Source organism: Psychrobacter sp. CX5 (assembly GCF_057621535.2).
In genome coordinates this window covers 2,422,202-2,883,574 of sequence record NZ_CM177735.1, presented here as the reverse complement: position 1 = coordinate 2,883,574, position 461,373 = coordinate 2,422,202, and the positions used below count along the sequence as shown (strand labels likewise).

The 461,373-nt window shown below is 39.0% G+C and carries 354 protein-coding genes, 1 tRNA gene, 1 other RNA gene, 5 pseudogenes and 2 other annotated features; of the genes and pseudogenes, 181 read left to right on the top strand and 180 right to left on the bottom strand.

The genetic code is table 11. The annotated features are described in order from the left end of the window. The first annotated feature begins 117 nt into the window (after nucleotides 1-117). Nucleotides 118-837 carry a YidX family protein gene (locus tag AC21OG_RS11140; RefSeq protein WP_487376726.1) on the top strand — a complete coding sequence of 240 codons (720 nt, stop codon included), beginning with the start codon at nucleotides 118-120 and terminating at the stop codon, nucleotides 835-837. A 75-nt stretch (nucleotides 838-912) separates the two neighbouring features. On the opposite strand, the gene AC21OG_RS11135 is transcribed toward AC21OG_RS11140, so the two are convergent. Both AC21OG_RS11135 and AC21OG_RS11130 read right to left on the bottom strand, forming a co-directional pair. Continuing rightward, a complete protein-coding gene (locus AC21OG_RS11135; protein WP_487376725.1) occupies nucleotides 913-2,355 on the bottom strand; it encodes a DHA2 family efflux MFS transporter permease subunit in 1,443 nt (480 codons plus the stop codon). 154 nt (nucleotides 2,356-2,509) lie between these two features. After that, nucleotides 2,510-3,442 (bottom strand): alpha/beta fold hydrolase, encoded by a 933-nt coding sequence (locus tag AC21OG_RS11130; protein WP_487376724.1) that lies wholly within the window; start codon nucleotides 3,440-3,442, stop codon nucleotides 2,510-2,512. Between the two features lie 255 nt (nucleotides 3,443-3,697). Between AC21OG_RS11130 and yghU the strand changes: the two genes are divergently transcribed. Then, entirely contained in the window at nucleotides 3,698-4,588 is an 891-nt protein-coding gene (yghU, locus tag AC21OG_RS11125; RefSeq protein WP_487376723.1) for a glutathione-dependent disulfide-bond oxidoreductase, read from the top strand. 480 nt (nucleotides 4,589-5,068) lie between these two features. Beyond that, the gene (gene csdA / locus AC21OG_RS11120) at nucleotides 5,069-6,595 is read left to right on the top strand and encodes a DEAD/DEAH box helicase CsdA (protein ID WP_487376722.1); all 1,527 of its coding nucleotides are present in this window, start codon (nucleotides 5,069-5,071) and stop codon (nucleotides 6,593-6,595) included. A 130-nt stretch (nucleotides 6,596-6,725) separates the two neighbouring features. Here csdA and AC21OG_RS11115 read toward each other — a convergent pair whose 3' ends face one another. Next, nucleotides 6,726-8,285, bottom strand: a complete 1,560-nt coding sequence (locus tag AC21OG_RS11115) for an L-serine ammonia-lyase (protein ID WP_487376721.1) — start codon at nucleotides 8,283-8,285, stop codon at nucleotides 6,726-6,728. 547 nt (nucleotides 8,286-8,832) lie between these two features. Between AC21OG_RS11115 and AC21OG_RS11110 the strand changes: the two genes are divergently transcribed. From AC21OG_RS11110 to AC21OG_RS11090, 5 genes are all read left to right on the top strand, one after another. After that, nucleotides 8,833-9,681, top strand: coding sequence for an amino acid ABC transporter substrate-binding protein (locus AC21OG_RS11110; RefSeq protein ID WP_487376720.1), 849 nt, complete (start codon nucleotides 8,833-8,835; stop codon nucleotides 9,679-9,681). Continuing rightward, a complete protein-coding gene (locus AC21OG_RS11105) occupies nucleotides 9,678-10,415 on the top strand; it encodes an amino acid ABC transporter permease (protein WP_487376719.1) in 738 nt (245 codons plus the stop codon). Before AC21OG_RS11110 ends, AC21OG_RS11105 begins: the two co-directional genes overlap by 4 nt. A 40-nt stretch (nucleotides 10,416-10,455) precedes the next feature. After that, entirely contained in the window at nucleotides 10,456-11,199 is a 744-nt protein-coding gene (locus AC21OG_RS11100) for an amino acid ABC transporter ATP-binding protein (RefSeq protein ID WP_487376718.1), read from the top strand. A gap of 347 nt (nucleotides 11,200-11,546) precedes the next feature. Then, nucleotides 11,547-13,880: a primary-amine oxidase gene (gene tynA, locus AC21OG_RS11095; protein WP_487376716.1), complete on the top strand. Its 2,334-nt coding sequence runs from the start codon at nucleotides 11,547-11,549 to the stop codon at nucleotides 13,878-13,880. Between the two features lie 175 nt (nucleotides 13,881-14,055). Next, the gene (locus tag AC21OG_RS11090) at nucleotides 14,056-15,477 is read left to right on the top strand and encodes an aldehyde dehydrogenase family protein (RefSeq protein WP_487376715.1); all 1,422 of its coding nucleotides are present in this window, start codon (nucleotides 14,056-14,058) and stop codon (nucleotides 15,475-15,477) included. A gap of 224 nt (nucleotides 15,478-15,701) precedes the next feature. Here the strand turns inward: AC21OG_RS11090 and AC21OG_RS11085 are convergent, their stop codons facing one another. The 10 genes from AC21OG_RS11085 to uraD form a co-directional block, all read right to left on the bottom strand. Next, on the bottom strand, nucleotides 15,702-16,355 hold the full coding sequence (locus tag AC21OG_RS11085) for an anthranilate synthase component II (protein WP_487376714.1): 654 nt from the start codon (nucleotides 16,353-16,355) through the stop codon (nucleotides 15,702-15,704). Nucleotides 16,356-16,520: 165 nt separating this feature from the next. Continuing rightward, nucleotides 16,521-17,930: an anthranilate synthase component I family protein gene (locus AC21OG_RS11080; RefSeq protein WP_487376713.1), complete on the bottom strand. Its 1,410-nt coding sequence runs from the start codon at nucleotides 17,928-17,930 to the stop codon at nucleotides 16,521-16,523. 14 nt (nucleotides 17,931-17,944) lie between these two features. Next, nucleotides 17,945-18,241, bottom strand: a complete 297-nt coding sequence (locus tag AC21OG_RS11075) for a Trp family transcriptional regulator (RefSeq protein WP_487376711.1) — start codon at nucleotides 18,239-18,241, stop codon at nucleotides 17,945-17,947. A gap of 258 nt (nucleotides 18,242-18,499) precedes the next feature. Beyond that, nucleotides 18,500-19,015: an ureidoglycolate lyase gene (locus AC21OG_RS11070; protein ID WP_487376710.1), complete on the bottom strand. Its 516-nt coding sequence runs from the start codon at nucleotides 19,013-19,015 to the stop codon at nucleotides 18,500-18,502. Between the two features lie 72 nt (nucleotides 19,016-19,087). Further along, nucleotides 19,088-20,173 (bottom strand): allantoicase, encoded by a 1,086-nt coding sequence (gene alc / locus AC21OG_RS11065; RefSeq protein WP_487376709.1) that lies wholly within the window; start codon nucleotides 20,171-20,173, stop codon nucleotides 19,088-19,090. Nucleotides 20,174-20,294: 121 nt separating this feature from the next. Continuing rightward, complete coding sequence (gene puuE, locus AC21OG_RS11060; protein ID WP_487376840.1) at nucleotides 20,295-21,272, bottom strand: allantoinase PuuE; 978 nt, start codon at nucleotides 21,270-21,272, stop codon at nucleotides 20,295-20,297. Nucleotides 21,273-21,413: 141 nt separating this feature from the next. Next, nucleotides 21,414-22,844, bottom strand: coding sequence for an NCS1 family nucleobase:cation symporter-1 (locus tag AC21OG_RS11055; protein ID WP_487376708.1), 1,431 nt, complete (start codon nucleotides 22,842-22,844; stop codon nucleotides 21,414-21,416). A 283-nt stretch (nucleotides 22,845-23,127) separates the two neighbouring features. Beyond that, a complete protein-coding gene (locus AC21OG_RS11050) occupies nucleotides 23,128-24,438 on the bottom strand; it encodes a urate hydroxylase PuuD (RefSeq protein ID WP_487376707.1) in 1,311 nt (436 codons plus the stop codon). A 207-nt stretch (nucleotides 24,439-24,645) separates the two neighbouring features. Next, nucleotides 24,646-25,050: a hydroxyisourate hydrolase gene (uraH, locus tag AC21OG_RS11045; protein WP_487376706.1), complete on the bottom strand. Its 405-nt coding sequence runs from the start codon at nucleotides 25,048-25,050 to the stop codon at nucleotides 24,646-24,648. 63 nt (nucleotides 25,051-25,113) lie between these two features. Next, entirely contained in the window at nucleotides 25,114-25,626 is a 513-nt protein-coding gene (gene uraD, locus AC21OG_RS11040; RefSeq protein ID WP_487376705.1) for a 2-oxo-4-hydroxy-4-carboxy-5-ureidoimidazoline decarboxylase, read from the bottom strand. A 383-nt stretch (nucleotides 25,627-26,009) separates the two neighbouring features. Between uraD and AC21OG_RS11035 the strand changes: the two genes are divergently transcribed. Next, nucleotides 26,010-26,654 (top strand): TetR family transcriptional regulator C-terminal domain-containing protein, encoded by a 645-nt coding sequence (locus tag AC21OG_RS11035; RefSeq protein ID WP_487376704.1) that lies wholly within the window; start codon nucleotides 26,010-26,012, stop codon nucleotides 26,652-26,654. A gap of 1 nt (nucleotide 26,655) precedes the next feature. On the opposite strand, the gene AC21OG_RS11030 is transcribed toward AC21OG_RS11035, so the two are convergent. After that, nucleotides 26,656-28,062: a uracil-xanthine permease family protein gene (locus tag AC21OG_RS11030; protein ID WP_487376703.1), complete on the bottom strand. Its 1,407-nt coding sequence runs from the start codon at nucleotides 28,060-28,062 to the stop codon at nucleotides 26,656-26,658. Between the two features lie 311 nt (nucleotides 28,063-28,373). Next, complete coding sequence (locus AC21OG_RS11025; protein ID WP_487376702.1) at nucleotides 28,374-30,647, bottom strand: ornithine decarboxylase; 2,274 nt, start codon at nucleotides 30,645-30,647, stop codon at nucleotides 28,374-28,376. Between the two features lie 379 nt (nucleotides 30,648-31,026). Between AC21OG_RS11025 and AC21OG_RS11020 the strand changes: the two genes are divergently transcribed. The 3 genes from AC21OG_RS11020 to AC21OG_RS11010 are packed head-to-tail and all read left to right on the top strand — an operon-like array spanning nucleotide 31,027 to nucleotide 33,289. After that, nucleotides 31,027-32,286, top strand: a complete 1,260-nt coding sequence (locus AC21OG_RS11020; protein ID WP_487376701.1) for a DUF819 family protein — start codon at nucleotides 31,027-31,029, stop codon at nucleotides 32,284-32,286. A 52-nt stretch (nucleotides 32,287-32,338) separates the two neighbouring features. Beyond that, nucleotides 32,339-33,082 (top strand): M90 family metallopeptidase, encoded by a 744-nt coding sequence (locus AC21OG_RS11015; RefSeq protein WP_487376700.1) that lies wholly within the window; start codon nucleotides 32,339-32,341, stop codon nucleotides 33,080-33,082. Continuing rightward, a complete protein-coding gene (locus AC21OG_RS11010) occupies nucleotides 33,083-33,289 on the top strand; it encodes a hypothetical protein (RefSeq protein WP_487376699.1) in 207 nt (68 codons plus the stop codon). A 77-nt stretch (nucleotides 33,290-33,366) separates the two neighbouring features. On the opposite strand, the gene AC21OG_RS11005 is transcribed toward AC21OG_RS11010, so the two are convergent. From AC21OG_RS11005 to AC21OG_RS10990, 4 genes are all read right to left on the bottom strand, one after another. Further along, a complete protein-coding gene (locus AC21OG_RS11005; protein WP_487376697.1) occupies nucleotides 33,367-34,782 on the bottom strand; it encodes a DUF711 family protein in 1,416 nt (471 codons plus the stop codon). A gap of 83 nt (nucleotides 34,783-34,865) precedes the next feature. Next, a complete protein-coding gene (locus AC21OG_RS11000; protein WP_487376695.1) occupies nucleotides 34,866-35,552 on the bottom strand; it encodes a LysE family translocator in 687 nt (228 codons plus the stop codon). Nucleotides 35,553-35,669: 117 nt separating this feature from the next. Then, nucleotides 35,670-36,545 carry a DMT family transporter gene (locus tag AC21OG_RS10995; RefSeq protein WP_487376694.1) on the bottom strand — a complete coding sequence of 292 codons (876 nt, stop codon included), beginning with the start codon at nucleotides 36,543-36,545 and terminating at the stop codon, nucleotides 35,670-35,672. A gap of 183 nt (nucleotides 36,546-36,728) precedes the next feature. Continuing rightward, on the bottom strand, nucleotides 36,729-37,361 hold the full coding sequence (locus AC21OG_RS10990; protein ID WP_487376693.1) for a LysE family translocator: 633 nt from the start codon (nucleotides 37,359-37,361) through the stop codon (nucleotides 36,729-36,731). A gap of 405 nt (nucleotides 37,362-37,766) precedes the next feature. Here AC21OG_RS10990 and AC21OG_RS10985 point away from each other — a divergent pair, with 405 nt between their 5' ends. Next, nucleotides 37,767-39,200 (top strand): aminotransferase-like domain-containing protein, encoded by a 1,434-nt coding sequence (locus AC21OG_RS10985; RefSeq protein ID WP_487376691.1) that lies wholly within the window; start codon nucleotides 37,767-37,769, stop codon nucleotides 39,198-39,200. 97 nt (nucleotides 39,201-39,297) lie between these two features. On the opposite strand, the gene vapC is transcribed toward AC21OG_RS10985, so the two are convergent. Further along, nucleotides 39,298-39,693 carry a type II toxin-antitoxin system tRNA(fMet)-specific endonuclease VapC gene (gene vapC / locus AC21OG_RS10980; RefSeq protein WP_487376690.1) on the bottom strand — a complete coding sequence of 132 codons (396 nt, stop codon included), beginning with the start codon at nucleotides 39,691-39,693 and terminating at the stop codon, nucleotides 39,298-39,300. Nucleotides 39,694-39,748: 55 nt separating this feature from the next. After that, on the bottom strand, nucleotides 39,749-39,979 hold the full coding sequence (locus tag AC21OG_RS10975) for an antitoxin (RefSeq protein ID WP_486552113.1): 231 nt from the start codon (nucleotides 39,977-39,979) through the stop codon (nucleotides 39,749-39,751). Nucleotides 39,980-40,186: 207 nt separating this feature from the next. Here AC21OG_RS10975 and AC21OG_RS10970 point away from each other — a divergent pair, with 207 nt between their 5' ends. After that, nucleotides 40,187-40,471, top strand: coding sequence for a HigA family addiction module antitoxin (locus AC21OG_RS10970; protein WP_491185041.1), 285 nt, complete (start codon nucleotides 40,187-40,189; stop codon nucleotides 40,469-40,471). 45 nt (nucleotides 40,472-40,516) lie between these two features. On the opposite strand, the gene bioD is transcribed toward AC21OG_RS10970, so the two are convergent. The 5 genes from bioD to AC21OG_RS10945 all read right to left on the bottom strand — a co-directional run bounded on the left by bioD (nucleotide 40,517) and on the right by AC21OG_RS10945 (nucleotide 45,342). After that, nucleotides 40,517-41,251: a dethiobiotin synthase gene (gene bioD / locus AC21OG_RS10965; RefSeq protein ID WP_487376687.1), complete on the bottom strand. Its 735-nt coding sequence runs from the start codon at nucleotides 41,249-41,251 to the stop codon at nucleotides 40,517-40,519. 279 nt (nucleotides 41,252-41,530) lie between these two features. Further along, nucleotides 41,531-42,808 (bottom strand): adenosylmethionine--8-amino-7-oxononanoate transaminase, encoded by a 1,278-nt coding sequence (gene bioA, locus AC21OG_RS10960; RefSeq protein WP_487376839.1) that lies wholly within the window; start codon nucleotides 42,806-42,808, stop codon nucleotides 41,531-41,533. Nucleotides 42,809-43,173: 365 nt separating this feature from the next. Next, a complete protein-coding gene (locus AC21OG_RS10955) occupies nucleotides 43,174-43,725 on the bottom strand; it encodes a bile acid:sodium symporter family protein (RefSeq protein WP_487376686.1) in 552 nt (183 codons plus the stop codon). A 9-nt stretch (nucleotides 43,726-43,734) separates the two neighbouring features. Then, nucleotides 43,735-43,803 (bottom strand): hypothetical protein, encoded by a 69-nt coding sequence (locus AC21OG_RS10950; protein ID WP_491185088.1) that lies wholly within the window; start codon nucleotides 43,801-43,803, stop codon nucleotides 43,735-43,737. 243 nt (nucleotides 43,804-44,046) lie between these two features. Further along, on the bottom strand, nucleotides 44,047-45,342 hold the full coding sequence (locus AC21OG_RS10945) for an NCS2 family permease (RefSeq protein WP_487376684.1): 1,296 nt from the start codon (nucleotides 45,340-45,342) through the stop codon (nucleotides 44,047-44,049). Nucleotides 45,343-45,625: 283 nt separating this feature from the next. Between AC21OG_RS10945 and AC21OG_RS10940 the strand changes: the two genes are divergently transcribed. The 4 genes from AC21OG_RS10940 (at nucleotide 45,626) to guaD (ending at nucleotide 52,304) form a co-directional block, all read left to right on the top strand. Continuing rightward, nucleotides 45,626-47,317: a xanthine dehydrogenase small subunit gene (locus AC21OG_RS10940; RefSeq protein ID WP_487376683.1), complete on the top strand. Its 1,692-nt coding sequence runs from the start codon at nucleotides 45,626-45,628 to the stop codon at nucleotides 47,315-47,317. A gap of 65 nt (nucleotides 47,318-47,382) precedes the next feature. Further along, nucleotides 47,383-50,052 carry a xanthine dehydrogenase molybdopterin binding subunit gene (gene xdhB, locus AC21OG_RS10935; protein WP_487376682.1) on the top strand — a complete coding sequence of 890 codons (2,670 nt, stop codon included), beginning with the start codon at nucleotides 47,383-47,385 and terminating at the stop codon, nucleotides 50,050-50,052. Next, a complete protein-coding gene (gene xdhC, locus AC21OG_RS10930; RefSeq protein ID WP_487376681.1) occupies nucleotides 50,045-50,878 on the top strand; it encodes a xanthine dehydrogenase accessory protein XdhC in 834 nt (277 codons plus the stop codon). Before xdhB ends, xdhC begins: the two co-directional genes overlap by 8 nt. 55 nt (nucleotides 50,879-50,933) lie before the next feature. After that, nucleotides 50,934-52,304: a guanine deaminase gene (gene guaD, locus AC21OG_RS10925; protein WP_487376680.1), complete on the top strand. Its 1,371-nt coding sequence runs from the start codon at nucleotides 50,934-50,936 to the stop codon at nucleotides 52,302-52,304. A gap of 138 nt (nucleotides 52,305-52,442) precedes the next feature. On the opposite strand, the gene AC21OG_RS10920 is transcribed toward guaD, so the two are convergent. The 7 genes from AC21OG_RS10920 to AC21OG_RS10890 all read right to left on the bottom strand — a co-directional run bounded on the left by AC21OG_RS10920 (nucleotide 52,443) and on the right by AC21OG_RS10890 (nucleotide 63,804). Further along, entirely contained in the window at nucleotides 52,443-53,639 is a 1,197-nt protein-coding gene (locus AC21OG_RS10920) for an OmpP1/FadL family transporter (protein ID WP_487376679.1), read from the bottom strand. Between the two features lie 117 nt (nucleotides 53,640-53,756). Then, a complete protein-coding gene (locus AC21OG_RS10915; protein WP_487376678.1) occupies nucleotides 53,757-55,442 on the bottom strand; it encodes an AMP-binding protein in 1,686 nt (561 codons plus the stop codon). Between the two features lie 452 nt (nucleotides 55,443-55,894). Continuing rightward, complete coding sequence (locus tag AC21OG_RS10910; RefSeq protein ID WP_487376677.1) at nucleotides 55,895-57,592, bottom strand: AMP-binding protein; 1,698 nt, start codon at nucleotides 57,590-57,592, stop codon at nucleotides 55,895-55,897. A gap of 323 nt (nucleotides 57,593-57,915) precedes the next feature. Further along, entirely contained in the window at nucleotides 57,916-58,986 is a 1,071-nt protein-coding gene (locus AC21OG_RS10905) for a CaiB/BaiF CoA transferase family protein (protein WP_487376837.1), read from the bottom strand. Next, complete coding sequence (locus AC21OG_RS10900; RefSeq protein ID WP_487376676.1) at nucleotides 58,979-61,150, bottom strand: 3-hydroxyacyl-CoA dehydrogenase NAD-binding domain-containing protein; 2,172 nt, start codon at nucleotides 61,148-61,150, stop codon at nucleotides 58,979-58,981. Before AC21OG_RS10900 ends, AC21OG_RS10905 begins: the two co-directional genes overlap by 8 nt. A 101-nt stretch (nucleotides 61,151-61,251) precedes the next feature. After that, the gene (locus tag AC21OG_RS10895; RefSeq protein ID WP_486547072.1) at nucleotides 61,252-62,460 is read right to left on the bottom strand and encodes an acetyl-CoA C-acetyltransferase; all 1,209 of its coding nucleotides are present in this window, start codon (nucleotides 62,458-62,460) and stop codon (nucleotides 61,252-61,254) included. Nucleotides 62,461-62,652: 192 nt separating this feature from the next. Continuing rightward, on the bottom strand, nucleotides 62,653-63,804 hold the full coding sequence (locus AC21OG_RS10890) for an acyl-CoA dehydrogenase family protein (protein WP_486547073.1): 1,152 nt from the start codon (nucleotides 63,802-63,804) through the stop codon (nucleotides 62,653-62,655). Between the two features lie 193 nt (nucleotides 63,805-63,997). On the opposite strand from AC21OG_RS10890, the gene AC21OG_RS10885 reads away from it, so the two are divergent. The 17 genes from AC21OG_RS10885 (at nucleotide 63,998) to AC21OG_RS10805 (ending at nucleotide 86,638) form a co-directional block, all read left to right on the top strand. Continuing rightward, on the top strand, nucleotides 63,998-64,654 hold the full coding sequence (locus AC21OG_RS10885) for a TetR/AcrR family transcriptional regulator (RefSeq protein WP_486547074.1): 657 nt from the start codon (nucleotides 63,998-64,000) through the stop codon (nucleotides 64,652-64,654). Between the two features lie 283 nt (nucleotides 64,655-64,937). Further along, on the top strand, nucleotides 64,938-66,215 hold the full coding sequence (locus AC21OG_RS10880; RefSeq protein WP_487376674.1) for an NRAMP family divalent metal transporter: 1,278 nt from the start codon (nucleotides 64,938-64,940) through the stop codon (nucleotides 66,213-66,215). A gap of 97 nt (nucleotides 66,216-66,312) precedes the next feature. Next, nucleotides 66,313-67,575 carry an NRAMP family divalent metal transporter gene (locus tag AC21OG_RS10875; RefSeq protein ID WP_487376673.1) on the top strand — a complete coding sequence of 421 codons (1,263 nt, stop codon included), beginning with the start codon at nucleotides 66,313-66,315 and terminating at the stop codon, nucleotides 67,573-67,575. 250 nt (nucleotides 67,576-67,825) lie between these two features. Beyond that, nucleotides 67,826-68,575, top strand: a complete 750-nt coding sequence (locus AC21OG_RS10870) for a hypothetical protein (protein ID WP_487376671.1) — start codon at nucleotides 67,826-67,828, stop codon at nucleotides 68,573-68,575. Between the two features lie 109 nt (nucleotides 68,576-68,684). Continuing rightward, nucleotides 68,685-69,641, top strand: a complete 957-nt coding sequence (locus AC21OG_RS10865) for a LysR family transcriptional regulator (RefSeq protein WP_487376669.1) — start codon at nucleotides 68,685-68,687, stop codon at nucleotides 69,639-69,641. Between the two features lie 336 nt (nucleotides 69,642-69,977). Then, nucleotides 69,978-70,877, top strand: a complete 900-nt coding sequence (gene prpB, locus AC21OG_RS10860) for a methylisocitrate lyase (RefSeq protein WP_487376667.1) — start codon at nucleotides 69,978-69,980, stop codon at nucleotides 70,875-70,877. Nucleotides 70,878-71,021: 144 nt separating this feature from the next. After that, nucleotides 71,022-72,152, top strand: coding sequence for a bifunctional 2-methylcitrate synthase/citrate synthase (gene prpC, locus AC21OG_RS10855; RefSeq protein ID WP_487376665.1), 1,131 nt, complete (start codon nucleotides 71,022-71,024; stop codon nucleotides 72,150-72,152). Nucleotides 72,153-72,301: 149 nt separating this feature from the next. After that, a complete protein-coding gene (locus AC21OG_RS10850; RefSeq protein WP_487376664.1) occupies nucleotides 72,302-72,820 on the top strand; it encodes a SecDF P1 head subdomain-containing protein in 519 nt (172 codons plus the stop codon). A 122-nt stretch (nucleotides 72,821-72,942) separates the two neighbouring features. Then, nucleotides 72,943-75,597, top strand: a complete 2,655-nt coding sequence (acnD, locus tag AC21OG_RS10845; protein ID WP_487376836.1) for a Fe/S-dependent 2-methylisocitrate dehydratase AcnD — start codon at nucleotides 72,943-72,945, stop codon at nucleotides 75,595-75,597. Nucleotides 75,598-75,917: 320 nt separating this feature from the next. Beyond that, nucleotides 75,918-77,465 carry an alanine/glycine:cation symporter family protein gene (locus AC21OG_RS10840; protein WP_487376662.1) on the top strand — a complete coding sequence of 516 codons (1,548 nt, stop codon included), beginning with the start codon at nucleotides 75,918-75,920 and terminating at the stop codon, nucleotides 77,463-77,465. A 276-nt stretch (nucleotides 77,466-77,741) separates the two neighbouring features. Then, nucleotides 77,742-78,605, top strand: coding sequence for a hypothetical protein (locus tag AC21OG_RS10835; protein WP_491185040.1), 864 nt, complete (start codon nucleotides 77,742-77,744; stop codon nucleotides 78,603-78,605). A gap of 139 nt (nucleotides 78,606-78,744) precedes the next feature. Beyond that, nucleotides 78,745-80,004 carry a 2-methylaconitate cis-trans isomerase PrpF gene (gene prpF / locus AC21OG_RS10830; RefSeq protein WP_487376658.1) on the top strand — a complete coding sequence of 420 codons (1,260 nt, stop codon included), beginning with the start codon at nucleotides 78,745-78,747 and terminating at the stop codon, nucleotides 80,002-80,004. Nucleotides 80,005-80,161: 157 nt separating this feature from the next. Further along, entirely contained in the window at nucleotides 80,162-80,704 is a 543-nt protein-coding gene (locus AC21OG_RS10825) for a GNAT family N-acetyltransferase (RefSeq protein WP_487376656.1), read from the top strand. A gap of 117 nt (nucleotides 80,705-80,821) precedes the next feature. Next, entirely contained in the window at nucleotides 80,822-82,669 is a 1,848-nt protein-coding gene (locus AC21OG_RS10820; RefSeq protein WP_487376654.1) for an ABC transporter ATP-binding protein, read from the top strand. A 14-nt stretch (nucleotides 82,670-82,683) separates the two neighbouring features. Next, a complete protein-coding gene (locus tag AC21OG_RS10815; RefSeq protein WP_487376652.1) occupies nucleotides 82,684-83,301 on the top strand; it encodes a GNAT family N-acetyltransferase in 618 nt (205 codons plus the stop codon). A gap of 84 nt (nucleotides 83,302-83,385) precedes the next feature. Then, entirely contained in the window at nucleotides 83,386-84,732 is a 1,347-nt protein-coding gene (locus AC21OG_RS10810) for a DUF2868 domain-containing protein (protein ID WP_487376650.1), read from the top strand. 274 nt (nucleotides 84,733-85,006) lie between these two features. Next, nucleotides 85,007-86,638, top strand: coding sequence for a DUF3482 domain-containing protein (locus AC21OG_RS10805; protein ID WP_487376648.1), 1,632 nt, complete (start codon nucleotides 85,007-85,009; stop codon nucleotides 86,636-86,638). A gap of 78 nt (nucleotides 86,639-86,716) precedes the next feature. On the opposite strand, the gene AC21OG_RS10800 is transcribed toward AC21OG_RS10805, so the two are convergent. The 5 genes from AC21OG_RS10800 to AC21OG_RS10780 form a co-directional block, all read right to left on the bottom strand. Next, entirely contained in the window at nucleotides 86,717-87,709 is a 993-nt protein-coding gene (locus AC21OG_RS10800; RefSeq protein ID WP_487376646.1) for an ArsA family ATPase, read from the bottom strand. Nucleotides 87,710-87,796: 87 nt separating this feature from the next. After that, nucleotides 87,797-88,063 (bottom strand): cory-CC-star protein, encoded by a 267-nt coding sequence (locus tag AC21OG_RS10795; protein ID WP_487376644.1) that lies wholly within the window; start codon nucleotides 88,061-88,063, stop codon nucleotides 87,797-87,799. A gap of 243 nt (nucleotides 88,064-88,306) precedes the next feature. Then, nucleotides 88,307-89,974, bottom strand: coding sequence for a carbon starvation CstA family protein (locus AC21OG_RS10790; RefSeq protein WP_487376642.1), 1,668 nt, complete (start codon nucleotides 89,972-89,974; stop codon nucleotides 88,307-88,309). Between the two features lie 408 nt (nucleotides 89,975-90,382). Continuing rightward, nucleotides 90,383-92,662 (bottom strand): hypothetical protein, encoded by a 2,280-nt coding sequence (locus tag AC21OG_RS10785; protein ID WP_487376640.1) that lies wholly within the window; start codon nucleotides 92,660-92,662, stop codon nucleotides 90,383-90,385. Nucleotides 92,663-92,735: 73 nt separating this feature from the next. After that, a complete protein-coding gene (locus AC21OG_RS10780) occupies nucleotides 92,736-95,396 on the bottom strand; it encodes a hypothetical protein (RefSeq protein WP_487376638.1) in 2,661 nt (886 codons plus the stop codon). 322 nt (nucleotides 95,397-95,718) lie between these two features. On the opposite strand from AC21OG_RS10780, the gene AC21OG_RS10775 reads away from it, so the two are divergent. Continuing rightward, nucleotides 95,719-96,384 carry a hypothetical protein gene (locus AC21OG_RS10775; RefSeq protein WP_487376636.1) on the top strand — a complete coding sequence of 222 codons (666 nt, stop codon included), beginning with the start codon at nucleotides 95,719-95,721 and terminating at the stop codon, nucleotides 96,382-96,384. An 89-nt stretch (nucleotides 96,385-96,473) separates the two neighbouring features. After that, nucleotides 96,474-97,037 carry a hypoxanthine-guanine phosphoribosyltransferase gene (locus AC21OG_RS10770; protein ID WP_487376634.1) on the top strand — a complete coding sequence of 188 codons (564 nt, stop codon included), beginning with the start codon at nucleotides 96,474-96,476 and terminating at the stop codon, nucleotides 97,035-97,037. Between the two features lie 345 nt (nucleotides 97,038-97,382). Here the strand turns inward: AC21OG_RS10770 and recD are convergent, their stop codons facing one another. The 3 genes from recD to AC21OG_RS10755 form a co-directional block, all read right to left on the bottom strand. Next, nucleotides 97,383-99,728 (bottom strand): exodeoxyribonuclease V subunit alpha, encoded by a 2,346-nt coding sequence (recD, locus tag AC21OG_RS10765; RefSeq protein WP_487376632.1) that lies wholly within the window; start codon nucleotides 99,726-99,728, stop codon nucleotides 97,383-97,385. Between the two features lie 67 nt (nucleotides 99,729-99,795). After that, complete coding sequence (locus tag AC21OG_RS10760) at nucleotides 99,796-104,379, bottom strand: UvrD-helicase domain-containing protein (RefSeq protein WP_487376630.1); 4,584 nt, start codon at nucleotides 104,377-104,379, stop codon at nucleotides 99,796-99,798. 25 nt (nucleotides 104,380-104,404) lie between these two features. Continuing rightward, nucleotides 104,405-109,006 carry an exodeoxyribonuclease V subunit gamma gene (locus tag AC21OG_RS10755; RefSeq protein WP_487376628.1) on the bottom strand — a complete coding sequence of 1,534 codons (4,602 nt, stop codon included), beginning with the start codon at nucleotides 109,004-109,006 and terminating at the stop codon, nucleotides 104,405-104,407. 496 nt (nucleotides 109,007-109,502) lie between these two features. Between AC21OG_RS10755 and AC21OG_RS10750 the strand changes: the two genes are divergently transcribed. The 9 genes and pseudogenes from AC21OG_RS10750 (at nucleotide 109,503) to cysE (ending at nucleotide 122,971) form a co-directional block, all read left to right on the top strand. Then, nucleotides 109,503-109,578: transfer RNA gene (locus AC21OG_RS10750), tRNA-Arg, on the top strand. Between the two features lie 488 nt (nucleotides 109,579-110,066). After that, complete coding sequence (locus AC21OG_RS10745) at nucleotides 110,067-110,723, top strand: LysE family translocator (RefSeq protein ID WP_487376626.1); 657 nt, start codon at nucleotides 110,067-110,069, stop codon at nucleotides 110,721-110,723. Nucleotides 110,724-110,794: 71 nt separating this feature from the next. Continuing rightward, nucleotides 110,795-111,930, top strand: a pseudogene (locus AC21OG_RS10740) (IS3 family transposase). 1,100 nt (nucleotides 111,931-113,030) lie between these two features. Further along, nucleotides 113,031-116,663: a DNA polymerase III subunit alpha gene (gene dnaE / locus AC21OG_RS10735; protein ID WP_487376624.1), complete on the top strand. Its 3,633-nt coding sequence runs from the start codon at nucleotides 113,031-113,033 to the stop codon at nucleotides 116,661-116,663. Nucleotides 116,664-117,562: 899 nt separating this feature from the next. Continuing rightward, nucleotides 117,563-118,255, top strand: coding sequence for a hydrolase (locus AC21OG_RS10730; protein WP_486547100.1), 693 nt, complete (start codon nucleotides 117,563-117,565; stop codon nucleotides 118,253-118,255). Nucleotides 118,256-118,441: 186 nt separating this feature from the next. Next, on the top strand, nucleotides 118,442-118,672 hold the full coding sequence (locus tag AC21OG_RS10725) for a DUF1427 family protein (RefSeq protein ID WP_486547101.1): 231 nt from the start codon (nucleotides 118,442-118,444) through the stop codon (nucleotides 118,670-118,672). Between the two features lie 56 nt (nucleotides 118,673-118,728). Further along, on the top strand, nucleotides 118,729-120,621 hold the full coding sequence (locus tag AC21OG_RS10720) for an amidohydrolase (RefSeq protein WP_487376621.1): 1,893 nt from the start codon (nucleotides 118,729-118,731) through the stop codon (nucleotides 120,619-120,621). Between the two features lie 326 nt (nucleotides 120,622-120,947). Next, entirely contained in the window at nucleotides 120,948-121,925 is a 978-nt protein-coding gene (locus tag AC21OG_RS10715; RefSeq protein WP_487376619.1) for an RNA methyltransferase, read from the top strand. Between the two features lie 131 nt (nucleotides 121,926-122,056). Continuing rightward, nucleotides 122,057-122,971: a serine O-acetyltransferase gene (cysE, locus tag AC21OG_RS10710; protein ID WP_487376617.1), complete on the top strand. Its 915-nt coding sequence runs from the start codon at nucleotides 122,057-122,059 to the stop codon at nucleotides 122,969-122,971. A 1-nt stretch (nucleotide 122,972) separates the two neighbouring features. On the opposite strand, the gene AC21OG_RS10705 is transcribed toward cysE, so the two are convergent. From AC21OG_RS10705 to pheA, 6 genes are all read right to left on the bottom strand, one after another. Then, a complete protein-coding gene (locus tag AC21OG_RS10705) occupies nucleotides 122,973-123,644 on the bottom strand; it encodes a hypothetical protein (RefSeq protein ID WP_487376615.1) in 672 nt (223 codons plus the stop codon). Between the two features lie 39 nt (nucleotides 123,645-123,683). Next, on the bottom strand, nucleotides 123,684-124,046 hold the full coding sequence (gene folB, locus AC21OG_RS10700) for a dihydroneopterin aldolase (protein ID WP_487376613.1): 363 nt from the start codon (nucleotides 124,044-124,046) through the stop codon (nucleotides 123,684-123,686). A gap of 76 nt (nucleotides 124,047-124,122) precedes the next feature. Further along, nucleotides 124,123-125,082, bottom strand: coding sequence for an EamA family transporter RarD (gene rarD, locus AC21OG_RS10695; RefSeq protein WP_487376611.1), 960 nt, complete (start codon nucleotides 125,080-125,082; stop codon nucleotides 124,123-124,125). A 321-nt stretch (nucleotides 125,083-125,403) separates the two neighbouring features. Further along, nucleotides 125,404-127,701, bottom strand: coding sequence for a bifunctional prephenate dehydrogenase/3-phosphoshikimate 1-carboxyvinyltransferase (locus tag AC21OG_RS10690; RefSeq protein WP_487376609.1), 2,298 nt, complete (start codon nucleotides 127,699-127,701; stop codon nucleotides 125,404-125,406). A 196-nt stretch (nucleotides 127,702-127,897) separates the two neighbouring features. Continuing rightward, a complete protein-coding gene (gene hisC / locus AC21OG_RS10685; protein ID WP_487376607.1) occupies nucleotides 127,898-129,001 on the bottom strand; it encodes a histidinol-phosphate transaminase in 1,104 nt (367 codons plus the stop codon). 72 nt (nucleotides 129,002-129,073) lie between these two features. Further along, a complete protein-coding gene (pheA, locus tag AC21OG_RS10680; protein ID WP_486547240.1) occupies nucleotides 129,074-130,168 on the bottom strand; it encodes a prephenate dehydratase in 1,095 nt (364 codons plus the stop codon). A 482-nt stretch (nucleotides 130,169-130,650) separates the two neighbouring features. Between pheA and AC21OG_RS10675 the strand changes: the two genes are divergently transcribed. After that, entirely contained in the window at nucleotides 130,651-131,598 is a 948-nt protein-coding gene (locus AC21OG_RS10675) for a transaldolase (RefSeq protein WP_487376605.1), read from the top strand. Between the two features lie 184 nt (nucleotides 131,599-131,782). Here the strand turns inward: AC21OG_RS10675 and AC21OG_RS10670 are convergent, their stop codons facing one another. Then, nucleotides 131,783-132,289: an adenine phosphoribosyltransferase gene (locus AC21OG_RS10670; protein WP_486547242.1), complete on the bottom strand. Its 507-nt coding sequence runs from the start codon at nucleotides 132,287-132,289 to the stop codon at nucleotides 131,783-131,785. Between the two features lie 574 nt (nucleotides 132,290-132,863). On the opposite strand from AC21OG_RS10670, the gene AC21OG_RS10665 reads away from it, so the two are divergent. From AC21OG_RS10665 to AC21OG_RS10655, 3 genes are all read left to right on the top strand, one after another. Then, nucleotides 132,864-133,028, top strand: coding sequence for a rubredoxin (locus tag AC21OG_RS10665; protein WP_486547110.1), 165 nt, complete (start codon nucleotides 132,864-132,866; stop codon nucleotides 133,026-133,028). Between the two features lie 123 nt (nucleotides 133,029-133,151). Further along, on the top strand, nucleotides 133,152-134,111 hold the full coding sequence (locus AC21OG_RS10660; protein WP_487376603.1) for an alpha/beta fold hydrolase: 960 nt from the start codon (nucleotides 133,152-133,154) through the stop codon (nucleotides 134,109-134,111). A gap of 378 nt (nucleotides 134,112-134,489) precedes the next feature. Then, nucleotides 134,490-135,488: an alpha/beta fold hydrolase gene (locus AC21OG_RS10655; protein ID WP_486547112.1), complete on the top strand. Its 999-nt coding sequence runs from the start codon at nucleotides 134,490-134,492 to the stop codon at nucleotides 135,486-135,488. A 253-nt stretch (nucleotides 135,489-135,741) separates the two neighbouring features. On the opposite strand, the gene AC21OG_RS10650 is transcribed toward AC21OG_RS10655, so the two are convergent. The 8 genes from AC21OG_RS10650 to cysS form a co-directional block, all read right to left on the bottom strand. Next, nucleotides 135,742-136,146 (bottom strand): DUF4377 domain-containing protein, encoded by a 405-nt coding sequence (locus AC21OG_RS10650; protein ID WP_486547113.1) that lies wholly within the window; start codon nucleotides 136,144-136,146, stop codon nucleotides 135,742-135,744. Nucleotides 136,147-136,520: 374 nt separating this feature from the next. After that, nucleotides 136,521-137,762, bottom strand: coding sequence for a bifunctional glutamate N-acetyltransferase/amino-acid acetyltransferase ArgJ (gene argJ, locus AC21OG_RS10645; protein WP_487376600.1), 1,242 nt, complete (start codon nucleotides 137,760-137,762; stop codon nucleotides 136,521-136,523). 215 nt (nucleotides 137,763-137,977) lie between these two features. After that, nucleotides 137,978-138,793 carry an exodeoxyribonuclease III gene (gene xthA / locus AC21OG_RS10640; RefSeq protein WP_486547115.1) on the bottom strand — a complete coding sequence of 272 codons (816 nt, stop codon included), beginning with the start codon at nucleotides 138,791-138,793 and terminating at the stop codon, nucleotides 137,978-137,980. A 118-nt stretch (nucleotides 138,794-138,911) separates the two neighbouring features. Then, complete coding sequence (gene pdxH / locus AC21OG_RS10635; RefSeq protein WP_487376598.1) at nucleotides 138,912-139,571, bottom strand: pyridoxamine 5'-phosphate oxidase; 660 nt, start codon at nucleotides 139,569-139,571, stop codon at nucleotides 138,912-138,914. Nucleotides 139,572-139,643: 72 nt separating this feature from the next. Continuing rightward, nucleotides 139,644-141,002, bottom strand: coding sequence for a phosphoglucosamine mutase (gene glmM / locus AC21OG_RS10630; RefSeq protein WP_487376596.1), 1,359 nt, complete (start codon nucleotides 141,000-141,002; stop codon nucleotides 139,644-139,646). 198 nt (nucleotides 141,003-141,200) lie between these two features. Then, entirely contained in the window at nucleotides 141,201-142,673 is a 1,473-nt protein-coding gene (gene guaB / locus AC21OG_RS10625) for an IMP dehydrogenase (RefSeq protein ID WP_486547118.1), read from the bottom strand. A 196-nt stretch (nucleotides 142,674-142,869) separates the two neighbouring features. Next, entirely contained in the window at nucleotides 142,870-144,810 is a 1,941-nt protein-coding gene (locus AC21OG_RS10620) for a mechanosensitive ion channel domain-containing protein (protein ID WP_487376593.1), read from the bottom strand. 247 nt (nucleotides 144,811-145,057) lie between these two features. Further along, nucleotides 145,058-146,515, bottom strand: coding sequence for a cysteine--tRNA ligase (gene cysS, locus AC21OG_RS10615; protein ID WP_487376835.1), 1,458 nt, complete (start codon nucleotides 146,513-146,515; stop codon nucleotides 145,058-145,060). A 543-nt stretch (nucleotides 146,516-147,058) separates the two neighbouring features. Here cysS and AC21OG_RS10610 point away from each other — a divergent pair. Continuing rightward, a complete protein-coding gene (locus AC21OG_RS10610; protein ID WP_487376591.1) occupies nucleotides 147,059-147,691 on the top strand; it encodes a cob(I)yrinic acid a,c-diamide adenosyltransferase in 633 nt (210 codons plus the stop codon). A 322-nt stretch (nucleotides 147,692-148,013) separates the two neighbouring features. On the opposite strand, the gene AC21OG_RS10605 is transcribed toward AC21OG_RS10610, so the two are convergent. After that, a complete protein-coding gene (locus AC21OG_RS10605) occupies nucleotides 148,014-148,991 on the bottom strand; it encodes a hypothetical protein (protein ID WP_487376589.1) in 978 nt (325 codons plus the stop codon). Between the two features lie 493 nt (nucleotides 148,992-149,484). Between AC21OG_RS10605 and AC21OG_RS10600 the strand changes: the two genes are divergently transcribed. Beyond that, entirely contained in the window at nucleotides 149,485-150,300 is an 816-nt protein-coding gene (locus AC21OG_RS10600; protein ID WP_487376587.1) for a glycerophosphodiester phosphodiesterase, read from the top strand. A gap of 126 nt (nucleotides 150,301-150,426) precedes the next feature. Here AC21OG_RS10600 and AC21OG_RS10595 read toward each other — a convergent pair whose 3' ends face one another. Both AC21OG_RS10595 and AC21OG_RS10590 read right to left on the bottom strand, forming a co-directional pair. Continuing rightward, nucleotides 150,427-152,097, bottom strand: a complete 1,671-nt coding sequence (locus AC21OG_RS10595; protein ID WP_487376585.1) for a fatty acid--CoA ligase — start codon at nucleotides 152,095-152,097, stop codon at nucleotides 150,427-150,429. A 784-nt stretch (nucleotides 152,098-152,881) separates the two neighbouring features. Next, the gene (locus tag AC21OG_RS10590) at nucleotides 152,882-154,558 is read right to left on the bottom strand and encodes a fatty acid--CoA ligase (protein WP_487376583.1); all 1,677 of its coding nucleotides are present in this window, start codon (nucleotides 154,556-154,558) and stop codon (nucleotides 152,882-152,884) included. A 660-nt stretch (nucleotides 154,559-155,218) separates the two neighbouring features. Here AC21OG_RS10590 and xseA point away from each other — a divergent pair. The 3 genes from xseA to ggt all read left to right on the top strand — a co-directional run bounded on the left by xseA (nucleotide 155,219) and on the right by ggt (nucleotide 159,533). Further along, the gene (gene xseA / locus AC21OG_RS10585) at nucleotides 155,219-156,754 is read left to right on the top strand and encodes an exodeoxyribonuclease VII large subunit (protein WP_487376582.1); all 1,536 of its coding nucleotides are present in this window, start codon (nucleotides 155,219-155,221) and stop codon (nucleotides 156,752-156,754) included. Between the two features lie 112 nt (nucleotides 156,755-156,866). Continuing rightward, complete coding sequence (xseB, locus tag AC21OG_RS10580; protein ID WP_487376580.1) at nucleotides 156,867-157,145, top strand: exodeoxyribonuclease VII small subunit; 279 nt, start codon at nucleotides 156,867-156,869, stop codon at nucleotides 157,143-157,145. 360 nt (nucleotides 157,146-157,505) lie between these two features. Beyond that, on the top strand, nucleotides 157,506-159,533 hold the full coding sequence (gene ggt, locus AC21OG_RS10575) for a gamma-glutamyltransferase (protein ID WP_487376579.1): 2,028 nt from the start codon (nucleotides 157,506-157,508) through the stop codon (nucleotides 159,531-159,533). 292 nt (nucleotides 159,534-159,825) lie between these two features. Here ggt and AC21OG_RS10570 read toward each other — a convergent pair whose 3' ends face one another. The 9 genes from AC21OG_RS10570 to AC21OG_RS10530 form a co-directional block, all read right to left on the bottom strand. Continuing rightward, nucleotides 159,826-161,730 carry a DUF4178 domain-containing protein gene (locus tag AC21OG_RS10570; protein WP_487376578.1) on the bottom strand — a complete coding sequence of 635 codons (1,905 nt, stop codon included), beginning with the start codon at nucleotides 161,728-161,730 and terminating at the stop codon, nucleotides 159,826-159,828. Further along, the gene (locus tag AC21OG_RS10565; RefSeq protein WP_487376577.1) at nucleotides 161,727-162,767 is read right to left on the bottom strand and encodes an SPFH domain-containing protein; all 1,041 of its coding nucleotides are present in this window, start codon (nucleotides 162,765-162,767) and stop codon (nucleotides 161,727-161,729) included. The genes AC21OG_RS10570 and AC21OG_RS10565 overlap by 4 nt, the downstream gene beginning before the upstream one ends. A gap of 179 nt (nucleotides 162,768-162,946) precedes the next feature. Further along, entirely contained in the window at nucleotides 162,947-163,354 is a 408-nt protein-coding gene (locus AC21OG_RS10560) for a DUF350 domain-containing protein (protein ID WP_487376575.1), read from the bottom strand. A 299-nt stretch (nucleotides 163,355-163,653) separates the two neighbouring features. After that, on the bottom strand, nucleotides 163,654-164,169 hold the full coding sequence (locus AC21OG_RS10555) for an S-adenosylmethionine decarboxylase family protein (protein ID WP_487376574.1): 516 nt from the start codon (nucleotides 164,167-164,169) through the stop codon (nucleotides 163,654-163,656). Nucleotides 164,170-164,221: 52 nt separating this feature from the next. Continuing rightward, nucleotides 164,222-165,850, bottom strand: a complete 1,629-nt coding sequence (locus AC21OG_RS10550; protein WP_487376573.1) for a polyamine aminopropyltransferase — start codon at nucleotides 165,848-165,850, stop codon at nucleotides 164,222-164,224. A gap of 412 nt (nucleotides 165,851-166,262) precedes the next feature. Then, entirely contained in the window at nucleotides 166,263-168,131 is a 1,869-nt protein-coding gene (gene msrAB / locus AC21OG_RS10545) for a bifunctional peptide-methionine (S)-S-oxide reductase MsrA/peptide-methionine (R)-S-oxide reductase MsrB (protein ID WP_487376572.1), read from the bottom strand. A 322-nt stretch (nucleotides 168,132-168,453) separates the two neighbouring features. Beyond that, nucleotides 168,454-169,392, bottom strand: coding sequence for an ATP-binding cassette domain-containing protein (locus AC21OG_RS10540; RefSeq protein WP_487376570.1), 939 nt, complete (start codon nucleotides 169,390-169,392; stop codon nucleotides 168,454-168,456). A gap of 81 nt (nucleotides 169,393-169,473) precedes the next feature. Then, entirely contained in the window at nucleotides 169,474-171,435 is a 1,962-nt protein-coding gene (locus AC21OG_RS10535; protein WP_487376569.1) for a glycine betaine ABC transporter substrate-binding protein, read from the bottom strand. A gap of 303 nt (nucleotides 171,436-171,738) precedes the next feature. After that, entirely contained in the window at nucleotides 171,739-173,151 is a 1,413-nt protein-coding gene (locus AC21OG_RS10530; protein WP_487376568.1) for a coniferyl aldehyde dehydrogenase, read from the bottom strand. A gap of 514 nt (nucleotides 173,152-173,665) precedes the next feature. On the opposite strand from AC21OG_RS10530, the gene lipB reads away from it, so the two are divergent. The 4 genes from lipB (at nucleotide 173,666) to AC21OG_RS10510 (ending at nucleotide 179,586) form a co-directional block, all read left to right on the top strand. Further along, nucleotides 173,666-174,661 carry a lipoyl(octanoyl) transferase LipB gene (gene lipB, locus AC21OG_RS10525; protein ID WP_487376567.1) on the top strand — a complete coding sequence of 332 codons (996 nt, stop codon included), beginning with the start codon at nucleotides 173,666-173,668 and terminating at the stop codon, nucleotides 174,659-174,661. Nucleotides 174,662-174,764: 103 nt separating this feature from the next. After that, complete coding sequence (locus tag AC21OG_RS10520) at nucleotides 174,765-175,565, top strand: hypothetical protein (protein WP_487376566.1); 801 nt, start codon at nucleotides 174,765-174,767, stop codon at nucleotides 175,563-175,565. Nucleotides 175,566-175,697: 132 nt separating this feature from the next. After that, nucleotides 175,698-177,602: a dihydroxy-acid dehydratase gene (gene ilvD, locus AC21OG_RS10515; RefSeq protein ID WP_487376565.1), complete on the top strand. Its 1,905-nt coding sequence runs from the start codon at nucleotides 175,698-175,700 to the stop codon at nucleotides 177,600-177,602. A 742-nt stretch (nucleotides 177,603-178,344) separates the two neighbouring features. After that, nucleotides 178,345-179,586, top strand: coding sequence for a cation:proton antiporter (locus AC21OG_RS10510; RefSeq protein WP_486547140.1), 1,242 nt, complete (start codon nucleotides 178,345-178,347; stop codon nucleotides 179,584-179,586). A 53-nt stretch (nucleotides 179,587-179,639) separates the two neighbouring features. Here the strand turns inward: AC21OG_RS10510 and AC21OG_RS10505 are convergent, their stop codons facing one another. The 4 genes from AC21OG_RS10505 to AC21OG_RS10490 all read right to left on the bottom strand — a co-directional run bounded on the left by AC21OG_RS10505 (nucleotide 179,640) and on the right by AC21OG_RS10490 (nucleotide 184,392). Further along, a complete protein-coding gene (locus tag AC21OG_RS10505; RefSeq protein WP_487376563.1) occupies nucleotides 179,640-180,995 on the bottom strand; it encodes a serine hydrolase domain-containing protein in 1,356 nt (451 codons plus the stop codon). A gap of 60 nt (nucleotides 180,996-181,055) precedes the next feature. Then, complete coding sequence (locus tag AC21OG_RS10500; protein WP_487376562.1) at nucleotides 181,056-181,625, bottom strand: protein tyrosine phosphatase family protein; 570 nt, start codon at nucleotides 181,623-181,625, stop codon at nucleotides 181,056-181,058. Between the two features lie 192 nt (nucleotides 181,626-181,817). Further along, nucleotides 181,818-182,741, bottom strand: a complete 924-nt coding sequence (locus AC21OG_RS10495; protein WP_487376560.1) for a MaoC family dehydratase — start codon at nucleotides 182,739-182,741, stop codon at nucleotides 181,818-181,820. A 250-nt stretch (nucleotides 182,742-182,991) separates the two neighbouring features. Then, entirely contained in the window at nucleotides 182,992-184,392 is a 1,401-nt protein-coding gene (locus tag AC21OG_RS10490) for a 3-oxoacyl-ACP reductase (protein ID WP_487376558.1), read from the bottom strand. A 971-nt stretch (nucleotides 184,393-185,363) separates the two neighbouring features. Between AC21OG_RS10490 and AC21OG_RS10485 the strand changes: the two genes are divergently transcribed. Then, complete coding sequence (locus AC21OG_RS10485) at nucleotides 185,364-187,250, top strand: acetyl-CoA C-acetyltransferase (RefSeq protein WP_487376556.1); 1,887 nt, start codon at nucleotides 185,364-185,366, stop codon at nucleotides 187,248-187,250. A gap of 224 nt (nucleotides 187,251-187,474) precedes the next feature. Here the strand turns inward: AC21OG_RS10485 and AC21OG_RS10480 are convergent, their stop codons facing one another. The 7 genes from AC21OG_RS10480 to rsmG form a co-directional block, all read right to left on the bottom strand. Continuing rightward, on the bottom strand, nucleotides 187,475-188,710 hold the full coding sequence (locus AC21OG_RS10480; RefSeq protein WP_487376555.1) for a DNA polymerase III delta subunit-related protein: 1,236 nt from the start codon (nucleotides 188,708-188,710) through the stop codon (nucleotides 187,475-187,477). A gap of 127 nt (nucleotides 188,711-188,837) precedes the next feature. Then, the gene (kdsB, locus tag AC21OG_RS10475; protein ID WP_487376834.1) at nucleotides 188,838-189,713 is read right to left on the bottom strand and encodes a 3-deoxy-manno-octulosonate cytidylyltransferase; all 876 of its coding nucleotides are present in this window, start codon (nucleotides 189,711-189,713) and stop codon (nucleotides 188,838-188,840) included. A gap of 278 nt (nucleotides 189,714-189,991) precedes the next feature. Then, nucleotides 189,992-191,209: a tetraacyldisaccharide 4'-kinase gene (gene lpxK, locus AC21OG_RS10470; protein WP_487376553.1), complete on the bottom strand. Its 1,218-nt coding sequence runs from the start codon at nucleotides 191,207-191,209 to the stop codon at nucleotides 189,992-189,994. Between the two features lie 5 nt (nucleotides 191,210-191,214). Next, complete coding sequence (msbA, locus tag AC21OG_RS10465) at nucleotides 191,215-193,059, bottom strand: lipid A export permease/ATP-binding protein MsbA (protein ID WP_487376551.1); 1,845 nt, start codon at nucleotides 193,057-193,059, stop codon at nucleotides 191,215-191,217. 120 nt (nucleotides 193,060-193,179) lie between these two features. Beyond that, complete coding sequence (locus AC21OG_RS10460; protein ID WP_487376549.1) at nucleotides 193,180-194,271, bottom strand: ParB/RepB/Spo0J family partition protein; 1,092 nt, start codon at nucleotides 194,269-194,271, stop codon at nucleotides 193,180-193,182. Between the two features lie 438 nt (nucleotides 194,272-194,709). Then, complete coding sequence (locus AC21OG_RS10455; RefSeq protein ID WP_487376548.1) at nucleotides 194,710-195,486, bottom strand: ParA family protein; 777 nt, start codon at nucleotides 195,484-195,486, stop codon at nucleotides 194,710-194,712. A 132-nt stretch (nucleotides 195,487-195,618) separates the two neighbouring features. After that, nucleotides 195,619-196,293 (bottom strand): 16S rRNA (guanine(527)-N(7))-methyltransferase RsmG, encoded by a 675-nt coding sequence (rsmG, locus tag AC21OG_RS10450; protein ID WP_487376547.1) that lies wholly within the window; start codon nucleotides 196,291-196,293, stop codon nucleotides 195,619-195,621. A 218-nt stretch (nucleotides 196,294-196,511) separates the two neighbouring features. Here rsmG and AC21OG_RS10445 point away from each other — a divergent pair, with 218 nt between their 5' ends. The 3 genes from AC21OG_RS10445 (at nucleotide 196,512) to AC21OG_RS10435 (ending at nucleotide 201,697) form a co-directional block, all read left to right on the top strand. Continuing rightward, nucleotides 196,512-199,067 carry a Lon protease family protein gene (locus AC21OG_RS10445; RefSeq protein ID WP_487376546.1) on the top strand — a complete coding sequence of 852 codons (2,556 nt, stop codon included), beginning with the start codon at nucleotides 196,512-196,514 and terminating at the stop codon, nucleotides 199,065-199,067. Nucleotides 199,068-199,248: 181 nt separating this feature from the next. Continuing rightward, entirely contained in the window at nucleotides 199,249-200,337 is a 1,089-nt protein-coding gene (locus AC21OG_RS10440) for a helix-turn-helix transcriptional regulator (protein ID WP_487376545.1), read from the top strand. A 670-nt stretch (nucleotides 200,338-201,007) separates the two neighbouring features. Further along, a complete protein-coding gene (locus tag AC21OG_RS10435) occupies nucleotides 201,008-201,697 on the top strand; it encodes a TerD family protein (protein ID WP_487376543.1) in 690 nt (229 codons plus the stop codon). Nucleotides 201,698-202,085: 388 nt separating this feature from the next. Here the strand turns inward: AC21OG_RS10435 and AC21OG_RS10430 are convergent, their stop codons facing one another. The 3 genes from AC21OG_RS10430 to aceE form a co-directional block, all read right to left on the bottom strand. Next, a complete protein-coding gene (locus AC21OG_RS10430; RefSeq protein ID WP_486547156.1) occupies nucleotides 202,086-203,081 on the bottom strand; it encodes an ion transporter in 996 nt (331 codons plus the stop codon). 215 nt (nucleotides 203,082-203,296) lie between these two features. Next, a complete protein-coding gene (locus tag AC21OG_RS10425; protein ID WP_487376541.1) occupies nucleotides 203,297-205,138 on the bottom strand; it encodes a 2-oxo acid dehydrogenase subunit E2 in 1,842 nt (613 codons plus the stop codon). 130 nt (nucleotides 205,139-205,268) lie between these two features. Continuing rightward, nucleotides 205,269-208,094, bottom strand: coding sequence for a pyruvate dehydrogenase (acetyl-transferring), homodimeric type (aceE, locus tag AC21OG_RS10420; RefSeq protein WP_487376540.1), 2,826 nt, complete (start codon nucleotides 208,092-208,094; stop codon nucleotides 205,269-205,271). 875 nt (nucleotides 208,095-208,969) lie between these two features. Between aceE and AC21OG_RS10415 the strand changes: the two genes are divergently transcribed. Next, on the top strand, nucleotides 208,970-209,689 hold the full coding sequence (locus AC21OG_RS10415) for a hypothetical protein (RefSeq protein ID WP_487376539.1): 720 nt from the start codon (nucleotides 208,970-208,972) through the stop codon (nucleotides 209,687-209,689). Between the two features lie 309 nt (nucleotides 209,690-209,998). Here the strand turns inward: AC21OG_RS10415 and zapE are convergent, their stop codons facing one another. Next, nucleotides 209,999-211,090: a cell division protein ZapE gene (zapE, locus tag AC21OG_RS10410; RefSeq protein WP_487376537.1), complete on the bottom strand. Its 1,092-nt coding sequence runs from the start codon at nucleotides 211,088-211,090 to the stop codon at nucleotides 209,999-210,001. A 141-nt stretch (nucleotides 211,091-211,231) separates the two neighbouring features. Further along, nucleotides 211,232-211,897: an alpha/beta hydrolase gene (locus tag AC21OG_RS10405; protein WP_487376536.1), complete on the bottom strand. Its 666-nt coding sequence runs from the start codon at nucleotides 211,895-211,897 to the stop codon at nucleotides 211,232-211,234. Nucleotides 211,898-212,414: 517 nt separating this feature from the next. Here AC21OG_RS10405 and AC21OG_RS10400 point away from each other — a divergent pair. Beyond that, nucleotides 212,415-212,798 carry a hypothetical protein gene (locus AC21OG_RS10400; protein ID WP_486547162.1) on the top strand — a complete coding sequence of 128 codons (384 nt, stop codon included), beginning with the start codon at nucleotides 212,415-212,417 and terminating at the stop codon, nucleotides 212,796-212,798. 73 nt (nucleotides 212,799-212,871) lie between these two features. On the opposite strand, the gene AC21OG_RS10395 is transcribed toward AC21OG_RS10400, so the two are convergent. The 10 genes from AC21OG_RS10395 to AC21OG_RS10350 all read right to left on the bottom strand — a co-directional run bounded on the left by AC21OG_RS10395 (nucleotide 212,872) and on the right by AC21OG_RS10350 (nucleotide 223,736). After that, on the bottom strand, nucleotides 212,872-213,906 hold the full coding sequence (locus AC21OG_RS10395) for an ABC transporter permease (protein WP_487376534.1): 1,035 nt from the start codon (nucleotides 213,904-213,906) through the stop codon (nucleotides 212,872-212,874). 3 nt (nucleotides 213,907-213,909) lie between these two features. Then, nucleotides 213,910-214,977: a microcin C ABC transporter permease YejB gene (locus AC21OG_RS10390; RefSeq protein WP_487376532.1), complete on the bottom strand. Its 1,068-nt coding sequence runs from the start codon at nucleotides 214,975-214,977 to the stop codon at nucleotides 213,910-213,912. Nucleotides 214,978-215,037: 60 nt separating this feature from the next. After that, nucleotides 215,038-215,817: a hydroxyacylglutathione hydrolase gene (gene gloB, locus AC21OG_RS10385; RefSeq protein WP_486547165.1), complete on the bottom strand. Its 780-nt coding sequence runs from the start codon at nucleotides 215,815-215,817 to the stop codon at nucleotides 215,038-215,040. Between the two features lie 234 nt (nucleotides 215,818-216,051). Next, nucleotides 216,052-217,908, bottom strand: coding sequence for an extracellular solute-binding protein (locus AC21OG_RS10380; protein WP_487376530.1), 1,857 nt, complete (start codon nucleotides 217,906-217,908; stop codon nucleotides 216,052-216,054). Between the two features lie 67 nt (nucleotides 217,909-217,975). After that, complete coding sequence (serC, locus tag AC21OG_RS10375; protein ID WP_487376529.1) at nucleotides 217,976-219,154, bottom strand: 3-phosphoserine/phosphohydroxythreonine transaminase; 1,179 nt, start codon at nucleotides 219,152-219,154, stop codon at nucleotides 217,976-217,978. A 47-nt stretch (nucleotides 219,155-219,201) separates the two neighbouring features. Next, a complete protein-coding gene (locus tag AC21OG_RS10370) occupies nucleotides 219,202-220,191 on the bottom strand; it encodes a hypothetical protein (protein ID WP_487376528.1) in 990 nt (329 codons plus the stop codon). A 407-nt stretch (nucleotides 220,192-220,598) separates the two neighbouring features. After that, entirely contained in the window at nucleotides 220,599-221,486 is an 888-nt protein-coding gene (locus tag AC21OG_RS10365) for a MetQ/NlpA family ABC transporter substrate-binding protein (protein WP_486547169.1), read from the bottom strand. Between the two features lie 283 nt (nucleotides 221,487-221,769). Further along, the gene (locus AC21OG_RS10360) at nucleotides 221,770-222,453 is read right to left on the bottom strand and encodes a methionine ABC transporter permease (protein WP_486547170.1); all 684 of its coding nucleotides are present in this window, start codon (nucleotides 222,451-222,453) and stop codon (nucleotides 221,770-221,772) included. A 3-nt stretch (nucleotides 222,454-222,456) separates the two neighbouring features. Continuing rightward, the gene (locus tag AC21OG_RS10355; protein ID WP_487376525.1) at nucleotides 222,457-223,212 is read right to left on the bottom strand and encodes a methionine ABC transporter ATP-binding protein; all 756 of its coding nucleotides are present in this window, start codon (nucleotides 223,210-223,212) and stop codon (nucleotides 222,457-222,459) included. 317 nt (nucleotides 223,213-223,529) lie between these two features. Next, the gene (locus AC21OG_RS10350; RefSeq protein WP_487376524.1) at nucleotides 223,530-223,736 is read right to left on the bottom strand and encodes a DUF2905 domain-containing protein; all 207 of its coding nucleotides are present in this window, start codon (nucleotides 223,734-223,736) and stop codon (nucleotides 223,530-223,532) included. 522 nt (nucleotides 223,737-224,258) lie between these two features. Here AC21OG_RS10350 and purD point away from each other — a divergent pair. Together purD and AC21OG_RS10340 are read left to right on the top strand one after the other, a co-directional pair. Further along, a complete protein-coding gene (gene purD, locus AC21OG_RS10345) occupies nucleotides 224,259-225,542 on the top strand; it encodes a phosphoribosylamine--glycine ligase (RefSeq protein ID WP_487376523.1) in 1,284 nt (427 codons plus the stop codon). 275 nt (nucleotides 225,543-225,817) lie between these two features. Next, complete coding sequence (locus AC21OG_RS10340) at nucleotides 225,818-227,278, top strand: ABC1 kinase family protein (protein ID WP_487376522.1); 1,461 nt, start codon at nucleotides 225,818-225,820, stop codon at nucleotides 227,276-227,278. 261 nt (nucleotides 227,279-227,539) lie between these two features. On the opposite strand, the gene AC21OG_RS10335 is transcribed toward AC21OG_RS10340, so the two are convergent. Beyond that, nucleotides 227,540-228,235, bottom strand: coding sequence for a class I SAM-dependent methyltransferase (locus AC21OG_RS10335; RefSeq protein WP_487376520.1), 696 nt, complete (start codon nucleotides 228,233-228,235; stop codon nucleotides 227,540-227,542). Between the two features lie 515 nt (nucleotides 228,236-228,750). On the opposite strand from AC21OG_RS10335, the gene AC21OG_RS10330 reads away from it, so the two are divergent. Beyond that, complete coding sequence (locus tag AC21OG_RS10330) at nucleotides 228,751-228,957, top strand: DNA gyrase inhibitor YacG (RefSeq protein WP_487376519.1); 207 nt, start codon at nucleotides 228,751-228,753, stop codon at nucleotides 228,955-228,957. A 95-nt stretch (nucleotides 228,958-229,052) separates the two neighbouring features. After that, nucleotides 229,053-230,240, top strand: a complete 1,188-nt coding sequence (locus AC21OG_RS10325; RefSeq protein WP_487376518.1) for an aspartate aminotransferase family protein — start codon at nucleotides 229,053-229,055, stop codon at nucleotides 230,238-230,240. Between the two features lie 297 nt (nucleotides 230,241-230,537). Here the strand turns inward: AC21OG_RS10325 and ruvA are convergent, their stop codons facing one another. The 3 genes from ruvA to AC21OG_RS10310 all read right to left on the bottom strand — a co-directional run bounded on the left by ruvA (nucleotide 230,538) and on the right by AC21OG_RS10310 (nucleotide 233,349). Further along, on the bottom strand, nucleotides 230,538-231,170 hold the full coding sequence (gene ruvA, locus AC21OG_RS10320; protein ID WP_487376517.1) for a Holliday junction branch migration protein RuvA: 633 nt from the start codon (nucleotides 231,168-231,170) through the stop codon (nucleotides 230,538-230,540). Between the two features lie 256 nt (nucleotides 231,171-231,426). Beyond that, nucleotides 231,427-231,870: a hypothetical protein gene (locus tag AC21OG_RS10315; protein ID WP_487376516.1), complete on the bottom strand. Its 444-nt coding sequence runs from the start codon at nucleotides 231,868-231,870 to the stop codon at nucleotides 231,427-231,429. Nucleotides 231,871-232,140: 270 nt separating this feature from the next. Next, nucleotides 232,141-233,349, bottom strand: a complete 1,209-nt coding sequence (locus tag AC21OG_RS10310) for a phosphoglycerate kinase (RefSeq protein ID WP_487376515.1) — start codon at nucleotides 233,347-233,349, stop codon at nucleotides 232,141-232,143. A gap of 497 nt (nucleotides 233,350-233,846) precedes the next feature. Between AC21OG_RS10310 and AC21OG_RS10305 the strand changes: the two genes are divergently transcribed. Then, nucleotides 233,847-234,176, top strand: a complete 330-nt coding sequence (locus AC21OG_RS10305) for a TraR/DksA family transcriptional regulator (RefSeq protein ID WP_486547181.1) — start codon at nucleotides 233,847-233,849, stop codon at nucleotides 234,174-234,176. Between the two features lie 447 nt (nucleotides 234,177-234,623). Here AC21OG_RS10305 and AC21OG_RS10300 read toward each other — a convergent pair whose 3' ends face one another. Further along, complete coding sequence (locus AC21OG_RS10300; RefSeq protein WP_487376514.1) at nucleotides 234,624-235,631, bottom strand: serine hydrolase; 1,008 nt, start codon at nucleotides 235,629-235,631, stop codon at nucleotides 234,624-234,626. 656 nt (nucleotides 235,632-236,287) lie between these two features. On the opposite strand from AC21OG_RS10300, the gene AC21OG_RS10295 reads away from it, so the two are divergent. Beyond that, nucleotides 236,288-236,923 (top strand): response regulator, encoded by a 636-nt coding sequence (locus AC21OG_RS10295; protein ID WP_486547183.1) that lies wholly within the window; start codon nucleotides 236,288-236,290, stop codon nucleotides 236,921-236,923. Between the two features lie 177 nt (nucleotides 236,924-237,100). Here AC21OG_RS10295 and AC21OG_RS10290 read toward each other — a convergent pair whose 3' ends face one another. Further along, nucleotides 237,101-238,681: a S41 family peptidase gene (locus AC21OG_RS10290; protein WP_487376513.1), complete on the bottom strand. Its 1,581-nt coding sequence runs from the start codon at nucleotides 238,679-238,681 to the stop codon at nucleotides 237,101-237,103. A 298-nt stretch (nucleotides 238,682-238,979) separates the two neighbouring features. Further along, entirely contained in the window at nucleotides 238,980-240,572 is a 1,593-nt protein-coding gene (gene gpmI, locus AC21OG_RS10285; RefSeq protein ID WP_486547185.1) for a 2,3-bisphosphoglycerate-independent phosphoglycerate mutase, read from the bottom strand. A 371-nt stretch (nucleotides 240,573-240,943) separates the two neighbouring features. Between gpmI and ssrS the strand changes: the two genes are divergently transcribed. Then, nucleotides 240,944-241,138, top strand: a non-coding RNA gene (gene ssrS / locus AC21OG_RS10280) — 6S RNA. Between the two features lie 247 nt (nucleotides 241,139-241,385). Here the strand turns inward: ssrS and AC21OG_RS10275 are convergent. Further along, the gene (locus AC21OG_RS10275; protein WP_487376512.1) at nucleotides 241,386-242,021 is read right to left on the bottom strand and encodes an FxsA family protein; all 636 of its coding nucleotides are present in this window, start codon (nucleotides 242,019-242,021) and stop codon (nucleotides 241,386-241,388) included. A gap of 365 nt (nucleotides 242,022-242,386) precedes the next feature. On the opposite strand from AC21OG_RS10275, the gene ruvC reads away from it, so the two are divergent. Then, nucleotides 242,387-242,971: a crossover junction endodeoxyribonuclease RuvC gene (ruvC, locus tag AC21OG_RS10270; RefSeq protein ID WP_486547187.1), complete on the top strand. Its 585-nt coding sequence runs from the start codon at nucleotides 242,387-242,389 to the stop codon at nucleotides 242,969-242,971. 38 nt (nucleotides 242,972-243,009) lie between these two features. Here ruvC and AC21OG_RS10265 read toward each other — a convergent pair whose 3' ends face one another. From AC21OG_RS10265 to AC21OG_RS10240, 6 genes are all read right to left on the bottom strand, one after another. Next, nucleotides 243,010-243,855: an META domain-containing protein gene (locus tag AC21OG_RS10265; protein WP_487376510.1), complete on the bottom strand. Its 846-nt coding sequence runs from the start codon at nucleotides 243,853-243,855 to the stop codon at nucleotides 243,010-243,012. 149 nt (nucleotides 243,856-244,004) lie between these two features. Further along, nucleotides 244,005-244,634: a glutathione S-transferase family protein gene (locus AC21OG_RS10260; protein ID WP_486547189.1), complete on the bottom strand. Its 630-nt coding sequence runs from the start codon at nucleotides 244,632-244,634 to the stop codon at nucleotides 244,005-244,007. A 190-nt stretch (nucleotides 244,635-244,824) separates the two neighbouring features. Further along, nucleotides 244,825-245,466 (bottom strand): peroxiredoxin, encoded by a 642-nt coding sequence (locus AC21OG_RS10255; protein WP_486547190.1) that lies wholly within the window; start codon nucleotides 245,464-245,466, stop codon nucleotides 244,825-244,827. Nucleotides 245,467-245,513: 47 nt separating this feature from the next. Continuing rightward, nucleotides 245,514-246,194, bottom strand: a complete 681-nt coding sequence (locus AC21OG_RS10250) for a DUF2057 family protein (protein WP_487376507.1) — start codon at nucleotides 246,192-246,194, stop codon at nucleotides 245,514-245,516. 154 nt (nucleotides 246,195-246,348) lie between these two features. After that, nucleotides 246,349-247,161, bottom strand: a complete 813-nt coding sequence (locus tag AC21OG_RS10245; RefSeq protein WP_486547192.1) for a DnaA ATPase domain-containing protein — start codon at nucleotides 247,159-247,161, stop codon at nucleotides 246,349-246,351. A 504-nt stretch (nucleotides 247,162-247,665) separates the two neighbouring features. Further along, entirely contained in the window at nucleotides 247,666-248,766 is a 1,101-nt protein-coding gene (locus tag AC21OG_RS10240) for an AI-2E family transporter (RefSeq protein WP_487376506.1), read from the bottom strand. A 520-nt stretch (nucleotides 248,767-249,286) separates the two neighbouring features. Here AC21OG_RS10240 and purM point away from each other — a divergent pair. Beyond that, a complete protein-coding gene (purM, locus tag AC21OG_RS10235) occupies nucleotides 249,287-250,396 on the top strand; it encodes a phosphoribosylformylglycinamidine cyclo-ligase (RefSeq protein ID WP_487376505.1) in 1,110 nt (369 codons plus the stop codon). A gap of 1 nt (nucleotide 250,397) precedes the next feature. Further along, nucleotides 250,398-251,177: a phosphoribosylglycinamide formyltransferase gene (gene purN / locus AC21OG_RS10230; RefSeq protein WP_487376503.1), complete on the top strand. Its 780-nt coding sequence runs from the start codon at nucleotides 250,398-250,400 to the stop codon at nucleotides 251,175-251,177. Nucleotides 251,178-251,268: 91 nt separating this feature from the next. Here the strand turns inward: purN and AC21OG_RS10225 are convergent, their stop codons facing one another. From AC21OG_RS10225 to AC21OG_RS10205, 5 genes are all read right to left on the bottom strand, one after another. Then, complete coding sequence (locus tag AC21OG_RS10225; protein WP_486547196.1) at nucleotides 251,269-252,000, bottom strand: ABC transporter ATP-binding protein; 732 nt, start codon at nucleotides 251,998-252,000, stop codon at nucleotides 251,269-251,271. A 59-nt stretch (nucleotides 252,001-252,059) separates the two neighbouring features. Next, on the bottom strand, nucleotides 252,060-253,079 hold the full coding sequence (locus AC21OG_RS10220) for an ABC transporter substrate-binding protein (RefSeq protein WP_487376501.1): 1,020 nt from the start codon (nucleotides 253,077-253,079) through the stop codon (nucleotides 252,060-252,062). A 139-nt stretch (nucleotides 253,080-253,218) separates the two neighbouring features. After that, the gene (locus AC21OG_RS10215; protein ID WP_486547198.1) at nucleotides 253,219-254,001 is read right to left on the bottom strand and encodes an ABC transporter permease; all 783 of its coding nucleotides are present in this window, start codon (nucleotides 253,999-254,001) and stop codon (nucleotides 253,219-253,221) included. 377 nt (nucleotides 254,002-254,378) lie between these two features. Beyond that, nucleotides 254,379-255,770, bottom strand: a complete 1,392-nt coding sequence (locus AC21OG_RS10210; RefSeq protein ID WP_486547199.1) for an NAD-dependent succinate-semialdehyde dehydrogenase — start codon at nucleotides 255,768-255,770, stop codon at nucleotides 254,379-254,381. Nucleotides 255,771-256,192: 422 nt separating this feature from the next. Further along, complete coding sequence (locus AC21OG_RS10205) at nucleotides 256,193-257,182, bottom strand: LysR family transcriptional regulator (protein ID WP_486547200.1); 990 nt, start codon at nucleotides 257,180-257,182, stop codon at nucleotides 256,193-256,195. Nucleotides 257,183-257,822: 640 nt separating this feature from the next. Between AC21OG_RS10205 and AC21OG_RS10200 the strand changes: the two genes are divergently transcribed. After that, nucleotides 257,823-259,406 (top strand): isocitrate lyase, encoded by a 1,584-nt coding sequence (locus tag AC21OG_RS10200; RefSeq protein WP_486547201.1) that lies wholly within the window; start codon nucleotides 257,823-257,825, stop codon nucleotides 259,404-259,406. A 133-nt stretch (nucleotides 259,407-259,539) separates the two neighbouring features. On the opposite strand, the gene AC21OG_RS10195 is transcribed toward AC21OG_RS10200, so the two are convergent. Further along, nucleotides 259,540-260,634 carry a DUF4349 domain-containing protein gene (locus tag AC21OG_RS10195; protein WP_487376499.1) on the bottom strand — a complete coding sequence of 365 codons (1,095 nt, stop codon included), beginning with the start codon at nucleotides 260,632-260,634 and terminating at the stop codon, nucleotides 259,540-259,542. A 329-nt stretch (nucleotides 260,635-260,963) separates the two neighbouring features. On the opposite strand from AC21OG_RS10195, the gene AC21OG_RS10190 reads away from it, so the two are divergent. Next, on the top strand, nucleotides 260,964-262,472 hold the full coding sequence (locus tag AC21OG_RS10190; protein WP_487376498.1) for a CYTH and CHAD domain-containing protein: 1,509 nt from the start codon (nucleotides 260,964-260,966) through the stop codon (nucleotides 262,470-262,472). 298 nt (nucleotides 262,473-262,770) lie between these two features. Here the strand turns inward: AC21OG_RS10190 and AC21OG_RS10185 are convergent, their stop codons facing one another. After that, nucleotides 262,771-263,307, bottom strand: coding sequence for a L,D-transpeptidase family protein (locus AC21OG_RS10185; RefSeq protein WP_487376496.1), 537 nt, complete (start codon nucleotides 263,305-263,307; stop codon nucleotides 262,771-262,773). Between the two features lie 187 nt (nucleotides 263,308-263,494). Between AC21OG_RS10185 and AC21OG_RS10180 the strand changes: the two genes are divergently transcribed. Next, a complete protein-coding gene (locus tag AC21OG_RS10180) occupies nucleotides 263,495-264,616 on the top strand; it encodes a hypothetical protein (protein ID WP_487376494.1) in 1,122 nt (373 codons plus the stop codon). 138 nt (nucleotides 264,617-264,754) lie between these two features. Here the strand turns inward: AC21OG_RS10180 and ruvB are convergent, their stop codons facing one another. From ruvB to AC21OG_RS10140, 8 genes are all read right to left on the bottom strand, one after another. Continuing rightward, nucleotides 264,755-265,732 carry a Holliday junction branch migration DNA helicase RuvB gene (ruvB, locus tag AC21OG_RS10175; RefSeq protein ID WP_486547206.1) on the bottom strand — a complete coding sequence of 326 codons (978 nt, stop codon included), beginning with the start codon at nucleotides 265,730-265,732 and terminating at the stop codon, nucleotides 264,755-264,757. A 473-nt stretch (nucleotides 265,733-266,205) separates the two neighbouring features. Then, entirely contained in the window at nucleotides 266,206-267,108 is a 903-nt protein-coding gene (locus tag AC21OG_RS10170) for a LysR family transcriptional regulator (protein ID WP_486547207.1), read from the bottom strand. Nucleotides 267,109-267,283: 175 nt separating this feature from the next. Next, entirely contained in the window at nucleotides 267,284-269,638 is a 2,355-nt protein-coding gene (gene dnaX / locus AC21OG_RS10165; protein ID WP_487376491.1) for a DNA polymerase III subunit gamma/tau, read from the bottom strand. A gap of 138 nt (nucleotides 269,639-269,776) precedes the next feature. Further along, complete coding sequence (locus tag AC21OG_RS10160) at nucleotides 269,777-271,195, bottom strand: hypothetical protein (RefSeq protein WP_487376489.1); 1,419 nt, start codon at nucleotides 271,193-271,195, stop codon at nucleotides 269,777-269,779. Nucleotides 271,196-271,564: 369 nt separating this feature from the next. Then, entirely contained in the window at nucleotides 271,565-273,091 is a 1,527-nt protein-coding gene (gene lysS, locus AC21OG_RS10155; RefSeq protein WP_487376488.1) for a lysine--tRNA ligase, read from the bottom strand. Between the two features lie 323 nt (nucleotides 273,092-273,414). Next, entirely contained in the window at nucleotides 273,415-273,876 is a 462-nt protein-coding gene (locus AC21OG_RS10150; protein ID WP_487376486.1) for a hypothetical protein, read from the bottom strand. 183 nt (nucleotides 273,877-274,059) lie between these two features. Next, nucleotides 274,060-275,148 (bottom strand): peptide chain release factor 1, encoded by a 1,089-nt coding sequence (gene prfA / locus AC21OG_RS10145; RefSeq protein WP_487376484.1) that lies wholly within the window; start codon nucleotides 275,146-275,148, stop codon nucleotides 274,060-274,062. Between the two features lie 365 nt (nucleotides 275,149-275,513). After that, the gene (locus AC21OG_RS10140) at nucleotides 275,514-276,659 is read right to left on the bottom strand and encodes a beta-ketoacyl-ACP synthase III (protein ID WP_486547213.1); all 1,146 of its coding nucleotides are present in this window, start codon (nucleotides 276,657-276,659) and stop codon (nucleotides 275,514-275,516) included. A gap of 612 nt (nucleotides 276,660-277,271) precedes the next feature. On the opposite strand from AC21OG_RS10140, the gene AC21OG_RS10135 reads away from it, so the two are divergent. The 4 genes from AC21OG_RS10135 to AC21OG_RS10120 all read left to right on the top strand — a co-directional run bounded on the left by AC21OG_RS10135 (nucleotide 277,272) and on the right by AC21OG_RS10120 (nucleotide 281,043). Next, nucleotides 277,272-277,889 (top strand): AAA family ATPase, encoded by a 618-nt coding sequence (locus AC21OG_RS10135; RefSeq protein ID WP_487376482.1) that lies wholly within the window; start codon nucleotides 277,272-277,274, stop codon nucleotides 277,887-277,889. A 735-nt stretch (nucleotides 277,890-278,624) separates the two neighbouring features. Beyond that, complete coding sequence (locus tag AC21OG_RS10130; RefSeq protein ID WP_486547216.1) at nucleotides 278,625-278,891, top strand: hypothetical protein; 267 nt, start codon at nucleotides 278,625-278,627, stop codon at nucleotides 278,889-278,891. A 23-nt stretch (nucleotides 278,892-278,914) separates the two neighbouring features. Next, complete coding sequence (locus AC21OG_RS10125; protein ID WP_491185039.1) at nucleotides 278,915-279,676, top strand: hypothetical protein; 762 nt, start codon at nucleotides 278,915-278,917, stop codon at nucleotides 279,674-279,676. Nucleotides 279,677-279,960: 284 nt separating this feature from the next. Beyond that, nucleotides 279,961-281,043, top strand: coding sequence for an alpha-hydroxy acid oxidase (locus tag AC21OG_RS10120; protein ID WP_487376477.1), 1,083 nt, complete (start codon nucleotides 279,961-279,963; stop codon nucleotides 281,041-281,043). 217 nt (nucleotides 281,044-281,260) lie between these two features. Here the strand turns inward: AC21OG_RS10120 and AC21OG_RS10115 are convergent, their stop codons facing one another. From AC21OG_RS10115 to AC21OG_RS10055, 13 genes are all read right to left on the bottom strand, one after another. Beyond that, nucleotides 281,261-282,166 (bottom strand): alpha-glutamyl/putrescinyl thymine pyrophosphorylase clade 3 protein, encoded by a 906-nt coding sequence (locus AC21OG_RS10115; protein WP_487376475.1) that lies wholly within the window; start codon nucleotides 282,164-282,166, stop codon nucleotides 281,261-281,263. Nucleotides 282,167-282,939: 773 nt separating this feature from the next. Next, the gene (locus AC21OG_RS10110; protein WP_487376474.1) at nucleotides 282,940-283,173 is read right to left on the bottom strand and encodes a hypothetical protein; all 234 of its coding nucleotides are present in this window, start codon (nucleotides 283,171-283,173) and stop codon (nucleotides 282,940-282,942) included. Nucleotides 283,174-283,447: 274 nt separating this feature from the next. After that, nucleotides 283,448-283,993, bottom strand: a complete 546-nt coding sequence (locus tag AC21OG_RS10105; RefSeq protein ID WP_487376473.1) for a transthyretin-like family protein — start codon at nucleotides 283,991-283,993, stop codon at nucleotides 283,448-283,450. Nucleotides 283,994-285,324: 1,331 nt separating this feature from the next. Beyond that, nucleotides 285,325-285,795, bottom strand: coding sequence for a hypothetical protein (locus AC21OG_RS10100; protein ID WP_487376472.1), 471 nt, complete (start codon nucleotides 285,793-285,795; stop codon nucleotides 285,325-285,327). Between the two features lie 246 nt (nucleotides 285,796-286,041). After that, nucleotides 286,042-286,506, bottom strand: coding sequence for a hypothetical protein (locus tag AC21OG_RS10095; RefSeq protein WP_487376471.1), 465 nt, complete (start codon nucleotides 286,504-286,506; stop codon nucleotides 286,042-286,044). A gap of 292 nt (nucleotides 286,507-286,798) precedes the next feature. After that, nucleotides 286,799-287,359 (bottom strand): hypothetical protein, encoded by a 561-nt coding sequence (locus AC21OG_RS10090; protein WP_487376470.1) that lies wholly within the window; start codon nucleotides 287,357-287,359, stop codon nucleotides 286,799-286,801. A 64-nt stretch (nucleotides 287,360-287,423) separates the two neighbouring features. After that, nucleotides 287,424-287,990: a hypothetical protein gene (locus AC21OG_RS10085; RefSeq protein ID WP_487376469.1), complete on the bottom strand. Its 567-nt coding sequence runs from the start codon at nucleotides 287,988-287,990 to the stop codon at nucleotides 287,424-287,426. Further along, nucleotides 287,977-288,522, bottom strand: coding sequence for a transthyretin-like family protein (locus AC21OG_RS10080; RefSeq protein WP_487376468.1), 546 nt, complete (start codon nucleotides 288,520-288,522; stop codon nucleotides 287,977-287,979). The genes AC21OG_RS10085 and AC21OG_RS10080 overlap by 14 nt, the downstream gene beginning before the upstream one ends. Nucleotides 288,523-288,533: 11 nt before the next feature. Then, the gene (locus tag AC21OG_RS10075) at nucleotides 288,534-290,006 is read right to left on the bottom strand and encodes a PAAR domain-containing protein (RefSeq protein ID WP_487376467.1); all 1,473 of its coding nucleotides are present in this window, start codon (nucleotides 290,004-290,006) and stop codon (nucleotides 288,534-288,536) included. Nucleotides 290,007-290,051: 45 nt separating this feature from the next. Next, entirely contained in the window at nucleotides 290,052-290,864 is an 813-nt protein-coding gene (icmH, locus tag AC21OG_RS10070; protein WP_487376466.1) for a type IVB secretion system protein IcmH/DotU, read from the bottom strand. Between the two features lie 59 nt (nucleotides 290,865-290,923). Beyond that, entirely contained in the window at nucleotides 290,924-292,216 is a 1,293-nt protein-coding gene (gene tssK / locus AC21OG_RS10065; protein WP_491185087.1) for a type VI secretion system baseplate subunit TssK, read from the bottom strand. A 70-nt stretch (nucleotides 292,217-292,286) separates the two neighbouring features. Next, nucleotides 292,287-292,910 carry a hypothetical protein gene (locus AC21OG_RS10060; RefSeq protein WP_487376463.1) on the bottom strand — a complete coding sequence of 208 codons (624 nt, stop codon included), beginning with the start codon at nucleotides 292,908-292,910 and terminating at the stop codon, nucleotides 292,287-292,289. A gap of 81 nt (nucleotides 292,911-292,991) precedes the next feature. After that, complete coding sequence (locus AC21OG_RS10055; RefSeq protein WP_487376462.1) at nucleotides 292,992-294,029, bottom strand: M15 family metallopeptidase; 1,038 nt, start codon at nucleotides 294,027-294,029, stop codon at nucleotides 292,992-292,994. 117 nt (nucleotides 294,030-294,146) lie between these two features. Between AC21OG_RS10055 and AC21OG_RS10050 the strand changes: the two genes are divergently transcribed. The 15 genes from AC21OG_RS10050 to AC21OG_RS09980 all read left to right on the top strand — a co-directional run bounded on the left by AC21OG_RS10050 (nucleotide 294,147) and on the right by AC21OG_RS09980 (nucleotide 315,105). Next, nucleotides 294,147-295,712: a hypothetical protein gene (locus AC21OG_RS10050; protein ID WP_487376461.1), complete on the top strand. Its 1,566-nt coding sequence runs from the start codon at nucleotides 294,147-294,149 to the stop codon at nucleotides 295,710-295,712. An 88-nt stretch (nucleotides 295,713-295,800) separates the two neighbouring features. Further along, nucleotides 295,801-299,802 (top strand): type VI secretion system membrane subunit TssM, encoded by a 4,002-nt coding sequence (gene tssM, locus AC21OG_RS10045; protein WP_487376459.1) that lies wholly within the window; start codon nucleotides 295,801-295,803, stop codon nucleotides 299,800-299,802. A gap of 5 nt (nucleotides 299,803-299,807) precedes the next feature. After that, nucleotides 299,808-300,758, top strand: coding sequence for a type VI secretion system-associated protein TagF (gene tagF / locus AC21OG_RS10040; protein WP_487376458.1), 951 nt, complete (start codon nucleotides 299,808-299,810; stop codon nucleotides 300,756-300,758). Nucleotides 300,759-300,806: 48 nt separating this feature from the next. Continuing rightward, nucleotides 300,807-301,682, top strand: coding sequence for an OmpA family protein (locus AC21OG_RS10035; RefSeq protein WP_487376456.1), 876 nt, complete (start codon nucleotides 300,807-300,809; stop codon nucleotides 301,680-301,682). 14 nt (nucleotides 301,683-301,696) lie between these two features. Further along, nucleotides 301,697-305,110, top strand: coding sequence for a DUF2345 domain-containing protein (locus AC21OG_RS10030; RefSeq protein WP_491185038.1), 3,414 nt, complete (start codon nucleotides 301,697-301,699; stop codon nucleotides 305,108-305,110). An 11-nt stretch (nucleotides 305,111-305,121) separates the two neighbouring features. Beyond that, nucleotides 305,122-305,583: a hypothetical protein gene (locus tag AC21OG_RS10025; RefSeq protein ID WP_487378499.1), complete on the top strand. Its 462-nt coding sequence runs from the start codon at nucleotides 305,122-305,124 to the stop codon at nucleotides 305,581-305,583. Between the two features lie 630 nt (nucleotides 305,584-306,213). Beyond that, nucleotides 306,214-306,888 (top strand): hypothetical protein, encoded by a 675-nt coding sequence (locus AC21OG_RS10020; RefSeq protein WP_487378498.1) that lies wholly within the window; start codon nucleotides 306,214-306,216, stop codon nucleotides 306,886-306,888. 388 nt (nucleotides 306,889-307,276) lie between these two features. Continuing rightward, nucleotides 307,277-308,863 carry a DUF2345 domain-containing protein gene (locus AC21OG_RS10015; protein ID WP_491185037.1) on the top strand — a complete coding sequence of 529 codons (1,587 nt, stop codon included), beginning with the start codon at nucleotides 307,277-307,279 and terminating at the stop codon, nucleotides 308,861-308,863. Nucleotides 308,864-308,876: 13 nt separating this feature from the next. Beyond that, on the top strand, nucleotides 308,877-309,530 hold the full coding sequence (locus tag AC21OG_RS10010; protein WP_487378487.1) for a hypothetical protein: 654 nt from the start codon (nucleotides 308,877-308,879) through the stop codon (nucleotides 309,528-309,530). Between the two features lie 52 nt (nucleotides 309,531-309,582). Further along, a complete protein-coding gene (locus AC21OG_RS10005; protein ID WP_487378488.1) occupies nucleotides 309,583-310,146 on the top strand; it encodes a hypothetical protein in 564 nt (187 codons plus the stop codon). A gap of 386 nt (nucleotides 310,147-310,532) precedes the next feature. Continuing rightward, nucleotides 310,533-311,273: a DUF2345 domain-containing protein gene (locus AC21OG_RS10000; protein ID WP_491185086.1), complete on the top strand. Its 741-nt coding sequence runs from the start codon at nucleotides 310,533-310,535 to the stop codon at nucleotides 311,271-311,273. Nucleotides 311,274-311,282: 9 nt separating this feature from the next. Further along, nucleotides 311,283-312,710, top strand: a complete 1,428-nt coding sequence (locus AC21OG_RS09995; RefSeq protein WP_487378489.1) for a zinc metalloprotease — start codon at nucleotides 311,283-311,285, stop codon at nucleotides 312,708-312,710. Nucleotides 312,711-312,719: 9 nt separating this feature from the next. Then, nucleotides 312,720-313,406: a hypothetical protein gene (locus AC21OG_RS09990; protein WP_487378490.1), complete on the top strand. Its 687-nt coding sequence runs from the start codon at nucleotides 312,720-312,722 to the stop codon at nucleotides 313,404-313,406. Nucleotides 313,407-313,912: 506 nt separating this feature from the next. Next, nucleotides 313,913-314,554 carry a hypothetical protein gene (locus AC21OG_RS09985; protein WP_487378491.1) on the top strand — a complete coding sequence of 214 codons (642 nt, stop codon included), beginning with the start codon at nucleotides 313,913-313,915 and terminating at the stop codon, nucleotides 314,552-314,554. Between the two features lie 299 nt (nucleotides 314,555-314,853). Next, complete coding sequence (locus AC21OG_RS09980; protein ID WP_487378492.1) at nucleotides 314,854-315,105, top strand: hypothetical protein; 252 nt, start codon at nucleotides 314,854-314,856, stop codon at nucleotides 315,103-315,105. On the opposite strand, the gene AC21OG_RS09975 is transcribed toward AC21OG_RS09980, so the two are convergent. Next, nucleotides 315,098-316,102, bottom strand: coding sequence for an IS110 family RNA-guided transposase (locus tag AC21OG_RS09975; RefSeq protein WP_487378311.1), 1,005 nt, complete (start codon nucleotides 316,100-316,102; stop codon nucleotides 315,098-315,100). The two genes, AC21OG_RS09980 and AC21OG_RS09975, sit on opposite strands and share 8 nt — an antisense overlap. Before the next feature lie 178 nt (nucleotides 316,103-316,280). On the opposite strand from AC21OG_RS09975, the gene AC21OG_RS09970 reads away from it, so the two are divergent. The 20 genes and pseudogenes from AC21OG_RS09970 (at nucleotide 316,281) to AC21OG_RS09875 (ending at nucleotide 335,465) form a co-directional block, all read left to right on the top strand. Next, nucleotides 316,281-317,162 carry a DUF2345 domain-containing protein gene (locus AC21OG_RS09970; RefSeq protein ID WP_487378456.1) on the top strand — a complete coding sequence of 294 codons (882 nt, stop codon included), beginning with the start codon at nucleotides 316,281-316,283 and terminating at the stop codon, nucleotides 317,160-317,162. Nucleotides 317,163-317,171: 9 nt separating this feature from the next. Further along, nucleotides 317,172-318,605 carry a zinc metalloprotease gene (locus AC21OG_RS09965; protein ID WP_487378455.1) on the top strand — a complete coding sequence of 478 codons (1,434 nt, stop codon included), beginning with the start codon at nucleotides 317,172-317,174 and terminating at the stop codon, nucleotides 318,603-318,605. An 8-nt stretch (nucleotides 318,606-318,613) separates the two neighbouring features. Beyond that, nucleotides 318,614-319,306 (top strand): hypothetical protein, encoded by a 693-nt coding sequence (locus tag AC21OG_RS09960; protein WP_487378453.1) that lies wholly within the window; start codon nucleotides 318,614-318,616, stop codon nucleotides 319,304-319,306. Nucleotides 319,307-319,784: 478 nt separating this feature from the next. Beyond that, complete coding sequence (locus AC21OG_RS09955; RefSeq protein ID WP_487378452.1) at nucleotides 319,785-320,114, top strand: hypothetical protein; 330 nt, start codon at nucleotides 319,785-319,787, stop codon at nucleotides 320,112-320,114. 429 nt (nucleotides 320,115-320,543) lie between these two features. Further along, a complete protein-coding gene (locus AC21OG_RS09950; RefSeq protein ID WP_487378451.1) occupies nucleotides 320,544-321,881 on the top strand; it encodes a DUF2345 domain-containing protein in 1,338 nt (445 codons plus the stop codon). Further along, the gene (locus tag AC21OG_RS09945; RefSeq protein WP_487378450.1) at nucleotides 321,878-323,026 is read left to right on the top strand and encodes a GH-E family nuclease; all 1,149 of its coding nucleotides are present in this window, start codon (nucleotides 321,878-321,880) and stop codon (nucleotides 323,024-323,026) included. The genes AC21OG_RS09950 and AC21OG_RS09945 overlap by 4 nt, the downstream gene beginning before the upstream one ends. A gap of 12 nt (nucleotides 323,027-323,038) precedes the next feature. After that, entirely contained in the window at nucleotides 323,039-323,575 is a 537-nt protein-coding gene (locus AC21OG_RS09940; protein ID WP_487378449.1) for an ankyrin repeat domain-containing protein, read from the top strand. Between the two features lie 32 nt (nucleotides 323,576-323,607). Further along, entirely contained in the window at nucleotides 323,608-323,820 is a 213-nt protein-coding gene (locus AC21OG_RS09935; protein WP_487378448.1) for a hypothetical protein, read from the top strand. Next, nucleotides 323,787-324,050 (top strand): GAD-like domain-containing protein, encoded by a 264-nt coding sequence (locus tag AC21OG_RS09930; protein ID WP_487378457.1) that lies wholly within the window; start codon nucleotides 323,787-323,789, stop codon nucleotides 324,048-324,050. Before AC21OG_RS09935 ends, AC21OG_RS09930 begins: the two co-directional genes overlap by 34 nt. Nucleotides 324,051-324,052: 2 nt before the next feature. After that, nucleotides 324,053-324,322 (top strand): T6SS immunity protein Tdi1 domain-containing protein, encoded by a 270-nt coding sequence (locus AC21OG_RS09925; protein ID WP_487378447.1) that lies wholly within the window; start codon nucleotides 324,053-324,055, stop codon nucleotides 324,320-324,322. A 253-nt stretch (nucleotides 324,323-324,575) separates the two neighbouring features. Next, a pseudogene (locus AC21OG_RS09920) lies at nucleotides 324,576-324,728 on the top strand (OmpA family protein); the annotation flags it as partial. A gap of 14 nt (nucleotides 324,729-324,742) precedes the next feature. After that, nucleotides 324,743-327,388, top strand: coding sequence for a DUF2345 domain-containing protein (locus tag AC21OG_RS09915; protein WP_487378446.1), 2,646 nt, complete (start codon nucleotides 324,743-324,745; stop codon nucleotides 327,386-327,388). Nucleotides 327,389-327,398: 10 nt separating this feature from the next. Beyond that, nucleotides 327,399-328,451, top strand: coding sequence for a DUF2515 family protein (locus AC21OG_RS09910; protein ID WP_487378445.1), 1,053 nt, complete (start codon nucleotides 327,399-327,401; stop codon nucleotides 328,449-328,451). Beyond that, nucleotides 328,448-329,668, top strand: coding sequence for a hypothetical protein (locus AC21OG_RS09905; RefSeq protein WP_487378444.1), 1,221 nt, complete (start codon nucleotides 328,448-328,450; stop codon nucleotides 329,666-329,668). The genes AC21OG_RS09910 and AC21OG_RS09905 overlap by 4 nt, the downstream gene beginning before the upstream one ends. Before the next feature lie 251 nt (nucleotides 329,669-329,919). Next, nucleotides 329,920-330,072, top strand: a pseudogene (locus AC21OG_RS09900) (OmpA family protein); the annotation flags it as partial. A gap of 14 nt (nucleotides 330,073-330,086) precedes the next feature. After that, the gene (locus AC21OG_RS09895) at nucleotides 330,087-331,397 is read left to right on the top strand and encodes a hypothetical protein (protein WP_491185036.1); all 1,311 of its coding nucleotides are present in this window, start codon (nucleotides 330,087-330,089) and stop codon (nucleotides 331,395-331,397) included. Nucleotides 331,398-331,444: 47 nt separating this feature from the next. Continuing rightward, nucleotides 331,445-332,664 (top strand): IS3 family transposase gene (locus AC21OG_RS09890; protein ID WP_487376832.1). Its coding sequence is split into 2 segments (ribosomal slippage): nucleotides 331,445-331,721 and nucleotides 331,721-332,664, totalling 1,221 coding nucleotides; the frame shifts between segments, so codons are not numbered across the junction. After that, nucleotides 331,720-331,836: a sequence feature (AL1L pseudoknot), on the top strand. Its footprint overlaps the gene before it by 117 nt. A gap of 54 nt (nucleotides 332,665-332,718) precedes the next feature. Then, nucleotides 332,719-334,071 carry a DUF2345 domain-containing protein gene (locus tag AC21OG_RS09885; protein WP_487378467.1) on the top strand — a complete coding sequence of 451 codons (1,353 nt, stop codon included), beginning with the start codon at nucleotides 332,719-332,721 and terminating at the stop codon, nucleotides 334,069-334,071. Then, complete coding sequence (locus AC21OG_RS09880; RefSeq protein ID WP_487378466.1) at nucleotides 334,064-334,810, top strand: hypothetical protein; 747 nt, start codon at nucleotides 334,064-334,066, stop codon at nucleotides 334,808-334,810. Before AC21OG_RS09885 ends, AC21OG_RS09880 begins: the two co-directional genes overlap by 8 nt. Nucleotides 334,811-334,829: 19 nt before the next feature. Then, on the top strand, nucleotides 334,830-335,465 hold the full coding sequence (locus AC21OG_RS09875) for a hypothetical protein (RefSeq protein WP_487378465.1): 636 nt from the start codon (nucleotides 334,830-334,832) through the stop codon (nucleotides 335,463-335,465). Between the two features lie 231 nt (nucleotides 335,466-335,696). On the opposite strand, the pseudogene AC21OG_RS09870 reads toward AC21OG_RS09875, so the two are convergent. Then, nucleotides 335,697-336,362 (bottom strand): annotated as a pseudogene (locus tag AC21OG_RS09870) (IS701 family transposase); the annotation flags it as partial. Nucleotides 336,363-336,646: 284 nt separating this feature from the next. Between AC21OG_RS09870 and AC21OG_RS09865 the strand changes: the two are divergent. The 9 genes from AC21OG_RS09865 to AC21OG_RS09825 all read left to right on the top strand — a co-directional run bounded on the left by AC21OG_RS09865 (nucleotide 336,647) and on the right by AC21OG_RS09825 (nucleotide 342,121). Next, nucleotides 336,647-336,868 carry an OmpA family protein gene (locus AC21OG_RS09865; RefSeq protein WP_487378464.1) on the top strand — a complete coding sequence of 74 codons (222 nt, stop codon included), beginning with the start codon at nucleotides 336,647-336,649 and terminating at the stop codon, nucleotides 336,866-336,868. Between the two features lie 14 nt (nucleotides 336,869-336,882). Continuing rightward, nucleotides 336,883-337,092, top strand: coding sequence for a hypothetical protein (locus tag AC21OG_RS09860; RefSeq protein WP_487378463.1), 210 nt, complete (start codon nucleotides 336,883-336,885; stop codon nucleotides 337,090-337,092). 61 nt (nucleotides 337,093-337,153) lie between these two features. After that, nucleotides 337,154-337,567 (top strand): hypothetical protein, encoded by a 414-nt coding sequence (locus AC21OG_RS09855; protein ID WP_487378462.1) that lies wholly within the window; start codon nucleotides 337,154-337,156, stop codon nucleotides 337,565-337,567. A gap of 529 nt (nucleotides 337,568-338,096) precedes the next feature. Further along, a complete protein-coding gene (locus AC21OG_RS09850; RefSeq protein ID WP_491185085.1) occupies nucleotides 338,097-339,080 on the top strand; it encodes a DUF2345 domain-containing protein in 984 nt (327 codons plus the stop codon). 13 nt (nucleotides 339,081-339,093) lie between these two features. Further along, nucleotides 339,094-339,699 carry a T6SS effector amidase Tae4 family protein gene (locus AC21OG_RS09845; protein ID WP_487378461.1) on the top strand — a complete coding sequence of 202 codons (606 nt, stop codon included), beginning with the start codon at nucleotides 339,094-339,096 and terminating at the stop codon, nucleotides 339,697-339,699. A 3-nt stretch (nucleotides 339,700-339,702) separates the two neighbouring features. Beyond that, the gene (locus AC21OG_RS09840) at nucleotides 339,703-340,257 is read left to right on the top strand and encodes a hypothetical protein (RefSeq protein ID WP_487378460.1); all 555 of its coding nucleotides are present in this window, start codon (nucleotides 339,703-339,705) and stop codon (nucleotides 340,255-340,257) included. A 66-nt stretch (nucleotides 340,258-340,323) separates the two neighbouring features. Next, nucleotides 340,324-340,557 (top strand): hypothetical protein, encoded by a 234-nt coding sequence (locus AC21OG_RS09835; protein WP_486548028.1) that lies wholly within the window; start codon nucleotides 340,324-340,326, stop codon nucleotides 340,555-340,557. Beyond that, a complete protein-coding gene (locus tag AC21OG_RS09830) occupies nucleotides 340,557-341,414 on the top strand; it encodes a hypothetical protein (protein ID WP_486548029.1) in 858 nt (285 codons plus the stop codon). The genes AC21OG_RS09835 and AC21OG_RS09830 overlap by 1 nt, the downstream gene beginning before the upstream one ends. Then, nucleotides 341,411-342,121 (top strand): hypothetical protein, encoded by a 711-nt coding sequence (locus tag AC21OG_RS09825; RefSeq protein ID WP_487378459.1) that lies wholly within the window; start codon nucleotides 341,411-341,413, stop codon nucleotides 342,119-342,121. The genes AC21OG_RS09830 and AC21OG_RS09825 overlap by 4 nt, the downstream gene beginning before the upstream one ends. A 150-nt stretch (nucleotides 342,122-342,271) precedes the next feature. On the opposite strand, the gene AC21OG_RS09820 is transcribed toward AC21OG_RS09825, so the two are convergent. Beyond that, nucleotides 342,272-343,198: an IS30 family transposase gene (locus AC21OG_RS09820; RefSeq protein ID WP_486548031.1), complete on the bottom strand. Its 927-nt coding sequence runs from the start codon at nucleotides 343,196-343,198 to the stop codon at nucleotides 342,272-342,274. Nucleotides 343,199-343,343: 145 nt separating this feature from the next. Here AC21OG_RS09820 and AC21OG_RS09815 point away from each other — a divergent pair, with 145 nt between their 5' ends. Both AC21OG_RS09815 and AC21OG_RS09810 read left to right on the top strand, forming a co-directional pair. Beyond that, nucleotides 343,344-343,709, top strand: coding sequence for a hypothetical protein (locus tag AC21OG_RS09815; RefSeq protein WP_486548032.1), 366 nt, complete (start codon nucleotides 343,344-343,346; stop codon nucleotides 343,707-343,709). A 38-nt stretch (nucleotides 343,710-343,747) separates the two neighbouring features. After that, nucleotides 343,748-344,101 carry a DUF7079 family protein gene (locus AC21OG_RS09810; RefSeq protein ID WP_486548033.1) on the top strand — a complete coding sequence of 118 codons (354 nt, stop codon included), beginning with the start codon at nucleotides 343,748-343,750 and terminating at the stop codon, nucleotides 344,099-344,101. 290 nt (nucleotides 344,102-344,391) lie between these two features. Here the strand turns inward: AC21OG_RS09810 and AC21OG_RS09805 are convergent. Then, nucleotides 344,392-345,611 (bottom strand): annotated as a pseudogene (locus tag AC21OG_RS09805) (IS3 family transposase). Further along, nucleotides 345,220-345,336, bottom strand: a sequence feature (AL1L pseudoknot). Its footprint overlaps the pseudogene before it by 117 nt. Nucleotides 345,612-345,923: 312 nt before the next feature. Here AC21OG_RS09805 and AC21OG_RS09800 point away from each other — a divergent pair. From AC21OG_RS09800 to AC21OG_RS09770, 7 genes are all read left to right on the top strand, one after another. Further along, nucleotides 345,924-346,598, top strand: coding sequence for a hypothetical protein (locus AC21OG_RS09800; RefSeq protein WP_487378122.1), 675 nt, complete (start codon nucleotides 345,924-345,926; stop codon nucleotides 346,596-346,598). A 193-nt stretch (nucleotides 346,599-346,791) separates the two neighbouring features. Continuing rightward, nucleotides 346,792-347,409, top strand: a complete 618-nt coding sequence (locus AC21OG_RS09795) for a hypothetical protein (RefSeq protein WP_487378121.1) — start codon at nucleotides 346,792-346,794, stop codon at nucleotides 347,407-347,409. A gap of 435 nt (nucleotides 347,410-347,844) precedes the next feature. Further along, nucleotides 347,845-348,825: a hypothetical protein gene (locus AC21OG_RS09790; protein WP_487378120.1), complete on the top strand. Its 981-nt coding sequence runs from the start codon at nucleotides 347,845-347,847 to the stop codon at nucleotides 348,823-348,825. 356 nt (nucleotides 348,826-349,181) lie between these two features. Further along, nucleotides 349,182-349,778: a hypothetical protein gene (locus AC21OG_RS09785; RefSeq protein WP_487378119.1), complete on the top strand. Its 597-nt coding sequence runs from the start codon at nucleotides 349,182-349,184 to the stop codon at nucleotides 349,776-349,778. A gap of 373 nt (nucleotides 349,779-350,151) precedes the next feature. Beyond that, entirely contained in the window at nucleotides 350,152-350,502 is a 351-nt protein-coding gene (locus AC21OG_RS09780) for a lysozyme inhibitor LprI family protein (protein WP_487378118.1), read from the top strand. A gap of 384 nt (nucleotides 350,503-350,886) precedes the next feature. Continuing rightward, the gene (locus AC21OG_RS09775) at nucleotides 350,887-351,648 is read left to right on the top strand and encodes a lysozyme inhibitor LprI family protein (protein WP_487378117.1); all 762 of its coding nucleotides are present in this window, start codon (nucleotides 350,887-350,889) and stop codon (nucleotides 351,646-351,648) included. Between the two features lie 51 nt (nucleotides 351,649-351,699). Then, nucleotides 351,700-352,059, top strand: coding sequence for a hypothetical protein (locus AC21OG_RS09770; RefSeq protein ID WP_487378116.1), 360 nt, complete (start codon nucleotides 351,700-351,702; stop codon nucleotides 352,057-352,059). A 180-nt stretch (nucleotides 352,060-352,239) separates the two neighbouring features. Here the strand turns inward: AC21OG_RS09770 and AC21OG_RS09765 are convergent, their stop codons facing one another. The 5 genes from AC21OG_RS09765 to sohB all read right to left on the bottom strand — a co-directional run bounded on the left by AC21OG_RS09765 (nucleotide 352,240) and on the right by sohB (nucleotide 362,673). Beyond that, nucleotides 352,240-353,457, bottom strand: a complete 1,218-nt coding sequence (locus tag AC21OG_RS09765; protein WP_487378115.1) for a serine hydrolase domain-containing protein — start codon at nucleotides 353,455-353,457, stop codon at nucleotides 352,240-352,242. Between the two features lie 535 nt (nucleotides 353,458-353,992). Then, nucleotides 353,993-358,516 (bottom strand): ATP-dependent RNA helicase HrpA, encoded by a 4,524-nt coding sequence (hrpA, locus tag AC21OG_RS09760; RefSeq protein WP_487378114.1) that lies wholly within the window; start codon nucleotides 358,514-358,516, stop codon nucleotides 353,993-353,995. Between the two features lie 400 nt (nucleotides 358,517-358,916). Then, nucleotides 358,917-361,205, bottom strand: a complete 2,289-nt coding sequence (locus tag AC21OG_RS09755) for a WG repeat-containing protein (protein ID WP_487378113.1) — start codon at nucleotides 361,203-361,205, stop codon at nucleotides 358,917-358,919. 92 nt (nucleotides 361,206-361,297) lie between these two features. After that, nucleotides 361,298-361,558, bottom strand: coding sequence for a hypothetical protein (locus tag AC21OG_RS09750; RefSeq protein WP_487378112.1), 261 nt, complete (start codon nucleotides 361,556-361,558; stop codon nucleotides 361,298-361,300). A 116-nt stretch (nucleotides 361,559-361,674) separates the two neighbouring features. Next, the gene (sohB, locus tag AC21OG_RS09745; protein ID WP_487378110.1) at nucleotides 361,675-362,673 is read right to left on the bottom strand and encodes a protease SohB; all 999 of its coding nucleotides are present in this window, start codon (nucleotides 362,671-362,673) and stop codon (nucleotides 361,675-361,677) included. 304 nt (nucleotides 362,674-362,977) lie between these two features. On the opposite strand from sohB, the gene aspS reads away from it, so the two are divergent. From aspS to AC21OG_RS09700, 9 genes are all read left to right on the top strand, one after another. After that, nucleotides 362,978-364,783 (top strand): aspartate--tRNA ligase, encoded by a 1,806-nt coding sequence (gene aspS / locus AC21OG_RS09740; RefSeq protein WP_487378109.1) that lies wholly within the window; start codon nucleotides 362,978-362,980, stop codon nucleotides 364,781-364,783. Nucleotides 364,784-365,071: 288 nt separating this feature from the next. Beyond that, nucleotides 365,072-366,007: a lysophospholipid acyltransferase family protein gene (locus AC21OG_RS09735; RefSeq protein WP_487378108.1), complete on the top strand. Its 936-nt coding sequence runs from the start codon at nucleotides 365,072-365,074 to the stop codon at nucleotides 366,005-366,007. A 446-nt stretch (nucleotides 366,008-366,453) separates the two neighbouring features. Next, nucleotides 366,454-367,173, top strand: coding sequence for a glycosyltransferase (locus AC21OG_RS09730; RefSeq protein ID WP_487378129.1), 720 nt, complete (start codon nucleotides 366,454-366,456; stop codon nucleotides 367,171-367,173). 86 nt (nucleotides 367,174-367,259) lie between these two features. Beyond that, complete coding sequence (locus AC21OG_RS09725) at nucleotides 367,260-368,252, top strand: capsular polysaccharide biosynthesis protein (protein ID WP_487378107.1); 993 nt, start codon at nucleotides 367,260-367,262, stop codon at nucleotides 368,250-368,252. Nucleotides 368,253-368,365: 113 nt separating this feature from the next. Continuing rightward, entirely contained in the window at nucleotides 368,366-369,130 is a 765-nt protein-coding gene (locus tag AC21OG_RS09720; RefSeq protein WP_487378106.1) for a glycosyltransferase family 25 protein, read from the top strand. 25 nt (nucleotides 369,131-369,155) lie between these two features. Then, complete coding sequence (locus AC21OG_RS09715) at nucleotides 369,156-369,929, top strand: glycosyltransferase family 25 protein (RefSeq protein WP_487378105.1); 774 nt, start codon at nucleotides 369,156-369,158, stop codon at nucleotides 369,927-369,929. A gap of 146 nt (nucleotides 369,930-370,075) precedes the next feature. After that, nucleotides 370,076-371,425: a glycosyltransferase gene (locus AC21OG_RS09710; protein ID WP_487378104.1), complete on the top strand. Its 1,350-nt coding sequence runs from the start codon at nucleotides 370,076-370,078 to the stop codon at nucleotides 371,423-371,425. A 175-nt stretch (nucleotides 371,426-371,600) separates the two neighbouring features. Beyond that, entirely contained in the window at nucleotides 371,601-372,242 is a 642-nt protein-coding gene (locus tag AC21OG_RS09705) for a YrbL family protein (protein WP_487378103.1), read from the top strand. A gap of 138 nt (nucleotides 372,243-372,380) precedes the next feature. Then, nucleotides 372,381-373,457, top strand: coding sequence for an NAD-dependent epimerase (locus tag AC21OG_RS09700; protein WP_487378102.1), 1,077 nt, complete (start codon nucleotides 372,381-372,383; stop codon nucleotides 373,455-373,457). A 125-nt stretch (nucleotides 373,458-373,582) separates the two neighbouring features. Here AC21OG_RS09700 and AC21OG_RS09695 read toward each other — a convergent pair whose 3' ends face one another. The 4 genes from AC21OG_RS09695 to AC21OG_RS09680 form a co-directional block, all read right to left on the bottom strand. Next, nucleotides 373,583-374,515, bottom strand: coding sequence for a branched-chain amino acid transaminase (locus tag AC21OG_RS09695; RefSeq protein WP_487378101.1), 933 nt, complete (start codon nucleotides 374,513-374,515; stop codon nucleotides 373,583-373,585). A gap of 268 nt (nucleotides 374,516-374,783) precedes the next feature. After that, nucleotides 374,784-377,645 (bottom strand): bifunctional [glutamate--ammonia ligase]-adenylyl-L-tyrosine phosphorylase/[glutamate--ammonia-ligase] adenylyltransferase, encoded by a 2,862-nt coding sequence (gene glnE / locus AC21OG_RS09690; protein WP_487378100.1) that lies wholly within the window; start codon nucleotides 377,643-377,645, stop codon nucleotides 374,784-374,786. A 181-nt stretch (nucleotides 377,646-377,826) separates the two neighbouring features. Further along, a complete protein-coding gene (locus AC21OG_RS09685; protein ID WP_486546816.1) occupies nucleotides 377,827-378,375 on the bottom strand; it encodes a phosphatase PAP2 family protein in 549 nt (182 codons plus the stop codon). 274 nt (nucleotides 378,376-378,649) lie between these two features. Next, a complete protein-coding gene (locus tag AC21OG_RS09680) occupies nucleotides 378,650-380,005 on the bottom strand; it encodes a glycosyltransferase family 4 protein (RefSeq protein ID WP_487378099.1) in 1,356 nt (451 codons plus the stop codon). Between the two features lie 291 nt (nucleotides 380,006-380,296). Here AC21OG_RS09680 and tusD point away from each other — a divergent pair, with 291 nt between their 5' ends. The 4 genes from tusD to AC21OG_RS09660 all read left to right on the top strand — a co-directional run bounded on the left by tusD (nucleotide 380,297) and on the right by AC21OG_RS09660 (nucleotide 382,182). Then, entirely contained in the window at nucleotides 380,297-380,716 is a 420-nt protein-coding gene (gene tusD / locus AC21OG_RS09675; protein ID WP_487378098.1) for a sulfurtransferase complex subunit TusD, read from the top strand. 185 nt (nucleotides 380,717-380,901) lie between these two features. Next, on the top strand, nucleotides 380,902-381,225 hold the full coding sequence (locus AC21OG_RS09670) for a hypothetical protein (protein WP_487378097.1): 324 nt from the start codon (nucleotides 380,902-380,904) through the stop codon (nucleotides 381,223-381,225). Nucleotides 381,226-381,256: 31 nt separating this feature from the next. After that, on the top strand, nucleotides 381,257-381,604 hold the full coding sequence (locus tag AC21OG_RS09665) for a hypothetical protein (protein WP_487378096.1): 348 nt from the start codon (nucleotides 381,257-381,259) through the stop codon (nucleotides 381,602-381,604). 224 nt (nucleotides 381,605-381,828) lie between these two features. Beyond that, a complete protein-coding gene (locus AC21OG_RS09660) occupies nucleotides 381,829-382,182 on the top strand; it encodes a TusE/DsrC/DsvC family sulfur relay protein (RefSeq protein WP_487378095.1) in 354 nt (117 codons plus the stop codon). Between the two features lie 140 nt (nucleotides 382,183-382,322). On the opposite strand, the gene AC21OG_RS09655 is transcribed toward AC21OG_RS09660, so the two are convergent. Then, nucleotides 382,323-382,868 carry a tRNA (cytidine(34)-2'-O)-methyltransferase gene (locus AC21OG_RS09655; protein WP_487378094.1) on the bottom strand — a complete coding sequence of 182 codons (546 nt, stop codon included), beginning with the start codon at nucleotides 382,866-382,868 and terminating at the stop codon, nucleotides 382,323-382,325. Between the two features lie 371 nt (nucleotides 382,869-383,239). Between AC21OG_RS09655 and AC21OG_RS09650 the strand changes: the two genes are divergently transcribed. The 3 genes from AC21OG_RS09650 to AC21OG_RS09640 all read left to right on the top strand — a co-directional run bounded on the left by AC21OG_RS09650 (nucleotide 383,240) and on the right by AC21OG_RS09640 (nucleotide 385,145). Beyond that, on the top strand, nucleotides 383,240-383,380 hold the full coding sequence (locus tag AC21OG_RS09650) for an entericidin A/B family lipoprotein (RefSeq protein ID WP_486546627.1): 141 nt from the start codon (nucleotides 383,240-383,242) through the stop codon (nucleotides 383,378-383,380). 436 nt (nucleotides 383,381-383,816) lie between these two features. Further along, a complete protein-coding gene (locus AC21OG_RS09645) occupies nucleotides 383,817-384,347 on the top strand; it encodes an inorganic diphosphatase (protein ID WP_486546628.1) in 531 nt (176 codons plus the stop codon). Nucleotides 384,348-384,707: 360 nt separating this feature from the next. Beyond that, nucleotides 384,708-385,145, top strand: coding sequence for a hypothetical protein (locus AC21OG_RS09640; RefSeq protein WP_486546629.1), 438 nt, complete (start codon nucleotides 384,708-384,710; stop codon nucleotides 385,143-385,145). Nucleotides 385,146-385,304: 159 nt separating this feature from the next. Here the strand turns inward: AC21OG_RS09640 and AC21OG_RS09635 are convergent, their stop codons facing one another. Then, on the bottom strand, nucleotides 385,305-385,973 hold the full coding sequence (locus AC21OG_RS09635; RefSeq protein WP_487378092.1) for an alpha/beta hydrolase: 669 nt from the start codon (nucleotides 385,971-385,973) through the stop codon (nucleotides 385,305-385,307). 322 nt (nucleotides 385,974-386,295) lie between these two features. On the opposite strand from AC21OG_RS09635, the gene AC21OG_RS09630 reads away from it, so the two are divergent. From AC21OG_RS09630 to AC21OG_RS09610, 5 genes are all read left to right on the top strand, one after another. Next, the gene (locus AC21OG_RS09630) at nucleotides 386,296-387,726 is read left to right on the top strand and encodes a glycerophosphodiester phosphodiesterase family protein (RefSeq protein WP_487378091.1); all 1,431 of its coding nucleotides are present in this window, start codon (nucleotides 386,296-386,298) and stop codon (nucleotides 387,724-387,726) included. Between the two features lie 301 nt (nucleotides 387,727-388,027). Next, on the top strand, nucleotides 388,028-388,804 hold the full coding sequence (locus tag AC21OG_RS09625) for a sulfite exporter TauE/SafE family protein (RefSeq protein WP_487378090.1): 777 nt from the start codon (nucleotides 388,028-388,030) through the stop codon (nucleotides 388,802-388,804). Nucleotides 388,805-388,990: 186 nt separating this feature from the next. Further along, the gene (locus AC21OG_RS09620; protein WP_487378089.1) at nucleotides 388,991-389,848 is read left to right on the top strand and encodes a response regulator; all 858 of its coding nucleotides are present in this window, start codon (nucleotides 388,991-388,993) and stop codon (nucleotides 389,846-389,848) included. Continuing rightward, a complete protein-coding gene (creC, locus tag AC21OG_RS09615) occupies nucleotides 389,845-391,773 on the top strand; it encodes a two-component system sensor histidine kinase CreC (protein WP_487378088.1) in 1,929 nt (642 codons plus the stop codon). The genes AC21OG_RS09620 and creC overlap by 4 nt, the downstream gene beginning before the upstream one ends. Before the next feature lie 213 nt (nucleotides 391,774-391,986). After that, nucleotides 391,987-392,700: a DarT1-associated NADAR antitoxin family protein gene (locus AC21OG_RS09610; protein ID WP_487378087.1), complete on the top strand. Its 714-nt coding sequence runs from the start codon at nucleotides 391,987-391,989 to the stop codon at nucleotides 392,698-392,700. A 250-nt stretch (nucleotides 392,701-392,950) separates the two neighbouring features. On the opposite strand, the gene AC21OG_RS09605 is transcribed toward AC21OG_RS09610, so the two are convergent. The 3 genes from AC21OG_RS09605 to ispF all read right to left on the bottom strand — a co-directional run bounded on the left by AC21OG_RS09605 (nucleotide 392,951) and on the right by ispF (nucleotide 394,950). Beyond that, nucleotides 392,951-393,439 carry a hypothetical protein gene (locus AC21OG_RS09605; RefSeq protein WP_487378086.1) on the bottom strand — a complete coding sequence of 163 codons (489 nt, stop codon included), beginning with the start codon at nucleotides 393,437-393,439 and terminating at the stop codon, nucleotides 392,951-392,953. Between the two features lie 294 nt (nucleotides 393,440-393,733). Then, nucleotides 393,734-394,069 carry a Grx4 family monothiol glutaredoxin gene (gene grxD / locus AC21OG_RS09600; protein ID WP_486546637.1) on the bottom strand — a complete coding sequence of 112 codons (336 nt, stop codon included), beginning with the start codon at nucleotides 394,067-394,069 and terminating at the stop codon, nucleotides 393,734-393,736. A gap of 392 nt (nucleotides 394,070-394,461) precedes the next feature. Continuing rightward, nucleotides 394,462-394,950, bottom strand: a complete 489-nt coding sequence (gene ispF, locus AC21OG_RS09595; RefSeq protein ID WP_487378085.1) for a 2-C-methyl-D-erythritol 2,4-cyclodiphosphate synthase — start codon at nucleotides 394,948-394,950, stop codon at nucleotides 394,462-394,464. Nucleotides 394,951-395,092: 142 nt separating this feature from the next. On the opposite strand from ispF, the gene mnmA reads away from it, so the two are divergent. Continuing rightward, nucleotides 395,093-396,262 (top strand): tRNA 2-thiouridine(34) synthase MnmA, encoded by a 1,170-nt coding sequence (gene mnmA, locus AC21OG_RS09590; protein WP_487378128.1) that lies wholly within the window; start codon nucleotides 395,093-395,095, stop codon nucleotides 396,260-396,262. 383 nt (nucleotides 396,263-396,645) lie between these two features. Here mnmA and AC21OG_RS09585 read toward each other — a convergent pair whose 3' ends face one another. Beyond that, nucleotides 396,646-397,497 carry a DUF4377 domain-containing protein gene (locus AC21OG_RS09585; protein ID WP_487378084.1) on the bottom strand — a complete coding sequence of 284 codons (852 nt, stop codon included), beginning with the start codon at nucleotides 397,495-397,497 and terminating at the stop codon, nucleotides 396,646-396,648. A 307-nt stretch (nucleotides 397,498-397,804) separates the two neighbouring features. Here AC21OG_RS09585 and purB point away from each other — a divergent pair, with 307 nt between their 5' ends. Together purB and AC21OG_RS09575 are read left to right on the top strand one after the other, a co-directional pair. Then, a complete protein-coding gene (gene purB, locus AC21OG_RS09580) occupies nucleotides 397,805-399,196 on the top strand; it encodes an adenylosuccinate lyase (RefSeq protein WP_487378083.1) in 1,392 nt (463 codons plus the stop codon). 216 nt (nucleotides 399,197-399,412) lie between these two features. Next, nucleotides 399,413-399,991, top strand: coding sequence for a DUF2238 domain-containing protein (locus tag AC21OG_RS09575; protein ID WP_491185084.1), 579 nt, complete (start codon nucleotides 399,413-399,415; stop codon nucleotides 399,989-399,991). 258 nt (nucleotides 399,992-400,249) lie between these two features. Here the strand turns inward: AC21OG_RS09575 and AC21OG_RS09570 are convergent, their stop codons facing one another. Beyond that, nucleotides 400,250-400,435: an NF038104 family lipoprotein gene (locus tag AC21OG_RS09570; RefSeq protein ID WP_487378081.1), complete on the bottom strand. Its 186-nt coding sequence runs from the start codon at nucleotides 400,433-400,435 to the stop codon at nucleotides 400,250-400,252. A gap of 157 nt (nucleotides 400,436-400,592) precedes the next feature. Between AC21OG_RS09570 and AC21OG_RS09565 the strand changes: the two genes are divergently transcribed. Continuing rightward, the gene (locus tag AC21OG_RS09565) at nucleotides 400,593-401,792 is read left to right on the top strand and encodes a cupin domain-containing protein (RefSeq protein ID WP_487378080.1); all 1,200 of its coding nucleotides are present in this window, start codon (nucleotides 400,593-400,595) and stop codon (nucleotides 401,790-401,792) included. A gap of 240 nt (nucleotides 401,793-402,032) precedes the next feature. Next, nucleotides 402,033-402,191, top strand: a complete 159-nt coding sequence (locus tag AC21OG_RS09560; RefSeq protein WP_486546643.1) for a hypothetical protein — start codon at nucleotides 402,033-402,035, stop codon at nucleotides 402,189-402,191. Nucleotides 402,192-402,331: 140 nt separating this feature from the next. Here AC21OG_RS09560 and AC21OG_RS09555 read toward each other — a convergent pair whose 3' ends face one another. Beyond that, nucleotides 402,332-403,138, bottom strand: a complete 807-nt coding sequence (locus tag AC21OG_RS09555) for an enoyl-ACP reductase FabI (RefSeq protein ID WP_487378079.1) — start codon at nucleotides 403,136-403,138, stop codon at nucleotides 402,332-402,334. Nucleotides 403,139-403,461: 323 nt separating this feature from the next. Between AC21OG_RS09555 and folE the strand changes: the two genes are divergently transcribed. After that, nucleotides 403,462-404,076: a GTP cyclohydrolase I FolE gene (gene folE / locus AC21OG_RS09550; protein ID WP_486546645.1), complete on the top strand. Its 615-nt coding sequence runs from the start codon at nucleotides 403,462-403,464 to the stop codon at nucleotides 404,074-404,076. Between the two features lie 29 nt (nucleotides 404,077-404,105). Here the strand turns inward: folE and AC21OG_RS09545 are convergent, their stop codons facing one another. The 5 genes from AC21OG_RS09545 to ppsR form a co-directional block, all read right to left on the bottom strand. Then, nucleotides 404,106-405,809, bottom strand: coding sequence for an ABC transporter ATP-binding protein (locus tag AC21OG_RS09545; RefSeq protein ID WP_487378078.1), 1,704 nt, complete (start codon nucleotides 405,807-405,809; stop codon nucleotides 404,106-404,108). Nucleotides 405,810-405,952: 143 nt separating this feature from the next. Beyond that, nucleotides 405,953-406,987, bottom strand: a complete 1,035-nt coding sequence (gene dusB, locus AC21OG_RS09540) for a tRNA dihydrouridine synthase DusB (RefSeq protein WP_487378077.1) — start codon at nucleotides 406,985-406,987, stop codon at nucleotides 405,953-405,955. Nucleotides 406,988-407,173: 186 nt separating this feature from the next. Next, nucleotides 407,174-407,599: an HIT family protein gene (locus AC21OG_RS09535; protein WP_486546648.1), complete on the bottom strand. Its 426-nt coding sequence runs from the start codon at nucleotides 407,597-407,599 to the stop codon at nucleotides 407,174-407,176. A gap of 397 nt (nucleotides 407,600-407,996) precedes the next feature. Continuing rightward, nucleotides 407,997-409,430, bottom strand: coding sequence for a Si-specific NAD(P)(+) transhydrogenase (gene sthA, locus AC21OG_RS09530; protein WP_486546818.1), 1,434 nt, complete (start codon nucleotides 409,428-409,430; stop codon nucleotides 407,997-407,999). Between the two features lie 663 nt (nucleotides 409,431-410,093). Then, a complete protein-coding gene (gene ppsR / locus AC21OG_RS09525) occupies nucleotides 410,094-410,990 on the bottom strand; it encodes a posphoenolpyruvate synthetase regulatory kinase/phosphorylase PpsR (RefSeq protein ID WP_486546649.1) in 897 nt (298 codons plus the stop codon). 360 nt (nucleotides 410,991-411,350) lie between these two features. On the opposite strand from ppsR, the gene ppsA reads away from it, so the two are divergent. The 3 genes from ppsA (at nucleotide 411,351) to rpsT (ending at nucleotide 415,639) form a co-directional block, all read left to right on the top strand. Further along, nucleotides 411,351-413,741 carry a phosphoenolpyruvate synthase gene (gene ppsA, locus AC21OG_RS09520; RefSeq protein WP_487378076.1) on the top strand — a complete coding sequence of 797 codons (2,391 nt, stop codon included), beginning with the start codon at nucleotides 411,351-411,353 and terminating at the stop codon, nucleotides 413,739-413,741. A gap of 248 nt (nucleotides 413,742-413,989) precedes the next feature. Next, the gene (locus AC21OG_RS09515; protein ID WP_487378075.1) at nucleotides 413,990-414,871 is read left to right on the top strand and encodes an RDD family protein; all 882 of its coding nucleotides are present in this window, start codon (nucleotides 413,990-413,992) and stop codon (nucleotides 414,869-414,871) included. Between the two features lie 501 nt (nucleotides 414,872-415,372). Further along, nucleotides 415,373-415,639 (top strand): 30S ribosomal protein S20, encoded by a 267-nt coding sequence (gene rpsT, locus AC21OG_RS09510; RefSeq protein WP_486546652.1) that lies wholly within the window; start codon nucleotides 415,373-415,375, stop codon nucleotides 415,637-415,639. Between the two features lie 259 nt (nucleotides 415,640-415,898). Here the strand turns inward: rpsT and AC21OG_RS09505 are convergent, their stop codons facing one another. The 4 genes from AC21OG_RS09505 to AC21OG_RS09490 all read right to left on the bottom strand — a co-directional run bounded on the left by AC21OG_RS09505 (nucleotide 415,899) and on the right by AC21OG_RS09490 (nucleotide 418,875). After that, nucleotides 415,899-416,645, bottom strand: coding sequence for a histidine phosphatase family protein (locus tag AC21OG_RS09505; protein WP_487378074.1), 747 nt, complete (start codon nucleotides 416,643-416,645; stop codon nucleotides 415,899-415,901). Between the two features lie 23 nt (nucleotides 416,646-416,668). After that, nucleotides 416,669-417,463 carry a metallophosphoesterase gene (locus AC21OG_RS09500; RefSeq protein ID WP_487378073.1) on the bottom strand — a complete coding sequence of 265 codons (795 nt, stop codon included), beginning with the start codon at nucleotides 417,461-417,463 and terminating at the stop codon, nucleotides 416,669-416,671. A 58-nt stretch (nucleotides 417,464-417,521) separates the two neighbouring features. Further along, nucleotides 417,522-418,280 carry an orotidine-5'-phosphate decarboxylase gene (gene pyrF, locus AC21OG_RS09495; RefSeq protein WP_487378072.1) on the bottom strand — a complete coding sequence of 253 codons (759 nt, stop codon included), beginning with the start codon at nucleotides 418,278-418,280 and terminating at the stop codon, nucleotides 417,522-417,524. 220 nt (nucleotides 418,281-418,500) lie between these two features. After that, nucleotides 418,501-418,875: a lipopolysaccharide assembly protein LapA domain-containing protein gene (locus AC21OG_RS09490; RefSeq protein WP_486546656.1), complete on the bottom strand. Its 375-nt coding sequence runs from the start codon at nucleotides 418,873-418,875 to the stop codon at nucleotides 418,501-418,503. A gap of 440 nt (nucleotides 418,876-419,315) precedes the next feature. Here AC21OG_RS09490 and yajC point away from each other — a divergent pair, with 440 nt between their 5' ends. The 5 genes from yajC to AC21OG_RS09465 all read left to right on the top strand — a co-directional run bounded on the left by yajC (nucleotide 419,316) and on the right by AC21OG_RS09465 (nucleotide 426,601). Continuing rightward, nucleotides 419,316-419,648 carry a preprotein translocase subunit YajC gene (yajC, locus tag AC21OG_RS09485; protein ID WP_486546657.1) on the top strand — a complete coding sequence of 111 codons (333 nt, stop codon included), beginning with the start codon at nucleotides 419,316-419,318 and terminating at the stop codon, nucleotides 419,646-419,648. A 384-nt stretch (nucleotides 419,649-420,032) separates the two neighbouring features. Beyond that, nucleotides 420,033-421,910 (top strand): protein translocase subunit SecD, encoded by a 1,878-nt coding sequence (gene secD, locus AC21OG_RS09480; protein WP_487378071.1) that lies wholly within the window; start codon nucleotides 420,033-420,035, stop codon nucleotides 421,908-421,910. 9 nt (nucleotides 421,911-421,919) lie between these two features. Beyond that, on the top strand, nucleotides 421,920-423,209 hold the full coding sequence (secF, locus tag AC21OG_RS09475) for a protein translocase subunit SecF (RefSeq protein ID WP_487378070.1): 1,290 nt from the start codon (nucleotides 421,920-421,922) through the stop codon (nucleotides 423,207-423,209). A gap of 267 nt (nucleotides 423,210-423,476) precedes the next feature. After that, entirely contained in the window at nucleotides 423,477-424,985 is a 1,509-nt protein-coding gene (locus AC21OG_RS09470; protein WP_487378069.1) for an MATE family efflux transporter, read from the top strand. Nucleotides 424,986-425,122: 137 nt separating this feature from the next. Continuing rightward, a complete protein-coding gene (locus tag AC21OG_RS09465; RefSeq protein ID WP_487378067.1) occupies nucleotides 425,123-426,601 on the top strand; it encodes an anion permease in 1,479 nt (492 codons plus the stop codon). A gap of 165 nt (nucleotides 426,602-426,766) precedes the next feature. Here the strand turns inward: AC21OG_RS09465 and AC21OG_RS09460 are convergent, their stop codons facing one another. From AC21OG_RS09460 to prmB, 10 genes are all read right to left on the bottom strand, one after another. Continuing rightward, nucleotides 426,767-427,261 carry a RidA family protein gene (locus AC21OG_RS09460; RefSeq protein ID WP_487378065.1) on the bottom strand — a complete coding sequence of 165 codons (495 nt, stop codon included), beginning with the start codon at nucleotides 427,259-427,261 and terminating at the stop codon, nucleotides 426,767-426,769. A 278-nt stretch (nucleotides 427,262-427,539) separates the two neighbouring features. Next, nucleotides 427,540-429,075: an amidophosphoribosyltransferase gene (purF, locus tag AC21OG_RS09455; protein WP_486546661.1), complete on the bottom strand. Its 1,536-nt coding sequence runs from the start codon at nucleotides 429,073-429,075 to the stop codon at nucleotides 427,540-427,542. Between the two features lie 77 nt (nucleotides 429,076-429,152). Then, nucleotides 429,153-429,698, bottom strand: a complete 546-nt coding sequence (locus AC21OG_RS09450; protein WP_487378064.1) for a CvpA family protein — start codon at nucleotides 429,696-429,698, stop codon at nucleotides 429,153-429,155. Between the two features lie 182 nt (nucleotides 429,699-429,880). Beyond that, nucleotides 429,881-430,915, bottom strand: a complete 1,035-nt coding sequence (locus AC21OG_RS09445; RefSeq protein WP_487378063.1) for a quinone-dependent dihydroorotate dehydrogenase — start codon at nucleotides 430,913-430,915, stop codon at nucleotides 429,881-429,883. Between the two features lie 278 nt (nucleotides 430,916-431,193). After that, nucleotides 431,194-431,730, bottom strand: coding sequence for a DUF4870 family protein (locus AC21OG_RS09440; protein ID WP_487378062.1), 537 nt, complete (start codon nucleotides 431,728-431,730; stop codon nucleotides 431,194-431,196). Between the two features lie 200 nt (nucleotides 431,731-431,930). Continuing rightward, on the bottom strand, nucleotides 431,931-432,380 hold the full coding sequence (sixA, locus tag AC21OG_RS09435; RefSeq protein ID WP_487378061.1) for a phosphohistidine phosphatase SixA: 450 nt from the start codon (nucleotides 432,378-432,380) through the stop codon (nucleotides 431,931-431,933). A 132-nt stretch (nucleotides 432,381-432,512) separates the two neighbouring features. Further along, a complete protein-coding gene (locus tag AC21OG_RS09430; protein WP_487378127.1) occupies nucleotides 432,513-433,796 on the bottom strand; it encodes an NAD(P)H-dependent glycerol-3-phosphate dehydrogenase in 1,284 nt (427 codons plus the stop codon). A gap of 149 nt (nucleotides 433,797-433,945) precedes the next feature. Then, complete coding sequence (locus AC21OG_RS09425; RefSeq protein WP_487378126.1) at nucleotides 433,946-434,542, bottom strand: nitroreductase family protein; 597 nt, start codon at nucleotides 434,540-434,542, stop codon at nucleotides 433,946-433,948. A gap of 408 nt (nucleotides 434,543-434,950) precedes the next feature. After that, a complete protein-coding gene (gene aroC / locus AC21OG_RS09420; protein ID WP_487378060.1) occupies nucleotides 434,951-436,051 on the bottom strand; it encodes a chorismate synthase in 1,101 nt (366 codons plus the stop codon). Nucleotides 436,052-436,188: 137 nt separating this feature from the next. Further along, nucleotides 436,189-437,283: a 50S ribosomal protein L3 N(5)-glutamine methyltransferase gene (gene prmB, locus AC21OG_RS09415; protein ID WP_487378125.1), complete on the bottom strand. Its 1,095-nt coding sequence runs from the start codon at nucleotides 437,281-437,283 to the stop codon at nucleotides 436,189-436,191. A gap of 647 nt (nucleotides 437,284-437,930) precedes the next feature. Here prmB and AC21OG_RS09410 point away from each other — a divergent pair. The 4 genes from AC21OG_RS09410 to AC21OG_RS09395 all read left to right on the top strand — a co-directional run bounded on the left by AC21OG_RS09410 (nucleotide 437,931) and on the right by AC21OG_RS09395 (nucleotide 444,968). After that, nucleotides 437,931-439,448 carry a L,D-transpeptidase family protein gene (locus AC21OG_RS09410; RefSeq protein ID WP_487378059.1) on the top strand — a complete coding sequence of 506 codons (1,518 nt, stop codon included), beginning with the start codon at nucleotides 437,931-437,933 and terminating at the stop codon, nucleotides 439,446-439,448. A gap of 443 nt (nucleotides 439,449-439,891) precedes the next feature. Further along, nucleotides 439,892-440,533 carry a 2-polyprenyl-3-methyl-6-methoxy-1,4-benzoquinone monooxygenase gene (gene coq7, locus AC21OG_RS09405; protein ID WP_486546668.1) on the top strand — a complete coding sequence of 214 codons (642 nt, stop codon included), beginning with the start codon at nucleotides 439,892-439,894 and terminating at the stop codon, nucleotides 440,531-440,533. Between the two features lie 394 nt (nucleotides 440,534-440,927). Next, on the top strand, nucleotides 440,928-441,842 hold the full coding sequence (locus AC21OG_RS09400; RefSeq protein WP_487378058.1) for a tetratricopeptide repeat protein: 915 nt from the start codon (nucleotides 440,928-440,930) through the stop codon (nucleotides 441,840-441,842). Between the two features lie 216 nt (nucleotides 441,843-442,058). Then, a complete protein-coding gene (locus tag AC21OG_RS09395) occupies nucleotides 442,059-444,968 on the top strand; it encodes an esterase/lipase family protein (protein ID WP_491185035.1) in 2,910 nt (969 codons plus the stop codon). Nucleotides 444,969-445,112: 144 nt separating this feature from the next. On the opposite strand, the gene rnhB is transcribed toward AC21OG_RS09395, so the two are convergent. Together rnhB and lpxB are read right to left on the bottom strand one after the other, a co-directional pair. Beyond that, entirely contained in the window at nucleotides 445,113-446,129 is a 1,017-nt protein-coding gene (rnhB, locus tag AC21OG_RS09390) for a ribonuclease HII (protein ID WP_487378056.1), read from the bottom strand. 120 nt (nucleotides 446,130-446,249) lie between these two features. Further along, complete coding sequence (gene lpxB / locus AC21OG_RS09385; protein WP_487378055.1) at nucleotides 446,250-447,545, bottom strand: lipid-A-disaccharide synthase; 1,296 nt, start codon at nucleotides 447,543-447,545, stop codon at nucleotides 446,250-446,252. A gap of 384 nt (nucleotides 447,546-447,929) precedes the next feature. Here lpxB and AC21OG_RS09380 point away from each other — a divergent pair, with 384 nt between their 5' ends. Beyond that, nucleotides 447,930-449,018 (top strand): 3-deoxy-7-phosphoheptulonate synthase, encoded by a 1,089-nt coding sequence (locus AC21OG_RS09380; RefSeq protein ID WP_487378054.1) that lies wholly within the window; start codon nucleotides 447,930-447,932, stop codon nucleotides 449,016-449,018. A 491-nt stretch (nucleotides 449,019-449,509) separates the two neighbouring features. Here AC21OG_RS09380 and pepN read toward each other — a convergent pair whose 3' ends face one another. Then, a complete protein-coding gene (pepN, locus tag AC21OG_RS09375) occupies nucleotides 449,510-452,227 on the bottom strand; it encodes an aminopeptidase N (RefSeq protein ID WP_487378053.1) in 2,718 nt (905 codons plus the stop codon). 627 nt (nucleotides 452,228-452,854) lie between these two features. On the opposite strand from pepN, the gene AC21OG_RS09370 reads away from it, so the two are divergent. The 3 genes from AC21OG_RS09370 (at nucleotide 452,855) to AC21OG_RS09360 (ending at nucleotide 455,530) form a co-directional block, all read left to right on the top strand. Next, nucleotides 452,855-453,628, top strand: coding sequence for a DUF6231 family protein (locus AC21OG_RS09370; protein ID WP_487378052.1), 774 nt, complete (start codon nucleotides 452,855-452,857; stop codon nucleotides 453,626-453,628). A gap of 389 nt (nucleotides 453,629-454,017) precedes the next feature. Then, nucleotides 454,018-454,530, top strand: coding sequence for a peptidoglycan-associated lipoprotein Pal (gene pal, locus AC21OG_RS09365; protein ID WP_487378051.1), 513 nt, complete (start codon nucleotides 454,018-454,020; stop codon nucleotides 454,528-454,530). A 154-nt stretch (nucleotides 454,531-454,684) separates the two neighbouring features. Next, complete coding sequence (locus AC21OG_RS09360) at nucleotides 454,685-455,530, top strand: 4'-phosphopantetheinyl transferase family protein (protein ID WP_487378050.1); 846 nt, start codon at nucleotides 454,685-454,687, stop codon at nucleotides 455,528-455,530. Between the two features lie 168 nt (nucleotides 455,531-455,698). Here AC21OG_RS09360 and AC21OG_RS09355 read toward each other — a convergent pair whose 3' ends face one another. Then, the gene (locus AC21OG_RS09355) at nucleotides 455,699-456,493 is read right to left on the bottom strand and encodes a hypothetical protein (protein WP_487378049.1); all 795 of its coding nucleotides are present in this window, start codon (nucleotides 456,491-456,493) and stop codon (nucleotides 455,699-455,701) included. A 797-nt stretch (nucleotides 456,494-457,290) separates the two neighbouring features. On the opposite strand from AC21OG_RS09355, the gene ahcY reads away from it, so the two are divergent. From ahcY to AC21OG_RS09340, 3 genes are all read left to right on the top strand, one after another. Beyond that, nucleotides 457,291-458,688 (top strand): adenosylhomocysteinase, encoded by a 1,398-nt coding sequence (ahcY, locus tag AC21OG_RS09350; protein WP_486546822.1) that lies wholly within the window; start codon nucleotides 457,291-457,293, stop codon nucleotides 458,686-458,688. Between the two features lie 363 nt (nucleotides 458,689-459,051). Further along, entirely contained in the window at nucleotides 459,052-459,927 is an 876-nt protein-coding gene (locus AC21OG_RS09345; protein WP_487378048.1) for a methylenetetrahydrofolate reductase, read from the top strand. A gap of 3 nt (nucleotides 459,928-459,930) precedes the next feature. Continuing rightward, complete coding sequence (locus tag AC21OG_RS09340; RefSeq protein ID WP_487378047.1) at nucleotides 459,931-460,845, top strand: 16S rRNA (uracil(1498)-N(3))-methyltransferase; 915 nt, start codon at nucleotides 459,931-459,933, stop codon at nucleotides 460,843-460,845. Nucleotides 460,846-461,373: the final 528 nt, after the last annotated feature.

Genomic DNA, 461,373 nt, shown 5'->3' with positions numbered 1-461,373 from the left:
AGACGAAATATGTACAACGTATGAACAAATTATAAATATTTAGCCTTTATAAAATTTTAGTCATAATGTGACAATAATAGTATGACGATGGATCTCTACTAGCACCAAAGGAGTATAATGTTAAAAATAAACCATAAATCGAGTTATTTAAATGCTCTAAATTTTAAAGCCACATTTATAATAGTGATTACTATATTAACTCTATTTATGAGTGGTTGTGTATCCTTAAATAAAAATAATATTGAAGATAGCGATACTAGTTATGACGATGCGCCTACAGATGTTATTCGTAATATTGGATATCCGATGTATCAAGGCGTAAGGCAAAAGGGCATGGTGCTAATGGGAGATAATTACTCTTACTTAATTTCATCAGGTGACGAGGCTCTTGAGCGGTTAATGACATTAAACGCTCATAACGTACAATTAAAACAACCGATTTTGATTGATAAATACCCTGACAACAGCGTTAAAATAACTCTAAATGTCACTTTTACCGCTTCTTCTGATGATTTTAAAATGATTGCACAATCAGGTTTCAGATCGCTTTGTCTTAACAATGAGACGAACCTGCAAAACCCTTCAACGATTCAATCGGAATTGATCTTAGAGTATGAGTGCCAAATTTATTTAGAAGGCGGTATGTACCAGCCATTAGCGACTGCTCAAAGTAGTTATAAATTGGATAACGGTGTAGCAGCAGTCATTCGAACGTTAAATAAGGAAAGGCTGCCAAACCAAGCTGAAGTAGGGGTCATCCCTAGAGGAGTGGTCATTGAAGCTATTAATATCCCTTTACAATTATTAATGATAGGAAAAAATCTAGGCGGATTGTGATCAGAAAAGTTGCGATAATCTCACCCAAATAAATATTAATATTGCCCCTTAATACTATATGACGAAAATTAACGTTTAATACATGCCTTGTCCGTCATCAGTATTTAATCGCAGGAAATACAAGCCAGACAAAATTGTGATGATACCCATTACCCAGAAGGTACTGGTAAATGCGGTCGTGGTTTCAAAGTTAAAGCGATCATTAAAGATGACCAACACTGCCGCACCGAACGCCAGTCCAAAACTCATCGCCAACTGCTGGTTTACCGCCATCAAACTATTACCACTACTGGTCTGAGTCCCTTTTAAATCCCCAATAGTAATGGTGTTCATCGCACTAAATTGTAAAGAGTTACAGCCCCCCATGACAAATAAAATAGGAGCTATAAAGTACCAAGGCATACTGGCGTCAAACTGTCCTATCATAATGATCAAAATACCCAATAGAGTTGTATTGGAAAGTAATACCTTACGATAAGAGAATTTACGAATGATGGGGCTAACCCAAGGCTTTACAACCATTGAACCTGCGGCAATAGGCATGAGTAACCAGCCTGCTTGAGAAGGGGTATAGTGAAAAGCGACCTGTAATAACAAAGGTAGAAGATAAGGAACGCCACTGATACCTAAGCGGGTAAATAAATTACCAATAATCCCGACTTTAAAGGTTCGCACTGAAAATAATGATAATGGAAATAAAGGTGCAGCATGTCGTCTGGCATGAGCGGCATAACCAAATAATAGTGATAGTCCTAATATAATAAATCCTATTGCAAGTGCGGTGTCTTCAGGACGTGAAATCATCTCAACCGCTAAAGTTAATAAAGCGGCTGCAGAGGCAAATAATCCAAAACCTAACCAATCAAATTTCGCTACTTTCTCAAATAAATCAGGCGCAAATTTTAGTGCAAGTACCAGTCCTAAAGCACCCATGGGAATATTAATCAAAAAAATCCATTCCCAGCTGGCATACTCTACGATATAGCCACCAACCAATGGACCGATTAATGGGGCGATAAGAGCGGGTATTACCGCATAATTCATAACGGTCAGTAGTTTATTCCGAGGAAAAGACTTAAATAAAATCAACCGAGCAACGGGTGTCATCATTGCACCGCCGATACCTTGTATGACTCTTGAAGCGACTAAGATATCAAGCGTTGGAGACAACGCACAAAACAATGACCCCATACTGAAAATAATAAGAGATGCAAAAAATACCTTTCGAGTACCGAATTTATCAGCAAGATAGCCACTCACTGGAATAAAAATAGCGAGAGTTAGAGCATAACTAATCACCGCCCACTGCATTTTTAAGGGCGACTCACCGAGCGCAACAGCCATTCGTGGCAATGCCGTATTAAGAATAGTGGCGTCTAGAATCTGCATAAACAAAGCCACTGCCATGACAAAGGGCAGGAACTTTTCTTGTTTAGGCGTGAGTTTGACTTTTGGATCAGTATCTTGAGTTGGTGACGCTATATTTGAAGTAGTTGAGCTTGATGAATTATTAGACATAAGAAGACCTAAATATTTAGGTTTATTTATTGGGAATAAACAATTGTCTATATTATCATGACACCTTCTTCAACTATTTAGTGTTAATGTTAGTGCGCTGATACTAGGCTTGATATTTAAAATTAACCTTATGCAAACTAGTCAGTTACTAACTTCAAACTGACTTCAAATTTTCATACATAGCCTCAATCACTTTATCTGGTCTTTTAACCCAAATGCCGTGCTGATTACCTTTAAGATCGTCATCTAGCTTGACTCTGACAATATTAGAAGTTGCACAAAGATCGGCGAGTTTTTGGGTGGCTGTTAAGGGAGCAAAGTCATCGCCAATAATGTTAATATATAAACCACGGCCTTTATTACTATCCATTTGTTGAGTTATAAAATCAAATTTATTCGTAAGAGCGATTCTGCACCAATTGTGCATCATCGTTTTGGCTTCACGCTCTCCCAAACCTATCTTATAACCTGGTAGAAATCCATAAAGTCTTATCAAACCTTGAATGACGGCAACCGCTGACAATATTCTAATACGTCCACGACCCCGCCAGCTTTTATAATGGGTACTACCACAAGCGATACCTATAATTGGTACATTGTGAATGGCTGAATAAATAGTACCGAGATGCCCACCCAAACTATGACCTACTAATACGATATCGTTATTTGGCGCATATTCTTTGGCTTTTTGAACCAAATCATGAACAAAATGATTCACCAGTTCATCGTAGCCGTAATCAATGCCCCGTTTTATATGTGGTTTATTTTCACCACAATTTGGATAATCGGCACTGATAACAGTAAACCCTTTTTCAGTCAGCCCCTTTATAAGCTTGTCATATTTTTTTATGGTTACGCCCAGCGCATTAAGCATGATAAGGGTTGTTTTTGACGCTCTGCTCTCATCACTATGTTCAGCTCCGTAATTTAGAACACTGTTATTTTGAGTACTGTCATTTTGATAATTGGTAGTTTGAGCACTGTTATTTTGAGTACTGTAATCAGCAATGTGATCCGAGGAAGGGGTGCTAATATTGACATTAACAGGGTAGGCGCCATTTGTGGTTTCAAATTGAAAACGTGTCACGATAGATTGTCCTTAATCTTGTTTTAAATGTGAGTATTCAAGTATAGTTTTATAATAGGTCTTCTATATAACTTCTCCTATATATATCATAATGACTAGACATACAGCATATTAATCAAATTTTTTTAATTAATATTACCTAAATTAATGTTAAGTTGTATTAGATTATCATAATACGAAAAGACAAGAATTAAAAAACTAGCCAATATAAACTAATAACAACTAAAAAATACAACCTCACAATAAGGATAAATTATGAATACCACTTCTATTAATGAGTCAAACAGCCAGCCTACTAATCAATCAGCCAATCAAACCACTACTAACCATACTGCCTATACACCTCCAAAAGTATGGCAACCTGTGGAAGGCAACGGCGGCAAGTTTGCCAACACCAATAAACCAACAGCTGGGGCAAGACAGCATCAAACCCTACCAAAAGGCAAAAACCCCCTACAGCTATACTCACTTAACACACCCAATGGCGTTAAAATAAACATCTTGCTTGAAGAATTGGCGGAGTTGGGGGTGAATGGGGCGGAGTATGATGCCTTCTTAATTAATATCATGGAAGGTGATCAGTTTGGCTCAGACTTTGTTGAGATTAATCCAAATTCTAAAATTCCGGCTTTAGTTGATTATACCAATCAAAATGTCCCTGTGAATGTCTTTGAGTCTGGCGCAATAATGATGTATTTGGCTGAGAAGTTTGAAAGATTTATACCTTTGGCGACTGATAATCCCAATGAACGAGCGACTTGCTTAAGCTGGATAATGTGGCAAATGGGAAGCGCCCCTTATGTCGGTGGTGGATTTGGTCACTTTTATAACTACGCGCCATATCCAATGCAGTATCCGATTGATAGATTTAGCATGGAAACCAAACGTCAATTAGATGTTTTGGATAAGCACCTCGCGAATAATGAATACATGTTAGGTGACGGGGAGGCGTGCTACTCTATCGCCGATATGATTATCTGGCCGTGGTATGGACGTTTGGCGCTTGATGAGCTATATGACAATGCAGGAACGTTCTTAGATGTGCAAAGTTATACTCATTTACAGCGATGGGCTAATAAAATAGCCGACCGTCCAGCTGTAAAGAGGGCAGTTGCGCTTGAATTGACACCTATTAAAGACAGTTAAAGATTCAAAATAAACTGGCTAACACTATTGACTAAATATAGTGTCATCAATACAGACAAAAAACGGTAGGTGACTGACTTTAAAAAGATAATTTAAAATAATCCACCTATTAAAATTAGTTGTGTTATAATATGCGCCTTGCTGATTGATAACATCGCCCGCAATTGTCGTCTGGAGAAGACACCTTTTAAAATTGTTGCCGATGATTTTGCTATTAGCCAAATTCATGACATTATGAAACAGTAGACTTAAAGTCTTAAATTACATAATTTTTTTATAAAATGATTTATTAAAAAATAAGTGTCATACCGGCTAATAAACTCACGGTAACAACCACCAAAATACGTTGCTAAACTGTACATCGGATGTACAATTTAATTAACGCTTATCTGTGTTGTGCCTTATACTTCTAACTGTTCACTATTTGCCATCAGCATTGGCAAAGTAATATAGTGCCAGTAAAAAAATGGACACACATTTATGTCGAATTTAGACAACTCAAACACTAATACTTCTAATCCTCTTGATAACGCATTAAACACTGCGACCGATGAAGCTCAAGGCGTCATTAAAACTGACGACGATCTAAGCTTTGTCGATTTAGAGCTAGCGCCTGAGCTTATCGATGCGCTAACCGCAAGTGGCTATGAAATGCCAACCCCAATTCAAGCACAAGCAATCCCACCTGCTATGGCGGGTCGTGACTTATTACTATCTGCACAAACGGGTAGTGGTAAAACTGCTGCATTCGTACTTCCCATGCTTGACAAAATCATTCGTGAAAAAGCCACTAATAAAGTTGTTCACACCGTGATCTTAACGCCAACGCGTGAACTTGCTAACCAAGTAAGCGATAGCGTACGTCAATATAGCTCAAAAACTCGTAACATCTTTAGTGTACCCTTAGTTGGTGGCGCTCCTTACGGTGGTCAGATTCGTGCACTTAATAAAGGTGTTCAGGTTATTATCGCAACGCCAGGTCGTTTCATCGATCACATGAACTCAGGCCGTATTGATTTATCACAATTAGATATTCTAATTCTTGATGAAGCCGATCGCATGCTTGACATGGGCTTTGCTGATGATATCGAAAAAGTCATGAAAGCGGCGCCTAAAACTCGTCAAACGATTATGTCATCTGCTACATGGGATGGACCGGTCGGCAAAATCGCAGCCAGCTTTACTAACAACCCTGAACGTATCGCTATTAAAGTTGAAACGGCTCACATTGATGAATCTGTCTATTATGCAGATGATTTTAATCATAAAAATCGTTTACTTGATACGCTATTGACTCAAAAAGACGTTAATCAAGCTATCGTATTCGCAGCGACCAAGCGTAGCTGTGAGACATTGGCAAAAAGCTTAAAAGAGCAAGGCCATAAAGCCAGTTTCTTACATGGTGACCTGCCACAAGCGAAACGTACTCGTATCATTAATGACTTAAAAGCGGGTAAAATTACCATACTAGTTGCAACCGACGTTGCTGCTCGTGGTATTGATGTGAGCGGTATCACTCACGTATTTAACTATGATTTACCCCGTCAAACAGAAGATTACGTGCATCGCATCGGTCGTAGTGGTCGTGCTGGACGTACAGGTATCGCTATTAACATCTGTAGCATTGATGATCGTCCACAGCTAGAAGCAATCAACCGTTATCTTAAACGTACAATGCCTGTTCTAGAAATAGAAGGCATGGAACCTAAGAAAAACACCAAAGATATGAAAGTAGGTTCTGACTCTAAACGTGGTCGTGGTGGCAATCGCCGTGGTGGTCCTGGTGCTGGTAATCGCCGTGGTGGTAATGGTGGCGGTGGCTATCGTGGTAAGACCTCTAACAGTGAAGGCGCACGCTCTGGTAATTCTGACAACAAACCTGCAGGTCGCCGCTTTGGTGGTAAACCAGCCGGTTCAGGTGGCGCAGGCAAACCGAGTGGTCAACGCCGTGGTGGTCCCTCTCGCTCAGGCGAAGGCCGTCCAGCACGTCGCAGCAGCAACGGTTAATTGCTAAAGCAGCTTTTATATACGCTATCTGAATCCTAGATAGCATAAAAAAGACCAGCTTCATTTGAAGCTGGTCTTTTTTGGTTTAAACGTTATAAAAAACTCAAATAAATAAAAAACGATATTATCTTTAACACTGCGGATAGCCTACACCGACCTCAACCATTTCAATACGTGAGCCATCTATGCTGCCATCATTAGGGTTATAAGCATGCACCGCAAGCCCGCCCATCGCCGTCTCTTTATACTTATCCATCATATCCGCTCCCGTGGCTTTCATCGTTGCAATAGCTTTATCCAGTGACACATGGTGTTCACCATCACCTCGGCTTGCCAGCCGTGCGGCGTTGATTGCTTTAACAGCACCCATTGCATTTCTCTCAATACAAGGTATTTGTACCAATCCGCCGATTGGGTCACAGGTTAGACCTAAATTATGTTCAATACCAATCTCAGCTGCATTGGTGCACTGCGAGGGAGTCAATCCCATGACATGAGCAAGACCTGCCGCTGCCATAGCGCATGCAGAGCCCACTTCACCTTGACAGCCTACTTCTGCACCAGAGATTGAGGCATTTTGTTTAATAATAGTGCCGATAGCTGCGGCCGTTAATAAAAACTCACGAACCCCTTGCAGACTATAATGAGATATAAAGTCACGATAATAGTGGAGTACCGCTGGGATGATACCAGCAGCACCATTGGTCGGGGCAGTGACGACACGTCCACCATTTGCATTTTCTTCATTAACCGCTAGCGCAAATAAATCAACCCAATCCATCGCCATTAACTTATCACTGTGATTCTTTGGATGATCAAGCTCACTAAGTAGCTGTTGATAGAGCGTTCTGGCACGTCGTTTAACATTCAGACCCCCAGGCAATACACCATTGCCTTCACAGCCATTTTTAACGCATTGTTGCATTACTTCCCAGACATCATCTAGATATTGATAAATGGTCTCCTCGTCACGCAATGACAGCTCATTGGCCAACATAATGTCACTGATAGTCAAATTATGCTTTTCGCATTGTTCCAAAAGCTCATTACCATTTGTAAAAGGGTAGGGCACAGTACTGTCACTGGTTATTGCCACACTATCGGCAGCATGAGAATTATGAGTGTCTGCTAAATTCTCTGCGGTGGGATTATCAAGCTCCTCTGCGGTAGCGACAAACCCACCACCGATTGAATAGTAAGTTCTGCTAACCGCTAGACCCTTATCCTGATTATTTATAGTATGAGATACCTCAATATCTTGAGTATTCTTTTCTGTACGGCTGCCCTCATAGGTAAAGGCGGTAAAGCTAAGACCATTAGGGTGGTGTGGTAAACTGGTTTGGGGATGCCAAACAATATCAGTCTCGTAATCAAAGTCAATATTATGCTGTCCAGCTAAGTTTAAAACATGGTCGTTAAGTACGGGCGATAAATATTCAGTGACTTTGGTAGTATCAATCAAATTGGCTTTAAAACCCAATAATCCCAAAATACACGCTGTATCAGTCGCGTGGCCTTTGCCGGTAGAGGCAAGTGAACCATATAAATCGACTTTTACCCGTTTAATGTCTTTAAATTCAATATGCGACTTTAACTCTTCGATAAACATGCCAGCAGCGACCATCGGCCCCATAGTATGGGAGCTTGATGGGCCGATTCCAATTTTGAACATATCGAATAAACTAATCATTATGAAATCCTTGCTTCGATTTAACTTTTATTTTTAACTTTTATTTTTAAATTTGACGGAAACTTATACTTTGGATGCGGTTACAAAAATTGTTAATGCTTCAGCAGCATTAAAATGCAGTGACCTGCATGAGTCCAAATGAAATATCAAAATAGTTTATTTAAGTGGAGATATAACAAATTGAGCTATAACAAATATTGTGGGGTATTATAACGAATAGTTGACTGATACTATAACCACTCAAGCGTTAGACTTATGTATAGTCGTAGGCAAACTAAAGAGCTAAAGCGTTAACCTCACTAAGCCTACTACAGTAAAACTTGCGCTCGGTTACCTTGTCTCTCATTTATAGGTGGGTTTAAGTCATAGTTATACCATTTTGGAATAATCTAATCACTTGAAAACTTACTGTAGATGCCCATCAACAGACCCTAGTATCATTTTTTAATATGTTTAACCTATTCAATTTTTAACGTTTATAGCTTACAACCTTTACTTCATTACTTATTTTTACTTTAAACACCTTTTAACTTATTAAGGATTCATTATGACATTCACTTCAATAAATGCGGTATCCACGTTTAAGACGTTAACAGCGCTGATGACTAGTGCAGTATTGCTCGCCGCTTGTAACCAAACACCTTCGGATGAAGCGAGCGCTACTAACGCTAACACTGAATCAGACTTGTTAACCCGTATCAATAATGGCGGTGTTATCAATGTGGGCACAGAAGGCACTTATCCTCCATATACTTACCATGATGAACAAAACAAACTCACCGGTTATGACGTTGAAGTGACTCGTGCAGTGGCTGATAAACTGGGTGTGAAAGTTGACTTTAAAGAAACTCAGTGGGATGCCATGTTAGCAGGTTTAGATGCCAAACGTTTTGATATGGTGGCAAACCAAGTGAGCTTGACCACGCCAGAGCGTAAGGCTAAGTATGATAAAGCAGACGCGTATAGCTGGTCTGGTGCTGTTGTATTGGCGCCAAAGTCAGACAATCGGTTTAACGCGTGGGAGTCGTTAAAAGGGATGAAGTCTGCTCAGTCTTTAAGCAGTAATTATGGTGAATTGGCTGAGAAATATGGTGCTGAGATTGTCCCTGTTGAAGGGATGGCACAGGCCATTGAGCTGGTTAAACAGGGACGTGCAGATGTCACCATTAATGACAATCTTGCGGTGCTTGATTATTTGAAGAAATTCCCTAACAGTGATTTAGAGATCAAACTTAAAGCGCCAAAAGAAGAGCAAACAGGATCAGGTCTTGTATTGTTAAAAGGCAACGATGAGGTCGTTCAAAAGTTAAATACCGCCATGCAAGAATTACATGAAGACGGTACTCTAACTCGCTTAAGTGAAGAGTTCTTTGGTGAGGATATTAGTAAACAATGATCTCAACTTTGCTAGAGTTACTAAAAAATCTGCTCGCAGTGTTGCCATTTATGTCACCTGAGCGGGCAGATATCGTTATTCATTCCTTTTGGCCAATGCTCAAAGGGGCCATCTATTACTCAATCCCTTTGGCCATTGCGTCATTTGTACTCGGAATGGCGATAGCCTTGGTGGTTGCGTTAATACGAGTAGTCCCTAGGCAAGCACTTTGGCATAAGATAGCCTATCGGTTAGCGCGTATCTATGTTTCTGCGATACGTGGCACCCCAATGCTGGTGCAGTTGTTTATTATTTTCTATGGATTACCAAGTATTGGGGTTAAGTTAGAACCTTTTCCTGCTGCGATTATCGCTTTCTCACTCAATATAGGTGCTTACGCGTCTGAAACGGTACGTGCCTCTATTTTATCCATTCCGAAAGGTCAGTGGGAGGCGGGGTCTACCGTCGGGCTTACCTACTTACAAACGTTCCGCCATGTGGTCTTACCGCAAGCACTACGTGTCTCCGTACCGCCACTGTCCAATACGTTTATTAGTTTGGTTAAAGACACCTCATTGGCCTCTTTAATTTTGGTTACCGAGATGTTTAAACAGGCTCAGATAATCACCGCACGTAACTATGAATTTATGCTGGTGTATACAGAAGCGGCATTGATCTACTGGGTAATTTGTCTGGCATTAAGTACCCTGCAAGGCCGATTAGAGACTCGCCTTGACCGCTATGTTGCAAAATAGTGCCTTATCCATTGACTATAGATGCTTCTAGGATAATTAAATGATTAAAATATCCAACATTCACAAAGCCTTTGGGGATAATGAAGTACTCAAAGGCATTGACTTAAATATAGAAAAGGGCAGTGTGGTGGTCATACTCGGACCTTCTGGCTCTGGGAAAACCACATTTTTAAGATGTCTTAATGCGCTTGAAGTACCAGAGAAGGGCGTTATTGAATTTACTGACGGCAGTTTAAACGTAGATTTTGAGGCTAAGCCATCGAAGCAGCTGATGCGCAAACTTCAAAAAAAATCTGGCATGGTCTTTCAATCGTATAATTTATTTCCTCATAAGACAGCGTTAGAAAACCTCATGTTAGGGCCAGTGGTTGCTCAAGGTGAAGACAAACAAAAGACTCGGCAAAAGGCTCTAAAACTTCTTGATAAAGTAGGTCTATCAGGCAAAGTAGATTTATACCCCTTTCAATTATCAGGTGGTCAACAACAGCGTGTGGGAATAGCACGAGCGCTTGCGATAGAGCCTGATTTATTGTTGTTTGATGAACCAACGTCTGCACTAGATCCTGAGCTGGTCAATGAGGTGTTAAAAACCATGCAACAGCTTGCAGCTGAAGGTTGGACGATGGTAGTTGTCACCCATGAAATTAATTTTGCTCGTAATGTCGCTGATGTGGTGATGTTAATGGAAGATGGGTATGTCGTCGAGGTCGGTCCTCCTGAGCAACTGTTTCAGCATTCTGAGCATCCTAGAACCAGAGCATTTTTACAGCGTATTAAGGTTTAGTGACTATGTCATTCATAAATTGAGTTATTTGGCAGGGTGTACTATAGTAAAGTGACATTATCAAATGATGTGGTTAAACCTCATTTGGTATGATCACGACAAGCAGACGATATGGATATCGTCTTAATCAATTAGATACATAGTTAGTTTGATTAGTGTTTACTTAAGTTATCTATATAACGTGAATATTCATAAGGGTATCAACGTTTATAGACTTTAATAGACACTGGCATTATTTTTGCACAATTGTAATTGTAATAAGTTTTTTGCTTTAAGCAGATAATGCTAATGCCGCTAACTAGTGCCGCTAACTATGGTTACCTTCTTTAAATAATAAGGATATTGCAATGATTTACCGCAAAGCACACCATCTCATTACCAATACTAATACATCTACTAAAGATTCAACTCATCCAGATAAAACCCTTCCAAAATTATCAATAAAACCCTTAATAGCAGGGCTACTGCTCGCGTTGAGCTCGCAAGTCATGGCGCATGGTCAATCTGCCAATATGGTGCCACTAGAAGAGGCAATGTCTGCAGCAGGCGCTGAAGTGGACTATGATAGCTATGCGGATGTCTATACCATTACCAAAAATTCAACTCGGGTTCAGATTAAACCCAATAGCAACACCGCCATGGTAAATGGACAATCTCTAACCCTAAGCGCACCTTTAGTAGTCGATCATGGTCAAGCCTTAGTATTGGACACGTTGGCTAATGAAATTTTGCAATCCGATTTAGATCAAACCTTCAAAGTTGAACAGATTCCTCACCCCTTAAATGCGTTAACGGGTGATGAGATTCAACAAACGGTAAATATTATTAAGCAGGCCAAGCCAGAAGAGACGAATCTTCGCTTTGCTGACATAAGACTGAAACCCCCTAAAAAAGAGGCCGTTTGGAATAGTGTACTTGAACAAAAGCCGATGACAGAGGATCGTATTGCAACTTTTACTATTTTAAAAGGCAACACTGTCTTTGAAGGTGAGGCTGACTTAACACGCAATCAGTTGACTAGCTGGAAAGTACTCAACAATACCTTTGGCATGGTGTTAGTAGACGACTTTATGGCAGTTCAAGATGCGATTCAAAGCAGTCAGGCCTACAAGGAGGCGTTGGCTAAACGCGGCATTCATGATGTTACGAAGGTAGTTGGTACGCCATTGACGGTAGGATATTTTGGTAATCAAGATAATCTTGATAAACAGCTTCGTGTCCTTAAAATTATCTCCTATTTAGATACTGGCGATGGTAACTACTGGGCACACCCTATTGAAAATCTTGTGGCCGTTATTGATTTAGATAAAAAAGAGATCATTAAAATAGAGGAGGGCGGTATTATTCCAGTACCGATGACTCAAAGAGCCATCGATGGCCGTGGGCTAGCCGAATCAAGTACAAAGCCGCTAAAAATCATTGAGCCTGAAGGAAAAAATTATACGATTACCGGACGCACAGTCGAGTGGAATAATTGGAAATTTCATATCGGATTTGACAGTCGTACCGGTGTGCAAATTAATACCGTCACTTATAATGATAAAGGCGAAGACCGTAAGATTTTGTATCAAGGTAATTTAGCCGGTATGGTAGTGCCATACGGTGATCCTGATATGGGCTGGTACTTCAAAGCGTATCTTGACTCTGGTGAATATGGGATGGGAACGTTAACCTCACCGCTTGAGAAAAACGTAGATGCGCCAAATAATGCGGTGATGCTCGATGCGGTGATACCAGATTATGAGGGTAAAACGTATACCATTCCTAATGCCATTGCCATATTTGAACGATATGCAGGGCCTGAATACAAACACCAAGAAATGTTCCAAAAGAATGTCAGCATCGAGCGGCGCGAGCTAGTCGTTCGCTGGATCAGTACGATTGGCAACTACGACTATATATTTGATTGGGTGTTCCAGCCAAACGGAACGATTGGTATTGATGCTGGTGCCACTGGTATTGAAGCGGTTAAAGGGGTACTTACTAAAACGATGCATGACCCAACTGCTAAAGAAGATACCCGCTATGGTACTTTGATTGATCATAATATCGTTGGTCCTACTCACCAGCACATCTACAACTTCCGACTTGATATGGACGTGGATGGAGAAACTAACTATATCACTCGTATAGATCCTGTTGTAAAACCAAATACTCGTGGCGGTCCTAGAACAAGCGCTATGGAAACCAATGAGAGAACAGTTTTAACAGAGCTTGGGGCAAAAGAGAACTTTGATCCTTCAACCATTCGCCTTATCAGTAACTCGCAAAATGAAAATCGAATGGGCAATCCAGTGTCTTATCAGTTAATTCCCTTTGCCGGTGGTACGCATCCTGTCGCTAAAGGGGCTAACTTTGCAGAAGATGAGTGGTTATTTAAACGCTTAAGCTTTATGGATAAGCAAATTTGGGTCACCCAATATGATGACACTGAACTTTATCCTGAAGGAAAATATCCCAATAGATCTGACAGCGATACAGGTCTGGGTCAATACACTGCAGATAATGAAGATGTTTATAATGAGGATTTAGTCGTGTGGTTAACGACGGGAACCACTCACATTGCGCGTGCAGAAGAATGGCCAATCATGCCTACAGAATGGGTTAATATACTGTTAAAGCCTTGGAATTATTTTGATGAAACCCCCTCTCTTGAAGTAAACCAATCTAAGGTTGAGTAATGTTTTTTAAAATATTTTAACGTCAACTTGCAAATCTTTAATATACGTGCTTGTCTCTGAGAGCTTATACTATTGTGTACCGGATTTTACATTTTTCGGTTATACGTTAAGATAAATTTATTAATAATATTTAAAAATTAGAACTAATTAATTAAAAAAAATAAGGATTTTTAATATGAAAGAGTATAAATTAGTTATTAATGGGAATTTAGTCGATACCACCGACTATTTTGATGTCATTAATCCAGCAGATAAGTCTGTAGTAGGCCGCGCGCCTAAAGCCACTGAAGATCAATTAAATGATGCAGTCGCTGCAGCTAATGCTGCTTTTCCGAGTTGGTCAGCACTTGAGTATTCTGAACGCCGCGAACTATTGCACAAAATTGCTGATGCGGTTGAGGAGAATGGTGAAGAGCTGCAAACCTTATTGACCAAAGAGCAAGGTAAACCTCTTAAAGGTTTTGGTAATTTAGGCGCAGGGTTTGAATTCGGTGGTACATTACAATGGATACGCACCACGGCAGATTTTGAATTACAGCCTGAAATTATTGAAGATAATGATACCTATAGAGTAGAGGTTCATCATAAACCATTAGGTGTTGTTGGCTCAATCACACCCTGGAACTATCCTTTACTAATCAGTATCTGGCATATCATTCCCGCAATGTTAGCCGGAAATACTGTGGTCATGAAGCCATCAGAGATGACTCCTCTTACGATGCTACGCTTTGGAGAAATCGCTAATGATATCCTGCCACCTGGTGTGCTGAATATTGTCACTGGTGATGGTGAATTAGGTGCCATGATTTCATCTCATGAAGATATCCGTAAAATTGTTTTCACTGGATCAACTCCTACTGGTAAAGCCATCATGAAGAGTGCCGCCGGTAACTTAAAACGTCTTACCCTTGAGCTAGGCGGTAACGATGCCGGTATCGTGTTAGACGATGTGAATGTTGAAGAAATCGCTCCTAAGATTTTCGGTTCTGTATTTATCAACAACGGACAAACTTGTGCGGCTCTAAAGCGCTTATACGTTCATGAAGCGGTACATGATGAGTTATGCGCAGCCCTTACTAAGATTGCAACCAGTATGAAAGTCGGTAATGGCTTAAATGAAGATACGGATCTTGGTCCACTTCAAAATGAGCAGCAATTTAATATCGTTAAAGATCTTGCTGAAGATGCTAAGAAAATTGGTGCTAATTTCTTATGTGGCGGTGAGGTTACGGATGAAAGCGGTTATTTCTACCCCCCAACCTTAGTCAATAATATTAAAGATGGTGCAAAACTGGTCGATATTGAACAGTTTGGTCCAATTCTGCCAATCATTAAGTTCAGTGATGTCGAAGAAGCCCTTGAAGGTGCAAATGGATTAGCCGTTGGTCTTGGTGGTTCAGTATGGTCTAAAGATTTAGTGAAGGCCAACCAAGTTGCGCAGCGTATGGAATGTGGTACCGTTTGGATTAACAACCATGCAGCAGTCCTTCCAATTGCACCATTTGGGGGTGTTAAAGATTCTGGTTTTGGTGTTGAATTTGGTAAAGAAGGGTTATCAGAATATACCTCAATTCATACCCTTCACACCTACAAATAATTCTAAGATGATTTGATGGCTGCTTTACGATAACTATTTTAAATCATTGAATTGAATTGTATTATATTTATTTCAAAAGGGTTAGTACATAAACGTACTAATCCTTTTTTATTTTATTTTCATTTAAATCAAAGCCTAAGCCGCATTGATTGTTAGTCAATCTATAAAAGTAGTCTGGCATCCATGCATTATTATTGTGTCTAAAATATACATTATGCATGCCATTACTGTTGCAGTAAAAAGTTTGCCAACAATCTTTTAGCGCCTTCAGTAGCAAAAGACTCTGGGTGGAATTGAACGCCTTGAATAGGATAGTCCTTATGGCGCAACCCCATTATTTCGTCACCAGCTTTTGCTCGCTCACTTAGACTTAACGACTCATTATTGTCGTTTGCAACTACTGAAGTGACAACCATACACTCTGGCAGGGTTTCAGCTTTTACCATTAATGAATGATAACGCATTATCTCGATATCTTGTGGCAGACCATTATAAACACCTTGTTCATCATGACGAATAGGGGAGGTTTTACCGTGCATAGGCACGCCAGCTCGTACCACGTCTCCACCGAACACATGGGCAATACCTTGCATACCAAGGCAGACGCCAAGCAAGGGTATTGTTGGACCTAGCTCCCGAATAACCTCACTACATACCCCAAAGTATTTTGGATCATCAGGAGACCCAGGACCTGGTGAGATGATTATTCTATCGTAATTCTGAGATTTGACTTGTTCAAGCGAAACCTCATTATTACGCTTTACGGTTACCTTGACGATATTGTCATGATTGTTAATTTCAGTTTGCAGTATTTCACCGACATACTGGTACAAATTAAAGGTAAACGAGTCGTAGTTGTCAATTATTAGTACATTCATCTGTAAGGATTCCAAGGTTTTAAATTCATCAATAGCGTATGCTCAATATTTATCTCGCCTTCATTTAAAGAGAGTCTAAATAAACGATCGTCTAAATAAATGTTGATATTCTGCCTGTGTTTTGTGTTGACTATAAATTGAGTTAATCGGTATCACTAATAGAGTTTACATAAAACTGTCTAATACTATTTTCATAGCTGAAAGCTTACGCTGAATTTCAAGGTATTCATCTTCCGGATTTGAGTCATAGACATTTCCCCCGCAAGTTTGAGCATAAGCATTGTCTTTATTAATAAACAGGCTGCGAATAGGAATCGCAAATATACAGTCACCGTTGAAATTAAAGGATCCTACCGCACCACCGTAAGCTCCGCGTCCATCTGGCTCAAGCTCATTAATAATCTTAATGGCCTCTATTTTAGGTGCGCCTGATAAAGTACCTGCCGGGAAATTACTTGCCAAAGCCGTAAACATATCCTCATCAGGGTGTAATATACCCACAATTTCAGATGAGATATGCTGTACATGAGAATAACGTTTGATATCCATTAGATTGCGAACTTTTACCGTACCAAATTGAGCGACACGTCCGATATCATTACGATGTAAATCAACAAGCATATTGTGTTCAGCAATTTCTTTGGCATCATTTAACAATACACGTGCCAATTGGCGATCTTCAATATCATCTTTGCCGCGCTTAGCGGTACCAGCCAATGGATACGTTTCCATCTCTCCCTGACGCAACCTAAACAATAATTCAGGGGAAGCTCCAATAATACGCTGAGCTCCAAATTTCATAAAATACATATGCGGCGAGGGATTAACCTGACGTAGTTTTTCGTAAATAGGAATATGATCACCAATAATTTTATACTTTGACTTAAAGCCAACCTCACATTGAAATATACGGCCTGAAATAATGTCTTCTTTTACCTTCATCACCGCTTTAGCATGCTCTTCACGACTCATACCATCGCCCAAAAATTCAACTTTTGTAGTCGAATAGGTAGGACATGGCGCCTTTAGTAAAGTCTTCACTTTTTCAATGCGATTATTTTGTAGTTCAGTCGGATAATAAAAATAGAAAATCTCACCTGTCATTTTGTCTAACGTTAATCCGTCTAAGTAGACGCCGAATTTAAAAGGCTCAAAATCATCACTGGTTTTGGCATTTAAAATGGGCTCAAAGAAATTTATACTGTCATAACCTAGATAACCAACCAAACCACCGGTTTGATCTCGGGCAATAACGTGTTGCGGGGTAATCTGACGTAACAATTGATAGGGGTTTTCTGTATGATATTCTTCACTATGACCGTTTCGATTGTTTGTGATCTTTAAAGTATGACGATCAGAAGCAGTTATCGTCATAGCAGGCGAAAAGCCAATGGCATGATGCCGAGAAATATGACTTTCTGCACCCAAAGATTCAAGAAGATAGCAGGTATCAAACTCTGCTTCGATACGCTTAAATAATTCAAAAAAATCAATATCTTCAGTGAGCTTAATTCGAATTGGTTTACTGGGTATTTCAATCATTTGTGGCTGCTTTGACGTTAAAGGGTTGGTCATAAATATTTTCCGTTTTATTGGTGATTTGACTGGCGATGAGTGGTTAACAAGTCGTCAATAGCGGCGTTATCTAATTGTTGTAAAGCTTTGGCACCGCGAGAGACAGTGGCAATACCTACTCCTAATTGTTGGGATATAATACGTTGGGTGACGCCTTGTTTCAGTAAATCAAAAATTAGGATACGATTGGTAATATCAAGCTGTTCTTTATCAGTGAGCAGTGCCTTTAAAAGCGCATTGATCTCATCAGCGTCGTTCATTTGAGACAGATGATTAAGTAAGCTATGATAGGCATGAGTTTGTCTTGGCATAATGGTCATAAGAGTGAAGTTGTTTATTTAATGTTTCAGCATTCTAGTACAGTAGTACAGATAAGTAAACCGTTAATTTTGTAGACGTTATAAAAATAGTAGCGTTGGGAAGAGGCTAGAGAGTTGAAGTTAGTTGAAGTAAGGCACATATAGTCAAAGAACTTTAAAGTAGTTACAAGGCAACCGAGTGCAAGTACTATTGGAGTAGGCCTAACGAGGTTAACGCCGTGACTCTATATAAGTTCGCCGACTATAGCATCATATAGTGAGTTGTACTTGCCAGTCGCTGATGTCTATTTCATGACAATTATGACCCTCACCGTTAATCCTATCGACGACCAGGAATGCACTGGTTTTATTTAAAGCCAATAGCGGGTGGTGCCACACGCCCGCATCATACTGAATACCTTGATCCGATCTAGCATAAAAAACAGACAGTTCATCAGCAGACTGTGGGGCTTTACCTTTAGGTGCTACGACAATGATATAGTCCTTTCCTTGCATGGAGAAAAATGCTTGCGTACCCAGTGGATGATACTCCATAACCGTTAATTGAATTGGATTGGCGCGAGGTTTAGCGATAAAGATACTCATACCCACCTCTCCACCATCGTGAGCAACCTGAGCAATAGCATGGTGACGAGTCGCAAAACCGTTGTTTATTTCATAACAATTGTCGGCAGTCTTTTGATCCTCATCATAGGGTTCAATAACGGTACCAAAGGGTCTGAAGTTTTGCTTGGTTAAGGGTATGGGCTTTAGTACAGTTGTCATAGATACCACCTTAATCTATAAATGCCTTGTCTTATAAAAAGACTTCTTTTCAATCTTATAAAAAGCTAATCGCTATGACACAAATTTGCCAAATAGGCGTACGCGACTAATACCGCCATCTGGGAATATATTTACTCTGATATGAGTAATGGGTTTTTGTAGGTTTAAATTATCAAATACGTGCACATTATCTGCAGACAATTTTTGAGGGTCAAGTAATGTCTCCCAAAACATACTTTGGGTAATTAAGGTATCTTTAGGCATGCCTGGGGCATACACAGCTTGAATAGACACTTCATCTGGAAAATTGCCCTTAAAGTGACTGGTGTCAATTTCAACTGTTTCAGCGATACCTGCATTACCCAGTCCAATAATACACCAGTCATTACCTGGCTCTCGGCGACGACGCGTTTCCCAGCCTTCACCCATATTGGGAGCTTTATGAGGTAGTAGAAGATTATCTACAGATCCAAAATGTTCATCATTAGTCGCAATCGCTTTACCCCCATTGCGCGCTGCGACTAAATCAATAGTTGAGTCTGTAATTTCACTGGTATCTATCTGAACATATCCATAAACGCGCAAACGGGCAATGCCGCCATCTGGATAAATATTTAATTTTAAATGGGTAATAATATCGGTTGATTTAGGTTTATTTATATCAATGAACTCATGAGAGTTGCCTTGTAACGGAGTCATTCCGACAAAACTACGCCATTGCAGGCTTTCCCAGTCTTCTTGACTCATTGATGCAAGTGTATCGTCACTTTTATTCATAATCTCCGGCGCATAAATAGCATCGATACTCGCTGAAGGTGGATAATTGCCTGTAAAATGACTGGTATCAATATCTATACCAATTATCCTAGTTGGACGTGCTAATTGAATAATACAATAATCATTACCTAGTTTACGTTTACGACGGGTCTCCCATCCATCCATCCATTTACCATTGTCGTCAAATTTACCAACGATAAAAACAGGGGTATCATGTTTTAATAATCTCTCTTTTGGTGCAAAAAAATCATCCGTAGCATAGAGTACTTTTGCCCCAAGACGGCTGTCAGCGACATTGGTTTTATTAACAAAATCGGGAAGTTGATCAGGTAGATTATCAGGTAAAATAATTTGGCCTGGATGGATAGATTTTTGTGACATGGCATTATCCTATACTTTTATTGGTATCGTTATCGAAGTCGTTAGCTAATTTGATAGTAAAATTTTAAGAACAAGACTCAACTCTGCATTTAAGCTGTATTGGATATGAATCAACGATTGATTATAACCAGTTTGTTATATTTTGATCAGTAACCGGATGATGGGTATACCAATGTTCAGCAATATCATTGCGGCGGCAGACCCAAACATCTGGTTTCTCACTGATATACTTTAAAAACTTTTTCAATGCCGCAATTCGACCCGCTCGACCAATCATACGACAATGCAGACCTATCGATAGCATCTTAGGAACTTGGCTGCCATGATTGTGCTGACCTTCTTTATACAGCGTATCAAAGCTGTCTTTAAGATAGTGATAAAATGAGTCAGCGTTTGTGTAACCCGGGCTTGAGGCGAATCTCATATCATTTGTTTCAAGAGAATAAGGGATAACCAAATGTGACTTTCTGATAACTTGATCGTCTTGCTGGACTTTAACACTGACCCAGTAGGGAAGTTCATCGGCATAGGAGTCACTATCATAGCTGTAGCCCCCTTGCTCAACCACCAGCTCACGAGTATTAATGCTATCGCGTCCCGTGTACCAGCCAGTGGGTTGATACCCTAGCATTTTTTTAAATATTTCAGTTGCTTGTTGAATATGCTCGCGTTCAGTCTCACGGTACATATTCTGGTAGGTAATCCAGCGTAGTCCGTGACTGGCTATCTCATGTCCATCATCTAAAATACGATCGATTATATGTGGGGTTCTAAGCGCTGCAGTAGCACAGACGAAAGTCGTTATAGGGTAGCCATATTCTTTAAAGGTATCCAGTACACGCCAAACACCAACACGGCTGCCATACTCAAAAGCAGACTCTATGGATTGATGACGGTTATCGAAGGCAGGTGTGCCTAGTATATCGGATAGGAATTTTTCTGATTGCGCATCGCCATGTATTACATTATTCTCAGCCCCTTCTTCAATATTTAAAACAAATTGTACGGCTATTTTTGCACCACCTGGCCATTTTGGATCAGGCGGATTACTGCCATAACCTTTTAAGTCGCGTAGATAGCTTGGAGTATCATTATCCATCAGAAACTCATTTTTAATATGTTTAAAGGGTTGTGAATTCATAAATAAAACCTATATTTGCAAAAGTCTAATCTTTCTCGATAGTATTAGCTTTAAGCAATAAAAAAATAAATTTAAGATTGATAAAAAGATTACTATGTATTATTGCTTTTGCATTAGTAGCCAATAAACTAAGCCTCCTAAAGATGCACCAATTAAAAATCCAAAGCCTTCAAGTACGGTTAACGAAGGAGTTAAAGATATTATTACTGAGACTATTCCTGCCAACAAAAAAGCAATAACACCTCTAATATTCCAACCATTTTGGTAATAATATTGGCCTTCAGGAGAATCGTCGAATAAGGACTGCACATCAAGTTGTTGTTTTTTTATAAGATAATAATCCACTACTAGGATACCAAAGAAAGGGGCAATAATTGCTCCGATTATATTGACAAAACCAACAATACCTACCTGACTAATAAATGATAACCAAGAAGCACCTACAAAAAAAGCAATGATAGCTGTGATAAGACCACCACGTTTAAAATTAATGTGCTTAGGAAATAAATTAGCTAAATCATATGCCGGAGGTATAAAGTTTGCGACCATATTTATACCTACTGTAGCTGCAAAGAACGTTAAAGCAGATACGATAGTTAAGGGAAGAGCGTCTACACGTTCTACAATATCAGAGGGATTGGTTAGAGGTTCTCCAAATAAAACTAAGGTTCCCGCAGTAATAATAAGTGCTATAAATGAGAAAAATACCATATTGAGTGGTAAGCCAAGTAAGTTACCAATCTTCATTTGTCTTTCATTTTTAACAAATCGAGCAAAATCTCCAAAGTTAATCACCACAGCGGCGAAATAAGCAATCATTGTACCTACTATGGCTGTAAATCCATCAAATTCAGACCCTTCATAATTAGTGTTTTCACTAAAAATAGTACTAATGGCTGGTATTAATTCAGACCCAGCGGTATACCAAACGACACCCATTAGAATTATCATAACAATATAAACGATTGGCCCTGCCCAATTCAAAAAATGCTTAATCGGTTCAATACCTGACCAAAATAGCATTATTTGAAAAAGCCAGACAATGATAAAAGCGATCCATGCAGTTGAGGTTAGGCCTATAAAAGTAGTTGTTGAATCTCCTATCATCAATGTTAATAAAATAGCAACTGCTGTTGATGCGAAGTAAGTTTGAACGCCATACCAAAAGATACCTATGATAGCGCGTAACATAGCTGGCAAATTAGAACCTTTTATGCCCATACTAGCGCGAATGAGGACTGGGAAAGGAATGCCATATTTAACCCCTGGCCGTCCAGTTAAATTTACCATCCACATAACTATTATACCTGCTAACATTATAGCAGCCATCACCCACCATCCACTTAAACCATAAGTTAGAAATAATGATGCTGCTAAAGTATAGCCAAATAAACTTTGAACATCGTTAGACCATACATTAAAAATTTCAAACCACCCCCAATTTCGTTTGTTTTTTAGAGTGGGTGCTAAATCTTCATTATATAAAGTTGAATTTGTATTCCTAATTTTTAACTCGCTATCAGTTAGCATATCAATGTCCTTTTGAGTTTTATCGGTAAGTTAAGGTTAAAAATATAATTTTCCTTACAGTTTATTGAAAACATGAATTATTAAACTGTTTAATAAATTATGTCATTAGGATGACATTGTTAGCTATAATAAAATTAAAGATTTTAACTAACAAAAAGGATAATTATATTCACAATCCAGCAATAAATATGCCACTATTTGCTCTTTATAAGAACGAAAGGATTTAGCTTATAAAACATATAGATTACTATGTTTATAAGATAAAAGTTATTTAAGAGCTATGCTATAGAGATGCCATATAACTTAGTAAGTATTGTCGTTCAGTGTCCGTCATATTAGTGATATTGCCTAAAGGCATATATTTAGTCTGAATTGCAGTGATTATTTTAGCTTTGTGCATTTTTAAATCTTCAGGAGTCTGAAGAACGATTCCTAATGGTGGCGCATTCATCCCTGCTTGAGTCGGTTTGACTGAATGACAAGAGGTGCAACGCTGATTAACTATCTGCATGATTTTAGCATCATGGTTTTGATTATCAGTAGCGCCATTAAGGCTGGATTCAGGTTCAATGCTTGAGGTAGTCGTTTCGTCTGTTGGATTTAACTCAGGAGAAGTTGAATCTTTAGAAGCGCTTGAGACAGAAGTAGTAGTTGAAGCCGCTTGCTGAACCTCTATTGGTTCAGGACGCATCCAAAATATAAGAATAAGGGTCAATAATGCTGGTATTACCAGATAACGTGGTTTTTTATGACCTAGATGTTTTTGGTTAAAATAGTGACGTACTATAGCAGTAATAATTGAGATATAAACCAATATCAACCACCCAGACTCATGGGCATACGTCATAGGATAATGGTTACTGATCATGATAAATATTAGGGGAAGGGTAAAGTAGTTATTCATTAAAGAACGGTTTTTTGCTTGTAGCGCCAATTGGGCAACCTCTTTACCAGGTTTTAAACCTTCTTTTACGCATTCAACTAAAGCACGCTGTGCTGGCATAATACCAAAAAAGACATTACCCACCATAATGGTGCCTAAAATTGCACCCATATGAATATAGGCTGCTCGATCACTAAACAACTGGTAAGCTAACCAACTGTCCATCACCATCAGAATAAAAATGAGTACACTAAAAATAAATGCATTTTTACCAAAACGACTACGTACTATCGCTTCATAAATAAAATAATTACCAAACAAAAATAGTAGACTGGTTGCGATAGCGACCATGGAAGAGCTAAAGGCAACTTTACTCGGGTCAATAAGGTAGGCAGTTGCGTTAAAATAATACACTACGGTTAGCATTGCCATACCGGTAAGCCATGTGGTGTATGCTTCCCACTTAAACCAATGCAGCTTCTTTGGCATCTCTTCTGGCTCAAGTTTATATTTGGCTATTTCATAAAAGCCACCACCATGCACTGCCCACAGATCACCAGAAATCCCTTTTTCTTGTTTCCACTTAGGCGGTTTTTGAAGGCTTAAATCTAACCAAACAAAATAAAATGAGGCACCAATCCATGCAACGCCTGCAATGACATGAAACCAACGAAAAAATAATTGTAGCCATTCTAATAAATACGCACCCATGTCATTACTGTCCTATACTTAATTTATGGTTATTATAATAAGCTAGATAATCTAAAATATCGTATACTTAATACCTATTACGGCTTGTTGAAAACTTTATGCAAACTATATTTGAACGACACTTTGAACGGTTTAACGACGATATAGCTTTAGCAATAATTTATGCTATTGAAAGCTTCGTCTAAGAGTTTCGTCTAAGAGTTTCGTTTAAGAGCCTCGATAGGTACTATAACCGTGTGAACTTAATAACAATGGTATGTGATAATGGCTATTGTCAGTAATAACAAAATCAATCACAACTTGAGGATAGAATACCGTTGTATTTTGAGCATCGAAATAGGACTGGGTTGCAAAGCTAAGCGTATACCGTCCTTTGCATAGCTCAATAACATCTGTATCGGCAGATGTATCTTGGCCTTTCCAGTCTTTATGTATAACACGCCCATCAGTGTTAGTTATGGCTTCACCTAGATACTTTTTATTAATCTGTCTATTGCCAGAGTCAATTTCACGTTCATTTTCATTAACCACACGGTGTAACGTTATATGAACACCACTAGCAGGTTTACCAAGATGAGTGTCTAAAATATGCGAGGATAGGGTAGCGGACATAGTGATTCTCTCATAATAATTTTATTTAATGGTTTAGGGCTAGAGAATTAGAGCTAAGTGGTACTAATCAACAATCAGCTTGCTTAATCGTAATCGGGTAATTTTATTTTGTTCATGCGCGCCGTTCACTAATTCTTGCTCCCGAGTATTAGGAAGCCGCTCATTTAATAGCGTCAGCATTTGAGTCGCTGTTTTTCCTGTGGCAAATACAATAAAAATAAACCCAAACTTTTCTAAATAGGCTTGGTTGGCATCTGCTAAAGCTTTTAGAGTTTCATTATCAGCATTATTAGCACCTGATTGCTCAAAAGCGGCGCTACTGGCTGTATTTTGATACTTAGCTTTTAATGTTGATACGTCACCAATTTGGGGATGGCCAGCAAATGCTTGTAAGTAATCAGTCTCAGTCATCTGTTGCCAAATCGCATCGCTACATTCTAATAATGATTCGATGGTTGTAAACGGGCGTTTAGCGCTTAAATTTTTAGCCCAATTTTCACTGGTACAACAGGTAAGAAGGTGGTTTACTGCCTCTGCATCAGGCATAGTATTAAATAGATGCCGTTGTATAGTCATAATATAATTAGATCCTGTAATTTTAGACCCTTAATTTAAGATCCTTTGATTTAAGATCCTTTGATTTTTAGATCTGGTTATGTTTCATCCTATTATTTCTATTCTGGTCTATCTAAAATAGGGTAGGAATGTGACTAATTGAAAAAAGTTGTCCATTTAGTCAACTATTATAACGTCCTTTTAATGATTCGCCTAATTGTGTATTTTTTAACGGAATGTGAACAGTTTTAGTGCGTATGATGCTAAATTAAATCATTTTTACCGTATTATTTGCACCATATTGAAACTTATTATTATTGAGTATCTTTTATAAGCAACAGTCCTTTGATTTAAAGTTCGTCTAAATTCTGAAAAATTAAATCAGACTTTTAATTGGAAAAAATATGAATGAAGGTATAGAAACAAATCCCCCTAATGCACGCACGCAGCCAACTATTCGTGCTGAAAACGAGAGTGCCATCCTTAAAGCCGCTGAAATAGCCTTTGTGCGTCAAGGCTTTAAGGGAGCGACTATGCAGTCTATTGCAGATTTGGCAGGACTACCCAAAGCCAATGTGCATTACTACTTTAAAAGTAAGAAAAACCTATACCTTGCAGTATTAACAAATATAATTAGTGACTGGAATAATGGTCTTGAAGACATAACAGAATACAGTGATCCAAAAGAGAGTATAGAAAAATTTGTACGCACCAAGCTCGATAGTGCATTTAAATACCCAAATCGGCACAAGTTATTTGCTATTGAAGTTATCAATGGAGCTCCTCATCTCCAAGACTTTATGAACAGTCACATGAAGGAGTGGGCGCAACAAAAATCTGATGTCATTAAACATTGGCATGATAATGGTAAAATAGCCATAAGTGATCCATTACAGCTATTTATCGTTATATGGTCAACTACCCAACGTTACGCTGAGTTTGAAACTGAAATCTTAAAACTATTTGGTAAGGAGCAATATGACGACAGTGACAAGCAGCGTGCGGCTGATTTTTTAGTGCCCTTTATATTACGAGGGTGTGGACTTTAAACTAAGCGTCATCTACACTCTTTCCATAATTGTTTGGAATGATTGTATCTAATAATATAGCAACCAAACCTGCTACGGTAACCGCAGACCCAAAGATGTTTTGTACCATTTTAGGCATTTCGGCTAATACTTCTGGCACAAATGCTATTCCTAAAGCCAAGCCTAAAGTCGTCGCTATAATAAGAATATTGCGATGGCTAAATTCAACGGATGCTAAAATACGAATACCCGCTGTGGCAACCGTTGCAAACATTAATAATGTAATTCCGCCTACCACAGGCTTTGGCAATTGAGTAAATAAAGACCCAATAATAGGAAACATACCCATTAAAAATAGAATGCCACCGACATAAAGGCCAACATGACGGCTAGCTATGCCTGTCATCTGAATAACGCCATTATTCTGACTATAGGTGGTGTTAGGAAATGTATTAAACATACCCGCAATCATCGAATTCACTCCATCGCCTAACACACCTCCTTTGATACGACTCTCATATAGCTCACCTTTAATAGGCTCTTTAGAAATTATCGAAGTAGCTGTTAAATCACCAGTCGTCTCTATAGTCGTAATCACATACATTAGTGCAATAGGAACAAATGCTTGCCAATCAAAGGAAAACCCATATTTAAAGGGTATGGGTAGAGTAAAGACAGAAGCTTCAGCAACTTTCGAAAATTCAATTTTTCCTAAGAATATAGAGAGAATAAGTCCTGCCATTAAAGCTATAAAAATAGCATTAGATCGTATATATTTATTTTTAAAAGTACTAACAATAATGACGATTAAGAGGACACTACCCCCAAGAGCAAGGTTTTTCAAACTGCCAAAGTCTTCAGCTTTGAATCCCCCTGCCAGATCGGTCAAACCAACTTTAGTGAGCGACAGACCTATTGTAACAATGACACAACCTGTCACTAAGGGGCTCATAAAAGATTTTAATTTAGTAATGAATTGACTAAGGAATATTTCTATAAAGGCCCCTACAAAAGTTATGCTAAAGATCACAGCTAACACTTCTTCTGAGCTACCACCCTTGCCGTTAACAATAAAACCTGCGGCCAATATAGCACTTAAGAACCCAAAGCTGGTGCCTTGTACAGACATAAGACCAGAGCCAACTGGACCAATTTTGCGAGACTGTATAAAAGTTGCGACCCCGGATACTATCAGAGACATGCTAATCAAATAAGGAATATGTTCACCGAGTCCTAATACACCTCCGATGACCAAAGTTGGAGTTATAATACCAACAAAACTTGCCAAAACATGTTGTAAAGCAGCGAGTGCGGCTCTGTCCGGTTTCGGTTTATCGTTTAGCTCATATAGTAAACGGTTGTTAAGTATATCCACAGATTCTATAGATTTATTTCCTGGGTCATTCTTAGAATTTGTTGGCATTGTCATATCTTGCATCCTTAATAAATATAGAAAGAGGGTTCTTATAATTGATTCATTGATTGGCGTTATAGAACATTAAACAATCTGAGTTAAATCTGACCAAATGGTCAACTATATTTATAATAATGCAAAATCAATGCCAAATTGAATAAGCAAACTAAAAAGTATCTTGCAGAATGATATAAGTGATAAGAATTCATGTATTGACTATAAAAATTAGTATCTGATGACATAGTTTAATTCAATTACTATTAATACAAAAAAAGGACAACCCAATGGATTGTCCTTTTTTAGTACAAACAAACGATTTAAACCAATTAAATATGCCCAAATGGCGATAATGCATCTTGTTTATTAAGGAAGACATCGGTATCTGAATCTGCATCAAGCTCTTTTGGATCTTTAAAGGGCTCAATGTCACTATTATCAGGTGACGAAATTGAGTCATCTTTTAATACGTAAGCCCACGCTTGTTTACGTATGTTTTCATCATACTCCCAGTAGACACCTTGAACTTCTGGCTCAAAGCCTGGCAAAGTATTCACCCCTTCTTCAAGGGCCAAGAAATAGTCTAATACTGGACCACCCCATACTTCACCCGGTACTATGCAGTAAACACCAGGAGGATAGGGTAGTGCGCCTTCCATTGCGATACGCCCTTTTATTTTCGAAAGCGGAACAAGCTCGATATCATTTCGGATAAACGCATTGTGAGCATCAAAAGCGCGCATGGCAAATTTTGGACGATATTCACGTTTGAACATTTGTTGCTGCAATAAATTCAGCTTATGTTTAGCATAGAAGTCATGCAGACGTTGACAAAGCTCATTGATACCTAAGCTACGATATTGCGGATAGGCTTTGGCCAAAGATGGCAAAACTTCACTGACGAGGCTATTAGATTTAATATGAGCTTCAAAGCGTACTATACGTGCCACTAGATGCTGAAATTTAGCCAATGTCTCAGCTGGTGTTAATAAGAATAAAATTGAGTTTAAATCTGCTTTTTCAGGGATAACTGAGCTTTCACGTAAATAATGTGCCAATAAAGGGGCGGGTACACCCGTCGCTTCATATTCGCCCGTTTCCATATTGATACCGGGGGTTGTTAATAACAATTTACAGGGATCGATGAAATATTGATTATCAGCATATTGCTCAAAGTCATGCCAGCGCTCGCCTGCTTTAAATTCAAAAAAGCGTATATCGTTAGCAATCTGTTCCGTGTCATAATCCTGCCAAGGTTTACCATCAATAGTCGGTGGCACAAAAGGTTTAATTAAAGTACACGTATCCAGTAGCATTTTGCGCGCCTCGATACCACCTACGACACATTCATGCCACATACGTTGTCCGGCTTTGCCTTCATGCATTTTTGCATTCACATCTAAAGAGGCAAATAAAGGATAAAATGGGCTGGTAGACACATGCATCATAAACGAATTGTTAAACCGTTTATGATTAACATATCGAGACTGACCCCTAATATGATTGTCTTTTTTATGAATCTGAGACGCTTGTGAAAAACCAGCTTGTTGTTTATGAACTGATTGAGTGACGATAATACCCGGATCATCTGGAGTCAAATCAAGCAATAACGGTGAGCAATCGCGCATCATCGGAATAAACTGCTCGTAGCCGACCCAAGCACTATCAAATAGAATGTAATCGCAAAGATGACCAATTTTATCAACCACTTGACGCGCATTGTAAATTGTACCGTCATAAGTACCAAGCTGAATCACGGCTAAGCGAAAGGGACGTTTGGCATCGGCCTTTTCCGGTGCAACTTCGCGGATTCGATCTCTAATCTCATCATCCTCAAAACAATGCGCAGAAATACCACCGATCAAACCGTAAGCATTACGATCGGTCTCTAAATAAACAGCGGTACCACCACTCATGGATAATGCACTTTGATAAACTGACTTGTGATTATTGCGATCGAATAATACTAAGTCGCCATGAGCAACCAAAGCACCAATGGCTATTTTATTAGAAGATGAGGTGCCGTTTAATACAAAGTAAGTTTTATCCGCATTAAATACTTTAGCTGCGTGGGCTTGAGCTTGGTACGCTGGGCCTTCATGGATTAATAAATCACCTAAACCGACATCAGCGTTGCATGAGTCTGAGCGAAATAGATTCTCACCAAAATATAAAAAGAAACGGCGGCCAGAAGGATGCCGACGGAAGAATTGACCGCCTTGATGACCAGGGCAGTCAAATGCTGCATTGCCATAGTCGGTATATTCTCGCAGAGCTTGGAAAAATGGAGGATCAAGCGTATCGATGTAATGCGCTGCAGCAGCGTTCACCAATTGGCCATTATAGTACTTTTGGTCATCTGCAAGCTCTAGAACGCCATACACATGTGGCAACCACTCATCAGGCACACTATCCCCATATTTAATCGCCACAAAAATGGGAATGGTAAACCCTAGATCTTCAATCTCCGCATGAGCAGTTGGCAAATCTGCCATAGTAACCACGATAGCGGCAATATTAGTAAAATCTGTCGCCTCCACCTCCGTCAGACGGTAGTTACAATTGAGTGCATATTCGATGCCTTCACTGACGGCTATTTTCATGTTACTTTCCTTAAATTTAACAATTGAATAAGCGATGGCTTATTTATAATTGATGACCATTTTACGCTAAGGCGCTAACCGGTTCATGGGTTTATGATACTTTTTACCAAGGATATACAGTTTACCGCTGTAATATGAAAAAATTGGACAAATTTAGCGGTTAAGGAATTGCTGCTAAAGAATAGCTGCTAAATAAGTGCTTCTAAAGAGACGACTAACGAATTTAGTTTTCTATATTGCGTCCAAATGACGCGTTATTTATACTGCAAAACTTTAACTATTGATAATGTACTTCAGTAAATTAGTGATTAATAAATTGACACTCAGTATGCAATCCTTAATACGACTATAATTACTGCCGAAATGCCGGACTCATATTATGACTGATTTAACCAGCCTAGATCTTACACATTATGCTATTGAAAGCTTACCCTTAGCATTTGGTATTATCATGGCCATTATAGGGTTGGTGTTTTATACCCAAGGCCTACCGGGAAAATTCTGGAGACGGTTTTATGCGGTACTACCCGGTATTGTACTTTGTTGTTTTATTCCCGCTATTTTGAATAGTTTGGGTGTATTTGCTGAAGGCGTGGGCTCACAAATTTATGGCTTTACTGCTACATATCTACTGCCCGCAAGCTTACTGCTTATGACCCTATCCATGGATGTTCCCAAGATTTTAGGCTTAGGATGGAAGGCTATTGCAATGTTTTTGGCAGCTAGTATCGCTATTATTATTAGTGGGCCAATTAGTCTTGGAATTGCCAAGTGGTTATCGCCAGAGATGTTTATGGATGATACCTTATGGCGTGGATTCTCAGCGGTTGCCGGCAGTTGGATCGGTGGGGCGGCCAACCAAGCGGCGATGAAAGAACTATTTGGGGTGAGTGATGATTTGTTTGGTATGATGATACTGGTTGACACTACCAATGCCTCAATATGGCTATTGGCTATTTTAGTCATGGCAAAACACAGCACAAAGATAGATAGATTTCTAAAAGCGGATACGGACAGTATAGATAAAGTAGTGGCTGCAGTGGAAAGTTACGAGTATGAAAACGCCCGACCAGCCAACCTTAATGACTTAATGGTGATGTTTGGACTGTGCTTTGCGATGGTCGGTCTTGCTCACTTTATTGGAGGGCAAATCGCCGATTATTTTTCTCCTTACGCTTGGGCGGTTCAGTATAGCTTTGCCAGTTCATTTTTTTGGATGGTGGTTATCATTACCTTAATAGGGGTGGGATTTTCATTTACTAAGATTCGACGCTTGGATCATATAGGTGCCTCAAAGATTGGGACGGTCTTTATTTTTGTACTCATTGCCGCTATCGGTATGCAGATTAACCTAAATGGCTTAGTATCGCAGTGGCGATTATTATTAATTGGGTTATTATGGATGAGTATTCATGTCGCGATTATATTTATGGTTGCCAGACTCATTCGGGCGCCCTTCTTCTTTTTAGCGGTCGGGTCCAACGCCAATACAGGCGGAGCTTCCTCAGCACCTATTGTGGCTACCGCCTTTCACCCTTCATTAGCGCCCGTTGGGGTGTTTTTAGGTATTTTAGGCTATGCAGTGGGTACAGTCGGGGGGTATGTTAGTACTCAGTTAATGCGACTGGTGGTTGGTTAAAGAAATCTCAGCTGAGACCACTTTATAACAGTGCAAGACAGGGTTGAAAATCATGTTTGATAAAATAAAAGAGTGGCGTGATCAACGTGTCATTGATAACAGCCCCTATACGCGAGATGACTGGAATGCGGTTGCCGACCAATTGCCTCTGCTCAATAGACTGACTAATGACCAACGAACGCAGTTATTTGAACTAGCTACTTTATTCTTAAATGAGAAATCAATTCAAGGCGCACAAGGTTTTGAAGTTAATGATGTTATGAAGCAGTCTATCGCTTTACAAGCTTGCCTGCCCATTCTAAATCTTGGGCTTGAATGGTACAAAGGCTGGTCATCAATCATTGTGTATCCTCGCTCATATCATAGTGATAACATAACGACCGATGAGTTTGGCATTGTACATCAAAGCCAGCAACACCGTAGTGGGGAAGCATGGCTGCGAGGACCTGTTATTCTGTCGTGGCAAGATGCTAAGCATGCAGGTGTCCGTGATGGCAACAATCTGGTTATTCATGAGTTTGTGCATAAGCTAGATATGCTAAATGGCCGCGCTAACGGATTTCCGCCTATGCAATCAGGCATGAATCCTAGCGACTGGACTCAGATAATGCAAAATGGATTTGAGGATTTTCAGCGCTATCCCAAAGCAGGTATTAATAACTACGGCGCTACCAACCCTGCTGAATTTTTCGCCGTATTGAGCGAAGTATTCTTCGAGCGACCTGAGGTATTGCAAGACGCTTATCCTGATATTTTTGAACTTATGGTCGAGTTTTTTGGACAGAATCCGCTATAAATGAATTCACTATTTAATGAACCCAAATTCGGGATAAGGGTTATTGTAGCCAATCCTGCTTTCAGCTATATCTCCTCGTCAGGCGGGTGCAGTGACTTAGTTTTGGAGTGGCTACGTTGGCAAGAGACGCTCCAAACTTTAGTCACTGCCCCGCCTGACGAGCAGTATACCGCTTCTATCAGGGCTAAAACGCTCTCACGGTTATAGTTAAAGTTAGTGGATGCGTTATTTAGGTTATTGACAGTTAGGTTACTTAGTTAGATTATTGATAAATAACTAAACCCTTAAGGTACTGCCATCACTGCACAATTACACAAGTCATCACTCTCAAACTGAGTCATTTCGCCAACAGACTGATTAGGTACAGGAAAAACCCGAACTGTCAGCGGTTTATTGAGTCTAAACGCCAGCGTGCCTGTATCTCTCATTAATGACGATAGCTTCTCGTTTGGTGTATCACCAGCAATAGGGACGGTATCTAAACCTATGCCACAAACCGCACTATAGGTTAATAACGCCCGAATATCGAACTCATTATCGATAGTGCCTTGCGCCAATCCTGTATCTTCGGTAACTGCTAGCATCAATCCTGAAAATCCAACAGCGTTAATACCCTTGATGGACTTAAAAACACGAGTCAGCAGGCTAGACGCTTCAACCGTACCTGATGCCCCAAAGTATGGCACACCAAGTAACTTATACACCTCAACCATAGAAGCACAGTCTTTAGAGGGGGCAGGCGAGGTGTCGATACCAATGTATGTCCAATCCATAGTACTTGAAACTTTAGTCTCTGAATACTTAGTTTCTGAACCCCTAATTCCTGAATCTGAGCTATTCGTTTGCGCTATCTTATTTATGATATCGATATGATGTTGCAGAGCGTAGCTCATCGCTTGAAATGCGAGTTGGCGTTGCTGTTGGTAACTTATACCTTCTGTCACATTATCTTTACTAACTTGCTTATTATGTTGATCATTTACCGCCTGTAACGTAGCAACTAATAAGTCTGGCGTCTCAAGTCCAATCACAAAACCTTTATCCGTCTGCCCGCTATGATAACTTGCCGGAAAGTAGGGGATAAACTCATCGCAATTAAAATTCACCGTAAAGTTAAAGTTTCCCTCTCCACGTGGGGTAATCTTTGCGATATGTTGTACCGTCTCAACGCAATGCTCAATTAACTCGTTATCAAGCACCCCCAAGTCATTGGCTGGTACATTGACGCAAGCATTGCATAAATCGCCATATTGAGCGATAAGTTGTGGCAGTAATTTGATTTCTTGCACGGTTTTGGCTTCACCGATGGCAAAGCGAATACGTAACGGTTGTGATTGGTTGTCTATACTGTTGGCATCGCTGAGCGTACTAGTATCTTGACTTAGTTGATCAAGTAATTGGGTGATTTTCTCTAAGCCTATGACAGCTGAGTCAATAGTGCTGGTGTCTAAATACTCACCAAAGGGATTGGTCACAATACGTATCGATTGTACCATATAACCTTGCAAGTGATACGCATCGGCTAAGGTATTGCATTGTTTGATAGCATCGGCAAGAACATGTTCCCATGCGTCCATATCTTTCGTAAGATTGATAAAGGTGGTTACGGTTCGGACTTTGCATAGGGATTTATCTTTGAGAACGTCATTAAGAATGTTTGGTATTGAAAATTGAGATATATAATATTGTTTGTTTGTCATAATTTGCTCTCACATTTTTAAGTTATTCTCAGAATTAAAGGCGTTTATTATTAATATAATAAAGCTCAAAATAATCAATTAACCTAAATCCATAAAGCCACCGCACAATATAAAGTCATCAATACTATGACGATATGAATCAGTTTCATTAACCTAGGATTATGTACTAAACGTCGTAACCATTGCCCGCCAGCTGCCCATACTGCGATAGAAAGCAGGCTTACGATCATGCATAAAATAATTAAGGGCCAATTTGCCAACCATGCGTAATTTGAGCCCGTATTTGCTAAATTAATAAGTGCAATACTGGGTAGCATGACCGTCATTGTCCAAGTCTTTGGGTTTAACCATTGAAACAACGCCGCTTGCCAAAAAGTAAGGGGCAGTTCTCCAAACTTCTTTTTAATTTTTGCATCCGAATTTTCAGAAGCCTCAAGTCTCAAAGCCTCAGTGACCATCGCGCTAAAGTCACTAATCGCCATTTGATAGGTCAGCCATAATAGATATGCCGTACCTAATATTTTTATACCCAACATGAGGGTAGGGTGGTCAACGACAATAGCGGCCATTCCCCAATAGCTTAACCACGTCATCACGCCAGCACCAAACGTTATGCCTAATAAATGACCTCGACAGCCCCACAACCCTTTTTTAATTCCCCCATGCAATAGCATTAAGTTATTTGGCCCCGGCGTTATGGAGTTGATAAGTATAAATACGGCTAAAGCAAAAACACTACCTTCCAATCCTGTCATCATATTGGTTAACATCGGTTATTAACGCTCCAAGTATGCTGGGAAATTAATAAATTTTATGTATTATCATTTAATAGTTATAGAAATATTTTAACGAAATTAGTCTAAATTTTAGGGTTACTAACTTAGCTTTTATACCTTCCTTGAAAACCGAATCGTCAACAACGCCAATCCTAATAAAATAAATAACGAGCCAATAATTTCAGTTTTAGATAGTATCTCGTCATATACCCACCAGCCAAAAAACAGTCCGCCAATTGGGATAAGCAAAGTGTAAGGGGTTACAACGGCAAGCCCATGCTTCGTAATGAGTCTTGCGAATATCGAGTAACAGATAATAGTAATAATAAAGGACTCAAATAATACCACCAACCAGCTTTTTAGGCTCGGCCATTGAACCAATATGGAAAAGTCCGTGGAGGTGAAGTGGCTGTAAACCACAGCTAATACCAAAACAGGCACAGGAATAAATAAGCTTGACCACGCTGTAAAGCTCACCACATCTTGAGGCTTCGATATTTTGATAATGACTTGGCTTAATGTCATAAAAGTGGACGCCAATAGCACTAATAATAGACTTGCCAAACTAAAATTATCTGATTTAAACAAGCAGACGACCAACAGCCCGATGAATGCTACTACAATGCCTACCGCTTGCTGTTTGGTTAATGCTTCTTTAAATACAAAAATGGCGATTAAAATGGTTAAAAAGGGACTGGTTTGTAATATCAATGACGACATACCAGACGGCATGCCATTAAATACTGCTAAAAACACCAGACCCCAGACACCAATACCCAGTATCAATCCGTACAAAGCCACATAGATTAAAGACACATCGGGTTTTTTTAAGAAAAATACTAATGGTATGCCTGTAAATAAGAACCTTAAGAAAATGAAAGTAAACGGATGCATATCTTCAAGTCCCCAACGGATTACCATAAAGTTAGCACCCCAAATGATGACAATGGCGAGCAGTATTAGCTTTTCTTTAAAGGTTATATCCATTCCATTTGTTTACTAACTATAAAATCCATATAGTTGTCTTACTAAAAAGCCATAAGTGGTTCAATAAAACAAGGCGTTTAAATAAGGACCAATCATGAAAAGAAAACGTTTAGATTGATTATTAATCAGACTTAACACCCTTTAAGGTTTAGAATAAATTAATTATGATTTCAATTACAAGATTTAAAACCACAAGGCAACCGCACAATAAACAACCATCAATACAATAATTACATGCACTAATCGCATGGTTATAGGACTTTTAACCAGTCTTCTTAATTGTTGCCCACCTGCTGACCAAAAGCTAATACATATTAAATTAATCGCCATACACATTATGAGCAATGGCCAATTATTTAATCCAAACTTTAATTGTCCCAATTGAACGGCTAATACATTGCTAGTAAGAATAGCCAAAGTAGGGGCAACCACGGTCATCGTCCATGCTTTAGGATTTAACCACTGAAACAGCACTGCCTCCCAAAAACTTAACGGTAATTCGCCAAAACGCTGCTTATTACCGACATCATCATTTTTGCTTTCTAATGCTAATGTCACTATCTGCGCAAAGTCGCTTTTGACCATGTGGTAAGCCAGCCATAATAAATAGCCCGTTCCGACTATCTTAATCATCTGCATCAAAGTAGGGTGTTCAATAACTAAACTCGCCATGCCCCAATAGCTCAGCCACAACATAATTCCGACACCAAAACTAATACCCAGCATATGCCAACGGCAACCCCAATAGCCCCGTTTAAGTCCGCCTTGTAAAAGCATAATATTGTTTGGACCGGGTGTAATTGAGTTGATTATCATAAAAACGGCTAAAGCTATAACACTACCCTCAATGGTCACCATATCTAATTTCCTTAATAGCTAAAACCTAAAGACCATGTATTATTTCAATGGCGGTTAAACTAACTATATAACTTATTAACTAGACAATACCTATACAGTTAAAATAACAGTTAACAAAGTGTTATGATTAATAACCCATAACAATTTTAGGTATATAAAAATTAATTTCTGATAACCTATTATTTTTACCTATACAGTACAATACAGTTAAAATAGCAGTGTCTGTGATAATATGTTGGTCAACCAATAAAGTGTGAATAGTAGGCAATCTTCAGCTTTATACTTGATAGTACTAACCCCCAATCGCACCAACACCTTATCAATCAAACTGTCATTGAATACCAATCAAAAGAGCGTCATGTTATGTCTGAGACCTATAGCCTAAATCAACGCTTAACCAAAACTGAAGCAATTATAGAGTGGATCAATAAGCGCATTGAATGGCACGTTTACAAACCAAATCAGCGGGTGCCATCGGTAAGGAAATTAGCGAAATTACTAGGGGTTTCAAGTTTTACCGTGTCTCAAGCGTACGAGCAGTTGGTGGCTACCAATGTATTGACGGCCAAGCAAGGCTCTGGCTATTATGTTAATGACTTGAATTTTGAGGAAGCCGTTACAGAAGTAATTTTCAAAGAAGTGGATAAGAATCCTGAAATAGATACCAAGTGGTTAGTGCGACAAATGTTTAGCAAAACGCCACTTGATCGTTCACCAGGCTCTGGCGTATTACCACTTGAGTGGGTGCGAAATGAAAAAATGCAGTGGGCAATAAGACAAATTGCCAGTCAGTCGCCAGACTTTATATATAGCTATGGCAATATACAAGGTTTCCTGCCCTTAAGACAACAACTGGTTCAATATTTGGGTCAGTTAGGCATGCAAACGACAGCAGACAATATCATTACCAGCGCAGGTATTTCTCAAGCCGTGTTAATAGTTTCTCAAGTATTGTTAAGTGAAGGAGATACAGTACTTGTTGATGAGCCGGGTTGGTTTTGGTTATCAAGTAGCTTACAGCGCCAAGGACTAAAGGTAGTGAGCGTAAGGCGTGATCATCAAGGGCCTGACATTGAACAAATGACGCAAATATTTGAACGTCATCGTCCTAAGATGTATTTAACCAATAGTGTTCTTCACAATCCAACGTCCTATAATTTGCATCCTGCAAGAGTGCACCAAGTGCTCAACCTTATTCACAAATACGATGCTTATATCTTTGAAGATGACTTGTATGCCTCTTTATTACCAGAGGACAATGCGCTGAGGTATTCTAGTCTAGATCAGTTTGAACGGGTATTTTATGCTACGGGATTTTCTAAATATATGGCATCAGGTTGGCGAGTGGGTATGCTAGTTTGCCCCGATAAATTCATAGATGATGTTATCGGGATAAAAACGTTAAGCAATATGACCACGCCTGAATTTGGAGAGCGAGTGATACATAAGCTGTGGACGCATGGCGAGAGTCGTCGCCAACTCAAGAAGCTGCAACAGCATTTGTATACGGCGCATCAACAGCTACGTCAAAAACTGACTAAGATGGGAATTGAATATCCTGAACACACGCAGGCAGGGATGTTTGTTTGGATTGATGTCGGATGTGATACCGCCAAGCTTGCCCTTAAAGCGCATAATGACGGCTGGCTTTTAGCACCGGGGCAGTTGTTTAATCCAAATGGTGAATATTCGACACACTTACGCTTAAACGTTGCAACTACAAGTGATGAGTTCTTAAAGTGGTTAGAGGGATATCTCTCTGATACGAAGGGTTATATCTCTGATGCAAAGAAATAATGAACACATAATTTGAAGCTAATCCTGCCATCCGCTTCTTCGATTTAACCTTCTATTGCACCTACGAAACATTTAATCTGAAATAAAAGATACAAACTTAAACCCAATTTTCCAGTTTTAAATCAGGCACTCTTTCAAACTCTTTCGTGTTATTGGTCACCAAAGTCACCGCTTCGCTAGCCGCATGAGAGGCTATTAACATATCAAGTGAACCAATGGACGTACCAGAACTTTGAAGGTAATGCCGTATGCGCCCATAATACCAAACGGCTTGCTCATCATATGGCAAAACTTCAAGTGGTGCTAAAAACTTCTCCAAAGCCAGCCGATTGCGCTGAGACTCTGATTTTTCAACGCCAAAAGCAAGCTCGCTGGCGGTAATGCTACTAATACCAATATCACCATACCGATATTGTTCAAATCGTTGAAACACGGACATGGGTTTTTGATTAATAATATAAATACATATATTAGTATCTAGCATAAACTTCATAACTAATCGTCTCTCTAGTAACTCATATCAAGTAGCTTGTCACTAGTAACTTGTCCTAAAACAACTCATCTCGTACTTGGTCACCTTGCGGTGCACGTTTCATTTCAAAATTGGGTTCGAAATCATCTAATGCGGATTGCATGATTTGCCAAGGAGACTCAATAGGTAACAATAAAACACCAACCCCCATGCGTTTGACCGCCACTTCTTCACCCTCAAAACGAAACGCTTTGGGTAAGCGCACCGCTTGCGAGCGTCCTGATGCGAATAACTTTGCTGTTTGCATACTGTCCTCCTTATATCTATTCTTTGTGATGGTTTTTTGATAACTACCACTGGTATCTATCATAGTATTAATGTTAGAGACAGTCAATTTTAATTAAGGCTATTATAAAGATTTATTAAACAGGTATACTCATAACTTCCTGAACAAATAGCAATAAGAAGTTAGAGAGAATAGGAATTAGAGAGAAATATTATGATTAAAAATGGAATGCGACCAATTCATCCTGGTGAAGTTTTGAGAGAAGATTTTCTTGAGCCTCTTGATATGAGCGCCAATGCTTTGGCTAATCATCTCGGTGTCACGCCAGCTCGTGTCAATGAAATTGTTCGTGAAAAGCGAGGTATAACAGCGGATACAGCATTGCGACTGGCTAAATATTTTGGGGGTAGTGCCCAGTTTTGGTTGAACCTACAATCGACCTATGAACTAAGGCTGATTGAAAGTCAGAACCCATCCTTTTTAGATAGTATTGATCCTATTGAATATGTTTAATGCTTTTTATCGGCAAACTATATTAATGAGTTAACTTCGTAATTCTTAAATCAAACGCTCGGCGTAATTATTAAGAGATGAATTGCAGTCTGAATGTGTTATTTCATCAGTATTAATGGCTAAATTATTAGGCAAATCGACCCAATAAGTATCAGGATAACTTTGAGCTAAATAAGACTGTAAATACTCTTTGGTGTTATCCACAATCTCGACGTCAGGCTCATAATTTGACGTTAAACGCTTATCGGGTTGCCAATGGTTATAAATGATAGCATGTAGTTGCAGTGAACGAGATTTTATAGCCTCAATGCTCAGTAGCGTATGATTAATACTGCCCAATCTGCCAGATGTGACCAATATAATAGGGTAATTTAGTCCCGCAATATAATCCAAAGTTAATAACGAGTCAGTGAGTGGCACCATAAGGCCGCCTGCGCCTTCTAAAAGCACAATGTCATAATCTTGTTTCAGCGTATTGGTAGCATTTGTAATACGGTCAGGCTCAATAATAGCATTTTCAAGTTTTGATGCTAAATGGGGCGAGGCGGGCTTTTGAAGTACATAGGGACAAGTTGTCATATCGTTATCGCGCGACTGCAAGCCTATGCCCATCATGTCTCTATGCGTCATAATGTCTTCAGCGATGCCGTCACACCCTGTTTGCACCAACTTTTGAGTGATGACTCTACAGCCTTTTTGATGTAAAACTCTCGCTAAGCTACCAGTAGCAATAGTTTTACCAATATCTGTATCAATCCCTGTTATAAAATACACACTCATAATTTTATTAACTCAATATTATAATTAATAGCATAACCTAAATTCGCGATAATCAACTCATCAAATTTAAGGTTATAGGCATCCCTCTATTGCAAAGCAATGTATCTTATCTTTAAAAAACACGGTCATTTATCTCATTTTAAATCTGTAAAGGTTAGCTCCTTTCCTTTTAATACAGGAAGGGTTGGGGATGGATTTTTATTAAACCAAATAAAAACAGTGGCTTAAAAAACTTTTATCCAAAATTCAGTTTAGTTATTAAATTAACCATTATTAAAACTATGGATTAAAATAACTCGTTAATACCTGCTTTAACCTATCACATAGCAATAGAACTTCATCATCCATCATAATAATTGGCGGCATAATATAGACCAATTTTCCAAAGGGTCTAATCCAAATCTTTTTTTCAATCAACAAATGCTGAAACCTTGGCATATCTACGGCGTCATGCAACTCAATAACGCCAATAGCTCCAAGCACGCGCACATCAGCAACCTGATCAATACCTCTTAATGACTGCAAATATTGCTTAAGTTGCTGTTCAATATGTAACGCTCGTTTAGGATAGTCATATTCAATAATGAGCTCAATTGACGCTAAGGCCACAGAGCAGGCGAGGGGATTGCCCATAAACGTAGGGCCGTGCATTAAAGCAGAATATTCGCTACTGGCGATACGTTCAGCAACATGACGCTGACATATTGTCGCTGCAAATGTCATATAACCACCCGTCAGCGCTTTACCCACTGTCATAATATCAGGCGATATGTCTGCATATTCACAAGCAAACATCTTAGCAGTACGCCCAAAACCTGTCGCAATCTCATCGGCTATTAACAAAACGTCATAGTTATCACATAACTTACGTAGCAGCGTTAAATACTCAGGACTATAAAACCGCATACCACCCGCGCCTTGGACCACAGGTTCTATGATGAAAGCAGCCATATGATGCTGATTTTGCTTAAAAAATTGGGTTAATTGTTGTTTAATATCAGTACTTAAGGGTGTATTAAAGCCATTTTCAGGCTTATCAGTGAACAATTGTACCGGTAATTGCTTGCCATAGATACTGTGCATGCCAGTGACAGGGTCACAGATACTCATCGCATGCCAAGTATCTCCGTAATAGCCAGATCGGGTCGTCGCTATTTGATTGCGTTCAGCCTTATTTTGAGCCAATTGATACTGTAGGGCCATTTTTAAGGCAACTTCGACCGCAATACTACCGCTATCTGCATAGAAGATAGCATCTAAACCTTTAGGCACGATAGAGAGTAGTTTCTGACCCAGATCAATAGCAGGCTGATGCGTAAGGCCACCAAACATAACATGAGCCATCTTATCTAACTGATTGCGAATAGCATCATTAAGTGCTGAATGATTATAACCATGAATAGCTGCCCACCAAGACGACATACCATCAATAAGCTGTTCACCAGATTTTGTATAAAGATAAACACCATCTGCGTGATCAATGACTATGTTCGGATATTGCGGTGGCAATGTTGCGTACGGATGCCAGAGATGATTTTGATCAAAGGTGTCTGTCATACTTTTATTGAAGTTATCAAAGTTAGAGTATGTCATTATGATAGTCAGATTAATTTATAGATAGATATTTAACAGATTTGATTTATTTAAATGCAAGTAGCTTATACTAACTTGTTCGAGGCAAAACTACTATAGCGAGTTCTGAGTAATAATAACACTTAACGTGATGTGATTTGATTATATTAATGCACTTAAATCCGATTGGTTTGTTTTCGCATAATGTATATTATGTTAAATAAGGTCTATATACGTATTGCCTATTTATATTATTTGAATCTGATTTATATATATACTACTGCAAATACTTGGTCGTCATAATCTAACACATAAAACATAATAAGTAATTATGCTTTAAAAACTGCACTTCAGATTAAATCTTCTTTTGATTTATCAGTACCTAATTTAGTATTAAAACTTTTATCTGCCTCTAATGAAATACTTCCGTTCCGTTTATCCCACCAAATAAACATATTGGCCAATACAGAGCCTGAAACTGAATGCCATATAGTAGCCACAGCAGCTACTACAGCTGATTCTGCACTAGTTGGAAAGAATTTAGTGCTTAATCCTGTCGCTAATCCAGCATTTTGAACACCAACCTCTATAGCAAGTGTTCTTTTTTTGGCAGCATTAGTACCCACTATTGCTCCTGATAAATACCCTAGTATATAGCCTGAAAAGTTATGTATGGCTATAGCAACAATGGCAATAAAAGCTGATTCAAAGAGTTGTGCACCAAATATTGCAGCAACACCGCCGACAATACAAGCAAATGCAATTACAGCAACGCCCGGCATGACCTTTCGTACTGATTCAAACCAAGTTTTATTTTGAAATAGGATGTTAAAGATTGAACCAATAGCAACATGCATCAAAGTTACTAATAGCATAAACCTAAACATACTCCAACCGTCCATTTCAACCGTTTATCCCACCAAATAAATCATCCATAGTGGAGTCACCACAGGAGCAATAATTGTTGAAAGTGTTGTCATGCCCACTGAAAAAGCAATATCTCCTTCTAAATAGCTCCTAATCCCTATGATCATTTAATTAAAAATGAAGTAAAATATTTATTAATAGCTATATTAAAAAGTTTAATAAATTTTTAAATATAACTATAATGGAAAAAATATTTTTACTTTATAACTTCTTTTTATTAATTAAACGACCTAAACTATTGAAACCTTAAGCTCGATCAAATATTTGACCTTAGTAAGCTAAAATTAATTTAGAAACTAAGCAAAAATGTATTTAGCTAAAAGAACAACTGTAATCACCCATACAGCAACACTGATTTGAGAAAACTTGCCAGTGATTAATTTAACAGCGGTATAAGTAATAAAGCCTAATGCGATACCATCTGCTATAGAAAATGTTAATGGCATCAATATCAATGTTACTGCAGCAGGTGCGGCTTCTGTTAAATCATCCCAATCCACATCTTTTAATGTATAAAGCATTAATACTGCTACATAGAATATCGCACCTGCAGTCGCATAAGCTGGAATCATACCTGCTAAAGGCGCAAAAAATAAGCTTAATAAAAACAGAACACCTACCGTTACTGCCATTAACCCAGTTCGACCACCAGCAGCTACTCCAGCTGTACTTTCTACATAGCTGGTTGTAGAAGATGTGCCCAATACTGCACCGGCCACAGTTGCAGTAGAATCAGCAATAAGCGCTTTACCTAAATTAGGCACTTTTTCATCTTGCTTCATCAACCCTGCTCTCTTGGTCACTGCAATTAGTGTCCCAGAGGTGTCAAACAAATCAACAAACAAGAATGCAAATATCACACTAATCATACCAATATCAAAGGCACCAGCGATATCCAATTGCATCAAAGTAGGCGCAACCGGTGGAGGCATTGACATAAATCCGCCAAAGGCCACATCACCGTAGATAACCCCTAATAGGGTGGTTAATAAAATACCTATGGTTACCGCGCCAGGCACATTACGATAGCTAAGCCCAATAATGACAATAAAGCCTAAAACAGCCATCGCAGGACCAAAGGTGGTTATTTCACCTAAAGACACAAAAGTGGCTTCATTAGCACCGACAATGCCCGCATTTTTTAAAGCAATAAACCCTAAGAATGCACCAATACCTGCAACAATACCTTGCTTTAAAGTATGAGGTATTGAGTTAATAACCCATTCTCGAATTTTAAATAGGCTTAATAGGATAAATATACAACCAGATAAGAATACGGCTCCTAAAGCTATTTGCCAAGTATGACCCATACCTAAAACAACACCATAAGTGAAAAAAGCATTCAAACCCATACCTGGCGCCAAGGCCAAAGGCAATTTGGCATATAGACCCATGATAAAACAACCTACCGCAGCAGCAACACAAGTCGCGACAAATACTGCCCCTTGATCCATACCAGCATCAGCCAGGATCATAGGGTTAACGAAAATTATGTAAGTCATGGTCAAAAAAGTAGTTATGCCCGCAACAATCTCAGTTTTGACGCTACTGCCCTTCTCCGAAATTCCAAAATATCTATCTAATGCACTCATAATGAATCCTTAATTGAGTAAGATATAAAATTACATACGAAACTAAAACTCTTGGAGCAATAACCATACCAATACAAAAAAATTAACTTTCAATTGTGGTGGCATATTTATTGCTATATGCTTATCTATATAGTTAACCAATTAGTCAAGTTTTAATTCTAGGGTTATATCCAATTGTTTAATTGAAGTTGTTTTTAACTATTAAAACAGTTTTTAACAATGATTGAATCAATAATGTGTAACCCTTATCCCAGCATAGAGTTAATAGTCAATAGAGAGTTAAATGATTGAATTTAAAGTAAATAATAGAGAATATAAAGTTGATGACATCAATCCAAATACTACGGTATTGGACTATTTAAGAAATACCCTTAACCTTTTTGATGCTAAAGAAGGGTGTGCAAGTGGTGATTGTGGTGCATGCACTATTTTGGTGAGAAAAACCACGGATTTAAATAACACAGGACGCTTTTATACTATTAACTCTTGTATCACTTTATTATCGCTAATGAATGGTTGTCAGCTATTCACTGCTTCCTACCTTGCTGACAACCCTAATAATCATCCTGAACAAGCCAAATTGCACCCTGCTCAACAAGCTTTAGTAGAGTGTCATGGTTCTCAGTGTGGTTTTTGTACCCCAGGTTTTGTCATATCATTGGCTTGTCTCTATGAAAATCAAAAAATAGAAAAATCGAATCATATTCAAGTGATTGATAGCTCTAATATAAAATCAATTGATGGTACAACACCTGATAGTGCTAACAGTAACGATAGCAACAATTCAGTTAGTGAAGATAAAGTGATAGCAGCTATTGCAGGGAACCTTTGTCGCTGTACTGGTTACAGACCTATCGTTGAGGCAGGTATAAAGATGTTCCAACCTCAGAGTAACAAGGAGGTATTTTCTAGATTTGATGGACTGGATTTAGTCGAATATAAAAGTAAAACTAGCGAACAAAGTTCTATTCATCAATGTAAAGATGCACCAATTCCAGCTTTAAGTGATCAAGAAAACCAATTGTTTATACCTAAATCTCAGCCTGAGTTAGAACAACTATTAGCCTTATATCCTGATGCTATTTTATGGGCTGGCGGTACAGATTTAGGATTGAGTATTACCCAACAGTTTGTTGATTATAAAACCATCATCCAATTATCGAATATTAATGAACTTCAGCAATGGTCATGTGTTGAAAATAACGAGAAAGGTATTCAAACCCTAATATTGGGGGCTGGCATGACTTATCAGCAGCTACAAAGCCCTTTAGAAGAACACATTCCACAGTTCGCCAAAATACTCAAGCGTATAGCCTCACCGCAAATTCGTAATATGGGTACAATTGGCGGTAATATTGTAAATGCCTCACCTATAGGTGATTTACCCCCTATCCTACTCGCTTTGGATGCCAAAGTTCATATCAGGTACTGTCGTCAAAATAGTTCAAATCATACTAATTTGGATACCGCTCTAGTAGGGACTGACCCAACTATAAACGAAGATATAAAAGGATTTGTTGATGAAATCATACCATTAGCAGACTTTTTTATTAGTTATAAACAAACAAAAATACAATCTGGAAGTTATATCAAGGCCATTCATGTTCCGCTATTGGCTGAGCACCAGCAGTTAACGATTCATAAAATTAGTAAACGCTTTGAGGATGATATATCTGCTTGTTTATTAGCGTTAAGAATAGACGTAAATGAAGCTTCTAATGAGATTATTGATAGCCGTATAGGGTTAGGCGGCATGGCTGCCGTGCCTTTATTGGCTTTAAATTCACAGCAAAAACTTACCAATGCTGCGTTAGAGATGGAGAGCTTTAAAGCTTGTGCCGCCGCTTTAGCAGAGGATGTGACGCCATTAAGTGATGTAAGAGCCAGTCGTGAGTATCGCATGCAGGTTATCCAGCGTCTCATCATCCAAAGTGGTAAACAACTACTCACTAAATACACCACTCTATCTAATTAATAGAGTTTGTGAGTGAATTTAAACATTTAAATTAATATATACCCTGAAAATATAGAGACCTATCCATGAGCCATCATTCAGCATTATTTGACAGCTATGAAGTAAGACGCAAGCGTCCCCCTAAGCACAAAATTGGTTCCTCATCTAAACATGACAGCGCCATTAGCCATGTTATGGGCAGTGCCACCTATGTAGATGATATGGTTAAGCCAAACAATACCTTGTACATGGCGATTGGCAAAAGCGATATTTCTCACGCCAAAATAAAAAACATAAACTTGGAGGCAGTTTGGGCGTCTGAAGGTGTTGTGGATGTTATTTGCTATAACGACTTGCCTGCTGCAACCGATATCGGTCCGGTATTTAAAGGAGATCCTTTGATTGCAAATACTGAGGTAGAGTATGTAGGACAAACTATTTTTGCAGTGGCTGCGAGCAGTCATAGAGCTGCCAAAAAAGCGGCTGCAAAAGCCATAGTAGAGTATGAGCCCTTGCCTGCTATTTTGAGCATTGCTGAGGCATTAAAACGCAAGCAATTTGTGCGACCCAGTTATAAGATGCAGCGCGGCAATGTGCTATCTTCTTTTAAAAATTCGCCTATAAAACTCACTGGCGCTATCCACATGCTAGGTCAAGAGCATTTTTATCTAGAAGGTCAGGTCGCATACGTAATGCCTTGTGATGATGGCGGTTTGGAAGTTTATACCTCTTCACAACACCCTAGTGAAGTACAGCAGCTGGTTGCTGAAGTTACAGGACTCCCCTTTCATAGTGTTAACACCATAGTCCGCCGTATGGGCGGTGCATTTGGAGGCAAAGAGACACAGGCCGCAGCTTGGGCTTGCTTAGCAGGTATAGTTGCAAAACGTCATAATAAACCGGTAAGCATGCGTTTAGACCGTCAAGATGACATGGTTGTAACGGGTAAACGTCATGAATTCTATAATAAGTATTCGGTTGCGATTGATGAACAAGGAAAGATAAAAGCGGTAGACATGCAGTTGGCTGCTTTATGTGGCTACTCCCCTGACCTCTCTGATGCTATTGTCGATAGGGCCATGTTTCATTGTGATAATGCCTATTACTATCCGACTGCTAGTATAGTGGGTCATAGATGTAAAACTCATACGGTCTCAAATACAGCGTATCGGGGTTTTGGTGGGCCACAAGGGCTTATGACTGCCGAATACATGATGGACCATATCGCTTATTCGCTAGGTAAAGACCCTTATGACATAAGACTTAATAATTTATATCAAAATGGACAGCAAACCCATTATGGTCAACCTATAGAACATTTTGACTTAGCTGAGTTGATGAATAGCTTAGCCACAGACTGTGATTATAAAAAGCGTCGTAATGAGATTATTAGCTGCAACAAGCAAGCTGCATTACAAGACAGTCCTAAAAGAAGGGGTATCGCTTTAACGCCTGTTAAATTTGGTATCTCATTTACTGTACAAACCTTAAATCAAGCGGGTGCTCTGGTTCATATCTATACCGATGGCAGTATTCACCTGAATCATGGGGGTACTGAGATGGGACAAGGTTTATTTGTGAAAGTAGCTCAAGTGGTTGCTAATGAGTTTGATGTGGACTTAGATACGGTGAAGGTATCCGCCACTCGTACTGACAAAGTGCCCAACTCCTCACCTACTGCCGCTTCATCAGGGACAGACTTAAACGGAAAAGCCGCTCAGAATGCTTGCCAAATTATCAAAGCCAGACTGATTGAATTTGCCTGTGACACCTTTGAAATCGATGACTCTGATATTAGCTTTGAAAATAATCATGTATATATAAAACGGGCTAATAGTAATAACCAAACTGCTTCTAAAAAGGAGTCAAAAGTCTTCACCTTCGCAGAGTTCGTTACGCTCGCTTATAGAAATCGGGTAAGTCTTTCTTCCACAGGATTTTATAAAACCCCGAAAATATTTTATGAACGAGACAAAGCGTGGGGCCGACCTTTTTTATATTATTCATTGGGAGCGGCTTGCTGTGAAGTTGAAATAGATACCATTACTGGCGTATATCAAGTTGTTCGTTGCGATATTCTCCATGATGTGGGACAGTCGATTAATCCTGCGATAGATAAAGGTCAAATAGAAGGAGGCTTTATCCAAGGTATGGGCTGGTTAACCCAAGAAGAGCTTTTGTGGGATGAAAGTGGCAAATTAGCCTCAAACAGCCCAGCTAATTATAAAATCCCGACCGCCCACGACATGCCAAAGCAGTGGCAGGTTAAACTTTATAATCGTAAAAACAAAGAGCAGACGGTATATAACTCAAAAGCGGTTGGCGAACCCCCTTTTATGCTTGCAGCTAGTGTGTGGTGTGCTATAAATAATGCTGTGGCTAGCCTTGCTGATTATAAACACAATCCGAAATTAACGATGCCGGCCACACCCGAAGCCGTATTAAAAGCGGTGATTAATCTTGAAGGTGGAGATTGGGAGAATAGCAGCCGTACAGAAGTACAAACCAAAAAACAGCCACAAAACCAGCAGCAAAACCAACATCAACATGGGAGCCTATTCAGTTTATATACCCCTTATATAGAACATGCCACAAAGACCAATCCACCATATGTCTCTATAACTAATATTGAAAATGTGGAAAACGTGGAAAATAAAGAATCCATTTTTAGCTCCAAGGTAGAAGGTGGTAGAGGTCCAGCGCATACTCCTGTGCATAGTAGTCAATCAATAGATTTAGGCAAAAACAATGAATAGCCATAACAAAAGCTGGCATAGTGCATTGAATGACTGCCAAAATCATGGCATTGCTCACGTTTTGGCGACTGTGGTCAAAGTTAGTGGCTCGGCCCCTCGTGACTTGCAAACCAAAATGGTAATTACAGCAGATAAAAGCTATGACACGCTTGGCGGAGGTGGCTTAGAATTTGATGTGATTGCAACTGCTAGAGAACTATTAAATAAAAATATAGCCTGCAATAATAGTTTTGGTAATAAGCATCAGCATACCTCTGTCATTACCAAACACTATCCCTTAGGCGCTAAGCTTGGTCAGTGCTGTGGTGGTAGCGTTACCGTAATGTTTGAGTGTTTTAATCTGTCGCCGCCGCTATCGCTATTAATATTTGGAGCGGGTCATGTCGCCAATGCATTGATAAAAATATTATCTGAACTTGATTGCCAAGTCACTTGGATTGATAATCGAGAGGGTATATTTGATAAGAATACAGTCAAAAAACTTCCTCCTCATATCCGTACCTTTATTACTGATGACCCGACCGAATTTATTAAAGCCTACCCCACGCCTCAGTATGTTTTAGTTATGACTCACGATCATGACTTAGATTTTAAGATCGTTAAAAAAACCATCGAAATTTCTACCCCAAGTTTTGCATTTATTGGTTGTATCGCTTCAAAGACTAAAGCCAATCGTTTTAAGCAAAAACTCTATAAACGTGGTTTTACTGAAGATACACTAAGTTTGCTTCATATGCCTATAGGATTGCCTATCGGCGGTAAACAGCCTATGTCGGTAGCCGTTTCGGTGGTGGCACAGGTGTTGCAAAAGTTTAATCAAAGCTAATTATTAATTTAACTAGCTTCTTTTTAGCAAATACTATATTTAAAGATAAAACTCTATGACTCTTCAAATTTATAAAGCTCGCTTATTGCATTACGTTGCCTCAAAAGATACTACTCAGACCACCTCAATAATTCCAGTCAATAAGAATGAAAATATCGTACCTGAATATATTGAAGAGGGTGCCTTAGTATTTGATGCTAAAAAAGGAATTATCGTTAATTATGGGAAGGCAACTGACATTTTAGAGCAGTATTCTCTACAACAGAGCTCTAATGTAGTAAATGGCAATAAAAAAATACAAATACATGATTACTCAGACCGCTTAATAATGCCAGGCTTCATTGATACTCATGTACACTATCCACAGTTAGATATGATTGCTGCTTACGGAGAGCAACTATTAGACTGGCTTAACAACTATACCTTTGTAACCGAAGCGAACTATAACCAACCTGAATTTTCGTATCAAAAGTCCCAGTTCTTTTTGAATCAATTATTGGCTAATGGTTCGACAAGCGCCATGGTTTTTGCTACCAGCGATTACTCTTCAGCTGATCAGTTTTTTAAGGCAAGTGACACCTTGGGTAGCCGCATGATTTGCGGTAATGTCTTAATGGATCAAAACGCCCCTTCAAATTTATGTGTAGAAACTTCTAAAGGAATTAAAGAGACCCAAAAACTTATAGATGAATGGCATGGTAATGGGCGTCAATCAGTGGCTATAACGCCAAGGTTTGCGATTACGTCCAGTCCAAAGCAGTTAAAGATGGCAGGAGAGCTATACTCTCAAAATAAAGGGGTTTATTTACAAACGCACTTAGCAGAAAACCAAGACGAGATTACTGCGGTAAGGCAAATGTATCCTAATTATTCTGGTTACTTAGATGTCTATGACCAGATGGGTCTGCTGGGTAGGAGGACAACCCTTGCGCATGGCATATACTTGAGCGATAGCGAATATAATAGATTACAAGAAACCGGGACCCAGATATCTCACTGCCCCACATCAAATTTGTTTTTAGGTAGCGGGTTATTTAATTTACCTAAAACCCTAAGTTATACTGGAGTGAGTATCGCAACCGATGTGGGCGCGGGTACCAGTCTAAGTTTATTAACCACATTAAATGAAGCCTATAAAGTTCAGCAGTTACAAGGTAATCGTTTATCAGCGCATCAAGGGTTGTATCAGATAACGTTAGGTAATGCCCAGTCTTTATGCTTAGACGATAAGATTGGTAACTTTTCGATAGGCAGTGAAGCTGATTTTGTGATAATAGATACTAAAGCCACAGCACTATTGCAACAACGACAATCGCAAACTAAAAGCTTAGAGGAAGAGCTGTTTGTATTAATGATGTTAGGCGATGATAGGGTCATTGAGTATACGTACATTTCTGGTCTATGTAGGTATCAGCGAGACTCCTAAATAATTTTATCGTACTTGCTTTTTAAAGCTTAAACAGTACGGAACCTAATAAAAAAAAGGAGGCATACATTTTTGTATGCCTCCTTATTTAATACAAATTATCAAGTTTGGATAAAATCTAAGCTTGCTATGAGAAATTTATTTAGAAGCGTATTCTAGTTTCATACCGACCACATAAGCATCGTTATCTTCAAACTTACCCATAGGTGCTTTGGTTGAAGATAGCTGAGTATCCGCATCCCCTAACATAAGATACTTACCCCCTAACGCAACAGACCATTCTGGAGTAACATTGTATTTAGCACCTAAACCAATGCTGTAGTAGCCTTCAGCTGGGCCTAGTACCGTGACAGGATTTCCAGCTCCTTTATCCCATCCAATAGTTCCAGAAACTGCAAGTGCTGGAGATAGACGCTTACCCAAGCCTAACTCAAGCATATAAGAATCATCTGAGTAGGCAACTAGTGGCGCTTCTTTAGCCCCCGTGAGTCTTTTAACATTACCTGACAACAGAGGGGGAGAGATTTTAAAATCACCCCAAGGTACCCAGCGTGCTTTTGCAGTCAACAAAGTCGTAGGATTCAAGCCAGTCTGAAAATCGATATTAACCGACTCAGGTAGCTCCAAAGCCGCTTCTTTAGATTGTGTGGCTCCAAATGCTGGCATATTCTCGCGGAAATTAATATCATGCTCAATCTTAGATCGATAAGTCACTGCTGCTTTTAAGCCAATTTCAGGCTTAACATAAGCAGCACCAACCATATACCCATAATCTTCATTTTTAGCCAGACTCAGAGTATAACCATCTATCGCTGCTAAGCTACCTAAACTTCCCGTTCTCTCTCCGCTCGCTAAATTTAGATCGCCTTCAAGCTTGCTAAGTACAGGGCCACCATAAAGTCTAAAGTTGTCATTCTGGCCAAGCTTAAAGTTCACTAAACCAGTAAAGGTATCAGACTTTACACTTGCTTTAGTATGGACATCGCCATTCACCAGCGGATTGTTGTCGCCTTCAACTTCAATTTCGGCACCAAAGGGCTGATCATAAAAAACCCCAACACTAACTTTGTCGTTTAAATCAGTTTTAACACCATAACCATAGCCATTATAATCTTGAGCAACACCGTCATATTTTCTAGTGACGCCGTTATCCGTATATTCTCCCTTGGTTTCTGGGCTAATACGATAAGCACTAGCGTAGGCGTAAGTACCCTCGTTAGTAAACTCTGCACTAGGTTGACCAGAGCGATCAAGACCAGCAGCGCCAGCTATTGAAGCGAAAGACACCAATGCTAAAGCACTAGCAAATTGATTTAGAGTGAAAGTTTTTGACATTGTACATTCTCCATTGCAGTATTATTAGCCACATCCATTGCGACTAAATGAGGGTTATTTTTGAAGGTAAATGATGACATATTTTATTTACCTTAGAGGATTCATTGTTTAATTGATCTATTCTTTATTGCTTAAGGTACGTAATTTATGTCTTAATATTTTACCAACAGTAGACTTAGGTAGCTCATCAATAAACTCAATATGGCGCGGACATTTATAGCCAGCAAGATTTTTCTTACAGAACTCGTAAACCTCTTTTTCCGTTAAGCTCTTGTCGTCTTTAACGATGAACACTTTTACTGATTCACCTTGGGACTCATCTTCCACACCCACTACAGAGCACTCTCTGACTTTAGGGTGCATTTCAACGACACTTTCAACTTCATTTGGATAGACGTTAAACCCACTGACAATAATCATGTCTTTTTTTCTATCAAAGAGTTTGACATAGCCCTTCTCATCGATAGACCCAACATCCCCTGTTTTAAGGTAACCGTCTTTGGTAAAAAACTTACTATTATCTAAGTTATGATACCCGGAAATGACATTACCGCCTTTAAGAACAATCTCACCAATCTCACCAATACCTAGCGGATTTTCATTATCATCATAAATTTTAAGATCGATACCACATAAAGGCATACCTATCGAACCCGTAAATTCCTTATTCGTTAAGGGATTTGCGGTGCCAACACCAAGTGTTTCAGACATCCCCCACCCTTCGATAATAGGGACGCCTGTTGCTTCGTACCATTTTCTCGCCATTTCAGGTGTCGCTGCCATCCCTCCAGCCAATGAAAGCTTAAGCTGTGAGAAATCAATATCTTTAAATTTTGGATGTAAAAGTAATGCGTGAAATAAGGTATTAACGGCGGGAAACAGATGTACAGGCTCTTTACTTAGTAGCTTCACAAAGGCATCAATATCTCGAGGATTAGTGACTAGAAGAATATGTTGTCCTTTACGTATTCCTAAGAAAGATATGATTAAGGCAAAAATATGATACATCGGCAGAGCAACAACACTCGTAAGCTGGCCAATGTTATTTAAATCATCATAAATTGGATTAAACCATTCGTCGTACTGTTTTGTCCCATACACTACATTGCGATGACTTATTAATATACCTTTAGCAACACCCGTAGTCCCGCCTGTATATTGAATCATGGCTAAGTCATCGGGCTTTGGTTGAGGGCGGGTATATTTTAGATTATTAGATTCATTTAAAATGGATTTAAAGTGAAGTACGGCATGTTCAGAGGTAGTCTTAATATGGTATTTAGGTACCATTTTTTTGACATATTTAGCAGCAAAGTTAACAATGGCGCCCTTAGTGGTACCAAGCATATCCCCTATTGAACTAACGACGACGGTTTTAACTGGGGTTTTTTCAATGATACTATCCATAGAATGGCAAAATGGCTCTAATATAAAGATCATTTTGGCATCAGAATCTATAAGTTGATACTTAAGTTCACGAGGAGTATAAAGAGGATTGACTAAAGTCAGTACCATACCGGCTCTTAATGCCCCAATAACTATTGGTAGATACTGATGTACATTGGGCATCATGACCGCAACGACTGAACCTTCAGGTAGTCCAGTACTTTGTATCCATGCTGCTATGTTACGAGAGATGTGATCGACTTGCTTATAAGAGTACGAAACGTCCATATTCGTCATGAATTTGTCATCAGCAAACTCGTTAAACGATTTTTCAAATAGATCGATGAGAGTATCATTATCGAAGGGTACGTCAGCGGCGACACCTTCAGGGTAGTTCTGAGTCCAAAATTTATCCATTGTTAACCTTCCATTGGTAATTAAGCTTAATTAAGCTCGCCTCTTCATTGAGGCAATTATAATGTTAAACCATCAAAAATCTATGTCTTGATAAGACGTGCATTTATGAAATTATGTAATTTATATATAATAGCCAAAAAATAACGTTATTACACTATTTTTTAAGTTATTTAATAAATATTTTTAATAAATATATATCTTTGAGCTAGTTATCATTACAGAATACGTTCATTATTTCAATGAATTCATCCAATACAGACCATGATTAATTGATTTCAAGACATGAATAAGGGGCTAAATTCTAAAGTAAAGATTTAGACCCTTACACAATAAGAACTTACAATCACAACCCACGATTGGAATTTTGTCTAAAAAATTGTTAACTATGGGTTTCTAACAACTGCAAGATACAATATTCAATGAAATACTCTTATGTATTAGTAAATTACTACTCACGCCTCTTCAGCGACGTCTTTACTCTCTGAACGAAGCTGATGTCTTAAAATTTTGCCAACGGTAGACTTAGGTAATTCATCTATAAACTCAATATGGCGGGGACGTTTATAGCCAGCAAGATTCTTTTTGCAGAACTCATGAATCTCATCTTTAGTTAACTTAGGGTCGTCTTTAACAATAAATACTTTGACAGACTGACCTTGTGAGTCACTATCAACACCGACCACAGAACACTCTCTTACTTTGGGATGCATTTCTACGACACTCTCAACTTCATTCGGGTAGACATTAAAACCGCTGACGATAAGCATGTCTTTTTTTCTGTCAAATAGTTTGACATAGCCCTTCTCATCAATAGCGCCCACATCACCAGTCTTAAGATAACCATCCTTGGTAAAGAACTGACTATTATCAAGATTATGATAGCCTGAAATGACATTTCCACCTTTAATGACAATCTCACCTACTTCACCAATATCGAGTGGATTTTCATCTTCATCATAAATTTTAAGATCTATACCACAGATTGGCATGCCAATTGAGCCTGTAAACTCTGTATTGGACAGAGGGTTGGCTGTCCCTACTCCAAGCGTTTCTGACATACCCCATCCTTCAATTATAGGGACGCCTGTGGCTTCCTGCCATTTTCTCGCCATTTCAGGAGTAGCCGCCATACCGCCTGCTAAAGATAATTTAAGCTGTGAAAAATCTATGTCTTTAAATTTTGGATGTAATAATAAGGCATGGAATAAAGTGTTCACTGCTGGTAGCAAGTGTACAGGCTCTTTACTAAGCAGTTTTACAAAGGCATCAATATCCCTAGGATTAGTGACTAATAAAAGATGTTGACCAGTGCGTAACCCTAGTAAAGATATAATAAATGCAAAGATATGGTACATCGGTAATGCAACAACACAAGTCAGTTGATCCTTACTATTTAAACCCTTATGAATTGGCTTAAACCATTCATCATATTGCTTAGTGCCATAGACTACATTGCGATGACTAATTAAAATCCCTTTAGCAACACCAGTTGTACCCCCCGTGTATTGAATCATAGCCAAGTCATCGGGCTTAATATCTGGACGAGTGTATGTCATCGTTTTAGATTGATTTAAAAGAGTTTTGAAGTCTAAAACTTGATGGTTTGAATTAGATTTAATGTGATACTTTGGCACCATTTTTTTGATATGTTTGGCTGCTAAATTTATTAAAGCACCTTTGGCAGTGCCAAGCATATCCCCAATGCTGCTGACGACGACCGTTTTAACGGGCGTTTTCTCAATAATGTTATCAAGACTATGACAAAATGGCTCTAATATAAACAGCATCTTAGCATCAGAATCTATAAGCTGATGCTTAAGCTCACGCGGGGTATACAGAGGATTTATAAGAGTAAGCACCATACCAGCACGAAGCGCTCCGATCACAATCGGTAAATACTGATTCACATTGGGCATCATTATAGCCACGGTAGAACCTTGAGGGAGTCCAGTACTTTGAATCCAAGAGGCAATCGAATGAGATATTTGGTCAACTTGGGCATAACTATATGAAACACCTAAGTTTGTCATGAATTTATTTTTAGCAAAATTACTTAAAACATTATCAAAAAAGTCAATAAGAGTTTCATTATCAAAAGGAATATCAGAGGCAACACCCTCAGGATAATTATTAGTCCAAAATTTAGTCATCGTTAACCTTCCGTGGGCTATTAATAAGAGTCTCGAATAAGAGGTACTCAGTAATTTAATTTAAACGTTTAAATCTATAAGTCATATTGAGGTTAAATTCATACAGACTATAAAAATAATAAACGTTGCGAAATCAATTTAAGGACAAGCCTCTAGGAGTAAGGCGGAAAGATAGGCCTTATAAAAATTTAAGGTATGAAAAGTTTTGTAAATATAATAAGAATGTATATTGAGTTATACTAAATCAGTATTAAAGTAGCTCTAGAACGTTAAATTAAACAAAATGTAAAGCTACTTTAACCTCAATGCCATACCTAGCTAACCTAGCTTACGACTTGCCAACCAGCTGTCGCCCCATATTCATCCTGATGAGCAAAAAGAGGATGATTTTGAGCCTCTGCAAGCGTTAAAACAGGAGTAACGCAGACATCCGCCTGTTCAAACAGTTTTGACCAGTGTGATAAAGGTTGACTTGCAAACGTTTCAGCAATGCTCTGCATTGCTGCTTGACTCTCGGGCAGGTTTGGCATTACACCTCGTTGCCAATGCGTATTTTTTAGATCCGGAAGATCTAATACGTCACATAACCCTTGCCAAAACTTCAGCTCAAGAGAACCAACCGCCATATATCTATCGTCTTTGGTTTTATAAAGTCGATAACAGGGCAATAAGCCGCCTAAAAAGTCATACTGCGGAGCCGGTTTCTTACCTGACATCTTTTCAATCAATTTGCCAGTTGCTTTTGGCATGACTAAATGATTGTACAAACTGTGAGTCATACTGGTATTAATGTGTCTACCTTTACCGGTATTTTTCGCAGCAATCACAGCTGCTAAAAGTGCGATAACGGCCGTATCACTACCACCCGCTAGATCTGCAAACTGTATATTAGGCATCGCTTGATCACCATCAGATGATTTAAGCTGATCGAGGACACCACTAAGCGCCATAAAGTTAATATCATGTCCTGCTTTATTGCTCCAATCGTGATTAACACCCTCACCTTCGGTAACACCGTAACCTGTAATAGAGACAATAACCAATTTGGGATTAATGTCATGCAAAGCGGTTACATCTAATCCCATACCTTCCAAAACACCAGGACGGAAACTGTCAAGCATGACATCTGCATTTTTGAGATGCTCTTTAATAGTAGCAATGCCTTCTGGATCACGAAAATCGACTTTAAGTGTCGTTTTTCCGTGATTTAAAGCATTGAATAGCTCACCAAATGCGCGCGCAGGATCACCATTCATGGGTTCAATTTTGACAATTTCTGCACCTAGGTCTGCAAGTAATCTGGTTGCAAAGGGTCCAGGTAGGTTACGCGTTAAGTCGACAACCTTTAAGCCTTGTAAGCAGTCTGCCATTGGATCAGATAGCTTATCAGTCATCATTAAACTCCTGATTAGATTCAGCCATCTTAACTAAAATAGCAGCAGGCTCAAAACGTTCACCATAAGCGGCAGCTAATTCGCGACTACGCTCAACAAATTTCGACACGCCAATTGAATTAATGAATTGCAACGTACCCCCTTGATTAGGTGCAAAACCCCATCCGAAGATTGAACCTACATTGGCATCGGCAACAGAGCGGACCACATTTTCTTCATAGCACTTAGCCGTTTCATTGGCTTGAACGTATAGCAGGCGATCCACTAAATCTTGTTGTGATGGTTGATCATCCTTTGTTGGATACAAGTCAGTCAATTCAGGCCATAAGTGCTTCTCACCACTTTCAGGATAATCATAGAATCCTTTGCCTACTTTTTTACCTTCACGACCTAACTCTTGCACCATTTTTTCAATCACTGGCTGAGCAGGATGAGGGGTGAATGTTTTACCTTCCGATTCTAAAGCTCGTTTAGTCTGTTGCATGACATGCAATGACAGACTTAAAGACACCTCATCTTGTAGTGCTAAAGGAGGCATTGGCATACCAGATTTCATACCAGCCACTTCAATACTGCGTGGATGGATACCCTCACCTAACATTGCAATACCTTCTGAAACATAAGTACCAAATACGCGTGATGTATAGAAGCCGCGGCTGTCATTTACCACAATAGGCGTTTTCGAAATTTGACCCACAAAATCGAAACTTTTAGCTAATGTACCATCGTCTGTCTTTTCACCAACGATGATTTCTACCAATGGCATTTTATCAACAGGTGAGAAGAAATGCAGACCTATAAACTGATTAGGTCGGTTGCTGGCTTGAGCCAATTGAGTAATTGGTAGCGTTGAGGTATTAGACGCATAAATTGCTGTTTCAGGAATGACAGCTTCTGCATTACGGGTACATTCGGCTTTAATATCGATATCTTCAAATACCGCTTCAATAATTAAATCGCAGCCTTCTAAATCGTCATAAGATACTGTGGTCTTGATACGTGATAACAACGCCTCTTTTTTCTCTTGGTTTGAACGACCACGGCTGATAGCTTTGTCAAGCAAATTAGTCGAGTAGCTTTTTCCCTTTTCTGCACCTTCAATACTGGTATCTAATAGCACGACATCAATACCTGCTTTAGCTGAAACATAGGCAATACCAGCACCCATCATACCGGCTCCTAGGATACCAACCTTGCTGACTTTAGATCTCTCAAACCCTTCAGGACGTGATTGACCTTTTTTAATATTGTTCAGCTGCTTCCATAAGGTGTTAATCATGTTAGTAGATTCAGGAGACAATGCACAAGCAACAAAATAGCGAGACTCTATTTCAAGTCCATTATCAATATCTACTAAGCAGCCCTCAAACACACATGACATGATATGAACAATAGCTGGATAATTGCCATGTGATTTTTGATTTGCCATAGCAGGGGCAATCGAGAAAACCTGTGCAACTTTAGGATGCTTACTATCACCACCCGGTATTTTAAATCCTTTTACATCCCAAGGCTGACTGACTTTAGGGTTATCTTTAATCCATTGTTTTGCTTGAGCAAGCATATCTTCTTTATCGCTAGCAACAGCATTCAACAGACCAATTTCAAGCGCTTGTTTTGGACGCAGCTCTTTGCCTTGCGTCATCATCTCTAACGCTTTTTGAATACCAACAATACGTGGTAGACGCTGAGTACCGCCACCACCAGGTAGCAAGCCAAGTTTAACTTCTGGCAATCCAATTTTTGTTTTTGGTGAATCAACGGCAATACGATAATGACAGGCTAAGGCAAGCTCCAAACCGCCACCTAAAGCCGTACCAGTAAGAGCAGCAGCAACAGGCTTACCCGCTTTTTCAAGTTTACGTAGACTGGTTTTTAAGTCTTCGACTAAATCAAAAGCTTGTTCAGCAGTTTCAATTTCAGCCAGTTGGTCAATATCAGCACCCACCACAAAGGTAGATTTACCAGAGGTTAAGATTAAACCTTCGGCTTCCTCATCCGTAATAAAAGCATCGGTTAAAGTGGCAAAAGCTTCATTAAAGCCCTCACCAATAACATTCATTTTACGATCCGTTTGATCAATAGTAACGGTTACGATGCCGTTGTCAGCTTCTGCTGTAAAGTTATCTAGGGCATTAATGGCCTTTACGCTAGCTATACTCATTTTATATCCTTATTCATTATGCGCTAATTCAATATGCGTACGTTATTTCCATGTCTTGGCTTCACTAAATATTAGAGTCAAGCTCTTAGACACGTTTAATATCACACACGCTCAATAATAGTTGCGATACCCATACCACCACCGACACATAGTGTAATCATGGCAGTATTTAGGTCACGACGTTCAAGCTCATCAAGTACCGTTGTCACTAACATTGCTCCAGTGGCACCTAAAGGATGTCCCATAGCTATTGCGCCGCCATTCACGTTGACTTTATCAAGTGACACACCTAAGTCTAGTGCTGTATTCATCGGAACGACAGCAAATGCTTCGTTAATTTCCCATAAATCAATGTCACTAGCCGTCATACCTGCTTTACGAAGTGCTTTCTGACATGCTGGCGTTGGGCCCGTTAACATAATAGTTGGTTCAGAACCTATGACTGATGCCATTGTGATCTTAGCACGCGGTTTAAGGTTTGCTTTTTCGCCTGCAGCTTTGCTACCGACTAAGCAAAGTGCCGACCCATCTACAATACCTGATGAGTTACCTGCGTGATGCACATGATTCACTTTTTCAATGGTCGTATATTTATCAAGTATCACACTATCAAAGCCCATTTTACCAGGCATAATAAAGGAGGGATTTAAACCTGCTAAAGTCTCTACAGAAGTATTTGGACGGATGGTCTCATCCTTGTCCAATAGCAGCATGCCATTAATATCCGTGACAGGAACGACGGACTTATCATAGTAGCCCTTCTCCCATGCAGCAGCGGCTCTTTTGTGAGATTCAGTGGCAAAAGCGTCAACGTCTTCGCGCGTAAAACCACGCAACGTCGCAATAGCATCCGCACCGACACCTTGTGGTACAAACTGAGTAGCATCATTAACACGGGGGTCCATATACCAGGCCCCGCCGTCTGAACCCATAGGGACACGGCTCATTGATTCTACACCGCCAGCCACAACCATATCTTCCATACCAGACATGACTTTAGTTGCTGCTAAATTGATAGACTCTAAGCCTGATGCACAAAAACGAGACAGAGTAACGCCTGCCACACTCTCATCCCAATCAGCATCAATAATAGCAATACGGGCGATATCAGACCCTTGCTCCCCTACAGGAGTAACACAGCCTAATACCAGATCATCAACCAAGCTGGTATCGAGATCATGACGTTTTTGCATTTCTTTTAATAGAGTACGCACCAACCATATCGGCGTTGCTTGATGCAGTGAACCCTCTTTTTTACCTTTGCCACGTGGTGTACGAATGGCATCATAGATATAGGCAACTTCAGTCATATAAATCCCTTTTCTAGTTTTTTACAATAATTTATTTTAGAGCTGTTTATTTACATCAAAACAGTTGATTAACATTACCATATTAGATCATGTTAAAGATAGTAGATTAAGCGAGAGATAAAAGTTTTAAGCCTAACTATTTGATGACCTGACATCATGCTCAAGTCACCAAAGTTTAGCTTAACGGATGCATTACATAAAACGTGAGGCTAGCTCTTTCATGATTTCATTGGTGCCACCATAGATTTTCTGTACACGAGCATCAGCATACATACGAGCGATTGGGTACTCACTCATATAACCATAACCACCAAATAACTGTAAGCATTCATCCATTGCCTTACATTGCTTTTCAGTTACCCAGTACTTAATTAGTGAAGCATGCGCTGCGGTTAATTTACCTTCTATCATTGACTCAATTGCAGCGTCACATAACGCACGTACTGCCAGATAATCTGCTTGAATTTCTGCCAATTTAAAGCGGGTGTTTTGGAACTTCCAAATAGGGCGACCAAATGCCTCGCGTTGTTTAACATAGTCTAAAGTAAGATCTAATGCTAGTTTGATAGCGCCACACCCACTTAATGCGATAATTAGACGCTCTTGAGGCAACTCTTGCATCATCTGAATAAAACCTAACCCCTCAAGACCACCAAGTAAGTTAGATTGCGGTACACGAACGTTACTGAAAAATAATTCTGAAGTATCCTGACCCGCCAACCCAGTTTTTTTCAGGTTACGACCACGCTCGAACCCTTCAAGCCCGTCTGTTTCGACAACGATTAAAGAAACGCCTTGTGCACCTTTATCACGATCTGTTTTACACGCCAATATGATAATATTGGCATGTTGACCATTGGTTATAAAGGTTTTTGAACCATTGATGATATAGTCATCACCATCTTTTACAGCATATGTTTTAATGGCTTGTAAATCAGAACCGGTAGTAGGTTCTGTCATTGCAATGGCACCCACATATTCGCCAGTCGCCATTTTCGGCAACCATTTCTTTTTTTGCTCTTCTGTACCCAAATGCAAAATATAAGGTGCCACGATACCTGAATGTACCATACCACCATAACTTGCTTGGTTAGCGTGTGCTTGGGCAAGTAAAATAGCCGCTTCATGACCAAAATCTCCGCCACCGCCACCGTATTCTTCTGGCATAGACGCACATAAAAAACCCATTTCACCCACTTCATTCCACGCTTCACGGTCAATCATACCGTTGTCGCGCCATTGCTCGTCTTTGTCTTCCCAGCTTTGGAACAATTTTAAGGCGCTTTCATATACCATTTCATGTTCTTCAGTCATCCAATTGCTTTTAAACGTATCAATACCCATCTCGTTAATCCTTAACCCATAAATTAGATTGTTGTATTAATGGTAATAATTATTACCAAAAAATATTACAATAGATGTGGTTCAAAACTCATATCTATCATTACTTACCGTTCAATCTTACAAAAGATTATTTTGCTAAGCAATCACTTGCTATAAAATAGTAATTATAATTACCGTATATTAAGGAGCTTTTATGAAATCAACTCATCCTCATCAACATGACTCTTTATTAAATGATAAAGCGCTAGCGCCTTTATCAAAAATTCGACCTGCGACCCTTGATAAAATTGAAAGAGCGGTTCACGAATTATTTGCTGGCGCTAATGCTCAAGACGTCACTATGATTCAAATCGCAAAAGAAGCGAATGTCTCGTTACAGACTTTATATAAATACTTTGGCGATAAGCACACGGTATTCCAAACGATTATGGATATCGTACTCGGGCGCCTTGCGAACCGGATGATGGATCATCTTCAAGGTATCGATAGTGTCAAAGAGCGTCTAAGAAAAACCTTGTGGGTTTGTTTCGATTTTGTGGACTCTCATCCTGATGCGGTGATGGTCTTAACCTCTGTATCTACTACAGATATACGTAAGATATCAATTTACGAAAATAAAGAGTTGATTGATGCCTTTACCAGTGTTTTGGCAGATGGTCAACGTCGAGCAGTACTCAATGATAAGGTACCGCTTTACGTCTTATTTGATGTGTTTATGGGCTTTGTAATGCGTATTGGTACCATGCAGGTCATTCGTCATGCCCCGATGCCGTTGACTGAAAACTTTGATGACTTATTCTCCATGTTATGGCGTGCTATCTCTAAACCTGATATTGATACAAAAAGTTAAGTTTATACTAAAAATAATTTATAAGATTTCCTAACTATTTTTGCAATTAACGATTGACGGTGTATTGCGCTCACGTTATATAATACCCCTTCGTTTTTTTTATACCTATATTATTGCCATTTTAAACAATTCCGTTTTTCATTTAATATTTTCAAAACTTATCAATAAAACAAACTAATGAGCTCCTTGATATCACACGTTAAGTCATGGATGTACTTATCGACTGATACCAGCTTTAATGGTGTAAACATATCTAATTATTAACTGACTCATAGAGGGAATTATGACGAAAGTGATTCATGATACTAAAGAGGATTCAGACATCAACAAAAAGGACAAACTAAGCTGGCGGATCTTTGGCCCAGGAATACTATTAGCGAGTGGAGCCGTCGGTGGCTCCCATCTCATTTCATCTACTCAAGCTGGTGCCATCTATGGTTGGCAATTGGCGATTATGATTATTCTAGCGAACTTTTTTAAATATCCTTTTTTTAGATTTAGCACTGATTATGTCTATGACAAAGGCGAATCTTTAATTGCAGGATATGCCAGAAAGTCGCCAATTTATCTGTGGGTTTACACTATTTTATTGATAGGATCTGCCGTCATTAGTGTGGGTGCCGTTACCCTACTATGCTCGGTTATTTTGGGATTCATGATTCCAAAGCAATTTACGCCATCTGCTACCCTATTATCCATTATCGTCATAGGGGTGTCATGGTTGATGTTAATTGTCGGTCATTACAAGCTGCTTGACCGTTTTAACAAATGGATTATGGCATCGCTAATCATTACCACCTTGATTACGGTGTTTATTGCAGCAGGAAATCCTACGCCTATTGCACCTGACTTTGTTGCTATGTCTCCATGGAATATGGCTTCTTTAGGGTTTATTGTGGCATTAATGGGATGGATGCCAGCGCCATTAGAATTTGCTGCTATTACCTCAATGTGGACCGCGGAAAAAGTCAAAACGGATCAGACATCTTACTATCAAGGTTTGGTTGATTTTAATGCCGGTTATCTTTTTAGTGCACTGCTAGGACTTTGTTTTCTAGCCTTAGGCGTCTTTGTGCAATATGGCTCAGGGGTAGAGATTGAAATGCAAGGTGGTGCCTATGTCACCCAGTTAATCAATATGTACACCGCAACCATCGGTGACTGGTCAAGATTATTGGTCGCCTTTGTGGCCTTTATGGTGATGTTTGGCACGACGATTACCCTAATTGATGGCTATGGTCGTGCCCTTGCAGAGTCTACCCGTCTCATTAAAGGTGAATCAAAAGTAAGCAACCCGCAAATCCTATTTTGGACCAGTTACTCTGTTATTGGCTCATTAATCATTATTATCTTTTTCAAAGGTCAGTTAGGGTCTATGTTGAAATTTGCTATGATTTCAGCATTTTGTTTTGCGCCAATCTTTGGCTGGCTGAATTATAGCTTGATTAAGAGCGAGCAAAAGCTGTCTAAATCAATGACGATCTATAGTATAGCTGGGCTACTGTTTTTAGCTGCAGTTGCCCTATTATTTGTGGTTCAATTGATAGGTTTTATCGATTAATCCGCTTATAACCAACCCCCTTATGTCAAATCAAATCAGGCGGCTTGTACTTTTTTGTCTTTCACACAATCCAAACTTAACTTAAGGGCATTATGTTATGACTCACCCAAATTCAGCATCGTCTACTGCACACTCTGAAACTATGCGATGGCGCACTTTTGGACCAGGAATCTTATTGGCAACAGCTGCTATTGGCGGCTCACACCTTATATCCTCTACGCAGGCAGGAGCCATTTATGGCTGGCAATTGGCGATAATGATAATACTAGCAAATTTTTTTAAATATCCATTCTTTAAGTTTGGCACAGATTATGTCTATGAAACTGGTGAATCATTAGTTGCAGGTTATGCTAAAAAATCGCCATTTTATTTATGGGCGTTTTTTATATTATCTTTAGCGGCTTCTGTGATTAGCACGGGTGCGGTAGCGCTCATTGCAGCTACTATTTTAGGGTTTATGCTGCCTGAAAGTTTAGCAATATCCACCACGATTTTGTCATTGATCGTCATGGGTGTGTCTTGGTTAATCCTAATTTTAGGTCATTATAAGATGCTTGATAAAGTGACCAAATTGATCATGGTAGCATTAACTGTGGCAACCTTGGCTGCTGTATTCATTGCCGCTGGAAAGCCCACAGTGATGGCACCTAATTTTGTTGCGCCCTCTCCTTGGAACATGGCGACTCTTGGTTTTATAGTGGCGTTAATGGGCTGGATGCCCGCACCATTAGAATTCTCTGCGATCAATTCAATGTGGATATCGGCCAAAGTAGAATCAGATCATACAACGCATCGTCAGGGTCTGGTTGACTTCAATGTGGGCTTCATTTCAACCGCGCTTTTAGCATTAGTATTTTTGGCGTTAGGGGTCTTTGTACAATATGGCACTGGGGTTGAGATTCAGACACAAGGTGGTGCGTATATTAGCCAGTTGATCAACATGTATACCGCTACTATTGGTGAGTGGTCACAATTTTTAGTGGCCTTTGTGGCCTTTATGGTCATGTTTGGTACGACGATCACTTGTGCAGATGGCTATGGCCGAATCAATGCAGAAAGTTGGCGTTTAATAAAAAATGACGTCAAGATGGATGAAAAGCAGCTTTTATTTTGGATCACCTACACCGCTGTTGGTGGCTTCATCATCATTACTTTCTTTACCGGTCAACTTGGTTCGATGCTTAAGTTTGCAATGATTTCTGCCTTCGTTTCAGCCCCTATTTTTGGATGGCTGAACTATTCATTGGCTAAAAATCATCAAAAACTATCGCCAAGTATGAACTTATATAGTATTGCAGGATTGATCTTTTTAGGCGGTATCGCGCTTTTATTTATGGCTCAATTATTGAAGATCATTTAATAGTTTCATTTATCGGTCAATTATATGATTAATGTAAGATAGCTATGTGTCAGACATAAATAGGGCTGTTTGATGACAGCCCTTATTTATGTAGTACTGCTTGTTGATTTGGGTGTATCTATTAAATAGTTGTGGTGTATCGTCGCTATTTCATTGTATATTTGCTTATACAGTCTTTAATCTGCATTTTACTTTTAAAATGAATTGCTTTTAATAACAATAGTGACATGCCGGTTTTTACAGGGAGTTTATGAGTCGTATGAAAATTAATAAAGCAAACTCAACATATACCAAACATCAAGTTGGTGTTCGTTTATTACGCAGGAACCGCCATATATTTAGCGGTTTAATTATATTATTTGCAGCCCTAGGGTGTGATACACAAAGTGATCACCCCATGAGTCAAACTGTGCCCGTTGAGTTTGAAAATTGGCAGAGTGAGATTCAGGATGCTTATAACGATTTATCTAACGATGAGCAGCAGTTACTGAGTCGTTATATGCAGCGTATGCAATTAAGTGACGCCCAACAACAAGGCGCTACCACTCAAGTCACTATTGACGAGGCCATTGAACAGCAGCGCAAATATGAAGAATTGCACCCGAATAATCCTATAGGTCAGAAGACGGATAAAAACAGCGAGTTACAACGGGATCAATACCCTATTACTTTGCTACCTTATAAACCGAGTGACACTGATACTTTAAATAACGTCAAACTGTCTTTTGTTATGACGAATAAGAGTAATGTCCCTGTTAATGGCTTTAAAGGGACGTTAATGCTTAACCATCCTGATTTTGCAAAACCTAAACCCGTGGTTATATCGCTGGCAGATTTCAACCCACCTTTGGCACCCAATGCGACCTATGAGTTCGACGCTGACGTTAATATTTCCGATGCCAAAGTATATGAAGCTATCAACCATCCTCAAAATATCAGCATAGAGGTCACTAAGGGCAGTTTGACCTTAAAAGATGGGCACACAATAGATTTTGAATAAGCTTTTTTAATAATATATTTTAATAGTAGCTATCATAAACAGCAGCTATAGCTATTTTAGGTCAATAAAGCGGGTTCTTGATAATTATCGGCACCTTTAAGAGAAGTTAATGCAATTAAAAAGATTAAAAGCATTTCATACAGTGGCGCAACTAGGAAGCTTTAGTGAAGCCATTGGTGCGACGGGGCTATCACAGCCGACACTAAGCCGGCTAATTAAGCAGCTTGAGGAGGATATTGGAGTAGAGCTTATCGATCGCTATCATCGCCCCCTGCAACTGACCCCTGCTGGAACATTCTTTTATGAAAAAGTTGATTCTATATTAAGGGAGCTTGACAGTAGCATAACTCTTACTCAAAAACTGGCTTATCCTCCTGACAATCTAAACATAGGCTTTGTCCCTTCAGTGTTATACGGCCTACTCCCTACCGTGATTTCAAGGTTAAAGCTGCGTTTACCTAGTTTAGATATTCATCTAAAAGATATCAGCTCATTCAGACAAGTTGACGCATTAAAAGCGGGTGAAATTGATGTCGGTTTCGGGCGTTTTGCACATGATGATGCTAATTTAAACCAGATATTGTTGCGTCATGAGCGTTATGTAGCCGCTTTACCTAAGACACATGAATTAGCAAACCAGAGTGATATTCACCTCAAGCAATTACAAGATAGCCGTATAATCTTATATCACCAGACACATTTACCGGTATCCAATGTATCCATTACAGTTTCTGATAATAACGATGCGCCTTTATTCATTAGTGAGCCTTTACTGCATCTATTTTCAAAACAGTCAGCTTTACCCCACCATACTACTTCAGTTAGTGATATACAGGTTGCATTAGGTCTTGTAGCAGCAGGTGAAGGGATAACCTTGGTGCCTGATAGTCTTAAATCGGTACGTTCAGATCAAATTAGCTACCGCTCATTAATCCATGAAGATGCAACCTCTCCTATATATCTTTGTGCGCTACAAGCGCCCACACATCCCGCATTTTCAATACTTTTAGACGTTGTATATGATATATATGAAGAACGCGGTATTACCTATCGGCGGATAAAGTAGTCAGATTTTAATTGTAACTAAATGTAAATTAATTTTAATTAAGTTTAAGGTTTTAATTTCATGTTCTGAATAATAATGCTTCGGAATCACTCAAATACGAATTTAAGTATTTAAAAAATAAATAGGTTTAATTTATATTAAATGATAATAAATATTAACTTATTATTATTTAGCTAGCTCAATAGTCTAACCACTTTAATCTAATTCATTTTGCAGGTACTCTACCAATATTCTACTTCTATATTAGATTTCTGGATATATATCCTATTAATTAATTTTCTAGTAGCTATCATTAACTTGAAAAAGAGTTATTCTAACTCACATACAATAAAAGGAATGACCATGAGTACTGAATCTGCTGGCAAGCGCTTTCGTAATGCCATCTCTGAACAAACGACTAATAATCAACCGCTACAAATCGTCGGCACTATCAATGCTTATACAGCAATGATGGCGACTCAAGTTGGTCACAAGGCAATATATTTATCGGGTGCTGGTGTAGCGAATGCCTCTTATGGACTGCCTGATTTAGGTATGACCAGCTTAGACAATGTATTAGAAGATGCCAGCCGTATTACCAATGCGGTTCAAACGCCGCTATTAGTCGACATCGACACTGGTTGGGGCGGTGCTTTTAATATCTCCCAAACCATCAAAAAGATGGAAAAAGCAGGCGTGGCAGCTGTTCATATCGAAGACCAAGTGGCACAAAAACGCTGTGGTCATCGTCCTAATAAAGAAATCGTGTCTACCAGTGAAATGGTGGATCGTCTAAAAGCGGCTCTTGATGCCAAAGTTGACCCAGATTTTGTGGTTATGGCGCGAACAGATGCGTTATCTGTTGAAGGGTTAGAGGCAGCCGTTGAACGTGCCGTTGCTTTTGAAGAAGCTGGCGCAGATATGATTTTCGCAGAAGCGTTAACTGATATTGAGATGTATCGCAAGTTTACCGATGTATTAAATATTCCTGTACTGGCTAATATGACAGAATTTGGACAAACGGATCTGTATACGACTGAACAGTTATTTAATGTCGGTGTTGAAATGGTGCTCTACCCACTATCAGCTTTCCGTGCGATGAATAAAGCGGCGCTCAATGTTTATCAACATCTACTTGATGACGGTACTCAGGAAAATGTCGTCGACACTATGCAAACCCGTATGGAATTATATGATTTCTTAAACTATCATGAATTTGAGCGGAAGCTTGACGAGCTATTTGCTCAGAAGAAGTAATGTTTATCAAATCTAGTCTAAAAAGATATTTGATATCAATCAAAAGTCTTATATAACATATTTTTATATGGCTAATAGTTTTAGTACCATTTATCACTATAATATCTACACTAACGCAACCTAATTATTAAAAGGAAAAGTATCATGGCAGCAGGCAAGCAACTATCAGGCGCAGGTTTACGTGGACAAATTGCTGGACAAACCTCACTATCTACCGTTGGTAAATCCGGATCAGGATTAACTTATCGTGGATATGATGTCAAAGATTTAGCAGAAAATTGCATCTTTGAAGAAGTGGCTTACCTATTATTATATGGTGAGCTTCCTACGCAGACACAACTTGATGACTATAAAGCTGAGCTCAAAAAGTTACGTGACTTACCGCAAGCTTTAAAAGATGTGTTAGAGCGTATACCTCAATCTGCACACCCGATGGATGTGTTAAGAACGGGTTGTTCAATGCTAGGTAATTTAGAGCCTGAAGAAAGCTTTGATCAACAGCTTGATAAAACCAATCGTATGTTGTCCGCTTTCCCAGCAATTATCAATTATTGGTATCGTTTCAGCCATAATGGTGAAAAAATCGATTGTATGACTGATGCTGAAACGCTTGGTGGCCATTTCTTACAATTGCTCAAAGGTGAGAAGCCAAGCGAATTGCATGAACGAGTGATGAACGTGTCTTTAATTCTATATGCTGAGCATGAATTTAATGCCTCTACGTTTACTGCCCGTGTTTGTGCCTCTACTCTATCGGATCTATTCTCTTGTATTACTGGGGCAATCGGTACGCTCCGTGGGCCTTTACATGGTGGTGCTAACGAAGCCGCTATGGAATTGATAGAAGGCTTTGAGTCTCCTGAAGATGCAGAATCTGGCTTAATGGGCATGCTAGAGCGTAAAGAAAAGATTATGGGCTTTGGTCATGCTATTTATAGTGATTCTGATCCTCGTAATGTCATCATTAAGCAATGGGCTGAAAAATTAGCAGCAGATGTGGGTGATGACGTGTTATACCCTGTATCAGTAAGATGTGAAGAGGTGATGTGGCGTGAGAAGAAACTATTTTGTAACGCTGATTTCTTCCATGCGTCCACTTATAACTTTATGGGCATTCCAACGAAATTGTTCACGCCTATATTCGTTTGTTCACGCTTAACAGGTTGGGCGGCTCATGTATTCGAGCAACGTTCTAACAACCGCATTATTCGCCCTAGTGCCGAATATATTGGTGAGGAGCCAAGAGAAGTACCCCCTATCGCTGAGCGTGGGTAATAAGTCTAGTGATTTGATGTTATTTTATTAACTTACCCTTAATGTCTTATGTAACCGTTAGTGTTAGACAGATGTTAAGGGTTTTATTAAAGGCTATAAAACCCATCATATGGATACAAATTACTATTAACTATCTTAAAAAGACTGCTATGAAAAATTCATTTATTTTTGCTCTATCGATGTCTTTAAGTCTCCAATGTTTTGCAAGTAGTGGTGACGGTGCAGTTATAAATGAAGCAATTATTAAGCTATCAGATGTTAAGCAAAGCAAATTTTGTCATAGTATTAAGAAATCATCGACCTTAAAGCCTGGGTTTTATATTATTGATAATGCTATGTATGATGTTGTTGAAAGTGCTGCTTTAAATGCATCATTAGATGAAAAGAATAATTTTTTGCCTATAAGTGTTATTCAAACCGCAGAGATAAAACCTTATATTGAAGACACTGAGTATCATCTGACACTTCTAACAACCTTTAAGGGTGCAAGGCAGATGAATGCTTTGACCAGAGATAATATTGGTAGACACATAGCCATAATTGTAAATGATGAGGTATTAATTGCTGCCAGAGTTTTAGTTCCTTTATCTGATTCTTTTTATGTAACTGGTATAGAAAGCTTAGACAAAGCAAATGATATAAAAGCAAAAATTGAGTGTGAATTATAACAGTCTATTTTATTTTAATTATTCGATTATCCGTTAACAGAAAATTATTTTTAACTTATTTATAGGGAAATTATGCCATGAGCGAAGTTAAACCTGCTTTAACTCACAAACACCCCCAACCAATGAATTCCAACTACAAAAAGCCATTGCCATTACCCAATGGTGAAGACAGTGGGTTATATTATTTCGATGTTGAACAAGCGGTTAATGATATTGAACCTGGTGCCTATGCCAAGCTACCTTTTAGCTCAAAAGTATTATGTGAAAATTTAGTACGTCGTTGCCCGCCAGAAGATTTAACCGAAGCCCTCTCGCAACATATTTATCGCAAGCAGGATCTAGATTTTCCTTGGTATCCAGCGCGTGTTGTTTGCCATGATATCTTAGGACAAACGGCATTTGTGGATCTTGCAGGTTTGCGAGATGCTATCGCTGAAGAAGGGGGTGATCCATCAAAAGTTAACCCAATTGTTCCTACTCAGCTTATTGTTGACCATTCATTAGCGGTTGAACATGCAGGCTATGAAGAGAATGCTTTTGAGAAAAACCGTGCGATTGAAGAACGTCGTAACGAAGATCGTTTCCATTTTATCAATTGGTGTGAATATGCCTTTGATAATGTCAACGTTGTGCCTCCCGGCAACGGTATTATGCACCAAATTAATTTAGAAAAAATGTCTCCTGTTATCCAAGTAATTGCGGATAAATCAGATGGTAAACCCGTTGCTTATCCTGACACTTTAGTCGGTACGGACAGTCATACTCCAATGGTTGATGCTCTTGGCGTTATCTCAATTGGCGTGGGTGGATTAGAAGCTGAAAGCGTCATGTTAGGAAACCCTTCTTACATGCGTTTGCCTAATATCGTTGGTCTAAATTTAACAGGTAAATTACAGCCGGGTATAACGGGTACTGATTTAGTACTAGCAATGACTGAGTTCCTACGTAACGAAGGGGTTGTATCCGCGTATGTTGAATGCTTTGGAGAAGGCGCTAGAAGTCTGTCAGTAGGCGATAGAGCGTCTATATCGAATATGACACCTGAATATGGTGCCACTGCCGTCATGTTTTCAATTGATGAGCAAACCATTGATTATTTACGTCTAACGGGTCGTACTGAACAACAAATTCGTGTTGTTGAAGCATATGCTAAGCAAACTGGGTTATGGGCAGACGGCATGAAAGATGCTGAATATGACCGTGTATTAAATTTTGATTTATCAAAAGTGGTGCGTAATATCGCAGGGCCTTCACGTCCGCATGCCCGTGTTTCTACCACTGATTTAGCGGAAGTGGGTATTGCTCACGCTGCTAATCAGCCGCTTGTTGAGCCAGAAGATGGATTGATGCCTGATGGTGCCGTTATTATTGCTGCCATTACCAGCTGTACCAATACTTCTAACCCGCGCAATATGATTGCTGCGGGTATCGTTGCCCGTAATGCACTTGAGAAAGGTTTGGTTCGTAAGCCTTGGGTAAAGTCTTCATTAGCACCTGGATCAAAAGCGGTAAAACTGTACTTAGAAGAGGCAAATCTACTGCCCGATCTACAGCAACTTGGCTTTGATGTGGTTGCTTTTGCCTGTACGACATGTAATGGTATGAGTGGCGCCTTAGAACCAGAAATCCAGCAAGAAATCATTGACCGTGATCTATTCTCTACAGCCGTATTATCGGGTAACCGTAACTTTGACGGTCGCATTCATCCCTATGCAAAACAAGCCTTTCTTGCTTCTCCACCATTGGTTGTGGCTTACGCAATAGCGGGTACTATTCGTTTTGATATCGAAAAAGACTCATTAGGGAAAGATAAAGAGGGCAACGATGTCTACCTCAAAGACATTTGGTTTGATGACGCCGAAGTCGATGCGATTGTTGCCTCTGCGGTGAAGCCTGAGCAATATAACAAGGTTTATATCCCCATGTTTGACGAAGGTATTGTCGATGCAGAACGTCATGATGCAATTACTGACCCTCAGTACAATTGGCGTGAGATGAGTACGTATATCCGTCGCCCACCCTACTGGGAAGGCACAATGGCAGAAGCCAATAAGCTTAAAGGCATGCGTCCGCTAGCGGTATTGGGTGATAACATCACTACCGACCATATGTCGCCTTCTAATGCGATTTTGCCAGATAGTGCTGCTGGTGAATATTTAGACACGATGGGACTACCAGCTGAGGACTATAATTCTTACGCTACGCACCGTGGTGATCACTTAACCGCTCAGCGTGCCACATTTGCGAACCCAAAACTGCTTAACGAGATGGTACTTGATGAAAACGGTGACGTTATTCAGGGTTCACTTGCTCGAGTAGAGCCTGAAGGTGAGGTGATGCGTATGTGGGAAGCCATTGAAACCTATATGACTCGTCAACAACCCCTTATAATTATTGCTGGTGATGGCTATGGTCAAGGCTCAAGCCGAGATTGGGCTGCCAAAGGCGTTCGTTTAGCAGGGGTAGAATGCGTGGTCGCTGAAGATTTTGAACGTATCCATCGTCAAAACTTAGTGGGTATGGGCGCCCTTCCCGTTCAATTTAAAGAGGGTACTACCCGTAAGACATTAAATATTGATGGTTCTGAAGTATTTGATATCGAAGGTGAAGTTTCAGCTGGTGGTGAGATGACCCTTGTTATTCATCGTACTGACGGTACAGTTGATAAAACGCCAGTAATTTGCCGCTTAGATACGGCCGATGAACTTAAAATGTATAAGTCTGGCGGTATGTTACAACGCTTTGCTAAAGAGTTTTTAGCTGGTGAAGTGATTTAAGTTATTTATCTTAAAAGACATCAATCCGTCTTAAATCACTTATCTATATTTATAAGGTTTTCTTAAGTTTTATTCAAAAGCATGACTTTCACTTTGTAGGAAGTCATGCTTTTTTTATACCAAAATTCAAAATAAATTAAAAATATTTTTGAGTAGTTACAAATAATAATATATATTAACCTTAATGTTAGTTAGAAATAATAAAACGAAATCTTATTTACATATAAATAATTTACTTTATTTTATGCATTTTAACTAGCAAATATAAATTTACTTACTCGATGTTTGGGTTTTGCAATAAATTACTTAAAGAGAGACTTATGAAAAAACAATCCTTAATGGCGTTTATGCTGCTACTGTGCTCAACAGTAGCGCTAGCCGCAGAATCCGAACTGACGTCGTTGCAGAAATTTAGCGCTGGTGTTGATACAGCCATGGCCAATACCTTTGGCTGGTTTGTAAATGCAGTTTTCTACTCCGTACCCATTGCTGGTACTGCCTTTCCACTTATTGCTGGCTGGTTATTAATTGCAGCATTAATTTTTACGTTCTACTTTGGGTTTATTCAATTTAGAAAAATTGGACTATCTTTAGATATCGTACGGGGTAAGTATTCTGACCCCAATAAAAAAGAAGACGGTGAAGTCTCCCATTTCCAGGCTCTTGCTACTGCTCTATCAGGCACTGTGGGACTAGGAAACATTGCAGGCGTAGGTGCTGCATTAGCTATCGGTGGTCCTGGTGCAACATTTTGGATGATTTTAATCGGTCTTTTAGGCATGGCCTCTAAATTTGTAGAATGTACGTTGGGTGTTAAGTACCGTACTATTTTACCCTCAGGCGCCGTTTCAGGTGGTCCGATGTATTACTTAAGCCGAGGCCTAGCTGAACGGGGTATGGGCGGTTTGGGTAAGTTTTTAGCCGTCGGCTTTGCCCTTATGTGTATCCTTGGTAGCTTTGGTGGCGGTAATATGTTCCAAGGCAACCAAGCTTTCGCTATTATGAGCTCTACTTTTGATATTCCTTCACAATACGGCGTATTCTTTGGTATCGGTTTAGCGATTTTAGTTGGCATGGTTATTATTGGTGGTATGCCAAGAATTGCCACGGTTACCTCAAAGCTCGTGCCTTTTATGGCTATTCTTTATATCGGTATGAGTATTATTGTACTTTTTGGCAACTTCGCGCACATCGGTGCTGCATTTGGTCAAATTATTGATGGTGCCTTTACAGGTTCTGGTGTGGTTGGAGGATTTATAGGCGCCTTAATCCAAGGTTTAAAACGTGCCACATTCTCAAACGAAGCGGGTATCGGTTCAGCAGCTATTGCTCACTCGGCAGTAAAAACGAACGAGCCTGCTACAGAAGGTCTGGTTGCGTTACTTGAGCCATTTATTGATACCGTTGTTATATGTACTATGACCGCGCTTGTTATTACTATTTCAGGTATGAATACTGCTCAGAACATCGCATTGGCAGGTGGTGAAGGTGCCTTAAGCGGTGTGGATCTAACCCGTGCAGCCTTTATGGAAACTGCCCCAATCTTCCAGTATTTCTTAGCCGTTGCCGTTATATTATTCGCTTTCTCTACAATGATATCATGGTCTTATTACGGTCTTAAGGCTTGGACCTATCTGTTTGGTGAAGGCAATATTAAAGAGTTAATCTTCAAATTAATATTCTGTGTGGTGGTTGTCATTGGCGCTACTATTCAGTTTAGTTTTGTTATCGATTTCTCAGATGCTGCCATTTTCGCAATGTCATTGTTTAACATCGTTGGTTTATACTTCTTAATGCCTGTCGTTAAGAAAGAAGTTCAATCTTATATTGACCGTGTTAAATCTGGTGAGATTAAAAAGTATAAATAAGCTTAATTAATTGTAATACATAACAGTTTGTTTATTATAAAGTCTCCTAAATTAAATTTAGGAGGCTTTTTTTATGTGGGTCATTTATTTCAGTCACTTTTGAGTATCAGCTGACATTTAGTGAAATTCATAAATTTAACATGGTTATAAAATACAAATTCCATCGTTTATTTTTAAATTGTAGATATATTAATAGGATATATTAATAGTTTGACAACCCCAAACGGTGTAATGATGATGACATCCAAGAGATATTTACTTTTATCAAGCGTTACAATGATTGCTTTGATCCTACTTGTATCCCTTACATATCTTGCCTTTGATTTTGATGATGGCAAGAACGAGTTTAATGCTAATAAATTTTTAGCCTCAGTAAGCCGCTTAACTCCTTTAAATAACTCCCTACCCCGCGATCAAAATAAAGCACCTATTTCCCTACAACACGAAGATCCCATTCGCTATATACAAACTAAAACCAACAGCAACGGCTATATAACCTCACCTCCGACTACAGACATTTCTTATGATGATGCGATCGCTAAAATAGAAAAAATAAGAACACAGTATCAACTTGACTACCAGAATGCTGTTTCGAAGGTTGAAAAACAACGTGTCATAGATAATGCTAGACAAGACTTTATAAAATCAATAACAACACTGCTGCCTTATTGGTATGGTACACCTTGGGACTATAATGGCACTTCAAATACCCCGCAAAAAGGGAAAATAGCCTGTGGTTATTACGTGACCACAGTTCTAGAAGATATCTCATTAAAAGTTGAACGTAATACATTAGCTCAACAAGCCTCAGAAAATATTATTAAAACACTGGCTGGCGAGAATCAAATTAAACGGTTTAGTAATAAGTCACTTGATGAATTTAATGACACGCTTAATAATTGGGGGGCAGGTCTATATGTCGTTGGCTTAGATTATCATGTCGGCTACATTTGGCATGATGGACAACATAGTCAATTTATCCATTCTACAATCATAGCCCCACGTGGTGTATTATCTGAACCTGCTAGCCGCTCAAACATTCTTGCAAATTCAAACTATAGAGTGCTTGGTAAAATTTCAGATAATGACACCTTAATATTAAAATGGATACTAGCGACTCCAATTCAAACCATCACTTAACACCCTCACTTCATTGTAATCTCTATAACCATTTTTAAATTTTAATCAATAGTTATGATTTAAGTGTCATGGAAAGTTATAATAAATAATAAATAGCAAGTTTTAATTTATAATTCAATTTTTATTTTAGGAATATGACATGTCTAATATGATCGACTCCCAACATTCATTCTCCCCTCAAATCTCTGTTCCCGCCACTTATATGCGTGGCGGTACGTCAAAAGGGGTATTCTTTAATTTAACTGATTTACCTGAAGCCTGCCAAGTGGCTGGGAATGCTCGTGATAACTTCTTAATGCGGGTAATAGGCAGTCCTGATCCTTATGGTAAACAAATCGATGGCCTAGGTAATGGCTCATCTAGTACCTCTAAGACAGTGATTTTGTCTAAGTCTGACCAACCCGATCATGATGTCAATTACTTATTTGGTCAAGTTAATATTAGCAAACCAATGGTTGATTGGGGTGGTAACTGTGGCAACTTAACCGCTGCCGTTGGCGCCTGTGCTATTAATATGGGACTGGTTGATTCAGAAAAAGTTGCCGCTAGTGTGGACGGTGCAACTCAAGGAATATGTGAGGTTCGTATATGGCAGCAAAATATCCGTAAAACTATTATTGCGCATGTACCTGTCTATAAAGATGCTAATAATCAGGTGCAGGTTCAAGAAACCGGAGACTTTGAATTGGATGGGGTCACCTTCCCTGCCGCAGAAGTTAAAATTGAATTTATCGACCCCGTTGATTCATCGAGCGCCATGTTCCCAACTGGGAATCTTGTAGACGACTTTGATGTTTCTGGCTGCGACTTAAAACATGATAAAGTGCAGGCTACTTTTATTAATGCAGGTATACCGACGGTATTTTTGAAGGCTGAAGATTTAGGATTTAAGGGCACTGAACTTCAATCTGATATTAATAGTAATGACGCACTGCTTGCCAAGCTTGAGACCATTCGTGCCAAAGCTGGGGTGGCTATGGGGTTGTTCCAAAATGAATCAGAAGCTGCCAGTAGCCAACATATTCCCAAACTCGCTTGGGTAGCGCCTGCACAAACCTATACGGCCTCAAGTGGTAAAACAGTCAATGCGGGCGATATTGACTTAGTGGTCCGGGCGATGAGTATGGGTCAGCTACATCATGCCATGATGGGTACTGCGGCCGTGGCAATTGCGGCTGCAGCTACCACTCAAGGTACGTTAGTTAACCAAGCTGCGTGTGGCGGTAACCAACCCAAAGCATTATCTAATGTTCGATTTGGTCATCCCTCTGGTACATTACTGGTCGGTGGTAAAACCGAATTGGTCGAAGGACGCTGGCAGGCCAAGAAAGTATCAATGAGTCGTTCCGCACGCCGTATCATGGTGGGACAAGTATTTGTGCCAACTGATAGTTTTTAAGGTATAGTCGCTATAGATAACTTGTATTCACAGTTTAAAGCTGGCTCTTTAAGAATAGCAGTAGCTTAATAATTCAACGTTTTAGATACAGTGCCTGATTTGTATTACTAGATAGCTATTACCTCATGTATATCTTAATTTTATTGTAGGGATTAAAATGTTTATTCGAAGGATTGATGATTCATTGTCTTTAGCTTTATTGCAACCCAGTTTTGCAAAAGACTATATCGCTATACTGGAAGATGAACGTGAGGAGTTATCGAGGTATTTACCTTGGGTACAGTATGCTAAAGATGAAGAGTACTTCTGCTATTATATCAATAAAACGTTGCATGATTACGCAGAGGGCTCTTCACTTATTTGCGCCATTATTTATGACAAAAAGGTTATTGGTAGTGTTGGCATTAATGCGATCGATTATGAGGTTGAAAAGGCAAATTTAGGATACTGGATTAGCAAGCATTATCGCGGCAAAGGCATTATAACCCGTTGTACCAAAGAGATTATCCAAATAGCTTTTGATGAATTAGGTCTTAGTAAGATTGAAATTAAAACCGTCGTTGAAAACTTAGACAGTCGTGCTGTGCCTGAAAGATTAGGCTTTGCATTAGAGGGTATCATCACTCAATCAGAGCGAGTACATGATAGACTTGTTGATCAAGCTATTTATGGTCTACACAAAAGAAACTTTAGCAACTAGGCTATCCTTATTATTATAAAATTTACAAGGCTTCTGATAAATTTTAATAATTTATCGTATGATGGACTAACTGATAGTTCATTAGTTATTTTTAGTTTTTAATTTAAGATAACCTATATGACTACTCCTCCACGTCGAGTCCCCTTGGATAATAAACCTCCCACAAAAAAAACAGAACGTGGCGCATTGCTTTGGTCAATTCTTAAAAAGTTGGCTGGGTTTGCCAAGCCTTATCGTACCCTAATTATTCTGACACTTACTTTAACAGTACTTGGGTCGTTTACAGCTCAGGTTAATGCGTTTGTACTTCAGTATACGGTCGATAGCTTAACCAACATAACAGCTCTACCTGATCCTTGGGAAGAAGGAATCAGGCTTTTAACATTCATCAGTGTAGTGCTACTTATCAAAGAGGTTCTGAATGCTGGTATATCGTTTGGTCAACGCTATTTTGGTGAGCGAATACGCATTAACTTATCTCGCGACTTATCACAAAAAGTGGTTGACCGAATTTTGACCTATCGAATGGCCTTTTATACCAGTCAAGAAAATGACAGTGGTAAATTACAAACCCGTATCGATCTAGGCGTTAGCAGTCTCACAAGCTTAGTTCAAAACTTCTTTATTGATATGTTGCCTCTATTTGCGACCGCTATCGTTTCGCTAGCCATCATGTTTAACGCCAACTTCTGGGTTGGTATGGTTGGGCTAATTATTGTACCTATCTACTTCTATGTCAGTCAAAGACAAGCCAATCGTCTACAAGGCTTTCGCCGTCAAATGCGTCAATACCGCGAAGCCAAAAGTGGCATGGTTATCTCGTTAATCAGCTCGATTACGGTTATTAAATCTTTTGTGCGTGAGCCTATTGAATCTGAGAAGCACTTTGAGGTTCAGAAGGACATGACGGACAACCAACTTAAGATACGTAGTATTGCCTTTATTTACGATGCTTTAAAAAGCTTTATTGAACAAATTGGCGTCGTGGTTATTATTGTCCTAACCGCCTACTTCGTATTAAATGATCAAATGACCATTGGTATGATTATGTTTCATGTCATGCTATTTCAAAATGTAGCTGCACCTATTCGGCAGATGCACCGCATATATGACCAGATAAACAACGCCTTAACTTATGCCGAAGGGTTCTTTGATATTATCGAAGACGATAGTCAAATTGAAACGGCAGGCAAGCTGACGTGTAAAGATATTAAAGGTCATATTGAGCTTAAGCACGTTGACTTTAGTTATCCTAATGGCAAGCAAGCATTGCAGGATGTCAGCTTTGAGATTCATCCGAATCGTATCACTGCCCTTGTTGGTCTAAGCGGCGCTGGTAAAAGTACTATTATAAATTTATTGGTAAAATTCTATGATCCTAGCCGTGGCACAATATGCTTAGATGGTCGTAACCTTGAAGACTATAATACCCATGATTTACGGGAACAGATCGGACTGGTATTGCAAAAAAACCATATTTTTTCAGGTACAATTAGTGAAAATATCAGTTATGGTGATATGGATGCCAGTAAAGAGCAAATTATTGATGCGGCTAAGAAAGCCTCTATTCACGATCAAATTATGGGGTTACCAAAGGGTTATGATACCGAAGCTAAGTCGTTATCAGGGGGTCAACAACAGCGTATCGCACTGGCACGAATGTTTTTAAAAGATCCTCCCATTGTCTTTTTGGATGAGCCTACAGCGAGTCTCGATGCGGTAGCAAGTCAACAAATTAAAAAGAGCTTGGATCTTATTAAAAAGGACCGCACGGTTATTATTGTCTCTCATAATATCGCACAAATTATTGATGCAGATGATTTAGTGGTCATTGAGGAAGGACGTGTGATGGAAACAGGTACTCACGAAGAGTTGTATGCCCGTCAAGGTAAGTACTATGAGATATTTAATGCTATGTCCGATAGCCTAAATCTAGACAAAATCAGCCAGACCTTAAACAGCTAAAAAAGATATTAAATATGAGTGTAAGTTTTACAATAAAAAAATTCGATGAGCTAAGCGTAGTTGACTTGTATTATATTCTGCAAGCTCGCTCGCAAGTGTTCGTCGTTGAACAACACTGTGCCTATCAGGATATTGATGAGATTGACTTTGATAGTCTGCACTTGGTCGCCCATAAAAATAAATCATTGGTGGGGTATTGTCGTATTATTCCCCCTAATGTTATGGTTGAAAACATTAATCATACCGCCTCTGTAGGGTCTAACCAATCAAACCCTAATCCACGTATTGGCCGAGTTTTAGTGTTACCAGAACATCGAGGTAGCGGACTGGCGCGCGAGATCATGACGCGTGCTATCAAACACTGTCGCAGTAAATATGGCAAACGCCCCATTAATATTGCCGCTCAAACTTATTTAATCGATTTTTATCAGTCTTTAGGGTTTGAGTCGGTCGGTCTACCCTATATGGAAGATGGGCTTGAACACATCGATATGGTGTTAAAGCAATCAAAGCGTAAAGCTGTAGCACTGCCTAAGATGTCATCTGGGTTAAGTGCTAAAAGCATACTGATTAACTTATTTTTATTTATAGTAGCGGTTGGTATTATGGGTCTGCTGTATCTACTCATTTAATACTCATTTAATTTTTACAGTATAGTTTGACTTATATTTTCTGACATAGTTTGTAACGGCAGACCCTACTCGATAAGGAATTACATGCTAACTAAACAAGACCAACTTACTGAGCTGGTTCGTATGCTTGAGTCCAGCAATCATGTCTTTGCAACAGATCCTCTGTTGATTACTGAGCGCCTGACCGATGAGGAGGCCACGCCTTTACAAAAAATACATCGCCGCGCTGAAAGGATCGATAGTAATGGATCCTTAGCAGGCATCCTCAACAAAATTGATGGCCGTATCAAAGGCATTATTTTGGTCATGAGTATATTGTGGTGTGTGTCAGGTTTTATGGGGTTGTTTGCGCTCCTGCAAGCCAATGTGGTTAATTTCTTTTATGTCCTTGTTTGTCTGCTTGGCTTTCATACGTTGATGCTGGTGGGATGGTTATTATTTACTCTCATCAATAGAGGAAGCCAAACACCCAGTATTATTACCAGCTTTATCAGTCCGAAAGCGCTCATTCGTGGTAAGGACGATGTCACTCAAGCAGCTGTTGAGCTATACGACCAGCAACTTCATCATACTGGCATGCGTTGGTATCTTAGCAAATTTAGTCATCAACTTTGGCTTGCCACGCTCACGGGTATGTTATTTGCCATTATATTTTTGCTAATAGTGCGTCAATATAGTTTTAGCTGGGAGTCGACCATACTATCTAACGAGTCGCTCCTGACCTTAACCCACTGGCTAGGCTGGTTACCTAGTATGGTTGGATTTAATGTACCGGATGCCGATGCGATTATTCAAAGTCGATTGGCGACTGAAGCGATGCCTTTAAGCATCGCTCGGCAGTGGGCAAGCCTTTTAATAGGCAGTTTGCTGATGTACGGTATCGTCCCTCGTGCTATCGCTTGGGCGTTTTGTGCGTTAATGTTTAATCGCAATAAAATGAAGCTAGATCTCTCATTACCTTACTATCAGAAAATCATTAACTTTTGGCAGCGAAAGGTCGTTGATAAAGATGATTTCGTCGAAAAGGTACAGCCTGTAGCGCCAAAGGCTAAGGTTACTCAAGGGAATAAATTAGTCGCACTCTTAGAATATCAGCACAGTGATCCGAACTGGTATCATGCAGCAGGTCAACCCTTTCAAGTACCATCAATTGAAAACTTTGGGGTACTTGATGATCGTGATGATATGGATAAACTGCTTGAGTATCTTCAGCATAATGAGGTTCAAGTCCTTATTGGCATCCAGTCATCTGCACTCCCAGATCGCGGTACGATGCGCAAACTTGATAAGATAGCTCAACATGCCAAGCATGGTTTAATTGTGCAACTTATTGAAAATAATGACGCAATGCAAACTAGTCAAACTGACCCTGTTCGCAAACAACAGTGGCAAACCGCGTTGGCTGAAAGAAATATAGGACTAGTGAATTAAGTTTGGTGCATCAAGTTTGGTAAGTTAGATCTGCAAAGCTATTTATAAAATACTCTTTATACTTTATTCTTTATAAAAAGGTCTTTTTTAAAACAATCGTCGTTAACACTATTTCGACTTGCATTTGCGACTTCCATTAAAGTTATTAAAAGTTCATGGAAGACATAAGTCTGAATCTAGAAGCCATCAAAATGCACTTAAAATATCAAACATAATTTAGAATATTAGCCAGCCCTCCTCTTGAGCTAAAATATAATATAGCAGTGAGCTAAATATGACAACGCAAGACAATCAAAATAACACGCCACAATCCAAAGATTTATCCGATGATGCTTCATCAGGGGGCTTATTTAGTGATAAGGCATTTAAAACTGCCACGACTGACAATACGCCTAAAGATGAGCTTGAAGAAGTTAACCCGACTTTAAAATCTGAACCTACAAAAGAATCTATTTCCGAGTTCAGTGTTAATAGCTCTACCAAAAAAACGCTGGCAGAAGGTGAGCCCTTAAAGCTTGCTGTTGTCGGTCATACCAATACCGGTAAAACGTCGCTTTTACGTACCTTATTACGTGATATGTATTTTGGTGAGGTTAAAAATGAAGCGGCAACCACGCGTCATGTTGAGCGCGCTATCATCTCAGATAGTCAGACTGGATCGGCTTTAGTAGCTTTATTTGACACACCAGGCTTAGAGGATGCGTCTGGGTTAATGGACTGGCTCGAGGACAATACTGCCAGTCGCCGTGATGGAATTGAGCGTTTGCAACAATTTTTAGCAAGCGACATCGCTCAAGGTGGTGAACTTAATCTTAACAATGATTTGGATGACTACTCTCAAGAAGCCAAAGTCATACGCCAATTACTAGCAAGTGACATGGCAATATATGTCATTGATGCCAGAGAACCGGTCCTTGGTAAATATAAAGACGAGTTAACCGTTTTGTCTTGGTCAGCCATTCCAGTGATGCCGGTGTTTAATTTTACAGACAGTCAAGATGCCAATATTACTGAGTGGCAAACTATGCTGGCACGGCGAAATCTACATATCTCAACCCGATTTGATTCAGTGGCGTTTGAGTTTGAAGATGAGATGACACTATGGCAAAATTTAGCGACCATGTTGACGCATTCAGAGACCCTCAGTCAGCTTATCAATCGCCGTAGAGAGGACTGGGCACAGCTGTATGAACAGGCCATCACTATCATTGCTCATTTTCTTATAGATGTCGCCGCTTATGTACGTGAGGTCGATGAAGATGCCGATCCGATGCCTGTATTGAATGAGATGCAAGAAGCGGTTCGTCAAAGTGAGCGCACCATGCAAAATAAGCTGCTTAATTTATATAAGTTTTATGACAATACCGCAGTAGTAACGCCGCTTGAGCTCAATGAATATCAGCAAGATCCTTTTGATCCAGAGTTGCTAAAGAGTTATGGATTACGTACTACTTCCGGCGCTGCAGCTGGCGCTTTATTAGGGCTCGGTATAGATGCCGCAGCCTTAGGTACGACCTTAGGACTCGGTGCTGCTATTGGTGGTATTGCAGGAGGTATATTATCTAATACTACGAGTATTGTAGACAAGCTTAGCGGCGTTAAACGACTGTATATCGACCCAGCAACATTGACATTATTAGCCACACGATCCTTAGATTTATTGGCCTCACTTCGTCACCGTGGCCATGCTGCTAGCCCAGATACTCCCATTGCTGAACTACAGGAAACGACTACCCCACCTTGGGACCCAAACAAGCTACCTAGTGAGCTCAAAAAAGCAAGAGGCAAACCGCAATGGAGTAGCTTATCCAGTGGTAAAAGCCAGCTCTCTGCTGAATTGCGTGCTGAAACTGCGTGGTCATTGTCTGATAAACTACGACGCTCTAGGTTAGAGAATAAGGGTTAAATTAACGAGCACATTAATTAAGTTCTTAAAGCGCAATTTTTAATTGCTGATTAGAATTTCATAAATTCATATTATGTTTTAATTAAGCTGTTGCAGCGCCTCAAGACCACGCACATCAGACTGTTGTAGATAAAGTGCATACAAAGGGTAGTCTTTAAACTGATGCTCAATTTCTGTAAGAAGTTTTTGTTGGCGAATGGCCCGCTTTTGCCAGAACTCGTCCTGCTGTTGCGGGCTTATTAATTGATTAATTACAATAGCGGCAGGGGCAAGATAAGCCTCTTTTAACTGGCTTGCTGCTCGTCGTGTCTCCTTAATAGGCAAGTTATCGGCAGTCATAACCAATATAACGGCTGTTTGAGACTTATCATGTAATAAGGCTCCTGCTTTTTTAAACAACGCCTTACGCTCGTTAAGTACATTCACCGCTTGTTGCCATTTATCAACTGGCTTTGACTCTGCAAAAGGATTGGCTAAAGAAGACTTGTGTTTGAGACTTAAGCCAACTGCTGCCTCTTTTAGTTTAGCTTGACGGCGTTGTTGCGTCAGTAGACCTTCCGTCCACGCTTCCATCATCTCTGGCAGCATGAGCAATCGTAAGGTATGTCCTGTTGGTGCGGTATCAAAAATAATATGTTGATAAACACCCTCCTCTATTGACGATACTAAATATCGACAAATAGCCTCTAACATCGCTGCTTCTTGTGCGCCAGGGGCACTCTTTGACAATTGTAAATGCTGTCTAATTTTCGGCATCATATCTGGACTGGCATAGCTACTGATGGTTCGTTCAACTCGTTGGAAGTGCTCATCGATAATGCTATCAGGATCAAGTTCAAGTGCATCAAGGTATGGACTGAGTGAGTGCTTTTTATGAGTCAGTGAGTTATCAAACACATCGCCTAAGCTATGCGCAGGATCAGTTGAAATGATTAAGGTTTTCTGCTGACTTTTAGCAAACTTTGAAGCAAGCGCAGCCGCTGTTGTCGTTTTGCCTACTCCGCCTTTTCCGCCTACAAATATAATGGGCGTATTTTTGAGTTGGTTGACTAAATTATCTAGTGACCGCATTTTTTCTTCTTATTTAGCTTATTTGTTTGGCATTCGTTTAGTTCTGCTATCTAGAACCTTAATAACTTACTTTTTAAACATTAAGTATTAACAACAGCCGCCATGTTGTAAAGGACAGCGTGGCATTCCCATTCTCAAATGCCACTCGTGAAACTTTTCTAAGAATAAGGGCTGCAATTCTAATGTATAAAAGCTGGCAGGATTTTCAATACCAAGGCTTTCTGAAAATAGTAATAACATAAACAAGTCTTCCTCATCACGCGCTGCCCGGGCAAGGGTTTGACGATAAGGAGCATGGTAAAACTCGTTTAACCCTTCTTTAAAGCGCCTCCATAACCCCTCTTCTTTGTTCATATTTCTAATCCTTTTGCATCTGAAAATTTATTTTAATATTTATAGATAAAAGTTTATGGTACAGCAACTCTAAACTCACGTACTTCATAGGACTTACGCAAATATCTATATTCAAGCACTTAACGATATTTGGGGGGGGCATTATTAAACTTCCGACCCCACCTTTCAGACAGTGCAAATCAGACAGCGTAAATAAAAAACCCCAGTTGCTATAAATTTTAGTTCTGCGTAAGTCCTATTAAGCTAGACTTTATGTTGTCTCCATTCACGACGTAGTACCGAGAAGCTTTCAAAAGTGACTAATATGGTCGCTATAAGAATAATAATATCCAAAACGATTAGCAGCCAATTGCCATCGGTATAGAAAGTCTTGAGTTGCAGTAATAAAGCAAAAATAGCCATCACCAACAGGAAACTTAAGGGCGCTAGCGTATACCAGACGGTTCTACCTTTGCGTAATAAGATAACGGTGACAATCATCAAGGTAAGCGCCGCCATTAGCTGGTTAGTGGTTCCAAATAATGGCCAAATAATCATACCCCCTGACCCATCAATGCCACCTGCACCAAACGCAAGTACTAAACAGCTACCGACAGCAAGCAGTGTTGCAACCACACTTTTTCTGAGTATTGGCAGATTATAAACTTCGCCAAACTCTTGGAAAATATAACGTTGCAATCGAACACCAGTATCCATGGTAGTCCCTGCAAACAATGCCGCCATCACGGTCAGGATGGTTTGTGATAAGACAATTTCAATACCCATACCAGCATTTAAGATCGTTGCACCACCATCGATAAAGGCACCAACAGATCCATCACCGAACTTTTGATAGACCCCTTCCCACGCCGCTAAGCTTGCAAATCCTGCTGTAGCGGCAAGGATAGCACCCAGAGCCAATAACCCCTCCCCGACAGCACCGAAATAGCCAACAAAGCGGATGTCTTCTTCTTTATCGATCTGTTTAGAGGTTGTACCAGTTGAAACCAAACCATGAAAGCCTGATATGGCACCACATGCCACCGTGACAAATAGTAGCGGCATAATTGATGGCGTATCGACAGGTAAGTTATGGTTTAAGGCAGGTGCAACAATATCTGGCGTTGCAATTAAAATAGCGCCAAATAAGAGTATTAAACCGATAAATAACTGTAAGCCATTGATATAGTCGCGTGGTTGAAGTAGCATCCATACCGGTAGTAAAGAAGCGACTGCAGCATAGACAAACAAAAAGATGATCCAAACGGCATTATCAGGCAAACCAAACATTGTTTCTGGCAATATAACTGGCATCAATGTACCCAAATATATCAAACCGTATAACGCAGCCACTCCCACAATAGATACCAAGACGAGGCTCATCTTAAAGCGGTAAATACATTGTCCAATAATAAAGGCGACCACTAATGCGCCCCAAACGGGTATGACTGCGGTGGGGGTTTTAATCATCATATTGGCTATGACCACACCAAATACAGCATTGACCATGAGTAGCAGTAAGAAGATAACGACCATCATTAAGGTACGTACACGACTGCCCATCACTGAGCCGGCAATAGAGCCAATGGATTGACCTTTATTGCGCACACTTGCCCAGACTGCGGACATATCGTGAATACCAGCCATGAATATGGTACCCAATACCACCCACAATACCGCTGGTACCCAGCCCCAAATGACAGCAATAGCCGGACCAATGATAGGTGCAGCGCCTGCTACTGACGTGAAATGATGCCCCCACAGGACATATTTGTTAGTAGGGACGTAATCAATACCATCTTTCATAGTATGGGCGGGGGTTGGCACTGAGTTATCCAGTCCCAAAATATGCTTTGCAAAGTATTTTGAATAAATAAAAAAACCGGCAAGCATAGCCACAATACCAAACAATAATACGAATGCACTGTTCATTCATCACTCCTTGAAAACATTATATCTTTTCTTTAAATAACCTTTTCTTCAAATAACCTAGTTTTGAAAATAAACTAAACATGCTCATCAAGCCTATAGTTAAACCTGTAATATAAGAGGCATCTAAATACCGTGGGTTACGCTTCGCTTCACCACACGCTACAACTATAGCTTATTAAAATACAAAAAATTAAAGGAATTATAAATTGAAAGCCGAACGAAATCCTAAATAACTATAACTATAATGATAGCGTCCTTGCTCAATTGTTAATGACACCCGTTAATTATACCTAAATATTTATTAATGGGGATAATAGATACCCTACTAAAAACATAAATAACTTAAGTAAAAAAAACCCAATTAGCCATTTAAGACCAATCGGGTTATCCGTCGTACAAGTGTTAAAATTAAGGCAGTTGCAGCTGCAAACCTTCCATTAATTTAAAGAACTCTTTACTATATTCAGTACCTTCACCTTCTTCATATCGTGAGTGCAAATCGTTAAGATAATCTTTTAGATTGACAGTATTATTAGAATTTGGTGTTGAAGCTCCTTCAGGTAAAAATCTGAAAATTGGCTTGGTGGGTAATACTCCATTATAGCGGGTTAATGTCTCTAGTCTCAATCCATTCTTAAGGTCATCAAAGTTTGAGTAGCCACGACTATCTTCACTAATATGACGCTGTGCTAGGTGCCACGTGATACGTTGCTGATTGTCTAGACCATAGACATCACGCCACAACCACTTATTAGGATTATCAGAGTCCTCTTTTTTAGCATAGTCTATTGAAGCGGGCACTTCACGCACTTCTATCACATTTTCAGCCTGTTCTTCATCGTCTTCAATGACAGCCACTTCGCTATTGTCACCACTGGCTTCCTCAGCATTGGCCTCTTCTTTACTCTCAGCATCCTTTGCCGCTTTAATGATTTCGAATAGTTTGCTCATTATAAAACGACTGTTTAATACCTGATCATCTTCATCGTTTTCAATTTCAACAGCTTCCTCTGCAACGCCCACTATAGAACTTTCGTCGTCTACATCAAAATCTGCCATGGCTTCGTCTGCATTAGCCTCGTTTGCCATGGCTTCGTCTGCATTGGTTTCTTCTTCATATATATAATCGTCTTCATATACATCATCGTCTTCATATACGTCGTCATCTGAATAATCACCATAACCTTCCATTCGGTATTCATTCAATTTTGATTTAAAGCTATACTCTTCGGCACTTTTTTCAAACTCTTCAAATAATTCAGGATATTTATTGGACATTTGATTGTATAAAAGATCCAAATAGGTCTGAATATCTTGTTTCAGTTCAGTGTCATTAATTTTGCGTTCAAGGATGCTTGGCGTGTTAGTAAGATAAGGGCGATGCTTTTCATCCGGTACTGGACTAAGACTCAACAAATCCTTATTCGAGATAAAGCGATATTGTTCTGGCGATGAAGTGGCATACATTTGGTCTTGAGCGGCAAGATGACTTTTTAAGAGATCAGTCATAAATTCTTGTGGAAGACTACCATCATTTAAGTCTATTTTTATCCATTTATTGTGCATGCTGGTACCTAGTTTTTCATCTAGATACGTGGACAGCAATAAGGCAAACGAATCCGCCCATAAATACACCGCACCTTGTTTGGCATCAATATACACAAAGTCGGTCGTTGATAGGGTCACATTACGCGACTGATATTGTAGCGTGGGCATGATGCCTATTTTGCCAGTATAGGGTCGATATCCTCCCTCGATGGTTATGCTAAGTGGCTTTAACAAATAGGCATTGAGCAAGTTAGCTCGATGGGCATCAAGCTTAGTATGGGACGCATCATAATCAGGTAGAAACTCACTGATTTTGCCAGAGTCTACCTCTTCACTAAAATACTCTAAATCATCACCATTTTCATAATAATAGTTATAATCTTCTTCAGCCGCTGCAATAGCCGCATCTGTTTCATTATATTCGCTATAATCTCCGTAATCATCATAGTCATCAGAATATTCGACTGTTTCCGTTTCGGCTGCTGCCGCTGCCGCTTCAGCGGCCGCTGCCTCAGCTTCTGCTATTAAGTCATCGTCATCATACTCACTCTCATATTCGTCATCATACTCACTCTCATATTCGTCACCCTCCATTGCAGCGGCAATGGCTGACTCAAACCAAGCATCACTATAGGGCTGTTCGCCTAACCACTCATCATAATACTCTTTACAATCAAGATATGCTGACTTTAACGCTTGACGAGTCGTTGCATATTTTGGATCATCAATTTCCAAACCATCCTCTTCAGCCCGATCTAGTAAGTCAATATAAGCTTCATCGTGTATATGTTCACAATGAGCCTCTGAATCATCACTCATTGACAGCTGCTTAGCACTTGCATTCGCTAGAGCTGCTCTTTGCTCATCATTCGAAGCGAGTATATTGATATGATAATCGTAGCTGCTCATACGTTGCTTTTCTAGCGCTTTAATCAATGTGCTTTTAGCAAGTTCAGGTTGAGCACTTAATAACAGGGCAGAAGATCCAGATTGATTTTGATTGAAAGGGGTTGTGGACTGACAACCACTTAATACCATGATGGTCACAGCTGATAAAGCGGTTAGTTTAGACAAACCTTGTGTGTTAAATCTGGAGCGTACTACTCGATGATTCAATGTCTCTTTTGAAATGATTTTCATTGCCTATCCTTATGAAGCTATTCTTATGCGTAATATGTTGGGTTATAAATACTTTTGAATATTGCTTTTGAATTTAGAACTGGTGATCATCTTCAATGTCTTGATCCATATCCTCATTAACATTACCAGAATCTATAATTCCAATAGCAGATTCGTAATCATCACTGGCAGTTGCTTCATCAGATGACATCTCTTCAGAGATATCAATATAGTCATTTTTACCTTCACAGTATGATTCATCATATTCATCATATTCATCATATTCATCATCGAATGCGTCATCGTATTCTGATTCACCCTCACACAATTCAGCGTTCTGATTTCGATATTCATAGCGCGCAAACGAGGCTTTCTTTAACTTTTCTTCTCGTTGCTTAATTTTGTCGATCCATGCATTGCCATCGGTGCTGGCTGGCATATCATCTTTAAACGGTGCGCCAAATGACTGCTGGAATAAGTCGTATAGAGGATCTGCTTTAAAACTATTTTTGTTGAAACTGGTTTGGCTTAAAACCGTTGATTTAGCACCCAATATATCGCCGCCAATAATAGTCTGAGTTTGAGTACCAAGTAACTGACCTTTACTATCTAAATAAAAATAGTTGGTTTTATTAAAGGATATCGGCATGATAGCCTCTATCAACTGAAATAAAGTACCTACATCTTCGCTCTGAAATTTAGCATTATTTTCTTGCCACTTCTCTAAACCAACTTGCACAAGATTCACATCTTCAAATTTATCAGGATGACTCTCTATATAAGCTTCTAAAGCTCGTGCCATATGCTTCACAGTGACACCAATTACTTTTCCCGTTTGCTTACTATCAAAATTGACTTTTATCGCTGAGCTTGCGCCTAAGCTTTTGGCATAATTATCATTATGGATATCTAAAGCCGTAAAATAACTTGAGTCTAGCTCACTCATACTATAACCAACCGCATCAATAAAAGCGTCATAGATTACACTGGCAGGTATTTTAGAGCTAATCTCTTCTGGCAAGTGAAAAGCCACCATAGTGGTGTCCAGCTCTTCGGGTAACGGGGTATTTTCAGGGCTCAACATTGCCATAATTGGCAATATAGCACTCGGATCTAAGGTGATAGTATCTTTCCCAAAATCTAATGAGACAGGCAATTGAATAGAATAGTACGACGTTGGCGTCACAAAGTCATAGCTATATAAGGTATTTAACTGCTTAGCACTACTATTAAATTCACTAATATGACTAAATGTCATATTCTGGTTTTGATAAAAATTAGTCGCCTCAATTTGTGAAGGCGTTCGGTGGTACATATTGAATAACATATCAATTGTTTTGCGAAATTCACTTTTCTCACTGTCATCTTCATTAGCATCTTCATCAGCCTCTGCACTTTCACTTTCTGAATCATTGCTGTCTTCTTCATTAGCCATTGAAGTTAACTCTTCAATGCTATAAGCCTCATCTTCTGCGTTATATTTTTCATTTTGTGCGTCATATGTACACTCTTCGTTTTTATAGTAAATATCTACATAGGTTTCAGGATCGTTTGTATAAGTAATGCCTTTTGACGCCGCTTGTTGTTGCTCATGAATCATCTCATCCGTACAATCAATGATGTCTTGTTTATACTTAATAATATACTCAGGCCACCCTTCATCTAAATAATAATAAGGCTCCGTCTCATTAAGTAATCTAATGCTACTATCGCAATCGTCATAACTTTCATATATCGTATTGTAACTACTAAACTCGATAGATTTTGGTTTTCGGTTTGGATCTAGGATATTATCAATTTGTTTGTCAAACCGACCCGCACACCCTTTTTGTCTTTCAATATACTTAACTTGATAACCTTTAGCAGACTCAATAACTGAGGCATTAGCGTCATCAGTTTGAGTTAAACACTGCTTATAGCTGGTTTTTAGCGCTTTGACGTCATTCGATTGACTGGTAATTAAAGGATCCTCCATTACCAAATCATCTAAAGAAGATGAAAAATCTAAGACACACTCATAGATGTCATCTGAATAATAGATAACTTCTTGAGTACCTGTAATATAGTCAATCGACAAGCCTGTTTGTCTATCAATGTTATATCCAGCAAAAGGAATGCCCCCCTTTTTTTCATCACCATAATTGAAGTATAAGGAGTTCAACTCCTGACTATGATTTTCATTGATCGATTTATTATCAGTGTCTAGATAATCTTCTTCCGTACGATATGCAGGACCATAAAATATATTGCCATTTGAGTCGTAGGTGCCAATGTCGTCCATTTCATAATCATACTCATATAGATCTGAAGGGCTTCTATTGAAATACTCATCTAAGGCTATCAATAAGGCTTTTAATACGGTTTCTGAACCGGCATCGACACTATTTTCAGCAATAAATGGAGCATCATGACTACGTGTTTTAGTCACTGAAACGTGGTCCGAAGTAAGATGCTTTTTAAATGCAGTGAGCAGCGCTTGCTGAGCCTGATCATCTACTTTTAAGCCTGATTTGTCCGAGAACTGATCTTTGAAACTTTTATTCGTCATTGTCAATTGGCGACGATGTTCAAGACTAGTGACGATGGGTTCTGCAATTTTATTATCTTGAGAAACCGTCAAATCTGGTTGATTAGGATGAATGGTTTGGCACCCCATTAAGGTAGTCACGCAAGTGACTAATACTAAAACTGAGACGTTTTGTTTGGAAAATACCAAATCAGTAGTAGGCTTTATAGATTTCAATTTTAATTTCATAATTTTGCGTGAATCCTAATTTCAACAAGTGGTTTGAGGTTAAGCAATCGTCATAATTTTTTGCATTACTATAATAATAAAAAGTGATTACTTCTCGAATTGCTATAAAATATGATTGACAAATACAGTATGTTGAATAAAATCAAAACATTCTATATGCTGTTAACACCTTAGCGTTACTAAAAACAGTATTGCTAATAATTTATCACGTTATATTAGCACAATAAATAACTACATTTAGTTACAAACAACTGTTTTTAGGCATTATTTTACATTTTTTCTTAAATTAAACTTAATTCTACCTCTCATAAAAGGATTTAAAATGACCTACTATTTTGGCTTTGAACCATCCACCCCTCTTATCGATGATATCTCACATGCAGAAGAAGTCATCAGTTCTGGTAGTGATGAGCCTTATTATCCGCTACGCAACAAAATTTCTCAGCAAATCGGTCGTGAAATTATCGACAATTTATTGATTAATCTAATCAGTGTAATACCTGATGAAGAGCGACAAGCTAAAATGAGAGGTATCGTACAAAAGATTGAAAGCGCCACCGAGACGATGCTTAATATATTGTTAGGTAAAGATAAGAATAAAGACGTCCTTCCTAACTTTGAATATCTTAAAAATGAAACCGTTTTTGAAGACAATCAAGGCAACTTGCGGGTTGGTTTTAAACTAGATGACAAGACTGCTAACACCATACTTGAAGGATTCAATGCCACTACCCCTGAGTCTGTCGATAAAGAGAAGTTGATTGAATCTTTATTTGCAATGAATCATGCAGTCGTTGACCATTTTATAACGCGCTTTTCTGAAACCCTGCCTCTAGGTATGATAAAACGTAAATCAGTGCCGATGGCAAAAGCAGGTATTAATAAAGCATTAGAAATGGCGATCAATAAGTTATTTCCTCAGTTACCAAACGACTCGTTAAATCGTCTCGTTCTGTTTTATAGTCACTTTATTGTTGAAAAAGAATAATATCGACGCTAAAAATATATAACAGGAATAGCTGAACTTCTTGATTCCTGTTAAAATATTGGCTTTATCATTACATCGTGCCGAATACTATGAGCCAAATTAGCAATCAAGAGATCGAGAAAACCTTACGTAATTCAGAATGTTTAATCAGTAGTATTGAAGTTGCTGCTGCATATGAGCGTTTGGCTGCTCAATTAAACTTACATTATGCGGGCCTGAACCCAATTGTCATGGTTGTTATGAATGGTGGTTTAATTCCTGCAGGTCAGCTGTTAACGCATCTTACGTTCTATCATCGCATGCACTATATTCATGCGACACGTTATCGTGAAAATGAAGGGACCAATGAGTTGTCATGGAAGTTTAAGCCTGATGTGAACATTGAAGGTGAACACGTTCTATTGATTGATGATATCTTTGATGAAGGTATTACTTTAAAAGCCATCGTTGAGGATCTGAAAAAAGAAAACCCAGCCTCTGTCGATTGCTGTGTATTACTTAATAAAAATCACGATAGAAAAGTGAAAGGCTTTAACGTTGACTTTATTGGTTTAGATGTTGACGATAGATATGTGTATGGCTGTGGTATGGACTTTCATGGTTATTTACGCCACCTTCCTGGCATCTATGCGATTAAAGAAGACACACTTTAAGGCGCCATTGCCGAATTATCCTAAACTATCAGTATAAAAAGTTAAAGCAAAGTTATTATTAATGACTTTGCTTTTTTTAATGAATAATCTCAATTGGGGATAATAAATTTTGTAAGACATTGCTTTTATTTGAGTTAAAAAATCCATCCCAAACCATTCCATTGGAAAAGGAAGGAACTAACCTTTCCAAAGTTAAAAAGAGATGAATGACCGTTTCTTTAAAAAGTGAGATGTATTGCTTTGCAATAAAGGAGTGCCTGTAACCTTAACTTTTAAGTTTGATTTATCCCGAATTCATGTTTGAATAGGTTTTAACCTACTCTAGCTTAAGAAGCTGCTAGGAAGTTAAAGGTTTGAATTGGAATGTTCAAACTGTAGCGCCAATCCTGTATGGCGCTGAGTCGGGGTTAATATTGCTTTCTCAAACGAAGATGGGGTACTAACAATAGTCACCTGCTGCTTTGCTCTGGTGACGGCAGTATAAATCAACTCTTTACTAAGTAGTCGAGCATGGGCATGATTAAAGGTTATTGCCACATGATCAAACTCAGATCCCTGCGACTTATGAATGGTCATAGCGTAGGCAGTCGCAACCAGATCGTCGTTCAACAAATTGATTGCAATACCTTGGCTTTTATTTTCAAAGAACACTTCTAAGCGACTACCCTCGCCTTTTATTTTTGTCATTAAACAGATACCGATATCACCATTAAATAGGCCTAATTCATAGTTATTTTGAAGAACCATTATCGGCCTACCATGGAACCAACTTCCATTTCCAAGGGGTAGCTTTAAGGTATTCATATGCCACTGAGTCAGATAGTTATTAAGATAATGATCGCCCCACTCCCCATGATGACCCGCTGTTAGTATTCTAAACTTATTAAATTCAGTCATTAACTCATTGATTGTGTTAGTTACTCGAGTTGGCTCGGATTTAGCTATTGGGTTCTTTTGTAGAAATGATATTTTATTTATAAAGTTTTGATAGTGATTTGAAAGTTTGAATAATATTTTTCTTTTGCTTAGGCTATTTATTATAGATAATGGTTTAATCTCATTATCAACATCGGTAACTAAAGTATTCTGCCTATTTTCATTTTCACCTCTTTCATGTTCACTTATTTGATTAATACTTATAAACTCTAACGTTTCCTCATTTATAAGTAACTGCCACACTTTATCAAGATTAGTCTCTCGTTGATTAATTTGATGGGCTAGCAGACCAATACCTGACTCTGTTCCAAATCGCCTACTTTCTATAAGCTCAACATGAAAAGGTTGTAACATAGCGATGCGGCATAGATCAGCAAGTACTGCACCGGCATCCACGGCGGCTAATTGATTGGCATCACCTAGCAAAATGAGGCGTGCTCCCGGTTTAATAGCACTGACTAGATAATTGGCCAGCTCTACCCCTAACATGGAAGCTTCATCGACAATGATAATATCCTCACCCAATGGGTTATCGGCATGGTATCGCGGCTGACCATCACGGCCAATGCCCAAGAGACGATGAATGGTCTTAGCCTCTTGCAACTGTACATCAACCTGCGAATTATCTAAGGCAGCTTGTAAAGACTCTTGCATACGTTGTGCCGCCTTTCCAGTTGGTGCTGCAAGGGCTAAGCTTGCGCTATCTGTACTAAATCTAATACGTGATGACCTAAGATTACTCTCCCCTGCTTCATTTATATCTCCAGCGCTATCAGACTCATGACGCAACTGCGCTTGATGTAATGCAATAACCAACTGAGCGACGGTATACGTTTTTCCAGTGCCCGGTCCTCCCGTTATAATGCTAAATGCGTTTTCATTGGCGGTAGAGACCGCCTGAACTTGTTGTGCATTTAATCTTTCTGGAATGGTGATGTCTAACGGGGTTATTTGCTGTGCTAAAATATTTTGAATAGTATGGGCGAGATTGTATTCTGCTTGCCAGGTACGATGTAGCCATATGGTTAAGACTGAGCTATCTTGTGTTTGGGTGTAATGATAAACAATTGGCTGGTTTGATTTAAATGGTTTGCTTAGGCTATTTTTTAAATTACTTTGGTTGAATAGCGGTGTGAATAGCGGGTGCTGTTGTAGACACTTGTTTAAATCATCTAAGCTTGCAAATATAGATTGAGTCGTGTCTGTTTCGACTATTAAGTGTTGAGTTAAATCAAAGAAGCGCTTCACTAAGTCAAGTCGGTCCGAGAGTTGCGCCTTATCGGCCTTGGATATTACCAACTGCGACCAAAGTTGTGATTTTCTAGTTAACAAAGCATCTATCAGATTAAAAATATCGGACTCAATATGAGCCTTATTCTTCCCTTTTAAAGGTTCGGTATGGTCATCAACTATTCGTTCGAACAATGGCGCAGCTAATATATCTATTATCTGTAATTGCCATCTATAGAGCGTTGTCGGTTGATGTAAGACAATCCCTTCTAGTGGCGGCTCGTCATTATTTTGACGTAATACTAAAACAGTATGCCCTTCCTCCAATTGGTTAGCTAAAACAATAAAAAGAGCTTGGAATAAGGTGTCATTTTGTAATTTAAGACGTCCTTGTTGTTCTGATAATAGGTTGTTAACGCCGGTATAAGCTCTATAGGTTTGTTCACGACGTTGCAGGATATATTCACTAATACTACTCGCCCAGCTCTCTGAAAGTATTTTATTGGTTGTATTCTTTTTAGTCATCTTGTTAATAAACCTTTTTACGTTGCCATGTGTGTCGAAATGTGTAGAGGAACTTTATTTGATAGATTTAATAGCTAGGCTTACCTAATAAAGCGTCTAACGCCTTCACAAACTCTATCGGAATATCCCATGTTACTCGCCCATAACATTCAATTAATGGCTCAGGGTGCTCAGTAACTAGTCCATGGTGTACATTATCACTATCACTACTGTTTATAGTTCCTCTTAAAAAGACATACTCAACAGGTCCTAAATATTTTTTTTCATTGCCTTTATAATCTTTAATACGCAATGATAAAAAACGATGCAAAGCTACTTGATAAATGGCGGCTTGCAACCAGTATCCTGCTTTTGACATGGCTATTTTTAAAGTATTCTCGCTATAATTGCTTAGGCTATTTCCTAAGTAATTACTTTTATAATCGACAACGTAGAACTTGCCAGCATGTTGATACACTAAGTCAATTTCACCTCTTAAGTAACGATACAAGTAGCTACTATTTTGTGAGGTTAACATCACATGTTTATCTGTGTCATCAGGCAAATACTTTTGAAATATATGATTGATATCTTCTGCTTTGAAGCTATCAGATAGCCCCATGTTAAAACCCATCTCTGCAATACGCATATTTTTTTTAATATCAATAAGTGGCTGACCCGAGGCTAATAACGGAGTATTTAAAACCTCTTTAATCCAAGTCAATAAGCCATCATGTTGATTGGTCAAAGCGTCTTGATTCTGAGTGTTGGTCAAACTGTTGTTGTCACTATGGGTACTACTGTAGATTATCGGCAACTGATAGCTCTTAATCGCCCTATCAATAACCGTTGACCAATGAGTGGGATTGCCAAAGTCAATTTTCTCAAATACTTCATGCAAGAAAGTTCCTGCATTGGCTCCTTTAACAAAGGTAAAGCGGATATCGTCTTCTGATTTTGAAGCTAGTAAAGGTTTATAAAGCGTTGAGTGTCCTGTTGAATTCCCAGTTGTGTCTACTACAAGAGCACCATCAGATACTGATTCTGTCACGCTGCTATCTGTCTTTCTCAAGTCTATATTCATCGCATCATCAATACGCTCATCAACGACAGCAACTGCTTGTGTAGACTCATCTAATTGCCTTGATAAGGCAGTAAAACTTGTTTTTGCCCAGCCTTGAAATCTGGTTGTCTTCATGACGTCATTAAAGTCATCGTATTCAATTCGCTCAATTGTATTATGATTAGCGTCATCTTCCACAAAGCGATCTGAATGATTAGCAATATAGTTGGTATAGTAGTCAGATATAGTACTCGCCCGAATAAACCCTATGACATTTTTAAGACGTTCTGGCAGCTCATAACTTGGCTCATTGGTATCAAACCAAAAGAACACAGGTTTACGACTTATATCTCTAGTATCACTGGGATCTTTTAAGACAATATATAACTGCTCACTGGCTCGGGTAAAAGCCACATAGCCCAGTCTTTTGCGTTCATCAAACTCCTCTAAAGTCTCTAAGTCGGTAAAAAAGGTGGCATTCGTTTGCGTGCCTTGAACAACAGAAAACCTTCTCTGATTGTTTAACGGTTCAGGCAAAGTCTCAGTCTTGTTTAATTGCTCATTATTGTATAAATATAGTCCATACTCCTCGCCTTTACCTGACTTTCTACTGGCAGAATCCATACCCAATACATAGACGATAGGAAACTCTAGACCCTTTGACTTATGAATGGTCATCAGTTGCACCCCTGAATCGGTGGGTAGCGGTAGCTGTTTTGCCCATTCACTGCTAGGTGCGTCTTCTAAGTTTTGTCTAAACCACGATAATAACTCATACTCTCCCATATCCAAACCATACTCCGCCAAAATATCCATAATATGACGCAAATCCATAATATGACGGTCACCCTCTGGAAGCTCTGCCAAAGCTTGCCAAACCCCCTGTCGCTGAACTAAATTACTATCAAACAAGTAATGTAAAGCCGATAAGATGCCATATCGTTGCCAACGTTCAGCGCCCTCTTTTAAATAGGCAATAAAGTCTTGATAGCTTTTATTACTTATGCCTTGTGATAAGCTTTGGCATAATCTTTGAGAGTCACTATTTGAACTCAGGCTTATAGTAGCATCACTACCCTCTGCGATACCCGTTTCATCATCCAGCATCATCGATTTTACTTCTTTAATGCTTAACCCATATAGATGACTGGTCAGCACCCGATTGACCATATCATGCTTATAGGGATGCAGCATCGCACTGAGTAATGCGGCCACATCTTCAGCAATGACGGTTTCAAAAATACTGACATCACTGGTGGTCAGGGTAGGTACATTTAGTTTGACCAATTCGTCTTCAACCTGCTTCAGATCTTTCTTGGCTCTCGCTAGCACTCCGATATCACTTGGCTTAATCGCCTTTCCATTAAGACGTTCTCCACTATTTAAGAGTGTGGCGATATGGGAGCTAACAACTTCAAACTCACTAACGGTGGCATCTTTATCATTTGGTATATGAATAACGCTGACAGGGTGATTTGGTAGAATATCATCGTATAAAGTTGTGCGTTCGACTTGAGCTGTTTCTTCAGGGTCAGGATTTAGATCAGAGTTGTTTTGAGAAATGTGATGTAAATTAGACTGACCGTTAGGTCGCATTTGTTCCACTAATTGAGTAGCTAATTTAGCATCCCTATCGAGCCATGACAGCTTAGCATTTTTGTCAGCAGCTTTAATAAATTTATAGTAGATATCCTTCCCTAACTCAGCCAGCTTATTTCTTTTTTCAGCAGATTCGCTTGGTACGCTAAACCAATGATTAAGGCCGTTTATTAAACCTTCATTCGAGCGACGATTGGTATTTAGTGTCCATAAATGCTTATTATCAAACTGACGTTTCATAACGTTGTAATTAGCAACATCACCTCCCCTAAAACCATATATCGCCTGCTTTGGGTCACCCACTAATAATAAAAATTCATTAGTAGATCGCGTGGATTTGTAAGGCTGATCTGAGTTAGACGAGTTTTTCGAATTTTTGGGTAAATAAATATTTTGGATCATCATCGCTTGCTCACCATTAATATCTTGCGACTCATCAATCAGAGCAATAGGATAATGATGACGAATATAACGTGCCAGCTTTTCGCCCTGCTTGCCAGACAGCGCTTGGTTTAAACGTACCATTTGCAAACTAAAGGTCGTCTGACCGCGCTCTTCCAAAATAACGGGCAACCTTTCCCGCACTTTTAAAACTATCTGTCGATTTAGATTGGCCTGTACCATTAAAATATGCTGATTTAAGCTCTCAACCTTATCCACAATGACCATTAACTGACTGATAGTGTTGAGCTCATAAAAAGCTTGGTGTTGCTTTTCTTTATTTTTATTAAACCCCTTTATCTTGCCCTCTTCATTAGGGTATCTCGCGTCTTGCAATGCAGTAATAATCTTATGCTCATTATCATTTAGATGATTAAAAAACATGAGCTGGTACTTGGCTATTTTTTGATGCACATCAACCAAGGCTTCAAACTGTCTAAATAAATTAGAGTTGCCATTAAACCCCTGAGACTTCCTATAATCTGGATTAAGATAAGGCTGAATATCGACAAGATCTCGTTGTGCAAATTGAGTCAGTAGTTGTTCATATTCTGCAAAATCAAACCCTATTTCACAGTTAACCTCATCAATAGGTGCAGAAATAAAGTTAAGCGAGCGGTTCACATACGACTTATGATCTCCTATATCTGTCAGCTTACCTTGCTGCTCCATAATCTTATACAGCTTAGGCTGTTCATGATACAAGCGGCTTTGAAACTGACGCAGCTCATCATGAATAATACTGTCAGTCACTTGCTCAATACTATGATCTTCAATAATGGCCATGCCTTGCTGATGACCTGTCTCACTACTGTATTCATTGAGCCATTTTTGCGCCAAACTATCGAGCGTGCCCACAAACAACTTATCAAGGGTCGTTAATACTAATGCTGTACGTCTAATGGCCTCCGTAATGTGATAACTATGGACATGATCAAGTAAATAACTCACTAAATGCACGTTGACTGGGTCCTGCATGAGACCCTCTATACGGGCAAATTTCGCCTCCTCTACCAACCACTTAGTGCGCGCTTCGTTAGCTTTGGCTTTCTCTTCAGATTTTTGTTGTTTGTCATATGCTAAGTCTTGGTTTAGCTCATTAGCGCCCTTGTCACTAGTACTAATGTCACTACTACCAAGGTCACTTTTTGAACGTTTATTTTTATTTGTGTCTTTATTCGTATTATTGCTGTTTTTAGAACTACTTTTATCACTGTTGTCAGGCGTCACCTGCAAGACTTTAGGATACAAATGCTCTTTATTGCTAGGATTGCCGCTTAAGTTTTGAATCCACTGTAATAGTTGATAGAACTCTACCAATCTATCGTGTATTCGTTGACGCATTTCCGCTGCTGCTGCGCGCGTAAAAGTAGTGGCGATTATTTGTTCTGGAGAACGACGGGCTTCTATTAGTAAACGCAGTACAATACCGGTTAACGTCCACGTTTTACCGGTACCCGCTGACGCCTCAATTAGGTGTTGTCCGGTTAACGCAACTTCTACAGCTGGAATAACCTCTTTTTTTATTAGATCTTCCTTCGAGCTGTTAACCTTTTCGCTTGTTGGCATAGGGAACATCACTTATTTATTAGGTTTAGCTATTTAGACGGTTTAATGAGTCAAAAAGGGGTTGATAAAGGGGATGAGACAATGTGGTTAAAGAATCTATTAAAGCATCAAAAGGCTCTTGATCACGCAATACATATTGCCAAACAGCATGTTGCACACAAGTATCATAGATAGTATCTGAGTGATATCCAGGCGCTAACCACGCTGAGAAGTCGGAACGTCTCGGCCAATAGTTGCTGTCTGATTCACGTTCCTTTTCAACTTTAGCCAAGTATGTTAGCGCGTAGTCAGGTAGCAATGTCATTGGAACTAATCCTGCCAGCTTGGCAAATATCGCCCACTTAATGAGCTCAATTGCAGCGGTTTCGTATACTATTGGCGGTAATTGAAACGCAGTCACGTTTTTATAATAATCCACCTGGGTGTTTGACTTATTAAAACGCCAAATACTTACCCCGTCATTTAAGGCGACTTGCTCTGAAGTGGTATGCCGAGCGACCTGCCAATACAAATGTGATAACCAAAATTTGAGTAAATACTTGGGACTGGCAGAGTTTGGCAATATATTGAGCCAGTATTTTGGTGAAAGCTCTGAGTAAGACTTATTTACATCCTGACCAAAGCTATCTTGCTCAACGCTATTAGCGTTATTAATATCGTCAAGTGGTCTAATAGGAACCTTACCCTTAATCTTAATAATGCGGGGTAAAAGATCGATTAAGTCGGGCATATCCTGAGTCTCAAACAGCTTTCTTATATCAAGCTGCATAGGTATCTCTTTGGTGTGGGTCAATAAAAACTGATGATTCGTTTCGTCTGATAGGTTACCTAACCTCTCTAACTCAATACCGTTATGAGATAACTGCTCTTTAAATTCATCACACTTTTGACTTAAGATCTGCTGTTGATTGTTCAAAGTGGTCTGACGAGACACACCCGCTGGCATGATGTTATCGTATATAAGCGCGTGCTGAAACAGTTCTGGCTCATTAAGGATTTTGTCAAGGCTTTTATCATTGGTACTTTGTTCGCTTATAACTTGATCGCTATTTAAATGTTCACTGAGCTGTTTATTTGATGTCAATGCTAAGTTATTAATTAAGTACTCATTAATCTGATAAGCCGATAAACTGTCCAAAAATAGAGGCTCCTGTTGCGAGATTGCCTCTTGACCCTGAATAATATGAACCTCTTGTGTCCGCAAAAATGCTCTTGCGGGATGGCGAACTTGGTACACTAAAGATCCTTCGATATCTATCTCCTGAATATCAAAGATTTCCTTTAGAAGACTGTCATATAAAACGCTTTCTTTTAAAAAGCTCTTATTAAAATAATCTGGGTTTGATAGTTTAGCATCAGCTACTGTATCAATAGCTGGACTCCCCCCTTGAAGTAATTCGGTTAGTGAATTAATTACTTGATTATCGAGACTACCAAGCTTCCCTAACCCCTCGCCAAGTAGTATTGCTATAGATTGGTAATGCTTTTTAGTCGGTAGCGTTACTCTTAACGTTTGCTGGCGCGATCCACGCTCTGACAAAGTATCAAATACAGCTTGCCACAAAGGTGCAGGTGGAAACTGACGCTGCTGAGCTAACTTAGTTTTGCTCATCGCGTCATTTAACATCTCGTCTAATTCATCTGCTGAATTATAAGCTTCGTCGTATATAGTCACGTCCGCTGTATTGGAATTAGATTGAGATTGCTGAATTACTTTATTTTGATCGCTCGTGGTCTCTACTTCAAACAGGCTCTTATGAAATGGCAAAGCAGGATGTTCTGTCACTAACCACTGCTTAATTAATTTTGGTAAGTAACGTTGTAAATTTTCAGTTTCAGGGTCAATATCATTCGGCAGCGTATCTAGTGAATTAACATGCCACTGAACCTCACCTTGCAAAAACTGTAGTAACTCACTAACGGGGTTGGCCGGTAGATGCTCATGGATGTCAGTTAGACTTTGTCCGTTATAAAATATCCAACAGGCACTACGCGCACACAATAATGCGTCCAGAAAAGCACCATTGTCATCATCTTCACTCACCCTATCGCCCCTTCGTGACAAGGTAGCTTTCATCAAATCATAACGATTATCACGATCTCGATCTGGAAACTCTGACAGATTCATATTTAACATGACCACCAGATCAAATGGCACATTTCTTAAAGCCCCAAAGCGGCCAAAGGTGATTACGCCAGTTGGTTCAGCACTGACCTGTTGGCTTTCAAGTTCATCTTCTATACTATCCAGCATAAAGCTTAGCTTAAGTGGCAGCTTCTCCACACCTGCCAGCGTCTGCTCAACCTCAAGATTTGAGCTTTCGGCATTAGAATATTGTTTATAGTGACGATTGGCACGTAAGCTTGATTTAAAGCCATTCATCGCGTTATAAATGGCACGCATACTGCGGCTTTGATCCACGTCGCTAAAGTAGCGATGTATCACATTTTCCTCAATTTCACTTAACCATTCTTCTGCCTTTTTAGGATGTTTATAGTCATTGCGATGTTCATGCAATCCACTATAGATACGGCACAGTACCTCGATAATCGGCGCATCATTTAAGCTTACCTTTGCCAATGGCAAGCTCATTTCTGGTAATGCGCTCTTTGGCCATTCATCCTTCTCTAAAGGATAAAGACAATCACTTAATTCGGCCTCTGGCATCACCAAACCTAAAGCCAATTTATCCAATGCTTGAGCAAAGCTAAACCGATAATCATAGTCATTGCTATCTAACGTTTGCTGCAAATGCGCCTCATCAAACCCACGTATAAATCCTGCCTCTAATAACAAGTCACAGCCACGACTCATTTGTTCATGGGTCAACCCAAAGCTTTCATACAAAGGTGGTAACATCAACCAATCTAAAACCTCTGACGCCTCAAAGCGTGCACTATCACTACCCAAAAGCTTATAGAAGCCTGTGATTGCTTCCCATAATTGACGAATCTCTGAATCAACAACACCGGTTACTTTCGCAGGCAAGATCAAGCCGTCTTGCCCTCTACCATTGACAAATATAGAGCTAATTAAAGCATGATGACGCTCAACATCTGGCAATAACACCACAATGTCCGAAATATGACGTTTCTTTTCGCCATCGCTCATGGGTTCATTCAGCCAGCGTCCAATCATAATGCGTAATACTTCGAGTTGACGCTGTAAACTATGACAAGAATGAATGCTTAGGCTATTATCCCGCGAAGATATTTCCCAATGTCGCACTTTGTCATAGCGCTTATTTTCAAGTATCTCATCGGCGTAATAATCTACTTCAGGCTCAAGGCTAAGCTCAATCTGTTCACTGATTTCTTTAGAAACTTGAGCTGCTGTAGCCTGTTGAGTTGCCGTTTCATCAAGCATTAGGACATCGTTTTGTAGCTTTCGAAGCAAGCTTGGCCTCTCATTAGAAAGTTTAGATTCTTTATGCTGTGAGGTATTCGCCTGTGATGAGTTGTGTTTGATCTCATACGAATCGTTATCGTCAAAGTCATCCTTAAAGTTGTCTTTAAAGTTGTCCTGCCACACCACCCGTGCCTTATGATAATCATCGTTTCCCGATAAGTTCGCTAACATGGCAAAAGTATCACGAGACTGCTTACCCAGCCTTGATAGCAAGCTATGACCATAATCACGTAAAAAAACACTTTCAGGATTAATGATTTGTTGACGCTGTAACCAGGACTTATCGACAATATCCGCCCAAAAAAGCTTTGAGGGGTTATAGTGTAATAAAGTTATGTCCATATACTGAGACAAGCGCTTTAGGAAATCGAGCTCAGTTTGTGGTAACTGCTGAATAGTAAATATCCGCAGGACCTTAGGTAGCTTATTGATCTCGCCAGCCTTATTATCCTCTAACGCTTTCCAAAACTCAGCCTCAAGGTCCACACGGTATAAATGAACATCTGCAAACAAATGTACCCATAAATATCGTTGTGCTGCCTCAAGCTCTATATAGTGATCCATCAACCAATCCGGAGTGCCACGAGAATACTTGTCAAACCGCTCAGATAGTCTGTCTTTCTCTATAATTAATTGCTCAACATTAAGTGGTTTATTTTTCGACCATAGCGTTAACCAGTCCTCACGATGTGTAAGATATCGATTAAACACCCGAGCTAAATCATTCGCCAACTGCCAAAGTCTCGCATCTCGTTGTGCCGCATCCTGATGTTTGTTATCAGAATCATCATCTTCAGACGGCGCACTTATTAAAGAGGACAGTAGTGGATATAAAGGGTGGTTGTCCTCTTTAAGTATGGCGTCTTGATAATAAGTAAGATAGCCAAACAGACGCCACTGCATCACCGTAGGGGATAAAACAGCGACTTCAGGAACGTTTAAGGTCTTAGCATTAGGATCATTTTGTAATAAATACTGATTGTGATGGCTTAATACATCCTGCATTAAAGTCCACTGATACTGTCCCCAAAACTTAGTCATTACCAGTGTGCTTATGCCTGCCCGACTTGCAATGACTTTATCCAGCCAATCACCTAATACCATTGATGGCACGATGACCACAAATGGATCGAAAATAGCTTGTTGCTCTGATTGATAGTCATTGAGCAACTCTTCAACAAGATTTTCGGTACGATGAGATTGGATGATTTTGAACATAGAGGGTTTATCTTCTAATAAATTCGACTGTTTATTTGCACAAAATTTAGGCACATCCTAAGAATTGGTTTTATGACATAATCATAACCGATTAAGAAGATAAAAAAAGGTATATAACACTTAAGACGACTTAATCTGTCGTTTATAGCGATATTTACTGGATAAAGTGATGTAAAATTAAATAATGTGAATTAAGTAGTTTTACTCTATTTGATTTCAATAAAAGGTCTTTAAAGTCTATGGCTTAAAATGTACGTGTCATGGGCGTGTAATCGAATAGCATCTTAAGTGTCACATTAACGTTATAACTGTATGTGTCACATCATTGGTGAAATGAGTCACTCATTTATGATAAAATCGTGAGCTTGTTACCGTTATCTGAATTGCTATCTTAGTATAGCCAAATGCTCACTTAATGATGTAGAAGAGAAAAGCTTAACCCAAGGTTTAACCTTTAACTATTAGAATGATAACATTGTATAAAATGATTTATTTAGTGCCTATAGCTCAACAGGACAGAGCAATCGCCTCCTAAGCGATCGATCGGGGTTCGAGTCCCTGTGGGCACACCAATCAATGTACTTTGGAATAACCTGGCATTACCTTTACTGTGTTAAACCATTTATACTAATCACTTTAAGTCTTTCTTGATTTACTGTCATTACCCTCTATCACCTGAAGATTGTTGTTGAAATGGTATGCAACATCATTTTGGCGCACTCATGTAAATACGACATGCTAATTTATGCTTTTAGATCATAATTTAGAGACACTTAACTTTTAACTGTTGGTTGGCGCACTGATATTGATGATATTCAATCACAATGTGCCATAGAAAGATTAGGTGCTATAAAGATGGCATAATGCGAGGTGATAGAGTACGTCGCAATGGGGTTATCTCAAACTCTATGTTGTGTTGTATAGTATATCTAAAGATGAATGATCAGAAAATAAAGCCAAATTATTAGAAAAGCTATCGAGGTACTTTTAGATAAAACTTTTTAACTAATAAATTCTAAAAAACTCGTTTAATAAATATCACTGACTAAGGAAAGCTAGAATGGATTTGAATAGTTACCTAATATTTGTCTCAATAGCGTTTCTATATATAGTATCGCCTGGACCAGCAGTTTTTATTTCAATAAATTACGGTGCTACTCAAGGTATTAAAAAGACCCTATGTCTTATATTAGGTAATTCTACAGGTTTAGCTATATTAGCCACTATATCAGCTTTAGGAATTGGTATATTAATAACAAGTTCATATGCCTTATTAAGTATAGTTAAGATATTAGGTGCTATAGTATTATTCTATATGGGTATTAAAATTCTTTACTCTACTTTCAAAAGTGGGGTTGCAATCAATTTAGACAAAGGTATTGAAAAGACAAACTTAAATAAAAATATGCTTTCTTTATATCGAGAGGGTTTACTACTTTCCTTAACTAACCCTAAAGCACTGATATTCTTCAGTGCAATTTTTCCTCAATTTTTAGATAGTAATGAAAATAGTTTCATGAACATGATGATTTTAGGCGTTACGTTTGTATCTATATCCTTTACTTGTCTGAGTTGCTACTCTATTTTCGGCAAGTTTATTTTGTCTAAAGTTTTGAATAACAAAGGTTTGAAGATATTGAATACGATAACCGGTTTATTATTTGTAGGAATGTCAGGTACTTTAGTTTTTAGTGATCTAAAGTTGAAGCATAAATAATGTAACTGTCCTCTAAAATAACACAGCTCAATCGTAGAATTTCTTATAAATTACCCATAAGGAGTTTTGATATGAGCAAACAAATGACTGAGACCCAAATAGTATCGATATTAAAAGAAGCTGATGCAGGGATACCTGCAAAAGAGCTGTGCCGTAAATACGGGATTGCTAGCTCGACTTTTATAATGAGGAACGTTAAAAAACAGTCTGGGAGACTGTTTTAGTGACGCAAGGCGAGCGGTAGCGAAGTTAAAGCTAAGTATGGTGGCATGGAAGCGTCTGACGTTAAACGCTTAAAAGAGCTTGAAGAAGAAAATCGCAGACTTAAGCAGATGTATGCTGACCTAAGCTTAAAGGCACAAATGCAGGAAGAGATTATAAAAAAGCTATAGCGCCTGTCCACGAACGCAAAGTCTTGGTGCAGGAATTACAGGCGCAGCATGGGGTTAGTATATCAGTTAGCTGTCAGGCAGTCTGTATCAGTCGGACAGCATACTACTATCAGCCTAAGCTGTCTGATGATAGTGAGATTATTAATGTTTTAAATGAGCTCACTGACAAACTTAACCGTTGGGGTTTCCCAAAATGCTTTAAACGCATACGCAAGCTTGGTTATTCATGGAATCACAAACGCGTACACCGTGTCTATACGGCTTTGAGATTAAACCTACGTCGTAAGTCTAAAAGACGTCTACCAGCACGCAACCCTCAGCCGCTAATTGTAGCAAATGCAATGGGCCATACGTGGTCAATGGATTTCATGAGTGACAAGCTTCATAACAACATTCGCTTTCGAACCTTTAACGTGATTGATGATTATAACCGTGAAGTATTAGGCATTGATATTGGCACCAGTATGCCATCTTTAAGAGTGATCCGGTATCTTGATCAGTTAGCCCAGTGGCATGGCTATCCTAAGAAAATCCGTGTGGATAATGGTAGTGAGTTCACTTCTAGCACATTTACTGATTGGGCAGCGGCTCATGATATCTTTATTGACTATATTGAGCCTGGCTGTCCTTATTAAAATGCATATATTGAAAGGTTTAATCGCAGTTATCGTAATGAGGTTTTAGATTGTTACTTATTTAATAACTTAAATGAGGTCAGTCAACTGACTGAAGATTGGATCAAGGTTTATAACACCCAAAGACCTCATGATTTGCTTAATGATATGACACCTGCTGAGTATAGACAGGTGGCTTAATTATTCTACGATGATGTTGTGTTAAGAATGGGGTATTTACAGTATTATATAAGATATATAATAAATCCATGTTTTACCTAAGGTCTACTATTATGACTACGTTAGTAAACAAAGTAGTGATTGATGAGTGACGAAAAACCAAAGAATAACTAAGGCTATTTTTGATATTGACAACCTAAAACCTAACCCTGCCACACAACATATAATTTATGACTACATAAATCGTAAGATTACCACAATCGATGACGCTATTAAGTAACTAGATGAACATTATTAGGTCGTTAGATGAGATCTTCTATTGTTTATTCCATGGATGCTCATAATTTAGACAATCTTAATTATTTGCATAATGAAGTGTTAAGAATAGAAATTAATATCGCTTTACTTCTCATTTAAACAGCGTCTAGAAAGACTATAGCAACCTGAGACTTGACGAAATATGTTATCTATGTGTTTTATAAGAAATTCAATTAGTCTGAATTATCTTAATGATTTTTATGGGTATCACAATATATAGTCTGCGCAAAATGAAGTATGGTCAATTTTGACTCAGTGGGCTTGGATTCAATATCAACGAAGAATTCAACGTATTCGAATCTAGTTATTGTTTTAATTGACTTGGGAGATACTGTGTTTTCAAGCTATAACCTGATGAATGATGTTAATTCTGTTGTTAAAGAATATTGATATAAATTTGAAACCCTTATTCTACAATGGCATTATACTATTGATTATCTAACTGTGGGCACAACATTTTCATTAATTAAACCTATCCCATCTTCTAAATAAGTACCTGATTAAAACCTCTAAATCGATCTTATTTGTATAAAACCCGGACTGCCCCTCACTAACTAGCTATGGCTGAAAAATGATAAAAATGCTATAGTTCTATTCCTACTTATTTATGACCACTTCTTGGTAAATATTCTATAATCTGGTCCCCTATTAAACTATCTAATACATTGAAATATATAAATTTTATAACTCGATAAGATTTAGCGCAATCTGATCTGCTATAACTAAGCTATCTTATTTTCAATGTCATGAATACAATAATATAGACAAACATTTAAACAATTATTAAGACAATCAGGTCGCATATGGCGTTTGTACATCTCGGAATTCACAGTGAGTTTTCAATCACTGACTCAATTATTCGCATTAAACCCTTGGTCAAAGCGGCGGCTGCTGATGGACAGACAGCGTTGGCACTCACAGACTCATCAAACTTGTATGCGACGGTCAAGTTTTATCGTGCTTGCTTAGATGCGGGTATCAAGCCAATCATTGGTACTGAAGTTGTTCTGGATGACGAATCGACGCACTTGACTTTATTGGCAATGAATAATGAAGGCTATCAAAGTATTACCCGCATTGTGTCCCTAGGGTTTACTGAAGGGCGGATGAATCCTGAAAATAGAGGCGTGCCGATCATTAATAAAGAACACCTATTTGCTAATCCTGAAGGTGTCATTATTTTATTTACCGAAAGATCAGATGTTGGACAGGCCCTTTTGGGTTCAAACCCTGAGCGTGGGCATCAACTCATCAGCGATTATCAATCGGTGTTTGCCGATAGACTGTACTTTGCGATAAAGCGTACACAACGCATCAATGAAGATACGTATATTGAACAGGCAATTAATGCAGGTAGTCGTCATGGCATCCCTATTGTTGCCCACAATGATGTGCGCTTTTTGAATGAAGAAGATTTTGATGCCCATGAAGCACGTGTGTGTATTGCCTCTTCTCATGTATTGGCAGACCCCAATCGACCTCATGATTACTCTAGTGAGCAATACCTAAAGACTCAAGAGCAAATGACGCAGTTATTCTCTGATATCCCCCAAGTCATCGATAATACTGTTATTTTGGCGCAGCGCTGTAATGTCACTTTGACACTAGGCATCAACGTCTTACCCGAGTTTCCTATTCCTGAGGGAGAAACCATTGAGTCGTTCTTCCGTGCAGAATCCCAACGTGGACTTGATGCAAGGCTTAATAAACTATATCCGGTCGACCAGCGAGATGACAGCTGGCCCGATATAAGAAAGCCTTATGATGAGCGCCTAGAACATGAGCTTAGTATTATTCTTGAGATGGGGTTCCCGGGTTATTTCTTAATCGTGATGGACTTTATCCGCTGGGCCAAGGCCAATGGAGTGCCTGTTGGTCCTGGACGTGGCTCTGGAGCAGGGTCTCTTGTCGCTTATGCGCTTAATATTACTGATCTTGATCCCTTGCACTACGACTTGCTTTTTGAGCGCTTTTTGAATCCTGAGCGGGTTTCCATGCCAGATTTTGATATTGACTTTTGTATCGAAGGTCGAGACCGAGTCATCGAGTATGTGGCAAGTCAATATGGACGTGAAGCGGTTTCGCAGATTATTACGTTTGGTACGATGGCCGCCAAAGCTGTGGTTCGTGATGTGGCACGGGTACAAAGTAAGTCGTATGGACTTGCCGATAAAATATCCAAACTTATTCCAAAAACACCTGGTATTTCATTACAAGATGCCCTGCTTGAAGAGCCTCAATTAAAAGACTTACTGTCCAATCCTGATAATATGGACTATGAAGATGCCAATGAAATATGGGAGATGGCGATTAAGCTTGAGGGCATTACTCGTAATGTGGGTAAGCATGCAGGTGGCGTTTTAATTGCTCCCAATAAAATTACTGACTTCTGTGCTATATACTGTGATGATGAAGGTCATAGGGTCAGCCAGTTTGATAAAGATGACGTTGAGTCTGTGGGTTTAGTGAAATTTGACTTTTTGGGGCTACGCAACTTAACGGTTATTAATGCTGCTGTAAAGAATATCAATGAGCGCCGTGCTCGTGAGTCAAAACCACCAATAGAGCTTGAAGATCTGCCTCTTGATGACCCTAATGCCTATACTCTATTGCAAGAGGCTAAGACGACCGCCGTTTTCCAATTAGAAAGCTCAGGCATGAAGAAATATCTGACTAAGCTTAAGCCGACTAACATTGAAGACGTTATTGCAATGTGTGCGTTATACCGACCTGGTCCATTAGATGCTGGCATGGTCGAGATGTACATTGACCGTAAGCATGGACGGGAAGAGGTTGTTTACGACCATCCTAATCTTGAGCCTATCTTAGAGAACACTAACGGCGTTATTGTCTACCAAGAGCAAGTCATGCAGATCTCACAGGTTATGGCAGGCTATAGTCTTGGTGGTGCCGATATGCTACGCCGTGCGATGGGTAAGAAAAAACCAGAAGAGATGGCCAAACAGCGTAACATTTTTGTCTCTGGCGCCACGGATCAAGGTATCGACCCTGTGGTATCAGGTGGCGTGTTTGATCTGATGGAGAAGTTTGCGGGTTATGGCTTTAATAAGTCACATTCAGCCGCTTATGGGGTTCTTGCTTATCAAACTGCGTACTTAAAGCACTACTATCCTGCTGAGTTTATGGCAGCGGTACTCACTTCAGATATGAACAACACTGACAACGTGGTGTTCTTTATTAATGACTGCCGAGAGAATTTTAATTTAACCGTCGACAATCCTTCAGTTAACCGTAGTGAATGGCATTTTGTGGCCGATACTCCTACCAACATCATTTACGGACTAGGGGCTATAAAAGGGGTCGGTGAAGGCGCGGTAGAATCGATTGTTCAAGCCCGTCAATCAGGAGGCAAATTCTCAGATCTTTATGATTTTTGTCGACGGGTAGATATCAAAAAGGTCAATAAACGCACCTTAGAGGCTTTAATAAAATCAGGCTGTTTTGATGACTTTGCCATGACACTGCGCCCTGATCTAGAGGCCGATCAGCGTCATCAAATCCGAGGTGCATTGATGGCTCAATTACCGAGCGCAGTTCAGGCAGCAGAACAGGAGCGTCAAAACAATGAGCTCGGTATGATGGATCTGTTTAGCGAAGTTGATAATGCGACCACTGCACCTCCTTTGCCAACAGACCATGATCTCATTTGGGGTGATAAGCATCGACTTAAAGCTGAAAAGGACACGTTAGGTCTTTACCTCACTGGGCATCCGATTGACCAATATCGTAAAGAAGTGGCGGTTTATACAGCGAATGCGCGTTTAGATGATCTGTCTGATACAGGTTATAATGGTAGTACTTTATTTGCAGGGCTAATCATTGACATTGCAAACTTTGGCAATCGCTGCGTCATTATGTTGGATGATGGTACCGCACGTCTTGAGGTTAGCTGCTATGCTGAACGCTTCAACCGTATCAAAGATAAACTAAAAGTAGATGAGGTGATTGTCATAAAAGGAGGCGTACGCGACCGAGATGGTCGTATGTTTGCCAGACTCGACAATGCCTATACCCTTCTTGAGTGTCGTCAGCGCTGGATCAAGAAAATTAGTATCAAAATCCAATCTGAAGATACTCAACTATTAGATGCTCTACTTCCTTTATTAAAACCAGCTCAGTTAGATAATATACCTACTATTAGCGCCCCCGTAATAGAAGACAGTAACGACGATAGTAGTCGTATGGAGGGTGGTATGGACGCGTACTATAATAGCAATGAATATGACATGGCTTCCAATCCAGTAACTGCTTTAGACAATGATGGCTGTATACCCATAGCGTTAAATGTATATACGCCGTTTGCTATTGCCAGCGTCAGTCTTAATGATGACTGGCGACTGTACCCGACTGATGATAATTTAATGAAGCTGAGTAGTATGATTGATACTGATAATCTTTATTTTCATTATTCATAAGGACTTATCTTTTATATTAAAAATGGCATTCATCACAAAGGGCACTTAATATGACCGTATAATCACCGATACAAATCTCTATACGTATAACTCATTATCATATGACTGCTTTAATACCTTGAATAATAAATAAGGCGTAAACACTTTACGGTGTTTAGGCCTTTTTTATTGATGTTTTATCTTATTTCAGTGCGATACTATCTTTTTAACTTCTAAAATAATCTAACAAAATAATAAGATGACGCTAAATTAAAACCGAAATTAAAAGCGAAATTAGATGAGAGATTTAACGATATATTTTTAAATAATATTTAAATCTGATTTAATTTATATTAAATAATTAAGTTTTGATATAGCTATTTATTTTGATGTTTTAAAAACTAATTAAACTCGCTAAATAATTTATTATTGGTATTCTTAACACCTTATGTTTAAAGATAATCTAAGTTTATACCTATAAGCATTTCTAAATAATTTATTGTAAATATTTTAGTTATTGGCAATTCAAACGACGTAAAATCTTGAGGTTATTTATAATTATACGATAATATTTTCACCTAATACACCATCTTTTCATTCGTTTAATATCTTCTCTAAACCCTTATAAAATAGGGATTTACATTGTACTACGACTGTAAATAGACACTTGTTTGAATAATTTAATACGACTATAATAATTCGCATCGGCGCTTTACTTCATCCTTAATCTTAACGTTAGGGATAAAATGAAGTGTCCAGATAAGTTAAGCTATCCTTCACGTTATTGATATTCAGATAGCTTATGCTAGTTACCCCCTTTATTAATATAATTCGATTATCATTATTGTTGGGTTAACTGGCTTTTCAAAAAAATAAATTAATATAAGTGAATAACTTATAATTACAAAGGAAATTTTAAAATGTCTACTAAATTAGAACTACTAACTCCAGAAAACAGTCAACTGATTTTTATTGATCAACAACCTCAAATGGCGTTTGGCGTACAGTCTATTGACCGTCAAGTGCTTAAAAATAATGTCATTGGGTTAGCTAAAGCGGCTAAAGCTTTTAATATTCCAACCACTATTACTACCGTTGAAACTGCCAGCTTCTCTGGTCATACTTTACCTGAATTATTAGCAGTACATCCTGAAAACAATCTTCTTGAGCGTTCTTCAATGAACTCTTGGGATGATCAAAACGTTCGTGATGCGTTAGCTGAAAATGCTAAAAATGGTCGTAAGAAGGTCGTCGTATCTGGTCTATGGACTGAAGTTTGTAACTTATCTTTCGCATTATCATGTCTGCAAGATACTGATTACGAAATTTATATGGTAGCGGATGCTTCTGGCGGTACGACTGCCGAAGCACATCAATGGGCTATGGAGCGTATGATCCAAGTCGGTGTTATCCCTGTAACATGGCAACAGGTTATGCTGGAATGGCAACGCGATTGGGCTAACAAAGCCACTTATGATGCCGTAATGGATATCGTTCGTGAGCATTCAGGTGCTTATGGTATGGGTGTCGATTATGCTTATACTATGGTACATAAAGCACCTGCTCGCTTTGCTGCTGCCGGTAGCGTGGGTCCAAATCCAGCTGCTAAATAATGGTTAATTATGTTATTGGTAGCAATTTAACCAACAGTTTAATGAAAGATTAACGGGTTATTTCTCGTTAACTACTAAATCATTAGCTGCTTAAATGAGGGGTTAATCAAAATGAGATATTTATATTATTTATTAATATTCTCTGCTTGATTAATCCCTTTTTTTGTTTAAACCATTAGAGTATAAATGATGAGAATTTATATTGCGTCTTTAATTGTGGGTATTTTGGTCGGAGTGATTTATCACTTTGTCAATGTACGATCCCCTGCTCCACCTACCTGGGCGTTGGTTGGATTACTCGGTATGCTCATTGGCGAGCAAGCCATACCTTTTGCCAAACAACATTTTTTTAATACCTCGGCCGAAGTTCAACAAGTCAATCCACCAGCTAGTACTGATACATCATCTGATAACTAAGCTTAATTTTAAAAGTAGTGATGACATTCTACCCATAACAACAATAGGATAATAATATGAAAAACCCAGATATTATTTATTACAACGGAAATATAACTACACTCGATACGAATAACCCCACAGCAACGGCTGTGGCTATCAAAGAGGGACGTTTTATCAAGGTTGGCAATGATTCTGAAGTACTAGACTTAGCCGGCGATAATACGAAATCAATAAACTTAAAAGGCCGCAGTGTCATTCCTGGATTATTCGACAACCACACTCATGTTATCCGTGGCGGTCTAAACTACAATATGGAACTGCGCTGGGATGGGGTTCGTTCTTTAGCAGATGCGATGGCTATGCTCAAGCAGCAAGTAGACAATACGCCAGCGCCACAATGGGTACGTGTCGTAGGCGGATTCACTGAGCATCAATTTGCTGAAAAACGTTTACCGACCATTGATGAAATTAATAAAGTTGCACCAGATACTCCTGTCTTTATTTTACACCTTTATGATCGTGCTTTATTAAATGCAGCAGCTCTGCGCGCAGTCGGATATACCAAAGATACGCCTGAGCCTCCTGGAGGTGAAATACAGCGCGATGTGAACGGCAACCCCACTGGTTTGCTGCTCGCTAAACCCAATGCATCTATTCTTTATGCGACGCTTGCCAAAGGACCAAAATTACCCTTTGACTATCAACTAAACTCAACCCGTCATTTCATGCGTGAGCTTAATCGTTTGGGTGTGACCGGTATTATTGACGCTGGGGGTGGTTCTCAAAACTTCCCAGATGATTATGAAGTAGTGCAGAAGCTTCATGATGAAGATCAATTAACGGTACGCATGGCATACAATCTGTTCACTCAGAAGCCAAATGAGGAAAAAGAAGATTTCTTAAATTGGACAGCCACCACTACTTACAAACAAGGTGATGATTATTTCCGCCACAATGGTGCCGGTGAGATGTTGGTATTCTCTGCCGCTGACTTTGAAGATTTCCGTCAGCCACGTCCAGAAATGCCTGCGAATATGGAAGAGGATCTTGAAGAAGTCATCCGTATTCTTGCTCAAAATAAATGGCCTTGGCGACTCCATGCAACCTATGATGAGACCATTGAGCGCGCCCTCAATGTGTACGAAAAGGTCAGCAAGGACATTCCTTTTGAAGGTTTAAATTGGTTCTTTGACCATGCGGAAACCATTTCTCAACGCAATATAGATCGTATTGCAGCGTTAGGCGGTGGTATTGCGGTACAGCATCGTATGGCGTATCAAGGTGAATATTTTGCTGAGCGTTATGGTACTGCTGCGGCGTCAAACACGCCACCTATCAAGCAAATGCTGGACAGTGGTGTCAATGTGTCAGCCGGTACAGATGCGACGCGGGTTGCCTCCTATAACCCTTGGGTGTCATTAAATTGGTTAATCAATGGTCAAACAGTCGGTGGTATGAAGCTATATGATCAAGATAACACGCTTGATCGCGAAACAGCACTGCGTATGTGGACTGAAAAAGTAGCCTGGTTTACCAATGAAGTTGGCAAACGTGGACGTATTGAAGAAGGCCACTTAGCAGACTTCATCGTACCTAACAAAGACTTTTTTAAAGTGCCCGATGAAGAAATCCCATACTTGACCTCAGACCTCACTGTGGTTGGTGGTAAGCCGGTCTATGGTGCTGGCGAGTTTAAAGACTTCGACACTCCACTTCCACCGGCTATGCCAGATTGGTCACCTGTCAATCAGTACGGTGGCTACGCAGCTTGGGCTGATCCTGAAGATGCTGGTAAAAATTCGTTGGCGCCTATGCAAAATCAAGCCGTCATGGCATCTTCATGTGGTTGCTCGAGTGCTTGTGCTCTACATGGACATAATCATGCGAAGGCTTGGGCATCAAAAGCGCCAGTGTCAAATCTTAAAGACTTCTTTGGTGCATTCGGATGCTCTTGCTGGGCCGTATAAGTAGGTATATCTTAAATTAATTAAATTTCATGCTTTTTTGAAACCGTTGAGCGTCATGCTTAGCGGTTTTTTGCTGTTCAGACTTATCTTATATAATATTATTGGCTGTGTTTTTCGCTTTAACTAGCTTTCTACAACCTATTAAGATAGGTTATTCGGATGTTAAAAAATTTAACGCATAGATTTTAATCGTTTTTATCTTTAAACTTGATCATCTTAACACCTTAATATCTCCAAAAATATTCCTATTAAGCACCGTTAAGCTTAGATCTCTATTATTCTGGCAGTAAATCCTTTAATATAATTCGCTGACTATCGGAAATACAATGACGCACCCGACGACTGACAAACAAGATCAAGACCACGCCCTTATTACTAAAAGTCATAATAACGTCTCATGTCTACCTTCACTGTTAGAGAGCATCCGTATTGTGATGGTAAATACCACCTTACCTGCTAATATTGGTTCAGCTGCTCGTGCCATGCTCACAATGGGCTTAAAAGATTTGGTGGTGGTCGATCCAAAACATCCCATCGATGATGAGAGTGTTGCACATGCCGCAGGCGCACAGAGTGTGTTGGAAAATTGTCGTATTGTTGAGAATTTAGATGAGGCCATTAGCGACTGTCAGTTAGTGTTTGCTGCCAGTAGCCGTCAACGTTACATACCACGCCCTGTGGTCACGCCGACACAAGCAGCGCAGCTTATAACACGCTTTACTGATTCCTATAATACGGTGGATTCTAAAGGTTCTGACCTTAACCAATCGATGAAGGTTGCCCTCTTATTTGGCCGAGAAGATCGCGGATTGACTAATGATGAATTAGCACTGGCCGATTATCATATTCAAATTGATGCCAACCCAGAGTACCCTGTGTTAAACGTAGCGTCAGCCGTTCAAGTAATAGCCGCTTTCTTTTATAGTCATTTTGTCAAATATGATCAACAGCTTATGAGTAGTAATGACGCATCGTTTCAACCGCTAACAGAAAAGGCGACTGTTAACACATCTATGACTGATAATACTAGTAACGATAGGACAACCAATCCACTAGACTCTAAGGTTGATATCATTTTACGTCAAGTATGGGACTCGCCAGCCATTACTCATGGACAAAAGCTTAGTTTACAATCCCGAATATTAGACTTAATGTATGAACTTGAGTTAATTGAAAGTACTGATACTACCACCTTAAGATCGTTACCAAATCGCCTTTCAAGGCTACTATCTAGATTGCAACTAGATACAAAAGAGTTTGAGCTATTAAATTCAATTATTGCTAAAGTAAACCGTAGAATTTAGAATGTTAGAATTTAGAGTACAATTAGGTTAAATAATTTTTTGATTGTCAATAATATGTTATTTCTAACCCTATTACTTGGGGCAGAAATAGCCCTATTGAGTACAACTATTATTAATTACAAGATAACATTATGAGATTACTTAAAGCCCTACGCCACGCCAAAGCCTCATTACAAGAAGACATTGCCGCAGTCTTTAATCGGGACCCTGCCGCCCGAAATAGTGTTGAGGTTTTATTAACTTATCCGGGTATTCACGCATTACTATTACATCGTGGTGCACATTATTTATGGAATAAAGACTTTAAATTTAGTGCACGTGCTATCTCTTACGGCTCTCGTATGATTACAGGCATTGAAATCCACCCTGCTGCTCAAATAGGCCGACGATTTTTTATAGATCATGGTATGGGCGTTGTCATTGGTGAAACGGCTAAGATTGGGGATGATGTAACGTTATATCATGGCGTGACTCTTGGTGGCGTCTCTTTGGGCAATGGCAAACGTCACCCTACCCTAGAGGATGGTGTGATTGTCGGGGCAGGAGCTAAAGTCTTAGGCCCCTTTACCGTCGGTAAAAATGCTAAAATTGGATCAAATGCGGTGGTCGTCAAGGAAGTCCCAGCTGAAGCTACTATGGTAGGTAGTGCAGCAAGAATGATTTCACAAAGTACGCAACCTGCTAACCAAAAGTCTGATACGTCTTTAGATGAAGCGCAAGCTAATAAGAACCAAAGCCTTGATCAAGGTTCGGATAAAACTTCTATCGACTCATCTCTTACTAACATTGACACTCAGTCTATTAATGCAACTCTAAGTAAAGAACAAAGAAGGATTACGGAAAGACTAGACTTTAGTGCGTATGGATTAAATCCAGACTCTGAAGATCCTGTCGCAGAAGCTTTTGCTAAAATACTCAATCATATTCAGCAATCTGAAACACGAATTAGTGAGCTTCAAGATGCCATAATCAAGCTTGATCCAAGTTTTAAGCCAAAGGACTGTCATATTATCAATGCGGATGAATTTGATATGATCAATAAATAGATTAGTCGAAACAACCTTGATTGATTAGTTCATTTATCCCTACCCATTCATGTGCTTTGAATGGGTAGCGTTCTCTAATAGCGACCATCCCCTCCTCAGCTTTGATAGCCAGCACATCGATATCAATAATAACTTGTCGATTTTGCGTATGCTGTTTAACACTTTTTAACTCTTTACTAAAATATTGCTGCACCCGCGACTCTATGCGTTTGGTGAGCATTACGACTTCATCTAAATATAAGTCAGCTACTTTATTGTTACTATCAAGGGTGAAGTAACCACATTGATTTGTATAGTCAGGTTTAGGGTTTGACACTGTGGCGGTATAATCTGGGTTAATAAATTCGGTAGACCACCGAATATTTCCATACTCAGATTGGAGAATCTCTCTCGTTAAGGCTAGAGCCTGCGGAGCATTCAAATTGCTGCCAAGCGCTATTAAAACGCCGATCGCGTTGCTACTTTCAAGTTGATTGAGCGGCTTAATAGCGTTAAAAATTGACTCACAAGGTGCGTTTGACATTGTTTGATAAGGTGAGCTAAGAGATATTTGTTGTGCATTATTTTTTAGTTGGTTAAATATACTCTGCTTACCTTCGCTTAGGCTATTTTTATTAACATTATTTCTCTTTCTCTTTTGCTCACTCATCGCGTCTTGGCTGATACTATCCATCAATAGGACTTCCCGTGGATGATAACTTGGTTTTATGGATTATTTAGTGCTACGTACGATTTGTACAGCGACAGCATCTGCTTCTTTAATAGCCGTCGGTTTAGCCACACATACCTCAACCTCATGGGTGTTATATTTACTTAGTAACCCCTGTGCAATAATTTCTGCCAGTTTCTCAACCAGTAATGCCTTGGTATCTTTGCACCATAAGGTTATATCATCACACACTTCTTTGTAATTGATAGCATCTTCAATATTATCACTCGCAGCGGCAGCACTAATATCTGTTTTCATTGTGACATCAATCACTAAAGACTGTTCAATCGCTCGCTCCCAGTCAAACACCCCTATTACCGCGTCAACCTTAAGACCCCTTATTTTTACTTCATCAGCTTGTTTCATAGGTTCCTACTTCATTCGTTCATTTATTTAATATTTTTTTGACAGCCTTTAAGGGATACTATTTAATCCAATATCATTATCTTTGTTCGGATTCAAGATTTTTGAGTAATTTGCTAGGACGATTGCGCCATAGATCTATACTAAATATCACCAAACCAATCCAAATTAACCCAAATATCATTAATCGTTTAGTATCAAAAGGTTCATGGTAATAAAACACTGCTAACAAAAAGATGATGGTAGGCGTCAGGTAGTTCATAAAGCTTAAGATACTAAAAGCAACCATCTTCGTCGACTTATTAAACAGTAGTAAAGGTACTAATGTCACTGGTCCTGCTAACATTAAAAACCATATGTCACTACTAAACCAAAAAGATAGGGAAGAGCTTGCAACATCTGACGTCATAAACCACCAAATACATAGGGGAACTAATAAGGCTGTTTCTAAAAACAAAGCATCTAACGCTTTTAAGGGTGTTCGTCTTTGCATGACGCCATACACACTAAAAGATCCTGCAAGCACTAGCGATACCCAAGGTAGTTTACCTAACATAATAACCTGAATAATCACCGAAGATATGGCAAAACCGACAGCAATCCACTGCAAAGGACGCAATCTTTCTTGCAGCAATACTAACGATAGCAAAATACCAATAAGGGGACTAATAAAATAACCGAGACTCGCCTCTAAGATTTGATTGGCATTGACTGCCCATACATAGGTTAGCCAGTTTAAGGCAATAATAAGACCCGACACAAGGGTGATACCTATTATTTTAGGGTTCGACTTTAGAGTCTCAATCCACTGCCATTGTTTTTTGATGGTCAAAACCACTATAAGACAAACAAAGGTCCAAATGATACGATGACCTATAATTTCAACCGCATTATAGTGACCTAATTGCTTAAAATAAAATGGGAAGTTGCCCCATATCAAAAATGCAGCTAACGCCGTAATGATACCTTGGCTGGTAGTCTGAATGACAGTAGATTTAGGTTTTTCTGGCGTGCTATTAGTCGGTGTAGCGAGTGACATATTAAACATCCAATAACGAGAGCGTGTTCTCTATAAAGCTTGATATGCTTGAGAGACGACTGGATCTTAAGAAAATAGTAGTATGTTCATGCTCAGTAACAGCATAACCCTTTACGTATCCTAAAAACAACTGATGGCTTAAATATAGCTAGAGTTCCAAATAAAAAAGGAAAGCCACCCTAATACTGGATGGCCTTTATTACTTTAAAATCGTTATTTAATTAGGGTCTGTTGAACATTCCTTGCTTGTTAGGAAACCATTTAAAAAAACTCAAACTGGTTGTCTATTTGGTTGTCTACTGATGAAAGATTAAATCTGTATTAAACATTTCTGGTTGCGATATTCATTCCTATCTTATTCGCTAATTCTGCAAAGCCTGGAAAGCTGGTGCTGACCGTTTCCACACCATGAATAGTAATGGTATCACTTGCCCTTAAACTTGCAATAGCAAAGCTCATGGCAATACGGTGATCATGGTGAGAAGATATCTCACCTCCGCCAAATACCTCATGATCCGTATCAGACCCTTTGCCTTCAATGATAATACCATCTTCCGTTACCGTACAGTCAATACCGAGTTGAGTCAGCCCTTCAGCCATGACGGCAATACGGTCAGACTCCTTAACCCGCAGCTCTTTTGCTCCCGTCAGCACCGTCTGACCACTCGCACAGCTTGCGGCTACAAATAATACTGGAAACTCATCTATTGCTAAGGGTACTAATGCTTCTGGGATAGTTATGCCTTTAAGTTGTGCAGATCTTATTGTAATATCGGCGACAGGCTCACCACCGACAAATGTCTCATTACTTATCGATATATCAGCATTCATCAACTTTAGAATATCAATAACACCAGTGCGCGTAGGGTTCATACCTACTTTGGTAATAGTAATCTCGCTGTCTCTAGCAATAGAGCCTGCCACCATAAAGAAGGCAGCAGACGATATATCCGCTGGGACTGCAATATCGCAAGCGCTTAATTGGCCTCCGCCTTCCACGCTTATTTTGTTACCGTCCACGATAACAGGATACCCAAATGCGGTAAGCATACGCTCAGTATGATCTCGGCTAATTTCCGGCTGAATAACGGTGGTTGTACCCTCAGCCCAAAGCCCTGCAAGTAACAAACATGACTTAACTTGTGCTGATGCGATTGGCATCTCATAAGAGATACCTTTAAGCTTACTTCCTTGCTTGTCACTACCGGTAATACTAATGGGAGCCGTTCCGCGCTCACCCGTGGTTTGTATCATCGCCCCCATCTGTCTTAAAGGATTTGCGACACGCTCCATCGGACGTTTGGATAAGCTGGCATCTCCGGTTAGCACACTATCAAACTTTTGTGCAGCAAGTATACCTGACAATAGGCGCATGGTAGTTCCAGAGTTGCCCATATACAAAGGTGTACGACTCGCTTTTAAACCATGGATACCGACTCCATGAATCGTCACTTCACCATTTTCAGGGCCTTCAATGGTTACGCCCATGTCTCTAAATGCTTGTAGGGTCGCTAAAGCATCCTCACCTTCCAAGAAGCCACTGACTCTCGTCACCCCTTGAGCCAAGCTACCAAACATAATACTTCGATGTGAGATAGACTTATCACCCGGCACGGTTATACTGCCATTAATAGTGCTACTTGGGGTAATAATAAAGGTACTAGAGCCGTGGGTTGATGTCGCCATATCATTATCCGAATTAGAGGAGTCTGTTAATTTTTTAGTATAAGGGGTACTGGTCAGCATATGACCAAAATGCTTCCTAGCTGATTGGGCTCTACCTAGCAGCCCGAGAAGTTGGGTTGAATCATCATTGTCAATTAACCGTCTTAAATTCGCTAAGTACTCACTATATTCATCCAACGCATGTAGTAAAGCAGGTTTGTTAGCGATAAAGATATCATGCCACATTACTGGGTCACTAGCAGCGATACGGGTAAAGTCTCTAAACCCGCCAGCTGCATAGCGAAAGATATCCATATTGTCATCATGACTGGCTAATTGATCCACTAGATTGAATGCTAATAAGTGCGGAAGGTGACTGGTGTAAGCCAACACGGCATCGTGATGGGCGACATCCATTTTCATAATAGTCGCACCCACACCTTGCCATAATTCGCTTATTTTAGAGATGGCAGAGGGTGCAGTAGACTTCAAGTCACATATAATCACACTGTGATTAACAAATAAATCACTACGCCTTGCATGAAATCCTGAGTTTTCGGCACCAGCGATCGGATGAGCAGGCACCAATCCAGTAGGTAGATCAATAAAGACAGATGCAGCGGCATCTACTACATTTTGTTTGGTGCTACAAACGTCACTGATGATACAGTTAGTGCTTATTAAACCCCGCTGCATAGATTGTTCTATATCTGCTAAGGCCACTTCTACAGCCTTAACGGGTATCGCAATAATGATACAGTCACTGCCCGCTACCACAGACTCAAGCTTAGTATCGCCCGCATCGATGACATTCGCTTCTATAGCTGCTTTCAAACTAGGTTCGTGTTTATCGACAGCCACCAGTTTCTTTGATATTTGTCTATCTTTTATTGCTTGAGCTAGGCTTGCGCCAATTAGGCCGAGACCAATAATACAAACCTGATCAAACAACATAGTCAATTAACCTATCTTACTTTATATGAATATAAAAAATATATGAGTATAAAAAATGTGAATACAATTATAGTTGAGAAATTCATTCTTGAGTCTTTCAAAAGTCTATAAACCTTGATAGCCTTTTATACTCTTTGAGAACCATGGAATAAAGAACACTAATTCAAGAATAAAATCTAATTATCCAGCTTTAGTATTAAAGTGACTCAAGGGTGTCACGTAAGGTATCAATAAGACGCGTATTGTCCTCCGGCGTTCCCACCGTAATACGCAGCCACTCATCTAGTCCATACCCTGATAAAGGACGCACAATAATACCTTGCTTAAGAAGGGCCTCATTGATACCCTCTGCATCGCCCACATTAACCATGACAAAGTTCGCATGTGACTTAACAAAGCCTAATCCCAATGCATCAAATTGTTTGCATAGCCAACGCATCTGACCTTCATTTAGCTTATGCACTTTTGCGATGAAGTCTTGATCATCAAGAGCAGCAATGGCAGCAGACTGGGCCAATAAGCTCACATTAAAGGGTTGTCTCACTCTATTTAGCATATCAGCCACATCTGGATGGCTTAGAGCATAGCCCACCCGTAGCCCTGCTAAACCATAAGCTTTTGAAAAAGTTCGAACAATTATGACATTATTGAAGTGATCAATTAAGTCGCGATTATTACTTTCAGGGCTATATTCCACATAGGCTTCATCTAGTACCACCAGTACATCATCAGGAACTTGCTCAATGAAGTGTCGTATCTCTTCGCGCGTCAACAAAGTCCCTGTTGGATTATTTGGATTGGCAATAAATACCAAGCGCGTATTTGGGGTATTTTGCACCGCAGTCAACATAGCATCTAAATCATGACCATAGCGCTTTGCAGGCACTTCTACACCCGATGCACCCAAGATTTTTGCCAACATAGAATAGACGATAAATGCGTATTCACTATACACAATAGCATCTTCACTATTCACAAAAGTACGGGCTATGATATCTAATAAATCATTAGATCCATTACCTAAGGTAATCTGATTGATATTTGTATCGGTAAACCCTGCAATGGCTTGCTTAAGCTCATACCCATATCCATCAGGATAACGTGCTAGCTGCGTTAGCTGTTGTGTAATCGCTAAGGTGACATAAGGCGAGCAACCAAGCGGGTTTTCATTGCTGGCAAGCTTCAAAACATCATTAACCTCATACTCACGCTTGAGCTCCTCAACTGATTTACCAACTTTGTAAGCTTGCAGACCTAAAATACTGTCATAGGCAGGGATTAAAAATGTTTTTTGACTCATAAGGTTACCTTATAATTAACGGTCAGTTGACCTAGTCTCTTAGCATGACAAATTCAGGGGATGATTATGGATTTAGATGACTGCTTGCGGGTAAGAACCTAAGATACGAACGTCACGAACCATCGGTCTAATTTCATCAATAGCGGCGCGAACATTGTCGTCATTAATATGGCCTTCCATATCGATAAAGAACACATACGCCCACTTATTCGGACGCTCTGGACGAGTTTCGATACTGGTCATCGAGACACCATGTTTTGATAGTGGCTTAAGAATTTCTATAAGCGCGCCCGCTTTATTATGAGCGGAGACCAATATGGAGGTTTTATCATGACCTGATGGGGCGATATCTTCATGACCAATGATCAAAAAGCGAGTGGTATTACCAGGATTGTCTTCGATATTTTCATGCAACTTATGTAGACCATATTCAGCAACCGCTACATCACCTGCTATGGCAGCAGAATGCCATTCGTTTTTAAGACGACGCGCCGCCTCTCCGTTACTTGAAACTTGAACGCGCTCTACATTAGGATAATTAACATCTAACCAATGACGGCATTGTGCCAGGGATTGCTGATGTGAGTATATTCGGCTTAAGCTGTCAATTTTAGTATGCTCTGCCACTAAGAAGTTTTGATGAATTGGTAACTCAACTTCGCCAATAATTTTTAAGGTCGATGATAAGAACCCATCTAAGGTATGATTGACCACGCCTTCAGAAGAGTTTTCAACAGGTACCACACCATACATGGCAGAGCCTGACTCTACTTCTCGAAAGACATCGGTAATGGTAGTCAATGGCACTGTGGTAGACGCTTTACCAAAGTGTTTCAGCGCTGCTGCATGGGTAAATGTGCCCACCGGGCCTAAAAAAGCAATCTTTTGCGGTGCTTCTAAGTCTAGACATACCGACATAATTTCGCGAAACAACCGTGCCATTTTTTCGTCACTAATGGGACTGTCTGACGCTTGATTGCGTTTCATAATATTTTTTAACACCTGAGCTTCCCGCTCTGGACGATAAAAAATAGGGTTAGACTCAACTTCTTGAGAGTGTTCTTTCTTAATAGATCCTACTTGTTGAGCAATCTTGGCACGGTTACTGATCAACTGCAGTATTTCACCGTCTACCTGATCTATTTTTTGACGCAATTCATTAAGCATGTCTTCTGGTACTGCGTGGTTTTCAGTTGTTTTTTTATCGTTGTTTGTCGACGAAGTCATAAAAAAGCCTATAGGTCATGTTATAATTATTTAAACCATTTAAGGTCATAAATTTGACTGTTTTGTAACTATAAATATTTCAAGCTTGATTATAGTCGTTATTTGTCTTTAGATACAGCGATGACTAATATTCTTCAGCACAAGCCTTGCTTATTTTGCTAACTGCTTTAAATGTTAGTAACCCCTTAAACTTTACTAGCCACTTTAAATTTTACTAGCCATTTTCAAGTTTCATTTTTTTCTACTCTTTCGTTCATAATAAAACAACTATATCAAACTTAAGCCCTGTTAAGATAGCGGCGTTAAATTTCTAAAACATTTTATAATCCGTTTTATGAATGATTATATTGTAAACTAATCCAACTAAAATTAACCAATGTTCTTGACGTTTTAATCCCATTAATATTATTTAGGAATATATGATGAGTGCCTTATCACAATTACAAACCATGACGACCATTGTTGCTGATACTGGTGATTTAAGTGCTATTGCTCGCCTAAAGCCAGTAGATGCCACAACCAACCCTAGCCTTATTACCAAAGCACTTACCCATCCAGATAAACAAGCGATGCTCTCTGACACCCTAAATCGCTTTTCGGATCAGGGCGACACTATGATTGATAAAGTCATCGATGCGCTTACTATTCAGGTAGGTTGTGATATTTTACAGCTTATCGAAGGTCGAGTGTCTACTGAGGTTGATGCTCGACTATCTTATGATACCGATGCAACTATTGCTAAAGCCCACGAGTTTATGGAAGCTTACGAGCGAGCTGGCGTTAATAAAGACCGTATATTAATCAAGATTGCCGCCACTTGGCAAGGCATCAAAGCGGCAGAACAGTTAGAGAAAGAAGGAATTCACTGTAATTTAACTTTGATATTTGGTCAGCATCAAGCGGTAGCATGTGCTGATGCTGGTGTGACCTTAATCTCTCCCTTTGTCGGCCGTATTTTAGACTGGCAAAAGCGTGAACAAAATCGTCAAATCATACCCGTGAGTGATGATATGGGCGTACAATCTGTAAAACGCACCTACCAATACTACAAGCAACATGGTTATGATACACAGGTTATGGGCGCAAGCTTTAGAAGCGTTGATCAAATATTAGCACTAGCAGGCTGTGACCTATTGACCATATCCCCAGAATTATTAGATGATTTAGCCACTTTAGATGCCTCTGTGACGCGTGTCTTATCCCCTGATATGATAAGTGATACCATGCCAAAAGTCAGTCTATCAGCCGATGAGTTCAATAGCGCTTATGAGCAAGACAGCATCACTCAGCACCTTTTACCAAAAGGAATTGATGGATTTATTAGCGCCCGTGATGAGCTGGCGAAAGCGCTTCAGAAACTGAGCAAATAGAAAATAAATGATAGGGTTAGTCAATTTTTATATAGCCCCATAAACAACCTATCTATTACAACCAGACTTTATTAAAAAACTCTACGTGAAAACGTAGAGTTTTTATTGCGCTGATACCGTTTAATACCTTCTTAGAGTATTATCATTTAAGATAAATTATTTCTTAGATTTGGTATATAAAGGCTTAACCCTCAAGTACGCTATAGACGGGAACGGGGAAAGCATCATGTAACTCAACTAGATCTAGTAACACCAGAACCCCAAAAACGTCATGACCCGCTTCACGACACAAATGGTAAGCGGTCTTTAAGGTACCTCCAGTTGCTAAGATATCATCGACTAATAATACCTTTTTTGAAGACATGCCATCTTGAATTTCAAGCGTATCACTGCCGTACTCTAAAGCATAAGATTTATTAGCCACCGGCGGCGGTAATTTGCCGGGCTTACGTAATAACATCATCCCTTTGCCAAGACGACCTGCTAATAAGCTGGCAAATATAAACCCACGTGCCTCGATAGCCACTAGGCAATCTACATCATCTAACATCCCTGTTGGCAATGCCCCTAACATAGCATCAATCACATCATTGATATGATTGAGCAGTAAAGGGGTGATATCATAAAAATCTATACCAGGTTTTGGAAAGTTAGGGACTGTTCGAATGGCATCCCAAAGTTTGGCTTTCATAAGCTGTTGTTGAGCGGAGTTTTGATTTCCAAAGCCTGTCGGATCTTTAGGAATATTGGTTTGATTATTCGATTGATTATTCGATTGATTATTCGATTGATTATTCGATTGATTATTTGCTTGAGTATTTGCTTGATTGTTTGAAAGATTTTCTGAAGGTTCAGTCATGACGTTTTCCGCTACAAATGAGTGTTTTGGACCGTGCTAATTCTAACACAGTCTGATTAGCAACTGAGCTGCATTTATAGGTATGCGTCAATTATTAAGTAACCGTATTCACCTCGGTAAGCCTACACTAGTCATTTTTTATATTCGGTTGACCTAAATCGCTACCAGTCTATGGTTATACTACCTACTCGAACCTTCTTTTTTACAAATTTATTATCGTCAAGTTCTCGCTAAGTATCTGTAATAATCGAAAACGACAATTTAGTACCTGTTAAAAGCCTTGTTTGCTATAATCGAAATTCTTTATTTTAAAGAGCTTTCAATTTTTTGAAATTTTAGCTTTCTATTTATTGAAATTTAATGAGCTCATAATAACTTATAACTTATTTATATTAGAGATGATACGATGAAGAAATGGGAATGTATTATTTGTGGTTGGGTATATGATGAGGCGTTGGGCTGTCCTGAAGAAGGTATCGCTCCAGGAACCAAATGGGAAGATATCCCAGATGATTGGACGTGTCCTGAATGCGGTGTGGGTAAGTTAGACTTTGAAATGCTTGAAATATAGCGTCTCATTAGTGATATTAACTGTTTAGCTAAACTAATTATCTTAAGCTTCAGTATTTAAATTTCAGTAGTTAAGGTTCAGTATTATTACCTATGATTATCATTTAAAGGATTGATATCAATAATGCCAATAACTAAACTCGAACCTGAATGGTATCCTTCTCCTCTCTCAGATTTTATGAAACAGGCAATGATAGAAGTATCTGAGGAAATTGAGTTGTGCGTTGAAGTAGGTGGAAATCCAAATAATCCACCTTTATTATTAATAATGGGACTTGGTTCGCAACTGATATTTTGGCCTGATTCCTTTTTAAAACGGCTTATTGAAGCAGGCTTCTATGTCATTCGTTATGACAATCGAGATATTGGTCTTTCGACAAAGATTAAACGCAAGGATCTACCACCAGTAAATACCTTGTCTGCCATGTTCAAGCTTCAGTTCGGATTGGATAATTCTAAGACACCCGTGCCCTATCTATTAACTGATATGGCCGATGATGCCGTTTATTTAATTCATGCATTAGGTCTACGACAAGTGCATGTGCTTGGAGCGTCAATGGGCGGTATCATTGCTCAAATATTAGCGGCAAAGCATCCCCATTTAGTCAATCGCTTGGCCCTAATTTTCTCAACCAATAACAAGCCTTTTTTAAGCCCGCCTCGTCCGAAACAGCTTTATACCCTTATCAAACGTCCTCAAAGTGGTGAAGAGGAAGACATGGTTGATCATGGTAAGTGGTTTATCAAAACAGTAGGATCTCAAGGGCACATTGATGAGGAATTAGTGGCGAATCTAGCACGATTAAGATACCACCGCTGCTTTTACCCACGCGGATCATTGCAGCAACTGACCGCTATACTGATGACAGGCTCTGTTCAAGACTATAGCAAACACGTCAAAGCCCCAACCTTAGTGATGCACGGCAGTGAGGATGGTCTTTTGCCTCCCTCGCATGGTAAAAATGTCGCTAAAGACATCCCTAATGCCCACTTTAAACTTGTGAAAGGTATGGCGCATGATATTCCAGAATATTTTCAGCCCTACATCGTAGCTCAGTTAAAAAACCATATGCTTGCTATCTAATTTAGAATAAGGCATGTTAGATTGAACTTACATCATCGAATCATGAATGCCTCATCATGAACGCCTCATAATAGTAAGCTCGGTATGATCATTTATTATATACGCTTGTCACTTCATACAATCGTAATCACTTTGATATATCCTACCCTTTAGTCATCGAATAATTTTTAGTCAAAGAAGTCTGAAATGGTTACAAGGCAACCGAGTGCAAGTAGCAAGTAATACGAGAGCAGGCTTAACGAGGTCAACACTGTAACCATTAAGTAATTCACTGACTATAAATGCATAATACTCCTATTCAAATCGTTATCTGTAATACATTAATCCTTATCTTTTATTCTGTCTTTAGTTAATGACTAAGCTCTAGGTCTTTATTTTATGCCTAAAACCAATTCAATTTATGACATTAAAACCAAACCGTCAAAATATGCGGAATTTATGCAAGTTCATAAGATTAGGACGCCAAAATATAAGTTTTATCTAGAACGGGGTGGTAACGAAGGGGATCCGATCATCTTATTGATTATGGGTCTAGGTGCTCAATCCTTAGTATGGTCAAATGTTTTTTGCAAACGCTTGATTGAATCTGGCTTTCAAGTGATTCGATTTGATAATAGAGACATCGGCAAATCTAGTAAGCTTAAGCATAAAAATAAACTGACTAAAGAATATCAAAGTGCTGCTAAGAAATTAAAACTATTATCAAAGTTTAAGTTGGGTCTTCCTTTGAGCATAGATGATAAGAGCATCCCCTATACGCTGTTTGACATGAGCGAGGATGTGAATCAGCTTCTCAATGCGCTTGAAATTGAACATTGTCATGTCTTAGGAATGTCAATGGGCGGTATGATTGCGCAAATTTTAGCCTCGCAATACCCACATAGAATTACCAAGTTAGGGCTACTTGCTACTAGCAATAATAAACCTTTTCTTCCACCACCTAAGCTGGATGCTATCAGAGCGTTGACTAAGCCGCTCCCAGACGACAAAGATCCTAAAAAGATTATATATGATAATGTTGACATGCAGAGAGTCATTGGTTCGCCAGACTTGTTTGATGAACGCCTCGCTTTAAAGAAGGCAAAACTATTGTATAAGCGCCGTTTTTATCCTAAAGGGGTGTCACGTCAATTATTGGCTGTTTTAGCGACCGGATCATTAGTAGATATAGACAAGCTTATCAAACAACCCACCTTAATAGTGCACGGTGAAAATGATAGATTATTGCCCCCTGCTCACGGAAACAGTCTTTCAAAAACCATCCCCCATGCTGACTTTAAATTAATACCCGGTCTAGGACATGATATTCCTTATGCGTTGGCTCGCTACCTTGCAGACTTGTTTGCAGATCACTTTAAAAATGAAAGCGACAATTAGTGCCTAAAAAGTCTCTTATAGCAAATTAAGAACCGTCAAAGTAATACAAATAAAACGCTCAAAATAGTTGGATCAGTGATTCAAACTAAGTCTAACAAGGATAGAGTATTTTATAGAGAGGCATGAGTTCAAAACCATGAGTTATAAAAAAGCACCCTAATATTTAGAGTGCCTTTTCATAAAATATTTTGATATCGTTAAGTGGATAAATAATAAATTACCACATCATAAGCTTAGAAAATTTAAGATTAAATTAAAGTTTTTCAGAAGTTTTAGAGATAACGTCGTTTAAAATCCATACAGGTCTAACCACACCATCCGTTTCATCTTTAACAGCTTCTTGGCGGATATCTAATAAGTAACGGTATCCTGGCTCAAAGGTAAAACCTTGGATGTCACCAGAAAGTGTATTGAAGTTTTTCTGGAATGGCTGACGATACTGTAAACATTCACTTTGAACCACAGAACCATCAGTAGCAGTTAAGTTACACACTGCTTTATTAGGATCAACTTCGATTTTAATGCTAGGGATATCAATAACCTTAACCACTTTGGCTTCACCATCGACCACCATAGCACGCTCGTCGTCATATTGAGTGGTCGTACAACCAGCTAAAGCAACCGTTGCAAGTAAAACAGATGATAATAAATATTTCATAAATAACCCCTTAGATAATTGAAAATAGAACAACTAGAAATTGAAAATAATTGCGAATCATAAAAATAAAACAACACACCAATATAAATCTATTTCGATAAAAAAGATTTATAGCTAGAAACTAACTTATTACTAATAGCTTAAAACTAATAACTTAAAATTAAATGAAAAACAAATATTATAAATCACAACTTGTTATATCAAAGTTAATTATAAAGACAACTTTACATTGCTATCTATATTCAATTTGTAATCTTCAGTTACAGAAGTCAGTTAATAAACACTATTTGTTAATTAGCTGTACAAACATTACAAAAGCCATTTTTTTATGACCTAACTATAATTAACCAAATTAGTGCAAACTACAGTCAACTTTAACTTCGATAATCGGCATTGATGCTGACATAGTCATGAGATAAGTCACACGTGTAGACCGTATCACTCGCTTCACCCAGGCCTAAATCAATCTCAATGGTGATTTCAGGCCGACTCATCACCTCTTGCCCTTGCGCTTCCGTATAACTTGGGTCTAGTTGTCCTCGGGTACAAATGGCAACATCATCAAGTTTCACACTGACTTGGTTAGCATCAAGATGTTCAGCACCTGAGTAACCCACCGCTGCAACAATACGACCCCAGTTTGGATCGCTGGCAAAGAAAGCTGTTTTAACGAGTGGTGAATGAGCAACAGCGTAGGCCACATCGCAACAATCCTGAGTCGTTTTACCCCCAGTAACTTTCACCGTAATAAATTTAGTCGCCCCTTCCCCATCACGCACAATTAACGTTGCTAAACGCAAAAAGACGTCTTCAAGCGCTTCATAAAGCTTTTCAAAGTGAGGATGGTCTTTAGAGTCTATCAACTCTGAGTTTGAGGTTCCTGTTGCTACTAAAACACAGCAATCATTGGTTGACGTATCACCATCTACGGTAATGCGATTAAAGGATCGATCTGTTAACTCGCCCAATATTTGTTGTAACAAGGATTGCGAAACAGGAGCATCAGTAGCCACAAAGCCTAACATGGTAGCCATATTAGGCCGAATCATACCGGCACCTTTTGAAATACCAGTAATAGAATAGCTCGTCTGAGCATCAACTTTAACCTGCGTACTGGCTACCTTAGGTATAGTATCAGTCGTACGAATGGCATTGGCAGCTGGCAACCAGTTATCGGGCTTTAATTGACTTAAACAGGATTCTAGCCCTTTAATGATTGCGTCACTATTGATAGCTTCCCCAATGACGCCGGTTGAAAAAGGCAGTACCTGATTGGTATCTACCCCCGTTTTATCAGCCAATGCAGTACAGGTTTCCAATGCACGGCTGTACCCTTCTGTACCGGTTGCCGCATTGGCATTTCCCGTATTAATTAATAGAAAACGAGGAGACTTGCTTTGATCATTGAGCTGATTTAGATGCTCACGAACCAATAATACAGGTGCTGCACAACATTTATTAGTCGTCGTCACACAGCTTACGGTTGCAGTCTCACTTAGACGAAACACAACTAAATCATCTCGGTTTTTATAACGAACACCAGCCGCAGTGATCCCTATATCGATACCTTGAATGTCATAAATAATATCTGGCGGTGCAATATTTCCAACAGGCATATAAATCCTTTGTAAGTATAGTTATTAGTCATACCTTTTCTATAAAACAACTTATCGGTTTAACGCTCGGTTAGGCTCAATGAACCTACTATTAATAGCACTAGCATTCTAGTAGTATTAGCATTTGCCTTCCGCGATTGGTTATTTTCTAGATTGAGTATAAATTGAAAACGGTAATAGTACTTCACTCACCCCTAACAAAACGATAATTAACTTTAAAACTCAAATGAAGCCCAAATCGGCGCATGATCAGACGGCTTTTCCATCGCCCGCAACTCATAACTGATACCAGCATCTATACAGTTATCTTTGATATCTTCAGTGCATAAAATATGATCAATCCTTAACCCCCGTTTTGGATCATCATCGAAGCCACGGCTGCGATAATCAAACCAACTAAACTTCTCATTAGAATCAGGGTAGTGAATTCGATACGTGTCAAATAACTGACGACTCATTACAGCACTATACCATTCACGCTCTTCAGGTAAAAAGGATGTTTTTCCAGTTTTCAACCAGCGCTGAGCATTTTTCTCACCAATACCAATGTCGATATCTTCTGGCGCAATATTCATATCACCCATTATAATAAGCGTCCTTCCTTCTGTCTTCAATGAGTCAATATATTTATTCAAAGATGCATAATAGTCGCGCTTCATTGGGAACTTAATAGCATGATTACGGTTTTCTCCTTGCGGAAAATAACCATTTAACACATCAACTTCTTGCCCTCCAAACTCATATCGTGCATGAATAAATCTCTTTTGAGACTCTTCAACGTCATCAGGAAAGCCTTTTTGAACAAAAATAGGCGCGACTTTTGATAATAAGGCGACACCATAATGCGCTTTTTGACCAAAGTATTCAACATGGTAACCCAGCGATTCGATATTCGCTAAAGGAAACTGTTCATCATGAACTTTGGTCTCCTGTAGACCCATAACATCTGGATCTATAATATCCTTCACCGCTTCTAGCTGATGTTGACGGGCTCTAATTCCATTAATATTAAAACTGACAAAACGGGTCATAAACCTACATATCCTAAATCTTTAAAATGAATTTATCCTGCTAATACTTGTACTTAATATTCTACTTTATTTCGTTAATTAGCAGTTTATATCGTTAATTTGCACGTCATATCGTTCATTAAGGGAGCAATCGTACTACTTGCCAGCCTGCACCAACGACTGAGTTCATATTTTTTTGTTTATAAAGCAGTCGATCGTGTAATCTATTGGGACGCCCCTGCCAAAACTCTATTTCAGAGGCTTTTATTTGATAACCTCCCCAGAAGTCTGGCGTTGGGACCTTTTTACCTTCTGGGTACTGTTGCTTTAATTTAGCAAAGCGTTTATCTAGGACTTCACGGCTTGCTACTTCGCCACTTTGAGGTTGGCTGACCCAAGCACCAATTTGACTCTCATAGGGACGCTTTTGAAAATAATCATCTGTTTTAGCACGATCTATCTTTGCAATAGTACCTCGAACTCTCACTTGTCGCTGCATATCGTGCCAAAAAAATAAACTTTCCGCCTGAGGATTTTCAGCGATATCTTCACCTTTATGACTAAGGTAATTGGTATAAAATACGATACCAAAATCATTCACCTCACGAACCAATACCGTCCGAACAGAGGGCTGCTTATCAGCACCACAAGTTGCCAAGCTTATGGCGTAAGGCTCAGGTACCTTAGACTCTATTGCCTCATTAATCCAACGTTTTAGCAATTCAAAAGGGTTATCAGGTAGCATCTCTTCATACAGAGCCCCTTTTTCATAGGAGACTCTTTGATCGGAAAAATCCATACTCTACTCTCACAAAGTTATATTAAACTAGTTATCGTTATATGGGTCGTTATTAAATGGTTTATATTGACCTTAACCCGCCATGACTTGCTTCACTTTATCCGCAAGCTCATTGGTCAGATTTTCACACTCCGCTTGATCGTCAAGCTCAACCATAACTCGGATTAATGGCTCTGTGCCAGATTTACGAATCAATATTCGACCACGACCTTCAATATTTTTAGAGGCATTATCAAAGGCTTGTGCCAGCTCTGGAAAACTATAAGGGTCTACCATTTTCTCCACCCTCACATTGACTAAATGCTGCGGTAATAAACTAAAGCCTGTCATTAACTGACTCAAGCTCTGCTTCGTTTGCACCATGACTGCTAACACTTGCAGTCCTGCTATGATGGCATCCCCAGTACGGCTTTTGTCCAAACATAAGATATGACCAGAAGGCTCTCCCCCTAATATCCACCCATGTGACTCAAGACCTTGCATCACATAACGATCGCCCACTTTAGCTCTTTCAAAAGTGATATTATTTGATTCGAGAGCTAATTGCAGTCCCATATTACTCATTTGGGTACCTACGACGCCTTCGACTTTGGCTTCCGTCTTAGTCGCTAATATATATAAGATACCGTCACCATCAACCAATTCGCCATTTTCATCGACCATAATAATACGGTCGCCATCACCATCTAAGGCAATACCCACATCGGCTTTATGCTCAAGTACTGATTGTTGTAGAGACTGTGGATGGGTGGATCCGCAGTTATCATTTATATTAATACCGTCAGGCGTATTGTGGATTGCAATAACATTAGCGCCGAGCTCACGTAACACGCGTGGACCCACACTATATCCCGAACCATTTGCACAATCGATGACGATGGTTAGGTCAGTCAAATCAAAGTTGTAGGGAAAACTACCTTTACAAAATTCAATATAGCGCCCTTTTGCATCATTGATACGGAAATGTTTACCTAATAGCGACGGATTATCTTGTTTATAATTTGCATGACCTTCTACCACTCCTTTAAGCTTACTATTGATGGCTTCTTGCATCTCATCACTGAGTTTAGTGCCATCAGCGCCGAAGAACTTAATGCCGTTATCATAAAAGGGATTATGTGATGCTGAAATCACCACGCCAGCATCCGCATGGAAGCTACGGGTCAAATGTGCAATGGCAGGTGTTGGTAACGGGCCTATCATGTGAACGTCGACACCAGCAGAATTAAACCCTGCTTGAAGAGCGGCCTCAAGTACATATCCTGAAAGACGGGTATCTTTACCAATTAGTACACTCGGTTTTTTATTACTGTTTGTATGGTTTTCAACTAATACTTGACCCGTCATATAGCCCAATTTAAGAACAAAATCTGGTGTGATAGGAAACTTTCCAAATAACCCCCTAATACCATCCGTACCAAAATAACTCATAAAAACCTCAAAATATTTAAAATTTAAAAAAGAAAAATTTAAAATAGAAAAATTAAAAAAAATAGGACACTATTACCTATTATTAATATACTACAAAAAAAAGACCAAAAGATAATGTCTTTTGGTCTTATTATATACAAATTAAAAAAAGGTCTTTATAACAGAGACTCAATGCCTCAATGAACGTCCAAATTTTAATTAGTTCACTCGATAGTTCGGGGCTTCCTTAGTAATTTGAACATCATGAACATGAGACTCTTTCATACCTGCCGAGGTCACGCGAATAAACTCAGGTTTGGTGCGCATCTCATCGATAGTCGCACTACCTGTATAGCCCATTGATGAACGTAGACCACCAACTAACTGGTTGATAATACCATTAACTGGTCCTTTATAGGGAACACGTCCTTCGATACCTTCTGGTACCAGCTTCTCAACACCATCTTTTGCGTCTTGGAAATAACGATCTGATGATCCATTAGAGCCGGACATAGCGCCTAAGCTACCCATACCGCGGTAAGCTTTATAATAACGCCCTTGGAAGAGTTCAACTTCTCCTGGCGCTTCCTCTGTACCTGCCAATAAAGAACCCACCATGATACATGAGGCACCAGCAACAATTGCTTTTGCCATATCACCAGAGTAACGAATGCCACCATCGGCTATCAATGGAATACTGTCTTTTAAAGCAGATGCTACATTATCAATTGCAGAGATTTGCGGGACACCAACACCGGCAATAATACGCGTGGTACAGATTGAACCAGGACCGATACCTACTTTGACAGCGTTTGCACCTGCGTCACGTAGCGCAAGGGCGGCATCACCTGTCGCGATATTACCGCCAATCACTTGAATGTGAGGAAAGTTCTTTTTAACCCAAGCAACTTTATCAATAACACCTTTAGAATGACCATGCGCCGTATCCACAACGATCACGTCTACTTCTGCTTCCGCTAAAGCTTCTACCCGTGCTGGCGTGTCTGGTCCAGTACCGACTGCTGCGCCAACCCGTAAACGACCATGCGAGTCTTTACAGGCATTTGGATTGTTTTCTGCTTTGTTAAAGTCATTGACCGTGATCAAACCTTTTAAGGCAAAATTATCATCAACAACCAATACTTTTTCGATGCGGTGTTCATGTAGCAATTTCTTAATATTTTCATTGCTCTCCCCTTCTTTGACTGTCACAAGCTTATCTTGAGGGGTCATGACATTTTTAACAGGTTGATTGTGATTGGTTTCAAAACGGACATCACGGTGAGTCACGATACCCACAACTTGTCCACTGCCAGGCTCAACGACTGGAACACCAGAGATGTTATTTTCTTTGGTAATACGAAGAAGCTCACCGACACTTATATCTGGAGATACAGTAATAGGATCAACCACAGTACCGGCCTCAAACTTTTTGACACGGCGTACTTGCATAGCTTGGCGATCAATATCCATATTTTTATGGACGATACCCATACCCCCAAGTTGTGCCATTGTGATAGCCATCTCTGACTCCGTCACCGTATCCATTGCCGCAGAGATTATCGGAAGATTTAAAGAGATATCCTCGGTTAATCGCGTCGTTAATGAGGCTGATTTAGGTAGCACATCAGAATATGCTGGCAGGAGTAAAACATCATCAAAAGTTAAGGCATCATCTACGATTCGCAACATACAAACCCCTTGGCTAGAAAAATAAGCACTGTATTATAACAAAATAATTTATCAGGTGAGGTAATGAATTCACTCTACTATCAATACTAAGTTGTTGAAAGGTAACTAACTAAAGGTAACAAACTAAACTGGATGGTAATATCATTTATTCGTTATTTTTTAATTTACATTTATTTGGGGGCTTCACTATACTATTTCAACGCTCTCTCGACGTTAAGGTAATACGATCAGTTGGTAGACAGTAATTATGTTCTTCGCTTAAGTAATCAAGCATTTGTTTGCGTACATCACAGCTTAAATCCCATACTTCAAGCGGTCCTGCGGCACTAACTTTACCGCGAAGTTTAATCGTATCCTCAGTCACATCGGTTACTTGCACATCAGGCTCAGTCTCATTATCCCAAAGTTCATGGGCTTTGGTAAGCTCGATGAATTTTTGTTTAATTGCCTCAATATCTGCGCCGTAATCAACAAACAGGTAAACCGGATGCACCTGAGTGGTGGAAGTGTGTGACCAGTTTTCGATCACCTCTGTCACAAAGTGTTTCATAGGTACAATTAAGCGTCTATTATCCCATGTTTTCAAGACTGCGTAGGTATATCTTAAGTCTTCTACCTCAGACCAAATACCACTCAGCATCACTGTATCCCCAATACGTACAGGCTGAGTTAGGGCTACCTGAAACCCTGCTATAATATTTCCGAGAGTCGGTTGGGCGGCAATACCTATCACCGCACCTGCAATGCCTGCAGAAGTCAATAATGTCTTGCCAAGCCCTTCTAAGTTTGTAAACTCTGTTAAGCTAAACCAGAGTCCACCTAATACGATAACAAATATGAAAATGCGTCTAAATATCGATACATAGGTCATGCGCACGCGCTGAATATTAAATTGCTCTTCATCAAGCGCGTCAATCTGGTAATCTTGATATCGGTTAGCAAAGAAGTTAATACTTCTAATGCCGAGCCACAATGCACTTATTATCAACCCTATCCAAATTATAGGGCGTAGAGAGGTGGCAATAGCATCCACTTTAGGGAGGCTTCCAGATACCAAGGCAAACATCATTGAGAAACTTATAAAGACGGTTAAAGGTCCTGTTATTTTGTTAAATAAGTCGGTAATGCCTTTACCCTGTAAAGACATCTTATTGTGCTCGTCCTTGTTTAACTGTTTATTAGAATAAGCCTCAGTCAGTTTGGCGGCGCCCTTACTCATTAACAGACCGAGCCCCATTGTCAGTACCATCAAGATCAGTATGGCTAATATCTCCCAGATTCTTAGACCAAAAACCTCTATCGATAACCAATCTGGGAAATTACCTTCGAATTGAGCCGGCTTATGGATATCATACAAAGCATCAATATTCATGACAGTTTGCGATGAAAACACCCAAATCGGTGCCTGACCATCTACTTTTATGCGCTCTAAATAAATTGGTACACTGCGGTTTTTGTAATCAATAGATCCAAGCTTGATTGAGCGTCTTGGCACCCCATGAATGGGATTATTACCGCCTATCGATGGCTGTACTAAACCGTCTGCCCGATCGGGCATATCATCGAAAACGTACAAGTCTTTTTCGGATAATAGATAGTCAAGCTTTTTGACAAGCTTTTGGGCAAGCTCAATTTGCTGCGAGTCTTCAATAGAGTTGAGATTAAGTGAGTAGGCGGCCAATGCAAAGTTGTTTTGTAGATTGGCAGTATTAAAGAACTCTAGGGTTGCCAGGGGCGTTTCTAGGTTAGGGGGGATGCTAGGCTTAGGAAGACCAGCGTTTAGTTTCTTAACTACATAATAAGCTTGGTTATATTCACCGGTCAGTTCTGAATTGGCTTGAAGCTTAGGGGTTGGGTAATTGTCTTCTTCCCCTTCTTCATTTATTCGCTCTTTGATATAACCAGTTAATGTCTTAGGTTGTTGAGCAATAGCCACTTCATCAGCGCTTGCATTAGTCACCTGTGATGAAGATACCAAATTATTGTTATCTGAACGCTCAGCAACACCGCCTTCGGCATGGGCAGTAGGAAATACAGTAACCATCAATATACTAATGAATAGCGCCACCATCCACAGTCTCAAATCATTAACCCGTATTTTCTGGCTACTACTGATTGGCTTTGAATGACTGTCCATACCCACCTTTGCTAGTAACTATTCATAGTAGCTATTAATAGTAGCTATTACTCAATAAGTTTATAAGACGTTTTACCGATATCAAGCTAAGGGCTACGTCTCATTAATAGTGTTTATAAAAAAACCTGCACCACTAATGAGCAGGCTAGTCCAAAGACCTTCTACTTAAATTGACTAAAAAATAGTCTCCGCCAGTGCCATGATCGAATGTTCCACACGCCCTAGTCTTTTTCTTGAAAATAATTAACTAAATACGGCGCCACGTCGTTCCGCCTTTGCCATCTTCAAGTTCGATATTGCTATTTTGTAGCAACTCTCGAATTTCGTCTGCTCGTGCAAAGTTTTTATTGGCTTTAGCTGCTAATCGCTCGTCAATAAGAGCTTGGATTTGATCATCACTCATTTGATTTTCGCTATTTGCACCAATTTGCGCTTGCAAAAACTCAGTAGGAGGCAACTGACCGATATTTAACATACCTGCCAATGCTCTTAACTGCTCAGTCTTACGAGTTATAGCAGATCTGACGCCTGAATCATCAGCCTCACGCGCCAGCTTATTAACTTCTTTTGCTAAGTTAAATAGCACACTGATCGCCAGTGGCGTATTAAAGTCATCGTTCATTGCCGCAATAAAGTCGGTGACATGGCTAGAATCGGGTAAGCTTTCATCACTATCTGTCTGTGTCTTATTGCTATTTATATCATTGCTACTTAGTTCATTGTCATTAATTTGGCTCAATACAGCATCCGCTGCCTTCAAAGCTTGATAAATACGGGTCAATCCAGAGTGCGCTTCTTTTAAAGCAGCATCCGAGAAATTTACCTGACTTCGATAATGACTGGATAAAATGAAGAATCGTATTGTTTCGGGATGGAATTTCTCCATCACCTCGCGTATCGTGAAGAAGTTACCCAATGACTTGGACATCTTTTCACCATCGACATTGATAAAGCCAACATGCATCCAGTTGTTAGCATACGTACACCCTGTGGCAGCTTCAGACTGAGCGATTTCATTTTCATGATGTGGGAATTGCAAATCGTGACCACCACCATGAATATCAAAACTATTACCCAAGCATCTAGTCGACATAGCAGAGCACTCAATATGCCATCCAGGACGCCCACCGCCCCAGTGTGATTGCCACTGAGGCTCACCTTCTTTGGCCGCTTTCCAAAGTACAAAATCAAAAGGATTTTTCTTATCAGTATCCACCTCTACGCGAGAACCTGCCTGCAAATCCTCTAGTTTGCGTTTTGATAATTTTCCATAATCATCAAAGGTTTCCACAGCATAATAGACATCACCGTTCGACGCTGCATAGGCATGCTCTTTTTGCTCAAGTGTACCAATCATGTCAAGCATATCATTGATATGATCAGTAGCACGTGGCTCCAAATCTGGATTCGTACAGCCTATTGCTGCCGCATCGTCATGCATCGCCTCAATAAACCGATGAGTGAGCACCCCTATCTCTTCTTCATTTTCATTAGCGCGTGCAATAATTTTATCGTCAATATCGGTTATATTGCGCACATAGGTCACGTCGTATCCTAAGTGACGCATCCAGCGAGAGATCACATCAAATGCCACCATAACTCTGGCATGACCTATATGACAATAATCATAAACGGTCATTCCACACACATACATCCCAACCTTACCTGCAACAATAGGCTCAAAGTTTTGCTTTTTGGTTGACATAGAGTCATAAATCTTTAAAGACGCTTGATGTTGCTGTAATTGACTTGCGATGTAGTCAGGCGTTTGTATTATATTAGTGTGTGATGACATAATGAAAAACCTTAAATTATATATACTGTTAACATAGGCGTACTAATAGATACAATGCTAGGTGCTTTTGCTAGCATATAATTACTAGCATATAGTTACTAGCATATAGTTACTAGCATATAGTTACTAGGATTTAGGTAGCTATTAGGTAGCTACATTGAACCGTTAACTCATTTTTTGATGACAGCCATCTTACCTAAGCTTGACTAAAAATGCTATATTTCATGACAATAGTTCAGCTATCGATTGAAACCGTTGTCTCATCGCAAACGTTTTAATTTATAAACATCTTAACTTTAATCAGCTTCGTTTTTCGCTTAGTTAGATGTTTTAATTATTTCTTGAATTAGTTATGTAATGGTTGTGTCGATAGTAACTTTCAATAGCTCAAAGAATCAATAAGTCATAGTAATAGCACTGAAGTTGTCACTCAAATAAATAAAGAGGCGTTCAATGGGAAACCGACTTACCAAGATATATACTCGCACCGGAGATGATGGAACGACTGGATTAGCAAACGGGGCTAGAGTCAGTAAAGCAGATCAGATTTTTATCGTCATGGGTGATGTGGATGAGCTAAATGCCCATATAGGCATGATATCAGCATATGCTAATACACTCATAATTAGTCACTCCTCGTCAAATCCTACCTCTAGTAATCTGGTAGATAATCCATCTTTATCGTCCCTTCTTGAGACCATGAGTACCATTCAGCACCTATTATTTAATATAGGTGGTGAATTAGCAATGCCAGAGTATAAAGGTATTGATGAGGCCCATATTGCATGGTTAGAATCAGAAATTGACGTGATGAACAAACACCTTCCGCCTTTAAAAGACTTTATTCTGCCGGCAGGCTCGCTGTTGGTTAGCCAGATTCATATTGCCCGAACCGTTTGTCGTCGCAGTGAGCGTCAAGCTGTTCTTTTAAACAATATCAAGTCAGATTCATTGTCAAAAAACTCTGTGACATTATTGAATCGACTCTCAGATTGGCTCTTTGTATTGGCAAGATATTGCGCAAAACTTGAACACTCTCAAGAAGTATTATGGGATAAAACAATTTTAGATAAATTCAGTAGATAGAATTCTGTAGATAAAATATTGATATATAGAGAGTGATTCAAATATTTGTTGCCCTAATACCAATTGTTGATATTACCCTATTTTGAAAGGCATACCTACACGTTACCAATATAGTCGTAGGCAACTAAAAAGCTACAGCGTTAACCTCACTTAGCCTACTAGAGTAGTACTTGCGCTCGGTTGCCTTGTATCTCATTTAGTTAACTATGACTATAGGTGCTTATTATAAAATCTATAAAACAAAATAGTCCTCTAAATGAGGACTATTTTGCTTGAAGAGAAGTTATCATAAAACAATATAAAAATACACCGACTCAAGAAGTTAGTACGTACCCTCTTCTTCAATGATCACCATTTCAATATCATCGTTTTGAGGAACTTTATGATCTACTTTTGGCTCAGAGGGTTTACTACTGTTATTGGATGACGATGCATTGGTAGGTGCATTAGCAGTCGGTTTAGAGGCACTGCTATTATCGGCTGACGCTGTATTGGGTGTAGAATTATTAGTACTTGGATTATTCGTATTCTGGCTTGGCGGCGTTGCAGGTCGTGGCTCAGGCTCGGGGCGCACGCGTGGCTCAGATCTTGTTGAAGGTTCGGCTGGTAATGCTGGAGCAGGTCTAGGCTGTACGACTCTAGGAGCCTCACGCTCTACATCAAGAGTGGCTTGAAACTGGGACTTAGCAATAATATCAGACACTGCTGCTAAGATAACAGGCTGTCCCACTATTCGTGAAGTGGTTCGTCCGCCTTGCATCCCTACCACATAATTGAAATTGTTACTGACCAGCATATTATTATTTAAAGTAATATTATCTGCCAGTAATAAATCTTTTAAATTACGATTTTCTAGGGAGTCATAGACTCTAGTAGCTCGAGTAATATCTTGATTGGGTAATGTTAAGCTTAAACTAGCACTACACGTGACCATACCTTGAGCATTCGCTTCTTGCAGTACCGTTGGATTAGCAACGTCTATTAATATAGAACCAACCGCATTATTAAGATTAGATAGGCTTAATGACTCACCTGCACTTTCAGCGTAAGCATTAAACATACTTTGTGTTTGTGAGTTAAGATTAGACTTGATAGACTGCGACAATTGAGTTAGTGCCACGGGATCATCACACTGTACCGTTTGTGGCGCTGTATTGGTAGTGACTTCAACCGGTGTTTCATCAGCATTTTTATCAGTAGTATCTTCTTTTTTGCCACAACTTACCGCCGTTAAAGCGCAGATTAAAGCGACACTAACTAAGCCTTTATTTTGGGAAACTAGATCTAAACTTAACTTCATTTTAACCTCTTGGAATACCTATACTTATCTATAAATCATCAACTCAAAATTTATAATTAAGTAGGTCGAATAGTGACAAATTTTAATAAAAATAATGCATCATTAGATTAAATAAGGATTTAATACTACATCTAGAAATTAACATATCAAGGAAGACGAATGCAAACCCTACAAATAGTAGGTGCAATGAGTCTGCCCGAGTCTAAAAAGGATAAGTTATTTAATAGAATAAGTTATGTAATAGAAAAGGAATTATCCGCTCTAATAGCCATTGTGCAGTCTATTATACGTCAAACCTTCTCAATATACTAAATAGTATCTTTAATTTGCAAATTTAAAATTGTATTTAGCCTTTTAGTGAATGCTTTACTTACCCCCTCAAATAATACTATACGGACGTAAGTGTTTTGGTGTAGACCTAGCTATTTGAAGAAACTAGACCAGAATACACTTTATCAAATGACTTTTATATCAACTCAATAGGCACTCTATTATGATCAATCACCCTCAACCATCAATATCAGAACTCTTAGATAGTACTCCCACTCGAATGATGGGGCATAGAGGAGCGCGCGGAGAAGTATTGGAAAATAGCTGTACTGGGTTTGAGCACCTTCAGCAGCTAAGTCAGAGATCTGATAGCAAATTAGTGGGTGTCGAGTTCGATGTTCAACTGACATTAGATGGTAAACTTGCCGTCTTTCATGATGATACTTTGCAAAGAATATACGGCAGCCAGTCGCGTATCGATCAGTCCAATAGCCAAGAGTTATTCAATAAAACCAATCAATCACTAGCGATAGGACGTCATCCAATACTACTACTTGAAGATATGCCCTCATTATTGACAGGCTATCAGCATATTGAGCTTGAAATAAAAACGCATAATAGAACCAACTATCAAAAGTTGACAGAAGCTTTAGCTGATACACTCAACTCAAAGTCTTTTAAAGACTTACCCATAACGCTAACCAGTTTTGACATCATGCTGCATCAACATCTACAAAGACATCGTTTTTTAGCACAGTATGATCGCGGACTTTTAATTGAACCTCTAGCAACTCAGGACAATATCGTCAGTACCAGAGTGCCACTTTCTCAAACTCCTCAAATAGCCTTGCGTTTAGGGTGTCGTAGCGTTGGGCTGTACTACCCCCTTTATACTCAAGCTGTGATGCAACTGTGTCGTCGTTATAATCTTTCAACCACTGCTTGGACAGTGAATAGTAATGAAGAGGCGATCCGTTTAATAAAGCTAGGCGTGGACTATATTATCACTGATTATCCGTCTAGAATGCTAAAGCTGTAGGGGTTAAATAGACTTAAGTTTGATTGAGGTTTTGATAAAGATTTAATCTTGCTATGACTATAATAAAAAAGCCACCACATAACGTATGCGGCAGCTTCATTTGTCATTAAAATTTAAGCAACTAAACTATAGAGTCGTCTGACCGGTAAACATCTGACGCATCCGTTTTTTATCATGCTTACCAACGGATGTTTTGGGCAGATCATCAACGATTTTGAAGTATTCAGGGACTCCATATTTTGGAATCATACCCTTCTTTGCCGCTTGCTCAACCAAGGCTTTAATATCTTCAGGCTTGGTATCTTGACAGTTTGGCTTAAGTACAATAGCGGCTAACGGACGCTCTCCCCATTTTTCATCACGCACACCTATCACTGCAACGTCAGCCACAGCAGGATGCAATGACAGTATGGTTTCAATCTCAAGTGACGATATCCATTCGCCGCCAGACTTAATCACATCTTTTAGACGATCGGTAATCTTTAACGTACCATTATCAGTCATAAAGGCGATGTCTTCAGTGTGCATATAGCCACCTTCCCAAAGCTCTGCGCCGGCATCGGTATTTTTAAAATAGCTTTGGGTTAACCATGGCGCACGAAGTACTAGTTCACCCGTTTGCTCACCATCTTGAGGCAAGGCTTTACCCTCGTCATCCCAAATTTTAGCCTCTACCATAATCACAGGCTTACCGGTCAAGCTACGGCGTTTGGCGTCCTCTTCAAGACTCATCTCAGGATCATCAGCCCTAAACTCAGTGAGACTAATAAGCGGTGCTGTTTCTGACATACCATAACCCGTATAGACCTCGATACCAGCCGATAATGCCGTTTTTGCCAGCCCTTCTGTCAAGCGCGACCCGCCGATAATCATCTTAAGCCCATCAAACGTTTTACCCTCAGCATCGGCTTGTTTTAAAAGCATCTGCAATATCGTAGGCACACAATGGGTAATGGTCACTTTCTCGTCTTCGATAAGCTTCAGTAGCACATCAGGGGAGTAGCGACCTGGATACACCTGTTTCATGCCAAGCATCGTGGCGGTATAAGGAAAGCCCCACGCCAATACATGGAACATCGGTGTCATCGGCATATACACATCACCCAATACCAGACCCTGCTTCTGTGGCAATACTCCTAACGTTGCCGCTTCCGCTAACGCATGTAGTACCAGTTGACGATGACTAAAGAAGACTCCTTTTGGATCACCCGTAGTCCCTGAGGTATAGAAGGTTGAGGCAATCGTATTTTCATCAAAGTCTTCAAACTCAAACTCATCACTGGCCTCCTCTATCAAGGTTTCATATTCGCCTAACACTCGAGACTGGTTGTCACCAAACACGCCATCACTGCTCATACCATTATCATCTAGCCAAATAATATGCTCGATTGACGAGTTTTCAAATTGATAGTCTTTCACCATCGGCGCAAACTCAGAATTTAATAGCAATACTTTGGGCTTAGCATGATTAATGGTATACAGGACTTTTTCTGGGGACAGTCGAATATTGACAGTTTGTAGTACATATTGCGACATAGGCACAGCAAAATAGGACTCTAAAAAACGATGACTGTCCCAATCCATCACAGCGATCACATCACCCTTATCCAAGTTCAACTTATCGAAGACATTGGCAAGCTTTGCAATGCGTGAAAACAGCTCAGTATAGGTCATACGCTTTTTATCAGCATAGACGATTTCCTCATTTTGCGAGGTAACTTTCGATCGATTGAGTAGTTGCTTGATGGTTAATGGGAAGGTGTACGCTTGTGGCGCGGCATTATAGTGATTGGTCATGTGATAGTCCATTTATTCGTTTGGTTAGTTTTATTCAAAATGAGGCATATTTATGCTCCCACTTATCATCCTGTTATTTGATTTAGATGGTATTTATACCATTTTATTATGGTTTTAGAGCTGGTTTTTAATATCTGCAAAAAGAATTTCAGATCGTTCATAAAGCCAGATACTTTAAAAGCAAGTTAGTTTAGAGTTTTCACTTTAGAGTTTAAGTCAATATTTTAAAAACCCAACTAATTATAACTACGTTATTCTATGGTAGCTAATCCTGCCATCCGCTTGTATCTACCAGTCTTGGCGGAGCGAGGACTAAGTCAAGATGAGTTACTGTTATCTCGATACCTCATCTTGACAAGACCTCGCAGTCCGCCCAGACCAGTAGGATACCGCTTTTGTCAGGGCTAAACCGCTCTCACGGTTCACGTTTAATAGCTTACAGTTAAATCAATTTAGACTTACTGACTCTATTAAGCCGTCAAATAATCATATTTAAATCAGTGGTGTCTGTAAAGACATACCTTATAAAAGCAACATTTAACAAACAACCTGATATCATGTTCGAATATCAGGTTGTTTAAAATACCTCATTCTCAACTCTTAACGTAGGCTGTGGCTTTAGCCCAGCATTATAATTGAAGGTCTTGATTTACTGAGTAAAACACCATCCATGAATAGTGGATTTTAAAAAGTTAAGCGCGGAGTTTAAATATTAAATTATTCATTGACTGACCATTTAGTTTAATAGTCATCAAACCTATATCTTAGCAATGTCATAGTTTAATCATAGCTTTTTCATAGCTTGATCCCCATACATCTCGCGCATCCGTTTTTTATCATGCTTACCCACCGAGGTCTTAGGTAACTCATCAACAATTTTATAGTTTTCAGGGATACCGTATTTTGGAATAATTCCTTTTTCCGCCGCTTGGACTGTCAAGGCAATAATGTCTTCAGGATTGGTCTCTTCAAAACCCGCCTTAAGCACAATAGCTGCTAAAGGACGCTCCCCCCACTTTTCGTCTTGAATACCAATGACGGAGACATCTGCGACAGAGGGATGAAGAGATAATATGGTTTCAATCTCAAGTGACGATATCCATTCACCGCCGGTCTTGATCACATCTTTTAGGCGATCAGAGATTTTTAACATTCCCTCTGCACTCAGATATGCAATATCTTGGGTGTGCATATAGCCACCCTTCCATAAGGCTTCACCTGCATCAGGATTTTTCGCATAGCTTTGAGTGAGCCACGGCGCCCGTAATACAAGCTCCCCTGAGTTTTTACCATCAGCAGCAACTTCATTTCCCTCATCATCCCAAAGCTTCATCTCCACCATCATAACCGGTTTCCCTGATAGACAGCGACGCTTCACATCCTCTTCGAGACTCATCTGTGGATCGATGGCGCTGAATTCAGTAATACTAATTAAAGGCGCCGTTTCTGACATACCATATCCCGTATAGATTTCTATACCAGCTGATAAGGCTCTTGTCGCAAGCCCTTCGGTAAGATGAGAGCCACCTGTAATCATTTTTAAACCATTGAATTTTTTGCCTTCTATACGGGCTTGCTCAAGCACCATTTGCAAAATGGTTGGCACGCAATGTGTGATTGTGACCTTTTCAGACTCAATTAAATGCAACAGTTTTTCAGGGATATAGCGTCCAGGATAGACCTGTTTCAGACCCAACATGGTTGCGACATAAGGAAAACCCCATGCCATCGCATGAAACATTGGCGTCAGCGGCATATAAACATCGCCATGAACCACACCTTGCTTCTGTGGCAACGCGCCTAAAGTCGCTGTCTCAGCTAGAGTATGAAGCACTAACTGACGATGACTAAAATATACCCCTTTAGGATTCCCAGTAGTGCCAGAGGTATAAAAGGTAACTGCCGTACTATTTTCATCGAAGTCTTCAAACTCAAAGTCATCACTGACGCTATCTAACAGCTGCTCATATTCACCCACTAGGCGTGATTGACTAATGCCCAATACGCCATCACTACTGGTACCATTATCGTCTAGCCATATCACATGCTCAATTGATGAGTTTTCAAACTGGTAGTCTTTGACCATAGGTGCAAATTCGGAGTTTAACAGCAACACTTTGGGTTTTGCATGATTAATGGTATACAATACTTTTTCAGGTGAGAGTCTAATATTAACCGTTTGCAAGATATATTGTGACATGGGAACGGCGAAATAAGACTCTAGAAATCTTGGCGTATCCCATTCCATCACTGCGACGACATCGCCTTTTTCAAGATTTAAAGACTTCAGCACATTGGCTAACTTAGCAATCCGACTAAATAGATCCTTGTAGGTCATTCGCTGTTTATCAGCAAAGACAATCTCTTGCTCTTGGGAGGTGGCCCTACAGCGGTTCAACAAATGTTTGATAGTTAGAGGATAGTCGTAAGCTTGTGACGCAGCGGGGTATTGATTATTCATGATATAGTCCATTATGTCATTGATTAAGTTGTGTCTGATGAACGCTTCAACGCGGAACATTCAAGCAGAGTTCTTACGAGGTCTGATATTTTGTACATTACTCAGACTTTTTACTCGAAACTTAAAAGAGGGTTTTAACAAGCTGGTTAACAGCTTACTTAACGTACTGCCTAAAACCATGCTTTTATTAGGTCCAAGTGCACTCTATATATAATTCCTTTATAGCTAAGGATAGTGAACTGTTCGATGTAAGTAAAGCTATTAGGGTCTGTTGAACGTTCAAATATTAGGACTGCTGATAGCTAAAATTATTCCGAACTAGGCGTAAACCGACGATAATGTCTAGACCTTAGCTAGATTTATAACAACCTTTGGGACAATTTTAGCATCAGCCCTGCGGGGCGACGCTATTTTTTGTCAATATATTGCGAAATTTTCTAACTTAGAATGACTAAGCATCAAAAATTTCCCTGCATATTGTCTAAAAAATAGCCTCCGCCAGTTCCACATTTGAATGTTCAACAGACCCTAGTCACTTAAAGTGAACCCTTAATATTTAACCATTTAGTGGGATTAAATTTGCCGTTTTTGAACACTTGTTTTGTCGTTTAAGTACCGTGGTTATGTAGACCCTAATTTTAGATTTTAAGAAGACTATTTATGCCTAAGCCAGATTTATCTCGTCTTGACTCGACTTTATCCTCAAGTTCAGCCTTTGATGCAACTGATTATGAAGACGAGGAATTGATTGACCCCATTGATGATGAGCTTGAAAATACAGTACTCAGACTCAGTGATTATCTTAATGCCATTGAGCTTGTAGTAAAAGAAACCTTTCGCCATAGCGTGTGGGTAAAAGCGGAAATTCGCAATCTTTCTAGCAAAGGCGGTCATTATTATTTTGAATTGGCAGAAAAAGATGACAATGGAAAAGTCATAGCCAGTTGCCGTGGTAACTTGTGGCGTTTTAAGGCGACTCGTGTACTCACTAAGTTTGAGCGTGCCACCGGCATGAAGCTTGAGAGAGATGTGACGGTTTTGCTGAACGTCAATGCCACGTTTCATCCGCTATACGGCTTTTCATTAGCAATTAATGACATTGACCCAAGCTATACCCTAGGGGATTTGGCCCGTCAGTATGCTGCCATGCTTGAGCGTTTAAGCGGAGAAGGTCTTCTTGAGCTTAACAAACAACTGCCTACTCCATTTGATATTGAGCATGTATTAGTCATCGCTCCTGAAAAAGCAGCGGGACTGGGGGATTTTCGTGCCGATGCCGATAGGCTTCAACGTACCGGTGCTTGCAATTTTCATTACCATCATGCCACTTTCCAAGGCAATCATGCTCCAAAAGAGATTCGTCATGCTATTATCAAAGGCATGTTGACCTTTAAAAAGACATTTGATCGTCTACCCGATGTGATGGTGATTATTCGCGGCGGGGGTGCTGTCGGAGATTTGGCTTACCTTAATGATTATGAGCTTGCCGCCTTAGTTGCCGAGCAGCCGATACCGGTTTGGGTAGGTATCGGACATGAGCGTGATAATGTCATTTTAGATGAAGTGGCGCATACCAGCTTTGATACTCCCTCAAAGGTAATTGCCGGAATTACCAATCATCTAGCAAGCTTAATGCAGCGTACTCAAGGTTATGCTGATCATATCAAACAAGCCAGCCAGCAACAGCTTTCGCAAGCGTCACTGGCAACGGATCGGCAATTTACTGCTATTCAAAGTTCTAGCACTTATAATTTGCAGCGCTGGCAGCACCTTAGCGACAATCATTTTAATACCGTAAAACAATACACTAGGTTTAAATTACGCGAAGTCTCATTGACGACAGAAAGCAATATGCTTAGTATTCGCAAGCTGAGTTATAACAACTTAGGCCGTTTGTCCTCTGATATCGAACACAAATACCTCTCTATTCAAGACAATAGCTATAAGCAACTCAATGACATGTCTAAAGAGATACGCCACTACCAACAAATTGTGTTAATTCAAAATCCTGCACGTTTGCTAGATCAAGGCTATGCGTTTGTTAAGAATGAAGTAGGTCGTTATCTTAATTCGATGAAAACCATCGAAAAAGGAGATATGGTGAATGTTGAGCTTAGTGATGGGGAGCTCAGTGCAGTCGTCACAAAAGTTAAGCCCAAAGATGATACTAAAACTAATAATGACGCTACCTTATAACCATTATTGGATTAAACTCTAACTTTAAATTTTAATCTTATTTGTAATTTAATTATTATTTTCTAAGTCTTTTTTTTAATTTTCATTTTTAGTTCTATAGAGGATATTTTATATGGCAACCCGCAAAAAATCTGCTCCGAAATCATTCAAAGCCGCCTATCAGATTTTAAAAACCAATGCAGAAACATTGCAAAATTCTAATGAGCCAGACATCGATAACTTGATGAATACGGTTGAGCAGTCTATCGCTGCTTATAAGGTATGCCAAGCACGTATTGAAGCCGTGCAACAGGCTTTAGACGCCGCTTTTGACGAAGAAGTGGCAGAAGATCTAACAGATGACAACGAGCAATTAGCAACTAAAAGCGAAACCACTGCAGATAACCAATAGTATTTAGTAAAACCTATAAGTCAGCATAATGTCAGATGGCGTAAATCTATTAATCGTTTTGTGCCAAGTTTAGCTAGATATAGTCAAAAAAGTCTAAAATGGTTACTAGGCAAACGAATGCATGTAAATAGTAATACGGAAGTAGGCTTAACGAGGTTAACGCCGTCCCTGTTTAGTAGTTCGCTAACTATAGTGCACAAACTAGTGCACAAACTAGTGCACAAAACTGGCTTTGGGTTGGCTTATGTTGTGAAAATAGGGCAAAATGTTAATATCTAGATTTAAATAATCCTACTCAATATGTCAATAAACTATTGACCACGACAACAAACTGTCTACCACAAGGAAGTGAGAACTCTTATGATAAAACGCACGCAACATTCAAAATCAGCAAATCACTCTCATAATAATCCAATGAACTCAACAACTTTGAATATTATATACGGTCAAATATCGAATACGCGCAATAAATACTCAGCGCAAAAACAATATTCAATTCCAAATAGCATTGGTTTGAAACGATTGTGTGTGCTACCTCTATCTGTTTTATTAGGTCTTAGCATAAGTAGTTTGACATTTGCTGAGACAACCACGATTCAGCAACCTACCGAAGTTTTGCCAACAATTGAAATTTCTGAGTCAAGGATTTCCGATCCTATTCTGATGACTCAGTCTACACCTTCAGATTCGACAGCAACAAATAACAACGCAACTGGCAGTCAAGACGCAGCTATTTTTTCGGCGGATGCCATTCACCATCCATTGTGGGCTGAAAAAGGAATGGTTGCTACGCAAGAAGCGCTTGCCTCAGATATCGGTCTACAGATCTTAAAAGATGGCGGTAATGCCGTTGATGCAGCGGTAGCAGTTGGTTTTGCATTGGCAGTTACCCTTCCTAGAGCAGGTAATATCGGCGGTGGTGGATTTATGCTCATTTATGATGCCGACACCCAAAAGACAGTAGCGCTAGACTACCGTGAAAAAGCCCCCATCAACGCCTATAAGGATATGTATCTAGACAGTGAGGGTAATGCTAATAGCGAGCTGTCACGCTTTCATGGTCTTGCCATTGGTGTTCCAGGCACGGTAGCCGGACTAGTTAGTGCTCTTGAAAACTATGGAACCATGCCGTTAGGTGAGGTTATGGCTCCGGCGATTAAGCTTGCTGAAGATGGTATCGAAGTCACACCGGGATTATCAGAGTCTTTAAAATCCCTTGAAACGAGATTGAAGAGATGGCCAAGTAGCGCTAAGATATTTTTTAAGCCTGACGGTAGTGCTTATGAAGTAGGTGAGCGATTACTACAGCCAGAGTTAGCTGCATCCTTACGCCTTATTGCTGAACAAGGCTCTGATGGTTTTTATAAGGGAAAAACGGCAGAACAAATCGTCAAAGCGGTTAATAAAGCGGGCGGTATTATGAGCATGCAAGACTTAGAAGACTATGAGGCAGTTGAGCGAGAGCCTGTTTGGGGTAATTATCGAGGATACGATATTGCTTCTATGCCGCCACCTTCTTCTGGAGGGACTCATATTGTACAGATTCTAAACATCTTAGAGGGCTATCCATTGAAAGAGTATGGACATAATAGCGCACAAACCATTCATTTAATGTCTGAGGCCATGCAATTAGCTTACGCTGATCGATCCGAGTATTTAGGAGACTCAGACTTCGTGGATGTGCCATTATCTGGGCTCACATCAAAGGATTATGCACTGCAACTTCGATCCAGAATCAACCCTAATCAGGCTAAGCCTGCAAGCCAAATCAAACCCAATAATCCTCTTCCTTTCGCTCTACCTTATGAGAGTGATGAGACGACCCACTTTTCTATCGTCGACAAATATGGTAATGCCGTTGCCAATACGTATACCTTAAATTTCTCTTATGGCACTGGGCTTGTCGCTGAAGGCACAGGCATCTTACTAAACAATGAAATGGATGACTTCTCTGCCAAACCTGGTGTTGCTAATGCTTATGGTCTACTTGGTAATGAAGCCAATGCAGTTGCCTCAAAGAAACGTCCATTATCTTCGATGAGTCCGACCATCGTGTTTAAAGACAGCGAGCCTTATATCGTCACAGGCAGCCCAGGAGGTAGTCGAATTATTACAACAGTGACTCAGATAATTTCAAACGTTATTGACCATGATATGAATATTGCAGAAGCCACACACGCCCCTCGTATTCATGATCAATGGATGCCGGATGAAATTCGTATTGAAAAAGCATTAAACGTTGACACCATTCGTAAGCTTGAGTCTATGGGACACACGGTGACACCTAAAGCAACCATGGGGTCAACCCAATCTATTATGGTGACTCCAAGTGGTAAGTATGGATCGACTGATCCCAGACAAGTAGATTCTGCAGTGGTTGGCTACTAGTTATACGATATAGTCGTAGGCAAACTAAAGAGCTATTGCGTTAACCTTACTAAGCCTACTAATGTAGTACTCGCGCTCAGTTTTTTTGTATAACATTTAGTTGCCTATGGCTATATTATTTTAGTGTGACAGTGTGAATAAGTAAGCTAGATAGTAATTGTTTGTGGACGGCAAATAGTGATTAGGCGGATAGTAGTTAGACGGATAGTAGGTTGGCGGATAATAGTTAGACGGATAGAAAGCTAAGTAACCAGCTAACCGTTAGCGGCCTGAATTGCTAAAAAAAAGTCGCCTACTTATGCGAGCCTCCAGAACTATAACCAGTGCGTCCGCTACTACCACTATTACTATTACCTCCACCGAAGCCACCAGGTATGATTATGATTCCACCGCCACCTCGAGTTGCTTCTTCTTGAGAGGCAGGGCCAGTAGGTGATGGCTTAGACACCGCACCCAACATCATACTCACGATTAACGATATAATAATAATAATAATAGAAAAGCCTTGTACACCTGATGAGTGATAATTAAACGGTCCAACAGGAACCTCATCCGAAACATTAGCTTTAGCAGATTCACTGGCTTTGAAGTAGGTAATAAATATAAGTATCGCTCCAATAATACCGACCACAAATGAGCCACCACTAAATAACCACGCGACGATTTGTAGGATGACATGCCACCCTAGCATTTTATTTAAGCTGCCTTGTTCTGAGAAGCCATGACCTACTGCAATACTGTTTGCTTCATGATAAGGGCCAAACCATTCTTGCAGCTTAGCAAAGGGTACTGGCTTTGCATGAGTATAAGTAATCTCACGCTCTGTTTGTTCAGAGGTTATAAGCTCATCACCATTGACATAGTCAATCAGCAAATCGCTGTCATCTGTCTTAACTTGCCAATTAAATGCCCCAATAGCAAAAATCACACGGTTACGGTACCCCGAGTCAACCTGTTGCCATTGACGGTTATCATAAATCAGATGCCCTCTTTCAGAAGTAGGCATCTCACTAAGGACCCTTGCCACGAACCAACCTGAGGACTCCTCAGATAACCATAAAAATCCGTCTGTTAAACTATAAAGCAAGTACTCAGTCCACGTCGAAAACTCACCCACTTCATTTAGCCGCATGATACCAATCACCACGTAATCATTGTGGGTGTCTCCTACGGCTATAGCATCTTTCTCATCCTCATCTAATGCAAACTCACTCACCTCTACGATATCGGAGGCTAAAATACGAGCTTTCGCACCCAAAGGTAGCGTACTGTCAAAATGCTGCATCGCTGAATGCATCTTAATGAGCTCAGCTTTACTGCCTGTCAGCTTACTTTCACTATGGCACGCTGGACACATTAAGTAGTCGGTAGCACCTTCGACATAGGGTATAGGGCTACCACAGTTCGGACATTCAATCTTACTTATGTGAACAAAGTTATCCGAGTCTGCCAGACTAGATGGACTGCTGACCTGTTCGCTAACCTGCTGATCATTTTTAAGCAGTTGCATTTGCAGGGCATCAAGAGGTACAGACTCACCTTTAAATACTTTAGGTGAACTATCGGGGCCATTTTCGGCATAGTCTAAAGTAATAAAGTCACGTTTGTATTGTGCATCTATTATCCATGTCTGCCATCCATCCCCCATGATGAAAGGCAACTCACCCTCACCAGCAATAGCATAGGCTTCACGACGGTCATTAACCTTATAGATGACGCCTTGATACTCTACAGCATCATTAATCGCTAAGGTATCAAACTCAGGAAGGCTAGTATCCTCGCCTTCTCCCAAGCTAATACTATACTGACCCAGTGCTTCAGAAAGCCATCCGTTTTGGCCATTTGCAAATTGTAGATACCATTCGTTCCAGACGCCTTGACCATACTGCAACTGAATGCGACCGATTACCGCAAAGTCATCACCTGCAAAGCGTCCAACACTACCTATCTGTAAGGGTGAGTAGTCCTCAATCGTTAAAGACTGCTTACCTTGTGCTTTAAGCGCGTCACCTTCACGAAGTACTGTGGTTTGGCAGTATTCACATACCGCCATCACCGAACCCGGTGACGCAAACTCTACTAGAGCACCACAAGAGGGGCAGGCAGCTGTAAACGTCAAGACATCAAAGTTACTTGGTAATTTTGGCGCTGGCTGTTTTGAGCCCTTGTTTTGAGACGTATGGGTGTTATCTATCATTGAGTCAACTGGGTTAGGATCTTGGTTTTAGCGTCATCATAATCAGCTTGGCTAATCAGACCTTGATCTAATAATCCCTTAAGCTGAGTCAGTTTTGCCGTAAAGTCAGTCGCACCTGCATTCTGAGCACCCGTTTCTTGATTTGAAGACTGAGGCTGTGATTGCTGATTTAGATTGTTTTTAGGCTGCATCGCCTCACTCATCACAGTACCCATATTCATGCCAACGCCTAGACCTGCGCCAATGCCTGCCATGCCGCCTTCATTTTTGGCAGCATGTTGAATTGCTTCAGCCGTTTGATAGCGGGTATAAGCGTCCATATCACCGATCATACCCATTGAGATACGTTTATCCAACGTTTTTTGCAACTCATCTGGCAAGGATACGTTTTCAACAACAAATGACTCAACAGATAATCCGTACTTGGCAAAGTCAGGTTGTAATTCCTTTTTGATTTCATCAGCCATAATGCCTTGATTGGCAGCCAAATCAATAAATGGAATCTCGCTGCCACCAAGACCTGAGGCCAAATCTGAGATAATAAGATTACGTAACTGCGGCTCAATCTGCTCAGCACGGTAGCTATCATTCATACCCGTGATGGTCTGATAAAACTCAGTCACATCATTAATTTTGTAAGAATACATACCGAAGGCACGGATACGTACCATACCAAACTCGGCGTCACGTACGGTTACTGGCTGCGCAGTACCCCATTTGCGACCTTGTTGCAGACGGGTGCTGAAAAACAACACGTCAGATTTAAAAGGTGAGTCAAAGCCCATTCGCCAATTTCTTAAATTGGTCATTACCGGGAGTGTTTCGGTGTTCAAAGTATAACGACCCGCGGTGAATACATCAGCAATTTGACCTTCGTTAATAAACACTGCCACTTGCCCGTCACGAACGGTTAATGTGGCCCCATTTTGGATTTCATTATCCGCCATAGGGAATTTCCACATTAGCACATCATCATCTTGCCAATCCCATTCAATAGCATCAATAAATTGCTTTTTTATAAAACTTTTAAGTCCCATGATTGTTCCTATTTATGTTAGTTATGTTTACGTTAATAAAGGGTATGCTGGTAGTATTCGTACAATAATTAATGGTCAATTATTAATAAACCTTCCTGATTTAAACCTTTAGACGGTTAAATCTTTCGAAGTATACTTATGAGTACCGTAATTTTAAGAGCACTGTATGGTTAAGAGTACTAAGACAAGATACCAGCATTGATAATACCAAGCACTAAGCCACTGACACCGATTAGACCACCTACCGCCATATTATTGAGCCTAATATGCTCAGGCACATTGCCTATAATTTTGACCATGATGAAATATCCGACGATCTGGACAACCATTGCCACGGCGCTCCATATCAAGAACGCCAAAAATCCTGTGTTATAAATGGCACTGGCCGCTAACGTTAATGAAAATCCAATAACGGTACCGCCAAAGCTTAGAGCGGCTGCGCCTGAACCTTTTCGAATGAGAGCAATTTCATTGTAAGGCGTGATGGCCATATAAAGAATCGAAAATAAAATCAACATTACCACACCCCCACCGAAATAGAAGGCATAGTAAAGTAATTCTGACTGCAAACTGTCTAGATTTTGCATTAATCTTATCCTGAGTTAAAGGGTCTATATTGTATAGTTAGGTTGAAGGTCTGTTAAAACGGTGCATATAAACAGCTTAACATCGTCGTTTCATTTTTAGCAAATGAGTTTAGCGATAGTTTTACAGTATTTTGTGATGCCATTTGTCAAGCAAACTAAATGTATACCGTGTCTAAAAATCAACCTGTGAGTGTAAACAAACCCAATGTCGTCGAAGTACTACCCCATTTGAGCTAAGCAGCTTTGATAAATTTACGTTTTATTATAGATACGTTTTATTATAGAAAAAATATTACTTGTTATTTGATGCTATGGTCTTGCTTAGAGGCAACGCTTGGTAATTGATGCTGACGAGACACACTATTAATATGATGCTGTTTTGGTTTGAATATTTGCAAACAAGACTCAAATATCGCCTCTGCTTTCATGCTATTGTCATGAGTTACATTACACACATACACATCCAAGGTTACCGTTTTATATTCGCCCCAAGTATGCAAACAAAGATGCGACTCGGCCAAAAGTAACGTTAAAGTAACACCGCTAATCTGCTGCTCTGCGCCATCTGCACCCTCTAATTCATTAAATTCATGAGCGGCTTGCCCTACAATAGTAAGACCTGAAGTATGTACAGCATCAGTTAATAAGCTTAAAAGGGGGTCTGTGCTGGTTAAAAGCTCTGAGTCGCACTCACACTCCCAGAATTCAGCCAAAATATGCTTACCTGTCATCGTAGAGGTCACCTTAACTGTTGAACTACCATTCAATTGATTATAGTTATACGTGCTATTTTTACCATTCGTGCTGTGTATCATTCAATCACTTATTTACTGAATAAAGGGACAGGATGTGATGTATAGGATAGATTTATTCATCAGACCAATCTTCTAAATAATAATGAACCAGTATTTGCTGATCTAAGGTATTTGGTTTGACATCGATCGGTGTCATGTCAGGCGGAAACGTAAACATTTCGCGACTAACCGATGGGGTCAAAAACTTCATAGGTAGATCATACTGTGTGGGGGGAACAAATGGCGTGCCTTTATGTTGCCCCTGTGTCGGACTACCAACGATAAAGCCCCATTCGCCGAATGACGGTACATAGGCATGATACGGAGTGGTTTGAAACCCTGATATCTGCATGGTTTTATTAATTGACCAAAAGGATTTTGGTGCGTAATAAGGCGATGTTGATTGTACCACTACTAGACCTTCGGCGGTTAAGTGATCACGCACCAGATGATACATTGGCTCAGAATATAGTTTTGCTAAGCTATAATGTGACGGATCAGGTAAATCAATAATAATCGCATCAAAGGCATCATGATTATTTTCAAGCCATTTATAGGCATCTGAATTAATAACGGTCACTCTTGGATTATTAAGAGAATTGTCATTGAGTTTTTTAAACCTTGGGGTATTCGCAAAAAACTCGGTCATTTTGGGATCTAAGTCAACCAAAGTAATCTGTTTAACCGTTTTATACTTTAAGACCTCTCGCGCTGCCATACCATCGCCGCCGCCTAAAATCAGCACATTTAAATCAGGCTTAGTGGCACGAGTGCTATCGGTCAGCTTTTGCATTATCGGATGTACTAAAGCCTCATGGTAACGGTATTCATCACGTGTGGAAAACTGTAAATTACCATTTAAAAATAATTGTAGATACCCATTTTTCTCAGTGACTATCAATCGCTGATATGGGGAGTTAGTGGCAAAAATAACAGGGGCTTTAAATAGCTTTTGTTCTGACAGCCCGACCAATCGATCAGCAAATAGCCAACCCATCAATAATAGAACCAATGCCGTCAATATTCGCACAATCAAGCGGTTACGTATGACGCGGTGTTTACCACGCAATACTTTTTCTTGTTTACCGCTCAATGTTGTATCGGTTATCAGCGCCACTTTAGGATAAAAATGCCACGCCGTCCAGCCCGCTACCAGTACATTTAATATACCAAATAGCACCGCAGAGCGAGCTAATCCTAACAGCGGTGATAATACGAGCGGAAACAATAACGACACAACCAATGCGCCCAAGTAATCAAACGTTAGCACCCGACTCACTAACTCATGAAAGGCTTGTTTTTGGGAGTTAAAGATTCGCATCACTAGCGGTATCTCCATCCCCACTAGGGTACCGATACAAATTACCACGGCATACAAAATAGTTTTAAAAGTCGGCAACCACGCAAAGGCCAAAAACAGTCCTATAGCAGACAATCCACCAATTAAACCGACTAATATCTCAATTTCAACAAAGCGCTGTAGTACTTTATCTTCAGGCACATACTTCGACAAATGAGAGCCGATACCCATTGCAAATAAATAAGTACCAATGATAGTTGAGAACTGTAGCACCGAGTCGCCTAGTACATAGCTGGCTAGTGCACCGGCAATGAGCTCATAGGCAAGGCCGCAAGAGGCAACAATAAAAACGGACAGCACTAAAAGCGAGTCCGTTTGCAAACGTTTAAATGACAATTTCATACATGAGCTTCTCAGGGTCTGTGAAATATTCAAACATGGTACTGGCGGAGATCATTTTTTAGGCAATATGCAGTGAAATTTTAGACGCTTAGTCATTCTAAGTTAGATAATTTTGCAATATATTGGCAAAAAATAGTCCCGCCCTTGAGAACGGATTAAGCAAAGCACTGCTTTGCCTGTTCGCAAGGCGAGAGCTATGCTCAAGTTAGGCTGATGCTAAAACTGTCCCAGACAGTGTTATAAACCTAGCTAAGGTCTAGACATTATCGTCGGTTTACTCCTAGTCTGGAACAGTTTTAGCTATCAGCAGTCCTAATTTTTGAATGTTCCACAGACCCTATTTAAGTTGTAGTATTGCTCATAGTCTTCAAGGTGTTGTTGGGATATTTGAACCAGTATTGATAACCTTTAATTATTTGACCATATCAACGAACACACCATAACCTGATTGCTTCATTTTATCCACTGGAATAAATTGTAACGCCCCACCGTTGATACAATAGCGAAGACCTGTTTTGTCCTTTGGTCCATCATTAAAGACATGCCCTAGGTGCGAGTCGGCCACCCGTGAGCGTACTTCAGTCCGTACCATATTAAAGGCGTTATCCGTATGCTCAGTAATCACCTCTGGTGCAATAGGTTGCCAAAAGCTTGGCCAACCACATCCTGAGTCATATTTATGGGTCGATAAGAATAAAGGCTCACCACTGACCACATCGACATAAATACCTGGTGCAAAAAGATGATCGTATTCATGACTAAATGCACGCTCAGTGCCTGCCTTTTGAGTAATCTCATACTGCGACTTGGTCAGCGTGCTTTTCAGAGCATTTTTATCATAGTTCGCATAGCGCTTTGGATCTAACGCTTCTTTTATTGTATTTGCAGGAGCAAGTTTGCTGCTACTGCGTACCGCTGATTGAGGTTTATCATCGGCTAAGCTTAGGTCAATATGACAATAGCCATTGGGATTCTTCGCTAGATAATCTTGATGGTACTCTTCTGCTAACGAAAAGTTTGATAAGGGTTTATTTTCAACCACAATAGGCTTTTTATACTTCGATCCAACCCCTTGGAGCGCCTCATCAATGATTGCCTTATCACTGGGATCCGTGTAGTAAACGCCAGTACGATATTGCACGCCTCTATCATTACCTTGCTTATTAAGACTGGTAGGATCTATCACCCTCAAGTAGTACTTAAGCAAGGTCTCTAAGTCTGTCTTATCCGCATCATAGACCACTTTGACCGTCTCGGCATGTCCAGAGCCGGCAATCACTTGCTGATAACTTGGATCTGATATATTAGGATTGCCATTGGCATAGCCTGAGATGGCATCCACTACCCCATCAACCCTTTCCATATAGGCCTCAAGACCCCAGAAACAACCGCCTGCAAGATAGATAGTCTTGGTGTTTATTGGCGCACCATCTGAGTTATAGTAGACACCGTCTTTGCTTTTAGATCCAGCCGGTTTTGCAGTCGCTGTTGCAGTATAAGCAGAGCTTGGCTTAGCTTTACTGTTTTTTAGATCTGCAAAGTCATTATCGGCATTTTCAGCCAAAGCATAAGCTTGCTCTGGCGTCAGATTACCTTTTACTAAGCGCACCAAATTGCCTTTTTTGTCCAATATCGCCCAACTTGGGTACACCTGTACCCCTAATTGATTAATCAAATTTCCTGACTCATCAATCAACACCGGAAGCTGTGGATAGTCACCTTGGACACCCGCATACCACTGTTTAAAATCAGCCGTTTCTTTTTCATTTAAGTGACCTGGACTGGCAACAGTAATCACATTCAAACCAGCAAATGCTTTATCTTTACGCCAGCTTTCCGTCTCTTCGAGTGTCCCTAAACATAAGGGGCACCAACTCGCCCAAAACTTAACTAAAGTGGGTTTATTGCTGTCTAGGACAGTACTGCCATTATTGCCTAAACGAGTATTAATCTGAGGTAGTGCGTTAAGTTGATTAAGTAAATCGGTGGGTAGCATATCACGGCTGTTGGTAATACCTTCATTTGGACTGTCTGCTTGACTTAATGCATGCCCACTCCCGTTAACTTCTTTACCGCTATCGGCATTACTCACTTGACCACATGCCATCAATAATAAAGTCGCTACGCTAAAGATACCTGTACGGTATACAAACTGTCGTGGTGACAGGCTATCTGGTATTGACTTAGCTTTGATATCTTGAGTGGACTTATCCTGAACGCCTTCTGTCTCTAAATTAGGGGATGAAGTTAGGCCGGGGTTGGTGTTGATTTTGTTGAACATATAGATCTCGATAATAATAATTGTCGTACTTACAGCCTTAATTTAGACCGTATAACTGATATATTATAATGCACTGATATAAAAGTCAGTTGTATAAACTTTACAGAATGCATTTATAAGAGAGAATTAAAGATAAATGTAATATTATATCATAACGTAACAAATGACTGATTTTTAACAATCGTAAGTACTTTATGGCATCGTAACATTCATATTTATGGTGACTAAATACAGCTTATTTAAGTAGTTTTAAACGGTACTTATGAACCTAAACTCTCTAAGGTTAGTGCTATAGTTGGATATAAGAATTGATCTTAATATCTTAAGGGTTTGACACGATAAACCGTCTTACATAATCATCGGCAGGATTATCACGAAGCTCATCAGGTGTGCCGGTTTGTACCAACCGCCCCCCATTCAAAATACTAATTCGACTGCCAAGCTTAAAAGCCTCATCAATATCATGAGTGATAAAGACAATCGTTTTATTGAGCTTTTCTTGTAATATTAGCAACTGGTCTTGAAGCTGGCCACGTATTAAAGGGTCTAACGCTGAAAATGCTTCATCCATAAGTATAATCGGCGTATCAACCGCTAGCGCACGGGCTAAACCGACACGCTGCTGCATACCTCCAGAAAGTTCGTCAGGATAACTGGACTCAATACCCTCTAGCCCTACTTCATTCAGCCAGTGCCGAGCTATCTCATGACGCTCAGATTTTGGCATTTTCCGAACTCGAAGCCCGTACGCTACATTTTGAATAACCGTCATATGTGGCACTAAGCCAAAGTGTTGAAATACCATACTCACATTATTTTGACGGAACTGTTGTAGCTGCTTGTCATTTAAAGTAAGGACGTTTATCACATTTTGTTGACCTGATAAATGCTCTACATTATTGGCATGAACGACATTATCCGGAAGATGCGCGTTATTGATCATATTAGCGCTATTCTCATGAGTACTTTTATCATAAAGGTTATTGTGACAATCTATCCAAATTTTCCCATACGTTGGGTCAATAAGCCTATTAATGTGTCGCACTAAAGTAGACTTACCGGAACCCGATAGACCCATAATACAATGGAGTTCACCGGTTTTAATACTCAGATTTACATCATATAAGCCCACTGAATAACCCGTTTGTTCACGCACTTCACAACTGCTCAACCCTTGTTCAAGAAGCTGAATTGCCTTACTCGCTTCACTAGGAGACACATCAAATATTTTACTAACCTTTTCTAAACGTATATGAGTCATAGCAAGATATCTTTAAGTAATTGAATTAATTTGGCGTTATTTGCTTAGGCTATTTATTAATGGTCTAATGTATTGATAGACTTATTTATCATTGGCTCTGATATGTTGGGTTTTATTTAATAGCTTATTGCGAGCCCTACGACCTTTACCAAATGCCTGAGTAATACGGTCAATAATAATAGCCATGATAACAATAGCCGTACCTGCTTGTAATCCTTGACCGATGTTTAAGGTTTGAATAGATTGCAATACGTCTTCACCGAGACCTGGCGCGCCGATCATTGACGCCAATACCACCATGGATAAAGACATCATGACTGCCTGATTAACGCCAGCCATGATACTGGGCAAGGCCTGAGGCAACTTAATCCATAACAACAGCTGTTTATGATTACTACCAAATGAACGTCCCGCTTCTACCATTTCGTGTGGAACTTGATTGATACCCAACATCGTCAATCGGATCAAAGGCGGTAGCGCATAAATAACCGTAGCAAATAAAGCCGGTACCTTGCCAATACCGAATAACATCAATACAGGGATTAAGTATACGAAGCTTGGCATGGTTTGCATCACATCCAGTATGGGAGTTACTACTCGTCGTAGCCGATTACTCGCTGACATCAAGATACCCACAGGGATGCCGATTACCATAGTCACCAATACAGATACGATCAGTAATGCTGTGGTCTGAACCAATGCAGGCCATAAACCAAAGGAACCAATTAAAAATAGACCTAACCCGCAAGCTAACGCAAACCAAATACGGCGGGTTGCAAGCCAGCCTAATAGTCCAACGAGGGCTATTAGTAACCACGGCGGCGCTATGCTCAACACACGTTCAATAGGTAATAATAAATAGGTTAACGTGATATGGCTGATAGATCTAAAAAGCGTACCATAGTGTTGAACGACATAGCTAAGGGAGTTATTTAATTGCTTTTCGAACGACCATTCGGGGAACCAAGCGATTCCCTTTATGGCATTACTAGCAGCAGCGTTTAGACTATTATCCTGATCCTGACTGCTCTCTAAACCGCTCTTACTTTCAGAGTTCAATGTTTCATCTAAGTTAATATTTAAGGCTCTGGCTAGATTATCTGACGCATCAGGGGTTAACCATGCTTGCCAAATGTCAGGGTGCTGTTTTAAAAATAGCTCAGCTTGCACCTCGCCACTGCGCTTGTTTTCTGTCATTTCTAGTATCGCGCCGTTCAGTGCATCGGGCGTAAACTGTACTTTCTTAAACGCATCCGCCAACTCAGGATGACTGTCCATAAAGGGTGTCGAAACGGCTATGCCAAGCTCTGATACTGGGAAACCTGAGACACAATCAGTTTGGCTATTGGCATCCAGCAGTTTATCCCAACACTCACTATTATGCTCTGGAAAGGGGATTGGCGCGAAATCATACTTTGCCATTAGTCCGGTGGGTTGCCAGTAATAAAAAAGCAACGGCTTATGTTGCTCAAAAGCAGAAGAAATTTCTGCATCTAAAGCAGCACCAGTACCAGGGTGGACATTATTGAATGCAACCCCTTGAGCATTAGGACTGCTAAAACCCAAATTTTTAAGAAGATGAGTGTTAAATACCTCACAGGTCCAGCCTGTTGGGCAGTTTAGAAAGCGGGCGTTACTTGGGTTTTCAGGATCCGTAAATAAAGAGGCAAATTTGGGTAAATCTTTGACGCTCTTAAGATCAGGATTGTCCTCTATTACATATTGAGGCACATACCAACCTTGAGTCGCACCACCTTCAAGGGTACTACCAATCACCGCAGCTTTATTAGCATTAATGGCATCTTGCATAATTGGCGAGCGTCCGACCCACTGCTCTCCAATGACTTGTATATCATCTTGCGACAATGCAGTCTCTAAGGCTGGGCCTGCACCGGGCACTAAGGTCGTCTCACAACCGTACCCTTTTTCAGCTATCGTTTGAAGGACAGCAGAGATAAACTGACCACTCTCCCACGTCAAAGACCCAAATTTAATCGGGTTATTTTGACCGTCATCACAGGCTGCAAATACTTGTGAGGACACAAAAATGAGGCTAAGTAATAACCATTGTCTAAGTTTTAGTAGTAAGTGCACTTGATAGCCTGTTTATTATCATTATTTAGTTAGGGAATTATCTTTTCAAACTTGAGAAGTTTTGACTATATTTTATTCTAGCGTTATAAGTATACATTTACCAATAAAAAACCCCTTTAATTTATTTAAAGGGGTTTAATTTTTTAGCCTGATATTTAATGATTTTATTTTATTACGGTATTTTAAACTTAGTGAAAATAAAGAGCTTTAACCTACTGACGACATTAAAAGCAGTGTATTGAGTTAAACAGCCTATTTCATTAAAAAGTTTAATCCTTTTTTAAAGAGCTTACTATAAGGAGGTAACATCAGACCCATGCCATTAAACTTAGACTGCACAAATACCGCCTTCATATGACTCATACGCTCAAAGCCCCATTTGCCATGATAGGCACCAATACCTGAGTCACCGACACCACCAAAGGGTAAATCTTGTTGCGCAACGTGCAATATCACTTCATTGACAGCTACACCACCTGATACTGTGTATTCACGTACATAACTAATATCTTCTGCATCATCACCAAATATATATAAGGCCAGTGGACGTGGACGACTGTTGACAAATTCGACGGCATCTCGCAAACCATTGACATGCACTAAAGGTAAGATTGGTGCAAACAACTCATTTTGCATGACATCGCTGTCCGTATCTGGATTAACCACAATCACCGGCGGCAACAATCGCGTCTCTGGGTTAGCGGACACGGGTGTTAGGGGCACCACTTGCTCTTTAGGAAGTTGATCTAAATAGCCTTGTAGACGCTTAAAATGTTTATCGTCAATGATACGGGTATAATCTTTATTGCTTTCAATATTTGGATAATGCTTAAGTATCCACTCTTTAGCCAGTTTGACAAACTTACTGTGGTGCGCTGAGTCTATCAATACATAGTCAGGCGCGATACAGGTTTGACCTGCATTAAGTGTTTTACCCATCATCACACGATTGACCGCATTTTCTAAATCGGCATCATCCAGGACGATAACCGGAGATTTACCACCAAGCTCAAGCGTAACGGGTGTTAAATTTGGGGCAGCAGCTGCCATGACCTGCCTGCCAACTTGGGTTGATCCTGTGTATAGCAAATGATCAAAAGGTAGACCACTAAATTTAATCGCAATATCCACTTCACCTACCACAACAGATATCATATCGGGCGAAAAATGTTTTGCTACTGCTTGGGCAAACGCTTCAGCGAATAACGGTGCTGATTCACTCATCTTAACCATAAGGCGGTTACCGGCAGTGATCGCATCTATCATTGGACTAACCGCTAAAAACAAGGGGTAATTCCACGGGACCATAATACCCACAACACCTAATGGCTGTGGCTGAACTTCATTATGGGCTGGGCGGTAAATAGCAGATATGCCCATTCGACGTGTTTTCATCCAAGACTTACCATGCTTTTTCGCATGAGCAATGGCTTGAAATATTGGAAATAACTCTGCAAAATTAGTCTCATCCTGACTACGATTACCAAAGTCTTGATTGATGGCATCCGCAAATGTTTGTTTGTTTTCGGACAGCATCGCCTCAAGACTATCAAGCAACGCTTCTCTATCTATCCAAGAGTTAAGCGGTTTTTTTCTTGACAACGCATGCATATGGTCAAATTGAGACTTAAGTTGATCGGCCGTAGTTATAATACTTTGACTCATTCAAATTTCCTTATAATGATATGGATAATAGATTCTAGCTTTAAAAATTCCAAGCCTTCTAACTTTAAGCTTTTAAACTGTAAGCTCTTTAACGTTAACCCTAAGTGTTTAAACTTAAGATAAATGGTTTTTATACAAAAATTTATCATAACTGGCTATATTAGCATTTGCTTAAAACTTTATGGTAAAGCTTTTGCTAATAAATTTAACCAGTGAGTAAACAATACTATCTTACCTATAAATTGGGCGTGCCAGAGCAGATAACAACCTACTTTTAACTCTACATGATTACTGATCGCTTAGTTTGATGTTTAATTATTTAAACAATTTATTTGTAAAATGAATTTATTCAAGCATTTTATTTAGATTTGCACATCTTTTGATTCAATGTTTATAGCTATTAATATATACAATATACGGACTACGAACTTATACACACAACCTATCAACAATCTATAGCGAGCACTCTATCCTCATGATATGCTATATCTAACCTAGATAACAACAGTAGATTATGAATTCCACCACAAATAGTTCTAATACCGCCACCCCATTATTAGACTTTGACAACAGCAACTTAGTTGTCCGTACCCTCATCAATGCAGACTATGAAAAAACGCATGCGCAAATGCTACAGCATACCTTGGCACGTATTGACAAAAAAAAGCAAGGTATTGTTACTCCTGATGAGTTATGGGTTGTTGAACACAACGATGTCTACACCTTAGGTCAAGCTGGAAAAGAAGAGCACATATTACAGCGTGGTAATACGCCTATTATTCATACTGATCGTGGTGGTCAAGTTACTTGGCATGGTAAAGGCCAGCTCGTCGTTTATTGGCTCATTGATTTGAATAATGTGGGCTGGGGTGTTCGAGATTTAGTATCCCATGCCGAACAAAGTATTGAGGATGTTATCAATCATTCGCTAAACAGGCGCATTAATGATAATCAACAGGTTAACACTGTTCAGCATGGTAATGATAATGCTCAACAGCAAACGACAGATACTAGCAAGCAAACTACCTCAGGTTATTATGCCAAAGCTCGTCAAGATGCTCCTGGTGTCTATATTTATAATCTGGATGAGCTAATGCTTGGTAAAATCGCCTCTCTAGGCTTTAAAATCAAACAGGGGTTTAGCTACCATGGCATTGCGGTTAATTTAACCTGTGATTTAAGTGCTTTTAATGCCATAAATCCTTGTGGTTATGCAGGTATGCAGATGCTGAAACTGGCTGATTTTGTTAACTTAACTACCCTTAAACTGAGTACAATAACGGAAGAGCAGCTTTGTGCTGGTTTAAATAGCTCTGATCTAAATTCTGCTGATTTGAATAGTACAGAACCAAATCCCCAACTTACTCACGTTAATAACTCTTATGCTAAGCCGGCTAACATCGACGGGCTTGATATTGTTCAAGACTCGATTACACAGCTAGATGTTACTCAGCAACTGCTAATAAACATTATTCAGCGACAAGCAGGAATGATTAAACTACGTCAATAGAGTCTGTGGAAAGGGCTGAGGAATATCAAATTTTTAATATATGATTTATGACATTTGATTTATTCCCTTGTATTTATTGCATAAGAATATCGAGACGACATTCATGATTTCAGAACACACAAACATCTCAGAAGATACTAACATTGCTAACGATAGCGCTATTTTAAAGGATTCGATGATAGACCCTAGTAGTGTCATTTTGGACATCGATAAAAGTTCGGTCATTGATACCAATAATATCAATATTGAAGCTGAACGAGAGGCTGAGCGATTGGCTAACGAACTTATCGCTCACCCCAATCTCCTAACGCTCAATCATTTACTATCTGACAAAGACACCGCTTGGCAAATTCACAATTGTAAAATTATTGACAAACGAGTGACTCAAGATGAGAAACTTGCGTTTATATACCATTACGATGCACTGCCTGAAGATGTAAAGAATCAACACCCCTTGAATGCAGCACTTTTAAAGCAGTTTCAAACCCCCATGTATAGTAAAGATGCCGCCGAACTCCTAAACCTTGATCCCGAGTTATTCAAAACGCCTTGGCAGGTAAAAGTGACGGGTACTCTTGTTATGTTTTGTGAGCCACAACAAATTGCATTACGCTTGAAGTTTACCAATACTGCCAAAGCGCTAGATCCTATCTATACCAAAGCTAAAGAAGATGCTTTAGCGGCGTCAATGGATAACTGGCATTTTTACGGGGATGTTTTTATACTGAATAAAAGACGTGATCCTCTCATTATGACGCTCGGTGAGCAGTGGGTTCATATTCCACGTCTTGATGACTATCAAGTATTTCCTAAGGCGTATGCTATCGAAGCATTGGCGTTGTTAGAAGAACTCAAAACTGCCCTTCCTCAACTTAATGAGGCTATAAAATTAAGACTGATTTAAACCTCATAATGTGACTGCATGTCACTGCGCCTCAACGCTTTTTGTTAAAAACTTATTGCTATAACCAAAAGCGTATTTATACGTTACAATAGCTAGAGTTACCTATCCGCTAAGTTAATAAAAGGACGATGTATGCAATACCGCTCTAAAACCTCTACTTCTGGACGTAATATGGCTGGTGCTCGCGCGCTTTGGCGGGCAACTGGCATGACAGATGGGGATTTTGATAAACCCATCATTGCTATTGCTAACTCATTTACCCAGTTTGTGCCTGGTCACGTCCATCTAAAAGATATGGGGCAATTGGTTGCTCGTGAAATTGAAAAAGTTGGCGGTGTTGCTAAAGAGTTCAATACCATTGCAGTCGATGATGGGATTGCGATGGGTCACAGTGGTATGTTGTATTCACTACCCAGTCGTGACCTGATTGCAGACTCAGTAGAATATATGGTCAATGCTCACTGTGCCGACGCGTTAGTCTGTATCTCAAACTGTGACAAAATCACACCAGGTATGTTAATGGCTGCTATGCGCCTTAATATTCCCGTTATTTTTGTCTCAGGTGGTCCGATGGAGGCCGGTAAAGTGCTGGCATCAGATCTTGCACACAGTCATAACCTAGATGCACCCGTTAATGCCGACGGCAAGGAGATTCGTAAACTTGATTTAGTGGACGCCATGATTGACGCTGCTGATGACAATGTCAGTGATGCCGATGTCTTAGAAATCGAACGCTCAGCCTGTCCGACCTGCGGCTCTTGTTCAGGGATGTTCACTGCTAATTCAATGAACTGCTTAACCGAAGCTTTGGGTCTATCGTTACCAGGTAACGGCTCTTTGCTCGCTACTCATGCTAAGCGTGAAGCACTGTTCCTTGAAGCCGGACGCCGAATTGTCGATTTGGCCAAACGTCGCTATGAGCAAGATGACGAGTCAGTATTGCCACGCTCCATTGCAACCAAAGCCGCATTTGAAAATGCCATGAGTCTCGATATTGCTATGGGCGGCTCTACCAATACTATTTTGCATTTATTAGCCGCAGCGCATGAGGCCGAGGTGGACTTCAAAATGGCAGATATCGATCAGCTAAGTCGCCGTGTGCCTTGCCTCTCAAAAGTAGCGCCTGCGACTCAAAAATACCATATGGAAGATGTGCATCGCGCTGGCGGTGTGTTTGCCATTCTCGCCGAGCTAAATCGTGCAGGTCTATTGACGACCGACATTCCTACTGTACATGCAAAATCCCTGCAAGAAGCATTAGAGATGTGGGATGTTATGAATACAGACCATCCAAATCATCAGGCAACTCGTGATCTATATATCGCGGCGCCAGGAGGGGTGAGAACCACTCAAGCCTTTTCTCAAGATAAAGAGTGGTCGAATCTTGATCTTAACCGTGAGTCAGGCTGTATTCGATCTGTAGAACATGCCTACTCGACGGATGGAGGCCTTGCAGTATTGTTTGGCAATATCGCTGAGCGGGGCTGTGTTGTTAAGACTGCTGGCGTCGATGATAGTATCCTAACCTTTACAGGACGTGCCCGTGTTTTTGAATCTCAGGATGCCGCGGTTGAAAGTATCTTAGCGGATCAAATAGTGGCAGGTGATATTGTTATTATTCGTTATGAAGGGCCAAAAGGCGGGCCAGGAATGCAAGAGATGCTCTACCCGACTTCTTACTTGAAGTCTAAAGGCTTAGGAAAAGAGTGTGCACTACTGACGGATGGTCGATTTTCTGGCGGTACTTCAGGCTTGTCTATCGGGCACGCTAGCCCAGAAGCGGCTGAAGGGGGCGCCATCGGCTTAGTTGAAGAGGGTGATACCATCCACATTGATATCCCAAATCGTAGTATCAACCTTGATATATCTGATGAAGAGCTTTACATCCGACGTGCCGAAATGGAGAAGCGTGGCAGTAAAGCATGGAAACCGGTAAGCCGAGATCGCCATGTTAGTGCGGCCTTACGTGCCTATGCTGCCATGACCACCAGTGCAGATACAGGGGCTGTTCGAGATGTTAGCCAAGTTGAGCGCTAAATAGTTAACGTTCGCATTGAATTTATTAAATGAATTCAAATCAATAGACTATGTGTTCTATTTGAACATTCAATGTTAAAAAGCCAGCTTCGGCTGGCTTTTTAGTGTCTTTTTATTTAATAATATTCAATTCAGTTTCCTTGTATTTAAGTTTTCTTGTATATTAAAAAATTCTATTTTACTGCTTTCCTAGCTATTAACTTTTCGCGTACGAATTATCGTTCAAAGCTGAGGCTTTATTATATAGTCAGCTAACTACTGAAAGGTTACAGTGTTAACCTCGTTAAGCCTACTCTAGTAGTACTTGCACTCGGTTGCCTTGCAACCATTTTAGACTTTTTAGACTTTAAATAGTCAAACTGAGTAAGCATTTGAAAGTAAATCAAAATTTACTAAATTATAACGTTTAATAAATCTTACTTACCTAAATTTTATTTTAAATTTTTTAAAACTACGGCATTATCTCTATTTTTTGTAATAGCTTATTTGTAATAGCTAAACGATTAGTTGATGTCTTAATTTTTGCATTTAACTAAGTGTTCATACTCTTTAACTTGTGCTATGTGCAGTCTTAATTATTCGTTAGCTTAATTATTCATACCTATTCTAAAATTACTATATTCTGAAAGACAAACAATACTACTTCTGACAATTAATATAACGTGGAAGATAAACCCAACTATCGGATAAGTTATTTTAAAAATGGGATAACTGCCACTTCATTGAAGAAACACCCTAGCCTATGATTGAAAACTACAACCAACTTTTATTAGTCAGTGGCATCGCATTTGCTCTTGGAGCGTTTGCGCCATTTATACTTAAGCGAGTACCTGTGTCATTACCGATGTTACAGGTGAGTTTTGGTTTGATTATGGGCTATTTTTGGACCTCTCTTGAATTTTTGAGCCCTATAGAAAACGGCACCGTTGTTGAGAAGTTGTGTGAGCTGGTTGTTCTGGTCTCATTGGTAGGGGCTGGTATTAAGATTGATACCCCATTTAAATACAAGTATTGGCGACCGACCCTACGACTGTTACTCGTTACGATGCCTATTTGCATTGCTGTTATGGCCGCACTTGGGTACTACGTATTTGGTTTTAGTCTTGCCGTTTGTATTTTGCTTGGGGCAGCCCTAGCTCCTACAGACCCTGTCCTAGCGTCCAGTATTCAAGTTGGACCCCCTAATACCGGCTCTGAGGATAAACCTCGTTTTGCACTGACGTCAGAAGCAGGATTAAACGACGGATTGGCCTTCCCTTTTGTATATTTAGCTATTGTTCTTGCCGAACACTTTGGTAAGGCTAACGGCTTTACATGGGGTCTTATATTTGAGTGGTTCTCTTTTTATGTCCTTTGGAAAATAGTTGCTGCACTTGCAGTTGGTTTTATTATTGGTAAGTTGATGGCTAAGCTAGTCTTTGCAGAAAACATAAAAAATACTACCATATCGCAGGGCTACGTCGTCATATCTTTAACGTTGCTGTCTTATGGAATGGCTGAATTCATTCATGCTTATGGTTTTATATCTGTATTTATAGCAGCGTGTGCCTTTAGACGTAGTGAGCTTGGACACAAGTATCATACCGAATTACATGACTTCTCTGAGCAGTCTGAAGGGCTACTGATGTCTCTAGTATTGGTGTTTTTTGGGATTGTGTTAGGACAGGCGGTCAGTTCGGGTATCGAACTTAAGTGGCAAGTTTATGCGGTTAGTTTATTATTCTTATTTGTGGTACGACCCCTTTCAGGCTGGATAGGATTAAGTGGACTAAAGTTACCTAATAAAGAACGTTTTATTATCTCAAGCTTAGGTATTAAAGGTATTGGTTCATTTTATTACTTAGCTTACGCCCTCAATAAGGATGTATTTAGCTTAGATGATGCTACAGATCTCTGGTTAATTACGGGCATTATTATTGTGATATCTATTTTTATACATGGGATAGTCGCGCCATTTCTCATTGATCAGACAAAATCTGAGTAATGGGATCATGTCTGTCTTTAAAAATGTCTAATTGAAAGCAACATTGATAGCAACTATGAATCGATTTTGTTATCAGCCATCTCTAGTATGGCTTCAGTAATAGCAAACTGACGCATATCGGTACTCATGGTTACATCATAATTATGAACATACGCCACAGCGAGATCTCTATCCGTATCACACCAGGCAACCGAACCATTGTATCCCATATGACCAAAGGCATTATTCATATTTGACAGGTCTTGACATATGCTAAAAATACGATGATAGCCTAAACGCCAGAGCATGCTATTTGGATTTGCCGCTGGCATGATAGCATCACTACCCTCGACGTATATTTTTGAAAGCTCATCAAATACTTCTGGGCTGATTAACTGTCTTTGATTCCACATACCTTTATTGGCTAGCATAGCGTACATTCTAGCCAAAGCATCTGCTGTCGCCACATTATTTGCAGCCGGTATTTTAGACATGAGTGACTTGGCGGTATAATAATTAAAGGAGGAACGACCTTGCGGTAGAAGCGCATCTTTGAAGTCATGCAAATCAATATTTCTCATATCAAAATATAGATTAACGATATCTAAAGTTTTAAGTAAGTTATCAGAGTTATCCTTTGTTTTGACAATGTGTTGCCAACACTGATAGCTCGGTAGAGATTTATATGACTCTAATACAGAGGGTGTCTCTACACGAAGTTTTGGTTTACGGTTTCTTTGATTAGACTCTGGCGACTCAGAATTAGCCTTAGCCTTTAAACCAATTAAACTATCGAAATGATCAAAATTCTTTGCAAGCGTGGCCACTTGACTTAGTTTGGATTCTGGCACACCAAAATATACATCTCCTTTGATATCAAGAGGCTCAGCTAAGTAGGTGTCTAAAGCCGCGTTTAAAGTCATACCCGTCGCTCTTTCAATTAGACCACCTAGGACCCATCCAGACACCAACGCACTATAAGCACTTTCCACCTTTTTATTAAACGGCTGCTGGGGCTGCATCTGCTCTACTCTATTAAGCATTAAAGCCCAGTTCGTCATATCATCAGCATTATCTGTAATAGCTTGAATATTAAATAGCCCTGAACGATGCGTTAATACGTCTCTTAGGGTAATATCTTGTTTAGCTGAGGTAGCAAACTCAGGCCAATATTTGGCAATAGCGTCATCATAGGCTAATATTTTATTTGAAACCAAAATATGAATTAAGGTAACCAATACCCCTTTACCCGTTGAGAAGTTTAACGATAAGGTGTCTTTATCCCATTCTTCATAAGGTGTGGCATTACCAACATTTGCCGCAGCAATGCGCTTGCCTTTATGATAAACAACCAAAGACCCACCGGCTGGCGCATCGTCAAGTTGCAAGGTTTGCATTATTTGGGTTAATTTTGTTTGAAGGTTGTGCATATGGTCACTCATTCTGTATTAGGGTCTACTTGACTTGCAAAAGACAATTAGCACTGAATGCTAGCGAGGTACCAGTAAACGCATTCGCACTTCTTCTTCCAGGCTATCTAAGCCATGGTCTTTACCCCGTTGAATAGCAGTATCCAGCTTTCGCCCACGCAGCCAGCCTGCTCGTAAGGCCACACATGCACCAACGCGATTTCCAGTGCCACAATGGATTAAGGTCTTTTTCCCATGATACGCACGTAATGCTTTATCAAACTCCAATAGATTAATCTGCTTTAAATCCTCAGCACCACTGATGGGTATATGAGTGTAGACAATTCCTTGAGCCTCAACAGCTGCTTTCTCATCAAACGTTAATTCTGACTCGGGCTGAAGATTGATAATGTGTTGTATTCCAACTTCTGCCGCTTTAACTACCATTTCTGGGTTAAGGCGTCCTGTAACCACTGTATTGGCATCTGGAAATCTAGCCCCTTCGAAAGCAGTTGCTAATGCCGCCTCAAGAGACTGGGGTTGATTGCTGTTATGCTCAATATTTTGGCTTTTATTATCGGTTGCAGTCGTAGTATTAGGTGTCTTCACCTCAACTTCATTCAGCGTACTGCTATGATTATTTTCTGCCATTATGGCTCCTTAATAGACTTAATAGCTTAACAAAACATATCCAGTTGATGACTTTTATAGCCAAGTTAAAAACTTGATAGCGTAGAGTACTGCGATATTTAAAAGATACAGTTACTTAAGCCGAGACTAATACTCGGCTTAAGTAACTAATATTAAATTAATAAAAACGAAAACGTGTAGCGCTCACTAAGACTATAGTTTTTTGATAGTGCCTGCTAAATGCGGTTTATCATTTTTTGCACTATATAAATCAAACTCAACTAACTTAGAGGCATCCAGTTGGTTTAAATTTTCACCAATCAATTCAACTTCCGATGGCAGTAATATAGGCAACTTAAAGGCGACATCTACGGTGTATGCATCAGGTAAATCCATCAAACTTAAGCACTTGGCTTTAGACCACATTCCATGAGCGATGGCTCTAGGAAAGCCGAATGCTTTAGCAGTGAGAGGATGGATATGAATGAGATTAAAGTCGCCTGATATCCTTGCATAGCGACGACCGATATCCTCTGGAACTGCAAATATACTGTGTAAATCGTCCTTTTGAGCCTCTGGCTTTTGATTGACGGTTTTAGGCTTGCTTGATTGGGTAGCTTTATCCGTTTTTTGGCGTGAAAGGTAGGTCGAGGTTCCCTCCCATACTAACTCTTCACCACTGTAAACCTTAGTCACAAAATCAAACTGTTTACCTTTATCATGATCACGAAGATTATCAAAGCTAACACTCATGTCAAACGTTTCAGTATCTGCAATACGGCGATGCTGAGTTACTGAATTTTCAACATGAACCAACCCTAACATCGCGAACGGAAAGTCCTCATCAACCATCATGTTCATTTGCAAGGATTGTGATAATACGGCAAAGTAGGTAGGCGGCACTTGTCCATTATCCGCAAACCCACAAATTCGACGATAGTCTTGTAGATTTGCTTTGTCGATCTTAAGTTCACTCACCCGATACGTAGCATCAGGTAAGGTTGATTTTTGTTCTTTTGCACCAGATTTTGACTTCTTACCTTTATTACCAATAATAGGGAGGAGAGACTTGATAACTTTGGGGTAGGTCTTTTTTGCTTCTGGCAAACGTTTAAATTCACGGGCTGAAGTTGTCATTTTTATTCCTTTATTAAAGTTATATTTAGCTTAAATTTGAGGACACGTTTAAACGCTAATCTGTACACCTCACGCTTCAATGACAAAAAGAGCCATCGATGTGATGGCTCTTAATTGTAGGTGGTTATAGTATCCGTAGTCTATGCCGGCTTTTTACTAGCTAGCTATGTATAACAGCTTATATACCAGCTATATAAAAAGCTTTCCATAAACTAAGTTAAGCGAATGCACCACGTCTACTCTTTAACAATTAAGCACCTAGTAAGCTTTGACCACAAACTCGTACGATGTTTCCATTAACACCGCCAGTGGCTGGAGACGCTAACCAAGCTGCAGTTTCCGCAACGTCGACCGGTAATCCGCCTTGACTCATTGAGTTCATACGGCGACCGGCTTCACGAATCGCCAATGGAATAGCAGCTGTCATTTGAGTTTCGATAAAACCAGGCGCTACTGCATTGATAGTAATACCTCTACCCTCGCCTTTAAGTTTCTTAGCAGTTGCTTGTACCAGACCTATGACACCTGCTTTAGAGGTTGCATAGTTTGTTTGACCCATATTACCTGCAATACCTGATATTGATGACACACAGACAATTCTTCCGTTATCATTTAGTACATTATGATCATCGAGATAATCGTTAATCATTGCAATACTTTGCAAGTTAATATTGATGACCATATCCCACTGTTTTTCATCCATCTTAGCCAATGTCTTATCGCGAGTTACCCCTGCATTATGTACGATGACATCTAGACCGTTTCGTTTTGCAGCAGCTTCTGCGATTTTTTCACCAGCGTCATCAGCGGTAATATCGACGGCTAATGTAGATCCGCCAATTTCGCCCGCTACTTTTTGCAAATCAGCTTGTTGCTGAGGGATATCAAGACAAATAACATGCGCACCATCACGAGCAAATACACGCGCCATTGATTCACCGATACCACGACTTGCACCGGTGACTAATACTGTCTTGCCGGCAAAAGGTTTTGACCAATCGATATCAACGTTAGTACCCGCGCTAACACGTACTACTTGACCCGATACATAAGCGGAACGAGCCGACATAAAGAAGCGAAGTGTAGAATCTAACTGTGCTTCTTCGCCATCACTAACATAGATTAGCTGTGCTGTGATACCTTTTTTGAATTCTTTACCGACTGATTTAACAAAACCTTCTAAAGATCGCTGCGATAACGTTTTACCGATGCGATCACATTCTTCAGGGGGACGTCCAATCACGATTACGCGACCAGACTTCTCCACTTGACGCGCCACAGGATGAAAAAACTCATACATCTCTTTAAGATCAGGCGCATGGGCAATATTGCTAGCATCAAAAATTAAAACTTTATAATTTTCAGAATGACCCTCACTGTCTTTTGCTTCTAGGCCAGCATCCGTTAATGATGCTTTATGAGCATCAGAGCCGCTGGCATATACCTCAGCATGTAAGTCATTAAGTGTCGTTGCGATAGCATCACTAATGCTGCTATCCTCACCTGATGCTGACCCAAACAGCACACTGCCACGTACAACCTTCTCTCCCGCTTCAAATCGATCTAACTTAACAGGTAAAGGTAGTCCTAAGTTTTTAGCAACTTTTTTACCAAGGGGTGATTGGACAAACTCTCCATAACGATCTGACATAAAATCTCCTAATAGTTAATTGGTTAGAATTCAGGGTGGGTGAACGAAAATTAAGCCTTCTTATTAAGCCTTCTACCTTCTTATTAAACCTTCTAGAAGTATAAAAACCTCTTTATAATTCAATAAAAAACGGAGTCATACTTGATTCTAATTTAGTTTATTGTTTCATTTACAGTATTGATGGTGCCAATAAACACTAGTTTCAATTTAAATGCGTTAAATAGCGTCAAATATAACGACTCATCAGTTCATTTATTGCTTTTATTGTTTTTAAGCTTGTTTAGGAATTGACTATATAAACTACTCCCAAATTTGTTTCAAATAGTCTATGGGATTATTGCCTTATATCAATGCCGACAATTTTGAATAGCCATTTAAATATAATTAATACCTCACTCTCAACTGTTAACGTATGGTGTGGCTTTAACCCAGAATTTTTGATTAAACGTCTTGATTTGCTGGGCTAAACGCACCAGCCTACATTCCTACATTGAATTTTAATAAGATGAGAACAGGTTTAAACATTCTCTTTTTCTAATGCCATATTTTGCGAAACATTTATATCATAAGTGAACATGATATAGGATTGTCTATTATTAATGATATGATAAAATTAAACAGAAGGTTATGAATGTTCTTTTTAATGATAACATTATATTATTATAGAACAACTTTTGGCATATTGCTTGACCTACAATATTAAAAAGTAACGATGTTAAAAAGTAACAGTGTTAAAAGTATCAATACTCAGTTACCATTGTTAAAATAGATTTTACCCTATATATTTAGTAGGGTTTTGAGTGAATATACTAGTTAAGCTTAAGATAGTTATATTGAACATACTTATTGCTGCGAAATAGCTTAAAAGCAGACAGTTATTCAACAATTATTTTATTTAACCTTTAGAAGTTTTGACTGCCCACTGCAGTAGACTGATAAAAACCTTCCATATTTCAAAGGATATAGATTTAATGAGCAACTCTAATAACATAAATACCAATAAATCTGCCGAAACTTCTTCAACAGTAACATCAACTGTAGTTAGCAAACGTGGTGAGGCGTTACTTGAAGAAAATACGTCTCAATCAAACAATAACGATGCGGCTGTAGACTTTTCAAAACTTCAAGAGGATGTGGTTGATTCTCCTAAGTCAGAAGCGGATGCCGTTATCAGTGAAGATAAAGCCCGTAAACAAAAAATTCTTCAAGAAGCAAAGGCACAAGCAGAACAAGATGATAATCTTACGGCTACTGATGATCAGCCTAAAGCTAAAGATGAGTCAGAAACTGAAGTAAAAACTAAATCAGCAAATAGCGACAAAGCAGACTCATCTACTGATACCAAAGAGTCTTCCCCTAAAAGTTCTGAATCTACTCAATCAGACTCATCTTCTAAAGAAAATGCGTCTCAGTCTGCCAGTTCAACTCAGAAAGACACCCCTGCTAAGCCTTCTGCTTCAAATACAGAAGACTCATCTGGTGACAATAAAAAAACTGAATCATCACATTCTAACGACAATATTGCCTCTACCAATACTAAGGATAAATCTATGTCAAAATCATCTAACGAGTCAAAACTACCACGCCGTGTTGCAATCTTAGGGGGCAATCGTATCCCATTTGCACGCTCTAATGGTTCTTACTCAGATGCCAGTAATATTGATATGCTTAGTGCCGCCTTAAATGGTTTAGTAGAGCGTTATGAACTTCAAGGTGAAAGAGTTGGGGAGATCGTCGCTGGTGCAGTATTGAAACTTAGCCGTGACCTGAACTTGACTCGTGAATCAGCATTAAACACTGCACTTGATCCTCATACACCTGCATACGATGTGTCACAAGCGTGTGGTACTGGCTTGCAAGCAACCTTTGCAGCGTCTAACAAAATCGCATTGGGTATTATTGATTCCGCGATTACCGGTGGTGTTGATACGACTTCCGATGCGCCGCTTGCTGTTGGTGATGGCCTACGTAAAGCCCTTATTAAACTTGGCGCTGCAAGAAATAATAAGCAACGCTTAAGCGCATTAACCAGCATTAATCCAAAAGACCTTATCGAAGCGCCTCAAAACGGTGAACCTCGTACTGGATTATCCATGGGTGAGCATCAAGCGATTACCGCTTTAGAGTGGAACATTAGTCGTGAAGCACAAGATGAATTGGCGGTTAAGAGTCATCACAACCTTGCACGTGCTTATGAAGAAGGCTTTTTTGATGACCTAATTACGCCTTATAAAGGTTTAACTCGTGATAATAACTTACGCCCTGATACTTCATTAGAAAAGCTGGCCTCTTTAAAGCCTGTGTTTGGTAAGCGTAATGCGAATCCTACGATGACGGCAGCCAACTCTACCCCACTTACTGACGGTGCGTCATGCGTACTATTAGGTACGGATGAGTGGGCAGAAGCACATGGTCTAAAACCATTGGCCTATATCACTCATCAAGAAACTGCCGCTATAGACTTCGTTGGCAAAAGTGGTCCTAAAGAAGGCTTATTGATGGCGCCAGCTTATGCTGTACCTCGTATGCTTGAGCGTGCCGGCTTAACCCTTCAGGACTTTGACTTCTATGAGATTCATGAAGCCTTCGCCTCTCAAGTATTATCTACTCTTGCTGCTTGGGAAGATGAGACTTTCTGTAAAGAGCGTTTAGGTCTTGATGCTCCATTAGGCTCTATAGATCGTGACAAATTAAACGTTAATGGTTCTTCATTAGCCGCAGGTCATCCTTTTGCCGCCACCGGTGGTCGTATCTTAGCTACGGCTGCTAAACTACTGGATCAAAAAGGATCTGGCCGTGCCTTAATCTCTATTTGTGCTGCTGGCGGTCAAGGTGTAACCTGTATCGTAGAAAAATAGGCATTTTTTATACTTTCTAAGATAGTACTGTTATTAGAAATAGTTAATGTTTCTAATACAAGTTACTAAGAATAAAAAAAGAGTCCAATTGGGCTCTTTTTTTAAGTTTAAAGGCTTTGATTTGCTAGGCTAAAAGCACCAGCCTACAATGAGTTTTAATAAGTTGAGAACGAGTTATAGGTTATTAAATGGCTGATATTAAAGTATAAGAATCTTAAATTAAATTATAAAGCCGCTAATATAGACATTAGCTGATCGAACACCATTTTATCTTGTACATTTTGCTGAATAGCCAATTTATTATCTTCTATCGCCGACATAACCATTTGAATATCGTCTACTTTAAGTTTAGATATTGAGTCATACTTTTCTAGTCCAATATCTTGTTGCAATGGCTGAATACCGACACTTTGACGACTAAAATCCATTAGCATAAACTCTGATAGCTTCAAAAAGTCATCCAACGATAACGTTTTTTGCCAATAGTCACTGGCAGCGATACTGCTTCGTTTACCCGCCCGTAGCGCCAACCAAGCTTTGATCCAAGTATCACGATACTGATACCACTCACTACTTAGCATATCAAGTGCTGCCAAAGGCGCGCCATTGGAAAGCTTTAATGCCTGTTCAATGTTAGCAGTTAAGTCCTCCTTATCCCTAAATTCAATTCTTGAATCAATGCGAGTGTCTGATGTAATAACGTTACTTAAATAGCCAATGACCTCCTCACGATTTATGCGATCTAGAGTCACTTGCTGTACTCGACTCTTAATAGTGGGTAGCAGTTTAGCGGGCATATCGGATATCAGCAGTAGGTGAATACCATCACGCGGCTCTTCAAGCGTTTTCAGTAAGGCATTAGCAGCTGCCACGGTCATCGTATCTGCATTATCAATGACGCACACTCTTCTACCAGTACTGCCCTGGCTTATAAAAGGTTGCAGCTCTCGTATATCATCAACTTTGATTGACGTTTTCGGGGTTTCTTTGGTATTTTTCTTAGCAGGTTTACTTTTAGTCGGTTTTTTCTTGGAATGAGCATTTTTTGAGCCTTGAGGCGTGTCCTCAGTAGACTGCATAGGCAAACTAGATTGGGGGAGAACTTGAAGATCAGGATGAGTTCCTGAAGATAACCATAGACAGCTTTGGCAGTGACCACAAGCACCTTGCTGGGCAGTTAGTTGATGCTCTTGCTGAGTATGTTGTTGGGCTCCTTGTAATGTAGTGTGTTCTGTAACACTTTGACTGTTCACATTTAAAGACTGCTCTCGATTATCGCAAAGTAGCCACGCCACAAATCGCCAGACAAACGCGCGCTTACCGATACCTTGCATTCCTGCAAATAAAAGTCCATGTGGCAAACGATCATAGCGCTTTAACAGATCATTCCATGCTGTTTGCTGCCAAGGTAATACAGGGGCGAAGTATACTCCTACATGATTATCTAATTCCTGATTCATATTTTTTCTACTGCCCGGCCTGTTCAGTTATTCAAATTTATTATGCGATATTAATGTTTTTAAAGCCCTATTAAGCATAACACTCTGGGTCACTCAACACCCTAAAATAATGCCAAGTAAGGTTAAACTATAACAACTCGCTAATAGGAAGTGCGTTCAATCGATCTAAATCTTGTTGTAGATCGACACCGGGTGGTAATCGTAGCGCCGCTTTGGCTATCGCAATCTTACCCCCATTTTCCAATACTCTTAACTGCTCAAGACTTTCAAGACGTTCCAAAACTCCTGGTGACCAGCGAACAAAGTTTTGTAATAATTTCACCCGGTAGGCATATATTCCCAGATGTCGATAAGCATTTTTAGGCAAACCTAAACGGTTAACTTGTTCGCTACTCTGGCTTTGTTCAAGTTCACTTTCATGAGTTTCTTGAGAGTTTATTGTTGTTGATGCCATAGCTTGGTCGCGGTCGCATGGAATTGGAGCGCGACTAAAGTATAAAGCATGTTGATGATTATCTGTCACTACCTTGACGACTGAAGGTCTTATAAACTCCTCATAGTCTGCAATAGGCTCATATAAGGTTGACATCACACAGTCAGGTTTTTCGACTAATAAATCATGGACTTGTTGTAATAGTTGCGGGGGAACGAGTGGCTCATCGCCTTGCATATTGACTACTATATCAGACTCATCCCAGCCTTTAATCTGAGCGACTTCACTTAAGCGATCAGTACCTGACGCATGACTGGCATCTGTCATGACTACTTCATAGCCTGCTTCCCTGCATACTGTTGCAATTCTATCATCATCGGTTGCTATACACATGTCATCAGCAAACATCGCTTGGCTTGCCTTTTCTGCCACCCAAAGTATCATAGGCTTGCCATGAATAGGTAATAAAGGCTTCCCGGGTAAACGGCTACTTTGATAGCGTGCGGGAATGACGATATGTACTTTAGCATTTGAAGATTGAGCGTTTAAAGATTTAGTATTTGGTGACATAGTGTTTGGTGACATAGTATTTGGTGACTTATTTTATGTTATTTATTTTCTTGCGATTTATTTTGGTGAGCGTTCATTGATTTTTGATATCGTCAAAGAAGTCTAAAATGGTTACAAGGCAACCGTGTGCAAGTACTACTGCAGTAGGCTTAACGAGATTAACGCTGTAACCGTTTAGTAGTTCGCTGACTATAGTTCACTTACTATAGTTCGCTGACTATAACTCAAAACCTGTATTCATAAGCTTAGGTTTTGAATACAGGCTCTTAAGGTTTAAGTTAAAAGGAGGTGACACCTAATTTATCCAATTGAGTTAATAAGGTAGCATAACAATTTTCAGATAATATAGCACGAACCGGAAGCACCCATATTGACAAACTATGAAGCATGGGATGTGCAGCCACCAAAGGGGCAACTTTCACCGCATCTTTGCTAGTAATCACAATAGGATAATCAGTCAAAGATATAAAATCATTGACTGTAAACTGATGATGATCAGGCATCGGCTTTTCAATGACGTTATAACCCAAGGTTTTAAGCGTATTAAAAAAACGCTGTGGGTAACCTATGCCACTCATCCCATAAACCGTTTGTGGGCTTAAGTTAGTCTCTTTATTGACATTGCCACTGGTATTAATATTACCGCTTGCAACATTGTCGTTTTTATTTTGGTTAAAAAGAGGGACTAACTGGTCTGGTATAAGCGTCATTGTCAGTTTATTACTATCATCACTTGTATTTTGATCGTTTTTCTGTGGCGATTGTAAATGAGATAGGCTTGAAAAATGTGATGTCTTATCTGAAACAACTGTTTTATCTGAAACAACTGTCTTAGAAGGGACTTGATTAGAAGAAGCAGGGGCTTGATGATAAATAACAGTAGCGCCATTTAAGCGACTGATGGGCTCACGTAAAAAACCGGTTGGCAGAAGCTGCCGATTTCCAAACCCTCTGATGCTATCTACCACTATCCACTCTAGATCTCTTTGCAGTCTGTAGTGCTGAAGTCCATCGTCCGCTATTATTAACTGTGTCTCAGGGTAGTTTTTAAGTAAGCATTCAATCGCTTGTTGACGATTTGGACAGACACTCACCGGAGCCGATGTCTCACGAGCAATAAGGCAAGGTTCATCTCCGACATCACTTGGTACACTATTGACAGTTACCAATTGCGGCATCAAGGCTGGATTACCCCCGTAACCACGACTAATAACGCCAACTTTGATATTTTGAGAATTAAGATATGTCACCAGTTCAATAATTAGTGGGGTTTTGCCACTACCCCCTACTGTGATATTACCCACAACCAATACTGGTATAGGTGCATGATAGCTTTTAAACAGTCCGGATTGATACCCTATTCGCCGAATATAGGTGACAAGCCCGTACAACCAACTCAGCGGCAGCATCAACCACAACCACCCACTCTGAGAATGCCATGACTTAATCAGTCCCATCTCTACTTTTGAGCTGTGTGGTGATGACTTATCTTTCATAAGATTTATTTAGCATTAATAGCGTTATATTGTGCATCTGAGAAGTCTCTGGCATACATATGCGCATACTGACCTGACAACGCCATAAGCTCTTCATGACTACCTGATTCAATAATACGACCGCCATCCATCACTACGATTTTATCAGCCGATTCGATGGTGGTGAGACGGTGAGCAATGACTAAAGTGGTTCTATTTTGCATCACATTGTCTAGCGCTTGTTGAATATAATATTCAGATTCATTATCTAGTGCGCTAGTCGCTTCATCGAGCACTAATATAGGCGCATCCTTTAGTAAAGCCCGCGCTATTGACAATCGTTGACGTTGCCCGCCAGACAATTGCAAGCCTTCTGCACCGATTGAGCTATCGTATCCCTCAGGCAGTCTCATAATGAAATCATGAGCGAATGCCGCTTTTGCAGCTTCAATGATTTGATCATCACTTTTATGTGCTAAGTCACCATAAGCAATATTGTGCCTTACCGTATCATTAAACAAGATGACTTGCTGATTTACCATAGCGATTTTAGATCTCAATGACGTCAATGAAATCTGATCGATGGGTATACCATCGATAAATATATTGCCGCTACTAGGGTCTAAGGTACGTGTTAATAAATTAACAAGAGTCGTTTTACCTGCCCCACTTTTACCCACAAATGCGACTGTCTCACCCGCTTTTATTGTTAGATTGAAGTTTGACAATGCTTGAGTACCATCTGGATACAGCATGGTTATATTATCAAAACGAATATCGCCGTCTACCTTCTGTAAATTGCTTCCCGTATCTTCTTCTTCAGGCTCATCAAGTAAGGCAAAGATAGAGTCTCCTGCTGCTATTCCCTTTTGTAGCTTCTGGTTAACATCTGTCAAATTTCGAACTGGCTTACTGAGTAAGCCTGCAGCGGTTAAATAGGCAATAAACTCACCGGCAGTGGTATTCGAGATAACTTCTGGACGTAAGGCTAGCCAAATAACGATAGACATGGCTGCTGCCATTAATAACTGTACAGCTGGCGTATTAATGCTGTTAGTCACAACAATTTTCATACCCTGCTTTAAGTTTTTTAAGGAAGCTTTCTCAAAGCGTGCTTGCTCATAAGACTGACCCCCATAATTTTTGACGACTTGATAGCCACCTATAATTTCATTAGTGATATGACTCACATCACCCATGGTCTTTTGAATACCTTTTGACAAATTCAGATAGCGTGACGATGCTTTTTGAATCAACCACAGTATAGGGGGCAACACTAAAAATAAAATTAACGTGAGACGCCAGTTTGAATACATCAAAAAGCCAAGTAATCCGAAAACCGTTAATCCATCGCGCAATATAGTTTTAACAGAGTCTGTGCTGGCCGCGGTTACCTGTTCAACATCAAAGATTAATTTGGATGAGATAGTCCCGGAAGGATTTTCTAAAAAAAAGGCGCTAGGTAGCTTTAAAAGCTTATCAAAAACTTCAACCCGCAATTGATACACTAAATTTCTTGAAATTAATGCTGAGAAATAGTTACCTAAAAAAGACCCTACTCCTCGTATAAAAAATAGAAGGATGATTAAAAAGGGGAATAAATTTCGTTGTTGTTGAGTACCGTTATTAATGGCATCAGTAATAAATTGAATTAACTTTGCGATACCAATTTCAGTTGCTGAATTGATTGAGAACCCAATAACTGTTAATCCAATAGCCCACCAATATTGTTTTACATAACCTAATAACCTAATATAGGTTTGTAAACCACTTGGCTTATCTAGACGATTCACAGCATTCGTAGATGGATTGCTTGAATTCTGATTAGAGGAAAACGTGGGCGATGCATCTGTGTCTGATGGTTTACTCATCATATGCCTTTTTTAGATTGCATTCTTAAAACTATAGTTGCAGACGTTTATATTGACTAATATCGTTATGCTAGATAGATCAAACGCAGCAATTGAGGCTGATACTTGTTTAGAAAACAGTTATGATTCAAAATACTTTAAAAGGGCTTCTAACTCCTCAGGGCTGTGGAAAAATATTTCCATACTACCTTTGCCTCCCTTTTTTTGCTTTAACTTAACTGTCGCCCCTAAGTACTCTGATAGCTGCTGATTTAGTTTCTCAATTTCGATATTTGATGATGAAGACTCACGCTTATTATCTTTCTCTGGGTTCAAAATAGACTTAACCAATTTTTCAGCTTCACGAACCGTCATTGAGGCTTCGATAATTTTATGCGCGATAATAGGCTGTTGCTCTGAAGATAATGATAATAAAGCACGAGCATGCCCCATATCTAAATATCCATCATTTAATTGGGTTTTAACATCCTCATGCAAGTGGTTCAGTCTCAATAAGTTTGACACTGTGGTTCGCGCCTTCCCAACGACTTCAGCAATCATGGCATGGCTCATGCCAAATTCAGTATGAAAGCGCTGCAATGCGGCGGCTTGCTCAATAACAGAGAGATCTTCACGTTGTATATTTTCGATCAAAGCCAATGCGATGGCTAGCTCATCAGACAAAGCCCGCTCAATAGCGGGTATAGTAATCTGACCTGCCATTTTTGCCGCTCGCCAACGCCGCTCGCCAGCAATAATCTCATGGGTTATTCGGTCCGAAGCTTTCTCTTCAGTTGCCAATAGTGGACGAATAACGATTGGCTGCATAACCCCATGTTGTTTAATAGACGACGCCAGTTCGCTTAGCGCCGTTTCACTCATATCCCGTCTAGGTTGATATTTTCCGGCTTGCAAACGCTCAACATCAATTTGCACCAATGTCATTTCATCTTCTGCATCGTCATCATTCACTATCACGGAGCTAGACTCAAGATCACTATTTACAAGCTTTTTTCTAACGGGTGCTTTTTTCTGAGTATTAGCAACTTTAGTACTGCTTTTTTTGTCAGCCTGGTTATTATTAGCAGTTGGGGACTGAGCTGACGTTGAATTGTCATCTTCAATGCGCATGTCATCGCGTAATGCAACCGCTGTAATTTCTTTTTCCTTTTTAATAGACCCGAGTAGAGCATCTAACCCTCGGTTTGCAGCTAATCCACGCTTTTTTGCCATGTCGGTTATCCTCTACTACCTGCTTACCTGATCTACAAATTTAAGTCTACAAATTTAAGATCACAAATGATGTCAATATTATTAAAAGAATAATTAAAAACTTAAAAAATATTTAAAAGCTGTTAAAAAAAGATGAGGTTAGATTATCATTCACTCATAAAGTGTATAACTATAGAATAAAACTAAAGTTAAAGAGTACAACTCGAACTAAATAGCCTTTAGATAAACGCTAATCTAGGGTCTGTTGAACAATCTAATGAGCCACCCTATTTAAGGGCTTATCATTTTAATGAATTGTGCAGCGCTTGCAAGCACAAACCTTGCTTATTCCATGAATTTATCAATCTGTACTCTATATAACCTTTAAGTCAATAATCTATTACATGAAAAAGATAATTAAAAGACGATAATTGAAAGATAACAATTAAAACAACACCATTAACTATCCAATTTTAAGGATAATTGACGACTTTGATTAACTATCTCCGTTGCCAACTTGCGATAAGCCTGAGCACCTTTTGAGCTTTTTTCATAGTCAATGACAGACATACCATGTGCGGGAGCTTCCGCCAAACGAACATTTCTTGGAATAATTGTTTTAAACATTAAGTCGCCAAAATGTGACTCAAGTTCAGCCGACACATCATTTGCTAAAGTATTGCGCGCATCAAATAACGTTCTTAATACGCCACGAATATGCAAGTGCGGATTGAGTTCTTTTAAGCGATCGATTGTTTGAGACAAATCTGCTAAGCCTTCAAGCGCATAATACTCACACTGCATGGGAATAATAACCCCTTGCGTGGCAACCATAGCATTGATGGTTAGTAAGTTTAAACTTGGCGCACAGTCAATTATAACGTAGTCATAGCCACCTAGGGACGCCATTGCCGTACTTAGCAGTAAGTGACTGTCACTTTTACCCATCAAAGTAATATCAATGCCCGATAGATCACGGTTTGCGCCAATAACATCGAATCCTGAAGGGCTAGAATAAATAGCTTTAGTAATATCAACACCATCTAATAAAACATCAGCGATACTAATTTCAAGACTTCTTTTCTCAAGACCGGTGCCTGATGTGGCGTTACCCTGAGGGTCTAAATCAATAAGTAATACTTTTTTGCGTCTGGCGTATAACGTTGCAGCCAGATTTACCGCTGTCGTAGTTTTACCCACACCGCCTTTTTGGTTTGCAATAGCCAGTATTTCCATAGGGGATACTCTAATACCTCAATAAAAGCAGGTTGTTTAAAATTATTTTATTTATCTCAGATTTAAATATGTCAGATTTATTTATGTCAGAATTTGTCGCAAATTAAACCAACGTATTCGGGGCCGATTTATTTATTTCAGTCTATACAGTTCAGTAATATGTCTGGTCTCATGCAAAAACGGCACCGTTAATGGTATATGACTGATCGCCCAATTTGTCTCTAAACTTTGAGTTTCCTTCTCATCTGGTACAAGCCCTTTCATTGCTTGCAAACAGCCATCTACAGCCATTCTAGGTGCCGCTGCTTCGACGAAGTCGCTCAAGCTTGCAAAAGCTCTTGACGTCACAACGGCAAACTTATCCGCTTCTTCAGGATTGAAGTTTTCAATACGGCTGGCGACCGGCGTTACATTACTGATATCAAGTTCTGTAATCAACTGTCTAATAAAACGAATCTTTTTTTGATTGCTGTCAAGAACCGTCACTTCTCGATTTGGTTGACAAATTGCCACAATGACACCCGGCAATCCTGCTCCAGTACCGATATCTAGAAGACAACCTGTCTTAAGATAAGGTAAGATAGCCAAACAATCAAATACATGCTTGATTAAGGCCTCTTTCGGCTGCTTTACCGCAGTTAAATTATAGGCTTTATTCCAGAACAGAAGCTTATCTAAATATAATAGTAGCTGACGTTGTTGCTCAGAGTTGATATCTATCTTTAATTCTTCAATGGCCTGTAATAGCAACTCATTAAGCTCATTATATTGACTATGTATTACTTTAAATTCAGAGGTGTTCATCATTTATTAATACCATACTGTATTATAATATGGGCAAACTTTAAAATAATTTAGCCCTTTAAATTAGCAGGGCATTATAGCACGTTCCACATTTTTTGAGACGCAATCCCTACTTTATCCTTCGACAGTTTAGAATGAGACTGCGTATCAATAAATCGGTGATTACTCGAATCAATGAGCGGTTCCCGAATCCACAGTTTGTATTTTATTTTGAGTCAATTATGCCTACCCCAAAATATACGCCCATTAAAGCGCCACACTCTAAAGACGCTACTAATAAGCAAATAAACAAAAAAACAAAGCATAAATCGAAGCAAGTCTGCTCAACTGTTAATCTTGATATTGCTAGCAATAAAGCACCCAGTAAAACGACATCGACTAAAAAAGCAATAGATATTCAAACGGTACAGCAAATCAAGCATAGCTGCAAAGTTATGTTTAAAAAACTAAAAAAACATACTGATGGTTCATCGTTGCCAAAAACAACAGAAACGGCACCGAAATTAGATATCAGTTTTGGTCAAACCCGTGCCATTAATGCCTTAAAAACAGCGTTTGAGATTTCTGCAAATGGTTATCATGTTTTTGCAGTGGGTGAAAATGGACTTGGTAAACGCACCTTTATTACACAATATTTATCAAAACAGGGCCATAAACAAGCACCGATAGTGGACTGGATTTATGTTTACAACTTTGCTCAGCCTTTAACCCCCCTTAGTATCGCATTAAAAGCAGGTAGCGCCGAGCAATTGGCTCAAGATATTATTGATAAATGGCAAGAGCTTACTCAGGCTTTCGATCAGTTAAAAATACAATCACCTTTTATCTTTCAGTCAGTACATTTAAATTATTTAAACCATACCTATAGTGAAAAAATATCTATTTATAACGGTAAATACGGTGATAAGAATGATGATAACGAAACCAACTTAATACCGCTAAATCAAGCTGATATGACTCAAGAAATTGAGCGACTTCAACGCGTTGCCACCACTACAGCACAAGAACTTATTATACCTTTATTTGATAATTTAGTGGCTACCCATTTCGACAACCCCTCACTTATTACTTACTTAAATCAACTCAAAGATGACATGATTGCACATGCTTTTCCAATTTTGATGGGCAATGATGATCGTTTCCGTGTCAATACTCTTCAGTTGATCCCTGATCGCTACAATATTAATATTATTAACAGTCACTCTGCTTTTTATAACCTTAATGACCTTAATACCCTCAACAACCAGAGTTCAAGCAATTCAATCACTCATTCCAAACTGCTTTACACCATAGATGGGGCGCCTATTGTATTCGAAAATAACCCAACCATTAATAGACTACTGGGTAATATTTATCAGACGACACAGTCAGGTACTGACATTTGCAATCATATGATGATTCAACCGGGTGCTCTGCATAAGGCTAATGGCGGCTATATCATCATTGATGCCCATCACTTAATTGAGCAACCAAAAGCATGGCATGAGCTTAAACTCATTATTCAAGCTGGCATCCTTTATTTAGCCAATTACAATCAAAATAAAGAACAGACAACAATCCCTCTATTACCAGAACCTATTCCACTAAATGTAAAAGTTATCTTACTTGGTGATCCCGACTTATATGATCAGTTTGCTGAACATGATCCTGACTTTACAACTGTTTTTAAAATAAGAGCTGATTTTCATAACGAAGTGATTCGGAGTGCTGACAATGAGTTGAAAATGACCGGTAAAATGGCAGATATTATTCATAAATATCAATTAAAACATTTTGAAAATACTGCTCAAGCGTTGGTGATGGAACACCTGAGCTTGCAGTGTGAAGATCAAAATAAACTGAGCCTGCATACTGATAGTATGATTCAGCTCATGCTGGAATCAAGCCGGCAAGCCGATATTGACCACTCTACATTAGTGACTGCTCAGCACGTAAAGCAGGCTCTGACTGATATGCGCTATCGTTCAAGTTACCTAAAAGAGCTTTATTTACAAGAGATTACGAATGGTCAACAGCTGATTAGCACCTCAGGCACTGCCGTAGGTCAAATTAATGCGCTCACTATCATAGACTATGCAAATACTGAATTTGGCATGCCTGCGCTTTTAACAGCGGTCGTTCAACATAGTGTTGGTTCAGGAGATATATTAGATATTGAACGTGATGTTGAGTTAGGGGGTAGCTTACACGCTAAAGGTATGCTCATTATGAACAGCTACTTGCGTGCGTTATTGAGCCCTTACCAACCTCTAAACTTTACAGCGTCATTGGCGTTTGAACAGAGCTATGCCCATATCGATGGTGACAGTGCAACGCTTGCCGAAGCTTGCGCCCTACTATCAGCTTTAGCGGACACTCCAATTACTCAGTCATTAGGTATCACCGGCTCGATGAATCAGCTCGGTAGAGTTCAGGCGGTGGGGGGTATCAATGCGAAAGTAGCAGGATTTTTTGATGCCTGCTCCCATCAAGGGTTAACGGGTAACCAAGGCGTCATACTGCCCTATGCAAATATTACGCAATTGATGCTGCGCGATGATATTATTAAAGCTGTAGAAGCTGGGAAATTCCATATTTACGGGGTGAAAACGTTAAGCGAAGCGCTGACTATTTTGTCAAATACACCGGTAGATACTACCAATAAAAAAGGCCACTATCGCAAATCAAGCCTATTTGGGAAGATTATTAACAACCTTAAAAAGTGGGAAGAGCAGCTCAACCCTCCTGAAGCACAAGAGGAGTCTGAACACGGAACTGAGGCTAAAAATAAGCGTTAAAATTAGCGTCTTTTGAGCAGATTGATAATAAGAAAAAGGACTAATTTCACATTTAATTTAATAAAAACGGCGTCAGCTATCGTATGCTATTGTAAAATGTGCTATTTTTTAGCTGTACTGTAATAACTATTACGAAATAGTCTATAAATTGATAATTATTCTTTTTGACAATGGGTAAGATATGGTCAGCAACATTAGAGCGGCAAATAAAACTACCAGTGCTACCAAAAAGGGTTCAAAAAAAGGAGCCAGTCAAGCATCAAGTAATAGTACTGCCACTACCGCTCGTCAATGGGAACTTCTTAACCAGTTGCAGCGAGGAAGCTGGCGAGGAACCCATCATTTGCATGAACAGTTAAGGTTGGCTAACTTTGATGTCAGTTTACGTACTGTGCAACGTGACCTAAATGCCTTAGCACAGCGCTTCCCCATTGAAAAAAATAATGCCAACCCACAAGGGTGGCGCTGGAAAGATGATGCGCCTGTCCAAAGCTTACCTCACATGAATTTGTCTCAGGCAGTGGCATTTAGTATGGTTGAGGCCAATCTTTTACAGCTTTTACCGCCCGCTATATTAGATGAACTTAGACCTTGGTTTGATCTGGCACGGCGTCAACTAAAAAATAGTAAAATCACCCATAACTGGCTAGATCGCGTTCGTATCGAGCCTGCCACACAACCGCTAATCGCACCAAAAATACGCCGAGAATGTCAAGATTCTATTTATCAAGCTATCTTTTATGAACACCAAATTACCGCTAGCTATACCCGCCGCAATAATGATAACCCAGGCTTATACCGATTAAATCCCATCGCTATTATTCAACGTGGTGTTGTAATATACCTTTTAGCGACTAAAATTGGGGATCCTAAAGAAATAATTCGTACCTTTGCTTTGCACCGCTTTACAGACGTGACAGTAGAAAACTCTACCACTGTTATACCCGATGGCTTTGATTTAAACACATATCTGGACTCTGGAGGCATGGGATTTGCCCATTTCTTATTTAAAGACCTGCCTGATCACGGCAAAAATACCAAAGTTAAATTAGTGTTTGAAGGAAAAGCCGCTACCAGTTTAATTGAAAGTCGTCTCAGTGAGGATCAGGTTGTGATTGAAAATGAAGACGACAATACTCAAACTATCACGGCTACAGTCAATCTGACATCTCAAATAGTCTGGTGGCTTCGTGGATTTGGCAAAAAATTAATTCACATCGAACCCAAGATCTTAGCACAAGCTGTTAATGAGGATGATCCTGAAATCTAGTTAGGGCGTGTGGAACATTCGACCATGGCACTGGCGGAGACTATTTTTTAGTCAATATGCAGTGAAATTTTTGACGCTTAGTCATTCTAAGTTAGAAAATTTCGCCATATATTGGCAAAAAAGAGTCCCGCCCCCTCGGGCTGATACTAAAATCGCCCCAGACGTTGTTACAAACCTAGCCAAGGTCTAGACATTAGCGTCAGTTTGCGCCTAGTCTGGAACGATTTTAGCTATCAGCAGTGCTAATTTGCGAATGTTCCACACGCCCTAGTTGTTAACGTACTATTTTTTCACTCATCACTTATCTCGTAATTATTTTAGTATATTGATATGTCTATCTAAGACGGGTTAAAGCCGAAGACCTTGACGACGATTGATATATCTTAAATGACTCTTTGACAACTTCTTAACGGCAGAGATTAGGTGCAAAAATACTGTTTGGTGAAAAAATAGTCTCTAAGCTATTATTTAAATCACTTCTATAATGCTATAATCTTTAGCAGCCCCCTATTTACAAACTCATACTATATCAAATCTAAAATTAAACCCCTTATTAGATGATTATTAATACGACATCTAATTGGTTTAGCGTGTCTAACCTAACTTAGCGATGAGATAGTTTCATTTCAGATTTGATATGTTTTAAGTCATTAACCACTAGGAGTTTCATTTGGCCTCTACATCCACCTCTACAGCTAAAACGGTTGACCTTAGTGATCCTAATCCCCCCTCATTTGTAGATAACAGTATCGCTAAATCAAACCTACTTAGTGAGTTGCCGATACAAGGCAGCACATTATTATTTGGACTAAATTTTAAATATACTAAAATCCAAAAAAAGGGGTTAATTAATCGACTTAAAGGTAATAAACAAACGCTCGATATAGATTTATCATGTGTGCTTTATGACAAAAACCGACAAGTTGTAGATACTGTCTGGTTTAAACAACTAAGAGATGAGTCTTCCGCTATTCGCCATCAAGGGGATAGCTTAAATGGTAAAGACAGAGGCGCCTCTGCTGAATTAGACCGCAATGTAGATGTGGAAACGATCGAGTTACGATTATCACGCCTGCCAGAAACTGTCTCTCATATTGCGCTATTACTCTCTTCGTACTATGACTATCCTTTAAAATCTGTGGAACGAGGCAACGTCTATATCAGCGATGATGAAGGCAATGAAGTATTTAGCTCAGATTTAACCCTCCTAAATCACGATAGCTCTGCTTTATGTTTGGCGATATTAAGTCGAGAACTGGGTGAATGGCGACTAACAATAAAAGAACTTCGTTTAAACAGTCCTAAAATGGAAGAAATGACGCAGCAAGTATCGCATGAGCTATCTCGTCTATATGTATAACACCAATATGAATAACACCAATATGTATAACGACAATATGTATAACGACAATATGTTTAATTCCTTAATGTTAAATCGTCATTGATCTAAACAACCCATACTTAACATATCTGCTGAACGACTTCATTTCGCCCTACCTAACCAGTTGCTTCTAACATAAAATGAGACTACATGGGGCACCTTTAAGCTAAAAGATAAAGTAAAAGTTAAGCTAAAAAAAATAGGATTAGACACACCTTCTGTTTAATCCTATTTTTGTATAGCACTGTTCCAATAGAGGGTTTATTTAAGCAAAACATCCAAAGATATGGAGTTAATACAGGTTCTACGCTTGCCAACTATAGTTTTGAAGACTGAAGTTTTAAATACGGTCATTTAAGCACTGCTATTACAAATGTTCACCACAGTGTGGGCAATAATTCTTCTTATCAATTTCAGCGATTCTCTCTTCATACTCTTTTTCTCTGAGTAACTGCAAAATTACCTCATCTGCTTGTTCTTTCGTAAGTCCCAGCTCACGTCTAACTTTATCCACTTTGTATCTATCCTTAATAAGATCCATGTGTTCATCCTCAAGCAGTAACTCAAGAAATCTTTGCTCCATCTGCTCTCGTCTTTGCTCAAGCTCAGACGCCAATCCTGACGCTAAGATACCAGCAGGTAACGCCGCTAAACCTACGCCTAATATAGTAATCACGGCACCCAAAAACTTACCTAAGGTCGTTACTGGAATCACGTCTCCATAGCCTACGGTGGTTAAAGTGACGACTGCCCACCACATAGACTTAGGAATAGACTCAAACACTTCTGGCTGAGCCTGATTCTCAACCACATAAATACCGCTCGAAGCCGTTACTATCATAATTATAAGAATAAAAATGACCGCTTTGAAAGATTCTTTTTCTTTATGAAGTACGACCAGCAAAATTCGCATCGCCGCAAAGTAGCGGGTCAACTTCAGCAGTCTGAATAGCCTTAATACCCTTAAAAAACGCAGATCGACTGTCAAGAAGAAATTTAAAAAAGCAGGTACGATTGATATTAAATCAATGATTGCACCAGGACTTCTCACCCAAATCCAACGCTTTCTCCAGTTAGATTTGTTTTGATACACTCCTGTGTCACGTTCCGCAATGGACCAAAGTCTTAATATGTACTCTAAAGAGAAAATCACAATCGATAAATCTTCAAAGGCAGCAAATAAATGCTGATTTGGAAAATACCATCGATCTACAGACTCCGCTATTACCGCAGAGACATTTAGTATAATGAGAAGAATTAAAAACTTATCGACAAATTTACTTAAATGGGATTGATATAACTCATTCTCAATAATATCGAAAGTCTTTGCTCGAAGTTGCTTATATATCTTACTATTAATCATAATGGCTTTTATTTCTTAAAGACTCAGGTCATATTATTATAGAGTACAGTTTATCGTTATACTATTCGGGTTTAAAATAATTAAAATAACAGGCGTGGTAAAACTAAAAAAGCTTTCAAACTGATAGACAGTTGAAAGCTTAATAGTATATAGGTTAGGCTTTATTATCGTTTATGAATTAAATCATAACCTGTCTATAACTCAGAATCTGACTATCAAATTAAAATACGTCTAGGATCTGCCAACAGCTTAGCAATGTAGCGCGTAAATACTGCTGCATCGGCACCATTGATGACTCTATGATCATACGATAGGGACAAAGGTAACATCAATCGTGGTTCAAAGTTTTGTGACTCTTCATTCCATCGAGGCTGCATAGAAGCTTCAGAGACGCCTAAAATGCCAACTTGAGGCCAATTTACCAAGGGTGTGAAGTATGTCCCACCAAGGTTACCTTGACTTGAAATGGTAAAGCTTGCCCCTTGAAGATCCTTAGTACCTAGTTTCTTATCCCGAGCCTTAGCAGCCAACTCGCCAATTTCAATAGCGATTTGCTTAATACCTTTATCTTGAGCATTTTTAATAACTGGAACTATCAACCCATCGTCTGTGGCCACCGCAATACCCATGTTGACAGTTTGTCTGATATGAATCTGAGTATTATCGTCACTAAGATGACTGTTAAACCTTGGATATTGCATTAAGGCATAGGCGGTTGCTTTAACAATAAATGCTAAAATCGTTAAACCAATACCTTCCGCCTTAAACTCTGCTTTAAGCGCTTTTCGTAACGTTTCAGTTTCAGTTATATCAGATAAATCAAACTGAGTAACTTGAGGAAGATAGGTATTGTAGTTTAGCTGAGGGATAGAGACCTTTTGTAGACGGCTTAAATCTTGAGTTTCAATATTGCCCCAAATCTCCGAATTACTCATGTCAGGTAAGTTAGGTAGACCAGAGACAGCTGCTTTAGAGGGAGCACTTGAAGCACTAGACACTGCACCCAAACGTGATTTTACAAAGTCAAAAATATCTTCTTTAACAATACGTTGATTAATCGCTGAGCCTTTGACTTGGGAGATATCAACCCCAAGTTGACGCGCCATTTTACGAACTGCAGGACCTGCATAGACATCAGCTAATTTAGAATTTACCTCAGACTCACTTAATTTAGATGAATCTTGGTTATTTGCACCATGATTATCCGACGATTTTGCATTAACTTTATTCGTATCACTTTGCGAGGCTTTAGCTTGACGATCACTTTGTTGGTCAGAGCTATTATTACCAGAAGTAGCATTGTCATCGTCGTTGTTGGACGCGGCGCCATCGTTTCCTTGTGACTGCTTTTTAGAGCGGGTATTATCACTGCCCTTAGTACCCTTAATCACAATAAAATCTTGCCCATTAGCAACCGTATCACCCGCTTTTACCAATAGCTTTTCGACAATGCCTGATACCGGTGAAGGCACTTCAACGGATGCTTTGTCTGATTCAATCAAAAGTAGGGACTGTTCAGCGTCAATTTCATCACCCACTTCGACCATTACTTCAGCGACTTCAGCCTCCTCTACCCCTAAATCAGGTAATGGGTAGGTTGTTGAGGTGGCCTCTGATTGACGAGATTCTGAACGGTCATTAGACGACTCTTTTGAAGTTTGGTCACTATCATCCTGTTGCTGTTCTGTTGCTTGACGCTGTGCTGCATCAGCATTGGATTGTTGGTTGTCTAACTTTTGATTGTCTGACTTTTGGATGTCAGACTGTTGAGATTGAGAAGACTCAGGATTGGCACTGTTAGCATCAGTATTAGATGAGTTGTCCCCCTCTACATCAGCGTCAAGCTCAATCAATACGGAACCTTCTGATACTGTATCACCCACTGAAACCGAAATTTTAGTTACGGTACCACTGGCTGAACTAGGGACTTCAACTGACGCCTTATCAGACTCAAGCAAAACTATATTATCATCTTCAGTGATCTTGTCACCTACTGAGACCATTATCTCACTGACTTCGGCGCTTTCAACGCCTAAATCTGGGGTTTTAATTTCCATGTTTATTCTCCAGCTTTTATTATTTTTAGATTCGAGATTCTTAGATTAGTATTTATTTGAATATTGATTCTTAATTTACTGATTATTAATTGATTGATTGAAATAGATATCATCGTTTATAAAATAGTTTCTATTCATCAACATCATTGTCATTTAAGAACTTAGCATCAAATGAATCTTCAGCGCGTCCTTCATCTCTAATCTCGTCATCATCTTCTTCATCAATCTCTGGTACTGGATTTGGATTAATATTCTCTGGAGCTGGAGCATCAGGGAAATGATCATATTGAGGCTGGGGCTGCCAAGCAGGGGGTTGATCAATATCAATACCGAGACTGGTGATGGCATCTTTAACCAAACGCATTTCAACTTCCCCTTCATCTGCCAGACGTTTTAAGGTCGCTACAACGATATGTTCAGCGTTGACATGGAAAAAATTGCGTAATTGAGCACGGCTATCAGAGCGTCCATAGCCATCTGTACCTAATGTAGAATAAGGACGATTGTCTGGCAACCAACCTCTAATTTGCTCAGAATAATTGCGCATATAATCTGTCGCAGCTACGATAACACCATCGTGCTTAGCCAACTGCTCAGTTACCCATGGCACCTTTTCTTCATCCATTGGGTGTAAGCGATTGTAGTCATCACATGCCATTCCATCACGAGTGAGCTCATTAAAGCTGGTGACGCTCCAGACATTTGCACTAACATTAAACTCTTCGAATAATATCTGAGCCGCTTTTTGTACTTCGCGTAATATTGTGCCTGAACCTAATAGTTGAACATGAGCGCTGGCTTGATGTTGACTATTGTCTTCTAACAAATACATACCCCGTTTTATACCTTCTTCCACACCTTCAGGCATAGCAGGCTGTTCGTAATTTTCATTCATTAAAGTAATATAGTAATAAATGCGCTCACCTTCAGCATACATACGGCGTAAGCCATCATGAATAATAACAGCCAATTCATAGCCGTAACATGGGTCATAACTAACACAGTTGGGCACTGTGCCGAATAGTATATGCGAATGACCGTCTTGATGTTGCAGTCCTTCACCGTTTAAAGTAGTACGACCAGCAGTCCCGCCTAATAAGAAGCCTTGAGCCTGACAGTCGCCTGCCGCCCAAGCAAGATCACCGACACGTTGAAATCCAAACATTGAATAGTAAATATAAAGCGGTATCATCGGCAAAGCGTTGGTCGAATAGCTGGTGGCTAGCGCAATCCAAGCACTCATAGCGCCTGCTTCGTTAATGCCTTCTTCAAGCATATGTCCATCTTGGGCTTCTTTATAGCCCATTAAAGCCTCATTATCCTCAGGGGTATATTTTTGGCCAGCAGACGAATAAATACCAAGCTGACGGAACAACCCTTCTAGACCAAAAGTACGGGCTTCATCGGGTACTATCGGCACGACGCGATCTTGAATATCTTTATTTTTGAGCATAGCAGCAAGTAAGCGAACAAATACCATGGTAGTAGACTGCTTCTTACCGTTACTGCCTTGCAATACCTTATCAAAAATAGATAAATCAGGAATATTTAGCGGAATATGTCCACTACGTCTATTCGGTAAATGACCCCCTAATGACTCACGGCGACCCCGTAAATACTTCATTTCAGGCGAGTTTTCAGCGGGTTTATAAAATGGTAGGGTTTCTAATTCTTCATCACTAAATGGCAAATCAAATCGATCGCGGAAATACTGCAAGCCTTCTTTATCAAGTTTTTTAATTTGATGCGCTTTATTAACCGCTTGGGCCTGAGACGATAGTCCGTATCCTTTAACCGTCTTAACCAGAATAACTGTCGGCTGACCTTTGGTTTTCATCGCCTCACTAAATGCTGCATATACCTTGATCGGGTCATGTCCACCGCGGTTAAGTCTTTGTATGTCTTCATCCGTTAACTCTTTTGTCATTTTAGCCAATTCGGGATACTTACCAAAAAACTCTTCACGAGCAAAGCTTCCATCCCTAGCTTCATACAGCTGATATTCACCATCAACCGTTTCAGCCATGCGTCTTTTTAGGGCACCTGAATGATCTTTATCCAATAGACTGTCCCATCGACCGCCCCAGATGACTTTTATGACTCGCCACCCAGCACCACGGAATACAGACTCAAGCTCTTGAATAATCTTACCATTACCACGGACTGGACCATCAAGACGCTGTAAATTACAGTTGACGACCCATATTAGGTTGTCAAGTTTTTCACGACCTGCCAAGGAGATTGCCCCTAGACTTTCTGGCTCGTCAGTTTCGCCATCTCCTAAGAATGCCCAAATCTTACGACCTTCCTCCTCAAGCAGACCTCTATTTATCATATAGTTATGGACGTGAGCATGATAAATTGACATGATAGGACCTAAACCCATTGAAACAGTAGGAAACTGCCAATAGTCAGGCATTAAATAAGGATGGGGGTAGCTTGATAAGCCCTTACCACCCACTTCGCGTCGAAAGTTTTCTAATTGCTCTTCAGTAAGACGACCTTCTAAATAAGAACGGGCATAGATACCTGGAGCTGAGTGACCTTGATAATAGATCATATCGCCGCCGAAATGATCACTTGCTGCACGGAAAAAATGGTTAAAGCCCGTTTCATACAAGGTAGCACTAGAAGCAAAAGTCGCTAAGTGACCGCCTAAGTCATCTTCATTTTTATTGGCACGCATCACCATGGCCAATGCATTGTAGCGCACTAACGCTCTAATTTTTCTCTCTATACCTAAATCCCCTGGATAGACAGGCTCATCTTCCACAGGAATTGAATTTATATAGGCAGTATCTAGACGGTTAAAAGGTAATCCTTCTTGTACTGCCATGTTATACAATGCTTTAAGCAAAAACTGGGCACGTTCCTTGTCCGTATGCTTAATAACTGATTCAAACGCATCAAGCCACTCTTGAGTTTCAGTATGATCAGCATCATTATAATAATTCATATTTTATATCCTTTAATTTTATTTTAGATTCATTTTACCTTGCATGTCTTTAAACTCACTTATATATAATATAGACTTAACGTCTTTAATATGAGTTAACACTTGTAGCGCTTATTATAACGCTATTTATTATGGTTACCTATCTCTCAAATAAAATGGGGTTGATATCTGTATTTATATACTAAATAGTGCACGGAAAAATATGAAATATGGTATTAATATTGCACTGTTGAGGTTGGGTTACCCTAATACACTGCCAGTTCTTTTTATTAAGAGGACGTTTTATTAGGGCGTGTGGAACATTCGACCATGGCATTGGCGGAGACTATTTTTTAGTCAATTTGCAGTGAAATTTTTTACGCTTAGTCATTCTAAGTTAGAACCCTAAATTTTTAAAAGCCGCCATATATTGGCAAAAAAGAGTCCCGCCCTCACTCGAGCATAGCTCTCGCCTTGCGAACGGGCAAAGCAGTGCTTTGCTTAATCCGTTTTCAGGGCTGATGCTAATTTGCGAATGTTCCACACGCCCTATTGTAATATCCTGCAGGATCTAAATAATATTATTAATTTAGAACTGGTATATATTTTCGAGAGTTAGAAGATTATTAGTCTAATATTTAAACCTATATCAAATCTAAATTTGACCTATAGAAGATAGTCGAGTGTGACGACTGTGATATGAATAGTCGGTGCAGTGAATCTGACCGAGTCTAACAACGATAGGTTATTTTGTAGAAAAGGTATTATATAATCAGTAGTAGATGCTTATTAGTGTAAAGGGTCTAATGAATATTTTAAAAATGAGAACTCCACCAGTAACAGGTTTAAATACTCATTAGCGCTAAGCTCACAACAAGTCTATTAAGGAGTTTATTTTGACCCTAGTCAATTCAAGCAAAGCCTTATTCATTAAGGCACTATTTTGCAAGGCAATGCGGCTAAATTTATCGCTAACTATGGCAGTTGTTATTAAAACCTGTCTTTTGGATTCGAGTGTTGTAAAAGAAAAGCTGCTAAACAAAGATCTGCTTATTAAAAGGACACCTATTAAAAGGGCATTAATTAAAAGGGCTCCAAAATCATTGATAAACTTCGTACCCCTTTCCAGTCATATTTTATCAAGAGCGCTGCCCGTCAAGTGTTTTTTTCAAACCATTGTTTTGGGTAGCACCTTTTCATTGTTCATTCTTCCTTTGCCAGCAATGGCTGAAGATGCTTTAAAAATGACACTAACTGCCAGCAAAGTTATGGTGGATAACCAAGGTAATCAGGTATTTATTCCTGTTAATACTGCAAAAGTTGGCACACTTATTCAATATAAAGCAACGTATAGTAATACCTTGGATACCTCGCTTCAAAACACGATGATTACCTTACCGATTCCTGCCAATACTCAGTTTACAGGTGAGGCCTTCCCGCCAAGCGCTCAAGCTTCAATTGACTATTACAACTACCAAGATTTACCTTTGATGCGGAAGATCAATGGCAAGATGGTTGCTATACCCCTTTCAGAATACAAATCTCTGCGTTGGAATATTAAATATATACCGCCCAAAAAATCAGTCAAGGTAGCGTTCAATACCATAGTTAACTAGTTATTATTTGCTTAGCATTATTAACTATGAATGATTAGCTAGGAAGGTTAATATTTAGCATTTTGGTTTCTTATACACAATCTTGAAGTTAACCTATCTTGAAATTAACCTATATAGGGAAATAATTATAAACGCTACAGACATTAGATGTGATGAACCTGATCGAACCTGTTATGGATAAGTCATTTATTAAATGGGTTTATCCAAACAAAAATGACCTATCAATAAAGTCAATAGGTCATTTTTATAGGAATAAGTGATAACAATTTATTGAACATGATGATTTGAACATAATATAAACAATACACTCTAATCAAGACGATGCTCAAGCTTTAAGTAATCCTCAGATTGCATCTCTAATAATCTTGAACGGGTTCTCTCAATTTCAAAGGCAAGCTTCTCACCCTGATACAACTCCAAAATACTTTGTTCCGCTCTCACCAACAGCTTTACACGGCGATCATAAAACTCATCGACTAAATAAATAAACCGACGAGTAGGATCTCGCAGCAGATCAGATAATGCCGGCACATTATCGACCAATACCGTTGTAAAATTATTGGCAATTTCAATAAAGTCGTTTGCTGATCTGGGTTCCATACACAGTTGGCGGAAATCACAATAGAGTACGGTATTGGTTCGAGCATTCACTTTAATTTCACGACCATTAATAATAATAGGCTCTTTGGTAATTTTCTGATTATTGACAATAGTAGCAAAGCGGTTAGCAAGCCAATGACTGTTCTCTTTAGTTAGCGGATAGATATAAAGCTCTGCCTGTTGCAACAAACGTAAGCGATAGTCGATACCCGAATCTATATTCATTACCGTGGTATGTTTTTCAAGCTCTTGAATGGCTGGCATAAAACGATCTCGATGCAGACCATCTTTATATAATCCTGAAGGCTCGATATTTGACGTAGCGACTAGGGTAATTCCTCGTCTAAATAACATCGTGAACAAGTCACCTAAAATCATGGCGTCGGATACATTTGATACGAAGAATTCATCAAAACAAATAAGTATTGCTTCTTCATGAATAATATCAGCCACTTTTTCTAAAGGATCACTACTGCCCTGTAATTTGTTTAACTCTTTATGGACACGCTGCATAAAATGATGGAAATGCATCCGCATCTTGCGCCTTAAAGGAATAGACTCATAAAACATGTCCATCATCCATGTTTTGCCACGCCCTACCCCGCCCCACATATATAAGCCTTTTGGGGGGACTGGGTCTGACTTTAAAAAACTAAATATCCCTTTTTTTTCTTTATTATTTTCGAGCAATTGGTGATACACGCCATCAAGATAGGTCATGGCTTCATGCTGAATAGGGTCAGCGTTAAATTCATCAGTAGCAATAGCGGCTTCGTATCGCTGTAACGGAGTTTTATTCATATTCGATCAATCACTTTTAATAGTATTTTTAATTGTATAAGGTCAACAAGTAACGTCTCTAAATTAAATCTAGGTGTATAACTTGTTGTTATTTTTTTAAATTTTAAAATAATTTTTTGCATAATAGGCATGATATAACGTTTAACGTGCATATTGCTCTAGTAAAGATTTTATTTCCGTTAACCGGCCATGAAAAAAGTGACCAGCACCTTCGACAATATGAGTCTCTATATCTTTACTCTCTGCAAACTGTTTCATCGCACTTGGCTTAATGACATGGTCTTCATCGCCATAGATTTGAAGTGTTTTTTTAGTTGGTAACATGACATCTGACGCATCATTATTCTCAACGGAAGGCGCCATAAGAACCACTTTGGCAATTTCCATATCACTAAGCCCCCATATATGAGGAGTCACTAATACTTGCTCTGCCACACGTGCTATCACATACCCCCCAAAAGAAAAACCACCTAACCATAATTTTCTAGCTGGCGTTTGCGCACTGATCCATTGTAGTACTGCCATGGCATCGTCAATTTCACCCTTAGCATAGTCATGCTCACCCGTAGACTTGCCTGCCCCTCGAAAGTTAAAGCGTACAGCATGCATACCTTCGTCTCGAGCAAACTGAAATAAGGTTGTGACAACTTTATTGTTCATCGTTCCATCATAAAGCGGGTTAGGATGACATAATAAAGCAACCCCTTTAGTATTAGGGTCTTGTGGATCACCATTTTGCCATAAAGCTTCGACTTCGAGCTTACCAGCGGGCCCATCGATAAGTAATTTTTCTGTTTGTTTGGTCATATAGTAGTCACATCTGAATTATGGATTTTTTTAAGTCATAAAAACTGTCAAGCGTATGAAAGTGCGCTAAAAGGTGTCGCGCTCATATTAACAAAAGTAAGCGTTATAATCGGTTAACGTCTGTTATTTTAATAACATTTAAGAATGATTAAGTCGGTTAAACATAAGTAAGTAGGATAAATATAAATAAGTAGTTCAAAAATAACTAAGTACGTTAAACTTAATTAAGCATGATATCCCATTAGAATTAAATAGGATAAATTTAAAGACCGGATTTCATTTATACTTTTGTTGTAATATACGGGTAACAAGATCAACATAACCCTTTTAAACGGTATAAGCTTTAGTGACACTACTATTTTATACTAAGTACTACCATTTTATACTAAGATAGCGGTGCCCACCTTCTAAGCAGTCGTATTTTTCGTCATTATCATGATATCTTAGTACTTAATGCTTAGTTAACCATTAGGGACTGATGGCTAACGACATAATTTTATATATTTAGAGGTTAAAAATGACATTATCACTTTCTCGTAAGGCAATGCAATCTTCGGCTCTAGGAATTTTAATATCTGCAACTATCGGATTAACAGCATGCCAATCAAACCCGTCTGGTCCTGTCATTCAAAGAGCGGACTCTACTTTTGAGACGACGGGTATCGGCAAAACTAAGGTTGAAGCGCAGCAAGGTGCATTAGACAATGCTAAGAAAACCTGTGGTATGCGTCAAGTTATCGTTATCGAAGATGATCTTAAGTACAATGGTGTTTTCGATGAGCGTACGGGTCGTATGATAGATCAAGTGGGTTCCATTGCAGGGGTAGTCCTTGGAACTGGAAAACCGAATTTATCCCGTGAAGACGATTTTGAATATGAGATAAGCTTCCGCTGTCAGTAGCTTTCTTAAATATAGATTAGGTATGGATCTAATATATAAAAAAGTAGACAGTAATTAAGTTTGTTTACAATAATTAACGTCTTGGATCAAAAGCATCACGCAATGCTTCTCCGATAAAGATTAATAGCGATAAAACAATGGTTAAGCTAAAAAAGGCAGAAAGTGCGAGCCACGGTGCATCTAAGTTATTTTTACCTTGATTCATCAATTCCCCTAAGGAGGGTGAACCAGGGGGTAGTCCATATCCTAGAAAGTCCAGTGAGGTTAAGGCAATAATATTGGCGGTTAAGATAAAAGGCAACTGCGATAAGCTTGATGCTAAAGCGTTAGGCATAATATGTCGTAGCATGATACGAGTATCAGACACACCAAGGTTCCGAGCCGCTCGCACATAATCGAAGTTACGCGCTCGCAAGAACTCTGCCCTTACCAATCCCACCAAACTCATCCAACCAAATAGTAGCATTAACCCAAATAATATCCATACACTTGGGCTAAATAAGCTGACTAAAATAATTATCATAAAAAGCTGTGGAAGGCCCGACCATACTTCCATCATCCGCTGACCAATTAGATCTAGCCACCCGCCAAAATACCCTTGCAATGCTCCTAATATGATACCTATTAAAGACCCCGCAAAGGTTAAAGCTAAGCCGAATAAAAGTGAAATACGAAGCCCATATAAAATACGGGCTAATACATCACGTCCTGTATCGTCGGTACCAAGCCAATTACTTGAGTTAGGTGGCGCAGGATAAGGCATGCCTATTTCAACACTTGGCGTCTGATCAGCAAACTCAATCAGCGGCATAACCATATAACCGTGCTGGTTAATCAGCGCCTTAACAGCAGGATCCTTATAATCGGCTTCTGTCTCAAAGACACCGCCAAAAGCAGTCTCTGGATACGCTTTTATAACAGGAAAGTACAACTCGCCTTCATAGCTCACCCATAAGGGCTTATCATTCGCCACAAAATTAGCGGCCATACATAAAAAAAACACTAAGCCAAAAAGTATTAGCGATATAACCCCTAATTTATTTTTTTTGAACCTATTGAGTCTTGCCTGCCAAATAGGATTTAATGATGGGATAGGAGAGAATGACATACTTTATCGCCCCTCAAAGTCAATACGAGGATCGATAAGATGATAACTTATATCGCTAATAAGCTGCAGCAATAATCCAACCAGTGTAAATATAAATAAAGTACCAAATATGACAGGATAGTCTCGTTGAACAATGGCTTCGAAGCCCAGTAGACCCAGCCCATCTAGTTTAAAGATAATTTCAATTAAAAAATTGCCAGTGAAAAATATACCCACTATAGCCGCAGGAATACCAGCAATAATAATGAGCATGGCATTACGAAAAACGTGACCATACAATACTTGATTGCCACTCAGCCCTTTGGCTCTTGCTGTTAATACATATTGTTTTGATAATTCTTCCAAAAAGCTAAATTTAGTTAAATAGGTCAATCCCGCGAAGCCCCCCACTGTACTAGCCAATAATGGCAATGCTAAATGCCAAAAGTAGTCTTTTATTTTTGCGAGTGTGGAAAGTTGATCAAAGTTTTCCGATACCAAGCCTTGCAATGGAAAGATTTGCCAATAGCTACCGCCGGCGAACAACACCAATAAGATGACACCAAATACAAAGACTGGCACGGCATGACCAACTGCTAATAATAGCGCTGTTAATTTATCTATCCCAGACGCATTGTGCATTGCTTTGTAAATTCCCAAAGGTATGGCGATTAAATAAATGAGGAGAGTGCTCCATAAACCGAGGGATATTGAGACAGGCAGCTTCTCAATGATGAGCTCTGTGACAGGTTTACCCTTAAAAAAGGACTCTCCAAAATCAAGTACGGCATAGCTTTTTAGCATAAGCCAAAAGCGCTCAGCCGGGGGTCTGTCAAACCCATATTGCGCCTTAATAGCCTCTACCATCTCCGCTGATAAACCCCGTGATCCACGATATCCACCCTCTGTTGCAACGCCATTGCCACCACTTGCTACAGGGGCTTCACCACTAATCCGAGACTGCTCAATTTGAGCAATTTGCTGTTCAACAGGACCGCCTGGCGCAGCTTGGACCAATATAAAGTTGGTCAGTAGAATCAAAAATAACGTCGGAAAGATAAGCAATATACGTTTTAATATATAACGACCCATGACGCTTATCCTTATCTATTAGAGGCTATCAGCTATTAAAATCTTCTTTTAAAATGCCTATTAAAAGTTATCTTTAAGTGTTCTTAATGCCGTAAATACTGTTAGTGGTTTCGTATCTGGCAACTCTACCTTACTTGTCACCCCATCAATGACAGTGCCCTCTTCTGTGCGCAAAAATACATTGACTGCTCTTTCATGCGCCAACGTAACAGGTAAAGTAGGTTTTTTCATGTCCCTTAAATAACTGACTTCCACTAACGTTTGTTTCATCACACCGTTTTCAGGTTCAATGGTCAAACCAAACTTTAGATTATTTGCTGTATATTCATGCGCAGGATAAAATAAGGTTTTTTTAGGCAGCTCATTCAGACGTTTAAGGCTATCAAACAGCTGCTCCATTGTGCCACTTAATACGCGTCCACAGCCGGCACTAAACAAGGTGTCACCGCAAAAGACGTGTTTATCTCCGTCAATGTCCATAATATAAGCTAAGTGCGACTTAGTATGTCCTGGTACAGACCATACCTGAGCAGCACAGCTCCAAGCATTCACTGAGCTCCCCTCTTTCACAACCTGATCGGGATCCACACCATGCTCAGAGCTTGCGACGACATGAGTCAGAGGATAAAGCTCTCGCAACTCACTTACCCCTCCAACATGGTCATGGTGATGATGGGTGATCCATATTGCAGTCAGTTCTAGCCCATGTTTTTGTATATAAGTATCTACAGGCTCTGCTTGACCCGGGTCAATCACTATGGCTTGTTTATTTTTATCATTAACCAATGCCCAGATATAATTGTCTTCAAAGGCTGGTATAGGGGTAATCGTTAAACTCATTTAATTTCCTATAATGATAAATTATGAATTAAAACTTTAAGTTAAAATAATTATAGTCACGTTTGTAGACTCTAAATTAACTGACTTAGGACTTTTATGAAAAAACAGACTTAAATGGTTTGTGCGATTGGGATTATTTATACAGCCTCTACAACTACTATTCAACAAGCGAATCAAAGATGCCCAGTCATGATAAATTTAAATAGGGGTAAGTTCTATTGGAGTTGTACGGTCTTACTGTTTTAAATATTTTAGTATTTTCGTTTCAGCTGACTTATCTACCCACCAATAATCTGTCCCTAAAGCATTATCAGGTAAGGTTTTCACATGACGGTATTGGTCCCAATATACTACACGTGTTTGAGTGGTCCCATACATAGGTACCATGTAATAACCTGCACGTAGCAGCCGATCTAATACCTTCGTGTAAAGTACAATCTCATCACGATTTTCAGCCAAAATAATCTTGGATATAAGCGCATCTACCGCCTCATTTTTGATACCACTATAGTTTTGGTTACCTTGCTCGTCAGCGGCTGCACTCCCCCACATATAGCTTTGCTCAGCACCAGGAGATAAGCTTTGTGGATATCCTGCGACAATCATGTCATAGTCAAATCGGCGCAAGCGTTCTAGATATTGCGGTGAATCAACCTGACGAATAGACGCGTCAAAGCCAAGTTTTTTTAAATTTCGCACATAAGGTAGCAGCACCCGGCTCATTTTGTCATCATAAATCAAGACTTCAATTTTGGCACGCTCACCATTAGCTTGATACAGCTGCATATTGTCATAATAAAAACCCGCGTCCAAAAGCTTTTGGCGAGCCCGTAAAAGTGCGTCACGGTGATAGCCATGACCATCCGACTTAGGCAGATGCCACTCCGTAAGGGCCGCTTGCCTTTGGATAGGATTAAGTTTAGCCAACAAGGGTGCTAATACTTGTTTTTCTTTAGCAGACGGTACGCCAGTTGCTGCTAACTCAGATCCATGAAAGTAACTCTCTAACCTTTCGTATTGTCCATAAAATAATGTTTTATTCATCAACTCAAAATCAAAAGCGTCTGTTAACGCCTGTCTAACTCTAATATCTTTAAACAGCTTATGCCTTAAGTTCATGACCACAGCCTGCATAACCACAGGATTTTTCATAGCGATCGATTCTTGTCTAATCATTCCTGCTTTCGCTGCAGGAAAGTTGTAAGCAGTTGCCCATTTTCGAGCTGAACCTTCTTGCCTAAAATGGTACTGCCCTACCTTGAAGCCTTCTAGCGCTACTTCGTCACTGCCATAATAAACGTACTTGATAAAATCGAAGTTAAAGCGCCCTTTATTGGCCATGACATTGCGTCCCCAATAATTTGGATCTCGCTTATAGAGTACACTTCGGCCCTGCTCTACATGGGCTAACTTATAAGGTCCACTCCCCATTAATGGTTTTAAACTGATCGTTTCAAAATCTTTATCAACGGACTCTTTTTTAAAGATAGGAAATTGACCGACGGTTAAAAGAATCTCTTTATTATCATTAGATTTGAAATGGAACTTTACACGCTGTTTATCTAATACTTCAACACTATCAATGGCCGCAAGATAGCTGCGTATGTGCATCACGCCCTTATTCAATAAAGCATCAAATGTCGCTTTTACATCCTCACTTGTGACAGGCGTTCCATCCCAAAACTTCGCTTTTGGATTGATATCATAGATAATCCAACTGGTGTCTTCAGGATCAAAGGTAACCTGCTTGGCCAATTGTGGATACATGACAAAAGACTCATTTAATGAGCCGGTCATCAAGGTATCGTATAAAAACTCAGTTCCACGCATCGGTACACCAGTCGTCATCCAAGGATTGGCACTATTAAAGGTACCTGTCGCTGATAATGAAAAGGTTCCACCCTTTGGCGCATCCGGATTGGCATACGGTAAATAAGGTGACTCTATATAACTGGCTTCTACATTATGTCCTAAGGCTGTCACTGTAATGGGCTTGGCAGTCGCATAAGGCGTCACACTGACAAACACAGTAGAAAGTAAGACACTAACTAGACCTAACTTAGGATCTAATTTTCTTAACCATACTTTCATTCATTGCTCCCATGACACCTTAAGATTTTACCACTGCTAGACAAATTAAGGAAAATCCTAATATGGCCTAGCGATTTTTATTGGCAAAGTCAGTCATAAAGCGACATAGCGCCTGTACTGAATCGAGACTAACCGCATTATAAATACTGGCGCGCATTCCACCAACATCACGATGACCTTTAAGGTTGAGTAAGCCTGCCTGCTCAGCTTGCTCCAAAAATTGAGCATCTAAATCACTGTCTTTTAAGGTAAAAGGTATATTCATAATTGAACGGTACTTAGGGTCTACATTATTGATATAAAAATCGCTGTCATCGATGGTGTGATAAAGTAGCTCTGCTTTTTGACGATTAACCTTAGCCATCTGAGCCAGCCCCCCTTTCTCCTCTAACCATTCAAACACAAGACCCGCTAGATACCATGAGTAAGTAGCGGGAGTATTTAGCATAGAGTCTTTTGTGACCTGATTTTTATAATCCAACACTGCCGGACACCATTCACTAGCCTTCCCCATCAATTCTTCACGGATAATGACGATAACTAAGCCTGCGGGTCCAATATTTTTTTGTGCGCCTGCATAGATTAAGCCAAACTTAGAGACATCAATAGGCTCAGACAAAATACATGATGACATATCAGCAACTAAAGGCGCATTTACTTGTGGCGGTTCAAATATTTGTACACCATGAATGGTTTCATTCGCACAATAGTGAAAATATCGAGCACCTTGAGTCAATTGCCAATCACTTCGATCAGGTACTGTGACAAAGTTAGACTCTTTACTACTTGCTACCTCATTAATCTCACCTAATCCAAGAGCAGCATACCGCTTTGCTTCTTTTATAGCTTTGCTTGACCATGCACCGGTGGTTAAATAATCAGCCTTGATCTTTTGTTCAGGATTAGAGGCATCCGATGAATTAGCGAGTAAGTTTAGGGGGATGGCCGAAAACTGCAATGTCGCGCCACCTTGTAAAAATAGAACTTTATAGTTGTCGGGTATTTGCATCAAACGACGTAGACTTTGCTCCGCTTTTTGAGCCACTTTGACATAATCCGAGCTTCTATGACTCATCTCCATGATTGAAACACCCTTACCATGCCAATCTAACATTTCAGACTGAGCTTTAATAAGTACTTCAGTTGGTAATGACGCAGGACCTGCACAAAAATTATGTAAGCGATTTACTTGAGTGTCTACAGTTTTAGCTTTTTCAGCAATTGAAGATGTCTGATTGTCGTTCATATACTTTCCTAATAAGACGTAGAGAGGGATAAGGAATTTAGATATGGTTAAGATGAAGTAATCTCTTTGGCATTACTTTTGGCGTCATTTTTGGAATCATTTTCGGCATAATTAATCCTGTGCCATAATTCTTTTTTGAGAAGACTATTGTCTAACATTTCTATTAAATAAGGTACTCTTTGAACGTTGCTGTGTGACGTTCCTTGAGGCATAGGGGTTAGTGCGGCCACGTTCACATGTTCACTTTTTGACAAACAAAATATAAAGCCGGCTACACTGGCATTGGCTGACTCTTGATCACTAATACCTTCACATATAGGGAATTTTAAACGTTGAGGCGTGAGCGAAAGCGAATTAATTATATTTTCCCACAATTTTAAGGCCGCTTCATTCTGCAAGACCTTCGTATCGATTAATACGACCCAATCATGATAATGTGCACCAATAATTTCAAACGCTTCCACCTGTTTCAAAGTAGAATTAGCGACATAGTGAGGTTTGTCAGGTTCTGATACTACCCTTCCAAGCTCCTCGTTATCGTCGTTATCTTTGTTATCGTCATCAATGTTCAATGTTTGCTTTATAACTTTTATAGGATTATGGCGCAACTCTTGATTTACGATAACATGCCTGTCAGTAGAAATAGACTGTTGTGGGTTTGCTATATTTATCTCATTGCCGATTTGAGCGTTGATAACCGTGTTGATTTCAGTGTTGATATCAGTATGGTTAACAGGATTATCATCCAAACCTTTGAAAGCATTTGCCTCGAAGTCTTTATTAGATACTTGATCTAAAGTACGCCCACTATTCTCGTTATTTGTTTGCTCCAAGATAGAACTATTGTGATGATGCACAGCAAACTCATAATAATCTACCACTCGTGTAGCGCGTTCTCTATTTACCCATATATCCAACCCCATTAATGCCAATATTTTTCTTTGTTGCACCACCACAGTTGAAATTTCAGAGGCTTCTAAAGCGTCTGAATTTGGGTTAGTAACAACTTCTTTACTAGCGTCTTTAACAGAGGTCATAATGATACAAGTGCTTTATGAATGGTAAATTGAATTTCATTAACGAACATGCAGATATAAAATGGACAGGTATAGAATAGTGTAACAAAGTTTGGCGGACAACTCGATAAAATATCTTAGTAGGATATATAGTTCTAGGCAAACTCAAGCAACGATAGACTTAACATTACTAAACCTACTAGAGTAGCATTTACGATAGGTTGCTTTGTCTCTTAATTTTACGAGTAACTAAGATTGATAATAAACCATCTTATACAAAAAATCCTAGCTCTCTGGTTTAAGAAAGCTAGGATTTAATACATTTAATCAAATTGCGGTATAAACCAAAACTTTATATACATCAAAGTAAACAATGCTTATTTTTAAAGATTAGTGAGTTACTTTGACTCTAGTGGGTTACCTGAAGACTAGTTTGCAGTAGCCTCACCTTCTTGGTTTTCACCCCAAATTTTAGGGTATTTATAACCTGGAAAGGTTTCATGTGCATAGGTTTTGAATTCAGGTGAGTTATAAGCCTCTGTGACATCTTTTACCCATTTTGCATCTTTATCCGCCGTCTTAACGGCAGACCAATTAACATAGGCAAAGCTTTTTTCTTGATATAAAGCATCCGTCAGCTTTATACCAGCATCAGTCGCATAGTTGCCATTGATCACCGCGAAATCAACTTCGTCGCGGGCTCGTGGCAATTGCGCAGCTTCTAGCTCTACAATATCAATATTCATAGGGTTAGAGGCAATATCAGACTTAGAGGCAGTCAAAGGGTCTACGTCATCTTTAAGGGTAATCCAGCCCAGATCATTCATCATCACTAAGGCACGGGCAAAGTTACTAGGGTCATTTGGCGCCGATACTTTCATACCATCGTAAGCCTCATCTAATGACTTCTTCTTACCGCTATAGATACCCAAAGGTGCTGTGGGTACTTGGAACACTTCAGTTAAATCAAGATTGTTTTCAGCTTTAAAAGTGTCTAAATAAGGCTTATGTTGAAACACGTTAATATCCAAATCACCTTCTGCTAATGCCAAATTTGGGCGAACATAATCCGTGAAGGTAGTAAGTTTAACCGTATAACCTTTCGCTTCAAGCTCCGCTTTTACTTCATCACGTACCATATCTGCGAAGTCACCTTCAGTGGTACCAATGACGATGGTTTTTTTATCTTCAGCCGATGCTTGATCTCCTGAAGTTGCTTCTTGCGCATTATCGTTACAGCCAACCAATACCAGTCCTGAAAGACCAGCTACTGCTGCTGCCGCTAGAATTTGTTGACGAATTTCGAATAGCTTCATTTAATTTTCCTTTAAACCTTATTGCAAATTGTGAGCACATTCTAACTTATTTTAGAACAATGACATCATGAAACTTTTAGCAGAGCTTATGAGTAAATTTCATTAAGCACTTGTAACTTGAATTTGATTATTAATCGTTTTTAAATAACGCTTTTCAAGGAGCTTAGACCTAATCCCCTGAAAACTTAAACATTTAAACAGCAATATTTGAAAACTTTAAATAGTATCTGAGAGTTTATACACAAAACACTATAAAATTAATAAGGTAACATTTAAAATTCAATTAGCGCTTATCCAGCTTGGTTGCCAACCAATTCCCAATACCCTGAATCGCAATGACCATTATGGACAACATAATGACAATAAAGATCATCACTTCGGTTTGATAGCGATAATAACCATAACGTATGGCTAGATCACCCAGTCCACCACCACCAATCATACCGGCAGCAGCAGAGTATGATAAAAGGCTGATACACAAAATAGTCACTGACAGCACTAACCCTGAACGCGCCTCGGTCAATAACACCTTGATAATGGTCATTGGGCTTGCCCCCATAGACTCACTTGCCTCAACAATACCGCGTGGCACTTCACGTAAATTTTGCTCAACCAAACGCGCAAAGTAAAAGGAGCCTGCGATTGCCAACACTAAAGAAGCAGCAATTGGTCCAATACTGGTACCAATTAATGATTTGGTAAATGGGCTCATCGCGATCATTAAGATGACGAATGGGAACGCACGCATAAAGTTAGTAAAACCGCCTAATATCGCATAAACCGACTTATTTTGTAGTAGCTGTTTATCACTTGATAAAAATAAAAATACACCAAACAGTCCGCCAATAATAATAGCCGCAGTCGTTGAAATACCTAACATGATAAAGGTATCTATAGTTGCTTGCCATATTTCTTTGCGTAGTTCCCAAAGGCGGGCGCTAGCACTGTTAAAAGTCATTGCAAACATCCCTTAATCCTCCTGAACCAATTCACGCCCAATATCAGTATTGGCCTCAATTTGACCCTCAGTTATTTCTGCCACTTCTAACAAATGCCCATTGTGCAATAATGCAGCACGATGACAAATACGGCGAATCACATTCATTTCATGGGTAACGATAACTATGGTTACACCTAATTTTTCATTCACTTCTTTTAAAGTTGTTAATAAGGTTCTAGTCGTAGCAGGATCTAATGCGCTTGTCGGCTCATCTGCAAGTAGTACTTTAGGGTTTGGTGCGATAGCACGGGCGATACCTACCCTTTGTTTCTGACCCCCTGACAACTGTGCAGGATAATGATTGGCTCTATCTGTTAGATTAACTATTGCCAAACACTCCATTACCCGCTCGTAGATATTATCCTTTGCATAGCCTGACACTTTAAGGTTAAATGCCACGTTTTCAAATACGGTACGGTTTGACATTAAGTTAAACTGCTGAAAAATCATGCCAACATTGTGACGGGCAACACGCAGCTGTTTTGGCGTAAGATCTGTTAAAACCTCACCATCAATAGTCACTGAGCCACCATCTGGACGTTCTAACAAGTTCATAAGACGCAACAGAGTCGACTTGCCAGCCCCTGAATAACCCATTAAACCAAATATCTCACCTTGTTTAATAGTAAGAGATATAGGCTCGACAGCAGTAAACCACTGGGCCTTACCATCTTTATGGGTCTGGAATTTTTTGTATACCTGATCTAGGACAATCATATCGGTCATGGCAGTCATCTTGAATAATAGTTAGCAGATTATGAAGGTGTCAGAATGAAAATTGATGACAGGAAAATCTTAAGAACATCATCTTTTGGGAAAATACAGATTAAGAACTTGCCTAATAAATATATCGAAATTACGAAAGGCGGTAATATAGCACAGTGCACTATTTATCGCATCAACTTATGGCTAATAAACTTATGCCATGACACGATATAAATTCGTCTTAAAGCTTAAAGGCTATCTCCAATCTAATAGCCCTTAGTGGCTAGTAAGTGGCTAATATAAAAATCAACTTAATTCTAAAGGTGTCGTGATCCCCTCTAACGACGAAAGATATTTAACAATATGCTTAGGACAATACTAATAATAATCATGGTCACAATGGGAAAATAAAATCTTGTATTCCCGGACTCGTAACGAATATCTCCTGGCAACTTACCAAACCAAGTCAACGCATTTGGGAATAGGGCTAGAACGACCCCAATAGCAACAATGAACAACCCAATGGCTATCAATATTTTAGGCATAATTAAGTATCCTTTTTTTAACTACTAAACAGATTTCAAATATGATGTCTAATGGGTCATCTAACTGCCCCATTTTATTAGAATTTGGTAAAATAGATGAACTTTATCCAGAACTTTACCAAAGAGCTGCCAAACCTTAATTTAAAATAAAAAAATTATCAATCATTCGAGTTAGCGATTGATGCATTTTGAATTTTTAAACGATATTTATGTCTTAACTCTATATAATGTCATCATAATAGAATAGATAGCACATTATATTAAGCTATTTAAACTAGGGTATGTGACTATTATTTATGAAGCTACTTCCATTTATGGCTTGCGAATACATAATGCTTACAAATACTTAGTTCTTACGAATACATGTCGCTTGCCAATGAATGACACCAATAGCTATCTGTTTAATTGTGCATAAAGTCTATAAACACCATACTATTTGGTTTTATAAATATTAACTATTAAAACGGTCAAGTTATAAGCCTATAAACTCACTTGAAATCTATCAACAAACAAGGGATATCTATGAATATTTTAATTATTGGCTCAGGGGGTCGTGAACACGCTTTGGCATGGCAATGTGCTAAAGATAACGACGTTTCAACTGTCTATGTAGCAAATGGAAACGCAGGCACGGCTATTGAACCAAAATGTGAAAATATTGACCTAGATACCTCAAATCATAATGCCGTCATTGAATATTGTAGAGCCAATGATGTTAAGCTGATTATTGTGGGACCGGAAGCACCTTTAGTTGCGGGTTTAGTCGACGATTGTCAAAAAGCGAATATTGCCACTTGGGGACCTACTAAATTCTGTGCGCAACTTGAGGGCTCTAAAACCTTTGCCAAAGAATTTATGCAAAACAACCACATTCCGACGGCAAAATATGAAACCTTTACGGACATTGAAGCAGCTAAGGAATATGTTAAGAATAATGGCGCGCCAATTGTCATCAAAGCGGATGGATTAGCGGCAGGCAAAGGCGTCATCGTTGCTGAAACTGTGGAACAGGCTTATAGCGCCATTGAAGATATGCTCGGTGATAACAAGTTTGGTGAGGCGGGTAGCAGAGTCGTTATTGAACAGTTTTTGCAGGGTGAAGAAGCCAGTTTTATTTGTATGATTGATGGTGATAATATTTTGCCGATGGCAACCAGTCAAGATCACAAACGGGTTGGTGAAGGTGATACAGGTCCTAACACTGGTGGTATGGGTGCGTACTCCCCTGCTCCTGTGGTTACTGATGAGGTACATCAGAAAGTTATGACGCGGGTGATTCAACCTGTAGTGAATGCGATGAAAGAGGCAGGACATCCCTATACTGGCTTTTTATATGCAGGATTAATGATAGATGATCATAATGATCCTTATGTCATCGAATTTAACTGCCGCTTTGGCGATCCTGAGACCCAGCCTATTATGATGCGCCTCAAATCGTCTTTAGTTAAATTAATACAACAAGGTCTGGACGGCAAGCTACCTAACCAAGCTGAGTGGGACAATCGTGCAGCACTAGGAATTGTTTTGGCATCAAAAGGCTATCCTGAAAGCTCATCTAAGGGTGATATTATTACAGGACTACCTCCCTTTGATGCAACAGAGACGACTAAAGTATTCCATGCTGGGACTAAGAAAGAAGGCGAACAAGTATTGACGAATGGCGGCCGAGTGTTATGCGTCACGGCCCTAGGAGATACTATTGCCGATGCCCAGCAGAGTGCATTGAAAACCATTGCTACTATCGAGTTTGATGGCGCACACTATCGTCGTGACATTGGCTACCGAGCCATTAAACGACTGTCTTAATTTTATTGTTATTGCTTAAGTACAGAAACTTAAACTTAGAACCGATATTCATACGCTAAAGTGAGGTAATTTGTAGAATAAAATGCGACAATACAAGTCATCATTAAGTAAAAAGCTTGCGATGAACAGTCATTTTATTGAATCAAGTTAATTTATTGAATCCTAATGCTTATGACGTTTATTACGTCGTCGCTTATTTTAAGCAATTATAGCTTGTTATAGATTATGAATTCAGGTTCTTAAGATACAGTATCATTATCAAATATGGTTAAAACATGGATAATTCTTCACCTTCTATACCTCAACAACCTGAATTACAAAATAGTAGCTCAGAAAATGAGATGAGTGAGCTTAAGACTTCTCGTTTAGATCGCCGTCTTTCTATGGCGAAAACATCTCTTAATTTGGGGAGACGTTGGGCTGGAAATAGTTTCAGTGGTCTTTTCTTAAGTAAAGAAGAGAAAGCCTCCCGTAATCAGGCTTTTATGAAAGAGCAAGCGGCCTATTTAGCAGATGAATTGGGTAAGCTTAAGGGGTCTGTGGTTAAGATTGGTCAGATGCTGGCTCTGTATGGTGAACATTTTTTGCATCCAGAAATTACAGAAGCCTTACATCGATTAAATGACAGTACCGCAAGTTTGTCATGGTCTGTTGTTGAAAGAGCGCTGATTACAGAGCTTGGCGAGCGCTTAAATGATTTAGATGTATCCCATACACCAGTAGGTACAGCTTCGCTAGCGCAAGTTCATCGCGCGACTATTAAATCGACTGGACAACAGGTTGTCTTAAAAGTCCAATACCCTGGGGTGGCAGATGCTATAGACTCTGACCTTAGCTTGTTTAAACATCTTTTGAAGGTTACCAATGCCGTACCCCAAACCAAAGCGCTAGATGAATGGTTTACAGAAATTAGTGATCTTTTGAAAGTTGAAGTCGATTATAATGCTGAAGCTCAAACGACTAAAAGGTTTTATGAGCGCTTAAAAGATGACGAGCGTTATATCGTACCCGAGGTAATAGAAGAGTTCTCAACTCAAAGAGTTTTATGCTTAAGCTTCGAAGAGGGTGTGCCCGTTACCAATGTCGATTTACAAACCCTTCCTCAAAGTCGTCGGGATATACTCGGCAAAGCGGCTATAGATATTATGCTCAATGAGATCTTCATCTGGGGTGAAATGCAAACTGACCCAAATTTTGGTAACTATTTAATCCGCTCCGAGCCAGCAGACAAACCTGATGGTAAAGATAAGCTCATTTTATTAGACTTTGGTGCAATGCGCCAGTTTGACGATCATCTGCTTAATATAGCTCGCAAGCTAATGTTAGCCGGTTTTAATTACGATAAACAGCAAATGATTGATGCTATGCAGGGTTATCCTTTCTTTGACTCAATGAGCCCAGAGGTTAAAGCTAATATGGCAGATGTATTTTTATTAGCCACTGAGCCCTTTAGATCTCCGCAATTACAAAATAATTTGCAACAGTCGTCAGAGGATGTATTGGTTGATGAACAAGGCTACTATCATTGGGCCAATAGTAATTTGCATAAACGTCTTATGGAAAGCTCGAGCAGTGCTATGCAGTCTAGAGAGTTTAGCTTACCGCCAAAAGAGTTTATGTTTATAAGTCGCAAGTTTATCGGAGCATATACTTTCTTAACGGTGCTAGATGCACGCACCAATACTTACGATACCATTAGTAAATTTGTGCCAATCAATATGACGGCACAACGTTAAGAATAAGCTTCAGAATGAGTTAGTGTTGTGGGAACTATTCGAGCGTAACCAACGAAAAACATTTCAAACTTAAAATCTGGCGAATTTAAATAGTTTCAAGATATTAAATTTTGATATGTCGGTGGTTAGGCAACTAGTGATTTTTTGTCATTATGGCATTCTTTAGCGTTAGCTGCTATTGGGTAATATCATTTAGCGATCGTACCAAGCAGCGATAGCACTCTAATGGATCACAACTGCACTACTCAAAGAGTAATTTGATTAATTAGTGTGTAAAGTTGAAGAATTCCAGTTGTCGAAGTTGGTAATATAGTCTTTAGGCTTCGTTAACTCAAGCTCCCAACACCTCTCTCCACGTGCTAAATATTTGACCTCAAAATGGGTACGCTTACTGTGAGTAGGTATAAGATACTTTTTGGTCGCTAAACCCCATGTATTTAAGGACTGATCATAAGCAGTGTCTATATACTCTTGAATGTTACTTGCTAATACAACCTTCCCTTCAGGCTTTAGTCGGGATAATAAGAACTCAAAGAAAGGCATATTTAACCATTGTTGATTTGGATTTTTTGGTTCAGGGTTTGGATAAAGAATAAAAAACTTGTCCACGCTTTGAGTAGTCAGAGCATAAACACAGTAAGGTATAGCATCAGCGTGAACCGCCAATAAGTTATTTAAAGGGGCACCCTCTTTATTAATAGAATCAACCAACGAATTAAATGCAGTAAATTTATTTTGAGTACGTTCTATTGCAATTAAATCGTGTTGGGGATTATCTTTAGCATATTGGCAAGCATGCAGCCCCTTCCCTGCGCCAATCTCAACAATGAGAGGGCGTGATTTATGCGGTTGTTGAATAAACTGAGGAACAAGAAAATTACGTGGCGCCTTAAGCTTTTCAGGTTTAAAAATTCTTGATTTATTGTGACTTAGTTTGTTTTTAGTCGATGTTGACATTAATTACAACCACTTGTCGGATAAAAGGTTAACTATCTATTAAGAGCTGATTACTTGCTTAAGCAAGCCCTTACATGAGCAAGTAAGTACTCGTGATATACTCTAATAAGCAGCCTAATTTAACTTTATTGTTTTAAACCTTTGTAAATAACGTTATTTTAAAGCATACATCTCAGTAGTATATACCGGAAGTTCTTATTTTAAAGGTAAAACCTTTTCTTTAAAACAACCTATCTTTGTTGACTACGATTAGTTTAAATAAACCTACTATTTGGAAAGTTTTCATTCGCCTTCCTCAATAGGTTTATATCTAGATTTAGTATAAAATTTTCATAACACATTATAGTCAAAGAACTCTAAAATGGTTACAAGGCAACCAAGTGCAAGTACTACTGAAGTAGACTTAACGAGATTAACGCCGTAACCGTTTAGTAGTTCGCTGACTATATTTGATTGTTCAACAGACCCTAAACAATACGTTCCTAAAACTTATCATGACAGCCTAAGATACTCATATGACTCAGTCAAAATCAGATTCACCAAAACCTTCCGTCAGCAAAACTTACCCTTGCCCACAATGCCAAAAGTCCACGGTATGGCAGGACAACCCTTATAAACCATTTTGTAGTGATCGCTGCAAATTAATAGACTTAGGCGCTTGGGCTAATGAAGAGTATCGTGTTGCTGCAAATTATGCCCCCTTTTCATCCGATTTTGACTAAATTATTAACTAGTTCATTTCATTAAAATCGTAAAATTAAAATAACTATCAATGTAAACATAACCTAATTAAGCACCTGATTTTAAAGGATTTATTATGTCACACTCCTACATCATGCCAACTTATAGCCCACAACCCATCAGCTTTGTACGGGGACAAGGAAGCTGGCTATATACTGCTGATAATACGCCATACTTAGATGCTTTAACAGGTATTGCCGTTTGTGGATTAGGTCATTGCCACCCAAAGATTACAGAAGCCATTCAACATCAAGCGGCTACTTTAATCCATACCAGCAATCTTTTTAAGATCGATTGGCAAGAAAAGGCCGCTGAGTCAATTTGCACCGCAGCAGGTATGGACAGTGTTTTCTTTGCTAATAGTGGCGCAGAATCAAACGAAGCTGCTCTTAAAATGGCTCGACTGTATGGACATAATAAAGGGTTTAAAAAGCCTAAGGTCATCGTGATGGAGCGTGCCTTCCATGGCCGCACTTTACTTACGGTTTCTGCAACCGCCAATCCTAAAGCGCGTGAAGGTTTTTATACGTTAGATGATGAATTTATTCGGATTCCGTTTGGCGATATCGAGGCTATAAAACAAGCCGCTAAAGACTATGATGAGATTACCGCTATTTTGGTTGAGCCTATACAAGGCGAAGGTGGTCTTAATACTGCAGAAAGTGGTTTTGGCTATTTAGAGAAAATTCAAGCTATTTGCGATGAGCATGACTGGCTATTTATGGTTGATGAAGTTCAAACCGGAAATGGACGTACTGGTAAATACTTTGCTTACCAGCATAGCAACGCTCAGCCAGATGTGGTCTCCACAGCAAAAGGGTTAGGCAACGGGTTTCCGATTGGCGCTTGTATGGTTCGAGGTCGTGCTAAAGATTTATTTCAAGTTGGTAGCCATGGTTCAACTTATGGCGGCACACCCCTAGGTAGCAGAGTCGTCCATACCGTATATGACCTCCTAACGAATACCAATGTTATGATAAATGCAGTAACGGAAGGTGACTATATTCAAAAGACTTTATATGATGAGCTAAAGACGTTAGGTGTGACAACAAGAGGCTACGGAATGATGATGGGTATCGTATTGCCTGAGACGACTAACTGTAGCACATTGGTTGCAGACGCTAGAATAAATGAAAACCTGATCACCAATGTGACTGGTGGCAATGTTATACGCTTGCTACCGCCATTAAATTTGTCTCGTGAAGAGAGTAATCAACTCATTGATAAGCTCATCCGTATCATAAAAGCTAAAATAACGGATTAGATATCACCGTTTATTGATATACAGATATACTGAGATAACAATATACTATAGTCAGCGAACTACTAAACGGTTACAGCGTTAACCTCGTTAAGCCTACTCCAGTAGTACTTGCAATAGGTTACCTTGTGACTACTTTAAAGTTCTTTGACTATAAGATAAGATTTCAACGTCTAGGGACTTGCATTTTAATGGATATAACTGGTAAATTAGTTTAATATTGATTCAAATAAAAATTCTAATAAAATGCGCTATTAGACTATTCTATTAACTAATCAATTGGACTAAAATGCCACTATACTAAAAGTTTGATAATTGCTGCAATGTCAGCTTTAATAAGCTTTGCGTATCGACAATTGTTTGTCCCGCCTCAGTATCCCGTGCTGCTTTTATGGCCTTCTGCGCCTCTTTATCTCGATACCCTAGACTAATTAATGCAGATTCTACTTCTGCAAGTATGACGCCTTCGCTACCAGAAGCGTTTATCGGCACAACGTCACCATTTTCAAATAGACTGCCTTCACTACTAATATGATCAAACTTGCCTTTTAGTTCAATTAATAAGCGCTGTGCGGTCTTTTTTCCGATACCAGGCACACGTACTAAAGCAGCCTCATTATCCGACTCCACATTGAGTTTAAGCTCAGAAGCTGAAAAAGTAGACATCATAGCGAGCGCCATTTTTGCTCCAACCCCATTAATGCGAATCAACTGTCGGAATACATCACGCTCATTTTGATTAAAGAAACCAAATAATAATTGAGCATCCTCACGCACATGTAAATGAGTCCAAAGTACCACATTGCCCTCAAGCTGCAATTGACAAAAGTCAGGCAAAGGTAGCTCAACCTCATATCCCACACCCGATGCAGTCATAATACACGCTACCGGAGCTGACAAATGACACACTCTTCCTTCAAGTAATCCAATCATAAATCTTCATCTATCACAAAAGTTAAGGGCTCTATTATAACAAAGTTCATTTTTTAAATTAGGCTATTCTCCTAATTAGCATTTAGAAAGTCTCATTTTTAATTAAACGCTGTATAGTTATATTTTAAAAGTTGAAGTATAAAAAAAGCCCTGACATACCAGGGCTTAAATTGAACCGTTAACAGTTTTAATTGAATACTATATAATTTAAATAGGCTAGTAAATTTACTACCCTTAAAATTAAATAGTGTTCAAATTAGTATTGCTGATCAGCGTCTTTAACTTCAGCTTCAGCACCATCAGTAGCCTTTGAGGCCATATCTTTAGCACCATCAACCATTGAGTTTGCACCATCAGTAACAGTTTTAGCACCATCAGTAACTGCATTGGTAGTGCTATCAACAGCAGTGTTTGCGCCATCTGCAATAGATTCACCAGCACTTGTTACAGCGCCAGAAGCGGCGGCGCCGGCATCTTTAGCACTGTCAAGCATTGATTCACCGGCGTTTTGAGTAGTTTCAGCAGCGGTATCAGCAGCATTAGTAGCAGTGTCACCTGCTTTTTCAGCAGCTGTATCAACATTTTCAGCAGTTGTATCTACAGCATTTGCATCAGTAGCTTCATCAGCTTTTTGATTACAACCTGTGACAGCGAATACACTAGCAACTAGGCCTGCAACAACAAGTTTACGGTTTAACATAAGAACTCCTCACGTAATGTGGTATTAATTAACTCTCAGCATTCTAAAGACATATTAAGGAAATAACAACTATTAATTTAAATAAATTTATAAAACTTAATTAAACCATTAAATAGTTTTAAATTTCCAAATACATCTTGCTAAGACGGGGTTGTAAAGGCAGCAAAACCTTAAAATCTAAGACTCCAGCACCATAAAATAAAGGTCTAGCTGCCCTAATTGATAATTATCCAAAATATATTTATAAACACATTTAGGAATATCTTATCTTTATTGACTATTATGAACTTCTAATGCCGCAACAGCAGGCAAGGTTTTGCCTTCAACGAACTCTAAAAATGCACCTCCGCCTGTAGACATATAGCTCACACCATCTTCTACGTTAAATTTATGAATCGCCGCTAGTGTATCGCCGCCGCCTGCAATTGAAAACCCTTTACTCATCTTGACAGCTTTTGACAATAAACGAGTTCCTTCACTAAAGGCATCTACTTCAAATACACCAACCGGTCCATTCCATAAAATAGTTGCAGCATTTTTGACCGCTGTGAAGATATGCTCTGTACCTTCAGCGGCGATATCTAAAATCATTTCACTATCACCTACTTCATCAATACTTCTAACAATAGGGGTCGCAGATTCTAGTGATTTTAAAAAATTATCAAAATCTATCTGTGACTTATCAGCAACGACTACATTTTTCGGCAATAAAATCTCAGTTTTGCTCATGATACTGGTCGCAGTATCTATCATTTCTGCTTCATATAACGATGCTCCCACTGAGTGACCTTTAGCCGCTAAAAAGGTATTTGCAATACCACCACCAACGATGATTTGATCACAAATTTCAGCCAAACTAATGAGTACATCTAATTTTGTAGATACTTTAGAGCCGCCGACTATAGCCACGACTGGCTTATTGGGTTGGTATAACGCTTTTTCTAAGGCATCGAGCTCAGCTGATAATAACGGACCAGCACATATAGGTTTACCCGCATTAGCTGCTGCCTTGATGACGCCTTCAGTTGATGCTTGAGCCCTATGCGCAGTACCAAAAGCATCCATCACAAATACATCACACAGTTCAGCATAATGCTTAGATAGTGTCTCACTATTCTTCTTTTCACCCTCATTAAAGCGAACATTTTCAAGAAGAATAACGTCTCCTGGCTTAACGCTGACATTCTGGTTAACATATTCTTTATTTAACACAACCGTCTGATTTAATTGTTCAGATAGATAGTCAGCTACTGGTTGTAATGAATACTTCTCTTCATAATTACCTTCGCTAGGTCGACCCAAGTGCGAGCAAACCAAAACTCCTGCACCTTTTTCTAAAGCCAACTTGATAGTCGGAATACTTGATCTTAGACGAGCATCGTTAGATATTTTACCATTTTGGATAGGTACGTTTAAATCTTCACGTATTAATACTGTCTTACCCTTAAGATCTTGGTTTTCCATTCTAGCAAAGTTCATGCAATTACCCTTTCAAGAGAAATATGGTTAAAATTTAAGTTTACGCTTACCATAAAATAATGTCTGTATTCGCCCGTTAATATTTTCGGACGCTATAAAATTTTAACCGATTTTATCATATTTAAAACCAAGGACAGTACACAATTTAATAATGAATCGTATCATTCACTATATTTGACAGTTCATCACAACCATCCTTTAAAAGGTTTATAATGCTATTATATGATGAGTCATATTTCCTTTGAGAAATATTAAAGTAATTCCGGTTATAAATTTTATTAATAATAGGAATTAATGATTTAATTATTGAAAACACATACCTTAATATCCTAATCTTCGTAATAAAATTGAAATATGTCCATTAAAACACAGACATCAAGACATATTTATTAAATAACTGTCATTAAATAATAGTGATCTAATAACAGTTTTAAAAGTACAGTTTTAAAAGTACAGTTATCCAACCTTGAATCAACACAAACAGAAGGATACCCTTTATGAGCAACGATTATTCAGAAGCTAAAACACGTCTTTTAGAGTTACAACAAGAATATCAAACTCGAATCGATAAAATTGAAGACCACATTCAACATCCTCAGGATGAACTTAATGAGCATTGGGACGATCAAGCCATTTCAATGAGAGAAAATGAGATGCGCAAATCACTTCTTGTTGAAGCTCAGCAAGGTCTAACCTATGTTAAAAATGCGTTAAGCCGCATTGAAAATGGAACCTATGGAGAATGTGCGGTGTGTGGTGAAGAAATTGAAGAAAAAAGATTACAAGCTATACCATATGCGACCTTATGTATGAAACATGCCTCGTAGAAGCTACGTTTATATCCTACTTTAGCGAGCTTTGAACGCTATCAATAAAAACAAAAAAGATTGCCTTTATTAAAGGCAATCTTTTTTAGACTGAAATCATATTCCATATTAATAAATAATCTAACGAGTAAGGCAAGTTCAGACGCTACAAAAGGTAGGTTCAGTAAGCCTGACAAAGACCTCAACAAAATTGGTTATTTAATAGGTCAGGTATAATGAATTGCTTAGGGCGTGTGGAACATTCGACCATGGCACTGGCGGAGACTATTTTTTAGTCAATTTGCAGTGAAATTTTTGACGCTTAGTCATTCTAATTTAGAACCCTAAATTTTTAAAAGCCGCCATATATTGGCAAAAAAGAGTCTCGCCCTCATTCGAGCATAGCTATCTGCAGTGCTAATTTGCGAATGTTCCACACGCCATAATAGTATCTCTTAAAAGATATTTTTATACCGATCGGCGCATCGCTAAGTTGGCTAAGATAGTTTCTGCATCATTCCAGCGTGTACTTGAGCTATTGGCGCCTAAAATGACAATGATTGCCGGGCGGTTATTAACTCTAGTTTCCATGACGACACAACGTCCTGCTTCATTAATAAAGCCCGTTTTTGATATACCAATGGGATAATCCCCACTTCGTACCAATTTACTCGTATTATTAGCAGCATACTGGCGGTTTCCAACAGCATAATTAGCAACGAAAAAATCATAACTTTTGGTAGTAGAAAAACGACGAATGACTTCGTATTGCCCTGCTGCTTGTACCATTTTTGCCAAATCAACTGGTGACGCTACATTTCGCTTATCAAGACCTGTAGGATCTCCAAAATAAGCACTATTCATACCCAGTGCCCGTGCTTTTTGGTTCATTGCGTGCATAAAGGCATCATAACCACCTGGATAGTTTCGAGCTAGAGACTTAGCCGCTGGGTTTTCAGACTTCATTAAAGTCATTAGCAATAGCTCGGCGCGATTCATGCGATCGCCAGCTTTTAGACGTGAACTTGCACGTTTAGGACCGACGAAATCTTCAGGATCCAACTTGATTTCCTCACGCATATCAAGTCCAGCATCCAATACGACCATCGCGGTCATAAGCTTTGTAATTGAAGCAATTGGACGAGCAACATTTGCATTCTTTTCGTATAATGGTTTGCCAGTTTCAACATCCAATACTAGTACGCCACGTGATCCTGTAGTTATCGGTAGTGTTTCGTAAAAGGTTGAGTTATTGTAGTTATTGGTACTATCATAACTATAGCCATTTTGATTTGAGTACATAATAGTACGTGCTTCAGATAACCCACCTGCACTACCCCATTGAACTTGTGAATTACCTGTCTTACTAGGTTCGACAATCGTTAACGCAGCATTTGATACTGAACTAACAGTGCCCAGACCCAATGCGATGCAAACAAAGATATACGATTTTTTAAAAGAATTGTTTAAGCTCATAAGTCATCTCACTTGAGTCAAAATTAATAGTATTAAGGTATTATATAGCGTTAAAAAGGCGAAAGTTTACCAACTCAGTTGCTTTAGCACTGGTAAATCATTTATATTTATTGGTCCATTTTATTAAAATATTTCAAAATTATTATTAAATAATATTTTACAAATGCACAAAGATCAGACTATCGAACAATCAAAAATTTTAGACTTTCAATTATTTTACTAGTTGCTTGCTTACCTAAATAGTTATTAATTAAGATAGTTAGTCATTTTGAAAATTATGTATTTAGTCAGCTGTATCTACAAATTAAGTTAACAAGTCAATTAGTCAATTAGTCACTTTCTTATTTAATGGTTTAGTTAGTTAATAATCGATAAATTACTTACCTAACTTTTAAACCTAAGTTGAAAATTTATCATTTACTAAGAAGATATGCTATTTACATTTTTAAATATTAAAATAAAATTTTTACTTACTGTTTTTGACATTTATAGTGTCTATGTTATTTATCTTAACATCATTAACGCATCAGGTTAAGTACTAATTCCTTTGTTTTATAACGGGTTAAGATATGTTGTCAATTCAAAACATTAGGTTTACGATACAGTAACATTTAAATACTGTTATTATTGTTCTAACGTTCTATTGGGAAGTTGATATGATTAAAATAATAGTAGTTGATGACCATGACCTAGTTAGAATGGGTATCAGCAGAATGCTATCTGATGACCCAGAAATCGAGGTGATTGGTGAAGCAGATAGTGGGGAGTTGGCAATAAAAATGGTAAAATCGTTGAATCCGGATGTCGTGCTATTAGATGTTAATATGCCTAATATAGGTGGCGTAGAGGCCACAAAGCGGTTACGACAATTCAATAATACTGTTAAAATTCTGGCGGTTAGTAGCGTCTCTACTCAGCCATACCCTTCTATGCTACTTAAAGCTGGGGTAAATGGTTATATCACTAAAGGAACCCCTCTTGCTGAGATGATTAAAGCCATTAAAAAGGTGTACCAAGGCAGTAAATACTTTAGTAGTGATGTGGCTGAGCAACTAGCAGATATGCTCCTGACCGATAATGAAGAGTCACCTTTTGATAGACTGAGCGAACGCGAAAAACAAGTAGCTATGATGGTGGTTAACTGCCAAAGTCCTCAGCAAATTGCCGATCAATTATTTGTCAGCGTCAAAACCGTTAACACCTATCGTTATCGTATCTTTGAAAAGGTAGGGGTAGATAGCGATGTCAAATTAACCCACCTTGCGATGAGACACGGTCTCATTACTCCCTAATATTATAAACACCGAAATTTAACTCTCTATACACCTAACAAGATGAGTGGCATTTATCAAATTCACTGAGACTATAAAGACTGGGAATATAAAAACTTGGAATATAAAAACAGAGACTATAACTATTAAATTAAACTATTAATTATCTCCTATACACAGCTCTTAATAGTCGTAAATCTAATAGTCGTTAATCACTGGAAGACCTTCTAAGTTATTATTAAATTTAATACCTATAGGGCGATCTTGCGCTAATATTGTATTAACCGCCTGCTGCTGCCAATCAGAACCGTCGTGCATTAGGGTTATGTCAGGCTTAACGCCAATACCATCGATCATGTCTCCTTTAATACTACGATACTCTGCAACCGTTAGTTTAACTGCGCCACCTGATTTTAAGGGAATTACCTCTTGAACCGTTCCCTTACCAAAACTTTGCTCACCTATAATTTTAGCGCGTTGATTACTTTTCAGACTACTTGCTAATACCTCAGCGGCTGAAGCAGAGTATTGGTTTTGCAATACCACAACGGGTAAGTCTGATAAATACGGGGTGCCATTGGGTTTAATAATCTGACTATGATTGGTCCTGTTTCTAACTTGTATCAACCCTTTATCAGCAATGAATAAACTAGCGATATCAATAGCCGCTGAGAGAACCCCGCCTGGATTATTCCTAACATCTAAAACCACTCCAGTGATTGGCACGCCTAGGTCTTTGAGTGCTTTGATTAACTGATCTTTTGACCCATTTTGAAAAACAGGCAATCGAATAATCGCAATGCTATCTTGCACGGTCACATCTAGCCTATTATTAGAGGCTAGATTACGTTGAAGAATGACATTGCGTTTCTGCCCAAAGTTGCTAGCGACAGTAACCTGAACTTGCGACCCTGCAATACCAGATAGGAGCTGACTAACATCTTGAGGCGTCATGTCAGAAGTCAGATCCGCTTTTTTAATTTTAAGTAGCCTATCACCAATATTGATACCCGCTTCCTTCGCAGATGAACGGGGTAAAACCTCAGTCACAATCCAAGCAGATTTTAAAGGATCAAAGTTAGCAATAATACCAACATGACCAATCTCTCCATCAGTGAAGTTTCGCAGTCGCTCATAATTTTCTGGAGTTAAATACTCAGCATGACTATCTAGTTTCTCAAGCATTCCTGCAATAGCATGCTGGAACAAGATTTCATCATTTACAGGTCGAACATAATCATTTCTAATAACATCAATTACCTCAACGAAGGTTTCAATGGTTTCCGGAGATATTGCATTTAAAGGAACATGTTCAACGCCTAAGCTTAACTCATTGTCATTAAGCACATTGTCGTTAAGCGCATCATTTTCATTACGTTGACTACCATTGCTATCAAGGTCCCCATTATCAACGACCTTGTCTCCCTGACTTGCTTTCGCAATCATAATATCGCTAGAAGTGGCACTGTTATTAATATCATCTACACTAGGGTCATATTCAATGATAGCAGCTTCGTCGATGACGTCTAGATTGGCATTTGCATCGATATCATCACAGTCATCAGAACAAAGACTCTCATAACCTTCTATTGAATCAACGTCATCCTCAGAATTTTGAAATAAAGATGGTACAGACTTTGACTGCTCTTGACTGGCGATAAGTATTTTAGATTTGATAATAGGCTTAGGAGGTGTGCTTGATTTAGGAAGATAGGAGCACCCTACTACACTCAGGCTGACTGACAAAATGCTGAGATAAATAATGTTAGTTATACTCATATTAGACCTACCATCAGTCCTTGTACCCAACAATGACCCGTTAGATTGAGATTTCATAAGCGGGTGCTTATAGCTCATCATTTACCTACCGATATTAAAAATCTTCGCCAACTTTGATTAAGGTCTACCGAAAAACTATTTATAAAGAAATTTTAAAACACCAATATTCTAAACACTAAAATTATGACCACTAATTATTTTAGACAACTATTTTTCGAGAATAAATTAACCAACTCTTTCAATACTAACTTACTCAATACTTATTGAACACTTGTTCAATAGCAGTTGTTTGGAAATACTACTTCGATTGTAACAAGGTTGTACCTGTCATCTCATCAGGTACTTTCAATCCCATTAGATCTAGTATGGTTGGTGCAACATCACTTAATTTTCCACCATCTCGAACAGTAACTTTATTATTTCCCACATAAATTAAGGGAACTAATTCAGTAGTATGCTGGGTATGAACTTGACCACTTTCATAGTCTTGCATTTGTTCTACATTACCATGATCTGCCGTGATTAGCATATGCCCATTTGACTGAATTACCGCTTTCGAAACCGCGCCTATTGCATCATCTAAGCACTCTACCGCTTTGACAGCAGCATCAAAGTTACCTGTATGCCCTACCATATCACCATTGGCATAGTTGACAATTAGAACATCATATTTTCCAGAGTCTATAGCCTCAACTAACTTCTCGGTGACCTCAGGTGCACTCATTTCTGGTTTTAAATCATAAGTGTCCACATCTGGAGAAGGAATTAGAATACGAGATTCACCCTCATATTCATTTTCTTCTCCCCCACTAAAGAAAAATGTGACGTGTGCAAATTTTTCAGTCTCGGCAATTCTAAGCTGAGTTTTATTATTATTTTGAAGGTATTCGCCTAATGTGTTATGAAGCGCTGTTGGTTCATAAGCCACTGAAGTTTTTGGATTAGCCGCTAACTCGTCTGAATAGTGGGTCATCATTACAAACGCTGATAAATTGGGTTGTTTCTTACGGGCAAATCCAGCGAACTGATGATCTGGCAAGACAAAAGCCTGACTTAACTCGCGTGCTCTATCTGCTCTAAAGTTCATAAAGATTACCGCATCGTTGTCATCGACAGTGATCGGAGTTTCACCATGCTCGATGACATTAGTGGGACTCACAAACTCATCTGTCTCGCGGGACTTATAGGCCGCTTGTACAGCGCCATCTGATCGTGTCGCCATACGCTCAGCTTTACCCAGTGTCATTAAGTCATAAGCTTTCTGAACTCTATCCCAACGATTATCACGATCCATCGCAAAATAACGACCAATAATACTAACAATTTGAACCTTACTTTCGTAATAAGCATTTAAATTATTGATATAATCGCGTAATCGCTTGATATATTTATCTGCCGATTTTGGCGGCGTATCTCGTCCATCTAAAAAACAATGCACATAGACACATTTAGCTCCATGAACGACTGCAGCGTGGCACATAGCTTCGATATGGTCTTGATGCGCATGGACACCTCCGTCAGAGAGTAACCCCATAATATGGACATTCCCATCAGCTTCGACAGCGGCTTTGATACCATTGACAATAGCCGGATTCTTATAAAAATCACGGTTTTTTATGTCACGGGTGATACGAGTTGAGTCTTGAAATAACACACGTCCAGCACCCAAGTTCATATGTCCTACTTCTGAGTTACCAAATTGACCTTCAGGTAAGCCAACATCTTCACCAGAGCCTGAGATAAGACCGTGTGGATAGGTATTCAAAATGCGGTCAAGATTTGGAGTGTTTGCAGCAGCAACTGCATTGTCCTGCTTATCCTCACGATAACCAAAGCCATCTAATATCATTAGTACGTGTGGAATCTTTTTATTACTTTCAGCTGCTACCATTGACGTTTTCTCCAAATATGTTTCTAAAAAACTTCTAAATATTATCCGATTATTAGATAGTTATGTCTTAATCGGTAATTTCAATACTCTATATTTTAAAATAAAAATTAGGATGTAATTGTACCACACTAGAGAATTTAACTATAATCAAGGTTAAATAATGCATGGTTATTTAATACATGGTTGTTTAATAGATGGTTGTTTAATAGATGATTGTCTAATAAATGGTTTGAATGACTTATTCGCTATGTCTACAGTTTATCTTCAATTAAAATTACTGTTCTACTACGCTTGCTAACTATCTACTACGCTTGTTAACAAACTCACTTCGCTAAGCATTTGCAACTAAATAAAATTTTAGTTATTATCTAAAGACTCTGAAGTGTTCGCCAGTGGATGATATTCCCTGAGCCGATAATGCACTAAATGGATGTGATTTCTACTGTCTTATTGTGTATGCCTGCACTGCTTGCAGTGATTCAGGAAACCTTAAGAGACAGTGACACATCCGCCCTGAACTTGACGGTTCATGGGTTCCCATCTTACAGCGGCACTTCGGTCTTTAATTTTGTATTCAACTTTATAATATTCTATTTTAGTCTTGCTAAGCTGTCTTATAATTTTAAACTACATATATTTTAGATTAAGGGTTTAAATTATAGTTTTAAAGTTGAAGATAATTTCAAATCACTTAATTTGATTGACTAATTTAATTGTCAAATTCGTATACTACAAAGTACTTTATAGAAAAAAACCCTTTTATCTAAACAGATAAAAGGGTTTTTATTTATTTGATGATTGAAATAACTTAATCTATTCATCATTTGCCGGTTTTTTTAACTTTTTAACATCTTTTATAACCGCTTTCGCAGAACCATCTACGGTAGTGTTATGCTTAAAACCATTCCCAAATGGATTACGCTTAGCGCCTCCAGACTGGGTATCAAACGGATTTTGATTGCCAAATGGATTCTGACCGCCAAAGGGATTACCCCCTGTACCGCCCATGCCGCCAAAAGGATTTTGACCACCCATTTGCCCGCCCATCTGCTTGGCCATAAGCTCCATCATTTTCTGCTGATTATTCATCACATAATTATTAGCCATATCTTTCAATTTCTTTTGAACCGGAGGCAATATCACTAATAGTGCTAATAAGTCGGATAGCAAGCCTGGAATCAAAAGCAATAACCCCCCTACTGCCATCCCCACAGTTTTCATAATTGTATTTTCTGGAGGACGCATAGCAGGGTTTAGACCTCCTGCTTTCATTTGTTGCGCCATTGGATTAAGCGTTGTCATTCCTCGACGAATTAAAGTTAAGCCTATCACTGCAGCAACAATAAACCAGCCAAATACCCACCAGCCGCTTATGAACTGCGCAACTAAATACCATAGTAGCATTTCAATGATAAACCAAACGATGGCAATGCCAACTATCTGACCCATAATGTGTCATCCTATTTTGTTTACAAAGAGCTTTGAATATAAAAATTTAAATGTTTATTAGACCAACAAAGACGAGCTCTGTTTAATTATTCAACCTAAGTGCACGCATGAAGGTTAAATCACCTTAGTACCCACATCCTAATTACTACACCATTCTTTTGAATAAGAGGTAAAAAATTAACAAACCCAATTTATTAATCTCGTTATATGTTATCTATATGGGGATTGCTTGGTATACTATCAAATCTTAATTTGGTTTTCTAAACAATTATTAGCGTCAATGTGACATATATAAGCACCTAAACGATTTAACTAAATTAAATTTTAAAGGTTAACAATAATACAATCGGACTTAAAATTAAATTATGGCAATTATTATTGGTATAGATCCGGGTTCTAGATTGACAGGCTACGGAATTATTCATCAAAAAGGTGATACTCTTCGGTATCTTGATGCAGGCACAATTCGCACAGAGACGAAAGAGATGCCAGAACGTTTGAAACGTATCTTCAATGGTATTACTCGAATCACTCAATACCATCTAAAATATGCAGATGAGCCAATACATGCCGCAGTTGAGCAAGTATTTATGGCTGAAAACCCTGACTCTGCACTAAAGCTAGGTCAAGCACGTGGGGCTGCCATTGCCGCCTTAGTATCTTTAGATTTAGAAGTATCGGAATATACGGCAAGACAAATTAAGCAAGCCGTTTGTGGATATGGAGCAGCGGATAAAAATCAGGTTCAAGAAATGGTTTGTCGCATATTAAAATTAGACATCGCACCTCAACAAGATGCAGCAGATGGCCTTGCCTGCGCTATTTGCCATGCTCACTCAAGCCACTCAATGAATAAGCTGCTCATGAATACGACCTTACGTGGTCGTGGATCCTCAAAGAAAAAAGGGCGCTGGCGTTTATCTGAAGAGGACATTGCAGGTCTTAAGTAATGGTATAAAGATTTAAACTATTACAATCAGTGCTAACCTTAGTTTACAATAGAGCTTTCGATAATACCGCCTAGAACATAAACGTACTGTTTCCCTTTGACATCTATTGGATCTACGCTAAACCGTTTTAAACGTATAACTTGGTTAACATTATTATCATGGGTATAACCTTCAATCTCATCTACAAATAGATGCCATTCCCCTACACCAGTTTTCATACCTTTGAAATCATAATAAACGGGTCTGACTTCTAGACACCCTCCATTTGTACCATCGGGGCAAACGGGTTCTTTATTGCTGATTTCCCAATATACGATGTCCCCTACTTGTCCATATTTGACTTCAGGGGTCAATGTACCTTGCCAAACTAATGTATTGCCCTCCGACGTTTTTTGAGTTAACAAAGGCTTTTCAATAGCTAAATAACTTAATTCACTACGCCCTGCCATAGCTCTAGCAAGTAACTGTTCAACATCATACAGCTTGCACCCAATTTCAGTACTCATTATATTACTAACAATTAAATGATTATTACTAAGTGTATAATTACCGCCAATACTATTACAGCCTAGTCCAAAATACACGCTATCTAGTCCATTATCATCCAAAAAGCTTAAAGATATCTGATTCTTGATTGAGTTTAAACGCTTTAATGGATGATTGTTAGCATCTAATGCTTCAACTAATTCCCAAGAATAATTAACCAGATCCTTTTTTTTAATTTTTTCGAAGGTTGCCATTTCGTTACTGGTATTGTTAACTAATTCTATTTGGGATTCTTTTTGAATTCCAGCTTCTTGAGCGCTATTGTGACATCCTGAAAGTATCGATGCACCATTGATAATAGCAAGTGTCATCAGTAAAGTATGCGTTAAAGTTCTCAATGTCTACTTCCTTTGCCAATGTCATTCAATTATCAGGGAAATTCCACATCAGTATCTTTAAGTAATTATTATTATCTTAGCGACTATGTCATATAGACTCATTTTTTATATCCAATTATCTAACTCTAGACATCAAAGAAACCTATAACTTACTTTTTAAAACCAAACCTTTCGTTCATATTCTTATAAAACCGAGCAATACCGTCACCATGTGCAGTCGGGTCAACTTTTAATAAACGGCCAAAATCTAAACCAATATAAAGCACTATATCAGCATAACTTAGCTGATTACCTACTAGGTAATCGTGGTCTTTTAGAATGTTATCGAAGTACGGCAAGATAGAAATAGCACGTTGAATAGATTTTTCGCTAAATTCTGGTACTTGATCGATTCTATCGGCCTTAGAAGGATGACTGTGTTGAAAAGCTAACATGAAATTATATAGCACCTCAAATTCAGCCGTTCGGCGTAGTGAACATACTTGAGCACGCTGAACCACATCATTGCCCATTATAGAACGCTCACCGTATACCCGATCTAAATATTCACAGATTGCTTGAGAATCATTAAGCACAGTACCATCTTCTAAGATCAATACAGGCAACAGCTTGAGTGGATTGATCTTCGCAAACTCCTGATTTAATTGCTCTCCCTTCATCATATCTATGTCAATAACTTCGATATCATCAATCTCGTCGATGTCTAAGCCTTTCGCTTGCATCAATACCACCACTTTACGTGGATTAGGGGCTTTACGTGCTAAATATAACTTTTTCATAACAAATTCCTTTTGCTGATTCTATCACTTTGAAGGTAGCTTAAATCATACCAAATTGTATACAATACGCCACACATATATTTGTTATTAGTTTTTAAAGCGCTTCACAATGAAAAACCTTCATAGTTATTAAGCTATGAAGGTTTACGCTGTCTAAAACCAGTGCAACGTTAATTGCCATAATTTTGAACTATTTATTAGGCTGAGGTGTCATACGTAAATATGGCTTAATTTCTTTAAAACCTTTTGGATAATCCTTATCAGAAATATCTTCAGTTTTAATACTTGGTGGAATGATCACATCATCACCATCTTTCCAATCTACTGGAGTCGCAATATTATACTCATCAGACAACTGCATCGCATCAATCACACGGATGATTTCATCAAAGTTACGACCACAGCTGGCAGGATAAGTTAGTATAAGACGAACCTTTTTGCTTGGATCAATAATAAATACACTGCGAACAGTACTGGTAGCGTCAGCATTTGGATGAATCATATCGTACAAGGTTGCGACCTTCCTATCTGGATCTGCGATGATTGGGAAATTCAAATCTGTCCCTTGTGTTTCACCAATATCTTTAGCCCAGCCGTTATGATCTTCTAAAGTATCTACTGAAATAGCAATTGGTTTAACACCACGCTTTTGAAACTCACCATTAAGCGCTGCTGTACGACCTAATTCAGTAGTACAAACCGGTGTGTAATCAGCTGGATGGGAGAATAAAACAACCCAATTATCTCCAGCCCAATTGTAAAAATTAATATCACCTTCCGTCGTAGGGGCATCAAAGTTTGGTGCAGTATCACCCAATCGTAAATTTGTCATAGTAAATCCTTATTTATTGTTAGTTAATGATGGTTAGAGGTAGTGAATTATTCTTTTATCCATTGACGAATTTTTTCACGTTCCTCAGGGCTAGCCTGTAACCAAATCTGCATAAACTTATCTAAGTTACTAGCCTGCGATTGATTGGTTGATGGGCTACTCACTGGTGCAATAGCACCAGAGTTAGAGGTTGTATTGGGTTGAGATTTAATTGCTGCAATCGCTCTCTGATTGTCAGCTTGAGCATCATTTCCACCGAAGATTGAGGTAATACCTGAAAATAAACCACCACTGCTTTCTGAACCACGAGCTTCAGCGATAACACTTGACCCTTTTACAACCGCTAATGTTGGGGCTTTAGCATACTCCCTAGCCTCTTCATATTTCTCAGGTTGCCCTGGCATCGTCAAACGATAGGTTTGATTGTCCTGCATATCAGCTGTCACAGTGACGTTCGCTGAGTGCAGATAATCATGCTCATCATGGCGCAGCTCATATAACCGATCATACTTTGCTGTTATGACGTGTTTACCAGGCTGTAATGTATAGTCCTTTTTAATGGCTTGAAACGGACTTGAATTAAAGGTTTGTCCATTTATGGCAGTAACTTTAATATTTTCATCCACTTTTAAGGTAACTTCTGCATGTGCTACTGCAGCTGTTAGCATGCTGATAGTACAAAACACTGATAATTGTTTAAACATAGTTTTATTTGCTTCGTTTATCATAATTAAAGACCTTAGGTTTCAATAATATTTGAGTCATTCGTTTATATGGCGTGTTTAAATAGCTTACTTATTTATAAATTTTGATTAAATTTTATTTATCTATAATAAGTTAAAATTAGTATAAAAGGAATAAAGCTGGCATTGAAGAAAAATATTAAAAGTTAAAGGTCATATTGTTCGGATAGGCACTGTTTTCTTCAGATTTTGATAATAGATCTTCTTGAGCCTCTTGATGTATATCCTCTAACTCAGCCATAAGAGTGTGTTCATCAATCATCGCTATTGCCTGACTAATCACTGTCTTAGAAATATAGGCACGATTTAAATTAGAAAATAGTGGTTGAATCACATTTAAGATATCAAGCATTCCGCCAATACGATGAGGACCTTCTTCAAGTAGGTGCTCGGTAATTCGAGGATCAAACTGCCATCCGCGTCGACGCATTACAGATTCAAGCATGGCTTTTCTATCCGCTATATCATGACCTTCTGGTACACGAAATGCAGGTGACTGAATCAAGCGAGTTAATAAATCAGGCAATTCAAAAGGTAGCTCTGTAGCAGGGGTTTTGGCGGCAAAAATAAGCTGACCTTGCCCCTCTTTACTACGATTAATAAGATGAAAGATGGCTTCTTGCCAAGCACGGCTATACCGGATCGATTCTAAATCATCAATTGCTACTAAATCAAAGCTTTCAAGTGACGCCAACACGCCCACATCAGTATTAACCAGCTCTTTAAGAGAAAGACTTATCGCTGTTTTCTCCATCTCCATATAGGACTCACAAATTGCAGACAGCAAATGAGTTTTGCCCGTTGCTGGGCTACCATAAATATACATCTGCCCAATGAGACCAACATGAAGTTGACGTACAGCGTCGATCAAAGTCGACCAGCCAGGGCCAGAAAAATCGCTCAGACTGGCATCTTTCCTTACTTCAAGATTTAAACTTAATTGATTTGTCATCAGGCTAGTATCTCGGCTCGATATAACTTTATAACGCTTATTTATACCACAATTTTAATAACAATAATATGGCATAAAGTATCTAAGCTCCTCAAAAGCCCCTTATAAAGAAGAATTATCAATTAATAGACTGTGTTAATCATTTAAATATGAATGTTATGGGGCAGTTGAACTCTCTATATAAGCATATAAATGAAGTATATTCAGGATAACTTATTGTACTTTAAGGATAAACGTTTATATTGACTCATGCATTAATACGTTTAGATGTAACAATTAATATAAAAAGTATTGTACCTATTCGAGATATAGTCAAAGAAGTCTAAAATGGTTACAAGGCAACCGAGTGCAAGTACTACTGGAGTAGGCTTAACGAGGTTAACACTGTAACCGTTTAGTAGTTCGTTGACTATCGTTGTCAAGAGTTAGCGTAACCCTTACTAGATTAACTCTATTTGCTAAGTTTCTATTTTAAAACAATACTCTTATTTTAGATCATTACTCCTACTTGAATAATTTATACTGCTTACGGCCTTTATAAAAGTCAGTTTTGGTATATGCATCATACGCATGGTTGAACAGAACATTTAAGATAGCAGAGACGGGTAACGCAATGAGCATACCGACAAATCCCATTAATGCTGCTCCCGCCAGTACTGCAAATATAACCCATAGGGGCGATAATCCAATTTTATCTCCCAACAATAAGGGCTGTAACACATAACCTTCAATAGCTTGACCAAGCAAGAAAGCACCAACTATCAAACTTAGTTGTAACCAATCTAACCCGAACTGGAATAATCCGGCGCCTATTGCCGCTATAAAACCAATACCAAAACCAAGATAAGGAACAAAGCTTGCCAATCCTGCCACTAAACCAATAATTAGACCCAGCTCTAGCCCAATAAGCTGTAGTAAAACAGCATAGATAATACCCAATAAAATCATTACCAATAACTGTCCTTTCACAAACGCCATAAGGGCGTCATCACAATCATGAGTGATTTCTAAGACTTTAGGGGCTAGTGACGCAGGCAAAGCATTTGACCAAGTTTTAAGACGTTGATCCCAGTTAAATAGAAAGTAGAACGTTAGAATTGGTACCAATACTGCCAATCCTGCATTGTTAATCACTGTCATACCTGAGCTCATCAGCTGTACGGCTAAAGATTGTACATCCTCAACATTATAGTTTTTGTTGAGATACTCAAGAAAAGTATTGGATACAATCTCGCTGTCAAGCGGAGGCAGACTTATCCGATCAAACTGATTTGCCCATGTTCTTATGTCTTCATTGTACCAACTGACCAGCTTAGGAACATAATTCCACGCCGCTTGTAGCTGAGACCAAATGGTCGGAATTAACCACCATAGTAAAAGCCCTAATACGCAACAAATGACAATATATACGAATATTATAGACAGCCATCTTGGCATAATTTTGGACATTTTAGTCACAAGCGGGTTAAACAAATACGCCAAAATAAAGGCACAGACAAACGGTATCATGACCGGGGTTAACAAATAAATAACATACAGTAAGAGGCTTACTCCTAATACGATAAGTAGCCGCTTGAAAAATGGATCTACATTTGCAACCTGCATAGAGACTCTCTTATTTGATACTAATGAATTTGAAACCAACTCGATTAAATTCATTATTGATAATAGTTAAATGGATACCAATCGTTGAGGGTGCTTAATCACTAAACAGACTCTATAAATTTATGACTATATTATGGCTTATTCTGACAAATATTTAATCATTTTTGGTCATTTTTTGTTCTATTGATATTTTATTATCACTTTTATTATTTTATTATCACTTTTATTATTTTATTATCACTTTTATATAGAGACTTAACTCTCTTTGCCTGCGTTGACTGTCTTTAAAGGTTAACTATCTTTGCGTATAATGCCCGTTTTTGCGTATAATGCACGCAAACGCTTAACATCACGTTGATACAGTAGTGTCGTCAGTTACCTTGAAGTTTTAACTTTCATTAATCCGAATGCTACTTAAGTAGAACGTTACTTTATTTAATAATTAGTATAATCGTTACTAGTTTAAAACATATACCTAATTCTTGTCTTTATACACTCGCTTAAAAGGTCTGCTTCTAACATGAGCCATCCAAATTCTAATGCATCCTCCAACCCATCAACTTCTAGCAAACCAACCTCGCTAAGCTATAAAGATGCAGGTGTGGATATTGACGCTGGTGATGCCCTGGTCCAACGCATTAAATCTGTCGCAAAATCAACCACTCGTCCTGAAGTTGTCGGGGGCCTTGGTGGATTTGGGGCATTATGTCGACTCCCTACAGGTTACAAATCGCCTTTATTGGTTTCAGGTACGGATGGAGTTGGTACTAAATTAAAACTAGCATTACAGCTAAATCGTCACGATACCATTGGTATTGATCTGGTCGCCATGTGTGTTAATGATCTTTTGGTCTGCGGTGCAGAGCCGTTATTTTTCTTAGACTATTATGCTACTGGCAAGCTTGATGTAGAGACTGCTGTTTCTGTTGTTAGCGGTATTGGTGAAGGTTGCAAACAATCAAACTGTGCGCTAATCGGCGGAGAAACTGCTGAAATGCCTGGTATGTATCAAGACGAAGATTATGATCTTGCTGGATTTTGTGTCGGTGTTGTCGAAGAGTCGGAGGTCATAACGGGTGAACAGGTGGCTGAAGGTGATGTGTTAATTGGTATCGCATCCAGTGGTGCTCACTCAAATGGGTATTCTTTAATTCGTAAAGTTATAGAGGTCAGTGGCATTGATATAACGAACACTGATGAGACCCTTGATGGTCAGCCGATTGCTGATGCGTTGATGGCGCCTACCAAAATTTATGTCAACGCTATCCAAGCGTTGCAAAAAGAGCTTGGCAATGACAACTTACATGCGATGTCGCACATAACGGGTGGTGGATTTACTGAAAACTTACCCCGTGTATTGCCTGACACACTCGCTGCTAAAATCGATACCAATAGTTGGGAAATGCCAGAGCTGTTCACATGGCTGCAAAAACAGGGCAACATCGAACCCTTGGAGATGTATCGAACTTTTAATTGTGGTGTCGGCTTTGTTGTAGTCGTGCCAGCCGATTTAGCGGATCAAGCGACTAAAGTCTTGAATAATACAGGTGAAAAAGCCTTTAAATTAGGCGAAGTAGTCTCACGTAACTCAATTAACTCATCTAACATGGATGCAGTGGTTTATTCATAATATGTTAGCATCTACATCAGTATTAAAAAAACCCCATACTGCGCAAGACTGTGTACCCAATAAGCCTTTAAAAGTTGCGGTACTCGTATCTGGTAGTGGTAGCAACCTGCAGGTGCTAATCGACGCCATGCGTGTGGGAAGCTTACCTATTGAAATCGTTGGTGTGATTAGTAACGTAAAAGAGGCGTATGCGGTCACTCGTGCGCAGCAAGCGGGAATTGAAACGGCTGTCTTTTCGCATATTACCGAAGGTGATAATGCAGGCAAACGGATGGGGATTAAAACGTTTGAACGTCATGCCACTACTAAGCTGAATGAATGGCAACCCGATTTGATCGTGCTAGCTGGTTTTATGCGGGTACTAAGCGCTGATTTTATCAACGCAGCTCCGGCGCCTATGATAAATCTGCATCCCTCGCTACTTCCTAAGTATAAAGGTTTAGACACGCATCAAAGGGTATTAGAGTCTGAAGACAAATACCACGGTTGTAGCGTGCATGTGGTGACAGCTGAGCTGGATGCAGGTCAAGTTTTAACTCAGGCCTTACTGGCTGTAGATAGCACTGATTCAGCTGACAAGCTTCAAGGACGTGTTCAAAAATTAGAGCATCAAGTGCTTCCTTGGACGATATTACTCATTGCGCAGGGCGTGCTTGAACTAAATGAGATCACAATTTCTGCTACTAGGCTTAACTCTACAGATCCAGAAACAAGCTTAGGTACAGAAACAGCCTCTTATCTGCCTACCCTGCCTTTAAAGCTATGGTTGGACAGTCTATAAAGGCATCCTTAAAGTAAACCTTAGATCTCTTCGAATTAAACCCCATAAGTTGCTATAACGTATGGGGTATTTTTTTAAGCTAATTACATTTTTAATTTTGAATAGCAGACAAGATTTGCTTTTTCAATACTAAGAATTGTTGACTCTCTAAAAAACCTTCATATTTTGGTATGCTAAATTGATCGGTTAATTGAGCAGGCGACCCTTTTAGTACGTAGAGATAATCAGACAGATAAATAGCCTCATCGATATCATGCGTGATAATGAGACAGGTTAATTGAAGTTGCTTCTGCAGCTTATTAAACCACTGATACATCTCATCTTTGGTCACAAAGTCCAGAGCAGAAAAGGGCTCATCCAATAGCATAATTGGCTTATCACTTAGGTACGTCCTTAATAAAGCAGCGCGTTGTCTTTGTCCGCCAGAGAGATTTTGAGGATACTGTTGCTCAAGACCTTGAAGCCCAAAGTGCACCAATTGGGGCTTTACGATCTCAGCAATTTTTGACTTGCTATACCCTTTTAATGTGAGTGGCAATGCGATATTGTCAAAGACAGTTTTGAAGGGTAACAATAGGTCCTTTTGCAGCATATATCCGACAGTACCTGCCTGCCCTGTCGTGTTTACGCCATTGATCCATACCTGTCCTGAGCTTGGAATAAGCAGACCTGCCGCAATATTAAATAGCGTCGTTTTGCCAACACCACTTGCCCCAACGATGCTGACCACACTATTATGCTCAACTGTCATATTAAGATCTTCAAATATGAGGGTGGCATCAAATGCGTGAGAAATATTTTTTAAAACAAGCCGCTTTTCCATGGTGTATATTGCTCAGTCATTATCATCGTTAACGTCATTGTTAGCTATAGAATGTTGACTTATAGAAAGTCGTTAGTAACACCTGCTTGAGGTGGTAGAGGGGCTTCGATCAATCCCTGCTTATAAACCCAATCATAAAATCTATCCCAGCGATCATAATCAAACTTGCCCCATTCTCCATTATCATCTAAGTAGTAAGAGGAAACATATTTTTGACTTTCAATCGCCAATTCTTTATTCGTTTCAGGGGCATATTTGACTAAGATTTCAGCACTCTCTTCAGGGTTATTAGCGGCATAGACATACCCCTTTTTAATGGCGGCTAGTGCTTTTTTAACCAAATCAGACTGATCTTTGAGAAGATCGTTATTGGCTATAATGACAGGGGAATAATAATCAAAAGCAGGCTCATAGTCCTTCAGATAGAAAAATTCTGTATCGACCCCTTGAAGGTCAGCATGTATGCCATCCCAACCATAAAACGCCAAAATGTAATCAAACTGATTCATACGTAGTGCTACGCTCGCATCGGTGGCTTCGCCTGGGATTTTCACTAAGTCATTACCCACAATATGCGCTACTGTCGCATCATCGATTGGGTCTTCCCATGTCGAATAGCGTTTTCCATTTAAGTCCTTAGGTGACTGCGCCCCTGTCGATTTTAAGGCTAATAACCCTGCAGTATTATGTTGAAGAATCGCAGCAACGGCAGTAATAGGAACGCCTTTTTCAAGACGCTTCACCATATTCGGCTGAAAATATATACCTAAATCAGCCCGCTTATGGGCTACTAGTGACGACGCACTGTCCTCACTTGGCTGCACAATTTTCACATCTATTCCCTGCTCTTTAAAGTAACCCTTATCTTCTGCCACATATAGACCGGTATGATTGGTATTTGGCACCCAGTCTAATGAGATAATAAGTTCTGTGAGCTGCTCGCCATTTTCTGCAGTTTTGGTTTCTGAATTGGGCTGACAGCCACTAAGGCCAAGTAGTGCAATAACGGCCAGTAATAACATAGCCATACCTATATAAGTACGGCTGTGCTTTTGCTGATTAAAAGAGATAAATGTCACAGTAAACTACCTTTATGAATGAAGAAAAACTATAAATGAAGAAAAACTATAAATGAAGAAAAACTATAAATGAAGAAAAACTATAAATGAAGAAAAACTATAAATGAAGAAAAACTATAAATGAAGAAAAAAGAAAAACCTATAAAAAATTATGTTTAAGTACCCGCTTCTCAAGCCATTTTACTAGGCCAATGAGAAGCACAGTCAAAAAGCTTATTAAAAAAATGACAGCGAACATGCTGTCCAAGTCATAGGACTTACGAACGCGGGTCATATATACCCCTAGACCATAATAGCCGCCTAACCATTCCGCGATTACCGCAGATATTAGAGCGTAAGATAACGCAACCTTTAACCCCGTAAAAAAAGAGCCCATTGCTGTAGGTATTTTTAAGTGTCGATAAATCTGATAATTGGACGCTTGCATAGATTTAAACAGATTTAAATGCTCACGGCTAACAGACTGATAACCATCAATCAAGGCAATGGTAATCGGAAAAAAGACCGCTAATATCACGAGCACAACCTTGGGCGTAATACCGTAGCCAAGCCAAATTATAAGCAGCGGTGCAATAGCAATGGTTGGAATGGTTTGATTAAGCAAAATAACCGGATAAACCAGCTCTTTTACCGTTTTTGATAAATCCATACAGACCGACAAAACAAAGCTTATAATTAGTCCGATGGCGGTGCCGATAAAGGCCGTTGCCAATGTATATTTGGCATGCTCCATCAATAAAGGCAAGTCTTCTACAAACGCCTGTGCAATCTGCAAGGGCGATGGTAATAGATAGTCTGGGATGAGCTCGAACTGCACACAAAGCTGCCATCCTAACAATATTAGGATCACTAAAATATAATTTCGCAGGGTACTGAGTAAAGTACGACTTACATAAGCTGTTTTTTTGATTAGATTACTCATTACCGCTATTCTCAGTTTGTCTAATAATCATTCTTTATAATGCGTTGAGTGATGGTTGTTGAGATTCTAGCAAAATTAGCACTAGGAGTTGAACTTAATTCACTGATGCCCATTTTAATGGCAAACCACACGAACTTACACTGAGTGATAGTCTAGAGATTATATACTTTACCCCATTCTCAACTTTTAATGTAGGCTGTGGCTTTAGCCCAGCATTTTAGATCATAGGTTTTGATTTGCTGGGCTAAAAACACCAGCCTACAATGAGTTTTAATAAGTTGAGAACGAGGTAAATTTTATAAAAAAGCCCCCGATAATGAGTATCGAGGGCTTTGCCGTCAAGAACTTTTATAAATCAATAAAGCTAAACCGAATGATTAAACAGGGGCTTTGTTAATCACAAACAATGTTTTCTCATTCACAAACTCTTTCATACCAGAGCCGCCATGCTCACGACCATAACCAGAGTTTTTAACGCCGCCAAATGGCAACAATGGATTAACTAGACCGTAACCATTGATGTTAACCATACCGGTGTCAAAGTACTTCGTAGCCAATTCGATAGCTTTGTCCTCATCTTTAGTGAAGATACCGCCACCCAGACCATAGCGGCTATCGTTTGCAATGCGCATAGCATCGTCTGTATCTTTTGCACGAATTAGCGCAACTGCTGGGCCGAATAGCTCGTCATCATAGGCAGGTTGGCCTGGCTCTACATTCTCTAGAATAGTTGGTGGGAAAAAGTTACCTTTTGAACCTTCGGGAACTTGACCACAAACGGTTTTTTTAGCGCCTTTGTCGACACTTTCTTGAACTTGTTTCTCGATCGTCTCAACTTGCTGCTGCATTGATAATGGACCAAGATCAGTTGAGTCATCCATTGGATCGCCGATTTTGTATGATTCAAACTCTTTAATCAGCTTCTCACGGAACTCATCATAAACGCTGTCGACAACCACAAAGCGTTTAGCGGCCACACAGGTCTCACCATTGTTATACAAACGTGCATAAGCACAGGTTTTAACAGTAAGATCTATATCTGCATCATCTAGTACGATGAACGCATCATTTGATCCAAGCTCCATCACTGTCTTCTTCAGTACTTTAGCTGCTTGCTGAGCAACGATTTTACCTGCGCCATCACTACCCGTTAGAGTAACGCCGCGAACTTTGTCATTATTGATGATTTTCTCTGACTGATCATGGTTAATGATTAGAGCACGGAATAGTGCGTTAGGTAAGTCAGAGTCATGCAAGATTTTTTCAATAACTTGACCTGATTCTGTGACGTTTGACGCATGCTTTAACAAAATAGCATTACCGGCCATTAAGTTGGCAATGGTATAACGAAATACTTGATACGCAGGATAGTTCCAAGGCTGAATACCATAAATGATACCGATAGGCTGATAAGTGACGATCCCCTTATCCATTCCTTCAACTTCACGGATATCATCCGCTAAGTGATCGGGACCTGTTTGAGCCGTAAAGTCGCAAATACCTTTACAAATATCGACTTCTTGCAAGCTTTGCTGATAAGTTTTACCACGTTCTTTTGTCATCACTTTAGCAAGCTCTTCTTTGTGCTTCATGAGTGACTCACCAATAGAGTTAATAACTTTTGCACGTTCATCTAATGATTTCAAACGCCAATCAAGAAACGCTTCATGAGATTCGTTAATAATCTGATCGACTTCGTCTTGAGACATATAATCATAAGATTTAATGTCTTCATTGGTATATGGGTTTACTGTTGTAATATCTGCCATGATTATTATCCTTACATTTAACGTATTTATTTATAGACAAGGTAGCTAGAGATAACGCAGCCATCATCTGATGACGCTGTCTTTAATTGTTTCAATAGAAAATAAATATCGTCCATCTAAATTACCATCGTGATTTTTGTTCTTGTTATTCGTGTGATGATAATTCGACAATATATTTTTATGGGCAATATTTTTATGTGCAAACCTTGTCATTGATAACTATTTAAAAGTTACGTTTATTAGGATAACAGCTAGGCTGATAATGTCATTAAATGAGCTGTAATCAACTGTAAGTACTGTGTTAATTTCCTTAACTTATTTCGGGCTCTGTAAAGAATTTAACCATAGTTAATATAAGTATACAGAGCACGTTTATCGGTAACTATTAAGACATCTATTAAGCTACTAAAACTAATAAGCCACTAAAATAAGTGGCTTATCATCGGAACCTCGTCTTCATTATTTTCTTCATCAGCGACCACCTGTCTTGCGACATGCATAATGAGTTGTCGCAACCATCTATGCGCTGGATGATGTTGAAGCAAAGGCGACCAAGCCATCGTTAATTCAAATTCGGGTATAAAGAACGGCGGTTCTTTTAATATAATACTGTCATTATTCGCCTGCATACGTGCCACCCTTGTGGGCAGTGTTGCAATAAGATCTTTATTAGCAGCTAACATCGCAGGCATTTGATAATGACGGGTAAAGACGCTAATTTGACGCTTTTGACCCAGTCTTTGAAGTGCCTGATCAATTGATCCCAACCCGCCTGACTTATCAGGATTAACACCAAAACCAACGCCCATTCCTGTTTTTGAGACCCAAACATGTTGCGCTTTAAGATAGTTTTTAAGATTAAATTTATTGACATAGGGACTTTCTGCGGACAATAAACAACTGAACGTATCACGCCATACTAGAACTTGGTGAAAGCTTTGGGGTATTTCATTAAAGCGGTTAATGGCTAAATCAACACGACCTTGCTCCATATCTCTATAAGACACATCTGACGGGGTTAAGAAGTCTAAAATAACGTTTGGGGCCTCAGATCGTAATGCTTTTACCAATCTAGGAACTAGCGTCGCTTCTGCATAATCCGAGGTCATAATTCGAAACACTCGTGATGTACTATAGGGACGAAACTCAGTTCTAGGCTCCAAAAGCTGTTGTAACTCTGCCAATATTTCGCGAACTCTAGGTTGTAACTCTAATGCCCGTTCCGTTGGCGTCATACCTTCAGAGGAACGAACTAATAAAGGATCATTAAATAATTTGCGTAATCGACGCAATATATTACTCATTGCAGGTTGAGTGATACCCAACTGTTCCGCGGCACGAGTAACATTTTTTTCCCTCAATAAAACATCTAGATTGACCAATAAGTTCAAATCGACCCTTTGTAAATTCATAATACTCTCGGTAATTTATATTGATATAGTAAGCGGGTTGCCCCTTAAATTGGCAGCTTATACGGGTATATTTATTGAATAGCTTTGAGTTATAGTCTTTTAAACTAAATCATACAGCCTCTTGAATTTAAAGAAATTTCAATATCATGACTATTTATTGATATGGTCACACCGCACTGTCGTACACACACTGATATTGTTTGATATGACGCTTTTTTATTTTGATTTCATTTTAAGCTTAGATATTAAAGCATGACATTTCTCGGTACGCTATTGTTGGTATTTATCATCCTAGATGGTCTGGAGACGATATAACTATTGTACTATAATGTAAATAAATACCCAAGATAACCCTCATAAACTAGATAAATTTAACTAATGTCGTTATAGTGACCGCTAAGTGTTAAGGGCATAGTGTTTAATTACTATAAATTTGGTTAGTATAGCTTTGTGATATTTAAATAGTCATAAACCACTTTCACTAATTAAAATTTTAAGCATTAAGCAGTTATTATAATTATACGAGGTTTAACGCTTTAAGTTTAATCCTCTTTTTTAAAGTGCGTAGAATAAAAACTCCTTACTAATCATAAGAAGCATTTATTTCACTCAACCCATCCCAAAATCAAGGAGACAATTGATGTCAACTTATAAATCAGCTCTAGAGCATATCCGCGAAATTAAAGCGAAACATGGCAATTGGCAGAATATCAGCGAGTCTGATGCTGCCCGTATGATGGTTCAAAATCGTTTTAAAACAGGTCTTGATATTGCCAAGTATACCGCTGCTATTATGCGTAAAGATATGGCAGAGTATGACGAAGATACTTCTAAGTACACTCAGTCTCTAGGTGCATGGCATGGTTTTGTTGCACAGCAAACTATGTACGCTAAGAAGAAATACTTTGGCACTACTAGCAAAACATACATCTACTTATCAGGTTGGATGGTCGCTGCATTACGTTCTGAGCTTGGTCCATTACCTGACCAGTCAATGCATGAAAAAACGACTGTACCTCAACTAATCGAAGAGATTTATACTTTCTTACGCCAAGCTGACGCTAAAGTCTTAAACGACTACTTCCGTGAACTTAACGCTGCAAAAGAAGCCGGTCAAGATACTACTGAAATCGAAGAGAAAATCAATAATTTCGATTCTCACGTTGTGCCAATTATTGCCGATATCGATGCAGGTTTTGGTAATGAAGAAGCCACTTACCTACTTACTAAAGCCATGATTGAAGCTGGTGCTTGTGCTATCCAAATTGAGAACCAAGTATCTGATGCAAAACAGTGTGGTCACCAAGCTGGTAAAGTAACCGTTCCTCATGAAGACTTTATCTCTAAGCTTAATGCTATTCGTTATGCTTTCTTAGAACTAGGTGTAGACGATGGTGTTATCGTTGCGCGTACTGACTCTGAAGGTGCTTCTTTAACTCAGAAAATTCCAGTATCTGAACAACCTGGCGACTTAGCCTCTAAATACATCGACTTTATCGATGTTGAAGAAATTGATATCGCTGATGCGAAAGAAAACGATGTACTATTGAAGCGTGATGGTAAACTAGTTCGTCCAGTACGTTTGGCCAATGGTTTATTCCAGTTCCGTGAAGACACTAACATTGACCGTGTTGTTCTTGACTGTGTAACCGCTTTAGAAAACGGTGCTGACTTACTTTGGATTGAAACACCTACTCCAGACGTTCAACACATCAAAATGATGGTTGACCGTATTAAAGAACAGCAACCAAAAGCGAAGCTTGTTTACAACAATAGCCCTTCATTCAACTGGACGCTTAACTTCCGTAAGCAAATCATCGCTCAGTGGGAAGAAGAAGGTAAAGACATCTCAGCATACGACAAGAATAACTTGATGAGTGCTGACTATGATGGTTCTGAGCTTGATGCTGCTGCTGACCAAGCTGCTAAAGACTTCCAGCGTGATGCGTCACGTGAAGCTGGTGTGTTCCATCACTTAATCACTCTACCTACTTACCATACTACTGCTCTTAGCGTTCATGAACTTGCTAAAGGCTACTTTGGTGAAGATGGTATGCTTGCTTATGCTGCTGGCGTACAACGTAAAGAAATCCGTGAAGGTATCTCATGCGTTAAACACCAAGCAATGGCTGGTTCTGATTTAGGTGATGATCACAAAGAGATCTTCTCTGGTGATAACGCTCTTAAAGCCGGTGGCGAGAAAAACACAATGAACCAATTCTAAGAGCTATTTCTTAGTGCTTTCATTGTAAAACGTTACATAGAAAAGTATTAAACAGTCGTCCTACTTTGGTAGGACGATTTTTTTTAGCTTTATTAGAATCAACTTCGATGGTATGAGTGTTTAAATATCGGTATTAATCATTAGAATTGACTGATTCATCTTTAACCACTCTTTTTGGTTTCTTGGTGTAAACACGGCGTATAAGCTTCCTGAACACCCGGAAAATTATGAAAGCTATAGCTAACAATGTCCATAACCACCATAGGCTTATAATACCCAAGATAACAAATTTAATCATCTCCCAACCGTCAATAATAGACTGTTTGACCTGTTGCCAAAAACCAGGTTGCTCCGTTGCGAGCATATGGTCAATACTCTCTGCTGTTTCTTTATAGATACTATTCGGCTGAGTGAAGGTCAGCTCAATGGTGCTATATTTGACTTGATCGGCGATCATCATCCTTTCAAGCTCAGCCATTTGTTGACGCTGCTTGGCTGAATAAGTGGCTTTTATCGAATCTATATTACTCGCCTGCTCTTTCTCATTATCACTGTCCAAACGCTGCTCTGTTAAGTCAGAAGCCATTTGCGAATTAAGTTGCGCTTGGAGTTTTTCTCGATACAAGTCTAAGGTAACATCTTTAGCGCTATACTCTTGATGATTTAAGAACGTCACTTGTTTTTGCACTTGATTGAGAAATTCACTCACTTTTTGCTTAGGTATTCGAACCTGCATGTTAGCTTGTCGATAATATGTGACTAAGGTTATGTCTTTATCTTGTTGCGTAAATGTCTGACGAGATACTTCGTTACTTTCGATGCGACTGGATGCTATATAGCCTTTATATTGACCTGTCAAGGTTTCGATAGTATTCCTAGTCTCCACCACATCGTCTACCTTGAAGTTAGCACTGGCATTGACCAACAACTCTTTTCCATCAATCTCTACATCTGTAACTTGACTACCTAAGGTAATGTTCGATGAGTCTCCGACGTTATCGACAACTAATTTTTTATTTTCTGCTATTGTGGCAGTATCATTAGAGACATCATAAGCTATTGTATCGCCACTCTCAGCGGTATCATAGGTACTAGACTGCTCTACTGTCTCGTTATAACTGTCTTCTTTCGCTGAATCACAGCTCGCCACGAGTCCTAAAGTGCCCGCTAGAGTGACTAAAAAACAGTATTTATAAACAGTAGGATATTTCTCTTTATTAATATTCATAGTTCCCTTAATGAGTGTTAGGACAAGTTGATAAGTTTTGATTGGCTTTCAAATAATTAACGCTGTCGATTTCCTAGCTTTGAATATCATAGCTACTAGCTTTTAATATCACAGCTAATAGTATCTATGCTTCAGACTTTATAGTTTTACTAATTTGAATTATAAAGAAATTTATCAGGTTATGGGTAATTAATTTTCAACGATAGAATTGCAAACAAAGCCCTATAATAATTGACTATGATTTAACACTTTTTATTTGTATCATGGTAGGTCAAATACATTTATATTATTCAAATCTAATAGATAGAGCTTTGTTAAAAGGATAAATAATGCAAGAAATTGAACTTAAGTTTTTAGTGCCCGAATATAAAGTTGATTCGTTGATGCGTCAGGCAAAAGTTAAAACATCAACCACATCACAATTGGCGGCTCATTACTTTGATACGTCAGATAATACATTGGCAAATTCTGGTATGGCCTTACGGATTCGTAAAGAAGGCGACACTTGGGTTCAGACCTTGAAATCAACTGGGGATGGTCTAGCATCCCGTGGTGAGCAAAACAATATTATTAATGACGATAAGATTGAAGAAGCCTTACAAAGTGACGGTTTATATCCTGATTTATCAGTATACGAAGACTCAAAGTTATCTAAATTGTTGACCTCCTCGTCAAAGGGTGACCAAAGTCAACTTTTAAACCGCAAATATATCACCGACATTCAGCGTACAACTCGCCTTATAAAAAAAGATAATAACGTTATCGAAATGGCCTATGATGAAGGTCATGTTATCCATGGTGATGATGTGGATATATCCCATCCTATATTAGAGATAGAATTTGAGTTAATTAAAGGTGATCTTGATTTTTTATTTGCAACTGCTAAAACGTGGTGTAAACGCTACAACTTATGCCTATCCACAGTGACTAAAGCTGAACGTGGTGACCTTTTATTAGCCGGCAAAACTCATGCGGATGCCACTAAATCCGATTTAAAGCGTTTAAATGTCGATAAAAGTATGAGTCAGCCTGAATTTTTAAGAGCTGTTATCCAAAACTGCATGATTCAAATCTTACCAAATGTGAGTGCGATTGCAGCAGGTAGTAAAGATGGTAATCACATTCATCAATTGCGCGTTGGACTGCGCAGACTTCGTACTGCGTTAAAGTTATTTGAGGGGTTCTCAAACCAAGTAAATCCTGAGTGGGTTCCTATTTTAAAACAAACGTTTAGTATACTGGGAGAATCGCGTGATCGAGAAATTTTAAGAGACCGCACCCAAGTTTCATTGGAACAACTTGGCGGTCCACATGTGGACTGGTCATCAGAGTTTGAAAATATTGATGTGCAACCTATAGACGCCATACGAGCCAATGATTTTCAATTGACCTTATTAGAGTTAATTGAATATACAATGAGTCCCGCAGATGAAGATCATCCTAGTAATGATGCACCCTTAACGGAAGCCACCAGTAAAATACTTGAAAAACTTTATAAAAAAATTCGCAAAGCCAGTGTCAATTTTGCGACATTAGATATTGAAGCCCAACATAATGTCCGCAAGCGTTTAAAAAGTCTGCGGTATGTGAGTGAGTTTGTTAAGCCTTTGTATAAAAAGAAGAAGACCCGTGCTTTCTTAAAATACTTAGAGCCCGCTCAAGAGGTGTTAGGAGAGTATAACGATGATATTGTTGGTGAGGAGTTTTACCGAGCTAAAACGGATAAAGATCCCAATGCTTGGTTTGCAGTCGGTTACTTTAGCGCCCAAAAACACTTTGCGGCTCAAAAGTGTGCCGAAAGTTTAAAAAGTATTAAAGAAGCACCAGTATTTTGGTAGGTCTTCTAGTACTCAATTACTCACTTTCTTGCACTTTTAATACTAAATCTATCATTTAACTTAGCAATACTACCCTACCTAAGAAGGCGTGTTCGACCGCTATAAATTGAAGTATTTAAAAACGAGCCTGGCTATAATAGGGTATTTTATAAGATAAAAATACTTCTACACCCACTAATATTATATCAAAACAAAAAACCTTTCTAACCAATGGTTATGAAAGGTTTTTTGTTTAAATAAATAATACGTATTTAAAGAGAGAAAGTGTTTAAGAAAATACGGCATAACTAACAGGGTTTTACTTTTCTAAGATCTCAACAGGTGTGCCTTCATCAACCTGATCAAATAACCAAATAATATCTTCATTGCGCATCCTTATACACCCATGCGACTTTGGTATACCCATCGGTTCAGTATCAGGTGTACCATGAATATAAATATATCGTTGATAAGTATCACAGCACCCTTTTTCGTTATTACCTTTGTTGATACCGTCTTCGCACCCATGTAGCCATAATATACGAGTTAAAATCCAATCCCTTTCAGGATTTGTGGTAGCTAATGACTTATTGTAAATTTCACCGGTTGCCACTCTACCCACAAATACGGTATTAACTGGCATTTTATCGCCAATTTTGTCGCGGATATAATGTTTACCTAAAGGCGTACAGCCTGAATCTTCCTGACTACCTATACCATTTTTAGCTGTCGAAACTTTAAAGACCTTCTGAGGTTGATTACGTTCTGATTTAAAATCATAAAATGACAATTCCTGATCGGCTATATTTATGACGATCAAGTTGTCTGACTTGTTTATATTTTTTTCATTTGCCATCTTTTAACTCTCTACAGTTGACTCAAGACGTCCGAAGAGTCATTCTATACTTTATGAAATAAATAGTATTATAAAGAATAAAAGTAATATGAGTTTCAACTATTAATAGGTATTAAATTATTAAGGGGTTGTAACTATGGTCAATCGCCCTTATGATAATGTCAAATCGTAAAAAGTAGTACAATTTATGACAGCTCTCCTACCAACACGCGTATCGATTTATGATTTCCTATTTGAAGATACACAGCCGATAGATGCAGTATTTGCTGATGCTGGAAATATCTCATTACCTCAAGCTAGAATCCTAATTGAGAATGGAATTCAGGCATTTATCAGTGGTATATTAGCCTATTCACAAAGCTCAGGACCAGACGCCGTTCTTAGAAAACTACTTAATCGCAATCAAGTTAAAGAGTTACGCAAATTTAATGCATTTAATTTTGATACGATGCAGACCGCAATACAGCACGGTCAACAAACTTATGAAGCGGTGTTTAATAGACCGGAAGCTCGTAAATCGGTTTGTATGGAGTTGAGCAAAAGGGCACGTTTATCACCTAAAGAAACCCGTCCATTATTAGGAGCCCTAACTCTAATTTGCTTACGTGAAATTGCCATATTAGTAGACTTCGCCCAATTGAACGCGACAGAAGTTGAGGTATGGTTCAAAAAGCAACCTCAGTTCTTAACATTAGACCGCGATATTGCAAATTTAACACTCAATGAAAACGTCTGTGATGCTAACGCTTTTAGGATGCCAACTTATGACGCTTCATGGCATCAATTAACCGGTTATATGTTACCAGACACGAATATAAATACACAATCCGAGCAAATGCCACATTATGCAAAGGTCATTGGTCGAACGACTCAATCTTACAATAATCCATCAACGGATCAAGGTCAAATTATCGTAGATATTGCCAATAATAGTGACATATTGACATTTTGTGACATGGATAATATCGCATTGCCTTATCAGCGATGGATGTTACAGCTGGCAAAAATATCAGATATATATCTTAGCCGCAATCGATTAAAAATTGGACCTGAACCTGTGCAACCCCCCTCTAGACCATTCGTCAGTTTCGGGTTTATGGAAAAGAACCAAACTTTAGCACCCCATAATCATACTAAAGATAATTCTTCTCACGCCCCTTTTTGGAAAAATCCAATTTTGATAATTTTAGTTTTAATCATTGGTGTCCTAAGCTTAATGGCGATTGGTAAGTATTATTACAAAAGTTTAGATATAACGGTAAGTTCAAAGTCTCACAGCACCCTAACATACATAATCCATCATTTATAGTTCATAGCTTATACCAAACCTATAAATCAACGTACTAAGTACTTTAGTGTTGAATTAAACGGTTGAGATAGTCAAGTACAACCACGATATATAGTCAGTTAAGCGAGCCTATCACAGATAAGTTGTTTAAAAATGGCATTACATTTGATCAATCGCCATTTGAGTTAATACTCGACCTCTGGCCGTTCGAAGGACGTACCCTTGTTGTATTAAGTAGGGTTCAATAACGTCCTCTAACGTACCTCGATCTTCAGCCATGGCAGCGGCAATGGCTTCAACCCCAGCTGGTCCACCCTCAAAACGATCATGAACCATTTCAATGTATCGGCGATCAAGATGATCAAGCCCTCTTCTATCAACAGCAAGCATATCTAAAGCACTACCGGCAATAACACCTGTTACCTCTCCATTTGACTTAACTTCTGCATAATCACGAACACGTCGTAGCAGTCGATTAGCTATACGTGGCGTACCTCTCGATCTACGTGCAACTTCCACAGCTCCTTCAGGGGTCATAACGACATTCATTAGACTCGCTGAACGGCTCACAATAGTGGTCAAATCTTCAATGTTATAAAACTCTAACCGCTGAACGATCCCAAATCGATCTCTTAAAGGCGAGGTTAGGAGACCTGCCCTCGTCGTTGCAGCAACCAGAGTAAATCGAGGTAAGTCAAGTTTTATTGAGCGAGCAGCAGGCCCCTCCCCAATCATAATATCTAATTGGAAATCTTCCATGGCGGGGTATAATATCTCTTCAATAACAGGACTTAATCTGTGTATTTCATCGATGAATAATACATCCCCTTCCTCAAGATTCGTCAGCATTGCCGCTAGGTCACCGGCACGCTCAAGCACTGGTCCCGAGGTAGATCTTAGATTGCCACCCATTTCACGAGCAATGATATTTGCAAGTGTCGTCTTACCTAATCCTGGAGGTCCAAAAATTAGGGTATGATCTAGTGCCTCTTTTCTTCTCCGAGCAGCTTCAATGAATACTTCCATCTGTTCACGAACGACAGGCTGACCAATATATTCTGCCAATGTGCCGGGCCGAATATTATTATCTACCGTATCGTCACTACGCTCTAAAGGATTTATGAGTCTATTTTCCATATTTATAATTGACACTACTTAAAAAAGGGGTTATCAAGTTGGTAAACTTTATTTAAAAGATGCAGGCTATTTAATACTGTTCTAAACGATAATCTTAGTAAACTAGACTTATAAAATGTACCATTAAAGACGCTTAAAAAAATTTAATTTATAGGCTAATGTTCAGGTTCAATATATTAATTAATCATAACCTTAAATAATAGGATATCTTTAATAAAAGATTATAAATTATACGTTAAATTTGGTCGGGTTTGACAATAGACTGCTTTAATAATCGTTTTTAACGAAAAAAAACGCTCAAGTGGCATTTTACAATAAATATATCTATTGTAAAAAACCGCTAAAGCGTAATTTTATAAATTTTCAACTGCTATTTTCAAGTCTTCTAATACTTCACTAATAACTATTATTTTTATAACAACTATCTATTAAAATATTAGGTGTTAGTAAAATATTAGGCGTTAGATTAATCTTTAAGCTGCGGCATGAAAATGCTTTTTAAGGACTTCGAGACAACGCGTAATTTTAGCCGGTTGTTGATCTCGATCTAGGGTTACCGCATAAAGCACGAAATTAGGTAACGAATATTCAGGTATAACTTCTACCAACTCACCAGAAGATAGTTCTTTTTGTACATCAAGAGACATGACACGCACTAAACCATGACCTTCTTTTGCTAAAGTCGTCGCTAAGAAAATATTGTTAGTTTGAATACGAGTATTCATCTTAACACGGTTTTTCTTCTTGGTTTCGATACTAGTGAAGTCTAATGTATTAGGATCTTTCATCAAGTCGATACCGATTAATTGATGCTCTGAAAGATCCTTTGGTTTAACAATCTTTTCATGCTGCCTTAAATAATGAGGTGACGCCACAAGCATCTGTTTAACTTCTGCCAACGGATAGGTAGCTACCGAACTGTCTTTAATTTGTGGGCTCATCCGAATAGCAATATCTGCACGCTCTTCAATTAAATCAATGTAATGATTATCAGCGATAAAATGAATACTCAAGTCATCGTGTGCCGCCATCCAGGTAGACAAGGCTGGTAATATATGATTTACCCCTAATTCAGGAGTCGTCGCAATACGTAAACTACCTGCTAACTCGTCTCTTAACTGATTTACTTTAATACGACCCTGATCTGCAGCAGTGACCACATCTTTCGCTGCCTCATAGAAGCTTGCCCCAGCTTCTGTTAAGCTAAGCTTTCGTGTAGATCTATGAAGTAAGACCACACCCAAATCTTTTTCTAAAGATCGAATCTGTTGACTTACTGCACTGGTTGTAATTCCTAACTGTCTAGCTGCACCGCTGAATGAACCATGACCAACTACGCTAGCAAAGACGGCCATTCCTCTTAAATTGTCTAACATAATAATTAACACCTAACTATGTAATATAAGAAGTACATTATACCTTATTTAAGCAGACAAATGTTGAGAAAATTTAATAAATATTCATATAAAATGAATTTTTTAGTGTGCTTTTGTTAAAGTATATTACAAACATGATACAGCAAAGCTGTAGAATAATAAACATAGCTTAATTCTATAATAATTTTAAATGGGTAATCTGCCCACTGTACTCAGAAATGAGTCTTTGCATCACTGAACTACTTGAAATAAGCTGTTTAGCATAACTTTTAGCCGTTGCTTCACGATGCTTTTGACGATTTTGTGGTAATAAATCAGCGTTATTTTTATTAAGCGAACTATCAATCCTAATAGTGACTTCAGCACCAAATTGTTCCGCTAGATTATTGGCTAACTGTCTAAAAATACTCTGCATATTTTTAGTATCAAAAGCAACTTTAAATTCACTTTTACCAGCAATATCTCCAACCATCACCCCTTGTCTTGCCATAGCCAGTTCATCCTGACCTAGTGCACCTGTTTCACGAGAGGTTTGTAACCAGTAATCCCATTTATCAGGTGTCCACTCACCTACTAGATCAATAGGTGAACATTTTAATAATAGTCGGGGATCTTGATCAGATAATTGTTCATTGTTGCTATCTTCCAGCTTATCATTTGAACCGATAATGCTTTCAACTTCGCTTACCTGAGATTCAAGCTGATTATTTATAGATATTTCCGTTTGAGTTAGACCCGTTTGAGTTAGAGTAACGTCATCATTTGCCAAAGCTTTAACATTCTTATCTAAAACATTCTTATCTAAATTATGACTACCTTGCTCACCTTGTGGTTCCTCAATATCTATCTCTGTGGACAACGTCGATTTTCTTTCATTATCTACTTCAGTTAAAGTATCGGAATCTTTTGATTTGTTACCCGAAATAAACTTGGAGTCCGCTATTGCTTCGCTCGAACCTTTAATATCTAATAAATTATCATTATCGTCGTGACTTAAGTTAATATCAGTTTTATTTTGCACTGAATGACTATCTTGTTCCAAGTTACGGTACTGATAGTTTTTATCTGATTCGTCAGTAAATGCTAGCGCTTCACCAGCTTGAGGATCTATATCGATATGAGCCGCATTATTTTCGCCAAATTCTAACTTTTGACTTTCTAGTTTTGAATTATCTTCATTAAAGATAGGTGTAGGATTATCGCTTAACTCTTCATTCTCTTCGGTATTAACAGCATCTACAGTATTATTTGCATCTGAAAGATTTTCAACTTGCGTATTATATTTTAAGACAGTGGATGTGGAAGAGTCAGATACTGAGAGGTTATCTGCTAATAGTGCCTCTTCTTTTATATGATTATCTAAAACTTGATCATTTATAAGCTGACTATTTGAGACTTGCTTATCTGAATTCTGGTTAACAGGTACTTCCTGAGTAGCAAGCGGTCTAAAAGCCAATAAACGTAAAAGGCACATTTCAAGCGCTTGTAATGGCGTATTTGCAAGTTTAATTTGCTCACGCCCTTGGATTACGATTTGATAGTAAAGTTGCAACACGTCGGGCTCAATCTGATGAGCAAGTGCGTTTATCTGCTTTGACTGATTGTCATTGACATTAAGTGACACGTTAGGAAGTAATTGCACCATAGCAATTTGGTGTAGCAGCTCTGCTAGACCATCAAACATACTACCTGCATCCACCAGTTGCGCACGCATTTGTTCAATATGCGCAGCCACTGCTTCTTTTTCACCTTGATAAATATCAAGTATTAAACTCGCTAAGTCAGCACTATTTATAAGACCCAACATATCATTGACGGTCTCATCGGTTAATATCCCTTGTCCAAAAGCGATCGCTTGATCGGTTAATGACAGTGCATCACGTACCGAGCCTTTTGCGGCATTCGCCAGTTGCCAAAGTGCGGGATTGGTAAACTCTATACCCTCTTTCGTCAATAGATTGGCGATATGGTCGCTAATAGCTTGTTGTGGCAGTGGACGTAAAACAAATTGCAAACAACGACTGATGATAGTAATCGGTAACTTTTGGGGATCTGTCGTTGCTAATAAAAACTTAACATGCTCTGGGGGTTCTTCCAAAGTCTTTAATAACGCATTAAAACTGTGGGTCGATAACATATGTACTTCGTCGATTAAGTACACTTTATATCTGCCTTGAGTGGGCGCATAAGGTACGTTATCAATTAATTCGCGTGTATCTTCAACTTTGGTACGCGATGCGGCATCGATTTCGATTAAATCAATAAAACGACCCTGATCAATGGCAACACAACTGCTACACACTCCGCATGGTGTACTGGTAATACCCGTCTCACAGTTTAAACACTTTGACAAAATGCGCGCAATGGTAGTTTTACCAACCCCACGCGTGCCGGTAAATAAATAAGCATGGTGTAAACGATTATGATCTATGGCATTGATTAACGCCTTAGACACATGTGTTTGACCCACCAACTCATGGAAGTTTTTGGGGCGATATTTACGTGCTAAGACTTGATACTGCTGAGACATAATGGACAACCATACTTAAATTTAAAACCTATGGGGATAATATCTACTACCCAATCTAAAAATTTACCTTATGAGTGAAAGCACGACATATAGTAAGTTCAATGTGTCTGTTACAGAAAAGCGTATTATCTATTATAGCTATAGTGCTATTCCAGACTGATGGAATACATCCATTTCTACGGTTACATTGCCTTTACCATCATGATTTGACATATCAAACCCTAGTATAAAGAATTCATCCATAACGGGCTCTTGTAGTTGGGCATTGATATCTAAAAGAATATCTTGATAATTTTGTTCAACATACTCACGGCTATAATCAGCGTCGGGCGCTAAACCATAAAAAATAATGACATAATGATGACCAAAATCATTATAAGAATGTTGGTGTGACAGATAACCCTGTAAACAGTCCTCTTTAGAACGCGTCTCATAAGCCATCATTTCCTCGATAATACTTAAACGAGTATACATTGACTCTGCAACTAAAATCTTTACTTGCTCTAGGGGTAGCGTGTCACCTGCATCATCTCGACGCTTCGTTGTTCCATTCAACAACTTTTGGAAGGTAGTTGAATAACTTTGGAGGTTCTGCTGCAACTCAGATTTTTTCTTTTCATACTCAGTATTATCATCATCTGCATGGCTAATAATATCAATTAATCGAGTTTCGACTTTAGACAGCAATCCTATTTCGACCAGCTTTTCTTGTACAGAAACGGCCCTTTGATAAAAATCTGCAGTGTTTAAAAATTGTTGAGCTAATTGTAGCTCACTCCCAAAGCTATCAAAACTTATTAAGTGTTGGAGATGATATCCATAATAGCTTATCAAATCACTTGGGGTTTGTAGTATCTTAATCATCTGATAAAAGCTATTCAGACTAAATAACTGTAAAACTTTGCTCTCATCATCTAAATCAAAAACACACTCTTCTTGGAAAAAAGAACTGCCATACTCATGTTCAATCTGATATTGCTCACCCTTATGAATAATCATGATGGAGGTAATACCAACATAGTGTATGACTTCTCCCTCAGCTTTATCTACATTGTCATTATTAACATGAAGGTTTGTATTGTCATTATCAAATAATGATGAATCAACCTTGGCATTAACATGTTGGAAACGCTTATTAATTTGAGTTGCGGCTTGTTGTCTTAGCTCAGAAAGTAGGTTTTTGGGGACATTAACACTGTCGACTTCTGTCGTTTCTTGATGAACTAAAACATACAGCCGTTGATTTCCCAATTTGAAGGCATAATCAAATTTACCATAATCCACCAAGGGGTCGTTCTGATCTATATATACAGATAAAAAGGTACGGTTGAACATTGACGTCCAATCGAAGCTCGGAAATTTGCTGGAGGATTGTTTGCCAGCAGAATTGGTATTAGAACCAGCTACAGCTTCAGATACAGGGCTGATTAAGGGTCTAGAGCCTGATTTCGCTGGACTATTCTTTTGAGCTGATTTTGAAACATTAGGATCCGAAAACCGTCTAGGACCATTGTTTAAAGAAACACTTTTTAATTTTTGGGTTGAGTAGTTTGCCATAACATGTATTTAACCTAAACTGTAAAAATATGATAAAAATTTAATGATTATTACTATACCGTTTTTTTATAACTCTTGCACTTATCTTGTGTGTTTTCTAAGGTTTATTATTAATTATTATACTAATACCAAACCTATAAATTAACCTATCAAGTAAAGTGATCGAAAACGCTATAAATATTAGCTTTCTTAAGTTTAATGTGGCCTAAAAAGAATAGGTTATTTTATAAAAAAGATATCTAGCAAAAAATAAAGGACTGCTCATCATAGCAGTCCAGTTATTTAACAACCAACCATCCAATTTTTAAATATTTAGAAAAAATGAATAGTAAACTGCTTTATTTTCATTTATTAAATAGTCAATATAATTCACAGTTTCATTCTCATATGTGGGAATAAAATGACATCACGAATACTGGCAGAATCCGTAAATAACATCACCAAACGATCAATCCCAATACCTTCACCAGCCGTTGGTGGTAAACCATACGACAATGCTTCAATATAATCTGCATCAAAATGCATGGCTTCATCATCCCCTGCATCTTTCTCAGCAACTTGGTTATGGAAACGCTCTGCCTGATCAGCAGGGTCATTAAGCTCACTAAATCCATTAGCAATCTCACGCCCGCCTATAAACAGCTCAAAGCGATCGGTAATCTCTGGGTTTTCATCATTTCGACGTGCTAATGGTGACGTTTCAGCAGGATATTCAGTGATAAAGGTAGGTTGACGCAACTTATGCTCAGCAGTCTCTTCAAAAATGATAGTTTGCAGCTTACCAATACCAAAGCCTTCTTTAACCTGTTGTTTTAGGACATCTTGAGCATATTGAGCGAGATAGTCTCGATCATCAATCTTAGACATATCAAAATCATCAGCATATTTTGCAATGGCTTCTTTCATACTTAAACGAGTAAAAGGCGCTTTTAAACTGATCGTTTCTTCTTGATAAGTAATCTCAGTTGTCCCTAAAATATCCGTGGCCAACTCATTAAATAAGCGCTCAGTTAGATCCATTAAGTCTTTATAATCCGCATAGGCTTGATAAAATTCAATCATAGTAAACTCAGGATTATGACGTGTCGACACCCCCTCGTTTCTAAAGCTACGATTGATTTCAAATACTCTCTCAAATCCGCCAACGACCAAACGCTTCAAATATAGCTCTGGTGCAATGCGTAAATATAAGGGCATATCAAGTGCATTATGATGTGTGATAAAAGGTCGAGCCACCGCACCGCCAGGGATAGGATGCATCATTGGCGTTTCGACTTCCATAAAACGTTCGTTTAGCATGAACTTACGAATACCGCTGACCACTTGACTGCGAATCATAAAGGTATCACGGCTTGATTCGTTGGTCATTAAATCTAAATGACGGTTTCGGTATCGTGCTTCTGTATCTGATAAACCATGAAACTTATTTGGCATAGGACGTAAGGATTTAGTCAGTAGCGTAATCGTTTCTATATGGACGTACAAATCACCTTTACCCGAACGACCTATAAAACCAGATACACCGACAATATCACCTAAATCTAATGACTTTATTAGGGCAAGGGTCTCGGTATCCAATTCTTTACGAGCAACATAAAGCTGAATACGTCCTGTCATATCCTGTATAACAATAAATGCCCCACGATTGAGCATAACTCGCCCAGCAACATTAACCTGAGTTTTGTCCCCATTGGCAGCCTTTTCTTCGATTGCTTGCTTACTAATACCCTCAAATTGTTGCTGTAAATCCTGAGCATAGTCGGTACGCTTAAACTTGTTAGGATACGCAATCTTGCCAGCACTGGTTATTTCATCAAGTTTTGACTGACGCTGCGCAATTAGCTCGTTGGTATCTTCGATTGATGGTGCTTGTTCAGGTGTGTTTTTATTAGACATAGGACTCTCAAAATGGTTTAAATTATAGGATTTAAAACTATAGTATTATCAACAACTAACTTATCAGTATTTACGTATCAAAACATTATTAAAATAACTCAACGTTTTAAAAAAATAACAATAATCGCTACTAATAGACAGAACCTGATGTTCTGCTACTTAATAATTTTATTCAATAAACGTTCATTTATTTTTAGTTTTCTATATTTTTTATTTATCTAATTTTTATTTTATAAAGCTATCTATTATTGAAAACACAATTATTTGACACTTTTTATAGGTAACCACTAAGCATTAAGCATTAAGCATTAAGCATTAAACAACTAGTCTACACATAAGGCAGGTTGTAACACACCGTTTTCAATAATTTGATAACACCCAAATGGGCTACTATTTTTAGCGCACTCACCAGTTTGATTGGGCGTGCCAGCCGGCAAGAACTCCCCATTATCAATCGCACGGCACGTCCCTTCACAGTCTGACGCATCCTTGCAACGTTTGCCAGCATCCTTATAAGTGACGACGCAAGAATAGCATCCTAACATACCGTCTCTCCTAAGGATGCCGTCTTGAGTGCTACACTCGTGTACCTTATTAGCGGTTACCTTAGGACAACTCTGATCTTGATCGTTATATTTAGATAAATCAACGTTAACGGGATCACTCGTCACAGGCGTGTCGATTGGCGAATCCTGATCAGTTTGTTGCTCAGATATTGTACAGCCAGAAAGCATAAACACGCCTGAAACAAGGACACTGAGAATTTTAGATTTTAATTTAATCATAGTTTAAGTGCTTCGTTAGGGTGTATGGTTTAGCTCAATAATAGCGACCAGGTTTGTATCGCATCTAGCTATAGTCAAAGAAGTTTAAAATGGTTACAAGGCAACCAAGTTCAAGTAGCAAGTAATTAGTCGTACTGAAATCAACTTGGGTTTGATATCCAATCAATTTAACATATAACAATACTATTCGCCGCTAACACTCGCCATAAGATCTGCTTGGTGCTCTCGCGTTAAGGCGTCTAAAAGCTCATCTAAATCACCTTCCATGATGGCATCTAGCTTGTATAACGTTAAGTTAATCCGATGATCTGTCATTCGCCCTTGCGGGAAATTATAAGTACGAATACGTTCACTACGATCGCCACTACCCACTAAGTTTCGACGCAGCTCATCTGCCGTATCTACTTGCTCCTGTACTTTAGCTTGTTGAATACGTGCGATAAGCATTTGCATGGCTTTAGCGCGGTTTTTATGTTGGCTTCGCTCCTGCTGACACTCGGCCACTACCCCCGTCGGAATGTGGGTAAGACGGACAGCAGAGTCAGTGGTGTTAACGTGCTGTCCCCCTGCACCACTTGAGCGGAAGGTATCCATACGGATGTCGGCAGGATTGAGATCGACAGTATCATCAATCTCAACCTCAGGCATCACCGCAACGGTACACGCAGACGTATGCACACGACCCTGACTTTCTGTTTCAGGTACCCGCTGTACACGATGCGCACCAGACTCAAACTTCAAACGACCATAGACATCATTGCCAGATACACGAGTGATAATCTCTTTGTATCCGCCATGCTCGCCCTCATTGGCCGACAACACTTCGATAGTCCAGCCCTGAGTAGACGCATAGCGCTCATACATCCTAAATAAATCGCCAGAGAATATTGCCGCTTCATCACCACCGGTACCTGCACGAATCTCTAAAAATGCAGGTACCTTATCATTGGGATCTTTTGGTAGCATCATGACATTTAGCGCCTCTTCCATCGCTTCAATGTCACTGGCAGCCGTGTCAATCTCTTCTTGCATCATCGCCTTCATTTCAGGATCTGACGCTTCTTTAATCATCTCTTCGGCGTCTGTTTTGTCCGTTTCTGCCTGTAAATAACGCTGCCATAGGCTCGTTATTTCAGATAAATCACTATGCTCCATGGACAGTTCGCGAAATTTATTATTATCGTTGATAATATCTGGGTCAGATAATAAGGCAGTCACTTCTTCAAAGCGCTCTACCATTTGATCGAGGCGTTCTCTTAATGAGTCTTTCATAGGGTTTCTTGTGTTGAGTATGATTTTATGAATATGATAAATCAGTTAAATACAAATCAGTCTTCTAAGTGTAATTGTAAAGCATAAGGTATTACTATTTTGAGTGTCACTATCATCGACTTACAGAAAGTCGTTAATTATATCAAACTTTGGCTAAAAAAGCCGTTATAGGTGACTTATTTTCTTGCTAGCTCAGCCCACGTTGGTGTTTATCCAAGCTATCTGCAAAATATGACTATCATAAATAAAGCAGGCACTATGCCTGCTTTATTTATAGCCAATTGTATTATTTAGTTGTATTAGTCATTTGTATCAGTGGTTTTCAACGTTGAAGTTATATACCTTGCTACTTATTCGTGTTCTAACTATACCTTTCTAAGTAATACTGAGCCGATAGAATACCCTGCACCAAATGAACACATCACCCCTAAATCACCCGACTCCAATTGGTCTTTATAACGGTGAAATACAATAACAGGACTTGCTGAGCTCGTGTTACCAAATTCATCAATAACGGTAGGTGCAATCGCTGGATCAGCATCTTTACCAATCACACTTCGCAAAATTAAATGTATCATATTAATGTTGGCTTGATGTAGCCACATCATCTTCACCTCGTCTGTCTGAAGATCATTGTCTTGTAAATGACTGCTAATCATATCCGATACTTTTGGACAAACCTCACGAAATACTTTGCGCCCATTTTGTAAAAACAGCTTGTCCGTATCCGGTTCTTTCAAGTCATGATAGAGAACTTCATCTGCTGCTAAGTACTCGCTTTTGTCCAAAAACCCATATTCATTTTTGATATTGGTCGAGAACTGGGTATACAGCTTACTGTCAATTATTTCATAGCCTTTGGCTAAGTCAGTTTGCTCAACGATACTGGCGGTTGCCACATCACCGAATATGAAATGACTGTCACGGTTGCGCCAATTTAGATGTGCGGTGGTAATCTCAACATTGACCACCGCGATTTTATTACCCAAACCTGCTTTTATAGAACCAACCGCTTGCGCTATACCAAATGTAGCCGCACTACAGGCGACATTCATATCAAACGCAAAGCCACCTTGCATACCTATAGCGTCTTGAATTTCAATAGATAAAGCAGGATAAGCACGCGGTAAATTTGAACACGCAACAATAATACCATCTAAGTCATTGGCTTCAAGACCGGCCTCGTTCAGCGCTTGTTGCAAGGCATCAATGCCCATCTCTGCCATGACTGAAACTTCTTCTCCCAATTTACGCGCTGGGATTCTCGGGGTCATAACCTCCGGGTCTAGGATGCCCTCTTTATCCATGACATAGCGAGATTTAATACCCGATACCTTTTCTATAAACTCAGCAGAAGACTTCTCAAGCGCAGTCCGTGCACCAGATTCAATCTCGCTGGCATGCTGTGCATTGTAGTTGTCCACGTATTGGTTAAACGATTCAACTAATTCCTCGTTACTAATACTATATGGTGGAATATATAGTCCTGTCCCTGTAATATACGTTTTCATATTGCTTCCTATTTTTCTTAGAAAATTATTGAGTGATAGTTGCTTATCATTAACTCAACTTTATATCTTAATGTTCACTTACTCTTTAGATGACTGTTTTTTTTCTTTGAATGAGTGTGTCAATGTTTATTCAACAATACGCTAAATCAAACTGTCACTTCACGTCTTATAATCTTTTTAAAAGCACCTCATTCTCAACTCTTAACGTAGGCTGTGGCTTTAGTCCCGATTTTTTAATTATTGGTCTTGATTTGCTAGGCTAAAAGTACCAGCCTACAGTGTATTTAAATAAGTTGGGAACAGGGTTAAAAGTATATCAAATCTTGAAATCAACTTCATTGAAGCAGCAAAGATTAACCTTACTATATTAATAGTAGAATCATCCTGACAAAGACCTAACAACGCTAGGTTATTTTAAAGATAGGTTATTTATCAAAATTATTCAAAAAAGGTATTACTCAGTATTAGAGGTATCTTTTAAACCTTATATTATGCCCGTTTTACCTCATTATTCCTAATCTTGAGTGTTATAGATTCTTTAACGTGGTATAGGCCATCAACATTTATATGAATATTGATATGAAATTGAGTACTAACTGATAGCTTTACCCAATGTCTTTATCTAACAATGAAGCAGATTATCAATCGGCACAACCAAAACCATCTATGCAGACTACTATGACGAACAATCTTCAACAGAGCCCAACAGATATTTTCAAAGTCTTAATATTAGGTGCGGAAAGTACGGGTAAAACCACGCTATGCCAAGATTTGGCTTGTCACTTTCAAACGAGATATGTTGAGGAGTATATGCGTCCCTACTTGCAGCTTAAATGGGACGTGACTCAAACCCGCTGTGAGTGGCATGACTTAATGCCCATTGCAAAAGGTCAAGTGGCACTCGAAAATAAGCAGGCGCAACTTGCCGACCGTTATCTGTTTTGTGACACCGCTTTAATTGAGCTGATGGTGTATTCTTATTGGTATTATAATGATTGTCCGCCGCTTATCAAAACAGCAGCCCTAGCCCATCACTATGACTTAATCTTATTAACTGAGGTGGATGTACCGTGGGTAGCTGATGACTTACGAGATGCTCCCCATCTACGTGATGAGATCAGCCAAGCGTTTGTTGATACGCTGAACCAATACAACAAGCCATTTAGGCGCATTGGCGGTGGCCGATCTGAAAGGGTACAGCAAGTGATACAGTGGCTTAATAACTTTTGATAACTTATGTCATATTTTTAAACCCATATTAAATCAATAATTTACACTCTACTCTCAACTTAATAGCTGGCTGCATATAATAATAACTGAACTATCAACTGTACTTTTAGCGCCACTATTGGAAAAGACTGAAAAGGGTGGCAAGTCCCCTTTTTTTCAAAGGGAATCTATGGCGGTTTTTACAGAAAACCCATCCCCAACCCTTCATTCGAAAAAGGAAGGGAGCAAAACCTTGCAAAAGCTACAACTTAAAGTTGAGATTGGCGTATAGATGAATAAAGAAAAAATAAAGTACAGGATAAAAAGATAGCTTGTTTTGTTGAAAGGTATTCCTTTAACGGTCATATTTATTGTTAGTACGTTGTCGTGAAAAGCGGTTTAGCCCCGATTGTAGCGGATATACTTGGTGCAGTACGGCAATGCAGGCGCTTGGTAAGAGGCGGTATCGAGATAACAGGAACGCCTCTTACCCTTAGCGACTGCTGCCGTACTAGCCAAGATAGTAGTGAAAGCGGGATTGGCTTCTAAATGTCTCTTTATAACAGGTGTCTCTTTAATACAGGTGTCTCATTGAACAAGTCTTTTTTGAAGATATACCACACTTTAACAACGCTAATGCTTTGCGATTTGTCTGTTTTTGACGTAAACTGAACAGTATAAATTTATTATCGATACTAATTATTGATGATAATTTAGGGTTAAACTCTTGCTTTCAATAGCAATAAGGAGAGTATCATGACCGCTTATATCAAACGCTCTAGCGATAAAAGCTCTGGTGATAAAGGGCTGGGTTTTTTTGCACGTGTTTTTAGATTAAGACTGCCTGATGAAATCGTGAGTGAAAACGGTCGACTCATTATCGATAAAAATGGCAATGTACGTCCTAATTTTAATAATAAACATCTTCAAGATAAGATGATTCAGCAGTTTGGTGCGTTAGATTTTGACTCTGCTGATCTTAACGCTGTCGATATCAATACTCATAGTAAAATGAAAGCCTAAACCCTATGGGTATTTTTGGCGTTATGTTTATACTGGCACTCGGCTATCGCTATAACGTGTCAGTTCCTCATAAAAATAACATCCTTAAACGTAGCTCTGGCTGGGTGTCCTATGTTGTTCTTGCCATAGATGGTATTTTAAGTATTCTGTTGGGATTGGCGTTCCTAGCCACGATCAGCATTATTATTCTCGTTATTTCTCTGTTTGTTAAATTTGGCCTTACGTGGTCACTCGCCGAAATTTATATCTATTTAAATCATTTAATGACGTTATCTTATAGCGAATATGTACGCTTAGTACTTATGGGTGTGGCAGTATTATTTGCCTATCTTGCCAATGAGATAAGAATCCGAAATAATGCGTTTCAAACGGATTATGAAGAATTGAGAAGCCTCGATGGCGTTCTAAACATCATTATTCATGCCATGGAAAGCGGTTCCTATATTAAGGTCTCACTAAAATCGGGCAAGGTTTATATTGGCGCGGTATTAGGGGAACAATTTGAGCATGGCGATTTAGATAACATTTCGATCCTGCCAATAGAAAGTGGTTATAGGGAAAAAGAGTCATTGCGCTTAATACTGGATTGCGACTATAAGCCTGTCTATTTAAACCATGGCGTCATTGAGAATACGCCTCATGGTTTGCACTATAATCAACAACGCGCTGAGGATATGATGATGGTGATACGCGTGAATCAAATCGAATCACTATCATTATTTGATCCTGTTATTTATAAAGAATTTGAATATAAAGGAGCGTCGCAGAAATTTATCGTCGATTGAATCCGGTAAATCGCTGCCTCAAACTCACTTTATGCCCAGTTAATGAATTAACTGGGCTTTTTTTGTACTAATATCTTGTCTTAAATTTCAATACAACACTGCAACACCTAATTTTGAGCGGCTATACTATTATTTATATTGAATAAATTATTGTGAATTAAAGAGTAAAACGAAAGTTTAATAGAAGATTTTAAAAGAATAACTTGAGATAAAGATTTAAGATAAAAAGAGCTAAATATTTTAGATAACAATGAGCTTAATCCATAAATTAGGAAGGACTAACGATGACAAATATAATAAATAAAAGTGAAAGCGTCGATATCGATAAAGATTATGTTGTGGATGATTTATCAAAAGTCACCAACCTATTTGACTTCCAAGTGCTGGCTCGCCAGAAGATGTCAGAAGGTGCTTATGCTTATGTGACCTCTGGAGCAGCCGATGAGGTCACTTTTAATAGTAATCATAGCGCTTATGATGACATTATTTTAAATCCTAGAGTATTGAATGATGCCAATGAGTTAGATACCCGAATTAATTTATTTGGTGACTCTCTAGATTATCCTATATTAGTAGACCTCTTTGCCTTCCAAAAAGCGATGCATCCTGAGGGTGAGCTTGCAACCGTTAAAGGCGCTGGAAAAGCAAAAACAGCGTGTGTTATTAGCTCATTTACCACGACATCTTTAGAAGATATACAGCACGTCGCCACTACTCCGATTTGGTTTCAGTTATATATTCAAGATGACATAGACTTTGCTAAAAAAGTCATCAAGCAAGCTGAAGCAGCAGGTTGCAAAGCCATCTGCATCACGTTAGATTCAGTCGCAGCGGCAGTCCGTAATAAAGAAGACAAGGTTGGGTTTGATCTGCCAAAAGGGGTCGATATGCCTTATAAAATTGGCAGACCAGCACCGGTATCTTGGAAAGTGGTTGGCGATCTAATCGCTTATACTAAACTGCCAGTATTGATCAAAGGGGTGGTCAGCGCAGAAGATGCTCAACGCGCGCTAGATATCGGCGCATCCGGTATCATCGTCTCCAATCATGGCGGTCGCAAGCTCGATACCGCTCCACCCACCATACAAGCCCTACCTCGCGTTGTGGAACGGGTCGACAAACGTATACCGGTACTAATCGATGGCGGTATTCGCCGCGGTACAGATGTATTAAAAGCGCTAGCATTAGGGGCAGACGCCGTATTATTGGGTAAACCTATTGCTCAAGCATTGGGTAGTGCTGGCGCTGAAGGCGTGACGAAAGCGTTGGAGATACTACAACATGAGTTTGAAATGGCGATGATTTTAACCGGTCGAGATACTATCGCCAGTATCGACTCTTCATTGATATTTAGTAAGAACTTTTAGGACAGTATTTTCTGATAGAGTTTGATGAATATGTTGGTTTAAGTCATAGCGCATTGAAAATAGTGTCAATGCGCCATCTATAGTTTTGTACGCCTAGAAATAGGACCTATAGTTGTTTAGGTTTAATTAAAGAGTTTTTGCTAACGTGTTATCGATAACTTCTATCAGATTACAGATAAGATGTTACAGGTAACGTGTTAACCGTTATTGATCGTATTTAAGGGTGTGATATAAATCTGTTAGGTGACTTTTGCCAATGGCATAATGCTGCCTCCATCTCTTGGTAACCGACATTGAGATGATCTGCGAGGTGAACTGCGTGTTCGTCTAATTGCTCATTGTTTAACATTCCAAATAGCAACCTTGCTCCTCGTTTAGGACCACTTGCCTCTGCAATATAGCAACTGTTTGGCTCAACATCCGCTAAGCACATTTTGCAAAGTAGGCATAAAAACTCAAAGGTTGATAATCTGCCGAAACGATACACGTTTTGACGAATAAGATCATATCGTGTTTTAAAATAATCAGTGTTGTCTACTGACTTATCTTTTAATCTAAACACTGCCTCATGCCCGCTCTGCTCATGTATAAATCCAATATAACTTGTGAATACCATTGGCAAATGCTTTAAAGATTCATAGGCCCTATGATGGCCAAACTTAGGCTTAGGATGACTTTGTGCTAGTACCGTTACTAGCTCATCTAATTGGTCATTTAACGTATGAGGTTCATCGTTTACCACCTCCCATGTCAAAGCTGTCTTTAACCCCAAACCCTCAGCGCCATACAGCTTTCGCATAAATGCCCAATCCGACTCGATATCATCGTCAGTATAAATAAGCAAAAAACTTAGCCAACAGGCCTCATCGTAATGAGTGTCTTTTAGCGAGACTATGGCTTTTATAGGATTAAATTGTGGCGACTTAGGATTTCGGCACTCATCGTCTATCTTGCTATTGCTAAGCGACTTTATATAGTCATCTTCTTTAAGACTGTCCATGAGTTGTAGCGCTAATATTTCATAAGAGATAGTAGGAAGATACGCGTTGAGATTATTGGTTTCTAAATAAAAACGGATATCGTTTGCGAGCTGGGTTGAGGATATTTCTTCTTGATTAGTCATAGGTTGAATTATTCAAAAATTTTGAAACCACCAAGGTGAGACAAACTTGGTGCATTATTTATGTATAAAGACTTTTAATAAGATATAAAGGATAGTAATAACGGGTAGTGATATATAAAACTTAAGTATAATAAATAGATGTACCATGATAAGGATGAAATCTAAAACATTTCTATCACATCCTAAGCCACTACAATCGTCATATAAAAGATAAAAAATTATAAATGATATGCCAGATGAAAGAATATTTGCCAATAAAGTTTTAAGCGGTATATGGATATTTTTGCGTATGATAGTGATAGATATCAATACACCGAAGAAACCAAACATTGCTAAGAATAAGATGGGGTTTTGATGTAAGGTGTGACGTGTTAAATAATCATAACTTAGCGAACAAGCAATAAGATAGTTTGTTAAAAACAGTCCTAAATTGTAATTATAATCAATGTCCATATAATTTAACTATTCAGTGTAGTGGTTGTACGATTTTTAATAAATCTATAGCTACTTGACCATAGCTTAAATATAATAAATACTTATTTAAGATAATTTCGAGTATTTACATTTATTTCTTTTACCGATAATCATAATCGGCTGCATTTAGACAAATATCCGAAGCAATACGGTAAACTTTTTCATAATCTTAATTAATGTAATCATATCAAGTTCCTAAATCTACTTTTCTTTGATAAGTTGCTCATATCGTTAATTCAAACTTTTATATTCTCTTATTTAAGCTATAGACACAAGGTTACAATCTAAACCTTTTGATTTTATGGTACTGGAATACACTCTACCTCTTTTTGAGATTCATCTGACACACAATAAGGCATTTTTTCTACATATTCATACACCTTACCGTAAACATGCTCCCCTTCTGCTAAAGGATTTAAATACACCTTACCCATATCTATGCTAATAGGCGTCTTCAAATCAAAAGTCTCTACGGGTAACGCTATGCCATCGACATTAATCAACTTACGCTGGTAGCCTTCTTTTTCAATCATAATATTTGCGTTTTGGTAAATCATCATTTGATGATCTACATGTTGATTTTTGTATTTATATACGGCCATAGATGGCAAAACAAAATTACCCACATTATCAGAATTAGTTTGATATGCATCGGTTAAATAAACATTTGCGTTTACAATAGGCTGTTGAGTTTTGCTATTTATAAGATGGCCCGAGAGAGTGGGTGTTACATAATATTCAGTAGAAGATACAGATGTTGAGCAAGCAATTAATGACAAAGTTATACTACACACAAAAAGAGTCGGTCTAAAGATCTTCATTTGAAGCTCCATCTGGTAAGGGTATGCAGTTAACTTCAATTTGTAAATCATTAGGCATACAGAACGGAGTTTGCTCAATATATTCGTTGTAGTCATAACTATTTTCTACACTCACACCTTGTGGTAAGTGTTCTAAATAAATAAATCCTAAATGAATATACTCTGGCACTTCTGATGATCTTTTTACGCTTAGTCGTCCCAATCCATAATTATTATATGTTTTAGGAATAAAACCATCTTTATAAATATCGATAGCTGTTTCAGCAACACCTTCAACGTCTTGAAAACTATTACCTTCAATCTTAATAGGGGGTAAGCGAAAAACGCCATTGGTATCAGTCTTTGTGTGATCATTACTTGAGTAAACTATAGAAACATTACTAAGAGGTTGTTGAGTTTCTCGATCAAATATTTGCCCTGTAACAATAGGAGTAAAATAATGTACCGCTTCTGGTTTATGAGTACATGCAGATGGAATACCTACTATACTGATAAACAATATTAGAACTTTTACTTCTTTAAAAAAGCTCATGAAACAACCCCTTAATACGCTTTTAACGTAAGTCTAGAGACCCATAACAGCCCTTTACACCGTCTTCAATAGCAACGCCACTTTCAAATAAGGAGGAAAATAACAATACTACCCAATCAAATCACTTATTCTTAAGCAGTGCTAAAGTAAGTTAGTCTGTACTGGCTAGATTAGCTAATATTCACTTTACTCCGATATCTTGCTCTCAATTCGTATTGAATGATCTTTATCATAAACGAAACATAAGTCAGAACGTACGTATAAAAGATTCAATAATAATATGATTTATACTAATCCCTACATTGTTTTCATTTCGGCGTTTTATTTCTTAAACCTCGGCTAGTTGGCGTGTATAAATTATTCAAATCAAACTTTTTGGGTATATCGAAACTGACACCTTGTATACAACGTTTATCATTTTCATCGTTTATTTTAACCTCTAAACCCAACCTTCCAATCTGATTCTTCTCATCAAGCACCCTTGCGAAAGAGAGCAGCTTTCCTCTGGGGTCCAATACAAAATTAGGAAACTCTTCTTTGAATTGAGGTCGACTGATACACAGTGAATTACTTAGTTCAATGTATAAAATCTGGCTGTTAGTAGCACCGGTTTTAAAAATAATTTGCTTTACGAATGAACTATGGTTTGTGGTTTAATCAACTTCAAAGTGATGCAATACTGGTGAATCGACACTTACTAGTACAAAACTATTATTAAAAAATGATTCAATTTGCTGGGTCGAGTAAGGGTAGTTATTTGAAAAGTATTCTATCGAACGTAGTAACTGTTTTTTATTTAAATCTGACTCGTTAACCACATTCATTTCAGGAGTTACCGGCTCCAAGTTCTGTAGGGAGCATGAATTAAGTACGGATAATGATATAATAGCTACTATTAAAGGAGTAATTTTTAATAATCTATTGCTTATGTTATTCATATTACTCTCTGAATTATTTTTAAACGTCAATAAAAATCACTAAAATTAGATGTATTTCGACTACTTATTTAATTACGTCAATAGTGGCTTAATAACCTTCACCATAATTCCTGCTATAAAACTTCGTAAGTCTCACCTGTAGTAGAAGCCTGAAACATTCATGTATTCTCTTGTCTCTGCCTTGCCTTGATCCGTATCTCCGTATTTTTATAAATTGAAACTTTTGACGCTACTTCTTTTATAATCTACATGAATTTAAATATCGTAACCACTATTATCTAATCAATCTCCAACTGACTTATCCATAATAGCCCTTTGACATCGGTTTTAGATAGTCGCTGAATGATCAAACGGTTGCGGTATTTAATTAAATTAATAAGATTGGCTCTATATTTACTGCACCTGATCATAAGTCATGTTTTTGGGCAAAGGAATACACTCTACTTCTTTTTGCGATTGGTTTGGTTGGCAATATTTGATAGGCCCATCTATATGCTCTTCCTGACGCTCAGATACATTGGGATCAATGGGGGTTAAGTAGACCTTACCCATATTGACATATGTCTTTAGATTAGCATCATAAGTTACTTTGTTTTGAGCAAAATTAGTGCTAGGAAAATCACCTGAGGAGTAAGATTTATGAATATAGTGGTCACTCATAAACATGAGAGAAGCATCACTATACGCTTTGTATTCATAGTTTGCAGGAGATGATACTCTATATTTGTACTCAATTGCTGGGATTACAAACAGCCCATCTTGACCAGTAATATCATACTCCTTTGAAGTCAAAAACACCTTGATGTTAGCAATGGGCAGGTCTGTTTGCCTATCAATAACTTGCCCTGTAATTTCTGGCGTCATATATTTGACTTTTTGTTGACACCCTGAAAGGATTACACTAGCCAACATCAAGGAGACACATAGTTTCATTACTCTCATCTAATCAATCTCCAACTGACTTATCCATAACAGCCCTTTAACATCGGTTTTAGTTGGCAACAATTCGTTTAAAAGAGGAGGAAGACAATAACATTCAGTTAATAAATTATTCTTGAATAGAATTTAAGGTAGTTGAATCTGTGCCAATAGGTTTGGCTAATGCTCACCCTAATATGATGATAATCTGTCCTCGATAATTATCTTATTACTTTCATCATAAACAAAACCTGGGCAAGCAATCACATTAAAACCTCCTTTTGGTTCAAACCCTCTTATACAAAACGCATACTCATTATCTACAGTCAATAAATCTTTATAGTTTTCTTTCGAGCATATGGGTAGTCCTTGATACTTTTCATCTTCAGGTAGCCTATCTTCCCATATGGACATGAGTTCATCATTTCTAATTAGATCAAGACCGAAGAAAACATTAGTAATTTCGTCTAGATCGTAAGGTTTAGATTCAATATTTGCTGTTGTAAAGTCTGGTTTAAAGCATAATTTATCATTATTATTTGTAAACATTTCGACTTCAAATCTAATAGGCAGTTTGTGTGAGGGATTACTATATACACATGATGCAGATAAACATAGGCTGATGACTATTAAACCACTCAAATACTTTTTAAACATGATGATTATCCTTAATAGGCTAGTTTTTTTGTATTACTAGGATCATTTAAAAAGTCTGAGAGTGTTACTGAGTAACTACTCATGGAATGTCGATAAATAAAACAGTTTATGCAGTCAAACAAGTAAGATAAATACAACGATACTACTCAATTATGTAATTTATTCTTAAGCAGAATTAAAGTAGGTTAGTCTGAGCTGGCTAGTTCTAATAGTTTTCACTTTATTAAGTTACTTTTTTAGTCAATTCTTAATGTATGACTCCCTATAAATATCATAAATTTCGAAGATTAGTTCAGAAGATTTCACTCAACCATTCTATAAGTTTTTGAAACCAGCTTTTTTGTTCTTCAAAGGGTATATCAGTACAATAGTTAGTGATTTCATCTGAGTTTGGTGTCACTCTTCTACGATCGCCTTCTACTATTTTGTAGCCATTATTGTCCTTTTTCAAACAAAATTCAGAAGAATAATTAGTACCATTTACGACTTTATCTTTCACACCTAAAATCATAGTCACATAATAATGAGTATCAGGGAGGAGAGCGTTTTCATCAGTTAATGCTTTCATAGCCGATACGGGTAGGCAGGTTTGCGGACTGTTAGGTATGTCTAAGTAAGTGTTATGAATAATAAAGAACATTTTAGAGCCTTTAGATACGGTCACATATACCAGCTTATTTTTGTCCTCTTCTACAGGTACTTCTCTATTATAATTAGCTAAATAAAAGCAAGGTTGATTGTCTTTAACCGTGATATCAGTTTGTCCATAGTCATGTTTTGACAGAGCTTGAGATGCGACCGAAAACGCCAACATAGCTATAAGTAATAATGACTTCTTAAATAGAATATTCATTTTTAGATTACCTAGGCATTAATTCCGAACTATAGGGGTCAGCAAAAAAGCTACCTTACCCTCTCTAGTCCAGCGGTCGATTAGGACTCACCTGATCATAAGTCATGTTTTTGGGTAAAGGAATACAATCAACCTCTTTTTGAGATTCATCTGACACACAATAAGGCATTTTTTCTACATATTCATACACCTTACCGTAAACATGCTCCCCTTCTGCTAAAGGATTTAAATACACCTTGCCCATTTCTATGCTAATAGGCGTCTTCAAATCAAAAGTCTCTACGGGTAACGCTATGCCATCGACATTAATCAACTTACGCTGGTAGCCTTCTTTTTCAATCATAATATTAGCGTTTTGGTAAATCATCATTTGATGATCTACATGTTGATTTTTGTATTTATATACGGCCATAGATGGCAAAACAAAATTACCCACATTATCAGAATTAGTTTGATATGCATCGGTTAAGTAAACATTTGCGTTTACAATAGGCTGTTGAGTTTTGCTATTTATAAGATGGCCTGAAAGAGCGGGTGTTACATAATATTCAGTAGAAGATACAGATGTTGAGCAAGCAATTAATGACAAAGTTATACCACACACAAAAAGAGTCGGTCTAAAGATCTTCATTTTTAACTCCATCAGGTAAGGGTATGCAGTTAACTTCAATTTGTAAATCATTAGGCTTACAAAATGGTGTTTGCTCAATATATTCGTTGTAGTCATAACTATTTTCTACACTCACACCTTGTGGTAAGTGTTCTAAATAAATAAATCCTAAATGAATATACTCTGGTACTTCTGATGATCTATTTACACTTAGTCGTCCCAATCCATAATTATTATATGTTTTAGGAATAAAGCCATCTTTATAGATATAAATATCTGTTTCAGCAATACCTTGAACGTCATGAAAACTATTACCTTCAAGCTTAATAGGGGGTAAGCGAAAAACGCCATTGGTATCAGTCTTTGTGTGATCATTACTTGAATAAACTATAGAAACATTACTAAGAGGTTGTTGAGTTTCTCGATCAAATATTTGCCCTGTAACAATAGGAGTAAAATAATGTACCGCTTCTGGTTTACCAGTACAAGCAGATGTAAAAACTACTATACTGATAAACAATATTAGAACTTTTAAATTTTTAATAATGCTCATGAAACAACCCCTTAATACGCTTTTAACGTAAGTCTAGAGACCCATAATAAACTACGCACATCTTCTTCACTAGCTACTGTCTTTTCAAAAACATCCCGTGGGTTTAATCTACTGTCATCGTATTGCATCAGATCATATTCATTACCAGAGTACTCATAACTCCCATTCGCTGATTGGGTTAACAATGTTGAAGAACCCTTATGGGTTTTAGAATAGTCATGTCCAACAGCTGCTAGAAGAATTTCATGACCTAATTCATGAGAGAATGTTTTCATAAAACTCCTGTTAGCATTAAATTTACTAACATATCTCCAACCACTTTCATACTTTATATTTCCAATGTTATAATAGACTATTCTTGATAAACACCAATTCCTAGATCGAGAGCTTGTATCATTGGTATTAAATTTAATGGATAGCTTTGGCATAGCGTTATAATTTTTGATATCACAAACAGTATAAAACTGATACTTACGCCCATTAATATCGACATCTAATTTTTTACTTTTAATAGTATTATGATGGCGACTCCAGTACCGCTTTACACTCTGTCTAACTAATTCTCTAACTTCGTTATCGTCTAAATAACTATACATATCTTTTTCTAAAATATAGGGCCCGCTTCCATGTGTAACCTTTCTTGGTACACGTCCAATTAACCCTGTCCCGTCCCACTCAAGGTTTCCTATACTTACTCTTATTTTTGAATATACTTTTTTTAAATTTTTATCTATTTTTATATCCAACCAGTCTTTATCCATGTATCTAAATTCGACTTGTTTAGATTGACTAAATATAGCATTTGTACTTAAATCTGTAGCGTATACTCTAAGCTTTACCCCTTCTAACATAAGTTTACTATCGTAGATATTATTAATAAAACCATCCCATTCTAACGTTACTATATCACCTTCCTTGTATTTACCAGCTTTAAAAGCTAAAGGGTGAGAAACACCTTGAATATCTAAATTAAAATCTCTAAAACCTCCATTATTTACCTTGATTTTTATAAATATTTTGTCATAGACTTTAGGAGGATTAGTTCTAGCGGCATGACCTACTAATGGTCTAAATCCAGGAGGCTTAGCGTCTAAAGGAACAAATCTATCATAATTCAAATAAACTTTCTCGATAGTAAAATAACTATCACTATCACTTCCTTGGTCCACATCACCATATGTTGCTACATATTGTTCCGCAGGCTCAATCCCACCAACATCAAAATCAGAAAACGCAAAAGACTGCTGATTAGCAATCAATTTTGATCCACAGCTGGTAAAATCGCCAGCACGAGCTATCGGTTGACCGTCTACAATAAAGGTAGGATCACCTGTCACAATAGTGACAACTTTTTTACACTTTTTACAAATGACTTTATCACCTTTGCGAGAAATAGGTATGCCATTATGAGTAGAATGAGGAGAACCTGAAATAACGGTACCTCCATGTGTTGTCTTAGCACCAACAGTGATGTAAGCGGCCATAGTACTATCCTGATGTTATGTAAGAGCGGATATCATAGAGTTTGATTATGGTAAAAATATCGAAATATGCGCTTGTTCTTTATTGTCTTGAATAATTTGACTGTATCCTGCCAGCTGATCCTGCGTTTGAGATTGAAGATAGTAGGATATGAAGCCAAACAGGGTAATCAGTAGTAAAATCACAGCCAATATAATGACCCAAAGGGGGGTTTCACTAGAGAGTGTGTGCTTTATTTGATCAGGAATTGCCCAAAATGGAGAAAATTCATTTTTATTACCACGGAGATGCTCAATCTCGTCACCCAATCTCGATATGAGATAACGAATTTTTTCAGGAGCTTCTAGTCGATATCTACCTTGAAAGCCCAACAACATAGCATAATGATAAACTTCTAAAGCGGGCAGATGCTTATCACCTTGCTCACGTAGCCTATCCAATCGTTCAAAAAACTCATCTCCAGCTATTTGAGAACCAAATAGATCTAGCTGTAAAGGGTTCATCTCCCAAGCATCTTTTAAGCTTTGAAACTCTGGTTCCTGAGAGGTCATAATGGTTTCATCTACCAATGCACAGTACGCATATTTGGCTTCATGAATATCTTCTGATGCAAAACCTTTTTTTCGGGCTTTGTTTTCAAACTTATCCAAAAAATCATATATTTTTGTTCTAAAGCTCTGTGGATGGGTACTATAATAATGATTACGCAGTAGAAAAACCAAATAAAAACCATCATACATGACATCAACAAGCGATTGCCGCTTGATACGTCTTTCAAACCCATCAACTGGGACTTTAGAGGCCACTTCTCCAGAATCTAATAAAGACGGCGCAGTGTTTAGGGGTTTATTAGTAGGCATGTTTTTCTCTAAACGTTAAATGAATTAAGTTTTAAGTAATAATCTTTTAATTTTTTAATCTATTGAACAACCGCCATTAATTCAAGCTTTAAATCATCAAAACCATTAGGCACGTAAATACAAATGGATTCAGCTTTAATCATCTCATTGTATATCTCGCCAACAGGTTCGATTGAAAAATAGCTAAAGCCAGGTCGAACAGGAATAGCACTAGGCACTTGGGTGATATGTGAAATCGGGGTTCCAGGTAATGCAGATAGCACTCGTTTCTCGACTCCATCTGGTGTCGCAATTTTGAATCGACGCGGCACAATATCGATAAGCTCGTGCATTGGCAATGAACAGCTCACTGATAAATATAATTGAGAATTACGTGTAATTTTATCGCCACTTAGCTCTCCAATATAATATGAAGGCTTAGATTGATGCAGTGGTATAGATATGAAATTACTCGCAATAACGGTATTGAGTAGCTCTCTAATAATTCTGAAAATGGCATTGAAAGAATCATGAGTTTGGTTGTGATTGTAACTGGGTAATTCACCAACTTTGTATAATGAGCTAAAAGTTGCTAATTGACTGGCCACATTCAGCAGGGATTCATATAACCGCTCAGGATGAAGCTTAGGATTATGATAAAGATGACTGAGCTGAGCATAGGCTGAATTTAAAGCATGAAGTAACCAAAATGAAGCGATATCGGAGGATCTAAACTCTAATAAATCATTATTAGTCTGACGATGATGATCATATAACGATGTTGATTTAGTATTAATCATTGTCATTAGGCGACTCACTTGATTTAATAAAGAAGTGTTGCTTTCTATATGCACACTACTAACCAAATAATCTTCCACAAGATGATAGGTTCCTTGAGGAGTTCGTTCTAACTTGGCTATTAATATTGAGAGTGCATCGTTATTCTTTGGAGATGGCGTATGATTCAATACTATACTAGGCGATAGCCTTAATATATCTACTGTGGACTCTGTAGCATCCGTATACAGATCTTGTGCTAGCTGCACGTCTTTTGTATAGCGCGTAGGATTTTCACTTGAATTGACCTGGATATTACTACCGTTTAACTGTAGAACCTCCAGATTCAAAAAAACATACACTTCATCACCAAGGTCATTATTTAAATCATTCAGGCCAACAGATTTCGGTAATCTATCAGTATATGGCGCTTGATAGAGAGTACCATCAGGAAAAACACAAGAGATTGTCTCAAAACTAACCACATTACTCTCTAACAAAGACTTATCGAGCTTTGATTCAATAATACCGTAAGCATAAGGGTGCAAAACTTTCATGCTCATACTACGCTGATGATTATGATAAATATCTTGCATTTGAAAATGCTGAGGTCTTAAAAAAAGGCCTTCACCCCATAGAATTTGTTGTTTGCTCAAGTTTTTTCTCCTATCGACAGCTTACAAGGGGTTGCTGGTAGTATTTTAATTTGGTGGAAAATTCAGAATCTAATGATAAATCTATACCACTACTAATATTGGCATCACACGCACCGATATTTATTGACAATGGCTCATCAAAATTAATATGACTTAACGGAATTAAAAACTGTGACCGCTTTTTGGTGTATCTTAAATCTATATTAATACCGATAAAATGAATGTCATCCGATAAGTTTATGTTGAAATCTGAACTCCGACCAGGTATTAGGCTGACTTCTTTTATAGCCATGTCTCGTACTTCAGCGAACTGAGAGTCATCCTCAAGAGTAGCAACATAGATAGTACTGGCTGTCGCTTGATTCGAGCGACCTGCATTTAAACTTGAGTTAGGATTAATTTTTATATTTATTTTAGATCGCTTTAACTGCTCTTTTAATTTTTGTTGCTCTTTTAATACGTCTTCAATTAACGCTTGCTGGGACTCCAAATCAGATTTTAATTTAGTAATCTCTTCTTGACTACTATCTTTGTTGCTTATCAAGGAATCAATGGGGTCTGAAACATTATTAGACTCCTCAACTCCATTTCCAAAACACCCTACTAGTAGAGTAGCAAAAAATAAAATACTCATTTTCTTCATTACGATAGCTACCTTACATTATAATTTTAAAAAATATTAAACGAAACTACTGAATATAATTGACATATTACATTATTGATTCGTCAAAATCTTTGCCATCTCTGGACGACCTAAAACGCCTTTTTTTCTAAGTTCAACATGGCCAAGATCTTTCATCCTCCAATCCCCTCCCCACACAAGACCCACAGATTTTGCAACTTTGCCATATAATTTATAGCCTCTCATCGCCCATGGATCGCGTTCTGATATTACAATTTTACCATTACGTATAAAGGCGCTATCAGCTGCCAAGCCAAATTGATGATAACTCCGATAGGAGCCGGCTTTAGTTACGTGTGACCCTTTTGCCAACAAGCGTGCCTGACGCTGGGGGCTACGATACCCTTCCAATAGAACCATGTCATATCCATATTCATCATGCATTATTTTATAAACCATTAATAATCGCTGTACGAATTCTGAATTCATTTTATCCCAGTTACGATCCGCATTTTTGATATTAATATAACCATTATTTAAGTGCGTACTAAGCATATCTGATGAATAACCCCCTTCAAGATCTTTAATATCAAGCACAGGGGATACATCATTAGGACTTGGAAATGACAATTCTGCATTATTTGATTTTAAATCTTCCCAGACATCATCATCAGCCTTTGATGCGCTATAACTGGCTATTTCGGCATCAAGTTCATCAAACAACTCTTCAGGAGGGGCTGGTGGTGGTTCAAGTCGTTCACCCATCAACAATTTATTTATTTGCGAGCTATAAATATTCTGCTCAACCTGAACATCATGATAAACCTCTAATGCAGAATAGTTTAACAACCAATAACATAAGCTTATAGTCACTACAATTAAGCTACATGAGGTGATGAAAATATAGTATTTTTTTAACCAGAATACTGGATTAACATTCAATTTTTTTCGTTTGGACTGATTTTTTTGTAGGTTGTTTTTTTTATTTAAATGCGTAAGTAAATGGATGTTTTTAAAGTTCTTCAATTTTTGCAATTTGAAAAATAAAGCTGACAATAGCTTTGGTTCAAAAAGTAAAGTGATGCAAAGTATTGCAATAAGAGTTATGATAATAATGATAAGATAGAGCATAAAATATGTTTAGTAAAATCTTATATCGTTGGGTATCTAAAAATAAATACATATCTTTAAATTAAATTTAGTAACTATACATACTATTAATTATAATTTCAAAGTGAAGTACAGCCTGTGAACAAAAATAAAATCCTTCTCTACATACGTTATAGTCTAACTCTTTTTCTAATAGTTTATCTTATTATTATATGGATGTATTTTAAGGATAACGTATCGACAGTCTCATTAGCCCAATTAGTTAATGGATTTGTTGTTATTCCTTTGTTGGTTCTATCTTTAATTTTGATAACTCATTGGTATTACAAAAAACGTATTAATAAGGAAGATAACAGCACAGATACAGATACTGTTTCTACAACTGTGCCTGAGGATATACCTGTGAGCCATGAGGTATTCTTACGCAGCTACGTATGCATCCCTGAGGGACAGCACTTTAAAGAAATCATTGAAAATTCATGTGATTTAACTGTTCTTAGTCCTAATTATGTTGATTCAAATAATTTACCAATTCTAACTAAGCCAGTAAAAGAAATTGAAAATTATTCTGAAGAATTATATTCTCATGATACTAATATTGATAGTATCACTCAGCGGATTTGTAACTTAATAGACTATATATTAACCCAAAATGAAACGCCTATTAGCCAAGTAGCCAATTATTTCAACTCAATAACGACTGCTCGTTTAGAACATAATAATCAAAACTTAGCGGTCAGTATGCATCCTGAATGGCAACAACCCTTATTTGCGGAAATCGAGAATAATACAGAAGCTCCTTCTAATCCTGAACGACCCATAAATCAATTAAGTACTATATCAATTTATTTGTTTATTCCTGACCTATCAAACAAACCTTATATTAAAGACTATTTAACACAAAAACTTATTGATTATGGCATTCCAAAAGATACTATTGATGTTCAAAGCCCTCTAATAAGCAACCATGACAATACAGTATCTATCACTGAGATTATGAAGACTAAAGCGCTTCATATCTCGCAAGATACTAACCCTCAGTTAAGTATCATCATTGGAGCTGATTCACAAATAAATGATGAATGGCTAGAGGAGTTTTATTTTACTAGTACATCGACCACTATTATCCCTGAAGAAGCAGGAACAATGCTTTTAATATGGAATGCTGCTACTAATACACTTTTAGATATAGACAACAGTGTTGTTGCCTCCTTAACTAGTATTAGCCATAAATCTGATACTCATCGTTATCCATCTGACTATGAAAATAAATCTGATACCGTTAACTATAAAACCAGTATACGTAAGATATCAGCGTTTATTGAAAATAAATTAATTATTAAAAATAAGAACTCTGACGAGGGTGCAGTAGTTGTTGAAGATGACCACCAGTCTAAAAAAGGCTTTCATTTAGATTCTTTGACACTAACAGCTTTATCAGATCTATCACCATTAAATGAATCTGACAAGTTAGTCGTGCTTACGCACCTTTTAGATAAATTAAAAGATAAAGGAGCTCTAGTAAATGAGCATCACTTAGGGCATTATGTTTCAATGAATAAATGGATGCAAATATTAATAAGCTTGTCATTGTTTGCTGACATTGATATAAATGACAATAATGAATTCAATAAAAATTTACTTATTATTGATGATAAAGTTAATACTTTATTGTGCATAACGACAACAGCGGATGATGTTTGAAACTCAATATAGAAAAAGACAATCACTTGTTAAATAAATCAACTTAAATTAAATCTTTAAAGTCTTTAGCTTAAATCAGGTAGCACGCATGTTTTCAAGATTTTTTTATCATCTTTATAACCCTAGAGTCCTAATAATAATTGCTATCATCGTCGCATTAGTTTTTTTATACGACTATGTACCTATTAATACTTTCATCGCGATTGTTGCCACTTTAATAGTACTGACAATCATCAGTATCTTAACCTTTTTCTATTTGAAAAAACGTAAGCAAGCTACGACAGAGCTCGCTAACCTTGTTGAAGATAGCAACCCTGATCTCGATAGTAATGATAGCGAAAAATCTGACGATAACACTCAAGAAGTTCAAGTACTCCGTCAACAGATACAAGAAGCTATTAAGACAATTCGAAAATCAAAACTTGGAGATGAAACAGGTCGCGCTGCTTTATATGAGCTACCTTGGTATATGGTAATTGGCAACCCCGCTGCTGGCAAAAGCTCTGCTGTTTTACATTCAGGATTAAAATTTCCTTTTATGGAAAAAAACAATCAACTCTCTGTTAAAGGTGTTGGTGGTACAAGGAATTGCGATTGGTTTTTTTCAACTGAAGGAATACTTCTCGATACTGCTGGTCGTTATTCTGCATACGATGATGATCGCTCTGAATGGCTGTCTTTTTTGAGTCTATTGAAAAAAAATCGTCCAAAAGCCCCAATTAACGGTATTATTATTGCCGTCAGTATTGCTGAGCTGACTAAAAATGATCCAAGCTATGCGTTAGATTTAGCGAAAAACTTACGCAGTCGTGTACAAGATCTTACAGAACAACTAGAAGTGCATGCCCCTGTCTATGTCATTTTTACTAAAATGGATCTTATCTCAGGATTTAGAGATTTTTTTAGTGACTACGAAAAAAATGAACGAGAGCAGGCCTGGGGGGCGACCATTCCTTATCCTGAAAACCCTGAAGATGTTAATATTGACGATATTTTTGAAGAACACTTTAATATCTTAGTCAATGGGTTAAAAGACTTAAGTACTACAAAACTGTCTTTACGACATCAGCGTGCTGTATCGCCAAGTTTGATGACTTTTCCGATGGAGTTTCAATCTTTAAGACCTGCTATCAGGACCTTAATGCATTCTTTATTTGAAGACAATCCTTTTCAGTTTAAGCCTATTTTACGTGGCTTCTACTTTACTAGTGCGCTTCAAGAAGGACAAGTTAACAGTCAAATGACTGAACTTATGATACAAAAGTATGCTTTGAAATTACCGACTGTACCCATTAGTAGCAACGAAATAGAAAGTGATAAGTCCTATTTTCTAAATGATTTGTTTTCAAAAGTTATTCTTAAAGACAAACATCTTGTCAAACAGCGTAAAAATCGTAATCAACGCAACTATAGAGCGATAGCCGCTCTAGCATCCATTGCACTTCTATGTGTTGCTGCTGGTTTGTGGACATGGTCTTATAGCAATAATAGGCAGTTGGTGGAACGTGTTGAGTCTGACTTACAACAAGTTGCATCTATTCAATCAGAGTCTAGTGGTGATCTTCAAAGTCAACTACAGTCACTGATGATTTTGCAAAAACGTATTCAGCAACTTGAAAAGTATGATGAAGACCGTCCGCTGTCTTTAAGCTTTGGTTTGTACCAAGGTGACAAGCTTAAACAAAAACTGTTTGAAGAATATTTTAATGGTATCAACATCATCTTAATAAAACCTACACAACATAATATTGAACAATTTTTAGCAGAAGTAAATGCTAATACTCAAAATTTAAAACCCGCAACGCTTGAATCAGCAAATGCAGAGTCAGCAGATAGTGTCTCCACGTATAAACGCGCAGATCCAACCAATATTGAAGATGCTTACAATGCTCTTAAAGCATATCTGATGCTTAGTGATCATACTCATTTGGAAACCAGTCACCTTAGTGACCAAATGACACGCTTTTGGCGAATATGGTTAGAGGCTAATCGTGGATCAATGCCAAAAAGTAAGATGATTAGAGACGCCGAACAAATACTAAGTTTTTCATTAGCTCATATTACACATCCTGAATTCCCATTAACTCAAAATGACCTAGGTCTAGTCGATCAAACTCGTGCGAATATTACTGAAGTTAGTAAAGGGGTACCCGCGCGAGATCGTGTTTATTCTGAAATTAAAATGAGAGCTTCAGCGCGCTTCCCAAGTGTCACCATTGCTCAAATTCTACCCGATACTAATAGTGAGGCGCTACTAGGTGGCTATGCAATCTCAGGAACCTTTACTAAGCAAGCTTGGGAATCATTTGTCAGTGATGAAATTGATAAAGCAGCCACCTCAAAAATTGTTGCTAATGATTGGGTATTGGGTACTAGCGCACAAAATGACCTCACTTTAACTGGTAGTCCAGAACAAATACGTCAATATCTAGTGAGCCGTTATAAGCAAGAGTATATTAATGAATGGAAAAAATTCTTGTTGCAAACCCATGTTCGTGAAAGTACCAGCTTTGATGATCACGCTACATTAATGAATCAGCTATCCAATATAGACAACTCCCCCATTAAAGTTTTGTTTGAGACTGTTGATCGTCAAACTCAGTGGGACAATACAGCAGCCGCGTCTAACGATACTGGAGCCAAAGCTCGTCGTGGGTTTATAGAATGGTTCAAACAAACCATACTTCGTCAAAGTCCTGCTGAACTACGTCAAGCTGAAGCTTTAGCTAATAAGAATAAGTCTGAACCTGACGCCCCTAAGTCAGCTAACGTAGGCGTTATTGCTCAAGAATTTGCTTCAATTCACGCGTTAGTTACCCCGAGAGAAGATAATCAAAACCTATCCTTGTTAGACAGTTACTTAAGCAGCCTAGGTGACATTACCACTCGTTTTAATAATATTTCTCGTAGTGGTGATATAGGACCTGATGCCCTATTATTCACATCCCAAACACTTAGCCCTGAAGGCTCAGAGCTTTCAAAATCTTTGCAAATATTAGATGAGCAAATTTTGAGTCAAGCAAATACTGAAATGAAACAAGTTATTAGACCTATATTAAGTAAACCTTTAACGGCTTCATTTAATATGCTCCTTGAACCCACCAAAACTGAAATAAATAAAGTGTGGCAAGCTCAGGTTTATAAGCCTTTTGTCGATAACTTGCAAAGCAAATACCCCTTCACTGCCAATGCGAATATTCAAGCAACACCAGCAGAAATTGGTCAGTTCTTTGGCAACGATGGGTATGTTGCAAAGTTTGTTAACGAGACGCTTACCCCCTTTATTATTCGTCGCGGCGATCAGATTTCAAGTAAAATCTGGAATGGTTCGGGTTTAGGTCTTAATCCTAAATTTGTCGCTGACTTTGGACGCTACTATATGAACTACACTGGAAATAGTAGCTCTAATAATGGCTCAAGTGCAGATACTTCGAATAATCGAACCACTTTTCAGATCATGCCACTGCCTGTGAGCGGGTTAACTGAGTACACTATCGTTATTGATGGTCAGCAGTTACGTTACCGTATGGGATCTCAAGCATGGACAACATTTGTCTGGCCTAATCCCTCAAGCCAACCTGGGGCGAGTATTAGAGCAAAAGATTATGATGGTAAAGATTTTGTTGTCTTTGAAGAGGCAGGCAACTTCGGTGTTGAAAAGCTTATTAATCAAGCAAGACGTACTGAAATTGATGACTCAATTTTTGAAATGTCATGGACGGGTGACGGTATTACCGTCCCAGTTCGGTTCAGAATAATTAGTAGTAGTAATTCATCTTCTGCTACTGGTGGGTCAAGTAATCCTTTCACAGGAATGAAGCTACCTGAAGACGTCATTGGTAAGGGTGTTACACGTTCTGCTAAACCCACAACTGAGAGTACTCAAAGCAACCAAGACGGTTCAAATCAACCAAATGATCAAGCAGGAACTAATAGTAATGCGTCATTGTTAGGTGGTCAGTCCAATTCCAATACGGATGAAACCGCCCCTGAGAATGATGAAGTTACCAATAGTGCTGACTCATCTACTCCAGTGAATGGGAGTCGTCAGTCTAATGATAGCGCAGCCTCATCAAGTACGCAGGAGTAACCGTTTTGAACACTGAACTATCACCTCTTGTATACTTTGGTAAGCTACCTTCGCGCGGCGACTTTATACGTTCACGCCATAATTCTACTGAAATAGATTTTATCGATAACTGGATAAGTGGGGCTCTGGAGCACCCAGAGAAAGCCTCACCTTCTCCGCCGCTAATTTTTTTTAGTCACGTCAATACATTGAATAAAGAAGTTATAACTGGCGTTATTCTTCCTAGTAATGATAATAATGATCGAATTTATCCTATCATTGGTATGCAAGTTCAATATATTGAGAAAATTAAAAACTGGACTAAGTATTTACCTGTTAAGTCATTCTCACTATGGCAAATTATTGAGACGGCTTTGTCGCAAGCTAAGCAAGCGACATCAGATTATGATGCGATTGAGCAATTAAATAATACGCGTCTAGCGATCGATGATAATGCCGTCACGTATTATTATGACTTTATTAACTCTACAACTCTGAATGATATAGCAACTAATATGGTTGTGAATAAAGTTCAACTTATTGAACAAATTATCGCTACTGGGCTGTTGTTTTTACCTACCCTTAGCAAAGGCTTTATCGGGTTAAACAAAACCCTATGTTGGTCTTTAGGTACAAACAAAAATACAGCCATTAGCATGGCGACGTTTTGGCATGATTTAATCCACGGCTTCTATACTCCTCATGACATAAAAGTAAATACTTATTTTTTTCAATCTTCTAAAAATTATCTACTAACCCTTAGCTTTAATGATCCACAAACTCAGGTATTGGCACAATTGTCTCATGGTACTAATAATACGTTAGATAACTGGTTAATTATGGATAACAGTGATTGGATTCAAAGCTACGTGGAAGAAGATATCGGCCTAAGTCGTTTTTATGAGTTATTATCACAAGATCAATTATATCTATATGATATTCGGCAACTGTTTAAGCAAATTTTTTTAGCACAATAGTAAAAGCTTATGAATATTATGTATAATATTAAAAAACAAAGGTTAACTATGTTTATCAATCAACAGCGAAGTTTAATGGTTATAAATAAAAAACGCTCTATGAAGGGCTCCATCACGTCTACCAAATCAGTGGTTACTTTAACAGCTCTGATAAGTCTGACTCTGGGCTCCTTATTATATACCGCTCAAGCTGCATCTACAGACGCTCAAGTTACTTCGATAGATAATAATACCCCTGTCGTTATAAAAGGTGTTGTGCCAAGCGTGTCTGATAAGACTGAACTTTTAGAAAAACTAAAAGCTCAATATCCAAATCGTATCGTTCGTGATGAAATAGAGGTGCGATCCAATATCAGTATACCAACAAATTGGCAAGAGATTTCTACTGCCATCATTGATAGTGATATCACCAACATCCGCCAAGGACGCATAGACATTAACGGCACAAGCATTGGTCTTTATGGCAAAGTTGACAGTCTTGAACAAAAGAATGCCATACAAAATAGAATTCATAGCCGGCTTACTGATCTTTACCAACTTGATAACCAACTGGTTGTCACGAAAGGTGAACAAAAGCTCATAGACGACACCCTAGGCAATCGCATTGTCGAATTTGAATCAGGGAGCGCCAACTTAACTCCTCAAGGACTTGGTATACTAGATGATATGGCAACCGTTATCAAAGACGTTGGCGATAATCCCATCACCATTACAGGCCACACAGACAACACAGGCGACGCAAACGCCAACCTATTACTATCCAACCAGCGCGCTGAAGCCGTCAAACAATACCTTATCGGACGTGGTATTGACGCCTCTCGACTAACCACCGTGGGTAAAGGAGACACCGACCCCATAGCCAGTAACGACACCCAAGAAGGTAAAACCCGTAATCGGCGTATCGAATTTACCCTAGGTGAATAACAAGGACTGTATTCATGCCAACCCTACATAACACAGCCCTACCCATGCACCTTGACAGGCTTTACGCCTCCGAAGGTAGCACCCAAGCCGCCTATGCCAGCCAACACTTAGACGTCACCGAACATACCCAGTGGCTAGACGCCCTACTCAATAGCAGCAATGAGCAAGCTCTCATCGACCTGCTAAACCCAAACAGTCGCTCACAGCATGCCCAGCACAGTATAGACACCTATGTCATCAACACCTATATCCATGAGCGCCATCAGCCCCCCTTTAGCTCACAAGCGCACCTTATTGGCTCCCCCTTGACCTTAAGCTTTGACACCCCAAGTGGTACCGCCTATCGTCACCTGTATATCACCGCCATACGTCAAATAGATCATGAAGGCAGCTATGGCTACTACCGCCTTATCGCCCAGCCCATCACCTCAACGCTGCATCAACATGCCCGTGCCCATATAGACACCCATACCGATGTGGTGAGTATGGTTGCACAGCGCCTATCTGCCATTAATGTTGACATCATAGATGACAGCGGCCATGACTGGACCCCAGCACGCATGACCCAGTGGCAACTCAGCGACTGGGCCCATATCTGTGAGCGTCTATCGCGTCAGGGCCTAACCGGCTATCTGCGTCATACCCAAACAATTAAGCACACTCCGCCACGCTTGGTTATCACAAGCTGTCAGCCAACTAAATCAGAAGATATCAGTTATAACATCGGTGCGATACGCTATCATCAAGCACTACATGACCGGGTTCACGCCCCCGTACTTGCCATCACGCATCGTGTTACCGCGCTCCCTAGCCAAATCAATGTTCAGCGCTTTAATACCGCCGCAGTATCTCATCCCGAGCAACGCATAGCCACCACACCCGTCTATGACTCAAGTGTCTTTACCGCCAAGCTAGCCATTGATACCCCAGCGGCCTTTGCTCCTGTGACAGATACTCAAAGTATCGATGATGCTCAAAGTATTGCTCAAAGCTTAACGGCAGCTCATAACCGCTATACTGCCCTAGCATACGCCACTGATGCCAATGTGACAGATACCTTTATCTTAGAGGGTCACAACCGTTTAAATGACCATTACCGCGTCACCCATTTAACACACTTAGCACGCAATAGCCTGACCCACATCACAGGGCTGACTCAAAGCCGTCGTCACCGTGAGCGTCATGCTTCACATCTAGAGGCAGGCAGTCATCTGACTCAGTTAAGCTTGATACTAGCCGATACCCCTTGGGTGGGTCATTTATATCGCAGACAAGTATTGCCGCCTATGACAGGCATCACAGAAGATCAGTCAGACACGGACAGTCGTGATCATATGACCCCTACTCGGCTTATGTTGTTTGATACCCAAGCCCAGCCTATATCAAGACTTGAGGCACAGGCAGGGGCGAACTATGGCACTCACTTCACCCATAGAGCGGATGATCAAACGCTTGTGCAGTCTATTGGTGATGGTGAGCATTTAATCAATACAGGCAGTCTACTATCTTCCACTCGCCCTAGCCTATTTGCTTGTCATGATGACAAAGCGGTAGAAAGTGGCTATCGGCATCAGGCAGACGATGCGTTATCCGAGTGGATCACTGAGCACCGATCTGATCAGGCGTATTCTCAGTTAGCAAATAATAGCAGCCATGTTAACTCAAAGGTTAAGATGGGTGTGATTCACCCTGCTACAGAGTCTAGTAAACGTGACGGTATTCATGTCGCAACTGATGCACAGGTAAGTGTGAAGACTGGGCAAGCTATGGTGATGTCCTCACAGCCGCAAACCTATGCCCAAAGCACAAAGCATGACTATCAGCATCATACCCCTACCCTCACTCAAACCAGTCTTGGTGGTCAGCATCTAAGCGAGCGCTTAACCCAGCTTGCCACAGGTTTAGGTCGTCAGGTTAATAGTCATAAAGACATTAAGACGCAGCTTGAGGCCATTACCAAAGAGCAAACTTCTACTACGCATCAACAAACTCCCTATACCCTAATAGACAGTGCCGCTGATAGTGGTTATGTCAGTGAAGATTTACTGGTTCATCGCTCTATGGGTGAGATGCTGTCTACCACTCAGCAAGATAGGATGGTGAGTAGTGGTAAGGGGCATCATCAGGTGAGCGGTGAGTCAACGACCCTTGTGGCAGACGGTAGTGTGAGCATGACCAATGCGAAAGACAATATCATGGTATCGGCGCATACGGGACGACTTGAGGCTACGGCTAAGCAGGATGTGAATATATCGTCTTCAACTAAAGAAGTTGAGATTGCGGCGAGTAATAAGGTGACGATTCATGCAGGCTCTGCAAGTATTACGCTTGAGGGCGGTGATATTACGATTAAGGCCAATGAGTTTATTGAGAAGGCAGGTAAGCATAATCCAGCTAAGGGTGGGTTTGATGGGCTGGGGCTTGGGGGGTTGCCTGATGCAATACTATCTATGTTCGATGAACAACTTAACCTAAAAAATGAATTTGGCGATATATTAGCCAATACTCCTTATAGATTGATATTGGACAATGGCGATATTATCGAAGGCATAACAGACATTCTTGGTAACACCCAAAGAATAATTACTAATAAGGAGGTGCCAATTAGCCGTATTGAGTTAGCTGTACCTACTACAGGATGTTGTTCACGACATTCATCTATGTTTGGCGGTTCTAAGAACTCAAAGCCCAGTAATTTGATTTACTCACTTGTACAAGACTTATTTGGTGTATCTACTAATAGCAATAATATAGGTAGCTCTCTAGTTCCAAGTACGATTAAAGACACTAAAAATAATAGGGGACTGACTACTAATGAGATTGCGCTTTTACAACCTTTCTTCAAAGACAGCTTAGATTATTCAGCAATCAGAATCAAAACGACTAATCTTATGCAAGAAAATGCGGGGCTAACTCCTTTTGGTAATATATGGTTGGATCCTGATACTTGCTTGAGTGACTTTGGCCAGTTGTACACCTTTGAAAGCATTAGAGATAGAAAGAGAAATTACGATGGTAGGTTTAGTTTTTATCAAGCAGTAGGACTACAAAAAATGATGATTCATGAATGTGTGCATGCTTGGCAATATCAGCATGGAGTGAATGTCTTTTTGAAAGGCTTATGGCTTAAACTAGATTTAGATTTCAATAATGAATATGAATATCACCTTGATGCTAGTAAAAAGCTTAGAGATTATAACTTAGAAGCACAGGCATCTCTTCTTGAGGATTATATTTTTATTACTCTTTATAGAAACTTGTTGACTGATAACGAATTAGCTCTTCACATTCGTGAAAGTGGTTATAATAATCGACAGCAATTATTTCATGGAAACCAGTCTACTGGCTACACCTTTAGACATAATCAATTTACACTTATGCAGAATGTACTTTCAGAGTTTATTGCTAATCCAAAGAGCTGTATTTAACAGGATCAATTATGAATAAAATTACTATTACTTTATTACTATCTAGCTGTTTTTTACTATTAGGGTGCCCTCACAGAACAATGGTAAGCAATGCGAAAGTTTTTTATAAAAAAAATAATAATATGTTATGTGTAAACCATTCTAGAAATATTGAAAAAGGAGTACTAACTACCTTATATGATGATAATGTAACTATCCATCTGCGTAAAACTAGTCCAGAAACAAGTTGTGCTACTTTTAGCATTAACGATAAAATCACTGTAAAATCTGCTAATAATAATATTATTGAAATAACTCCATATCATGTATACAACTTCTATACCGGCCTTCTCAAACAAGATATGACAGAAGGTGGTGGCTCAGGTTTCGGACCACGAATTTGTTTTGTTAAAGACGAACAGAATCAGTATGTTTTAAATATAGAAAATACTGAAGACCTAAACAAATTGAATAGCAAGTTTTGTTCGAAGTAAGGTTTGAACGCTAGACTGTAACTACCTCCTAAAATGACAAAGCTCAAACGTAGCGCTTCAAATAAAACATACATAAAGAGTTTTATGTGAGGCAACGAATGACTGGGTTTCTCATAGTATTGATTTAAAAAAATGCCAGTCAGTTATCTGGCTGGTATTTAGATATATACCTATTTACAAGTGAATATTAACTCTTATAGTAGATTGTTTAGTTAATACTATTACGGAAAAATAATGAAATCTTCAACTTAAATATTATTATCAATTTTACTACTGGGTTGTAATCCTTCAGATTCTTCATCCACTAGCAAAGTGACTCCTGCCGTTAAATCCGTACACCTAAACTTGAGAGATTTTAATTACGCAGCCTGATGATAGAAATCCATCCAAACCTGTCTTGGCGATCTCATACATTTGCTAGTCGCTCATTAACTAAACATATTTTCTATCAAGGATATACTGATAATTCAATGGATTATAGCTATAAATTAAATCAAAAAAATTAAAACCCGTACAAACGACCAATCAATTTAGAAATAACATGTGGTCATTATTTGAATGTAAGTGGGACATTTTACGTAAAGATCGAAGTATTAGCTATAGTCTAGATAAAATTACGGGATTTAAGAAATGAAAAAAGTGAATTTATTTACAGCAGGTGGTATCTTCATAGTTAGTAGTTTTTTTAGCTTTGAAGAAGCACTTTCTAATGAAATTGAACCATTTAAAGAGAATAAACTAGTAGTCTGTCAACCTACGATTCAAAGAGCAAATGCAATGATTAAACGTGTTCCACTTGATACCGGCGTATTAAGAAATAAGCCTGTAAATATTATTAGTCATACTCTATTTTCTGAGAGACTACAAAACTCTTTCCTTTGGAATATAGGAAACTTCTATAATCACTTTAAAAGAAGCTTTATACTCGATAAAGTAAATGCTCAGATCGATATAACATCAAATGGTTATGATAATGAGCAGATAAGCAAACTCAGCTTTAGGTTCTTACATCCTTATACTAGAAACCAACACGGTCATAAGATTCTAGAAGATGAAGTAAAAGTATTAATTGAAATGATTAATCTCGTGGTTTATGACGAAGAAATTGCTACACGTATTTTTCAGGATTTGCATGAGAAATATTTAGTTAAGCTTGAAAAAAACGAACTTCTTGACGATAATGCAACTATACACGCATATGTAAAGTATGACGATAAAATATTCCAGATATGGGGAGTTAATCGTATCTATGAAACTAGAGAAGAATGTAAATTAAATATGTTTACCGGTCTTTCAATAGAGTAGAGTTTAAATCTACAGTGAACTAATCTTTAATGTATATATTTATACTAATAACTTCTAAAACTTTCGCCAAACCCTAAATAAATCAGCTTTACTGCTGGTTTTTGATTAAGTCCAGACCACTACCACTCCATATTAGAAAGAGATCTAACCGCTAGCCCCGATTGGAACGGTTATACTTGGTAAAGCACAGGGTTGCAGGCGCTTGGCTAGTGGCAGTATCGCAGCACAGGAATGACACTCGCCTTAGCGACTGCCCCTGTGCAAGCCAAGATAATAGTGTAAAGCGGGATGAGCTCCACACGCCATCACAGGGCTGACTCAAAGCCGTCGCCACCGTGAGCGTCATGCTTCACATCTAGAGGCAGGCAGTCATCTGACTCAGTTAAGCTTGATACTAGCCGATACCCCTTGGGTGGGTCATTTATATCGCAGACAAGTATTGCCGCCTATGACAGGTATTACAGAAGATCAGTCAGACACGGACAGTCGTGATCATATGACCCCTACTCGGCTTATGTTGTTTGATACCCAAGCCCAGCCTATATCAAGACTTGAGGCACAGGCAGGAGCGAACTATGGCACTCACTTCACACATAGAGCGGATGATCAAACGCTTGTGCAGTCTATTGGTGATGGTGAGCATTTAATCAATACAGGCAGTCTACTATCTTCCACTCGCCCTAGCCTATTTGCTTCTCATGATGACAAAGCGGTAGAAAGCGGCTATCGGCATCAGGCAGATGGTGCGTTATCCGAGTGGGTCACTGAGCACCGATCTGATCAGGCGTATTCTCAGTTAGCAAATAATAGCAGCCATGTTAACTCAAAGGTTAAGATGGGTGTGATTCACCCTGCTACAGAGTCTAGTAAACGTGACGGTATTCATGTCGCAACTGATGCACAGGTAAGTGTGAAGACTGGGCAAGCTATGGTGATGTCCTCACAGCCGCAAACCTATGCGCAAAGCACAAAGCATGATTATCAGCATCATACCCCGACTCTTACTCAAACCAGCCTTGGTGGTCAGCATCTAAGCGAGCGCTTAACCCAGCTTGCGACAGGTTTAGGTCGTCATGTTAATAGCCATAAAGACATTAAGACTCAGCTTGAGGCCATTACCAAAGAGCAAACCCAAACCACACATCACACTACTCCCTATACCTTGATAGATAGCGCCGCTGATAGTGGTTACGTTAGTGAGGCGTTACTGGTTCATCGCTCTATGGGTGAGATGCTGTCTACCACTCAGCAAGATAGGATGGTGAGTAGTGGTAAGGGGCATCATCAGGTGAGCGGTGAGTCAACGACCCTTGTGGCAGACGGTAGTGTGAGCATGACCAATGCGAAAGACAATATCATGGTATCGGCGCATACGGGACGACTTGAGGCTACGGCTAAGCAGGATGTGAATATATCGTCTTCAACTAAAGAAGTTGAGATTGCGGCGAGTAATAAGGTGACGATTCATGCAGGCTCTGCAAGTATTACGCTTGAGGGCGGTGATATTACGATTAAGGCCAATGAGTTTATTGAAAAAGCGGGTAAGCATAATCCAGCTAAGGGTGGGTTTGATGGGCTGGGGCTTGGTGGGTTGCCTGAGTTTATCGCTGGCGCTATCTATAAGGCGCAGTTTAAGTTTACTGACGATGACGATATTGCTTATGCGAATACACCTTATGTTGCGATTAATGAACGAACTCAAGAGACTTATGAAGGTGTGACTGATGCTGAGGGTAAAACACAAACGTTCTTTAGTGCTAAGCCTGATGAGATAAAGGCACATTTGAAGTTAGATAAGTATAGTGCTCAGTTTAGATTTGTAGATGATGATGATTTACCCTATAGCTTTGTGGATTATATTGCGCAAGCTGAAGAAACAGGTGAATTGTTTGAAGGTAAGACTGATATAGACGGTTTTACAGAGATTTTACGTACTTCAATTGAGCAGGAAATTAAAGCTCATTTAAAATTATAATAAGGGAGTAATTATGCCTACGCCAACAAGACAGCGACCTCAACGCGACCCATTCGAAGTTTTAAGACGGCCTGAACGAACCTCTTCAACCAACGCTACTCAAAACTCAACTACCACAAACGCTAGGATTTCACGTGCTAAAAGAAAGTTAACATTAACTCTTGACGGGAAACCTAATGGTAATTATGCTTATACATGGGATTATCCAGATGGAGAGTTTACGAACCACTACAAGACCCCGCTTTATACTCTTAGAATATCAAATGGTATACATACTAAAGCGTTTCAAGTTATCAGATTCGGACCACGTTACGTAAGAAATGAAGGTTACTCTGTGGCTGGATTAGCAGATCATCAAACGCACTCATTAACATGGCTTCCAGAATACAAGCTACATAGTACAGATACTGCTGAAAACGGTGCATGGAAAGTCTACGATAATTTTCTAATTCATGATGGTCCCGATACGAATAATCCTAATAGGGCTGACAGCATGATAGGTACTGCAGGCTGTTTAGAAGTCTTCGGAACTAATGGATTTTCTAATTTTAATAGAGCTTTGCGAGAACTAGGTGGTGTAACATTCAATAAAGATGTTGACGCAAAGATAACCTATCTTAAAGCAATACGTCCAGTGATTAGAGGTAGGACGCTAGTTATTCCCTAGACTTGTATAACGATTAAAACCAATTCAATGTTTTAAGGTAAGGATGTTCTAGATGAGAAAATTTATTTTTCTACTACTTTTTATTCCGTTAGGTTGTTCAGTTGAAAGCAATGCTGTACAAGACAAGCCTGCTATAGTTAAAGATGAAGCAGCTATAGTCAGAAAGACTTCTAACAAAGATTGCGCTATTGAACCTCTTTTAGAAACTTATGAAAACTTTATAGAACTAGGTATAAAGTCCGCTAATTTAACAACAGAAACTGCTAATATTAGTTTTTCTAAACGTAAAACCCCTGAAGTAGAGATTAGAAACAACCTTACTACAGATTTTGGTAAAGACTTCTTAAAAAATGCTTGTGCACTACGTGGATCAGTAATTAGTCTTAAAGATACAAGGGAAGGTTATCTTGGTGCATATCAAATTACTTATAATTCTGAAGAAAGTGCAGTTTTAGCCGCTGATCTTCTTGAAAAACTAAATACAAGACAACTTAAATTTTTTAAGGTTGCTACTGTTTTTGATTGGACATTAGATAATAATGTTATTCTTATATATTATAATAGCCCTGCTTTAACTATGTACTACGAGCAAAATGTCTCTGAGTTTTCTAAATAATCTTTAATAATTACTATTAACTTTTATACTAGATCTACCTACTGGTTAACTCTAGTTAAATAGTATAGTCGAGCTTACTTTAGATATGATAACACGACGCACGATTATCTTAATAACCAATGGAATAAGATGATTTGGCAGTTTAATGGTTGATAATATAACTTATTATTTATATTTAACCACTTACGAGTGGTTTTTTTATACCTCTACTAAGATGTAACTCATGTTCGAAACGTCCATCTGAATATGGAGTTCTAAGCCTTTCTTAATACGAATATTCATACCACTCTCAACTCTTGAAAATTAGATTGAACCCCTAGTACTTATCAGAGCGCTTAACCCAGCTTGCCACAGGTTTAGGCCGTCAGGTTAATAGCCATAAAGACATTAAGACTCAGCTTGAGTCTATCGCTGACGAGCAAACCCAAACCACACATCACACTACTCCCTATACTCTAATAGACAGCGCCGCTGATAGTGGTTATGTCAGTGAGGACTTACTGGTTCATCGCTCTATGGGTGAGATGCTGTCTACCACTCAGCAAGATAGGATGGTGAGCAGTGGTAAGGGGCATCATCAGGTGAGCGGTGAGTCAACGACTCTAGTAGCAGATGGTAGTGTGAGTATGACCAATGCGAAAGACAATATCATGGTATCGGCGCATACAGGACGACTTGAGGCAACGGCTAAGCAAGATGTAAACATATCGTCTTCAACTAAAGAGGTTGAGATTGCGGCGAGTAATAAGGTAACGATTCATGCAGGCTCTGCGAGCATTACGCTTGAGGGCGGTGATATTACGATTAAAGCCAATGAGTTTATTGAAAAAGCAGGTAAGCATAATCCAGCGAGTGGTGGGTTTGATGGGCTGGGGCTTGATGGGTTGCCTGATATGATTCCAGATAAAAAGTCACTGATGGATGGGGTTTACAATTTGGCTTATCACTTTGTTGATGATGATGACGTGCCGTATGCGAATACACCTTACACAGCTGTTAATAAACGTACTGGGGAAGAATTTAAAGGCGTTACAGATGATGAAGGGTGGTCGGAACGTTTTTATTCAAATAATCAAGATGAAATTGAGATTCATTTAGAGCTTGATTGGCAGGATAACAATAAATAGGATGAAATTATGAGTCAAACTTCTAATGGTGTCATGGGAACTCGTGACCCTTTTAAATTAGTTAGAATCAGTCGCCCGAACTTTACTGTACATTTTAGACAACCGAAAGACATGGCTGGTCGTTATGGTTTTGATTATCCTAGAGATGCTGATAGGTATCCGATAGAAAGAATTGAACTAGACTCTAAAGGCAATAAAATACAGACTCAGAGGAGGTTGTATATAGGAGATATTGAGGACTTTAAAAATATTTATCTACAAGATGCTCAAAACTCTCATCATTTAAAAAATCATGACTACCTACCAGCATGGTTAGTATTGTTTCCATATACAACTGATAAAGTTTATAAGGGAGGCTCAGATATGCATTCTGATGGTATTGAGCTAGATATAGAAGTACAACAAATGATTGGCGAAACGAGCCCATTGAATTCCGATAATTATAAAAAGATAGAGTTCGTCTCTTCTAATCCGGACAAACTATATGTTTCTCCAACTGAAATTCCATTTTCCAGATTACTGAAGAGGGGGCCTACTGCTAAAATAGTAGACGTAGTAAATAGAAAAAAGAGGAATGACTACATTACCAATAGAGCAGTTTATGTTAAAGGAGTAAAAAACCAATTACTCACTACTCATGAAAACATCGCCGTTTATGCAATATCAAAAAGCAATCAAAAATATTTAGTAGGCGAGTTGATGGTGCATAAAAATAATGTCACCTATAAAACTGATTTAGTATTTGTTGACGTGTTGTCCTCTTCATCTTCAGTTATCAAAGGGTCATCGGATATTGAACACCACTTAAAATACCTCTCTTTTAATCAAGCATTGATACGAGCAGAAAGGCGAGTACAATCACAATTTAAGTTATATGAATTAACTAGATACTCTAAAGTTAGTAAATTTCTAGCCACTGTCAAAGCTGGTGTAGCAGGTATTCAAAAAAAGTATGGTCTTAATAAAAAAGATGCTCAAAACAAGCTAATTAGCATTATTAAGAAACAATTAATAGAGTTATATGAGCTATATGGTGACCACAATCCTAGAGACCTTGAGGGAAATAAAGTCAGGTTGAATGACCCAAACAATCCTAGGACATTTATTTTTAATACAGATTTTAGTGCTGGTAGTGTAAACGGGTTTGCGTATGCTGAAGTCGAAGGGGGAAGATTAAAATGGGGCAATAGTGTTATTATATTTAGCCAAGCTAACGGTAAAAATGATACTTTATCTCACGAAATCGGTCATAGCTTAACACTTAGACATGTTTTTGACTCTAAAGCACCTCATGTTTTTTATCAAGGCTTTAGTGATAAAGTAATGGATTATACTTGGAGGTTAGGAAGTACTGTTAGAAACCAAAATAAACGACTTTCATTCACCAGATATGAATGGTATCAAATGCATAAAGATCCAAGTGCTCGTAAATTATAAGGAAAATAGATGATTAATTTGAACTCTTTAGCTACTGCTATAGCATTAACTATACTTGTTTCTGCGTGTGATTTTTCAGAAAGAAATACAAATTTATTGGAGAAATCAGATAATATAGGACTACAAACTGAAGATTTAGATTATATAAAAAACACCAAATCAAGTATTAATTTAGAGCAAGTTGAAGAAGATAAATTAATTCGAACCGAGGTAGAACCATATTATATTCATATACCCTCACATCAAACTTTTAAAAGTATAAACTTGCCAGAAATAAGTTTAGAAAAAATAACAATTTACTTTTATCAAAATCTTAATAGTGAAAAAGTTATAGAAAAAGAGTTTATTGAAGATGATAATAGATTTAGAGGTCACGTGATATTTAATGATGGAACTACTTTTAAATACGATCTTCAGAAAAATAAGAATAATTTTAAAGCAGACGTATTTCAGTACGATGGTAGCTTTGAAATGAGTCAAGGTTTTAGTGAGTTCCAAAAAAGTAATATATATAAAATGCTTGAAATAAGTGGATCTGAAGATCCGCACAAATTTTTTAAAGAACTATTAAATAGTCCAGACATAACTAGCTATATAGGATGTACAATTAAACAAAAAAAAATACTTCATGGTACTATTGAATTAGCCTATTGTAAGGAAGATGATGTAACCATTTTATCATTATATAATCCCTAATAAATAGCACCTAAAGTTTATAGTTATTTATCCAATCTAAACTAAACCTCTATAAGAACAGGGTATAAGAACTACATTTGCCTCCGTTACTGATACTAAGAACATCAATGATGGCAGGAAATTGGTAGATCATATTACCTGCCAGCTCACTCAAAACCATGCGCTAAGCCCATGCCTCCGTTACCACTATCTTAGATAGGTTTCATCATTAATACAGGTAGCCTGCTCTCTACTACCCGTCCTAGTCTTTTTAAAGCAGTAGATGATCAGGCGATTGTAGTGGCATAATGAAATTAGATAAATAATAAGGGGTTATACTAAACTCAAAAATTAAGGAAAAAAGTATGGACAACCTTTTCTATACGAACATAATGTTATTGATATAGCTGATCCTATAATGCTTGAAGACGAATGTAATCCTATTGATGGGACTACCGTACCTAATACCATTGCTACATATTCTTATCATTCGGATATGTCAAAATAATGATAATTGAGAATTCAAAATGATAAAAGTCGCTCTAGTTACTCTATCTCTTTTTTTAGTAAGTTGTGTAACTTCTGAAAACACACAAATTGGAGGCTCTGCTAAGCAAGGTGGACTATCGTTATATAAAGCATTAATAACAGCAAATAACTTACAATCAATCACTCGTTCTGATTTTAAAAACATGACAGAAATAACAAAGGCTGCCATGAGACTAGTTTCTAATGAAACAGATTTGATTTCAGAGTCGAATATTCTTGGTATCTATGATCCTTTTACTCCCAAAGCCAATAAGTGGATTAGATATAGTTTTGAGACTACAGATATTCATACTACGGTATTCACTTATTTAAATGATATAACTGTTGAAGATGTATATATTAGTAACATTGACAAACAATTTATTTCAACTGAATTTCAATTAGATTTAAAAGACCTTAATATCAGCTATTTAAATTATGATTCAATAAAATCTAAAACTAATGCTAATTTATACGATGCCGATTTTGTCTATAAATCAAATGACTATGAGGATATACTAATTGCATTTGAAGCTATTGATTTGACTGAGAATGACATTAAAAAATACGATGAACTTGAGTCTTTACCAAGTAGCATTACTCATATTAGAGTTTATTCTCGACAAGAAAATGAAGATTGATGTTCGATTCTAATTTATGATAAACCTACTGCTTTTAACATATTAAATAGAATAACTTACTATATAAACAAACTTAATCAATCATCTGCTTAGAGACTTAAACATGCAGCAATTATGATAGCCACTTCACGCATAGAGCGGACGATCAAACGCTTGTAAAGTCTATTGGAGATGGTGAGCATTTAATCAATACAGGCAGTCTACTATCGACCACTCGCCCTAGCCTATTTGCTTCTCATGATGACAAAGCGGTAGAAAGTGGCTATCGGCATCAGGCAGATGGTGCGTTATCCGAGTGGGTGACTGAGCACCGATCTGATCAGGCGTATTCTCAGTTAGCAAATAACAGCAGCCACGTTAAGTCAAAGGTTAAGGTGGGTGTGATTCACCCTGCTACAGAGTCTAGCAAACGTGACGGTATTCATGTCGCAACTGATGCACAGGTAAGTGTGAAGACTGGGCAGGCTATGGTGATGTCCTCACAGCCGCAAACGCATGACCAAAGCACAAAGATACCATCTTATATGTCAACTCAAATTACTATCAAATAGTAACTTGAGGTTTGTATTTGCTTTGGTGCTTTATCACACCATAGCAAATCTGTAATAACTTTCTCATACCTGCAATCAAAGCCACTTTCTTGCATTTTCCTCTCTTCAGCAGTCGCTCGTATAGTTGCTTAACATCAGGATTGCAACTAATTGCAGATAACGCACACATGAACAACTTCGATCGTAGGTTGCCATCCCCTTTTTTACTAATACGGCTTCTTCCTTTAAAGATTCCTGACTGTATATGTATAGGGGTTAATCCAACAAATGAGGCGCATTGCGAAGCATCCTTAAAGTCTTTAGATAGGAGTAACGACAATACATTCGGTGCGACTGTCTTACCTATGCTTGGAATGCTAACTAGGTTGTCATAGCCTGACTTTAAGTCAGGATGATTACCTATGTGTTTATCTATCTTGGCTTGGATGATATCTATTTGTTCGTTATAAGTGTCTATCACTTGTTTTATAGATTGGGCGATATCGTTGTCATAGCTCTTTCTAGATTCAACTTTTTCTAGACGGTTGCTTTCTCGCTTCTTATCAGCCTTGAGCGTGTCTAAACGGTCTAGCAGATACTTGAGCTTTCTGACGTGCTCAGGTTCTGGCTCCCATGCTTTAGGGTGCCTTGTATAGGCGTATTGCGCGAGTACGTACGCGTCTTGTTTGTCGGTTTTGTGATGACTGCCGATGGCACCTGCAAATTGTTTGGCATATGCCGGATTAATAACGGCTACTGTGTAGCCTTTACTATGTAGATCATAGGCTAGGTTCTCATAGTATATGCCTGTGGCTTCCATGATGATAAGATACTCATCCGGTTTCTTGTTTGTGCTTTGCTTAGCTAGCCATTTGGTAAAGATTGCAAAGCCTTTTTCGTCATTAGTAAAGGTTTTACTGTGGGCTTTGTTTTTAACTTTTTTACCTTCTCTGTTTAGCCATGTTGCGTCAAATTTAGCTTTGGATATGTCAATTCCAACGTATACTTGATAGGTCATTTCTTTGCATTTCCCTTGTGAATACAGTGTCTCTTAGTTTTAATTTCTAAGGCACTTTGATACCATTCAATCTAAAGAAATACAGGTAGAGGGCTTTATCTTTGCGTCGAGCTCTTTGGCTATAGCGAGATCACTAGCTCACTCTACCTGCTACCATAGCTAAGGTTAACACTTATCTATGGCTTTTTTAACATACAAGCATGATCATCAGCATCATACCCCGACGCTCACTCAAACCAGCCTTGGTGGTCAGCATCTAAGCGAGCGCTTAACCCAGCTTGCCACAGGTTTAGGTCGTCAGGTTAATAGTCATAAAGACATTAAGACTCAGCTTGAGTCTATCGCTGACGAGCAAACACAAACCACACATCATACTACTCCCTATACTCTAATAGACAGCGCCGCTGATAGTGGTTACGTCAGTGAGGAATTACTGGTTCATCGCTCTATGGGTGAGATGTTATCTACTACTCAGCAAGATAGGATGGTAAGCAGTGGTAAGGGGCATCATCAGGTAAGCGGTGAGTCAACGACCCTTGTGGCAGACGGTAGTGTGAGTATGACCAATGCGAAAGAGAATATCATGGTATCGGCGCATACAGGACGACTTGAGGCTACGGCTAAGCAGGATGTGAATATATCGTCTTCAACTAAAGAGGTTGAGATTGCGGCGAGTAATAAGGTGACGATTCATGCAGGCTCAGCAAGTATTACGCTTGAGGGCGGTGATATTACAATTAAGGCCAATGAGTTTATTGAAAAGGCAGGTAAGCATAATCCAGCTAAGGGTGGGTTTGATGGGCTGGGGCTTGATGGGTTGCCTGATATGATTCCAGATAAAAAGTCACTGATGGATGGGGTTTACAACTTGGCTTATCATTTTGTGGATGATGATGACGTGCCGTATGCGAATACGCCTTATACAGCTGTTAATAAACGTACTGGTGAAGAGTTTAAAGGCGTTACAGATGATGAAGGGTGGTCAGAACGTTTTTATTCAAATAATCAAGATGAAATTGAGATTCATTTAGAGCTTGATTGGCAAGATAACAATAAATAGGACGAAATTATGAGTCAAACTTCTAATGGTGCCATGGGACCTCGTGACCCTTTTAAATTAGTAAGGATAAGTCGTCCAAACTTTACTGTACATTTTAGACAGCCACAAGATATGGCTGGTCGCTATGGTTTTGATTATCCTAGAGATGCTGATAGGTATCCGATAGAAGAAGTATCTGAACTAATACAAGGTAAACCAACTCTTACTCGCAAAAAATTATATAAAGGTAACATAGTAAATTTTAATAATATTTACCTTAAAGATGCAAAATTATCTAGTAGTCTACGGGACAGGGATTATCTACCAGCTTGGTTAGTCATATTTCCTCATACTACCAATAGTGTCTACCGCGGTGGCTCAGATATGCATTCTGCAGGTATTAAGCTTGATATAGAAGTACAACAAATCATTGGTGCCACAACCCCTTTGACTGCTGATAATTATAAAAAAATAGTGTTTGTCTCTTCTAATCCGAGCAAACTAACTGTTTCTCCTGCTGAAATACCACTTTCCAATTTATTGAAAAGTGGGCCTTCCGCTACTGTAGTAGATAGGATAAATGGCAAAAAAAGAAATGACTATATTACTAAAAGAGCAGTTCATGTAAAAGGAGTGAAAAATCAACTACTCACTACTCATGAAAATATTGCCGTCTATGCAATATCAAATAGTAATCAAAGGCATTTAGTAGGTGAGTTGATGGTACATAAAAATAATGTTACCTATAAAGCTGAGTTAGTGTTTGTAGATGTGTTGTCCTCGCCATCATCAACTATTAAAGGGTCAAGGGATATTGAATACCATTTAAAATACCTCTCTTTTAATCAAGCATTGATACGAGCTGAGAAGCGAGTACAATCACAATTTAAGTTATATGAATTAACTAGATACTCTAAAGTTAGTAAATTTCTAGCCATTGTCAAAGCTGGTGTAGCAGGTATTCAAAAAAAGTATGGTCTTAATAAAAAAGATGCTCAAAACAAGCTGATTAGCATTATTAAGAATCAATTAATAGAGTTATATGAGCTATATGGAGATCATACTCCAAAAGATATTAATGGAAATAAAGTCAGTTTGAATAACCCAAACAATCCTAGAACCTTTATTTTTAATACCGACTTTAGTGCTGGCAGTATAAACGGTTTTGCCTATGCTGAAATTACAGGAAGCAAAATAAAATGGGGCAATAGTGTTATTATATTTAGTCAAGCTAACAGTAAAAATGACACCCTATCTCATGAAATCGGTCATAGCTTGACGCTCAGACATGTATTTGACTCTAAAGCTCCTCATGTTTTTTATCAAGGCTTTAGTGACAAAGTGATGGATTATACTTGGCGGCGTATAAGTGGAAGAGTAATACAAAACAATAACAAAAGATTGTCATTTACCCGATATCAATGGTATCAAATGCATAAAGATCCAAGTGTTCATAAATTATAAGGAATCCTATGACATCTTTAATCTCGCTATTATCTGCTTCAGTTCTTTGTTTCATGTTGACTTCCTGCGATTCGCCTTCAATTACAAATGTTGAACAAAACACTAATGTCAATAATTCTATAGAAAATACAGAGAATTTAGAAACGATAAAAGAGCCTATAATAGAAGCCAACTCAGAGGAAAATGCTAGTGATCCCGTAGATGATTGGGAGCCCTATATGGTAAAAACTCCAACTAGCCAGTACCATACATCCTTTGAATTTTCTCAATGGAATATACAAAAAATCAAGACTTATTTTTATGATGATATTATTGAAAATGAGTCTACAACAAAGTCCTTAATTGACAATGATTATATATTTGAAGGATATGTGAGTAATACTGACCATACTATATTTCATTATTCTTTTTTAAAAGAGGAAGGAAAATATTTAGGCAAAGAACTCTACTTAGCAGGCGACTATGAACTAAGAGATAAACTGACAGGGCCATATAAGGATACGGTTTATAAAATGCTTGAGATAAGTGGCGTGGATAATCCTGAGCAATTCTTACAGGAATTATTAGCTAGCCCTAAAATTACTAAATATACAGGTTGCACCGTGCAACTAAAACAAGTGAAGTATGGCGTGATAGATTTAACCTCTTGTCTAGAAGATGATGCAACTGTTCTAGCGTTGTACAATCCTAAAACAAAGTAAAAACGCTTAAAGTTTTTAAAGGGCCTGATATAACAAGAAAAATAGCAAATAATTTACAACCCAGTGAAACACTCAACCTGACTTAATCGCACTGATATACCCTAAGTTAATCACCACAGGCTGTCAGCCTACTGAATCAAAAAATATTAGCCAAGATGGCGGGGTGATTCGTTACCATCAAGTACTATCAGAATTTTGCTTCAAATTTTGAAGCAGGCAGTCATCTTACTCAGTTGAGCTTGATATTAGCCAATACACCTTGGATGAGTCATTTATGTCGCAGCAGATCGGTCAGACACCGATAGTCGTGATCATATCACCCCTACTCGACTCGCCTTGTTCGATACCGCTGCCCACTCCTTTTAACCTAGAAACATTAAAAACGAAGAAATTTTTGAATAATACCTTGATAGAAAGGAATTATCAGAATGTTTTTAATTCATAATATTGTATTAAGTTATATAGAAGCTTTTAAACTATGAGAAAATCTATTATTAAAATACTCATTCCCCTGTTTACTGGAGGAATAGTTATATTTGGTGCCATTTTTTTGATAAAAAATCATAAAGAAGCTGAAATACCAACAATCGTATTGATAAATATAGACGAAGATCTAAAAGAAGATATTGAAGTATATATAAATCCACATGGATATGAATTAGCTAATTATAGACCAGTGAAGTATGTAGGGAATACTAACACTGTTTATCCCTTACTAATAAAAAAAGAAATACAAACTTTAAGAAAATATCAGAATTTAGTGATTATAACATTTATGCTAAATACAAAAACTCATACGCTGTTATAAGAACAACGAATACAATTGTATTAGGAGGTTCAAAAACCAGCATAGAGTTAAGTATATTGCAGGATAAAGAAAATAAACCTTACATTTCTGTTTTAAAAAGCAATCCAACCTATCAGTCAAAACCAAACGATAAAATAGGTCTCTATAGCTACTTTTATGATAAGTCAGAATATCAGGAAATCCACGATAAATCAGAAGAAATATTAAACTCTATAGAAAATATAGAACAGTTATAGTCGGTGGAAAAAGCTTTAACCACGCCCACCCTAAGCAAGAATACAATCTAACCGCTAGCCCCGATTGTAACGATTATACTTGGTAAAGCACAGGGTTGCAGGCGCTTAGCTAGTGGCAGTATCGCAGCACAGGAATGACACTAGCCTTAGCGACTGCCCCTGTGCAAGCCAAGATAATAGTGTAAAGCGGGAAATGCTACTTACTTTCAACCAGCGTAATGTGAAGCCGTTAAACAATACCTTAGCAGGAGCGAACTATGGCACTCACTTCACGCATAGAGCAGATGATCAAACTTTTGTGCAGTCTATTGGTGACGCAGAACATTTAATCAATACAGGCAGCCTTTTATCGACCACTCGCCCTAGCCTGTTTGCTTGTCATGATGACAACGCGGTAGAAAGTGGCTATCGGCATCAGGCAGACGATACTGTATCCGAGTGGGTCACTGAGCACCGATCTGATCAAGCGTATTCTCAGTTATCACTGAATAACAGCCAAGTACAGGCTAGAGTTAAGATGGGTGTGATCCACCCTGCTACAGAGGCTAGTAAACGTGACGGTATTCATGTCGCAACCGATGCACAAGTGAGTGTGAAGACTGGGCAGGCGGTAGTGATATCTTCACAGCCGCAAACTCATGCTCAAACCCACGAACAAAGCACAAAGCATGATTATCAGCAGCATACCCCGACGCTCACTCAAACCAGTCTTGGTGGTCAGCATCTAAGCGAGCGCTTAACGCAACTTGCGACAGGTTTAGGTCGTCATGTTAATAGCCATAAAGAGATTAAGACTCAGCTTGAGGCGATAGCTGACGAGCAAACCCAATCAACACATCAGCAAAAACCTTATACCTTGATAGATAGCGCTGCTGATAGTGGTTACGTCAGTGAGGCGTTACTGGTTCATCGCTCTATGGGTGAGATGTTATCTACCACTCAGCAAGATAGGATGGTGACCAGCGGTCAGGGACATCATCAGGTAAGCGGCGAGTCAACGACCCTTGTGGCGGACGGTAGTGTGAGTATGACCAATGCGAAAGATAATCTCATGGTATCGGCGCATACAGGACGACTTGAGGCTACGGCTAAGCAGGATGTAAATATATCGTCTTCAACCCAAGCAGTTGAGATTGCGGCGAGTAATAAGGTGACGATTCATGCAGGCTCAGCGAGTATTACGCTTGAGGGCGGTAATATTACGATTAAGGCCAATGAGTTTATTGAAAAAGCAGGTAAGCATAATCCAGCTAAGGGTGGGTTTGATGGACGTTTCGTTTCTGGCTTACCTTCTAACGTACTTGCAGAACCCCCTACCTTTATTGAGCTTAATTATTTATACGATGATGATACGCCTGTTAGCGGTGCGCCCTATCGAGTAGAGTTTGAAGATGGTTCCGTACGTGAAGGTACTCTCGATGAAAATGGCTATGCTCGTTTAGTGGGTGTGCCGAAAGGTCAGGCGGTTGTCTATTATGGCGAAGATCCAGCCGACTTTATATCTTATAAGGATATGGAGGCAGATGAATGAGTACAGGTGGTGGCGTACTAGGAGTTACTAACATAGGGAAGGATTATACTCCCCAAAAATATAAAAAAAGTCAAAATGAAAAGCCCACAGGTTGGTTTGAAGAATTAAAAAAACAGACCGCATCCTTTCTTAAGGGTGAAAACACGAGTACTTGGGCTTTATTTGCTGAGATAGTCATTGGGGTGATACCTGTGGCAGGTCAGCTTATTGATGCCAGAGATATTATCAATGCAGTAATGAATTTAAAAGATAAGCCGAGTGATAGTACACTATGGTTTTTATTAATAGCTGCCCTCATTGGGCTTATCCCAGGGTTTGGTGATGCAGTTAAGAGCGCAATTAAGGCCATTAAGATCGGTGGTGAAAAGCCTGCTGATTTGTTTGCCTTTATAAGAAAATTTGGCAAAGGCAACCCAGAACAAGCATTACAACAGGCATTAAACCCTGCTAAACTGAAGGGCTTACTGAATAGTATTTTAACACCGAATTTTTTGAATAGTTTAAGTGCATCACAAAAACAGGCACTCGTACAAATTCAAAAAGACTTTGATCGCAGAATCAATCCAATTATTAATGAAATTAATAATTGGGCAAAAATGACGCCCGCTACTGCCAGTACAGCAACATCAGGTTCAGGTAAAACATTGGGTAGCAAGCCAAACACAGCTGTTGCTTCAACCAATAATCGTGCGTCAGGTGAGGTCGTAAACCATAATAGCTCAACGACTTCTAGGGTAGGATCAAAAGAACCTCCTAGAGATGAAAAAGGACGTTATACTTATGACCCAAATAAACCTATAACAAACTTAACGAGGCCATCTATTCGATCAGAAACGAAACGACAAATTAGAGAACGATATGATTTTACAGAGGACGGTAAAGCTATAGACAAATTAACTGGTGAAGTCATAGAGCCACCATTACACTATGGTCACGTTAAGGGATGGGAGAATAGACGATTAATAGAAGCCTCTGAAAAATTAGGTATGTCCCAAAAACAGTTGAATGACTATGTAAATTCTAGACCTGAAATATTTGAGATTCAAAACGGGCCAGAGAATATAAGTCATCGAGGTGAAAAACCTGGACGTGGAGAATTAGATGACATTACTAAAGATATGAGAAGATTTTTGGAAAACAAATAACGGAGACTAGTAATGAGACCAGAAACAACTGGGGAAAAAATTATTGGAGCCAACTGGGACGGAGATATTGAGTTTCTACAGCAAATGGCTGATGCAAAAAAATTTGACCCTTTACACACAACTGAAGTTGAATCATGGAACTACCTTCATAGAGCGAACTTAATTAATCCTTCTCCCAGAAAAACCATTAAATTCTATATAGATAATGGCGTGCCTGTAAACGCTCAGGACTGCTATGGTATGACTCCCCTACATTATGCAATGCGTGTGAAGAACGTTGAAGCAGCTAAGTTATTACTAGAAGCAGGTGCTAATCCCAATATACCTAATGATAAAAATATAACACCACTTGCTTATATTAATGGTATACCCGATGAGTTAGGCTTACTAAAAATGATGCTAGAAAAAAAAGGGGATGTTAACTTTGATACAGGTGGTGGCAGTATTTTAGAAAAGATAAAAAAATATAGATCGAATGATCCAAAGTTTATCCCTGTTATCAAATTGATGGAGAAATATGAGAAAGGTCATCGCCCTTATCTTGATTAAATATTATATTTAATGTCCGTTTGGAAAATAGTATGAGTGAATATATAGTAGATGAAGAATTTGATTATTTTATTACAAAATTTGGACTACCAGATTGGCAGCAGCCTGTCCCTGAAGAGGTTATGCAATATTACCGTGGTAAATTACCGGATAGACTTCTTTTTATTGGAAGAAAGTTGGATTTTGCCGTTTTAAGCAAGGTCTATTTTGGATCGTTAATCCTGCTGACTATAAAGATGAGCTAGCGATTTGGTTAGGTGAAGACATTCTAAAACAAGACAATTATTATGTGATTACACGTAGTGGCTTTGGCAAATTATACGTTTGGGGTGAAAAAACAGGTCATGCCTATACAATTACTCCAACCCTTGGTTGGGTTTTTCAAGAAAAAGGGGAAGCAAAAGATATTGCGAAAGGCCTAGCAGATAGAAAAATTGAATTATTTTTCGCTTTTAAAGAGACAATATATATATAGATATGGTTGATAATAATAGCAAACCCCTATTCGACCGCTGTGTCAAAAAGTTTGGTCCACTTGAGTATGACCAAATGTTTGGCTTTGTTCCTGCTCTTGCTATTAATGACAATGCTTCCATAAAAAATATCGATAAGATGAATATATTTGTTTATCTCAATCTTTTACCCGACTTAATTGAAATCCAACATATCGACTTTAAAAAATTAGGTCAGATGGCCTTTGGTATTGACGATGATTCACAGTTGCCTGATTTAGATGATTTGAAGTAGCTTTAACCCCAAACACGCCCACCCTAAGCAAGAATACAATCTAACCGCTAGCCCCGATTGTAACGGTTATACTTGGTAAAGCACAGGGTTGCAGGCGCTTAGCTAGTGGCAGTATCGTAGCACAGGAATGACACTCGCCTTAGCGACTGCCCCTGTGCAAACCAAGATAATAGTGTAAAGCGGGAAATGCTACACAGGCCACACAGACAACACAGGCGACGCAAACGCCAACCTATTACTATCCAACCAGCGGGCAGAAGCCGTCAAACAATACCTTATCGGACGTGGTATTGACGCCTCTCGACTAACCACCGTAGGTAAAGGAGACACCGACCCCATCGCCAGTAACGACACCGAAGAAGGCAAAACCCGTAATCGGCGTATCGAATTTACCCTAGGTGAATAACAAGGACTGTATTCATGCCAACCCTACACAACACAGCCCTACCCATGCACCTTGACAGGCTTTACGCCTCCGAAGGTAGCACCCAAGCCGCCTATGCTAGCCAACACTTAGACGTCACCGAACATACCCAGTGGCTAGACGCCCTACTCAATAGCAGCAATGAGCAAGCTCTCATCGACCTGCTAAACCCAAACAATCGCTCACAGCATGCCCAGCACAGTATAGACACCTATGTCATCAACACCTATATCCATGAGCGCCATCAGCCCCCCTTTAGCTCACAGGCGCACCTTATTGGTTCTCCCTTGACCTTAAGCTTTGACACCCCAAGTGGTACTGCCTATCGCCACCTGTATATCACCGCCATACGTCAAATAGATCATGAAGGCAGCTATGGCTACTACCGCCTTATCGCCCAACCTATCACCTCAACGCTGCATCAACATGCCCGTGCCCATATAGACACCCATACCGATGTGGTGAGTATGGCTGCACAGCGCCTATCTACCATTAATGTTGACATCATAGATGACAGCGGCCATGACTGGACCCCAGCACGCATGACCCAGTGGCAACTCAGCGACTGGGCACATATCTGTGAACGTCTATCGCGTCAGGGCCTAACCGGCTATCTGCGTCATACCCAAACGATTAAGCACACCCCGCCACACTTGGTTATCACCAGTAGCACGCCCAGCGAAGCGGACAATATCAGTTATAACATCGGTGCGATACGCTATCATCAAGCACTGCATGACCGGGTTCACGCCCCCGTACTTGCCATCACGCATCGTGTTACCGCGCTACCTAGCCAAATCAATGTTCAGCGCTTTAATACCGCCGCAGTATCTCATCCCGAGCAAAGCACAGCCACCACACCCGTCTATGACTCAAGTGTCTTTACCGCCAAGCTAGCCATTGATACCCCAGCCGCCTTTGCTCCTGTGACAGACACCCAAAGTATCGATGATGCTCAAAGTATCGCTCAAAGCTTTACGGCAGCTCATAACCGCTATACTGCTCTAGCACACGCCACTGATGCCAATGTAGCAGATACCTTTATCTTAGAGGGTCATAACCGCTTAAATGACCATTACCGCGTCACCCATTTAACACACTTAGCACGCAACAGCCTGACCCACATCACCGGGCTGACTCAAAGCCGTCGCCACCGTGAGCGTCATGCTTCACATCTAGAGGCAGGCAGTCATCTGACTCAATTAAGCTTGATATTAGTCGATACCCCTTGGGTGGGTCATTTATATCGCAAACAAGTATTGCCGCCTATGACAGGTATTACAGAAGATCAGTCAGACACGGACAGTCGTGATCATATGACCCCTACTCGGCTTATGTTGTTTGATACCCAAGCCCAGCCTATATCAAGACTTGAGGCACAGGCAGGAGCGAACTATGGTACTCACTTCACACATAGAGCGGATGATCAAACGCTTGTGCAGTCTATTGGTGATGGTGAGCATTTAATTAATACAGGCAGTCTACTATCGACCACTCGCCCTAGCCTATTTGCTTCTCATGATGACAAAGCGGTAGAAAGCGGCTATCGGCATCAGGCAGATGGTGCGTTATCCGAGTGGGTCACCGAGCACCGATCTGATCAGGCGTATTCTCAGTTAGCAAATAATAGCAGCCATGTTAAGTCAAAGGTTAAGATGGGTGTGATTCACCCTGCTACAGAGGCTAGTAAACGTGACGGTATTCATGTCGCAACTGATGCACAGGTAAGTGTGAAGACTGGGCAGGCTATGGTGATGTCCTCACAGCCGCAAACCTATGCCCAAAGCACAAAGCATGATTATCAGCATCATACCCCGACGCTCACTCAAACCAGTCTTGGTGGTCAACATCTAAGCGAGCGCTTAACCCAGCTTGCCACAGGTTTAGGTCGTCAGGTTAATAGCCATAAAGACATTAAGACTCAGCTTGAGTCTATCGCTGACGAGCAAACCCAAACCACACATCACACTACTCCCTATACCCTAATAGACAGCGCCGCTGATAGTGGTTACGTCAGTGAGGAATTACTGGTTCATCGCTCTATGGGTGAAATGTTATCTACCACTCAGCAAGATAGGATGGTGACGAGTGGTAGGGGGCATCATCAGGTGAGTGGTGAGTCAACGACCCTTGTGGCGGACGGTAGTGTGAGTATGACCAATGCGAAAGAGAATATCATTGTATCGGCGCATACGGGACGACTTGAGGCTACGGCTAATAAGGATGTGAATATATCGTCTTCAACCCAAGCAGTTGAGATTGCGGCGAGTAATAAGGTGACGATTCATGCAGGCTCAGCAAGTATTACGCTTGAGGGCGGTGATATTACGATTAAGGCCAATGAGTTTATTGAAAAAGCGGGTAAGCATAATCCAGCTAAGGGTGGGTTTGATGGAAACTATCTGTCGAGATTGCCTTATGATAAGTTAATGCAAAAGGAGTTTTATGATGAGCAAGTGCAGCTAGTTGATCCATTGGGTAATCCACTACCTAATCTAGACTATTTAATCACTTCTAATAAAGTAAATATAAAAGCTAAATCTGATGATGAAGGTAAAACACCTCGAATTGATTCAGGAGATAAGGAAGAAACATTTAAAGTTGATTTAGTTTGGCCTAAATTTATTAATAATGAAACTTAGGAGAGTTTAGATGAGTAATAAAACTACCACACAACTAAACAGCTGTACACCACAAACATGTTCATGTACCGACTTATGGTCAATCTCACAAAAATTTTGCCTACAACGCTTAGCTAACTCAGTTAGTGATAATACTTATAGTTATATTAAAAGTAAAAGTGCAAGAGCAAGGCGTATAGCAGGGACATATGCAAGGTTTTATTTAGAAATAGAGAAAGATAACGGTCATAATATCGGAGATACATCTAAGATAGGTCGCTTTTATTGGATGGCTTTAGGTGCATTTGCTAGTAAAACAGTAGCGTGTACATTAGAACATTGGACTCTAAACTTAGTATCAAAAAATATCAATTGGTTAGTTAGTGCTGAAGATTGGTTTGGTCAAGGTAATTTCTGGCTATTCCAAGATATTGCAGGATGGCATCATTACTATAGCAGTTATGGATCAAACGTATTTTTTAATTGTATTGAAAGTAGAAACACCGATAATCTTGTTCCACAAATGAAAGTAGCTATAAATAACGCTCCTTGGGCATCTAAATCTATTCATAAGATTAATAACTTAAAAAGCAACAGTTTTATTGTTACGGGTTTTAAGGGAGTTTTAAATTTTGAAACCTATACTACTGAGAATAAAAAGAAGGAAGCTCAATTATCTAATGTTTTAGAAATTGCAAAACATGAACAAGGTAAGATTTTACAACCTCTTATATATAGCAAAACTAGAAATATTAAGGAAATCGATGCTATGGGTATGCCAGTTATTAAGGATTTTGCTCCGGAAGTGAGTCTTTTCTTTTCATCTGATTGTAAAATTCCACAGGTTAGAGCAGATTCTGGTTACCATTATCGTGGAAATCCACGAACATATAAAGATGATCCAGACTATGATAAATACGTATCAAAACCTGATTCAGATATTATCTTATACGATTATAACAGTCGAATGAAGTGGATCAATAAGGCTGCTAAAAAATTTCATGGATTGATGCAAAATGAAAAAACTTATATGCATAGTCAGCTAAGAACTATGGCAAGTTGGTACAACAAGGCAGACTTATGAGCTTATTCAAAATAATTGAGTGTATTTCTATGTTAAAACGACTATTTATGCCAATCATCTTAGTTGTTTTATTTATTTCGTCAACTGCTTGTCAAGCTAATAAAGAGGTCGTTATGCCGAGTAAGCCCTTAGAAATCACATTGAATATTTCGGCAAAAAAGCTGTATGAAATGAATCCTAGTTATCAGCAATATAGGGAAGCAGATACTCAGCCAATGGGAGCTACCTTTCAAGGCTATGACTTTCCTCGTTATCAAGAAGCACCACTGCTATTTAAATACTCTGATGATGAAATCCTAATTGATGGGGTCATGTATGTAATGGCTTATGATGATATCAAAATAAATGATAGTCTGTTAACGAGTTTTGATATTGCTTTTATCTACAATAAAGATAAGGAAAGTATAAGTGATAGAGAGGCCTATGAGAAGACTATGGCTTTCTTTAAGCAATTGCAAGATAAAGGTTGGGTTTATGATAATAGTATTGAAAACCCTCGTATCTCCTCTTCTGATAGCTTTAAGTTCACTACTAATCCCAATGGAGACACCTATGCATTAGACTTATCTTACCCATTAACTTTCAACGATTGGATGCGCCTAGATGACGGTCATGTATGGTATATACGCCACAATACCGACACATTTATGGATATACGATTAGACCGACAAACAGATGAAACAACAAATAATAGACATTATCTGATGAGCTTAAACATATATGACCAAGTTGAAAAAGTAAAAAGAACTGTGGGTGCGGATCATCGAAAAAACTGGGAACAAACTTATCCTGATATTTATGCAAAACTTCCTTTAGGGCGGTTACAAAGTGAAACTCAAGCTTTAGAGATAGGCTTAGACATCCAACAAGATCAACCAGACTACACCCTGCCAATTGTGCTAGAAAAGACAGGTATCGACACCAGCAAGTTTGTATCGATTGACCCTTATAAAATAACCTACGAGGAGTTCATTAAACGTCAAGAATCTGGCGAAGACATGACACCTTACTATGAGAAACAACCAAAAGCTAAACCTGAAATAACCAGCCAAGCTAGCGGACGTTGTCCTGCAAATCAGCCTTGTCCTAAATCAGGGTTCTGGTTTACCCATGCTAAAGCTGACAGCCGAGCCTACTTCAAACAAGGCACAATCATGCCAGACTATCCAAACAATAATTGGGGAATCGTCATTTGGCAATTTGATGGAGAAGCTTAGAATAGCTTTAACCACGCCCACTCTAAGCAAGAATACAATCTAACCGCTAGCCCCGATTGTAACGGTTATACTTGGTAAAGCACAGGGTTGCAGGCACTTGGCTAGTGGCAGTATCGTAGCACAGGAATGACACTCGCCTTAGCGACTGCCCCGTGCAAGCCAAGATAATAGTGTAAAGCGGGAAATGCTCCACAGGCCACACCGACAACACAGGCGACGCAAACGCCAACCTATTACTATCCAACCAGCGCGCTGAAGCCGTCAAACAATACCTTATCGGACGTGGTATTGACGCCTCTCGACTAACCACCGTGGGTAAAGGAGACACCGACCCCATAGCCAGTAACGACACCCAAGAAGGTAAAACCCGTAATCGGCGTATCGAATTTACCCTAGGTGAATAACAAGGACTGTATTCATGCCAACCCTACATAACACAGCCCTACCCATGCACCTTGACAGGCTTTACGCCTCCGAAGGTAGCACCCAAGCCGCCTATGCCAGCCAACACTTAGACGTCACCGAACATACCCAGTGGCTAGACGCCCTACTCAATAGCAGCAATGAGCAAGCTCTCATCGACCTGCTAAACCCAAACAGTCGCTCACAGCATGCCCAGCACAGTATAGACACCTATGTCATCAACACCTATATCCATGAGCGCCATCAGCCCCCCTTTAGCTCACAAGCGCACCTTATTGGCTCCCCCTTGACCTTAAGCTTTGACACCCCAAGTGGTACCGCCTATCGCCACCTGTATATCACCGCCATACGTCAAATAGATCATGAAGGCAGCTATGGCTACTACCGCCTTATCGCCCAGCCCATCACCTCAACGCTGCATCAACATGCCCGTGCCCATATAGACACCCATACCGATGTGGTGAGTATGGCTGCACAGCGCCTATCTACCATCAATGTTGACATCATAGATGACAGCGGTCATGACTGGACCCCAGCACGCATGACCCAGTGGCAACTCAGCGACTGGGCCCATATCTGTGAGCGTCTATCGCGTCAGGGCCTAACCGGCTATCTGCGTCATACCCAAACGATTAAGCACACCCCGCCACGCTTGGTTATCACAAGCTGTCAGCCAACTGAATCAGAAGATATCAGTTATAACATCGGTGCGATACGCTATCATCACGCACTGCATGACCGGGTTCACGCCCCCGTACTTGCCATCACGCATCGTGTTACCGCGCTACCTAGCCAAGTCAATGTTCAGCGCTTTAATACCGCCGCAGTATCTCATCCCGAGCAAAGCACAGCCACCACACCCGTCTATGACTCAAGTGTCTTTACCGCCAAGCTAGCCATTGATACCCCAGCCGCCTTTGCTCCTGTGACAGATACTCAAAGTATCGATGATGCTCAAAGTATCGCTCAAAGCTTAACGGCATCTCATAACCGCTATACTGCTCTAGCATACGCCACTGATGCCAATGTAGCAGATACCTTTATCTTAGACGGTCATAACCGCTTAAATGACCACTACCGCGTCACCCATCTGACTCACTTAGCACGTAATAGCCTCACTCACATCACAGGGCTGACTCTAAGCCGTCGCCACCGTGAGCGTCATGCTTTACATCTAGAGGCAGGCAGTCATCTGACTCAGTTAAGTTTGATATTAGCCGACACCCCTTGGGTGGGTCATTTATATCGCAAACAAGTATTGCCGCCTATGACAGGTATCACAGAAGATCAGTCAGACACGGACTGAACCGCCCCGGGATTGTCGGAGAACTAACTTTCTGAGAGAATACGACAATGAAAACACGAAACTATACCCCTGAAATGAAAGAGCGAGCCGTCCGTATGCTTATTGAAGCTAAAGACGACTACCCATCCACCTGGTCAGCCATCAAAGCCATAGCGCCAAAGATAGGTTGCACACCTGAGACCCTACGATCATGGCATAAAAAGCACATTGATAAAACCATTCCTGCAAATATTGAAGCTCAAAGCCAAGCCGAGCGCATCAAAGAGCTTGAACGTGAGAACAAAGAATTAAAGCAAGCCAATGAGATTATAAAGAAAGCTGCAGCTTTTTTCGCCCAGGCGGAGCTCGACCGCAAACCCAAGTAATGGTTGATTTTATAGACGATCACAAACAACAATATGGAGTCGAGCCAATCTGTAGAGTATTACCGATTGCTCCATCAACCTACTACCGCATAAAAGACTTAAACGATAATCCAGAGAAACGTTCACAGCGTAGTCAGCATGACGACTTCTATCTTAATGAGATTAAACGTATTTGGAAGGACAGCAAATGCCGATACGGTGCTCGTAAAGTCTGGAAACAGTTGAAATCCGAAGGTATACATCCTGCACGTTGCACTGTAGAGCGGTTAATGCGCCAGCATGGCATGCAAGGTATTTGGCGAGGTAAAGGTAAGATAACCACTAAGTCTCGTGATGATCAAATACGGGCAGACGACTTAGTTAATCGTAACTTTAATGCCCATAGACCGAACCAGCTATGGGTGGCTGACTTTACCTACGTTAAAACGCTGAGTGGTTGGGTATATACCGCCTTTATCATTGATGTGTTTGCCCGTAGTATTGTTGGCTGGAAGGTGTCTAATCGTATGAACACCGATATGGTGATGGCAGCGTTAAATCAAGCAATTGCAAACAGAAACAACCCAAAAGATGTGATCCATCATAGTGATCGCGGCGTTCAGTATTTATCCATTCGCTATACGGATAAGATGGCTGATTCAGGTATCATTGCATCTGTTGGCACGACAGGTGATTCGTACGATAATGCATTAGCTGAAACGGTTAACGGGCTTTATAAAACGGAGGTGATTGAGTATTTAAAACAACAGTGGCAAGGTGTGAGCGATGTTGAATTAGCAACTCTTGAATGGGTCGATTGGTTCAATAGAACACGTTTGCATAGTACGATTGGTTATGTGTCGCCTTTTGAGTTTGAGAGACGATACTATGATAGTCTTAGTGAGTCAGACAAAGTTGCCTGACTCAAGTAATCCACTCTCCGATATAGTCGGGGCGGTTCAGACAGTCGTGATCATATGACCCCTACTCGGCTTATGCTGTTTGATACCCCTGCCCAGCCTATATCAAGACTTGAGGCACAGGCAGGAGCGAACTATGGCACTCACTTCACGCATAGAGCGGATGATCAAACGCTTGTGCAGTCTATTGGTGATGGTGAGCATTTAATCAATACAGGCAGTCTATTATCGACCACTCGCCCTAGCCTATTTGCTTGTCATGATGACAAAGCGGTAGAAAGCGGCTATCGGCATCAGGCAGATGGTGCGTTATCCGAGTGGGTCACCGAGCACCGATCTGATCAGGCGTATTCTCAGTTAGCAAATAACAGCAGCCACGTTAAGTCAAAGGTTAAGATGGGTGTGATTCACCCTGCTACAGAGTCTAGCAAACGTGACGGTATTCATGTCGCAACTGATGCACAGGTAAGTGTGAAGACTGGGCAGGCTATGGTGATGTCCTCACAGCCGCAAACCTATGCCCAAAGCACAAAGCATGACTATCAGCATCATACCCCTACCCTCACTCAAACCAGTCTTGGTGGTCAGCATCTAAGCGAGCGCTTAACCCAGCTTGCGACAGGTTTAGGTCGTCATGTTAATAGTCATAAAGACATTAAGACTCAACTTGAGTCTATCGCTGACGAGCAAACTTCTACTACGCATCAACAAACACCCTATACATTAATAGACAGCGCCGCTGATAGTGGTTACGTCAGTGAGGAATTACTGGTTCATCGCTCTATGGGTGAGATGCTGTCTACCACTCAGCAAGATAGGATGGTGAGTAGTGGTAAGGGGCATCATCAGGTGAGCGGTGAGTCAACGACCCTTGTGGCAGACGGTAGTGTGAGTATGACCAATGCGAAAGACAATATCATTGTATCGGCGCATACGGGACGACTTGAGGCAACCGCTAAGCAGGATGTAAATATATCGTCTTCAACTAAAGAAGTTGAGATTGCGGCGAGTAATAAGGTAACGATTCATGCAGGCTCAGCGAGTATTACGCTTGAAGGCGGTGATATTACGATTAAAGCCAATGAGTTTATTGAAAAAGCAGGTAAGCATAATCCAGCGAGTGGTGGGTTTGATGGGCTGGGGCTTGATGGGTTGCCTGATATGATTCCAGATAAAAAGTCACTGATGGATGGGGTTTACAATTTGGCTTATCATTTTGTTGATGATGATGACGTGCCGTATGCAAATACGCCTTACATAGCTGTTAATAAACGTACTGGGGAAGAATTTAAAGGCGTTACAGATGATGAAGGGTGGTCTGAGCGTTTTTATTCAAATCAACAAGATGAAATTGAGATTCATTTAGAGCTTGATTGGCAGGATGACTATGGGAGTAAAGATAATGAGTAATTATAATAAAAGTACTCTTAATCATACTCTACCTATGATTTCTAACAATAGAGTTCAAGTAATTTCGAGTCAGTATTATCTAGTAATTGGTTTTGAAGTAAATCATATAGCTACTGCTTTTCAGAATAATACTCAAAATCTCAATATAGATTATGGACATGCATTTTTTTTTACAGTACAAAATGGAAAAATTTTAACCGTCTTTAGCTTTGGTCCCTCTGGGAAGGCAACGCCAAATAGGGCGGAATTAAAGGCAGGAATTGATGAATTTAGTGGCAGACGTCCAGGCACAACTGACTATACAATTACTGAAGTTTCAAGGCTATATAAATTTAAAATAAGCAAGACACAGGCAATGAATATCAAGAAACATTCTGATAAATTTAGAAAAAAGGTTATATCAGGTGATGAAAAGTATACAGCATATATGAATGATACTTGTGCAGAAGCTGCAAAAGATGTTTTAGATGATGCAAATATTGATACTCCTGATGGTAAAGGGTATGTAATTACTCCAAATGATACTGCAACCTCTTTAATAAGTTCTATAAAATTCGTAAATCCGTATTCTTGGTATGATCAGTTCAAGAAAAAGTATGGACAACCATTTTTATACAAACATAATGGTATTGATATAGTTGATCCTATAATGCTTGAAGACAAGTGGAAGCTTATCGAAGGGACTACCGTACCTAATACCATTGCTACATATGCTTATCATTCGGATATGTCAAAATAATAAGAATTGAGAATTTAGTATGATAAAAGTCGCTCTAGTTACTCTATCTCTTTTTTTAGTAAGTTGTGAAACTTATGAAAACACACAAATTGGAGGCTCTGCTATGCAAGGTGGACTACCGTTATATGAAGCATTAATAAAAGCAAATAACTCACAATCAATCACTCGTTCTGATTTTAAAAACATGACAGAAATAACAAAGGCTGCCATGAGACTAGTTTCTAATGAAACAGATTTGATTTCAGAGTCGAATATTCTTGGTATCTATGATCCTTTTACTCCCAAAGCCAATAAGTGGATTAGATATAGTTTTGAGACTACAGATATTCAAACTACGGTATTCACTTATCTAAATGATAGCAAAGTAAGAAGTATTTATATTAGTAATATTGACAAGCAATTTATTTCAACTGAATTTCAATTAGATTTAAAAGACTTTAATATCACTTATTTAAATTATGAATTAATAAAGTCTGAAACTAATGATAATTTATACGAAGCTTATTTTAATTACAGATCAAATGATTATGAAGATATACTAATCGGATTTAAAGCTATTGGATTGACAGAGAATGACATTAAAGAATACGATGAACTTGAGTCTTTACCAAATAGCATCACTACTATCAGAGTATATTCTTCACAAGATAATTAAGATTGATGTTCGATTCTAATTTATGATAAACCTACTGCTTTTAACATATTAAATAGAATAAATTACTAAATTAGAACTTACGCACTATCATAGACACAAAGACTATGCTAGATCGAACTGATACTTAGGTCTCAAATGAAACCACTAATTATCGACTAACTGACAAACATGAGCCACAATAGGTCTAAACAACTTAAAATGCCATTGGTACATAGACTTATACATCGTCGATAAATAGACAAAGCCAAAGTCTTTTAACCAAATAGGCTGATAACTAAAGCGCTCTTCAGGAACCGATTGAACCTGTTGCCATGTTCCTTTAGTCACAGACACGGTACGGTTTGATTTAATCGCGAACATAAAACCTTAGCCACGATATTTTATGGACTTTAGGTTCTTAGTGGGTGAATACCAACTATCCCCTGTGACATAAGAGGGAGACAAGCCCCATTGTAAAACCTCATCTAGCATGTCTAGAAAGTAGTCGTTTTTGGTTTTGTTGTCGCTGTGATCATATAGTCTGTAATTAACGGGTAAGCTGTTACCTTGCTTGTCGGTATAGTACAAAGTGATAAGATTTATTCCTTGTACCGCTTTATGGTGCTTACCTGACCAGTAGTAGTCAACTAGGTGCATGTGATGACTGTATGGTTTGTCTATGACAGTGTCATCAATACTTAGTACACCACCTTCTGGCTCAAGGGTTTGCATGGCTTGGTCATATAGGTCATGAGGCTCAAAGCTTTCTCGCTCTAAGAAACGGTTGACACTGTCATGACTGATGCCTAGGGTGTCTGCGAGTCCTGTACAAGTCGGTGATATGGGTTCACTGATTAGCATACCTGTGTATAGTCCAAGGTTACATTTCGCTGTGCTGGGATGTTTGGTTTCTCTTATCACGGTTGTTCTATCACTTGTTTGTTAGTCTTTGGCTATATCATACTATTTCTTTGTGGGATAGTGCGTAAGTTCTAAATATAGTGATCTTTGAAATATTAGAAAGCTTTAACCACGCCCACCCTAAGCAAGAATACAATCTAACCGCTAGCCCCGATTGTAACGGTTATACTTGGTAAAGCACAGGGTTGCAGGCGCTTAGCTAGTGGCAGTATCGTAGCACAGGAATGACACTCGCCTTAGCGACTGCCCCTGTGCAAACCAAGATAATAGTGTAAAGCGGGATGAGCTACACAGGCCACACAGACAACACAGGCGATGCTAACGCCAACCTATTACTATCAAACCAGCGCGCTGAAGCCGTCAAACAATACCTTATCGGACGTGGCATTGACGCCTCTCGACTTACCACCGTCGGTAAAGGAGACACCGACCCCATAGCCAGTAACGACACCCAAGAAGGTAAAACCCGTAATCGGCGTATCGAATTTACCCTAGGTGAATAACAAGGACTGTATTCATGCCAACCCTACATAACACAGCCCTACCCATGCACCTTGACAGGCTTTACGCCTCCGAAGGTAGCACTCAAGCCGCTTATGCCAGCCAACACTTAGACGTCACCGAACATACCCAGTGGCTAGACGCCCTACTCAATAGCAGCAATGAGCAAGCTCTCATTGACCTGCTAATTCCAAGAAAAATATCACGGTCCTTATGCAACGGCTAAAAACCACATAGCCTACTACAAAGATTATTTATCACCGACAACTACATATGGCTATGGCGAAATGCAGTTGGGATTAGCAGCTGAATTACTCGGTATTACTAATGAGCCTGATTATCTTAAAACAACATTTGAACTAATAACAACAGACGCTGAAGCTGCACTTCAATTGGTAGCACTAAATATTAAGAATGAACAAAATAGAAGAGGTAGAACACTTAACGTACATGAAGCTACTGTTTTTCATAATGCAGGGTCAAGTGGTTTAAATAGTTATATTGCTGGAGAAATACCAAAGAGTACTATATTAAGAAGCGTATATGGACGTTCATGGTTATGGCAAAATGCAATCTCACTAGCACTTGAAGGTATAATCATAGGGCAACCAGACAATTGTAAATTAGTATCCTGTAATGCATATATTGAACAGGATACAGCTAGATGGAAGTACAACCCAGAACAACCCACTCAATTTTAGGTGATTTGATGTTATTATTAATTTCAATAGTATTACTAAGTTTTATTCTTTTATTTTCAAGTTTTTATATAGATAAAAGTGGTGGTTTATATACTCAATCTTATTTAAAACCAGGCGAGTTAATTAGTTTTTCTGAAATTCAAAGCTCAGGATCGAATGATTCGATTATAATATTTATTGTTAGCTTTCTTATGTCAGTTCTTTTTCTTATCACCTCACTAATACCGATAAAATTAAATATTAAATATTACTTGTTTCTAATTTATCTGATGGCTTCATTTTATGCTTTAAATCTTGTAGAAATATCGAGTTTTCTAGAGATTTCATACTCAACTATTTTTTTGGGGAAAAATATTTCATACATAGTATGGTTCACTGTCTATTTAACAATATTTTTTACTGTTACTTACAAGGTATATATCTCATTGAAAGAAACTAATAATACTCCTAGACAATAAGAAACCTTCTTTTTTAAATGCGTTTTTAATAGTATTTATTCTTACCGTTGTTTGTCTAACTTTATTGTGTCATAAGAACCCTCACTCAAACCAGTCTTGGTGGTCAGCATCTAAGCGAGCGCTTAACCCAGCTTGCCACAGGTCTTGGTCGCAATGTCAACAGTCATAAAGACATTAAGACTCAACTTGAGTCTATCGCTGACGAGCAAACCCAAACCACACATCACACTACTCCCTATACCCTAATAGACAGCGCTGCTGATAGTGGTTATGTCAGTGAGGCGTTACTGGTTCATCGCTCTATGGGTGAGATGCTGTCAACAACACAGCAAGATAGGATGGTGAGCAGTGGTAAGGGGCATCATCAGGTGAGCGGTGAGTCAACGACCCTTGTGGCAGACGGTAGTGTGAGTATGACCAATGCGAAAGACAATATCATTGTATCGGCGCATACGGGACGACTTGAGGCAACCGCTAAGCAGGATGTAAATATATCGTCTTCAACCCAAGCAGTTGAGATTGCGGCGAGTAATAAGGTGACGATTCATGCAGGCTCAGCGAGTATTACGCTTGAGGGCGGGGATATTACGATTAAGGCCAATGAGTTTATTGAAAAAGCAGGTAAGCATAATCCAGCTAAGGGTGGCTTTGATGGGCTGGGGCTTGGGGGGTTGCCAGAGTTTATCGCTGGTAATTTTTATCAGGCTAAGTTTCGGTTCGTCGATGATTTAGACATTCCATACGTAAACACACCTTATATTGCTATTAATGAACGTACTAAAGAAATATTTGAAGGTCATACCGATAGCAATGGAAATACTGAAACGTTTTTAAGTGCTAAGCCTGATGAGATCAAGGTTCATTTGAAGCTTGACAAATATAGTGCTCAGTTTAGGTTTGTTGATGATAATGATATACCCTATAGCTTCGTGGATTATATTGCTCAGGCTCAAAAAACAGGTGAATTGTTTGAAGGTACGACAGATGCACAAGGCTATACTGATTATATATATACTTCAATTGAGCAAGAAATTAAAGTTCATTTAAAATTATGATAAAGGAGTAATTATGCCTAGTTCAAATAACACTAGAGATCCATTTGAGGGACTTAGAACTAATAGAACAACAAGTGCCCAAAGTGAAGAAATCCATAAACTAACAAAAGCTAATATTAGTCGCTTTACACGATGTCATTGTAAACTCCCTTATGCCGATGAGTTTAAAAAACATTATTTATACTACGATCGCTATGGCCCTATCCAAGTTTGGGAAATAGTAGGTGGTAACTTAGAAGAAGGATACGGTAAAAACTCTCCTGGTGGTGCAGAAGATACCTGTGCTACCCGAGTAAGCTATGCGCTGAATAAATCAGGTAGACCAATACCAGCAAATGCCCCAAGTGCAAATATGAACTATGCTGATAATAAAAGATATATATTATCAGCACGTGAAATGAATAACTATTTTAAGAAGATTTTAGGTAAACCAGATTATACATTAACCTCTTCTGAAGATTTTTATAAATTAAAAGCTGCAATGAATCACGATTATGCGTTTATAATGGCCAGTAATAAACATGTCGCTTTTGTAACTCACAATTATAACGATAATGGTGCACCAGTATATTTAGGAAATGTGTGGTTTTTGCCAACAAAAAAATGTAGCTGTGGATAAATTATGAGACCTTCAACTTTAATATTATTAATAACTTTACTACTAGGTTGTAACTTTTCAGACACCCCATCAACCTCAACAAGTACCAAAGATATAAAAGAAACTAAGTTAGATAAAACTAATTATTCTAATTACTCGGATAATTTAAAGACTACAGACAATAAGCCAGAACTGATTAATGAAAACTTTTCGGCTCGAAGGACATTAGAGATTCTTCAAAACTCAAAAGATTCTAGAGAGCTAGTATACCTCATTCACCCTGATGAAGAAATAATTGTTTATTGTTATCAAGCGCTAAAGTCTGAATGTTATATTAAAGGTATCATCAATGATTATTACTTTGAACATGACATAACAGCCATAGAAAATAGAAATATAGGTGGAATAACAATAAATGATGTTCAATCCGCCAACACTGCACCAACTGAATGGATTGATTTAACCGATGAGTACTTAGCAATAAGAATGGACACAAAAGTAATTATGAACTCTAAAAGATATAATTACTACGATTATCTAATAATTAACTTTGATGAGCGTGGTGTTTTTTGGCAATAAAATATTGCTTATGCTAATACACCTTATGTTGCGACTAAGGAACGAACTCAAGAGACTTAAGAGGGTGTGACTGATGAGATAAAGGCACATTTGAAGTTAGATAAGTATAGTGCTCAGTTTAGATTTGTAGATGACGATGATATACCCTATAGCTTTGTGGATTATATTGCTCAGGCTGAAAAAACAGGTGAGGTTTTTGAAGGTACGACTGATATAGATGGTTATACAGAGATTTTACGTACTTCAATTGAGCAGGAAATTAAAGTTCATTTGCTAATCAATAATATGGAGAGTATATAATGAGTACATTTAAAGATCGTCCTGGTGATTTACCATATGACGAGCAATATTTATCTAAGACTACTACTCAAAAAGATTTAGATGTAACAACCGTTAATATTACTAGAGAAGTCATAAAGTGTAGTAAATGTGGACAATCAATCAGCATTGATGAAGAATTTATAAATAGCATCAAGTCGAACATGAGTTCTAAATTTATATCAGCTTTGCTGAAACTACCTTTTTATTTAAAAAAGTATAATGCTAATACCTGTCGAGATTTAGTGAACTTTCTTGCACAATCGCAGATTGAAACTCAAAATTTTACTGCGTTACGAGAAAATTTAAATTATACAAAAAAAACATTTAAGAATGGTGCAAACGTCTACAGTGTATCTCCTACTACTATAAATAATGGCTTTAAAAGAAAAGGTTTAGGTAATTATACAAAACAGCAGAAAATAGATTATATAGAAAAATATTTAATGGATAATGATAAAGCTTATGGCTTTCATCTATATGGTAATGAAAAATATCCGCAAAACGATTATCGAGGTAGGGGGTTTATGCACTTTACTCATTTTGCTCAGTATAAAAATTTTACTGAAGATACAGGTATTAATATTGTAGAGATGCCTACTTTATTAGAGACTAATTTAGACATAGCATTAGAGACCGCTACTTGGTTTTGGAAAGATAAGAACAATGGGCAGATTTTACAAGAAACATCTAAAGACACAAAAGACTTCCAAAGTGATTTAGTAACTACCAAAGTTACGAGGCTTGTGAATGGTGGTAGCAAGAAGCTTGCCGAAAGAAAAACAGCTAAAAAGTCTATAGGAACTAAATTTGTAACTGCATATGGAGCATGTCAATGAAAAGGTTTATTTCTAGCATTATTATAGGGGCTAGTTTAGTATCCTGCTCCAACAATACTAAGACAATAAATCAGGACGACCAACTAAATAATAAACCTCTTATAACAGCGGAACAACACAATCAAAGTTTAAAATTGTTTATTAAAAAAAGCGATAATAGCAAAGCTCTTATAGATACTTTTGAGGTACCAAATGATATCCCGAAGTTAGCATATGCATTTCCTTATAACATTAAAGGTAAACCTTATATCTTTACAGGTATTTCCTATCATGAGAATTACAGAGATTTTGAACACCCTTATATTAATTATAGTAACTTCTATTTAACTAATATTTATAAATGTGACTTAGAATACAACTGTGTTTACGATAAAAAGTTGAGCCATTTCTTTGGTATCGGAGGTGACTTAATTGATTCAAACTCTAAACAGTTATTAAATAATTATCCTTATAAGAGCGAGTCAGATATAAAAAATACTCTTCAGACATCATATTTTAAAGATTGGTTGAATAATAAATTAGTAAAAGGACATACCACTAAAAGAACACAAGTTAGTGATGTACCTAACTATTATGTAGGAAAAACTGAATATTTGTCAAAAGATACTCACTTTAATATTAATGATGCATCTGCAGGATGGTTAAATATAAGCACTATACAAGTTGAGGGTTGGATAAAATGTGAAGATACAAATCTATGTATTTGAATTTACTAAATCATATAATAAATGACCAGTGAATTCCTCTATACATCTTTCCGATCCCATTGAATATACAGATACCAAACGTGAAGTGTAGTGGTCAAAGAGACATTCGGCATTGGTCAAGTTACTTAGATTAACAGACCAAGTGCAACGTTAGATATTATTAAAGAATACCTCATTAGGGCATTCAAAACCTAATCGTTTTCTTGGTCGTTCATTGAGTCTATTTTCAATGAACTGAATTTCATTATCACTGACCTGAGTAAAGTCGCAGCCTTTAGGCAGATACTCTCTAATGAGCCCATTAGTATTTTCATTAGATCCTCGTTGCCAAGAGGCATAAGTATCAGCGAAATAAAACATAGCATATAAGTCACGTTTTACGTTCTGATGATTAGCAAACTCTTTACCATTGTCAGAGGTGATGGTCTTAACAAACAGCGTCAACGGGCTCAGTAGGTCGCTTATTGCACCAGCAACTAAGCTTGCACTTTTATAGGAGACTTTCTTAATCTTAACCAAGCCTGTTTTGCGCTCAACGATAGTAACAATAGCTTGCTTATGGTTTTTACCAATGATGGTATCGGCTTTCCAGTCACCAAGACGAGTTCGCGTGTCCACAATAGCGGGTCGCCTATCAATAGAAATACGGTCTTTAATCCGACCTCTCGTCTCTGAGACTAACGGCTTTTTATAAGGTTTGCTTTTACGTCTTAGACATTGCCAAAGGTTGCCACCATTTGCTTTATCTTTATGAATATAGCGATAAATGCTAGTATGACTAATACTTTGGTGGACACCGGCTATTTGCTCGGGACTCCAGTTGATACTCAGCTTATCTTTTACCCAACACCAGATATTATCTGACAATTGACGGGCGTTGTTTGCACGGCGCTGTATTGCTTTACTTTGTGCAAATTGTGGACGGTAACCTTTTTGACTCAGGTTACGCCTAAGCTCCCTTGAGATGGTGCTAGAACATCTCCCGAGTTGTTCGGCAATAAATTTAATGGTGTGATTTGCCCTATACAGGGCATAAATCTGGTATCGTTCACTTTGGCTTAGGTGTGTATAGCTCATTGTGCAGTCTCACTTTGGACGAGGGAGATAAGTGCTCAGATGCTATCGCATCTTTGCCTCCTTTTCCCACATTTTAAGTAATTGCACTTCGTGCGTTAATCTAAGATTTCTGAACTCAAAGTTATCGCAACTTGGGGTAGTAGTCGTGCTAACTTTAGTTCACGCCCCCGTACTTGCCATCACGCATCGTGTTACTGCGCTCCCTAGCCAAGTTAATATTAAGCGCTTTAATACGGCCGCAGTGTCACATCCCGAGCAAAGCACAGCCACCACGCCCGTCTATGACTCAAGTGTCTTTACCGCCAAGCTAGCCATTGATACCCCAGCCGCCTTTGCTCCTGTGACAGACACCCAAAGTATCGATGATGCTCAAAGTGCGATAGCTTTGGCACTGGGTATTTCTTCATTTAGTGGACCAGGTGCTCCAGTGTGTGCTATGGCAGTAGTGGTAGGTATCTTAGGTAGTTTAGGGGGAAGCGTATTAGGTGCATGGGCTGGTGAAGAAATTTAAGATGAAGCTCAAGAATATATCGAATGGGGCATTTTCTAATGGAAGAAGATATGTGGTTTGCATTATCGGATATTTTTGTAGATAGCGAAATTGATTACAAATTTATTGCTTCAAAACTAAAAAATATACCTCACGAATTAATAAAAGAAGCATTATTTTACAAGCTCGCTCCTATTTATGGATCAGTCTATTTTACACCAATACCACAAGAATGGATGGGTTTTAATAAAGCTGAGGTAATAATTAAAGTAAGAAGACACATGAATAAATACAGTAAGAGTAAAATATATAGACTTAAAACAAATATTTTAGGAGCTTTTTATAGTTGCTTTTTGAATGATGTATGGAAGGAACTTAAACTTGAATTAGACAAACATAATAATAATTTTTAAGGTTTAAAGCATGCTTTGATATTTAAATCCGTATTCTTGGTATGATCAGTTCAAGAAAAAGTATGGACAACCATTTTTCTACGAACACACAGGTCTAAAGCCGAATAATTCGATAATCCTTAGAGACGAGTGGAAGCTTATTGAATGGACTACCGTACCTAATACCATTGCTACATATGCTTATCATTCGGATATGTCAAAATAATAAGAATTGAGAATTTAGTATGATAAAAGTCGCTCTAGTTACTCTATGAACCGCCCCGACTATATCGGAGAGTGGATTACTTGAGTCAGGCAACTTTGTCTGACTCACTAAGACTATCATAGTATCGTCTCTCAAACTCAAAAGGCGACACATAACCAATCGTACTATGCAAACGTGTTCTATTGAACCAATCGACCCATTCAAGAGTTGCTAATTCAACATCGCTCACACCTTGCCACTGTTGTTTTAAATACTCAATCACCTCCGTTTTATAAAGCCCGTTAACCGTTTCAGCTAATGCATTATCGTACGAATCACCTGTCGTGCCAACAGATGCAATGATACCTGAATCAGCCATCTTATCCGTATAGCGAATGGATAAATACTGAACGCCGCGATCACTATGATGGATCACATCTTTTGGGTTGTTTCTGTTTGCAATTGCTTGATTTAACGCTGCCATCACCATATCGGTGTTCATACGATTAGACACCTTCCAGCCAACAATACTACGGGCAAACACATCAATGATAAAGGCGGTATATACCCAACCACTCAGCGTTTTAACGTAGGTAAAGTCAGCCACCCATAGCTGGTTCGGTCTATGGGCATTAAAGTTACGATTAACTAAGTCGTCTGCCCGTATTTGATCATCACGAGACTTAGTGGTTATCTTACCTTTACCTCGCCAAATACCTTGCATGCCATGCTGGCGCATTAACCGCTCTACAGTGCAACGTGCAGGATGTATACCTTCGGATTTCAACTGTTTCTAGACTTTACGAGCACCGTATCGGCATTTGCTGTCCTTCCAAATACGTTTAATCTCATTAAGATAGAAGTCGTCATGCTGACTACGCTGTGAACGTTTCTCTGGATTATCGTTTAAGTCTTTTATGCGGTAGTAGGTTGATGGAGCAATCGGTAATACTCTACAGATTGGCTCGACTCCATATTGTTGTTTGTGATCGTCTATAAAATCAACCATTACTTGGGTTTGCGGTCGAGCTCCGCCTGGGCGAAAAAAGCTGCAGCTTTCTTTATAATCTCATTGGCTTGCTTTAATTCTTTGTTCTCACGTTCAAGCTCTTTGATGCGCTCGGCTTGGCTTTGAGCTTCAATATTTGCAGGAATGGTTTTATCAATGTGCTTTTTATGCCATGATCGTAGGGTCTCAGGTGTGCAACCTATCTTTGGCGCTATGGCTTTGATGGCTGACCAGGTGGATGGGTAGTCGTCTTTAGCTTCAATAAGCATACGGACGGCTCGCTCTTTCATTTCAGGGGTATAGTTTCGTGTTTTCATTGTCGTATTCTCTCAGAAATTTAGTTCTCCGACAATCCCGGGGCGGTTCACTTTTGCTTATGAGCTAAGTCATAGTTTAGCTTAACTCATAAATTTGCTAGTCGTTCATTAACAAAACATAGTTTCTATCCAGGATATACTGATAATTTAATGGACTACTCATTTTTTTAGATTCAACGGCAAAAAATAGTGGTGGTAGTAATCAGTACCGCGATTATATGTGGTCACTATTTAAATGGCAGTGGGATATACTTAGAGCAGACAGAAGTGTGAATTAAAACTATAAAACTAATTAATTTTTGGGTTATGGATATGTTTAAGATTATATATATAATATTTCCGATTTTTACTATAGCTAGTTGTCATGATTTAACAAATAAAAAATCAAATTTAGAGAGCACTAATGAAGATTGTCGCCATCTTACATTAATTGACGAGTATGAGGTAATAGAGCCTGTTATACCCGTAACTGGTATAGAAAGAAAAAATCCAATTAATCTTGTTTCAAGAATTGAATTTATCAAAAGATTAAGACATTCGAAATTATGGAATACTTTAAGTGATAAATTCGAAGAAAATGAAGATTATACAGATACTTTTACATTCGATAATAGTGAAGGATATATACGAGTTTTAGGTGATAATTATATAAATAATATTACATATGGCTTCAATGATGCTTATAAAAGAAATAAATTAGGGCATGAGTTAAGTGAACAAGACAAGTTTGAGATGGAGCAGACTATAAACTTAATAATTGAGGATGAAGAAGCGAGTACTAAGTTATTAGATGAGCTTTACACAGATTATTTATACAAGATTGATAATGAAATAGTATTAAACGAAAGTTCAAATGGAAATAATAAGATTTATCACACTTATAGATTTTACAAAGGAATATTATTTGAATTATGGGGCTTTAAAGAATCTAGTCATCCTATTAAAGAATGTAATTTGAATATGGTAGAAAAATTGACCATAAGCTAAACCTGAAGTCACCTTAAAGACTAGAGGACGTTGTCCTTCAAATCAGCCTTGTCCTAATGTATTTTCAATGATCATCGCAAACCACGAACTTCTGGAAATATGTTGAACTTAGTACAGTTAAAGATTAGAAGGTAAATTTTCGATGAAATATATTGTACTGATCGTGACTATATTTACTATTTTAGGATGTGATTTGAATAAAAGTAATATTATGCACCTTAGTTTTTCTAAGGCTGAAGATTTTAGATCAGATGACAATTTACATATTAATCTTATATTATATAGTAACAATTCAGCTTCTAATTGGTATTCATACCAGAAACGCATAACAGTTATGTATGATAGTGAACTATTGATAAATAAAATTAATGAAAAAAATGTTCTGCACACAACAATGAAGGCTTCTAATCCTAACCGGTCTGTATATTATGAAGACAGTAGTTATAATGTATACGGCAATATTGGAGTAGATATTGATAAAAGCTATCACTTACATCCAAGTTATTATAATTTATCTTTAGAGATCAAGACTAACCCCAGAAAAAATAGTTCAAAATCCATCGAATATATTGATGTTAAAAAAAACCCTACTCTCGAATATTACGATCCCACTATCTCGAATTATCAAGTCTACCCTTTAGATGACGAAACGATAGAATATATTAGTAACACAAATACATTCGAGCAGTTATTAGACGGTGAAAAATTGTTAGAAGAAGATATTCGAAAACTAGAGCATTTAAGTAGTGAACAAATTGAACTTTTATTAAATACTCATAATGATAAAAAATTTCGTAGTATAACTAATTAAAAGTTAAGTTAAATAAGAGTTGATACTTCCTTATTAAATTATCTTTTGCTTAACAAGTAGTGCAAATGAACAAACGCCATTGAAGTCTATCAATGATAGTGAGCATTATTCTAAGTTTATCGCCAGGTGCGATAGTATGACGCATATTATGAGCTAAGGTGGAAACTGTTGGGATAATGCACCTACAGAACAGTTTTTCAGAAGCTTAAAATCTGAATGGATACCAAAAAACGGTTATGAAAATATCCATAAATAGGTACTGTATATGTCCAAACATCACTAACATGGTATAGCTCTTCACCTAAAATTAATTCGTATCCCAGATGGCAGCATTCAGATACAGTTTAACTGATATTTCTCAAAAAATATTAAAAGGTAATATTAGAATTTTCCATAGTGCAGTATCGTAGCGTGGTAGATGATAAGGAATTATTTGTGCAGAAATTAGTAATCATATTTACAAGTCTTATTATTGTTGCCTGCGAATCTAGTATACCAATCGACTATGAGGTAAGAAGTAATTATAAAAATATAGATAATTTTGAACTTCCTACAGATAGACGTCTAAGTCTTAATGAGGCGATGGCCTTGAGAGCTAGTGATATGAGTCTTAGAATTTTAGACCCTATGAAAATGCAACTGCTTGAAGAGTATTCTAAAAATTCTAAAGAAATAAATGCTCAGTATGCATGGGCAACTTATCAAATATTGCATGAGAATAAACCTAGTGTTGAAACTCAAGGCTATAAAAGTATTTTTCGACTGGCAGAACTTGGACATCCATACGCTTGTGCTGACGTTTATACATGGAGTTACGAATCTGATATTCAGTTTATAGAAAATACGATGAGACTGAATTATAAAGATATTTTAGCTATTAAAGATAGATGTTTAGAAGTTGCTTTAGAATACAATGCTAAATCTATCAAATACAAATTAATTGAAAAGTTTTTTTCTGATTATAGCCGTGGAGAAGATTACACTGATTTCAATATTGTTTCAAAGGAATCAATGAAAGACGTAGATCAAGAAACATTAAATAATATTAAAGGGTACTTAATAATGTATTTGTTTTCATGGGATAATCAATTTATGAATAATATTCCAGCAAATAATTTAGCTAACGATAAACTAATGAGTTTATATCTTCAATTATTAGCGTATGACCCTTATGAGTTTAACTCAATTGAGTCATGTGCTTGGTTAAAATATTACGATGAAGATTTTATTACATATTTAAAAGCCAAGAATCTTCCTAATATTAATATTATTGAAGAAAAATTAATCAATGCTCTGCCGATTTTAAGAGCTAAGCTCCAAGAAACACAAATTGATGAAGAGGCATGTCAATCCAGATATCTTAAAATAAGAGATACTAAACGTGACAACCGATCATTTATGTTAGATTTTTATTAATTTAAAAAGATTAATCAGCTAAGTTCATGTATTTATTTCATTTTAATCCCGCTGATTAAATTAATTCGCCTATTAAGCGAAATATATCTAACCTTTATTGAGCCAAACACTGTTAAACCTTCTAGCGTAGATTAAGATGATAGTAATATTATTATAAGGATAATGGGTTGGAAGAAGGGAGTCCTTATTGATCGAATCTTATTTTGCGCCCTTATATAATTATATTGATAGATGAAGGCTGTAGTGACACGGGAAATACCCGGGCAATTCAAGACGGTTATATAACTCAGTATGCTTTTAAGAATAAACCACCCGCTTAAAAATTAAATAAATTTTAACTATTTGAATAATTTAATATGAAACCATTAATAATGCTTTGCTCTTCACTACTGTTATTCTGCTCATGTCATGGATATGATTCGAATTTAAAAATTGGAAATATAAATAGCAATCCCGACATCGATCCATTTTCAACTAACATAGTAAGATTTGTTAAAGTCGGTGAACCTATCAAAAAGAGCTCTATCTTTGATAACCTCCCTAAAGACTACCAATTTAATAAGATATCATCAGTAGGTGATTGTGGCAGTTTCCTTGCAGAAAATGATAGCGATAATGAAGATATTAATCAATTTGGAAACATGATTATAAATACAATGAACGATTTAGCCGTTATTTCAAAGGTTGTCAATATCAATGAGGGAACTTCATTTAATTACAAGGGGCTTATAATCAATAATAATATGACTCCTGACGATATAAATCATACAGACTTTGAGGTTTCAGAACCTGACTATAACTTACGAAATGAAAAGCTTACTATTGAAACAACTGATATCGAAGCATCATACGATAAAGTCTATCAAATTAGACATTTTGAGAGTGATGACTTAGTCAATTTATTCTTTTTAAATGAAAAAGCTATAGGATTTGAAATAATTTCTCAGTGTTAAATCTTGTAAGGGTGACAGAGTCTATAAAGTCAATTGTAAAGATAGGTAGTTCTAATATTTATAGTGTCTTTATCCTAAGAGTATTAATATACTTTAATTAAATTAATCTCTTTACAACTAGTAAGTCTAAGCCTACAGAGCATGTTAGTCACGATCAGCAACGAATATAAGCTTATCATTAACAATATCATTAACGTCCAATACTCAACTTAATCTCTCACCTACCGAATTTTCACTATTTATTAACTTACTGTCTTGCATTAACCTTCACTCATAAGTTATGAACCTGCTAGCTCAGCTATACACTCTAGTCGTGTTGCAGCATTTCAATTAGTAGTTTAAGAGGTATATTAAATCATCAGAGGATAGTTTAATGAAGCAGATCATTGTAGTTATAGGTATATTAATTTCAGTATTTATCTTTAATGAAAGTATTGCGAAAGCCAGTACAATCACCTCAATACAGAAGCTTGAGCAAAAAAACAAAACTATTAAAAAGGAAATTGAAATACTGTACTTTAAAAATTATGAAATAACTGAGTATAAAGAGGCGTTTGAACAGTCTCAGATTGAATGGATTAAATATAGAGACAGTTATTGTAAAGATTACATTGGTGCTGAAGCGTCATCTGTACAAGGTAGTGGCGCTGAATTAATAGTTCTAGAATGTTTAGTTAACCAAAACAATAATCGTTTAATTGAATTATCTAAATTAATTAAATAACTACCCTATACACCAATAAGTAAGCTTATTTTAAAAGCAATCAATTAACTACTTATACCCAAACGATCCTTCCTAGCATAGCCATGCCACTTAGCCAATTAATTAAGATACCGGGTCACTATCAAAGTGAATAACGCAGCCAATACCAATGACAAATAATTTAAGGTTGTAATCTTAATCACAATATAGGTTTGAAAGTTAATATTGCTATCTAGCTTGTCACTCATGAAATCTATTGAGTACGTATGGTCTAATGTATTCAGTACATTTAACGGGTAAGTATTGAGTGATGCTAAACATCTTTTAGACTTAGGATGTAGTGAACAAAACATTTTGATAACATGAAAATATTTATTAATAATTTCAATATAAGGGGTACGGGTAATGAAGTATAAACTATCGATTCTATTGCCTGTATTAATATGTTCGTGTTCCAACAATATAAAAGAAGCAAATGACCTCCCAAAAAGCCATGATAAAACGCTAATTCAGAATCTCTATCAAGATAGTGACAGATCGTTAAATAGTGCTTATAAGAAATTGCTCAATTCAGCACCCTATTTGTTAAAATTAAATCTCGAAAAGGATCAGCAAGCTTGGTTGAAACAAAGAGGTGAAGCTTGCAATCATAAAGGCTTTAGTCATCCGAAAGACTTAAAATCATTGGATTGTTTTACAGAGAAAAATGTGCAGCAAGTTAAGATTTTGAATCAAAGACGAATAATGCTTCAAGACTTATTAGATAGTGAATTTACTGGATTAATTCAAAGTAATACAAATAAATATACCGTAGATTTCCAAGCAAATTGTCTTTGTGGAAACACTATGCCTTATATTGATAGTCAGTCCGAACGTCTTGTTACTAATTCTTCATGTTTATCTTCTAATAATAAACCACTGAACTCTGAAAAAATTACAAATATTAAGTTTGACGAGTTGGGTAAACTACACGTTGAAGCATTAAATAAGCATGGCTCAACATATCAAATAAGTTTTGATCCTAAAGGTGATCATATTTACAGTATTATGCTATTTGGTAAATGGGGTGTTATAAAAGAAAAAACCAAAGGTATGGTAGAAGCTGTGGGTGTGGGTAGTAAATATAGTTTGAAAATTAATGACGTATGCAGTGATTTCGATGGTTAATTAATATTAAATTATTTAAATAAATATTACCCATAATTTTGGATCAAAAAAATGAAACTATCTATAATTATAATTGGTATTTTGCTTACAGGTGCTTGTACTTCGATAGAATCTAGAATACCCCATTATATCCCTCAATGTAATGAAAAAACCGTATACGAGCAACTTGAGTGCTTAGAGAATAGCTTAGAAGTAAAAACACAGGTATTAGATAGTCTCAATAATAAGAGTACGTATGATTATAAAATCTGGAAAGATAAAGTAACTAAAGAATGTGAAACAATTAAATCAAATGCACTCGGCGAAGCCATATCAGAGGGTTTAATCTGTAAACATAGACTGTATGATGAAAGAATTAGTACCTTAAAAAATCAAAATAGTAACTCAAGCCAATTAATAATGTTTGAGTGATAATCTCGCCCTCAATGAAGAGACTTGTGATCACTAGTATCTGAAATAGGAACTTTTTATATGACGATTTTACAGAACGAGAGTATTCGCCGCAATCCTAGCCATATTGTCTCACTACCTACCCCCACTAAAACAATACGTAAACAAAGACTCATTAATGGATGTACAGAGTAAAAATATTTAATTGGACGCTGTTACGATATTCAGGTCTTTAACTATCTTATCGATCTCACTCACATAAAGCCCTAAATCAGCCTCTAGGTGAAAGCCTGGAACCGGAGTGTTTTGACCCTTTTGTTTTCCAAGACGCACGATAATAGTATTGGTTTCAGGCAACACCAGCACTCGCTGACCTAGGTGCCCAAGCATGGCGTAAAACGGCACGGGACTGTCCATATCGGTCCATACAGAATGACCATAAATATGAGGCTCTCCCTTATTGAACGCATCGGCGTTAGGGGTAATCATCCATTTGACGTGCTCCTTAGATAATAGTTGCTGCCCTTGCCACTGCCCACCGTTTAATAACAATTGACCAAATTTAGCAAAATCTAACGCATTAGCATTCAGACAGCAGTATACTTTTTCAATGTCACCCGACCCGTCTAAAGACCAGTACGCCTGATTTTTCATGCCAAGTGGCTTCCAAAATTTCTCCTCTAAATAACTTGATACGGTATAACCATGAGGCTCAAGCGCTCGAGTTAAGGCTATTCCTAGTAGTTGAGTGTCGCCCGAGGAATAATCAAAATGACCACCACACGGTTCGATAAAGTCACGACTGGTCATTTGCTTGATTAAATCATTGCCGTAATACGCCTTTGCTGTCGGATTAACAGGTAAATAATAATCCTCGAGCCAGTCATAGCCTGAGGTCATACCAGATAGATCGGCAAGGGTGCAGTGTTGGGCGTATTTATTGTCTTTATATTCGGGGAGATAGGTGGTAATGGGTTCGTCAACACTGCTAATCAACCCTTCTTCTACCGCCTTGAGATAAAGCATGGTAGTGACCGTTTTTGCCATAGAGAAACTATTGGTATGCGAGTCGCCATTGTAGCCTTGCCAGTAATTTTCATATAAAAGCTTGCCATCATGGATGACAGCAAAGGCAATAGTTTGATCCGTATCCAAGGCGTTTTGCAATTCAGGAGTCAATTTAAATTGATTGAAATTGGGATGCTGATACCATGGTATTGGTGTCTCGGCATTGATGACCCTATTGTCAAAATCGACATAGTCATCAATATTGGCGGTCTTTTCACCTTTCAGATAGGTCAACTGTATACCGCGAAATATATAGCTATTACCGGTAACTATCAGCCCTAAGCTAACCACTACCAATAGACCGATAATAGTCAGTAACATCCATTTAATAAACGAAATAATATAACCCATTTAACTGTCCTTAGTTTGAATTGTCTATCTTTAATGGTTTATTACCTTGATCTTAACCCTTTTCTAAACAATAACCTATCTGTTAAGACTCGGTCAGGCTTCATGAATCTACTATTTGTAGCGTTTTAATTTGTGAACTTGGACTCGTCTTACTAAATAACCTGAATTCGGGATAATCAACTCATCAAATTTAAGGTAATAGGCACCCCTCTGTTGCAAAGCAATGCTTCTTACCTTTTAGACAAATGATCTTCATCCCTTTTTCACTTTGGAAAGGTTAGCTCCCTTCCTTTACCAAAGGAAGGGTTGGGGATGGATTTTTTAACCCAAATAAAAACAATGGCTGACAAAAAATCTTATCCCGAATTCAGGTTAAATAGGTTAATTTCTAAACTGAGTATTAAAATTATACGTGAGCTTAAAATAAAAGGTAGCCCAACTTAAGTTAGACTACGTTGTTCAATCCACTTATTCAATTAAAACCAATACAATGGCATTTAAATAAGATACTCAAGTTAAAAATAACAGCATACGTCTACCCTCGTGCACCCACCTTGTCCCACAGTTTATTTAATCTTTTTTGAGAGACAGCTTGTCGGGTCTTCATGGGCTGCGCAAACAGCTGAATACGGAATTCTTCGACCAGCCAACGATAGTCGCTAATGGTCTCGTCATCGGCACGGCCCGCAAGGCGCTCCATATGCACATCAAGCTCATATACAGCATCAAGGTCGCCATCAAGATTGTGCTCAAGACGCTCAATACGAACCTCAAGTGCTTCAAGATAACGCGGATACTGTTGCCAATTTTCATAATCCATACGATAAACAAAATCTGAAAGATGTAGGTCATCCAGTTGATCTTCAATATCATCAATGGACTCAGCAAAGATCTCACGATCAAGCATCAGCAAACTCCGGCGAATTCGTTGCCAACGGGTATAGACGTCTTTTAAAAGTCTTAAAACGGTTTGACCTTCTATTAAGAACTGACTTAGTACAGCTTCGGCAGTCTTTTCAAATTCGCTCTCCTCTAAGGGCAACTGCTTAACAAGCTTAAAGGCAGTGTCATCAGCATTATCCGGAAGCGCTTCTTTATGATCTTTGAAAATTGGCGCATGCGCCTCTAATGAGGCATCAAGCGTGGCATCGACTAGGATGGTTTTAAGCTTCTCCATGTCACCCAAAGGGGCAAATGCAAGCTTGAAGGTTTTATCAATTTGACTGGTTAGCTGCTTTAGCTTGGCACCAAGCATTGATTTTATTAGAGTCAATACTCCTTTGCGATGGGCTTTAAGTGCCGCGCTGACGTCCGTAAATTGATGAATGGTGACCGCCTCGCCAGCTTCATCAGCAACTAGCGCTGAGAACTGCTTCATAACAATGCCCGCACTATGGCGGTTTTGACTAAATTTATAATGTTCAGGAAATTCGGTATGGACCCCTTGCGAATCTTTATCGACGCTGATTGCTTGGCTGGTTTCAGACGCATGTCGCAACTGTAGGGCTTTTAGATCACGCCCTTTTTCAATGACGCGTTTTTTATCATCGACCACACAAATTTGCGGCTGCAGATAGCGATCAATCGATGAAGGATTGAAATCATCTGGTTTTACACCGACAACACCACGGCGTTGCAGCGCTTTGCATAACTGGTTTAGGAGTCCGGCCTGATGGTTGCGCTCCAGCTCATCATATAGGCTGTCAGCGGTATCTGGAATCGGTACAATCTTACGTCTAATCTCTTTAGGTAGCGACTTCAGTAGTTGCAATACTAATTCATAACGCCACCCTGGCACCCCCCATAATAGCTCAATGGCATCCAACTGCGGCAATGCCGCAAGGGGCACTCGAATGGTAACGCCATCATCTTCTGAGGCAGGGTCGAATACATATTTTAACGGTAGTTTTAGGTCCCCAAGTTGCCATACTTCTGGGAACTCACCTGTGGTCGGAGCCGTCTCTTTAAGCACATCATCGTCAGTGAAGAATAAAAATCTGGGATCTTCTTTTTCGATTTCAGCACGCCAGTCCTCAAAAGCTTTACGACTGGCAATATGCTCAGGAATTTTATGCTCATAAAATTGATACAGGTCTTCTTCGTCGACTAGTAAATCACGCCGACGCAGCTTATCTTCAATACGCTCAACATCAGCAATCTTATCCATATTATGCTGTAAAAATGGCGCTTGACGACCCAGGTTGCCCGTAACTAGACCATCACGGATAAAGATCTCACGAGACTCTTCTAGATTGATTTGTTCATAGTTGGTCAACTGTTTAGATACTATAATAAGACCAAATAGACTTATTTGTGCATACGCCCGTACCCTGCCCGTTTTCTTCGACCAATGCGGTTCGAAATAATGATATTTGAGCAAATCACCGCCTGCCGAAATAATCCATTCGGGCTCTATCTTCGCCACCGTTCGCATAAATACTTGAGACGTTTCGACAATCTCAAAAGCCATCACCCAAGGGGGTACTTGCTTAAATACGGTACTGGCTGGAAATATCTTGGCTTTTTGTTGTTGCGCAGCTAGATACTCACCACGCTGATCGGTTTTGTGAGCGATCACGGATAACAGCCCAGTAAGCAAGGCACGATGAAGATTGGCATATTTGACAGCCCGTTGTTCTTCGTCAATCTGGTTATCATTTTGTTTGCCGTTAGCGGTATGGTCCACTATCAAATCAGCGCCAACATTGTTTGCGACGTTATTTTTAGCAGTTGTATTTTTAGAGCCTTTAAGAGCCTGACGACTGTTGGGTGTATTTTTGCCGGCGCTATCATTCTTAGATGATCGGGGCATATCGCTGCCAGAGTCTGTGAGTAACTTTAGCTCTTTGACCATTTGCTCTAACTGACGATAGGTTCGCTCCCATTCACGTAGACGCGGAAAACTTAGATAATGCTTTTTGGCAAAAGATTTGCGTTGGCTGTTGGTCAGCTTGTTGCTTCCCCCTTCATATAAGGCTTTCCACAGACTTAAATAGAACAGAAAGTCTGAATCTACTTGACGAAAAAGGGCATGCTTTTGATCGGCTTGGGCACGCTTCTCAGCAGGACGCTCACGGGGATCTTGTACCGCCAAGGCAGAGACTATAATTAACATCTCAAGCATACAGTCGAAGTCGCTACCAGCCACCAGCATACGTGCCAGCCTAGGATCAATCGGCATACGTGCCATATTTTGACCGATCCGAGTCAGCTTAACCTCGTTTAGGGTTTGTTTGGCGATGGGTTTATTGCTATCTTTGTTCTTAGCCGTTATGGCGCCTAATTCATCGAGTAAACGACGGCCATCTTTAATTAATCGACCGTCAGGTGGCTCGATAAAGTCAAAGTTCTCCACCGTACCTAAGCGAAGGCTCGCCATTTGTAAAATAACAGAAGCTAAATTGGTACGCAGGATTTCAGGTTCGGTATATTCTGGACGACTGGCAAAGTCTTCCTCAGAATACAAACGAATACAAACCCCGGGCGCCACACGACCACAGCGACCTTTGCGCTGATTTGCAGCCGCTTGTGAGATGGCTTCAATAGGCAGGCGCTGCATGCGAGAGCGATAGGAATATCGTGAAATACGGGCAAATCCTAAATCAATCACATAGCGTATACCGGGTACGGTCAATGCCGTCTCAGCAACGTTGGTGGCAATCACAATACGTCTGCCCCGCCCTGACGGCTGAAAGATACGTTGTTGCTCAGAATAGGACTGTCTTGCAAACAAGGGCAATACTTCGGTATGGCGTGGTCCATGCGCTACTAAGACCTCTAATAACTCACGAATCTCGGCCTCAGTGGCCGCAAATATCAGGATATCGGCGTGCTCAGGATGGCCTTTTGCCACAGCATCATCAAAGCACTCTTCTACTGCTGCGACGACCGCTCGTGGTAGATTATCCTCAAAATCATCATAGCTATCATCGTCAGAGCTAGTAACGGGTTCGTCGGTTAACGGACGGTATCTTACTTCCACAGGATAGCCGCGACCTTCAACATCAATAACCGGTGCGGGCACCATGCGTTTTTTGACGTTGTCATACTGAGCGAAATATTCACTAAAGCGGCCGGTATCTAATGTGGCTGAGGTGATAATGACTTTTAAATCTGGGCGCTTAGGCAAAAGCTGTTTCAGATAGCCCATGATAAAGTCGATATTGAGGCTACGCTCATGAGCCTCATCGATAATAATAGTGTCATAGCGGGTTAAGAAACGATCATGGCCCAGCTCAGCGAGCAAGATACCATCCGTCATTAGCTTCACCACGGACTTTGCGGACCCTTGCTCGTTAAAGCGAATCTTAAAGCTGACAGTGTCGCCCAACGGTTCACCCAGCTCATCAGCGATACGGTTTGCCACACTACGTGCTGCCAATCGTCTTGGCTGTGTGTGCCCTATCTGACCAGTTATACCCCGTCCTGCCATCATCGCAAGCTTAGGGAGCTGAGTGGTTTTACCCGAACCGGTCTCCCCTGCTACGATAATTACTTGGTTGTCTATGATGGCTTGCACAATATCCTCAGCACGCTTACTGACAGGAAGCTCGTGATTCAGTCGTGCGGGCATGTTGTCAGGAATACTATCCATACGCTCTTGCACTGCTTGCTGTGAGCGCTGCTTGGTTCTCTCAAACTTGGCTTTTTTCTCTGCCAATACTTTTTCAGGGGTGTTTTTATTAGGTCGCTTCAGCTCTCTTTCTAAACGACTTAGAAAGTGGCGGTCTTTAGCAAGTACAGGTAGCTTCTCCAGTACTAGGGGGTTTTCATTTAAACTTTGCCCCTCTGATGGCTCATCATTCGCTTTTGAAGTACTTGGTTTTGAAGTGTTCAATTTTGAATTCTTCAGTTTTGAATCTAAATTATTCGGCTTTGAATTATGCGTATCAGATGTCTCTAACCCTGAATGTTCTGAACGCCTATCTTGAGGTTTTTCATTCTCCATAGACTGAACATTATCAAGATCACGTTGGCTTGACGGGCTTTCGTTTGTGTGGCTTTCAACATAAGCGCTTTCACTGGGATGTGGGATATCATTTTCTGAGGTATTCGGCATGTTCAAGTTAGGTGTCTTCTTTGAGTTAGGCTGGCTAGTAGGCATTTGCTTAGGCTATTTATTATAATTGGATGATATTTAATGAAATAGTTGAATAAAATGAGTGTCATTAGCGATTTATGAGGGCTAAAGTGTTTAAAATCAAGGTTTGTACTTAGGTGTATCTAAATGTCATAAGATAACCCGAATTCAGTATAGTCAACTCATCAAATTTAAGTTTACAAGTACCTTTTCCTTACAATGCTTCCTACCTTTAAAATCCAGACTGCATCACTTTTAAACCCAAAAAGGTCAGCTACCTTCCTTTTTCAAAGGAAGGGTTGGGAAGGATTTTCCAACTTAAATAAAAATATTGGCTAGCATAAACTCTATTACCCGTAATTACATAGTTAAATCCAACTCAATAACTAATAAGTGAATTTTGTCTATCATGTGATTCTAATGCCAGCTCTTTAATTTCTTCATATGAATACTGTTTACCATGATTATCAAAAAAATATTCTTGGCTATTCTCGTCAGTAGCGACAAACATATCATAAATTTCAAACCTTTTAAGCTCTTCTATATTCTCGTATTTTAAAGGTATAACTATTTTACCCTTTATATTGATAAGTCCTTTCTTATCAGCAGATTTAACTATCATGACCCCATTATTTAACACATCATCGGTTGACCTATAGTACCCTGCAAACCCACTAACATAATCATACTTTCCTAAGCGCCGTACTATTTCACCAGTCGTATTAATAGCTAGCCATTTGTTATCCTTTTGCACAATAGCAAATCCTTGTACAAACTGATGAGCTATTTGATACTCAGGCTCTATCGCTATCTGCGCATTAGAATCGATATAGCCATACTTATCGCCCTGCTTAACTGCGATTAGTCCAGAATTTAACTTATATCCCAGCACGCTTTGGTCTATATCGTCAAATACCTCACTACTAGGCTCACCTGTAGCTAAATTATAAAACTGCCATTGATATTGATACTCTTTATCCGTTGACCGAGCGCCAGCAATCAGAGGATAATTCATTCCTTCAACGTATTCGATTTCATCAAATTTGATAGGTAGAATCATCTCACCTGACAAGTATAATAGCCCTTTCTTATCACCTACTTCAGCAACAAAATACCGTTTGTTTTTAAAGGTAGCAAAGTCTGGATGTTGTCTATTGTGAGCATTATCAAAGCTCATATATGCTAAGGGTTCATCATATATATCTAATGGGTTAATATCTGGATTGAGCGTATTATCTCTACCATTAGATTTAGTTCCTGATAAGGATAATTTGTCGTAAATAAAAGGCACAACTTGTTGATACTGTTGGTCTATAAACGTAGCCAAGCCGTATTTACCATCTTTTTTGACAATTCTAAGGTGCGTGCCCTCAATCTCATACCAAAATTCTTCTAATTCGAAAGGATAAATAATGTCATTGTTTAAGGTAATTAACCCAAGTTTGGGGGCTTTTTCTATTCTGAGGTGATCGTCTGTAGCGTCATTAGTATTTTTAGACGCAGTATCAGTAGACTTGGTAGCACTAATCAAACCGTCTTTACGCAAGTTGATACTATGATATTCAAGGGGTATTAAAGCTTGATTGCTACGATTTATAACCCCTAGTTTATTATCTTTTTCAACTTTGAAAAGCTCATCACCAATACTAACTTTTTGTCCTATTAGAAAATTCTCTATCTTTTCATATTTTAGGGGGATTATGATCTGATTTTTGCGGTTCACCACACCGTGTTTACCTTCTTTAATAACTTCTAATAAATCATTGGGCATGCTGTTTGGATCTACACGGTCATACTCTAAAACAAAGGGGTAAACTACCTCACCTTGTCTATTCAAAAAGCCCCATTTACCCTCTTTTTTCGCACCAATTAATGCCTCAGCACCTTGAATGAAGTGGTTGTTATTAGAAATCTTAAAGCTATTGGAGATATTTAAATCATCAAAGATATAGATATCTTCGTAAATAGCAGGGGCAATTTGTTCCCCTTTTAGACTATATAAGCCCTGTAGAAGTTGAAATTCTTCCGTCTGAAGATCGCCTAACTCGATTTGGTCAAGTTTTACCGTTTCGCTGTCTATAGCACTATTGGTTGGCAGTAGATTAGCCGTTGTTACTTCTATACTATCTTTATAACTCCTCACCTGTGCCTCAATATAGTCGAATGGTACTAAAACGTCACCCTGTGCTGTCAGTATACCTGCCCTGCCGTCTTTAGAAGCCTCATATAGGATCTGCTCTTTGTTATCTATTGTGACTGATTCTGGCATAATCCTGTCGTACTGTAACGGAATAACGACCTCGCCTTGAGTATTAACAAAGCCAAATTTGGGTTGCGGAACTTTTATATTATCAGCTGAGTTTGGATTAATTTGCTTTTGTTGATGAAGCACACTCACTTTTTCAAATGATATACTGTCAAAGCCCATCACGGGTGCAATACCATCTACAAAACCACAAGGGTAGGGATAAGGTGGAAAGACTATATTTTCAGGTAGAGAATTACCCTTGTCTAACTGGCAGGGTAACATCAAAAGAGGTTCTAGATTATCATAGTCATTAGCATGTGAAATATTTCCTATAGATAAGCTAAGAACAATAATAGCTTTAATTGCATGAGTTAAACACTTTTGAGAAAGAAGGCTAGTCTTGTGCATGATAACTGTCATATGAGCTCTATTTTCAAAAGGCAAATTGTAAAGATTTTAAAGTGAATCTCGCTAAAGTATGCACTGAGTTAGTCTAAAATAATACATGACCTTTAAAGCTCAAGACTCTTTAACTTCTTAATGTTTAAATAACCGACAAAGTCTTTATCTTCACTGACTTGCCCACCGTGATTCTCCTCACTATCAATCGGTGAAATAACAATTCTGCCAATTGTGCTGCCAGAAGTCAGCAGACCGTTGACATCATATATCTCGTCAACATCCACCTGCATTTTGTCATCGATATGGGAAGCGCCATTGATAATTGAGTCTGGGTCTTTCACACTAAACATTTTATAAAAAAAGCGACTCACGAGGTCGCTTTCTTTCATTTGGATGAACGTATTGAGTTAAGCCAGCTTTACTTTGAACTCAAAACAGCTTTGACACGGCTGCTATTATTCAGTGAGTCTAGAGTTATCAATGATCACTAACGCTTAAGACGTATATCTTGCTCTATTCGAGTCATGACTTCTGGTAATTTATCACCTGCAGCCTGGAGTACTGACTGAGTCGCCGTACTAACAAAACCAGATACTGCTGAGTGCGCAGCATTTGCTAAGCCTAGCTTTTCGGCAAAAGTGGGCTTTTTGCGAGACTGTAACGCATAAGCTTGGTGATGTTTCATTTGTTCTAACAAGTAAGCATCCGAAGTCTTTAACTCGTCCACTAAATTTAGATGCAACGCATCTTCACCATACCAATGATCACCATTCGCGACGCTATCAACATCCAGCGTAGGTCGATAAGTAGTTACAAAATGTTTAAACAGCTTATGGGTTTGCTCAAGCTCTTCTTTATACTTGGCGCGATCTTCATCATCATTTTCACCAAAAACAGTAACCGTGCGTTTGTACTCGCCTGCGGTGAACATCTCATAATCGATATCATGGTTTTTAAGCCATTTATTAAAGTTAGGCATTTGCGAGACCACACCGATAGAGCCAATGACTGCAAAAGGTGCAGCGAGTATTTTATCTGCCACACAGGCCATCATGTAACCACCGCTGGCAGCAATTTTGTCAACACAGACGGTCAAGGTAAGACCTGCATCTTTTAGGCGAACCAATTGGGCAGCCGCAAGACCATAACTGTGCACCATACCGCCGCCTGACTCTAGACGAAGCACGACTTCATCGTTTTCATTGGCAGTACTGATAATGGCGCTAATTTCTTCACGTAAATGTTTAACAGCAGACGCTTTAATGTCGCCATCGAAATCTAATACGAAAATGCGTTTTTCTTTAGATTTATGCTTGCTTTTATCTTTTAAAGCTTGCTTAGCCTTCTTTGCCAACGCTTTTTGAAATTGTTTAACCCCATGCTTATCCTCTACTACCTCAATCAAACGCTTACGACGTTCATCTTGGCTTTTGTTTAGGTGGATAACTTTTAATTCAACAGGGTTTTTAGCAGAATGAAACAACATAACTATTCCTTATGGATATGGACGTATCAATGACGTCGTTTAGATGACGTGTCTATTGAGACTAGGTATAAAAATAAGCTTAAAAAGATAAATTAAACAATTTAAATGGCAACTTCGTGGTTTTAATTTTATAAGTTTTGGTTTAGGGATTTTACTACTGCAATAACTCTTAATATGCGTTTGCATTTGTATTATTTCAAGGGTGTTCGGTTGTATCAATAGCTAAGATTAGGCATAATGTACGTTTGATAAAAATTCTTATTGAAACATACTCTTTAATTTTATAATAGGTAGTGAATAATTTATGATGCGTACCGAGTATTGTGGGGCAGTAACCGAGGCGTTACTTGAGCAAACCATCACTGTAACAGGATGGGTACACCGTCGACGTGACCATGGTGGTGTTATCTTTTTAGACATGCGTGACCGTGAAGGTCTATTGCAAGTGGTCATTGACCCTGACACCCCTGATGCATTTGCCACCGCTGATGCAGCACGTCCTGAATATGTGTTAAAAATCACTGGCCGTGTGCGTAAGCGTTACGAAGGTACTGAAAATCCAAACATGACCAGTGGTCAGGTTGAGCTTTTGGGCAAAGACATTGAAGTATTGGCTAAGTCTGAAACACCGCCATTCCCATTAAACGACGAAAACACTACGGTAAACGAAGATTTACGCTTAAAATACCGCTATCTTGATATGCGTCGTCCTGAAATGCAAGAGCGTATGGTATTTAGAGCAAAAGCGACCTCAACCATTCGCCGCTATCTAGATGACCATGGTTTCTTAGATGTTGAGACCCCTATCCTAACACGGGCAACGCCAGAGGGTGCACGTGACTATCTTGTTCCGTCACGTACTCGCCCAGGTAACTTCTTTGCTTTACCACAGTCACCCCAGTTATTCAAACAGCTACTCATGGTCGCAGGCTTTGATCGCTATTATCAAATTGCGAAATGTTTCCGTGATGAAGATTTACGTGCTGATCGTCAGCCAGAATTCACCCAGATTGATATCGAGACGTCTTTTTTAAATGAAGAAGACATCATGAATATTAATGAAGGGTTAATCCAAAACCTATTCAAAACCATGTTAGATGTTGATCTTGGTAAATTCCCTCGCATGACTTATGCAGAAGCAATGCGTGATTATGCGTCAGACAAGCCTGACTTGCGAATCCCTATGAAATTAGTCGATGTCGCAGATCTAATGCAAGATGTTGAGTTTAAAGTGTTCGCTGGCCCTGCTAACGATCCCAAAGGACGTGTGGCAGCTCTACGTGTGCCAAATGGTGGTTCATTAACTCGCAAGCAGATCGATGAATACACTAAATTCGTTGGTATTTACGGCGCACGTGGTTTGGCTTATATCAAAGTCAATGATGCCAGCAACATTAACAATGGCGTTGATAAAGAGTCAGGCCTACAGTCGCCTATTATCAAAAATATGACAGATGAGGTGCTTAAAGCCCTTGTTGAACGTACAGAGGCTCAAGATGGCGATATCATCTTCTTTGGTGCTGATAATGCCAAAGTTGTCAATGATGCTATGGGTGCGTTACGTGTCAAGATTGGCCTAGATATGGACATGCAAACTTGTGAGTGGGCGCCACTATGGGTCGTTGACTTCCCTATGTTTGAAGAGACGGACGATGGCAAATGGACCTCAATGCACCACCCGTTCACCATGCCTAAAGGCTCAGTTGAAGAGCTTAAAAACAATCCTGAAACCGCCCTTTCTATAGCCTATGATATGGTCTTAAACGGTACTGAAATTGGCGGTGGTAGTCTGCGTATTAATACGGTTGACATGCAACGTGCTGTATTCGATGCGCTGGGTATCTCTGAAGAAGAGGCGAATGAGAAATTCAGCTTCTTGCTAGATGCTCTTAAGTTTGGTGCGCCGCCGCATGGTGGACTAGCATTTGGTTTAGACCGTTTGATCATGCTAATGGTGGGTGCAGGCTCTATCCGTGACGTGATAGCCTTCCCTAAAACCAAGACCGCAGATTGTCCATTAACTCAAGCCCCTGCTGAAGTGGATAGCCGTCAGTTACGTGAGCTTGGTATTCGTTTACGTGAAAAACCGCAGACTGAGACCAAAGAGTAAGCAACTTTTCATAAAGCTTTTAGAAGCTGTATTCACAACTTACAATTGACTGTTTTTGCCTAAAACCTGTCTAACTTTAGTTTGTGGATACAGCATTTGAACTTTGACCCTCAACATGTATTTAGTGGCTGGTTGTTTTTATCGTTTAATTTTAATAAGCAGTGTAAATACAAGTGGTATGGCAATAATTATCCCTATGATGTCACTCAATGGACCTTATTTAAAGACCTAGATTAAGGACATAAATAAAGGAAATAAATTATTGCCACACCAGCAGGTAAATATTCGATGAACCCCTTAAATCTGATTAAATATGTGCCATTGTCCGTCATGCGGAAGGTGGCACTTCAAACCACTCAAGCTGCACAGGCTATTCCCCATTTATCTATTAAACGCAGTATAGACATCAATTTGCGTCTCGCGTATCCAGAGCTTAACTCTAATGAGCGCGATACCCTCCAACAAGAAATCATTTGTCATCAAGCTCTAAGTGTAGTTGAAGCATTAAAAAGTTGGGCCATGCCTCCTGAATGGAGCCTCCGTCAAATTGATACAGTCTATAATGAAAATATACTCAAAGGCGCATTACAAAATCCAAATGGTATGCTTGCCATTGTGCCGCATATCGGCACTTGGGAGATTATGAATGCATGGCTCAATCAATTCGGTTCCCCGACTATTTTGTATAAACCCGTTAAGGGAAAGCTTAGCAATGAATTTATTCTGCAAGGTCGTGAACGGCTTAATGCTACCCTAGTACCGACCAATGCAGCAGGTGTTAAAGCCCTTTTCAAAACCTTAAAATCTGGTGGGTTTAGTATTGTGCTACCTGATCACGTTCCACGGCCATCAGGAGGCGTTATTGTCCCTTTTTTTGGCATTGAAACCTTAAGTAGCACGTTAGCACCCAAACTTGCCAGTAAGACACAGTGTTCATTGGTTGGACTTAGCTGTGTACGTAATCAAAACAATCGATTTGATATTTATTGCACCAAACTTGATGACCCCGACTTATACTCGAAAGATATAGTAGTGGCAACCACCGCTTTAAATAAAGCGATGGAGGTTATGATTAGAGCCTTCCCTACTCATTATATGTGGGGCTATAGACGCTTTAAGCATGTGCCTATTATTAATAATCCTTACAAAGCCACAGAAACCGAGCTACAACACTTTATTGACACTTACGTATTACCTAATCACACTGATTTGCTAGACAATTAGTCTAGATAATTAGTCTAGATAATTAGTCTAGATAATTAGTCTAGATAATTAGTCTAGATAATTAGTCTAGATAATTAGTCATGATAACTAGTCTTGATAATGAGTCATAACAACTAGCTAAACAATTAGACAAGACAATCAGCTAAGCAACAAGCCAAGAGAATAAGCCAAATAACTCGTCAATATAACTTGCCAAACGAGTATAAAAATCAACCAGACAATCCAAACCCTATACTGTCGGATGATCAAATCAGCATTAACCGCCGCTGTATAATCTGTTAAAATCGAATAATCTTATTATTTAAACCCTAATATTTATATGATGCGAGTCACCAATGTCCATCCACTCTGCTAATACAAACGATTTAGATCAAGAAGGCTTTGATCAGGCTGGTACTCTCAATACTAAAAACCCTAAAACAGAAGATAAGCGCTACGTTATTTGTATGAAATGGGGCACCAAATATGGTCCTGAATACGTTAATCGCTTATATAACATGGTCAAACGTCATTTAACCCTCGATTTTGAAATGGTCTGCTTAACGGATGATGAAACGGGTATAGACAGCGCTATAAAATGTTACCCCATTCCCGAGCTGGATCTACCAGATGGATTACCTGAGCGTGGTTGGAAAAAGCTGACTACCTTTAAGCCTGAATTATATGACTTAGAAGGAACGGCCCTATTCTTAGATATCGATATTGTTATTGTTGATAATATTGATGCTTTTTTTGACTATCAAGCTCAGCACGATGACAGTGTGGTCATTATCCGAGACTGGAAAAAGCCTTGGCGTATGGTTGGTAATAGTTCAGTATATCGCTTCAAGATTGGTCAAAATATCTATCCTAATCTTCTCAGCAACTTTGAACAAAACTTCTCTAAAATCAGCGCTGAAGTTCGCCATGAGCAGGCTTACTTGTCTAACTATCTACGTGAACATCATCATTTAGAATATTGGGATAAGACGTGGTGTGTGAGTTTTAAATACCAATGTCTACCCCCGACTCCCTTAAACTTCATTAAAGCGCCAAAGTTACCTGAGGGTGCTAAAATAATTATCTTTCATGGTGAAATTAATCCACCTGATGCCATTAAAGGGGGTGGCGGTAAATGGTATCGTCATGTAAAGCCGAGTCCTTGGCTTAAAGAATTTTGGCGGTAGTTTTGATTGTGGGCTTTATTAATCACAGACTTTAGTCATTCATACACCTCTAGACATTATTCATAGAGTTACTGTTGGATCACATTATGACGCAACACACAGTAAAAAAGTTAGACATTGTTATACTTTGGGTGGATGGAGATGATCCTAAACTCAAATTTAAAAGAGCTCAATATCAAAAAAATGCCAAAGCTGCGTCTGATGCCACCAGCTCTACGAGATTTGCCAGTAATGACGAGATTTACTATAACATTGGCTCAATTCTTAAGTATGTTCCTTTCTGTCGTCATATCTATATTGTTACTGACGATCAGAGACCTAAATTTATTGATGAGTTTTCAGCTTTGAATCAATGCGATTCAGATAAAATCCGTATTATTGACCACAAGGTACTGTTTAAGAATTTTGAACACGCTCTACCAACGTTTAATACCCGTTCAATAGAAACCATGTTATGGAATATCCCTGGGCTATCCGATTATTTTATTTATTTAAATGATGACTTTTATTTCAACCACCCCGCTACTGTTAGTGACTTTCTAGAAGATAACAATATGGTAATTTATGGTCATTGGCGAAACAGTTTACCTATTATTTCCAAACTAAAATACCGAAAGTCCTTGCAGAAACTGGTAGGAAAGTCCGTTCAACCTAAACATACGATTGCTCAAATGATGGGTGCTAAAATAGCCGGTTTTAATAAGTTTTTTGAAATCCATCACTATCCACATATTGTCGACAAAAACATACTCAAGGACTTTCTATTAGCTCGCCCTCAGCTATTGGAAAATCAAATCAAATACAAATTTAGAGATGTTAATCAGTTCAACCCAATCTCTTTGATGAATCATCTAAAAATTAAACAGGGTGAGGCTGTTCTAAAACCAGATATCGAAATCAACTATCTAAAAGACGAGCGCAGTGTCAATCGTTTTATAGAAGGGTTAGACAATCCCTTAATTAAGTATGGTTGCATTCAAAGCATCGATCTACTTAACGAAAAAGACTTAAACCTAATTAACGATGCCATGATTAACAAATTTATAGACACTCTACCCGGTTCACTTTTGTCCATTTAGAAGGTATTAAAGACCGTATATTCTCGGTTTCTACATAGTTAATCATTAGTAAAAACTTAGCTTTCATCTTTGAAAACTCTTCTTCAAAAACTCTTATAACAAAGATTCTTATTATGAAAATCTTAACTTATTTAATTAATTTAGATGGTAGTAATGATCGGTTAGCGAAATCAACTGAGCAACTTAATAATATCAACTGGTCTTTTGAAAGAGTCTCCGCTTACGATGGACGTGGTAAAGACCTATCAAGTTTTGAAGACTATAACGATGAAATAACCAGAGAAAAACTAGGTCGAAGTCTGTTGAGCTCAGAGATTGGTTGCTATAAAAGTCATTATCAATGTGCTAAAAAATTTCTTAAGACTGATGCTGATATGCTAATCGTCCTAGAAGATGATATGAAGATGACAGACAGTTTTAAGTCTGTTATCGAAGACACATTGATGTATCTCAATGATCATCAAGACTTGGATTGGTATCTGGTTAATATAGCGGCTAAAAAGAAAAAGCTAGCCAAAGATATTACTCACGTACAAGACCATAGTCTGTGGCACGCTTACTACTTCCCTATTCGTGGATTAGGACTGATTTGGTCTCGTAAAGGTGCCGAAGAGTTTGTTAAACAGGGTAAACCAATCACGATGCCAGTCGATATCTTCTTTCAAAGATGGCTGAGTCAAAACGGTAAAGGATTGGGAGTATGGCCAGCCCTAATTAGCCCTAGGGGAGAAGACAGTGACATATTAGGCACTAAAGCGACTGAAAATATCCAACGTAAAGAAAAAGAAGGTAGAGACTCCTCCTATAATCTAAAGAAACAAAAGCGTATGTTGCAAGACAAAGCGTCAGCACTTAAAAACATACTTCTTTCAAAGTGAACTATCAATTTAGGCCGTAAATATTATGAATAATTATGTTATTAGCTTACAGTCTGCTACTGACCGTAGAGCTCATATTGAAGAAGAGTTTGCTAAACACAAGGTTGAGTTTGAGTTTTTTGATGCTTTAACGCCTGATATTGCAAAAGAATATGCTCAAAAGCTAGGCTTGAACTTATCATCTGCAAGTCTTACGCCAGGAGAATTAGCTTGCATGATGAGCCATGTGGCTTTGTGGCAAAAGACAATCGAGGACAAACTTCCTTTCGTGACAATATTTGAAGATGATATCTACTTGGGTGAAGATGCAAAAGAGCTGCTAAATGATTATGAATGGGTTCAGCCTAATTGGAATATTATTAAGATTGAAGCGTTTGCAAAGAAAGCATTGCTATCAAAGAAAGTTACCAATATTTTGGCAGGGCGACGTCAAATAACTCAGCTAATAGGCAAAAATTTAGGAGCAGCTGGCTATATTCTATCTAATCAAGGAGCCAAGCAATTCTTTGATTTTCTTATTAAAAGTAGACTCCAGCCTATTGATGAAATCATCTTTGATATTTTTATTAACAAACACATTGAACCAGTATATCAAATGACACCGGCCATCTGTGCGCAAGAGATGATATTAAAAGAACGAAAGAGTGATTTAGTATTTACAAGTTCTTTAGAAGATGAGCGTAGAAAAAGAATGAAAGCTGAAAAAAAGAAAGGCTTTGCGAAGTTAAAAAGAGAGGTAAACCGAGTCGTTAATCAATCTAAAGAACAACTTTTTGCTACGGAAATTCCCTTTAAATAAATCATGACTTAAAGCTTGGTTAGTTATTAAATTACTATAAAACTTCTGGGTTTTAATTTGCTCTTACTTAACATATCCACTTCTAATACTTAGAAATTTAAACTTTTAAGTTAAGCCAAAATAGCCATCATAAAACACGAGGTACTATGGATTCTATTATTACTAACCCTTCTCAAAAAAACATACTTTTTGTATATCATCGACTCGATGTCATTGGAGGCATTGAAACGCGATGGGTTGATGAATTTCAATACTTAAAAAAAAGTAACTACCAAATCACTTTTCTCGCGCCTTCAAAAAAGATAAGTTCTAATATTGTAGAGTTACTGTCTATAGATGACCTGGTATCTGTCGATATCGATGACTTAGATGAGGCAAACGAGTTTATTAATCTAGTAAATAGTATTATTCATACGATACGCCAAAAAAATATAGACGTTTTAAGTGTGCATATGTTTAATAAATTTGTATTTGCAGCAATTATAGCATCTCAAATATGCAAAATACCTGTCATCTCAACCATACATGGCACACCCGATATTTATAAGAAACCCATCGAGCGCATTATTTACCAAAGCTTAGCTGATAAAAGTGTAAGCTTATCAATCACTGTCTCTAAACACCTTGACTCCATAATAAATACTCAAGCCCCCAAAGCATCTATCATCCCAAATCTAATAAACCTTGATAAGTATAAATCACAATCTATTAATGAACTCCATAACGCTTGGTTAATAGTAAGCAGGCTAAGTCCTGAAAAGTTTCCCTCTATTCTTAGGTTTCTAAAGGCTACAAACTCATGTGAGATTACAAAAGTTCATGTAGCTGGTGGTGGCCATAAAGCTGCTATTAAAAAGCTTAAGTCACATATAAAAGCTCTAAATCTTAATTTAGAGTTAACCTTTCTTGGTGAAATAGAAGACATCGCTTCTTTAATACCAAAATATAATGGTGTTGCCGGGCTGGGACGTGTGGTACTTGAAGGCCTTGCTAACAGAAAGCCTGTATGCGTTTTAACTCCAAATGGAAATTTAGTTGGACTAGTTACTACTAATAACTTCCACTGTCTTAAAGATTATAATTTTAGAGGCGACACCCTCAGTCCGATTGATGAAACCACATTCAAAAAGCAGTTGGCAACTCACACAGAAATCGATAGCAATGAAATATATCAACTACTAAAATCATCTCTCTCAACTGAAACCTGGCCTAAATTTATAGAAAAATATAGCAATGTTAGTTTTATTCCAAATCCTGCTTTAGAGTCTTTATATCACAAGCTAGACTATTTCTCTGAAGCTTTATCAACACCTTTCTTTAATGACAAGCTATTTATTCATCTACTTGAAGAAACGTTACTTGAATATCAACTCAAAGATACATCTCGCTTATTAGAGTTTTATCGATCAAGCTACGGGCTAAGTAATAAATACCCTAACCCTATTAAGATGAAATCACGCATGTCATTGAAAAAAAGACTGCTTAGTTTATTTTAAAATAGTTACCTCTCTTTTTAATTACTTTTTCTCATAAAAAATACTTTTTAATAGCTACACAGGCAATCAGTTATAATATCCGATTAGCATTAAGAGCAGCTTATAACACAGCTGTCTGCCATAATCTCTTAAACTATATTATATCCTCACATGTTAAGCATTAAGGTGATTTTAAATGATAAAGATTGATGAACTAGAACTATTAGGCCGTGGTGGCCATAAATATGTCTACCAACATCCAATTTATGAAGACAGAGTTATTAAAGTAATGATACGTGAGCGTGCAACTGAAGATGGTGGAAGAGTCGAACAAAATACCATTCGTGGAAATCGTCATCAAGGGATTTATAGACAGTTCCGTCGTGAGCTGATTCAATATTTACAGCTGTGTAAAAACAACTACAAAGACAGCAACTTCATATTTCCTATTGAAACCATTCATGGCTTCGAGCCTACAGATAAAGGTCTAGGGTTAGTAGCTGAAAAAATAGTGAGTCCTATTGGAAATCCCTTAACTGTCGACCGGATGGTTAAAGATGGGCTTTTTGACGATAATGCAAGAATTGCTTTCAATCGGTTCTTTGATGACTGTTGTGACTATCATATTGTGTTCGGAGAGGTTAATATCGGTGGAATTATGTATACCGAAACACGTCAAGGCAGACCAGAATTTGTTTTAGTTGACGGTATAGGTGAGAAAGTTATCATACCCCTACGCTCAATGTTCAAATCGATTAATACTAGTAACGTTAAGAAAGTTGAAAGAAAATTAAAGAACCAATTACTTAAAATAGACGACACTTTAATATTCGATTAAATGGTCTTTTTTTATTGATTGGGTGACTTATATTCTCAGATTTAAACTGTTGAAATACCAATACAATCACTTTAATACTGTAATTCTCTCAACCCTATATTGGCGGTCGGGATACACTGCTTTTTTTGGACAATCTTTATGAAAATATTAGTCACAGGTGCTGCAGGGTTTATTGGCTTTCATGTCTGCCAAAAACTGCTAGCTCGTGGAGATGAGGTGGTCGGCATTGACAATCTTAATCAGTATTATGATGTGTCTTTGAAATTAGCTCGGCTTGAAGAGCTAGGCGTTGTTGTTAGTAGCCAACAGTCCGATGCACAACCACAAGCGCTAGAAAACTATCAATCGTCAACACAGTCAAACTTCAGCTTTATTCGTTTAGATATTTCAGATCGCAGTGGCATGGAAGCCTTGTTTAATGAATATTCATTTGATGCTGTCTGCCATTTGGCTGCCCAAGCTGGGGTTCGTTATTCACTTGAGAACCCTCATCAGTATGTTGAAACCAATGTGGTCGGATTTTTACATATATTAGAGGGTTGCCGTCAGAATAATATCGATAATTTATGCTTTGCTTCAAGCTCATCTGTTTATGGCTTAAATCAATCTCAGCCGTTTAAGACATCAGACCATACAGATCATCCTATTTCCCTATATGCAGCGACTAAAAAATCAAATGAGATGATGGCGCATACCTATGCCCATTTATTTGGTATTCGTTGTACAGGGCTACGTTTCTTTACCGTCTATGGCCCATGGGGACGTCCAGATATGGCGCCCATGTTATTCGCTGACGCTATATTACATAATCGACCAATTAAAGTGTTTAATCATGGAGACATGAGTCGAGATTTCACCTACGTCGACGATATTGCTCAAGGTGTTATTGCCATTTTGGACACGCCAGCAGGTAGCAAAGACACTAAGGTGTTCGATCCTCAAAACCCCAGTCCGCAACTTTCATCTGCGCCTTATCGTATTTATAACATTGGCAATAATTCACCCGTTAAGTTGATGGATTTTATCGCTACTTTGGAAAAAGAGCTTGGTATTGACGCTGATAAAATCATGATGGATATGCAGCCCGGTGATGTAGCATCTACCTATGCAGACTCCAACTCGCTAACACAATTAACAGGATTTAAGCCCAATACAGATTTAGCAGAAGGGATTAAGCAGTTTGCCACTTGGTATCGTGCATTTTATACTATCTAGGTGATAATCCTGTCATACATTAAGTACAGTAAGCAATTTAAATAGTAAACCCTAAATGAGAACAAAGAAAGACCAAGCAAATATGCTTGGTCTTTCTTTGCCATATTTAATTAACCAAATATAGTCTACTCATCGATAAAACTTAACCAACCCATATATTTCTGATTGCGGCCATGTACCACATCGAAATATAAGCTTTGAAGTTTTTCAGTTAGCTCACCACGGCCTCCATTGCCGATGACGCGATCATCATATTCACGAATTGGTGTGACTTCTGCTGCGGTACCTGTCATAAATATTTCATCGGCCAAATAGAACTCATCACGAGTGATACGACGTTCGACAACTTTAATACCTAAGTCTTCAGCGAACTGAATTATAGTGCGACGGGTGATACCATCTAAAGCACCGCCCCCTAAATCAGGAGTATGCAGCTCACCATGTTTAACTAAAAACAGGTTTTCCCCTGAGCCTTGGCAAACATAGCCTTGAGGATCCATTAAAATGGCTTCATCATACCCATTGCGAGTTACTTCTTGGTTGGCCATAATTGACACAGGATAATTACTGGCAGCCTTGGCTTTACACATGGTCACGTTTGTCATGTGATGGGTATACGAAGAGGTCTTAACGCGGATACCTTTTTGGATACCCTCTTCACCCAAATACGCACCCCACTTCCACGCCGCAACCATAGCATTGATACTATTGTCACTAGAAGACAAACCCAGCTTCTCAGCACCTATCCAAATTAAAGGGCGGATATAAGCTGATTTAAAATTATTTAATTTGACCACATCCTTTTGAGCTTGGTCTAAGGTCGCTTTATCGTAAGGCACGTTCATCTGGAAAATTTTAGCAGATCCAAGTAGACGTTCTGTATGATCATCTAGTCTAAATATAGCAGTACGACCATCTTCGGTCTCGTAGGCGCGCACGCCTTCAAAGACGGCCATACCATAGTGTAAGCTGTGGGTTAAGACGTGGACTTTAGCATCTGGCTGTTCAATCATTTTGCCATTGAGCCAAAGCTTGCCTTCGGTTGTTGCCATACTCATAGTGCATATCCTAATAGTTCAAATAATGGGATTATAAGCTTTTGTTACCAAGAATAAAAATCGACAAAATTATAGTTAGACTAATCAGTATATCACTGCTAACTCAATTGACTATAAATTTTTAGTTTGGCAATTAATTTTTTTTGGTTATATTCAATCGCCTCTGAATGTTTAAAGAACTGTCCATAGAAGTTCAATCCTTAAAAGTACAAATTTTAAAAGTACAAATTTTAAAGGACAATCAGATTAAAACCTTAAATTATCGGTTTTATACAACAATTTCATTCCACTTTGATATCACATACTCGCGAGTTTCTTTCCAGTTATCTGCATCCACGACGATATCTTCATTGGCTAACGCCAATTGATGCATCGCTGCTCTAATTAACAAATACGCCTGCGTCAAGCCTTCGCATGTTTCATTATCCCAAACGCCCGCTTCTGCCAGACTTTCAAAGATTCGAACATTATCACTCCAGTGAGTAAGCTCTGGGTGCTCATGAGCATGTGCTAACACACCAAATTGAGCCATAAACTCAATATCGACTATACCACCAGCATCTTGTTTAAGCTGAAACTTCCCTTGTTGCTGATCTTGCTGATTACTTCCTAAATGATCCTTCATTTTAGAGCGCATTTCAATCACGTCTTGTTTCAGCTCATTCAAGTCACGTTTACGAGTCAGAACTTGTTTTCGAATATGATTAAAGGCATTCATGACACGGCTATCACCGCAAATCGGACGCGCACGCACTAAGGCCTGATGTTCCCACACCCACGCTTTTTCAAGTTGATACCGCTCGAAGGAGCGACTTGATACCACCATCATGCCCGCATTGCCTGAGGGTCTAAGACGCATGTCAATCTCGTAAGCACGACCATCTCGGGTTTGGGTATTTAAGTAGGTCATCAGCTTTTGTGCCAAACGGGCGGTAAACTTCATACCACTAACTGGCTTTTGCCCAGTGGTCATGGCTTGCTCATTAATTTGATGAATGAAGACCAAATCCAAGTCGGAAGTATATGACATCTCAATGCCACCAAGCTTACCATAGCCAATAATGGCAAACCCACTATGGGCTTCTGTGACAGACTCACCTTTTAGATTTATCGGATAACCATGACGATTTACCAACTCAGTAAATGCTCGCTCTAGGGTAAATTCGAGCACCACTTCTGCAATATCGGTTAGTGAGTCAGAGACCTTCATGATAGGTCGCTCTGCTAAGACATCACTTGCGGCAACTGCTAACACTTGGTTGTTCTTAAACAATCTTAAAACGTTGAGTAGCATTTCCTCATCATTAGGCTCTACTCTTAGCAAACGCTGCCTTAAGATATTTGCTAATTCTGTTTTATCAGGGAGGTGACGATATCGCTGTTGCAAGAAGGAATCAAGCAATACGGGATAGCGCGTTAACTCACCAGCGATCCAAGGGCTTGCGGATAACATGGGAATCAAGTTCACCGTGGCATTTGGATTTTCCGCTAGCATAACGAGGTATATGGAGCGGCGGCAAATAGCTTCTAATAAATCGATAAGACGAGGTAATGCAATATTAGCTAACCCCTGTTTGTCCTCGTGTTCTAGTAATGCATGTACTAAGACTGGATAAGCATCATCAAGTCGCAGCTTAGCTTCCTCAGACAATTGGGCAACCATTTTACTGTGCCAAAATTGCTCAAGTTTGGCTTTATTATCATCTGTTAAAATGTCATTTAAGCGTCGTAAGTTGCTTTCGCTGTCAGTATCCGACTCTTTTGGGTTTTGGCGCTCCGTAACCATACGATCAAAAGGATCGTGAACATTACGGCGATGATCATTTAATCGCTGCATAAAGGAGCCCCAATCCTCAAAGCCGAGCGTCACTGCAAGGTTATGTTGACACTCAGGATCGCTGGGTAATCGCTGGGTTTGTTGATCATTTATCGCTTGTATACCATGCTCGACACGTCTAAAGAAACGATAAGCGGCTTCAAGATTGTGGTAAGTCTTGTCTTCTAAAAAGTCGAATTCGTTTAGAACTTTCATTGCCTCTAAGCAAGGCTTGACCTCTAGCTGCTTATGACGTCCACCATAGATGAGCTGAAAGGCTTGCACCACAAACTCTATATCACGAATCCCCCCTGCCCCAAGCTTGACATTGTCCAAATCTTCACGCTGGGCGACTTGGTTTTGAATCAAGGATTTCATTTCACGTAAGGCGGCAAAGGCACTATAGTCAACGTAATATCTAAAGACAAAAGGTTTAACGACAGCCTCTAAGTCTTGTTTGAACGCATCGTCAATCTCATTGACGATACGTGCTTTAAGCCAAGCAAAGCGCTCCCAAGCTCGGCCATGTGCGGTAAAGTACTTTTCTAGAGCAGATAAGTGAATGGCCAAATCACTGCCCTCACCCCAAGGTCTCAATCGCATGTCGACACGGAATACAAAGCCTTCGGCCGTGGTTGCGTCTAGTATTTTTATGATGCCTTGACCTAACCGAACCATAAACCGTTTATTTTCAATGGACTTAGTACCATTAGATTTATCGCCATTTGTTTCACCGCGCGCACGGTGCACAAATATCAAATCAATGTCACTCGATAAGTTGAGCTCTTGCGCCCCAAGTTTACCCATGGCAAATATAGCCATATCATCAAATTGCCGGTCACCCTTTTTATCAATAAAAGTAGGTCGACCATAGCGCTCAACCATCTGCTCCCAGACATAATCTTTTACAAATATGATGCAATTATCAGCAAAATTTGACAGCTCGCCTGTTAATTGCTCAAGTTTAATAATTCCTAGTGCATCCTGCCATATCCAGCGCATCATTAATAGTTCACGCAAACGGCGCAGACCCTTTATAACCCCAGCCTCATCTGCGCGCTGCAGGACGCCATTTAGACCTTCGTCTAACGTATAGTCATCGATCAAATCACATATTTGTTGGCGAGTTAGTGGCTCCCCTAGAGGATAGCTGCTGATAAAGTGTTGACAGGTAGTGGTTTTGTTCTGCCATATTTGATAGGCAAAGGGACTGGCGAGCCTTAATGTCTCGATATGTTCTGCCGTTATTTGACTGGGCGTCAATACAGGAGGGTTTTGATGGATATTGCTTGGTTTGCTGATATCTGAAGGCATGATACGGCACAACTCCTTAAAAATACTCGTGTGCTATAAGCCTATCACATAAATTTAAATTATAAGATGACTAATCATGTTAATTTTATATATCTTTATGCCAAAAAAGGGACTATTAAATAGTCCCTGATTATGCATAAAATAAAAAAACTTGTCTTAGTAATCTATCGTTATGATCTTTTTAGACCAGTAGTAGATTTTGGCTTATAAAATTGTGCAAATTTGGTGACCATAATGCCAAACTATAGCCGATAGCAGCACCGATTGCGACATCAGTGGGATAATGTAGTCCTAGCACCATTCTCGATAAAGCGACCAATAAGGTAAAGGGTAGCATGATCGGCAACAGTTCAGGGAAATGACCGCCTAATGTGGCTGTGAATAATACCGCTTGAAGAGTATGACCAGATGGGAAGCTGAATACATCTAAAGGGCGTTCGCCTAATACGATGACTTGATGTACCTGATAGGGTCTTGGGCGAACAGTTTTAACCTTTAACACTTTGTAAATAATTAAGCCAATCGTACTTACTAGTATGGTTGTCATTAGCGGTAACACAGCTTCCATACCGTACATCAATAAGGATAGCAGCATCATTGCATACCAAAACCAACCATCGCCTAGTCGGCTTATCGTTTTAAAGAAGGTAGCAACAACATAGTTGGTAGAATAGCGATTTATATGAATACAGAGACTGGTATCCCACGAAATAAAGTAGTTCACATAAATGGCTAAGGTTGGGTTTCGTGAAAATAGGGTGAACACAGGACTAGGCTCAATTTTATGATCTAAGCTGGTTAGTGCGGGTCTTTTAGATTTGAAAGATTTCAAGACGTTTCCCCTTATGTGTATTCTGATGCTAGGTGTACATTACTAAAAATAACTCTCTCACTTTTATTGATAACCTTATAACTATTGAAAATGTGACGGTTTATAACTTTTAATGTTGTATAAGTCCTGATTCATTTAAGAATTACTGACTTAAAAACGACTTATCTAAAAATTATTTATTGACGTTAAGCGCTTCATAAAACATATCTAGCATTTGCATAGCCGGACGCTGCCATGAAAACTCTGAAACAGAGTTTGCCGCCTGTCTCCCCTGCTCTTTAAGCACCTTCATCTTAGGTAATGCAGCGATGGTAGCCACGAATTGTTTTTTATCCGCAACCGGCACAAGAGCGCCATTCTCAGGGGTGACTAACATGCCTGCCGCGGCATCATCAAAGGCATAAACAGGCAATCCGCTGGCCATTGCTTCGACGACCACATTGCCAAAAGTTTCAACCAAACTTGCAAAGACAAAGGCATCGCCACTGGCGTAGTGCTCCGCCAATTCATGTCCCATCTTAGCACCTGTAAAGATAATATCTTCACTACTGTCTGCGGCTAAAGCCTCTAGTCTTGCTCTATCAGGACCATCACCGACTATTACTAGCTTCACCGCTCTTTGTAATTGATTTTGCTGAAGTGCTTTAAAGCTTTTGATCACTAAATCTACCCCTTTTTCAGGAGACAGACGGCTGACCATGATTAATACGGTGTGGTGCTGATACGCTCCCCACTGCTCTCTAAGTTGATCATTTCGATGCGCAGGGTTAAAGCGCTTTAGATCGACGCCGCGCCCTACTTCGACCAGTCTTTTAAATCCCAGAGCATCTAAGTCATTAAAGGTTTTTTTACTGGGTACACAAGTGGCTTTTGACGCATTATGGAACCATTTGAAATACGCCATTATTGGGCCTGCTAAGATGCCTAACCCAAAGTGACGACTAAAATCATGAAATTGAGTGTGATAGCCAGTGGTGGCCGCTATTTTTTGATTTTTTGCTGCTATCAAAGCAGCCAACCCTAAAGGACCCTCAGTGGCAATATGTACCACATCAGGTTGTAGCTGCTTTAGATGATTTTTGATCGTAAAATAAGCAGGCAGTCCAAACTGCAACTCAGCATACTTAGGTATCATCATACCTTTGACTTGGATATCATGACTAATCTTAGACTGTTCATTATTTAAAACAGCCGATTTAGTCCGCTTGTTGAGTTGACTATCCGATTCAGATGTCTTCTCTTTTGGCTTTGGTCTTAATAAACTAACCTTATGACCTGCAATAATGAGTTGATTCATAAGCTGACCTAAGCTCATGGCAACGCCATTTACTTCTGGCGCCCAAGTCTCAGTAACCAGCAAAATATGTAAGGAAGGTTTAGAATGAGACTGACTGGACAGTGAAGATGCGTAAGGCTTTTTTAAACCAGCGACATTTGATCCTATTGAGTCATCATCACTTTGAGTGGTCCTACTTATAAAGGGACTCTGCTGGGTCAAACTGTTTCCTATTACACTAGGCTTAAGCATATTCACTCCTACTACCTTCCTTAATTTTGTCTTGCTTTATGAGCTATAACGCTACTCTATACTAAAGATTTTACAGTTTTGTGGCTTTTAAATCACAGTTTTATGACAATTAAGTCATTTTAATAAATAAAAGACCTAAGATTTATCAATCGTTGGTTTAAATTCATTGCTAGAGCGTGTAGAACCTTATTAATTCAAACCTTTAATTCATAATATAGCTGTCAATCATGTATAATTAGCTATTGAGCGTAGGCCCATTAAATCCAAAAATTGATGATAACTGACACTTTTATGACTACATCTCCTACCCTATTATTAATTAATGCTGACCCAAGCCAGCCCATTGCTTGGCATGCGTATCGCTATGCAAAAGCATATCTCAATACCGTTACGAGTGAAGGTGTGAATGAGGAGTCTAAGATGAGTCTACGCATTTTCTTTTATGGGGAGGCCGCTCATACTGGCAATGCCCTGCGTTGGCAAACTGCGGATCGACAGAGTTTGACCCAATTATGGAGCGAATTCAGCCAGCGCTATGACCTTAAATTACCGATCTGTGTCAGTACCGCATTAACACGCGGCGTAACCGATGCAGATAATGCTAAGCGTCATAAGCTAAGTGCGGATAATTTAGCGAAGGGTTTTGAATTGGTGGGTTTAGGAGAATTAGCAGAGCAACTGACGTTGGCTAAAAAGGTCATTACCTTTTAATTAATGAAACTACTCGTCATTTAGAGTGGCAGGCTAAGTAGAGTAGCGTTTCACTTAAATCGTCGCTCTATTACGAATGTAGCCTAACTGTTTATATAAACAATAACTCATTTTGTTTGAAACTAGATTGTTAATTTATTAAAAATTAATTGATTAAAAATGACTTGATTAAAAAGGGAAACCCTGTGTCTTTACTCATTCGATTAACCACTGCCACTGAAACGGCAACCTATGAAGGCTGCGCATTGGCACTGACGATGGCAAGCTTTGGTCACTCTGTTCAGATCATGCTTAGTAGCGCTGTGTTTGGACTATTGATGCAGCCTAACAGCCGATTGCATGGCATGATTAAGTCATTGGACTTATATGACATACCCCCTGCTTGGCTTCCTGATGATGTGTTTAGCAGTTGGTTATTTGGTGTGGTGCCTGAAGAAGTGGGAAGGCAAATTGACTTTATCCCTGAAGACTTTGATTCACATCAATTTCAGCAGGTCTTTTCATTTTAGCTGTTATATTTATTTCATTAGAGAATCCGCTATGACGACCTTATTTCAAATCCATGCGACTATGAATCATTTAAAGGCGATTGTGAGAGAAATCGCGCCATTATGGCATTCAGGTGATAGCATCTTATTATTAGGAGAAACTGCCGCTTATTTAGATTGGTTGCAGGCTTACATAAAAGAGATGAACTATGATGATGAATTTGATACCAAGGTAGAGGATATAACCGCACTGTATGTGTTATCTGATGACATTGAACAACTTAATAACAGTGCTAAGATTAATCTTGACTTTAGTAAAGCGACTTCTATTACCGATAGCGACTGGGTTGACCTTACTTTAACGATGGATAGAGTTATTACTCTAAACTCGGTTAGCTAGTGCTATTTTGACAATATTTGTATGTTTGTCAGCTTTTTTTTAAGTATTGGTTTTTAAGTATTTACCCTATTCTCAACTCTTAACGTAGGCTGTGGCTTTAGCCCAGCATTTTCGATTAAAGGTTTTGATTTGCTGGGTTAAAAGCACCAGCCTACAATGAGTTTTAATAAGTTGATAACGAGGTAGTATTTATACACTATTGATATTATTTAATTGAGCATGCTATGAGTAACCCTAGTAATACACTAAGCCGGCAGGCTATTGAAAACTTAGAACTAGACGAGGAAGGTCATCTGATTGATCACTCCTTATGGACGCCTACTATCGCTCAACAGCTAGCTGATACTCTAGAGGTGACACTTACGCCAGACCATTACCAAATTCTCGAACAGGTACGCTCCTTTCATCGTGAGTTCAACCATCCCCCCGCCACTCGACCTCTTATAAAATACTTGATGAAAACCCTACCAGAGATGGGTATAAGTAATCAGCTTTTACAGCAAATGTTTAATACAGGTCTTGTGGCTCGTCACGTCAATCGTATTGCTGGTCTACCGAAGCCACCTAATTGTCTATAACCTTTTAACCTTATGACTTTTAATTTGCTTAGCCTCTTTCTTTAAACCTTCTGCTTTAAGCTTTTTGAAGCCATTCATTTAAACAAAGCAAATCTTAAGAATAAGCGGTCTCAAAATTAGGGATAAGAGTTAACATTTCATTATTTTGGATCATAAGGAGTCAGCTCGGTATAACCCGTACTGCGCCCTTCATCACCGACAAAGCCTTGCTGGCGCCATACTTCATATAAACAGATAGCCACACTATTAGCTAAATTAAGACTTCGTGAGTCAGGCAACATCGGTAATCTAAGCCAATTTTCTGCACCGATATCAGCTCTAATTTCATCGCTTAATCCTGCAGTTTCAGACCCAAATATTAGCGCTACATTGTCAGATAGTGAGCTATCTGTGTCCGCACTGAAGTCATATTCATAAAAAGGATGACTGAGCTTAGTGGTTAAAGCCACCATACGATTGCATCCTGCGTCTATTAAAGCCTTTTTGGTATCTTCCCAATTTTTATGAACTTTCATTTTGGCATATTCATGATAATCGAGGCCAGCACGGCGTAATTTTTTATCTTCCAAATCAAAACCTAAAGGCTCTACCAAATGTAATTGTGCGCCTGTATTAGCACATAATCGAATAGCACTTCCGGTGTTATTGGGTATTCTGGGATGTACTAATACTATGTGAATCGTCATACATGTAGCCTTATTAAAATAAAAATAATATAGTCGGCGAACTTATAAAGAGTCACGGCGTTAACTTCGTTAAGCCTACACCAGTAGTACTTGCACTCGGTTGCCTTGTGACTACTTTAAAGTTCTTTGAGTATAGTGATCAAAATTGAGACCATTCTAAAATTTACAATTCTATGACAGTTTTCGTCAAATTACACACATTTATAGGTTGTCGCAACTATCATAACTAATATATTATGTTACCAAGGATAACGCAGGTGTTACTCATATTTTATTTACCAATATGATACCTACCTTTGTGAATATATATACGTTCAATAACCGTTATCCTTATATACCAGTATTTTAATTTTTGTTATAGAGGATTCATTATGAAAAAGTTAGCATTAGCTTCTTTAACTGCAGTACTTGTTTTATCTGGTTGCAACACTTTTAAAGGTTTTGGTCAAGATGTTTCTAAAGCCGGTGAAGGCGTTTCTAATACTGCTGACAAGGTTGAACAAAAACTTTAATAACCCAGCAAATTATCTATTTCGAAAATGTACAGACGCTTTATAGCATTTTTTTATCTCAGTAATACGATATTAATAATTAAATAATTAATAACTGAATAAACAATCTATAAGGCAGTTCCTCAATAAAAGCCCACATTTGTGGGCTTTTATTTTGATTAAAGTTTTTGATTAAGAAACTAATACTATGTATATATAGAGTATACAGAGAATTTTGACTCTATTTTGAGTGCAAAACTCATCCACAGCTTAGAAAAGCAGTGACATACAATAATGAACTTCAAACTTAATAAAATATATGGACATACAAATGTTTTTTTGGAATATTGTCATAACTTGGCAATCAGACAAAAGTTGTTATAATCTACGTGAATTTTAATACTTCTAAAACCAAAACTTATAATATGCGCTTATGGGCGCTCAAATGGAGAAATAAATGGCTGATTTTAATGTAATTTTGGATGCAGGCGATGTTGATGGCGGTGAAATCAACGTAGTAGTAGAAATCCCAACGGGCAGTAACCACAAAATCGAATGGAACCGTGAACTAGGTGTGTTCGAACTTGACCGTGTTGAGCCTGCTATTTTTGCAAAGCCATGCAACTATGGTTTTATCCCTCAAACGCTTGATGAAGATGGCGATGAGCTTGACGCCTTGATCATCACTGAACAACCCTTAACCACTGGTATTTTCCTAAAAGCCAAAGTTATCGGTGTGATGAAGTTTGTGGATGATGGCGAAGTGGACGATAAGATTGTTGTGGTACCGGCTGATGATCGTAACAATGGCAATGCTTACAACAGCTTAGATGACTTACCAAAGCGTCTAATTGAGCAATTAGAGTTCCATTTCAGCCACTATAAAGACCTTAAAAAACCAGGCACAACGGTTGTCGAATCATGGGGCGATGTGGCAGAAGCTAAAGACGTTATTAAAGAGGCTATCCAGCGCTGGAAAGATAAGTAATACCGATTCTATAAACTAAACTAGTTTTAGCAACCTTACTGAACCTAACCTGCAGCGTTTGATTTATTATTCATATTAGCCTGTATTGATAGGTTGTTTTTTGAATTAGTATAAGTTATTACGTCGATTGATTAATGATTTAAGTTTTTTAATAATGAAAAGCACTTTAACCTTTGTTAGAGTGCTTTTTGTCATTTATTCTGATAAATTTAACCGTTAATACAAAAGTGATATTGTTCACAATTTTAGTAAAACTTAGATTTAAATAAGACTTCTTTTAAATAGAACTGACATACATTTTGATTTTACAACTCTTTTATCACCCTATTCTATAGCCTTAAATTCAACTGAGAGTAAACCATGTCTAGCAAATTACCCAAACATATCGCTCAAATGGTGGAGAAAAACAACTTAGTCATGGCGATTAAAACCCTTGCAGAAGAGCAAGGTATTGACATGAGTGAGGCTAAACAGCAAATTGACGATTACGAGAGCCAATTAAAACGACAATATGCTAAAAAAGGTGACGCAATCGTTGCTAAACAAGTAAAGAAACAAGACAACAAACGAGAAAAAAAGAAACCTATTTTAAAAGACAAATCAGATTTAAAAACCAATCCAACGACTCAAGATTTGACCTCGCCTGATAGTCTGGCGTCAATTAATGATGGACTAGATAAACGCTTAAATGATATAGGCTATAAGCCACCTTTAGTACCTTATTGGATGAAAAGATTATTTATTATTTTACTTATCACTGCATTACTGTCTTTTTTAGTGTGGCGTTTAGTCCTTTAAACGCTTAAGGTCTCATTTATGGCTATGGTTAATTCACATACGTATAGGGTCAATAAGTCTGACAAACGTTTCAAGTTCCTAGGCTCACTATCACCTCGGGCATCACAATGCGAGTAGGGTTCATACCATATCTTGTGACGCTATAATCATCAAGCCTGCCTACAATACTTGGTTTAGCCACTGCCCGATTGCCTTAATTTGTGGTAGACAAACTTGATGCGCCATCGGATAGGTTGTGAATTCAACCTTATAGCCGTACTGAGTTAATGTTTCACTAGCCCGTTGACCCAATATCACCGGAACGACAGGATCTTGAGTGCCATGATCAATCTTAATGGGAATGTCTTTATTTGCTTCGCTATAGTTTGAGGCGTCATCAATAGCCATATATGTCGATAAGGTCAATAAACCTGCAAGCTTTTGCGGATGAGTCAATGCCACTTGATACGCAACAGCGCCTCCCTGTGAAAATCCTGCAATCACAATGTTTTCAGGCTGAACGCCGCGCTCTATTTCGCGATCTATTAAGTCATTAATAGATTGTGCTGATTGTTTAATCTGAGTCACATCGACTTTACGATCCAGACTCATCTCCAAAATATCATACCAAGCTGGCATTACCATACCGCCATTTATCGTAACAGGGATTCGGGGGGCATGAGGGAATACAAAACGCACTGCTAAGTTTGAGTCCAATCCTAGCTCTGGTACCACAGGCTCAAAGTCATGGCCGCTAGCCCCTAGGCCATGCAACCAAATGACTGATTTATCGATTGTCTTATTCGAGGGGTTATGTTCAACAATAACGCAGTCTAGATAGGGTGTCATAATTATCCTTTAATAAGTTAAGTGAATTAGATTTGTGCTTTATAGCTTATAGATGAGATTGGTAGTTTATAGGTTAGTTTGTTAATTTAATCGGACGTTCAAAGATTTAGATAGTTTAAAGGGTTACTGTCTTTTGATGCAATCAAACAATGTTATAAATTAAGCCTATAAATTATAGCTATAAATTAAAGTTACCATTTCATAAAACGGTCAATAATGTAAGGTAACTTATTAGAGCTTACGCAAAGAGCTTTTTAGTTCTATTTAGATTTTAATTCGGTTATCTCATAATTTTAACATAGCCTTTAATAAGGAACGTTGAATGTCCTCTTATATTCGTCAATTGATAAGCTCATTTAATAACAAAACAGAGCTTGGGTCTGTTAAGCCCCCTACACTGTCTCGTAAATCTACTGATAAAACTCAATCAGATAGACTAAATCAAGACTGGCAGAAAAACAGTCTAATATTAAGTTGTGTAGGTATAACTAGCTTAATTTTAAGTGGTTGTAACCTCACCTCAGCTCAAAATACTGCTTCTCCTTCAGCAAACACTCAACAAAGTGGCAAACCTTCAATGTCGCAAATGGGTTACAGCTATGGTAGTCGACCCTTTTATCTTATCGATGATATGGATGACAGCCCGTTAAAAACTGAGCTTAAATCATGCGAAGCTCAAACCCCCAAAAAGACAGACTTTTCAATCTCCCATCGTGGTGCACCATTACAATATCCAGAGCATACCTTCGATGGGTATATGGCTGCAGCACGTATGGGCGCAGGTGTATTAGAGTGTGATGTGGCGTTTACAAAGGATCATCAAATGGTGTGCCGCCATGCTCAAAACGATCTACATACCACAACTAACATTTTATCGACTAATCTGGCTAATCGCTGTACCACACCACCAAAATTTGATGAAAAAGGCAACTTAACCAATGCCAATAGTATTGAATGTCGTACCTCAAACTTGACTTTGGATGAGTTTAAATCATTAAAAGGCAAGATGGATGCGGCCAATACTAAAGCAACAACGTTAACCGATTATATGAATGCGACGTCGCCTTGGCGTACTGAGCTGTATAATCAAAATGGTCAAGTGCTAACTCTAAAAGAGCATATTGCCCTTGCAGAGAAGCTAGGCATGAAGCATACCCCAGAGCTTAAAGCGCCTGCGGAGAAAATGCCTTTTGGAGACTACACTCAAGACCAATATCGTCAGCAGCTTATCGACACCTATAAACAAGCAGGTGTTAATCCAAATAATGTATATGCTCAATCTTTTGACATTGAGGATATAAAGTATTGGATCAAGCATGAGCCAGCCTTCGCCAAAAATGCCGTTTATCTTACCGATGATAGCAATGAGACTGCCGAAGGGATGACATTTGATAAAAACAACCCTAAAACTTGGAAGCACTCCATGCAAGAGCTTAAAAATATGGGGGTTAATATCATTGCACCAGCGACATGGCTACTGGTTACTACCGATGGTAAAGGTCATATGATGCCTTCAGAGTATGCTAAGGAGGCCAAACAAGCTGGACTTAAAATTATTACTTGGTCAATTGAGCGCTCAGGTCCGCTAGCGAATGGCGGCGGATGGTATTACACTGGTCTTGATGATGATATTAATAACGATGGCGATATGATGAACTATATTGACGTACTGGCTCAAGATGTGGGCGTTATGGGTATTTTCTCTGATTGGCCTGCCACTGTGACCTATTACGCCAACTGTAAAGGCCTATAATACAGTGCTTTTAATGTAAACCCTCATCAATAATAGGGGTCAAATCTAGGTTTTACGACCTTAGTTTACGACTATTGTTAATGAGTATAAATGACATGTTTAGGGCGTGTTCTCGCTAATACGAGAGGGCACGCCTTATATTTAATATAAAAATGATAACACCAAATCTATCAATTGACCTATCGAGGAAGGCAAGTTCAAGCGCAACAAATCAAACGCTAAAAAATAGTAGAATCAGCGAGACTGATATAGATTATTTTATAGTAAAGGTATCATATGACAAAAAGTAGGGCAAAACGTTATGTTAATAACTTTTATCGACCTGATTAACAGTATCCCTCTTTGGCATTTAGTTGGGCTTTTCATCTTTGGCGTGCTCGCTTTTATTATATCCACCGTATCTGGCGGAGGCGGAGCGCTCATTTTGATTCCTATGACATCATGGCTCATTGGCGCACCTAGCACTCCTCCCGTTATTAATCTTGGTACCTTTATATCAAGACCCTCACGTATGATATTATTCTGGCATGATATTGATTGGAGCTTGACCAAATATTATGTGCCCAGCGCCCTTGTTGGTGCATGGCTTGCAGGGCTTTTATTTAGTCGAATGAACGCAGGCTGGATACAGCTAATCGTTGGGATATTTTTAGTTTCTACTATTTTTCAATATAGATTTGGGAAGGTTGATAAAACCTTTAACATGCCTAAATCAGGCTTCATCCCTTTAGGCTTCTTAGTTGCGTTTATTAGTACTATCGTCGGTGGTCTTGGACCCGTTTTAAATCCATTTTATATGAACAGTGGTTTAAAAAAAGAGGACTTAGTAGCCACTAAAACGGCCAATTCTTTTTTTGTGGGTATCGCACAGATTAGCAGCTATGCTTTTTTTGGTGTACTCACGGCTAAATTATGGATCTATGGTTTTGCACTTGGGATTGGGGCAGTATTGGGCAACATTATTGGCAAGCATTTCTTAGCGGGAATGAGTGTCAAACAATTTCGAGTGTTGTTACTGATACTGATGGTGGTCAGTGGTATCGTTATGATCATTAACAATATTTCTGTTTTATTCTAGGGACTATATAAAATTAATTCACGACACTATTCATAAATTTTTCATCTATTGATCATCTCAATCACACACAATACCCTACCTTTTAGTGTGGGCTATGCTAGGATTAGGGATAACATATAAAACTGTATTTATCGAAACGTTTATCATCGTAACTTTTATCATTGTCATTCCTATCTGGTACTCCCTATGACCGCCATCGTTAGCACCTCATCAAAATCAGATTCAAGTTCGTTGCCGAGCTCATCCCCTAGCAACGTATCACATACTCATACTCAGCCTACGCCTCATATTTTAATAGTGGAAGACGATCCAGCGATTGCCACCTCGCTCAGAGTGACGTTCAAGCGTGAGGGCTGGCTAGTGACTTGGCTTGACAATGCCAGCAGTGTTCTGCCTACGTTAAAAGAGTTTCAAGATGAGCAACATCCGTTAGCGGGTATTATATTAGATGTAGGTCTACCTGATGGTGATGGTTTAAACTTATGCCAGAATATCCGCCATTCAGATGACATTGGCAACTTAAAACAGCTGCCTATTATCTTTTTGACTGCGCGTAGTGATGAAGTAGATCGAATTTTGGGTCTAGAGATGGGTGGTGATGATTATTGTCCGAAGCCTTTTAGCCCAAGAGAGCTTGTCGCAAGACTAAAAGCCATTTGGCGCCGAGAGCAACTGACGGCTACCACGGTTGATAACCAAAGTAATCAACCAGACGTCACCACAGATCCACAGTTGTTTGAACTCGACTCAGGAATTTGGCGCTATGAGCCGCTTACTTATACCCTATACTGGAATGATCATAAGCTCGAGCTTAGCAATACAGAACGTAAACTGCTATTAGCCTTATTGGCGAATCCCGATCGAGTCTTTAGCCGTGAGCAATTGCTAAATGCTATTAGCGACTATCCAGATCATCGCTTGGCGCGCACCATTGACAGCCATGTGAAGTCTATCCGTAAGCAACTCTCACAAGTCAGCGACTTTGATGACGTAGAGATCATCCATACCCATCGCGGTTTAGGTTATGGACTGTGCGCCTCATGACAGACCCATTAAACCTCAAAAAACCAACCGTTAATGACAGTAAAAACTCAAAGAATATAGCCCAAAAAAAAACTGCTAAGCAAAGTTCTAATGCCGATGATGCCAATAACTGGTATGCCAAACTGCACCCGATAGGTAGAGAAAATCCTCCTACTGCCAGTGTAGATAAGCCTGAAAAGATCCTAAACCTCAGTCTTTTTTTTAGAATTTGGATTGCCGTCGGTGTTATAGTCGTCATATCGGGCATTGTCGTATTCAATCAGCTGTTTAATTATGTGCGCCCTATTACCCAGCAAGTCATTGAAGATACGCTTGTGGATACCTCCAAGCTGTTAGCAACCAGTCTACGCTCTGCTATTGAATCTGGCGAGATTTATAACGCTAATTATCAAGCCATGCTTGATGATGCTTTTTTAGAGCCTAACCTATCGCCAAATACCCTAATTCCTACAGAGACAACCGTTCTCACAAAAAAGAGCTCTACCAACACTTGGTATCATCAAAAAACACGCAGTAGCTTTCGCGTCTATATTACTGATCAAAACGGGATAGTTATCTATGACTCTTTGCCTACTAACAGTATTGAAAATTACTCAAATGCCGAAGGGCAAAATTACTCTAGGTGGAACGATGTCAATTTAACCCTACAAGGTAAATATGGCGCGCGTACGACACGTATTATTGATGACGATCCTGCCACTTCAGTCATGTATGTGGCCCAGCCCATATTCAGCTCAAATGATAAAAATAAGCTCATTGGCGTGGTCAGTGTTGGCAAACCAACCTCCACCGTTATCCCTTATTTAAATGCCACCCGAAAGCAGATGTTAACGGCATCATTAATCATAAGTATTGTGACACTAATCATGGCAGGTCTCGTGGCGTGGTGGTTGCGACAAAGTACCATGTTAGTCACACGCTATACTCAAGCACTGGCTCAAGATACCAAAAAGCCTTACTTCTATATGGGTCGTGAGTTAAATGAGCTGACTGACACCATTGAGAGTATGAAGCACCGGTTGGAAAATCGAGCCTATGTGACTGACTACGTGCACACCCTCACCCATGAATTAAAAAGCCCACTGACGGCTATTAGAGCCAGTGGCGAGCTGCTGGAAGAGACAGATTTAGAAGGTGAAGATCGGTTGATGCTCAGTCAAACCATCACTGAGCAAAGCATAAAATTACAGTCGTTGATTGACCGTCTTTTATTACTTGCAAAAATCGAGCAGCCCACCTTTAAGCTTGCCATACAGCCTATCAATCCAGATTCGCTAATACAGACTTTGATCGCAGGTTGTGAGATGCAACGCCAATATCAACACGTCGAAATTGACTATGAGTGTCAACTCCCTGAACCTGACAATAAGAACATATTGGCAGATGAGTTTTGGATCACTCAAGCCCTGCAAAATGTATTAGATAATGCTTTATATTTTGCCAAGAGCAAAGTCATTGTTCATCTTGCTGAGCATACTATCCATAAAGTTAACTATATTAAAGTATCATTTATTAATAATGGTGATTTGATACCTGAGTATGCGCTCGGAAAAGTTTTTGACCGTTACTTTAGCTTATCGCATCAATATCATCGGCAGGCAGTGGTATCAGAGACTAATAATAGCAGTACTCCAAGAAGTACTCCAAGCAACCCTTCAAGCAACCCTCTAAGAAACCCTCCAAGCAATACGGCAAGCACTGCTTATCAATCTCAGGGTAAAAAAGGCACCGGTCTAGGTCTCACCTTGGTAAAACAAGTTATCGAACGTCATAGCGGTATGGTCACAATTCACAACCTCGAAGTTGCAAATAATCTTGAAATTACAGCTAATAATGTAGAGCAACCGCTAACTACTGGTGTTGAATTAATTATTTATCTACCTATCGCCCCCAATGGTATCAATGACAAGTACGACTTCTCTTAAATAATTTAAGTGCTGTTTTATATATGCTGTCTTATTTATAAAGTGTCTTAGCAGTGCTGATATACTAGCTGCTATCGCTTTACTGAAGCCAAAAATATTCCAAGAAAAATAGTTGATAATAAGATAAACTGCCCCGCTAAGATTGAACCTATTTATTGAATATGAATAGTTATAAAATATGAATAGTTATCGAATACAAAAAGGCACAACGCAATGCTACCAGTACAGAACGCTGTAGAACACAAACCCGTATTTATGCCCAGAGTCGGCAGTGATAGTCTCGTCAAAACAGATATGGTTAGGATTGAGCAGCATGTCGGTTTTAACAGTAGACAAAAGAAAAAAACCATTAATGATTTACATCAAGTCATTCGCAAAAAGTATGGCTTTAAGCAAGTGTTAGAGCTCTCTAGCAAATCAGGTAATAAATTAAGCTTTCAATTAAATCCTTCAAGCCTAAAGCTGACTAATGAGCAAGATGGACAACAGTATAGTGTTGAAAACGCCTTTTATAGTAGTATGGTGTTTGAAAAAGGGGGGCCATTTGTTGATTTGCTAACTGCTGCACCGAGACAGGCTAAAAAAGATGAGCGCTTATTCAACTCTGGGGAGCTCACGGGCTACAATTATTTAGGGTTAGAGTGGAGCGTAGAACCCTTAACTGCATTTTACGATTGGCTATATATTAATGCGTTAAAACAAAACCCTCAGCTTCACGATGAGGTGCTGCAATACCAAGCCTTCACTGATATTTCTTTTAATCCTAAAAAGTCCATTCATTGTGCGGCTTATTCATTGGCAATGTTTGCGGCGTTGTACAAGCGAGAACTGCTTGATAAGGTTGAAGACCCAGCAGCTTTTTATGACTTATATTCTCAATTTAAAATTAGTAATACGGAGAATCTTTTAGAAAAAGGATGGTTTTAGATCCTTAGACAAGGTTTTTTGAGCTAAGCTGATTCTTAGTCAAGGTTGCTCTTAGACAAGGCTTTTCTGATAAGAGGCATATTTAAAGACCGTTTGAGTATAAAAATAAAGCCGTAGTCAAAAGAAAAGGCATACCAGAAAATCTAGTATGCCTTTCTTATTTTAAATTGGCTTATTTTAAATTGGCTTATTTTGAATGGACTGTTTTAAACTCACTATTCTTACAATAAGTGAAATCAGTCTAATATTACTATTGACCTTCACTTAGTGGCACAATACGTTCATTTTGTCCACTTCCAAGCATACCTTGACTGCCAACGCCTTCTGGATTAACGTCTAAATAAGCTGTCATTTCAGCAATAGCGTCCTCATCTCCACTGTCAAGCAAACGTTGTTTGATCATCTCAACCGGTGGCACGGGTAAATTTTTCAATAAAGATAACAACTGGCTATTATTACCTTTAAATACCACGAGCTCTATAAGCTTTCGCACATTAATCGGTAAATCTGCGGTTGACTGGGCCATTAAGGCAAGGTGATAGGCCCCATGGGTATCTTCATCTTTAAGGATACGCTGCTCAATCGCAGTGTACGTTTCACTGGTCGCCCCACCCGCCACACTCAATAAATGGATGCATTTTAAAGATGAGTGCTCTTCTTTATCGGCTATCTCGATAATTTTGTCAGACTGTTGTTCGATGAGTTGCTTTTTTTGTAATAGTTTGGCATCTGAGTTCATAATGGTTTTCCTAACTTGAATCATTTCATTGTCTTGAAGCTTATATGGTGCTGACTGTTTTATTTTAAAGTATTGGCATACAAAACAATAACGTAATGAAATCAAACTAAATAATGCAAGCTTTTAAAGCGTGTTACTTATCTAAGTATATTTCACATTTTAGAAGCTTATCGTAAGAAGAAATTCTGAGAAAAAAGCATATAAAAAAGCCTCAGTATTTATCTGAGGCTTTTATGAAATGGATTTGAGTGATGTATTCTATCAGCAAGTCATGTATAACAAAGACTTATAGAATTATTGAGCAGGACTATGCTCTTCGACTAAAGGCTTAAGCTCACCTGATTGGTACATCTCTAAAATAATATCAGAACCACCCATAAGCTCACCGTTAATCCAAAGCTGTGGGAAAGTTGGCCAGTTTGCTACTTTTGGTAGCGTGGCACGAATTTCAGGATTTTCAAGAATATTAACAAAGGCAAAGGGACGTCCAATTTGAGTCAATACTTCAATGGCTTTAGCAGAAAAACCGCATTGTGGGAACTGCGGTGTCCCTTTCATATATAACAGTACTGGGTTTTCTTTAATTTGGTTACGGATGAGCGTTTCAATATCTTGAGCTTGGTCTGTCATAGTAAATCCTTAAATAAGTATCAAAAATTTTAAACTTAACATTACGCAGTGAATTAAAAATGCAGCAAGTTTAAAAACAATTCATCAAATGCAGTTATTAAATTTATGGGGTTGAAAGTATAAAAAACAATGTGGCGTCGCTTTTTTTCAATAGCAAACTTTTTAGATAGCAAAATTTATTATCTTAAAATAACGCTATATTCAAAGTACATCATTATTGGCATGATTAGCATAGCAATTTAGAAAAGATAAGTTATTTTTAACATTGGTATCAGTTAAACATTTTAGTGTCAATTCACTCTCAGTCTCAATTCATGCCATACAGATTACATTAAAACCATTACCGACGTTAAAAACCTTGACTAAATCTAAACGATTTTATCCCTTAATAGCTAGACGGACTCAATCAAAACAACAGCACTGGCCATTATACCTTCTTGACGACCAGTGAAACCTAACTTTTCAGTAGTAGTCGCTTTGATACTGATATTGCCCATATCGGTTTCTAGATCTTGAGCTATATTTGTACGCATTGCGACATTGTGCTTAGCAAGCTTAGGGCGCTCACACATCACTGTGATGTCAGCGTTCACTATGCTATAGCCCTTTTGTTTAATTAAATCATAGACATGACGTAGTAAGATACGCGAATCAAGTCCAGCATTGGCATCGTCAGTATCTGGAAAATGCTGCCCAATATCACCCATCGCAACCGCACCCAGTAGCGCATCCGCTAAGGCATGTAGCACGACATCACCATCTGAGTGAGCCAATAAACTGTGTGAATGCTCAATAGTGACACCAGCAAGGGTAACATATTGCTTTGCTTCACCATTGTCATAAAAGGCGTGTACGTCAATACCTTGTCCTATTCTTATCATTATTTGCCTATCGGTGTTATAATTTAGCCAAATTTTAGCATAGTTTCTAACCAATATGACGACATCTGCAACTTTTGACAACCGCCCTACACCAGCCTCCTCCAATCGTGCAGGCAACCATGCAACCAATCATGCTGCCAACCTGCCTGCTATACGCTTAAGTGATGTACCAGATCCTGAGCAGACCCGAGTAATCGTTGGTATGTCAGGTGGGGTAGACTCTTCCGTCTCTGCTGTCTTGTTACAGCAAGCGGGCTTTCAGGTCGAAGGCTTGTTTATGAAAAACTGGGAAGAGGATGACGGTACTGAATACTGTACTGCTATGGAAGACTTGGCGGATGCTCAGGCGGTTTGTGATAAGTTAGGCATCACCCTTCATACCGCAAATTTTGCAATGGAATATTGGGATAGAGTGTTCGAGCATTTCTTAGCCGAATATCAAGCAGGACGTACCCCAAATCCTGATATATTGTGCAATAAAGAGATTAAATTCAAGGCGTTCTTAGACTATGCGTCTGACCCAAAATTTGGCTTGGGTGCTGATTATATTGCTACAGGTCACTATACACGGCGCAGTATGAATTACTTACGTGAGGATGGTACTGAGGTGGCACGTCTATTACGAGGGCTTGACAACAATAAAGACCAAAGCTATTTCTTACATGCGGTGGGTGGTGATAAGATTGCCAAGACCTTGTTCCCTGTGGGTGAACTTGAAAAACCAGAAGTTCGTAAAATTGCAGAAGCGCACGATTTAGCAACTGCTAAGAAAAAGGACTCGACGGGCATTTGCTTTATTGGTGAGCGCCGATTCAAAGATTTCTTACAGCAATATTTGCCTGCTAAGCCCGGTAACATAGTGACGGATGATGGTGAGATCGTCGGTCAGCATGATGGACTGATGTATTACACTTTAGGGCAACGCGGTGGTATTGGCATTGGCGGTGTCAAAGATCGCATTGAGGCGCCTTGGTTTGTACTACAAAAAGACTTGGAAAAAAATGAATTAATCGTCGGGCAAGGACATGACCACCCCCTGTTATTAAGCCAAAACTTAACCGCATATAAGTTGGACTGGGTAGAACGCGTCGCCCCTAGTGCGGTTTTTAGTCCTGAAGGTCTTAAGTGTACGGCGAAAACCCGTTATCGCCAGCCCGATCAAAGCTGTACAGTATTTGTTGATAAAGACGATGCCAGTAAGGTAAATGTCATCTTTGATGAACCACAGCGGGCGGTTACTCCAGGTCAATCCGCCGTGTTTTATATCGATGATGTGTGCTTAGGCGGCGGCGTTATTGAGTCGTTTGAGTAATTTATCAATGTTTTCATAGATTATTAAATGGACGTTTATTCCATGATAATACTGATGTTACTTTAATTAATTTAATCGTCACTTCTTATGGACATGGGCTAGTTATGGACAAAGGCATGACGTTTCTTCTGATGTTAGCAGTTATATGGCTTGCTATTTTATTGTGCTTGATTAAAGTTATTTGTTCGTTCTCTAATAGATTGAAGCCTAACTATTCTAAGAATAAATTGTTTTTTTATATGTTATAACAGCCACTTATATTATTGGCTCTTTATTTTTATGGTATATTTTAATCAGTGGGATATTTGATGTGATTGCTTCGGTTTAATACCGCTTTTTAGACTTAATCGTTTATTTATATAGCGCAACTAATTCTAAATAACTCACTGTGCAGTTGCCTCAACTGTCTCATACCACTCGCGAATATGTTCGAGTACATATATTGGCTCAGCCCCATCTTTTGGATTATATTTTTTAATAATTAAAACAGTTTCAGCACCTTGTTTATGCTCAAAGCCTTTAATAATTTGAGGGAACAAACGCCATTCGCCGTAGGTTGTCTTATGGTTGTCAAAATCATAATTAACGTCTCTCACCTTTAAACAAGATTCTTGCAACTTATTAGGGCAAGGGTACGTATTTTTATCCACTTCCCAAGTCAACTCTTCTCCCTCACCATATTTTGCAGATTCCGTTATTTCTCCTATCCATTTAAGCGTAACCCCCTCGTTAGTTAGCTGAGATAAAGTGGCATGATCTGCATCATCCTTGTTGAACTTAAATTGATTATCACCGAGCATTAACTCAGCTAAATAGCCTTCAAACTCTTGTATTTCGGCATCACACACAGCAGGAATAACACCATACTTGGATACTGATAATGAATTTTCACGGTTTGGCAATGGCGTCAGGTCTGCAATAAATAAATGACACATGCTGAGCCCTATTTTATATTCACGTTGATCGCCGATTATCGTCATTTTGATAGTATCGTACCGACTTAATTTACGATCCAGCTCACTATCATTATCTTCAATACTTTCAAGCTTCCAATAGTAATTCTTAAGCGACTCTAGTAATTGAGTATTATATTTGGATACACTAGTGCTCTTTGGTTGGCTTGAATTCATATTTCCTATTGGGTTTACGTTAGTGGCTTGCTTAACCTGTTCATTAGGCTGACTGATATTGACACATCCTGTTAGAATGAACGCCAGACTCATCAATCCGAACATACTGACTCATTTAAAACCTGCCAATTTATTTAATTCCTTTTTATTCATCATCTTTGCTCCAATGCGGACTAATATATTTAAGCTTGCAGACTTTGCCAAAATCTGTGATTTGTGTGATTAGGGTAATTGATAGGATATGTTGCGGCTTGTTCTTGATAAATAAACCCACCAGTTGGTTTAATAGTATAGTAAGTTTTCTTTTGACTCCTATTTTCAAGTATAATTGATGACCGTAAAAAGGTAATCATTTACCTGTAAACTATTTATAAACTATCACTAAACTTAATTGCAATTTTGAAGGATATCTATGAGCGCTTTAACTGCCCTTTCCCCTATCGACGGTCGCTATGCCAGCAAAGCTGATACATTACGCGCCCATTTGTCAGAGTTTGGTCTGATTAAAGCCCGTGTTACTGTTGAGATTCGCTGGTTACAAGCTTTAGCCGATAACGATGCCATCGCTGAATTATCACCATTTGATGCTAAGACCAATGACTTCTTGAATGCTATTGTTGATAACTTCAGTGAAGCCGATGCGCAAGCTATCAAAGACATCGAAAAAACCACTAATCATGATGTTAAGGCAGTTGAATATTTTATTAAAGACCAGTTTCGCGGTAATGATCAGTTAGAGCAAAGCTTAGAGTTCATCCACTTTGCCTGCACATCAGAAGATATCAATAACTTATCTTACGCATTGATGTTAAAAGACAGTCGTGAGATTGTGGTAGATAAACTGCAAGCGGTTACTGACGCTATCGTTAGTCTTGCTAAACAACACGCTACCCAGCCAATGCTCTCTCGTACGCATGGACAAACAGCGAGTCCGACGACGTTAGGTAAAGAGATGGCAAATGTTGCTTATCGCCTAGCCCGCCAAATTAAACAAATTAAACAGGTTGAGCTTCTGGGTAAAATTAACGGTGCGGTCGGTAACTACAATGCCCATCTATCCGCTTATCCAATGGTAGACTGGACTGCCCATGCTCAAATCTTTATCTCAGAGCGCTTAGGATTAACCTTTAATCCTTATACTACTCAGATTGAGCCTCATGACTATATCGCTGAGTTGTTTGATGCCGTACGTCGTTTTAATACCATATTAATCGACTTTAACCGAGATGTTTGGCAATACATCAGCTTAGGCTATTTCAAGCAAAAGTTAAAAGAAGGTGAGGTTGGCTCGTCTACCATGCCACATAAAGTGAACCCGATTGATTTTGAAAATTCTGAAGGTAACTTAGGTGTTGCCAATGCTATGCTGGCGCACTTAGGTGAAAAATTACCCATCTCACGTATGCAGCGTGACTTATCTGATTCAACCGTATTACGCAATATTGGGGTTGGCCTAGCCCAAAGTATGATTGCTTATGATGCCTGCTTAAAAGGTATTGGTAAGCTTGAAGTAAATCCTGAGAAATTAAATAGCGATCTTGATAATGCTCAGGAAGTATTGGCTGAGCCTATTCAAACGGTCATGCGTCGATATCGTGTTAAAAACCCTTATGAGAAACTCAAAGCATTGACGCGCGGTCAGGCCATGACCCGTGAAAAAATGCTTGAATTTGTCAATGGTGATGAATTAGACGCCGTACCAGAAGCAGATAAACAGCGTTTACGTGAGCTAACACCTGCGACTTATATTGGTAATGCCGACGAGCAGGCTTTGGCAATTGAACAATGGATTGCAAAGCTTTAAGTTTAATTAACATCGGCTCTATTGAGCTATAAGGCTATGGTGAAAAAGGCTATGTTAAAAAAGGTTAAGTAGAACTAGGTTATTGAATTGTCATCCACCCCCTAATAGTATGAATCGAAACGTATGCTAAACCCTAAGGATCAAGGTTTTTCCCAAAAAGGATATTCAAGGGTTAGCCCTATAGTGAAGGCTTGTTTAATCATTATTGTAATTGCAATGATATTGGCAAGTATTAAACCTCTTAGCTGGAATGACTATCTTCTCCATCAATTGGGCACTGTCCTATTTATGGCAATGGTCTGGGGGTGCTATCGTTATCTTGCCAGTACAACGACCTCGTTTGTGCTGGCAAGCGTATTTATAGTGATCCATATTATTGGTGCCAGATATCTATACTCTTATGTACCTTACAATGAGTGGTCGCAAAGTCTGTTGGGATTTAATTTAAACGAGATGTTCGGCTGGCAGCGCAATATGTACGATAGGTTGGTACATTTTAGTTATGGCTTATTGTTACTACCTCTAATGAAAGATATTTTTAAAACACTATTACCGTCCCTGTCCTCAAAAGCCATTTTGTTATTGGTACTTCAATTTAATTTGGCTAGTAGTACCCTTTATGAGTTGTTTGAGTGGTTTTTAGGTGTGACCTTATCGCCAGAATCCGCAGAAGCGTATAATGGTCAACAAGGCGATATATGGGATGCACAAAAAGACATACTACTGGCTTTTATAGGGGCGTTAATAGGCTCTGCTATATTATATGGTCAACATAAGATTCGGTACAAAAACTAGCTTAATAAACGGCCAATTTTTTAACATCAATACTCTAGATACTAAAGGTACCTCATTCTCAACTCTTAACGTAGGCTGTGGCTTTAGCCCAGCATTTTTATTAAGTATCTTTATTAGCTGGGCTAAAAGCACCAGCCTACAGTGAAATTCAATAAGTTGAGAGCGGGGATAAAGGTATAGATTGTTATGATGCTTAATCTTAGCCTCATAATACAAAGTTGTAATTCATTTAATCTTTTTCATTTAATTTGTTTTCATTTAATCTTTTTTTTCGTCGTCATCCTTACCCCCAGGAATCACCGCTTTAGTGACCGCTACAGTCCCTTTTACCACGCCTTTGGTGGTCTTGTAGGCGACTTTGACCGGCACCGTGACCAGCTTATGCACACAGCCTTGCAAAAGAATACTACTGATAATAAGGGTTAATAAGGTGAATTTTTTCATGAGTTACCTTAAAGCTTGATAATGAATAATAGGTCAAGTGTACACTGTCTAAGCTGTACTCTAAACATGCTCTTTTTTTAATACAACGACTCACTTTATATTGGGTTGTATTATATCACTTCAGTTCAAACCCCATTTTAAATATAACGGATTTATAATGAATAACATCAAATTTTGTTTGCCTGATACCATAAGCCCTGAACAATTCTTAGCGGAGTATTGGCAAAAAAAACCGTTACTTATTAAACAAGGATTGCCACAGCTGGTCGGCATGTTTGAGCCTGATGATATCTTAGATCTTAGTCTTGACGAGATGGCAACCGCGCGTTTAATCACACAACACCCAGCAGATAAACACTCTGACATCGTCTCTGAATCTAACGCGCCATCAGAACAATGGAAGCTGCAGCAATGCCCGCTGACACAAGAGATGTTTGCCGATTTACCCGAACAATGGACCGTATTGGTTCAAAATCTTGAGCAATGGTCGCCTGAGCTCGGACTATTATGGAATGCCTTTAATTTCATTCCCCAATGGCAGCGCGATGATATTATGGTATCTTACGCGCCTAAAGGTGGCTCTGTAGGTAAACACTATGATGATTATGATGTCTTTTTGGCACAAGGCTATGGACATAGACGTTGGCAACTTGGTCAGTATTGTGACCAGAGCACCGAGTTTATTGCCAATCAGCCTATTCGTATATTTAATGACATGGGCGATATCATTCTAGATGAAATCCTTGAGCCTGGTGATGTGCTATACGTGCCCCCTAAGCTATCACATTATGGTGTGGCACAAGATAATTGCTTGACCTTTTCGTTCGGCTTTCGACGACCCAATCTTATGCAAGTATTGGACAGCTTGGTAGATACGGCGACCGGAGAGCCAAGCTTATTTGTCCCTATTTTACTCGATCAGCAGTTACAAAAGCCCGGTGAGGTTCAAAAATCAAGTATTGAGCAAATTAAAGCGCAATTGCTTACTATGTTGCAGTCTGATCTTGGCAATAAACTTATTGAACAAGCCGTTAGTGAGGTGGTCAGCAAGCGCCAATATGATATTTTGATACCAGAAGAGACATTGACAGAAGCTCAAGTCGCTCATGCACTTGATGAAGGGGCACTTATCCGAATTGATTACAGTAGTCGACTTATCTATACCCTAATCAATAATAATTTATCAGTCTATGCAAATGGTCTATTGTTAACAGAATTAGGTGAAAATGAAGCCGGATTATTAAAACGTATTGCAGATTCAGAACCTTTAACGGTTAAAGATATTAAACAGGCACAAGTAACTGTAGAAACAGTAGTAAGTTGGCTTGAAAATGGATGGATCTGGTTAGATTTTTAGTATTTAATGTTAGTTTTTGAATAATACGTGTACCAGACCATTACAATTTAATGACTATAAGTCATATTTTCGCGTATTTCTGACAGGTGACCTATATTAGTTTACATATGTAAACACAAAAAACTATAATTCATTATATAATTAAATCAAACCATTTAGAGGACTTAATTAAAAAAGAATTAATTCTAATTAAATTAATTCTTACTATTTGAAGTCCTTCCACCCTCAAGGAGACATATTATGTCAAACGATGCTAATAAGACCACAAAAATGTCACGTGCTGATATTAACCAAGATCATTTAGAATCAAACGATCAACAACGTACTGATGATTCAGCATTAGATATGATGAAAGGTATGCATGAACACGAAGATCATGAATCTGAAGATGACGAGTAATATCTTGATAAGTATATAAATGAATCAAAGTTAGCTTTAGGTTAATTTAAAAAGTTCTAAAAAAATACACTATGACACCCATAGTGTATTTTTTTCTGTTTACTACTTTTGTTTAAATAATTTAATCTGGTTTTCAGTGTCTAATCTTCTTCTACTAAATGAAATAGCTGCTCACTAATAGCGACAGTATTAAACCCACCGTCAACAAATAATATTTCCCCTGTGATACCCGATGCCCAAGGGGACAATAAAAATAAAGCAGCGTTCGCCACTTCCATCTGATCAACATTTCGCTGTAAGGGTGCTATTTTGGCATTAATATCTAACATTTTACGAAACGACTTAATACCACTGGCTGCCAAAGTGCGAATAGGTCCTGCTGAAACGGCATTAACGCGAATGCCCTCGCCTCCTAATGATGTTGCTAGATAACGGACACTGGCCTCCAAGCTTGCTTTGGCCATCCCCATTACATTATAGTTAGGTAATACTGCAGTACTACCTTGATAAGTTAACGTTAGTAATGAGCCTTGACGTTTCGCCAGTAAAGGACGAGAGGCTTTGGCTAACGCCACAAAGCTATAGGCTGAGATATCATGAGCAATAGCACTGCCTTCTCGGGTGGTCACTTCCGTAAAATCACCATTAAGCTCTCCCGCAGGGGCAAACCCAATTGCATGTACCACCCCATCGATACCATCAGGCCAATGATCAAAAACTTGTTTAAAGCAGCTTTCTATTTCTGTATCTGAAGCGACATCACATTCCAGAACCATGTCGGCCTCAAACTTCTCAGCTGCCATGTCTACCCTTTTTTTCATTTTTTCATTGGGGTACGTTAATATTAAAGACGCCCCTTCCCGGTGTAATACTTCAGCAATCGCCCATGCAATAGATAATTTACTGGCAATCCCTGTCACGACAAATCGTTTTCCTTGCAACAACATAACTGGCTACTCCATTTATAATATATTGGTGATATACATATATTTTACCATGGCATCAACTTACCTCGGTTGTTTTAAATCTTATGCTATATATCTTTTACTTTTAATCTTGTTTAATTCTTAATCATTCATCAACTACTCAGTATCAGCCCCAATTAATAAATTAATAAGTAAATAAATGGAGACAACAACCTTCTATTTAAACTTTTTGCTGATTACAATAAAATACTCTGTTATTTTTAGACAATTTTTTGACAAAGACCTTTACAATTTATTTGTAGCCGTTAAGCTATAGCATTCTTTTATTTTGCTACTAAAAAAATATGTGTGATTCTAAATCTAATGCTTCAAATGACAATTTAGATCCTCGGCTTCCTAGCCCAGATCTATATTCAAAACTAATTGCCTCTACAGGCGAAGACTTGAGTCGCCCAGGGTTAATAGACACCCCAGTTCGTGCTGCCAAAGCATTTGGCTATTTAACCCAAGGCTATCACCAATCACTTCAAGAAGTGACAAATAATGCTGTATTTCCAACAGATAACTCTGAGCTAGTATTGGTGCACAATATTGAGTTTTATTCACTATGTGAGCATCATCTTCTGCCTTTTCAGGGAGTAGCTCATGTGGGCTACTTGCCAGATGGTAAAGTACTTGGCTTATCAAAAGTGGCTCGTATTATCGATATGTTCTCACGACGCTTGCAGATTCAGGAAAATCTTACTAAGCAGGTAGCTGAGGCCATTATGGAAGTGACTGAGTGCCGTGGTGTCGGTGTGGTAATGGACGCCTCGCATATGTGTATGATGATGCGCGGCGTTAGTAAACAGCTATCAAGTACCCGTACGGTCTCAATGTTGGGCGTTTATAAAACAGATATGCAAGCGCGAAGTGAGTTCTTGGCGGCGCTACCGCCCTCTAAACTGAGCGCATTGTAGTCAAATGCTTTTTTTATGTTAAACGGTCATTAAAGGATGAACGTATTACTTTGCACACTGGTATTGATCAATAATTTTGAATACGGGTGTTGCGGGTTTGCAAATAATTCTGTCGTACTTGCATACTCAATACACTTACCTGATTTCAATACCATAATATGTTGGCACAATGCTTGAACAACGTTCAAATCATGGCTAATAAATAAATAGCTAATACCAAATTTTTGCTGAATATCTCTTAACAGTTGTACCACGGCGACTTGAGTTGTGCTGTCCAAAGCAGAAGTCGGCTCATCTAAAATGATAACTTTTGGACGCATAATCAGGGCTCTAGCCAGCGCAATACGTTGTCTTTGACCACCAGATAGCTCATGGGGATAACGATGGGCTAGGCTTTCAGGTAGTTGAACCGTACCTAGTACCTCAAAAACAGCCTGCGCGCGCTCTAGTTTGCTAACCCCTTGTACCAGCAAGCCCTCTTCAATGATTTGCATGACCGTAAAGCGAGGATTGATACTGGCAAAAGGATCTTGGAACACCATTTGAATTTCAGAGCGGAATTGACGGAGTTGTCTATTGCTTAGGCTATTTATTTCTGTATTATCGATAACAATCTGACCATTTATCTTAGCTTGATTACTCAGCAATCGAGTTAAAGCCAATGCAACAGTCGTTTTTCCTGATCCTGACTCACCAACTAGACCCAGTGATCCACCGTAAGCCAATTTAAAGCTAATATTATCGACCGCTGGTACCCATTGATTGACTTTGCCGAATAAAGACTTTGTTGCAGGAAATGCCACTGACAGATTAGTGACCGCTAACACAGATTTTTTATCTGCCTCCGTGCTGATTTCTAGCGGTGTACCAAAATCATGGTTTATGAGTGATCGAGTATAGCGACTCTTCGGATTGGTAAATATATCGATACTCAGCCCTTGTTCGATGATCTTCCCTTGCTGCATCACAATAATTTGATCGCTATATCGACGTACTAAGTTTAAATCATGACTAATCAGCAGCATTGCCATACCATGTTTATCTTTAAGTTTGTCTAGCAGCTCTAGGACGTCATGTTGCAAGCTAACATCTAAAGCGGTAGTCGGCTCATCCGCTATCAATACATCTGGGTTTTGAGCCAATGCCATCGCAATCATCACACGTTGACGTTGACCGCCTGATAATTCATGAGGGTATCTGCTGAGTTTTGATTGGGGGTCTGTGATATTGACATCTTCAAGCAATTCGATAATACGCGCTTTAACTTGAGACTTAGGCGTGCCTTTTAAGCGTAAGCTTTCTGCTATCTGCTTACCCACTGTATGTAGTGGATTTAAGGCGGTCATTGGCTCTTGAAATATTACCGCAATTTTTGCGCCACGTATTTGTTTAAGCGTTTTCTCTCGTTTAATTTGTTTTTGAGCAAAACTATCTGTATTTTGCGCAACAGGCAGATTACCCACTCCTTCCAGCTTTACCTCACCTTGAACGGTTAAGCTCTCAGGCAATAGACCTAATAGGGCAAGACTTGAAATAGATTTTCCCGATCCGGATTCACCGACGATCGCTAACGTCTCACCACGACCAATCTGATAGGACAAGTCTTCAACTAAGGTTGCCTCTGTGCTTTGGATAGCAAGATGTGAGACACTAATTACTGGTTGCGTATTTGTACCATCATTAGTCGGTTTAGGTGTCAAATTAGGCTCGGGTCTGCTGGAGGATTCAAGCATTATAAGATCTCAAAGATGGGACTTCAGTAAAAGGCGACTTCAATAAGGGACTAAAATTGCAAACTTACGTTACTAATTAAGCCATAAGTTAAACCATAAGTTAAGCCTATTTTGAACACCCATAGCTTAATAGCTATCAAAAATTAATAACAGTGTTGATTGTCTTTAACTCGCTGAGATGACAAAAATTTCTCCACCACTTTATATTGTCCTGAAGTGGTTTCTTCACCATACATCGCTTGTCTAAAAGCATTTGAATCCTCAATACCTGAGGTGTACCACGCGATATGTTTACGTGCAATACGGCATCCCGAATATTCACCATAAAACGCATATAACTCTTCAAGATGACTGAGCACGATGTGCTTTAATTGTCCGATATTCGGAGCAGCAAGATGCTCTCCTGTTTGCAGGTAATGGGCGATATCACGAAATAACCAAGGCTGACCTTGCGCCGCACGACCAATCATCACAGCATCACATCCTGTTTTGTCAAAGACCTCAACTGCCTTTTGAGGACTGTCAATATCACCGTTAGCAATCACTGGAATATTGACCAATCTTTTTACTTCGCGGATGAGATCATAGCGGGCCTGCCCACCATACTTATCTTCACGAGTACGGCCATGAATTGCAATAGCGGCGATACCTGCCTCTTCGGCCCGTTTGGCAATTGTTAAGATATTTTCTTGACCATTCTCATAACCCAATCGGGTCTTAAGCGTTACCGGTACATCTACCGCTGCCACTGTGGCATCTAAAAGCCGCGCCACCAACTCTTCATCTTTCAATAACGCCGATCCTGCCAGTTTACGACATACCTTTTTAGCAGGACACCCCATATTAATATCAATGATTTGCGCGCCATTATTAACTTGATACTGAGCGGCCTCTGAGAGTTTATCAACATCCGCCCCGGCGATTTGAGCTGAAATGGGCGCAATTTCACCGTCAAAATTGGCTCTATACAGCGACTTCTTATGTGCATATAGCGTTGCATCTGCGGTCATCATTTCACTAACGGCATGACCGGCGCCAAACGACTTACACAGACGACGAAATGGATTGTCGGTTACGCCTGCCATAGGCGCTACCATAAGACGATTTTTGATCTTTAACTCGCCAATATACAAGGGCTGTAATAAGGGATGAGTGGTGTCAGATTTCTCTACAGTCATTTTAAGGAACCATTGATATTCAATCGGAAAGCATAAAGGCTTGTTTTATTACAACATAGGCTTGTGTTAATTAAAACAGCAAGCCCGTATTGTAAAGACTGTCTATTAAAACTCAAGTTATTAACACTCAAGTTAAAATAGAGTCTATTGAGATATGACTAATAATAGTTGCCTATCAGAACACGCTTATTCGATTGCTTCAGAAAGCTGCTTTGCTTGTTCGGCAAGTTCAGCCATATCAGCTTGCCCAGCGGCATGTTTTCCAAGCTCGTGAATACTTGAGGGAATAAGATGCACATGGTAATGAAACACAGTCTGTCCTGCTTCAGACCCATTCAATTGCATCTGTACAATACCTTGACGGTTAAACACTTTACGCTGAGCTTGCATTACTTTTTTTGCTGTCATTAACACAGCACTGGCGTATTCAGGCTCTAACTGACCTAGATCAACCGCTTGTTGTTTTGGAATTACCAGTACATGACCTTTAGCCTGAGGCATGATATCCATAAAGGCAAGGGTTTTGTCATCTTCATATACCTTATGACAAGGGATGTCACCTTTTAGCATTTTAGCAAATACATTATTTTCATCATACGTCTGGGTTGTCATTATTAAATCCTTATTTGTGTATCCTTGGTGTTTATAGAGAACTTGAACTTGTCTCATGAAATAGGAGTAATTGACTTTCTTCTTCCGTTATTCAACACTAACCTATTCTAACTTGCAAGTTTTAAAGTCGCTATAGAAAATATTGAACCTTAGTCGTCTTTAGTAATATTTATAGTCGGCGAACTTATAAAGAGTCACGGCGTTAACCTCGTTAAGCCTACTCCAGGAGTACTTGCACTCGGTTTCCTTGTGACTAATTTAAGGTTCTTTGACTATAGTTAATTTAAATTATATTTCGAAAATAACGACAATAAAAAAAGGACCACAGGGTTGCAGTCCTTATTAAAAAAGTATCATTTAATTGATCACTAAATAATACTTTTTAGGATCAATGGCATTAGAATACTCGGTTCAATCCATTGAGAGCTGCCACACGATAAGCCTCTGCCATGGTTGGGTAGTTGAAGGTAGTATTCACAAAGTACTCAAGCGTATTACCACATTTCATAACGGCTTGACCAATGTGAATAATCTCGGAGGCATGGTTACCATAACAATGGATACCTAAGATTTCTAAGGTTTCTCGGTGGAACAAAATCTTCAAGACACCCGTACGCTCCCCTATAATTTGCGCACGTGCTAGGTGTTTAAAGAAGGCTTGACCCACTTCATAAGGGACATGTTCATCAGTCAGCTCTTGTTCCGTTTTTCCAATACAGGAAATTTCAGGAATAGTATAGATACCTGTTGGGACGCTAGATACTGGCTCTGCATCTTCCTCACCTACCATAAAGGCGGCAGCACAGCGACCCTGGTCATACGCTGCGGAGGCTAACGAGGGCCAGCCAATAACATCACCGGCTGCATAGATATTATCCACATCCGTACGATAGGTGTCGTCTACTTTAAGTTGCCCACGACTATTTGCCTTCAGTCCAACGGCTTCTAAATTGAGGCTTTCTGTATTACCTGACCGACCATTACACCAAAGAATTGCGTCAGACTTGATAATTTTTCCACTTTTTAAATAAAGGACGACATAGTCATCATAAGTTTCAAGTCTATCAATCTCTTCGTTGTTTCTAACCAATACCCCAAACTGACGGAAGTCATGCGATAAAGCATCACTAATCTCATTATCAAGATAACTTAACAGCTGACCTTTATTATTGATTAAATCAACTTTATATCCTAAACCTGTGAAAATAGAGGCGTACTCACAGCCAATAACACCAGCACCATAAATAATTATCTTTTTAACCACATAATCCATCTGCAAGATTTTATCAGAATCAAATACACGAGGATGTTCAAAGTCTAACAAGTCAGGACGGTATGGGCGACTACCTACCGTAATAATAGCTTTATTAAAGGTGATGGTTTCGTAGCCTAGACCATCACCCAACTCAATTTTAATAGTATGTTTATCAATAAAGCTTGCCCAACCATGACGTACTTCAATTTGATTACGCTCATAAAAGCGTGTGTGCGTCTCTACTTGACTACGTACCACTTTACGCGCATTGGTGAGAACTTTATTGAGAGGTACTTGGTAGTAATCAAGTCCTTGAGAAAACAAAGGATCTCGGCGATAGTTGATTAGGTTAAATACCGATTGACGTAGGGCTTTACTAGGGATAGTTCCGACATGCGCTGAGTTACCACCGACTTGAGTACGCGGATCTACAACCACGACTTTCTTACCTGATTTTGCCAGCTTCATAGCTGCCGCTTCACCACCAGGTCCCGCTCCTATCACGACTGCATCATATTCATAGTCATGATTGTCATTTTTGATACGCTTTGAGTCTCTTGTAAATCCTGAGTTAATGCGAATACGATTATTGTCGAGCGGACTAATCAAATTGGGATGGTAAATGTTATCACTTAAAGAGGCTGTCTTGCCCAATTGCTTAGAAGATTTAGTATCTGATGAATTTGTGTTTGAGGTATCATCACTATCTAGAGGATCGTTTTGATTGGATACTTCGGTATTTTCATTGTCGTCTTTAATATCGTTGGTTTCATCACCTTTACGTTTCTTTGACATATTATCCTCTTTAGTATTTCGACTGGTTTAGGGTGTTATCGACTACAAACTCAAATAACTAAAACTTGAGGTAGTTAACAAACCTCAACATTCAAGACATTAGCACGTCATTAACAAGTTATTAGAAGCCGTTATAGATCGTATAAACTGTCACATTAAGTTATAAAATCGTTTAAAAAAACCACTCTTGAACACCCTCTTCTTGGGCAGCATTATATCAAGTTAGCCTCATAACGTCATGACTAAAGCCCCCAGAATGACATTAAAACAACTGTTTGTTGCTATTTATATTTTTTATTAATATAGAAACGACATTCTTTATCCAATACTATCTTTGTCAGACACTACGCTATAGCGAAATCAAAGGGGTATCTTATTCTAAGCGCTATATGATTCTAAGCTCTATATGATTCTAAGCGCTATCTAAGCTATCCAACTTTCAATCTACCCAATTCTGCGTTTTAGTCCAGTAATTTGTAAGATACGCGTGGCGATTTCTTCAACGGACATCTCTGAGACATTTAAACTTGGAATGCCTTGGGTCATATATATGGCTTGAATAGCGCGTTGCTCCTCTTCACACTGTTTATAGCTAGCATAGCGACTACCCGCTCGGCGCTCTTGTCTAATCTTTTGCAAACGTTCTGTATCTATAATTAACCCAAACAACTTATTCCGATGGGGCTGCAAAGCTTTAGGCAGTTGATTGTCAAATAGGTCATCTTCAGTAAGGGGGTAGTTTGCGGCTCGAATACCAAACTGCAAGGCAAGATATAAGGAAGTCGGCGTTTTTCCTGATCGTGAAACCCCAATCAGAATGATATCTGCCATATCATAGTGACGTGTTCGTGCGCCATCATCATTGTCTAACGCAAAATGTACGGCATCAATACGTGATTTATAAGTTTCAGAATCAACATTATCATGGGCATGGCCTGAATGAGCATCTGGCTCAACACCAATTTCATCTGTAATACGGCCAATCAATCCTTCATACATATCTAGATTACAGGCTTGAGCTGAGTTAATAATCTCACGAATATCAGGGTTTACAATAGTGTCAAATACCAAGGGTAAAATACCAGTGTCCTGATAAGCCTTATTAATATGGGTGACTGCTATTTGTGCAGCCTCAATAGTATCAACATAAGGAATAACACGCGTTTCAAAAGGCACACTTGCAAACTGACTTAATATAGAACGACCTAATGTCTCCGCAGTAATCGCTGTACCATCTGAGATAAAAAAAGCGACACGTAGCACTTGATCTTTATCAACGGATAGTGCACTACGATTTTGTATCGTTGGCTTGGCTGATAAAGTCTTAACTAAATTTTCCATAAATTTCCTTAAGAAGATAAGAAGCTTTTTAGCTACATAAGTTTCGTTACATTGTTTTTATTAAAGAGTGGAGTATATAAAAGATAAAAAATTTATATGTTGTGTCTTATTTTAACATTTTAAAGACCGAACATCATGGACGCATATTCTTTTAAGATGTTATAGTTTTTTAGCACTAAGGATAATATGGTTTTAAAACTCGTATTTTGATTTTTATTCTCATCAGATTTACAAAGTTTAATTAGGACTGCATAGTCATAGCTTTCAACCTTCGAATTGTAAAAAAAACCAGTTATCCATACACAATTTTTCAAAATGACGGTATAATTTAAAAAAATAACCTTATTTCTTGGAGTTATCATGACAGCACCGCAAGTTATTACCCTTGACAAGTTAGGCAAAAATGACGTCGAGACCGTCGGCGGTAAAAACGCCTCATTAGGCGAAATGATTAGCCACTTATCAGACTTAGGGGTTAGTGTTCCTGGCGGGTTCGCCACAACTGCTAATGCCTTTAATAACTTTCTAACTGAGACTGGTCTTTTAAACAAAATTAACGATGAGCTTAAAAACTTAGATGTTAACGATGTTAAAAAATTAACGGAGACTGGTGAGAAAATCCGTAACTGGATTATTGAACAAGAACTGCCTCAATCTCTTGAAAAAGAAATTCGTGAGGCTTTTGACATTATGAGTGGTGGTGATGATATCGCGGTTGCTGTTCGCTCTTCGGCGACAGCAGAGGATTTGCCAGATGCATCCTTTGCAGGTCAACAAGAAACCTACTTAAATATTCGCGGCATTGAAAATGTACTGATCGCTATTAAGGAGGTTTTCTCCTCTTTATATAATGATCGTGCCATTGCCTACCGTGTACATCAAGGCTTTGAGCATGCAGGCGTTGCCCTTTCTGCGGGTGTACAGCGTATGGTTCGCTCTGAAACTGGCGCCTCTGGTGTCATGTTTACGTTAGATACTGAAAGTGGATTTGATGAAGTTGTATTCATTACCTCAAGCTATGGCTTGGGTGAAATGGTCGTTCAGGGCGCTGTCAACCCTGACGAATTTTACTTATCTAAAGCGTTGTTAGCTGACAACAGACCAGCTGTTATACGTCGTAATCTAGGTAGTAAACATCAGAAGATGATCTATGGTGAAGAAGGTAGCACCACGCGCTCAGTAAAAATCGTTGATGTTGATAAACAAGAACGCAACCAGTTCTCATTGACCACTGAAGAGCTAACTGAACTTGCCAAACAAGCGCTAACCATTGAGAAGCATTATGGCCAACCAATGGATATCGAGTGGGCTAAAGATGGTGATACTGGTGAGCTATTCATCGTTCAGGCACGTCCAGAAACGGTGAAAAGCCGTCAAGATCGTAACGTTATGGAACGTTATTTAATCCAAAGTAAAGATGCCAAAATCCTATGTGAAGGTCGTTCAATTGGTCAACGCGTCGGCGCAGGCAAAGTCCGTGTTGTCAATAGCATCCATGAGATGGATAAAGTGGAAGCAGGTGATGTATTGGTATCCGACATGACAGACCCAGACTGGGAACCTGTTATGAAACGTGCCTCTGCGATCATTACTAACCGTGGAGGACGTACCTGTCACGCGGCTATTATTGCTCGTGAGCTTGGGGTTCCTGCTATCGTTGGTTGTGGTAATGCTACTGAAGTACTGACCGATGGTCAAGAAGTGACGGCCTCATGTGCTGAAGGTGATTCCGGCTTTATCTATGAAGGTATTCTAGACTATGAAGTTAAGAGTAGCTCAATTGACGCCATGCCTGAGCTTCCGTTCAAAATCATGATGAATGTCGGCAACCCTGATCGCGCCTTTGCTTTTGCACAAATTCCAAATGCTGGTGTGGGTCTTGCTCGTTTAGAGTTCATCATAAATCGTATGATCGGTGTGCATCCTAAAGCATTGCTTAATATGAATACCCTACCTCGTGAAGTTTCACAAGCTATTAACGAGCGAATTGCAGGCTATGCCTCTCCAGTAGACTTTTATATCGATAAGCTGGTTGAAGGTATTTCAACTCTAGCTGTTGCCTTTAGAAGACAGCCTGTGATTGTGCGTATGTCTGACTTTAAGTCTAATGAATATGCTAACTTAATTGGCGGTAAGCTATACGAGCCTTCTGAAGAAAACCCAATGTTAGGTTTCCGTGGTGCAAGCCGTTATGTATCTGAAAACTTCCGCGATTGTTTTGATTTAGAGTGTCGTGCGCTTAAACGTGTTCGTAATGATATGGGTCTAACTAATGTCAAAATTATGATTCCGTTTGTTCGTACCACTGAAGAAGCTAGACAAGTCATTGAAATCCTCGAAAGCAATGGTTTAAAACGTGGTGAAAACGGTCTTGAAATCATCATGATGTGTGAGCTCCCGACCAATGCCCTACTTGCTGAAGAGTTTCTACAGTACTTCGATGGCTTCTCTATTGGTTCCAACGATTTAACCCAATTAACCCTTGGATTAGACCGAGATTCAGGTATCGTATCTCACCTATTTGATGAGCGTGATGCAGCGGTTAAAAAGCTTCTATCAATGGCTATTTCAGAGTGCCGAAAACAAAACAAATATGTCGGCATCTGTGGTCAAGGACCCTCTGATCATCCTGACTTAGCATACTGGTTAATGGAACAAGGTATTGACTCTGTGTCACTTAACCCTGACTCAGTACTTGATACTTGGATGTTCTTAGCGGATGATACCAATGCTAAAACAAAAGCTAAGTAATCCGCTTAAAGACCGTTTCATTTAATGTCATATACTATGATTTTTAGGTAAAAAAATCATGGCAGCGACCACAATTATCAAGTTATTTGATTATTGTGGTCGTTTTATTTCATAATAAAAATAAGATTGAACCTTATAACTTAAGTGTTTACTATAATGTTTACCCGTTCTAAACTAATCTTAAACCATCAGTTTAGTGGTTCATTTACTTAAGTAATGGCTTTAATTTTAAAAAGGTTATAATTTCAATGCAAATTTACCTCGCAAGAAACCAAGTCCAAGCAGGTCCATATACGCTCACACAGTTAAATAATATGTTGGCAAATGGGCAAGTGGATATGAATGATCTTATGTGGCACGAAGGGATGACTCAGTGGCAACCGGTTGGTGAGATGACCAAAGGTCAGCTTTATTACAATCCTAATGGCGCTCCTTCAACTAATACGTCTTCAAACCGAGTGACTGTTGCTGAGCTTTATGGCAAACCAGAACCAGAAAAACAAGAACCAGCAAAAAAGGGGACTGACTCTCATTCAAGTTCATCGCCTTTTAGCATTAATAATAAGCCCATTGTCAAAGCTACGTCCATTTCAAAAAACAAGGTTAATGCTTTAGCGAGTGTCTTGAAACGTCTGTTAGCTGCTTTGTTGAATTTTATTTTGTTCTCTTTAACCTTAATTCCAATTAGCTCTAACATAAACCCTGACGAAGTTTATGCGTTACTTGAGAACCAAGTTGAACAAACCGTTATCTTTAGGAACTTATTGAACTCAACCCCTGAACATTTGTTAATTATGTCAGGTGTATTAGCAGCAGCTTTACTTGTTGTTCAAGCGATATTGTTAGCAAAAAGAGGTCAAAGCATTGGTAAACTGGTGACAGGTATTCGTGTTGTCGATAAGAGAACCAACAAATTAGCCTCAACGAATGTTGTTCTTATACGTGCGTTATTAACCAGTGTCATCTATTATCTAACCCCTTTTGGATTGATTGTTATCGTGGCTGACTTCGTAACAATGGTATTAAATAAAGATAAGCAAAGTTTGCACGATAAACTTGCTAAAACCATTGTAGTAAAGGCTGATCCAAGTCAACTTGAAAACAACCCTAAAGCAAATCATATTAAATAACTAACTATTTACTCCGTTTAGATTGTATTTATAGACTTAATTTGTTAATATTACCCGCTTTAATTTGCACTCTAATTTTGCACTAAATTATGATATTCCAATTTAGTGCGACAGACACAATCATTAGATATTTATATTATCTGATATTGGATATTGAAAGTTACTTATTATTTAAAGTCATTTAATATGGTAAGTTTCAATGGATAGGTTGCAACCTAGAATGGCTGCTCTAGTTTGATGTAACCTTGTGTCATATAACGATTATGTTCGCCAATGGATAGTCTCAGATCCATCCTGGCTTTAGTGAACAAACTAATTGCCAACGTGGCTTATCTTTATGCACATCATAGCAATTTAGTTTGGTTTTATTACACAGATAGAATTTTGCGTCAATTAGTTTTTGCTTTTAACAGAATTTGCTTTAAACTATTGATTTTTATATTCTTCAGTATTTATTACTGAGACCTAATTTAGTAATTCAACTCTACCAAGGAGACATCCGTGGCTAACTCAGCACAAGCTCGTAAACGCGCTCGTCAAAACAACACTCGTCGTCAGCATGCTGCATCTCAGCGCTCAATGATTCGTACTTATATGAAGAAAGTAGATTCGGCTATCGCTTCTGGTGATTATGATGCTGCTACTGAAGCTTATAATAAAGCAGTACCTGTTATTGATCGTATGGCTGACAAAGGTGTTATTCATAAGAACAAAGCAGCTCGTCGTAAGAGCCGTTATAACAAAGCAATTAAAGCGCTAAAAGCTTAATTGTCACGTTATAGTACCCTCTGAAACTATATATAAGGCGTTGAAGCACTACAGACTGTAGTATCAACACCTTTAAAAGAGTTAAGTATTCATCAGAATGGTACAGTGTAAAAAACCCCTAGTTTATCTTGAAACTAGGGGTTTTTTTAGCAGTGAAAATTAGGGTATATTGAATATTCAACACTTAAGAATTAGACAACTAATCACAGTATAACTAATGTCAGGACACTTAAGCATATAACGCGTAAGTAGGTATAAACTATACCTCTATCAGTCGCGATATAGGTACTGCAAACCTGTCGCCTCGCCATATAATACTCGCCGTGGATTTTTTAAAAGGCAATTGATCAAACCATATAAATAACCCCTCCATCATTTTTGGCCAGTCATCCCAGGTTATTAAGTTACTTTGCATCATTACCCCAATAAATGCCACTAGTAACGTATCATGACTAACCGCTAGCGCTAGATGACCAGGTTTTGGCTGGGACTGATATAGCAAATATAATATATCCAAACCGCCCTTTTTTGAGGGTTTAGTGCTTTTAAGAGCATTTTGCAAAAAGGCATTAATAAAATTTAATGCCCCTATTGCTTTAAAGATATCATTAGCGGTTTTAGGATCGGTTACTAAGCTCCCTGGCTCTACCAAGAGAGATTCATTTATGACCGGTTGCCTTACCCCTGCTCCTTCTTGCATTAGCTTCGCAGTGTCCACACATCGCCAAATGGGACTTGCAATACTTAGAGTATCTAAAGAATAAGGGAGATAATCTGCCAGCCATCTTCCCCATGATTTCGCTAACACTCGTCCTTTAGGCGTTAAAGGTAAGTCATAGCTTGCGAACCCTTGTCCATTCGACGGCTCTCTTAAAGAGTGACGCGTAAACAATATCAAACGCTCATTGTTTTTTGGTAACTGCTTTACGGAGTGAATCATACTTTCTGGCAAATATGCAGGTGCCGGTGCTAAGGCATGTAGATTTTTTTCGTATTCCTTAGCCATATATTATTCAGACTCCAATAATCTTAAATGTCCACGACCTTCGACCAGTTAAACTTTAGTGCCGTACTGCTTAGTTCACCCGGATATGCCCTTGGATTAACGATTACCCTCGTCCTGCCTTCCTTATAATCAAATGCCTCATGAGTATGTCCATGGACCCAAAGCTTAGGTGCCCAATCCTCACTCATCCACGCGCTTAAATCACTAACGAAAGCGGCATTACTTGGTTGACCTTGATACTTTTTAGATACTGATCTTGGAGAAACACTATGATGCGTCATCACCACCGCTGTCTTGCCATCTTTATGAGCTTCTTTCAAAGCTTGCTTGAGCCACGCTCTATGTTGACTATGTATTTTTATCGACATTTCTGGTGAAAAAAGTAGCTCGCCTGCCCTAATCTGACGATAATCCCGCATGAAGGACATCACGACATCACGGGTCTCTTCAGTAGCCTCAAACTCATAATCGGTCCAAAGCGTACAGCCTAGGATACGGACATTGTCAATCTCAAAGTCATGACATTGCAAAACTTTTAGCCCTGAAAACATCTTTTCATCAAAATTATCCCAATTTTGTAATTGGCTATCAAAGGTTAAAATGTCTTCACTAAAATACTCATGATTACCAGCGATGGTGACGATAGGTTTTGCATTTATTTTAGCTTGCTCTTGTAACCACGCCATACCAGAATCACTATTTGCGGTATCTCCAGCCACCAAAATGAGATCTGCGTCCGTTTGCGGAATACGCCCAAGAGGCAAATCCCTTCTGGCATAACTATCGATATGAAGGTCGCTTAATATTTGTAATTTCATAATAGGCTTTTAAAGGTGAAGGGTGAAAATCAGGATGCTATCTTTAGCAATAAGTAGATTAACTTAAGTGCTTTATTATCCGTGCTAGTTTTTCAGTTGGGTTTTGCGCTTGAGTGATCGAACGACCTATTACCAGATAATCAGCACCATTTTTAATAGCTTGCTCAGGGGTACAGATACGCTTTTGATCATCTGCTGCATCTTCCAAAGTACGTATACCAGGGGTAACTAATTTAAAGTCCTTACCGCATAAGCTTTTTAGGCGGCTAGCCTCCTGTGCCGAACACACCACCCCATCAAGACCAGCCTCTTTTGTCAATAATGCCAATCGTTCAACGTGCTGATCAACGGGTGTATGTATACCTATATCTTGAAGCCCCTGCTCGCTAAATGACGTTAAAACTGTTACGGCAATCAGTAGCGTCTCATGACCTGCATCTAGCAAACGCTCTTTAGACGTTTGCATAGCCTCACGTCCAGCACTGGCATGTACATTGACCATCCACACTCCCATATCGGCAGCCGCTAAAACAGCTTGAGCGGTAGTATTAGGTATATCATGGAATTTGAGATCTAAAAAAACCTCAAAGTCTCTTTTATGTAGCTCTTTTAAAATTTGCGGACCACATCTGGTAAACAACTCTTTGCCGACTTTTACCCGGCAAGAACTTGGATCTAACTGATCTGCTAAATGAAGAGCCTCTTCTATAGAGGATTTATCAATCGCCACTATTATAGGCGAACGCTGAGATTGCGTTAAAAAAGGATTGGATTGCTGTAGCTCGGTCACATTGCCTCCAGAGCAATTTAAAGTCATTTTAATAGGGTCTGTAGAAATCGGATTATTAAAATATAGTATATAGGATGATACTTCAAAGCGCTAAATTTAATCTTTAAGTTTGAACTTAAACACTAAAAAACGACCTCTCGGGTCGTTTTTATAGATTATTTCACTCTTTTAATAATTGTAGTATTCAAATATAAGTATAAATAGTCTTTATAAATATAATACTTGATAAGAGGCATAGGGCTATTGGTTATCTAACTACAGTGGTATCCACAGGATCAACAACAGGCGTTGAGTCAACATTCACCGACTGATTGACCGGTTCTGCATTCGTATAACGTTCAAGCTCTAGATTAGTTTCCGCTAATTTCTTCTGTAGTTGTTTGTTCTCTTTAGTTAGTCTGCTAATCTCCCATTTATTTTGGAATACCTTAAACAGCAGTAAGGACAGCAGCATCCCGATTAAAACACCTAAAACAAGACATAAAATGAGTAATAAACCTAAGTTCATTCCTGGAGCTTGAGTAAATAGTAAATTAACAGCGACTTCGCTACCATTTACTAAAACCAATCCTAGGGAATAGCCAAAAACTAAAAATAGTAAGATAATTAGAATATAACGCATAAGTACCTCTAGATAATAACGGATTAAATTTATGATGGGGTGTATTTTATAACTATTAATTGTTTAAATACGCTAATAGCGATGATTATAGCGATTATAGCGTTTTATTATACACCGTCGCTAGCATTCATTTGATAGACGGAGCAAAAAATTCAAATAAAATGCGTTAATCCGTCTATTTATTGACCCGTATTACAAGTAATGGTTATCAATTGTGCTTTTTTTTGATACTATGCCTGTTAATTTATGATAACTGTACTCATATACCAGAAACGGTACTCTTATACTTTTAAACAGGTTATCAAGATACGGGTCTAATATCACTTTATCTACTTATCTACCATGAATACTTTTATTCATTAGATGATAGCTGATGACACTATTAGAATATTTTTGAGCTGTTTATGATATAAGCCACTATTAAATCTTAAGGAAAGACTATGTTTTTATTTATACAAGCTGCCCATGCTGCTCCAGAAGGGGCTGGTGGTACGGCTATGATTATGCAATGGATTTTTCCGTTAGCTATCTTCGCTATTTTTTACTTTTTAGTTATCAGACCTCAGTCCAAGCGTGCTAAAGAACATCGTAAAATGGTTGACTCATTAGCAGTAGGCAATGAAGTTATTTTTGCTGGCGGTTTAATGGGAAAAGTTAAATCTATCGAAGGTGATTATGCTGTTGTTAGCTTAAATGATAGAAATGAAGTGATGATTCAACGTGCTTCTGTTATTTCGGTTCTACCGAATGGTACGATCGATGGCTTAAAATAGTCGATGATATCTGAAAATAAGGGTGAGTTGATATTAATATTTAATTAACTTTTTTAATTTACCGCAATCTTTATTATCAGTTATCTTAATTGAAAACTATCGTTAATAATCGGTAATAATAGTTATCGGTTATAAACCCAAGAACTCAGCCTATTAAATATTCCATATAGATGGATTAAAACCTATTAATGTTTAATTAAATTTATTCATTTAAGAGTTATTATTTTTATTTAATAGGTTTAAGTTTTTGGTTATTACCTTTTAATGAATTAGAGTGCAAAGAATATCTTGAATTTTGTAAAATTACTGTTTTAATTCCACCTTTTCGTAGAATCTAGTCTTTAGCACTCTACTGTTTCCCTTCCCTCAAGTGAAGAAGCTACTATGCATTACCCTGCCTGGAAATATTTCTTAATCGTTACCGTGCTTGTTATCGCAGGGCTATATGCCTTGCCAAACCTGTATCCTGATGAACCAGCTGTACAGGTTACAAGTGCTTCTGCCGGTACAGAGCTCACCCAAGAGGTGTTAACGCAGTCAACTCAGCTGCTTGATAAATCTGGTATCGCCTATCATAACCCTACATTTGCCGAAAACAGTGCTTTGGTTCGCCTCGATAATGGTGCTGATCAACGTAAAGCGCAAGAGGTGTTACGCCGTCAATTAGGCAATGATTATGTCGTGGCCTTAAATCTTGCACAAACAACACCTGATTGGCTGCGTAGTATCGGTGCCAAACCGCTCAAGCTAGGGCTAGACTTACGTGGTGGTGTTCGCTTTGTTCTTGAAGTTGATATGAACAAGGCGCTAGAACAGCGCTTAAAGAGTGCCAATAGTGAAATACGAAACCTATTACGTAGTGAGCGTATTCCTGTTAAAGGTATTAATATTGCCGATCAAGGTTTATTACTCCATTTCAAAGACACTGAACTTCGCGATAAAGCGCAACGCGTTCTCCAACGCGATCAGGGCAACTTCTTTAATCTGCAAGCGTTAATGGATGACCAAGGTGCTGCATTACGCTTAGAGTATAACGAAGCAACGTTTAATGAGATAAATGAATATGCCGTGGGTCAAAACTTGACGACACTGCGTAATCGTATCTCAGAGTTGGGGGTTTCAGAAGCTTTGGTTCAATCTCAAGGTAGCAACCGTATCGTGGTTGAGTTACCTGGTATTCAAGATCCTGCTGAAGCAAAACGTGTTCTAGGCCGTGCTGCAAATTTAGAATTTCGCTTAGTCGCTGATGAAAATGCTAATTATGCAGGGGGTATTCCACCTGCAGGAACCGAAGCATTTCCCTATATGACGCTTGATGGTCCGCCCTCATTACTTAATCGTCAACCGATCTTAACAGGCGATAAGGTTCAGGGTGCAACATCAGGGTTGGATGAAAACGGCGCCCCTGAAGTGAACATTACTTTGGATACGGCTGGTGGTAAGTTAATGCAAAATGCCACTAAAAATGCCGTTGGTAAGCAAATGGCAGTATTGTTTATCGAAAATAAACAAAAAGTGAGTTATGAAGAAGATCCTAAAACGGGCGAAGTTGTCGAAACCCGTACGCCTTATTCAGAAACTAAGATTATAAGTCAGGCAAATATTCAAGCGGTATTAGGCTCATCGTTCCGTATAACTGGTTTAGATAGCCCAGCTGAAGCCGCTGAATTGGCGTTACTTCTTCGTTCTGGTGCATTAGCAGCGCCCATGTATTTCGTTGAAGAACGCACAATTGGACCGTCTCTTGGTCAACAAAATATTGATGATGGTTTATTCTCTACACAAATAGGCTATTTACTCGTCTTTTTGTTTATGATTATTTTCTACCGCCTGTTTGGGATGATCGCTAACATTGCGCTAGCTTTCAACTTAATTATCATGGTAGCGGTTCTCTCTATACTTGGCGCATCATTAACCTTACCTGGTATTGCCGGTATCGTATTAACCATTGGTATGGCAGTGGATGCTAACGTACTTATTTTTGAGAGGATTCGAGAGGAGTTATCAGAAGGCTCAAGGCCTAAATCTGCTATTGTTGCAGGTTTTGATCGTGCCTTTAGTAGTATCTTTGATGGTAACATCACGACATTATTGGTTGCCATTATTCTGTTCTCGATTGGCTCAGGCCCGATTAAAGGATTTGCTATTACGCTTGCCATTGGTATTTTAAGCTCGCTATTTACAGCCATTGTTGTGACACGAGCTATTGTGCACCTAATCTATGGCACTCGTAAATCTGTGAATAAACTGAGCATAGGCTAGGAGAGAATAATGTCTAACAACACGTTAAATAATGATGGCACAAACAACGATCCAAATAATACTCGAGATGACGATCTTAATAAGGCTAGCACTGACTCAAATAAAGGGTCAGATAGCTCTACACCTGCTTATATAGAAGGGGGGCGTCCTCGTAAAAAAGGTCCTCGACGTGATGGCAAACATAATGCTCGCCGTGGCCCAAAAAAAGTGACTGGCTCAACTGAGTTGAGTGCGGATTCCGTCACCTCAAGCACAGGTACTCTTGACACTAATGCTGTGGGTACAAGTGCAATGGATTCAGAGCCCTATGAGGATGAAGCTGCTTTAGCGGAGGGAGGGATTAAGGCGGTCGGTGACAAACGTATCATACCTTTTATGAAGTTTGAAAAGCCAATGGGTATTTTATCATTCTTACTGGTATTAATTAGTATTGCTGCCTTATTTATTAATGGTCTAAACCTTGGTCTAGATTTTACTGGTGGGGTTTCAGCGGATGTTAAGTATGAACAACCGGTTGAACAGTCTGAAGTGACTCAATCACTGGAAAACGCTGGATTTGATGATGCCGTGGTGCAGTTTCTTGGTGGTACTTCCGAGCTTCTGGTTCGACTTCCCCCACAATCAGATAACGTTGAAGGGCTTAATGATAGCTTGAAGCAGGCATTAGATCTTCCTAACAATCAGGCAACGATTAATAATGTCAATATTATAGGTAGCCAAGTGGGCAGCGAGATTTATGTCACCTCGCTCATTGCCATAGTTGTTGCATTAGGATTTATGCTACTGTACGTCGCCGTTAGATTTCAGTTTAAACTTGCTGTAGGTGCGCTCCTATCCTTGGTACATGACACTATTGTCACCATAGGCGTGTTCGCATTATTTCAGTTTCCATTTGATTTAACAGTCTTGGCGGCAGTCTTGGCCTTAATAGGTTATTCACTAAATGATACTATTGTGGTCTTTGACCGAATTCGTGAAAACTTTCGGCGAGTACGGGATGCAACCCCAAGGCAAATTCTTGATTTGTCACTGACTGAAACACTGCGTCGAACTATTATGACTGTTTCAACTGTTTTAGTTGTTGTACTGTCTATGCTATTCTTAGGTGGCGCTGGATTATATTGGTTCGCAGTGGCGTTCTTTATTGGCTTACTTGTGGGTACTTACTCTTCAACTTATATCGCAAGCTCAATACCATTAGCTATGGGACTATCACGTGATGATTTTGTGGTAAAAATCAAACCTGAATTCCAAGAAGAAGAAGTCACCTTTAATGACCCTAAGTCATTTGAAGATTAAATGTTAAATTGAGTTTAGTTATCAATACATTTGTATATAGTGACGTTTGGCATTCCCTGCGTAAGTATAACTTCCACAGTCTGACAAACTAGTATGATGAATGTCTTAAGATAAAAATGTTAAAAGCACCTTAGGGTGCTTTTAATGCTTTATGAGCAATAAAATTTATAGAAAGTGCTTGAAAAGAGACATATAACGTCATACAAAGTGCTTAAATTTTTAAAACTGTTTAACTATTAAATATCGCAACTATTAAGTGTCGCAGCTATGAGCTTCTCACCTTCAGATTTTAAAAAACCTTTAGACTTAAGCTACCGTCATATTCTCGCTATTGCTGCCCCAGTACTGATTGCAAACCTTGCGATGCCGCTTCAAGGCGCTATTGATGTTGGTGTGGTCGGACATTTTCCAAAGCCTTATCATTTAGCTGGTCTGGGTATAGCCTCACAGTTATGGCTATTAATATTGGTGAGCTTTAATTTTTTGCAATATGCCTCATCTGGTTTGTCTGCTCAGGCATTAGGTAGACAGACCAGCACTGGAAAATATAGTAATGAACTTGCTGACATATTATATCGCTCGTTAGGACTCGCCTTAGTACTGGCTGTCATATTATGGTTATTAAAACCCTTTATCATAAATTTGGGATTGGATTTATTGGGTGCTCAGACTGCAAGTAGTGAAGCGGCTTCGACTTATCTCACGACACGCTATTATGGCATTGTCTTTGAGTTAATGAATTATGCCTTTATTGGTTGGTTTGCCGGTCAAGGCAAAACCACACAAATGATGATGGTGCAGTTGCTTATTTCATTCCTCAATATAGTAATGACATTAAGTTTTGTGTATATTTTTGATATGGGTTTGCAGGGTGTCGCGCTTGGTACTGTTTTAGGGTATGTCTCTGGCTGTATGGTCGCTTTTTTGCTAGCCCGAAATGTCATACTTAAAAGCAGTATTAACCGTTTCGCAGATAGTTCTATCCATGCAGATAGTTCTATTAAGGCGACTGCTAAATCTACCGATTCCACGAAAACTGTTTTGAATACTACTTTAAGGTACCCTAGTGTTGACAATCAGTTTACTCTAAAACAAAGACTGGCGGAGATATATGCCTGGGATAAGATGCTTAGTTTATTTTCATTAAATAAAGACATCTTTATCCGCACCATATTATTAACACTAAGCTTTGCCTGGATTACTCGGTTATCTGCTCAGCAGGGTGATTTAATCATGGCGACCAATGCTGTTTTATTACAGGTACTGAGTATTTCTGCATTTGCATTAGATGGCGTGGCAGTAGCTGCTGAAAGCTTATCCGGTCAATCAGCAGCTCGAAAGGATCGGGATCAATTTTTAACTGCGGTTAAACGTACGGGAGTTATAACCTTATGGCTTGCCGTATCTTTAAGTATAATATGGGCTATTGTTTTACCTACTTTTATTAAAATCATGACTGACCTTCCCTCTGTAACAAAATTGGCCCTTGATTATCGTTACATGGCGACTTTATTGCCTTTAGCTGGCGCCGGTGCTTACTGGCTGGATGGCATTATGTTTGGGTTAACAGCAGGATCAAAGATTCGTCAGATTGCCATCATTGTGTCAATAATATTCTTTCCTTTGACCTTTGTTATTTATCAGTACTATGGCGATAGTCATACTATGTGGGTCATTTGGTTCAGTGTTTATTGGTTATTATTATCTCGGTTTGCAATAGCTGCCATTATATTGTGGCGTAATCAAGAAGCGCTTATTTATAGTAATAAAGCTTAGGACTATTTCGCTAAGGTTCATGACTTGTTTCTATCAATTTTTATCTGATATGGTTAGATAAACATAGTTTCAAAAATCTATTGTGGTTATATAGTCGTTAACTAAATTTCGCTATCGATAAAAATGGGAATGATTTTATGTCTAAAGTCACGTCAAAGCTCCCTTTTAAACTAACGCCGGCACTGCTCTCAATCGCAGTCGGTCTTATCATATGGTTCATTATTCCTACGCCAGAAGGGGTCACTGACAATGCGTGGCATTTATTGGCTATATTTGTTGCGACTATTATAGCTATTATCGGTAAAGCCCTGCCCATTGGTGCATTAGCCATCATCGCGATTACTCTGGTTGCTATAACAGGTGTCACAGCTGATACTCCTAAAGAAGCGATTAATGATGCCTTATCAAGTTTCTCAAGTCCTTTAATTTGGTTGATTGGTATCGCGGTAATGATATCTCGCGGCCTTATTAAGACAGGACTGGGTTCGAGAATAGCCTATTACTTTATTTCTATCGTTGGTAAAAAAACCATTGGTATCGCTTATTCACTGGCGGCCGCTGAATTACTAATAGCACCTATTACTCCTTCAAATACAGCAAGGGGTGGCGGGATCATTCATCCCATCATGCGCTCTATTGCTAAAAGCTTCAACTCAACCCCAGAAGATGGCACGCAAAATAAAATAGGGCGCTACCTTGCTATGGTGAACTACCATTCCAACCCTATTACCTCAGGTATGTTTATCACTGCAACAGCGCCGAATCCATTAGTGGTTGATTTAGTTAATAAAGCCACAGGAAGTGAGATTCACTTGTCTTGGACAACGTGGGCACTGGCTATGTTTGTGCCAGGGTTGTTATGTATTTTAGTCATGCCAATGGTCATATATTTTATTTATCCACCTGAAATCAAACAAACACCAGATGCCCGTCAGTATGCGCGCGATAATTTGAAGCAATTAGGTGCCGTGAGTTCTCAAGAAAAGATTATGTTGGCTGTATTTGGTTTGATGCTACTACTATGGGCGAATATTCCCGCGCTAATATTTGGTGATCAGTTTACGTTTGATGCCACGACGACCGCATTTTTAGGCCTGTCAGTACTATTGATCACTGGTGTTCTGACTTGGGATGATGTGCTCAAGGAAAAATCAGCTTGGGATACCATTGTATGGTTTGGCGCCCTCGTGATGATGGCCAATTATTTAAATAAATTGGGGTTAATATCTTGGTTCTCAAGTAATATTGAAACGGCAATTGGTCTTACAGGATTTGGCTGGATGGGTGCCGTCGCAATTCTTACCCTCGTTTATCTTTATATGCATTATTTCTTCGCCAGCACGACAGCACACGTTACCGCCATGTTTGCAGCATTCTATGCGGTTGGTCTTAGCTTAGGCGCTCCCCCGTTACTTTATGCCTTAATATTAGCAGCAGCGGGCAATATCATGATGACACTGACACATTATGCGACAGGGACTGCCCCAGTTATCTTCAACTCAGGATTTACAACACTGCGTGAATGGTGGACAATCGGTGCTATCATGAGTGTGGTTAACCTGATCATCTGGATTGGTTCAGGTCTCATCTGGTGGAAAGTATTAGGCTATTATTAGAGTAAACTAGATGCGCTAGGTGAGTTATACCAACTTAAAAAATAACCTATCGAGGAAGACGTGTAATCGCTTCGAATAGCGTTTCACGATTTTATCAGAGATAGGTTATCTTTTAGAAAAGGTGTGATTTTAAGAAAAGATATTATTTTTAGAGAAAGGTATTCGTTATTTTACAGCTATACACTCGATTTCTACTTGAGCACCCAGTGCCAAGCCTGATACTTCAAAAGCAGAGCGTGCAGGATAAGGCGCGCTTAACTTCGCCTTGTAGCCTTCATTAAACTCATTAAAATCATTCATGTCTGTTAGCATGGCCATACATTTGACTAGGTCTGACTTCTGATAGCCATACCTTAATAATATGTTATTTATATTATCTAAAACCTGCTCGGTCTCCGCTTTCACACCGCCGTTGACTAACTTACCCTCTTTCATACCTAGCTGGCCTGACATATACAAGGTGTTACCTACTCGAACTGCGGACGAAAAAGGAAAGTCACCATCCGTGCCATAAAAAATAGGGGTGGTTTTGCTTTGAGAAGCACCCTCTTTCTCAATGGAAACAACGTGAGGGCTGTCATTACTGTCATCAACTGCTTGAGCAGCGAGTGGCGATATTAGTGTGAGGCTTAAAGCAGTAGTGATTAGAGATTTTTTCATAAAATTACCCTTATAGTCTGTTCAATTATTAAACTTATTCAATAAATTAACCTATCTAAAAGATGAACACAAACCCTGAATATAGTTCGTACAGTGAGCTTTACATGATTTTAGCATGAGCAGAATTATTTCTACTACAGGATGAATTTTTGAACATAAAAAAGCAAGGGGATAGCTCAATGAAAGCTAACCACTTGCTTAATATTACCAAAAAAACTCTCTATATTAGTACCGAATGGCTTTAAGCTCGTCGATAAAATACAGTAAGAGTTTTGAGCTTAGTTCTCTTCAATCCCTGTCATATCAACAGGAGTATCAGCAATCACTTGGACACCAGAGGTTTTTTCTTTAGCCATGTCATTGCGATGTTCTTGTAAATAGTCTAAATAATCCTCGGTGATATTACCGGTAATATAGTTACCATCAAATACCGCACAGTCAAATCCTTCAACCTTACTGTGTTTGGTATCCTGTACAGCATCAATTAAGTCATCTAAATCTTGAAAAATAAGACGATCTGCACCAATAATTTGACGGACTTCTTCAACACTGTGACCAGAAGCAATCAATTCATGACGCACTGGCATATCAATGCCATAAACATTGGGGAATTTAACAGGAGGGGCTGCACTAGCAAAAAACACCTTATTCGCGCCAGCATCACGTGCCATTTGAATAATCTCGTGACACGTGGTTCCTCGAACGATTGAGTCATCTACCAATAGTACGTTTTTATTTTTAAACTCAAGAGGAACCGCATTCAGCTTCTGACGGACAGACTTTTTACGCTGCTGTTGGCCTGGCATAATAAAGGTCCGGCCAATGTAGCGATTCTTCATAAAGCCTTCACGGTACTTAATGTTTAAATTAAGCGCTAACTCCATCGCTGAGGTACGTGACGTGTCAGGGATAGGAATAACCACATCAATACCATGGTCGTCGCCCCACTCTTTACGGATTTTTTGTGCTAACTTCTCACCCATACGTAAACGGGCTTTATACACTGATATATTATCAATGATAGAATCAGGACGAGCAAAGTAGACATACTCAAACATACATGGGGTATATTCTTTGGGTTCAGTACACTGACGCGTATGAAGCTGATTGTTCAGATCGATAAAAATGGCTTCACCAGGCTTAACATCGCGAACCACCTTAAACCCTGAGCCGGTTAATGCGACAGATTCAGATGCCACCATATATTCGGTGCCACCATCCGCGGCAAGGCGCTCGCCATAGACAAGAGGACGAATGCCGTTAGGATCTCTAAAAGCGACAAGCCCTTGACCGGTTATTAATGCGACAACGGCATACGCACCTTCAATACGCTTATACATTGAGCTAATCGCACTAAAAATATCATCCGGTGTTGGTTTGGTTTTACCCAAAGCTTGGATCTCATGTGCCAAAACATTTAAAAGAACTTCGGAGTCAGAGTTGGTATTAAGATGGCGTAAATCATCTTGATATAACTCCTTAGCCAAAGTTTCTGCATTGGTTAAATTGCCATTATGCGCCAGTGTAATACCATATGGCGAATTAACATAAAAGGGTTGAGCTTCTGCGCTACTTGAGGTACCGGCTGTGGGATATCTGACATGTCCCACTCCAAATTCACCCACTAAGCGCACCATATGACGTGTCATAAACACATCACGTACCATACCATTGTCTTTGCGTAGAAAAAAGCGCCCATTCTTCATGGTTACGATACCCGCAGCATCTTGACCACGATGTTGTAATACCGTTAACGCGTCATACAACATTTGGTTCACAGGTTCATGCGCTGCAACACCGACAACTCCGCACATACTCTATCCTTTTAAAATAGTCTTTATGAATTAAAAGATTTATTTAGTGGTGGCGAATAAACTATATTAACTAAGAATTAACTAGATTCATTCACTTCTTGATCATCTACTGACTCGATGTCTTGCTCTGGAACATCTATTGCGTCCCATGCATTACTCAAGACTTTGGCAGTAAATTCTTTTGCAAAAGGGGCATACGGTAACAATTCTGGTGCGATAACTGAAGATTTCCAGATTGCCATTGGCATTAATACGGGAGCTGAGATACTTAATAAGACCAGTACTACTAAAAGGTTTTTAAGAGCGCCGAGGACACCACCCGCAAGTTGATCAACAAGACCCAACTTCAAACTTTTAACAATACCTGACACCATAAAGCTAAATATTTGAATCACTAATAAGACTATTAATACAACTATTAGGAAACCTGCACCCATTTGTAATACAGGAGAGTTAATAAAACCTGCAAGATGAGGCGCAACGACACTTGCCAATCGTGTGGCGGCTAATAGCGCGACAAACCACCCTACTAACGAAATTGAGCTGCGTATAAATCCAGCCTGAAAACCTCGCCATAGACCCGCTAGTATAATAAGGGCAATAATAATGTCTAATAAACCCATGGTTGTTATAAACTCATGTTAGCTTTACCTATTAGGACGTTAACAGGCAAATTCCGATAGAATAAGTATCTAGGACAGCGTTCCATCCAGTCCTAGTTTTGAGCATTAAAACATTTGAGTCTTTAGGTAATAATATTTAAGAGCCATTTGTATTAGCTTTGCATAGACATAAAAAACAGACACTAAAACGTTAAAGTATCTCGATGACTGGCAATAGCTTCAATACACTGCTGTACCAACCTAGGTCCCTTATAAATCATACCCGTATAAAGTTGCACCATATCAGCACCAGCATGTAACTTACGGACCGCCTTGTCCCCACTATCGATACCGCCGACACCAATAATAGGAAGTTTGCCGTCTAGACGCTCATAAAACTGTTCAATAACTTGGTTACTCAAGTGCCCAACTGGTCTACCAGATAAGCCCCCTGCTTCATTACCGAAAGCTAAATCTTCTACACCCGTTCTACCTAATGTGGTATTTGTCGCAATTAAACCGTCAATCTCAAATTCAATCAGCTGCTCAGCAATATAATCTATTTGATCAGCAGTGAGATCAGGGGCAACTTTTAGCACCATAGGCACATAAAAACCATAATCCGTCGCAAGTTGGCTATGTTTATTTTTTATGGCATCAAGCAACTCAGTTAACGCCTCACCACTTTGTAAATCGCGCAGGTTCTTAGTATTTGGTGAGGAAATATTGACCGTAATATAAGACGCATGGGGATACACCCGCTCCAAGCAATATATATAGTCATCCACTGCGTTTTCAACAGGGGTCACTGCATTTTTACCGATATTAATACCTATATTACCTTGGTACTTACAATTCTTTACGCTATTGACTAAATGATCCACACCTAAATTATTGAATCCCATACGATTAATAATGGCACCCGCCTCTTTAATTCTAAATAGACGTGGCTTTTCATTACCGCCCTGCGGCTTAGGCGTCACTGTACCCACTTCAATAAACCCAAAGCCTAACTCCGCTAATGCATCAATATAGTCTCCATTTTTATCCAAACCTGCCGCTAAGCCTACTGGATTTGAAAATTGCAAGCCCATACACTCAGTCGGCAAAGCCTGCTGAGAGTAAACAAAACCTAGTGCATGAGCTTTATGAGCCTTTTCAAGAAGTTGTAGCGTTATTTCGTGGGCGTGTTCAGGATCTAAATTGAATAAAAAAGGACGTAATAAGGCATAAGACATAACGTTGGCTGACCTGTTATGGGATAAGTGAATTTAGAAGTTGCTATCAACATGTCTATCATGTCTAGAGCGCCACTTAAGAACTGATAATTATAACAGTATAATTAATGCAAATCACACATTAGACATTTTTAATAAATAAGGAATCTAGTAGATTTAAATTGGAGGTAATATCTGTTTGAGTTTGTCGGTGTTTAAATGAATAACGCCATAGGTTAATAATTTTTTATTAATGATAGTACATTTTATTTTTGACGGTCATTTATCATTGACAGTAATTAAGGCACGGGTCGTTTATCAGATAACGCAATCCAACCTTTCACTATTCTATAGATATGCCACAATATGGCAAATCCTAATACAAGTCCGCCTAACATTAAGACAGCCGTTGAACCATAAGCTAAATCTGTATTGCCTGAGACAAAACCACTTCCGAAGCCTCCAAAACCTATCACCAGCATAATCACTCCAATCACGCCTAGGATAATACTGTACCAAAAGGTTTTAATTTGCCAATCAACGTGTGTGGCAAGCCAAGTATTCTCAGCTTCATTACGGCGTGCGTAATTCATAATAATAGGAATAATCCACATAATGCCAGCAGTAAAAAAGCTAATAGCATACAGTAGATAGGTAATATGATTATAACGAATGAGTGACTCTTCATTTTTTATATCATTTACCAAGTTAGGACTATTTGAGGTACGTAAGCGCTCAGAGTGTCGTGATGATGAGACAGGAACAAATCCAGAATTTATCGTATCAGACTCTTCTGGTTTAGTATCTTGATTTTTAAAGCGGTCGTTATTACTCATGAGAGTACTCCTCAAAATGAAATGGCATATAACTGTGTAGAATGCCACCTTACGCACCGAACCATTGCATATACTTTGTTAAAGAGCAGTTATCAATAAGGACTTTGATTTATAAAGGCTCTTATTTATTAAAAAATTTAGTGGCTTATATACTGTATTATTGACTCTATAATGTATAAAATAATCGCTTATTCATCATACTAATAGGGTATAAAGCGCTCGATTTCCTGTCCCATATCGGGTGCAATAAATTCAGCGTCAAATATGCGCGCTTCGGCCAAGCTATAAGATTCTGGGGTAGACGCCGTTAATAATGCTGCCATTTTTGCAACGATCGGCATATGACACACCACTACCACACATTCCGCTTCGACATCTATCAAAGAATGAAGTCCTTTTAAAGCATCGTCTTCAGGAGTTATGCTAGGGTTAACAGTAACGGGCACATTAGGGTTAAGCGCAGTAAAAGCTTCCAACGTTTGTTGTGCTCTCAAATAGGGACTCACCACAAAAGCATCAGGTTTGTATTTATTAAAAATAAACTGGGCCGTTTCAGCCGCTTGCTGTTGACCAAGCTGTGTTAATTGTCGTTCTGAATCATTCGACGTTTGTCTCTCAGCTTCACCATGACGTACTAATATCACTTTCATATTAACCTCGCTTATTCATCATTCTTAGTCTTTTTTAGCCACTCTTTATCATGCTCTATCAATCGAAAAAATTGACTCTAAAAACTGATAGAGTTTGCTATTTTTATTGGCATCATAAAGAGGTAAATAAACTTAGTCTTTACTTTCGGTAGCTGCCATCATTTGTGCATTCAAGGCTTCATTGGTTTGCCCATGAGGCATCACAAATTCAACATCACTTCTAAAACCAGACTCCATTAAGTTAAGGGCAACGCCCAAAGCAGCCTGGTCATCAAATATAACAGCATATAAAGCATGGGTAATAGGCATATAAATACCAAGCTTTGTTGCTTTTTCATGAACCTGCTGAATAGTATTTACCCCTTCTGCTGTTTGTCCAAGCTTTTTAATAGCGGCGTCAAGACTCATCCCTTTGCCAAGCATATTGCCAATACGGTAGTTACGACTCAGCTCAGAACTACAGGTAGCATAAAGGTCACCCACACCAGACAGTCCTAAGAAAGTCAAAGGGTTAGCGCCAGAAGCTGCTCCAAATCGGCTCATCTCAGCCAGGGCTCGAGTCAGTAACATCGCTTTGGTATTTTCACCAACATTATAATAAGCCGCCATACCCATGGCGATGGCATAGATGTTCTTTAAAGCGCCACCAAGCTCAACGCCTTTAATATCATCTGAGGCAAATATTCTAAAGAAAGCACTGTGCAGAGCTGATTGCACCGCGTGGCGTAACGCCTCTGACTCACTAGCAATGACCGAGGCTGACGGCATATTCTGCATAATTTCAACGGCTAGATTCGGACCAGACATGACCCCAAAGTTGACTTCAGGCAACTCTTCTTTGATGATATCACTCATCAAGCTAAAGGTATCTTTCTCCATACCTTTAGTCAAAGATACGATAGACTGTCCTGATAGATAAGGACGAATCTTTTTTAAGGTTTCTCTAAACGCTGAACTGGGCACAGCGACAAAAATAATGTCTTTATCTTGGACGGCAGATTTAAGGTCATATTCGAATTTAAGACGATCATCTAACGTATAATCTGGCAGATACTTTTTATTAACTCGGGTCTTTAATAGTGATTTAACGGTTCGTTTATTACGGACCCACAACGTAGAATCACAACCATTACGCGCCGCTAAGTTTGACATTGCGGTTCCAAAACTGCCCCCACCTAAGAAAGCCAGTCGCAGCTCATAGGGAGGCTTTGCGCCTTGAGGTTTGGTCATATTATTTACCACAACGTCTTCGACAGAGGAAGGATCGAGCGTTTGATTCTTTTTAGCTTTAGCACTAACTTTACTGGCCTTTTCTAATAGACTGGCCAATAGACCTGCATTGAATCCCGTCTTATTGTCTGCCGAATTATTATCTTTATCAGCCTCATTAGTGTCGTCTAAATTTTTATCATTCATATTTTGGCTCTCGTCGTTGTCAATCCTATCTAGGGTATCAGTGTGGTCTACATTATCCGAATTATTAGAACTTTTATCTCTTTTTAAGCTATTTTTAGGAAATTTCATAGACGGCTCCTTGTCTGCTAAAATTTTATCCGTTGTAGAAGCTATTGGTTATAGTTAACAAACTCTGTAATGTCGATCTCTTTGCGACTTGGCATGGCGCAGTGGCTAGTTCCGACATAGACAAAAGCGGTAATATAATCTTCGCCACTGACATTAAAGTAGCTTTTTACTGCCGGTTCGTTAGCAAGAGGTCCTGTTCGCCATACTGTACTAAAGCCTTGTGCTTTAAGTGCCAATATTAGATTTTGCACTGCAGCCCCTGCACTAAGCAGTTGCTCAAATGGCGGTACCTTTTCATGATAGCTCATACGAGTGACTACCGTAATAATCATAGGGGCACGCAGAGGCATTTTTCGAGTTTTCTCAGCGGTGCGCGGGTCAAGTTCAACGCCTTCACGCTCAGCCTTAGCTTTTGCAGCTTGTAGTAACGCTCGCCCCATCTCATGTCTTGCATTGCCTTGAACCACGGTAAAACGCCAAGGCTGTAATTGCTTGTGATCTGGCGCTGTCATGGCGCATTCAATGGCCGTCTCAAGCTGGGATTGATTGGGCGCTGGTATGCTTAAGTTGCCAATGCTACGACGTGATTTTATCCAATTAATGACTTGCTCATCAGTGACAACGGCATCTTGGTCCATATTATCAATGTTGAGGCTATTATCACTACTTGAAGAATCTGAATGGGATGATCCATTATCTGATGCATTCGTGTTTAAAGCGCCCGCTCTTTTTTGGTTATCTATGTCAGACATAAAGTCCTCTATATATTTTTATGTTTATCATCTAAATCTGTATGGTTAGCGTGCTATTTTTCTAAATACAACACGTTCACAGTCCAATACGTCCTAAAGGGTGTATTCCAAATAATAGTACGTGCTAAATATAGCATCCAGTTAATATATTGTCATAGAACGCCTTGATTGCAATAGCCTTTACCAAACGATTACTTAACAGTGAGTTCTTATTGAGGTTAGCATCACACTCTTTAAACTTTTTAAAGTCCCTTGAACCTTGTACCGTGGCGAAAAGCACAATTATAACTTTGGTTATATAGGTTCTAACGGCTGCTTAACATCCGCATTTTGACCACGATGACGCAAATAGTGATCTAGTAAGACGATTGCAAGCATTGCTTCGGCGATAGGTGTTGCCCGTACCCCTACGCAAGGATCATGTCGTCCTTTGGTTAACATATCGACAGGCTGAGCTTGTTGATTAATGCTTCTTCCGGGCGTTGTAATACTAGAAGTAGGCTTAAGTGCAATACTTACCTTGATATCTTGACCAGAGGATATACCACCTAAAATGCCCCCTGAGTGATTCGCGGTAAATCCTTGTGGGGTTAACTCATCACGAGCCGTATGACCAAATTGCTCAGCGACGCGCATCCCATCACCGATTTCAACCCCTTTAACCGCATTAATACTCATCATGGCATGGGCAATATCGGCATCCAAACGATCAAAAACCGGCTCACCCAATCCCACGGGGACACCTGAAGCAATAACCTCAAGCTTCGCCCCGCAGCTGGTTCCTTCTGCACGCAAGCGTGTGATTAACGCCTCAAATCTTGGTATCGCATCCGCATCGGCACAAAAAAATGGATTGCTATTAACGAATTGCCAGTCAATAGCTTGTGGGTCAATAGCAGCGGTTGTCTCGTTGCCAATCTGCACCACATGACCATGGATTTGAATGCCTAATCTGTCAATCAAATACTTCTTGGCAATGGCCCCTGCAGCGACACGCATTGCCGTCTCACGTGCTGATGAGCGGCCGCCACCTCTGTAGTCACGAAAGCCATACTTCATACTATAGGTATAGTCAGCGTGTCCTGGTCGAAAGGTATCTTTAATGTCAGTATAATCTTTTGACTTTTGATTGGTATTGCGAATAAGCAGGCCGATAGACGTCCCTGTGGTTCTACCTTCAAAGACACCTGAAATAATTTCTACCTCATCAGGTTCACGGCGTTGAGTCGCAAATTTAGAGGTACCTGGTTTGCGTCGATCTAAATCAACTTGTAAGTCGTCACTCGTTAACGCCAAACCGGGAGGTACACCATCTATAATAGCCATCAAACCCGGTCCATGAGACTCGCCACTTGTCGTTACTTTAAATACTTGTCCTATACTATTTCCAGCCATAGATAATGCTCAATTTTATTTAACATTTAATGAATTTAATAAACTAATTGCTATTGACCTGCCTTAAATTCAGCACTTATAGTCGTACGGTCATCTAAGTTAATATTATGTTAATGCTGTAGCTTTGACTAGCTAGATTACAACCGAGCTACTTGCGCTTCAAATAAATGACGGAAACTGATTAACTCGTCTCGATCCATAGCAAAAACCCCGTGACCCCCTCGGGCAAAACTCAACCAATTAAACTGAATCTCAGGGTAAGCCTGACGTAACGCCCAATCACTGTCACCTACCTCGCAGATCAGTAAGCCTTCTTGCGTTAAGTAGTCTGGCGCTTCATATAATATTTTATGCACCAAATCCAGACCATCTTGTCCGGCAGCCAACGCATGCTCTGGCTCATGGATGAACTCAGGGGGTAGCTCTGCCATTGCTGCGGCATCGACATAAGGCGGATTGGTGACGATTAATTCGTATTGGTTTTCAGCAGGGAGTTTTTCAAACAAATCGGATTCAATTAAATTGATTTGATGGTCCATACCATGGTGTTCTATATTGACCGCAGCCACCTCAAGAGCAGATGTATCAATATCTGTGGCATCTACTAAGGCATCCCTAAATCTACTCACTAACGCCACTGCAATACATCCAGACCCTGTACATAGGTCTAATATTCTTTCAGGTTGGTACAGTTGTTTATCTTCTAAACCATGTAAATGAAAAGACGGAATATCCGCTGTAGAATCAGGGCCTAAAGGTTGGGCAAATTGATTGGTTTCAAAATAGGGATAAAACTGCTGACGGATCAATTCTGCAATGGGTGAACGAGGAATCAGCACTCTTTCATCCACATAAAACGGCAAATCACAAAAATAGGCTAAATTAACCAGATAGCTTAAGGGTTGACGATTGATAATACGCGACTGTAACAGTGACAGTATCTCCCCCTTTTCTGAGGGGGTTAATCGGCATTCTAAAATCTGATCATCGGCATTCCAATCTAGAGACAAAGGATGTAGTACGATAGCAGCAGCTTCGGCAAACACATCGTTTGTGCCCTGAGCAACGACCACATCATAATTGCGAAGCTGGGTCACGCAGAAACGAATATAGTCGCGAATAGTCAATAACGAGTGAGCTGCCTCATCGCAGTCTGCCAGCAAACGATCATACTCTCCATCGCCCGCTAAAGCCTCTATTGATAAACTGTCTATGCCATCAGAATAATTCATATTAGAGCTTACCTTATTAGAAGAGCTGTTCTGAATATTTGATAACAAGGTTTGTGGATCTAATGTATTCTCTAACTTTTTGTCTACATGAGCCAGTGATTTATCTACATGAGTCAGTGACGAGTTATGTTCTGTGTGACTGACGGATTCATTAGTTGATTGAGACGTTTGTTGACGACTTGGTGTGTGAGTATTATCAGTTGGCATAATTATTTCGTTATCCGCGTAACAAGATGAGTTTAGTATAGTCAAAGAACTTTAAAGTAGTCACAAGGCAACCGAGTGCAAGTACTACTGCAGTAGGCTTAACGAGGTTAACGCCGTGACTATTCATAAGTTTGCCGACTATAATTAAATAGGAGGTGTGAGGGACATTATAGCTAAATTTTGCGATATTAGGGTCTATAATATACAGACTATTGCCGATGAAAATAGATAAGTGTTTAGGGTATAAATTGATAAATTATCACTGACTACTCTTACGCTTAGTCTATTAATCTATAGGCGTAATATTCAACAAACCCTAATCTCTAACTTTGGATAAAATAGCACAATTGTTGCTATTAAATTTGAATTTGTGGTAATAATTTGCCAGTTAACAATTTTCGTCGCATAATAGCAGTACAAATTTAATTGTGAATACTCCTATGACTATGACCAAAAATACGATTTCTAATCCTCATAACGCTAAAACTTTAAAAACCTGTTCAACACCTAAACTTTCGGTGTCAGCAGTCACCACTGGGTTATTTATGCTGAGTAGCTTCATGCTATGCAGCCCTTCTTATTCTGCAACTAATACGGCTGATTCAATAAATAACTCAGTTAATAAGGTAAAGGTCACTCAATTACCTACCCTATCTTTACGTACTGAATACAATGAGCTTAATCAAACCAATTCTCAAGGTAACAACCCATCGGTTGATAGTTTACAACGATTGATTGATGAGACTGATGAAGCCAATCAAAATCGTCAAACACGTTCAGTAGTGACCGATCCAGACGCGGCTAACTCGTCCTCATCTACGGCTGATGATGTAACCTCTTATAATAATATTGAACTAAGTGATGCTGAGTTTGAAACAAATGACAATGTCTATGATAGTAATGTGAATGACAGTGAAGTCGTTGAAGAGCGCGTCAATGAAGAGATTGCTGAACAAAGTAGCAGTGATGAAGACTCCGGAGAGGCTGTAGACGTTGCCACTTCTATTATCGATGATGACTCCATTAAAAGCATCGAAAATAAAAATGGCAAGGTGTATAAAACCACTAACCTCTCTACTTATGCTCGCGCCGTAAATGGTGCAGTTTGGTCGCCTAATATGCGAAAAAATACGGCGATGACGGTGAAAATGCAGGCTTTATTAGATTGGAATCATGCTTCTCCTGGACCTATTGATGGGGGATGGGGCATGAATAGTAAGAAAGCATTGGCTAACTTTCAAACGATGCGCGGGCTCTCTAGTACGGGGAAAATGGACACAGCGACTTGGAACGAACTGACTAAAAATATCGATACCAATCAACCCGTTTTAGTTGAATATACGATTACTAAAGATGACGTTAATACAAACTTTGCCTCTACTCCTTCCGGTTCTGAGGCTAAATCTAAGATGAAGGGATTGTATTATCAGAATATTCAAGAGATGTTCGGTGAGCGTTTTCATATGGATGTCCGATATCTTGAAAAGCTGAATAAAGGCAAAAAATATGTCGCAGGTGAAACCATCACCGTTATTAACGTTGGAAGTCCCTTAAAACAAAGTATTAACCATGTTGTGGCTAACAAAGCAGATAAAACACTTTATGCCTATAACGGTAATCAACTAGTAGCGACTTATCCAACAACGGTGGGTAGTACCAGCACGCCATCACCCTCTGGCAGTTTTAAGATTGTCAACAAGGTGAAAATGCCTTGGTATAAGTCAACTGTTAATAAGGGTAAAGAAGATCAAAAAGTATTCATGTTACCACCTGGGCCAAATAACCCTGTCGGTGTCGTATGGATGGGACTTTCAAAACCTTCCTACGGTATCCATGGCTCTCCGGTACCTGAAGGTATTAGCCGTCAAGCTTCTGCCGGCTGTGTTCGTTTGACTAACTGGGACGTGTTAGAGGTTTATGCCAATATTGTCAATGGTGCGAAGGTTGATCTTAAATAATTGGAATCTTTAACCACTTATTATAGTAAAACACTTATTATTATAGTAAAACACTAACTAATAGGCGCTCTATTGACTAGCGAACAACCTTCACATTAAGGCGCTTATATGACATAACATCTTGTTTTGTACTTTATCTTTAATCTTTTAATAATCTTTTAATAACCTTTCATTGTTAAAACAATATTGAGCTCATAGCCACTATGAGCTCAAATCTTGTATTAAAGACTTGGCATTGAAGCACTGAATCATTTAAGCATTGAAGCTTTGTTTTAAACACCAGGTTTTAAAGACTTAATATTAAAGCTTTTAATAATTCTACTGTATTAAAAATTTATTGATAAAGAACAATAATTCGGTTAAATGTAATATCAAATTTTTCAAAAAACAATAAATACACTTCATTCTACTCATACGATTAAGCATAAATTGTAGAGGGCATCATGGCAAAACATTTAAGTTTTATAGATCGCGCAATTGTAGGATTCGACAGTAGTTTACGATCGATAATTCCTCACTCCAATCAAACAGCCCGCCCCTTACCTGTTAGCTCTGAGTCGTTGCCCGAATTGACTATTAATGAGTCACGGCACGTGGCAGGACTCATGCGTATCAATCACACGGGGGAAGTCTGCGCGCAAGGATTATATCATGGACAGGCTTTCACGGCTAAAAACGATCAAGTTAGGCAAGCCATGCAACACTCTGCTGATGAAGAAGTAGATCACTTAGTTTGGTGTGAAACTCGTCTAGATGAGCTGGGTAGTCATCCCAGTGTATTTACCCCTGTTTGGTATGGCCTATCTTTTGGTTTGGGTGCGATTGCTGGTCTTATTTCTGACGAATTTAGCTTAGGGTTTGTGGCGGAAACAGAAGCACAAGTCAGTGAACACTTACAAGATCATATCTCTCAATTACCAGAGCAGGACACGCGTAGTAAAGAGATTTTAGCTCAAATGAATATCGAGGAACTAGAGCACCGACATGCCGCGATAAATCATGGTGGTAAAGCATTATCTGCACCCGTCAGAGTGTCCATGCGTTGGATGGCAAATCGCATGAAAAACGTGGCATATCATTTGTAAAAAACTATGGTCTGTTGAACATTCAAATATTAGGACTCCTAATAGCTTAAAATGTATGCGTGCTTAAAATGTATGGTTGTTTTAAATGTATGGTTGTTTTAAATGTGCCTTCTTCACTAAAACACCTAGCAAATATAAATTAATACATTTCATAAATATAAATTGGTTAATATTAATCGCACTTAGTTACAACGGTACTCTATATTGCAGGGTTTAAAGTTGCTATCTTATAGGTTAGATTTGTAATCGGTTTTGGTAAGTTAACGTTGTCATTAGTTAGCCTTCAATATTGAATAGGCTAACCTAACTTATTTAGTGTTTGACTTATCAATCCAAATGAATTGAAAATCATAATTTTAAAACTTTAAATTATTTTCACGATAAGGATCTAAGAATGAGAAAAGAGAACATGCAGTTTACGACTAAAACTCTTTCAGGCGCCATTTTTTTTGTATTGACACTGACTGGCTGTCAATCTCTACCAAGTACCTCTAGTAGTAGTACGACAAATAGCCCAAGCTCTCAAGTTGGCGAGTCGCCTATGGTCAATAACAGCGCTGCTATAGCTGTATCAACTGGTCCCCATAAATCGACTTATAGCGCTGAAGAGCTTGAGAAAGATCAGTTACATAATGCGACTGACATTACTAAAACTCGCTTATCAGGTATACCCACTCCTAGCGTTAACGTTTCAGATATTAGCTACATTCCTACTGTAATCATTCCTAAAACAACCACCAGCCAAACTGATCAGCTTGATGTGAGCTTGCTAGACGACTTCATTTTACAAATTAGCCCTAATGCTCGCCACTACCCACCAAACTTCAAGTCTGCCTCTGATCGTTATTATGCAAAAGAGAAACTAAAAGAGCTTGAACAGTGGTTACGCCCATTCGCAGAACAACCAAATGCGTCTTACGAGGTTCTATTAAGAGCAGCCAAACTTAACGGCATGGCTCGTAATTTGGATCTAGGGTCAGACTATGCTGTACGCGGCAGTACTTTCATCGCTAAAGCAATTGACAGACAGCCTAATAGTGCTGAGGCCAACTTTATTTATGGCATGATGTTGTCAGAGGGCGGCGGATTTAAAGAAGGGAAAAAATATTTGTTGAAGGCAGCCTCTCAAGATTATAAAGAGGCTGAACAAAGTTTGGCTCAAGCAGATTTGCTCAGTGACAATCGTTCAGCAGCATTATCACGATTAAAAACGTTGCAGCAAAAATATCCCAACGATGCAACTATCGCTCAGCAAATCAATATCATTGAGTCTGGTAAATATTACATTTGGGATTTAGCGGCTCAGTAAAGTTATATTTTTATGTTTATACTTTTTCTTAGTATAAAATATATCTCTAACCCGCTAGAATTTCATTTTAACTTTTAAGCGACTTTTAAAGTTTAAGCCACTATTTAACGATAGTGGCTTTTTAATGCCATACTTTTATTATTATATGTGGCTTAGTACTTAAAAAACCATTAAGATAAATCATCCCCTTAATACATTCATTCAAAGTCAAACGTTATGCCTATTTTGAATCTGATACCAAATTTAGAAATTAACCATACGAGGAAGGCGAGTCCAAACGCCACAAATCGCAGGTTCAATGAGACTATCAATGATAGGTTATTTTATAAAAAAGGTATTAAAACGCCCTCAAACTCACGTCTATTGCTAGGTGCCTCCCTCGCTATTGGATTTTTATTGACGGCGTCATGTAGCACTGTGTCAGTGAGTGAAAAAAATTCAAGCAGAACCATCGTTCAACAGCGAGATAACATTGTTACCAAAAATGCATTAAGTAATAAGACGTCTTCCGTATTAGTATCATTTGGGGTGCCTAGCGATGAATGCTTTACTGACTTTGATACGTGTTTAAAAAAAGTTGAACAGGGCATTATTAACAAAAATAGTAGAGAGTCGCTAGCCCTTTATGCAGAACTTTACCTAGCCAGAGCGAAGCAAATCGAACAATCTGAAAGCTGCGTTCACAAAATATTACGTCCACCCGTTGATCCTTATTACGCCAATGCTCCTTTGTCTCCTGAAGATAAAGCGGATCGAGTGCGTTATCTAAGGCTATGTAATACAGAATACCGAGACAACTTATTACTGGCTGTTAAATATAGTTATGCCTACCTTTTTTATCCACAGCTCAGCTCTAGTACTGAAGATGATGTAGACGTTTCTGTAAAACCAAATTATTTGCCCTCTAATCTAGATATCCAAACCCTTGATGTTTATGACGCTGCGACAGATGCCCTCATAAAACAGCTCTACTCGAATAAAGATCATAGCCAGCAAGTGGACAAAATTACCTCTTATATCGATGATAGTAATGTCCATTATGCAAAATCATCAATGCAGGATGGATTGGACTATGCCAATGGTGAAAAGTATGGCGATCAGATTAAAGTTTTAAACTTTACCTTTCCACCTATTTCAGAAGACCCTTATTTCGCTGGACATAACAAACTTGAATACGAAAACAACAATAACAAGTCGGATGACAATAACAAAATATTGTCATCCAGTGCTACCAATCCTGATACGACCTCTATAGACCTTTACTTACCTAATGAGCCTGAATACTTGCAGAATACGCAAGAATACAACCAGACCATTGATAAAATATATGCCAGTCATGACCTAAGTTTTTCGGGATTAAATTCCATCGTAGAGCGTGAAGGGTTTGGTATTAGCTACGTGACATTATTAGATGAACGTCTGAATACCTCTGTAAAAGGCTTATTGACTGCTAAAGATAAACAGCTAAACTCTCAAAACCCCATCGATAGAATTCATCTAACCGGTAATTTATTGATTACCGGGGTACTTATCCCCAAAGGTGAGACTTTAAAAGAAGTATTAGACAGCAATAACTATGATATTAGACTGTATAATCCACATCATACCAAGACCATCGATATATTAAATCAGCCTTACTATTTAGCAGCTAATTTTTCATCAAGTTATGGTCTATGGCTTGCAGAAAATCATCTAAGTAATGTGGGTTACTTCAACCTTCTCGCCAAACAACAAACATTAACCCTACCTCAGCTATTCATGCTCGAACCATATGATCCCAATAAACGTATCATTATCATGCTACATGGTCTAGCCTCAAGTCCTGCGGCTTGGGTCAGTGTTACTAATGATATCTCAAATGATACTGAATTACGCGAAAACTATCAGGTTTGGCAGATTTTCTACCCTACTAATATCCCAATATTAGAAAACCGCTATAGAATACAAGAGCTTATAGAAACTGCTTACAAAATAAATGACCCTAATAATAAACATGTAGCCAGTCATAATTCTGTGTTGATTGGTCATAGCATGGGCGCCGTCATCGCGCGTTTGTTAGTCTCTAATCAAAACTTGGAAGAGAACTTTAATCAGCTTACCGAACGTGACAGTAATCTAAAATTAAGTAAGCTACTGGATAAACAGTTAAACCAATATAACGTCAAAAATAGACTACACTTAAAACAGTTGGACAGTGTCGATACCGCAATATTCATCTCAGCGCCCTTTCGAGGTACAGACTTTGCAGATCGATGGTTTACACGTCTATTGCGCCGCATCGTGCAGTTGCCCATTGGTTTTGCACAAACTATCCGAGGTAACTTGACCAGTATCGCTACCGAAGGTGAGTTGGTGTCCAATCCATTAGGGGCGCTTTATTTCGAAAATGGTGCCAGTCAACTCAGCGATAAATCCTCGTTTATGAAATTAACCTCTGATTTGCACATTGCTGATAATGTCACCTATCACTCTATTATTGCTAATCGCGATTCAGATCTATACCAAGGACTGTTAAAGCTGAAAATTACTTCCGCCCCTGATACCGCTTTATCTTCCTCAAAACCACCTGAAATACGGGATGAAAACACGGCATTAACTTTAAATAGTTCGCAAGATAATAAGAACAGTCAAAAAGCTGAGCTTAATGAAACCATGCCAGCGGACAATACTTCTAATGATGAGAAGAGTAGAAAATCAGACAGCACTTTAGACAGCACTTTAGACAGCACTTTAGACAGCACTTTAGACAGCACTTTAGACAGCACTTTAGAAAGCACTTTAGAAAGCACTTTAGAAAGCACTCAGAAGGATGACTTTAAGTTAGAGGATATGACTAACATTGAGGAAGGAATCTCAGATAAAACTGGCTTTGATATACCTAGCTCAAATAAAACTGGCTCTGATATGAATCTCCCACCAGCAGGAAATTTAACGGAAGATATTGCAGAAGCTGTTACACCAAGTATATCGGATGGCATTGTTCCTTATGGTAGCTCTCACTTAGATGGTGCGGCAAGTGAAACCGTTATTTCAGGAGGTCATGGTATTCAAGAATCACCCGAAGCGATTTTAACATTACGGAAAATACTGCACCAACACCTAAAGGACCATCCCATAGATAAATAATACCTTATGTATTAAACAACCGGACATTGTTAAACTCAGTTAGGCTCAGTTAGGCCTGCTGAACCTACTCTTTGTAACGTTTGATTTGATGCGATTTGATCTATCTTTAAGGATAGGTTACATTCTAGATTTGGTATAAAAGGATTAACCTTTAGGGCGATTCTCAATTGCGTTTCGCACAGGTTTGAAGCTTCTTCGGTGTTGAGGTAATACCCCTAGCCTATTGATCGCATCGACGTGAGATTTGGTCGGATAGCCTTTATGACCTTCCAAGCCATACCCTGGAAACATACTGGCATCTTTGACAACTTGTCTATCTCGAGTCACTTTTGCCAATACACTGGCGGCGGCGATGGCCGTATGTCGACCATCGCCTTTTATCCAAGCTTCAGAATTGACAGGATACCCTTTATCACTTCCAATACCGTGCTGTGCCAGCAAGCCACTATCTAAATCAGGGATTTTATTGCCGTCAATCAATAGATTAAAATGAATAGCGGACGAAACACTTGAAATCTGGCTGTCCTCTATAACAGTTGTTTTTATTGCTTTAGCTAACTCAACCATAAGTTGTTCACTGGCTAGACGCATGCCAAGTAAGGTTGCTTGCAGTATGTTAATCTGATCGATGACCACTGAGGGTACGTCAACTAGCATATAGGCTAACGCGTGTTGTTTTATTGGTTCAAAGAGTGCTTCTCTTTTCGCTTCTGTCAGCTTCTTAGAGTCTGTCAATTTTGATAGTACTGTATCATTTAATACATTATCACTAGTTTCAGCGGTTAATTCTGCTGATAACTTACTGGGTAGTATAGCCCCTGCTACGACCACACTGCCATACAGCGGCCCTCGCCCTACTTCATCTATGCCTATCGTTATCTGATAAGGCTGAAGAGTACTACCTTTGAAGATCCCGTTATCATGCGAAAGCCCGTTATCTTTTAAAAGGCTACTATCTTGCGAACCAATAGCTATATCACTAGATTGTGTGTCAGCAATGTTTAGAAAGTGGGCATTTATGTCTTTAAGTAAGGCGTCGGTGTTCATATTACCCCGAATAATTATGGGCTTATTGAAGGATAATGACGGTAGTGGCAAGCTTGCCTGAGTATCCGATGTCACTGCCGGCAGGTGATCAAGTTCAAATTGAATATGGCTCATAATAGAATTGGGCTACCGTTATAAAACGTTTAGGTTAATAGCTCAAAAAGGATGACAACTTAGTTGAACTGTCTATTAAACCTTTAAGTGACTGGCTTTTTAATTATTGAAGTAACTGGCTTATTGACTGTTTAAATGATGGTTTGAATAGTCGTGCCATGTATTAACTACTGCTGAAACCGGTGTTTGACTGCTTTGCCGTTTTAACCAATCTGATGTCTCTTGTAAGCGTAACATTTGCTGGTCATAGACTCTAGGACTCATCAAACGGGTCACTTCTCGGCATATACTGTCTCCACTTGCCTCATCTTGTAGCAACTCTGGTACAATTTGCTCGCCGGCTAGAATATTAGGTAGTGCCACATAAGGCACCTTGACCAAACGACTAGCGACGGCATAGGTTAGCTTATTCATTTGATACACCACAACCATCGGGCGACTGAGCAGCATCGCCTCCAATGTCGCGGTACCTGAGGCCAAGACAATCATATCGCACATGGCCATAATTGACTGACTAAAGTCGGATTTGCTTTGGCTCTCATCATAAGCGACCGCTACTGCCCGGCGTAACGATTCATTTTGTCGATCAATCAAGTCTTGCACAATATATTGATGGTTTTTATCAACCGTTGGTATAACAAAGCAAAGATCTTCATCCACTAATAGCAATCGAGCGACAGCATCTAGCATCAAGGGTAAAATGGCGTTAATCTCAGAGCGCCTTGAGCCTGGCATCAGGCATATCATAAGACTGATATCTTCTTTTCGATTAACGAAAAAACGATTAAGCTCCGAATTATTCCAGACCAGTTCACGTCTTTGTTCGTGGGTTGATAACTCAAGTAACTCTTGAGGTAAATTGTTTAATAATGGATGACCGACACAGATGGCAGGATGATTATGACGCTGATACACCTCAAGCTCAAAGGGAAATAAACACAACACCAGATGAGTGGCTTGTTTAATGGTCTTGATACGAGACTCTCGCCATGCCCAAATAGAGGGACTAACGTACTGTACACAAAAGATACCCTTGGGCTTTAACTTTTTGGCAACTCTCAGATTAAAATCAGGGGCATCGATACCGATAAACCAATCGATATCCGCTTTGGTAAAGGCAGTGACTAATTCTTTTCGAGCTTTTAACAAATCTGGCAAATGGCCTAAGACTTCAACGAGCCCCATAACCGCTAAGCGTTCTAAAGGGAATAAAGACTGCAATCCCTGCGCTTTCATTTTAGGACCGCCGACCCCAACCCATACCACATCTGCGATCAGATCATTCATCTGCGCCATAAAGTCAGCACCTAGACTATCTCCAGACGCCTCGCCCGCTACGATACCAATAACCAAATGCTTGGTCTGATCGGCAGACTGATTGAATGATTTAGGCTGGCTTGTCGCACTTGCTAACATAGCAAACTCTACTTAAAAATAATAATTAGGTTATTAAAAAGACGTTATTAAAACTAGATAAGTTTTTTAAAGTTCATAGAATTAGGTTTATGCAATAAAGTATAACAAAGTTTTATCTTGCCTATTCCAGTTATAAGTTATTTACGCACGCTTTATACTTGTCAATCATAGAATAACACCCCATAATAAACTTAATGCAAGGGAAGTTATTAACTTTGCTGATTTTACTATAAATCCTCTAACGGTTATATTTTAAACCTGTCATGATAAATATAGTAGTAAACTCACTCGTTAATAATCACTTCCACTTATTTGACCTATTGCTATACCGACAAATAATTGACAAAAATATATTTATATTAATTTAAACTAGGCACTCTATATATGACTACTCATTTAAATACTTCTCATACAGCAGACATTGACGACGTGAATATTGAAAAGTTTATACCTTTAATTACCCCTGCTAACTTAAAAGCCGAATATCCACTATCTGAAACGGCTTATCATACGGTTTTAACAGGGCGTACGACCATTCAAAATATATTGGACGGTAAAGATAAACGCTTATTAGTCGTGGTCGGTCCTTGCTCTATCCATGACATTACAGCGGCGCATGAATATGCAGACAAGTTAGCTCAGCTTGCCGAAGAGCTTAAAGATAGTATTTATATCGTGATGCGGGTCTATTTTGAAAAGCCTCGCACCACTGTAGGCTGGAAAGGTCTAATTAACGACCCTGATATGAATGATAGTTTTGATATCGAGAAAGGTCTGCGCATGGCACGTAAGCTATTGCTCGATTTGAATGAGAAAGGTCTACCTTGTGCCACTGAGGCCTTAGATCCTAATACGCCTCAGTACATTCAGGATTTGATCAGTTGGTCTGCCATTGGCGCACGTACGACAGAGAGCCAAACTCACCGTGAAATGAGCTCTGGCTTATCTTGTCCTGTTGGTTTTAAAAATGGGACTGATGGTAGTATGACCGTTGCTGTTAATGCTATGAACGCCGTTAAATCAGGTCATAACTTCTTGGGCTTATCCGTTGATGGTCAGGTTTGCATTATCAAATCTAAAGGAAATCCTTATGCTCATGTTGTATTACGCGGTGGCAATGGCAAACCAAATTATGATCAAGCCTCTGTCGAAGAAGCTGAAAATGAGCTTGCAAAAGGCAATGCCAAAGTCAAGATTATGATCGACTCTAGCCATGCCAACTCTGGCAAAGACCCATATCTTCAGCCTATGGTTATTCAAAATGTCGCAGAACAAATCAGTAACGGTAATAAGTCAATTATGGGTCTAATGATTGAAAGCCACTTAAAAGGGGGTAGCCAGAAGCTCACAAGTGATCCTAGCGAATTAGAGTACGGCAAATCTATTACCGATGGCTGCTTAGATTGGGACAGTACGGTTGCCTCATTACGCAACCTTCGTAATACCATTAAAGACGTGCTTCCAAACCGCTAATGTAACCCATTCAAAAGCTAACCGTAATACTTTTAACAGTGCTGGCTTAGAGACTCTTACACTCTCATTAAGTACTATTAGATACAAAAATGCCTAACGTAGAGTTAGGCTTTTTTATTTCAATAGACTGTTTTTAACCTTAATTCGGGATAAGAGTTTTTGTCAGATATTGTTTTTATTTGGGTTAAAAAATCTATCCCCAACCCTTCCTTTGGAAAAGGAAGGGAACTAACCTTTCCAAAGTTAAAAAGGGATGAATGATCATTTGTCTACAAGGTTAGAAGCATTGCTTTGCAATAGAGGGTGCCTATTACCTTAAATTTGATAGGTTGTTTATACCCAATTCAGGTTTATTTAATAAAGCGCGTTCTATAGTCAAACATCCATAAACCAGAATTGTGCTTAGAATATATACAATCTAAAGCTTTCTTAACAGTTATTAGTCTAGTAGCAATTAGGCTAATGACTACTAGACTTTTATAGTTATAGCGCTAGCCCGCCTTCAACATAGTCTGAAGACTTTCCGTAACGTTTTTAGACTTAACAGCAGTACCAAGCTGCTGCAACTGCTGCTTAGCAACATCTCGAACTGGCTCAGCAAGCGTGAACCAACGAGACAAGGCTTGAAGCAAGCGTGATGCCAGTACAGGGTTCGTCGCGTCTAGCTTATGTACTACCCCGATGTACAACTCTAAGCCTTCATTCGTCCAAAGCTTTGTTGGCTGAGAGGCAAAGTTACTAACAACGGCACGAATGCGATTTGGTGTACCCCAATCAAAGTCATCACGGTCAATCAATGCCTTAATATCATCTGGCGTCGCATTGTGATCGCCTGCTTGCACACTAAACCATAAGTCCATCACTAAGGCTTCCTTATGAAAGCGCTGATAGAAGTCTGCCAATAGTTGCTCTTTTTGAGGATGACTATGATTAACAATCGCGCTTAGCGCCCCTAGACGCTCGGTCATACAGTTCGCATTGTCATATTGTTGCTGCGCCCAGTCATGTGCCTCTTTAATACCTGCGGTCAATGCCATATCGAGTACCACATTGCGAAGCGCACGTATGCCACGGGCTTCTGGTGTATCTTCATGAGCCACGATAGGCAAACTTTGATATACCGTTGCCCAGTCATCAGCCATCACTAGCGCTAACTGATTTTTTAGGTTTTCCCATTTTTGTTTGATGGCTTGCGGTTGATAATTATGATTGACAGAAGAGGCGAGTTCTCGTTCAGCAGGGATGTCTAAAATTCGGGCGGCCAGCATCGCATCTGACTTATCAGATGTCACGTCCGCTAACTCTAAAAACGCCTTTTTAACGGCTTCTAAATAGACGGAGGTCTCTTTATCTTGCAGTAATATCTGATTGACTAACGCTTGTGCATTTTGCCATTGGTTAAAGCCATTGGTTTCATGAGCCAGTAAGAATGCCAGATCATCTTCAGAGTGATCGTATTTTAACTGCACTGGCGCACTAAAGTTTCGCAGTACTGACAGCACAGGCTCCCTGCCCTCAGCGGTCTTGATATTATCGAATACAAACTGCTGAGACTCCGACTCAAGCATCAATAAACGCTCTTCTATAAGCTCACCCGTCGTTTTATCAAATAAGGCAGAAGCAATGGGTATAGGTAATGGCTTAGGGGTATCATAGCCGTCGACCTGACGTATTTTTTGTGACAAGGTGACGGTTAATTTACCAGTGTTACCTTCAGCCGTGGTATCAAATTGTTGTGAGCCTGTCACCTCAGGTGTGCCAGGCTGAGTGTACCAATCGATAAAGTGCTCAACTGATTTTCCTTCAGCACTTAATGCCGATAGCCAGTCTTCAACCGTCACCGCCTGCCCATCATAGCGCTCAAAATAGGTATCAGTACCTTGACGATACTCATCACCTAAGGTATTGGCTAGCATACGAACAACTTCAGCGCCTTTTTCATACACAGTCGCGGTATAGAAGTTATTAATTTCTACAAAGCTATTAGGGCGAGGTGGATGCGCTAAGGGACCGGCATCTTCTGTAAATTGATACGCTCTGAGCATAGAGACATCATCAATACGCTGAACCGCTGGCGACTGATGATCGGCAGAGAAAGACTGGTCACGAAATACCGTCAGCCCTTCTTTTAGACACAGTTGAAACCAATCCCGGCAAGTCACACGGTTCCCTGTCCAGTTGTGGAAATACTCATGCGCGATAATACTTTTCACACTAAAGCTACGGGCATCGGTCGTGGTCTCTGGACTTGATAACACACATGAGGTGTTAAAAATATTTAGACCTTTATTCTCCATCGCGCCCATATTAAATTGGCTAACCGCAACGATCATATAACGGTCTAAATCATAAGCTCGGCCATAATTAACCTCATCCCAGTGCATCGCATCTTTTAAGGCCTGCATTGCCAGCTGACATTTATCAATATCATAGGTTTTGGCATAAATTTGTAATTTAACGTCGCGACCTTCAATGGTGTTATAGCTGTCTTCAAGCACCGCTAGATCTGCAAATACGCAAGCAAACAAGTAGCTTGGCTTTTTACTACGGTCATGCCAAATGGCATAATGACGACTGTCATCCCCTTCAACGTCACCCGATTCAATCAGATCACCATTTGCCAATAACGTTGGAAACTTTTTATCCGCTTCCAATCGCGTGGTAAATACCGAAAGCACATCAGGACGGTCAGGATAATAGGTAATCTTACGAAAACCTTCCGGCTCGCATTGGGTGACATACATGGCGTCTTCACCCTCCCCTGCGATATACAGTCCTTCAAGCTCTGTGTTTTTTTGCGGCTCATGACGTACACTAATTTTTAGTACCGCTTTATCTGGGGCTTGTGGGATAACCAACTGTGAGTCATCAAGTTGATATTCGCTTTGCTCTAACTGTTTATCATTCAGGCTAATAGTGATCAGCGTCATATTTCGGCCAAATAAAACAAGGTCACCTGAATGCTCTCTTTTCATGTTTAAAACGCTATCAACTGTCGCATGATTGTCGAACATCTTGATGTCTAAATGCACACTCTCAACCGCAAAGCTTGGCGGTGTATAGTCTTTTAGATATACTTTTTCAACAGGAGAGTGATCTTTAACACTTAGGTCACCTAATTCATCAGGATTGTGCGCTGGCGCATCTGGTGTTACTTGGTCGATGACCATGGCGTCTTCAGTAGCATCGGTTTGGGTTAGATTTGTCATATATTATCTCTTATTTTTTCTCTTATTAAGAACATCAAGTGTTATAGACTTTTGCTAAGACACGCTTAGCCATCTAAATTAGTTAAAAAGGATAGTTCTTATATTGTGACATTCATGCTATTTTAAACCTTTAATTTGCGGGCTACGGTATCAATTTCAATACCTTTTTATTTATTGGCTTATTTATAGTCAAAACTGTTTATAGTCGAAGCTGTATTTAGTTGAGTAATCGTTGTAGCGTGTGGTCTAGCGAAGCGTAACACACGGATTTTTAGAAGCCTCTTATCCTTCAGGTTTAGCTATATGTGCTTTTGAAAACTTTTAGCTATGGTCGAAGCCAACTAAAAAAGGTACAAAGCCACCTAGTGCAAGTACTAATGTAGTAGGCTTAGCGAGGTTAACACCGTAGCTCTTTAGTCTGGCTATGACTATATCAATAGTTCTGATAAACGAAGTTAATACAGCCCCTATAATCCTAATTCTGTAATACTATTTATTAAAATCAACCTACTAGAAAAACAAGTGTCCGTATTACTCACTTTAGATTAAGCGAGTTAGATAAAGTCAGTTTGTTTTTGACATCGGTATCATTTACTTGTTAAACCCCTTTTTATATAAGCCTTAACTATGACCTTACCAGAAAATTATCTTAAAGCCATCTCAGAGCATATTATTGACGTTATTAATTACTTACATACGACAAAATTCAGTGATACGTCAACTGATAACTCTTATGAAGACAACGAGGACAGTCAATATAAAACCTCCGATAACACGCAAATCAGTCATACCCAATCGCAATCTGAAGCAGGGAGGTATAGCATCTTATTAATTAGTGATATCGCTACCGCAAATGAGGTACATCACTATATAAAGCAGTCTGCTTCAAGATTTATTCAATCAGACCTAAATCACTTAGATATTGTCTCATTAAGTGTAGACGATTTTGTAGAATTGCCTTTTGACAAACGCTATACTTTAGGATGCTTTATAGATCCTATCATTGGTGACACTAATATTGGTGACACTAATATTGGTGACACTAATATTGAAGAACTGCTTGTCTCAGGTGGTGTAGATGGATTAATTAAGTGGAATCAGCTAAAGACAATCGCCATAAAATTGCGGGATTTATTTGCTCAACAAAGTCTTATATTTTTACCACCCCAGCACCCAGATTATCCGTTAAACAGTTATGGTTTTGAGATGTCAGTATTGGAGTTTGATAATCTAAACAATGATAACTTGGAAACTTCTAGTGAGTCCTATTCAGAATCAACGACGACCAATAGACAAATCAGTTGTTGGCAGTTTAATTTATATGATTACAAACGTCGTCCAGAGTGGCTAAACGCAAAGTACTGGGCTAATCCTGAAAACTTTGATAAGTATCGGTGGTAAAACCTTTAAAAAGTTCGTAGCCAATGTTCAACTACTGATATAAAATGCTTGTTATAATTATCAAACTTTGTCATCATTCTAACAATAATTTACAGTTATTCTACTTACATAAAGTAACATTTTGTCTTAAACGTGCTATATTCTTTATAGTTAAAAATTATGGTCATGTTTTAAATTTAAAGTGTTAGTACATAATACCATTTTAGAAAATTAATAATATTAGGGAACGAGTAACGACTACATAGTGTAAGCGAATCAAGTTTCATTAAGATGGATTATTTTTCAGCATTGGTATACATTGCTATTAGCTTTAAAATTATTAGCTTTAAAATTATTAGCTTTAAACTCTATACTATATACTTCTTTTTTGAGTAAATTGAGGAACTCATATGCTATCAAACTTTAAAATTACAGCCCTTTCATTAGTGTCTGCTACATTGTTAGCAACAACAGGGTGTGCTACTAAATCGAACTCTAATAATTTTGTGGTAGATCCTATGGCTGTGCCAGGCAATGCTGCTTATCAAACTGCGCCATTAGTCAATAACTCTGATCAAGTTCGTGCTGACGCGCAAAACGTCCGTAGTGTGGTCAATTTTGCCTTTGATAGTGATGCCATTAGTCCCGAAGCGGCTACTATATTAAACGAACAAGTAGCATTCTTAGGCAGCCATTCAGATGCCAGAGTGCTGGTCGCAGGTCATACCGATGAACGTGGCAGTGATCAATATAACCATGCTTTAGGTGAGCGCCGTGCACAAGCCGTTCGCAACTACCTTGCATCGCAAGGGGTGACTGGTACTCGTATAGAAACCATTAGTTATGGTGAAGAACGCCCTGTCGCAATGGGTAATGACGAAGCGTCTTATGCTGCAAACCGTCGTGCTGAATTGTCTTATTAATCGGTTAATCATTTAACGTATAATTTGATAAATTGGTTAATCGTTTATAAATTTAGCCTATACATTGAATACCAAATAAACCCAGCGACGGCTGGGTTTATTATTTTATATACTAGGGGTTATATAGGCAGAATCCAATGAGAAATATACTCAAATGATAGATAGCACTTTGTCACTTTCATTAGACAACATCAGCTTACTAGGCTTTGATAAACAGGGTAACCTACAACCTATTAACTCGCCAAATAGTGTTATTTGGGTGGGACATGCCTCATTTCAACAGCTATTAACTGATTCAACTTCCCACTATTTACCTTCAAAGTATTCAACCTCTAATCGAGTGACCCTGCATAAGCTTCAAAAGCTTGCCGTACGTCAATTGGCGACCTTATTGATTGATAGCATACCACTACAGACTAACTGTTCTAAATCTCATGAACCTTTGTATTCGGATAATTATGTGGATGAATCCAATTATCCTTATTTAGTGAAGCCTTTTGATTACCCTCTTAGTTTTTCACATTCGCAAAATCAAGTCGCTTGTGCTATTCAGCGTCAAGGGAAAGTAGGTATTGACCTAGAATTAAAATCCATCCCTACTTCAATATGTCATCGTTTTTTTACAGCAGATGAGATGGCATGGTTACTAAACCTAAATGTTGATCACCAAGCTATTGGTAAACGTCTGTTGTGGATGGTCAAAGAATCCATGCTAAAAAGACGGGGTGATAGTAAATCTATATTAATGCAGCAATTAACGTCGAGCTGTCTTATTTCTACCAGGGCCTTATTCGAAGAGTATAAGTCTTATCAAAGCTCTACTGCTCTTAAACCCAATGCAAATAAAAACCAATTGATTCGCTGTCGTTATATAGACCAAATTGAACGAAATAGTTTGGATGATCTGTACACCGATCTCTTGTTATATTTACCGTCATTGGGTCTTGTTACTGCTTCTAGGTTTTATAGTCATAGACAGAATAAAGAGTTAAGGTGTTAATCTCGCTTAGCCTACTACAGTAGTACTTCCGCTCGGTTGCCTTTTATCTTGTTTAGTTATCTATGACCATAGTCGGTTTAGACTATAGAGGGAGGATATATTTTAGACAAAAAAAAGCGACCTAATTAGGTCGCTTTTTATGATAGCAAGTAAAAATTTTATCAAAACTTAGAAGCGGTAAGTAACACCAGCTTTAAGGATTGGATACCAGAAATCATCTTTTTCAATTTCTTTCTCAGCAGCCTCTTCGAAGCCAGCATCTGCAATAGCATCTACTTTAGCATCTAGTTTACCCATATAAGCGGCGCCGGCTTCAACAAAACCACCCCAGTTTTGGTTAATATTTGGACGATAACCAATAGTTAAATAAGGAGCAAGTTTGTTTTTATTCTCAGCTTCAATAGTGGCTTCTTGAACTTGGTATTCATTACCATCAATAGAGACCTTTGAGTTTTCGTTAGAATCTGGATCTTCTTGAATGGTTGCTGTCAATTCATTGCGTGGTACCATTACACCAGCACCAACAGTGAAGTTATTAGCCCATGGACGCATTTGAACACCAAGATAAGGGTTGCTGAAATCAAAGTCATACTTTAATTCACCCTGATAGCTGCCATAACCATCACCTAAAACTTTGTCATAGTTGATCCAAGAATCATTTCCATCTAGATCAGTTTTATCATCAAAGTCCATGCCTGACCAACCGGCTTGAAGCTCAGTGTTTTCATTTAAACCCCAAGCGATATTAGCACCATAACCTAGTGTACCGATTTCAGCGCTTACTGCTGCTGGGTGAGTAGCAGTATCAAACAAAGTTTTAGCAGTACCGGTGACAGCACCAGCAGTGTTAGAAATAACACCTTTGTTTTGATCGTATTGATAAGCTTGAGTATTTGGTGCTGCCATAGCAACTGTAGAACCTAATACTGCAGCTGAAAGTGCGGTTAATTTTAAAAGTTTCATAATATCTCCAAAGATAATAACTGTATTCAACTTTAATTAATGTTCTATGCAATCTATGTAAAAAGCAACCCCGAATACTTTTGAATAAGATATCTTAAATATTTAAATAAAAGAATCCAAATGAAAGTAAATAGGGTTGCTCATCCATAAGAGACACTATTAAAGTTGCCCATTTCAATATATGTGTATTAAACACTTTTTTACAAATTAAGTCACTACCTATAAGTAATATTTTAATAGGTATTCTGTAATCTTTGCTTACAATTTGTAATTACCCTTACTGCTTTATATATCAATACGCCTCTTGACATCATAAAATATATCTCTAAAAAAGCATATTCCATTGACAATTTAATCTAAAGCATATTGAAAAAAAATCTTGGGATTAATCGCTTAAACCAAACTGTACGGATGACATTCGTGCTGACATCAATTACAATATTCATCAACCGAGAGGTGTTGCATCAGTAAGTTAATAATGAGTCATTATAACATTATACAAATTATATTTTATTATTACTGTCAGGCTCGGTTAGCCATATTTCACAATCATATATTATTTAGTTTTCGATTGATACCACGCTAGTGGTGAATTTAATCGACGAATTTTAAAAGTTTGAATCTATATTGAATTGTGTCGTTATTTAACGATAGTCTTAAGTCTAATATTGGCTTATGTCTAATACTAAATGATACATAATTAGTTATGATTTTAAATGGCAAACAACGACACCTGCGTTTCTTTACCTTTAACTTTTCTAATCATCAAGGAGTTCGAGATGGACGCAGTGTCTAACATCGATTCAAACCAGTCTACATTTAATGACTATAAAGTAGCAGATATCAGCTTAGCCGATTATGGGCGTCGTGAGATCTCATTGGCAGAGGCTGAAATGCCAGCTCTTATCGGGTTACGCAAGCGTTATAGTGCGGAGCAACCTTTAGCAGGTGCTAAAATTCTCGGTTGTATTCATATGACCATTCAAACCGCGGTACTTATTGAGACCCTAATCGCCCTAGGGGCTGAAGTACGTTGGACATCTTGTAATATCTTCTCGACTCAAGATCATGCGGCAGCCGCAATCGCCGCAAGTGGCGTGCCAGTATTTGCTTGGAAGGGTGAAACCGAAGAAGAGTATGAGTGGTGCTTACGTCAGCAGCTATTTGTTGGTGGAGAAGAAAACGGTCAGCTATGGGATGCTAACCTCATTTTGGATGATGGGGGTGATTTGACTGCTCTTATTCATAATGACTATCCACAAATGCTTGATACTATCAATGGTATCTCAGAAGAAACCACAACGGGCGTCCATCGCTTGATCGATATGTTGAACAAAGGAACTCTTAAAGTTCCTGCTATCAATGTCAATGATGCCGTGACTAAATCAAAAAATGACAATAAGTACGGTTGCCGTCATAGCTTAAACGATGCTATTAAACGTGGCACTGACATGCTGCTTGCCGGCAGACGAGCGTTGGTCATCGGCTATGGTGATGTCGGTAAAGGTTCTGCACAAAGCTTGCGTCAAGAAGGAATGATCGTCCGTGTGTCTGAAGTCGACCCCATTTGTGCTATGCAGGCCTGTATGGATGGCTATGAGTTGGTTTCTCCCTATATAGATGGTAACAATACCAATTCGGCTGATAGTATCAATACTCGTTTGTTGCAAGATACAGATTTAATCGTCACGACGACAGGTAACTATCATGTGTGCGATAAACACATGCTTGCCGCTTTGAAGTCTGGTGCTGTGGTCTGTAATATTGGTCACTTCGATACTGAAATTGATACTCAGTTTATGCGGGATAATTGGAATTGGGTTGAGATTAAGCCGCAAGTTCATCAAGTTTATCGCTCAGAAAATGAAGACGATTATCTCATCTTATTAGCAGAAGGTCGATTGGTTAACCTAGGTAATGCCACGGGTCACCCATCACGTATCATGGACGGCTCATTTGCTAACCAAGTATTGGCACAGATGTATTTGCATGAGCAAAAATTCTCTGAATTGCCTGTCGATCAACGCTCTGAAAACTTATATGTTCGTGTTCTTCCTAAAAAGCTTGATGAAGAAGTCGCTGCTGCTATGGTAATGGGCTTTAATGGTGTTATGACTAAATTGACGCCAGAGCAAGCGGACTATATAGGTGTACCGGTCGAAGGGCCATTTAAACCTGACGCTTATAAATATTAGTCCCGTTCGTTTAAGCGTTTATACTTAAACCTGTTCTTGAAATTAACCTATCCTTTTAAGACCTAGTTAGATTCGGTTAGGCTCAATACAACTACTTTTTGTAGCGTTTGCTCTCGCATTGTCAGCCCTCGCCTTGCAGGATAGGTTAATTTCTTGGTAAGCAAAATTCACGATAGATTAATTTTAGATTTGGTGTAAAAGTGTGAGCTTATCTTTTACTCTTAACTCACACCTATCTCAAATAACACTTAATGTCTCAAATTATCCATTTGGGCAGCACATAATGCGTCTCGCTTAGTCGGTTAATTGTTGACTATAAAAGTCAATAGATAGCCTGACCCATATTCGCTTCTAGGATAGAACATGAACAAACCAAAATTCTCGTTTGAATTTTTTCCTACCAAAACTGAGGAAGGGGTACAAAAGCTGTGTCAAACTTTTGATACGCTTAATGAATTAGCGCCCAATTATTTCTCAGTGACCTATGGCGCTGGAGGCACGACACGGGCGCGCACCCTAGGTATCGTTGAGAAGTTACAACAACGTTCAGCCACGCCGATTGCCCCTCATATCTCGTGTATTGGTGATGATAAGGCGGAAATTGGCGAACTTCTGGATCGCTACAAATCATCTGGCATCAATCGTATTGTAGCCTTGCGTGGTGATCTACCTTCAGGACAAGTTGGTATGGGAGAGTTACCATTTGCTTTGGACTTAGTTCGCTTTATTAGAGAGCATTCTGGTGATCATTTCCATATCGAAGTAGCTGCCTACCCTGAGATGCATCCGCAGGCAAAAAGTTTTGAATTTGATATTCAAAATCTAATCAATAAGTTTGAAGCAGGTGCCAGCTCAGCCATTACCCAATTTTTCTATAACGCCGAAAGCTATTTGTATTTGCGTGATGCTTTAGAGAAACGCGGTGTCGATACAACTAAGCATCGACTCGTTGCCGGTATTATGCCTATCATTAACGCCACAAATCTCGTGCGCTTTGCTGACAGTTGTGGTGCTGATATCCCTCGTTATATCCGTAAGCAGTTGGCTGACTTCGGAGATGATCGTAAAGCCATTCGAGAGTTTGGATTTGAGGTTGTCCATCGTCTTTGTGAAATACTAATGGACGAAGGCGTGCCAGCTTTACACTTCTACAGTATGAACCGCATAGAGCCAAACAAACGTCTGGTTGAATCTTTAGGCTTAGCGACTGCCTCTCCTATTGCCAATGCTAAGGGCTAGTCTATGCGGCGCTTCTTCTATAATGCTCAATTCACTAACGATAATAAAAGCGGCTTAGCACATTATAATACGCCTGATAACACGCCAGTCGCTTTACACCAAGTTGACCCTGAAACGCTTATAACGTTACCAGATGAAGTGTATCACCATTGGTGCCGGGTACTTAGAGCCAAAATAGGCGATCAAAGTGTGATCTTTGATGGTCTGGGTGGGTATTCAGTTGTGGAGCTTGAGACCATTGATAAAAAATCCGCAACTGCTCGTATACTCTCCCATTATGATGATGACAACGCCCCGTTCTATTTTAGTACGATTGCCATTGTTATGAGCCGCGGTGACAGAATGGACTTTGCCATTCAAAAGGCAACTGAGTTGGGCGCCACTGTCATACAGCTACTCACCAGTCAGTATGGAGAGGTCAAACTAAAGGCAAATCAAGTCGATAAAAAACTTAACCATTGGCAACAAGTTGCAATCTCAGCTTGCGAACAATGTGGGCTTAATCGGCCACCGCTTATCTTGTCACCATTACCTATTGAAAGTTGGTTACAACAGCAATTTGGTGAGGTGCATGACAGCGTGCTTCATCTTACGGTGTCCCCCTTTTACCACGCTTATTTTAACCAGCCTCCCCTAGCGCTCGTATTGGCTGTACCTAGTCAAGATGAACAGGCAGTCTTAAATGTTGACCAAAGGATACGTGAACAATTTACTGACGCTAACAATGAGGACAACACACCTCGTTTTGATATCTTGATAGGTGCTGAAGGCGGGCTTTCTGAAGCTGAATATAAACAAGCCCGTAGCAGTGGCTATCTACCTTGGCAATTGGGATCCCGAATCCTGCGTACTGAAACGGCTCCAGTCGTTGCCCTGTCTACCCTCCTTTACATCAGCTCATACGTCCACTCACTTTAATTAATCTACAATAATTAACCTGCAATTTAAAATCCGTTATCCGACCTTTTGATTAAAACCCTGAATATATGGACTTTCTTATTTCAATATCCTTTTTGTGACCCATAAGTCTCTGCAAGTGCTTGTAAATTAACGGCTGACACTCTATCTTTTAAGTCGTTGAATTTACAGTGACAGCAATATTTTAAATGAGTTTTAACGTTTTCATTCCTTTGTATACCAAATCTATAAATTAACCTATTCATAAAAGCAAATACAACTGCTCACCATAGTAGCTTTAATAAGCTTGACTGAGCCTAATAAGGATAGGTTATTTTGAGAAAAGGTATGATATTGCCGTTCACTGCTTTCAAGACAAGTGTTACTGTTGCTCCTTGACCCTGCCTCATTTTAAAGTCAATTATGACTTCACAGTTGTGGTTACCAATGTCTACGTTATCTCAAGATACGTTGACGAACAACGAATGGGCAAATTGTCTCACTTGTTCAGCTCAAGTCAAAATCTATAAATAATCCTAAAGTCATAGG

Excerpts from the sequence above, each read along its gene's own strand:
- AC21OG_RS11140 (WP_487376726.1), top strand. The coding sequence starts at position 118 with ATGTTAAAAATAAACCATAAATCGAGTTATTTAAATGCTCTAAATTTT.
- AC21OG_RS11135 (WP_487376725.1), bottom strand. The coding sequence starts at position 2,355 with ATGTCTAATAATTCATCAAGCTCAACTACTTCAAATATAGCGTCACCA.
- yghU (WP_487376723.1), top strand. The coding sequence starts at position 3,698 with ATGAATACCACTTCTATTAATGAGTCAAACAGCCAGCCTACTAATCAA.
- csdA (WP_487376722.1), top strand. The coding sequence starts at position 5,069 with ATGTCGAATTTAGACAACTCAAACACTAATACTTCTAATCCTCTTGAT.
- AC21OG_RS11115 (WP_487376721.1), bottom strand. The coding sequence starts at position 8,285 with ATGATTAGTTTATTCGATATGTTCAAAATTGGAATCGGCCCATCAAGC.
- AC21OG_RS11110 (WP_487376720.1), top strand. The coding sequence starts at position 8,833 with ATGACATTCACTTCAATAAATGCGGTATCCACGTTTAAGACGTTAACA.
- AC21OG_RS11105 (WP_487376719.1), top strand. The coding sequence starts at position 9,678 with ATGATCTCAACTTTGCTAGAGTTACTAAAAAATCTGCTCGCAGTGTTG.
- AC21OG_RS11100 (WP_487376718.1), top strand. The coding sequence starts at position 10,456 with ATGATTAAAATATCCAACATTCACAAAGCCTTTGGGGATAATGAAGTA.
- tynA (WP_487376716.1), top strand. The coding sequence starts at position 11,547 with ATGATTTACCGCAAAGCACACCATCTCATTACCAATACTAATACATCT.
- AC21OG_RS11090 (WP_487376715.1), top strand. The coding sequence starts at position 14,056 with ATGAAAGAGTATAAATTAGTTATTAATGGGAATTTAGTCGATACCACC.
- AC21OG_RS11085 (WP_487376714.1), bottom strand. The coding sequence starts at position 16,355 with ATGAATGTACTAATAATTGACAACTACGACTCGTTTACCTTTAATTTG.
- AC21OG_RS11080 (WP_487376713.1), bottom strand. The coding sequence starts at position 17,930 with ATGACCAACCCTTTAACGTCAAAGCAGCCACAAATGATTGAAATACCC.
- AC21OG_RS11075 (WP_487376711.1), bottom strand. The coding sequence starts at position 18,241 with ATGCCAAGACAAACTCATGCCTATCATAGCTTACTTAATCATCTGTCT.
- AC21OG_RS11070 (WP_487376710.1), bottom strand. The coding sequence starts at position 19,015 with ATGACAACTGTACTAAAGCCCATACCCTTAACCAAGCAAAACTTCAGA.
- alc (WP_487376709.1), bottom strand. The coding sequence starts at position 20,173 with ATGTCACAAAAATCTATCCATCCAGGCCAAATTATTTTACCTGATAAT.
- puuE (WP_487376840.1), bottom strand. The coding sequence starts at position 21,272 with ATGGATAATGATACTCCAAGCTATCTACGCGACTTAAAAGGTTATGGC.
- AC21OG_RS11055 (WP_487376708.1), bottom strand. The coding sequence starts at position 22,844 with ATGCTAACTGATAGCGAGTTAAAAATTAGGAATACAAATTCAACTTTA.
- AC21OG_RS11050 (WP_487376707.1), bottom strand. The coding sequence starts at position 24,438 with ATGGGTGCGTATTTATTAGAATGGCTACAATTATTTTTTCGTTGGTTT.
- uraH (WP_487376706.1), bottom strand. The coding sequence starts at position 25,050 with ATGTCCGCTACCCTATCCTCGCATATTTTAGACACTCATCTTGGTAAA.
- uraD (WP_487376705.1), bottom strand. The coding sequence starts at position 25,626 with ATGACTATACAACGGCATCTATTTAATACTATGCCTGATGCAGAGGCA.
- AC21OG_RS11035 (WP_487376704.1), top strand. The coding sequence starts at position 26,010 with ATGAATGAAGGTATAGAAACAAATCCCCCTAATGCACGCACGCAGCCA.
- AC21OG_RS11030 (WP_487376703.1), bottom strand. The coding sequence starts at position 28,062 with ATGACAATGCCAACAAATTCTAAGAATGACCCAGGAAATAAATCTATA.
- AC21OG_RS11025 (WP_487376702.1), bottom strand. The coding sequence starts at position 30,647 with ATGAAAATAGCCGTCAGTGAAGGCATCGAATATGCACTCAATTGTAAC.
- AC21OG_RS11020 (WP_487376701.1), top strand. The coding sequence starts at position 31,027 with ATGACTGATTTAACCAGCCTAGATCTTACACATTATGCTATTGAAAGC.
- AC21OG_RS11015 (WP_487376700.1), top strand. The coding sequence starts at position 32,339 with ATGTTTGATAAAATAAAAGAGTGGCGTGATCAACGTGTCATTGATAAC.
- AC21OG_RS11010 (WP_487376699.1), top strand. The coding sequence starts at position 33,083 with ATGAATTCACTATTTAATGAACCCAAATTCGGGATAAGGGTTATTGTA.
- AC21OG_RS11005 (WP_487376697.1), bottom strand. The coding sequence starts at position 34,782 with ATGACAAACAAACAATATTATATATCTCAATTTTCAATACCAAACATT.
- AC21OG_RS11000 (WP_487376695.1), bottom strand. The coding sequence starts at position 35,552 with ATGTTAACCAATATGATGACAGGATTGGAAGGTAGTGTTTTTGCTTTA.
- AC21OG_RS10995 (WP_487376694.1), bottom strand. The coding sequence starts at position 36,545 with ATGGATATAACCTTTAAAGAAAAGCTAATACTGCTCGCCATTGTCATC.
- AC21OG_RS10990 (WP_487376693.1), bottom strand. The coding sequence starts at position 37,361 with ATGATAATCAACTCAATTACACCCGGTCCAAACAATATTATGCTTTTA.
- AC21OG_RS10985 (WP_487376691.1), top strand. The coding sequence starts at position 37,767 with ATGTCTGAGACCTATAGCCTAAATCAACGCTTAACCAAAACTGAAGCA.
- vapC (WP_487376690.1), bottom strand. The coding sequence starts at position 39,693 with ATGAAGTTTATGCTAGATACTAATATATGTATTTATATTATTAATCAA.
- AC21OG_RS10975 (WP_486552113.1), bottom strand. The coding sequence starts at position 39,979 with ATGCAAACAGCAAAGTTATTCGCATCAGGACGCTCGCAAGCGGTGCGC.
- AC21OG_RS10970 (WP_491185041.1), top strand. The coding sequence starts at position 40,187 with ATGCGACCAATTCATCCTGGTGAAGTTTTGAGAGAAGATTTTCTTGAG.
- bioD (WP_487376687.1), bottom strand. The coding sequence starts at position 41,251 with ATGAGTGTGTATTTTATAACAGGGATTGATACAGATATTGGTAAAACT.
- bioA (WP_487376839.1), bottom strand. The coding sequence starts at position 42,808 with ATGACAGACACCTTTGATCAAAATCATCTCTGGCATCCGTACGCAACA.
- AC21OG_RS10955 (WP_487376686.1), bottom strand. The coding sequence starts at position 43,725 with ATGGACGGTTGGAGTATGTTTAGGTTTATGCTATTAGTAACTTTGATG.
- AC21OG_RS10945 (WP_487376684.1), bottom strand. The coding sequence starts at position 45,342 with ATGAGTGCATTAGATAGATATTTTGGAATTTCGGAGAAGGGCAGTAGC.
- AC21OG_RS10940 (WP_487376683.1), top strand. The coding sequence starts at position 45,626 with ATGATTGAATTTAAAGTAAATAATAGAGAATATAAAGTTGATGACATC.
- xdhB (WP_487376682.1), top strand. The coding sequence starts at position 47,383 with ATGAGCCATCATTCAGCATTATTTGACAGCTATGAAGTAAGACGCAAG.
- xdhC (WP_487376681.1), top strand. The coding sequence starts at position 50,045 with ATGAATAGCCATAACAAAAGCTGGCATAGTGCATTGAATGACTGCCAA.
- guaD (WP_487376680.1), top strand. The coding sequence starts at position 50,934 with ATGACTCTTCAAATTTATAAAGCTCGCTTATTGCATTACGTTGCCTCA.
- AC21OG_RS10920 (WP_487376679.1), bottom strand. The coding sequence starts at position 53,639 with ATGTCAAAAACTTTCACTCTAAATCAATTTGCTAGTGCTTTAGCATTG.
- AC21OG_RS10915 (WP_487376678.1), bottom strand. The coding sequence starts at position 55,442 with ATGGATAAATTTTGGACTCAGAACTACCCTGAAGGTGTCGCCGCTGAC.
- AC21OG_RS10910 (WP_487376677.1), bottom strand. The coding sequence starts at position 57,592 with ATGACTAAATTTTGGACTAATAATTATCCTGAGGGTGTTGCCTCTGAT.
- AC21OG_RS10905 (WP_487376837.1), bottom strand. The coding sequence starts at position 58,986 with ATGACTGATAAGCTATCTGATCCAATGGCAGACTGCTTACAAGGCTTA.
- AC21OG_RS10900 (WP_487376676.1), bottom strand. The coding sequence starts at position 61,150 with ATGAGTATAGCTAGCGTAAAGGCCATTAATGCCCTAGATAACTTTACA.
- AC21OG_RS10895 (WP_486547072.1), bottom strand. The coding sequence starts at position 62,460 with ATGACTGAAGTTGCCTATATCTATGATGCCATTCGTACACCACGTGGC.
- AC21OG_RS10890 (WP_486547073.1), bottom strand. The coding sequence starts at position 63,804 with ATGGGTATTGATACGTTTAAAAGCAATTGGATGACTGAAGAACATGAA.
- AC21OG_RS10885 (WP_486547074.1), top strand. The coding sequence starts at position 63,998 with ATGAAATCAACTCATCCTCATCAACATGACTCTTTATTAAATGATAAA.
- AC21OG_RS10880 (WP_487376674.1), top strand. The coding sequence starts at position 64,938 with ATGACGAAAGTGATTCATGATACTAAAGAGGATTCAGACATCAACAAA.
- AC21OG_RS10875 (WP_487376673.1), top strand. The coding sequence starts at position 66,313 with ATGACTCACCCAAATTCAGCATCGTCTACTGCACACTCTGAAACTATG.
- AC21OG_RS10870 (WP_487376671.1), top strand. The coding sequence starts at position 67,826 with ATGAGTCGTATGAAAATTAATAAAGCAAACTCAACATATACCAAACAT.
- AC21OG_RS10865 (WP_487376669.1), top strand. The coding sequence starts at position 68,685 with ATGCAATTAAAAAGATTAAAAGCATTTCATACAGTGGCGCAACTAGGA.
- prpB (WP_487376667.1), top strand. The coding sequence starts at position 69,978 with ATGACCATGAGTACTGAATCTGCTGGCAAGCGCTTTCGTAATGCCATC.
- prpC (WP_487376665.1), top strand. The coding sequence starts at position 71,022 with ATGGCAGCAGGCAAGCAACTATCAGGCGCAGGTTTACGTGGACAAATT.
- AC21OG_RS10850 (WP_487376664.1), top strand. The coding sequence starts at position 72,302 with ATGAAAAATTCATTTATTTTTGCTCTATCGATGTCTTTAAGTCTCCAA.
- acnD (WP_487376836.1), top strand. The coding sequence starts at position 72,943 with ATGAATTCCAACTACAAAAAGCCATTGCCATTACCCAATGGTGAAGAC.
- AC21OG_RS10840 (WP_487376662.1), top strand. The coding sequence starts at position 75,918 with ATGAAAAAACAATCCTTAATGGCGTTTATGCTGCTACTGTGCTCAACA.
- AC21OG_RS10835 (WP_491185040.1), top strand. The coding sequence starts at position 77,742 with ATGATTGCTTTGATCCTACTTGTATCCCTTACATATCTTGCCTTTGAT.
- prpF (WP_487376658.1), top strand. The coding sequence starts at position 78,745 with ATGTCTAATATGATCGACTCCCAACATTCATTCTCCCCTCAAATCTCT.
- AC21OG_RS10825 (WP_487376656.1), top strand. The coding sequence starts at position 80,162 with ATGTTTATTCGAAGGATTGATGATTCATTGTCTTTAGCTTTATTGCAA.
- AC21OG_RS10820 (WP_487376654.1), top strand. The coding sequence starts at position 80,822 with ATGACTACTCCTCCACGTCGAGTCCCCTTGGATAATAAACCTCCCACA.
- AC21OG_RS10815 (WP_487376652.1), top strand. The coding sequence starts at position 82,684 with ATGAGTGTAAGTTTTACAATAAAAAAATTCGATGAGCTAAGCGTAGTT.
- AC21OG_RS10810 (WP_487376650.1), top strand. The coding sequence starts at position 83,386 with ATGCTAACTAAACAAGACCAACTTACTGAGCTGGTTCGTATGCTTGAG.
- AC21OG_RS10805 (WP_487376648.1), top strand. The coding sequence starts at position 85,007 with ATGACAACGCAAGACAATCAAAATAACACGCCACAATCCAAAGATTTA.
- AC21OG_RS10800 (WP_487376646.1), bottom strand. The coding sequence starts at position 87,709 with ATGCGGTCACTAGATAATTTAGTCAACCAACTCAAAAATACGCCCATT.
- AC21OG_RS10795 (WP_487376644.1), bottom strand. The coding sequence starts at position 88,063 with ATGAACAAAGAAGAGGGGTTATGGAGGCGCTTTAAAGAAGGGTTAAAC.
- AC21OG_RS10790 (WP_487376642.1), bottom strand. The coding sequence starts at position 89,974 with ATGAACAGTGCATTCGTATTATTGTTTGGTATTGTGGCTATGCTTGCC.
- AC21OG_RS10785 (WP_487376640.1), bottom strand. The coding sequence starts at position 92,662 with ATGAAAATCATTTCAAAAGAGACATTGAATCATCGAGTAGTACGCTCC.
- AC21OG_RS10780 (WP_487376638.1), bottom strand. The coding sequence starts at position 95,396 with ATGAAATTAAAATTGAAATCTATAAAGCCTACTACTGATTTGGTATTT.
- AC21OG_RS10775 (WP_487376636.1), top strand. The coding sequence starts at position 95,719 with ATGACCTACTATTTTGGCTTTGAACCATCCACCCCTCTTATCGATGAT.
- AC21OG_RS10770 (WP_487376634.1), top strand. The coding sequence starts at position 96,474 with ATGAGCCAAATTAGCAATCAAGAGATCGAGAAAACCTTACGTAATTCA.
- recD (WP_487376632.1), bottom strand. The coding sequence starts at position 99,728 with ATGACTAAAAAGAATACAACCAATAAAATACTTTCAGAGAGCTGGGCG.
- AC21OG_RS10760 (WP_487376630.1), bottom strand. The coding sequence starts at position 104,379 with ATGCCAACAAGCGAAAAGGTTAACAGCTCGAAGGAAGATCTAATAAAA.
- AC21OG_RS10755 (WP_487376628.1), bottom strand. The coding sequence starts at position 109,006 with ATGTTCAAAATCATCCAATCTCATCGTACCGAAAATCTTGTTGAAGAG.
- AC21OG_RS10745 (WP_487376626.1), top strand. The coding sequence starts at position 110,067 with ATGGATTTGAATAGTTACCTAATATTTGTCTCAATAGCGTTTCTATAT.
- dnaE (WP_487376624.1), top strand. The coding sequence starts at position 113,031 with ATGGCGTTTGTACATCTCGGAATTCACAGTGAGTTTTCAATCACTGAC.
- AC21OG_RS10730 (WP_486547100.1), top strand. The coding sequence starts at position 117,563 with ATGTCTACTAAATTAGAACTACTAACTCCAGAAAACAGTCAACTGATT.
- AC21OG_RS10725 (WP_486547101.1), top strand. The coding sequence starts at position 118,442 with ATGATGAGAATTTATATTGCGTCTTTAATTGTGGGTATTTTGGTCGGA.
- AC21OG_RS10720 (WP_487376621.1), top strand. The coding sequence starts at position 118,729 with ATGAAAAACCCAGATATTATTTATTACAACGGAAATATAACTACACTC.
- AC21OG_RS10715 (WP_487376619.1), top strand. The coding sequence starts at position 120,948 with ATGACGCACCCGACGACTGACAAACAAGATCAAGACCACGCCCTTATT.
- cysE (WP_487376617.1), top strand. The coding sequence starts at position 122,057 with ATGAGATTACTTAAAGCCCTACGCCACGCCAAAGCCTCATTACAAGAA.
- AC21OG_RS10705 (WP_487376615.1), bottom strand. The coding sequence starts at position 123,644 with ATGGATAGTATCAGCCAAGACGCGATGAGTGAGCAAAAGAGAAAGAGA.
- folB (WP_487376613.1), bottom strand. The coding sequence starts at position 124,046 with ATGAAACAAGCTGATGAAGTAAAAATAAGGGGTCTTAAGGTTGACGCG.
- rarD (WP_487376611.1), bottom strand. The coding sequence starts at position 125,082 with ATGTCACTCGCTACACCGACTAATAGCACGCCAGAAAAACCTAAATCT.
- AC21OG_RS10690 (WP_487376609.1), bottom strand. The coding sequence starts at position 127,701 with ATGTTGTTTGATCAGGTTTGTATTATTGGTCTCGGCCTAATTGGCGCA.
- hisC (WP_487376607.1), bottom strand. The coding sequence starts at position 129,001 with ATGAGTCAAAAAACATTTTTAATCCCTGCCTATGACAGTATTTTAGGT.
- pheA (WP_486547240.1), bottom strand. The coding sequence starts at position 130,168 with ATGCTTAATGAATTGCGTCAAAAAATAGATCAGGTAGACGGTGAAATA.
- AC21OG_RS10675 (WP_487376605.1), top strand. The coding sequence starts at position 130,651 with ATGAGTGCCTTATCACAATTACAAACCATGACGACCATTGTTGCTGAT.
- AC21OG_RS10670 (WP_486547242.1), bottom strand. The coding sequence starts at position 132,289 with ATGAAAGCCAAACTTTGGGATGCCATTCGAACAGTCCCTAACTTTCCA.
- AC21OG_RS10665 (WP_486547110.1), top strand. The coding sequence starts at position 132,864 with ATGAAGAAATGGGAATGTATTATTTGTGGTTGGGTATATGATGAGGCG.
- AC21OG_RS10660 (WP_487376603.1), top strand. The coding sequence starts at position 133,152 with ATGCCAATAACTAAACTCGAACCTGAATGGTATCCTTCTCCTCTCTCA.
- AC21OG_RS10655 (WP_486547112.1), top strand. The coding sequence starts at position 134,490 with ATGCCTAAAACCAATTCAATTTATGACATTAAAACCAAACCGTCAAAA.
- AC21OG_RS10650 (WP_486547113.1), bottom strand. The coding sequence starts at position 136,146 with ATGAAATATTTATTATCATCTGTTTTACTTGCAACGGTTGCTTTAGCT.
- argJ (WP_487376600.1), bottom strand. The coding sequence starts at position 137,762 with ATGCCTGTTGGAAATATTGCACCGCCAGATATTATTTATGACATTCAA.
- xthA (WP_486547115.1), bottom strand. The coding sequence starts at position 138,793 with ATGACCCGTTTTGTCAGTTTTAATATTAATGGAATTAGAGCCCGTCAA.
- pdxH (WP_487376598.1), bottom strand. The coding sequence starts at position 139,571 with ATGGATTTTTCCGATCAAAGAGTCTCCTATGAAAAAGGGGCTCTGTAT.
- glmM (WP_487376596.1), bottom strand. The coding sequence starts at position 141,002 with ATGAGTTATTTTGGTACGGATGGTATTAGGGGGTTATTTGGAAAGTTT.
- guaB (WP_486547118.1), bottom strand. The coding sequence starts at position 142,673 with ATGTTGCGAATCGTAGATGATGCCTTAACTTTTGATGATGTTTTACTC.
- AC21OG_RS10620 (WP_487376593.1), bottom strand. The coding sequence starts at position 144,810 with ATGGACAGTCATTCAAAGCCAATCAGTAGTAGCCAGAAAATACGGGTT.
- cysS (WP_487376835.1), bottom strand. The coding sequence starts at position 146,515 with ATGTCAACCAAAAAGCAAAACTTTGAGCCTATTGTTGCAGGTAAGGTT.
- AC21OG_RS10610 (WP_487376591.1), top strand. The coding sequence starts at position 147,059 with ATGGGAAACCGACTTACCAAGATATATACTCGCACCGGAGATGATGGA.
- AC21OG_RS10605 (WP_487376589.1), bottom strand. The coding sequence starts at position 148,991 with ATGAAGTTAAGTTTAGATCTAGTTTCCCAAAATAAAGGCTTAGTTAGT.
- AC21OG_RS10600 (WP_487376587.1), top strand. The coding sequence starts at position 149,485 with ATGATCAATCACCCTCAACCATCAATATCAGAACTCTTAGATAGTACT.
- AC21OG_RS10595 (WP_487376585.1), bottom strand. The coding sequence starts at position 152,097 with ATGACCAATCACTATAATGCCGCGCCACAAGCGTACACCTTCCCATTA.
- AC21OG_RS10590 (WP_487376583.1), bottom strand. The coding sequence starts at position 154,558 with ATGAATAATCAATACCCCGCTGCGTCACAAGCTTACGACTATCCTCTA.
- xseA (WP_487376582.1), top strand. The coding sequence starts at position 155,219 with ATGCCTAAGCCAGATTTATCTCGTCTTGACTCGACTTTATCCTCAAGT.
- xseB (WP_487376580.1), top strand. The coding sequence starts at position 156,867 with ATGGCAACCCGCAAAAAATCTGCTCCGAAATCATTCAAAGCCGCCTAT.
- ggt (WP_487376579.1), top strand. The coding sequence starts at position 157,506 with ATGATAAAACGCACGCAACATTCAAAATCAGCAAATCACTCTCATAAT.
- AC21OG_RS10570 (WP_487376578.1), bottom strand. The coding sequence starts at position 161,730 with ATGATAGATAACACCCATACGTCTCAAAACAAGGGCTCAAAACAGCCA.
- AC21OG_RS10565 (WP_487376577.1), bottom strand. The coding sequence starts at position 162,767 with ATGGGACTTAAAAGTTTTATAAAAAAGCAATTTATTGATGCTATTGAA.
- AC21OG_RS10560 (WP_487376575.1), bottom strand. The coding sequence starts at position 163,354 with ATGCAAAATCTAGACAGTTTGCAGTCAGAATTACTTTACTATGCCTTC.
- AC21OG_RS10555 (WP_487376574.1), bottom strand. The coding sequence starts at position 164,169 with ATGATACACAGCACGAATGGTAAAAATAGCACGTATAACTATAATCAA.
- AC21OG_RS10550 (WP_487376573.1), bottom strand. The coding sequence starts at position 165,850 with ATGAAATTGTCATTTAAACGTTTGCAAACGGACTCGCTTTTAGTGCTG.
- msrAB (WP_487376572.1), bottom strand. The coding sequence starts at position 168,131 with ATGTTCAACAAAATCAACACCAACCCCGGCCTAACTTCATCCCCTAAT.
- AC21OG_RS10540 (WP_487376570.1), bottom strand. The coding sequence starts at position 169,392 with ATGACTCATATACGTTTAGAAAAGGTTAGTAAAATATTTGATGTGTCT.
- AC21OG_RS10530 (WP_487376568.1), bottom strand. The coding sequence starts at position 173,151 with ATGAGTCAAAGTATTATAACTACGGCCGATCAACTTAAGTCTCAATTT.
- lipB (WP_487376567.1), top strand. The coding sequence starts at position 173,666 with ATGAATTCCACCACAAATAGTTCTAATACCGCCACCCCATTATTAGAC.
- AC21OG_RS10520 (WP_487376566.1), top strand. The coding sequence starts at position 174,765 with ATGATTTCAGAACACACAAACATCTCAGAAGATACTAACATTGCTAAC.
- ilvD (WP_487376565.1), top strand. The coding sequence starts at position 175,698 with ATGCAATACCGCTCTAAAACCTCTACTTCTGGACGTAATATGGCTGGT.
- AC21OG_RS10510 (WP_486547140.1), top strand. The coding sequence starts at position 178,345 with ATGATTGAAAACTACAACCAACTTTTATTAGTCAGTGGCATCGCATTT.
- AC21OG_RS10505 (WP_487376563.1), bottom strand. The coding sequence starts at position 180,995 with ATGCACAACCTTCAAACAAAATTAACCCAAATAATGCAAACCTTGCAA.
- AC21OG_RS10500 (WP_487376562.1), bottom strand. The coding sequence starts at position 181,625 with ATGGCAGAAAATAATCATAGCAGTACGCTGAATGAAGTTGAGGTGAAG.
- AC21OG_RS10495 (WP_487376560.1), bottom strand. The coding sequence starts at position 182,741 with ATGACAACTTCAGCCCGTGAATTTAAACGTTTGCCAGAAGCAAAAAAG.
- AC21OG_RS10490 (WP_487376558.1), bottom strand. The coding sequence starts at position 184,392 with ATGTCAGATCGTTATGGAGAGTTTGTCCAATCACCCCTTGGTAAAAAA.
- AC21OG_RS10485 (WP_487376556.1), top strand. The coding sequence starts at position 185,364 with ATGAGCAACTCTAATAACATAAATACCAATAAATCTGCCGAAACTTCT.
- AC21OG_RS10480 (WP_487376555.1), bottom strand. The coding sequence starts at position 188,710 with ATGAATCAGGAATTAGATAATCATGTAGGAGTATACTTCGCCCCTGTA.
- kdsB (WP_487376834.1), bottom strand. The coding sequence starts at position 189,713 with ATGTCACCAAATACTAAATCTTTAAACGCTCAATCTTCAAATGCTAAA.
- lpxK (WP_487376553.1), bottom strand. The coding sequence starts at position 191,209 with ATGAAAGATAAGTCATCACCACACAGCTCAAAAGTAGAGATGGGACTG.
- msbA (WP_487376551.1), bottom strand. The coding sequence starts at position 193,059 with ATGAGTAAACCATCAGACACAGATGCATCGCCCACGTTTTCCTCTAAT.
- AC21OG_RS10460 (WP_487376549.1), bottom strand. The coding sequence starts at position 194,271 with ATGGCAAAAAAGCGTGGATTAGCTGCAAACCGAGGGTTAGATGCTCTA.
- AC21OG_RS10455 (WP_487376548.1), bottom strand. The coding sequence starts at position 195,486 with ATGGAAATACTGGCTATTGCAAACCAAAAAGGCGGTGTGGGTAAAACT.
- rsmG (WP_487376547.1), bottom strand. The coding sequence starts at position 196,293 with ATGATGAACACCTCTGAATTTAAAGTAATACATAGTCAATATAATGAG.
- AC21OG_RS10445 (WP_487376546.1), top strand. The coding sequence starts at position 196,512 with ATGCCTACCCCAAAATATACGCCCATTAAAGCGCCACACTCTAAAGAC.
- AC21OG_RS10440 (WP_487376545.1), top strand. The coding sequence starts at position 199,249 with ATGGTCAGCAACATTAGAGCGGCAAATAAAACTACCAGTGCTACCAAA.
- AC21OG_RS10430 (WP_486547156.1), bottom strand. The coding sequence starts at position 203,081 with ATGATTAATAGTAAGATATATAAGCAACTTCGAGCAAAGACTTTCGAT.
- AC21OG_RS10425 (WP_487376541.1), bottom strand. The coding sequence starts at position 205,138 with ATGGAAATTAAAACCCCAGATTTAGGCGTTGAAAGCGCCGAAGTCAGT.
- aceE (WP_487376540.1), bottom strand. The coding sequence starts at position 208,094 with ATGAATTATTATAATGATGCTGATCATACTGAAACTCAAGAGTGGCTT.
- zapE (WP_487376537.1), bottom strand. The coding sequence starts at position 211,090 with ATGAATAAAACTCCGTTACAGCGATACGAAGCCGCTATTGCTACTGAT.
- AC21OG_RS10405 (WP_487376536.1), bottom strand. The coding sequence starts at position 211,897 with ATGACCAAACAAACAGAAAAATTACTTATCGATGGGCCCGCTGGTAAG.
- AC21OG_RS10400 (WP_486547162.1), top strand. The coding sequence starts at position 212,415 with ATGACATTATCACTTTCTCGTAAGGCAATGCAATCTTCGGCTCTAGGA.
- AC21OG_RS10395 (WP_487376534.1), bottom strand. The coding sequence starts at position 213,906 with ATGTCATTCTCTCCTATCCCATCATTAAATCCTATTTGGCAGGCAAGA.
- AC21OG_RS10390 (WP_487376532.1), bottom strand. The coding sequence starts at position 214,977 with ATGGGTCGTTATATATTAAAACGTATATTGCTTATCTTTCCGACGTTA.
- gloB (WP_486547165.1), bottom strand. The coding sequence starts at position 215,817 with ATGAGTTTAACGATTACCCCTATACCAGCCTTTGAAGACAATTATATC.
- AC21OG_RS10380 (WP_487376530.1), bottom strand. The coding sequence starts at position 217,908 with ATGAAAGTATGGTTAAGAAAATTAGATCCTAAGTTAGGTCTAGTTAGT.
- serC (WP_487376529.1), bottom strand. The coding sequence starts at position 219,154 with ATGAACGACAATCAGACATCTTCAATTGCTGAAAAAGCTAAAACTGTA.
- AC21OG_RS10370 (WP_487376528.1), bottom strand. The coding sequence starts at position 220,191 with ATGACCTCTGTTAAAGACGCTAGTAAAGAAGTTGTTACTAACCCAAAT.
- AC21OG_RS10365 (WP_486547169.1), bottom strand. The coding sequence starts at position 221,486 with ATGAAGCTATTCGAAATTCGTCAACAAATTCTAGCGGCAGCAGCAGTA.
- AC21OG_RS10360 (WP_486547170.1), bottom strand. The coding sequence starts at position 222,453 with ATGTTTGCAATGACTTTTAACAGTGCTAGCGCCCGCCTTTGGGAACTA.
- AC21OG_RS10355 (WP_487376525.1), bottom strand. The coding sequence starts at position 223,212 with ATGACCGATATGATTGTCCTAGATCAGGTATACAAAAAATTCCAGACC.
- AC21OG_RS10350 (WP_487376524.1), bottom strand. The coding sequence starts at position 223,736 with ATGCCTAAAATATTGATAGCCATTGGGTTGTTCATTGTTGCTATTGGG.
- purD (WP_487376523.1), top strand. The coding sequence starts at position 224,259 with ATGAATATTTTAATTATTGGCTCAGGGGGTCGTGAACACGCTTTGGCA.
- AC21OG_RS10340 (WP_487376522.1), top strand. The coding sequence starts at position 225,818 with ATGGATAATTCTTCACCTTCTATACCTCAACAACCTGAATTACAAAAT.
- AC21OG_RS10335 (WP_487376520.1), bottom strand. The coding sequence starts at position 228,235 with ATGTCAACATCGACTAAAAACAAACTAAGTCACAATAAATCAAGAATT.
- AC21OG_RS10330 (WP_487376519.1), top strand. The coding sequence starts at position 228,751 with ATGACTCAGTCAAAATCAGATTCACCAAAACCTTCCGTCAGCAAAACT.
- AC21OG_RS10325 (WP_487376518.1), top strand. The coding sequence starts at position 229,053 with ATGTCACACTCCTACATCATGCCAACTTATAGCCCACAACCCATCAGC.
- ruvA (WP_487376517.1), bottom strand. The coding sequence starts at position 231,170 with ATGATTGGATTACTTGAAGGAAGAGTGTGTCATTTGTCAGCTCCGGTA.
- AC21OG_RS10315 (WP_487376516.1), bottom strand. The coding sequence starts at position 231,870 with ATGTTAAACCGTAAACTTGTTGTTGCAGGCCTAGTTGCTAGTGTATTC.
- AC21OG_RS10310 (WP_487376515.1), bottom strand. The coding sequence starts at position 233,349 with ATGAACTTTGCTAGAATGGAAAACCAAGATCTTAAGGGTAAGACAGTA.
- AC21OG_RS10305 (WP_486547181.1), top strand. The coding sequence starts at position 233,847 with ATGAGCAACGATTATTCAGAAGCTAAAACACGTCTTTTAGAGTTACAA.
- AC21OG_RS10300 (WP_487376514.1), bottom strand. The coding sequence starts at position 235,631 with ATGAGCTTAAACAATTCTTTTAAAAAATCGTATATCTTTGTTTGCATC.
- AC21OG_RS10295 (WP_486547183.1), top strand. The coding sequence starts at position 236,288 with ATGATTAAAATAATAGTAGTTGATGACCATGACCTAGTTAGAATGGGT.
- AC21OG_RS10290 (WP_487376513.1), bottom strand. The coding sequence starts at position 238,681 with ATGAGTATAACTAACATTATTTATCTCAGCATTTTGTCAGTCAGCCTG.
- gpmI (WP_486547185.1), bottom strand. The coding sequence starts at position 240,572 with ATGGTAGCAGCTGAAAGTAATAAAAAGATTCCACACGTACTAATGATA.
- AC21OG_RS10275 (WP_487376512.1), bottom strand. The coding sequence starts at position 242,021 with ATGGGTCAGATAGTTGGCATTGCCATCGTTTGGTTTATCATTGAAATG.
- ruvC (WP_486547187.1), top strand. The coding sequence starts at position 242,387 with ATGGCAATTATTATTGGTATAGATCCGGGTTCTAGATTGACAGGCTAC.
- AC21OG_RS10260 (WP_486547189.1), bottom strand. The coding sequence starts at position 244,634 with ATGAAAAAGTTATATTTAGCACGTAAAGCCCCTAATCCACGTAAAGTG.
- AC21OG_RS10255 (WP_486547190.1), bottom strand. The coding sequence starts at position 245,466 with ATGACAAATTTACGATTGGGTGATACTGCACCAAACTTTGATGCCCCT.
- AC21OG_RS10250 (WP_487376507.1), bottom strand. The coding sequence starts at position 246,194 with ATGATAAACGAAGCAAATAAAACTATGTTTAAACAATTATCAGTGTTT.
- AC21OG_RS10245 (WP_486547192.1), bottom strand. The coding sequence starts at position 247,161 with ATGACAAATCAATTAAGTTTAAATCTTGAAGTAAGGAAAGATGCCAGT.
- AC21OG_RS10240 (WP_487376506.1), bottom strand. The coding sequence starts at position 248,766 with ATGCAGGTTGCAAATGTAGATCCATTTTTCAAGCGGCTACTTATCGTA.
- purM (WP_487376505.1), top strand. The coding sequence starts at position 249,287 with ATGAGCCATCCAAATTCTAATGCATCCTCCAACCCATCAACTTCTAGC.
- purN (WP_487376503.1), top strand. The coding sequence starts at position 250,398 with ATGTTAGCATCTACATCAGTATTAAAAAAACCCCATACTGCGCAAGAC.
- AC21OG_RS10225 (WP_486547196.1), bottom strand. The coding sequence starts at position 252,000 with ATGGAAAAGCGGCTTGTTTTAAAAAATATTTCTCACGCATTTGATGCC.
- AC21OG_RS10215 (WP_486547198.1), bottom strand. The coding sequence starts at position 254,001 with ATGAGTAATCTAATCAAAAAAACAGCTTATGTAAGTCGTACTTTACTC.
- AC21OG_RS10210 (WP_486547199.1), bottom strand. The coding sequence starts at position 255,770 with ATGGCAGATATTACAACAGTAAACCCATATACCAATGAAGACATTAAA.
- AC21OG_RS10205 (WP_486547200.1), bottom strand. The coding sequence starts at position 257,182 with ATGAATTTACAAAGGGTCGATTTGAACTTATTGGTCAATCTAGATGTT.
- AC21OG_RS10200 (WP_486547201.1), top strand. The coding sequence starts at position 257,823 with ATGTCAACTTATAAATCAGCTCTAGAGCATATCCGCGAAATTAAAGCG.
- AC21OG_RS10195 (WP_487376499.1), bottom strand. The coding sequence starts at position 260,634 with ATGAATATTAATAAAGAGAAATATCCTACTGTTTATAAATACTGTTTT.
- AC21OG_RS10190 (WP_487376498.1), top strand. The coding sequence starts at position 260,964 with ATGCAAGAAATTGAACTTAAGTTTTTAGTGCCCGAATATAAAGTTGAT.
- AC21OG_RS10185 (WP_487376496.1), bottom strand. The coding sequence starts at position 263,307 with ATGGCAAATGAAAAAAATATAAACAAGTCAGACAACTTGATCGTCATA.
- AC21OG_RS10180 (WP_487376494.1), top strand. The coding sequence starts at position 263,495 with ATGACAGCTCTCCTACCAACACGCGTATCGATTTATGATTTCCTATTT.
- ruvB (WP_486547206.1), bottom strand. The coding sequence starts at position 265,732 with ATGGAAAATAGACTCATAAATCCTTTAGAGCGTAGTGACGATACGGTA.
- AC21OG_RS10170 (WP_486547207.1), bottom strand. The coding sequence starts at position 267,108 with ATGTTAGACAATTTAAGAGGAATGGCCGTCTTTGCTAGCGTAGTTGGT.
- dnaX (WP_487376491.1), bottom strand. The coding sequence starts at position 269,638 with ATGTCTCAGCAGTATCAAGTCTTAGCACGTAAATATCGCCCCAAAAAC.
- AC21OG_RS10160 (WP_487376489.1), bottom strand. The coding sequence starts at position 271,195 with ATGGCAAACTACTCAACCCAAAAATTAAAAAGTGTTTCTTTAAACAAT.
- lysS (WP_487376488.1), bottom strand. The coding sequence starts at position 273,091 with ATGTCTAATAAAAACACACCTGAACAAGCACCATCAATCGAAGATACC.
- AC21OG_RS10150 (WP_487376486.1), bottom strand. The coding sequence starts at position 273,876 with ATGATTAAATTAAAATCTAAAATTCTCAGTGTCCTTGTTTCAGGCGTG.
- prfA (WP_487376484.1), bottom strand. The coding sequence starts at position 275,148 with ATGAAAGACTCATTAAGAGAACGCCTCGATCAAATGGTAGAGCGCTTT.
- AC21OG_RS10140 (WP_486547213.1), bottom strand. The coding sequence starts at position 276,659 with ATGAAAACGTATATTACAGGGACAGGACTATATATTCCACCATATAGT.
- AC21OG_RS10135 (WP_487376482.1), top strand. The coding sequence starts at position 277,272 with ATGTCTTTATCTAACAATGAAGCAGATTATCAATCGGCACAACCAAAA.
- AC21OG_RS10130 (WP_486547216.1), top strand. The coding sequence starts at position 278,625 with ATGACCGCTTATATCAAACGCTCTAGCGATAAAAGCTCTGGTGATAAA.
- AC21OG_RS10125 (WP_491185039.1), top strand. The coding sequence starts at position 278,915 with ATGTTTATACTGGCACTCGGCTATCGCTATAACGTGTCAGTTCCTCAT.
- AC21OG_RS10120 (WP_487376477.1), top strand. The coding sequence starts at position 279,961 with ATGACAAATATAATAAATAAAAGTGAAAGCGTCGATATCGATAAAGAT.
- AC21OG_RS10115 (WP_487376475.1), bottom strand. The coding sequence starts at position 282,166 with ATGACTAATCAAGAAGAAATATCCTCAACCCAGCTCGCAAACGATATC.
- AC21OG_RS10110 (WP_487376474.1), bottom strand. The coding sequence starts at position 283,173 with ATGATTGAAAAAGAAGGCTACCAGCGTAAGTTGATTAATGTCGATGGC.
- AC21OG_RS10105 (WP_487376473.1), bottom strand. The coding sequence starts at position 283,993 with ATGAGCTTTTTTAAAGAAGTAAAAGTTCTAATATTGTTTATCAGTATA.
- AC21OG_RS10100 (WP_487376472.1), bottom strand. The coding sequence starts at position 285,795 with ATGACGCCAGAAATTACAGGGCAAGTTATTGATAGGCAAACAGACCTG.
- AC21OG_RS10095 (WP_487376471.1), bottom strand. The coding sequence starts at position 286,506 with ATGTTTAAAAAGTATTTGAGTGGTTTAATAGTCATCAGCCTATGTTTA.
- AC21OG_RS10090 (WP_487376470.1), bottom strand. The coding sequence starts at position 287,359 with ATGAATATTCTATTTAAGAAGTCATTATTACTTATAGCTATGTTGGCG.
- AC21OG_RS10085 (WP_487376469.1), bottom strand. The coding sequence starts at position 287,990 with ATGAAGATCTTTAGACCGACTCTTTTTGTGTGTGGTATAACTTTGTCA.
- AC21OG_RS10080 (WP_487376468.1), bottom strand. The coding sequence starts at position 288,522 with ATGAGCATTATTAAAAATTTAAAAGTTCTAATATTGTTTATCAGTATA.
- AC21OG_RS10075 (WP_487376467.1), bottom strand. The coding sequence starts at position 290,006 with ATGGCCGCTTACATCACTGTTGGTGCTAAGACAACACATGGAGGTACC.
- icmH (WP_487376466.1), bottom strand. The coding sequence starts at position 290,864 with ATGCCTACTAATAAACCCCTAAACACTGCGCCGTCTTTATTAGATTCT.
- tssK (WP_491185087.1), bottom strand. The coding sequence starts at position 292,216 with ATGCAAGATATTTATCATAATCATCAGCGTAGTATGAGCATGAAAGTT.
- AC21OG_RS10060 (WP_487376463.1), bottom strand. The coding sequence starts at position 292,910 with ATGAGTATTTTATTTTTTGCTACTCTACTAGTAGGGTGTTTTGGAAAT.
- AC21OG_RS10055 (WP_487376462.1), bottom strand. The coding sequence starts at position 294,029 with ATGCTCTATCTTATCATTATTATCATAACTCTTATTGCAATACTTTGC.
- tssM (WP_487376459.1), top strand. The coding sequence starts at position 295,801 with ATGTTTTCAAGATTTTTTTATCATCTTTATAACCCTAGAGTCCTAATA.
- AC21OG_RS10035 (WP_487376456.1), top strand. The coding sequence starts at position 300,807 with ATGTTTATCAATCAACAGCGAAGTTTAATGGTTATAAATAAAAAACGC.
- AC21OG_RS10030 (WP_491185038.1), top strand. The coding sequence starts at position 301,697 with ATGCCAACCCTACATAACACAGCCCTACCCATGCACCTTGACAGGCTT.
- AC21OG_RS10025 (WP_487378499.1), top strand. The coding sequence starts at position 305,122 with ATGAATAAAATTACTATTACTTTATTACTATCTAGCTGTTTTTTACTA.
- AC21OG_RS10020 (WP_487378498.1), top strand. The coding sequence starts at position 306,214 with ATGAAAAAAGTGAATTTATTTACAGCAGGTGGTATCTTCATAGTTAGT.
- AC21OG_RS10010 (WP_487378487.1), top strand. The coding sequence starts at position 308,877 with ATGCCTACGCCAACAAGACAGCGACCTCAACGCGACCCATTCGAAGTT.
- AC21OG_RS10005 (WP_487378488.1), top strand. The coding sequence starts at position 309,583 with ATGAGAAAATTTATTTTTCTACTACTTTTTATTCCGTTAGGTTGTTCA.
- AC21OG_RS09995 (WP_487378489.1), top strand. The coding sequence starts at position 311,283 with ATGAGTCAAACTTCTAATGGTGTCATGGGAACTCGTGACCCTTTTAAA.
- AC21OG_RS09990 (WP_487378490.1), top strand. The coding sequence starts at position 312,720 with ATGATTAATTTGAACTCTTTAGCTACTGCTATAGCATTAACTATACTT.
- AC21OG_RS09985 (WP_487378491.1), top strand. The coding sequence starts at position 313,913 with ATGATAAAAGTCGCTCTAGTTACTCTATCTCTTTTTTTAGTAAGTTGT.
- AC21OG_RS09975 (WP_487378311.1), bottom strand. The coding sequence starts at position 316,102 with ATGACCTATCAAGTATACGTTGGAATTGACATATCCAAAGCTAAATTT.
- AC21OG_RS09970 (WP_487378456.1), top strand. The coding sequence starts at position 316,281 with ATGGCTTTTTTAACATACAAGCATGATCATCAGCATCATACCCCGACG.
- AC21OG_RS09965 (WP_487378455.1), top strand. The coding sequence starts at position 317,172 with ATGAGTCAAACTTCTAATGGTGCCATGGGACCTCGTGACCCTTTTAAA.
- AC21OG_RS09960 (WP_487378453.1), top strand. The coding sequence starts at position 318,614 with ATGACATCTTTAATCTCGCTATTATCTGCTTCAGTTCTTTGTTTCATG.
- AC21OG_RS09955 (WP_487378452.1), top strand. The coding sequence starts at position 319,785 with ATGAGAAAATCTATTATTAAAATACTCATTCCCCTGTTTACTGGAGGA.
- AC21OG_RS09950 (WP_487378451.1), top strand. The coding sequence starts at position 320,544 with ATGCTACTTACTTTCAACCAGCGTAATGTGAAGCCGTTAAACAATACC.
- AC21OG_RS09945 (WP_487378450.1), top strand. The coding sequence starts at position 321,878 with ATGAGTACAGGTGGTGGCGTACTAGGAGTTACTAACATAGGGAAGGAT.
- AC21OG_RS09940 (WP_487378449.1), top strand. The coding sequence starts at position 323,039 with ATGAGACCAGAAACAACTGGGGAAAAAATTATTGGAGCCAACTGGGAC.
- AC21OG_RS09935 (WP_487378448.1), top strand. The coding sequence starts at position 323,608 with ATGAGTGAATATATAGTAGATGAAGAATTTGATTATTTTATTACAAAA.
- AC21OG_RS09925 (WP_487378447.1), top strand. The coding sequence starts at position 324,053 with ATGGTTGATAATAATAGCAAACCCCTATTCGACCGCTGTGTCAAAAAG.
- AC21OG_RS09915 (WP_487378446.1), top strand. The coding sequence starts at position 324,743 with ATGCCAACCCTACACAACACAGCCCTACCCATGCACCTTGACAGGCTT.
- AC21OG_RS09910 (WP_487378445.1), top strand. The coding sequence starts at position 327,399 with ATGAGTAATAAAACTACCACACAACTAAACAGCTGTACACCACAAACA.
- AC21OG_RS09905 (WP_487378444.1), top strand. The coding sequence starts at position 328,448 with ATGAGCTTATTCAAAATAATTGAGTGTATTTCTATGTTAAAACGACTA.
- AC21OG_RS09895 (WP_491185036.1), top strand. The coding sequence starts at position 330,087 with ATGCCAACCCTACATAACACAGCCCTACCCATGCACCTTGACAGGCTT.
- AC21OG_RS09885 (WP_487378467.1), top strand. The coding sequence starts at position 332,719 with ATGACCCCTACTCGGCTTATGCTGTTTGATACCCCTGCCCAGCCTATA.
- AC21OG_RS09880 (WP_487378466.1), top strand. The coding sequence starts at position 334,064 with ATGAGTAATTATAATAAAAGTACTCTTAATCATACTCTACCTATGATT.
- AC21OG_RS09875 (WP_487378465.1), top strand. The coding sequence starts at position 334,830 with ATGATAAAAGTCGCTCTAGTTACTCTATCTCTTTTTTTAGTAAGTTGT.
- AC21OG_RS09865 (WP_487378464.1), top strand. The coding sequence starts at position 336,647 with ATGAGCTACACAGGCCACACAGACAACACAGGCGATGCTAACGCCAAC.
- AC21OG_RS09860 (WP_487378463.1), top strand. The coding sequence starts at position 336,883 with ATGCCAACCCTACATAACACAGCCCTACCCATGCACCTTGACAGGCTT.
- AC21OG_RS09855 (WP_487378462.1), top strand. The coding sequence starts at position 337,154 with ATGCAGTTGGGATTAGCAGCTGAATTACTCGGTATTACTAATGAGCCT.
- AC21OG_RS09845 (WP_487378461.1), top strand. The coding sequence starts at position 339,094 with ATGCCTAGTTCAAATAACACTAGAGATCCATTTGAGGGACTTAGAACT.
- AC21OG_RS09840 (WP_487378460.1), top strand. The coding sequence starts at position 339,703 with ATGAGACCTTCAACTTTAATATTATTAATAACTTTACTACTAGGTTGT.
- AC21OG_RS09830 (WP_486548029.1), top strand. The coding sequence starts at position 340,557 with ATGAGTACATTTAAAGATCGTCCTGGTGATTTACCATATGACGAGCAA.
- AC21OG_RS09825 (WP_487378459.1), top strand. The coding sequence starts at position 341,411 with ATGAAAAGGTTTATTTCTAGCATTATTATAGGGGCTAGTTTAGTATCC.
- AC21OG_RS09820 (WP_486548031.1), bottom strand. The coding sequence starts at position 343,198 with ATGAGCTATACACACCTAAGCCAAAGTGAACGATACCAGATTTATGCC.
- AC21OG_RS09810 (WP_486548033.1), top strand. The coding sequence starts at position 343,748 with ATGGAAGAAGATATGTGGTTTGCATTATCGGATATTTTTGTAGATAGC.
- AC21OG_RS09800 (WP_487378122.1), top strand. The coding sequence starts at position 345,924 with ATGTTTAAGATTATATATATAATATTTCCGATTTTTACTATAGCTAGT.
- AC21OG_RS09785 (WP_487378119.1), top strand. The coding sequence starts at position 349,182 with ATGAAACCATTAATAATGCTTTGCTCTTCACTACTGTTATTCTGCTCA.
- AC21OG_RS09780 (WP_487378118.1), top strand. The coding sequence starts at position 350,152 with ATGAAGCAGATCATTGTAGTTATAGGTATATTAATTTCAGTATTTATC.
- AC21OG_RS09775 (WP_487378117.1), top strand. The coding sequence starts at position 350,887 with ATGAAGTATAAACTATCGATTCTATTGCCTGTATTAATATGTTCGTGT.
- AC21OG_RS09770 (WP_487378116.1), top strand. The coding sequence starts at position 351,700 with ATGAAACTATCTATAATTATAATTGGTATTTTGCTTACAGGTGCTTGT.
- AC21OG_RS09765 (WP_487378115.1), bottom strand. The coding sequence starts at position 353,457 with ATGGGTTATATTATTTCGTTTATTAAATGGATGTTACTGACTATTATC.
- hrpA (WP_487378114.1), bottom strand. The coding sequence starts at position 358,516 with ATGCCGAATACCTCAGAAAATGATATCCCACATCCCAGTGAAAGCGCT.
- AC21OG_RS09755 (WP_487378113.1), bottom strand. The coding sequence starts at position 361,205 with ATGACAGTTATCATGCACAAGACTAGCCTTCTTTCTCAAAAGTGTTTA.
- sohB (WP_487378110.1), bottom strand. The coding sequence starts at position 362,673 with ATGTTGTTTCATTCTGCTAAAAACCCTGTTGAATTAAAAGTTATCCAC.
- aspS (WP_487378109.1), top strand. The coding sequence starts at position 362,978 with ATGATGCGTACCGAGTATTGTGGGGCAGTAACCGAGGCGTTACTTGAG.
- AC21OG_RS09735 (WP_487378108.1), top strand. The coding sequence starts at position 365,072 with ATGAACCCCTTAAATCTGATTAAATATGTGCCATTGTCCGTCATGCGG.
- AC21OG_RS09730 (WP_487378129.1), top strand. The coding sequence starts at position 366,454 with ATGAAATGGGGCACCAAATATGGTCCTGAATACGTTAATCGCTTATAT.
- AC21OG_RS09725 (WP_487378107.1), top strand. The coding sequence starts at position 367,260 with ATGACGCAACACACAGTAAAAAAGTTAGACATTGTTATACTTTGGGTG.
- AC21OG_RS09720 (WP_487378106.1), top strand. The coding sequence starts at position 368,366 with ATGAAAATCTTAACTTATTTAATTAATTTAGATGGTAGTAATGATCGG.
- AC21OG_RS09715 (WP_487378105.1), top strand. The coding sequence starts at position 369,156 with ATGAATAATTATGTTATTAGCTTACAGTCTGCTACTGACCGTAGAGCT.
- AC21OG_RS09710 (WP_487378104.1), top strand. The coding sequence starts at position 370,076 with ATGGATTCTATTATTACTAACCCTTCTCAAAAAAACATACTTTTTGTA.
- AC21OG_RS09705 (WP_487378103.1), top strand. The coding sequence starts at position 371,601 with ATGATAAAGATTGATGAACTAGAACTATTAGGCCGTGGTGGCCATAAA.
- AC21OG_RS09700 (WP_487378102.1), top strand. The coding sequence starts at position 372,381 with ATGAAAATATTAGTCACAGGTGCTGCAGGGTTTATTGGCTTTCATGTC.
- AC21OG_RS09695 (WP_487378101.1), bottom strand. The coding sequence starts at position 374,515 with ATGAGTATGGCAACAACCGAAGGCAAGCTTTGGCTCAATGGCAAAATG.
- glnE (WP_487378100.1), bottom strand. The coding sequence starts at position 377,645 with ATGCCTTCAGATATCAGCAAACCAAGCAATATCCATCAAAACCCTCCT.
- AC21OG_RS09680 (WP_487378099.1), bottom strand. The coding sequence starts at position 380,005 with ATGCTTAAGCCTAGTGTAATAGGAAACAGTTTGACCCAGCAGAGTCCC.
- tusD (WP_487378098.1), top strand. The coding sequence starts at position 380,297 with ATGACTACATCTCCTACCCTATTATTAATTAATGCTGACCCAAGCCAG.
- AC21OG_RS09665 (WP_487378096.1), top strand. The coding sequence starts at position 381,257 with ATGACGACCTTATTTCAAATCCATGCGACTATGAATCATTTAAAGGCG.
- AC21OG_RS09660 (WP_487378095.1), top strand. The coding sequence starts at position 381,829 with ATGAGTAACCCTAGTAATACACTAAGCCGGCAGGCTATTGAAAACTTA.
- AC21OG_RS09655 (WP_487378094.1), bottom strand. The coding sequence starts at position 382,868 with ATGACGATTCACATAGTATTAGTACATCCCAGAATACCCAATAACACC.
- AC21OG_RS09650 (WP_486546627.1), top strand. The coding sequence starts at position 383,240 with ATGAAAAAGTTAGCATTAGCTTCTTTAACTGCAGTACTTGTTTTATCT.
- AC21OG_RS09645 (WP_486546628.1), top strand. The coding sequence starts at position 383,817 with ATGGCTGATTTTAATGTAATTTTGGATGCAGGCGATGTTGATGGCGGT.
- AC21OG_RS09640 (WP_486546629.1), top strand. The coding sequence starts at position 384,708 with ATGTCTAGCAAATTACCCAAACATATCGCTCAAATGGTGGAGAAAAAC.
- AC21OG_RS09635 (WP_487378092.1), bottom strand. The coding sequence starts at position 385,973 with ATGACACCCTATCTAGACTGCGTTATTGTTGAACATAACCCCTCGAAT.
- AC21OG_RS09630 (WP_487378091.1), top strand. The coding sequence starts at position 386,296 with ATGTCCTCTTATATTCGTCAATTGATAAGCTCATTTAATAACAAAACA.
- AC21OG_RS09625 (WP_487378090.1), top strand. The coding sequence starts at position 388,028 with ATGTTAATAACTTTTATCGACCTGATTAACAGTATCCCTCTTTGGCAT.
- AC21OG_RS09620 (WP_487378089.1), top strand. The coding sequence starts at position 388,991 with ATGACCGCCATCGTTAGCACCTCATCAAAATCAGATTCAAGTTCGTTG.
- creC (WP_487378088.1), top strand. The coding sequence starts at position 389,845 with ATGACAGACCCATTAAACCTCAAAAAACCAACCGTTAATGACAGTAAA.
- AC21OG_RS09610 (WP_487378087.1), top strand. The coding sequence starts at position 391,987 with ATGCTACCAGTACAGAACGCTGTAGAACACAAACCCGTATTTATGCCC.
- AC21OG_RS09605 (WP_487378086.1), bottom strand. The coding sequence starts at position 393,439 with ATGAACTCAGATGCCAAACTATTACAAAAAAAGCAACTCATCGAACAA.
- grxD (WP_486546637.1), bottom strand. The coding sequence starts at position 394,069 with ATGACAGACCAAGCTCAAGATATTGAAACGCTCATCCGTAACCAAATT.
- ispF (WP_487378085.1), bottom strand. The coding sequence starts at position 394,950 with ATGATAAGAATAGGACAAGGTATTGACGTACACGCCTTTTATGACAAT.
- AC21OG_RS09585 (WP_487378084.1), bottom strand. The coding sequence starts at position 397,497 with ATGTTCGGATTGATGAGTCTGGCGTTCATTCTAACAGGATGTGTCAAT.
- purB (WP_487378083.1), top strand. The coding sequence starts at position 397,805 with ATGAGCGCTTTAACTGCCCTTTCCCCTATCGACGGTCGCTATGCCAGC.
- AC21OG_RS09575 (WP_491185084.1), top strand. The coding sequence starts at position 399,413 with ATGATATTGGCAAGTATTAAACCTCTTAGCTGGAATGACTATCTTCTC.
- AC21OG_RS09570 (WP_487378081.1), bottom strand. The coding sequence starts at position 400,435 with ATGAAAAAATTCACCTTATTAACCCTTATTATCAGTAGTATTCTTTTG.
- AC21OG_RS09565 (WP_487378080.1), top strand. The coding sequence starts at position 400,593 with ATGAATAACATCAAATTTTGTTTGCCTGATACCATAAGCCCTGAACAA.
- AC21OG_RS09560 (WP_486546643.1), top strand. The coding sequence starts at position 402,033 with ATGTCAAACGATGCTAATAAGACCACAAAAATGTCACGTGCTGATATT.
- AC21OG_RS09555 (WP_487378079.1), bottom strand. The coding sequence starts at position 403,138 with ATGTTGTTGCAAGGAAAACGATTTGTCGTGACAGGGATTGCCAGTAAA.
- folE (WP_486546645.1), top strand. The coding sequence starts at position 403,462 with ATGTGTGATTCTAAATCTAATGCTTCAAATGACAATTTAGATCCTCGG.
- AC21OG_RS09545 (WP_487378078.1), bottom strand. The coding sequence starts at position 405,809 with ATGCTTGAATCCTCCAGCAGACCCGAGCCTAATTTGACACCTAAACCG.
- dusB (WP_487378077.1), bottom strand. The coding sequence starts at position 406,987 with ATGACTGTAGAGAAATCTGACACCACTCATCCCTTATTACAGCCCTTG.
- AC21OG_RS09535 (WP_486546648.1), bottom strand. The coding sequence starts at position 407,599 with ATGACAACCCAGACGTATGATGAAAATAATGTATTTGCTAAAATGCTA.
- ppsR (WP_486546649.1), bottom strand. The coding sequence starts at position 410,990 with ATGGAAAATTTAGTTAAGACTTTATCAGCCAAGCCAACGATACAAAAT.
- ppsA (WP_487378076.1), top strand. The coding sequence starts at position 411,351 with ATGACAGCACCGCAAGTTATTACCCTTGACAAGTTAGGCAAAAATGAC.
- AC21OG_RS09515 (WP_487378075.1), top strand. The coding sequence starts at position 413,990 with ATGCAAATTTACCTCGCAAGAAACCAAGTCCAAGCAGGTCCATATACG.
- AC21OG_RS09505 (WP_487378074.1), bottom strand. The coding sequence starts at position 416,645 with ATGGCTAAGGAATACGAAAAAAATCTACATGCCTTAGCACCGGCACCT.
- AC21OG_RS09500 (WP_487378073.1), bottom strand. The coding sequence starts at position 417,463 with ATGAAATTACAAATATTAAGCGACCTTCATATCGATAGTTATGCCAGA.
- pyrF (WP_487378072.1), bottom strand. The coding sequence starts at position 418,280 with ATGACTTTAAATTGCTCTGGAGGCAATGTGACCGAGCTACAGCAATCC.
- AC21OG_RS09490 (WP_486546656.1), bottom strand. The coding sequence starts at position 418,875 with ATGCGTTATATTCTAATTATCTTACTATTTTTAGTTTTTGGCTATTCC.
- yajC (WP_486546657.1), top strand. The coding sequence starts at position 419,316 with ATGTTTTTATTTATACAAGCTGCCCATGCTGCTCCAGAAGGGGCTGGT.
- secD (WP_487378071.1), top strand. The coding sequence starts at position 420,033 with ATGCATTACCCTGCCTGGAAATATTTCTTAATCGTTACCGTGCTTGTT.
- secF (WP_487378070.1), top strand. The coding sequence starts at position 421,920 with ATGTCTAACAACACGTTAAATAATGATGGCACAAACAACGATCCAAAT.
- AC21OG_RS09470 (WP_487378069.1), top strand. The coding sequence starts at position 423,477 with ATGAGCTTCTCACCTTCAGATTTTAAAAAACCTTTAGACTTAAGCTAC.
- AC21OG_RS09465 (WP_487378067.1), top strand. The coding sequence starts at position 425,123 with ATGTCTAAAGTCACGTCAAAGCTCCCTTTTAAACTAACGCCGGCACTG.
- AC21OG_RS09460 (WP_487378065.1), bottom strand. The coding sequence starts at position 427,261 with ATGAAAAAATCTCTAATCACTACTGCTTTAAGCCTCACACTAATATCG.
- purF (WP_486546661.1), bottom strand. The coding sequence starts at position 429,075 with ATGTGCGGAGTTGTCGGTGTTGCAGCGCATGAACCTGTGAACCAAATG.
- AC21OG_RS09450 (WP_487378064.1), bottom strand. The coding sequence starts at position 429,698 with ATGGGTTTATTAGACATTATTATTGCCCTTATTATACTAGCGGGTCTA.
- AC21OG_RS09445 (WP_487378063.1), bottom strand. The coding sequence starts at position 430,915 with ATGTCTTATGCCTTATTACGTCCTTTTTTATTCAATTTAGATCCTGAA.
- AC21OG_RS09440 (WP_487378062.1), bottom strand. The coding sequence starts at position 431,730 with ATGAGTAATAACGACCGCTTTAAAAATCAAGATACTAAACCAGAAGAG.
- sixA (WP_487378061.1), bottom strand. The coding sequence starts at position 432,380 with ATGAAAGTGATATTAGTACGTCATGGTGAAGCTGAGAGACAAACGTCG.
- AC21OG_RS09430 (WP_487378127.1), bottom strand. The coding sequence starts at position 433,796 with ATGAATGATAAAAATTTAGACGACACTAATGAGGCTGATAAAGATAAT.
- AC21OG_RS09425 (WP_487378126.1), bottom strand. The coding sequence starts at position 434,542 with ATGGACCAAGATGCCGTTGTCACTGATGAGCAAGTCATTAATTGGATA.
- aroC (WP_487378060.1), bottom strand. The coding sequence starts at position 436,051 with ATGGCTGGAAATAGTATAGGACAAGTATTTAAAGTAACGACAAGTGGC.
- prmB (WP_487378125.1), bottom strand. The coding sequence starts at position 437,283 with ATGAATTATTCTGATGGCATAGACAGTTTATCAATAGAGGCTTTAGCG.
- AC21OG_RS09410 (WP_487378059.1), top strand. The coding sequence starts at position 437,931 with ATGACTATGACCAAAAATACGATTTCTAATCCTCATAACGCTAAAACT.
- coq7 (WP_486546668.1), top strand. The coding sequence starts at position 439,892 with ATGGCAAAACATTTAAGTTTTATAGATCGCGCAATTGTAGGATTCGAC.
- AC21OG_RS09400 (WP_487378058.1), top strand. The coding sequence starts at position 440,928 with ATGAGAAAAGAGAACATGCAGTTTACGACTAAAACTCTTTCAGGCGCC.
- AC21OG_RS09395 (WP_491185035.1), top strand. The coding sequence starts at position 442,059 with ATGCCTATTTTGAATCTGATACCAAATTTAGAAATTAACCATACGAGG.
- rnhB (WP_487378056.1), bottom strand. The coding sequence starts at position 446,129 with ATGAGCCATATTCAATTTGAACTTGATCACCTGCCGGCAGTGACATCG.
- lpxB (WP_487378055.1), bottom strand. The coding sequence starts at position 447,545 with ATGTTAGCAAGTGCGACAAGCCAGCCTAAATCATTCAATCAGTCTGCC.
- AC21OG_RS09380 (WP_487378054.1), top strand. The coding sequence starts at position 447,930 with ATGACTACTCATTTAAATACTTCTCATACAGCAGACATTGACGACGTG.
- pepN (WP_487378053.1), bottom strand. The coding sequence starts at position 452,227 with ATGACAAATCTAACCCAAACCGATGCTACTGAAGACGCCATGGTCATC.
- AC21OG_RS09370 (WP_487378052.1), top strand. The coding sequence starts at position 452,855 with ATGACCTTACCAGAAAATTATCTTAAAGCCATCTCAGAGCATATTATT.
- pal (WP_487378051.1), top strand. The coding sequence starts at position 454,018 with ATGCTATCAAACTTTAAAATTACAGCCCTTTCATTAGTGTCTGCTACA.
- AC21OG_RS09360 (WP_487378050.1), top strand. The coding sequence starts at position 454,685 with ATGATAGATAGCACTTTGTCACTTTCATTAGACAACATCAGCTTACTA.
- AC21OG_RS09355 (WP_487378049.1), bottom strand. The coding sequence starts at position 456,493 with ATGAAACTTTTAAAATTAACCGCACTTTCAGCTGCAGTATTAGGTTCT.
- AC21OG_RS09345 (WP_487378048.1), top strand. The coding sequence starts at position 459,052 with ATGAACAAACCAAAATTCTCGTTTGAATTTTTTCCTACCAAAACTGAG.
- AC21OG_RS09340 (WP_487378047.1), top strand. The coding sequence starts at position 459,931 with ATGCGGCGCTTCTTCTATAATGCTCAATTCACTAACGATAATAAAAGC.